At 62.1% G+C, this 461373-nt stretch carries 411 protein-coding genes, 8 tRNA genes, 3 rRNA genes, 1 other RNA gene, 11 pseudogenes and 2 riboswitches (2 of these 436 running past the window's edge); of the genes and pseudogenes, 164 read left to right on the top strand and 270 right to left on the bottom strand.

The features are described 5' to 3' along the window. Positions 1–146, top strand: a transfer-messenger RNA (tmRNA) gene (ssrA, locus tag VCJ09_RS04115) (it extends 242 nt beyond the left edge of the window). A 184-nt stretch (positions 147–330) separates the two neighbouring features. Then, the gene (locus tag VCJ09_RS04110; RefSeq protein WP_324733242.1) at positions 331–1551 is read left to right on the top strand and encodes an integrase domain-containing protein; all 1221 of its coding nucleotides are present in this window, start codon (positions 331–333) and stop codon (positions 1549–1551) included. A 171-nt stretch (positions 1552–1722) separates the two neighbouring features. On the opposite strand, the gene istB is transcribed toward VCJ09_RS04110, so the two are convergent. Beyond that, a complete protein-coding gene (gene istB, locus VCJ09_RS04105; protein ID WP_324733241.1) occupies positions 1723–2526 on the bottom strand; it encodes an IS21-like element ISPst3 family helper ATPase IstB in 804 nt (267 codons plus the stop codon). Then, positions 2519–4018, bottom strand: a complete 1500-nt coding sequence (gene istA / locus VCJ09_RS04100; RefSeq protein ID WP_324734593.1) for an IS21 family transposase — start codon at positions 4016–4018, stop codon at positions 2519–2521. The genes istB and istA overlap by 8 nt, the downstream gene beginning before the upstream one ends. Positions 4019–4063: 45 nt before the next feature. Between istA and VCJ09_RS04095 the strand changes: the two genes are divergently transcribed. Together VCJ09_RS04095 and VCJ09_RS04090 are read left to right on the top strand one after the other, a co-directional pair. Continuing rightward, complete coding sequence (locus VCJ09_RS04095; protein ID WP_324733240.1) at positions 4064–4849, top strand: hypothetical protein; 786 nt, start codon at positions 4064–4066, stop codon at positions 4847–4849. A gap of 416 nt (positions 4850–5265) precedes the next feature. Then, complete coding sequence (locus tag VCJ09_RS04090; RefSeq protein WP_324734592.1) at positions 5266–6426, top strand: tyrosine-type recombinase/integrase; 1161 nt, start codon at positions 5266–5268, stop codon at positions 6424–6426. Here the strand turns inward: VCJ09_RS04090 and VCJ09_RS04085 are convergent. The 4 genes and pseudogenes from VCJ09_RS04085 to VCJ09_RS04070 form a co-directional block, all read right to left on the bottom strand. Then, positions 6417–7361: an IS1595 family transposase gene (locus VCJ09_RS04085; protein WP_324733239.1), complete on the bottom strand. Its 945-nt coding sequence runs from the start codon at positions 7359–7361 to the stop codon at positions 6417–6419. The genes VCJ09_RS04090 and VCJ09_RS04085 overlap by 10 nt on opposite strands. 379 nt (positions 7362–7740) lie before the next feature. Then, positions 7741–8209, bottom strand: a pseudogene (locus VCJ09_RS04080) (ProQ/FinO family protein). A 52-nt stretch (positions 8210–8261) separates the two neighbouring features. Next, the gene (locus VCJ09_RS04075; RefSeq protein WP_324733238.1) at positions 8262–8432 is read right to left on the bottom strand and encodes a hypothetical protein; all 171 of its coding nucleotides are present in this window, start codon (positions 8430–8432) and stop codon (positions 8262–8264) included. 32 nt (positions 8433–8464) lie between these two features. Continuing rightward, a pseudogene (locus tag VCJ09_RS04070) lies at positions 8465–8591 on the bottom strand (LysR family transcriptional regulator); the annotation flags it as partial. Between the two features lie 17 nt (positions 8592–8608). Here VCJ09_RS04070 and VCJ09_RS04065 point away from each other — a divergent pair. Next, positions 8609–8695: pseudogene (locus VCJ09_RS04065) on the top strand (LysR family transcriptional regulator); the annotation flags it as partial. Positions 8696–8801: 106 nt separating this feature from the next. On the opposite strand, the gene mhpT reads toward VCJ09_RS04065, so the two are convergent. The 7 genes from mhpT to VCJ09_RS04030 form a co-directional block, all read right to left on the bottom strand. Continuing rightward, positions 8802–9986 carry a 3-(3-hydroxy-phenyl)propionate transporter MhpT gene (gene mhpT, locus VCJ09_RS04060; RefSeq protein ID WP_324733237.1) on the bottom strand — a complete coding sequence of 395 codons (1185 nt, stop codon included), beginning with the start codon at positions 9984–9986 and terminating at the stop codon, positions 8802–8804. A gap of 70 nt (positions 9987–10056) precedes the next feature. Then, a complete protein-coding gene (locus VCJ09_RS04055) occupies positions 10057–10671 on the bottom strand; it encodes a DUF3237 domain-containing protein (RefSeq protein ID WP_324733236.1) in 615 nt (204 codons plus the stop codon). Positions 10672–10864: 193 nt separating this feature from the next. Further along, positions 10865–12103 carry a thiolase family protein gene (locus VCJ09_RS04050; RefSeq protein ID WP_324733235.1) on the bottom strand — a complete coding sequence of 413 codons (1239 nt, stop codon included), beginning with the start codon at positions 12101–12103 and terminating at the stop codon, positions 10865–10867. Further along, a complete protein-coding gene (locus VCJ09_RS04045) occupies positions 12100–13980 on the bottom strand; it encodes a feruloyl-CoA synthase (RefSeq protein ID WP_324733234.1) in 1881 nt (626 codons plus the stop codon). The genes VCJ09_RS04050 and VCJ09_RS04045 overlap by 4 nt, the downstream gene beginning before the upstream one ends. Before the next feature lie 140 nt (positions 13981–14120). Continuing rightward, complete coding sequence (locus VCJ09_RS04040; protein WP_324733233.1) at positions 14121–15569, bottom strand: aldehyde dehydrogenase; 1449 nt, start codon at positions 15567–15569, stop codon at positions 14121–14123. Positions 15570–15642: 73 nt separating this feature from the next. Continuing rightward, the gene (locus VCJ09_RS04035) at positions 15643–16473 is read right to left on the bottom strand and encodes a p-hydroxycinnamoyl CoA hydratase/lyase (RefSeq protein WP_324733232.1); all 831 of its coding nucleotides are present in this window, start codon (positions 16471–16473) and stop codon (positions 15643–15645) included. Positions 16474–16856: 383 nt separating this feature from the next. Beyond that, entirely contained in the window at positions 16857–17960 is a 1104-nt protein-coding gene (locus VCJ09_RS04030) for a polyamine ABC transporter substrate-binding protein (RefSeq protein ID WP_324733231.1), read from the bottom strand. Between the two features lie 165 nt (positions 17961–18125). Between VCJ09_RS04030 and VCJ09_RS04025 the strand changes: the two genes are divergently transcribed. After that, positions 18126–18596 carry a MarR family winged helix-turn-helix transcriptional regulator gene (locus VCJ09_RS04025; RefSeq protein ID WP_324733230.1) on the top strand — a complete coding sequence of 157 codons (471 nt, stop codon included), beginning with the start codon at positions 18126–18128 and terminating at the stop codon, positions 18594–18596. A 48-nt stretch (positions 18597–18644) separates the two neighbouring features. On the opposite strand, the gene pcaC is transcribed toward VCJ09_RS04025, so the two are convergent. The 12 genes from pcaC to VCJ09_RS03965 all read right to left on the bottom strand — a co-directional run bounded on the left by pcaC (position 18645) and on the right by VCJ09_RS03965 (position 30422). Next, on the bottom strand, positions 18645–19037 hold the full coding sequence (gene pcaC, locus VCJ09_RS04020) for a 4-carboxymuconolactone decarboxylase (protein WP_324733229.1): 393 nt from the start codon (positions 19035–19037) through the stop codon (positions 18645–18647). Between the two features lie 15 nt (positions 19038–19052). Next, positions 19053–19841, bottom strand: coding sequence for a 3-oxoadipate enol-lactonase (gene pcaD, locus VCJ09_RS04015; RefSeq protein WP_324733228.1), 789 nt, complete (start codon positions 19839–19841; stop codon positions 19053–19055). A gap of 9 nt (positions 19842–19850) precedes the next feature. Continuing rightward, positions 19851–21212, bottom strand: coding sequence for a 3-carboxy-cis,cis-muconate cycloisomerase (locus VCJ09_RS04010; RefSeq protein WP_324733227.1), 1362 nt, complete (start codon positions 21210–21212; stop codon positions 19851–19853). A 155-nt stretch (positions 21213–21367) separates the two neighbouring features. Further along, the gene (gene pcaF, locus VCJ09_RS04005) at positions 21368–22582 is read right to left on the bottom strand and encodes a 3-oxoadipyl-CoA thiolase (protein WP_324733226.1); all 1215 of its coding nucleotides are present in this window, start codon (positions 22580–22582) and stop codon (positions 21368–21370) included. Further along, positions 22579–23361, bottom strand: a complete 783-nt coding sequence (locus VCJ09_RS04000) for a CoA-transferase subunit beta (RefSeq protein WP_324733225.1) — start codon at positions 23359–23361, stop codon at positions 22579–22581. Before VCJ09_RS04000 ends, pcaF begins: the two co-directional genes overlap by 4 nt. After that, a complete protein-coding gene (locus VCJ09_RS03995; RefSeq protein ID WP_324733224.1) occupies positions 23361–24209 on the bottom strand; it encodes a CoA transferase subunit A in 849 nt (282 codons plus the stop codon). The genes VCJ09_RS04000 and VCJ09_RS03995 overlap by 1 nt, the downstream gene beginning before the upstream one ends. A 513-nt stretch (positions 24210–24722) precedes the next feature. After that, positions 24723–25814, bottom strand: a complete 1092-nt coding sequence (locus tag VCJ09_RS03990; RefSeq protein WP_324733223.1) for an extracellular solute-binding protein — start codon at positions 25812–25814, stop codon at positions 24723–24725. A gap of 290 nt (positions 25815–26104) precedes the next feature. After that, positions 26105–27085, bottom strand: a complete 981-nt coding sequence (locus VCJ09_RS03985) for an IS5 family transposase (protein WP_324733222.1) — start codon at positions 27083–27085, stop codon at positions 26105–26107. Positions 27086–27150: 65 nt separating this feature from the next. After that, positions 27151–27756: a protocatechuate 3,4-dioxygenase subunit alpha gene (pcaG, locus tag VCJ09_RS03980; RefSeq protein WP_324733221.1), complete on the bottom strand. Its 606-nt coding sequence runs from the start codon at positions 27754–27756 to the stop codon at positions 27151–27153. Positions 27757–27769: 13 nt separating this feature from the next. After that, on the bottom strand, positions 27770–28489 hold the full coding sequence (gene pcaH, locus VCJ09_RS03975; protein WP_324733220.1) for a protocatechuate 3,4-dioxygenase subunit beta: 720 nt from the start codon (positions 28487–28489) through the stop codon (positions 27770–27772). 118 nt (positions 28490–28607) lie between these two features. Beyond that, positions 28608–29540 carry a pca operon transcription factor PcaQ gene (gene pcaQ, locus VCJ09_RS03970; RefSeq protein ID WP_324733219.1) on the bottom strand — a complete coding sequence of 311 codons (933 nt, stop codon included), beginning with the start codon at positions 29538–29540 and terminating at the stop codon, positions 28608–28610. A gap of 12 nt (positions 29541–29552) precedes the next feature. Then, positions 29553–30422 (bottom strand): helix-turn-helix domain-containing protein, encoded by an 870-nt coding sequence (locus VCJ09_RS03965; protein ID WP_324733218.1) that lies wholly within the window; start codon positions 30420–30422, stop codon positions 29553–29555. Between the two features lie 138 nt (positions 30423–30560). On the opposite strand from VCJ09_RS03965, the gene pobA reads away from it, so the two are divergent. Continuing rightward, complete coding sequence (pobA, locus tag VCJ09_RS03960) at positions 30561–31745, top strand: 4-hydroxybenzoate 3-monooxygenase (RefSeq protein WP_324733217.1); 1185 nt, start codon at positions 30561–30563, stop codon at positions 31743–31745. A gap of 223 nt (positions 31746–31968) precedes the next feature. Here the strand turns inward: pobA and VCJ09_RS03955 are convergent, their stop codons facing one another. Further along, positions 31969–32904, bottom strand: a complete 936-nt coding sequence (locus tag VCJ09_RS03955) for a LysR family transcriptional regulator (protein ID WP_324733216.1) — start codon at positions 32902–32904, stop codon at positions 31969–31971. Between the two features lie 107 nt (positions 32905–33011). Here VCJ09_RS03955 and VCJ09_RS03950 point away from each other — a divergent pair, with 107 nt between their 5' ends. The 6 genes and pseudogenes from VCJ09_RS03950 (at position 33012) to VCJ09_RS24705 (ending at position 38434) form a co-directional block, all read left to right on the top strand. After that, entirely contained in the window at positions 33012–34754 is a 1743-nt protein-coding gene (locus tag VCJ09_RS03950; protein ID WP_324733215.1) for an amidohydrolase, read from the top strand. A gap of 99 nt (positions 34755–34853) precedes the next feature. Continuing rightward, a complete protein-coding gene (locus tag VCJ09_RS03945; RefSeq protein ID WP_407693006.1) occupies positions 34854–35600 on the top strand; it encodes a TorF family putative porin in 747 nt (248 codons plus the stop codon). Between the two features lie 19 nt (positions 35601–35619). Next, positions 35620–36709: pseudogene (locus VCJ09_RS03940) on the top strand (polyamine ABC transporter substrate-binding protein). Positions 36710–36830: 121 nt separating this feature from the next. Continuing rightward, positions 36831–37142 (top strand): cache domain-containing protein, encoded by a 312-nt coding sequence (locus tag VCJ09_RS03935; protein WP_324733214.1) that lies wholly within the window; start codon positions 36831–36833, stop codon positions 37140–37142. A 23-nt stretch (positions 37143–37165) separates the two neighbouring features. After that, positions 37166–38194 carry an IS30 family transposase gene (locus VCJ09_RS03930; RefSeq protein ID WP_324730628.1) on the top strand — a complete coding sequence of 343 codons (1029 nt, stop codon included), beginning with the start codon at positions 37166–37168 and terminating at the stop codon, positions 38192–38194. An 18-nt stretch (positions 38195–38212) separates the two neighbouring features. Continuing rightward, positions 38213–38434 (top strand): cache domain-containing protein, encoded by a 222-nt coding sequence (locus VCJ09_RS24705; protein WP_407693034.1) that lies wholly within the window; start codon positions 38213–38215, stop codon positions 38432–38434. A gap of 47 nt (positions 38435–38481) precedes the next feature. On the opposite strand, the gene ltrA is transcribed toward VCJ09_RS24705, so the two are convergent. The 4 genes from ltrA to VCJ09_RS03910 form a co-directional block, all read right to left on the bottom strand. Beyond that, complete coding sequence (gene ltrA / locus VCJ09_RS03925) at positions 38482–40248, bottom strand: group II intron reverse transcriptase/maturase (protein WP_407693005.1); 1767 nt, start codon at positions 40246–40248, stop codon at positions 38482–38484. Positions 40249–40397: 149 nt separating this feature from the next. Next, the gene (locus VCJ09_RS03920; protein ID WP_324733213.1) at positions 40398–41150 is read right to left on the bottom strand and encodes a hypothetical protein; all 753 of its coding nucleotides are present in this window, start codon (positions 41148–41150) and stop codon (positions 40398–40400) included. A gap of 195 nt (positions 41151–41345) precedes the next feature. Next, positions 41346–42515 (bottom strand): DUF5666 domain-containing protein, encoded by a 1170-nt coding sequence (locus VCJ09_RS03915; protein ID WP_324733212.1) that lies wholly within the window; start codon positions 42513–42515, stop codon positions 41346–41348. Positions 42516–42703: 188 nt separating this feature from the next. After that, positions 42704–43558, bottom strand: a complete 855-nt coding sequence (locus tag VCJ09_RS03910) for a DUF6502 family protein (protein ID WP_324733211.1) — start codon at positions 43556–43558, stop codon at positions 42704–42706. 251 nt (positions 43559–43809) lie between these two features. Here VCJ09_RS03910 and VCJ09_RS24700 point away from each other — a divergent pair, with 251 nt between their 5' ends. Together VCJ09_RS24700 and VCJ09_RS03895 are read left to right on the top strand one after the other, a co-directional pair. Then, entirely contained in the window at positions 43810–44472 is a 663-nt protein-coding gene (locus tag VCJ09_RS24700) for a hypothetical protein (protein ID WP_407693004.1), read from the top strand. Positions 44473–45174: 702 nt separating this feature from the next. Further along, positions 45175–45387 carry a hypothetical protein gene (locus VCJ09_RS03895; RefSeq protein ID WP_324733210.1) on the top strand — a complete coding sequence of 71 codons (213 nt, stop codon included), beginning with the start codon at positions 45175–45177 and terminating at the stop codon, positions 45385–45387. Between the two features lie 54 nt (positions 45388–45441). On the opposite strand, the gene VCJ09_RS03890 is transcribed toward VCJ09_RS03895, so the two are convergent. Beyond that, positions 45442–46074 carry a TetR family transcriptional regulator gene (locus VCJ09_RS03890; RefSeq protein WP_324733209.1) on the bottom strand — a complete coding sequence of 211 codons (633 nt, stop codon included), beginning with the start codon at positions 46072–46074 and terminating at the stop codon, positions 45442–45444. 231 nt (positions 46075–46305) lie between these two features. Between VCJ09_RS03890 and VCJ09_RS03885 the strand changes: the two genes are divergently transcribed. From VCJ09_RS03885 to adeC, 3 genes are read left to right on the top strand one after another with little or no spacing between them, the layout of a single operon-like run. Continuing rightward, positions 46306–47460 carry an efflux RND transporter periplasmic adaptor subunit gene (locus VCJ09_RS03885; RefSeq protein ID WP_324733208.1) on the top strand — a complete coding sequence of 385 codons (1155 nt, stop codon included), beginning with the start codon at positions 46306–46308 and terminating at the stop codon, positions 47458–47460. 3 nt (positions 47461–47463) lie between these two features. Continuing rightward, positions 47464–50595: an efflux RND transporter permease subunit gene (locus VCJ09_RS03880; protein WP_324733207.1), complete on the top strand. Its 3132-nt coding sequence runs from the start codon at positions 47464–47466 to the stop codon at positions 50593–50595. Next, entirely contained in the window at positions 50592–52043 is a 1452-nt protein-coding gene (gene adeC, locus VCJ09_RS03875) for an AdeC/AdeK/OprM family multidrug efflux complex outer membrane factor (protein WP_324733206.1), read from the top strand. Before VCJ09_RS03880 ends, adeC begins: the two co-directional genes overlap by 4 nt. Before the next feature lie 86 nt (positions 52044–52129). Here adeC and VCJ09_RS03870 read toward each other — a convergent pair whose 3' ends face one another. The 5 genes from VCJ09_RS03870 to VCJ09_RS03850 form a co-directional block, all read right to left on the bottom strand. Beyond that, entirely contained in the window at positions 52130–52321 is a 192-nt protein-coding gene (locus tag VCJ09_RS03870; RefSeq protein WP_324733205.1) for a hypothetical protein, read from the bottom strand. 92 nt (positions 52322–52413) lie between these two features. Beyond that, the gene (locus VCJ09_RS03865; RefSeq protein WP_324733204.1) at positions 52414–52827 is read right to left on the bottom strand and encodes a DoxX family membrane protein; all 414 of its coding nucleotides are present in this window, start codon (positions 52825–52827) and stop codon (positions 52414–52416) included. Positions 52828–52984: 157 nt separating this feature from the next. Beyond that, on the bottom strand, positions 52985–55177 hold the full coding sequence (locus VCJ09_RS03860; RefSeq protein WP_324733203.1) for an FAD-dependent oxidoreductase: 2193 nt from the start codon (positions 55175–55177) through the stop codon (positions 52985–52987). Between the two features lie 13 nt (positions 55178–55190). Continuing rightward, the gene (gene arsS, locus VCJ09_RS03855; RefSeq protein WP_324733202.1) at positions 55191–56171 is read right to left on the bottom strand and encodes an arsenosugar biosynthesis radical SAM (seleno)protein ArsS; all 981 of its coding nucleotides are present in this window, start codon (positions 56169–56171) and stop codon (positions 55191–55193) included. 247 nt (positions 56172–56418) lie between these two features. After that, positions 56419–56949 (bottom strand): TetR/AcrR family transcriptional regulator, encoded by a 531-nt coding sequence (locus tag VCJ09_RS03850; protein WP_079204740.1) that lies wholly within the window; start codon positions 56947–56949, stop codon positions 56419–56421. Between the two features lie 192 nt (positions 56950–57141). On the opposite strand from VCJ09_RS03850, the gene VCJ09_RS03845 reads away from it, so the two are divergent. Next, positions 57142–57840, top strand: a complete 699-nt coding sequence (locus tag VCJ09_RS03845) for a TIGR04282 family arsenosugar biosynthesis glycosyltransferase (protein ID WP_324733201.1) — start codon at positions 57142–57144, stop codon at positions 57838–57840. Further along, positions 57833–58561, top strand: coding sequence for a TIGR04283 family arsenosugar biosynthesis glycosyltransferase (locus tag VCJ09_RS03840; RefSeq protein WP_324733200.1), 729 nt, complete (start codon positions 57833–57835; stop codon positions 58559–58561). The genes VCJ09_RS03845 and VCJ09_RS03840 overlap by 8 nt, the downstream gene beginning before the upstream one ends. Positions 58562–58689: 128 nt before the next feature. Here VCJ09_RS03840 and VCJ09_RS03835 read toward each other — a convergent pair whose 3' ends face one another. Next, positions 58690–60063, bottom strand: coding sequence for an IS1182 family transposase (locus VCJ09_RS03835; RefSeq protein ID WP_324733199.1), 1374 nt, complete (start codon positions 60061–60063; stop codon positions 58690–58692). Between the two features lie 77 nt (positions 60064–60140). Here VCJ09_RS03835 and VCJ09_RS03830 point away from each other — a divergent pair, with 77 nt between their 5' ends. Together VCJ09_RS03830 and VCJ09_RS03825 are read left to right on the top strand one after the other, a co-directional pair. Continuing rightward, positions 60141–60926, top strand: a complete 786-nt coding sequence (locus tag VCJ09_RS03830; protein WP_324733198.1) for a DUF547 domain-containing protein — start codon at positions 60141–60143, stop codon at positions 60924–60926. 192 nt (positions 60927–61118) lie between these two features. Then, complete coding sequence (locus tag VCJ09_RS03825; RefSeq protein ID WP_324733197.1) at positions 61119–61856, top strand: flavodoxin family protein; 738 nt, start codon at positions 61119–61121, stop codon at positions 61854–61856. A 96-nt stretch (positions 61857–61952) separates the two neighbouring features. Here the strand turns inward: VCJ09_RS03825 and egtD are convergent, their stop codons facing one another. Beyond that, positions 61953–62942, bottom strand: coding sequence for an L-histidine N(alpha)-methyltransferase (egtD, locus tag VCJ09_RS03820; RefSeq protein WP_324733196.1), 990 nt, complete (start codon positions 62940–62942; stop codon positions 61953–61955). Then, positions 62939–64288 (bottom strand): SUMF1/EgtB/PvdO family nonheme iron enzyme, encoded by a 1350-nt coding sequence (locus VCJ09_RS03815; RefSeq protein WP_324733195.1) that lies wholly within the window; start codon positions 64286–64288, stop codon positions 62939–62941. The genes egtD and VCJ09_RS03815 overlap by 4 nt, the downstream gene beginning before the upstream one ends. Before the next feature lie 359 nt (positions 64289–64647). On the opposite strand from VCJ09_RS03815, the gene VCJ09_RS03810 reads away from it, so the two are divergent. Beyond that, the gene (locus VCJ09_RS03810) at positions 64648–65487 is read left to right on the top strand and encodes a DMT family transporter (protein ID WP_324733194.1); all 840 of its coding nucleotides are present in this window, start codon (positions 64648–64650) and stop codon (positions 65485–65487) included. A 131-nt stretch (positions 65488–65618) separates the two neighbouring features. After that, complete coding sequence (locus VCJ09_RS03805) at positions 65619–66104, top strand: LEA type 2 family protein (protein WP_324733193.1); 486 nt, start codon at positions 65619–65621, stop codon at positions 66102–66104. Positions 66105–66128: 24 nt separating this feature from the next. On the opposite strand, the gene VCJ09_RS03800 is transcribed toward VCJ09_RS03805, so the two are convergent. Beyond that, positions 66129–66956: an AraC family transcriptional regulator gene (locus VCJ09_RS03800; protein ID WP_324733192.1), complete on the bottom strand. Its 828-nt coding sequence runs from the start codon at positions 66954–66956 to the stop codon at positions 66129–66131. A 104-nt stretch (positions 66957–67060) separates the two neighbouring features. Between VCJ09_RS03800 and VCJ09_RS03795 the strand changes: the two genes are divergently transcribed. Then, positions 67061–67330 carry a carboxymuconolactone decarboxylase family protein gene (locus tag VCJ09_RS03795; protein ID WP_324733191.1) on the top strand — a complete coding sequence of 90 codons (270 nt, stop codon included), beginning with the start codon at positions 67061–67063 and terminating at the stop codon, positions 67328–67330. Positions 67331–67389: 59 nt separating this feature from the next. Then, entirely contained in the window at positions 67390–67938 is a 549-nt protein-coding gene (locus tag VCJ09_RS03790; protein ID WP_079204731.1) for a cytochrome P460 family protein, read from the top strand. Positions 67939–68028: 90 nt separating this feature from the next. On the opposite strand, the gene VCJ09_RS03785 is transcribed toward VCJ09_RS03790, so the two are convergent. Further along, the gene (locus tag VCJ09_RS03785; RefSeq protein ID WP_407693033.1) at positions 68029–69486 is read right to left on the bottom strand and encodes a cytochrome c3 family protein; all 1458 of its coding nucleotides are present in this window, start codon (positions 69484–69486) and stop codon (positions 68029–68031) included. Between the two features lie 677 nt (positions 69487–70163). Here VCJ09_RS03785 and VCJ09_RS03780 point away from each other — a divergent pair. Beyond that, entirely contained in the window at positions 70164–70793 is a 630-nt protein-coding gene (locus VCJ09_RS03780) for a glutaredoxin family protein (RefSeq protein WP_324733190.1), read from the top strand. A gap of 54 nt (positions 70794–70847) precedes the next feature. Continuing rightward, positions 70848–71618, top strand: coding sequence for a phytanoyl-CoA dioxygenase family protein (locus VCJ09_RS03775; protein ID WP_324733189.1), 771 nt, complete (start codon positions 70848–70850; stop codon positions 71616–71618). Positions 71619–71658: 40 nt separating this feature from the next. Here the strand turns inward: VCJ09_RS03775 and VCJ09_RS03770 are convergent, their stop codons facing one another. Next, the gene (locus VCJ09_RS03770; RefSeq protein WP_324733188.1) at positions 71659–73383 is read right to left on the bottom strand and encodes a GspE/PulE family protein; all 1725 of its coding nucleotides are present in this window, start codon (positions 73381–73383) and stop codon (positions 71659–71661) included. A 276-nt stretch (positions 73384–73659) separates the two neighbouring features. On the opposite strand from VCJ09_RS03770, the gene VCJ09_RS03765 reads away from it, so the two are divergent. From VCJ09_RS03765 to VCJ09_RS03755, 3 genes are all read left to right on the top strand, one after another. Beyond that, positions 73660–74034: a hypothetical protein gene (locus VCJ09_RS03765; RefSeq protein ID WP_324733187.1), complete on the top strand. Its 375-nt coding sequence runs from the start codon at positions 73660–73662 to the stop codon at positions 74032–74034. Positions 74035–74176: 142 nt separating this feature from the next. Beyond that, entirely contained in the window at positions 74177–74521 is a 345-nt protein-coding gene (locus VCJ09_RS03760) for a zinc ribbon domain-containing protein YjdM (protein WP_079204726.1), read from the top strand. A 602-nt stretch (positions 74522–75123) separates the two neighbouring features. Further along, entirely contained in the window at positions 75124–75849 is a 726-nt protein-coding gene (locus tag VCJ09_RS03755; protein WP_324733186.1) for a TorF family putative porin, read from the top strand. 117 nt (positions 75850–75966) lie between these two features. Here VCJ09_RS03755 and VCJ09_RS03750 read toward each other — a convergent pair whose 3' ends face one another. Both VCJ09_RS03750 and VCJ09_RS03745 read right to left on the bottom strand, forming a co-directional pair. Next, complete coding sequence (locus tag VCJ09_RS03750; RefSeq protein ID WP_324734589.1) at positions 75967–76830, bottom strand: isocitrate lyase/PEP mutase family protein; 864 nt, start codon at positions 76828–76830, stop codon at positions 75967–75969. A gap of 459 nt (positions 76831–77289) precedes the next feature. After that, on the bottom strand, positions 77290–78237 hold the full coding sequence (locus tag VCJ09_RS03745; RefSeq protein ID WP_324733185.1) for a substrate-binding domain-containing protein: 948 nt from the start codon (positions 78235–78237) through the stop codon (positions 77290–77292). A 237-nt stretch (positions 78238–78474) separates the two neighbouring features. Here VCJ09_RS03745 and VCJ09_RS03740 point away from each other — a divergent pair, with 237 nt between their 5' ends. The 3 genes from VCJ09_RS03740 to VCJ09_RS03730 all read left to right on the top strand — a co-directional run bounded on the left by VCJ09_RS03740 (position 78475) and on the right by VCJ09_RS03730 (position 81191). Further along, positions 78475–79197 (top strand): VC0807 family protein, encoded by a 723-nt coding sequence (locus VCJ09_RS03740; protein WP_324734588.1) that lies wholly within the window; start codon positions 78475–78477, stop codon positions 79195–79197. Positions 79198–79255: 58 nt separating this feature from the next. Then, positions 79256–79708 carry a YqaA family protein gene (locus VCJ09_RS03735; RefSeq protein WP_324733184.1) on the top strand — a complete coding sequence of 151 codons (453 nt, stop codon included), beginning with the start codon at positions 79256–79258 and terminating at the stop codon, positions 79706–79708. Between the two features lie 214 nt (positions 79709–79922). Next, positions 79923–81191, top strand: a complete 1269-nt coding sequence (locus tag VCJ09_RS03730; RefSeq protein WP_324733183.1) for an Hsp70 family protein — start codon at positions 79923–79925, stop codon at positions 81189–81191. A 160-nt stretch (positions 81192–81351) separates the two neighbouring features. Here VCJ09_RS03730 and VCJ09_RS03725 read toward each other — a convergent pair whose 3' ends face one another. Continuing rightward, positions 81352–83685, bottom strand: coding sequence for a YgiQ family radical SAM protein (locus VCJ09_RS03725; RefSeq protein WP_324733182.1), 2334 nt, complete (start codon positions 83683–83685; stop codon positions 81352–81354). A gap of 196 nt (positions 83686–83881) precedes the next feature. Here VCJ09_RS03725 and VCJ09_RS03720 point away from each other — a divergent pair, with 196 nt between their 5' ends. Continuing rightward, positions 83882–85789 (top strand): diguanylate cyclase, encoded by a 1908-nt coding sequence (locus VCJ09_RS03720; protein ID WP_324733181.1) that lies wholly within the window; start codon positions 83882–83884, stop codon positions 85787–85789. Positions 85790–85812: 23 nt separating this feature from the next. Here the strand turns inward: VCJ09_RS03720 and alr are convergent, their stop codons facing one another. The 8 genes from alr to rnr form a co-directional block, all read right to left on the bottom strand. After that, entirely contained in the window at positions 85813–86892 is a 1080-nt protein-coding gene (gene alr, locus VCJ09_RS03715; protein WP_324733180.1) for an alanine racemase, read from the bottom strand. A 222-nt stretch (positions 86893–87114) separates the two neighbouring features. Further along, a complete protein-coding gene (gene dnaB, locus VCJ09_RS03710; protein WP_079204720.1) occupies positions 87115–88509 on the bottom strand; it encodes a replicative DNA helicase in 1395 nt (464 codons plus the stop codon). Positions 88510–88640: 131 nt separating this feature from the next. Then, complete coding sequence (gene rplI, locus VCJ09_RS03705; protein WP_079204719.1) at positions 88641–89090, bottom strand: 50S ribosomal protein L9; 450 nt, start codon at positions 89088–89090, stop codon at positions 88641–88643. A gap of 21 nt (positions 89091–89111) precedes the next feature. After that, on the bottom strand, positions 89112–90005 hold the full coding sequence (locus VCJ09_RS03700; RefSeq protein ID WP_079204718.1) for a hypothetical protein: 894 nt from the start codon (positions 90003–90005) through the stop codon (positions 89112–89114). A gap of 36 nt (positions 90006–90041) precedes the next feature. Further along, on the bottom strand, positions 90042–90272 hold the full coding sequence (gene rpsR / locus VCJ09_RS03695; protein ID WP_069519637.1) for a 30S ribosomal protein S18: 231 nt from the start codon (positions 90270–90272) through the stop codon (positions 90042–90044). A gap of 28 nt (positions 90273–90300) precedes the next feature. Beyond that, positions 90301–90732, bottom strand: coding sequence for a 30S ribosomal protein S6 (rpsF, locus tag VCJ09_RS03690; RefSeq protein ID WP_079204717.1), 432 nt, complete (start codon positions 90730–90732; stop codon positions 90301–90303). A 261-nt stretch (positions 90733–90993) separates the two neighbouring features. Then, positions 90994–91758, bottom strand: a complete 765-nt coding sequence (rlmB, locus tag VCJ09_RS03685; RefSeq protein WP_324733179.1) for a 23S rRNA (guanosine(2251)-2'-O)-methyltransferase RlmB — start codon at positions 91756–91758, stop codon at positions 90994–90996. Then, on the bottom strand, positions 91755–94301 hold the full coding sequence (gene rnr / locus VCJ09_RS03680) for a ribonuclease R (protein WP_324733178.1): 2547 nt from the start codon (positions 94299–94301) through the stop codon (positions 91755–91757). The genes rlmB and rnr overlap by 4 nt, the downstream gene beginning before the upstream one ends. Positions 94302–94506: 205 nt before the next feature. Here rnr and VCJ09_RS03675 point away from each other — a divergent pair. Next, a tRNA-Leu gene (locus tag VCJ09_RS03675) sits at positions 94507–94593 on the top strand. 172 nt (positions 94594–94765) lie between these two features. On the opposite strand, the gene VCJ09_RS24695 is transcribed toward VCJ09_RS03675, so the two are convergent. The 14 genes and pseudogenes from VCJ09_RS24695 to VCJ09_RS03610 all read right to left on the bottom strand — a co-directional run bounded on the left by VCJ09_RS24695 (position 94766) and on the right by VCJ09_RS03610 (position 109855). Continuing rightward, positions 94766–95650: a methyl-accepting chemotaxis protein gene (locus tag VCJ09_RS24695; RefSeq protein WP_407693032.1), complete on the bottom strand. Its 885-nt coding sequence runs from the start codon at positions 95648–95650 to the stop codon at positions 94766–94768. Further along, a pseudogene (locus VCJ09_RS24690) lies at positions 95624–95884 on the bottom strand (HAMP domain-containing protein); the annotation flags it as partial. The gene VCJ09_RS24695 and the pseudogene VCJ09_RS24690, both read right to left, overlap by 27 nt. A 944-nt stretch (positions 95885–96828) precedes the next feature. Beyond that, positions 96829–98124 (bottom strand): adenylosuccinate synthase, encoded by a 1296-nt coding sequence (locus VCJ09_RS03665; protein WP_079204713.1) that lies wholly within the window; start codon positions 98122–98124, stop codon positions 96829–96831. Between the two features lie 109 nt (positions 98125–98233). Beyond that, positions 98234–99421: an ATP phosphoribosyltransferase regulatory subunit gene (locus tag VCJ09_RS03660; protein WP_324733176.1), complete on the bottom strand. Its 1188-nt coding sequence runs from the start codon at positions 99419–99421 to the stop codon at positions 98234–98236. 37 nt (positions 99422–99458) lie between these two features. Next, entirely contained in the window at positions 99459–99644 is a 186-nt protein-coding gene (locus tag VCJ09_RS03655) for a DUF2065 family protein (RefSeq protein ID WP_324734587.1), read from the bottom strand. A gap of 106 nt (positions 99645–99750) precedes the next feature. Next, entirely contained in the window at positions 99751–100620 is an 870-nt protein-coding gene (gene hflC / locus VCJ09_RS03650) for a protease modulator HflC (protein ID WP_324733175.1), read from the bottom strand. Next, positions 100620–101774, bottom strand: coding sequence for an FtsH protease activity modulator HflK (gene hflK / locus VCJ09_RS03645; RefSeq protein WP_324733174.1), 1155 nt, complete (start codon positions 101772–101774; stop codon positions 100620–100622). The genes hflC and hflK overlap by 1 nt, the downstream gene beginning before the upstream one ends. Positions 101775–101871: 97 nt before the next feature. Further along, positions 101872–103173, bottom strand: a complete 1302-nt coding sequence (gene hflX / locus VCJ09_RS03640; protein WP_324733173.1) for a ribosome rescue GTPase HflX — start codon at positions 103171–103173, stop codon at positions 101872–101874. A gap of 14 nt (positions 103174–103187) precedes the next feature. Then, entirely contained in the window at positions 103188–103466 is a 279-nt protein-coding gene (gene hfq, locus VCJ09_RS03635) for an RNA chaperone Hfq (RefSeq protein WP_079204708.1), read from the bottom strand. 102 nt (positions 103467–103568) lie between these two features. Beyond that, a complete protein-coding gene (miaA, locus tag VCJ09_RS03630) occupies positions 103569–104543 on the bottom strand; it encodes a tRNA (adenosine(37)-N6)-dimethylallyltransferase MiaA (protein ID WP_324733172.1) in 975 nt (324 codons plus the stop codon). Positions 104544–104591: 48 nt separating this feature from the next. Next, a complete protein-coding gene (gene mutL / locus VCJ09_RS03625) occupies positions 104592–106463 on the bottom strand; it encodes a DNA mismatch repair endonuclease MutL (protein ID WP_324733171.1) in 1872 nt (623 codons plus the stop codon). After that, on the bottom strand, positions 106460–107890 hold the full coding sequence (locus VCJ09_RS03620) for an N-acetylmuramoyl-L-alanine amidase (protein ID WP_324733170.1): 1431 nt from the start codon (positions 107888–107890) through the stop codon (positions 106460–106462). Before VCJ09_RS03620 ends, mutL begins: the two co-directional genes overlap by 4 nt. A 10-nt stretch (positions 107891–107900) precedes the next feature. Next, positions 107901–108368 (bottom strand): tRNA (adenosine(37)-N6)-threonylcarbamoyltransferase complex ATPase subunit type 1 TsaE, encoded by a 468-nt coding sequence (tsaE, locus tag VCJ09_RS03615; protein ID WP_324733169.1) that lies wholly within the window; start codon positions 108366–108368, stop codon positions 107901–107903. Further along, positions 108365–109855 (bottom strand): NAD(P)H-hydrate dehydratase, encoded by a 1491-nt coding sequence (locus VCJ09_RS03610; protein ID WP_324733168.1) that lies wholly within the window; start codon positions 109853–109855, stop codon positions 108365–108367. The genes tsaE and VCJ09_RS03610 overlap by 4 nt, the downstream gene beginning before the upstream one ends. 59 nt (positions 109856–109914) lie before the next feature. Here VCJ09_RS03610 and queG point away from each other — a divergent pair, with 59 nt between their 5' ends. Then, positions 109915–110988, top strand: a complete 1074-nt coding sequence (gene queG, locus VCJ09_RS03605) for a tRNA epoxyqueuosine(34) reductase QueG (RefSeq protein ID WP_324733167.1) — start codon at positions 109915–109917, stop codon at positions 110986–110988. A gap of 153 nt (positions 110989–111141) precedes the next feature. Here queG and orn read toward each other — a convergent pair whose 3' ends face one another. Both orn and VCJ09_RS03595 read right to left on the bottom strand, forming a co-directional pair. Beyond that, positions 111142–111684: an oligoribonuclease gene (orn, locus tag VCJ09_RS03600; protein WP_324733166.1), complete on the bottom strand. Its 543-nt coding sequence runs from the start codon at positions 111682–111684 to the stop codon at positions 111142–111144. A gap of 80 nt (positions 111685–111764) precedes the next feature. Continuing rightward, complete coding sequence (locus VCJ09_RS03595; RefSeq protein WP_324733165.1) at positions 111765–112571, bottom strand: class I SAM-dependent methyltransferase; 807 nt, start codon at positions 112569–112571, stop codon at positions 111765–111767. Between the two features lie 139 nt (positions 112572–112710). Between VCJ09_RS03595 and rsgA the strand changes: the two genes are divergently transcribed. Next, positions 112711–113742, top strand: a complete 1032-nt coding sequence (gene rsgA, locus VCJ09_RS03590; protein WP_079204700.1) for a small ribosomal subunit biogenesis GTPase RsgA — start codon at positions 112711–112713, stop codon at positions 113740–113742. A 48-nt stretch (positions 113743–113790) separates the two neighbouring features. Here rsgA and motB read toward each other — a convergent pair whose 3' ends face one another. Together motB and motA are read right to left on the bottom strand one after the other, a co-directional pair. Beyond that, complete coding sequence (gene motB, locus VCJ09_RS03585) at positions 113791–114810, bottom strand: flagellar motor protein MotB (RefSeq protein WP_324733164.1); 1020 nt, start codon at positions 114808–114810, stop codon at positions 113791–113793. A 6-nt stretch (positions 114811–114816) separates the two neighbouring features. Further along, entirely contained in the window at positions 114817–115668 is an 852-nt protein-coding gene (gene motA, locus VCJ09_RS03580) for a flagellar motor stator protein MotA (RefSeq protein ID WP_324733163.1), read from the bottom strand. Positions 115669–115786: 118 nt separating this feature from the next. Between motA and VCJ09_RS03575 the strand changes: the two genes are divergently transcribed. The 6 genes and pseudogenes from VCJ09_RS03575 (at position 115787) to VCJ09_RS03550 (ending at position 124161) form a co-directional block, all read left to right on the top strand. Beyond that, complete coding sequence (locus VCJ09_RS03575; RefSeq protein ID WP_324733162.1) at positions 115787–117319, top strand: HDOD domain-containing protein; 1533 nt, start codon at positions 115787–115789, stop codon at positions 117317–117319. A gap of 48 nt (positions 117320–117367) precedes the next feature. Continuing rightward, positions 117368–118183, top strand: coding sequence for a rhodanese-like domain-containing protein (locus VCJ09_RS03570; protein ID WP_324733161.1), 816 nt, complete (start codon positions 117368–117370; stop codon positions 118181–118183). A 50-nt stretch (positions 118184–118233) separates the two neighbouring features. Next, positions 118234–119097, top strand: a complete 864-nt coding sequence (gene asd, locus VCJ09_RS03565; protein WP_324733160.1) for an archaetidylserine decarboxylase — start codon at positions 118234–118236, stop codon at positions 119095–119097. A 189-nt stretch (positions 119098–119286) separates the two neighbouring features. Continuing rightward, positions 119287–121098: a molecular chaperone gene (locus tag VCJ09_RS03560; protein WP_324733159.1), complete on the top strand. Its 1812-nt coding sequence runs from the start codon at positions 119287–119289 to the stop codon at positions 121096–121098. A gap of 63 nt (positions 121099–121161) precedes the next feature. Continuing rightward, positions 121162–123231: an EAL domain-containing response regulator gene (locus tag VCJ09_RS03555; RefSeq protein ID WP_324733158.1), complete on the top strand. Its 2070-nt coding sequence runs from the start codon at positions 121162–121164 to the stop codon at positions 123229–123231. Between the two features lie 174 nt (positions 123232–123405). Continuing rightward, positions 123406–124161, top strand: a pseudogene (locus VCJ09_RS03550) (zinc-binding dehydrogenase). 3 nt (positions 124162–124164) lie between these two features. Here VCJ09_RS03550 and serB read toward each other — a convergent pair. After that, positions 124165–125379, bottom strand: a complete 1215-nt coding sequence (gene serB, locus VCJ09_RS03545; protein WP_324733157.1) for a phosphoserine phosphatase SerB — start codon at positions 125377–125379, stop codon at positions 124165–124167. 165 nt (positions 125380–125544) lie between these two features. Here serB and VCJ09_RS03540 point away from each other — a divergent pair, with 165 nt between their 5' ends. Then, positions 125545–127074 (top strand): AhpA/YtjB family protein, encoded by a 1530-nt coding sequence (locus VCJ09_RS03540; protein ID WP_324733156.1) that lies wholly within the window; start codon positions 125545–125547, stop codon positions 127072–127074. A gap of 61 nt (positions 127075–127135) precedes the next feature. Here the strand turns inward: VCJ09_RS03540 and VCJ09_RS03535 are convergent, their stop codons facing one another. The 10 genes from VCJ09_RS03535 to VCJ09_RS03490 all read right to left on the bottom strand — a co-directional run bounded on the left by VCJ09_RS03535 (position 127136) and on the right by VCJ09_RS03490 (position 139423). Next, positions 127136–127840, bottom strand: coding sequence for a PqiC family protein (locus VCJ09_RS03535; RefSeq protein ID WP_324733155.1), 705 nt, complete (start codon positions 127838–127840; stop codon positions 127136–127138). 7 nt (positions 127841–127847) lie between these two features. Then, positions 127848–128801 (bottom strand): MlaD family protein, encoded by a 954-nt coding sequence (locus VCJ09_RS03530; protein ID WP_324733154.1) that lies wholly within the window; start codon positions 128799–128801, stop codon positions 127848–127850. Then, on the bottom strand, positions 128798–129568 hold the full coding sequence (locus tag VCJ09_RS03525) for an ABC transporter ATP-binding protein (RefSeq protein WP_324733153.1): 771 nt from the start codon (positions 129566–129568) through the stop codon (positions 128798–128800). The genes VCJ09_RS03530 and VCJ09_RS03525 overlap by 4 nt, the downstream gene beginning before the upstream one ends. Before the next feature lies 1 nt (position 129569). Continuing rightward, the gene (locus VCJ09_RS03520) at positions 129570–130700 is read right to left on the bottom strand and encodes an MlaE family ABC transporter permease (protein ID WP_324733152.1); all 1131 of its coding nucleotides are present in this window, start codon (positions 130698–130700) and stop codon (positions 129570–129572) included. Between the two features lie 15 nt (positions 130701–130715). Further along, positions 130716–132974, bottom strand: coding sequence for a DNA topoisomerase IV subunit A (gene parC, locus VCJ09_RS03515; RefSeq protein ID WP_324733151.1), 2259 nt, complete (start codon positions 132972–132974; stop codon positions 130716–130718). Between the two features lie 7 nt (positions 132975–132981). Continuing rightward, a complete protein-coding gene (locus tag VCJ09_RS03510) occupies positions 132982–133482 on the bottom strand; it encodes a retropepsin-like aspartic protease family protein (RefSeq protein ID WP_407693031.1) in 501 nt (166 codons plus the stop codon). A 35-nt stretch (positions 133483–133517) separates the two neighbouring features. Further along, positions 133518–134498: an esterase-like activity of phytase family protein gene (locus tag VCJ09_RS03505; protein ID WP_324733149.1), complete on the bottom strand. Its 981-nt coding sequence runs from the start codon at positions 134496–134498 to the stop codon at positions 133518–133520. Beyond that, a complete protein-coding gene (gene parE, locus VCJ09_RS03500; RefSeq protein WP_324733148.1) occupies positions 134498–136387 on the bottom strand; it encodes a DNA topoisomerase IV subunit B in 1890 nt (629 codons plus the stop codon). Before parE ends, VCJ09_RS03505 begins: the two co-directional genes overlap by 1 nt. A gap of 17 nt (positions 136388–136404) precedes the next feature. Then, positions 136405–137013: a YqiA/YcfP family alpha/beta fold hydrolase gene (locus tag VCJ09_RS03495; protein WP_324733147.1), complete on the bottom strand. Its 609-nt coding sequence runs from the start codon at positions 137011–137013 to the stop codon at positions 136405–136407. A 274-nt stretch (positions 137014–137287) separates the two neighbouring features. Continuing rightward, positions 137288–139423 carry a 4Fe-4S binding protein gene (locus VCJ09_RS03490; RefSeq protein WP_324733146.1) on the bottom strand — a complete coding sequence of 712 codons (2136 nt, stop codon included), beginning with the start codon at positions 139421–139423 and terminating at the stop codon, positions 137288–137290. A 209-nt stretch (positions 139424–139632) separates the two neighbouring features. On the opposite strand from VCJ09_RS03490, the gene VCJ09_RS03485 reads away from it, so the two are divergent. Next, positions 139633–139845, top strand: a complete 213-nt coding sequence (locus tag VCJ09_RS03485) for a DUF3079 domain-containing protein (RefSeq protein WP_324733145.1) — start codon at positions 139633–139635, stop codon at positions 139843–139845. Positions 139846–140215: 370 nt separating this feature from the next. Next, on the top strand, positions 140216–141472 hold the full coding sequence (locus tag VCJ09_RS03480; RefSeq protein ID WP_324733144.1) for a TIGR03862 family flavoprotein: 1257 nt from the start codon (positions 140216–140218) through the stop codon (positions 141470–141472). A 373-nt stretch (positions 141473–141845) separates the two neighbouring features. Here the strand turns inward: VCJ09_RS03480 and VCJ09_RS03475 are convergent, their stop codons facing one another. Further along, the gene (locus VCJ09_RS03475; RefSeq protein ID WP_324733143.1) at positions 141846–143183 is read right to left on the bottom strand and encodes a DEAD/DEAH box helicase; all 1338 of its coding nucleotides are present in this window, start codon (positions 143181–143183) and stop codon (positions 141846–141848) included. A gap of 243 nt (positions 143184–143426) precedes the next feature. Here VCJ09_RS03475 and VCJ09_RS03470 point away from each other — a divergent pair, with 243 nt between their 5' ends. Genes VCJ09_RS03470 through VCJ09_RS03460 form a run of 3 tightly spaced genes read left to right on the top strand, consistent with a single transcriptional unit; the run spans position 143427 to position 145401 of the window. Next, positions 143427–144029 carry a LemA family protein gene (locus VCJ09_RS03470; protein ID WP_324733142.1) on the top strand — a complete coding sequence of 201 codons (603 nt, stop codon included), beginning with the start codon at positions 143427–143429 and terminating at the stop codon, positions 144027–144029. Continuing rightward, entirely contained in the window at positions 144029–144757 is a 729-nt protein-coding gene (locus VCJ09_RS03465; protein ID WP_324733141.1) for a TPM domain-containing protein, read from the top strand. Before VCJ09_RS03470 ends, VCJ09_RS03465 begins: the two co-directional genes overlap by 1 nt. 26 nt (positions 144758–144783) lie before the next feature. Continuing rightward, positions 144784–145401 (top strand): TPM domain-containing protein, encoded by a 618-nt coding sequence (locus VCJ09_RS03460; protein WP_324733140.1) that lies wholly within the window; start codon positions 144784–144786, stop codon positions 145399–145401. Positions 145402–145494: 93 nt separating this feature from the next. Here VCJ09_RS03460 and VCJ09_RS03455 read toward each other — a convergent pair whose 3' ends face one another. The 3 genes from VCJ09_RS03455 to VCJ09_RS03445 form a co-directional block, all read right to left on the bottom strand. Further along, positions 145495–146823: a mechanosensitive ion channel family protein gene (locus VCJ09_RS03455; protein ID WP_324733139.1), complete on the bottom strand. Its 1329-nt coding sequence runs from the start codon at positions 146821–146823 to the stop codon at positions 145495–145497. Positions 146824–146923: 100 nt separating this feature from the next. Continuing rightward, positions 146924–147541: a 3'-5' exonuclease gene (locus VCJ09_RS03450; protein WP_324733138.1), complete on the bottom strand. Its 618-nt coding sequence runs from the start codon at positions 147539–147541 to the stop codon at positions 146924–146926. A gap of 21 nt (positions 147542–147562) precedes the next feature. Then, entirely contained in the window at positions 147563–148090 is a 528-nt protein-coding gene (locus tag VCJ09_RS03445) for a LabA-like NYN domain-containing protein (RefSeq protein ID WP_324733137.1), read from the bottom strand. Between the two features lie 71 nt (positions 148091–148161). Between VCJ09_RS03445 and VCJ09_RS03440 the strand changes: the two genes are divergently transcribed. Both VCJ09_RS03440 and VCJ09_RS03435 read left to right on the top strand, forming a co-directional pair. Further along, positions 148162–148752, top strand: coding sequence for a cysteine hydrolase family protein (locus tag VCJ09_RS03440; protein ID WP_324733136.1), 591 nt, complete (start codon positions 148162–148164; stop codon positions 148750–148752). Between the two features lie 36 nt (positions 148753–148788). Continuing rightward, positions 148789–149451 carry a YciC family protein gene (locus VCJ09_RS03435; protein WP_324733135.1) on the top strand — a complete coding sequence of 221 codons (663 nt, stop codon included), beginning with the start codon at positions 148789–148791 and terminating at the stop codon, positions 149449–149451. Between the two features lie 128 nt (positions 149452–149579). On the opposite strand, the gene VCJ09_RS03430 is transcribed toward VCJ09_RS03435, so the two are convergent. Next, positions 149580–150953 carry an IS1182 family transposase gene (locus VCJ09_RS03430; RefSeq protein ID WP_324733134.1) on the bottom strand — a complete coding sequence of 458 codons (1374 nt, stop codon included), beginning with the start codon at positions 150951–150953 and terminating at the stop codon, positions 149580–149582. A gap of 105 nt (positions 150954–151058) precedes the next feature. On the opposite strand from VCJ09_RS03430, the gene VCJ09_RS03425 reads away from it, so the two are divergent. Then, positions 151059–151493, top strand: coding sequence for a VOC family protein (locus VCJ09_RS03425; protein WP_324733133.1), 435 nt, complete (start codon positions 151059–151061; stop codon positions 151491–151493). A gap of 842 nt (positions 151494–152335) precedes the next feature. Here VCJ09_RS03425 and VCJ09_RS03420 read toward each other — a convergent pair. Continuing rightward, positions 152336–153181 (bottom strand): SDR family oxidoreductase, encoded by an 846-nt coding sequence (locus tag VCJ09_RS03420; RefSeq protein ID WP_324733132.1) that lies wholly within the window; start codon positions 153179–153181, stop codon positions 152336–152338. Between the two features lie 32 nt (positions 153182–153213). Beyond that, on the bottom strand, positions 153214–153453 hold the full coding sequence (locus tag VCJ09_RS03415; RefSeq protein WP_324733131.1) for a CDGSH iron-sulfur domain-containing protein: 240 nt from the start codon (positions 153451–153453) through the stop codon (positions 153214–153216). A 532-nt stretch (positions 153454–153985) separates the two neighbouring features. On the opposite strand from VCJ09_RS03415, the gene VCJ09_RS03410 reads away from it, so the two are divergent. Then, positions 153986–154732 (top strand): substrate-binding periplasmic protein, encoded by a 747-nt coding sequence (locus VCJ09_RS03410; protein ID WP_324733130.1) that lies wholly within the window; start codon positions 153986–153988, stop codon positions 154730–154732. A gap of 91 nt (positions 154733–154823) precedes the next feature. Here VCJ09_RS03410 and VCJ09_RS03405 read toward each other — a convergent pair whose 3' ends face one another. Then, on the bottom strand, positions 154824–155690 hold the full coding sequence (locus tag VCJ09_RS03405) for a MurR/RpiR family transcriptional regulator (protein ID WP_324733129.1): 867 nt from the start codon (positions 155688–155690) through the stop codon (positions 154824–154826). A gap of 130 nt (positions 155691–155820) precedes the next feature. Between VCJ09_RS03405 and VCJ09_RS03400 the strand changes: the two genes are divergently transcribed. Further along, positions 155821–157734 (top strand): bifunctional 5-dehydro-2-deoxygluconokinase/5-dehydro-2-deoxyphosphogluconate aldolase, encoded by a 1914-nt coding sequence (locus VCJ09_RS03400; RefSeq protein WP_324733128.1) that lies wholly within the window; start codon positions 155821–155823, stop codon positions 157732–157734. 52 nt (positions 157735–157786) lie between these two features. On the opposite strand, the gene VCJ09_RS03395 is transcribed toward VCJ09_RS03400, so the two are convergent. From VCJ09_RS03395 to iolE, 12 genes and pseudogenes are all read right to left on the bottom strand, one after another. After that, positions 157787–159016, bottom strand: coding sequence for a maltoporin (locus VCJ09_RS03395; RefSeq protein WP_324733127.1), 1230 nt, complete (start codon positions 159014–159016; stop codon positions 157787–157789). Between the two features lie 212 nt (positions 159017–159228). After that, positions 159229–160087, bottom strand: a pseudogene (locus tag VCJ09_RS03390) (sugar phosphate isomerase/epimerase family protein). A gap of 56 nt (positions 160088–160143) precedes the next feature. Continuing rightward, on the bottom strand, positions 160144–161154 hold the full coding sequence (locus tag VCJ09_RS03385; RefSeq protein WP_324733126.1) for a Gfo/Idh/MocA family protein: 1011 nt from the start codon (positions 161152–161154) through the stop codon (positions 160144–160146). A gap of 59 nt (positions 161155–161213) precedes the next feature. After that, positions 161214–163151, bottom strand: a complete 1938-nt coding sequence (iolD, locus tag VCJ09_RS03380) for a 3D-(3,5/4)-trihydroxycyclohexane-1,2-dione acylhydrolase (decyclizing) (RefSeq protein ID WP_324733125.1) — start codon at positions 163149–163151, stop codon at positions 161214–161216. Positions 163152–163229: 78 nt separating this feature from the next. Then, complete coding sequence (locus VCJ09_RS03375; RefSeq protein WP_324733124.1) at positions 163230–164729, bottom strand: CoA-acylating methylmalonate-semialdehyde dehydrogenase; 1500 nt, start codon at positions 164727–164729, stop codon at positions 163230–163232. A 44-nt stretch (positions 164730–164773) separates the two neighbouring features. Beyond that, positions 164774–165769 carry a Gfo/Idh/MocA family protein gene (locus VCJ09_RS03370; RefSeq protein ID WP_324733123.1) on the bottom strand — a complete coding sequence of 332 codons (996 nt, stop codon included), beginning with the start codon at positions 165767–165769 and terminating at the stop codon, positions 164774–164776. A 34-nt stretch (positions 165770–165803) separates the two neighbouring features. After that, positions 165804–166703, bottom strand: coding sequence for an SMP-30/gluconolactonase/LRE family protein (locus VCJ09_RS03365; protein WP_324733122.1), 900 nt, complete (start codon positions 166701–166703; stop codon positions 165804–165806). A 26-nt stretch (positions 166704–166729) separates the two neighbouring features. Then, positions 166730–167749 (bottom strand): ABC transporter permease, encoded by a 1020-nt coding sequence (locus VCJ09_RS03360; protein WP_324733121.1) that lies wholly within the window; start codon positions 167747–167749, stop codon positions 166730–166732. 118 nt (positions 167750–167867) lie between these two features. Continuing rightward, the gene (locus VCJ09_RS03355; RefSeq protein ID WP_324734586.1) at positions 167868–169376 is read right to left on the bottom strand and encodes a sugar ABC transporter ATP-binding protein; all 1509 of its coding nucleotides are present in this window, start codon (positions 169374–169376) and stop codon (positions 167868–167870) included. A gap of 133 nt (positions 169377–169509) precedes the next feature. Further along, a complete protein-coding gene (locus VCJ09_RS03350) occupies positions 169510–170433 on the bottom strand; it encodes a sugar ABC transporter substrate-binding protein (protein WP_324733120.1) in 924 nt (307 codons plus the stop codon). A 50-nt stretch (positions 170434–170483) separates the two neighbouring features. Further along, on the bottom strand, positions 170484–171311 hold the full coding sequence (locus tag VCJ09_RS03345; protein WP_324733119.1) for a TIM barrel protein: 828 nt from the start codon (positions 171309–171311) through the stop codon (positions 170484–170486). A gap of 47 nt (positions 171312–171358) precedes the next feature. After that, on the bottom strand, positions 171359–172249 hold the full coding sequence (gene iolE / locus VCJ09_RS03340; protein WP_324734585.1) for a myo-inosose-2 dehydratase: 891 nt from the start codon (positions 172247–172249) through the stop codon (positions 171359–171361). A gap of 552 nt (positions 172250–172801) precedes the next feature. Here iolE and VCJ09_RS03335 point away from each other — a divergent pair. The 3 genes from VCJ09_RS03335 (at position 172802) to VCJ09_RS03325 (ending at position 176638) form a co-directional block, all read left to right on the top strand. After that, positions 172802–173590: an HpcH/HpaI aldolase family protein gene (locus VCJ09_RS03335; protein ID WP_324733118.1), complete on the top strand. Its 789-nt coding sequence runs from the start codon at positions 172802–172804 to the stop codon at positions 173588–173590. 54 nt (positions 173591–173644) lie between these two features. After that, positions 173645–175387 (top strand): L-arabinonate dehydratase, encoded by a 1743-nt coding sequence (araD, locus tag VCJ09_RS03330; protein WP_324733117.1) that lies wholly within the window; start codon positions 173645–173647, stop codon positions 175385–175387. A 123-nt stretch (positions 175388–175510) separates the two neighbouring features. Then, a complete protein-coding gene (locus tag VCJ09_RS03325) occupies positions 175511–176638 on the top strand; it encodes a Gfo/Idh/MocA family protein (protein ID WP_324733116.1) in 1128 nt (375 codons plus the stop codon). Positions 176639–176822: 184 nt separating this feature from the next. Here the strand turns inward: VCJ09_RS03325 and iolB are convergent, their stop codons facing one another. Then, on the bottom strand, positions 176823–177623 hold the full coding sequence (iolB, locus tag VCJ09_RS03320; protein ID WP_324733115.1) for a 5-deoxy-glucuronate isomerase: 801 nt from the start codon (positions 177621–177623) through the stop codon (positions 176823–176825). 165 nt (positions 177624–177788) lie between these two features. Continuing rightward, a complete protein-coding gene (hrpB, locus tag VCJ09_RS03315; protein ID WP_324733114.1) occupies positions 177789–180353 on the bottom strand; it encodes an ATP-dependent helicase HrpB in 2565 nt (854 codons plus the stop codon). Between the two features lie 139 nt (positions 180354–180492). Between hrpB and VCJ09_RS03310 the strand changes: the two genes are divergently transcribed. The 5 genes from VCJ09_RS03310 (at position 180493) to VCJ09_RS03290 (ending at position 184152) form a co-directional block, all read left to right on the top strand. Next, entirely contained in the window at positions 180493–180912 is a 420-nt protein-coding gene (locus VCJ09_RS03310) for a polyribonucleotide nucleotidyltransferase (protein WP_324733113.1), read from the top strand. A gap of 96 nt (positions 180913–181008) precedes the next feature. Continuing rightward, a complete protein-coding gene (locus VCJ09_RS03305; protein ID WP_324734584.1) occupies positions 181009–181863 on the top strand; it encodes a cation diffusion facilitator family transporter in 855 nt (284 codons plus the stop codon). Between the two features lie 163 nt (positions 181864–182026). Next, positions 182027–182782 carry a VIT1/CCC1 transporter family protein gene (locus VCJ09_RS03300; protein ID WP_324733112.1) on the top strand — a complete coding sequence of 252 codons (756 nt, stop codon included), beginning with the start codon at positions 182027–182029 and terminating at the stop codon, positions 182780–182782. A gap of 585 nt (positions 182783–183367) precedes the next feature. After that, on the top strand, positions 183368–183847 hold the full coding sequence (locus VCJ09_RS03295; protein ID WP_324733111.1) for an Lrp/AsnC family transcriptional regulator: 480 nt from the start codon (positions 183368–183370) through the stop codon (positions 183845–183847). Positions 183848–183948: 101 nt separating this feature from the next. After that, complete coding sequence (locus VCJ09_RS03290) at positions 183949–184152, top strand: DUF2788 domain-containing protein (protein ID WP_079204666.1); 204 nt, start codon at positions 183949–183951, stop codon at positions 184150–184152. A gap of 133 nt (positions 184153–184285) precedes the next feature. On the opposite strand, the gene VCJ09_RS03285 is transcribed toward VCJ09_RS03290, so the two are convergent. Beyond that, positions 184286–184852, bottom strand: coding sequence for a pseudouridine synthase (locus VCJ09_RS03285; RefSeq protein WP_177345300.1), 567 nt, complete (start codon positions 184850–184852; stop codon positions 184286–184288). Between the two features lie 203 nt (positions 184853–185055). Between VCJ09_RS03285 and ahr the strand changes: the two genes are divergently transcribed. Continuing rightward, positions 185056–186090, top strand: coding sequence for an NADPH-dependent aldehyde reductase Ahr (gene ahr / locus VCJ09_RS03280; RefSeq protein WP_324733110.1), 1035 nt, complete (start codon positions 185056–185058; stop codon positions 186088–186090). Positions 186091–186136: 46 nt separating this feature from the next. Here ahr and VCJ09_RS03275 read toward each other — a convergent pair whose 3' ends face one another. From VCJ09_RS03275 to VCJ09_RS03250, 6 genes are all read right to left on the bottom strand, one after another. After that, positions 186137–186598, bottom strand: a complete 462-nt coding sequence (locus VCJ09_RS03275) for an amidohydrolase family protein (RefSeq protein WP_324733109.1) — start codon at positions 186596–186598, stop codon at positions 186137–186139. Positions 186599–186873: 275 nt separating this feature from the next. Next, the gene (locus VCJ09_RS03270; protein ID WP_324733108.1) at positions 186874–187203 is read right to left on the bottom strand and encodes a hypothetical protein; all 330 of its coding nucleotides are present in this window, start codon (positions 187201–187203) and stop codon (positions 186874–186876) included. Between the two features lie 89 nt (positions 187204–187292). Next, positions 187293–188417, bottom strand: a complete 1125-nt coding sequence (locus VCJ09_RS03265; protein WP_324733107.1) for an agmatine deiminase family protein — start codon at positions 188415–188417, stop codon at positions 187293–187295. Positions 188418–188520: 103 nt separating this feature from the next. Continuing rightward, on the bottom strand, positions 188521–189624 hold the full coding sequence (locus tag VCJ09_RS03260) for an extracellular solute-binding protein (RefSeq protein WP_324733106.1): 1104 nt from the start codon (positions 189622–189624) through the stop codon (positions 188521–188523). Continuing rightward, on the bottom strand, positions 189621–190535 hold the full coding sequence (gene aguB, locus VCJ09_RS03255) for an N-carbamoylputrescine amidase (RefSeq protein WP_324733105.1): 915 nt from the start codon (positions 190533–190535) through the stop codon (positions 189621–189623). Before aguB ends, VCJ09_RS03260 begins: the two co-directional genes overlap by 4 nt. After that, positions 190535–191593 carry an agmatine deiminase family protein gene (locus VCJ09_RS03250; RefSeq protein WP_324733104.1) on the bottom strand — a complete coding sequence of 353 codons (1059 nt, stop codon included), beginning with the start codon at positions 191591–191593 and terminating at the stop codon, positions 190535–190537. The genes aguB and VCJ09_RS03250 overlap by 1 nt, the downstream gene beginning before the upstream one ends. A gap of 134 nt (positions 191594–191727) precedes the next feature. On the opposite strand from VCJ09_RS03250, the gene VCJ09_RS03245 reads away from it, so the two are divergent. Then, on the top strand, positions 191728–192603 hold the full coding sequence (locus tag VCJ09_RS03245; RefSeq protein ID WP_324733103.1) for a LysR substrate-binding domain-containing protein: 876 nt from the start codon (positions 191728–191730) through the stop codon (positions 192601–192603). 5 nt (positions 192604–192608) lie between these two features. Here the strand turns inward: VCJ09_RS03245 and amn are convergent, their stop codons facing one another. The 5 genes from amn to VCJ09_RS03220 all read right to left on the bottom strand — a co-directional run bounded on the left by amn (position 192609) and on the right by VCJ09_RS03220 (position 199611). Beyond that, positions 192609–194084, bottom strand: coding sequence for an AMP nucleosidase (gene amn / locus VCJ09_RS03240; RefSeq protein ID WP_324733102.1), 1476 nt, complete (start codon positions 194082–194084; stop codon positions 192609–192611). 72 nt (positions 194085–194156) lie between these two features. After that, positions 194157–194483, bottom strand: a complete 327-nt coding sequence (locus VCJ09_RS03235; RefSeq protein ID WP_324733101.1) for a DUF3703 domain-containing protein — start codon at positions 194481–194483, stop codon at positions 194157–194159. Positions 194484–194678: 195 nt separating this feature from the next. Further along, positions 194679–196328 carry an acyl-CoA dehydrogenase family protein gene (locus VCJ09_RS03230; protein ID WP_324733100.1) on the bottom strand — a complete coding sequence of 550 codons (1650 nt, stop codon included), beginning with the start codon at positions 196326–196328 and terminating at the stop codon, positions 194679–194681. Continuing rightward, positions 196325–196966 carry a TetR/AcrR family transcriptional regulator gene (locus tag VCJ09_RS03225; RefSeq protein WP_324733099.1) on the bottom strand — a complete coding sequence of 214 codons (642 nt, stop codon included), beginning with the start codon at positions 196964–196966 and terminating at the stop codon, positions 196325–196327. The genes VCJ09_RS03230 and VCJ09_RS03225 overlap by 4 nt, the downstream gene beginning before the upstream one ends. 263 nt (positions 196967–197229) lie before the next feature. Further along, the gene (locus VCJ09_RS03220) at positions 197230–199611 is read right to left on the bottom strand and encodes a hybrid sensor histidine kinase/response regulator (RefSeq protein WP_324733098.1); all 2382 of its coding nucleotides are present in this window, start codon (positions 199609–199611) and stop codon (positions 197230–197232) included. A 318-nt stretch (positions 199612–199929) separates the two neighbouring features. On the opposite strand from VCJ09_RS03220, the gene VCJ09_RS03215 reads away from it, so the two are divergent. From VCJ09_RS03215 to VCJ09_RS03195, 5 genes are all read left to right on the top strand, one after another. Next, positions 199930–200724: a bifunctional hydroxymethylpyrimidine kinase/phosphomethylpyrimidine kinase gene (locus VCJ09_RS03215; RefSeq protein ID WP_324733097.1), complete on the top strand. Its 795-nt coding sequence runs from the start codon at positions 199930–199932 to the stop codon at positions 200722–200724. 13 nt (positions 200725–200737) lie between these two features. Then, complete coding sequence (gene thiE / locus VCJ09_RS03210) at positions 200738–201367, top strand: thiamine phosphate synthase (RefSeq protein WP_324733096.1); 630 nt, start codon at positions 200738–200740, stop codon at positions 201365–201367. Between the two features lie 54 nt (positions 201368–201421). After that, entirely contained in the window at positions 201422–202711 is a 1290-nt protein-coding gene (gene hemL / locus VCJ09_RS03205) for a glutamate-1-semialdehyde 2,1-aminomutase (protein WP_324733095.1), read from the top strand. Further along, positions 202711–203367, top strand: coding sequence for a hypothetical protein (locus VCJ09_RS03200; protein ID WP_324733094.1), 657 nt, complete (start codon positions 202711–202713; stop codon positions 203365–203367). The genes hemL and VCJ09_RS03200 overlap by 1 nt, the downstream gene beginning before the upstream one ends. Positions 203368–203459: 92 nt before the next feature. Next, complete coding sequence (locus tag VCJ09_RS03195; protein WP_324733093.1) at positions 203460–204008, top strand: tetratricopeptide repeat protein; 549 nt, start codon at positions 203460–203462, stop codon at positions 204006–204008. Positions 204009–204131: 123 nt separating this feature from the next. Here VCJ09_RS03195 and VCJ09_RS03190 read toward each other — a convergent pair whose 3' ends face one another. Further along, the gene (locus tag VCJ09_RS03190; protein WP_079204654.1) at positions 204132–204455 is read right to left on the bottom strand and encodes a DUF1820 family protein; all 324 of its coding nucleotides are present in this window, start codon (positions 204453–204455) and stop codon (positions 204132–204134) included. 131 nt (positions 204456–204586) lie between these two features. Here VCJ09_RS03190 and miaB point away from each other — a divergent pair, with 131 nt between their 5' ends. From miaB to lnt, 5 genes are all read left to right on the top strand, one after another. Further along, positions 204587–205918, top strand: a complete 1332-nt coding sequence (miaB, locus tag VCJ09_RS03185) for a tRNA (N6-isopentenyl adenosine(37)-C2)-methylthiotransferase MiaB (protein ID WP_324733092.1) — start codon at positions 204587–204589, stop codon at positions 205916–205918. A gap of 201 nt (positions 205919–206119) precedes the next feature. Continuing rightward, positions 206120–207121, top strand: coding sequence for a PhoH family protein (locus VCJ09_RS03180; RefSeq protein WP_324733091.1), 1002 nt, complete (start codon positions 206120–206122; stop codon positions 207119–207121). Then, positions 207114–207572, top strand: coding sequence for an rRNA maturation RNase YbeY (ybeY, locus tag VCJ09_RS03175; protein WP_324733090.1), 459 nt, complete (start codon positions 207114–207116; stop codon positions 207570–207572). The genes VCJ09_RS03180 and ybeY overlap by 8 nt, the downstream gene beginning before the upstream one ends. A 32-nt stretch (positions 207573–207604) precedes the next feature. Next, positions 207605–208444: an HlyC/CorC family transporter gene (locus tag VCJ09_RS03170; protein ID WP_324733089.1), complete on the top strand. Its 840-nt coding sequence runs from the start codon at positions 207605–207607 to the stop codon at positions 208442–208444. Between the two features lie 259 nt (positions 208445–208703). Then, positions 208704–210224 (top strand): apolipoprotein N-acyltransferase, encoded by a 1521-nt coding sequence (gene lnt, locus VCJ09_RS03165; protein ID WP_324733088.1) that lies wholly within the window; start codon positions 208704–208706, stop codon positions 210222–210224. Positions 210225–210427: 203 nt separating this feature from the next. Here the strand turns inward: lnt and VCJ09_RS03160 are convergent, their stop codons facing one another. After that, positions 210428–211195: a YdcF family protein gene (locus VCJ09_RS03160; RefSeq protein WP_324733087.1), complete on the bottom strand. Its 768-nt coding sequence runs from the start codon at positions 211193–211195 to the stop codon at positions 210428–210430. A 26-nt stretch (positions 211196–211221) separates the two neighbouring features. Beyond that, the gene (locus VCJ09_RS03155) at positions 211222–211674 is read right to left on the bottom strand and encodes a hypothetical protein (protein WP_324733086.1); all 453 of its coding nucleotides are present in this window, start codon (positions 211672–211674) and stop codon (positions 211222–211224) included. 201 nt (positions 211675–211875) lie between these two features. Here VCJ09_RS03155 and leuS point away from each other — a divergent pair, with 201 nt between their 5' ends. The 5 genes from leuS to VCJ09_RS03130 all read left to right on the top strand — a co-directional run bounded on the left by leuS (position 211876) and on the right by VCJ09_RS03130 (position 218034). Beyond that, positions 211876–214482, top strand: coding sequence for a leucine--tRNA ligase (leuS, locus tag VCJ09_RS03150; protein WP_324733085.1), 2607 nt, complete (start codon positions 211876–211878; stop codon positions 214480–214482). Positions 214483–214556: 74 nt separating this feature from the next. After that, positions 214557–215168 carry an LPS-assembly lipoprotein LptE gene (locus VCJ09_RS03145; RefSeq protein ID WP_324733084.1) on the top strand — a complete coding sequence of 204 codons (612 nt, stop codon included), beginning with the start codon at positions 214557–214559 and terminating at the stop codon, positions 215166–215168. Between the two features lie 42 nt (positions 215169–215210). Further along, a complete protein-coding gene (holA, locus tag VCJ09_RS03140) occupies positions 215211–216257 on the top strand; it encodes a DNA polymerase III subunit delta (RefSeq protein ID WP_079204645.1) in 1047 nt (348 codons plus the stop codon). Between the two features lie 253 nt (positions 216258–216510). Beyond that, a complete protein-coding gene (gene arfA / locus VCJ09_RS03135; RefSeq protein ID WP_324733083.1) occupies positions 216511–216669 on the top strand; it encodes an alternative ribosome rescue factor ArfA in 159 nt (52 codons plus the stop codon). A gap of 72 nt (positions 216670–216741) precedes the next feature. Further along, a complete protein-coding gene (locus tag VCJ09_RS03130) occupies positions 216742–218034 on the top strand; it encodes a lytic murein transglycosylase (protein ID WP_324733082.1) in 1293 nt (430 codons plus the stop codon). Between the two features lie 15 nt (positions 218035–218049). Here VCJ09_RS03130 and VCJ09_RS03125 read toward each other — a convergent pair whose 3' ends face one another. Next, positions 218050–218484, bottom strand: a complete 435-nt coding sequence (locus VCJ09_RS03125) for a GFA family protein (protein ID WP_324733081.1) — start codon at positions 218482–218484, stop codon at positions 218050–218052. Between the two features lie 65 nt (positions 218485–218549). Then, entirely contained in the window at positions 218550–219488 is a 939-nt protein-coding gene (locus VCJ09_RS03120; protein ID WP_324733080.1) for a carbon-nitrogen hydrolase family protein, read from the bottom strand. Positions 219489–219591: 103 nt separating this feature from the next. Here VCJ09_RS03120 and VCJ09_RS03115 point away from each other — a divergent pair, with 103 nt between their 5' ends. Next, positions 219592–220314 (top strand): winged helix-turn-helix transcriptional regulator, encoded by a 723-nt coding sequence (locus VCJ09_RS03115; RefSeq protein ID WP_324733079.1) that lies wholly within the window; start codon positions 219592–219594, stop codon positions 220312–220314. 273 nt (positions 220315–220587) lie between these two features. Continuing rightward, positions 220588–221640, top strand: a complete 1053-nt coding sequence (gene lipA, locus VCJ09_RS03110; protein WP_079204639.1) for a lipoyl synthase — start codon at positions 220588–220590, stop codon at positions 221638–221640. Positions 221641–221812: 172 nt separating this feature from the next. On the opposite strand, the gene lipB is transcribed toward lipA, so the two are convergent. The 11 genes from lipB to VCJ09_RS03055 form a co-directional block, all read right to left on the bottom strand. After that, entirely contained in the window at positions 221813–222457 is a 645-nt protein-coding gene (gene lipB / locus VCJ09_RS03105) for a lipoyl(octanoyl) transferase LipB (protein ID WP_324733078.1), read from the bottom strand. Next, a complete protein-coding gene (locus VCJ09_RS03100) occupies positions 222457–222735 on the bottom strand; it encodes a DUF493 domain-containing protein (RefSeq protein ID WP_079204637.1) in 279 nt (92 codons plus the stop codon). Before VCJ09_RS03100 ends, lipB begins: the two co-directional genes overlap by 1 nt. Positions 222736–222979: 244 nt before the next feature. Continuing rightward, positions 222980–224140 carry a D-alanyl-D-alanine carboxypeptidase family protein gene (locus VCJ09_RS03095; protein WP_324733077.1) on the bottom strand — a complete coding sequence of 387 codons (1161 nt, stop codon included), beginning with the start codon at positions 224138–224140 and terminating at the stop codon, positions 222980–222982. A gap of 116 nt (positions 224141–224256) precedes the next feature. Then, positions 224257–225258, bottom strand: a complete 1002-nt coding sequence (locus VCJ09_RS03090) for a septal ring lytic transglycosylase RlpA family protein (protein WP_324733076.1) — start codon at positions 225256–225258, stop codon at positions 224257–224259. Further along, positions 225258–226268: a lytic murein transglycosylase B gene (mltB, locus tag VCJ09_RS03085; RefSeq protein ID WP_324733075.1), complete on the bottom strand. Its 1011-nt coding sequence runs from the start codon at positions 226266–226268 to the stop codon at positions 225258–225260. The genes VCJ09_RS03090 and mltB overlap by 1 nt, the downstream gene beginning before the upstream one ends. An 18-nt stretch (positions 226269–226286) precedes the next feature. Then, positions 226287–227390: a rod shape-determining protein RodA gene (gene rodA / locus VCJ09_RS03080; RefSeq protein ID WP_324734583.1), complete on the bottom strand. Its 1104-nt coding sequence runs from the start codon at positions 227388–227390 to the stop codon at positions 226287–226289. Positions 227391–227428: 38 nt separating this feature from the next. Then, positions 227429–229318: a penicillin-binding protein 2 gene (gene mrdA / locus VCJ09_RS03075; protein ID WP_324733074.1), complete on the bottom strand. Its 1890-nt coding sequence runs from the start codon at positions 229316–229318 to the stop codon at positions 227429–227431. A 39-nt stretch (positions 229319–229357) separates the two neighbouring features. After that, positions 229358–229825, bottom strand: a complete 468-nt coding sequence (gene rlmH / locus VCJ09_RS03070; protein WP_324733073.1) for a 23S rRNA (pseudouridine(1915)-N(3))-methyltransferase RlmH — start codon at positions 229823–229825, stop codon at positions 229358–229360. Between the two features lie 12 nt (positions 229826–229837). Continuing rightward, the gene (gene rsfS / locus VCJ09_RS03065; RefSeq protein ID WP_079205066.1) at positions 229838–230203 is read right to left on the bottom strand and encodes a ribosome silencing factor; all 366 of its coding nucleotides are present in this window, start codon (positions 230201–230203) and stop codon (positions 229838–229840) included. A gap of 37 nt (positions 230204–230240) precedes the next feature. Further along, positions 230241–230885, bottom strand: coding sequence for a nicotinate-nucleotide adenylyltransferase (nadD, locus tag VCJ09_RS03060; protein WP_324733072.1), 645 nt, complete (start codon positions 230883–230885; stop codon positions 230241–230243). After that, positions 230878–232146, bottom strand: a complete 1269-nt coding sequence (locus VCJ09_RS03055; RefSeq protein ID WP_324733071.1) for a glutamate-5-semialdehyde dehydrogenase — start codon at positions 232144–232146, stop codon at positions 230878–230880. Before VCJ09_RS03055 ends, nadD begins: the two co-directional genes overlap by 8 nt. A gap of 192 nt (positions 232147–232338) precedes the next feature. On the opposite strand from VCJ09_RS03055, the gene VCJ09_RS03050 reads away from it, so the two are divergent. Both VCJ09_RS03050 and VCJ09_RS03045 read left to right on the top strand, forming a co-directional pair. Continuing rightward, positions 232339–233055 (top strand): DNA-3-methyladenine glycosylase, encoded by a 717-nt coding sequence (locus VCJ09_RS03050; protein WP_324733070.1) that lies wholly within the window; start codon positions 232339–232341, stop codon positions 233053–233055. Further along, the gene (locus VCJ09_RS03045; protein ID WP_324733069.1) at positions 233052–234368 is read left to right on the top strand and encodes a bifunctional DedA family/phosphatase PAP2 family protein; all 1317 of its coding nucleotides are present in this window, start codon (positions 233052–233054) and stop codon (positions 234366–234368) included. The genes VCJ09_RS03050 and VCJ09_RS03045 overlap by 4 nt, the downstream gene beginning before the upstream one ends. Positions 234369–234384: 16 nt before the next feature. On the opposite strand, the gene VCJ09_RS03040 is transcribed toward VCJ09_RS03045, so the two are convergent. The 3 genes from VCJ09_RS03040 to VCJ09_RS03030 are packed head-to-tail and all read right to left on the bottom strand — an operon-like array spanning position 234385 to position 236061. Continuing rightward, on the bottom strand, positions 234385–234975 hold the full coding sequence (locus tag VCJ09_RS03040; protein WP_324733068.1) for an LON peptidase substrate-binding domain-containing protein: 591 nt from the start codon (positions 234973–234975) through the stop codon (positions 234385–234387). 10 nt (positions 234976–234985) lie between these two features. Next, entirely contained in the window at positions 234986–235702 is a 717-nt protein-coding gene (locus VCJ09_RS03035; protein ID WP_324733067.1) for an LrgB family protein, read from the bottom strand. Next, positions 235699–236061, bottom strand: a complete 363-nt coding sequence (locus VCJ09_RS03030) for a CidA/LrgA family protein (protein ID WP_324733066.1) — start codon at positions 236059–236061, stop codon at positions 235699–235701. Before VCJ09_RS03030 ends, VCJ09_RS03035 begins: the two co-directional genes overlap by 4 nt. A gap of 528 nt (positions 236062–236589) precedes the next feature. Between VCJ09_RS03030 and VCJ09_RS03025 the strand changes: the two genes are divergently transcribed. The 6 genes from VCJ09_RS03025 to VCJ09_RS03000 all read left to right on the top strand — a co-directional run bounded on the left by VCJ09_RS03025 (position 236590) and on the right by VCJ09_RS03000 (position 243358). Continuing rightward, positions 236590–237045 (top strand): MaoC family dehydratase, encoded by a 456-nt coding sequence (locus VCJ09_RS03025; RefSeq protein WP_324733065.1) that lies wholly within the window; start codon positions 236590–236592, stop codon positions 237043–237045. A 131-nt stretch (positions 237046–237176) separates the two neighbouring features. Beyond that, positions 237177–238943 (top strand): C13 family peptidase, encoded by a 1767-nt coding sequence (locus VCJ09_RS03020; protein ID WP_324733064.1) that lies wholly within the window; start codon positions 237177–237179, stop codon positions 238941–238943. Between the two features lie 50 nt (positions 238944–238993). Then, entirely contained in the window at positions 238994–239635 is a 642-nt protein-coding gene (locus VCJ09_RS03015; protein WP_324733063.1) for an oxidoreductase, read from the top strand. 31 nt (positions 239636–239666) lie between these two features. Next, the gene (locus VCJ09_RS03010; protein WP_079204620.1) at positions 239667–240020 is read left to right on the top strand and encodes a DUF5629 family protein; all 354 of its coding nucleotides are present in this window, start codon (positions 239667–239669) and stop codon (positions 240018–240020) included. Between the two features lie 17 nt (positions 240021–240037). Continuing rightward, positions 240038–240649: a class I SAM-dependent methyltransferase gene (locus tag VCJ09_RS03005; RefSeq protein WP_324733062.1), complete on the top strand. Its 612-nt coding sequence runs from the start codon at positions 240038–240040 to the stop codon at positions 240647–240649. A 108-nt stretch (positions 240650–240757) separates the two neighbouring features. Continuing rightward, positions 240758–243358 carry an EAL domain-containing protein gene (locus VCJ09_RS03000; protein ID WP_324733061.1) on the top strand — a complete coding sequence of 867 codons (2601 nt, stop codon included), beginning with the start codon at positions 240758–240760 and terminating at the stop codon, positions 243356–243358. 12 nt (positions 243359–243370) lie between these two features. Here VCJ09_RS03000 and VCJ09_RS02995 read toward each other — a convergent pair whose 3' ends face one another. The 3 genes from VCJ09_RS02995 to VCJ09_RS02985 all read right to left on the bottom strand — a co-directional run bounded on the left by VCJ09_RS02995 (position 243371) and on the right by VCJ09_RS02985 (position 249104). Then, complete coding sequence (locus VCJ09_RS02995) at positions 243371–246022, bottom strand: EAL domain-containing protein (RefSeq protein WP_324733060.1); 2652 nt, start codon at positions 246020–246022, stop codon at positions 243371–243373. Between the two features lie 140 nt (positions 246023–246162). Then, a complete protein-coding gene (locus VCJ09_RS02990) occupies positions 246163–246810 on the bottom strand; it encodes a response regulator transcription factor (RefSeq protein ID WP_324733059.1) in 648 nt (215 codons plus the stop codon). Beyond that, entirely contained in the window at positions 246807–249104 is a 2298-nt protein-coding gene (locus VCJ09_RS02985; protein WP_324733058.1) for a PAS domain-containing sensor histidine kinase, read from the bottom strand. Before VCJ09_RS02985 ends, VCJ09_RS02990 begins: the two co-directional genes overlap by 4 nt. 265 nt (positions 249105–249369) lie before the next feature. Between VCJ09_RS02985 and VCJ09_RS02980 the strand changes: the two genes are divergently transcribed. The 5 genes from VCJ09_RS02980 (at position 249370) to VCJ09_RS02960 (ending at position 255970) form a co-directional block, all read left to right on the top strand. Next, positions 249370–250992: an acyl-CoA synthetase gene (locus tag VCJ09_RS02980; RefSeq protein WP_324733057.1), complete on the top strand. Its 1623-nt coding sequence runs from the start codon at positions 249370–249372 to the stop codon at positions 250990–250992. A gap of 120 nt (positions 250993–251112) precedes the next feature. Then, a complete protein-coding gene (locus tag VCJ09_RS02975; protein WP_324733056.1) occupies positions 251113–252486 on the top strand; it encodes a solute carrier family 23 protein in 1374 nt (457 codons plus the stop codon). A 70-nt stretch (positions 252487–252556) separates the two neighbouring features. Further along, on the top strand, positions 252557–254329 hold the full coding sequence (locus VCJ09_RS02970; RefSeq protein ID WP_324733055.1) for an acyl-CoA dehydrogenase C-terminal domain-containing protein: 1773 nt from the start codon (positions 252557–252559) through the stop codon (positions 254327–254329). 320 nt (positions 254330–254649) lie between these two features. Further along, entirely contained in the window at positions 254650–255516 is an 867-nt protein-coding gene (locus tag VCJ09_RS02965; RefSeq protein WP_324733054.1) for an MBL fold metallo-hydrolase, read from the top strand. Between the two features lie 82 nt (positions 255517–255598). Continuing rightward, positions 255599–255970 (top strand): thiol-disulfide oxidoreductase DCC family protein, encoded by a 372-nt coding sequence (locus tag VCJ09_RS02960; protein ID WP_324733053.1) that lies wholly within the window; start codon positions 255599–255601, stop codon positions 255968–255970. Between the two features lie 244 nt (positions 255971–256214). Here VCJ09_RS02960 and VCJ09_RS02955 read toward each other — a convergent pair whose 3' ends face one another. The 4 genes from VCJ09_RS02955 to VCJ09_RS02940 all read right to left on the bottom strand — a co-directional run bounded on the left by VCJ09_RS02955 (position 256215) and on the right by VCJ09_RS02940 (position 260829). Beyond that, positions 256215–256511, bottom strand: coding sequence for a YceK/YidQ family lipoprotein (locus VCJ09_RS02955; protein WP_324733052.1), 297 nt, complete (start codon positions 256509–256511; stop codon positions 256215–256217). Next, positions 256504–257133: a flavin prenyltransferase UbiX gene (gene ubiX / locus VCJ09_RS02950; RefSeq protein ID WP_324733051.1), complete on the bottom strand. Its 630-nt coding sequence runs from the start codon at positions 257131–257133 to the stop codon at positions 256504–256506. The genes VCJ09_RS02955 and ubiX overlap by 8 nt, the downstream gene beginning before the upstream one ends. Before the next feature lie 149 nt (positions 257134–257282). Continuing rightward, positions 257283–258635, bottom strand: coding sequence for a UDP-N-acetylmuramate:L-alanyl-gamma-D-glutamyl-meso-diaminopimelate ligase (gene mpl, locus VCJ09_RS02945; protein WP_324733050.1), 1353 nt, complete (start codon positions 258633–258635; stop codon positions 257283–257285). Between the two features lie 295 nt (positions 258636–258930). After that, complete coding sequence (locus VCJ09_RS02940; protein ID WP_324733049.1) at positions 258931–260829, bottom strand: sigma-54-dependent Fis family transcriptional regulator; 1899 nt, start codon at positions 260827–260829, stop codon at positions 258931–258933. 320 nt (positions 260830–261149) lie between these two features. On the opposite strand from VCJ09_RS02940, the gene exaC reads away from it, so the two are divergent. From exaC to VCJ09_RS02915, 5 genes are all read left to right on the top strand, one after another. Continuing rightward, positions 261150–262670 (top strand): acetaldehyde dehydrogenase ExaC, encoded by a 1521-nt coding sequence (gene exaC / locus VCJ09_RS02935; protein ID WP_324733048.1) that lies wholly within the window; start codon positions 261150–261152, stop codon positions 262668–262670. A 189-nt stretch (positions 262671–262859) separates the two neighbouring features. Further along, complete coding sequence (gene eutH / locus VCJ09_RS02930) at positions 262860–264140, top strand: ethanolamine utilization protein EutH (protein WP_079204602.1); 1281 nt, start codon at positions 262860–262862, stop codon at positions 264138–264140. Between the two features lie 73 nt (positions 264141–264213). Next, a complete protein-coding gene (locus VCJ09_RS02925; RefSeq protein WP_324733047.1) occupies positions 264214–265608 on the top strand; it encodes an ethanolamine ammonia-lyase subunit EutB in 1395 nt (464 codons plus the stop codon). A gap of 56 nt (positions 265609–265664) precedes the next feature. Continuing rightward, on the top strand, positions 265665–266480 hold the full coding sequence (gene eutC, locus VCJ09_RS02920) for an ethanolamine ammonia-lyase subunit EutC (RefSeq protein ID WP_324733046.1): 816 nt from the start codon (positions 265665–265667) through the stop codon (positions 266478–266480). 131 nt (positions 266481–266611) lie between these two features. Further along, entirely contained in the window at positions 266612–267067 is a 456-nt protein-coding gene (locus VCJ09_RS02915) for a GNAT family N-acetyltransferase (RefSeq protein ID WP_324733045.1), read from the top strand. 86 nt (positions 267068–267153) lie between these two features. On the opposite strand, the gene VCJ09_RS02910 is transcribed toward VCJ09_RS02915, so the two are convergent. Continuing rightward, positions 267154–268749 (bottom strand): serine/threonine-protein kinase, encoded by a 1596-nt coding sequence (locus VCJ09_RS02910; protein ID WP_324733044.1) that lies wholly within the window; start codon positions 268747–268749, stop codon positions 267154–267156. A 120-nt stretch (positions 268750–268869) separates the two neighbouring features. On the opposite strand from VCJ09_RS02910, the gene VCJ09_RS02905 reads away from it, so the two are divergent. After that, positions 268870–269709 carry a M90 family metallopeptidase gene (locus VCJ09_RS02905; RefSeq protein ID WP_324734582.1) on the top strand — a complete coding sequence of 280 codons (840 nt, stop codon included), beginning with the start codon at positions 268870–268872 and terminating at the stop codon, positions 269707–269709. 77 nt (positions 269710–269786) lie between these two features. After that, on the top strand, positions 269787–270314 hold the full coding sequence (ppa, locus tag VCJ09_RS02900) for an inorganic diphosphatase (protein ID WP_079204597.1): 528 nt from the start codon (positions 269787–269789) through the stop codon (positions 270312–270314). A gap of 240 nt (positions 270315–270554) precedes the next feature. Here ppa and VCJ09_RS02895 read toward each other — a convergent pair whose 3' ends face one another. Both VCJ09_RS02895 and VCJ09_RS02890 read right to left on the bottom strand, forming a co-directional pair. Next, a complete protein-coding gene (locus tag VCJ09_RS02895) occupies positions 270555–271532 on the bottom strand; it encodes a TIGR01212 family radical SAM protein (RefSeq protein ID WP_324733043.1) in 978 nt (325 codons plus the stop codon). Beyond that, positions 271529–271729, bottom strand: a complete 201-nt coding sequence (locus tag VCJ09_RS02890; protein WP_324733042.1) for a hypothetical protein — start codon at positions 271727–271729, stop codon at positions 271529–271531. The genes VCJ09_RS02895 and VCJ09_RS02890 overlap by 4 nt, the downstream gene beginning before the upstream one ends. A 129-nt stretch (positions 271730–271858) precedes the next feature. Between VCJ09_RS02890 and VCJ09_RS02885 the strand changes: the two genes are divergently transcribed. From VCJ09_RS02885 to ispA, 3 genes are all read left to right on the top strand, one after another. Continuing rightward, positions 271859–272629, top strand: a complete 771-nt coding sequence (locus VCJ09_RS02885; RefSeq protein ID WP_324733041.1) for a sulfite exporter TauE/SafE family protein — start codon at positions 271859–271861, stop codon at positions 272627–272629. 130 nt (positions 272630–272759) lie between these two features. Further along, entirely contained in the window at positions 272760–273002 is a 243-nt protein-coding gene (locus VCJ09_RS02880; RefSeq protein WP_079204589.1) for an exodeoxyribonuclease VII small subunit, read from the top strand. Beyond that, positions 272999–273886, top strand: coding sequence for a (2E,6E)-farnesyl diphosphate synthase (gene ispA / locus VCJ09_RS02875; protein WP_324733040.1), 888 nt, complete (start codon positions 272999–273001; stop codon positions 273884–273886). The genes VCJ09_RS02880 and ispA overlap by 4 nt, the downstream gene beginning before the upstream one ends. A 224-nt stretch (positions 273887–274110) precedes the next feature. On the opposite strand, the gene VCJ09_RS02870 is transcribed toward ispA, so the two are convergent. Next, positions 274111–275031 (bottom strand): LysR family transcriptional regulator, encoded by a 921-nt coding sequence (locus tag VCJ09_RS02870; RefSeq protein ID WP_324733039.1) that lies wholly within the window; start codon positions 275029–275031, stop codon positions 274111–274113. A 158-nt stretch (positions 275032–275189) separates the two neighbouring features. Here VCJ09_RS02870 and VCJ09_RS02865 point away from each other — a divergent pair, with 158 nt between their 5' ends. The 4 genes from VCJ09_RS02865 (at position 275190) to VCJ09_RS02850 (ending at position 284571) form a co-directional block, all read left to right on the top strand. Further along, positions 275190–276893 carry an AMP-binding protein gene (locus VCJ09_RS02865; RefSeq protein WP_324733038.1) on the top strand — a complete coding sequence of 568 codons (1704 nt, stop codon included), beginning with the start codon at positions 275190–275192 and terminating at the stop codon, positions 276891–276893. A gap of 55 nt (positions 276894–276948) precedes the next feature. Further along, positions 276949–280230 (top strand): acetyl-CoA carboxylase family protein, encoded by a 3282-nt coding sequence (locus tag VCJ09_RS02860; protein ID WP_324733037.1) that lies wholly within the window; start codon positions 276949–276951, stop codon positions 280228–280230. Positions 280231–280377: 147 nt separating this feature from the next. After that, positions 280378–282285, top strand: a complete 1908-nt coding sequence (gene dxs, locus VCJ09_RS02855) for a 1-deoxy-D-xylulose-5-phosphate synthase (RefSeq protein WP_324733036.1) — start codon at positions 280378–280380, stop codon at positions 282283–282285. 67 nt (positions 282286–282352) lie between these two features. Beyond that, positions 282353–282571: riboswitch (cobalamin riboswitch) on the top strand. 101 nt (positions 282572–282672) lie between these two features. Beyond that, on the top strand, positions 282673–284571 hold the full coding sequence (locus tag VCJ09_RS02850) for a TonB-dependent receptor (RefSeq protein ID WP_324733035.1): 1899 nt from the start codon (positions 282673–282675) through the stop codon (positions 284569–284571). Between the two features lie 142 nt (positions 284572–284713). Here the strand turns inward: VCJ09_RS02850 and VCJ09_RS02845 are convergent, their stop codons facing one another. The 13 genes from VCJ09_RS02845 to nrdR form a co-directional block, all read right to left on the bottom strand. Then, positions 284714–285511, bottom strand: coding sequence for a cobalamin-binding protein (locus VCJ09_RS02845; RefSeq protein WP_324733034.1), 798 nt, complete (start codon positions 285509–285511; stop codon positions 284714–284716). Further along, positions 285511–285927: an MFS transporter gene (locus VCJ09_RS02840; RefSeq protein ID WP_324733033.1), complete on the bottom strand. Its 417-nt coding sequence runs from the start codon at positions 285925–285927 to the stop codon at positions 285511–285513. The genes VCJ09_RS02845 and VCJ09_RS02840 overlap by 1 nt, the downstream gene beginning before the upstream one ends. Beyond that, positions 285924–286544 (bottom strand): GTP cyclohydrolase II, encoded by a 621-nt coding sequence (gene ribA, locus VCJ09_RS02835; RefSeq protein WP_079204581.1) that lies wholly within the window; start codon positions 286542–286544, stop codon positions 285924–285926. Before ribA ends, VCJ09_RS02840 begins: the two co-directional genes overlap by 4 nt. A gap of 158 nt (positions 286545–286702) precedes the next feature. Beyond that, positions 286703–287350 (bottom strand): retropepsin-like aspartic protease family protein, encoded by a 648-nt coding sequence (locus VCJ09_RS02830; RefSeq protein WP_324733032.1) that lies wholly within the window; start codon positions 287348–287350, stop codon positions 286703–286705. A gap of 17 nt (positions 287351–287367) precedes the next feature. Then, a complete protein-coding gene (locus VCJ09_RS02825) occupies positions 287368–288096 on the bottom strand; it encodes a substrate-binding periplasmic protein (protein WP_324733031.1) in 729 nt (242 codons plus the stop codon). Positions 288097–288272: 176 nt separating this feature from the next. Beyond that, positions 288273–288785: a phosphatidylglycerophosphatase A family protein gene (locus tag VCJ09_RS02820; protein WP_324733030.1), complete on the bottom strand. Its 513-nt coding sequence runs from the start codon at positions 288783–288785 to the stop codon at positions 288273–288275. Beyond that, a complete protein-coding gene (gene thiL / locus VCJ09_RS02815; protein ID WP_324733029.1) occupies positions 288778–289746 on the bottom strand; it encodes a thiamine-phosphate kinase in 969 nt (322 codons plus the stop codon). The genes VCJ09_RS02820 and thiL overlap by 8 nt, the downstream gene beginning before the upstream one ends. Positions 289747–289850: 104 nt before the next feature. Beyond that, positions 289851–290276 carry a transcription antitermination factor NusB gene (nusB, locus tag VCJ09_RS02810; RefSeq protein ID WP_256573217.1) on the bottom strand — a complete coding sequence of 142 codons (426 nt, stop codon included), beginning with the start codon at positions 290274–290276 and terminating at the stop codon, positions 289851–289853. Between the two features lie 68 nt (positions 290277–290344). Next, positions 290345–290821 (bottom strand): 6,7-dimethyl-8-ribityllumazine synthase, encoded by a 477-nt coding sequence (ribH, locus tag VCJ09_RS02805; protein ID WP_079204576.1) that lies wholly within the window; start codon positions 290819–290821, stop codon positions 290345–290347. A 185-nt stretch (positions 290822–291006) separates the two neighbouring features. Then, positions 291007–292101 (bottom strand): bifunctional 3,4-dihydroxy-2-butanone-4-phosphate synthase/GTP cyclohydrolase II, encoded by a 1095-nt coding sequence (ribBA, locus tag VCJ09_RS02800; RefSeq protein ID WP_324733028.1) that lies wholly within the window; start codon positions 292099–292101, stop codon positions 291007–291009. 12 nt (positions 292102–292113) lie between these two features. Beyond that, entirely contained in the window at positions 292114–292776 is a 663-nt protein-coding gene (locus tag VCJ09_RS02795) for a riboflavin synthase (protein ID WP_324733027.1), read from the bottom strand. A 125-nt stretch (positions 292777–292901) separates the two neighbouring features. Next, positions 292902–293062, bottom strand: a riboswitch (FMN riboswitch). Between the two features lie 257 nt (positions 293063–293319). Further along, positions 293320–294438, bottom strand: coding sequence for a bifunctional diaminohydroxyphosphoribosylaminopyrimidine deaminase/5-amino-6-(5-phosphoribosylamino)uracil reductase RibD (gene ribD / locus VCJ09_RS02790; protein ID WP_324733026.1), 1119 nt, complete (start codon positions 294436–294438; stop codon positions 293320–293322). Then, positions 294435–294902 carry a transcriptional regulator NrdR gene (nrdR, locus tag VCJ09_RS02785; protein ID WP_079204571.1) on the bottom strand — a complete coding sequence of 156 codons (468 nt, stop codon included), beginning with the start codon at positions 294900–294902 and terminating at the stop codon, positions 294435–294437. Before nrdR ends, ribD begins: the two co-directional genes overlap by 4 nt. Before the next feature lie 150 nt (positions 294903–295052). Here nrdR and VCJ09_RS02780 point away from each other — a divergent pair, with 150 nt between their 5' ends. The 3 genes from VCJ09_RS02780 (at position 295053) to trxA (ending at position 297093) form a co-directional block, all read left to right on the top strand. Beyond that, complete coding sequence (locus VCJ09_RS02780) at positions 295053–295496, top strand: hypothetical protein (protein ID WP_407693003.1); 444 nt, start codon at positions 295053–295055, stop codon at positions 295494–295496. Next, a complete protein-coding gene (locus VCJ09_RS02775; protein WP_324733025.1) occupies positions 295493–296149 on the top strand; it encodes a class I SAM-dependent methyltransferase in 657 nt (218 codons plus the stop codon). The genes VCJ09_RS02780 and VCJ09_RS02775 overlap by 4 nt, the downstream gene beginning before the upstream one ends. Before the next feature lie 71 nt (positions 296150–296220). Beyond that, entirely contained in the window at positions 296221–297093 is an 873-nt protein-coding gene (trxA, locus tag VCJ09_RS02770) for a thioredoxin (RefSeq protein WP_324733024.1), read from the top strand. Positions 297094–297227: 134 nt separating this feature from the next. On the opposite strand, the gene VCJ09_RS02765 is transcribed toward trxA, so the two are convergent. Then, positions 297228–297587 (bottom strand): hypothetical protein, encoded by a 360-nt coding sequence (locus VCJ09_RS02765; RefSeq protein WP_324733023.1) that lies wholly within the window; start codon positions 297585–297587, stop codon positions 297228–297230. A gap of 127 nt (positions 297588–297714) precedes the next feature. Between VCJ09_RS02765 and VCJ09_RS02760 the strand changes: the two genes are divergently transcribed. The 4 genes from VCJ09_RS02760 (at position 297715) to VCJ09_RS02745 (ending at position 300872) form a co-directional block, all read left to right on the top strand. Then, on the top strand, positions 297715–298296 hold the full coding sequence (locus VCJ09_RS02760) for a DUF2796 domain-containing protein (protein WP_324733022.1): 582 nt from the start codon (positions 297715–297717) through the stop codon (positions 298294–298296). A 64-nt stretch (positions 298297–298360) separates the two neighbouring features. Continuing rightward, a complete protein-coding gene (locus VCJ09_RS02755) occupies positions 298361–299071 on the top strand; it encodes an ABC transporter ATP-binding protein (RefSeq protein WP_324733021.1) in 711 nt (236 codons plus the stop codon). Positions 299072–299073: 2 nt separating this feature from the next. Beyond that, on the top strand, positions 299074–300339 hold the full coding sequence (locus VCJ09_RS02750) for an ABC transporter permease (RefSeq protein ID WP_324733020.1): 1266 nt from the start codon (positions 299074–299076) through the stop codon (positions 300337–300339). Between the two features lie 11 nt (positions 300340–300350). After that, positions 300351–300872 carry a DUF3299 domain-containing protein gene (locus tag VCJ09_RS02745; RefSeq protein WP_324733019.1) on the top strand — a complete coding sequence of 174 codons (522 nt, stop codon included), beginning with the start codon at positions 300351–300353 and terminating at the stop codon, positions 300870–300872. A gap of 254 nt (positions 300873–301126) precedes the next feature. Here VCJ09_RS02745 and VCJ09_RS02740 read toward each other — a convergent pair whose 3' ends face one another. The 6 genes from VCJ09_RS02740 to VCJ09_RS02715 are packed head-to-tail and all read right to left on the bottom strand — an operon-like array spanning position 301127 to position 305988. Further along, entirely contained in the window at positions 301127–302224 is a 1098-nt protein-coding gene (locus VCJ09_RS02740; RefSeq protein ID WP_324733018.1) for a tetratricopeptide repeat protein, read from the bottom strand. 1 nt (position 302225) lies between these two features. Continuing rightward, entirely contained in the window at positions 302226–302909 is a 684-nt protein-coding gene (locus VCJ09_RS02735; RefSeq protein WP_079204560.1) for an energy transducer TonB, read from the bottom strand. Next, a complete protein-coding gene (locus tag VCJ09_RS02730; RefSeq protein WP_079204559.1) occupies positions 302909–303319 on the bottom strand; it encodes an ExbD/TolR family protein in 411 nt (136 codons plus the stop codon). The genes VCJ09_RS02735 and VCJ09_RS02730 overlap by 1 nt, the downstream gene beginning before the upstream one ends. A gap of 11 nt (positions 303320–303330) precedes the next feature. Next, positions 303331–303816 (bottom strand): MotA/TolQ/ExbB proton channel family protein, encoded by a 486-nt coding sequence (locus VCJ09_RS02725; RefSeq protein WP_324734580.1) that lies wholly within the window; start codon positions 303814–303816, stop codon positions 303331–303333. Between the two features lie 55 nt (positions 303817–303871). Next, positions 303872–305221, bottom strand: coding sequence for a MotA/TolQ/ExbB proton channel family protein (locus VCJ09_RS02720; RefSeq protein WP_324733017.1), 1350 nt, complete (start codon positions 305219–305221; stop codon positions 303872–303874). Further along, positions 305218–305988, bottom strand: a complete 771-nt coding sequence (locus tag VCJ09_RS02715) for a DUF3450 domain-containing protein (RefSeq protein ID WP_079204557.1) — start codon at positions 305986–305988, stop codon at positions 305218–305220. The genes VCJ09_RS02720 and VCJ09_RS02715 overlap by 4 nt, the downstream gene beginning before the upstream one ends. Positions 305989–306638: 650 nt before the next feature. Between VCJ09_RS02715 and VCJ09_RS02710 the strand changes: the two genes are divergently transcribed. Then, a complete protein-coding gene (locus VCJ09_RS02710) occupies positions 306639–307325 on the top strand; it encodes an OmpW/AlkL family protein (protein WP_079204556.1) in 687 nt (228 codons plus the stop codon). A 58-nt stretch (positions 307326–307383) separates the two neighbouring features. Here the strand turns inward: VCJ09_RS02710 and VCJ09_RS02705 are convergent, their stop codons facing one another. The 8 genes and pseudogenes from VCJ09_RS02705 to VCJ09_RS02670 form a co-directional block, all read right to left on the bottom strand. Further along, entirely contained in the window at positions 307384–308316 is a 933-nt protein-coding gene (locus tag VCJ09_RS02705; protein ID WP_324733016.1) for an NAD-dependent epimerase/dehydratase family protein, read from the bottom strand. Next, entirely contained in the window at positions 308309–309193 is an 885-nt protein-coding gene (locus tag VCJ09_RS02700; RefSeq protein WP_324733015.1) for a sugar nucleotide-binding protein, read from the bottom strand. Before VCJ09_RS02700 ends, VCJ09_RS02705 begins: the two co-directional genes overlap by 8 nt. Positions 309194–309541: 348 nt before the next feature. Next, a complete protein-coding gene (locus VCJ09_RS02695; protein WP_324733014.1) occupies positions 309542–310597 on the bottom strand; it encodes an ABC transporter ATP-binding protein in 1056 nt (351 codons plus the stop codon). Positions 310598–310651: 54 nt separating this feature from the next. Continuing rightward, a complete protein-coding gene (locus tag VCJ09_RS02690) occupies positions 310652–311509 on the bottom strand; it encodes an ABC transporter permease (protein ID WP_324733013.1) in 858 nt (285 codons plus the stop codon). Then, entirely contained in the window at positions 311506–312414 is a 909-nt protein-coding gene (locus VCJ09_RS02685) for an ABC transporter permease (protein ID WP_407693002.1), read from the bottom strand. Before VCJ09_RS02685 ends, VCJ09_RS02690 begins: the two co-directional genes overlap by 4 nt. A gap of 98 nt (positions 312415–312512) precedes the next feature. Further along, positions 312513–313615: pseudogene (locus VCJ09_RS02680) on the bottom strand (extracellular solute-binding protein). A 229-nt stretch (positions 313616–313844) separates the two neighbouring features. Further along, a pseudogene (locus VCJ09_RS02675) lies at positions 313845–315304 on the bottom strand (aldehyde dehydrogenase family protein). Next, positions 315298–316938, bottom strand: coding sequence for a 5-guanidino-2-oxopentanoate decarboxylase (locus VCJ09_RS02670; protein WP_324733012.1), 1641 nt, complete (start codon positions 316936–316938; stop codon positions 315298–315300). The pseudogene VCJ09_RS02675 and the gene VCJ09_RS02670 overlap by 7 nt, the downstream one beginning before the upstream one ends. 197 nt (positions 316939–317135) lie before the next feature. Between VCJ09_RS02670 and VCJ09_RS02665 the strand changes: the two genes are divergently transcribed. Beyond that, on the top strand, positions 317136–318035 hold the full coding sequence (locus tag VCJ09_RS02665; protein WP_324733011.1) for a LysR substrate-binding domain-containing protein: 900 nt from the start codon (positions 317136–317138) through the stop codon (positions 318033–318035). Positions 318036–318172: 137 nt separating this feature from the next. Here VCJ09_RS02665 and VCJ09_RS02660 read toward each other — a convergent pair whose 3' ends face one another. Together VCJ09_RS02660 and VCJ09_RS02655 are read right to left on the bottom strand one after the other, a co-directional pair. Continuing rightward, positions 318173–318676: a single-stranded DNA-binding protein gene (locus tag VCJ09_RS02660; protein ID WP_324733010.1), complete on the bottom strand. Its 504-nt coding sequence runs from the start codon at positions 318674–318676 to the stop codon at positions 318173–318175. Positions 318677–318694: 18 nt separating this feature from the next. Further along, the gene (locus VCJ09_RS02655) at positions 318695–320083 is read right to left on the bottom strand and encodes an MFS transporter (RefSeq protein ID WP_324733009.1); all 1389 of its coding nucleotides are present in this window, start codon (positions 320081–320083) and stop codon (positions 318695–318697) included. A gap of 134 nt (positions 320084–320217) precedes the next feature. Between VCJ09_RS02655 and uvrA the strand changes: the two genes are divergently transcribed. Further along, the gene (gene uvrA / locus VCJ09_RS02650) at positions 320218–323058 is read left to right on the top strand and encodes an excinuclease ABC subunit UvrA (RefSeq protein ID WP_324733008.1); all 2841 of its coding nucleotides are present in this window, start codon (positions 320218–320220) and stop codon (positions 323056–323058) included. 149 nt (positions 323059–323207) lie between these two features. Next, a complete protein-coding gene (locus VCJ09_RS02645; RefSeq protein WP_324733007.1) occupies positions 323208–324476 on the top strand; it encodes a M14 family zinc carboxypeptidase in 1269 nt (422 codons plus the stop codon). Between the two features lie 56 nt (positions 324477–324532). Here VCJ09_RS02645 and bfr read toward each other — a convergent pair whose 3' ends face one another. The 58 genes from bfr to tyrS all read right to left on the bottom strand — a co-directional run bounded on the left by bfr (position 324533) and on the right by tyrS (position 370065). Further along, complete coding sequence (gene bfr / locus VCJ09_RS02640) at positions 324533–324997, bottom strand: bacterioferritin (protein ID WP_324733006.1); 465 nt, start codon at positions 324995–324997, stop codon at positions 324533–324535. 155 nt (positions 324998–325152) lie between these two features. Further along, entirely contained in the window at positions 325153–327303 is a 2151-nt protein-coding gene (gene katG, locus VCJ09_RS02635; RefSeq protein WP_324733005.1) for a catalase/peroxidase HPI, read from the bottom strand. Positions 327304–327604: 301 nt separating this feature from the next. Beyond that, the gene (locus VCJ09_RS02630) at positions 327605–327853 is read right to left on the bottom strand and encodes a hypothetical protein (protein WP_324733004.1); all 249 of its coding nucleotides are present in this window, start codon (positions 327851–327853) and stop codon (positions 327605–327607) included. Then, the gene (locus VCJ09_RS02625; RefSeq protein ID WP_324733003.1) at positions 327853–328170 is read right to left on the bottom strand and encodes a hypothetical protein; all 318 of its coding nucleotides are present in this window, start codon (positions 328168–328170) and stop codon (positions 327853–327855) included. The genes VCJ09_RS02630 and VCJ09_RS02625 overlap by 1 nt, the downstream gene beginning before the upstream one ends. 354 nt (positions 328171–328524) lie before the next feature. Further along, the gene (gene rplQ / locus VCJ09_RS02620; RefSeq protein ID WP_025167705.1) at positions 328525–328911 is read right to left on the bottom strand and encodes a 50S ribosomal protein L17; all 387 of its coding nucleotides are present in this window, start codon (positions 328909–328911) and stop codon (positions 328525–328527) included. A gap of 42 nt (positions 328912–328953) precedes the next feature. After that, entirely contained in the window at positions 328954–329955 is a 1002-nt protein-coding gene (locus VCJ09_RS02615) for a DNA-directed RNA polymerase subunit alpha (protein ID WP_079204540.1), read from the bottom strand. A 22-nt stretch (positions 329956–329977) separates the two neighbouring features. Further along, the gene (rpsD, locus tag VCJ09_RS02610; RefSeq protein WP_079204539.1) at positions 329978–330598 is read right to left on the bottom strand and encodes a 30S ribosomal protein S4; all 621 of its coding nucleotides are present in this window, start codon (positions 330596–330598) and stop codon (positions 329978–329980) included. A gap of 17 nt (positions 330599–330615) precedes the next feature. Then, the gene (gene rpsK / locus VCJ09_RS02605; RefSeq protein WP_079204538.1) at positions 330616–331005 is read right to left on the bottom strand and encodes a 30S ribosomal protein S11; all 390 of its coding nucleotides are present in this window, start codon (positions 331003–331005) and stop codon (positions 330616–330618) included. Between the two features lie 30 nt (positions 331006–331035). Further along, positions 331036–331392 carry a 30S ribosomal protein S13 gene (gene rpsM / locus VCJ09_RS02600; protein WP_213641487.1) on the bottom strand — a complete coding sequence of 119 codons (357 nt, stop codon included), beginning with the start codon at positions 331390–331392 and terminating at the stop codon, positions 331036–331038. A gap of 133 nt (positions 331393–331525) precedes the next feature. Beyond that, the gene (gene rpmJ / locus VCJ09_RS02595; RefSeq protein WP_002555468.1) at positions 331526–331642 is read right to left on the bottom strand and encodes a 50S ribosomal protein L36; all 117 of its coding nucleotides are present in this window, start codon (positions 331640–331642) and stop codon (positions 331526–331528) included. A 28-nt stretch (positions 331643–331670) separates the two neighbouring features. After that, complete coding sequence (gene secY / locus VCJ09_RS02590; protein WP_324733002.1) at positions 331671–332999, bottom strand: preprotein translocase subunit SecY; 1329 nt, start codon at positions 332997–332999, stop codon at positions 331671–331673. Next, positions 333000–333434 carry a 50S ribosomal protein L15 gene (gene rplO / locus VCJ09_RS02585; RefSeq protein ID WP_079204535.1) on the bottom strand — a complete coding sequence of 145 codons (435 nt, stop codon included), beginning with the start codon at positions 333432–333434 and terminating at the stop codon, positions 333000–333002. It abuts the gene before it with no gap. A 3-nt stretch (positions 333435–333437) separates the two neighbouring features. Beyond that, complete coding sequence (gene rpmD / locus VCJ09_RS02580) at positions 333438–333617, bottom strand: 50S ribosomal protein L30 (protein WP_079204534.1); 180 nt, start codon at positions 333615–333617, stop codon at positions 333438–333440. Between the two features lie 2 nt (positions 333618–333619). Then, positions 333620–334120: a 30S ribosomal protein S5 gene (gene rpsE, locus VCJ09_RS02575; RefSeq protein WP_079204533.1), complete on the bottom strand. Its 501-nt coding sequence runs from the start codon at positions 334118–334120 to the stop codon at positions 333620–333622. Positions 334121–334123: 3 nt separating this feature from the next. Beyond that, complete coding sequence (gene rplR, locus VCJ09_RS02570) at positions 334124–334474, bottom strand: 50S ribosomal protein L18 (RefSeq protein WP_079204532.1); 351 nt, start codon at positions 334472–334474, stop codon at positions 334124–334126. A 10-nt stretch (positions 334475–334484) separates the two neighbouring features. Continuing rightward, entirely contained in the window at positions 334485–335018 is a 534-nt protein-coding gene (rplF, locus tag VCJ09_RS02565) for a 50S ribosomal protein L6 (protein ID WP_079204531.1), read from the bottom strand. A 12-nt stretch (positions 335019–335030) separates the two neighbouring features. Beyond that, the gene (gene rpsH / locus VCJ09_RS02560; protein WP_079204530.1) at positions 335031–335423 is read right to left on the bottom strand and encodes a 30S ribosomal protein S8; all 393 of its coding nucleotides are present in this window, start codon (positions 335421–335423) and stop codon (positions 335031–335033) included. Positions 335424–335629: 206 nt separating this feature from the next. After that, positions 335630–335935 (bottom strand): 30S ribosomal protein S14, encoded by a 306-nt coding sequence (rpsN, locus tag VCJ09_RS02555; protein WP_079204529.1) that lies wholly within the window; start codon positions 335933–335935, stop codon positions 335630–335632. Positions 335936–335948: 13 nt separating this feature from the next. Beyond that, positions 335949–336488 (bottom strand): 50S ribosomal protein L5, encoded by a 540-nt coding sequence (rplE, locus tag VCJ09_RS02550; protein WP_079204528.1) that lies wholly within the window; start codon positions 336486–336488, stop codon positions 335949–335951. 20 nt (positions 336489–336508) lie between these two features. After that, the gene (gene rplX, locus VCJ09_RS02545; RefSeq protein ID WP_079204527.1) at positions 336509–336823 is read right to left on the bottom strand and encodes a 50S ribosomal protein L24; all 315 of its coding nucleotides are present in this window, start codon (positions 336821–336823) and stop codon (positions 336509–336511) included. Between the two features lie 11 nt (positions 336824–336834). Then, positions 336835–337203 carry a 50S ribosomal protein L14 gene (rplN, locus tag VCJ09_RS02540; RefSeq protein ID WP_003289207.1) on the bottom strand — a complete coding sequence of 123 codons (369 nt, stop codon included), beginning with the start codon at positions 337201–337203 and terminating at the stop codon, positions 336835–336837. A 22-nt stretch (positions 337204–337225) separates the two neighbouring features. Further along, a complete protein-coding gene (gene rpsQ / locus VCJ09_RS02535; protein ID WP_025167719.1) occupies positions 337226–337492 on the bottom strand; it encodes a 30S ribosomal protein S17 in 267 nt (88 codons plus the stop codon). A 2-nt stretch (positions 337493–337494) separates the two neighbouring features. Beyond that, positions 337495–337686 carry a 50S ribosomal protein L29 gene (gene rpmC, locus VCJ09_RS02530; RefSeq protein ID WP_002555481.1) on the bottom strand — a complete coding sequence of 64 codons (192 nt, stop codon included), beginning with the start codon at positions 337684–337686 and terminating at the stop codon, positions 337495–337497. Next, positions 337686–338099: a 50S ribosomal protein L16 gene (rplP, locus tag VCJ09_RS02525; RefSeq protein ID WP_079204526.1), complete on the bottom strand. Its 414-nt coding sequence runs from the start codon at positions 338097–338099 to the stop codon at positions 337686–337688. The genes rpmC and rplP overlap by 1 nt, the downstream gene beginning before the upstream one ends. A 12-nt stretch (positions 338100–338111) precedes the next feature. Beyond that, complete coding sequence (rpsC, locus tag VCJ09_RS02520; RefSeq protein WP_079204525.1) at positions 338112–338798, bottom strand: 30S ribosomal protein S3; 687 nt, start codon at positions 338796–338798, stop codon at positions 338112–338114. 13 nt (positions 338799–338811) lie between these two features. Continuing rightward, positions 338812–339144: a 50S ribosomal protein L22 gene (gene rplV, locus VCJ09_RS02515; protein ID WP_079204524.1), complete on the bottom strand. Its 333-nt coding sequence runs from the start codon at positions 339142–339144 to the stop codon at positions 338812–338814. Positions 339145–339155: 11 nt separating this feature from the next. Next, on the bottom strand, positions 339156–339431 hold the full coding sequence (rpsS, locus tag VCJ09_RS02510; RefSeq protein WP_234229346.1) for a 30S ribosomal protein S19: 276 nt from the start codon (positions 339429–339431) through the stop codon (positions 339156–339158). A 16-nt stretch (positions 339432–339447) separates the two neighbouring features. Continuing rightward, complete coding sequence (rplB, locus tag VCJ09_RS02505; RefSeq protein ID WP_079204523.1) at positions 339448–340272, bottom strand: 50S ribosomal protein L2; 825 nt, start codon at positions 340270–340272, stop codon at positions 339448–339450. Positions 340273–340286: 14 nt separating this feature from the next. Then, positions 340287–340586 carry a 50S ribosomal protein L23 gene (rplW, locus tag VCJ09_RS02500; RefSeq protein WP_079204522.1) on the bottom strand — a complete coding sequence of 100 codons (300 nt, stop codon included), beginning with the start codon at positions 340584–340586 and terminating at the stop codon, positions 340287–340289. Continuing rightward, positions 340583–341185 (bottom strand): 50S ribosomal protein L4, encoded by a 603-nt coding sequence (rplD, locus tag VCJ09_RS02495; RefSeq protein WP_079204521.1) that lies wholly within the window; start codon positions 341183–341185, stop codon positions 340583–340585. The genes rplW and rplD overlap by 4 nt, the downstream gene beginning before the upstream one ends. Positions 341186–341197: 12 nt before the next feature. Beyond that, a complete protein-coding gene (gene rplC, locus VCJ09_RS02490) occupies positions 341198–341833 on the bottom strand; it encodes a 50S ribosomal protein L3 (protein ID WP_079204520.1) in 636 nt (211 codons plus the stop codon). 82 nt (positions 341834–341915) lie between these two features. After that, complete coding sequence (rpsJ, locus tag VCJ09_RS02485; protein WP_010486970.1) at positions 341916–342227, bottom strand: 30S ribosomal protein S10; 312 nt, start codon at positions 342225–342227, stop codon at positions 341916–341918. A 141-nt stretch (positions 342228–342368) separates the two neighbouring features. Continuing rightward, positions 342369–343562 (bottom strand): elongation factor Tu, encoded by a 1194-nt coding sequence (gene tuf / locus VCJ09_RS02480; protein WP_079204519.1) that lies wholly within the window; start codon positions 343560–343562, stop codon positions 342369–342371. Positions 343563–343592: 30 nt separating this feature from the next. After that, on the bottom strand, positions 343593–345698 hold the full coding sequence (gene fusA / locus VCJ09_RS02475; RefSeq protein WP_079204518.1) for an elongation factor G: 2106 nt from the start codon (positions 345696–345698) through the stop codon (positions 343593–343595). Positions 345699–345728: 30 nt separating this feature from the next. Beyond that, positions 345729–346199 carry a 30S ribosomal protein S7 gene (gene rpsG, locus VCJ09_RS02470; protein ID WP_079204517.1) on the bottom strand — a complete coding sequence of 157 codons (471 nt, stop codon included), beginning with the start codon at positions 346197–346199 and terminating at the stop codon, positions 345729–345731. A gap of 117 nt (positions 346200–346316) precedes the next feature. Further along, on the bottom strand, positions 346317–346688 hold the full coding sequence (rpsL, locus tag VCJ09_RS02465; RefSeq protein WP_003186084.1) for a 30S ribosomal protein S12: 372 nt from the start codon (positions 346686–346688) through the stop codon (positions 346317–346319). Between the two features lie 157 nt (positions 346689–346845). Continuing rightward, positions 346846–351045: a DNA-directed RNA polymerase subunit beta' gene (gene rpoC / locus VCJ09_RS02460; protein WP_324733001.1), complete on the bottom strand. Its 4200-nt coding sequence runs from the start codon at positions 351043–351045 to the stop codon at positions 346846–346848. Positions 351046–351109: 64 nt separating this feature from the next. Next, a complete protein-coding gene (gene rpoB, locus VCJ09_RS02455; protein ID WP_079204515.1) occupies positions 351110–355183 on the bottom strand; it encodes a DNA-directed RNA polymerase subunit beta in 4074 nt (1357 codons plus the stop codon). Between the two features lie 220 nt (positions 355184–355403). Further along, positions 355404–355769: a 50S ribosomal protein L7/L12 gene (gene rplL / locus VCJ09_RS02450; protein WP_079204514.1), complete on the bottom strand. Its 366-nt coding sequence runs from the start codon at positions 355767–355769 to the stop codon at positions 355404–355406. Between the two features lie 81 nt (positions 355770–355850). Next, positions 355851–356351 carry a 50S ribosomal protein L10 gene (gene rplJ, locus VCJ09_RS02445; protein WP_079204513.1) on the bottom strand — a complete coding sequence of 167 codons (501 nt, stop codon included), beginning with the start codon at positions 356349–356351 and terminating at the stop codon, positions 355851–355853. A 213-nt stretch (positions 356352–356564) separates the two neighbouring features. Beyond that, positions 356565–357260 (bottom strand): 50S ribosomal protein L1, encoded by a 696-nt coding sequence (rplA, locus tag VCJ09_RS02440; RefSeq protein ID WP_079204512.1) that lies wholly within the window; start codon positions 357258–357260, stop codon positions 356565–356567. Continuing rightward, positions 357260–357691 carry a 50S ribosomal protein L11 gene (gene rplK / locus VCJ09_RS02435; protein ID WP_079204511.1) on the bottom strand — a complete coding sequence of 144 codons (432 nt, stop codon included), beginning with the start codon at positions 357689–357691 and terminating at the stop codon, positions 357260–357262. Before rplK ends, rplA begins: the two co-directional genes overlap by 1 nt. Before the next feature lie 117 nt (positions 357692–357808). Continuing rightward, the gene (gene nusG, locus VCJ09_RS02430) at positions 357809–358342 is read right to left on the bottom strand and encodes a transcription termination/antitermination protein NusG (protein WP_079204510.1); all 534 of its coding nucleotides are present in this window, start codon (positions 358340–358342) and stop codon (positions 357809–357811) included. Between the two features lie 9 nt (positions 358343–358351). After that, entirely contained in the window at positions 358352–358720 is a 369-nt protein-coding gene (secE, locus tag VCJ09_RS02425) for a preprotein translocase subunit SecE (protein ID WP_324733000.1), read from the bottom strand. Positions 358721–358763: 43 nt separating this feature from the next. Further along, positions 358764–358839: transfer RNA gene (locus tag VCJ09_RS02420), tRNA-Trp, on the bottom strand. Between the two features lie 54 nt (positions 358840–358893). Further along, the gene (tuf, locus tag VCJ09_RS02415; RefSeq protein WP_079204508.1) at positions 358894–360087 is read right to left on the bottom strand and encodes an elongation factor Tu; all 1194 of its coding nucleotides are present in this window, start codon (positions 360085–360087) and stop codon (positions 358894–358896) included. A gap of 84 nt (positions 360088–360171) precedes the next feature. Further along, positions 360172–360247, bottom strand: a tRNA-Thr gene (locus VCJ09_RS02410). Positions 360248–360273: 26 nt separating this feature from the next. After that, a tRNA-Gly gene (locus VCJ09_RS02405) sits at positions 360274–360347 on the bottom strand. A gap of 24 nt (positions 360348–360371) precedes the next feature. Continuing rightward, a tRNA-Tyr gene (locus VCJ09_RS02400) sits at positions 360372–360456 on the bottom strand. Between the two features lie 142 nt (positions 360457–360598). Then, positions 360599–361270 carry an SPOR domain-containing protein gene (locus VCJ09_RS02395; protein WP_324732999.1) on the bottom strand — a complete coding sequence of 224 codons (672 nt, stop codon included), beginning with the start codon at positions 361268–361270 and terminating at the stop codon, positions 360599–360601. 8 nt (positions 361271–361278) lie between these two features. Beyond that, the gene (locus VCJ09_RS02390; RefSeq protein WP_324732998.1) at positions 361279–362028 is read right to left on the bottom strand and encodes a pantothenate kinase; all 750 of its coding nucleotides are present in this window, start codon (positions 362026–362028) and stop codon (positions 361279–361281) included. Next, positions 362018–362980 (bottom strand): bifunctional biotin--[acetyl-CoA-carboxylase] ligase/biotin operon repressor BirA, encoded by a 963-nt coding sequence (gene birA / locus VCJ09_RS02385; RefSeq protein WP_324734578.1) that lies wholly within the window; start codon positions 362978–362980, stop codon positions 362018–362020. The genes VCJ09_RS02390 and birA overlap by 11 nt, the downstream gene beginning before the upstream one ends. 134 nt (positions 362981–363114) lie before the next feature. Next, positions 363115–363230, bottom strand: a 5S ribosomal RNA gene (gene rrf / locus VCJ09_RS02380). Between the two features lie 152 nt (positions 363231–363382). Beyond that, positions 363383–366273, bottom strand: a 23S ribosomal RNA gene (locus VCJ09_RS02375). Positions 366274–366521: 248 nt separating this feature from the next. Beyond that, a tRNA-Ala gene (locus VCJ09_RS02370) sits at positions 366522–366597 on the bottom strand. A gap of 37 nt (positions 366598–366634) precedes the next feature. Further along, positions 366635–366711 (bottom strand) — tRNA-Ile (locus tag VCJ09_RS02365). An 84-nt stretch (positions 366712–366795) separates the two neighbouring features. After that, positions 366796–368332 (bottom strand): 16S ribosomal RNA (locus VCJ09_RS02360). The 16S, 23S and 5S rRNA genes sit together here with 2 tRNA genes alongside, the layout of an rRNA operon. 533 nt (positions 368333–368865) lie before the next feature. Further along, positions 368866–370065 carry a tyrosine--tRNA ligase gene (gene tyrS / locus VCJ09_RS02355; RefSeq protein WP_324732997.1) on the bottom strand — a complete coding sequence of 400 codons (1200 nt, stop codon included), beginning with the start codon at positions 370063–370065 and terminating at the stop codon, positions 368866–368868. Positions 370066–370278: 213 nt separating this feature from the next. On the opposite strand from tyrS, the gene VCJ09_RS02350 reads away from it, so the two are divergent. Both VCJ09_RS02350 and VCJ09_RS02345 read left to right on the top strand, forming a co-directional pair. Continuing rightward, the gene (locus tag VCJ09_RS02350) at positions 370279–371721 is read left to right on the top strand and encodes a peptidoglycan DD-metalloendopeptidase family protein (protein ID WP_324732996.1); all 1443 of its coding nucleotides are present in this window, start codon (positions 370279–370281) and stop codon (positions 371719–371721) included. A gap of 5 nt (positions 371722–371726) precedes the next feature. After that, positions 371727–372818, top strand: coding sequence for an anhydro-N-acetylmuramic acid kinase (locus tag VCJ09_RS02345; protein ID WP_324732995.1), 1092 nt, complete (start codon positions 371727–371729; stop codon positions 372816–372818). Between the two features lie 86 nt (positions 372819–372904). Here the strand turns inward: VCJ09_RS02345 and erpA are convergent, their stop codons facing one another. The 4 genes from erpA to argC all read right to left on the bottom strand — a co-directional run bounded on the left by erpA (position 372905) and on the right by argC (position 375518). Then, positions 372905–373255 carry an iron-sulfur cluster insertion protein ErpA gene (gene erpA / locus VCJ09_RS02340; protein WP_079204502.1) on the bottom strand — a complete coding sequence of 117 codons (351 nt, stop codon included), beginning with the start codon at positions 373253–373255 and terminating at the stop codon, positions 372905–372907. Between the two features lie 77 nt (positions 373256–373332). Continuing rightward, positions 373333–373743 carry a bactofilin family protein gene (locus tag VCJ09_RS02335; protein WP_324732994.1) on the bottom strand — a complete coding sequence of 137 codons (411 nt, stop codon included), beginning with the start codon at positions 373741–373743 and terminating at the stop codon, positions 373333–373335. Between the two features lie 9 nt (positions 373744–373752). Beyond that, the gene (locus VCJ09_RS02330; protein WP_324732993.1) at positions 373753–374436 is read right to left on the bottom strand and encodes a DUF6776 family protein; all 684 of its coding nucleotides are present in this window, start codon (positions 374434–374436) and stop codon (positions 373753–373755) included. Positions 374437–374483: 47 nt separating this feature from the next. Beyond that, the gene (gene argC / locus VCJ09_RS02325) at positions 374484–375518 is read right to left on the bottom strand and encodes an N-acetyl-gamma-glutamyl-phosphate reductase (RefSeq protein WP_324734577.1); all 1035 of its coding nucleotides are present in this window, start codon (positions 375516–375518) and stop codon (positions 374484–374486) included. 134 nt (positions 375519–375652) lie between these two features. On the opposite strand from argC, the gene hemJ reads away from it, so the two are divergent. The 4 genes from hemJ (at position 375653) to VCJ09_RS02305 (ending at position 379191) form a co-directional block, all read left to right on the top strand. After that, on the top strand, positions 375653–376081 hold the full coding sequence (hemJ, locus tag VCJ09_RS02320; protein WP_324732992.1) for a protoporphyrinogen oxidase HemJ: 429 nt from the start codon (positions 375653–375655) through the stop codon (positions 376079–376081). Positions 376082–376100: 19 nt separating this feature from the next. Then, positions 376101–377063: an NAD(P)H-dependent flavin oxidoreductase gene (locus VCJ09_RS02315; protein ID WP_324732991.1), complete on the top strand. Its 963-nt coding sequence runs from the start codon at positions 376101–376103 to the stop codon at positions 377061–377063. A gap of 309 nt (positions 377064–377372) precedes the next feature. After that, positions 377373–378344 carry a DUF805 domain-containing protein gene (locus tag VCJ09_RS02310; RefSeq protein WP_324732990.1) on the top strand — a complete coding sequence of 324 codons (972 nt, stop codon included), beginning with the start codon at positions 377373–377375 and terminating at the stop codon, positions 378342–378344. A gap of 58 nt (positions 378345–378402) precedes the next feature. Beyond that, positions 378403–379191 (top strand): SDR family NAD(P)-dependent oxidoreductase, encoded by a 789-nt coding sequence (locus VCJ09_RS02305; protein ID WP_324732989.1) that lies wholly within the window; start codon positions 378403–378405, stop codon positions 379189–379191. On the opposite strand, the gene VCJ09_RS02300 is transcribed toward VCJ09_RS02305, so the two are convergent. Next, entirely contained in the window at positions 379192–380670 is a 1479-nt protein-coding gene (locus VCJ09_RS02300) for an AAA family ATPase (RefSeq protein ID WP_324732988.1), read from the bottom strand. 317 nt (positions 380671–380987) lie between these two features. Between VCJ09_RS02300 and VCJ09_RS02295 the strand changes: the two genes are divergently transcribed. Together VCJ09_RS02295 and coq7 are read left to right on the top strand one after the other, a co-directional pair. Beyond that, positions 380988–381326: a histidine triad nucleotide-binding protein gene (locus tag VCJ09_RS02295; RefSeq protein WP_079204495.1), complete on the top strand. Its 339-nt coding sequence runs from the start codon at positions 380988–380990 to the stop codon at positions 381324–381326. Positions 381327–381424: 98 nt separating this feature from the next. Further along, on the top strand, positions 381425–382072 hold the full coding sequence (gene coq7 / locus VCJ09_RS02290) for a 2-polyprenyl-3-methyl-6-methoxy-1,4-benzoquinone monooxygenase (protein WP_324732987.1): 648 nt from the start codon (positions 381425–381427) through the stop codon (positions 382070–382072). 67 nt (positions 382073–382139) lie between these two features. Here coq7 and VCJ09_RS02285 read toward each other — a convergent pair whose 3' ends face one another. Further along, the gene (locus VCJ09_RS02285; protein WP_079204494.1) at positions 382140–382586 is read right to left on the bottom strand and encodes an OsmC family protein; all 447 of its coding nucleotides are present in this window, start codon (positions 382584–382586) and stop codon (positions 382140–382142) included. Positions 382587–382817: 231 nt separating this feature from the next. Here VCJ09_RS02285 and crp point away from each other — a divergent pair, with 231 nt between their 5' ends. Then, entirely contained in the window at positions 382818–383462 is a 645-nt protein-coding gene (gene crp / locus VCJ09_RS02280) for a cAMP-activated global transcriptional regulator CRP (protein ID WP_079204493.1), read from the top strand. Positions 383463–383519: 57 nt separating this feature from the next. Here the strand turns inward: crp and trpC are convergent, their stop codons facing one another. The 14 genes and pseudogenes from trpC to VCJ09_RS02210 form a co-directional block, all read right to left on the bottom strand. Beyond that, positions 383520–384356, bottom strand: a complete 837-nt coding sequence (trpC, locus tag VCJ09_RS02275) for an indole-3-glycerol phosphate synthase TrpC (protein ID WP_324732986.1) — start codon at positions 384354–384356, stop codon at positions 383520–383522. Continuing rightward, on the bottom strand, positions 384353–385399 hold the full coding sequence (gene trpD, locus VCJ09_RS02270; protein WP_324732985.1) for an anthranilate phosphoribosyltransferase: 1047 nt from the start codon (positions 385397–385399) through the stop codon (positions 384353–384355). The genes trpC and trpD overlap by 4 nt, the downstream gene beginning before the upstream one ends. Next, positions 385396–385992: an aminodeoxychorismate/anthranilate synthase component II gene (locus tag VCJ09_RS02265; RefSeq protein ID WP_324732984.1), complete on the bottom strand. Its 597-nt coding sequence runs from the start codon at positions 385990–385992 to the stop codon at positions 385396–385398. Before VCJ09_RS02265 ends, trpD begins: the two co-directional genes overlap by 4 nt. An 11-nt stretch (positions 385993–386003) precedes the next feature. Next, positions 386004–387497 (bottom strand): anthranilate synthase component I, encoded by a 1494-nt coding sequence (gene trpE, locus VCJ09_RS02260; protein WP_324732983.1) that lies wholly within the window; start codon positions 387495–387497, stop codon positions 386004–386006. Between the two features lie 67 nt (positions 387498–387564). Further along, positions 387565–388414, bottom strand: a pseudogene (locus VCJ09_RS02255) (phosphoglycolate phosphatase). Next, a complete protein-coding gene (rpe, locus tag VCJ09_RS02250; RefSeq protein WP_079204487.1) occupies positions 388411–389085 on the bottom strand; it encodes a ribulose-phosphate 3-epimerase in 675 nt (224 codons plus the stop codon). The pseudogene VCJ09_RS02255 and the gene rpe overlap by 4 nt, the downstream one beginning before the upstream one ends. A gap of 135 nt (positions 389086–389220) precedes the next feature. Then, complete coding sequence (gene gabT, locus VCJ09_RS02245) at positions 389221–390501, bottom strand: 4-aminobutyrate--2-oxoglutarate transaminase (RefSeq protein ID WP_324732981.1); 1281 nt, start codon at positions 390499–390501, stop codon at positions 389221–389223. Positions 390502–390753: 252 nt separating this feature from the next. Next, positions 390754–392211: an NADP-dependent succinate-semialdehyde dehydrogenase gene (gene gabD, locus VCJ09_RS02240; protein WP_324732980.1), complete on the bottom strand. Its 1458-nt coding sequence runs from the start codon at positions 392209–392211 to the stop codon at positions 390754–390756. Between the two features lie 25 nt (positions 392212–392236). Next, positions 392237–393064: an ABC transporter permease gene (locus VCJ09_RS02235; RefSeq protein WP_079204484.1), complete on the bottom strand. Its 828-nt coding sequence runs from the start codon at positions 393062–393064 to the stop codon at positions 392237–392239. A gap of 13 nt (positions 393065–393077) precedes the next feature. Further along, positions 393078–394325, bottom strand: a complete 1248-nt coding sequence (locus tag VCJ09_RS02230) for an ABC transporter permease (RefSeq protein ID WP_324732979.1) — start codon at positions 394323–394325, stop codon at positions 393078–393080. A 70-nt stretch (positions 394326–394395) separates the two neighbouring features. Next, entirely contained in the window at positions 394396–395430 is a 1035-nt protein-coding gene (locus VCJ09_RS02225) for an ABC transporter substrate-binding protein (RefSeq protein WP_324732978.1), read from the bottom strand. A gap of 43 nt (positions 395431–395473) precedes the next feature. Continuing rightward, positions 395474–396586, bottom strand: coding sequence for an ABC transporter ATP-binding protein (locus tag VCJ09_RS02220; protein ID WP_079204481.1), 1113 nt, complete (start codon positions 396584–396586; stop codon positions 395474–395476). 283 nt (positions 396587–396869) lie between these two features. Then, entirely contained in the window at positions 396870–397487 is a 618-nt protein-coding gene (locus VCJ09_RS02215; protein ID WP_177345296.1) for a response regulator, read from the bottom strand. An 8-nt stretch (positions 397488–397495) separates the two neighbouring features. Continuing rightward, positions 397496–399904: a PAS domain-containing sensor histidine kinase gene (locus tag VCJ09_RS02210; protein WP_324732977.1), complete on the bottom strand. Its 2409-nt coding sequence runs from the start codon at positions 399902–399904 to the stop codon at positions 397496–397498. Positions 399905–400115: 211 nt separating this feature from the next. Here VCJ09_RS02210 and VCJ09_RS02205 point away from each other — a divergent pair, with 211 nt between their 5' ends. Then, complete coding sequence (locus tag VCJ09_RS02205; RefSeq protein ID WP_324732976.1) at positions 400116–401126, top strand: alpha/beta hydrolase family protein; 1011 nt, start codon at positions 400116–400118, stop codon at positions 401124–401126. 8 nt (positions 401127–401134) lie between these two features. On the opposite strand, the gene VCJ09_RS02200 is transcribed toward VCJ09_RS02205, so the two are convergent. From VCJ09_RS02200 to VCJ09_RS02190, 3 genes are read right to left on the bottom strand one after another with little or no spacing between them, the layout of a single operon-like run. Next, positions 401135–401893 (bottom strand): TerB family tellurite resistance protein, encoded by a 759-nt coding sequence (locus tag VCJ09_RS02200; protein ID WP_324734576.1) that lies wholly within the window; start codon positions 401891–401893, stop codon positions 401135–401137. A 1-nt stretch (position 401894) separates the two neighbouring features. Continuing rightward, positions 401895–402566, bottom strand: coding sequence for an N-acetylmuramate alpha-1-phosphate uridylyltransferase MurU (gene murU, locus VCJ09_RS02195; protein ID WP_324732975.1), 672 nt, complete (start codon positions 402564–402566; stop codon positions 401895–401897). After that, positions 402563–403588: an aminoglycoside phosphotransferase family protein gene (locus VCJ09_RS02190; RefSeq protein WP_324732974.1), complete on the bottom strand. Its 1026-nt coding sequence runs from the start codon at positions 403586–403588 to the stop codon at positions 402563–402565. The genes murU and VCJ09_RS02190 overlap by 4 nt, the downstream gene beginning before the upstream one ends. Before the next feature lie 124 nt (positions 403589–403712). On the opposite strand from VCJ09_RS02190, the gene VCJ09_RS02185 reads away from it, so the two are divergent. The 11 genes from VCJ09_RS02185 (at position 403713) to VCJ09_RS02135 (ending at position 418083) form a co-directional block, all read left to right on the top strand. Continuing rightward, a complete protein-coding gene (locus VCJ09_RS02185) occupies positions 403713–406529 on the top strand; it encodes an LPS-assembly protein LptD (RefSeq protein WP_324732972.1) in 2817 nt (938 codons plus the stop codon). Next, a complete protein-coding gene (locus tag VCJ09_RS02180; protein WP_324732971.1) occupies positions 406504–407802 on the top strand; it encodes a peptidylprolyl isomerase in 1299 nt (432 codons plus the stop codon). Before VCJ09_RS02185 ends, VCJ09_RS02180 begins: the two co-directional genes overlap by 26 nt. A 138-nt stretch (positions 407803–407940) precedes the next feature. Then, positions 407941–408933 (top strand): 4-hydroxythreonine-4-phosphate dehydrogenase PdxA, encoded by a 993-nt coding sequence (pdxA, locus tag VCJ09_RS02175; RefSeq protein ID WP_324732970.1) that lies wholly within the window; start codon positions 407941–407943, stop codon positions 408931–408933. A 115-nt stretch (positions 408934–409048) separates the two neighbouring features. Continuing rightward, positions 409049–409855 (top strand): 16S rRNA (adenine(1518)-N(6)/adenine(1519)-N(6))-dimethyltransferase RsmA, encoded by an 807-nt coding sequence (gene rsmA / locus VCJ09_RS02170; protein ID WP_324732969.1) that lies wholly within the window; start codon positions 409049–409051, stop codon positions 409853–409855. A gap of 146 nt (positions 409856–410001) precedes the next feature. After that, positions 410002–410382, top strand: a complete 381-nt coding sequence (gene apaG, locus VCJ09_RS02165; protein ID WP_079204472.1) for a Co2+/Mg2+ efflux protein ApaG — start codon at positions 410002–410004, stop codon at positions 410380–410382. Then, positions 410382–411206 (top strand): symmetrical bis(5'-nucleosyl)-tetraphosphatase, encoded by an 825-nt coding sequence (locus VCJ09_RS02160; RefSeq protein ID WP_324732968.1) that lies wholly within the window; start codon positions 410382–410384, stop codon positions 411204–411206. The genes apaG and VCJ09_RS02160 overlap by 1 nt, the downstream gene beginning before the upstream one ends. After that, positions 411203–411532, top strand: a complete 330-nt coding sequence (gene glpE, locus VCJ09_RS02155; protein WP_079204470.1) for a thiosulfate sulfurtransferase GlpE — start codon at positions 411203–411205, stop codon at positions 411530–411532. Before VCJ09_RS02160 ends, glpE begins: the two co-directional genes overlap by 4 nt. A gap of 283 nt (positions 411533–411815) precedes the next feature. Continuing rightward, complete coding sequence (locus VCJ09_RS02150) at positions 411816–413738, top strand: PrkA family serine protein kinase (RefSeq protein WP_079205059.1); 1923 nt, start codon at positions 411816–411818, stop codon at positions 413736–413738. Positions 413739–413842: 104 nt separating this feature from the next. Further along, on the top strand, positions 413843–415114 hold the full coding sequence (locus VCJ09_RS02145) for a YeaH/YhbH family protein (protein WP_324732967.1): 1272 nt from the start codon (positions 413843–413845) through the stop codon (positions 415112–415114). Positions 415115–415137: 23 nt separating this feature from the next. After that, positions 415138–416691: a SpoVR family protein gene (locus VCJ09_RS02140; RefSeq protein ID WP_177345295.1), complete on the top strand. Its 1554-nt coding sequence runs from the start codon at positions 415138–415140 to the stop codon at positions 416689–416691. Between the two features lie 168 nt (positions 416692–416859). Beyond that, positions 416860–418083 carry a multifunctional CCA addition/repair protein gene (locus tag VCJ09_RS02135; RefSeq protein ID WP_324732966.1) on the top strand — a complete coding sequence of 408 codons (1224 nt, stop codon included), beginning with the start codon at positions 416860–416862 and terminating at the stop codon, positions 418081–418083. 43 nt (positions 418084–418126) lie between these two features. Here VCJ09_RS02135 and folK read toward each other — a convergent pair whose 3' ends face one another. After that, a complete protein-coding gene (gene folK, locus VCJ09_RS02130) occupies positions 418127–418666 on the bottom strand; it encodes a 2-amino-4-hydroxy-6-hydroxymethyldihydropteridine diphosphokinase (RefSeq protein ID WP_324732965.1) in 540 nt (179 codons plus the stop codon). Next, complete coding sequence (gene folB, locus VCJ09_RS02125; protein ID WP_324732964.1) at positions 418657–419013, bottom strand: dihydroneopterin aldolase; 357 nt, start codon at positions 419011–419013, stop codon at positions 418657–418659. The genes folK and folB overlap by 10 nt, the downstream gene beginning before the upstream one ends. A 263-nt stretch (positions 419014–419276) precedes the next feature. Between folB and plsY the strand changes: the two genes are divergently transcribed. Next, positions 419277–419846: a glycerol-3-phosphate 1-O-acyltransferase PlsY gene (gene plsY / locus VCJ09_RS02120; protein ID WP_324732963.1), complete on the top strand. Its 570-nt coding sequence runs from the start codon at positions 419277–419279 to the stop codon at positions 419844–419846. A 57-nt stretch (positions 419847–419903) separates the two neighbouring features. On the opposite strand, the gene tsaD is transcribed toward plsY, so the two are convergent. After that, on the bottom strand, positions 419904–420929 hold the full coding sequence (gene tsaD / locus VCJ09_RS02115; protein WP_079204463.1) for a tRNA (adenosine(37)-N6)-threonylcarbamoyltransferase complex transferase subunit TsaD: 1026 nt from the start codon (positions 420927–420929) through the stop codon (positions 419904–419906). 206 nt (positions 420930–421135) lie between these two features. Here tsaD and rpsU point away from each other — a divergent pair, with 206 nt between their 5' ends. From rpsU to VCJ09_RS02070, 9 genes are all read left to right on the top strand, one after another. Then, entirely contained in the window at positions 421136–421351 is a 216-nt protein-coding gene (gene rpsU, locus VCJ09_RS02110; RefSeq protein ID WP_079204462.1) for a 30S ribosomal protein S21, read from the top strand. A gap of 139 nt (positions 421352–421490) precedes the next feature. Further along, positions 421491–423482, top strand: coding sequence for a DNA primase (gene dnaG / locus VCJ09_RS02105; protein WP_079204461.1), 1992 nt, complete (start codon positions 421491–421493; stop codon positions 423480–423482). Between the two features lie 67 nt (positions 423483–423549). Continuing rightward, positions 423550–425400: an RNA polymerase sigma factor RpoD gene (rpoD, locus tag VCJ09_RS02100; RefSeq protein WP_079204460.1), complete on the top strand. Its 1851-nt coding sequence runs from the start codon at positions 423550–423552 to the stop codon at positions 425398–425400. 102 nt (positions 425401–425502) lie between these two features. Beyond that, the gene (locus VCJ09_RS02095) at positions 425503–429237 is read left to right on the top strand and encodes an EAL domain-containing protein (protein ID WP_324732962.1); all 3735 of its coding nucleotides are present in this window, start codon (positions 425503–425505) and stop codon (positions 429235–429237) included. Between the two features lie 15 nt (positions 429238–429252). Further along, positions 429253–429329: transfer RNA gene (locus VCJ09_RS02090), tRNA-Ile, on the top strand. A 402-nt stretch (positions 429330–429731) separates the two neighbouring features. Further along, positions 429732–430553 (top strand): C45 family peptidase, encoded by an 822-nt coding sequence (locus tag VCJ09_RS02085; protein ID WP_324732961.1) that lies wholly within the window; start codon positions 429732–429734, stop codon positions 430551–430553. Next, the gene (locus VCJ09_RS02080; protein ID WP_324732960.1) at positions 430550–431437 is read left to right on the top strand and encodes a hypothetical protein; all 888 of its coding nucleotides are present in this window, start codon (positions 430550–430552) and stop codon (positions 431435–431437) included. The genes VCJ09_RS02085 and VCJ09_RS02080 overlap by 4 nt, the downstream gene beginning before the upstream one ends. 31 nt (positions 431438–431468) lie before the next feature. Continuing rightward, positions 431469–433055 (top strand): asparaginase domain-containing protein, encoded by a 1587-nt coding sequence (locus VCJ09_RS02075; RefSeq protein ID WP_324732959.1) that lies wholly within the window; start codon positions 431469–431471, stop codon positions 433053–433055. A gap of 191 nt (positions 433056–433246) precedes the next feature. Beyond that, positions 433247–434065 carry a hypothetical protein gene (locus VCJ09_RS02070; protein ID WP_324732958.1) on the top strand — a complete coding sequence of 273 codons (819 nt, stop codon included), beginning with the start codon at positions 433247–433249 and terminating at the stop codon, positions 434063–434065. A gap of 276 nt (positions 434066–434341) precedes the next feature. Here the strand turns inward: VCJ09_RS02070 and VCJ09_RS02065 are convergent, their stop codons facing one another. Continuing rightward, complete coding sequence (locus tag VCJ09_RS02065) at positions 434342–435538, bottom strand: type II toxin-antitoxin system HipA family toxin (RefSeq protein ID WP_324732957.1); 1197 nt, start codon at positions 435536–435538, stop codon at positions 434342–434344. Next, positions 435538–435789: a helix-turn-helix transcriptional regulator gene (locus VCJ09_RS02060; RefSeq protein ID WP_324732956.1), complete on the bottom strand. Its 252-nt coding sequence runs from the start codon at positions 435787–435789 to the stop codon at positions 435538–435540. The genes VCJ09_RS02065 and VCJ09_RS02060 overlap by 1 nt, the downstream gene beginning before the upstream one ends. Before the next feature lie 97 nt (positions 435790–435886). Between VCJ09_RS02060 and VCJ09_RS02055 the strand changes: the two are divergent. The 5 genes and pseudogenes from VCJ09_RS02055 to VCJ09_RS02035 form a co-directional block, all read left to right on the top strand. Next, positions 435887–435985, top strand: a pseudogene (locus VCJ09_RS02055) (nuclease-related domain-containing protein); the annotation flags it as partial. 186 nt (positions 435986–436171) lie between these two features. Next, positions 436172–437323: a Fic family protein gene (locus VCJ09_RS02050; protein ID WP_324732955.1), complete on the top strand. Its 1152-nt coding sequence runs from the start codon at positions 436172–436174 to the stop codon at positions 437321–437323. 109 nt (positions 437324–437432) lie between these two features. Then, positions 437433–438203 carry a nuclease-related domain-containing protein gene (locus tag VCJ09_RS02045; RefSeq protein WP_324732954.1) on the top strand — a complete coding sequence of 257 codons (771 nt, stop codon included), beginning with the start codon at positions 437433–437435 and terminating at the stop codon, positions 438201–438203. A gap of 124 nt (positions 438204–438327) precedes the next feature. Beyond that, positions 438328–439809 (top strand): ATP-dependent nuclease, encoded by a 1482-nt coding sequence (locus VCJ09_RS02040; protein WP_324732953.1) that lies wholly within the window; start codon positions 438328–438330, stop codon positions 439807–439809. Beyond that, complete coding sequence (locus VCJ09_RS02035) at positions 439806–440690, top strand: HNH endonuclease (RefSeq protein ID WP_324732952.1); 885 nt, start codon at positions 439806–439808, stop codon at positions 440688–440690. The genes VCJ09_RS02040 and VCJ09_RS02035 overlap by 4 nt, the downstream gene beginning before the upstream one ends. 270 nt (positions 440691–440960) lie before the next feature. Here VCJ09_RS02035 and VCJ09_RS02030 read toward each other — a convergent pair whose 3' ends face one another. Further along, on the bottom strand, positions 440961–441248 hold the full coding sequence (locus VCJ09_RS02030; protein ID WP_324732951.1) for a hypothetical protein: 288 nt from the start codon (positions 441246–441248) through the stop codon (positions 440961–440963). A 422-nt stretch (positions 441249–441670) separates the two neighbouring features. Next, on the bottom strand, positions 441671–441955 hold the full coding sequence (locus tag VCJ09_RS02025; protein WP_324732950.1) for a hypothetical protein: 285 nt from the start codon (positions 441953–441955) through the stop codon (positions 441671–441673). Positions 441956–443139: 1184 nt separating this feature from the next. Here VCJ09_RS02025 and VCJ09_RS02020 point away from each other — a divergent pair. From VCJ09_RS02020 to VCJ09_RS01990, 7 genes are all read left to right on the top strand, one after another. Continuing rightward, entirely contained in the window at positions 443140–444225 is a 1086-nt protein-coding gene (locus VCJ09_RS02020) for a TRAP transporter substrate-binding protein (RefSeq protein ID WP_324732949.1), read from the top strand. 81 nt (positions 444226–444306) lie between these two features. Next, positions 444307–444906 carry a TRAP transporter small permease subunit gene (locus VCJ09_RS02015; protein ID WP_324732948.1) on the top strand — a complete coding sequence of 200 codons (600 nt, stop codon included), beginning with the start codon at positions 444307–444309 and terminating at the stop codon, positions 444904–444906. A gap of 16 nt (positions 444907–444922) precedes the next feature. Beyond that, the gene (locus VCJ09_RS02010; protein WP_324734575.1) at positions 444923–446293 is read left to right on the top strand and encodes a TRAP transporter large permease; all 1371 of its coding nucleotides are present in this window, start codon (positions 444923–444925) and stop codon (positions 446291–446293) included. A 110-nt stretch (positions 446294–446403) separates the two neighbouring features. Then, entirely contained in the window at positions 446404–447885 is a 1482-nt protein-coding gene (locus VCJ09_RS02005) for a sigma-54 interaction domain-containing protein (protein WP_324732947.1), read from the top strand. 605 nt (positions 447886–448490) lie between these two features. Continuing rightward, complete coding sequence (locus VCJ09_RS02000) at positions 448491–449891, top strand: GntP family permease (RefSeq protein ID WP_324732946.1); 1401 nt, start codon at positions 448491–448493, stop codon at positions 449889–449891. Positions 449892–450213: 322 nt separating this feature from the next. After that, entirely contained in the window at positions 450214–451764 is a 1551-nt protein-coding gene (locus VCJ09_RS01995) for an acyl CoA:acetate/3-ketoacid CoA transferase (RefSeq protein WP_324732945.1), read from the top strand. A gap of 143 nt (positions 451765–451907) precedes the next feature. Continuing rightward, on the top strand, positions 451908–453173 hold the full coding sequence (locus VCJ09_RS01990) for an OprD family porin (RefSeq protein WP_324732944.1): 1266 nt from the start codon (positions 451908–451910) through the stop codon (positions 453171–453173). A gap of 402 nt (positions 453174–453575) precedes the next feature. Here VCJ09_RS01990 and VCJ09_RS01985 read toward each other — a convergent pair whose 3' ends face one another. From VCJ09_RS01985 to VCJ09_RS01960, 6 genes are all read right to left on the bottom strand, one after another. Further along, entirely contained in the window at positions 453576–454673 is a 1098-nt protein-coding gene (locus VCJ09_RS01985; protein ID WP_324732943.1) for a BMP family ABC transporter substrate-binding protein, read from the bottom strand. 92 nt (positions 454674–454765) lie between these two features. Then, the gene (locus tag VCJ09_RS01980) at positions 454766–455698 is read right to left on the bottom strand and encodes an ABC transporter permease (RefSeq protein WP_079204433.1); all 933 of its coding nucleotides are present in this window, start codon (positions 455696–455698) and stop codon (positions 454766–454768) included. A gap of 1 nt (position 455699) precedes the next feature. Continuing rightward, the gene (locus VCJ09_RS01975) at positions 455700–456779 is read right to left on the bottom strand and encodes an ABC transporter permease (RefSeq protein ID WP_324734574.1); all 1080 of its coding nucleotides are present in this window, start codon (positions 456777–456779) and stop codon (positions 455700–455702) included. A gap of 19 nt (positions 456780–456798) precedes the next feature. Continuing rightward, positions 456799–458370, bottom strand: coding sequence for an ABC transporter ATP-binding protein (locus VCJ09_RS01970; protein ID WP_324732942.1), 1572 nt, complete (start codon positions 458368–458370; stop codon positions 456799–456801). Positions 458371–458865: 495 nt separating this feature from the next. Beyond that, positions 458866–459825, bottom strand: a complete 960-nt coding sequence (gene speB, locus VCJ09_RS01965) for an agmatinase (RefSeq protein WP_324732941.1) — start codon at positions 459823–459825, stop codon at positions 458866–458868. A 31-nt stretch (positions 459826–459856) separates the two neighbouring features. Further along, the gene (locus VCJ09_RS01960; RefSeq protein WP_324732940.1) at positions 459857–460930 is read right to left on the bottom strand and encodes a polyamine ABC transporter substrate-binding protein; all 1074 of its coding nucleotides are present in this window, start codon (positions 460928–460930) and stop codon (positions 459857–459859) included. A gap of 141 nt (positions 460931–461071) precedes the next feature. On the opposite strand from VCJ09_RS01960, the gene VCJ09_RS01955 reads away from it, so the two are divergent. Further along, a protein-coding gene (locus VCJ09_RS01955) for a LysR family transcriptional regulator (protein WP_324732939.1) crosses the window boundary here: on the top strand, positions 461072–461373 show its 5' portion. The gene runs 592 nt beyond the window's last position; the window shows 302 of its 894 coding nt (coding positions 1–302); its start codon is at positions 461072–461074; the stop codon falls past the right edge of the window.

The following is a 461373-nucleotide window of genomic DNA, read 5'->3' as shown; positions in this document are numbered from 1 at the left end:
GGACGAAGTGGCTAAAAATTACACAACTCGCCCAAAGCACCCTGCCCGTCGGGCGGCCAAGGGTTAACTCAGTAGACACGGCTAAGCATGTAGAACCGACAGCGGAGTACTGGCGGACGGGGGTTCAAATCCCCCCGGCTCCACCACCTATACATCTAAAGACGTCCACGGACGTCTTTTTTTGTGCCTGAAACCCAGCAAGTACGGGGCTTTCAGCGCTATAGAGATCCATGAGCGTCCACGGACATCTATGTAATTATGTATTCCAAGTGGTATTCCAAGCTCTCAGCTGGTAATTTTTGGAATACACAATCAGCACTGGAATACACCATGGGTGCCCAAGCCACGCGCCTTTCTGACCTCAAAGTCAAAGCCGCAAAGCCTAAAGAAAAGGACTACACGCTTACTGATGGCAACGGTCTTCAAATGCGAGTGCGAATCAATGGCTCTAAGCTATGGAATTTCAACTATATCCATCCCGTAACCAAAAAGCGGATCAACATGGGGCTAGGCACCTTTCCCGAGGTGAGCCTGGCCCAAGCGCGCAAGCGGACCGTTGAGGCCAGGGAACTCGTCGCGCAGGGACTAGACCCGAAAGAGAGGCGCGACGCTGATCGACAAGCGCAAAAAGCAGCCACAGAACACACTTTCCAAAACGTATCGACCGCGTGGTATGAGCTGAAAAAGGATTCGGTGACCCCGGCCTACGCCGAGGACATCTGGCGCTCCCTCACTCTGCACATTTTTCCGGACCTAGGCACTACACCGATCTCATCCATCAGTGCCCCTAAGGTCATCAACCTGCTCCGGCCACTCGAAACCAAAGGCAGCCTTGAAACAGTTAAACGGCTGTCGCAGCGGCTCAACGAGATCATGACTTACGGGGTCAACTCGGGACTTATTCACGCAAACCCGCTCAGTGGGATTCGCTCCGTCTTCAAGAAGCCGAAAAAGAAGAACATGGCGGCACTTGCTCCCGAAGAGCTGAAAGAGCTCATGGTGGCAATTGCCAATGCCAGCATAAAAAGAACTACGCGGTGCCTGATCGAATGGCAGCTCAACACCATGACCCGCCCTGCAGAGGCGGCCACCACCCGCTGGGCGGATATCGACTTCGACAAGGGGATCTGGACGATTCCTGCGGAACGCATGAAGAAACGCCGCACGCACATTATCCCGCTCACGGAGCAAGCCTTGGCTCTCCTGGAAGCAATCAAGCCCTACAGCGGGCACCGGGAGTATGTGTTCCCCGCAGATCGTAACCCTCGAACCCATTGCAACAGCCAGACCGCCAACATGGCGCTAAAGCGTATGGGCTTCGAAGGGCGGCTGGTCAGTCATGGCATGCGCTCAATGGCCAGCACCATCCTCAACGAACAAGGTTGGGATCCGGAGTTGATTGAGGTAGCGCTTGCCCACGTCGACAAGGACGAAGTGCGAAGCGCCTACAACAGAGCGGACTATATCGAGCGCAGACGACCGATGATGGTCTGGTGGAGCGAACACATCCAGGAAGCTGCTACAGGAATGTTGGCGCTGATGGAAAATTGACCCACCCTGCCGATTGAAATTTGACCCAGGGCGGATTGCTGATTTCTTTACCAGCAACTGTGGATAAGTCTATCAACGCAGCTGCTCTTGATCCCCCTCTTTCGTTAGCCCAGTTCAGTTGTTGAAAACCTGCCGCATGCTGTCATGCAGCAGGCCACTCGTTCGGCATGGTCAAAACGGTTCGTCGTCCTCCGGTTCCTGGCCAGCCTTACGTTTTCGTTCCCGTGATTTGATCTTTGCCTGGGCCGCCAAGCTGCTGTGTTGCAAGCGATAGGACTCGTTGCCGGTTTCGACGATGTGGCAGTGGTGGGTTAGCCGATCCAGTAGGGCGGTGGTCATCTTGGCGTCGCCGAACACGCTCGACCATTCGGCGAAGCTCAGGTTGGTGGTGATCACCACGCTGGTGTGTTCGTACAGCTTGGACAGCAGGTGAAACAACAGGGCGCCGCCGGCCTGGCTGAACGGCAGATAGCCCAGCTCGTCGAGGATGACCAGATCCATGCGCAGCAGGGCCTGAGCGATCCGCCCGGCTTTGCCGTCGTGCTTCTCGCGCTCCAGCAGATTGACCAGATCGACCGTGGAGTAGAAGCGCACGCGCTTGCCGTGCCGGGTGATGCCGGACACGGCCAGCGCGGTGGCCAGGTGGGTTTTACCGGTGCCTGGCCCACCGATCAGTACCACGTTCTGCGCGGTGTCGGTAAAGGCTAGGCTGGCCAGCTCGCTGATCAAACGGGCGTCTGCGCTGGAGGCGCTGAAGTCGAAGCCGGCCAGGTCGCGGTGCATCGGCAGCTTGGCCATGTTCATCTGGTGGCTCACCGATCGCATGGCACGATCTGTGTGCTCTTGTTCCAGCAGGTGTTCGAGCAGCCACTTGGACGAGGCTGTGTTCGACTCACCCTGCGCAGTCAACTCCGCCCAGGCAGTGGCCATGCCGTGCAGGCGAAGCTCCTTGAGTTCCGCCATCAAATCACGCATGACCGATCTCCTCGGTCTGGCCACGCAGGCGGTCGTAGCGCGCCGTGTTGGCGACGGGGGCTTCTTTGAGCGACAAGTGGGTTTCGACGCTGGGCGGTGGCTCAGCCGCTGTCAGGCGCGCCACGACATTGAGGATATGTTCGGCGCTCAGGCTGCCGCTCTCCAGTACCAGGTCAACGGCCACCAGCACGGCATCGAGACCGGCGACCGGTACGGCAGCCAGGACTTGCGCCATGATCCGGTCACCGCCGGCATACCGGCCCAAACCGTGCTTGAGCTGACGCAGCGGCGCTGGCAGATCGGCAAAGGGCGCGCCGTTACGCAGCGCGCCGGGCTTGCGCTCGATCAGCGGGATGTAGTGCTGCCAGTCATAGCTGACCTGGTCGCGGTCCAGCAAACGCCCGTGGTTGGCGATCAGTGCGTCATCCGCGACTACTTCGATTCGGGTCGTATACAAACGGCTGCTGACCCACTTACCTGCGTACTCACAAGGCACCGAGTAGCGGTTGCGCCCGACGCTGACCAGGCAGGTGCTGGAAACCCGTGCCGCCCGCTCGACGTAACCATCGAAGGGCGCAGGCATAGGCATCAGTTCGGCCCGCTCCAACTCCAGCACCTCGGCCACGCTCAGGCCGCCGTATTGCGGGTGCGCCAGCTCGCTCCAGAGTGCCCGGCAGCGCTGGCCCAGCCAGGCATTGAGTTCTTCGAAGGAGTGAAATTGATGATCTTGGGCGTCTAACCAGATACGCCTGCGGCTGTCCTGCACGTTCTTTTCAACGATGCCCTTTTCCCAACCCGAGGCGACGTTGCAGAAGTCCGGGTCGAACAGGTAATGCGCGCACATCACCGCGAAGCGCGCATTCACCGTGCGGCCTTTGCCCTTGTTGACCTTGTCGACGGCGGTCTTCATGTTGTCGTAGATGCCCCGGCGCGGCACGCCACCCAACGCGCCGAACGCTCGCGTATGGGCGTCGAACAGCATCTCGTGGCCCTGGCTCGGATATGCCACCAGCCAGAACGCACGGCTGGCGCACAGCTTCAGGTGCGCCACCTGCATGCGCCGGTAAATGCCGCCGATCAGCAAACCCTCTTCGCTCCAGTCGAACTGAAACGCCTCGCCCAAGGCAAAGGTCAGCGGCACAAAGGCCTGCAACGCCTTGCCCTGCTCACCACGCCAGGCACGGACAAACGCGGTGAGCTGGCTATAGCCACCGTCGTACCCCTCGGCTTTGATTTGCGCCAACAGCGCCTTGGCACTGCGCCGCTGTTGCTTGGGCCGCAGCGAATCGGCTTTTAGCGCCTGCTCCAGCGTGGAGTGAAAAGCACTCAGCTTGTTGAAAATGGCCTTACGCAGGTACACCGGCTGCTTCGCCTCCGGTGCTCTGACCCACTTGCGAATCGTGTTGCGCGCCAACCCCGTGCGCTTGGCTATCTCATGCAGCGACAGCTTGTCGCGGAAGTACATCCGGCGAATTTTGCCCATCATTTCCATACTGATCACCCTGTGTTCTCCTGCTCAAAAATTGAGCAGGAGCAGTTGAACACCTGGGTCAGTTTTCAGTCGGCAGAACAGCCTCTACTGGGTCAGTTTTCGGTCAGCGGCAACAGCTTTACCATGCGGGAAGAGATCGCCCGGTATCTGAAAGGCAGGTCTCGCATCATTGGACGCCTAGCCTTGGAGAAAGACCGCCACCTTGTTGATGACGACTACTTAAGCTGGATTGAAAAGAGGAATAAGCGACAGTACGAATGGCTACGTAAAAGGATTGAAGACATAACTGAATTTAGATCTCTTCGAGGGCAACTTCGGCGCTCGGGGCATCTGACAGGCAGGACGCACCTGATCGCCATGCTTGATTTCTGGACCCTAGGTAGCACAGAGAAAGCACACGAAATCGAACATCTTCATAACAACTGGCTTAGTCACAAGGCAAAAGACAGTGCCTTCGAGTGGTTCGCAGACAAAAAGGAAGGGGCCAAACGCTGCAGTTGCGCCTGGGAGTGGCTGGAGAAGAACCAAAAATCCATATCGATCCGACAGCTGCCTATCAGCAATTACGAAGAGCTTCTCATATACTTCGATAGAGCGAATTTAGGTCAAAATGAGCAGAAAGCCATCATCCAACAGATCAAGAAGCGCTGGAATCGCCAGCAGTTCGACGAACGAGCTCCAGACAAAAAGCAGTGCAACGTCATGCTGACGATAAAGACGATCGATCTACTAGATAAGCTAGGTGACACTCACCGCCTGAAACGGGCCCAAGTCTTGGAACGCCTGATAACGATGGAGTCCGAGATTGGTATGTACCTAGACGACGCTTGAAAAATAGACACGAACGGCTTCATTCATCAGCAAGAGATTGGCAGAGCTGGCTCAGGAACAAGGCTCAGGTTCCCGAGTTCAAATCCTGCGACCGTATTCCAAACAGTATTCCATGAAATTTATTAACCACACTTTTGTGTTATTTTTCATGCGCTTAAGACATCGTTTCAGATTACCCCGGCACCAAATACCCTTCCCAGGAAGGACCAGAAAAGCCGTAAAGCCTAGAGAAATCAAAGCTTTACGGCTTTTTTATTACCCAGCGATTCCCACCTTTTCCCAGGGCATCCCACGCTTGACGGGGGCATATATGGGGGCATAAAACGCTCATCAGCTCGCTCGGAGAGGATGTGCCCCCAATGCCCCTGAAAGACACCAATTGCCGCAATGCCAAGCCCTAGGACAAGCCATACCGTCTGTATGACGAACAGGGTTTGTACCTGGAAGTGCAGCCCAACGGGGGCCGTTACTGGCGCTTGAAGTACCGCTTTCTGGGAAAGGAAAAACGCCTGGCGCTTGGTGTTTACCCAGAGGTCGGCTTACTGGAAGCTCGGCGCAAACGTGATGATGCTCGTGTCCAGCTCGCAGGTGGCCATGACCCGTCGCTGCAAAGACGCATGGCCAAGGTAGTCAGCCAACTCGATCACCAGCACACCTTTGAGTCGGTTGCCACTCAGTGGCTGAGTATTCGCGAGTCCTCATGGGACCCCGAGTACACACGCACGGTGCGGCAGCGCCTTGAACTCAACGCATACCCCTGGCTGGGAAAGCTACCCATCAGCAGCATTAGCACGCCCATGCTGGTCGAAAATCTGCAGCGCATCATCAAGCACGGTGCTCGCGAAACGGCGCGGCGTGTCGCGCAAATCTACAAACAGATTTTCGAGTTTGCCGAAGCTGCCGGCATCACACCGCCCAACCAGATAGGCAATCTGTCGCGCACGCTCCCATCCAAGAGGGTGAAACACTTTGCCGCAGTGACCGATCCTGAAAAGCTCGGCGAACTTCTGAAGGCACTGGATAGCTACACCGGCACACTCCCTGTTTGCTGCGCGTTAAAACTGGCACCGCTGCTGTTCTGCAGGCCTGGAGATCTGCGGCACATGGAATGGTCCGAGATCAATCTGGATGCCGGCGAATGGGTAATTCCTGGCCACAAGATGAAAGGGCTAACCATCGCCAAACACGATCGACCAGACCACATGGTCCCACTCAGCCGACAGGCCATCGCCGTTCTGTGCGACCTAAAACCACTGACCGGCCGGCATCGATATGTCTTCCCATCAGCACGCGGAGGTGATCGACCGATGTCCAACAATGCGATTCTCAGCGCCCTGCGCCGCATGGATATCGGGGGCGATGAAATGACCGGGCATGGCTTTCGCGCCACAGCGAGAACCATAGGTGCAGAGGTGCTAGGGTTCCGCCCCGACCTTCTAGAGCACCAGCTTGCTCACACGGTTAAAAATCCACTAGGACGCGCATATGACCGAACATCATTTCTGCCTGAGCGCCGCGAGATGATGCAGCAGTGGTCGGACTTTCTCGATGAAATAAAATTTCCTGATTACGCATAAACCTCAGCCAGCTTGAGGAGCCGGTAAGGCATAGGCGGTGTCCTCAGTGCGGCATAGCTGAACCGCTCTATCATGGCACCAAGGTCGAAGCGCCGGTTGAAGCGGTACTCGAACTCGGCCAGATAGCGCGGAGCATGCTTGAGATCGAACGCATGGAAAGTCCCGGTCAGGGCGTTTTTGACGTTGCCCAGCAGGGTGTTGACCCACTTGAAGGTCGGATGCTGGGCACTGGCCCGACCACTCCCTGTCACGATGGGCAAATGCTGGCACTCCCGCGCATCGAAAGCCCGGAAACATGCAAGACCGTCGCTGAATACGGTGCTTCCCGGCGCCACCGACTGCTGCGCGTAACTGCCGATCGCCTTGAGCGTGAAGGCCCGTACACGGCGTATCTGCAAATACTGAGGGTGACCTTCTGCGCTGGTCTGCACCGCCGCGATGAAGGGAACCTTGTTCTCCGAGCCGCGACCGCGCTTTCCCGGCCGCTCACCACCGAGATAGGCATCATCGACTTCAATGCGGCCACTGAGCACCGTGTTCCGTTCACGCTCGAACATCACCTGCATGATCTTGTGCTTGAGCTGCCAGGCCGTGTTGTAGCTCACGCCCAGTTCACGCGAGAGCTGCAAGGCCGACAAGCTGTTCTTGCGTTGAGTCAGCAGGTAGATCGCCAGGAACCAGGTGGTCAGAGGGAGCTTGGTACTGTCAAAAATCGTCCGCGCGGTCAGCGAGGCCTGATGATGGCAGCGGTTGCACTGATACAGCCGCCGCGCCAATTGGCAGCAGGCGCCCTGATGGCCACACTCGGGGCAGATGAAACCGGCTGGCCAACGTAGCTTGAAGAGCGCTTCGCGACACTGCTCCTCGGTTGCGTAGCGCTTAAGGAAGTTAGTGAGCGAAAGACCGGGCTGGAATTGAACCTGATTACGGGCCATGGGACACCTACTACTGGTTATTCATACAGTTAACCGTAGCAGGGGGTTTCAATGAAGCAACTGAGCTTGGTACGTAATCAGGTAAAATTTAGAGCGGAGTGACTTGCCAGCGAGCAGACGTTTGAGTAGCCTAGTGACGTCCCTGCGGGTCTCAACAGGCCCCAGTGTGTCAGACGACCTGTATAGGCCGCATTACTACAAGCCGGTTTGCATGCTAATGCTCTCCTGCCGATGTTTAATACATCGCCCCCTCTCGCTGAACCTCAAGTCGTATGCCTTTTTCTCAAAAGGTCACCGGCCTGCGTGGCTCCTCCAAGCCCCAGATTAGATACCTATTTGTATGCTGTGCGCCAAGCAAATCGCTTCGCGCTTATTTCGGCTACCCGAAAGCCTTCGGTTTTAATTGGTTGCGTCGCGCTTCCACGCGCTGCCGCTTGACCTGCTGCTTCGCATGGAGCGCCTGCGACGCAGTAACAGTACCAACGGTACTGGCCGCTCAAGTCCAAACGCTGCGCATTCTCTGTCATGCTTGCCCAATACCGGCTTCCCCGACACCAAGTTGCGAGGCCCTGCTTGAGCTGTTCACCGGATATGCCGAGCAGCTCTAGATGCTGCTCCGCATCCTTAAGAATGCCTTCTTTAAGCGGAGCCTTTGGGGCCGGACTGAGCGGAAAAGCCAATGGAAAGTGCCTCTGTAATCGCCAGATCGCTTCCACCGCTGGATCTTGCTCACGAGGACTCACTTGCCGGGAAGGCATCAGCTTGTACGGCTTCTTGATGTCAGCTTTTACCTGCTCTTTTTCGGCCCGCAGGCGGTCGCGTAGCTCAGCTAGTTGTTCAAAACTCATCGTTCAGTTCGCAGACTCATGGTTGATTCGTTGCGGACGATTATCCCATGCGTCATATGAAACCGCCTAACCAGGCGTTGGCGCGATCAGGTAATTGATACGCTGTGATCAGCGTTTCAACATGCCAAACTTGCTGGGCCAACTTGGCATAACCATGAAAAAACACGGTTATTGGATTAATGCTATTTGAATCGCCCGCGGCTGGCAGATTTTTGCCAATCATCAAAGGCCGCAATGGGCCGAAGGTGGCCTCAATCAATCGCGTTGAACTACAGGCGCATGCTCGGCCATCAACGCCATCGACCCAGTCGATAAATACCCGCAGCTTGGCGCTAACATGCCGGTTCGGCGGGGAAGCCACATACATCGGCATCGACGCCATGCTCCGCCTTTGCCCGGGTGGTTGAAACCGGAAGTTTCATCAAGGCCGCAGCCACCATGCAAATGAGCAAAACCAGCGTGACGCAGCTCGTCCAGCAATTAGAGGTGTGCTCTCTAACGGACATCCGCGTGGTGGCTTTTGTGCGGATAGTCGGCCACGGCATAACGGGTTTACCCTGTTTCTAAATCAACCAAATTAAGACTAGACCATTTATTTATCGCGTCCGAGCAATGTCGCTGCGCTCAGGGCAGCAATAGCTACCAACGGCGATACAGCCAGCAATAGTCCACTCATACCCGCCCCGGCAGCTAGCAGCTTGCCCGCCAGCATTGGACCGCTCATCGAACCTAGACGCCCAACCGCAACGGCGGCACCGACCCCGGTGGCACGTACCTTAGCCGGATAGATGCGTGGAGCCAGAGCATAGAGAATCAATTGGCCACCGACGGCACAGGCACCCGCCAGCATACCAGCCATGTAGAGACCCTGAAGTTGCTCCACCATCCCCAGCGCCGCCAGCGCGGCAAACATCCCCAGGTAAGCCAGCACTACAGCCATCAACGCCCTACCCTTGTCCATCAAGCGGCCCGCCAGCAAGGTGCCGAGTACTCCTCCGATATTGAACAACACCTGAATCACTGAGCTATCGAGGTGACTCACACCGCGCTCGATGAGCAGAGTTGGTAACCAGTTGAGCAGCATGTAGAGAATGGTCAGTGTGCAGAAGCAACTGCACCATAGGAGCAGGGTAGAGAAACCACGACCCTGCCCCATCAGCGCCTGCGAGGTGTCGCGCAATGGCAGCCCTTGATCGCGGTAGGCCCTTGAATCCGGTAGCCAGAGCATCAGCAACACGGCAATCAGCAGCGGTGCCACGCCGCCAACATAAAACACAAAACGCCAGTCGCCAGAGACCGAGAACAAACCGATTAGCGCGGCGATCGCCCCGCCCAGCGGCACGCCACAATAGGTAAGACTAACCGCCATATTGCGCAATCCTACGCTGGCCACCTCGGACGATAGGGCAATCAGGATCGGCAGCGCAGCCCCCATGCCCAAGCCGGTGAACAAGCGTGCCGCGAGTAACTGCTCGTAACTTGCACTGTAGGCGGTAAGCAGGGAGAAAAGACCGAACAGGATGACCGCTCCGATCAACACCTTCTTGCGGCCGAATCGGTCGGCCAACCAGCCGCCAAAAACCGCTCCAGGAAGTAGACCAATCAGTCCAGCGCTGAACACCCAGCCAAGCGCTGCCGAGTCCAGTTGGAAGGTTGCCGCCATAGCCGGTGCTACCACCCCTACGGCTTGAAGATCAAGACCTTCTAGAATGGCCACGATAAAACAGAGCAGGATGGTGCGCAGGGGGGACGCCGTCGGAACATTTGCAGCATGCATGAAGACCTCGACTCTTATTGTTATTCACCTGGCTGCATGTCAGCAGGCTGCTGGCATACGACCAGGACAATCACACACCGTTGACGCGGTAAACGCCAATCAGCACTTCGCTTTCACTGGTGTAATCGATGCTACCGACGAAGATGTAGTCGCTCAGCCAGGCGTATTTACCCGGCTGGGTCTTGAACGACGGTACAGTGCGGCAGTAGGAGTCGCTGTCCAACATATCCTCCAGCGCAATGCCTTTGGCCTGCTTGGCCAGGCCCGCCTCATTGAGGCGCCAGATGCCGGCGTTATGGATGATGATGATCTGGCCGTCATCGGTTTTCAGGCGATACAGCGCGTCGATCAGGGTTACTCCATCGTTGCGATCCACAGCCAGATCGGCACCACCGGGCACCACGGTGCCGCGCATGCCTTTACCGACGAAGGTGCCGCCAATGATCGGGTAGTTGATACGATAACCGTCGGCCCCCGTACCCATATCTTCCTCCGTCCCCAGTTTTACCTTGATCTGCATGATCAACTCGCTGTCGATGCGCTTCGGCTTGGTTTCCTGCAGCTCTGTAGCGGCGGCCCCAGCGCTGATAACCAGTAGCGCCATCACACTGGATACGCTGATCAAGCTGTCGACTATCTTGAGCAACGTACGACGCGCAAGAGGGTTTTTACGGTGAAGTCTCATAAGCTGTACTCCCATCAAATGATCAATAATTGTTCTAGGTATTGTTGTTATCACCGACAGCAAAATGTCCTGCCGACGGCTCAGACTGCGGGTGTATCGATCCGTCAACTGCGACACTGCTTTAACCAGTAAACCGAGTCCCTGGCTGCGCATGCGGCGCCTATGCGAGTGTCAAAACCGACCATGCAAGCCATCAGCACTGCGGATTCTCGATCAGCACCGCCATCCCCTGCCCCCCGCCGATACAGGCCGAGGCCACGCCATAGCACAAATTACCCTGGCGCAATTGATGGGCCAGGCTCATGCACAAGCGCAAGCCTGTGGCTGCTAGCGGGTGGCCCAGGGCAATCGAGCCGCCACAGCGATTGAGACGCGCGTCATCGAGCTCTAACGTCTGCTGCACGGCCAACACTTGCGCGCCTTGGGCTTCATTAATTTCGAATAAGTCGATGTCAGCCAGTTGCAGCCCACTGCGGCTCAGCAGCAGGCGGATGGCGTCGACCGGGCCAATGCCCATCACTTCGGGGGCCACGCCCACCGCGCTAACGGCTAACAGCCGCGCCAGCACGGGCTGCCTGGCAGTCGACTCGCGTCCAACCAGCACCGCCGCCGCGCCATCGACCACCGCGCAACTGTTGCCCGCCGTCTGCACACCACCGGCATGCACCGGGCGCAAGCGCGCCAGGGCTTCGAGACTGGTGGCCCGCGGATGGCTGTCCTGCTCGACCCGCTCAACACCGCGCGGCAACTCAATGGCGCGCTCGTGATAGCCGGGCAACGCAAAGCGTTCGTTGCTTACCGCAACCAACTCCTGCACGTACCAGCTCTGCTGACGCGCCGCCAGCGCTCGCTCGAAACTGGCCAGAGCGAAGGCATCGACCTGCTCGCGCGTGATGCCATAGCGCCGAGCCAGGTTCTCGGCCGTGGCGATCATGTCGATACCGGGCGCAGGGTCATACAGGGCCTCCCAGAGGAAGTCCTTGAACTCCACCGCCGCGCCCAGGCGAAAGCCATTGCGATGGGTGTAGGCGGCGATGGGGTTGCGTGACATCGACTCGGCGGCCACACACAGGGCCAACTCGGCACCGTTGGCGAGCTCCATGCCGGCCTGGCGCAGCAGCTCGAAGCCGGTACCACAGATCCGCTGCACGGCCAAAGCCGGCACGCTTTGCGGCACACCGCTATAAAGGCCGATGTGGCGCGGCAGCATATAGGCGTCAAAACTGGCCTGGCCCATCGATCCGGCCAGCACGCAGTCCACCGAAGCTGCGTCGATGGCGGCACGCGCCAGCACTTCGCGGCCGACCTTGATCCCCAGATCGATGGGCGAGACTTGCGCCAGCGCGCCGCCGCAATCGATCCAAGGCGTGCGCACGGCGTCCAGGATTGCAGTGTCGACAAAGGCCGAGTACAGCCCCTGCGCCTGACTCATGACACCGCCTCGTAGCGAATAATCTGCGGTGCACAGTCGCCGTACAGTGCCTCCACCTGAGTCGCGCGGGCCTGCAGTACTGCGCGCTGGTTGATACTGCCCTTGTCGGTGATCTCACCTCGATCAATTGACGCTGGCGTCTCCAGCAGACTGAGCCACTCCACGCGATTGGCGCTGCCGGTGGCCTGGCTGTTCAACTGACGCAGCCACTCGGCAAACCAGGCGCGCACCGCATCACTGGCCAGCACCTGGGCATCGCTTGCCGTTGCCGCCAACTCAGCCAGCCTGCGGCATTCGGCCAGGCGCGGGAACACCAGCAAACCCAGGCACTCACGATCCGGCCCAGCCACTACGACGTCCTGCACATAGGGCGTGCCGGCGAGCACCGCGCGGCTGCGCAGCGGACCGACGCTGACAAATACCCCCGAGGACAGCTTGAAGTCCTCGGCCATCCGTCCATCAAACATCAGTCCCAGCTGCGGCTGCTGCGCATCGGCAAATTTCAACGCATCACCGGAGCGATAGAAGCCCTCCTCGTCGAAGGCCTCGAGCGTCTGCTGCGGCGAGCGCCAGTAGCCGGCCATGATGTGCGGCCCGCGAAAACGCGCTTCGAGCTTGCCATCAACCGGTACCAGTTTGATTTCACAACCCGGTGCCGGCAGGCCGACATAACCCGCCATCGACAGCGGCCCGGTGGTAAAGGTGCAGGAAGGCGAGGCTTCGGTCATGCCCAGGCCAGCCATCATGCGGATGCGCTCGCCACAGTGCTGCTCGGCGATCCGATCGAGACGATCCCAGACACTCTGCGACAGGCCTGCCGCAGCGAAAAAGAACAGCTTGATGCGGGCAAAGAAACGCGTACGCAGCTCGGCATCGCGCTCCAGTGCGCCGACCAACTCCTCCCAGCCCTTGGGCACGGTAAGGTAGGCCGTGGGCGAGACGTCCTTGAGGTTGCGCAGCGTCTCGGCCATGCCCTGAGCCGTCGGCTTGCCGGCATCGATATACAAACTGCCGCCGTTGTACAGCACGATGCCGACGTTATGGCTGCCACCGAAGGTATGGTTCCACGGCAGCCAGTCGACCAGCACCGGCGGCTCGGCGGCGAACTCGGGAAAGGTCTGCAGCAGCATCTGCTGATTAGCGCAGAGCATGCCCTGGGTGGTGGGCACCGCCTTGGGCAGCTTGGTCGAGCCGGAAGTGAAGAGAAACTTGGCAATGGTCTGCGGCCCGGTCGCAGCAAAGGCCGCTTCGGCCTCGGCAGCACCCGACTGGCGCAGCAACTGGGCGAACGCAACACTGCTGCGCCCCGGCAGATCGCCACGGGTAAACACCAGCGGTAGCTCGACCGGTGTCAGGGTTTCAATGGCGCGCTGGAACGGCTCGGCATCCGCGGCGAAGATCAGGCCGGGCTGCAGCAGGTCGAAGATATGCCGCAGCTTTTCCAGATCCTGAGAAAGCAGCGAATAGGCCGGTGACACCGGGCAGTAAGGAATGCCTGCGTACATGGCCGCGAATGCCAGTTGCAGATGCTCCAGGTCATTCCCCGAGAGGATCACCAGTGGCCGCTCGGCAGGCAGCCCATAGCCCAGCAACGCCTGGGCAATCGCCCTCACGTTCGCCAGCATTTCGGTATAGCTGATCCGCCGCCAGCTACCATCCGCCGCGCGTTCGGCCACAAAGGTCACCTCCGGCGTTAGCCTGGCCCAATGCAGCAAGCGCTCCAGCAGTCGCTCGGGCGGCGGTGTCAGCGCTTCTGCGGCTTTCATGTAGATGGCCCCATCACGGCCCGAGATGATTTCCACGTCCGGACTGCCGATGGCGACCTGGCGATAGCGCACTCGGCTCGCACCTTGTGGCGCTACAGATTCAACATTCACTTCGCCTTCCTTCTCTTTTAGCGCCCACTGCGTTGCCCCACAGAGGGGCAACCGCACCAGGCGCACAACTTGTTTTTATTCTTTCGAGCCGGACACTACCGGCCGGCACTCTAGCCGCCCGACAGCTCAGGCCAGTTGCACTAGATCGGGTAGTGGCGCGGACCGTTCTGCACCGTGACCCAGCGCAACTGAGTGAAGTGCTCAATCGAAGCACGGCTGCCAAAGCTGCCGTAACCGCTGGATTTGACCCCACCGAACGGCATCTGCGCCTCGTCGTGCACAGTCGGTCCGTTGATATGGCAAATGCCGGACTCGACCCTCTGTGCCAAAGCCAGGGCACGCGAGACATTACGGCTGAAAATCGCCGCCGACAGGCCAAACTCCGAATCATTGGCAAGACGCAGCAACTCTTCGTCGCCCTCGCCGCGCAAGACCACGGCCACCGGGCCGAAGGACTCCTCGCGGTACAAGCGCATCGCCGAGGTCACCTCATCCAGCAACAACGGCTGCATGATGCTGCCATCGAGGCCTCCGCCCGCCACCAGGCATGCGCCCTTGGCCATTGCATCATCGACCAGCGCCTGGATCCGCTGACCGGCAGCCGCATCAATCAGCGAACCGAGTACCGCGCTCTTCTCATGCGGACGACCGGCGCGCAGCTTGGCGACCCGGAAGGCCAGTTTAAGCACGAATGCATCGGCCACCTTGGCATCGACGATCAGACGCTCGGTGGACATGCAGATCTGTCCCTGATTGAAGTACGCGCCGAACACGGCCGCATCGACTGCGGCATCCAGGTCGGCATCGTCCAGCACCAGCAGCGGCGCCTTGCCACCCAACTCCAGCAACGCTGGTTTCAAGTGCCGCGCAGCCAGCTCAGCGACAATCCGCCCGACATGGGTGGAGCCGGTGAAGTTGACCCGGCGCACCGCCGGGTTGGCGATCAACCGCTCGACAATGGCCGGCGCATCTTCCGGGGCATTACTGATGACGTTGACCACCCCATCACCCAACTCGGCTTCATGCAGCACCTGGCCGATCAAGCGGTGGGTAAAAGGACTCAGCTCCGACGCCTTGAGTACCACGGTGTTGCCGCAGGCCAACGGCATGGCCAGCGCGCGCACGCCGAGAATTACCGGTGCATTCCAGGGCGCGATGCCCAGCACCACGCCACATGGCTGGCGCAGGCCCATGGCAAAACTGCCGGGCACGTTCGAGGGAATCACCTCGCCGAGAATCTGCGTGGTCATCGCAGCGGCTTCGCGCAGCATGCCGGCGGCCAGCTGTACATTGAAGCCATACCAGTTGGCCGCCGCACCGGTTTCACTAGCAGCGGCCATAAACTCGGCCGAGCGTGACTCCATCAACTCGGCTGCCTTAAGTAGACGCAAGCGTCGTTCACCGGGAGACAGCGCAGCCCAAGCGGGAAAAGCAGCCTGAGCGGCGGCTACCGCGGCATCGGCATCTTCCAAGGTTGCGGCGGCCACCCGCGATACCACTTCACCATTGAACGGGCTGCAGCGCTCGAAAGTACGGCCATCGGCAGCCGGGCGGGCCTGACCGGCGATCAGTAAGGGCACATCGAACATAGGGAACTCCTCGTGTTGTACTTGTTCTAGAAGTGCGCCATACCCATTCAGGCCTGGCGCTCACCTCAGTGCCTTAGCGCTTATAAGCCTGCAGGCCCGGTTTGATACTCTTGTCATCGAGAAACTGCTTCATCCCCTGCTCTCGGCCGCCTTCGGTATCAAGCAGGCGGGACTGGTCGAGCTTGGCGTACAGGTAGTCCTCGTTCTGCTCCCAGGTCAGCTCGCGGCAGCGCTTGAAGCCGATCTTTGCCGCGCGCAGCACCACCGGGTTTTTATCCAGTAGATTGTTGGCCAGCTCAATCGTGGTTTCGCGCAGCTGCGCCAGCGGCACGCTCTCATTGACCAGCCCCATTTCCGCGGCTTTCTGCCCGCCGAAGGTCTTTCCAGTCATGATGTAGTACAGCGACTGGCGGTGACCGCAGGTGTCGGCCATGGCCTTACTCACCAGATTGCCCGGCGGTATGCCCCAGTTGATTTCGGACAGGCCGAAGGTGGCCTCGTCGGCGCAAATCGCCAGATCGCAAGCCACCAGAGGGCTGAAGCCACCACCGAAGCACCAGCCGTTAACCATGGCGATGGTCGGCTTGGTGTACATGCGCAGCAGTTTCCACTGCCACTGTGAGGCCTCACGACGGATCTTCTCTTGGAGAATTTCCGGGCCGGCATCGATCTCGCGGAAATACTCCTTGAGATCCATCCCAGCAGTCCAAGCTTCGCCGGCACCGGTCAGTACAAGCACTCGCGCCTCAGCATCCTGCTCCAGCACTTCCAACACTTCGACCATTTCACGGTTCAGCGTCGGGCTCATCGCGTTACGTTTTTCCGGGCGATTGAGCGTCACCCAGGCTATACCCGCTTCCAGTTCGACCTTCACGGTTTGCCAGCGATTTTCGTAGTTGTTCATGTCACACCCTTGCCTGCCTGTTTGGTTGAGGCAAAGCTAAGCCGAAATATTAGTTATGTCAATTAACTAATATTTCAATATTTCAGGCATCACCAGGCGGGTCAAAAATGGCGGAATTTGATCTAGCTTCAGTAAAATTGCTAAAAATCGAAAATATCTGCGATTTCTTAACAAGAAACTTCTTAAATGCGCTTTAATATTTTTGAAAAATATAAAGATCAGCACCGCAAGACTGATGAATTTTCAGCAGGTGGCTATCAATAACTAATAATGTTAACGCCATTATTTCAATGGAGCGCAACAGCCATCTCTCCGCGTCCTGGCGCGCCAATCAGCACATGCCGATACGCGATTGAACTCGACTGAACAGCGCCATGAACGACCTACTTACCCGCGCGAATTGCGCTCCAGGCTCGAGTGCGCAGCCGCTCAGCGGCAAGGGGCAACCCCTGTAACGAATAAAGCAACGGTAGCCTGTCATCTGGGACATACATCGCGGGATTGCCCCGGATACTTTCGTCCACCAGGGCTGTCGCATCCTTGTTGGCATTCGGATAACCAAGTGCATTACTGATCTTGGCGATCACCTCGGGACGCAGGATATAGTTGATAAAGGCATGCGCCTCATCAATGTGTGGGGTGCCCTTGGGGATAACCATCACATCGATCCACATGGGGGCACCTTCCCTCGGCAGGATCATCTCAATCTTCACGCCGTTGCCTGCCGCCTTTGCAAGTGTGCTTGCCTGCGCAACGCCGCCCGACCAACCAACCCCGACACAGATATCGCCGTTGGCAAGATCCATACCGTAGCGCGAGGAATTGAAATAGGTGATGTAGGGGCGAATGCCCAGCATCAGCTGTTTAGCCTGCTGGTAATCACTCGCCTCAAGTGAGTGCGGCGCCAGCCCCAGATAACGCAGGGCAATGGGAAAAATTTCACTCGCCGAGTCGATAAAGCCCACCCCACAACTGGACAGCTTGGCCATGGTGTCCTGGCGGAATATCAGCTCCCAACTGTCCAGCCGGGCATCGACACCCAATGCTTCGCGTACCTTGTCGACGTTATATCCAATCAGCGTGGTGCCCCACATATAAGGCACCGAATACTGATTACCAGGATCGCCACTAATGACCAACTGCTGCATGAATCGGTCGTCCAGATGCTGCCAGTTGCTCAATTTGCTGCGCTCCAGCGGCTCCAAGGCTCCAACCTGGATGAGCCTGGCAATGCCCGAGCTACCGGGGAAAACGACGTCATACCCCGAGTTCCCGGACAACAGCTTAAATTCCAGCAGTTCGGCACTGTCGAAGACATCATAAACCGGCCGAATCCCCGTCTCGGCCTCGAAGGCTTGGAGGATCTCCTCGGGCAGGTACTCGATCCAGTTGTAAATATGGACCGTCTTGCCCTCGGCAGCATGCGCAGACGCACTCAACAGTGCGCTGCCCAATAGGGCCAGCAGTTTGGTGATGGTCGGACTCATGAATCAGCTCCAAGGGTTCCAGCGTAAGCTCTAGCGGCATACATTTCAGCGCAACAACACATAGCTGAATATTTCTGGTGTAACCCAGTCCGGCATAAATCTACCCACTCGCAGCAATAATAGTTACCATAATTAATCAAAAACCCTCCATCAGGTTGGACTCGTATGTCTCGTAAAGCCAATACCCTGTCAGACGACGACGCTGCCAGCGCGCTCGACAGCTCACTGCACAACTTGGTTGGTTATGTACTGCGTCGTGCCCAAATGAAGTTCTTCAGCAACCTGGCTGCCCGGCTGGAGGCCTATGACATACGTCCGGCACAATTCACCGCGCTGACCATCATTGAGCAATCCCCAGGATTGATGCAGGCCGAGCTTGCTCGAGCACTGGCAATCGAGCCGCCGCAAGCCGTGCTATTAGTCAATAAGCTGGAAGAACGAGGGCTGGCCATGCGCGTGCGCAGCAACCCAGACAAACGCTCTTATGGTTTGTTTCTCAGCAAGGCCGGCGAGCAACTGCTCAAGCAATTGAAGACAGTGGTACAGCAAAGCGATTTGGACTCCAGCAGCGCACTGAGCGCCGAAGAGCGCGAACAATTGCTGGCGCTGCTCGGCAAACTCTACCGTGACGAATAAATGCAGAGGTCATCTGCCGGCCGCAGATGCCCCCTAATTCGTACAGTTTTAGCCTAACGACTCAACCCCCATTTCATCCCACACCTCTTCCGCCAGGTGAAAGGTTGCGTTGGCCGCCGGGATGCCGCAGTAGATCGCGCTCTGCATCAGCACTTCCTTGATCTCATCGCGAGTCACGCCGTTATTCTTCGCTGCTTTGAGGTGCAGTTTCAGCTCAGCCTCGCGGTTCATCCCAATCAGCATGGCGATGGTGATCAAACTGCGGGTATGCCTTGGCAAGCCGGGGCGGGTCCAGATATCACCCCAAGCATGACGGGTGATCATTTCCTGGAACTCGCTGTTGAACGGCGTCAGGTTGTCCTGACTGCGATCGACATGGGCATCGCCTAACACTGCGCGGCGCACCTGCATACCGGCTTCGTAACGTTGTTTCTCGTCCATCGTTGACGCTCCGTTTCAGGCTTGCAAAAAGGCCAGCACCGGCTGACTGAAGGCCTCACCGGCTTCGACGTTAGACAGGTGTGCGGCGTGCAACTCAAGCAGTTCGGCGCCCTCGATACGCTCAAGCATGAAGCGCCCATCGGCCACCGTGGTCACTGCATCTTGAGTACCGCAAACCAGCAGCAGCGGCAGCTTGATCGCGGCAATCTGCTCACGGAAATCGGCATCGCGCACCGCTGCGCAATTGGCGGCATAACCTTGCGGCGAGGTGGCGGCGAGCATGCCAACCACAGCCTCAGCCTTGGCCGGCCGGGCGTCGGCAAACTCCGGGGTAAACCAACGGGCGATTGAACCATCACGCAGCCCGCGCATCGCCGCCGGCCCCTCGCATAGCACCATTTCGATCCGTGGGTTCCACACCTCAGGGTTACCGATTTTCGCTGCGGTATTGCACAACACCACGCGCTGCAAACGCTCGGGGGCATTGATCGCCAGCCACTGACCGACCAAGCCACCCATCGACAGCCCGCAAAAAGACACCTTGGCGATATCCAGCGCATCCAGCAGTGCCAACACATCGCGGCCGTTCTGCTCGATGCTGTAACTGCCCTCAGTCACCAGCGACTGACCGTGACCACGGGTGTCGTAGCGCAATACCTGAAAGTGCTGGGTGAAGGCGACAATCTGCGCATCCCACATATGCAAATCGGTGCCCAGGGAGTTGGACAACAGCAACACCGGCGCACCGGCAGCACCCTCGAGTTGGTAATTCAGTTCGCCATCGGCGAGTTGTACGGCTGGCATAAGTCGTTCCTACAGCGAAAAATTCTGATGTTCTGCTACAGCGCGCTCGACCCACAGACGGGCCTGACCGAGGTAATGGGCCGGATCAAGTAAGCGATCCAACTCCTGCGAGGAAAGCTCGGCGCAGACCTGCGGTGTTTCGCCCAACACCTGACGCAGTTGAACGCCCTGCTCCACCGCACGCCGACAACACTGTTCGAGCAGATGGTGCGCTGCATCGCGACCGATACGCTGAGCCAGGGCAATGCTCACGGCCTCGGCCAGCACCAGGCCTTGAGTCAGGTCGAGGTTACTGCGCATGCGCACGGCGTCCACTTCCAACCATGGCACCACAAGCAGCGCCTGTTGCAAGGCACCGGAAACCAGGCAGCAAAGCTGAGGCAAGGTTTCCCATTCGGCATGCCAAAGGCCAAGGCTGCGCTCGTGCTCCTGCGGCATGGCACTGAACATGGTCGATACCAATCCCGGTGCGCGGATGGCTGCTGCGATCAGTACCGCTGCACTGACCGGGTTGCGCTTGTGCGGCATGGTCGAGGAACCGCCCTTGCCAGGCGCCGAAGGCTCAAACAGCTCGGCGGTTTCAGTCTGCATTAACAAGCTGATATCGCGACCGAGCTTGCCTAGGCTACCGGCCAGCATTCCTAACAAGCTGGCAAATTCCACCAGCCGATCGCGCTGGGTGTGCCAAGGCTGCTCCGGCAGGCTCAAACCCAACTCGATCGCCAATGACTCGCTAACCAGCCAGGCCTGCTCACCGAGGGCGGCCAAGCTGCCAGAGGCGCCGCCAAACTGCAGCGACAGCAGCCGTGGTTTGAGCTCCGCCAAACGCTGACGATGGCGGGTGACAGCGCCCAAGGTACCGGCCAACTTCATCCCCAGCGTTACTGGAGTGGCATGCTGCAACCAGGTGCGCCCGGCCAGCGGGGTATCGGCGTAGCGAACAGATTGGGTCGCTAGGCCGTCGGCCAACTGGGCCAGATCGTTTTCCAGCAAGCTGATGGCGGCGCGCAACTGCAGCACCAAGCCGGTGTCCATGGCGTCCTGACTGGTGGCACCGAGATGAACAAAACGCTCGGCCTGCGCATCGCTGGCGGCAATCTGCTTACCCAACGCCTTGACCAGAGGAATAGCCGAATTACCGGCGCTGACGATGGCCTCGGCCAACGCAGCGAAGTCATACAACTGCGCCTGACAAGCCGCAGCAATTGGCGCTACAGCCTCTGCCGGGATCAGCCCAAGCCGCGCCTCAGTCCGGGCCAGCGCCGCTTCGAAATCGAGCATACCCTGCACCCGCCCGTGATCGCAGAAAATCCCGCGCATAGCTGGCTGGCAGAAGTAGGCATCGAAAAGGTGGTTGCTCGGGCTGTTCAAGCCGATACTCCAGAAAGCGAAAAGAAGGGTTCGTTTTATAACAGTGAGTGCTCAACGGCCAGTAACTGTATGAGCAGGCCGATCTATCGCAGTTCGTAGCAAGGGCCAGCCAAAAGCGTAACCCAGCGCGTGGTCATGCCTAGGTATCGCTGCGTTCAACCCACCCTAGAAAGACTCGCATGTCGCTCCACACGCTCAATCGCCAGCGCCAGCCCCTGACCAACACCGACACACATGGTCGCAAGGCCGAGCCTACCACCGGTCTTTTGCAGCTGATGAACAGCGGTCAGTACCAGGCGATTACCACTCATGCCCAGTGGATGACCGAGGGCAATGGCGCCGCCATTCGGGTTGACGTTGTCGCTATCGTCCGCCAGGCCGAGATCACGCAGAACCGCCAGGCCTTGCGCAGCGAATGCTTCGTTTAGTTCGATCACGTCGAAAGCATCGATAGATAGATTCAAACGCGCCAGAAACTTGCGCACCGCCGGTACCGGGCCGATGCCCATGACCCGTGGCACAACACCCCCACTGGCCATGCCAAGGACTTTCGCGCGAGGCGTTAGCCCGTGTTTTTTCACCGCCTCGCGCGATGCCAAAATCATTGCCGAAGCACCGTCGTTAAGGCCGGAAGCATTGCCAGCGGTGACGGTTTTATCCGCGCCATTTACCGGTTTGAGCTTGGCCAAGGTTTCAGCGCTGGTTTCGGCACGCGGATGCTCGTCGGTGTCGATAACGCTGTCACCTTTTTTGCCCTTGATTACTACAGGCACTATCTCTTCGGCGAAGAAGCCAGCTTGCTGTGCGGCGGCGCGCAGTTGGCTGCGTAAGGCGAAGGCGTCCTGATCGGCACGATTGATATGGTAGTCATCCGCGACGTTGTCGCCGGTGATTGGCATGCTGTCGACGCCGTACTGCTCTTTCATCAGCGGGTTGATAAAGCGCCAGCCGAGGGTGGTGTCTTCCAATTTTTGCCCACGGCCAAAGGCGCTATCAGCCTTGCCCATGACATAGGGCGCCCGGCTCATGGACTCCACACCGGCGGCAATTGCCAGCTCCATTTCGCCGCTGGCGATGGCGCGAAATGCAGCTCCGATCGCCTCCATACCAGAGGCACACAAGCGATTAAGGGTTACCCCAGGCACGGTTTCCGGCAGGCCGGAAAGCACGTTGCGGTTGTCTTCACCGGCCTGGTTGGCGCAGCCCATAAAGACTTCGTCGACGGCGCGCCAATCCACGTGCGGATTACGCTCGAGCAAAGCCCGCAACGGGATCGCGGCAAGGTCGTCGGCACGTACCGCTGCCAGGCCACCATTAAGACGACCAATGGGCGTGCGCACGGCGTCACAGATGAATACTTCGCGGCTCACTCTTCACCACCCAACTGGGCATGAGCCGCTGCGGTGCGAGCTTCCAGCGCACGTAGCGCAGTCAGTTCGACGGTGCTGGGTACGACGCTCACAGTTACTTCTTCGGCAAATCGGATCGGCCAGCCGGTAGCGGCGATCACCTGCTCGCGGGTCACCCCCGGATGCAAAGTGGTGACGATAAATTCGTTTGTGCAAGTTTCCGGCTCCATGATGCACAGGTCAGTGATGATCCCCACCGGCCCAGCGCCCGGCAGCCCAAGACGCTGACGGTGATCGCCGCCCTCGCCGAAACCAACCGAGGTAATAAACGCCAGCTTGTCGACAAAGGTGCGGTGTGACTGCTTGAGCATAATCAGCACCTGTTTGGCCGAGCCAGCAATTTCCGGCGCACCACCGGCACCCGGCAGGCGCACTTTCGGCCGACTGTAGTCGCCGATGACCGTGGTGTTGATGTTGCCGTACTTATCGACTTGAGCCGCTCCTAGAAAACCCATATCGATGCGGCCGCCTTGCAGCCAGTAGCGGAAAATTTCGCCAGTCGGCACTACGGTATCGGCCGTTTCGGCCAGCTCGCCGTCGCCAATCGATAGCGGCAACACACTGGGTTTGGCGCCAATAGGGCCAGACTCATAGGTCAACACCACGTCCGGCGACGACGTCAGCCGCGCCAGGTTGGCGGCTTTGGATGGTAGGCCGATGCCGACAAAGCAGACCGCACCATTTTGCAAACGGCGGGCGGCGGCCACGGTCATCATTTCATTAGTACTGTAGGCGCTCATTACTTGGCCTCCGCGAGTTTGGCTTGGAAGGCGGCGAAATCAGTAGTGCCGCGAATGTACTGATCAATCCAGGCTCTGAAACCGTCACGATCACGAGCGATCGGATCCCAAGCTTGATAGAATGGATTGTCACGCTCGTAGTAACCGTGGGCGTACGACGGATGCGCGCCGCCTGGCACATGGCAAACCGCACTCAGCGCCCAAGTCGGCAGCACGCAGGCATTCATCGGCGCATTCAGGTCGTCGACTAGCTCTTCGACTGTAACGATGCAGCGCTTGGCCGCCAGGGCCGCTTCTTTCTGCACGCCAAGGATGCCCCAGAGCAACACATTGCCCTTGCGATCAGCTTTTTGCGCGTGGATCACCGTCACGTCCGGGCGCACCGCCGGCACCGCGGCTAACACCTCGCCGGTAAAGGGACAGGTTACGGTTTTGATCCACGGATTGACCTTAGGCAGGTCGCAACCGGCATAAGCGCGCAGCACTGCAAACGGCAACCCCGAGGCACCGGCGATGTAGGAATTGGCAAGGTCGGCGTGACTGTGCTCTTCGATTTCCAGAGCCTGCGGCCAGTCTTTTTCCACCGCATCACGCAGCCGATGCAGAGAGCCGACCCCGGGATTACCACCCCAGGAGAACACCAGTTCCTTCGCACAACCGGCGCCGATCAGCAGATCGTAGACCAAGTCCGGGGTCATGCGCACCAGCGTCAGGTCTTTCTTGTTCTGCCGGATCAGCTCATGGGCCGCAGCCGTTGGAATCAGGTGGGTGAAGCCTTCGAGGGCAACGGTGTTGCCGTCGTGGACGAAGCGCTGGATGGCTTCGCGCAGAGAAATGATTTCAGCCATGGTGGTTCTCGATGGTTTGGCGGAACGTGGCAGTACGCCGGTTGCAGAAAAAGTACTCTCGGGCCAGTCAGCAAACAATCCGATAATCGATTAATGGTCCGATAATCGAACACGACCTACAGCTATAGCCTTAGGTTCTGTTCACGATCTTTCCGCAACCACGCTCAGGGAGAAGAAGCCGGTGGATAAGCACAGCGTTATCCACCCTACGGGTCTTTACGCCCTTGATCTTTGGGACGCTGCCGTCAAAGGTCTTGCGAGTTAGTGCCAGACAAGACGAATCGGGTGACCGAAAGCGGAGTTGACATGAGTCAATGAGCATTTCGGATACCCGATTCAAGGCAGCATGGCCGACGTGCAGCAGACCGACAGGACATCAGGTGGCGTCGCGGCGATGGCGGCTGGTCCACCCGCAGAGGAGTCGTACAACCTATCCACGGCACTCTCCCGCGCCGCGCTATCCGCGTGAACCAAGGCACGCTCACTGCCAATAGACACAGGGGCCGAGCGCACTCAGGGTGCACTGTCCGCAGACGCCTCACCGGGTGCGCCAGCGTTGATAAATTCAGCCCAGACCGCATGACCAACATCTGCGTGTTTGGGCGGCATGCTCTCCAGAAGGGTAAGCCGGCGCCGGGTTTGATTATCGGGGTAGAGTCCGGGCTGGTTGCGCAATGCCTCGTCGACGAAGTCCTTAGCCTTGAGATTGCCACTGCCGTACAGGGTTTCGCTGCTGATCTGTGCGGCTATTTCCGGCCGCAGCAAGTAATCGATCAAGCGCATGGCAAGGTCGGGACGCTTGGCGCTGCTTGGAATGACCAGGCTATCGATAAAGAAAGACGCACCTTCATCCGGGATCACAAAGCGCACATCCTGTCCCGCCGCCGCTGCGGCCAGCGCATCACCAACCCAGGACATGGCAACACACAGCTTACCCTCGCGCAGGTCGTTGATGTAGCGCGTGCTGCTGACGTAGCGAATGTCCGGGCGCAACTCCAGCAGCAGCTTGCTGGCTTTCTCTAGCCGGCTCTTGGGGCTGCGCGCCAAGTCTCGGCCCTGATAACGCAGCAAGGTGGTCAGGCCTTCATTGCCCCCCTCCTGCCAGCTGATACCACAACTGGCCAGACGGCGACTTTGCTCAGGATCGAATAACACACTCCAACTATTGGGCAGTGGCCCACCAAAAGCCGCCTCAGCCAGTGGCGTATTGATCGCCAGACCGGTAACCCCCCACAGGTAAGGCACCGCATAGCGATTACCAAGGTCAAGCGCCTTCAACGCCCCCAGCAAATGGGGCGATAAGTACTTGCGATTAGGTAATTGCTTAGGATCCAAAGGTTGAATGGTGCCGCTTTCGATTAGCCGCGGCAGGTCGTTGTGCGTCTGCACGGAAACATCAATCGGCACGCCACGGCTTAACGCATCTTCAATCTCCTGGGGCGAGGTATAGGTGTGGTAATCCACCCGAATACCCGTCTCAGCCTCGAAGCTCTTAAGCACTGGCAGAGCCATGTAGCCCTCCCAGTTGTAGACCGTAACAACCTCTTCAGCGCAGGCCAAAAGCGGCGTCAGCACCAGTAGCAGCAAGCCATATAAACGAGACATCCCTACTCCAATTTTTATTTGAATTGTATGTTTGGGTCGTACTGGTTACCTGGGCGAGATCAACGTCGCGACCTTCGCCAGGCAGTTTTAATGACGTTTTACCTTCAAGCGCGTGGGCGCTTAAGCCCACTGAAGTACCGTTAGGGATCCTCTGAAGTAGCCGTGCATTTCTGGCCGACTTCAGCCCCCGCTGATTTTGAAAGCGGCAAATCGATCAAAAACGATCAGATCACCCGTTCATTTCGGTGTTTCTAGCCGCCGCGAGCACCTCGCGGCGGCTATTGCCCATATTACAGACGCACCTCTCCTGCATTTGTCAGTAAATGTCGGCGTGCCATCCACAGATTCGACAGCGCAAACAGCGTCATCAGTTGCGCGGTATTCTTGGTCAGGCCACGGAAGCGCGTCTTCACATAACCGAACTGGCGTTTGATCACCCGAAATGGATGCTCGACCTTAGCTCGCACCTGGGCCTTGGCCTTCTCGATCTTGCGCTTGGCTTTGTACAGAACGCTGCGCTTATCAAGTTTCTTGTAGGTGCTGCGACGTGCCGCCACCTGCCAGATAACCTTCCGGCCATCATGCTCCGGACGTTTTTCGACACCGGTGTAACCGGCGTCGGCACAGACAACGTTCTCGTCACCGTGCAGCAGCTTATCGACCTGCGTCACATCCGCTACGTTGGCCGCCGTGCCCACCACGCTGTGCACCAGCCCCGACTCGTCATCCACGCCGATGTGGGCCTTCATGCCGAAGTAGAACTGTTGGCCTTTCTTAGTCTGATGCATTTCCGGGTCGCGCTTACCGTCCCTGTTCTTGGTCGAACTCGGCGCATTGATTAGCGTGGCATCAACGATCGTGCCTTGGCGCAGCGACAGCCCTCGGTCACCGAGATAGCCATTGATCACAGCCAGGATTCCGGCGGCTAGTTCGTGTTTCTCCAGCAAACGACGGAAGTTGAGGATGGTGGTTTCATCGGGGATGCGCTCTAGGCTCAGCCCAGCAAACTGGCGCAGGATGGTGGTCTCGTACAGCGCCTCTTCCATCGCTGGGTCGCTGTAGCCGAACCAGTTTTGCAGCAGATGCACACGCAACATCGCCATCAGCGGATAGGCCGGACGACCACCTTCGCCCTTCGGGTAATGCGGCTCGATCAACGCAATCAAACCCTTCCACGGCACCACCCGATCCATCTCGATCAGGAACAGCTCTTTGCGGGTCTGTTTGCGCTTACCGGCATACTCGGCGTCGGCGAAGGTCATCTGCTTCATCGGAAAACTCGACGGGTGGAATCTGCGTATTTTGCCAAAATCAGGAAGTCTTTTTCAGAGTTTCCCTAGAAATCAAAAAAGACGGTTTCCCCTTTCCCCTGAATGCGTATGTCAAAGCGATACGCCAGCTTGCCATCCACCTCGCAACGCTGCGCCACCAGCGTCTCGCGGCGCAGCGGCTGCTCAATCAGGTTGAGCACCGAGTCCAGCGCGTTGGCTGCAGCTTCATCGGCGAAGTACAGACGCGTTTGCAGGTGGATATTGATGCCACGGGCGAACAGCGACACATTGATGTGCGGCGCCATTGGCACGCCGGCGGCGTTATCGACCACGCCCGGCTTGATGGTATGCAGCGTCCAGCCACCCGTTTCGAAGGTGGTAGCGGTACGGCCGAAACTGTTGAAGGGCTTTTCCAGGTCGTAATCGCTGTCATACCGGCCCTGATGGTCGGCCTGCCAGAACTCCAGAAAGGAGTCCTTCACCAGGTGACCGTTGCCGTCAAAGACATTGCCGATCAACAGGATGTGCTCGCCTGGTGCCTCGGGCTTGGCCATCTGATTGCAAATTTCCTGCTCGCGACTCGGGTTACCAGCGGCGGCCGAAGCCAGGCCGATATGCACGAAGGGGCCTGCGGTTTGTGATGGCGTTTCTGGCAGTAGTTGGATAGGCATAATCAGTCCCTGCTTAGATATTTTCGAAGTGAGTCTGACGCTGCCCGCGCAGCACGATATCGAAGCGATAGGCCAGGCAATCCATCGGATTGGCCGCGCCCATGTCGAGTTTGGCGATCAGGCTTTGCACCGCGTCTGGGTTGGCGATCGATTTAACGATCGGGCACATCGCAATCAGCGGATCACCCTCGAAATACAACTGAGTAATCAGCCGCGCAGCAATCGACGGGCCGCTAATGGACACGTGAATATGCGCCGGGCGCCAGTCGTTCGGGCCGTTGCGCCACGGGTACGGACCCGGCTTGATGGTGCGGAAGCTGTAGTAGCCATCGCGGTCGGTCAGTGCCCGCCCCACGCCACCGAAATTGGGGTCGAGCAGTGCCAGGTAACGGTCGTTCTTGTGCCGATAACGGCCACCCGCATTGGCCTGCCACATCTCCACCAACGTGTGCGGGATCGGCTTGCCGTACTGGTCGATCACCAGACCGGCCACGATGATGCGCTCGCCCACCGGTAAGCTGCCGGTATTGAAGTTGAGCAGCAGGTCGTTGTCGTACTCGCCCATTTTCAGGTGCGAGAAGTCCGGCCCGCTGGTTTCAGAGATCGACTGCGGAATGCTCACCAGCGCCTGACGCGGTGAGCGGGCAATCGAGGTTTTGTAGTCAGGCGTCAGCGCCTTGGGGTGCCAGTTACGGTCACGAATGACGAAGCGGCTATTCTGCGCGTCGGACATATCGGTGTTCTCTTGTAGGAATACGGGGAGCGCCTGCAGGCACAGGCATACCCAGCAGTCTCAAGCAGAGCCGCCGCAGTGAATACTGAATAAATCACACCAATCCATAACCAAATGGTTATGGATAAAGCGCCGCACGGTAGTCGGCCGCCGCCGTACGCAGCGCCTCGCAGCACCACTGCGTGGCTAGGGACGGCGGCGTGGTCGGGTTACTGCAGATACCCACGGAACCACCCGGCTCGCGCAGACCGATATCCAATTCAACCAGCTCACCGCGCGCCAGGTCCTGGCGCACCGCATCCTGTGGGGCGATCCACACCGCATCGCTGGATTGCACATAACGCCGACTCAGTGCCACCGACAGAGTCTCCAGACGCTGCTGCGGCAAAGCGATCCCGCACTGCACGAACAGGCTGTCGGCATAACGGCGAATGGTGGTGCCAGCCAGCGGCAGCACCACCGGGTAGTCGCCCAACCGGCTGCGATCACGCAGGTCGACTTGCAACAAGGCATGCCCTGGGCGCACCACCAGAATCATCGACTCGCTATACAGGTGCTCGAAGGTCAGCCCCTCGATCTGCGGGCTGTCGGTCATGCGCCCGACCACCAGATCCAGCGCGCCAACGCGCAGCTGGCCGAGCAGATAAGCGCTGGGCCCGGTCACCACGCTGACCACCAGAGCCGCATGCTGATCGTGCAGACGGCGCACTACATCTGGCAGCAGCGAGCTTTCTACCGTCGACAGTACGCCCAGGCGCGCCACGCCGGCCTCGTGTTCACCGCTGCGCAGACTGTGCACCCCAGCACGCAGAGCCTGCACACTGGGTCCGGCATAACGCAAAAAGGCTAGCCCGGCGGAGGTCGGCGTCACCCCCTGCTTACTGCGCTCGAACAGACGCGTGGCGAGAATCTCCTCAAGCTCCTTGAGGGTCTTCGACACCGCCGGCTGACTGATCGCCAACGCCTCGGCGGCACGCGCCAGACTGCCCTGGCGCGCGATTTCGAGAAAGCACAGCAGATGACGGAACTTGATGCGGTTGTCGATATTCATGGCGGCTCGCCGTCAGCGCTGTATACGGAAGGTTTTGGGCGTCAGCCCGGTGCTGCGTTTGAAGAAGCGCGAAAAATAGGCCGGCTCGGAAAAGCCTAGGCTGTCCGCCACCTGGTTCACCGTCATGGCGGTGTAGACCAGGCAGCGCTTGGCCTCCAACAACAAACGCTGATTGATCAGTTGCAACGCCGACTGCCCGGCCAGGCGCCGGCACAGAGTATTCAAGTGCGCGGAGCTAATGCCCAAATCGGCAGCATAGTGCTCGATTGGACGATGCTCGCGGTAGTGGTTCTCCAGTAATCGAGTGAAACGCTGCAGGTGTTCACGACCACGATCCGGCAGCTGTGCCTCGCTGTTGCCATGCTCCAGTGCACGGCGCCCAACCCAGACCAGCAAGGCACTGATCAGCGATTGCAGCATCAGCTCACGGCCCGGCTCCTGCTCGCTGTATTCTCGGCTGATCGACTCAAACAAGGCGGCCAACTCACGTTTCCGCGAGCCCGCTGGATAGCAGGCAGCCCGCGCCAATGGCGGGCTGTCGAGGGTAGCACCCAGCTGATCGACCAGCGGCTGGGCCAGGCTGAGTACGTGCCCCTGAATATCCTCGGAAAAGCGGAAACCATGGACACAGAGCGCCGGCACCACCTGCAAGGCGGCGTGATCCACGCGAATGACCTGCCCCTCCACTTCCAACTCGGCACTGCCGCCCTGCACATACAACAACTGCACCAAATCACTATGACGATGGGGCTTGATCTCCCAGCCATGCAAGTGGCTGCGCTCGGGAATCGACTCGCAATGAATCAGGTCCGGCGTTGGCCACGTCGTGGTCTCGCCATAAAGCTTGAACACCGGGACCACCGGTGCGGGGCTCTTGTGCATAGTCCGCGCATCTATGAAAAATCCAGAAAGATAATCGGATAGTGCCTTCAAAGCGCGAACCAATCCACCAAAAATACAGGCGACTCCACCCATAAAGGATCACCGCCACGTGCGCGTCGATCCACGAGGACAATAACAATGAAGACTCAAGTCGCCATCATCGGCGCCGGCCCATCCGGGCTCCTGCTTGGCCAACTGCTGCACAAGGCCGGTATCGACAACGTGATCATCGAACGTCAGGCCCCCGACTACATACTCGGCCGCATCCGCGCCGGTGTACTGGAACAGGGCATGGTCGACCTACTGCGCGAAGCCGGGGTCAGTGAGCGAATGGACCACGAAGGCTTAGTGCATGACGGCTTCGAATTGGCCTTTGACGGCCGATGCGAACGCATTGACCTGCGCGCACTCACCGGCGGCAAGACCGTGATGATCTACGGCCAGACCGAAGTCACCCGCGACCTGATGACTGCACGCCAAGCCATCGGCGGCACCACGCTGTACAACGTGACGGACGCCAAGCTGCATGAACTCAAGGGTGAAAAGCCCCATGTCACCTTCACCCTTAACGGCGAAAGCATGCGCCTGGATTGCGACCACATTGCAGGTTGCGACGGTTTCCATGGTGTATCCCGGCAATCCATCCCCGCCGGCGTCCTCAAGGAGTTCGAGCGGGTCTATCCGTTCGGCTGGCTGGGTGTACTGGCCGATACGCCGCCGGTCAATGACGAACTGATCTACGCCAACCACGCGCACGGCTTTGCCCTGTGCAGCATGCGTTCACCCACCCGTACCCGCTATTACGTACAGGTCAGTAGCGATGAGAAAGTCGAGGATTGGTCCGATGAGCGTTTCTGGGATGAGCTGAAGAGCCGTCTGCCGGCCGAAGTCGCCGCGCGCCTGATCACCGGCCCGTCCATCGAGAAGAGCATCGCGCCACTGCGCAGCTATGTGGTCGAGCCAATGCAGTACGGCCACCTGTTCCTGGTCGGCGACGCCGCGCACATCGTCCCGCCCACCGGTGCCAAGGGCCTGAATCTTGCGGCCAGCGATGTCAGCACTCTGTACCGCATCCTGCTCAAAGTCTATCGCGAAGGCCGCAGCGATCTGCTCGAACGCTACTCGCAGGTGTGCCTGAAGCGCATCTGGAAAGCCGAACGCTTCTCCTGGTGGATGACCTCGATGCTGCACAAATTCCCCGGCACCGACGCCTTCAGCGCGCGCATGCAGCAGACCGAACTGGACTACTTCGTCGGTTCCGAGGCGGGGCGCAAGACCATCGCGGAGAACTACGTTGGCCTGCCCTACGAGGCCATCGAGTAGCAGACAGCAAGTACCCGCCAACTTGTTGCCCCGCAGCGCCATGCTGCGGGATTTTACCCATCGTAAACCGCTAGCCTCGCGCCGCTCACCCCTGGCCCACCACCTGCCCTTCACGACCAGTAAGTAATTTTGGTCTATGCACCCCTCGGTCAGCCGCACCTATCAACAGATCGTCTCCGGCCAGGTAGTCGCGACGCTAAAAATAGTTGCGACATGGCCTTGCTTATCCGTTTTGCGTCGCGTCCGGCCCAAAGCCTAGTTGCTTAAGGTGCGCCCCAAGAAACTCGATAAAGGCCTGTACTTTTTGCGTAGAACGCCGGTGACTGGGGTAGACCGCGAGGATCAGCGGACCGAAGGCATCTGGGTCGAAATCATAGTCAGCCATCACCTGCACCAGGTCACCCCGAGCCAGATAAGGCCCAAAACTCCAGAGCGGACCGGCATATAGGCCACCGCCACGTAGGCAGCTGGTCAGCAACAAGTCATGGTTGTCACTCTCCAGTCGTGCCTTTGGCACAGCCATGCGCAGACGCACGCCGTTATGCCTGAGCCAACGGTAATGCGGGTCCAAGGCCGGGTGCTGATAATTCAGCCACTGATGCTGGTCGAAATGTTCCGGGTCGAGCGGCGTCGGATTGGTCGCCAGATAAGTAGGGCTGGCGCATAGCACGATCTGGTTACGCCCAAGGGGCTTGGCGATTAACCCTGGTAAATCGCTGCGGCCCTCGCGCAGGGCTAGGTCATAGCCCCCTTCGACCAAATCGACGAATGCGTCGCAGAGATCCACGTGCAGCCGAATCTGTGGATGGCGGACTAAAAAGTCAGCGCAGACCTCATCTAAAAATGCCCGCCCAAAGGCCAGGGGAGCCGTCAGGCGCAAAGTACCGTACAACCCATACTTGAGCTGATTAAGCTCCTCATCCGCGTCCGCCAAACGAAGCAGCACATGCCGTGCAGTATCCAGATAGAGACGTCCTGCCTCGGTCAGCACGGTGCGCCGCGTACTGCGCTCGAAAAGCTGAATACCTATCTCAGCCTCCAAGTGGCTGACCGCCTTGGTCAATGCGGAGGGCGTTTTGCCCAGCTGCTCCGCTGCACGACTGAAACTGCCTAGTTCAGCCGTTGCCACAAACATGGCGAGCGCGCCTAACTTATCCATTGCTTTTCCTTTATGGAAAAAATGTTTTGCTTAGAAGGAGCGTTCTGCCACCCCTTGCGTTTCGCTAATGTCCGGCTTCACAAATACAACAACAAGAGGCAGATCTTATGCGACGGGCAATACCTCGGCTACTGGCAATAGCAATTGCTTTTTCCACATTGGAAGCTATAGCAGCGACCGATCTCATTCTCTATAACGCCAAGGTATTTACCGCCGAACCGGGCCAGCCCCTGGCCCAGGCTGTGGCGGTTGCAAACGGCAAGATCCTCAAGGTTGGCAGTGATGCGGAGATCCGCGCCCTGGCCGGAGCCGGCACCGAGCAAATCGACCTGGACGGCAAGGTTGTGATGCCAGGGCTGATCGATACTCACACCCACCCAGTTATGGCCGGTATGGCCAGCCTGCGCGCCAACCTCTATGACGAGGTTCTACCACTGGCTGAGTTGGAGAAATGGATCATCGAGCAGGACAAGGCCGGGATCGCCCGCATGGGCGACCTGATTGTCATTTCCGGTACCAGCTCGGCCTACTGGCAACAAAGCGCCGAACTAGGTCGTCTCTTCAACCAAGGCAACTGGGCTGACCAACCACTGGTGCTGGATGGGATCGACGGTCACACCGGCTGGGCCAATCAGGCCATGCTAAAACGCCTGGGCATCGATGCTGCACTGGTACGCAGCCTGGATGAAAAAGAGCGCGGCTTTATCGAAACCGATGAACAGCTCAACCCCACGGGATACCTTGCAGAGACTGCCTGGGATCGAGCACGCAGCAAGTACCCAGCCCCCACTGAAGAATTTATGCTGGAGTCGGCACGCGCCGCAGTGCGCATCAACAATGAAGTGGGCGTGACAGCCTGGATGGACGCGGCCGCCAATGCCGGCGACAGCGATGGTCTGTTCGAGATGCGCCCCACTGAAGAAGACGTGGGAGTGCTGCCGCTATACCGCGCGCTGGCCGAAAAGGGCGAGCTGAGCGCCCACGTGGCGGCTCTGCTGGTGACCCATCCGCAGAGTAAACCGGCTGACCTTCAGGTGCTGGACAAGGTCATGCAGCAGTTTCAGGACGTGCCCAACCTGAGCTTCCCTGGCATCAAAGTGTTCGCCGATGGGGTGATGGAGTATCCGGGGCAGACCGCCGCGATGATCGACCCATTCAAGAACAGCCTCAAGCGTGGCGAGCTGCTGATCGACCCGAAAACCTTCCCCGCCCTTGTACAGGCCACTGAGCAGCGGGGCTGGATCATGCATGTGCACGCCGTGGGTGACCGCGCGGTGCGCGAGTCGCTGAACGGCTTCGAGGCGGCGCGCAGCATTAATCCGACGCCGGTGCCCCATAGCATCAGCCACCTGCAGATGGTCAACCCCAAGGAATATCCTCGCTTCAAAAAGCTCGGCGTGATCGCCTCCATGCAACTGCTGTGGGCCACGGCCGAAAGCTACACCGAGGAACTGGTCAAGCCCTATGTGAGCGCGGCGGCCTATCAGACCCACTACCCTGCACGCTCGTTGCACAAAGCCGGTGCCATGCTGGCCGGTGCCAGTGACTGGCCGGTGTCAAGCCCTAACCCATGGAACGCCATTGCCCAGGCCAGCACCCGTGAAGGCCCGTTGGGTGTGCTGAATGCGGCAGAAAGCATCGACCGCCAGACTATGTTCGACGCCTACACCCTTAACGCGGCCAAGGCCCTGCGCCTGGAGCAGCGTATCGGCTCCTTGGTACCCGGCAAGCAGGCCGACCTGATCGTACTGGACCGCGACGTGTTCAACGTCAGCGACGCGGAACTGTTCGACACTCAGGTGCTGCGTACCTACTTCGCCGGTCGCCTAGTGCACCAGCACGAGTCCTAAAGCGTTCCGCCCGCTCCGTTCGCACGGTCCTGCTCCCCGCTGGGAGCGGGGTGGGCGGAGCCTGTGTTCATCGCCCCTATAACAACAAGGAAAAACCTCATGCTTACGATGCGTCATTTCGCACTGGGACTTATGACTCTGGCCCCCCTAGGTCAAGCGCAGGCCCTGGATCTGAGTGAAACCTTTGCCCTGCAGATCACACCCACAGTGGTCAGTGACTACCGCAATAGCGGTATCTCCCAGACCATGGGCGATCCGGCTATGCAGCTGGACCTTTTACTGAGCCACGCCAGCGGTCTATACGCTGGCGCCTGGACCAGCAATGTGGAGTACGGTTACGACTGGGAGGAGGACGATAATTACGGAACACGCCAAGAGGTGGACTATTACGCCGGTTATTACTGGCAAGTTACCGACGATATCGGCCTAGACACCTACTACAACCGTTACACCTACCCAGGTGAGAGCAAGCTCAACGGTGCCGATATCTACCTGACCCTGGATGCCTACGGCTTCTTTATCGGCGGCAAGCACTCGCATGATACTGACCAGACCTCCTCCGGCTACTTCGCCGGCTATCGCACGTTACTACCTTTGGATGTCGGCCTTGAACTGAAGTACGAGCGCATCGACTACAAGGATGACGTGTTCTTTAACCGCGATTGGACGCGCGGCAGCCAGACCTATGACAACTGGAGCGTCGGCCTGCAGAAGGACCTGCTTGGCGTCACCTGGGGGCTGAGCTATGTCGACACAGACCTGTCGGATGCGCAGTGCCTGAGTTTCTCCGGCTATGGAGACCTGTGCAGCGCAACTGTAGTGGCCAGCGCCAGCAAGACCTTCTAAACCGCAACAAGGACGGCTTATGACTTTCTGCAATTCAGCCGCTCTGGTGGCCGGCCTGCTGGCAATTGCCAGTCAGGCCGTGGCCCAGCCAGTGGTAAACATCTACAACTGGAGCGACTACATCGCCGAAGACACCCTGAGCGAGTTCCAGCAAGCCAGCGGTATCCGGCCAGTGTATGACGTCTTCGACTCCAACGAGACCCTAGAAAGCAAGCTTCTAGCCGGACAAAGCGGCTATGACATAGTGGTGCCGAGTAACCATTTCCTCGGTCGGCAGATCAAGGCCGGGGTGTTTCAAAAACTTGACAGACGCAAGCTGACAAATTGGGACAACCTCGACCCGCAACTGCTGGCGCGCCTTGAGGCCAACGACCCGAGTAACCAGTACGCGGTGCCCTATCTATGGGGCACCAACGGTATTGGCTATAACGTAGAAAAAGTGCGCGAGATACTGGGCGTTGAGCAAGTCGACTCCTGGGCTGTGCTGTTCGAGCCAGAGAACTTGGAGAAGCTCAAGCGCTGTGGTGTGGCCTTTATGGACTCGGCCGATGAGGTCTTCCCATCGATGCTCAACTATATGGGACTGGGCCCTAACAGCACACGGATCAACGACTACAAGGATGCAGAGCGCAAACTGCAGCAGCTACGTCCCTATATCACTTACTTCCATTCCTCGCGCTATATCTCCGATCTGGCCAACGGCAATATCTGCATCGCTTTTGGCTATTCTGGCGATGTGTTTCAGGCCATCAGTCGCGCCGAAGAAGCGAAAAACGGCATTAAGCTGGCGTATGTGGTGCCGCGCGAGGGTGGCAACCTCTGGTTCGACACCCTGAGCATCCCGGCAGACGCGCATAACGTGGACGAGGCCCACGCCTTTATCGACTATCTGCTTAAGCCCGAAGTGATTACCTCGATCAGCGAGTACGTGGGCTATGCCAATGCCAACCGAGCGGCTGAAAGCGTTATGGACAAAGATCTGCGGCAGAACCCTTCTGTATATCCGCCTGCCGAGGTACTGGAGCGTCTGTATGTTTCCGCAGAACCCTCTGCCAGCAATCATGCGCTGGATGACCCGCTCGTGGAATCGTTTCAAGTCGGGACGATAAATCTATAGACCCAGGGTGCAAACGCGTCCTGGGTACTAAATCCGCTTGAACCGCGACACACACTTCGCCGATACCGCCCCCGCCACGCCACAGCCAAGACCACGCGATCTAGAGCACATTCATGCCCATTCTCAGAAACATAGCGATATCCAAACGTCTTTGGCTAATCCTTATCATCGCCCTAATCACCTTAAGCCTGCTTATTACTCTTGCGCTTTGGCAGATACACAGTGGGCTTTATAGCGCCAAGGTTCACCAAGTCAGAACTGCAGTAGAGAACACCAGCGGTATTCTCGCTCGCTTCCATCAGCTGGAAGCGACTGGAGTGCTCAGCCATGAAGATGCTCAGGAAGAAGCCGTATCAATGATCCGCGGACTTCGCCATAACCAGAATGAATACTTGGCGGCCGCGGAAACTGAGTGCAACACCTGACCTTTCCGGTAAGGTGCGGCCCAATGGAATATCACGAACTCAGCATTGAAGAGCGCGCCACGATTCAAGTGGGTCGGTTGCATGGCATGAGCCAGCAAGCAATTGCCCAAGCACTTGGTCGCAACCGCTCCACGATCAGTCGTGAACTGCGACGTAACACCGGCTCCAACGGCATCTATCACGCACCTACGGCCCAGGGGCATATGCGTCAACGTCGAGAGGCGTGTCGCCCGCAAAAGAAGCTAGTGCCGGGCAGCGAACTGCTTGAGTTGGTGGTGGAGTTGCTGCGAAAAAACTTCTCTCCCGAACAGATTGCCGGCAAGCTGCGCAGCATGGATATTCCCAGTTTTGAAGATGCTTACGTTTGCCGCGAGACGATCTACAGCGCGGTCTATGCCCTGCCTGTGGGCGAGCTGCGCAAGGAGCTGATCCAGTGCCTGCGCCAGGGCAAGAGTACGCGTAGGCCGCGTGCAGGGGGCGTTGATCGGCGCAACCAGATCCCGGAGATGGTGAGCATCCATCTGCGTCCGCCAGAGATTGAAGACCGCTTGATGCCGGGGCACTGGGAAGGTGATCTGATCAAAGGCAAGGCCAACGCCTCTGCTGTGGGCACGCTGAACGAGCGCAGTAGCAATTACCTGATGCTGATCAAGATGAACGATGCAACGGCAACTTCGGCGGTTGAGGGTTTCAGTGCGGCCCTCAACCGGATGCCGCTGGCTGTGCGCAAGAGCATGACCTACGACCAGGGCAGGGAAATGACCCGGCATGCTGAGATCACCCAGAAAACAGGGGTGGCAATCTACTTCTGCGACCCGCACAGCCCCTGGCAGCGCGGCAGCAACGAGAACATCAATGGCCTGATTCGCCAGTATCTGCCCAAGGGCACGGACTTGTCTGTATGTAGCCAGGAACAGCTGGATGCCATCGCTTATGAGTTGAACATTCGTCCACGTAAGCGCTTCAACTGGAAGTGCCCAATTGAGGTGATGTCAGAGATGATGGAAAAAGCGATGACGATGCAACATGATGCGCCCGCTTCAATTCAATAACCGTGTTGCACTCAGCTCCTGCAACCGCCCTTTTTTATCCAGAGCCTGACACAAAAGATGCTGTTGCACCCCATCAACCCCGGCCTCGAAGGTCAAGATGTCAGCGCCCTAAGGGACACTAACGGGGTGGCAATTAATATGGAGATGCTGCAGATAGCCAAAAGCTCGGGCCAAGGCATGCTGCAGTACAGTTGGCCAAAGCCTGGCCAGTCCACCCCGGCGGATAAACGGTCGCGGTAGGGACGGCAGTTACCTGCCGCCCCCCGCACAGATCCGTACGTGCGGAACTACCGCATACGGCTCCTGCCTCGGGTATGTGACGCGAAGCGATCCTCAGGGTACGGATGTGCATTTCTAGGTTTAGGTATGTAGAGGTCGGCGAGGCGTCCGTAGCGTGACCATTGGAGCCTATTGCGCTGGCTGCGACGTATGAGGGCTTGCCGCCATAGACGGCAAACCGCCGAACGAAAACCGCCAAGACGTATCAGGTTCCCCGGCACCGCGTGGTAGTTGCAGTAGCCCCTGACCACCCGGGTAAGCCACTGACCCACGGCGTGAACAGACTCGTGGCGTCGACGTTTCAGCTCATCCCGAATAGCCAGCAGCGTCGCACGCATTCGCTTCTTGACCGTCAGTCGCAGTATTTGAAAACCACCGCTTCTGTTGGTACTACAACAGTGCGTGAAGCCCAGGAAGTCAAACGTCTCCGGTTTGCCTAGACCTCGTTTCCTACGATTTCTCGCAGCAAAACGACCAAACTCAATCAGTCGTGTTTTCGAGGCATTGAGGGACAATCCGAACCTGGCCAACCGCTCCTGCAACTGCACCAGAAACTGCTGAGCCTGCCATTGCGTCCTGAAACCCACCACGCTGTCGTCCGCGTAACGCACGACAATCACATCGCCACGGGCATGCCGCTGGCGCCACTGCCTTGCCCACAGATCCAGCACGTAGTGAAGATAGATATTCGCCAGCAACGGCGATATCACTGCACCTTGGGGAGTCCCCTTGGTCGCAGCCACCCTACGGCCATCCTCCATTACACCCGCTTGAAGCCACTTGCAGATAAGTCCGAGCATGCGCCGGTCTGCAATCCGGTGTCCCAGAAACATCAGCATCCATTCATGGTCGATCTCATCAAAGAACGACGTGATATCCGCATCCAATATCCAGTTCACCTTCTGACCCTTCAGCGCGACCGTCAACGCATCCAGCGCATCGTGCTGGCTGCGTCCCGGTCGAAACCCATATGAGAATCCCAGGAAGTCCTCTTCATAGATCGCATTCAGAACGGTAACAACCGCCTGCTGTACGATCTTGTCCTCCAAAGAGGCAATACCCAACGGGCGCTGCCTGCCATCGGCTTTGGGAATGTAGACCCGCCGCGATGGCGTTGCCCGATAGGCTCCGCTGTGGAGCTTTGCGTGCAAATCGGTTACCCGCTGGAGAAGACCTTCCTCATACTCTCGCCACGACATGCCGTCCACGCCCACCGCTGCATCGCGGCGCAGGGCATAAAAGCTCTGCTCCAATAACTGCGGTGTGATGTGGTGCAGCAATGCCGTGAACTGCATGCCCTTGTTCCTTCGGGCTGCTTCACGTACACCTTCAAGTCCCATCGACGTGCAACTGATCCGGCTCAGTGTCCGGGGCACGGGGTTCTTCTCGGTGTTTCCCTTGGCTACGTCCCTTTCCTCCACTATCTCCGCAGGGCCAGGCCCTTTGTTCGATGGCTTCTCAGGTACTACGGACGTATCCGACTTCTCAGCGACGTGAACAGCAGGGTTATGGCTTTTGGCCTTTCCTGCTCCGCCCGGTGCTTGCGCACCGGGCGCCGCTGAGATCTCCCAGTTTCTGTGCGAAGGACTTCCCGACGTGCACAGGGTCTCCGACCGCGCGGGATCAGAGCATGACTGGCGTAAAACGCCATGCTCCGTGTTGCCTTCTGCTTCGCTTAACAGCATCGGCATCCCGAACTTGTGATTACGCGGCTCAATGGCTGGCCCATCGGTTTCCCCTGTCAACGCTTCACCCTGCACCTCACGGTGCAACATGCATGACTCGGGGTCTGGTTGATTCGCCATTTCTTATCAGTATCGAACTTTCATCGACTATCCTCCGCCAGCTTTAACTGGCGCACTAAGCGCTCCAGAACGCTGAATCCAGCCTTGAGGCGGCGTCAACATTCAGGCATGCCCGCGATTCAGAACGAGTGGCTGAGCAGCAACCCACCGCCGGAGTCGGGGCTGGCATCGGAAAAGCCTTTGAGCGCGTACAACTGGACCTTCCAGGAGGGGTTGAGCCTTTGGGTCAGGAACAGGGTGAACTCCTGAGTCTCATCGCCACCGGAGGTCACTTTCTGTCGCCAGTCATAGACCGCTCCCACGGAAGTCGCAGGAGCAAGTCGGGTAACAAAGCCGAGCGAGACAAAAATCGGATCGCGGAAGTCCGTTCCCGATGGGTCGCCGAACTTCTTCCAGCCCAGCGTGGCAAAGCCGCTGATTGCGCCGAAGGCCTGCGCGAGGTCGATCTGGGCGGAGTAATCGGTTTTGCCGGTGCCGAGACAGTTGTCTTCATCGGCCGTCGGCAGCTTTATCTTGCCAACCAGATCCACCATCAGCCCATCCCCCCGACTACCGTCCAACAGCGCGAAACCCGCGCTGGCCACAGTGTCACCCAAGCCGCTTTCAACGCTGCCGCAGTCCCCCGCCAAGGGTTCGCCATCCGGTCCCACCGCGGGATTGGTGATACGCAGGTACGGGATGGTTAACTTGTAAATCATGGAACCGGTTTCATACCTAGCGATCACCGGGACATACCAGGTCTCGCTGGTGGTCGGGGTCCCATATTTCCCCCGCGAGTAATCAAGCCCCGTCGAGATCGTGAAATCCTCGGCCATGGTTGGCAAGGCCAGGGATAGCCACAGGCCTGGCAAGATCATGCGAGCGATTTTCATGGTTACCTCGTTGCAATCCAGACATCGAAGTTCAGTTCACGATCATTGCCCTACCCTGACAGAACCTTCATGGAGCCCGATCACCCCTGTTCCCCGGTCAGACAAGCGGAGTGGACATCCGCCTTGCTTAGCGTAGCCGGCTATCTCTAATCCGTTCGGGCATATGCCTGCCTCCGGCAGGGCTCGATCTCGCCTCTAGTGAGGCCCCGAGTGATCCAGCCGCTCAACCCGGTCTGCTCGCTCGACGCGTTCAGGCTTGTCCACACGTTCTACGCGCTCAATCCGTTCTGGTTTATCCGCGCGGTCCGGCTTTTCGATTTTCTCGATTCTCTCGATTCGCTCTACCCGCACACCATTCTCGAAAACCTCAATCCGCTCCCGAGTTTCCAAGCGGTCGTCGGATTCGCGTGTTTCTATCCGCTCGCGACGCTCCAGGTCGCCGGAAGCGGACTCCTGCCTCCGCTCGATTTTCTCCCTTGTCTCGCCATCGTCGCTGCGCTCGCGTGACTCATAGCCGTCCCGGTCGGAGCCTTTACTCTCGTGCTGCTCGGTTTCTGCCGTAGACGAGCCGTGGTCGGAATCCTGCCGGATGGAGGTTGCGGGCTGCTCCCGGGAGAATTCGATGCGCTCGGCCCGGATTTCCCGCCCCTTGTCGAACACGCCGGTCACCCGGATACGCTGATCGACCGCAAGGTCGGCGGCCTGCCCGCCGGAATAGGAGGTGCTGCGATCCACATAGGCAGTGAAGCCACCGAACTCAATGCGATCGCCCTGCTGTCCACGCACCAATCCCTCTACCAGCGCATTACGCACCCGTCCGGCGAAGGGCATGCCTGGGTCGCTACGCGTCTGGACAACATTCAACTGCCTGCCATCCCAGGTTCCGCGCACCAGGACCTCGCGGCTGGGCGCCAGCGGCTTGCTCAGGACCAGCCCGTGAAGGTCACCGGCTCGCGCGATGGCGCCAATGGCGCTGACCTGCTCCAGGTTCGGCGCCCGATCGATCCGGCTGGCGACTACTTCGCCCTGGGCATTGCGCAGTCCACTGACCCGTACCGACTCGCCGATGCGCAGCCCTTCGGCCACGCGCGCGCCTGGAGCAACGCGCACGGACTGCCCCATCACCCGCATTGAGGCAGAGCCCGCTTCCCTATCGGTAATGGGGCCTTCATAGGCATGCAGGATGGCAATGCTGCGCGCCTCCAGTCCTCTGCGTGACCTGCCGGCCTCCACCGCCACGACTTGACCAATAGCCAACTGGCTGCTGCTGGCGGGGACGCCGTTCTCGCTGAGCGAAACCTTGCTATCGAAGTGTACTTCCATGCCGTTGACACAGATGGAACCAAACCCGGTGATGGTGCCCACAATGCCCGTACCACCAATGCCACCTTCATCAGCAGGCGCACCGGTACCGCCTACCCCTCCGGTGGCAACGGCGCCTGTCCCGCCCATGCCACCCGGCTCAAGGCAAGCGGGAGCAGCGTTCAGCGACGACGCAAGCAGGAACGGGGCGCAAATGAAGGCTAAGGCACATAGAAGGCGCGAGGCAGTGTTCATGGTGAGCTGGCCGTGGTCGGAGTGGAGACTGCTGGCGGGCTGGGTTCAGTGTAGAAGTAAAGGCCGATGGTAATGCGCTGCCTGGCGTCGGGGGTCGCAACGTCCCGTTCTTCCAGCCCGGCGGCCAGCTGGTTGAAGCCGATCAGCATCTGCATACCTTCGGCCCTGACGGCTTCACGCAGTTGCAAGACAGCGGCGGGTGACAGACTGTCGTAGTGGACACTGCGCTCGAAGAAAGGCTCTCCACCTTCGGTCAGGTTGTGCACGGCGGCGCAGGCATGGTCGTGGAGGTTATGCTGAAAATAGGCGGCCTTCTCGTCAAAGCCACTTTGCGGAATGAACGCCATCGTCTCCAGGTGGACCCGATCCTGATCGTCTATACGCACAATGCCCAGGCGCAGCCACTCGTCCAGCACAACGCGAGCACGGATATCCTTGCTGACCTGAGCGACCAACCCATCAAACGAGCACTCAGCGCCATTGCTAGCCAGGCGAGCCAGGGGCAGCGGTTGGCCGGGTTGCGCGCAAAACGGCGTATTGTTCAGCCAGACACTGACCAAGTGAGCGCCAAACGAAACGGCCTCTGGCAGGCTGGCCCCCTGACCGACCTCCTTGGCACGCAGGCGCCTGACATCCTTGCGATGCACACCCGTCAGCAGGCTGATTCTGCTGTCAGTCGGGGGCTTGTCGTCGAGGCGGAATTCGCGCTCGGCGACATCAACGAATATCTGTTTGAGCAATTCGGCAAAATTGGTAAAGGTGACCCCCTTCCTGAGCATCAACCTCACTAATGGGCGCATGACGTACTGCAGCGCCGGCAACAAGGAGGGAGGCAAGGTGGGCAATGACATTCAACGCATTCCTTAAGAATAGTAACGAGCGGGGTGTCTCCCCTAAGCGGTCAGCCCAGTGCTGCGCTGGAGATTTTCGGCCATCCCGCCGCCATCACCTAGAACACTACAACCGTTTACGTTACCGATCCAACACCACAAAACCCGGAGGAACTCCGGGCTTTGTGGACAACTGGAGCGACTAGTCAAGCCCCAGAGCGGTCGTCGCCAACATCATGGTTGGGGCCGTCATCCGCACCGTGGCCGACACCATGGACCTCGCCCATGTCATGGTCGGGACCGTCGTCCGCACCGTGACCTACACCATGGGCCTCGCCGACGTCATGGTCGGGACCGTCGTCCGCACCGTGACCTACACCATGAGCCTCGCCGACGTCATGGTCGGGACCGTCGTCCGCACCGTGGCCTACACCATGGGCCTCGCCGACGTCATGGTCAGGACCGTCGTCCGCACCGTGACCGACGCCGTGCGGTCCGCCGGCCTCGTGATCCGCATCATTGTCATGACCACGTCCGTCATGGCCACGTCCGCTGTTCGCGCTCCCTGGACCACTGTTGCCGTCGTCGCCGCGCCCGCCGTGACCGCCTCCATCGCCGCCGCGACCGTCGCCGTCGCCGCCGCGCCCGCCGTGACCGCCTCCGTCACCGCCGCGACCGCCGCCGTCGCCACCGTGACCGCCGCCGTCACCACCGCGACCACCGCCGTCACCGCCGTGACCGCCGCCGCCGCCACCGTGACCGCCGCCGTCACCACCGCGACCGCCACCGTCACCACCGCGACCGCCGCCGTCACCGCCGTGACCGCCGCCGCCGCCACCGCCGCTGCCACCCTCTTTGGCATACACACTGGAAAAACCACCGATGTAATCCGGCACCAGCACGGTAGATGCCGACAGGATTCCGCCAATTGCTAGAGCCAACACACATTTCTTCAGAAGCATGATGAACCTCCGTTTGGGGGTGCGTAATCATCCCCGTATCGAATGCAATAACCAGTCAGCCGCCTATTGGAGCGGCCAGCCAACCAGCGCGGTCATCTATCTGCAACATGAATGTACAACTGCAGTTCCCGCACGATCCTTCGGAGCCAGCTAGCATCGTTGTGTGGGAAATTTTCCCACACAACGAGAATAGCGCTGTCAGCCCCAGTGTCAATGACCGCATGTCAGGACTCGTTGCGCATGCGGTCGACTTGAACCCCAGGCCGCACGCGCACCGCCTCGGCAAATGGCTATCCCCTCCACCAAACCGGCTGACGGGGCAGTAGCGCCCGGGCGAGCAGCCATTCAGGTCCTGGTAACGGTTGAAACAGAAGGGACTCACGACGCCAACAAGAACCCATACGCAACCACGAGCGCTGCAGCGGCAACATTCAGGGATGCGCTAGCGGATGCGGGTGAGCGCTCCCCAACCAGTAATCGTCCTGATGCCATTGGCAACAGCCGCGCGGGCCAGCCCAGCAAGATCCACCAGGTCGTCGATGCGCATGGATTGCCTGTGACCGTCTAGGTGAAACGTCAACAGGCCATCGGGGGGATGCTCTGGCAGCGCTTACCCGGGAAGTCGGATAGCGCAGTCGCCTGAGCTGGGGAGAGGGGCACAAAACAGGTCAGTTATTGCCGAGTGTCTGGCTGCAGCACCATGAACGGGTACGTTTCTATGAAGACCTGGCGCGCGATAACGGCGTTGCCATCAACTACCTGCGCGTGCTACCCGAGCATGACCGCCAACCTGCGTACAGTGCAGAGAATGTTGGGCGAGCGCATGGACAGGACCTGTTCCTCTACTCAGTCACGCTGCAGCCGGAAAGCGCCACCCGGAAAACCTGAAGACACATACCAGGCTCTCAAGTAAACCTGGCTGCAGCCGCAGCAAACGCCGCCTTACCTGCGCAGCGCCTGGCTTTCTCGCAACATGTCGAGGGCGCTATCGACCAGCAGTTCGGCATCGCGCTGCAGCGAGAAGCTTTCCGGCACCAGCAGCCACTGGCTGAGGAGGCCATCGATGTATGCATGCAGGCAGATTGCCGCGCGTGCCGTGTTCAAGGTTGCCGGGAGTTGCTTGCGGTGGACCGCATTACGCAGCGACTGGTCGATGCGGCCGTTGCATTCCACGCTATCGGTTTGACGCTGTTGCCGCAGGTCGCTCATCTCATCGGTGAGTTCGCAGCGGTGAAAGAGAATTTCGGTGATCCGGCGGGTTTTCGGATCCAGCGCAACCCGTTGCAACAAGGTGATCAACAGCTGGCGCATGCAGCCCAAGGGGTCGACCTCATCCGGGCTCTCGCCCGCCTTGGCCAGCTCATCCAGCGGCTCGTGCAAGCTATCCAGCATGGCCTGGATCAGGCCAGCCTTGTCCTGGAAATGCCAGTAGATCGCCCCGCGAGTGACGCCGGCAATGCTGGCAATTTCTGCCAGCGTGGTGCGCGATATGCCGCGCTCATAGAAAGCCTTTTCGGCCGCCTCGAGTATCTGGCAGCGCGTCTGCTGAGCCTCCTCTTTGGTACGACGAACCATGGCAGTAACCCTCAATCAGGATGGCTTCACGCATGAAGCTGTTAGCAGGCAAGGCTTTCATTGAGCCTTTGGCTGAGTTTTACATTTTGTTGCTTGTGCGTATTAAAAATCACTTACAAACATTCATGAACGTAAGTATATTGATTAGTAGGCTACTTATCCAACTTCTCATCCAAATTTGTCACTGGCATTTTGCTCAAGCGTCTTGCCACGTTCCTGACCGAGGCTCCCATGCGATTCAATCCAGTTTTCCCCGCGCTGGCCACCGCCGTTGCCTTGACCGCACTGCTCAGCGGCTGCCAACAGGAAGAAGCGGCCCCTGCCGCACCACTGCCTCAAGTCGGTGTAGTCACCCTGCAACCGCAAGCCTTTACCCTGACCTCCGAGCTACCGGGACGCACCGCCGCATACCGCATTGCCGAAGTGCGCCCACAGGTCAACGGCATCATTCTCAAGCGCCTGTTCACCGAGGGCCGCGAAGTAAAAGCCGGCCAGCAGCTTTACCAGATCGACCCTTCGACCTATGCCGTGACCCTGAAAAGCGCGCAAGCCTCGCTGCAGTCGAGCAAATCCCTGGCCGATCGCTACAAGCTGTTGGTCGACGAACAGGCCGTTAGCCGCCAGGAATTCGACGAGGCGCAAGCCAAACGCCTGCAGGCGGAAGCTGTCCTGCAGCGTGCGCAGATCGATCTGCGTTACACCAAGGTTCTGGCGCCGATCGCCGGGCGCATCGGCCGCTCGGCGATCACCGAAGGCGCCCTGGTCAGCAATGGCCAGAGCAACGCCATGGCGGTGATCCAGCAACTCGACCCGATGTATGTCGACGTCACCCAGTCATCGGTGGAGATGCTCAAGCTGCGCCGTGAACTGGCCAGCGGCCAGTTGCAGAAAGCCGGTGAGAATGCCGCCCGGGTCAAGCTGATCCTGGAGGACGGCAGCGAATACGCGGAGCTTGGCCAGCTCGAGTTTTCCGAAGTCTCGGTCGCCGAAGGCACTGGCTCGGTGACCCTGCGCGCGGTGTTCCCCAATCCGAACCACGACCTGTTGCCGGGCATGTTTGTCCACGCCCAGCTGCAGGCCGGGGTCAACCGCGAGGCGATTCTCGCCCCGCAACAAGGCGTGACCCATGACCTGAAAGGCCAGCCCACAGCGCTGGTGGTCAACCAGGACAACAAGGTCGAACTGCGTGAGCTCAAGGCCGACCGCACCATCGGCAATCAATGGCTGATCAACCAAGGCCTGAACAGCGGCGATCGCTTGATCACCGAGGGTCTGCAATTCATCAAGCCCGGCGACCAAGTCAGCGTCAGCGCAGCGAGCAATGTCCAGGCCGCCAAAACGCCGCTGGTCTCGAGCACCGCAAAAATTGGCGGCCAGGGGGAGTAAACCATGTCGAAATTCTTTATCGATCGGCCGATTTTCGCCTGGGTAATTGCCCTGGTCATCATGCTGGTCGGAGCGCTGTCGCTGCTCAAGTTGCCCATCAACCAATACCCGAGCATCGCCCCGCCGGCCATCGCCATCGCCGTGAACTACCCTGGCGCGTCCGCGCAGACGGTGCAGGACACGGTGGTGCAAGTGATCGAGCAACAGCTCAATGGCATCGACAACTTGCGCTATGTCACCTCGGAAAGTAATTCCGACGGCAGCATGGCCATCACCGCCACCTTCAACCAGGGCACCAACCCGGACACAGCCCAGGTGCAGGTGCAGAACAAGCTCAATCTGGCCACCCCGCTACTGCCGCAAGAAGTTCAGCAGCAAGGCATCCGCGTGACCAAGGCGGTCAAGAACTTCCTGATGGTGATCGGCCTGGTCTCCCAGGACGGCAGCATGACCAAGGACGACCTGGCCAACTACATCGTCTCCAACATGCAGGACCCTATCTCGCGCACTGCCGGCGTCGGTGACTTCCAGGTGTTCGGCGCCCAGTACGCCATGCGCATCTGGCTCGACCCGGCCAAGCTGAACAACTTCCAGCTGACCCCGGTGGATGTGAAAAACGCCATCACCGCACAGAACGTCCAGGTATCCTCGGGCCAGCTCGGCGGCTTGCCGGCCGTGCAAGGCCAGCAATTGAACGCCACCATCATCGGCAAGACCCGCCTGCAGAGCGCCGAGCAATTCGACGCCATCCTGCTCAAAGTCAACCCGGATGGCTCGCAAGTGCGCCTCGGCGATGTGGCCGAGGTGACCTTGGGCGGCGAAAACTACGGTATCAGTGCCCAGTTCAACGGCAAGCCGGCGTCTGGCCTGGCCGTCAAGCTGGCGACCGGCGCCAACGCGCTGGAAACCGCCAAGGCCCTGCGCGCCACTATTGCCGAGCTGGAGCCGTTCTTCCCGCAAGGCGTGGAAGTGGTGTTCCCGTACGACACCACACCGGTGGTCACCGAGTCGATCTCCGGCGTGGTGTACACCCTGCTCGAAGCCATCGCCCTGGTGTTCCTGGTGATGTACCTGTTCTTGCAGAACTTCCGGGCCACGCTGATTACCACCATGACGGTACCGGTGGTACTGCTCGGCACCTTCGGCGTGCTCGCCGCCTTCGGTTTCAGCATCAACACCCTGACCATGTTCGGCATGGTGCTGGCGATCGGCCTGCTGGTGGACGATGCCATCGTCGTGGTGGAGAACGTCGAACGGGTCATGGCCGAAGAAGGCCTGTCGCCGAAAGAAGCCACGCGTAAATCCATGGGCCAGATTCAGGGCGCGCTAATCGGCATCGGCCTGGTCTTGACTGCCGTACTGCTGCCGATGGCGTTCTTCAGCGGCTCCACCGGGGTGATCTACCAGCAGTTCTCCATCACCATCGTCTCGGCCATGGTGCTGTCGGTGCTGGTCGCGCTGATTTTCACCCCGGCGCTGTGCGCGACCCTGCTCAAGCCGATTGGCAAAGGCGAGCATGCGCCCAAGCGCGGCTTCTTCGGCTGGTTCAACCGCAGCTTCGACCGCGGCGTACAACGCTACGAGCGAGGTGTCGCGAGCATGCTGCGGCACAAGCTGCCATACCTGCTGGCCTACCTGCTGATCATCGTCGGCATGGTCGTGCTGTTTACCCGCATCCCCACCGCCTTCCTCCCGGAAGAGGATCAAGGCGTGCTCTTCGCCCAGGTGCAAACGCCAGCGGGATCCACCGCAGAACGTACCCAGGTGGTGGTCGACGAGATGCGTAGCCACCTGCTCAGCGAAGAGGCGGATGCGGTCAGCTCGGTATTCACCGTTACCGGCTTCAACTTCGCCGGTCGTGGTCAGAGTTCGGGCATGGCCTTCATCATGCTCAAGCCCTGGGGCGAGCGCTCCGCGGAGAACAGCGTGTTCAATCTGGCGCAACGCGCGCAACAGCATTTCTTCAGTTTGCGCGACGCCATGGTGTTCGCCTTCGTACCACCGGCGGTCATGGAATTGGGCAACGCCAGCGGCTTCGACGTGTTCCTCCAGGATCGCGCCGGGGTCGGCCACGACAAACTGATGGCCGCGCGCAACCAGTTCCTTGGCATGGCCGCGCAAAGCAAAGTGCTGGCTGGCGTGCGACCGAACGGGCTGGACGATGAGCCGCAGTACCAACTGAGCATCGACGACGAACGTGCCCGCGCCCTCGGCGTGACCCTGACGAACATCAACCAGACCCTGTCGATTGCCTTGGGTGGCAGCTACGTCAACGACTTCATCGACCGCGGACGGGTGAAGAAGGTGTACATCCAGGGCCAGTCCAGCTCGCGCATGAGCCCGGAAGACCTGAACAAGTGGTACGTGCGCAACGACAGCGGCGAGATGGTGCCTTTCTCGGCCTTTGCCACTGGCGAATGGATTTATGGCGCGCCCAAACTGACTCGTTTCAACGGGGTCGCGGCCGTGGAAATTCTCGGTACACCCGCACCCGGTTACAGCTCCGGCGAGGCCATGGCGGAAGTCGAAGCGTTGGCGCAGAAACTACCGGCGGGCATCGGCTTTTCCTGGACCGGACTGTCCTACGAGGAGCGCCTGTCCGGTTCGCAAGCGCCGGCCCTTTATGCGCTCTCGCTGCTGATGGTGTTTCTCTGCCTGGCAGCCCTGTATGAAAGCTGGTCGATCCCGATTGCGGTGATGTTGGTGGTGCCCCTGGGCGTCATCGGCGCCCTCGCGGCCACCAGCCTGCGCGGGCTGTCGAACGACGTGTACTTCCAGGTCGGCTTGCTGACGACCATTGGCCTGGCGGCGAAGAACGCCATCCTGATCGTCGAGTTCGCCAAGGAACTGCACGAACAAGGGCGCAGCTTGACCGAGGCGGCGATCGAAGCCTGCCGCATGCGCTTGCGCCCCATCATCATGACCTCGCTGGCGTTCGGCCTCGGCGTGGTGCCGCTGGCCATTTCCAGCGGCGCCGGCTCAGGCAGCCAGCACGCCATCGGTACCGGGGTGATCGGCGGCATGACCACCGCAACCATTCTGGCGATTTTCTGGGTTCCCCTGTTCTTCGTCAGCGTCTCTTCGCTGTTCCAGCGCAAGACGCGCACAACACTCGTCGAGGAGGCGGCCCAATGAACACGTCCTTAGTCTGCATCGCAGTCGCCACCCTGCTGCTCAGTGGCTGCTCGCTGATACCCGATTACCAGCAACCACCTGCACCGGTGGCCAGCCAGTGGCCACAAGGCCAGGCCTACTCGCCAACCGAGTCGGCCGACATCGCCGCCGCCGAACAAGGCTGGCGCCAGTTCTTCCGTGACCCGGCCTTGCAGCAGCTGATCGAAAGCGCCCTGGTGAATAACCGCGACTTGCGCATCGCCGCCTTGAATATCGAGGCCTACCGCGCGCAATACCGCATCCAGCGCGCGGACTTGCTGCCTGCGGTCAGCGCAGATGGCAGTGGCAGCCGGCAACGCCTGCCGGCGGACGTTGGGCAAACCGGCCGCGCCGGGATCAGCAGCCAGTATTCGGCGACCCTCGGCGTCAGTGCCTATGAGTTGGACCTGTTCGGCCGCGTGCGCAGCCTTAGCCAAGAGGCATTGGAAACCTATTTTTCCAGTGAGGAAGCGCGCCGTTCCACGCAAATCAGCCTGGTCGCCAGTGTCGCCAATGCCTACCTGACCTGGCAGGCCGATCAAGCCCTGCTGGGGCTGACGCAAGACACCCTCAAGGCCTTCGAGCAAAGCCACCAGTTGACCGTGCGCAGTAATGCGATCGGCGTGGCTTCGGCGCTCGACTTGAGCCAGTCGCGCACCTCGGTCGAAGGGGCCAGGGTCAAACTGGCGCAATACCAGCGCCTGGTCGCGCAAGACCGCAACGGCCTCACCTTGCTCCTGGGTAGCGGCCTGCCGGCGGAGCTGCCAGCCAGTCAAGCACTCGACGCCGACCTGCTCAGCCAGGTGCCGGCCGGGCTGCCGTCAGACCTGCTGCAACGCCGCCCGGACATTCTCGAAGCCGAGCACCTGCTCAAGGCCGCCAACGCCAATATCGGCGCGGCGCGTGCGGCATTCTTCCCGCGCATCAGCCTGACCGCCAATGCCGGCAGCCTCAGCCCCGACCTCTCCGGGTTATTCAGCGGCGGCTCGGGCACCTGGTTGTTCCAGCCGCAGATCAGCCTGCCGATCTTCAATGCGGGCAGCCTGCGCGCCAGCCTGGATTACTCGAAAGTCCAGAAAGACATCAGCGTGGCTCGCTACGAGAAGACCATCCAGACCGCCTTCCAGGAGGTTGCCGACGGCCTGGCGGCACGCCAGACCTACCATCAGCAACTGCAGGCCCAGCGCGATCTGGTCGTAGCCAATCAGGATTACTACCGCCTGGCTGAGCGCCGCTACCGCGTCGGCATCGACAGCAACCTGACCTTCCTCGATGCCCAGCGCTCGCTGTTCAGCGCGCAGCAGGAGTTGATCATCAATCGCCTGGCGCAACTGGCTAGCGAAGTGAACCTGTACAAGGCGCTCGGCGGTGGCTGGCGTGAACGCACCGGCCAGGCCGCGCTCGTGCCAGCGGCGCCAGCGGAGGGTTGAGGCTCATCCACGAGCAGGTGCGGATCGTGCAGAACGGGGGAACCGGCCCGTCCCGGCGACCGTGTCTATGAAAGGCGATGTACCGGTTATGGGTTGATCGGTTTGCTGGGATGAACCACCGGGCAGCGCATGCCGGACACGTAGCAGGTTCGGTTGATAAGACTGAGGAGGTTGTCTTCGATGCAGCCTTTGCAGTCGGCTTGCAGGCTAGCCACGGCCATTTTCATGGTGACTGCCGACACTACCAAGGCGGCAGTACCCAACGTGATCACGTGCATTGCGGTTACTCCAGTTCTTGGTGTAATGCCAATGCCAGCGGTTTTTGTGTGCTGACCCTGCTTGAGTCAGCACCTGAATGCCTGTTACGAATTTATTTGCCTGAAAAACCGGCATCCAACGCCAGTCGGTCCTGGTCGCGGAAGGCGATCAGCAACAGGCTGCCGGCAAAGATGATCAGCGAGGGATAGAACAGCACGTTGCTGCCTTCGAATACCCAGCCCCAGGGATCGATCACCGACTGCATCACGGCAAACAGCGAGGCGCCGTTAAACAGCACTTGCGCCGGATAGACCCAGCGCCGCGCGAAACCCAGCACCACGGCCAAACCGACCAGCATCTGCAGCACGCCGCCGACACGCAGCACACTCTCGATACTGAGGAAGTCGAAGTAGAACTTGTTGGCCACCGCCATGCCGTGCGCGACGTTGAATACTTTGTCGGCCCCCCAAATAACCAATAGCCAGCCAATCGACAGGCGAAGGAACAACAGAGTCCAGATTTTCATAACGAACTTTCCTATTAGGGCCGGGCTTGTGGCCCGGCCTTGAGTTGCTACACGGCCGTCGTGGCGTGTAAGTGAGGGTATTTCCAATATGGGCAAGAGGCCCCAGGCGCAGCGGGCCTGCCGCTGCTGCTGACGCGCAGCACCTCGACCGGGGAGGTCACCCGGCCTTGTCATTGGCTGCCTGCTGGGTGCTACCAGCGCCTTCAGCCGCGCCCAGGCGCCATTGATGGAACCTGGCCAGCCAGCGCAAGGCGCTGGCCGGGGCATGGGCACGCTTCCATTCGCCGGCCACGTACTTGTTCGCCTCGGCCATCGTCGGGTAGATGTGGATGGTGCCCAGGACCTTGTTCAACCCGTAACCGTGCTTCATGGCCGCGACGTATTCGGCGATCAGCTCGCCGGCATGCTCGCCGACGATGGTCACCCCGAGGATGCGATCCTTGCCCGGCACGGTCAGCACCTTGACGTAGCCATGGGCGGCCTCGTCGGCAATCGCGCGGTCCAGTTCATCGATGCCGAAGCGGCTGACTTCATAGGCGATACCCTGGTCCTTGGCATCCTGTTCGTTGATGCCGACGCGGGCCACCTCGGGGTCGGTGAATGTCGCCCAGGGGATCACCCGGTAATCGACCTTGAAGCGCTTGAAGCCGCCGAACAAACCGTTCACCGCCGCATACCAGGCCTGATGCGCCGAGGTGTGGGTGAACTGAAAAGGCCCGGTGACATCGCCCACCGCGAAAATATTGGGGAAGCGCGTGGCGAGGAACTCGTTGGTTTCCAGGGTGCCGTTGCTACGCACCTCCAGCCCGAGTTCCTCGGCGCCGAAGCCCTTGACGTTGGCGACCCGCCCCAGGGCCAGCAACACCTGATCGAAGGGCAACACGACCTCGCGGTTGTCGATCAGGTTCTGGCAGATCAACTGCCGCTGGCCGTCAACCACCTCGAAACGCACCGCCTTGTGCTGCAAGCGCAGCTCGACGCCATCATGGCGCAGGCTGGCCATCACCGCTTCGCTGGCCTCGAGATCCTCACGAATCAGCAGGCGCTCGGTCATCTCCACCTGAGTCACCGCACTGCCGAGGCGCTGGAACGCCTGGGCCAGTTCGCAACCGATCGGCCCGCCCCCCAGCACCAGCAAGCGTTTAGGCTGCTCGCGCAGATCCCAGACGTTGTCCGAGGTCAGCGGAGCCACCAGTTCGATGCCCGGAATCTTCGGCACCAGCGGGCGCGCACCGGTGGCGATGACGATGGAGCGCGCACTCAGGCTCTGACCATTGACCTCGACCGTCCAGGGCGAGGTGATCTTCGCCTCGCCCTGCAACACCTCGACACCCAGCTGGGTATAACGCTCGACCGAGTCATGCGGCTCGATATCCGCCACCACCCGCTGCACCCGCTGCATCACCGCGGCGAAATCCACTTCGGCCTTGATCGGCTTGAAACCGAGCTGCTCGGCCTTCTTCAATTCGTTGGCCAGCTTGGCCGAACGCAGCAGCGCCTTGGACGGTACGCAGCCGGTATTCAGGCAGTCGCCGCCCATCTTGTGCTTTTCGATCAGGGTCACCTTGGCCTTCACCGCGGCGGCGATATAGGCCGACACCAGGCCACCAGAGCCGGCGCCGATCACCAGCAGGTTGCGGTCGAAACGCGTGGGCTTCTGCCAGCCGGCGTAGACCTTGCGCGCCTTGACCAGCTCCAGCAGCTTGCGCGAGATAATCGGCAACAGGCCGAGCAGCACGAAGGCACCGATCAATCCTGGCGAGAGGATGCCGGCCAGCGAATCGAGCTGAGCCAACTCACGGCCAGCGTTCACGAAGACCAGGGTGCCCGGCAGCATGCCCAACTGGCTAATCCACCAGAAAGTCCGCGCCGGCAATTTGGTCAGGCCCATGGCCAGGTTGATCAGGAAGAATGGAAACACCGGCACCAGGCGCAGGGCGAACAGGTAGGAGGCACCCTCGCGTTCGATGCCCTGATTGATCCCGGCCAGGCGCTTGCTGAACTTGGCCTGCACCCAGTCACGCAGCAACAGGCGACTGCTGAGCATGGCCAGCGTGGCGCCCAGGGTGGAGGCGAAAGAAGCCAGCAAGGTGCCGCCCAACAAGCCGAACAAGGCGCCGCCGACCAACGTCATCAAGGCCGCACCCGGCAATGACAGCGCGGTGACCAGCACATAGAGCACGAAGAACAGGCCGCCTGACAGCCAGGGGTTGGCGAGCACCTGGGCGTTAAGGGCCACTTGCTGCGCCTTGAGGCTGGCGAGGCTGAGGTACTGGCTCAGGTCGAAGACGAAGAAACTGGTCAACAGCAACAGGATGATGGCCAACAAGGCCGACTTACGCGTGTCCATGCAGACAGCTCCTTTATTGATTTTGCAATGCGCCAGCACAGCTGGAACCCTGACCGGCGGTGCAGGCGTAGCAGTGATCGCGGGTGATGATGGGATTGCCGTGCAGGTTGGTGGCCTGCAGCAAATCGCGCAGATGCGCACGGTCACGACCGATCAACTCGGGCAGTGCCATCGGCAGCTCGAGCATCTGATTGAAGTCGCAGTCGTACAGATAGCCCTGCCAGTCGACACTGACCACGCTGCGGCACATCAAGTCATCGAGGTTCTCCGGCCGGTAGCTGTCGCGCAGCAACTGCATGTAACCGTTGAATTGCCCCTTGCTCACCAGGGTGCTGCCAAACCGCGCGATCGGCTGGTTGGTGATGGTCAGCAGATGGTTGAAGTGAATGCCGAAGTCCTCAGCCAGATGCTCTTTGAACTCGGCCTCGAGCTGCGCCTGGGGCGGCGGCAGATTGGCGCCTTGCGGGTTGAACACCAGATTCAGAATCAGGCCGCTACCCTCGACGCCATAGCCCAACCGATTGAGCTGCTGCAGACCCTCGATGCTGGCATCGAAGACGCCATCGCCACGCTGCTTGTCGACGTTCTCCCGCGAGTAGCAGGGCAACGAGGCGGTGACTTCCACCTCCTGCGCAGCGAGAAACTCGGCCAGGTCTGCATAACCCGGCTCGCAGAGAATCGTCAGGTTGCAGCGGTCGATGACCCGCAGCCCTTCGCTGCGGGCGTAAATCACCAGCTCGCGAAAGCGCGGATGCATCTCCGGGGCACCGCCGGTGAGGTCGAGGGTTTGCACCGAATGAGTGGCGATAACCTGATGCAGCAAGGCCAGGCTCTCGTCGGTCATGGCCTCCGTGCGGGTCGGCCCGGCATTGACATGGCAATGCAGGCAGCGCTGGTTGCACAGGTAGGTGAGGTTGATCTGCAGAGCGTGCAGTTGCGCGCGGTGAATCGCTGGAAAACTCAGGGCATTAAGCAGGGGCAAGGTGGGCAGCATGACAATCTAAACTCTTGGGAACTGTTGCTTTGAGAGCCGAAGCGGCTCTGCGTTACAAAACCGAGCCTTGCCAACGCTGTACAGCCACCTTGTCGACGCCGCGTGCTGCCAGTCGGCCGAGCACGACCTGGGTAGCGGTGAACGTCACATAAAAAACGAAGACAACGGCAGGGGTCATACGGGGAGCCTTGTGGCAGAGCACGGCGCCCTCAATTACGGACTGATAGGTCCATAATACGCCAAAAAATTAGCCCAGGTTCGCCATGACCAGTTCGATAACTGTAAGCAATTCTTTCTGCTCCATGCCGGCCTTGGTCTGGGTGCGCAGGCCGCTCATCACACAGTGCATGTACAGCGCGCGGGCAGCAGGCGGTTGAGTGGCCGACACCAGGCCTGCATCTTGCGCCTGCTGGAAAGCCTGCTCGAACACCCCACGAAAACGCCGGGTGGCGAGGGCAATCAGGCGCTGCACCGCCGGGTCGCTGGTGGAAAATTCATTGGTCACGTTGACCAGCATGCAGCCGCGCGGCGTGGCTCGATCGGCGTCGTCGAGCACCGATAGCAGGCATTCATGAATGAACACGAGCGGCGACTCGGCCAGCTCCAGGCGCTCCAGCAGGTAGCGAGTGCGGCTCTCGACATACCGACTGAAGGCGGCTTCGAACAGGCTCTGCTTGTTGCCGAAGCTTTCATACAGGCTGCTCTTGGACAGTCTCGTCGCCTCAAGCAGATCCTGCAGGCTGGTGGCCTCATAGCCCTTGCCCCAGAAAAGCTGCATGGCAGCTTCCAGGACAAAGTCGGGGTCGAAAGATCTAGGGCGTCCGCGGTTCATGCGGCTGATTATGGACCGAGCATGTCTTAATTCAAAGGCGGAGCTACCCGCGCTGTAACAAAAGCTCAAGCAACGGCTCATAAGAGTGCCAACCTGGACAACCAGATCTCACTCCACCGCAGAGACGGGAGCACTTGCTTGACTGACCGCCCTACCCCCGAAATCGCGCCTACCGCAGCCTGTTTGGTCCTGCTGTGCAAGCGCCCAGCGCTCGGTCATTCCAAGCAACGCCTGGCAGCGCAGCTGGGGCTGAAGCAGACGTTCAAGATCGCCCAGCACCTGCTCGACTGCGCCCTGGAGGATCTCCAGCACTGGCCAGGGCCCAAGGCACTGGCGCCGGATCACCCCCAGCACGTGGCCTGGGGGAAGTCCCTATGCCCCCTGGCCCTATGCCTGGCGCAGCACCAAGGCAACCTCGGTCAACGCCTCAACGACCTGGACCGCAGGTTGCGCACGCAGGGCCAGCAGCGCCTGCTGTTCATCGGCAGTGATTGCCCGGCCCTGCTGCCGAGTGACTACCAAACGGTGTGCGAACTACTCGACGCCCATGACACGGTACTGCTCAAGGCACGCGATGGCGGAGTCGTGTTGATGGCCTCGAACCGCCCATGGCCAGACCTGCGCGACCTGCCCTGGAGCACTGAGCACCTGGCCCAGGCGCTGGCCTACAAGTGCCAGGCTGCCGGGCATTCACTGGTACAGACCGGCGACTACTTCGACATCGATCACCAGGAAGACCTGCAGCTGCTGGCCCGCGCCCTCGAACCGGACACGCGCTCCGCACGACTGCGTTTGCGCGATGCCGTGCACGACCTCGGAATACCGGCGCATGCCTGATAAAACACCGATCAGCGTGATCATCCCCTGCTGGCGCGATGAGGCGTTACTCGGTCCCCTGCTGTCCCGCCTGCATCAGCTGGCCACGCGTTCCAGGCAAGTGCTGCAGATCATAGTGGTCGATGCCGCACGTAGCCCAAGCTGTAACCGCATATGCCAGCAGCATGGTGCCCAGTGGTTGCCGGCCACACCCTGCCGAGGCGAACAGTTGCGCCGGGGAGCTGAACACGCGCGGCATTCGATCCTGTGGTTTTTGCACGCCGATGCTCAGCTGCTGGGCAATCCCCTGCCGGACATACAGACGGCGGTGGCCTCGGGTGCGGTCGGCGGCGCCTTCGCCTTCCGCTTTGCCGGACCCAGCTGCTGGCAAAGCCGCTTGCTGGAACGCCTCATCGATTGGCGCAGCCGCTTCGGCGTGCCCTATGGCGATCAAGGCGTGTTCGTCGAAACCAGCGCCTACCTTGCCTGCGGCCAACACCGTCCCTGGCCGCTGTTCGAGGAAGTGGAACTGATCAAGCAGCTGCGCCGACTGGGCCGCTTCGTGCGGATCGGCCAGGGTGTTCAGGTCGACCCAAGACGCTGGCAACGCGACGGCTGGTGGCGGCGCTCGCTGCATAACCGCCTGCTGGCACTCGCCTATGCGGTCGGCGTACCGGCTAGCCGCTTGGCGCGACTGTACGGCCAGCGCAACACATCCGCCTGCACGTCGAATAAACCCTAGCAGCCTGTCGGACTTGAATTCATGAACGGGGATATCAATAGTGAGGCGAAGCGATTCGCCCCACTATTGAGGTATTTCCAGGCTTTTTTGCCCCGAATTTCCTGAGAACGAGCGGGTTTAGTTCATTTCTACCCACACTGGACGGATTTGTGGCGCAAAACGGCCATGCGTTTCAAATTCCAGGCCAGACATACCAGGCGCCATTCGCCGCTCACCTTGTCCTTGCCTCGCAGCAGAAACTGGCGAAAACCCATGACCGACTTGATGATGCCGAACACCGGTTCCACCGTCTGTTTGCGCAGCGCATAGAGGCGGCGCCCCGGCTGGCTCTTGAGTTTGTGCGCCATGCGTTGTTGCACTGTGGCATCAGCGTCGAGCGCTGCCAGCTCCTCGAAGCGCGCCTTCCAGTGCGGGTGATGATCTTCGCGTGCCACCGCCAGGTAGGGCTCGATTCCCGCCGCCTCGCAGGCGGCGATGTTGCTTTCGCTGTTGTAGCCACAGTCCCCGAGCACCACGTTCACCTGACCCAATGACTCCGGTAGCGCCTTAAGCTCGGCCAGCATGGGGACGACTTGTTGCTTGTCGTTGCCCGCCTGAGTGAGGCCTGGCGCCACCACCAACAGGGTGTCGGTATCCACTGCGGCCTGGGCGTTGTAGCACTGTTCGAAGCCGCCGCCAGCCACCCGCATGATGCGCGAGTCTTCGTCGGTGAGGTTGATTTGGTCGTGTTCGGTAGGCCCTTCCACTGGGGCTTTGGGCGGCTTGCCGCCGGGCTTCTTGCCCGTTTCTGCCGTGCGCGCCGCACGCTTGGCAAGCTTCTCTTGGTAGGCGGCCTGATCCTGCTCGAAACGCGCACGGGCGCGCACCTCGATCTTGGCCTTCGCCGCGTCCATGGCGAGCAAGCGATCTTGCCGGCGTTTGATCTCGTCCGGCAGATCGATGCCGACGGGGAGCTCTGCCTGGTCGGCCCGTTCAGCCAGCGCCAGGAGCTCCTGCACTTCGGCCTTGAGCTGGCGTTCGAGTGTCTGGATATGGCCATAGGACAGTGCACTGTGGCGTGAGGCGCTGGCATGCAGCTTGGTGCCGTCGAGGCTGATGGTGCCGAGCTTGAGCAGCTTCATCTCGCCCGCCAGCTCCAGCACCTGAAGGAAGATGCCGGCCAACTCGTCGAGGAAGCGGCGGCGGAAGCTGGCCAGGGTGTCGTGATCGGGGTGACTGCCTGAGGCCAGGTAGCGAAAGGCGAGCGAGTCGTAAGTGGCGCGTTCGATCATACGGCTGGAAAAGGTGCCGGTGGCATAGCCATAGACCAGCAGACTAAGCAGCACCTCGGGGTGATAGGCGGCGCTGCCGCGTCCGCCATAACGCCGGGTGAGCGCACTCAAGTCGAGCCGTTCGATGGCTTCGAGAATGAAACGGGCCAGGTGGGCTTCTGGCAGCCAGTCATCCATCGATGGCGGGAGCAGGTAGTCAGTCTTGCGGTCGATCGGACGAAAGCGGCTCATGCGGAGGCATCGGCTGGGCGGTGTCGGGATTATCCTGGAATCCAGTGATTAAGTCCGACAGGCTGCTAGGAGCCTTCATGCGCACTCTGTTACTCAGCCTCATGCTCTGGCTAAGCAGTCCGCTATATGCCAGCAACTTCGACCATGAGCATGCGCAGTGGAGCGAACTGCTGGAGCAACACGTCGCCTGGGTTAACCAGGGGGTGGCCAGTACCGTCGACTATCGAGGTTTCCAACAGGATCAGGCAGAACTGGCAAGCTATCTGGCCACGCTGTCGAACGTCTCCCGCCAGCAATTCGACGGCTGGAGCCGTGATCGGCGCCTGGTCTTTCTGCTCAACGCCTATAACGCCTTCACGGTACAGCTGATCCTCGACCACTACCCGCTGGAGTCGATCAAGGATATCGGCGGGCTGTTCAGCAGCCCCTGGAAGCAGGCGTTCATCCCTCTGCTGGGGCAAAGCCTGAGCCTGGACCAGATCGAGCACACACTAATCCGCGCACCCGGCGTCTACGACGAACCGCGCATCCACTTTGCCGCCAATTGTGCCTCGGTCGGTTGCCCGGCCCTGCGCAGCGAAGCCTTCGTGGCCAGCACCCTCGACGGGCAACTCGAAGACAGCCAGCGACGCTTCCTGAAAGATCGCAGCCGTAACCGCTTCGACTCGGCCAGCGGTAGCTTCCAGGTCTCGAAAATCTTCGCTTGGTACGCTGAGGACTTCGCCAAGCGCTGGGGCTCGCTGGACAACTACCTGATCCAGCAAGCCCCCCTGCTCAGCCCTCCGGCACAGCGGCCTGCAGCCAATAGCACGCCCAGGATCGAGTACCTCGACTATGACTGGTCACTCAATCAATCCAGCTGAGCGAGGGAGCGCCGAGGTTGCGCGCCGGCATGGCCAACCTTTGCCGCGGGCAACGGTCAAATACCATTGTCTATTGCCGCTAACGACCTCGCGCGCGGCATGGCTGGCACCCGGCACCAGCCATCGCTACCGCCGCCTGAGCCACTAGTTGCAGGTTAAGCGCCTGCTGCATAAGCAAGGAGATGCATGACCATGAGCAAGCAATCACTGCCACCGGCCCAGTATGCGGATCTGCGCGCCGTGTTCATCAACACCACGCTCAAGCCTTCCCCCGAGCCCTCGCACACCGAAGTACTGATGGACGTATCCCAGGCAATCATGCGCGCGCAGGGGGTCAAGGTGGAGCACATTCGCGCCGCCGACCATGTGCTCGCTCCCGGCGTGCAGCCGGATATGACCGCGCATGGTTTCGAGCGCGACGATTGGCCCACGCTCTACGCCCGGGTGAAACAGGCGGACATTCTGGTGATCGGTTCGCCAATCTGGCTGGGGGAGCGCTCGTCGATCTGTTGGAGCGTGATCGAGCGCCTATACGCGCAGTCGGCGGATCTGAACGGCAAGGGTCAGTACGTCTATTACGGCAAGGTCGGCGGCTGCATCGTCACCGGCAACGAAGATGGTGTTAAGCATGTCGCCACCGGGGTGCTGTATGCCCTGCAGCATCTGGGCTACAGCATCCCGCCGCAAGCCGACGCCGGTTGGATCGGTGAAGCCGGCCCCGGCCCCAGCTACGGCGACCGCCAGGACGATGGCAGTCGGGTCGGGTTCGCCAACGACTTTACCCAGCGCAACACCACCTTCATGACCTGGAACCTGCTGCATCTGGCTCGCCTGCTCAAGGATGTCGGCGGCATACCGGCCTATGGCAATGTGCGCGAGCAGTGGGATGCGGGCAACCACTTCGACCACCCCAACCCGGAGTATCGTTAGGCGCCAACGGCGCTGTGCTGACGCTGGTGCCGCGCTGCGACTAGCCGACGGACTCCAACGCTGCATAGTCGAGCGCAGTAGTTGTTCAGCGGCCTGCTAGCGCTGCACCAGGGTCAGGGCGAACTGCGCGTCCTCATCGACCCAGGCTTGGCGACGGGCAAAGCCGGCAGCCTCCAGCGAGCCGAACAGCCCGTCGAGGCTGTACTTGTACGAGCTCTCGGTCCAGATCGTCTCACCGTCGCGCATGGTCAGCTCGAGCCGCGCCTCGGCTATGCGAATCCGCTGCGTGCGGGTGCTGACCAGGTAGGACTCCATGCGCGACTCGGTGGCGTTCCACAGGGCGCGGTGCTGGAAACTGTCGAGGTCGAAATCGGCGCCCAGCTCGCGATTGATTCGCACCAGCAGGTTGCGATTGAACGCGGCAGTCACCCCCAGCGGATCGTCATAGGCCAGCATCAGTTCGCGCTCGGGCTTGAGCAGATCGGCGCCCAATAGAAACAAATCGCCGGGTTGCAGCGCGCTGCGGATCTGGCGCAACAGTTCGTTGGCCTTGGGCGGATCGAAATTGCCCATATTCGAGCCGAGAAACAGCAACAGCGTATGCCCCGCCTCCGCCTGGTTGCGCCTGAATTCGGCCAGGCCCGCCTCATAGGTGGCTTGATGGGTGATCACCTGGGTGGCCGGCAGCCCCACCAGCAACCCGGCTGCGGCGGACAGCGCGCTGCGCGACACGTCGACCAGATGCACGCGCAACTCCGCGCTACCGGCATCCCGGGCTTGCAATACGCGGGCGAGTTTTTCACCGCTGCCAGCGCCCAACTCGACGGTTTCGGTAAGCGGTGCACAGGCGGCCAGAATGGCCCGCGCATGGGTCTTCAGCAGCCCGGTTTCGGCGCGTGTCACCCGATACCAGGGCAGTCGGGTGATGGCCTCGAACAGCGCCGAACCGAGGGCATCGTAGAGATAGCGGGATGGCAGCTGGCGCGGCGTCTGCGTCAGGTAGAAGGCGACGTCCTCGGCAAACTGCTGGGTCGACACCTGATCGGCCGGCGGCCGCACAGAGACCCGCGCCGACGCGGGGGTCATTGTCCCGCTCCGGCGACGCAGCGAAAGCTGGCGTACATATAGCGGTAACGCGCACGGAACCAGTTGCGCAGCGACGGCCTGAGCAGTTCGCTCACGGTCACCGGCGCCGCGCCCTTCATCACGAAGTGCTCGCCATCGAAGAACTCCGCCGAATACTCGGGATAGCACGCGCGCACCTCGAATCCGGGAAACGGCGCGAAGGCGCTCGCCGTCCACTCCCAGCCATTGCCGACCAGATCATCCACCCCCCAGGCGCTGCGCCCTGCCGGATGACTGCCGATGGGCTGCGGGTCCCAGGCGTGAAAGTCGAACACGCCGCGCGCGCCATCGGGCGGCGCATTACCCCAGGGATAGCGCCGCGGCTGGCCGTCCGGCGCGCCATACGCGGCCCGTTGATACTGCGCTTCGCTGGGCAGGCTCAGCCCGCGCCAGCGGCAGTAAGCCGAGGCCTCGGCCTGGCTCACCCACACCGGCCAGGCAGCGGGCAAGGCAAGCAGATCGAACATTGCGCGCCACAGCCAACGCTCGCCGTCGCGCTGCCAGAACAGCGGATGGCGGATGCCCTCGGCCTTGATCCAGGCCCAATCTGCTGGTCGCCACCAGCGCGCATCGGCGTAGCCGCCGGCCTCGACGAACTCCAGGTAATCGGCATTGCTGACGTTGTGCTGCTGAATCCGAAACGCCGGCACCTGCTCGGCGAAAGCCGGCATCTCGTTATCCCAGGCAAACGGCTCAACTCCAGGATTGACCCCAAGCGCTGCCTGACCAGACGGTATGTCGATCCAGGCCTGTGGCGGCGGCGCACCCTCGCTGCGCGGACTGTAGCCGGCGGGGCGGCGCTTCTGTTCGAGCGGCAGCTGATGCCACATGTACATCAGCGTTTCCAGGTGGGTAGCCTCGTGTTCGAGGATGCAGTGGGCAGCCTCGACGCGTTCGGGCGGCAGGCCATCCGCGCTAACCAGATCATGCTCCGCCAGCGCCGCCCGCACCTGTCGATCGGCCTCGGCGCAGAACGAATCCACCTCGTCGCGCCTGGGCCACAGGTCGGCCTCGTTGCCCCGGGCCCGGACGTTGCTGGAATCCTCATGCGGGTCGATGCCTCGGGCAAACAGCTGCTCGAGCCGTGCATCGATGCTCGGGCGCCCCAACCCCTGCTTGACCAGCCTATTGAAGCTGAACGCCGGGATGTGGCCCTGATAGAAGACGACGGGATTACGCAGCGCGATTGGACGACTGTAATAGGCCTCGTCGGTAATCAACCCAAACAGCTGGGCGGAGCGCTCACGGTTACGGTTGTACCAGGGCAATAGCCCAGGTCGCTCGGCAACAGAAATCGGTCTGGACATGAACGGCCTTCATCATTCGATGGGAGAGTAGGCAATTACTTGCTATAGGCCGGTGGCCAGGCTCAAAGGTTCACATCGGCTCACCTCAACCAGGCGCCGTGTATTGGCCAATCCAGCAAATCCACAAGCAAAGCGTAGCCCACTCGCGCGCAGAACCCAGGTCCGTCGTCGCGCCTTCAGCGTCACCTCGGCCAACCATCGGGGCCGCCCTGCCTGCGCGGGAGCAGACACGGCTCGCAGCAATCGCGCATACAACGCCGCGCATCCCCGCTGCTGAAATGGACAGCGCACAGCCGCTCTATGTTTAGATGACGCGACTCGGTCTGGCGCCCAACCAGACTCATACGCCCGGATGGCCCATGACCGCTCGAACCCTGCTGCTGACCGCCCTGGCCATGCTGGCCTTTGCCGGCAACTCGCTGCTGTGCCGCCTGGCGCTGAAAGACACCGAGATCGACGCCGCTAGTTTCACCAGCCTGCGTATCGCCTCCGGCGCCCTCACGCTGTGGCTGTTGCTGCGCCTGCGTTCAGGCAGCGGCGCCCTCGCCGGCAGCTGGTTCGCTGCGGGCGCCCTATTTGCCTACGCGGCGGGGTTTTCCTTCGCCTATATCCACCTGGACGCCGGCGTCGGCGCGCTGCTGCTGTTCGGCGCGGTGCAGATCAGCATGCTGGCCTGGGGTTTTTATCGCGGCGAGCGCCTCAGTCTGCTGACCGGCGCGGGCCTGCTCCTGGCCCTCGCTGGCATGCTCGTCCTGCTGTTACCCGGTGCCAGTGCGCCGGCCTTGGGCAGCGCCTTACTGATGCTGCTGGCCGGGGTGGCCTGGGGCGCCTATTCGCTGCTCGGCCGTGGCGTCGGCGATCCACTGGCCGCCACCGCCGGCAACTTCCTGCGCGCCGTGCCGTTGGCCGTGGCGGTCAGCGCGCTGCTGCTCAGTCGCCTCAGCTGGGATGTGCCGGGATTGATCTACGCCCTGCTTTCCGGCGCCCTCACCTCGGGCATTGGCTACGCCATCTGGTACACCGCCTTGCGCGGGTTGCGGGCATTCCAGGCCGCCACTGTGCAACTCAGCGTGCCGATCCTCGCCGCCCTGGCCGGCAGTCTGTTGCTCGACGAGGCCTTGAGCCTGAGGTTGTTGCTGAGCTCGGTCGCCGTACTCGGTGGCATCGCCCTGGTGCTGGGCGCCAAACAGCGCGGGTGAGGCATCGCGCGCCAGGTCGGTTGCGCGGTCGCCGCTCAATCGATTCCGGCAAACCGGGCGAGCGACTGAGCAAAACTCATCCGCGACTGTCTTCTATCCTGTAGCCACAGCCCCCAACGGAATCTCACGCCATGTCCATTAGCGCCTCCCACCTGACCCGCGCCCTGCTCTACAGCCTGCTCCTGTTCAGTCTGGCGGCGTGCAGCAGCCTCGGCCTACGCGACCCTCTGCGCATCGACCTGGTCGGCCTCGAACCACTGGCCGGCGAGGGCCTCGAGGTGCGCTTCGCGGTGAAGCTGCGGGTGCTCAACCCCAATGACACGGCCATCGACTACAACGGCGTGGCCCTGGACCTGGCAGTCAACGGCCAGCCGCTGGCCAGTGGGGTGAGCGACCAGCGCGGCCAGGTGCCGCGTTTCGGTGAGGCGCTGATTAGCGTGCCGGTGAGCATTTCCGCGTTCTCCGCCATGCGTCAGGCCTGGGGCGTGGCCGGCTACCAGCCAGGCCAAGGCCTGCCCTATGAGCTGCACGGCAAGCTGGCCGGCGGTTTGTTCGGTACCTCACGCTTTACCGACAGCGGCACCCTCAACTGGCCGGAGCCTGCGACTACGCCGTAACTGGCGGTTGCAGCCAGGCCCTACTCAGGCCTGCATCAGGCTCTTCAGCCAGTCCCGTGGCGACAAGCCGCAGCAGCGACTGAACACCCGCGACAGCGCTTCCGGGCTGGCATAGCCGACCGCCGGCGCCACCAGGCCCATCGGCTTGCCGTGTTTGAGCAGGCTCTTGGCCAGGCTCAGGCGCCACTCCGTCAGGTAGCCCAGCGGCGTCATGCCGACCGCCTCGCGAAAGTTCACCGCGAAGCGCGCCCGCGACATGCCGGCCCGCTGCGCCAGGCTTTGCAGGGTCCAACCGGCTTCCGGCTGTTCGTGCATGGCATTGATCGCCTTGGCCAGGCGCGGTTCGGCCAACCCGGCGAGAATCCCCGCCTGCAGCAGGTTGGCATCCATGGCGTGGCGCATCAGCAGAATCAACACGTACTCGACCAATCGATCGATGGCCGCCTGGCGCCCACAGTGATCGGCGAACGCCTCGTCGAACAGCAGATTCAACACCGGTTCCAGACTGGGGATCTGCGCCAGCGGCACCAGCATTTCGCCAGGCAGGGTACGCACCAAGGGGTTGCCCAGGCCGCCGCCAAAATCGAAGGTGGCGCTCAGCAGCTCAGACCCCGCCGGCTCTTCGGCATGCAGACGGTGGCTGCTGGGCCGGGGAAACAGCAGCAACGACGGTTGCTCTATCAGGTAACTGCGTATCTGTGGCCCGGAGACTCGCAGGGTGCCACGGCGCAACAGGTGCAGATAGCCGACGCTGCCGCCATCGAACTGTTCGGAGAAGCCGCACAGCGGCCCGCTGTGGAACACCTTGGCGCTCAGACTGAAACGGGCGAGCAAGGGAGAGAGACGGTCCATTCGATACCATCGGCTAGATTTAGAAGACTATTCATCATCACTAATATCGACTTCTCAGTCAAAGTAGATATCACAGTCTCACCACTAGCCGAAGGAAATTCAGCGTGCCCCGTATCGCGCCCGTTGACCTCACGCACACCGACGCACGAACCGCCGCCACGCTGGCGGCGCACATCGCCGAACTGGCCACGCACGTGCTGGCGCAACGCGGACGCATCAGCGACAGCGAGTTGCTCGCCGCCCGCGAGGCCGGCCTGGATGACGGCCTGATCCTCGCAGTCGTGGCTCAGGTGGCCCTCAACGTGCTGACCAATTTCACCAACAATCTGGCCTACACCGACATCGACTTCCCGCCGGTCAACGCCGCGTTGTAACGGTTCGGTGGCGCCTAGACGGGCGCCGCCGTTTCTCGTCCCCACAGAGGAGCATCCTCATGAAGACCCTAGCGTCCCTCGCCATCGCCCTCGCCAGCCTCAACGCCAGCGCCGCGGATCTGGCCGAGCACACCTTCAGCACCTACGTGAATGACCAAGGCGAAATCAGCCTGCCCGCCGATGCCCGCAAGAGCTGGAGCCATCTCGGCTCCTGGCTGGTGGCCGACGAAAAGGCGCCCGGTTATGGCTTCCATGACGTCTACAGCCAAGCCGAAGTAGTCGAGGCCTACCGCCAGACCGGCGAGTTCCCGGACGGCGCGGTGCTGATCAAGGAAATCCGCAAGGTCGAGCACGGCATGCAGACCACCGGCCAAGCACAGTGGGCCGGCGATACCGCGGTCTGGTTCGTGATGGTCAAGGACCGTCAGGGCCGCTTCCAGGGCAACCCGCACTGGGGCGAGGGCTGGGGCTGGGCGCTGTACGAAGCGAAGAACCCGGCGCTGAATGTGTCCAAGAGCTTTGAGGAAACCTGCAAGGGCTGCCACGTCCCGGCCCAGCAGAACGACTGGGTGTTCAGCCAAGGCTACCCGACACTGAACAAGCCTTGAGCCGAGGCACTGGCGTGCCGACCCGGCAGTTCGGCACGCCTTTCAGCTCGCTTGATCGCCCCCTCGCTTACGTTGCGCACACTGACAGGGTTACGGCTCGCCTGCAGCGGCACTGGCCAGCGTCCTCGACAAAGGCACGCGCTGGGTGACGCTGGTCATCTGGGTAATCTCCACCTGCATCTCGCCTGCACCCAGCAGGTAGTCGGCGAGCTTCTGCGAGAACGGCCAGTAGTTCAGGTGCGCGGTCAATGTCAGCGGCCCGACCGCGTCGGCCGGTACCTGAAACGTGAACTCACGGACGATGTAGCCCTTGGGCAGGATGCGGTTATCCGAGAGGATTTGCGTCGCGTTCCAGACTTCGATATCCAGCTCGTTACCGTCCTTGTCGCCCAGGTGCACCTTGAAATTTCGCGTGTCCTCCTCGGTTTTGCCGTCCTTCACCGCGCCCAGACGATAAAGCTCACGACCCGTGGCATCGCGCACCTGAAAATCAATCCAGATCTCCCGCCCTTCCGGGAAACCGGTCGGCAGTTTGTGCCCCGCGCCGACATTGGCCACCTTGACCGCGACCGTGGTGTATTGCCCGGGCAACATGTCGGGTGGCAGGGGCTGAAACTGAATGTGCGCCGCGCTCGCCAGCATGTCGCGCGCGCGCTGCGCGGCTTCGTGCTGACCGAGATAGCTGAGCACCGTAGCGTTGGCCCCGCTGAACCAGTGCGAGGCGACCCGCTCGCGGTCTGGCCCCATGATCGCGGCCTTGCCGGCAAAGCCCGGCATATGGCAGTCCTGACAGGTCTCATCGTTGAGGCTGTAGGGGCTCTCCAGCCACTCGTCATAGGTGCGTTCGACCGCCACGCTGCTGAAGGGATGGGTGACGTTGTGGCAGGTGGCGCAAAAGTCCGAGCGGGTGTGCAGCGCCGAATACACGGTGTCGTGATAAGGCGAAATGGCATCCCGGCGCGGGCCGAACTTGGTCGACTTGCCGTTCACTCGCGGGCTCATGACATAGGCGCCGTTATCCAACCCGGTGCGCGCACTGATGTTGTGGCACGTCTCGCAATCGACCCCCGGCATCGGGTGATTCTTGGCGCTGTCTTCGATCGAGGAGCGGTTGACCTGCGCGGTGATCTGTCCGGTCGTGAGGCCAATCGGCGAGTGGCAACCGGTGCAGAAATTATCCACCTTGCCCTCGGTCGCCTCGCTGGCCATTTTCAGCAAGGCCCGGTAGATCGGTTCGTCCCAGGCCTGGGACATCATCGAGCTGCGCCACTGCTTGTAGATCTCGACGTGGCAAGCGCCGCACACCTGGGCGTCGTCGAAGTCCTTCACATTCAACACCAGGTTGCCCGTGGTGTTGGCCCGGTGCGGAAAGAACGGCATGGCGCTCATCACACCCGTGAGCTTTGAACGAGCCGGCTCCAGCCATTTTTCGTTGCCCGGCTGCTCGTCGCCCACCGCCATGTCGAAGGCCACCAGGGTTGCCAGCAGCGTTGCGGTCAGTAGCAAACCCAACGAATAGAGAAAATGTATGAACGCTGAATTAAGCAACCGTATGGTCAGCGGCCGCTCTTCGGGCGCACCCGCTTCGGCACGGATCACTGTTGATGGAGCCTGCTCTGCCCTCCCCGCTACCCTGCCCATCGCACCACCTCCCTCAGCGCGACTTCGCCAGGCCACAGTCGCCGCACGCGCTGCCGAATACTGCAGACAACACGAACCACTCGCGCCATCTACTCGCATGAGCAGGCTTTAGAAAAGGCGCCAATAGAGACCGGGATTGGCCCAGACAGACTTCGCACCATTGCCCTAGCAGCGCACCAGCCTGGATACCCGTCTCAAGCGCATGAAACACTCATATTTACCTGAGCGTCCATAAGGTATTAGTTCCCATAGACGGGGTAGTCAATATTTCGACAGTTTTCTTAATTTAAAACTCTTAACCACTAACAACTTGATAAATCTAACTATTACAAAATATAAAAACAAACAGGCTGAGGCTTATAGCCAATCAAACGGACAGTTCCCGGGCGTCCATTGCCCTGGGCATGCAGGGCGCTGTCGGTGATGTTATCCATCGGCATGTTCTGAACCTGCTGCGCGGGAAGGTGGAGGACGAGCAGCGTGGCGGAACGCCACCGGCCCGGCCGGTAGACCGGAAGCGGCAGAACCGTTCTTGGCTATTCTCAAACCAGGGCCTGTTCCCTGCTACGTCCAAAGGCATGAACATGAGCAGTGCAGCCGTTCGTATCACCCTCTACCGCTGGGCCGGCGCCTTCGGCCCCTTCAAGATCAAAATCCCCTGCGGCGAGTGCGCCCTGACCCGCGACGTGATCAGCGATACCCTGGCCAACGAGCTGGCGGACATACCGGTCGACCTGCAGACCCGCGACTGGTTGAGTCTGTGGTGGCAGCCGCTGCTCAAGGGCGGCTGGCATGCGCCCATCGTGATGGTCGAGGGCCGGGTGATCAGCCAGGGCAATGCGCTCAACCGCGGCGTGCTCACCGAAGCGGTGATCGCCCTGCACGCCGGCCGTACCCCCGCGACCGGCCACCACCTGTTCGGCAAGGAAACCTGCCCCCACTGCCAGCGCGCCAAGGGCTACCTAAAGGCGGCGGACATCGATTTTCGCTATCACGACGTGGTCAAGGACCCGCGCGCGCTCTACGAAATGCTGGCCCGGGTCAAGCCGCTGGTGGGCCCCAGCACGCCGATCACCGTGCCGCAAATCTGGCTGGATGGTAGTTACATCGGCGGCGCCGATGCCCTGAGTGAGCGCCTGCACAGCCGCGTGGAGGCCAACCCCGAACGTGGCCAGTCGTCCCTGTCGGCGCATGACCTGACCCGTAAACCCTAACGCGCCGCCTCACGGGCAGCCGGCCACGCTGCCAGGCGCAGAGGAATCGACAGTATGCCCAGCCGTAGGATTGCCCGCGAACTGACCGCCGAGCGCTTGCAGGCCATGCATGCGCAGGGCTTCGTGCTGTTACGCGGGGTATTGAGCCCAGCCCAGGTCGGTGAACTGCGCGCCGCCATCGACCATCTACGTCCGCACCACTGGGACTACAGCGGCCTGGTCGACCACTACAAATGCGTGTTCAACCGCGATCCGTTCTGGCTGCCCTACCTCGACCCGCCGGGGGTGATCGAACTGGCCGAGGCGGCCCTCGGCTCCGATTGCCATGTGATCGGCCAGACGGCCTGGCGCTGCCACCCCGGTTTTATCGGTGCCGAGCTGCACCTGGACTACCTGGCCATGCAGCTGCCGCCAACGCTGCTCGCCGACCCGGCATTCCAGCTGCCCATGCAGATCTGCACCGCGCAGCTGTACCTCGACGACATCGACGCCGACCTCTGCCCGACCCTGGTGATTCCCGCCAGCCACCGCGCCGGGCGCAAGCCGCTGGCGGGCGAAAGCCAGTGGCAGGGTGTACCGGCGCAAGCGCTGCTGTGCCGCGCCGGCGACGCGCTATTCCTGCGCAGCGAGCTGTGGCATGCCGGCAGCCACAACCGCACGCCGGATCGCACGCGCTACCTGCTGCAGGTGCATTACGGCCGGCGCATGGTCGCGCAGAAGTTCTCGCCCTACCTGACGTGGCACTTCGCCCCGGAGGTGCTGGCCGCCTGCACGCCACGGCAACGCCGGCTGCTGGGCGAGCACGAGGAGGCGGAGTACGACTGAGCGGCCCGCAAACCGGCCGCAAACCTACCGGCTCTGGCGTTTACTCCAGGCGCACCCGATACACCTCGGCCAACGAAATCAGCGTGTCGCGCGCCAGGGCCAGAGCGCTCTGGGTCAGGGGCCGCATGCCGTCGGCGATGGCCTGCGCCTCGATGGCCTGGGCCGCCACCGCGGGCTGGATCAGTGCGCGCAGGGCCGGCGTCACCTCGAGCAACTCATAAACCGCCACGCGCCCGGCAAAGCCCTTGCCGTGGCAATGGCTGCAACCGCGCCCGACATAAAACACCTCGCGCGCATCCAGGCCCAGCGCCGTACGCACATAGCCGGGCACCTGCTCCCCCTCGAGGCAATCCGGGCAGTTGCGCCGCACCAGCCGCTGGGCCAGCACCCCGAGCAGGCTGGCATTGAGCAGATAGGGCGCGACACCGATTTCCAGCAACCGGGTCACCGTGGTCGCGGCGCTGTTGGTATGCAGGGTGGACAGCACCAAATGGCCGGTCAGGGCACTCTCGGTGGCCATGATCGCGGTTTCCTGATCGCGAATTTCGCCGACCATGATCACGTCCGGGTCATGCCGCAGAATGTGCCGCAGGGCGCGGGCGAAGGTGTAGCCGATCTGCGGCTTGACTTGAATCTGGCGAACCCCATCGATCTGGTACTCCACCGGGTCCTCGACCGTGATGATATTCACCCCGGTGTCCTTGATGCCATTGAGGGCGGCATACAGGGTGGTGCTCTTGCCTGAACCGGTCGGGCCGGTCACCAGCAGGATGCCCTGGCTGTGACTGCTGAGGATGCGAAAGCGCTCGGCATCCTCGCGGCTGAAACCGATCTGATCGAGCGTTTTGAGGCTCTGCTGGGTGTCGAGGATGCGGATCACCACGCTTTCGCCATGCACCGTCGGCATGATCGACAGGCGCAAATCGATAGTGCGATCGGCTAGTCGCACCAGATGACGACCATCCTGGGGCAGGCGCCGCTCGGCGATGTTCATGCCGCCGATGATCTTGATCCGGCTGACAATCGCCGGCAGGTTGCCGGGCTTGATCCGGCGGATCTCCATCAGCACGCCATCGATGCGAAACAGCACGGTGACGTCCCGCTCGCCGGGGCGCAGATGGATGTCCGAGGCGTGACGGCTGATTGCATCTTCCAGCAGGCTATCGACAAAGCGCACCGTCGGCTTGTCCTCGGCCAACTGCTTGATGCGGTGCAGGCTCAACTCGGACTCCGGGCCCTGGTGTTCGGGTAATTCCAACGCAGTGGCCGCGCCGTAGTGCAGATTGATCGCCGCATCCACCTCATCGTCCCGCGCATGGATGGCTTCGACCTGCTTGCCGGTAACAAAGCCGAGCAGGTGCAGCAAATCGCCGTTCGAGGGCGTTGGCGTGGCCACCACCAACAACTCGCCCTCCAGCATCAGCGGCAATACTTGCTGCTCCCGAGCCAGGCGCTCAGGCAGCAGGAGCAATGCCGGTTGCTCGACCCTGAAGACATCCAGATTGACCCGCGCGATACCCAGTTGCTGCACCAGCGCCTCGGCCAGATGCTGCTTATCGATCAGCTCCTGCTGGAGCAGGATCTGCCCGAGCCGTCCGGTGTCGGGCTGTTGCTCCTGCAGATGCAACGCCTGCTGCAAGTTCTGCGGATCGAGGTGCCCGCCATCCACCAAGAGATCGCCCAGCAGCTGATGTGGTCGCTCGATTTCAGCCCGCAAACGCAAATGATCAAGCAATTGCTGGCGATCGGTGATCAGTAGCGACATGGGCAACAGGCCTAGGCAGGGAGCATCCGCCCAGTCTAAGCGCTAGCAATCAGCCAGCACTGCGTTGAATCAATAAAGCCCCTTGCGCCTACCGGCCCTCGCTGGCTAGCCCAGGTGCCGGCAACGCGCGCCTCAGCAACAGTCCCCACGGCCTTTTGCCAGCGCTGGCGCCTGCGGTTTTACACAAATTTTACATCGGCATTCGGTGATTTTTCACCGGCCTGCCAGTCAAATGATGTAACCGGCACCTGCCGACGATTTGCAGGAGATCCGCTCATGACTGGTCGTGTTCCTTTACTGGCCGTGCTTGTAGCTAGTCTGGCCCTGGCGGGCGAGGCCTCGGCGCATGGTTCCGAGCGCAATGCCGTGATTGCCGGCGCGCTCGTCGGGGCCGTAGTCGGCGGCGTCATCGTCGCCAATAGCCGCTATGACCGGGTGCCGGTGTATGTCGAAATCGGCGCGCCGCCACCACCTGTCTACTACGAGCCCTATCCGCGCTACTACCAGGCGCCTCCGGTGTACTACCGGCCCTATCCGGTGGAGGTCAGGCCGTATTACCAGTACGGGCCGAGCCACAAGTTCCGCCAGCACAAGCACCACTACCGCAAGCACCAACGGCATAACCGCGGTTATTACGCGCCACGCTGGTAGCGCCGCCTTTGCGTCCCGCTATCGCAGGCGGCGGGGGTCTGCGTGACAGGCCGGGGAGTGCCGCGCGCCGCGCAGGCTCAACCCCACGACAAAACCCTATATAATATGCGGCTTTGAATAACCCTGCCCCAAAGGACCCGCCGTGAGCACTCTGCCTCCCTGCCCCAAATGCAATTCCGAATTCAGCTATGAAGACGGCCAGCTGCTGATCTGTCCGGAATGCGCCCACGAGTGGTCTGCCGATGGCGCAGCCGACGCCGCGACAGACGACGACAAAGTGATCAAGGATTCGGCCGGCAACGTGCTGCAGGATGGCGACACCATCACCGTGATCAAAGACCTCAAGGTCAAAGGTTCCTCGCTGGTGGTCAAGGTCGGCACCAAGGTCAAGGGCATCCGCCTGTGCGACGGCGACCACGACATCGACTGCAAGATCGACGGCATCGGCGCCATGAAGCTCAAATCCGAGTTCGTCAGGAAGGTCTGACCGAGCGAGCGTTCCCACGCCCACGCGGGAACGCTCACCCAGGATGGGCCGTACATAGCCGCCAACCCCCAGCCAAATTCAGCGCCTGCAGGATGCGCCGCGCGCCCATCACCCCACGCAAACTCCGCTCCCCGATCACCTGCTTTCACCGGCCCCCGAAAACCTAGAAAACCTTGACCAGGCTGGCCGTTGAAAATCTAGGCAAGGCAACCAAGACAAAGCAAAAAAGGCCGCTACGCCGCGAAGCGGAGTAACTGCTGCAGGCTGGCCCACAGGGCGAACGGCCGTGAGTCAAAGACGGCGTTTACCTACTGTAGATGAGCATCTTTGATGGAGCCGCCTAGCCGGGCGCTCGCATTCGCGGCCATTTTTAACGCCGCATTGCAACGCAGGTAGATTTCAACGGTCTACTAGCACTGCCCATCGCTCACTCGCCGCTCACTCGACGGGGAACCTCGCCCGTGAGCCCAGTGGCGATCCTTGCAACCTCGCTAAACCGGCCGTAGCGGTTTCAGCCGCCGCGGCAAGACTCTGCGATACGGAGGTTCACTTCCTGCGCTTCGCTGCAGCGTATTGCTGCTTTTTAACGGCCAATGGACGTGATGTTAAAGAAAACTCTGCTGACACTATTCCTGCTGCTGAGCGCTGGCTGCATCGCCACTAGCGATGTACTGGAACGTGAAGTCGGCGACTTCGACCTCAAGCTCGGCACCACCCCCACCCGCAGCATGGCTCAGGGCCTGATACAGCCGAGTAGCGCAGGTGCGTTCCACGGCGGGCTGGATCTGACGCATGGGAGTGGCTGGTACATCGGCCAATGGTCGCCCAGCGTCGGCCTGAGCAATGGCAGCCAGCTGAAGATGAATACCTACCTGGGCTTTGCCCAGCAACCCTTCGATTCATCCCTGGGCTATGAGCTGGGGCTGATCAGCTACAGCCTCCCGCAAGCCAGCGATTTGAATCACCAGCAATACTATGCCGGCCTGAATTTCGCCGGCAGCCGGCTCGGTGCGGCGCTGAGCAATGCGCCCGGGCGCCGCGACAGCACCTTGTTGCTCGATCTGGGTTCGCTCACCCCGTTCGGTACCGGACTGCAGCTGGCCTATGCCAACCACGCACTGGATGAGCCGCAGCGTCTCGCCGACGGTCGCCGTGTGCGAGTTTTCCACGACTGGTCGCTGAACCTGTCACGACCCTGGTTCGGCATCCAGTTCGACCTGTCCTACACCGATTCGAACCTGAGCGGTACGCAATGCGCGGCCTATTCCGGGCTGAATGCCCGGTGCGATACGTTGCTGATGTTCGAGGCCGAGCGGCCGCTGTACTGAGCGCTGGTGAAACACGGGGCCATTTAGCCCACTCAACTCCCCTTCGCGTTCACCCAGCGCGCCTTGCCGCGACCGCACTCGATATTTTCACAACCTCTGAGCGCCGCAGCGCGCGGCTCATTCCTTGACGTCCATGAATTCCTCGGCCCAGGCCATGTACTCCTCGGGCAAGGTGTATTTGTGCGCCAGTTCGGAGGCGCTGAGATCACTGGCATCGACGCCGCGCTGTTCGCGCAGGCAGTCGTAGGTCGCCTTGATCGCGGCGAAGTAGGCGGCGTGACCGTTGACCACTATGCGCACACCGAGGCTGGCCAGACGGGCGTTATCGCGCAGCCTGGGGTTGCCGTAAGTAACCAGCATCAGCGGGATGTTCAGGTGTTCGGCGATCTGCTCCAGGTGGGCGAAGTCCTCGATGCCGACGATGCAGATGCCATCGACGCCGGCGGCTTGATACGCGAGGGTACGGCGGATCACTTCGTCGACCGCCAATAAGCCGGCATGGGTACGGGCGATGATTGCCAGAGCCGGATCGACCCGCGCCTGCAACGCCGCACGCAGCTTGCCGACGCCCTCCTCAACGGTAATCAGATCGGTGGATTTGCGCCCGAACTGGGCCGGCAGCAGGGTGTCCTCCAGGGTCAGCGCGGCGATGCCGGCACGCTCCAGCTCGACCACGGTGCGCATTACATTGAGCGCATTGCCGTAGCCGTGGTCGGCGTCGGCGATCACCGGCAGGCGGCTGACCCGGCCGATACGGGTGGCCTGTTCGACGAACTCGCTGAGGCTGATCAGGGCGAAGTCAGGTGCAGCCAGCACTTGCAGCGCGGCCACCGAGCCGCCGAGGATGCCGACCTCGAAGCCCAGATCGGCGGCAATCCGCGCCGACATGGGATCGAATACCGAGGCGCTGTGATAGCAGGTGTCCGAGGCGAGCAAGGCACGAAAGGCACTGCGCAACTCATGGTGGGAAGCTCGTTGCATGATCGGCATAAGGTATTTTCCAAAACAGCTGTTGAATCGGCGATGTCCGGCCTGGAGTGATGGCTCGGCAACAAGGCGTCGAGTCCAGCATGGGGCCACAAGCAGCACTAAAGATGGCGCGAAGCGCCGCGGACATGGCGCTAGGTTGATTTAACCTGCAGCAATTATCCCACCAACTCAGCACAGCTGCGCTGGCAGCATGGCAGGGAGGCAAGCATTGGCGGGAAATCGCCTCAGCGCGTCATCATGACGCATTTCCGCCCTCTCACCCGCTCAGGGTTTCGTCGCTGCACCCTGCCTGTGACGGCAGCAACCGCAGGATCTGTGCGGCCGACCCGCTAGGCTCGATCAGTGCCTGGATGATCGCCACCGACAGGCAGGGGAAACGCAGGAGGAACCTGATGGCCGCGCTGTAGCGCGCCAATGACGGTACCAGACGCCAGAGCACCCGGCCTGACGTCAAGGGCGCCAGGGTAATACCAAGAGTTCCTTGACCTCCGGCCGATCGAGGTTCTCCCGGGTCACCAGCATTACCTCCAGTTCGATCTGCCGCCGCCGCGGCTCCACGCGCTGATCGCGCAAGGCGCGCTGGGCCAGGCGTACGCTCCGATAGCCCATGGCGTAGGGCTGCTGGATTACCATCGCGTCGAGCTGACCGTTCCCGAGTGCATCAGCCAGCAAGTGGCCGCCATCGAAGCCCACATGCCGCAGCTGCCCAGCCGCGTGCAGACGCAGCAGCGCGGCATGGGTGACGCGGGTGGTGGAGTCGTTCGGGGTAAACAGCGCATCGAGCTGTGGCAGCTGCGCGCGCAGGGCACTGAACGTCACCTCGGGATCATCGCCGAGGGCTTGATCGAAGACGATGCGTAGCCCCGCAGCCTTCACCGCCTGGATAAACCCGCGCTGACGCTCGTCGGTGGAGGCGGCGGGCGGACTCATGCCGATCACCCCGACTCGCCCTTTGCCGCCCAGCACTTGTCCCAGGTGCTGCCCAGCCAGCTGACCGGCCTGGTAATTGTTGGAGGCGATCACCGCTTGCACATCGGCGCCGCCGACATCGCGATCGATGTAGAAGCTGAGAATTCCCCGCGCCTTGAGTTCGCTGACCTTGGCGATGATCTCGGTGCCGCTCGGGGCAATAATTAACGCCTTGCACCCGCGTTCGACGACCCGGTCGATCAGTTGCAGCTGCGTCTCGACCCGGCCCTCGCGATTTGGTCCGCGAAAATAGATGTCGACGCCGGTTTCCCTGGCCGCCTGCAGCGCGCCGGCTTCCACCTGAGTCCAGAAGATGTGGCCGCCGGCGGGCACTACGCCGATGCACTCCTTCGCCGCAAGCGGGCCAGCCAGCAAGGCGCACACGGCCAACAGCGGGTTGGCCCAGCGCACACGCGTGAAGAACTGCATCGCGGGCCTCCTGCGGTCAGGCAACCGCCAACACTGAGTAATATCACCCTAGCATCAGGGTGTTAGCAGCGCCGGGTAACCCTCAAATTATTTCAGCCAGAATTTCGTCGGCTACCGCAAGACCGCCTGCCGGCACAGCCCTGCCGCACAACCTTGTCACAGTCCAACCGACAGTCGGACTGGCGGCAGAGGCCCAAGCAGGCGATGATCAGCACTCATTCCTTCGCCATGAACGACATGACCGATCCCATGCACAGCTCCACCGCCACACACAAGCCCCGCCCGTTTGTGGATTTGCTAGTCAGCATCCTGATTCCCTCACTGATTCTCATGAAGCTCAGCGGCGAATCCAAGCTCGGCGCCGATGGCGCGCTGATCCTGGCACTGGCTTTCCCCCTCGGCTGGGGCACCTTCGAGCTGGTCAAGTACCGCAAATTCAACTTCATCGCCCTGCTCGGCCTGGTCAGCGTACTGCTGACCGGCGGCATCGGCCTGCTCAAGCTGGACAACCAGTGGCTGGCGATCAAGGAAGCGGCGATTCCTTGCTTGATCGGCATTGCCGTGCTGGTATCGACACGCACCCGCTACCCGCTGATCCGCACCATGCTGTTCAATAAAAACGTGCTCAATGTCGACAAGATCCATGAGCGCCTGGAACAGGGCGGTCATATCCAGCACTTCGAAACGCGCCTGCTGACCGCCACCTACTACCTGAGTGGCACCTTCTTCTTTTCCTCGGCGATGAACTATGTGCTGGCCAAGTGGATCGTGATCAGCCCATCCGGCAGCGAGGCCTTCAATGCCGAATTGGGCCGGATGAATCTGCTCAGCTACCCGATGATCGCAATCCCCTCGATGATCATGCTGATGGTGATTTTCTATTACCTGTGGCGCACCATTCACGGTCTGACCGGTTTGAAGCTGGACGAGATCATGGCCGGCGCCGAGCAGGAGTCGTAATCCCCCCTGCGACTAAGGCGGCGCTGTTTAATGCCGGCTGCCGCCAGGCCCGCCCACAGTGCTGACCCTTTCCGCCTACCTGGGCCTGTTTCTCTCCGCCTTCGGCGCCGCGACCTTGCTGCCTTTGCAGTCCGAGGCGGTGCTGGTCAGCCTGCTGCTCAGCGAGGCCTACCCGTTGTGGCTGCTGGTGGCGGTGGCCAGCGTCGGTAACGTCCTCGGTGCGCTGGCCAACTGGCTGCTGGGGCGCTACCTCGAACACTTCCGCCAGCGTCGCTGGTTCCCGGTCAGTGAACCGCGGCTGCAACAGGCCCAGGGCTGGTATACGCGCTACGGGCGCTGGTCGCTGTTGCTCAGCTGGCTGCCAATCATCGGCGATCCATTGACCCTGGTCGCCGGGGTGATGCGCGAGCGCTGCTGGATTTTCCTGTTGATCGTCAGCCTGGCCAAGACCGGGCGTTACCTGGCGCTGGCCGCGCTGACCCTGGGCTGGGGTTCATTCGTCGCGTCATAGGGCAATCGCAGCAGCATTGCGCGGACATATCCCATAGAATGCCCGGCCGTTTTTTGTGTTCAGCACATCCATGGGCCTCACCCCTTCGGGGCTTTCGCGCAAAAACGCTCCCGGCGTTTTTGTGGCCATGCCATCCATGGCGGCCACCCTCCGGGCCGTCGCTACGCGACGTCAAAAATTTCTCCCGGTAATTTTTTCAGGAACAGCGCGACGCATGACCTTCTCTACTCCCGCCCGCGCCTGCGGCATCGACTTCGGCACCTCCAACTCCACCGTCGGCTGGCTGCGCCCTGACGCCGAGACCCTGATCAGCCTGGAAGATGGCAAGATCACCCTGCCCTCGGTGATTTTCTTCAACCTCGAGGAACGCCGCCCGGTCTATGGCCGCCTGGCCCTGCAGGAATACCTGGAAGGCTATGAAGGCCGGCTGATGCGCTCGCTGAAAAGCCTGCTCGGCTCCAAGCTGCTGAAGAGTGAAACCACGGTGCTGGGCAGCGCCCTGCCGTTCAAGGATCTGCTCGGGTTCTATATCGGCGAGCTGAAAAATCGCGCCGAAGCCGTGGCCCAGCGACCATTCGAGGAAGTGGTACTCGGTCGCCCGGTATTTTTCGTCGACGATGACCCGCTCGCCGATCAGGACGCGCAGAACACCCTGGTGGCCGTGGCGCACAAGCTCGGTTTCAAGGAGGTGTCCTTCCAGTACGAGCCGATCGCCGCGGCCTTCGACTACGAGTCGGGCATCGCCCGCGAGGAGCTGGTGTTGATCGTCGATATCGGCGGCGGTACCTCGGACTTCTCCCTGGTGCGTCTGTCGCCTGAGCGGCGCGCTTTGGCCGAGCGGCATGACGATATCCTCGCCACTGGCGGCGTGCATATCGGCGGTACCGATTTCGATAAACAGCTCAGCCTGCAGGGCGTGATGCCGCTGTTCGGCTACGGCAGCCGGATGAAGAGCGCCGCGCCGATGCCCACCAGCACCCACCTGAACCTGGCCACCTGGCACACCATCAACGCGGTCTACTCGGCGCAGTCGCAGCGCCAACTACAGAGCATGCGCTACGACATCGTCGACCCGATCGGCATCGACCGCCTGTTCAAGCTGATCGAGCGCCGCGACGGCCATTGGCTGGCGATGCAGGTGGAAGACAGCAAGATCGGCCTGACCGAGCAGGACGCCCGGCCTATCGACCTGAGCCGGGTAGAACCCGGCCTGGTTGCCGAGCTGACCCGCGAGTTGTTTGAAAACGCCATCGAGCCGCTGCTCGAACGGGTGCGCGCCAGCGTGACGCAGCTGCTCGGCGATGCCGGGGTAAGCGTCGAGCAGGTCGATACGGTGTTCTTTACCGGCGGTTCCAGCGGCATCCCGGCCTTGCGCCAGAGCGTCGCGGCGATGCTGCCCAACGCCCGGCATGTGGAAGGCAACACCTTCGGCAGCATCGGCAGCGGCCTGGCCATCGAGGCAATGAAACGCTACGGCAGCTGATCGACAGCTGTTAAGGCGGGACTCTAAACAGCGCAAAAGCTCGCGGCTAAAGCCCCGTCCACATACACCGTAAATCCCGTGGGAGGGGCTTTAGCCGCGACAGACTGATCGATGGGTTACGCCGCTGCGCGGCTAACCCATCCACAGACCGTAAAACCAGTTAGCGCGGTACGGCTGGCTTCTTCGCTGGCTTCTTGCCTTTGCCCTTGCCGGCATCGGCGCGTTCCTTGGCAGCTTGCTGGTTACGCACCTGGGCGGCAGCCTTGGCCTGCTCGCGCTTGTCCCAGGGGTTGCCCGCACCTGCGCCGGTGTCACGCGGCGGCAGGCCGGTGTGCTGGGTCAGCAGCGGCCGGGTCTTGTCGCCCGCGTTACGAACTGCAGCAGCCCCACCGACCTTCTTGCTGCCGACCGGGGTGGAGTTCTTGCGCCGTGCGCTCTGGTAGCTGTCGGTGGCCGGCTGATGCAGTGGAACCAACTGCTTCTTGCCCGGCCCGATCAAGTCGCTACGACCCATGCGTTCCAGCGCCTCGCGCAGCATCGGCCAGCCTTTCGGGTCGTGGTAGCGCAGGAAGGCCTTATGCAGACGACGCTGGGCCTCGCTCTTGACGATAGCCACACTGTCGGACTTGTAGGTGACCTTGCGTAGCGGGTTCTTGCCCGAGTGGTACATGGCGGTCGCGGTGGCCATCGGCGAGGGGTAGAAGGCCTGTACCTGGTCGGCGCGGAAGCCGCTGCTCTTGAGCCACAGGGCGAGGTTCATCATGTCCTCGTCGCTGGTGCCGGGGTGCGCGGCGATAAAGTACGGAATCAGGTACTGCTCTTTGCCCGCTTCTTTCGAGTACTTCTCGAACATGCGCTTGAATTTGTCGTAGCTGCCGATGCCCGGCTTCATCATCTTGTTCAGCGGGCCTTCCTCGGTGTGCTCCGGGGCAATCTTCAGGTAACCGCCAACATGGTGGGTGACCAGTTCCTTGACGTACTCCGGCGACTCCACGGCGAGGTCGTAGCGCAGGCCCGAGGCAATCAGGATCTTCTTCACCCCCGGCAAGGCGCGGGCCGAGCGATACAGCTGGATCAATGCCGAATGGTCGGTATTGAGGTTTTCGCAGATACCGGGGAATACGCAGGACGGCTTGCGACAGGCGGATTCGATCTCCGGGCTCTTGCAGGCGATGCGGTACATGTTGGCGGTTGGCCCGCCAAGATCGGAGATAACCCCGGTAAACCCCGGCACCTTGTCACGAATTTCCTCGATCTCGCGGATGATCGATTCTTCCGAACGGTTCTGGATGATTCGCCCCTCATGCTCGGTGATCGAGCAGAAGGTGCAGCCGCCGAAGCAGCCACGCATGATATTGACCGAGAAGCGGATCATCTCGTAGGCCGGAATTTTTTCCTTGCCATACGTCGGGTGCGGCACGCGCGTATAGGGCATGCCGAACACGTAATCCATCTCTTCGGTGGTCATCGGAATGGGTGGCGGGTTGAACCAGACATCCACCTCGCCATGCTTCTGCACCAGGGCGCGGGCGTTACCCGGGTTGGTTTCCAGGTGCAGCACGCGGTTGGCGTGGGCGTACAACACCGAATCGGCGCGCACCTTCTCGAACGAAGGCAGGCGGATTACCGTCTTGTCGCGCTCCAGCCGTGGGTGCGGCAGCAACTGCACCACCTTGGCCTCATTCGGATCGTCCTGCGGTCCCTTCTCCTGCTCGATGGCGCAGGCCTGGGTGTCCTGGGTGTTCACGTAGGGGTTGATGATCTTGTCGACCTTGCCCGGCCGATCGATACGACTGGAGTCGATTTCCATCCAGCCGTCCGGCGTATCGCGGCGGACAAAGGCGGTGCCGCGAACATCGGTGATGTCTTCGATCTTGTGACCATAGGACAGGCGCTGGGCCACTTCGACGATGGCCCGCTCGGCGTTGCCGTAGAGCAGAATGTCGGCACAGGCGTCGATCAGGATCGAGTGGCGGACCTTGTCCTGCCAGTAATCGTAATGGGCGATGCGCCGCAGCGAGGCCTCGATGCCGCCAAGCACGATCGGCACGTGCTTGTAGGCTTCCCTGCAACGCTGGCTGTACACCAGGCTGGCACGATCCGGGCGCTTGCCGGCCAGACCACCAGGGGTGTAGGCATCGTCGGAACGGATTTTCTTGTCGGCGGTGTAACGGTTGATCATCGAATCCATATTGCCGGCCGCGAGGCCGAAGAACAGATTCGGTTCGCCGAGCTTCATGAAATCGTCTTTGCTGCTCCAGTCCGGCTGGGCAATGATGCCGACCCGAAAGCCCTGAGCCTCGAGCAGGCGACCGATGATCGCCATGCCGAACGACGGATGGTCGACATAGGCATCGCCGGTGACGATGATGATGTCGCAACTGTCCCAGCCAAGCTGATCCATCTCTTCCCGGCTCATCGGCAGGAAAGGCGCCGGGCCGAAGCACTCGGCCCAGTATTTTGGATAGTCGAACAACGGCTTGGCTGCGTGCATGGAAATGACCGAGATGTCAGGATTAAACGGTCGCGGAATATAGCACAAATTTTGACCAAGTCCGACCCTGATACTAGGACAATCCCAGGTAACGGGGCCTGCGCTGGACACACGGCATTTGTGATCACATACAGACTTATGGCTATACTCGGCCGATCGCGTCGCCGGTAACAGTGCCGGGCATAAGGAGTATGCAGTGCAGCGGATAGTCTCCTCGTCCATTCTACTGTTGAGCCTGATCTGCCTGCCCGCCGCGGTCAGTGCGGCGACTATCCTGCTCGACAGCGCCAGCAGCGGGCGCATGCTCAACGGGCAGATTGAATTGCTGGAGGACACCGGCGCTCGGCTGAGCATCGCCGACATGGCGGACCCGGCCGTGCAAAGCCGTTTTCAGCCGGCGGATGGCCGGGCCACCGTCGGCCAGAGCCGCCACCCTTGGTGGATCAAGGTCAGCCTGAAGCGCGGCCAGGACACCCCCAGCCAGTGGTGGCTGGAAAACGCCGGCATCACCCTCTTCGACCTGCAACTCTACCTGCCCGACGGCCAGGGCGGCTGGCACACGCGCGCCACGGGCACGGCGGCGCCCTACGCCGAGGGTCGCGACTACGCCTATAGGCGCATGCTGTTCAAACTGCCCGAGTTGGGTGAAGCCCCCCTGACCCTGTACTTCCGCAGCCTCGACCCCGCCGGCAACTCCTTCCCGTTGACCATCTGGCAGCTCGGCGACCTCGCGCAACAAGCCAGCAACGAAAATATCGGCTTCGGCCTGATCTACGGGATGATCCTGGCGCTGCTGCTCTACAACCTGTTCATCCTGATCGCCCTGCGCGACAAGGCCTATCTCTGGTACGTGCTGGCCACCGCCTGCGTGCTGGTGTTCATCCTCAGCATGACCGGTCACGGCTTCCAGTACCTGTGGCCCGACAACGCCGTGCCCTTCTGGCTGGATCGCATCACCCTGCCCTCGCTTTGGGGCATTTTCGTCATGCGCTTCACCCAGGAGCTGCTCTACACCAAACGCGGCTTGATCTGGCCGCATCGCCTGCTGAATACCGGCTGCCTGCTGTATGTCATCGCCATCGCCATCAACGCCTTCGGCTATCGCGCCGAAGCTGCCCTGCTGATCGCCCTGACGCCGCTCGTCACGGTGCCCACCGCCCTGTTCAGTGCCGGCGTGCGCTGCTACCAGGGTTTCTTCCCGGCGCGCTTCTACCTGCTCGGCTACGGCGCCGTCCTCGGCAGTACCGTGGTGTTGGTGATGCGCGCGGCCGGGTTGATCGAGCCGCACAACTTCACCGCCTACCTGTTCCCGCTGTCGGTCGCCGCAGAAACCATCCTGTTTTCCTTTGCCCTGGCCTATCGCATCCAGATGCTCAAGCAAGAAAAGGCCGCAGCGCTAAGACAAGCCGATTGCGAGAAAACCGCACGCCTGGCGCTGGCCCAGGGCAACGCCGACGACCTGCAGCGCGCGGTGGAGCTACGCACCGCCGAGCTGGCCGCAACCAACCAGCGGTTGCTGCAACGCGAACTGGAACTGCAACACGCCGCCTTCCACGATCTGCTGACCGAACTGCCGAACCGTCGCTATCTGGTCGAACGCACCGAAACCGCCCTGGCCAACGCCGAACGCCTCGGCGAAAGCGTGGCATTGATGCTGATCGACCTCGACCACTTCAAGCCGATCAACGACCGCTTCGGCCACGATGCCGGCGACCTGATGCTGCAAGTGGTTGCCAAGCGCCTGCGCGAACACGTGCGCAGCGGCGATACCGTGGCCCGCTTGGGCGGCGATGAGTTCGCCGTGCTGATCTGCGGCGACGAGGCGGAACGGCACGCCCGCGAGATCGCCTCGCGCCTGCTTGCCGAACTGGCGCAGCCGGTACTCTATGGCGCCGAACGGCTGACGGTGACCATCAGCATCGGCGTGGCCCTCTACCCTCAGCACGCCAGCCACTTCGCCAGCCTCTACAAGGCTGCCGACGAGGCGTTGTACAGGGCCAAGGCCCGCGGCCGCTCGGGCTCGTCGGTCTGTGGCGACGACGGCGAACTGAGCAGCAGTGCACGCCTGCATCTGGATGTGCTCAAGGTCACCAGCGGCCTGTAGCGGCCTAGCTCGCCAGCACCCGCTCAAGCGTTGCGATAACGCCGCGGTACGCGCTGGGTGATCTTGCTCAACAGCTCATAGCCGATGGTGCCGGCCGCCCGCGCAACCTCATCCACCGGCAGTTGTGCGCCCCACAGCTGCACTTCATCACCTATCCGGGCGGCTGGCAGATCGGTGAGATCGACCGTCAGCATATCCATCGATACCCGCCCCGCCAGCGCCACACGCTGCCCGCGCACCAACACCGGCGTACCGCTCGGCGCATGGCGCGGATAACCATCGGCGTAGCCGCAACTCACCGTGCCTATGCGCGACGGCCGCTCGGCTCGCCAACTACAGCCATAGCCGACGCCTTCACCGACGGCCACATCGCGGCAGGCAATCAGCTGCGCCGTCAGGGTCATCGCCGGAACAAGACCCAGCTCGGCAGCGCCCAGCTCAGCAAAAGGCGTGGCGCCGTAGAGCATGATGCCCGGCCGCAACCAATCCATATGCGCCGCCGCAATGGTCAGAATGGCCGCCGAGTTGGCCAGTGAGCGCTGGGCGAAGTCCAGGTCGAGCACCTCGAGGAATGCCTCGAGCTGCTGCTCGGTCATCTCATGGCCACGCTCATCGGCGCAGGCAAAGTGGCTGAGCAGATTCAACTCGGCCACCGCCGCCGCGCCGTGCAAGCGCGCATGCCAGGCGCGCAGGGCGGGCCCATTGAACCCCAGGCGATGCATGCCACTGTCCAGCTTCAGCCAGATATTCAATGGCCGAGTCAGCTTGGCCGCGAGAAATTCCGCCGCCTGCTGTTCTCCCTGCAGCACCAGATCCAGGCCCAATTGCGCAGCCAGTGGATATTCCGCCGCCTCGAAACAACCTTCGAGTAACAGGATCCGCGCCTCTGCATGCAGCGCCCGCACCTCGACCGCCTCCTCCAGGCAGGCCACGGCAAAACCATCGGCCTGATCAAACAACGCCATCACCACCTCGCCTACGCCATGCCCATAGGCATTCGCCTTGACCACCGCAAAGGCCTGCCGGCCCGGCGCACAGCGCTTGGCAACGGCATAGTTATGGCGGATGGCGGCAAGATCGATGGTGGCGACGAGGGGGCGCATGGGCGGAATGTCCTGAAAACAAAACGGGCGGCCAGTTTAACCACTGGTCGCCCGTTGTTATTGATCCGACTCGGCAAGAACCTGCACTCAGCCTGCTGCAGGTTCAGAGGTTGTGAAAATATCGAGCGCCGTCGCGAGAGCGTCTCCAGGCGTTCACGTAGCGCAACGCCGCGGCGGTCGCTTGGCGGCGGCCGCAGTAGGCGTGCGTTTTTTCACAAGCTGTCAGTCCTCGTCGAACTGGTAGCTGCCCGGCGCCAGGTTCTCGAAGCGCGAGTACTTGCCGAGAAAGGCCAGTCGCGTGGTGCCGATAGGCCCGTTACGCTGTTTGCCGATGATGATCTCGGCCACGCCCTTGAATTCGGTCTCCGGGTGATACACCTCATCGCGATAGACGAACATGATGATGTCGGCGTCCTGCTCGATCGCCCCGGATTCACGCAAGTCGGAGTTGATTGGGCGCTTGTTTGGGCGCTGCTCCAGGGAGCGGTTGAGCTGCGACAGGGCGACCACGGGGCAATTGAATTCCTTAGCCAGGGCCTTGAGCGAACGAGAAATCTCGGAGATTTCGTTGACTCGACTGTCGCTACTGGAGCCCGGAATCTGCATCAACTGCAGGTAGTCGACCATGATCATGCCGATCTCGCCGTGCTCGCGGGCCAGGCGCCGGGTACGCGCGCGCATCTCCGACGGCGAAATGCCAGCGGTGTCGTCGATGAACAGCTTGCGATCATTGAGCAGATTGACCGCCGAGGTCAGGCGCGGCCAATCGTCGTCATCCAGCCGACCGGCACGCACCTTGGTCTGATCGATGCGGCCGAGCGAGGCCAGCATCCGCATGACGATCGAATCCGCCGGCATCTCCAGCGAGTACACCACGATTGCCTTGTCGCTACGCAACACGGCGTTCTCCACCAGGTTCATGGCGAAGGTGGTCTTACCCATGGACGGCCGGCCGGCGACGATGACCAGATCCGCTGGCTGCAGGCCGCTGGTCTGCGCATCCAGATCGGTAAAGCCGGTGGACAGGCCGGTGATCGCATCGCCCGAGTTGAACAGGGTGTCGATGCGGTCGATGGCCTTGACCAGGATGTCGTTGATCCCCACCGGGCCGCCGCTCTTCGGCCGCGCCTCGGCGATCTGGAAGATCAGGCGCTCGGCCTCGTCGAGAATCTCCTCGCCGGTGCGGCCCTGCGGGGCATAGGCGCTGTCGGCGATCTCGCCGCTGATGCCGATCAGCTGACGTAGGGTGGCACGCTCGCGAATGATCTGCGCATAGGCCTTGATGTTGGCCACCGACGGAATGTTCTTCGCCAGTTCGCCCAGATAGGCCAAGCCACCGACCTGGGACAGCTGGCCTTCCTTGTCCAGCTGCTCGGACACGGTGACCACGTCGAAGGGGTGATTGCGCTCGGCCAGCTTGAAGATGGCGCGGAAGATCAGGCGGTGGTCGTGTCGATAGAAATCGCCATCGGAGACCGCGTCGAGCACCCGCTCCCAGGCGTTGTTGTCGAGCATCAGGCCACCCAGCACGGCTTGCTCGGCCTCGATCGAGTGCGGCGGCACTTTCAAAGCGGAGGTTTGCAGGTCGTATTGCTCGGGAATGCTGATGTCGTTCATAGGGCTCTGGGAAAGAAATCTGGTGTTGAAAAACAAAGGGCACGGCATCGCTTGCGCAATGCCGTGCCCGATGTTAACGAGCTTGCACCTAAGCGCAAGCCCGTTGAGCAGCTAGCTTCAGAGCGAGGCTCTTAGACGGCTGCAACCACAACGACGCGGACGGTCGCTTCAACGTCGGAGTGCAGATGCACAGCCACGTCGTATTCGCCAATCTGGCGAATGGTACCGTTCGGCAGACGCACTTCAGCCTTGGCCACTTCCACGCCAGAGGCGGTCAGAGCGTCAGCGATGTCGTGCGTGCCGATGGAGCCGAACAGCTTGCCTTCATCGCCCGCGGTAGCGGTGATGGTGACTTCCAGTTCAGCCAGCTGAGCGGCGCGAGTTTCAGCAGATGCTTTCTTATCGGCAGCCAGCTGTTCCAATTCGGCGCGACGCGCTTCAAACGTAGCCACGTTGGCAGCGGTTGCAGCGGTTGCTTTGCCGAATGGCAGCAGGAAGTTACGGCCGTAACCGGCCTTAACGTTCACTTTATCGCCCAGGTTGCCCAGGTTGGCGATTTTTTCCAGCAGGATCAGTTCCATTTGGTAATAACCTCTTAACTTTTAACCTTCACCGTTCGCGGGACCCGAGCCGTGCTTGCGCTCGAAGCGACCACGAAAATCAAACAGGCTGTCGACAATGGCCAAGACCACCAGTAACGGATAAGTCAGCTGCATGAACAGCAGCAGCGTGATGTACAACCCGACCAGCCAGAACTTGGCCAGTCGCCCTTGCACCACCAACCCATGCAACAGGGCAACGGCGGCAAACACCAACGGCACGCTGCACAGCGGAGTCAACATGGCCATCTGCGGCCCCAGATTGGGGCCCAGTAGCATGCCAACCAGCAGCAACATCGCCGGTGCCAGCGGCAGTCGCAACGCGCGAAACTCGCGCCCGAAACCGCCAGGGTTATACAACAGCGCCTGCCAATAACGCCCAAGCAACAGGCTCAGCAGGCTGACAATCTGCAGCAAAGCTGCCAATAAACCGGTCAGCACCGGTGCAATCAGGCTATCCAGGCGCGCTCGCTCGTCCACCGACATCTGCTGGTGAACCCCATCGAGCATTTGCGGCAGGAGCTTTTGCAGCTCACCTGCCATCGCCGCGATGGGTTCGCGGAACACCGCACCCAAAACCAACCCATACACCAGGCCCAATGCCACGCTGCAAAGCAGCACACGATCCCAGGACAGACTGGCGCGCAACAACAACGCCAGCCCCAGTGCACCGAGCAACACCAACAGGGTGCGCGGCTCACCGAAATACCACCAGCCAATCGCCGGCAGCAGGGCCCAAGCGAGGATGCCTAGGGCATCACTCAGACCGCGCCGCAGGAGCACCAGGCAACCTGCGGCAGCACTTAACCAGAACAGCAGCGGCAATGCCGCCGAAACAACCACCACGAGGATGGCCTGCATACGGCCGCGCATAATGAATTCAGCTAAGGCGCGCATGCGTTTTATCCCTTACTTCTTGTCGAACATCCGATCTCAGCGGCCGTGGCTGTCGGTGTAGGGCAGCAGGGCCAGGAAGCGGGCGCGCTTGATAGCGGTAGCCAGCTGACGCTGATAACGAGCCTTGGTACCGGTGATACGGCTAGGAACGATCTTGCCGGTTTCCGAGATGTAGGCTTTCAGGGTGTTGAGATCTTTGAAATCGATCTCCTTCACCTCTTCAGCGGTGAAACGGCAGAATTTACGACGACGGAAGAAACGTGCCATTTGATAGGCTCCTCAATGAATCCGTGGATTACTCGTCAGCGTTGTCGCTGTCGTTGTTGTTGTCACTGTCATCGCGGTTCGAGTCGTCAGACTCAGCGCTTTCAGGACGGTCACGACGCTCACGGCGCTCACTGCGGTTTTCTTCGGCCTTGAGCATCTCCGACGGTTCAACAACTGCTTCGTCGCGACGGATGACCAAGTTACGGATCACCGCATCGTTGTAACGGAAGTTGTCTTCCATCTCAGCCAGGGCTTTACCAGTGCACTCAACGTTGAGCATCACGTAGTGAGCCTTGTGGACGTTGTTGATGGCGTAAGCCAGCTGACGACGACCCCAATCTTCCAGGCGGTGGATTTTACCGCCGTCTTCTTCGATCAGCTTGGTGTAACGCTCAACCATGCCGCCGACTTGCTCGCTCTGGTCCGGGTGAACCAGAAAGATGATTTCGTAATGACGCATAAATGCTCCTTACGGGTTGTAGCCTGCCGCCAAACGCGGTCAGGCAAGGAGTGAATATCACTTGTGAGTCTTGCTGAAACAGAAGGGCGCAGTAGCGCCTGCCGTAGCGACAAGGGCAGCCATTCTAGAGAAGCCCCCAGGTACAAGCAAGGTCGACTGGTGATTATTTGAACAGCCAGACTGCACTGACGCGGATTACGCCTGAGCTACGCCAGACAGAGCGTTGCGAAGCCCTGTCTGGCGTGGTCGACCTCGCTGCAGTCAGGGCTTGCTCTTACCCTTACCCTTGCTACTGCGCTGGCGCAACGCCTCGAACAGACAGACCCCAGTCGCCACCGAGACGTTGAGACTGCTGACGCTGCCGGCCATCGGCAGCTTGACCAAGTAATCGCAATGCTCGCGAGTCAGGCGGCGCATGCCCTTGCCCTCCGCCCCCATGACCAGCACTGTCGGTCCGGTCATGTCGTGCTGATACAACTCCTGCTCCGCCTCACCGGCAGTACCGACTATCCACAGGCCGCGCTGCTGGAGCTTTTCCAGGCAGCGCGCCAGATTGGTCACTGCCACCAGCGGAATCACCTCGGCAGCGCCACAGGCCACCTTGCGCACCGTGGCATTGAGCGTGGCGGACTTGTCCTTTGGCACTATCACCGCCAGCGCACCTGCCGCGTCGGCAGTACGCAGACAAGCGCCGAGATTGTGCGGATCGGTCACCCCATCCAGCACCAGCAACAGCGGCGGGCCTATGGCGCGATCGAGCAACTCCTCGAGCATCGCCTCACCCCACACCTGGCTGGGGCTGACATCAGCGACCACCCCTTGATGCACACCCTCAACCCAGGCATCCATCTCGCGCCGCTCGCACTGGCTAACGGCGATCCGCGCCTCTGCGGCCAATGCCAGCAGGACTTGCACCCGCGGATCATTGCGCCCTTCCGCCAACCACACCTGCTTGACCCGCTTGGGGTGATGACGCAGCAGTGCTTCCACGGCATGCACACCGTAGATTTTTTCCAGCTGACTCATGACTTCGCCTTACGCTTGCGTGGCCCGCCACCAGCGCTCGGCCCCCCGCTTTTTGGCGGACCCTTGCGGTGCTTGGCGGATTTGGCGTCAGCACTCGCCGGCTTGGCGGACTCGTTTTTAGCACCGCGCCCCTTGCCCTTGGATTCGGCTAGCAACGTTTTTTTCAGTTCGCGGCTTTTCTCCACATCGGTGCCACCAGCAGCGGTAGCTCGACCGTCCCTGCGCCCGGTTTTACCCGCAGCCGACTCGAAACCACCGCGCCGACGCCCAACCGGGGCATCCACGACGCTCTGCGCCATTTCGAAGTCGATCTTGCGCTCGTCCAGATCGACCCGCATGACCTTGACCTCGACCGTGTCGCCGAGACGGAAGTTACGCCCACTGCGCTCGCCGGCCAGGCGATGATGAACTGGATCGAAATGGTAGTAATCGCCTGGCAAGGCGGTGACATGCACCAGACCTTCGACGTAGATATCGGTCAGCTCGACAAACAGACCGAAACCGGTCACGGCGGTGATCACCCCCGGAAAGGTTTCGCCGACACGGTCTTTCATGAACTCGCACTTCAGCCAGTTGACCACATCGCGGGTCGCCTCGTCGGCGCGCCGCTCGGACATCGAGCACTGCTCGCCGAGCTGCTCCAGGATCGGCTCATCATAGGGATAGATGCGCGCCTTGGGCATGCTCGCCGCACCCGCGCGCGTGACGTGCGGGGTGTCGAGCTTGGAGCGAATCACGCTGCGTATCGCCCGATGGATCAACAGATCCGGGTAACGCCGGATCGGCGAGGTGAAGTGGGCATAGGCCTCGTAATTCAGACCGAAGTGGCCCTGGTTATCGGCGCTGTACACCGCCTGACTGAGCGAACGCAGCATCACGGTCTGGATCAGGTGGTAATCCGGGCGACCGCGAATGCTTTCTAGCAGCGCCTGATAGTCCTTCGGCGACGGGCCATCCTTGGACTTGCCGCGATGCAGCGACAAGCCAAGCTCGGTGAGGAAGGCCTTGAGTTTTTCCACGCGCTCGGGCGGCGGACCATCGTGCACGCGATACAGCGCCGGGATTTCATGCTTCTGCATGAACGCGGCGGTGGCCACGTTAGCGGCGAGCATGCACTCCTCGATAAGCTTGTGCGCATCGTTGCGCTGGGTCGGGCGAATCTCGGCGATCTTGCGCCCGGCACCGAAGACGATCCGCGTCTCTTGGGTCTCGAAGTCGATGGCGCCACGCTCGTGACGCGCCGCCAACAACACCTGATACAGGGAGTAGAGCTGCTTGAGGTGCGGCAGCACTTCCTTGTACTCACTGCGCAAAGCCTTGCCTTCGGTGCCTTTCGGCTCTTCGAGCATGGCACTGACCTTGTTGTAGGTCAGACGCGCATGGGAATGGATCACCGCCTCGCAGAACTGGTAATCGATCATCTTGCCGGTCTTCGAGATGCTCATCTCGCAGACCAGAGCCAAACGATCCACTTGCGGATTCAGCGAGCAGAGACCGTTGGACAGCTCCTCCGGCAGCATCGGGATCACCCGCTCGGGGAAATACACCGAGTTGCCACGCACCTGCGCCTCGGCATCCAGCGCCGAATCGACTTTCACATAGTGGGAGACATCGGCAATCGCCACGTACAGCTTCCAGCCACCGGAGAACAACCGCCAGTTGCTGCCATTCTTCTCGCAATAGACCGCATCGTCGAAATCGCGGGCATCTTCGCCGTCGATGGTCACGAACGGCAGATGACGCAGATCGATGCGCTTTTCCTTGTCCTTGTCATCGACTTCAGGCTTGAGCTTGCGCGCTTCCTTGACCACCGCCTCGGGCCAGACATGGGGAATATCATAGCTGCGCAGCGCAACATCGATTTCCATGCCTGGCGCCATGTAGTTGCCAACCACTTCCATTACGTCGCCCTGCGGCTGAAAGCGCGGGGTCGGCCAATGGGTAATTTTCACCTCGACGAACTGGCCCTGCTTGGCTGCGGCATTACGCCCCGGCGTGACCAGCACCTCCTGCTGGATCTTCGGGTTGTCGGCGACCACGAAACCGATACCGCTCTCTTCGTAATAGCGGCCGACGATGGTTTCATGGGCGCGGGTCAGCACTTCGACGATGCCGCCTTCGCGGCGACCACGCCGATCCAGGCCGGTAACCCGCGCCAAGCCACGGTCACCATCGAAGACCAGGCGCATCTGCGCCGGACTGAGGAACAGGTCATCGCTGCCGTCATCCGGAATCAGAAAGCCAAAACCGTCGCGGTGGCCGCTGACGCGCCCCAGGATCAGGTCCAGCTTGTCCACCGGCGCATAGGTGCCACGACGCGTATAGATCAACTGACCATCGCGCTCCATGGCACGCAGCCGACGACGCAACGCCTCGATCTGCTCTTCGGTGGTAAGGCCGAACTCGTCAAGCAACTGCTCACGATTCGCCGGGGAACCACGCTCGGCGAGATGCTGCAGAATCAGCTCGCGACTCGGGATGGGGTTTTCATATTTTTCCGCTTCACGAGCGGCCTCAGGGTCGAGGGATTGCCAGTCGGCCATTAGAGAGAGTTCACCTTTTCTATATAAATTCGGTTTTCCATGTGCCTATTGAAGCGCGAAACCACTATCCGGGTCAGCACAGCACACAGAATAAACTTTTTTGTTCACAGGGCTTTACAAGTAAAAAGTCGAACCGTATTATGCGCGCCACAACGACGGCAAACGTAGTTGTAGTTGATAGCAAATGAGCGATCATTGCAATCAAGCCCAGGTGGTGAAATTGGTAGACACGCCAGCTTCAGGTGCTGGTGACCTTACGGTCGTGGAAGTTCGAGTCTTCTCCTGGGCACCAATTCAAAAAACCGAGCCAAGCGCTCGGTTTTTTCTTGCCTGCGATTTAGTGCGACGGACCAGAAACCTACCCGATAATACGCATTGTGCAGGCCGGGCCGGACCGCGAAGCCCGGCAGGGCGATTGTGCTGAGCGTCGCTCCTCAGCGCCAACCTAGCATTTGCAGCCAATTCTAAACACGGAACTGCCCCAGACTGGCTTTCAGTTGCTTGGCCAAGCCATCCAGCACTCGCCCGCTGTCGGCCGTGGCAGCTACCGCCTCGGCCGCACGCTGGGCCTCGGCATGAATCACCTCGACCCGCCCACGCACCGCATCGGCACCTTGCGCCTGATGCGCCGCCGCCTGAGTCGCCGCATTGATGGCGCCATGCACCTCCTCCACCGCCGCCTGCACCGACTGCTGCACCTTGGCGCTTTCCAGCAGCGCGGCCAGCCCCTGATCCGCCTGCTGACCTGCCTGCCCGATCGCGCCAACCGCCTCACGCGCGCCTTTTTGCAAGGCACCGATATGCGCCTGAATATCGCCGGTCGACTGCTGGGTCTTGCTCGCCAGCGCACGCACTTCGTCGGCGACCACAGCGAAACCACGACCACTTTCCCCGGCCCGCGCCGCCTCGATGGCGGCATTCAAGGCCAGCAGGTTGGTCTGCTCGGCGATGCCATGGATCACCGTCAGCACCACTTCGATCTGCTCACTCTGCCTGGCCAGCCGCTCAATCACTGCAGCCCCCTCCCCAACCCGCAGCACCAGGGTCTCCATCGCCCCACCGACCCGCACCGCAATCGCCGCATTATCCTGAGTAGACTGACGAATCGCCGCCACCCGGCGCAACGCCTCTTGCATCGCCTGGCTTTCCGCCTGCGCCTCACCCGCCATTTGCGCCAAAGCCTGCAGGCTACCTGCCACCTCGTCGCGCTGGCGCCCAGCGGCAGCCTCAGCCGCAGCACTGCGCAACGCCAGAGCGTCGATTTCCCGCCCGGTGAGCACCGCCACCTCACCGGCCTCGCGCACGATGGGTTGCAACCTGGCGACAAACCGATTGACTGCGGCCGCCATGTCACCCACCTCGTCACGACTGTCCAACTCGACCCGCCGAGTGAGGTCACCCTCACCCTCTGCCAGGTCCTGCAAGGCCGCGATCAGCAATTGCAGACGACTCAACACCCGCCAACCCAGGACCAGCGCCACCGCCAGCAACGCCAGCAAACCGACCACCAAAAGCCCGACAGCGATGCGCCAACGCAAGCTTTCGGCAGCAGCCCTGACCGAACTCAGGCTACCCTGCGCCATACCCTCGGCCGCCTGCTGCGCCTCGGTCAGGCGCCGCTGCAGCGCCCGAGTGCTTTCGCCTGCGGCACTGGCCAGACTGGCATCCACCAACTCGCCCGCATTGCCTACCAACGCAGAGAAACGCTGATCCAGCGATTGCAATTCCTGCTCCACAGCAGCCCTGGACAGGCCCAACTGGACCTTGCCGATCTGCGCCCCCATGGGACTGATGGGCTCCTCGACCATAAATACCTGCGGGTCGCGCGAGGCCGCTTCGACCAGCTTATCCAGCTTGGTGTCGCCCTGGCCCGCAGCGACCAAGGCCCGCACCCGGGCATCGCTGCGATTGAAATTGCGGGTCAGGCGCTGCCCCTGCGCATCGTAATAAACGGCAAACAAAACCGCAGGATCGCGCTGAGCGATGCGCGTGAACGCCGTCAGCGCCGGCACATCTCCATCCCAGATGGCCTTGGGCGCAACACCAGCCAGCAACTGCGCCATCGCGCTGCCCGACTGCTTGAGATTCTGCTCGAGCACGCCGCGCAACTGCTCCTGCTCGGCCTGAAGCCGCCCGGACAACGCCGTACCAAGGCTCTCACGGGTATTTTCCGACAGCGCCGCCAAGCTCTGCACCACCTCACGCTCGGCGGCATCCAACTCGCCACCCAGGCGCTGGCTATCGCCCTCCAGGCGCGTCGCCAGGTCGGCAACCAGGTCATCCACAGTGGTGCGGGTCAGCCATACGGCCAGGAATACCTGCACCAGCATGGCTACCCCCAAGGCAATAAATACCGGGCGCAACAAACGGCTGTGCAGCAATGCGAACATGGCGGACAAGGTTCCACTCCTTTCAAATCAGGCCAGCTTATAAGCAGTGATCGGCCGCAAAATACAAAGCTGAAGCCCTTGCCACAAAACGACAAAGGGCCGCCCATGGCGACCCCTTGCTGTACCGCTCACGACAATCAGGCGAACGGGTGACGCAGCACGATGGTCTCGTTGCGGTCCGGGCCCGTGGAGATGATGTCGATAGGCGCACCGACCAGCTCTTCTACCCGCTTGATGTAGGCCCGCGCGCTGGCCGGCAATTCGTCCAGGGTCTTGGCGCCCAGGGTCGACTCGCTCCAGCCCGGCAGATCCTCATACACCGGCTGCAGACCCAGATAGCTGTCGGCATCGGTCGGCGCGTCGACCAGCACTTCGCCGTACTGATCCTTGTAGCCAACGCAGATACGAATGGTTTCGAGGCCATCGAGCACATCGAGCTTGGTCAGGCACAGACCGGAAATGCTATTGATTTCGATGGCACGCCGCAGGATCACCGCATCGAACCAGCCGCAACGACGGGCACGACCAGTGGTGGAGCCAAATTCATGACCCCGCTTGGCGAGAAAAGCCCCGGTTTCATCGAACAATTCGGTCGGAAAAGGCCCGGAGCCGACGCGCGTGGTGTAGGCCTTGGTGATGCCGAGGATGTAATCCAGGTACATCGGGCCGAAACCCGAGCCGGTTGCAATGCCGCCAGCGGTGGTATTGGAACTGGTCACGTAGGGGTAGGTACCGTGATCGATGTCCAGCAGCGAACCCTGCGCACCTTCGAACATGATGTCCTTGGACTCGCGGCGCATCTCGTGCAGCACCGCCGTCACATCGGCCATCATCGGCTTGAGCAGCTCGGCATATTCCATGCACTCATCCAGGGTTTTCTGGAAATCGATGGCTGGTTCTTTGTAATAGTTCTGCAGCACGAAGTTGTGGTAATCGAGCAACTCACCCAGCTTGGCAGCGAAACGTTCGCGATGGAACAGATCGCCGATACGCAGCCCGCGACGCGCCACCTTGTCTTCGTAAGCCGGGCCGATGCCGCGACCGGTCGTACCGATCTTGAGATCGCCACGGGCTTTCTCGCGCGCCTGATCCAGGGCCACGTGATAGGGCAGGATCAGTGGGCAAGACGGGCTGATACGCAGGCGCTCGCGCACCGGCACGCCCTTTCCTTCCAGCTTGATAATTTCCCGCATCAGTGCGTCAGGAGCAACCACTACGCCATTGCCGATCAGGCACTGGACGTTCTCGCGCAGAATGCCCGACGGGATCAGGTGCAGGACGGTTGTTTCGCCGTCGATCACCAGGGTATGACCGGCATTGTGGCCACCCTGATAACGCACGACGGCTGCAGCCTGTTCGGTGAGCAGGTCGACGATCTTACCCTTGCCTTCATCGCCCCACTGGGTGCCCAGGACTACGACATTCTTACCCATAACACTTGTCCTCTTCGCGCAAGCTTGATGTCGACCATAGCCGACGGAAACAATTTAGGACGGTCCGCGTGGACGTCCCGCTAGGGATAGAGCCAGAGAGCCGGTCAGCTTAGCCAGCCAACGGCGCTACCTGCCAACGACCATCACACAGCAATAATTGACGATCACAGCCCGCCTCGCGAGCATCGGCCAAAGCCTGCCCAGGCAGAGCCTGCACCACACGCGCGCCCTCACCACGCAGTCGCTGCACCGCCTGCCACAGGTACACATCATGATGATCCGGCGCCCAGATGCCCGCAGGCAATTCGCCGAGTGGCATCTGACCAAGACTGACCAGGGTTTTCAGGTCGGTGGAGAAGCCCGTCGCCGGACGCGCCCGACCGAAGTCCGCGCCGATATCGTCATAGCGACCGCCCTGGGCTATCGACTGACCGACACCCGGCACGAAGGCCGCAAATACCACGCCGGTGTGATAGCGATAGCCGCGCAACTCACTCAGATCGAAGTACAGCGGCAACTCCGGATAACGCAGACTCAGTGTATCGGCAATCGCCAGCAAGTCATCCAGCGCAGCATGCACATCGTCCGGCGCCTCGACCAGACAAGCCTGCGCCAGGTCCAGCACTTCACGACCGCCACAGAGCTCGGCCAGGGCGCGCAACATCTTGCACAACGCCGCCGGCAAGGCCTCGGTCAGCAGCACAATCTCATCCATGGCCTTGCGTTGCAGCGCATCGAATAGTTGCTGTTCGACCTCGCCAGACAAGCCGGCGGCACGTGCCAGGCCACGGTAGATACCTACATGACCGAGATCCATGTGAATGTCGGGCACCTGCGCCAACTCCAGGGTATCCACCAGCAGGCTGATAACCTCCACGTCACTGGCTGGACTGGCATCGCCATACAACTCGGCACCCAACTGGATCGGACTGCGCGAGGTGGTCAGCGCGCGCGGCTGAGCATGCACCACGCTACCGGCATAGCACAGCCGGCTCGGCCCTTCGCGGCGCAGAGTATGCGCGTCGATACGCGCCACTTGCGGCGTGATATCGGCACGAAAACCCATCTGCCGACCCGACAACGGGTCGGTCACCTTGAAGGTGCGCAAATCCAGATCCTGGCCTGCGCCGGTAAGCAGCGACTCCAGGTATTCGATATGCGGCGTCACCACGAATTCATAGCCCCAGCGCTGGAATAGGTCCAGCACCTGACGGCGCGCGACTTCAATGCGCGCCGCTTCCGGCGGCAGTACTTCTTCGATGCCATCTGGCAGGAGCCAGCGGTCTACCGTTGCCATATCGCCATTCCCCTCTTGAACCGGGCGGCACAAGCCTTCAGTGAAGCAGAAAAAGGAGAGCTGTACCCAGCAACATGCTGACCAGCCCCATCAGTCGCAGTCGTCGATCCGACAGCTTTGCAAGCTGTGCAGCTGCCCCACGCCAAAGCGCGGACAGAGGAAGGACAGGGTGTCCTTCCAGCACCAGCAGTGGACAAAACGCAACGTCCAACGCCTGCCACATGATACCCACAGACGCAAAAAAGCCGGGATTTTCCCGGCTGCCGCATGATACCACGTTTTCTTCAACGGTCACCCAGACGGACGTCTCGCGCCCGCCGGGGTAAAGGTCAAGGCTTGGACTTTTCCAGGTAGCGGAAGAAATCACTGCTCGGATCAAGCACCAACACATCACGCTTGTCCGCGAAGCTCTCGCGATAAGCCTTCAGGCTGCGATAGAAGGAGTAGAACTCCTGATCCTGACCATAAGCCTTGGCGTAGATCGCCGCCGCCTGGGCATCACCATCACCACGCAGCTCTTCAGCTTGGCGGTACGCGTCGGCCAGCAGTACACGCCGCTGACGATCGGCATCGGCACGAATACCTTCGGCCAACTCCTTACCCTTGGCACGATGCTCGCGAGCCTCACGCTCACGTTCGGAGCTCATGCGGTCGAATACGCTACGATTAACCTCTTTCGGCAGGTCAATACCCTTGACCCGCACATCCACCACCTCAATACCCAACTCGCTCTGTGCCGCACGATTGAGCGAAGCGGTAACGTCCGCCATCAGCGCATCACGCTCGCCGGAAACCGACTCGTGCAGGGTGCGCTTGCCGAACTGGTCACGTAGCGAAGCTTCCAGACGACGCGCTAGACGCTCGTCGGCAATCTGCTTGATACCCGAAGTCGCGGTGTAGTAACGCTCGGCATCGAGCACTCGCCACTTGGCGAAGGCATCGACCATCAGCGCTTTCTTTTCCAGAGTAAGGAAACGCGAACTGGAGGAATCCAGGGTCAGCAGGCGCGCATCGAACTTGCGTACCTGATTGACGTAAGGAACCTTCACATGCAGACCCGGCTGCACATCCGGCTGAACGATACGGCCGAATTGCAATAACACGGCCCGCTCGGTTTGCGCCACGATATAGAAGCTGTTCCAGGCCACCAACGCCAGCACTACGCCAACAATCAGGGCGATCAGCGATTTATTGCTCATCAACGGCTCTCCCTTGTGCGCAGCTCAACCTGACGCGGGTCCATTTTCACTCGCGAACTTGCATCACTGGCGCCAGCACTCGAGCTCGAGCTGGGCGCAGACGAACTACGGCCATCGATCATCTTGTCCAGCGGCAGATACAGCAGGTTGTTCTGACCCTTATCACCAGTCACCAGCACCTTGCTGGTGTTGCTCATCAACTCCTGCATGGTGTCCAGGTACAAACGCTCACGCGTGATTTCCGGTGCCTTGCGGTACTCGGCAACCAGGGCAGTAAAGCGATCCGCCTCACCCGTTGCACGGGAAACCACTTCTTCGCGGTAGCCGCTGGCGTCTTCGATCAGACGCTGGGACTGACCGCGAGCTTCCGGCACCACGCCATTGGCGTAGGTTTCCGCCTGGTTCTTCTCACGCTGCTCATCTTCACGGGCGCGAATCACATCGTCGAAGGCTTCCTGCACTTCACGCGGCGCCGCCGCACTCTGCAAGTTGACCTGGGTCACGTTAATGCCGGTGCGATAGGTATCGAGGAAGCGCTGCAAGCGATCCTTGACCTCACTGGCCATCAGCTCACGGCCTTCGGTCAGCACCTGATCCATCTCGGTCGAACCGACCACATGGCGCACGGCGCTATCGGTGGCGTGCTGCAAGCTGATTTCCGGTTGATCGACGTTGAGCACGAAATCCTGCAGATTGCTGATCTTGTACTGCACGGTCAGCGGGACTTCGATGATGTTCTCGTCCTCGGTGAGCATCTGCCCCTGCTTGCTGTAAGCACGCTCGCGGGTGACGTTCTCCTGGAATTTGCGATCAATCGGCGGAAAGTAGATGTTCAGGCCCGGGCCTACGGTTTCGTAGTACTTACCGAAACGCAGCACCACGGCCTGCTCCTGCTCATCGATCACGTAGATCGCGCTGTACAGCCAAACGGCCGCGAGCAAGCCCAAGCCAATGAATAGCAGACCGAAACCACCGCCTTTACCAGCGCCGTCGTCACTGCCACGTTTCTTACCGCCACCGAACAGCCCATTGAGGCTTTCCTGCAGCTTGCGGAAGGCTTCGTCGAGATCCGGCGGCCCCTTGCGATCACCGCCTTTGCGGCCGCCCCAAGGATCCTGATTGTTCGAGTTGCCACCCGGCTCATTCCAAGCCATAGCGCTCTCCATCTAAGTAAAGCAAAGACGCGCCCACGGCGCGCCGACCAATGCTACCGAATGCCAGCCATCAGCGGCAAAGCCACTGTCGCAGGCTTTATTGCAAAGTGTGTTGCTCGATAAATTCCAACGGCTTCAAGCCTGCCCGGGTAACCAGTCGATTCAACTCAATCCGCGGCAGGCGTACTGCCAACAAACTGCTGCCATCCTCGGCATGTTCCTCGCTCTGCACCGCACCCAAGGCAAAAAACTGCGCCCGCAGCCGCGCCAGGCGCTGCGGCAACTGCAAAGTAGCGATAAACAGATCATCACCCAACAACTCGGCAATGGCCTGCTTCAACAAGGGCAGGCCACGTCCGTCACGAGCAGACAACCAGACCCGCTGCGGCTTGCCATTCGCGTCTCGCTGAATTTGCGGCTCAACCCCTTCGAGCAGATCCAGCTTGTTGTATACCTCGAGCATCGGCAACTCGTGCGCGCCGATCTCGCCCAGCACCGCCATGACCTGCTCGATCTGCTGATCGCGCTCGGGCTCATGCGCATCGATCACATGCAGCAGCAAGTCGGAATTACTCGACTCTTCGAGCGTCGCCCGAAACGCCTCGACCAGCTTGTGCGGCAGGTGCCGAATAAAGCCCACCGTATCGGCCAACACCACCGGCCCCAGGTCATCCAACTCCAGTCGACGCAAGGTCGGATCCAGGGTGGCGAACAACTGATCGGCAGCGTACACATCAGACTCGGTCAAGGCATTGAACAGGGTCGACTTGCCGGCGTTGGTGTAGCCGACCAGAGACACTGACGGGATGTCCGCGCGCTTGCGTCCGCGCCGCGCTTGCTTGCGCTGACTGCGCACTTTCTCCAGTTTCTGCTTGATCTGACGAATGCGTACCCGCAGCAAACGGCGGTCGGTTTCCAGCTGAGTCTCACCCGGACCACGCAGACCGATACCCCCCTTCTGCCGCTCTAAGTGAGTCCAGCCGCGAACCAGGCGCGTGCTCAGATGATCCAGCTGGGCCAGTTCGACCTGCAGCTTGCCTTCGTGAGTACGGGCGCGCTGGGCGAAAATATCGAGAATCAGGCCGGTTCGATCAAGCACCCGGCACCCGAAAACCCGCTCGAGGTTGCGCTCCTGACTGGGCGTGAGAACGTGATTGAAGATCACCAGATCCGCCTCGAGGATCTTGACCTGGTCGCGTAACTCCTCGACCTTGCCACTGCCAATCAGGTATTTCGCAGTCAGCCGGTTACTCGGCACGCTAAGAAAGGCAACCGTGTCAGCGCCAGCCGAAATGGCCAACTCCTGAAACTCTTGCGGATCTTCGCGCGCCGCGGAGTCTTGACCGTCCAGATGAACCAGAACAGCCCGCTCACCCCCTTCATGGCGCTCGAAGAACAATACGACCTCCTAAATCAGGCGTTGCCCGGCTCAGCTTCAGCGGCTTCAGCAGCTTCAGCCAGCTCAGTCTCGGAAACGCTCGGCAAACGCACGGGGCGGCTTGGCACCACAGTGGAGATAGCGTGCTTGTAGACCATCTGGCTGACAGTATTTTTCAGCAAAATCACGAACTGGTCGAAAGACTCGATCTGACCTTGTAGCTTGATACCGTTGACTAGGTAGATGGAAACCGGGACGCGTTCCTTACGCAGGGTATTCAGGTAAGGGTCTTGTAGCGAATGCCCTTTTGACATGTGTAGCACTCCTTTGAAAAATCAATAATTAATAGTTTTAGTGAGATAAGAAATGGCTTCAGGCCGCCATACCCCCAAGGATAGACGGCCAATGGCAAGGTCTCAGGTCAATATGGAGGCCGCTGCCAGGTATTTCAAGGCACGCGGCAAATTGTCACAAGCCAGACTATCCAGCCAGTGCAAATCGGCCCAACTGCGCAACCAGGTAAACTGTCTTTTGGCCAACTGACGCGTGGCGATAATGCCGCGCTCGCGCATCTGCGCCTCGCTCAGATTACCTTCCAGAAAATCCCACACCTGGCGATAACCCACCGCCCGTATAGACGGCAACCCCGGATGCAGGTCACTTCTCTGACGCAGGCGTTCGACCTCGCCGACAAAGCCCTGTTCCAACATCACCTGAAATCGTTGCGCAATTCGCACATGCAACACCTGGCGCTGCGCCGGAGCGATGGCCAAGTGCGCGACAGTATAGGGGAATTGTCCCGCACCGGCGGCGCCCATGACATGATTTTGCTCAGCCTGGCGCTGGCGGTGTGTGGTCATGCTCAACCCGCTGACGCGGTAGACCTCCAACGCCCTAACCAGCCGTTGCGGATCATTGGGATGGATGCGCGCCGCGGACTCCGGGTCCACCGCCTGCAGCTCACGATGCAGGGCATCCCAGCCTTCGGCCTGGGCGCGCGCTTCCAACTCGGCACGCACCTGCGGGTCGGCGCCAGGCATATCGGCCAACCCTTCGAGCAACGCCTTGTAATACAGCATGGTACCGCCGACCAGCAGCGGGATGCGCCCTCGCCCACTGATCTCGGCCATCGCCGCCAAGGCGTCGGCACGAAATTCAGCCGCCGAGTAGCTTTCGGCCGGGTCGCGAATGTCGATCAGGCGATGGGGGAATTCGGCAAGAATGGCTTTGTCGGGCTTGGCGGTGCCGATGTCCATGCCGCGATAGATCAAGGCCGAATCGACACTGATCAGCTCGCACGGCAGCACCCGCGCCAGCTCGAGGGCCAGATCGGTCTTGCCGGCGGCGGTAGGCCCCATCAGGAAAATTGCCGGAGGCAGGCGCTCGGACATCGTCAATACTTCTCGGTGTGGCGCGAGCGCCAATCGCCCGCAGCCTGGTCAGCGACCACGCAGGAACAGCTTATCCAAGTCGTCCATGCCTAACTGCGTCCAGGTCGGTCGGCCATGGTTGCATTGACCGCTGCGCTCGGTGTGCTCCATGTCGCGTAGCAGGGCGTTCATTTCCGGCAGGCTCAGGCGTCGATTGGCACGCACCGAACCATGACAAGCCATGGTGCCCAGCAGTTCGTTGAGGTGCGCCTGAATCCGGTCACTGGTGCCGTACTCGAGCAGATCGGACAACACATCCGCCACCAATCGATTGGCCTCGGCCTGCTTGAGCAGCGCGGGAATCTGCCGGATAGCCAGGTTTTCCGGCCCCAGGCGTTGCAACTCGAAGCCCAGACGCTGGAACCAGGTCGCATGCTCCTCGGCGCAATCCGCCTCACGCTGGCTGACGGCAAGCGATTCGGGCACCAGCAATGGCTGCCCGCGCAAGCCTTCGCTGGCCATGGCGACCTTCAGCCGCTCATAGGTGATCCGCTCGTGCGCCGCATGCATGTCGACCAGCACCAGACCCTGCACGTTCTCGGCGAGGATATACACACCCTTGAGCTGGGCAATCGCATAACCGAGCGGCGGCACATCGCCCTGCCCCTCGGGCAGGCTCGCCGGCGTCGCGCTTAGCGGCGCGAAAAACTCTCGGTAGGCGCCCTGCGCCTCGGCAGCCGGTACTCCGGCCTGCGCCCGCGGCCCCTGATAACCGGCCCCCGGCGAGCGCCAGATCGACTCGCTCCGCGTCGGCTCGAGCAAACTGGCCGCCAGGCCGATCTCGCCCTGGGCACCGAACTCGCCGGCCGCCTGCCCGGTCGGCGCCAGCATGCCGGCCACCGCTGCCGGTGCCGCCAACTGATCTTCCGGGCGCACATCGCCCAGGGCGCGATGCAGGGTGCCGTAAAGAAAATCATGGACCATGCGCCCGTCGCGAAAGCGCACTTCGTGCTTGGTCGGGTGCACGTTGACATCGACCACCGAAGGGTCGATTTCCAGGAACAGGACAAAGGCCGGATGACGACCATTGAACAGCACGTCGCGATAGGCCTGGCGCACCGCATGGGCGACCAGCTTGTCGCGCACCGTGCGCCCGTTGACGTAGAAATACTGCAGGTCCGCCTGGCTGCGCGAGAAGGTCGGCAAGCCGACCCAGCCCCACAGTCGCAAGCCATTGCGCTCGACCTCGATGGGCAGCGCCTGTTCGAGAAAGGCCGCGCCACAGACCGATGCCACGCGGCGCGCACGACTGACATCGTCATGCGCCTCGTGTAGCCCTAGCACGGTCTTACCGTTATGGCGCAAGTGGAAAGCCACATCGAAACGTGCCAGCGCCATGCGCTTGATGACTTCCTGCAGGTGATCGAATTCGGTCTTCTCGGTCTTGAGAAACTTGCGCCGCGCCGGGGTATTGAAGAACAGGTCGCGCACTTCCACCGAGGTGCCGACCGGGTGCGCGGCTGGCTGCACGCGCGGCTGCATGTCGCGGCCTTCGGTTTCCACCTGCCAGGCCTGCTCGGCGTCCGCCGTGCGCGAAGTCAGAGTCAGGCGCGCGACAGAGCTGATCGAGGCCAGCGCCTCGCCACGAAAGCCCAGGCTCATCACCTGTTCGAGGTCTTCGAGCTCACGAATCTTGCTGGTGGCATGCCGGGCCAACGCCAACGGCAGATCGTCCGGAGCGATGCCACCCCCGTCGTCACGCACCCGCAGCAGCTTGACCCCACCTTGCTCGATATCCACATCGATGCGGCGGGCGCCGGAGTCCAGACTGTTCTCGAGCAGCTCCTTGATCACCGAAGCGGGCCGTTCGACCACCTCGCCGGCGGCGATCTGGTTGGCCAACCGCGGACTCAGCAACTGGATACGTGCGTCACCACTCATGGTTGAGCCGCCAGCGCAGTGCTGGGAATCTGCAGGGTCTGACCGACCTTGATCACGTCAGACTTCAGCGAATTGGCATTGCGCAGGGCGCCCAGGCTGACCTGATAACGCAGCGCGATCAACGCCAGGCTCTCACCGGAGCTGACCACATGCTCGCGCGGTCCCTGGACGATTTTGCCGTTATCGCGTTGCCAGGCGACGTAGCTGCCGGGCGGTGGATTCTGCTGAAAGAACTGCCGCACGCCGGTGACGATAGAACGTGCCAGCGCCTGCTGGTGGCCGGAACTGGCCAGTTTGCGCGCCTCATTAGGATTGGAGATAAACCCGGTCTCGACCAGGATCGACGGCATATCCGGCGACTTGAGTACCATGAAACCCGCCTGCTCGACCCGGCGCTTATGCAGCGGGGTGATCCGCCCCATATTGCTCAGCACCTTGTTGCCGACATTCAGGCTGGACGACAGCGAAGCGGTCATCGACAGATCCAGCAACACCCCGGCCAGCATGCGGTCCTTATCGTCCAGACTGACATTGCCGGCACCGCCAATCAGGTCCGACTGATTCTCCGAGTCGGCCAGCCAGCGCGCCGTCTCCGAGGTGGCGCCGCGATCCGACAGGGCATACACCGACGCGCCAAAGGCCGCCGCCCGCGGCGCCGCATCGGCATGAATCGAAACGAACAGATCCGCGCCCTTCTTGCGCGCAATGTCGGTGCGCTTGCGCAATGGGATGAAGTAGTCGCCGGTACGCACCAGCTCACCGCGGAAGCCTTTCTCGGCATTGACCTGGCGGAGCAACTCCTTGGCAATCGCCAGGGTCACTTGCTTCTCGAACAGGCCCTTGATCGGTGACAGCGCGCCAGGGTCTTCACCACCGTGACCGGCATCGATGGCGATGACGATATCGCGCTTGCCACTGGGTAGCGGCGTCCACTTGGGCGGTGCCTGGGTCGGCGTTACCGGCAACTGCGGCGCACTGGCAACCTGCGTCACGGGCAGGCTGGGGGCAGCACCCGACTCCTGATCGAACAGATCAACCACCAGGCGATGGCCATATTGCTGGTTGGGCGCCAGGACGAAACTCTTCGGCGTGACCTGCGCCGACAAATCGATCACCACCCGCAGGTCCTCGGGCGTGCGCTGCGCCGAACGCATGCCGGTAATCGGTGTATTGCTCAACGCCAGGTTATCGAACTGGGTCGCGAGTTTGGCGCCGCTAACATCGATGACGATACGGTTCGGCGCCGTGAGGGTAAAGACACTGTGCTGCACCGGACCGGACAGGTCGAACACCAGACGTGTGTTGTCCGGCGCACGCCACAGCCTTACGCTGCGCACATCCGAAGCGGCAAAAACCTCGACAGCCAGCGCCGCCAGTACCACTCCAACCGCGATGAAACGCGCGCCTATGCGCATACCCAACCCCATTTTTTTTTGATCATGCCCCGGCGGCCAAAGTGGCACGCCAGGTGTCGCCGCGCTCGCCTTGCACCTGCAGATGCAGGGAACGGCCGGGCGCTTGCGCGGTAATGGTAATATCCATATCGGCCTTTGGCAAAACGCCTGCTCCGCGCTCTGGCCACTCGACCAGGCACAAGGCATCGCCCTCGAAGTAGTCGCGCACCCCCAGGTACTCCAATTCCTCGGGGTCGACCAGGCGATACAGATCGAAATGGAACACGCGAACCGCGTCGATTTCGTAAGGCTCGACCAGAGTAAAGGTCGGACTCTTCACCGCCCCGATATGACCCAGACCGCGAATGATCCCGCGCGACAGGGTGGTTTTGCCAGCGCCCAGATCGCCATGCAGATAGATCACCCCACGCCCGCCAGTCACCTGAGCGATACGCGCGCCCAGGCTCAACATCGCCGCTTCATCGGCGGCATACAGCTCTAATTCGGTCAAGCTGACTGCTCCTGCAACAATTGACGAATGGTGGCGCACAGGTCACTCGCCGCCAACCCACAGCCCTGCTCGGCCAGATGCTCGCCGGCACTTGCATGCAGCCAGACTGCCAGACTGGCCGCCGCCAGCGCCGGCAAGCCCTGCGCCAGCAACGCGCCAATCAGGCCCGCCAGTACATCGCCCAAACCGGCGCCGGCCATTACCGGGTGACCGCGATCACAGAGCAACAGCTGCCCGCCAGGATCTGCCAACAGCGTGCCCGCGCCCTTGAGCACACACACCGCCTGATAGCGCCGGGCCAGGGCTCGCGCCGCGGCCGGGCGATCGGCCTGCACGGCGGTGGCACTGATGCCCAGCAAGCGCGCGGCTTCGCCCGGATGCGGGGTAATCACCCCACCAGCCGGCATCTTGACCGCAGCCGCGGCCAGCAGGTTCAGGGCATCGGCATCCCACACCTGTGGCGCGCTGGTGATCGCCGCCAGCGACAACAGGCTGCGACCCCAGGCACCCTGTCCCAGGCCCGGCCCGACCACCCAGACACTGGCCGAAGCGCCCAACGCCCGAAGCTGATTGGCCGAGGCCACGGCGAAGCCCATCACCTCGGGGATGCGCGCCTGCGCCGCGGCCAGATGTTCGCCACGCGTCGCCAGGGATACCATTCCGGCGCCAGCGCGCAAAGCGCTCTGCGCGGCGAGCAAGGCCGCGCCGGCAAAGCCGCGGTCACCGCCGACCACCAGCACATGGCCCAACTGGCCCTTGTGCACGCTGCGCGGCCGCGCCAGCAAGCGCGGCAGAGTCGCCCCGGCCAGGCGTTGCGCCACGCACGCCTGCGCAGCGACCAGTGCCGGATCGGCCTGCAGGTCATCGAATACCAGTTCGCCGACCCAATCGAGCGCCTCACCGGTGAACAGCCCCAGTTTCAGCCCGACCAGGCTCACCGTCAGCTGCGCACGCACAGCCACGCCCAGTACCTGACCGCTGTCGGCGCACAGGCCCGAGGGAATATCCACCGCCAGTACCGGCAGGCCACTGGCGTTGAGCAGGCGGATCGCCTGGGCATAGGGTTCGCGCACCGCGCCGTTCAGGCCAGTGCCGAGCAGCGCATCGAGCACCACGCCATTCAGCGCGGCGCACTCGCTCCAGGGCTGGATAGTCACGCCAGCGGCCTGCGCCTCATCACGCGCCAAGGCGGCAGCGCCCTGCAACTGCGCCGGATCGCCCACCGCTAGCAGTTGCACGCGCCAGCCGGCACGCAGCGCCAGAGCGGCCACCAGGTAACCGTCACCGGCATTGTTGCCGCAGCCGGCCAGCACCGTCAGCGCCCCGACGTCCGGCCAACGGCGGCGCAGCGCCCGCCAGATGGCATGGGCGGCGCGGCTCATCAGCTCGAAACCGGGGGTACCGGCAGCGATCAGGCGGGCATCCAGCTCGCGCACCTGGGCGGCGCTATATAGAGCGCAGGGAAGATTGTCTGGCGATTGCGGCATGCGTCGGCTCCGATGTCTGGCAGAATTATACCTACCTCCGCTCCGGTTACCCGCCCCATATGACAACTGCCGCACTCGACCTCATCGCCCTCGCCCAATCGATCAAGGACTGGGGCCGCGAGCTGGGCTTTCAACAGGTCGGCATCGCCGGGCTGGAGCTGGGTGAACACGAGGCGCACCTGCAACGCTGGCTAGACGCCGGCTACCAGGGCGAGATGGACTATATGGCCGCCCACGGCAGCAAACGCTCGCATCCTGACCAACTGGTGCCCGGCACCTTGCGGGTGGTCTCGCTGCGCATGGATTACCTGCCCGGCGACACACAAATGGCCCAGCGCCTGGGCGAGCCGGAGAAAGCCTATGTCTCGCGCTACGCCCTGGGCCGCGATTACCACAAGCTGATCCGCAAACGCCTGCAGCAACTGGCCGAGCGCATCCAGCAACAGGTCGGCCCATTCGGTTACCGCGCCTTCGTCGACAGCGCACCGGTACTGGAGAAAGCCATCGCCGAACAGGCCGGACTCGGCTGGATCGGCAAGAACACCCTGGTGCTCAACCGCAGCGCCGGCAGCTACTTCTTCCTTGGCGAGCTGTTCGTCGACCTGCCCCTGCCGGTCGATGCACCGCACGCCACAGAACATTGCGGGCGCTGCACTGCGTGCCTGGACATCTGCCCGACCGCCGCTTTTGTCGGCCCTTACGTGCTGGATGCACGGCGCTGCATCTCCTACCTGACCATCGAACTGAAAGGCTCGATCCCCGAGGAACTGCGCGCACCGATCGGCAACCGCGTGTTCGGCTGCGACGACTGCCAGCTGGTCTGCCCGTGGAACCGCTTCGCCCGCCCCACCGAGCAGGGCGACTTCCAGCCACGCCATCAACTGGACAACGCCGAGTTGGCCGCACTGTTCCGCTGGAGCGAAGAAGAATTTCTCAGCCGTACCGAAGGCTCGCCGTTGCGCCGTGCCGGCTACGAGCGCTGGCTACGCAACCTGGCGGTAGGCCTGGGCAATGCACCGTCGAGCATCCCGGTGCTTGAGGCGCTGCAGGCCCGCCGCGAACACCCCTCGGCGCTGGTGCGCGAGCATGTCGAGTGGGCGCTGGCACGCCACGCCGAGCGGGGCGCACCCTAGCAGGTCGTTGAAAAACTACCTGCGTTGGCAATACTGCGTTAAAAACGGCCTCGAAATGCTCATTTACAGCAGTAAACTGCGCTTTTTCGGCCGTTTTTGCCTTGTCTTGCCTGCCTCGCCTACGTTTTTTCAACGGCCTGCTAAAGCCAAGGCTCAAGCCTTGATGAAATGCTCGCGGTAGTACTGGAGTTCGGCGATGGACTCGCGAATATCGTCAAGCGCCTGGTGGCTGGCTTTTTTCTGGAAGCCTTCCTTGAGCTGCGGCGCCCAGCGCTCGGCGAGGATCTTCAGGGTCGAAACATCCAGATAACGGTAGTGGAAATAGGCTTCAAGATCCGGCATGTAGCGATAGAGGAAACGCCGATCCTGACCGATGCTGTTACCGCAGATCGGCGACTGGCCCTTGGCCACCCACTGCTCGAGAAAGGCAATGGTCTGTGCCTCGGCCTCGGCCTGGCTGATCGTGCTCTCACGCACGCGTTTGACCAGGCCACTTTCGCCATGGGTGCGGGTGTTCCATTCATCCATGCCGGCAAGCGCCTCGTCACTCTGATGCACCGCAATCACCGGGCCTTCGGCCAGGATGTTGAGGTCGCTATCGGTAATGATCGTGGCCATTTCGATGATCATGTCCTTTTCTGGGTCGAGCCCGGTCATTTCCAGGTCGATCCAGATCAGATTCTGCGGGTTCTGCATGCTGTACTCCTCGGCTGATACCGGCAGTTTAGCGAATAAACCCGCACGGGAGCCTGCCGACTTGCCCTCGCCACGATCAGTCAGCTGCGAGCAACACCCGGCATCCGCCATAACAGCAGGCGCGAGCGGCGCCAGTCATGCAGCTCGACTTGCTGATCGGCCGGCACTCCAGGCACCTCGAAGCTGTTGCTGACCAGCCAGGCACCGACGGCCATTTGCGCCACTGCCTTGGTCCATAGCGCCGCCATCGGCGCGGGCGAGAGAAAGCAATAGACCACATCGAATTCCGCCAACTCGGTCCGCCAGAGATTTTCGTAGCGAATCCGGCAGTTGTTCTGCGGCAATGCGCGCAGCCAGGCGATGGCAAACGACAAGGGCGCGGTCTCCACCCCGACAAACTGCGCCTGGGGAAAGCGCCGCGCCAGCCAGAGCAAGGTTCCCGCCGGGCCGCAACCGAGATCGGCGAAGCGGAAATCGACCGCTTGCCGGACGAGCAATTCGGCCAACTGCTGACGACTGCGCGCCCCGGTCAGATACAGCGGCACCCGCTCGCCGACGCTATTCCAGTTGCACAGCAACAGCAGCAGGAAGCCGGCCAGAAACACCCAGGACGGCAGCGCCGCACCGCTGAGCAGAATCAGCGCCGGGGCAAACCCCAGGTTCAGCCACCACCACCAAGACGACAAACCGAACCAGCGACCGACACTCGCCGCCAGCAAGCCCAGGATCAAACCGGCGGCCACGCTGCTGGGGCGCCAGTTTGAGAACTGCACCGCCAGAACGATCACCCCGCCCACCACCAGCGCCGCGCATAGCTGCGCCAGCAACGCCAGCAGGGCCGGATAGCGTCCGGCCACTCGAGCAATCATCGGTACGCGCGCAACCATTTATCGCCTCTACTTATCGCTGCTACGTGCCAATCGCCACGGCGCTGCAGTCTAACCCGCAACGCTGCAGCGCGAGTCTGCATGTGCCGCGTGCTAGACTCGCTGGCGGATTTCACCGCAAGTCAACCTCGGAACTTTCATGGCCAAACGCCAACTCAACCGCCGGCAAAGCTGGCGTATCGACAAAATTCAGGGCGAACGAGCCTCCCGCGCCGCCAAGCGCGAGTCGCAGGCCGTGCAAACCCTGGAAGGCGGCGACCTCGGGCCGGAACAGCTCGGCCTGGTCATCGCCCACTTTGGCGTACAGGTCGAAGTCGAAGCCGAGGACGGCGAACTGGCCGGCCAGGTGTTTCGCTGCCACCTGCGCGCCAACCTGCCGGCCATGGTCACCGGCGATCGCGTGGTCTGGCGTGCTGGCAATCAAGGCATCGGCGTCATCGTTGCGCAATTGCCACGCAAAACCGAACTGTGCCGCCCGGATACCCGCGGCCAGCTGAAGCCGGTGGCGGCCAACGTCGACCTGATCGTGATCGTCTTCGCACCGCTACCCGAGCCCCACGCCAACCTGATCGACCGCTATCTGGTGGCCGCCGAACACGCCGGCATTCGCCCCTTGCTGCTGCTGAACAAGGCCGACCTGATCGACGAGCAGAACGCCGTGGCGCTGAACGTCCTGCTCGGCGTGTATCGCCAGCTCGGCTACCCAGTACTGGAAGTCTCGGCCCATCAGGGTGACGGCATGGAGCAGCTCAAGCAGCAGCTCGACGGCCACGTCAGCGTCTTCGTCGGCCAGTCCGGGGTTGGCAAGTCATCGCTGGTCAACAGCCTGCTGCCAGGCGTGGACACCCGGGTCGGACCGCTGTCGGAACTGACCGGCAAGGGCACCCACACCACCACCACCGCACGCCTGTTCCACTTCCCCGGCGGCGGCGAGCTGGTCGACTCGCCCGGTATTCGCGAGTTCGGCCTGGTGCATGTCAGCCGCGCGGATGTCGAAGCGGGGTTCATCGAGTTCAACGAGCTGATCGGCCAGTGCCGCTTTCGCGACTGCAAGCATGACCGCGAGCCTGGCTGCGCCCTGCTCAAGGCCTTGGAAGACGGTCGCGTCCAGCCACAACGGATGGCCAGCTATCGGCATATCCTGGCCAGCCTGCCCGACGCGGATTACTGAAACGACCAGGCCGCGATTACTCGCGGCCTGGTGCGTACATGCAGCAATTTATTCGCTCGGCTGATCGAACTGCAACACCCCGTCCTCGAAAATATTCAAGCGCTCACGCAACTCATCCGGCCCAGCCGGATCCGGGATGAGCGGCGGCGGCAACTCAGGTAGCGCGGCGCCGCCAGGCACTGCAGGCACTGCATCGACGGCGCCATCCTGCTCGCCTTCGATAGCGCGCTGAGCCTTTTTCGTCAACACGACGATATCGATACGCCGATTGACCGGATTCAATGGATCGTCCCGGTCGAACAACGCCGACGACGCATAACCCACTACCCGAGCCACCTGCACCTCGTCGTAGCCGCCAGCGATCAAGGCGCGGCGAGCGGCATTGGCCCGATTCGCGGAGAGTTCCCAATTGCCGAACTCGCCAGCGCCGGCAAACGGCTTGGCATCGGTATGGCCGCTGATGCTGATCTTGTTCGGTACCGCCCTGATGGTGTCGGCCAGGGCCAGCAGGATGTCTTCGAACTGCGGCTGCAGGCGCGCACTGCCGCTATCGAACATCGGCCGGTTTTCGGCGTCCATGATTTGGATGCGCAAGCCATCTTGGGTGATCTCGAAGAGAATCTGATCCTTGAAGCGCTGCAGTTGCGGATTCTCCTCGACCTTGCTCTGCAGCTCCTGCAGCAGCAACTCGAGGCGTTCGCGCTCCAGCTCGTCGGCCATTCCTTCGGCCAGCGTAGGGTCGACCTGCGCCGGTTCGATCTCGACCTCCTCGCCCTCGGTTTGATCATCGACCTGCTGGTTGAGCGTGCGGTCCGGTGCCGGAGTGGGCGAACCACCGAGATCGATCACGAAGGGACTGGCGCTTTCGGAAAAGCCGATCGGATCTTTGAAGTAACCGGAAATCAATTTCTTCTGTTCAGGGGTAGCCACGGACATCAGCCACATCACCATGAAAAACGCCATCATCGCCGTGGCGAAGTCGGCGAAGGCAATCTTCCAGGCACCACCATGGTGGCCAGCGGCAACCTTCTTGACCCGCTTAACGATGATCGGCTGATTGTTGTCCATTTTCCGTTAGCTTCCGCGCATCGCCTGCTCAAGCTCGGCAAAACTCGGGCGATGGGCCGGGTAGAGCACCTTGCGCGAGAATTCGACGGCCAACGACGGCGGCATGCCGGATGCCGACGCGACCAAACCAGCCTTTATGGCCTCGTAGACATTGAGTTCTTCCTTGGCGTCATGCTCCAGGGCACCCGACAAGGGTCCGAAGAAGCCGTAGGACGCCAGAATACCCAGGAAGGTGCCCACCAGCGCAGTACCCACCTTCTCGCCGATCTGAGCGTTATCCGCTTCGGCGAGAATCGACATGGTAATCACGATGCCCAGCACCGCGGCGACGATCCCCATGGCAGGCATGGCGTCGGCAACCTTGGCCACGGCATGCGCGGGATGCTCCAGTTCTTCCTTGAGGCTGGCGATCTCCATATCGAACAAGCCTTCCAGCTCATGCGGCGCCATATTGCCGGAGGACATGATGCGTAGGTAATCGCAGATATAGGCCATCATCCGCTCGTCTTTGAGGATGGCTGGATACTTGCCGAATATCGGACTGGCCGACGGCTCCTCGATATCGGCCTCGATCGCCATCATCCCCTCGCGGCGGCTCTTGTTGAGGATTTCGTAGATCAGTTTCAGCACCTCGAGATAGTAGGCGTGACTGAAACGCGAGCTGAACATGCTCAAGGATTTCTTGAACACCTGCATGAACATGCTGCCCGGGTTGGCCTGCAGAAAAGCCCCCAGCGCGGCGCCGCCGATGATCATTACTTCAAAAGGATGGACCAGCGCCATGAACTGGCCGCCGGACAGAATAAAACCGCCGAGCACGCTAGCAATTACAACGATGATGCCAATGATTTTTGCCATAAAAAGGAAACTTGCGCGGCCTGTGATGAGGGTTATGCAAAACAACCCTTCTATTTATCGGAACTTATGCGCGAGACTATAGCCAGTCAAGTCTAAAAGCCAGCATGGCTAAGCACCGATGCCCACCTCAAAGCCCCTACCGCGCACCCTCAAAGACTGGCTCGAACAGCTGGACAAGCACTTGTTGCCGGTGCCTGTCGATCACCACCTGAATGTCTGTCGTGCTTTGTCCGACAGCCGTCGCTCGCTGCGTGAAATAGCCGAATTGATGCAGGCCAGCCCAGCCTTGGCATTAAGTGTTCTACGCGAGGCCAATCGGCAGGCTGGCAGCTTCAGCGCCCCCTCCGAAAGCCTGGAAAGCGCGCTCAGCCGACTGGGCTTGCAGCGCACCCTGGAGCTGGTGAAACGCCAACCCGCTTGCCCCCTCGACGAAATCCCCCTGGCGCTACGGCAGATTCAACTGATCAGCCGGCACGCGGCGCAGCAAGCCGGCGGCTTGTTCAGTGGCCGACTGGCGCGGCTCTGGCAGGAGATCCACTGGGGCAGCCTATTATTTCTCGCACCCATCTGGTCGCTACTGACGGCCCATCCCGAACTATTCGAGCAATGGGAGCAGCGCGTACTGGTCCAAGCTGAGCCGGCAGCCAAGGTCGCGCAGGATCTTCTCGGCGTTCCCTTGCTGTCCCTGTGCCTGGCATTGGCCGAGCGCTGGCGCCTGCCCGACTGGGTGATCCAAGGCTACCGCCTGCTGATCGCAGATCGCCGTCAACTGGTCAAGGCGCTGCACATCGCGCGCGACAATCAGCACCCCCTGCACCAGCAGCAAATGCTCGACGCCGATACACCTCTACGGCGCTGGCTGACCCAGCCAGCCAACAGCATCCTGCTGGCCAACGGCCTGGCGCTGTCGGCCCACCACGCCTGGAATAGCCCCCACAGCCTGCGCTGGCAACATCTGACCGGGCTCTATCTGCAACTGCCGCTGAGCGATGTGCAGCAACAGATTCACCAGCACGCGGCGCAGAGTGCACGCCAGCAAGCCACGGCCGATCTCTGGCATCCTGCCCAAGCCCTACTCTGGCCCTGGGATGCGCGGCGCTTGCAAGGCAAAGCCATCACCCCTGCGGCGACGGCAACGCCGGCAACACCTACAGACAATGGATGGCGCCAACATTGCGCGCAATTGCTTGCGCAACCGAGTGCATTCCACAACCTCGAGCAGCTCACCAGCGGCGCCACTCAAGCCCTGCAGGCCTGCGGTATGTCGCGGGTATTACTGCTCCTGGCCGACCCCAGCCACAGCCGCCTGCGAGCCCAGCAACAGACCGGCCTGGACAAGTTGGCAAACACCCTGGTCATCGACCCACAGCAGAGTCAGGTGCTGCGGCGCCTGCTCAAGGCACCGGCACAGCTGCGCCTGACGCCGGCCAATATCGCGCAATTCTCGGCCCTGCTGCCAGGCTCGCTGAAAGCGCTATTTCCCAGCGAGCACCTGCTGATCCGCTCACTGGCCAGCAACGACCGTGGGGTAATGGTCATCGTCGCCGACCAGGCCGGCGCCGTGCTCAGCGATGCCAGCGTGCAAGTCTTCGGTAAAACCGCGCAATGTATTCAACGCGCCCTGGACAGTTTCGCCAACCGTGAGCGTTAGCCTTTCCGTTACAATCCGCCCCTTTCCCTATTATTGAAGAGGCCCAGCATGACTGCCTTCGCTGCGTTGCCATTGGTTATCGAACCGACCGAGCTGGCCAAGCGCCTGGATGCGCCCGAACTGATTCTGCTCGACCTGACCAACGCAGCGCGCTATGCCGCCGGACACATCCCCGGCGCGCGCTTCGTCGATCCAAAACGCACCCAACTGGGCCAGCCTCCGGCACCCGGCCTGCTTCCAGACCTCGCACAACTCGAACAGCTATTCGCCGAATTGGGCCATAATCCGAACGCCGTCTATGTGGTCTACGACGATGAAGGTGGTGGCTGGGCCGGACGCTTCATCTGGTTGCTGGATGTGATCGGCCACAGTCATTACCACTACCTCGATGGCGGGCTGCAGGCCTGGCTGGCCGAGGATCGCCCGCTCAGCACGGAGCAACCCGCCGGGTGCGCTGGCACGCTCAAGCTGACGCTCGATGACAGTCCAACAGCCAGCCGCGAATACCTACAAAGCCGCCTGGGCGCCGCCGACCTGGCGATCTGGGATGCCCGCTCGCCCGCCGAGTATCGCGGAGAAAAGGCCTTAGCCGCCAAAGCCGGACACATTCCTGGCGCAGTCAACTTCGAGTGGACTGCCGGCATGGACCCGACTCGCGCCTTGCGCATTCGCCAGGACATGCCCGCGCTACTCGCCAGCCTCGGCATCAGCCCGGACAAGGAAATCATCACCCACTGCCAGACCCACCACCGCTCCGGCTTCACCTATCTGGTGGCTAAGGCGCTCGGCTATCCGCGGGTCAAGGCCTACGCCGGCTCCTGGGGCGAGTGGGGCAACCATCCTGACACCCCAGTCGAACGCTGAGCCAGCAAGTAACTGCCATCCGCATGCCGTCGAATCCTCAAGGAACACCCATGAAAGATCGCCTGTTCATCCTCAGCCAGTACCTGCTGCCGCACCACCTGCTGTCGCGCCTGATCGGCTGCGCAGCTGAATGCCGCACGGGCTGGTTCAAGAACCGTCTGATCAGCTGGTTCGTCAAGCAGTACCAGGTCGACATGAGCGAGGCGCAGATCGAAGACCCGAGCGCTTTCGAGCACTTCAACGCGTTCTTCACCCGCTCCCTGAAAGAGGGCGCGCGCCCGCTCGACACCACCCCTGGCGCGATCCTCAGCCCGGCCGACGGCGCCGTTAGCCAACTGGGCAAGATCGAGCATGGCCGGGTATTCCAGGCCAAGGGCCACAGCTTCAGCGTGCTCGAACTGCTCGGCGGTGACAGTGAGCGGGCCAGCTCGTTCATGGGCGGTGAATTCGCGACTATTTATCTGTCGCCCAAAGACTACCACCGCGTGCACATGCCGCTGGCCGGCACCCTGCGGGAAATGGTCTACGTGCCGGGCCGGCTGTTCTCGGTCAACCAGACCACCGCGGAAAATGTCCCGGAGCTGTTCGCCCGCAACGAGCGGGTCGTTTGCCTGTTCGACACCGAGCGCGGGCCGATGGCCGTGGTGCTGGTCGGCGCGATGATCGTCGCCTCGATCGAAACCGTCTGGGCCGGCCTGGTCACGCCACCCAAACGCCACCTGAAAACCGTCCGTTATGATGAGGCGGCGCGCGCGCCTATCGCCCTGGACAAGGGGGCGGAACTGGGTCGCTTCAAACTGGGTTCGACGGCTATCGTATTGTTCGGCCCCGACCAGGTGCGCTGGGCAGAAACGCTGGGCGCCAACAGCGACGTGCGGATGGGTCAGAGCATCGGCAATAGTCAGGTCAACTAAACATTGCCCAAAGCGCAGCAAGTGACGAACCACTTGCTGCGGCCACATACGGGCTGCCTGATCCATCACGATTCAAGCAGCCGGGCCTATGCAAGGCTGCGGCCCAAGCCAGATACTGCTAAAGTTCGCAGCATTGATTATCAAGAGAATGACTCGGCTGAACTCCGGGCGTTGGAGTATCCAAGTTAGATGGATAAACAGACTTCCCACCTACTGCTCCGCGCCCCTACCCCGCTAAAGCCAAGCCTGTCTTTCTGCGATGCCAGCCCGCGCGACCTCAAGCGCTGGATCGCCAACCTGCCAAAAGCCAATATCGGCGAAACCGCCCGCCAGCTTTACCAGGCCCTGATCGAGCTCAACCAGTTGCGCACTGCGTCGGATAACCGCCTGCACTTGCTGGAGTTGCTGCGCCCGGAGGTTTACTACGTCTGCAAACACCTGGAGCGGCACTTCCTCAACCAAGCGATTGTCCTCGATGAACGCCCACGCAAAGTCGCCAATCTCTGCCAGGCCCTGCAAAACCATCTGGCCGTCGGTTACAAACTGATCATCGCCAGTCTGATTCCGCAAAATAATGGCGAGCGCAACCCACTCCTGAGCGTCGCCCTGCAGCGCGCCACCCACAGCCTGTGCGGCCCACTGATTCGCGCCAGCCAATTGTATTGTCCCGTGCCTGAAGGCCTGTGGCTGGAGCTGCACCAGCTCTACCAGATCGCCCGTGAGCGGAGTCTGCACAAACTGGCGATCCGCGATCCACTGGCTCGCCACACGCCGAGTTTGAGCACCGAGCAGAGCTATGTGGTCGCCTTGCTGCTCGGCTGCGCCCGCTGCAACCAGATGCGCCAGAATGGCATCGCGCGCCTTGCCGAAGTGCTCGAGCCTTGGAGCGCGCTGGTCAGCCTGCAAGCCGGCGATGCGCCCTCGAGCCTGTTTGCGCTCACTCCGCAAGTGGATGGCCCACCGCGCTACACCTCGCTGTTTCAGGACAAAGAGCTGCACAACGCGCTGGGTATCGACCCACATCCACTGGTTGATGCCATTCAGGAGTACCTGTTACTGCCTGCGGAGAACACCAGCACGTCGCGCCTGTTGGTACCCGAAGGATTCAGCACGGACATGCTGCAACACCTCAGCGCCGCCTGGGGCGACATCTCCGAACGGACCTTCAATCGCACCCACGGCCAGGGCACCCTGAAGTTGTGCATTGGCATGAGCGCACTGCATTTTTTCCTGGCTAATGAGCGCCCCTTCAACGAGATCCTGCAACAGCCGAGCGAAACCAAAGCAGCGGTATTCGGCGCCGACACCAGCACTGGCCCCTCGGATGTCTGGGCGAAAGCCTTCGACACAGAGAAGACCGCCAACTGGGACACCCGATTGCCCTTGGAGGAAATCGAGTACAGCAAATCCACCACTCAAGAGACGCTGACAGAATCCACGGGCATCGAGAGCCACCCGACCTTCGCCCTGCCGATCGTCAACCACAGCCCGGGTGGCTACTGCCTGTCCTGGCCCAAAGAGGTGCCGAGCCAGCTGCAAGCCGGCGAACTGCTCGGCGTGCAGGATTCGCCAGAACAGGGCTGGAGCGTCGCGGTGGTACGCTGGATCCGCCAGGTCCGCGGTGGCGGCACACAGATGGGCATCGAACTGATCGCCCCGCATGCACAACCTTGCGGCTTGCAACTACTGCGCAAGGCCGAACATAACAGCCAATACCTGCGCACGCTGCTGCTGCCGGAAATCAGCGCGATCTCCCGACCCGCTACCTTGATCACCCCACGCCTGCCCTTCCAGGAAGGCAACAAGGTGATGATCAACATCAATGGCACGGAACATCGCGCCGTGCTCAGCCAGCGCAAAACCAGCACCGGCAGCTTCACTCAGTTCGAATACCGTAGTGTCGAACAAAACCCCAGCGAGACCGGGAAACCCGTCACAGCCCATGGCAGCCACAGCGCAGGAGGGGAGGAAGACTTTGACTCGCTATGGAAGTCGCTGTAGATTGCCGAAACATCAATTTTCGTCGCCTTTTCGCGCACGTTCGCCACAGATTTGACTCCTGATATGGCCATCGAAAAAAAAACCATTCGCCTGCTGATCCTTGAAGACTCGCAGAACGAGGCCGAGCGTCTCGTCAGTCTGTTCCGTAACGCCGGCCGTGCTACGCGCGTGCATCGCCTGACCTCCAGCGATGATTTGGCCGAGACCCTGCAGCAAAGCTGGGATCTGTTGATCTGTGCACCCAGCAGCGAACACCTCGAGCCGGGAGACGCGATCAACGCGATTCGCCGCCAGGCGAAAGATATTCCCGTCATCCAGCTGCTCGCCGACAACGACTCCGACAGCATCACCGAAGCCCTGGCTCTGGGCGCCCAGGATGCGCTGCCGCAAGGCGAAGACGAGCGCCTGGTGCTGGTGGCCAAACGCGAACTGGCCAACCTCGAAGAACGCCGCGCCCGGCGCGCCGCCGAAGTGGCCCTGCGCGAGGCAGAGAAACGCTGCCAGTTGCTGCTCGACAGCTCGGTCGATGCCATCACCTACGTGCATGACGGCATGCATATCTATGCCAACCGTGCCTACCTCGAACTCTTCGCGTACCAGGATGGTGATGAGCTGGAAGGCATGCCGATGATCGACCTGATCGCCAGCGCCGACCAACGCAACTTCAAAGACTTCCTGAAAAACTACCAGAGTGCCGAAGGCAGCGCCGAACTGGCCTGTACCGGCGTCCGGGCCAACGGCCAGACCGTCCCGGTGCGCATGAGTTTCTCGCCGGCCGCCTACGATGGCGAACCCTGTATTCAGGTGGTGATCCACGCAGCAAGTGGCAACGCCGAACTGGAAGAGAAGCTGCGCGAAATCAGCAGTCAGGACCTGGTCACCGGCCTGTACAACCGCAACCATTTCCTCGGCCTGATGGACGCCGCTGCCGAGCGTGCGGTGAATGCCGGCCAGCCGGCCAGCCTGGCCTATATCCGCATCGACCGTTATGCCAGCCTGCTGGCAGAAGTTGGTCTGGCGGGAATCGACTTATTGCTCACCGACCTGGCCAACCTGCTGCGCGGTCACTTTACCCACGAGGCGCAACTGGCGCGCTTTGGCGACGATGTATTCACCGTCTTGCAGCCCGGAAAGACCCCGGAGCAAGCCGAAGCCGAGCTGGCAAGCCTGCTGAAAAAGCTCGAAAGCCACCTGTTCGATGTCAACGGCCGCACGGCACAGAGCACCCTGTCGATTGGTGTCGCCGGCCTCAACGAGAAAACCCCGAAAGCTCAGGAAGTGGTCGACCGCGCCCAGCGCTGCGCCGACGAACTGGCCGCGGGGAACGCACTGAAACTGTTCAACCCAGGCGATGAGCTGGCCGCGGCGGCCAACCGCGGCAACATAGTCGCCATGGTCCAGCAGGCATTGGAGCACAACAGCTTCCGCCTGCTGTTCCAGCCGATCATCAGCTTGCGCGGCGACAGCCATGAATACTATGAGGTCTTGCTGCGCCTGCTCAGCCCGCAAGGCGAAGAGGTTCCGCCGCACGAGTTTCTCAACGCCGCCAAAGAGGCTGGGCTGGGCGAGAAAATCGACCGTTGGGTGATCCTCAACTCGATCAAGCTGCTCGCCGACCACCGCAATAAGGGCCACAACACCCACCTGTTCGTCCACCTGTCGAGCGCCAGCCTGCAGGATAAGACCCTGCTGCCGTGGCTCAGCGTAGCCCTGACAGCCGCACGCCTGCCCTCGGACGCACTGACCTTCCAGCTCAGAGAACCGGATGCCATCGCCTACCTCAAGCAGGCCAAGGCACTGACCCTGGGCTTGAGCGAACTGCACTGCAAGGTGGCGCTCAGCCAATTCGGCTGCGCAATCAATCCCTTCAACACCCTCAAGCACCTGCACATCGATTTCGTCAAGATCGACGGTTCCTTCTCCCAGGACCTGTCTACCCCAGAGAGCCAGGAAGCGCTGAAAACCCTGCTGGCCAGCCTGCACGCTCAAGCCAAGCTGACCATAGTGCCCTTCATCGAGAGCGCCAGCGTGCTGGCCACGCTCTGGCAGGCCGGGGTCAACTACATCCAGGGCTACTACCTGCAAGGCCCTAGCCAGGCGATGGACTACGACTTCTCGGCGGGCGACGAGTAGCCCCTCCTGGCAGCCAGGCGACTGGCTGTCACTGCCCCCGAATACAACCCTCTGCTGCGCCAAAGCTAGCCCTCTCGGCCAGCGCCACGCCCACTTGTCCCAGGTCATCCTCCCGGCCAGCCCATGAGCTTGCGGGTTTCGATACCTTAGCTGCCCAGGCGAATTCCCGTAACCATGATGAAAGCCGCGGTATGGGTCGCGCCCGGTCGCTACGAGCGGCAAGACAAGTCCATTCCAAAATCGGCTCAACCGATCTTGCGGCACATTACCACCGCCACTATCTGCGGCACCGATGTGCGCATCCTCAAGGGGAATACCCGGTAGCTGCCGGCCTGAGCATCGGCCACGAGCCGGTGGGTATCATCGAGCAACGCGGACGCAACGTGCAGGGTTATCGCGAAGGCCAGCGGATCATTGCGCCACCGCGGGCGCCATGTTGCGCGGTGTCAGCACCATCATTGCGCTAGATCGTGTCGATACGCGCCTGGCGGCTGCCCACCAGCTCGGCGCCGACGTCACCCTCAACTTCGAGCAAGTGGACGTGGGCGTGGGCGTGGTGACAGAAATCATACGCCTGACCGGCGGTCGCGGCGTGGATACCTCGATCGAGGCGCTGGGTCTGCAGTCCACTGTCGAGAGTGCCCTGCGGGTACTCCAGCCCGGCGGGGCCCTGTCCAGCCTGGGCGCTTACTCCAGCGATCTGCCGATCCCGCTGGACGCTTTCAACGCCCTGGACGACAAGCGGATCGTCTCCTCGCTGCGCCCCGGCGGCAAGGAACGCATGCGCCAACTGATGAATATCGTCGAGTCGCAGCGGGTCGAGCTGGCACCGCTGGTCACCCATTACTACGCTCTCAACGACACAGACGCAGCCTACAAGCTGTTCGCCAACCAGCGCGACGGGGACTCAAGGTGGCGATCAAGCCGTAGTCGCTACTCCAGACCGTCGCGATCGCGAAAGCCAAGCAGGTAGAGGATGCCATCCAGGCCCAGGGTCGAGATTGCCTGCTTGGCCGACTGCTTGACCAGCGGCTTGGCGCGGAATGCCACGCCCAGGCCGGCGATGGCCAGCATCGGCAGGTCGTTGGCGCCATCACCGACGGCGATGGTCTGCTCCAGGCGCAACCCTTCTTTCTCAGCCAGCTCGCGCAGCAGGTCGGCCTTGCGCTGGGCGTCGACGATCGGCTCGACGGCCACGCCAGTGACCAGGCCGTCGACGATCTGCAACTCGTTGGCAAATACGTAGTCGATGCCCAGTTTGGCCTGCAGTTGCTTGGCGAAGTAGCTGAAGCCGCCGGACAGAATCGCGGTCTTGTAGCCGAGGCGGTGCAACTCGCTGAACAGCGTCTCGGCCCCTTCGGTCAGACGCAATGAGGCGCCGACATCGGCCAGCACGCTTTCCGGCAAGCCCTTGAGCAGGGCCAAACGCTCCCTGAAGCTGGCGGCGAAATCCAACTCACCGCGCATGGCCCGTTCGGTAATCGCCGAAACCTGCTCGCCGACCCCGGCGGCCTTGGCCAGTTCGTCGATCACCTCGGCCTCGATCAGTGTCGAGTCCATGTCGAACACCGCCAGACGGCGATTACGGCGGAACAGCGAGTCGCGCTGGAAAGCGATGTCGACATTCAACTCCTGGGCCACACTGAGGAACTCGGCGCGCAAGGCCGCCTGATCGGCAGGCTCGCCGCGCACGGAAAACTCGATACAGCCCTTGCCCTGCTCGGCCGGCATATCCAGCGGCATGCGCCCGGAAAGACGATCGATATGATCGATATTCAGGTCGTACTTGGCGGTAATCGCGCTGACGCGCTGCAATTGCTCGGCGGTCACCTTGCGGGTCAACAGGGTCACGATATGCCGCGCCTTGCCCTGACCACCGACCCACTGCTGGTAATCCGCTTCGGACACCGGCGTGAAACGCACCTGCTGCTCGAGTTTGTAGGCGGCGAACAGCAGATCCTTGAGTACCGAGGAGCCCTGCTCGGTAGGCGGAATCTCCACCAAAATGCCGAAAGACAGGGTGTCGTGGATCACCGCCTGGCCGATATCGAGGATATTCACCCCGCCTTGGGCCAGCACACCGGTGATGGCGGCAGTCAGACCGGGACGGTCTTCGCCGGTAATATTGATCAGGACGATTTCGCGCAAGGCGCACCCTCCGGGGCTCGGTTAATGGTAAACAGCAGTGCAATCCTGCTGAAAAGCCGCATATTCTACCCATTTTCGCGACCATACGGACACGCACGGCGCTTTTCCCTATGCATAGCGGTCGCTATACTGCGCGACACCTACAGTCGATAAGAGCCGAGCTCTGTGAACCGGCCTGCCCCCGTAAAACCCGATAATTTCTTCCTGCTGCTGTTCCAGGCCCTGCGTCAACGCCGCGTGCCCCTGGCCTTGCGTATCGCCAGCCATAGCCTGCTACTCGTGGCCATGGCGCTGGTGATCTACGCCTGGGTGATCGGTATGCAGTTCAAGCATGCGATGGAGCAGCAGGCCGAAGCCCTGGGCACCAGTCTGATCACCCAGACGGCCACTTCAGCCACCGAGTTGCTGGTGTCCAATGACATCCTCAGTCTCAGCGTGCTGCTGAATAACCTGGTGAAAAATCCGCTGGTGGCTCACGCGGCGATTTACAGCGTGGATAATCGCGTGCTCGCCGAAGCAGGTTCGCGCCCGAGCAAAACCATGCTGGGCGAGACCGAAGGCCTGTACTCGACCCCTATTACCTTTCAGGAAGTCATCGCCGGCCAATTGCGCATCAGCCTGGATATGCGTCAGTTCCAGCAACCGATGACCATCAGCCTGCAGAGCATGGGCATCCTCAGCCTGATTCTGCTGGCCCTGACCCTGGCCCTGAGCATGCGCCTGGGCCGCCATATCTCCACTCCACTGCTGCAACTGCGCGTCTGGTTACGTGACCCGGATGACCCGGCGCCCGGTGCCGGCCGCCAGGATGAAATTGGCGATCTGGCGCGCCAACTACAAATGCGCCTGGTACCGGAAAAACCAGAGCCGGAGCCAGAACCGGAGGACTTCCACGACGAAGAGACCGATGAGCACGACTTCGGCGATGAAGACGATGACGATGACGATGACGATGAGCCGACCTTCGAGGTGCGCGACCTGCACGACGAGCGTTTCGACGACCTCAAACAGACGGACGCTGACAGCGCCGTCGGCCAGCCAAACGATGATGATCCCTTCGCCGAGCTGCGTGACCACGGCGATCAATCGGCAGCGATTCCCACGCTGACCGTCAACGGCCCACAACAGAGCGCCGTGCTAGCCATTCAGCTGGGCGCCCAGGAGCAGCTCCGACGCCTGCCGCGCACACGCCTGCTGGATTTGCTGCAGCGCTATCGCGATTGCCTGAACCAGGCCTCGGCGCTCTATCAAGGCGAGTTGCACACCCTCAACGACGGTAGCAGCCTGATGCTGTTCCATCGCCAGGACAGTGGTGAGGATTACCTGACCCATGCCATCTGCTGCGGCGAACTGATGCGTGCACTCGGCCATGCCTTGCAAATCGAGGTTGCCGACAGCGGCATCACCCTGCAACTGCAATTGGGCCTGACTCAGGGTGAAGACCTGCTCGATTTGAGCCAGGGCGAGCTGTTGCTCAGCGAGACTGCCCAGGATGCGCTGGCCTTGTCCCAGCACAGCCGCAACCTGCTGCTGCTCGAACGCCGTGTGGGTGATGATGCACTGGTACGCCAGCGTGCCCGTATTCGCACCATCGCCAGCCCGGAAGGGGCCTGCTGCGTGGAGCGTCTGCTGGAGCCTTACCCATCATTGCTGGAACGCCAACTGGCGCACATGCACGAACACCGCCCGCACTGAGGCCGCTAGCTGGCCGGCTGGCGGATCTCGATTACACGAAAACCCGACAACCGGCTAGTGCTCAGAAGCGGAACACTTCCGTTTGCGTGGCCGGCTCAAACACCGGAGTCGGCTGACTCTTGACCGCTGGCTTGCTCGGCGCGGCGACCGCCGGCTTGCGCGGCGCAGCTGTCCCGGCAATCGACATGGACTTGATTGCGCCGGCCAGTTCATCGGCCAATTGCTGCAACAGCTGACTCTGCGCACGCACTTGCCCGACCACCGTGCCGCCGTGCTCGGCCTGCAGGCGCACCACCCGACTGCTACGCTGCACCCCGGCAGAATCGAGCAGACGCCATTGCGCTTCGAGTACCGCAGGCTGCTGCACCCCAGAATCCAGCCGGCTGATGTTCAGTACAACCTGTACCTGACTGGAGAAACCGACACGATCCGGATACAGCGCGACGCGGCTGGTATCGAGCTGTCCGGCCAATTGGCGCAGCAGCAGTTGGCCGACATCGTCCTGCAGACTACCGGCCCAGCGGGCCTTCTGACTGAACGAGAGGCTGTCGTCGAGCTCGCGCTGCACCAGGTTCTCGCGCAACAGATAGTCCGCCAGTTTTAACGGGCCCAGCAGTAACGCCGGCCCTTTATCGTCCTGTGGCAGCTCAGGGTTGCCCTGCTCGAGCTGATAGAACTGTGCAGGTGGTTGCAGTATTGCGCAGCCCTGCAGGGTCAAGACCGCAAGAAGCAACAACAACGGCGGCGAGAAGTGCAACGATCTCATTAAAACATTACCTTGATTTGCCAAATATAAGTGATTGGGGCTGCTGATCGAGCCCTTCCATCGTGCGCTGCAACGCTTTTCCAGCCCGACTGAGCTCCTGCAGTGCACGCAATGCTTCGTACTGTACCTCGGATTCCGGGCCGAGACTGCGACGACTGTCGGCTGCCAGCTGGTTGATTTGTTGCAAAGCCTGTGCGGCATGCTGCGCCGCACGACGAATTTCGCCCACTGCATCCCGCAGGTCAACACTGCTTTGCTGAACATTATCCATGATCGGCGGCAGCTGCTGTTCCAGGCGGCCACTCAGGCGGTCGAGTTTGCCCAGCAACTGACTCATGCTCACCAGGCTCTGCTGCAATTGCGGGGAGCCGGTCAGTTTCTCCAGCGATTGCAGGGTCCGCGTGGCCGATACGGCCATCTCCTGCAGCGGCAATTCACGCAGGCTGCCAGCCAGCTCGCGCAGCACATCGGCAATCTCATCGATACGCGACGGCACACTGGGAATCGTCGGCAGATCCAGCTCATGCGTCGCGCGCACATAGCCGGCCTGCTCCGGAAACATGTCCAGCGCGACTATCGCCTTGCCGGTCAGCAGGCTGGGCGTCTGCAACTGAGCGCGCAGACCACGCTCGACCAGTTGCCCGATGAACTGATCGAAACTGCGGGAGCCCGCCTGCTGCCGCTCTGGAGTATTGATGCGCAGCACCACCGGCATCACCACATCCTTGAGTTCAGGGTCGTAGGACAGGCGAATCTCACGCACCGTGCCGACCTTGACCCCGCGGTAGGTGACATCGGCGCCGACATCCAGGCCGTCCAGGGCACCGGTAAAATACACCACGTACTCACTGGGCTGACTGAACCAGCTGTCGCGCGACAGTAGCAGCAGACCCGCGGCCAGCAGCGCCAGGCCGCCAAGCAGGAAGGCGCCAATCATAAAAGGTTTACGCGCTTCGCTCATGCCGTCTCCATTTTGTCAGCCGTTTCGCCCCGGCGCAGAAAGCGCTGCACCTGCTCCGGCCCATCGGCCAGCAATTCCGGCAGGGTGCCCAGGGCAATCTGGGTGTGGCTCTGATTGTCGAGAAACAGACAGGTATCGGCTACCGCCTGGATGCTCGCCAGCTCATGGGTCACCAGCACAATGCTCGCGCCCAGGCTATCGCGTAACTGCAGGATCAGTTCGTCCAGGGACTGCGAGCTGATCGGGTCGAGGCCGGCCGAAGGTTCATCGAAGAACAATACCTGCGGATCGAGCGCCAGCGCCCTGGCCAGGGCCGCGCGCTTGCGCATGCCCCCAGACAGCTGCGACGGATACAGCTCATCGCAGCCGGCCAGGCCAACCAGCGCCAGCTTCAATGCCGCCAGCTCAACCAACTCGGCCGGCTGCAGATGCTGGCGGTAGGCGGCTAGCGGCAGGCAGATATTTTCACGCAGGGTCATCGAACCCCACAAGGCGCCATTCTGGTAGAGCACGCCGAAGTGCTGCTGCAAGGCGGCGCGACTATCCTCGTCGCCCGCCCAGAAATCCTCACCATTGAACAGCACCCGTCCGGCCAGTGGCGCCTGCAGGCCGATCAGGTGACGCAACAGGGTGCTCTTGCCGCAACCGCTGGCGCCCATGATGACGAACACCTCGCCCCGACGGATGGAGAAATTCAGGTCGTGCTGAATCACCAGACTGCCGTAACCGGCACTCAACTCCTCGGCGACCAACAGCGCATCGTTCATCTCAGACCCCCAGCCGGGTGCAAATCAGGGTAATCAATGCGTCACTGACCACCAGCGCCACGATGATGCTGACCACCGCCCGGGTGGTTGCCTGCCCAACGGCCTGGGCATTGCGCCCGCAGGCCAGGCCGTAGTGACAGCCGATCAGACCGATCAGCACGGCAAACACCAGGCTCTTGCCAATCCCCACCAGGAAATCGTTGAGGCTAAGCATTTCCAGGCTCTGCCTGAGGTAGAGCGGCGCGGAAATATCGAACAGACCGGAGCCGATGACGAAACCACCGAGAATGCCGAGGGCGTCGGCGAACACGCAAAGCAGCGGCATGCTCACCACCAGCGCCAGCAATCGCGGCAGAACGAGAAATTCCAGCGGCGGAAAACCGAAGGTCTTCAGTGCATCGATCTCCTCGTTGGCCTGCATGCTGCCCAGCTCCGCCGCGTAGGCCGCGCCGGTACGTCCGGCCATGATCACCGCGGTCATCAGCGCGCCCATCTCGCGAGTCATGCCGATGGCGACCATATTGGCGATGTACAACTGGGCACCGAAGGCCTCCAGCTGGGCGGCGCCGACGAATGCCAGGATCAGGCCGACCAGCATGGCGATCAGCGCCACTATCGGCAGCGCGCCCGGCCCGCACTGCTGCAGGGCCAGCCAAAAATCACCCCGGCGCATGCGTCCGCGACCGCGCAGCTGACGCCCGAGGGCCAGCATCACCTCACCCAGAAAGCGGCAGGCCTGAGCGACACTGGCCAGCACACCGAGCAACAGCAGCCCCAGGCGGGCCACCGCGCCATAGGCCGGCGCAGGCTCTTCCTTAGCCTGGGTCGACGGCTGAGCGGCCATCTGCAACAGCCGTTCGACACCGTCCGGCAGGCCTTGCCAGCGCAATTCTACGTCCTGCGCTACGGCCAGGCGCTGCAGGCGGCGCAGCAGCGCCAGCAGGCTGCTGTCCCAGGCCGCCACGGCGACCTCCACCTGCACCTGCGCGGGCAGTGGCCGTTGGCTGTACCAGATGGCCTCAAGGTCGGGCTTGGGCGCTTGCAGCAGCCAGGCTCCGTCCACGCACAGGCGCGCCGGCTGGCCTTCCGCTACCGACCAGTGCAAGCCGGCGCCCTGTCCGCTCCCCACCATCCAGTCCTCCGTCCGCTAACCCTGCTGTTCTACCAGCAGCGCATCGACCCGCTGAAAGCCACGCGGCAGCTTGTTGCCACGGCGGCCCCGCTCACCCTTGTAGTGCTCCAGATCATCCGCCTTGAGCGACAAGGTACGCTTGCCAGCCTGCAACACCAAGGTCGCGCCGCTCGGCAACACGGCCAGATCGGTGAGGTATTCCTCGCGACTGGCAACCCGCTCGCCGGGGATGCCGATAATCTTGTTGCCCTTGCCCTTGCCCAGTTGCGGCAAATCGCGCACCGGAAACAGCAGCAGTCGTCCCTCGGTAGTTACGGCAGCCAGCCAGTCCAGTTCGCGACTGAGCAACGGTTTGGGCGCCAGCACCTTGGCGCCAGGCGGCAGGCTGAGCAGCGCCTTGCCGGCCTTGTTCTTGGCTTGCAGGTCCTCGCCCTTGACCACGAAGCCGTAGCCGGCATCCGAGGCGACCACATAGAGGGCGCTGTCGTCCGGCAGCAACACACACTCGAAGGTCGCCCCCGGTGGCGGTGTCAGACGTCCGGTCAGCGGCTCGCCCTGACCGCGCGCCGATGGCAACGAATGCGCCGCCAGCGAATAGCTCCTGCCGGTCGAATCGATAAATACCGCGTACTGGTTCGAGCGTCCCGGCGCGGCGGTCTTGAAGCCGTCACCAGCCTTGTATGACAGGCCCGTGGCGTCGATATCATGGCCCTTGCCACAACGTACCCAGCCTTTCTCCGAGATCACCACGGTGACCGGCTCGGTCGGCATCAGCTCGGTTTCCGACAAGGCTTTGGCCTCGGCGCGGGCGACGATCGGCGAACGGCGGTCATCGCCGTAGGTTTCGGCGTCCTTGATGATTTCATCGCGCACCAGCTTCTTCAGCTTGGCTTCGCTGCCGAGCAGGGCCAGCAACTTGGCGCGCTCCTTGGCCAGGGCGTCCTGCTCGCCACGGATTTGCATCTCTTCCAGCCGCGCCAGCTGGCGCAGGCGGGTTTCCAGGATGTATTCGGCCTGTACATCGGTGAGACCGAAGCGCTCCATCAGCACCGGCTTGGGCTGATCCTCGGTGCGGATGATATGGATCACTTCATCCAGGTTGAGGAAGGCGATCAGGCGACCTTCCAGCAGGTGCAGGCGATGCTCGACCTTGTCCAGACGGAACTGCAGGCGCCGGCGTACCGTGCCCACCCGGTATTCCAGCCACTCCTTGAGCAACTGGCGCAGGTTCTTCACCTGCGGCTTGCCATCCAGGCCGATGACGTTGGTGTTGACCCGGTAGCTCGACTCCAGCTCGGTGGTGGCGAACAGGTGCTGCATCAGCTCAGCGGCATCGACCCGATTGGAGCGCGGGATGATCACGATGCGGCACGGGTGCTCGTGGTCCGACTCGTCGCGCAGGTCGGCGACCATCGGTAGCTTCTTCGCCTGCATCTGCCCGGCGATCTGCTCCAGCACCTTGGCCCCGGACACCTGATGCGGCAGCGCGGTGACCACGATGTCGCCGTCCTCGACGCGATAGACGGCGCGCATGCGCACCGAGCCCTTGCCGGTTTCGTAGATCTTCAGCAAGTCTGCGCGCGGGGTGATGATCTCCGCCTCGGTCGGGTAATCCGGGCCGAGCACATGTTCGCAGAGCTGCTCGACCGTGGCGTCCGGCTGATCGAGCAGACGGAGGCAGGCCGCGGCCACTTCGCGCAGGTTATGCGGCGGCACGTCGGTGGCCATGCCCACGGCGATGCCGGTGGTGCCATTCAACAGGATGTTGGGCAGGCGCGCCGGCAGGGTCGCCGGCTCGTTGAGGGTGCCGTCGAAGTTCGGCACCCAATCCACAGTGCCCTGGCCCAGCTCGCTCAGCAGCACCTCGGCGTAGCGTGACAGGCGCGCCTCGGTGTAACGCATGGCGGCAAATGACTTGGGATCGTCCGGCGCGCCCCAGTTACCCTGGCCGTCGACCAGGGTGTAGCGGTAGCTGAACGGCTGGGCCATCAACACCATGGCTTCGTAGCAGGCCGAGTCGCCGTGCGGGTGAAACTTGCCGAGCACGTCGCCGACGGTACGCGCCGATTTCTTGTGCTTGGAATCGGCGTCCAGACCCAACTCGCTCATGGCGTAGATGATCCGCCGCTGTACCGGCTTGAGACCGTCGCCGATATGCGGCAGGGCGCGATCCATGATCACGTACATCGAATAATTGAGATAAGCCTGCTCGGTGAAGTCGGCAAGGGAGCGGCGCTCAACACCGTCCAGGCTCAAATCGAGGGGTTCGCTCATGCGTGCCTCATTGCAAAGTGGATTGTTGCGAAGTCGACTGGCGCAGCACCAGGGTGCCGTCGCGCTGGGTAAATTCGAGTTGTTTCAGGGCACTCATGCCGAGCAGCACTTCGTCGCCGTCCATGCCCGGAGTGATCAAGGCGGCCACGTCGCGCAACTGGATCTCGCCGAGCTGCAGGCTGACCAGCCGGGTACGGTAGCCGATGACGGTGCCATTGGCGGTACGGATCTGCACCGGCGCACCGCGCGCAAGACCGAGGCGTTCGGCCAAGGCCGCTGGCACGGCGACGGCGGTGGCGCCGGTATCGAGCAACAGGGTCACGCTGACGCCGTTGATCTGGCCGCCCAGCAGGTAATGACCGCCGCGACTGCTCAGCAGGCGCACCTCGATATAACCATCGACATGCTCCGACTGCGGTGCCTGGTTGGGGTTGTCGCGCCGCTCCTCCCATTTGCCGAAGAAGTGCGTGGCCAGCAGCAACGCGGCGCCCCAGGCCAGCACCAGCATTACCCGGCCGACCCGCCGCCCTGCCGCTGGCGTGCTCACCGACGACCCCAGCCGCCTTTGGGTGCGGCGAAACGCCAGACTACCGGACGCTGTTCGCCATCGGCACGGGTGTGCTGACCATTATCGATACCGATCCAGGCCCCCTGCTCATCGATCCACAGCGCCTCGGCCAAGCCATAGGGCTGAGGATATCGCCGCGCATCGGTTAAGGCTTCGCTGGCAAACGACCAGCAGCGCTCGACCGCACCATCGCTCAGCTTGCGTCGACAGATGCGATGGGCCTGACGCTCGAGGGTGAATAGTTTTTCCTTGTGCATGACCACGGCGGAAAAATCCCGGGGTTGCGCCTCGCCGCCCAACTGCGGCGGTGATGGTGCCCTACCGCCTTCACTCATCAGCACACAACCAGCGGTGCAGCGCCAGCTCGACCCCTGCTTGTGCAACGCCAGCAGGCCGCGACGCTGGCGCTCGGCCGCCAACCACAGACGCTCGCCGGCAGGATCGATCGCCACCCCCTCGAACAGCGAGTTGAAGTGCCAGAGCATGCTGCTGGCACGCGCCTGGCGCACCATGCCAGCGGGTAATGCCAGCCACTGCGGTGCCCCCGCAGGAGGAATCTGCAACACGGCGGCGCGCGCCTCACTGACCAGATAGCGATTGCCGATGGCATCGCAGGACAAGCCTTCGAAATCCAGGTAACCGCCACGCACCAGACCGGCGGCCCAGGTGCGCATGCGCAAGCCCCAGGGCAGTGAATTCAAGGGCGCGGGTGGGGCGACAAAGTGCTCGGCCTCGGCCTGCCAGACGGCGTCACCGCCCGCCAGGCGATACAGCCGGTCATCCTCGCGATCGGAAACGGCCCAGAGCGCCTCGCCGCACCAGGCCAGCCCCGACAGATTGCCGGCGGCGATGCCATCGATCGGATGCTCGCTGACCAGCTTCAGCTCTTCCAGGGCCTGGGTCTCGGCCAGCGCCGGAGCGGCGACCAGCAACAGGGCGACAGCCAGGCGCCGCATCAAAGCAGCACCTCGGCCAGGTTGCCCTTCGACTCCAGCCAGGACTTGCGGTCGCTGGCACGCTTCTTCGCCAGCAGCATGTCCATGAGTTCCTGGGTGCCAGGAAAATCCTCCAGGGTCAGCTGCACCAGGCGCCGGGTATTGGGGTCCATGGTGGTTTCGCGCAGCTGCGGCGGATTCATCTCGCCCAGGCCCTTGAAGCGGGTGACCTGCGGCTTGCCGCGACGTTTCTCGGCGACCAGGCGATCGAGGATGCCATCGCGTTCGGCGTCGTCCAGGGCATAGAAAATCTCCTTGCCCAGGTCGATGCGGTACAGCGGCGGCATGGCCACGTAGATGTGCCCGGCATCCACCAGCGGGCGAAAATGCTGGACGAACAGCGCACACAGCAGGGTGGCGATGTGCAGACCGTCGGAGTCGGCGTCGGCGAGAATGCAGATCTTGCCGTAGCGCAGCTGACTCAGGTCGTTGGAGCCCGGATCGATGCCGATGGCCACCGCGATGTTGTGCACTTCCTGCGACGCCAGCACTTCGCCGACATCCACTTCCCAGGTATTGAGGATCTTGCCGCGCAACGGCAGGATCGCCTGGAACTCCTTATCGCGCGCCTGCTTTGCGCTGCCGCCGGCGGAATCGCCCTCGACCAGGAACAGCTCGGAGCGCATCGGGTCCTGGCCGGCGCAGTCAGCCAGCTTGCCGGGCAACGCCGGGCCCTGGGTGATGCGTTTGCGCTCAACCTTCTTGCCGGCCTTGAGGCGGCGGTTGGCGTTACTGATCGCCAGTTCGGCGAGCTGCTGACCGAGTTCCGGGTGGGCGTTGAGCCATAGGCTGAAGGCATCCTTGACCACCCCGGAGACGAAGGCCGCGGCCTCGCGCGAGGACAGGCGTTCCTTGGTCTGGCCGGAGAACTGCGCATCCTGCATCTTGGTCGACAGGACGAAGGCGATGCGCTCCCAGATGTCTTCCGGGGCCAGCTTGACCCCGCGCGGTAGCAAGCTGCGGAACTCGCAGAATTCGCGCATGGCATCCAGCAGGCCCTGGCGCAGACCGTTGACATGGGTACCGCCCTGAGCCGTGGGAATCAGGTTGACGTAGCTTTCCTGCACCGTATCGCCGCCCTCCGGCAGCCACAGCAGCGCCCAGTCGACCGCCTCCTTATTGCCGCTGAGGCTGCCGCAGAACGGCTCGACCGGCAGGCGCTCGAACTCGCTGACCGCATCCACCAGGTAGGAGCGCAGCCCCTCCTCGTAAAGCCACTCGACCCGCTCGCCACTGGCCTTGTCCTCGAAACTGACGTGCAGCCCCGGACAGAGCACGGCCTTGGCCTTGAGCACATGCTTGAGGCGACTGACCGAGTACTTCGGTGAGTCGAAATACTTGGTATCCGCCCAGAACTGCACACTGGTACCGGTGTTGCGCTTGCCGACCGTGCCGATCACTGCCAGATCGCTGGCCTTGAAGCCATCGGCAAAGGTCATGCGGTATTCGTTGCCATCGCGCTTGACCCGCACTTCGACGCGGGTCGACAGGGCGTTGACCACGGAAATCCCGACGCCGTGCAAACCGCCGGAAAACTGGTAGTTCTTGTTGGAGAACTTGCCGCCGGCGTGCAGTTTGGTGAGGATCAGTTCGACCCCAGAGACGCCCTCCTCGGGGTGAATATCCACCGGCATGCCGCGGCCGTCGTCCAGCACTTCCAGGGAATTGTCCTCATGGAGGATCACCTGGATCGAGCTGGCATGCCCGGCCAGGGCCTCGTCGACGCTGTTGTCGATGACTTCCTGGGCCAGGTGGTTGGGCCGGCTGGTGTCGGTGTACATGCCCGGGCGCTTGCGCACCGGATCCAGGCCGGAAAGGACTTCAATGGCGTCTGCGTTGTAACTGGCCATGGGGTCTCTGGTGGTTATTAAAGGTCGGAAAAGTCGGTATCGCGCCACAGATGGGGCGCAATACCGGCGAAGGCAAAGAGCATCGGCAAGCGTGCGGCAAAACCCTGAAAGCCATGATCGCCACCGGCCTGAATGCGCAGCACGCAGGCGCGGTAATAGGCTTGAGCTTCGCGGTAATCGAGAGTTTCGTCGGCAGTCTGCAGCCACACCTGGTAACGCGCGGGGTCTTGCGGCGGCGGCACGTCCAGCTCGGCCAGGGCCAGCACATGATCGGCCGTCATCTCCCAGGTTTCACCGCTGTAATAGTTGTGCTGCGGACCCAGGTGGCCATCGAAACGCAGCTGCGGACGTACTGCCGGATTGATCAACAGCGCGCGCAAGCCATGGCGCTCGGCCAAGTGGGTCGCATAGTAGCCGCCCAGGGAGCTGCCGACCAGCACAGGCCGGCCGAGCTCGGCGATCAAGGCCTCGACCTGAGCAATCGCCCGCCGCGGATGATGATCCAGCGCCGGCACCCGCAATTGCGCGGCCACACCCAGGCGGGTCATGGCGCGCGACAGCTGGCTGGCCTTGAGCGAAGCGGGAGAGCTGTTGAGGCCGTGGAGATAGAGAATAGATGCAGTCATGGCGCAGGAGGCTACTAGGACAGAGCGGCAAGCGGCAAGTAGGGCGTACTCAGGCTCAACTGACGACCATGAGCCATCGCCCCAAACAGACGCGGCTTTCGCGGCCTGAGCTCTACTTCTGGCGAGCGCCGAACAGGGCCAGCCTGCTGGCAATATCGGGGCTTTGAGGCGGCCAGCGTCTACTTGACGACGGCGCAGCGGTTGAGGCGACGCGTCTGCGGGCCCTCACACAGCATGGCTCGGCCGCGCGTTGGTATCGGTCAACAGCCAAGCCCTACCCTTGCCCCGGCAGCCAATCGGTCACGATGATCCCCTCTCGGCCTTGCTGCCTGCCGGCTTTGTCCGCCTGCTTGCGCGCGCTGATAGTGGCCACGCATTGGTCGTCGTTGTTGAGGATCACGATACATTCCAGGCACTGGATGCACTCGTCGTAGTCGATGCGCCCATCGCGCTCGATGGCGCCGATTTCGCAGTGGTTCTTGCAGTGCTGGCAGGGTTTGCCGCAGGCGTCGATGCGCTTGAGCCAGGCGAACAGATGGAACTTGCCGAGCATGGCCAGGCCGGCACCGAGCGGGCAGACGTAGCGGCAATAGAACTTGTGCACGAACAGGCCGAGGCCGAGCAGGATCACGGCGTAGAGCACGAACGGCCAGCTACGCACGAAGAACAGGGTCATGGAGGTCTTGAAGGGTTCCACTTCGGCCAGGCGTTCGGCCAGACTCAGGGAGTAGAAGGCCGCGAGCAGCAGGCCGAGCAAGATGACATATTTGAGCTTTTGCAGGCGCTGGTGGCTGCGCGCGGAGACTTTCCACTGTTTGATCCGCAGGCTCTTGGCCACCCAACCGAGGATTTCCTGCAAGGCGCCGAAGGGGCAGAGCCAGCCGCAGAACAGGCCGCGGCCCCAGATGAACAGGCTGACGAAGGTGAAACTCCAGAGGATGAAGATCAGCGGATCCATCAGGAAAATGCGGATATCGAAGTCGTGCCCCAGGGTCAGCAGCAGGGTGAAGATATTCACCACCGACAGCTGGCCCTGGGCGTAGAGCCCGATAAACCCCAGGGTGAACAGCAGAAAACCGCCACGAAACAGGTGAAAACCCCGGCTATGCGCGCTGATGCGCTGCTGGAAGATGAACACGCCGCTCAGCAGGATCAGCGAGCCAACCAGCAGGGTGATCTGCCACCAGCGTTCCTGCCACATGCGCAGCCAGATCGGTACCGGCTCGGCTTGGGCGACGGCCTCTTGAATATCGAACAGACGCTCGTCGAGTTGGAACCCTCGGCTGAAGTGGCTGTTGCTTGCCACCAGATGATTGCGCCGCAGGCTCACGTTCAGCTGCAGGGCGGCAGGCTGCGCCGGGTTGAAGGCGGCGTGGGTCTTGATCCGAAAAATATGCGCGTCCACCTCCTGCAGTGGCGTGGCGAGCGTCGCCAGCACCTCGCCATTCTTCAAGTTCATGTCGTACAACTCGATGGCCTGGCTGTTTTGCACCAGCACCAGGCGGCTGGTGGCGGTCGCCGGAGTGAAATCACTCGGGACATGCCGATACAGGCCGCTGGACATGACCAACAGCGCCTGTTCGCCGGGCAGCAATTCTTCGTTGAGCTGCTGCAAGCCGGCCTCGCCGAGCAGGTTGCGGCCAATGCTCGGAGCGTTGAGGTAGGCGAAATGCAGCTCGCTGAAGGGAGCGCTGTCGTCCTCCTGAGCAAATTCGGGGTAATCGCGCAACGGATGCCCCAGCTCCGCTTCGACCTCCGCGCGGCCCAGCGTCCAGCGCTGCACGTAGCCGCTGCCGAGCAGACGCTGCCAGTCCATGGGCTGGTAGAGATCGCTTTTCGCCGTGGCCAGCGGCCCGCTGGCAAAACCTTCGAGCAGTTGCCGGGCGACGCTCATGGCGGCCTGCAGCACGGTTTCATTGAGGATCACCACCGACACCGTGGCCTTGCTGACGCCGTCGAACTGGGTGGTCGACTCACCGTCCGCGCTGCCGGTGCGGCGGCCGCCGACGATGATCGGCCGGCTGATGGGGTGCTGCCGGTACTGCTCGACGAAGTCCAGCAGCGGCTGCACCCCCAGGCCATAGAGAAACACCGGCTCGTGGTGTTCGAGCACCCGCACCCCGGCCAACACGCCCTGCAGGTCCATGCCGATGAGCAGGCGGATGGGTTTGCCGGAGAAGCCCTGGAGGCTCGAGTAGTCGCTGGACTCGAAGGCGTAGCCGAGCAGTTCGTCGAGCTGGTAAACACTGTAGACCGGCGGCGCCTCCTGCTTAGGCTCGATCCGCGTGGCCTTCGGGAACAGCTGCAGGATCTCCTCCTGCAACGCCTCGGCGGCCAGCGGCTGACTGAACAGCGCGCACACCAGCACCAGCACCCGCAGGCAGGAAAAGCGGCTGAAGCAGGATGGCATGGCGCGCCTCGTCGGTTTTGTCCCTATCCAGCCATGCTATCCAGCGTGCAGCCGAGCGCCATGCGACTTGCCGGCAATTCGGCCGGTACTTCAGTCGTAGAAAGGCGGAATCTGCAGCAGCGCATGGGCTTCTTGCGCGGGATCAAGCGCTTCTTTCGGCGACAGGAGTAGTCTTGCTGCAACGGCCTGTTAATACCCAGGAGGCCAGCATGGCCAAGAAATTTCCCTTACATCCACCGCATCCCGAGCGCATCTGCTGGGGCTGCGACAGGTATTGCCCGGCGGGGTCGCTGGATTGCGGCAACGGCTCCGACCGCACCATGCACCCGGCCGAAATGCTCGGGGAGGACTGGTACCTGTTCGGCGACTGGGGGATCGAGCCGCCAAACGAGACCAAGAAGCCGGAGGACGAAGCGCTCTGAGTTGTCAGCACAGCAACAACCCGCCAGCTTTTGTATCGCGCCGGTGAACCAGTGGTGCACTGCCTGCGACGAGTACACCCTACGGATCGTGGATTGTTCCAGACTCTATGGCCTGTCCGTAGGGCGGCTCGGGCGGCGATCCGTTCGGAGCGCAGCGACAACCCGCCAGCCGTTGTACCGCGCCGGTGAACCAATGGTGCACTGCCTGCGACGAGTACCCCCTAGGGCGCGTGGATTGCTGAAGCGGCCAAATGATTGGCCATCGGCAGTGCATCTCGCCGCTCGACGATTTCCGTCGGCCTGTGGCAAGCCGCAAACGCCGGCCCTCGGGTAGAATGCGCCCTCTTCCGCCACGGCTAACCCCTCGCCCATGACTGACTCAGTCCAGCACACTGCCTCTCGCGTCGCCATCATCGGTGGCGGCCCCGCCGGCTTGATGGCCGCCGAGGTGCTGGCGCTGGCCGGGGTCAGGGTCGAGCTGTTCGATGCCATGCCCTCGGTCGGGCGCAAGTTCCTGCTGGCCGGGGTGGGCGGGATGAATATCACCCACTCCGAAGCCAAGGATTCATTCCTCTCGCGCTACGCCGAACGCCGCGAGGACATCGCCCGGCTACTCGCCGAGTTCGATGCCGACGCCCTGCGCAGCTGGATTCATGGGCTGGGCATCGATACCTTCGTCGGCACGTCCGGGCGGGTGTTTCCCGCAGACATGAAGGCCGCGCCGCTGCTGCGTGCCTGGCTCAAGCGCCTGCGCGAACTGGGGGTACAGATCCATACCCGTCATCGCTGGCTGGGCTGGAGCGATGACGGCGCCCTACGCATCGCCACTCCCGCCGGCGAAACCGCAGTGCAGGCCGACGCCACCCTGCTAGCCCTGGGTGGCGGCAGCTGGGCGCGGCTGGGTTCCGACGGCGCCTGGGTGCCTCTGCTGCAGGCGCGCGCAGTGGAAATCACGCCGCTGCAAGCGAGCAACTGCGGTTTCGAGGTGACCGGCTGGAGTCCGTTGCTACTCGACAAGTTCGCCGGCGCGCCGCTGAAGAACGTCAGCCTGCGCCTGGACGACGAAACCCCGCGCCCAGGCGAATTCGTCCTCACCGCTGGCGGCGTAGAAGGCAGCCTGGTTTATGCCTTGTCGGCGCGCATCCGTGAGCGCATCAACAGCCAGGGCAAGGCCACTGTCTATCTCGACCTGCTGCCGCAACGTCCGCTGGCCACGCTGCAAATCGCGCTGGGCAAGCCGCGCGGCTCGCACTCGATGGCCAAGCACCTGCACCGCCAAGTCGGTATCGACGGGGTCAAGGCCGCGCTGTTGCGCGAACTGGCGCCGCGCGACTGCTTCGCCGACCCCGCCCGCCTGGCCGCCGTGCTCAAGGCGGTGCCGCTGACCCTGGTCAGGTCGCGGCCGCTGGACGAGGCGATCAGCACGGCCGGCGGCGTGCCCTTCGAGGCACTGGACCAACGGCTGATGCTCAAGCAACTGCCCGGACTGTTCTGTGCCGGCGAGATGCTCGACTGGGAAGCGCCGACCGGCGGCTACCTGCTCACCGCCTGCTTCGCCAGCGGCCGGGCGGCAGGATTGGGCATGCTGGAGTGGTTACACAACCGTAGGATGGGGCGGACCGCGTAGGTTGAGCGTAGCGATACCCATGCGGCCCTCAGCATCGCGCACACGCGGCCCCCGACAGTGCCGAGCGTCCGCGAGTGCAATGCAGAGTTACGCGGCGGCGTTATCGCCGGGGCCTCCCCAAACCCCGGCGTCGAGCCTGGCTGCGCGCAGAATCGTAGGGCAGGTTAGGCGCGCCACCCGCTCCCGGTCGACCGCAGGCCAACGCGCGCCGTAACCCGCCGCAAGCGACCAGCCAAGGCGCGGAATGACTGCGGACGCAACGGCGGGTTACGCGGCGCAAATAGCCTGGTTCGACGCCAATGCAACTTGCCGCTAACCCGCCCTACAAAGCTAACCCACCCCACGGTGCGGGGCGGCGCGTTGCTCGTCCAACCTACGCTTTTCTGCCGCCCTTGGCCGGCTTGCCGCCGAAACTCGGCACCTTGCGCACGGCCTTGACTGCAGGCGCAGCGGGTTCGTCGCTTTCCAGCCAGCGGCCGAGGCTGCCGGACTTGCCGCCGCCGACCACTTTGGGTTTTTTCGGCTTCTTCGATTTTTTCACCACCTGGCCGCCGGCCAGGGTCAGCGGTACCCGGTGGTCGGGGATGAAATCCGCCTCGTCGATGCGTTGCAGTACCTGCTGGGTCAGGGTCTCGATGGCCGACAGCAGCTCCACCTCGTCGGCGCAGACCAGCGACACCGCCTGGCCCGTGGCGCCGGCACGACCGGTGCGGCCGATGCGGTGCACGTAGTCTTCGGCGACGGTCGGCAGGTCGAAGTTGACCACCAGCGGCATGTCGTCGATATCCAGGCCGCGGGCCGCCACGTCGGTGGCCACCAGCACCTTGATCTCACCATCCTTGAAGCGCTGCAGGGCGCGCAGACGGGTGGCCTGCGGCTTGTCACCGTGGATCGCATCGGCGCTGATACCGTGGCGCTGCAACTCGGCCTCCAGCTCATCGACGCCTTTGCGGGTCTTGACGAACACCAGCGCCTGGCTCCAACGCTTGCTCTGGTACAGGTGCAGGAACAGCTCGCTCTTGCGCTTCTTGTCCACCGGGATCAGCCACTGCTTGACCGACTTGGCTGCGGCATTGCGCGGGCTGACCTCGATGCTCAGCGGGTCGTGCAGCATCTGGTTGGCCATGACGCGGATGGCTTCGGAGAAGGTCGCGGAAAACAGCAGGGTCTGGCGTTTTTTCGGCAGTGCGGCGAATACGTCCTGCAGCTCGCGGGCGAAGCCCAGGTCGAGCATGCGGTCGGCTTCATCCAGCACCAGCACCTGCAGCTGGTTGAACTTCACCGCGTTCTGCCGGTACAGATCGAGCAGCCGGCCGGGGGTGGCGACCAATACGTCGAGGCCCTTGCGCAGCTTCATCATCTGCGGGTTGATGCTGACCCCGCCGTACACCGCGTAGCTGCGCAGCGGCAGGTCTTGCCCGTAGGTCAGAAAGCTCTGCTGCACCTGCTCGGCCAGCTCGCGAGTCGGCACCAGCACCAAGGCGCGCACCGAGTTGCTGGCCACCTGCGGCCCTTCCATCATCAAGCGCTGCAACAACGGCAGGGCGAAGCCGGCGGTTTTGCCGGTGCCGGTCTGCGCCGCGGCCATCAGGTCGAGGCCCTTGAGGATCGGCGGAATGGCCTGGGCCTGCACCGGGGTGGGGACGGCATAGCCGAGGCCGTCGAGGGTGCGCAGCAAGGGATCGATCAGGCCGAGGGAAACGAAGGTCATGAGGGCAACCAGAACAAGGAACACGAATGTGCGAATGCGCGCAGTTTAACCTGCCCCGGGCTGGCCATCGTGTTTCTGTTGCGCGGCCCAGCCGCGAAACTTGCGCCCCAAGGGCTGTCGAATGGCTGCCGATGCGCGCCGGACAACCAGCGTGCAGGACCGTCACGATTGGCTTATCACCAGGGGGACAGGTAGGGTGAACCTCTATTTATGACTGAAAACGGAAATCAACGGACCATGCAGATGACATCGAGATACGGATTCAGCGGGCGAGTGGCGGCCTTGTTGGTCATGGCTACGCTGCTCAGCGGCTGTGGCGTCAACAACATTCCCACCTACGACGAACAAGTCAAAGCCGCCTGGTCCCAGGTGGAGAACCAATACCAACGACGTGCCGACCTGATTCCCAATCTGGTGGAGACCGTCAAGGGCTTCGCCAAGCAGGAACAGGAAACTCTGGTTGCGGTGATCGAGGCGCGCTCCAAGGCCACCTCCATCCAGGTGGATGCCAGCACCCTGGACAATCCGGAAAAAATGCGCCAGTTCCAGCAGGCCCAGGAACAACTCACCGGCGCCTTGAGCCGATTGATGGCGGTCTCCGAGCGTTACCCGGACCTGAAGTCCAACCAGAACTTCCTGGCGTTGCAATCCCAGCTGGAAGGCACGGAAAACCGCATCGCGGTGGCCCGGCGCGACTTCATCACCTCGGTTGAACGCTACAACACCGAGATCCGCACCTTTCCCGGGCGCCTCTGGCATAGCCTGATGTACAGCGACATGCCGCTGCGCGAGAACTTCGAAGCGACCACCCCGGCGGCGGAAGAAGCCCCAGAAGTGAAATTCTGATGGCAGTCACGCTACGCCTGCCGCTGTTCTTGCTGCTGTGCGCCTGGGCCTGGGTGGCCCAGGCGCAAGAGCCCGAGTTTCCGTCACTCAGCGGACGGGTGGTCGATCAGGCCGAGCTGCTCGATGCGCAAACCGAAGCGCGCCTGACGCAACTGCTGGCGGCGCATGAAAAAGCCAGCAGCGAGCAAGTGGTGGTGGTCACCCTGCCAAACCTGCAAGGGCTGGCCATCGAGGAGTTTGGCTTTCAGCTGGGCCGCCACTGGGGCATCGGCCAGAAGGGCGAGGACAACGGCGCATTGCTGCTGATCGCCCGTGACGAACGCAAACTGCGCATCGAGGTCGGTTATGGCCTCGAGGGTCGCCTGACCGATGCGCAATCCTCGGTGATCATCAACCAGGTCATCACCCCCGCCTTCAAGCGCGGCGATTACGCCAAGGGCATCAGTGACGGTGTCGCGGCGATTCTCCAGGTGCTGGGCGGTCAACCACTGGCTGCAAGCCCGGAGCCGGAGAAAAAGCCCAAGGCGATCCCCTTCTTCGTCTTGCTGCTTATCGTCATCGGCCTGATCGGCGGTGGACGCGGCGGACGTCGCGGGCTACTGCTCGGTGGACTATTGGCTGCCGGCATGGCCAGTGGCGGTTCGCGCGGCGGCGGCTTCGGCGGTGGTGGCGGTTTTGGTGGCGGCGGCGGCGGCTTCGGTGGCGGTGGTGCTTCCGGCGGCTGGTAATTCAATTCAACGAGTAAACAGACCCCATGGCTTTATTGAGTGAAAGCGAACAACAGCAGGTCGCCCAGGCGATCAGCGCGGTCGAGCGCGAGACCGATGCCGAGCTGGTCACGGTGCTGGCGGCCCAGGCGGACGATTACACCTACATCCCGTTACTCTGGGCCAGCCTGGTGGCACTGCTGGTGCCTGGCGCGGTGAATTATTTTGTCGCCTGGCTGAGCGCCCAGGAATTGCTGCTGGTGCAGTGGCTGACCTTTGCCGGCTTGAGCCTGCTGCTGCGCATTCCCGCGCTGACCCGCCGCCTGATCCCGCGCGCCGTGCGCCACTGGCGCGCCAGCAACCTGGCGCGCCGGCAGTTTCTCGAGCACAACCTGCACCACACGACGGGGGCGACCGGCATGCTGATCTTCGTCTCGGAGGCCGAGCACTATGTGGAGATTCTGGTCGACCGCGGCATTTCCAGCCGGCTGCCCGACACCACCTGGCAGTCCATAGTCGCGGACTTCACCCAGCGGGTGAAACAGGGCCAGACCCTGGAAGGTTTTCTCGGTTGCATCCAGTCCTGCGGTGCGCAGCTCAAGCAGCATGTGCCCGCGACTCACGAGCGCAACGAACTGCCCAACCATCTGGTGATCCTGCCCTGAGTCATTCAGGCTATCGAGGCGCTGCTGCCGAGTCGAAGGATAAAAGGGGGAGCGTTTAATACATCAACCACTCCCCCTTTTATCAGAGACTGTTTAATCGCCCGGTTTGCTATTGATTGAAAAGTCTTTGTTTACCACCCGAATTTCTCGCTGCGGGAAGGGTATTTCATAACCATGTTCTTGTAGCGCTTCCAAAATCATCAACAGAAGGTCACCGCCCACCCGGTTCTTACCATCGTCGATGCCTTCCATCCAAAACTCAACGAACATGTTGATGCCGGAATCCCCAAAACTGTCTATTTCACAATCGGGGCGCTCCTCGAGCGGAACAGCGTCGCCGCTGAACACCTGCGGGTGGCTAGCCACTACAGCCTTGATAATTTCGACCAGCTTCCTGATGTCAGAATGATACGCGACCGAAAAATCAACCCGGTAACGTTGACTCTTGTCCTTGTGCGTCCAGTTGGTAAATATCTCGGCGATGAACTTTTCGTTAGGCACCACAATATCTTTGCCATCGAACGTTTCCAGCGTGGTAGAGCGCATATTCAACTCGCGCACCATTCCGGTGCGACCATCATCAAGCTCGACATAATCTCCAATCGACACGGAGCGGTCCAGCAGGATGATAATCCCGGATATAAAATTGGACGCAATTGCCTGCAGCCCTAAGCCAATACCAACACCAATCGCACCGCCAAACACCGCGAGCGTGGTGAGGTTGATACCCATGACCTGCAATATCAACAGGGATATCAAGAAGAATATCGCCACCTCGAAAAGTTTCGCAGCCACTTCGCGGGTGCGTATGTCGAGGCTTTCCTGATGGGCGATGAATGATCGGCCGGTTTTGCTGCTAATGCGTCCTAGCCAGAACAGCAGCGAACCAAAAATGGCAACGCGCGCGATACCGTAAGCTGAAATCTCAATATTGCCCAAGTTCACCGATATGGATTCGAGTATTGCTATTAGGCCACTCAGAATACCGAGCAGGTGCAGAAACAACAGCGGCATGCCCAGCCATTTGAATATCCCAGCCGCCACCCGGTTCTGTATAAAGTCACGAATAACCGAATAAAACAGCAGCAATATGGCAACCGTCAGCGCTGCCTGCACCAGCCAGCCCTGATTTAATACACCCTCGCTCACCTCAACGGAGATTCGCAACATCAAGATCGCGAGCACCGGAAATATCAAACTGCCCAGCTTGCCAATAACTTTACGCAAGGGATGAGCGGCAGCCTCTTCCTGACTGGCGTCAAGGAATGGAGCATATTTCCTGATGCGATTAGCAAACACCCATGCAACCAGGTAGATAGCTAGAACAATGCCAATTTGCGTATAGATTTCCGGTTGGGAAAATGCAGTGCGTGCTGTATAGACAATGTTCTTAACTAGTTGAATGAGCTCGTCTACTATCATTTTTGGCAACCTTATATTCTACCTAATAGGCAACCCAGACCATCGACGTGTTGCTGTCGGGCTACGGTTTAAGCGACAAGCGTACTAATAAGCAGCCTAGTTACCCCTCACGCAAGCGTTGCAGCGTTTGCGCCACTTTGGCCGCGGGAACCTTCTGCAGGCTGCACAGCAACGCGTGGGAAACCTCGGCCATGCCATGCCGCTCGCGCAATAGCGCGGCCATGAAGCAGGTCAGGTTGGCCGCCATTTCCGCATCGGCCAGCGCGCGGTGCGCCTGGCCGGTGTCCGGCAGTTGCGCCCAGCGATTCAACGTGCCGAGTTTGTGGTTAGGCGCCTGCGGCAACAGCCGTCGCGCCAGCAGCAACGAGCAGGCGAACGGCTGCACCCGCGTGCGCCGGATCAGCGCCAACTCGGCATCCCAGAACTTCTGGTCGAAGGAGGCGTTATGCGCCAGCAAGGGAATGTCGCCGACAAAATCCGCCACCTCGTTCATCACCTGCGCCGCCGGCGGGGCGTTGCGCAACATGGCGTTGCTGATCCCGGTGAGCTGTTCGATGAAGGGCGGCACCCAGGCGCCGCTGTTCATCAGGCTCTGGTAACGCGCGACTATCTGCCCGCCTTCGACGATGACCACGCCGATCTCGGTGGCGCGGGCCTGCTGCGCCGGCGACATGCCAGTGGTTTCAAAATCGAGGACGGCTATCGGGGCTTCGAGCATTTATCAGTTTCTCAACGACTATCAATTTCTTAACAACAACGCGCCTTCAATCGGCACATAACGGCTGGCCGCACGGACCAGCGATTGCGCAGTCAGCCCCGGCACGCCGTAGGCCACGGCCTCGACCCCGTAACTGCTGCGGATCTTCTCCAGCAGCAGATCGAAATCGCCATCGCCGGACGCCAGCACCACCTCGTCGACCCGCGGCGCGGTGTCCATGATGTCGATGGTGATGCCCACGTCCCAGTCGCCCTTGGCCGAGCCGTCACTGCGCTGGATATAGGGCTTGAGCTTCACGGTAAAGCCGAGGTTGCGCAGGATCTGCTGGAACTGCTGCTGCTTGGCATCGCCACGGTCGATGGCGTAGGCATAGGCCTCGACGATCTGCCCGTGCTGGCTGATGTCAGCCCACAGCGCGGCGTAGTCGAAGTGGCAGCCATAGGCCTGGCGCACGGTGTAATAGAGGTTCTGTACATCGGCGAATACGGCGATCTTTTTCACCGGGGCTCCTCGGTTGACGGCTAACAGACTGGCTGGTTGAGCAAGCATCGACAGTGGTTTCCCCACAGCCTGCTACAGTCGGTGTGCAGTATGCCAGCCATCAACCAAGGACTGTCGAAATGCCTCAAGACGATCACCGCTTACAACCGCCCGCCTTGCTGATCATCGATATGCAGCAAGGCATTCAGCGGCTCAATCAAGCGCGTAACAATCCCGAGGCGGAAACACGGATCGCCAGCCTGCTTGGCCACTGGCGCCAGGCGGGATGGCCGCTGGTGCATATTCGTCATATTTCCCGCGAGGCCGATTCGGTATTCGCCCCTGGGCAGAGCGGCGCGCTGTTCCAGACACAACTGGCGCCGCTGCCGGCCGAGCAGGTGTTCGAGAAGAATGTCACCGATGCCTTTACCCACAGCAACCTGGAACGCTGGCTGCATGTGCGCGGCATTCGCGCGTTGGTGATAGTCGGGGTGGCCAGCGAAAACTCGGTGGAAGCCACGGCGCGCAGCGCCAGCAACCTGGGCTTTGTCACGCAGGTGGTGGCGGACGCTTGCTACACCTTCGGCAAAAGCGACTACTCGGGCCAGCCACGCAGCGCTCAGGAAGTGCACGACATGGCCCTGGCCAACCTGCGCGACGAGTATGCCGAAGTGGTGCAAAGCGCCGACTTGATCGTCTCGCTATTTGGAGCGTCTGGCGCTATCGGCTAAAGTGGCGCCCCGCTCTCTCGACCGCGACCACTGCCCATGAATGCGTTTCACGTCCTGCGCGACGCCTGGTTTTTCTTCAGCCACAACCTGCCGGCGATCATCCGCCTGTGCTTGCCTCTGGTGGTACTCGAAGCCTTGGTGCAGCAATTCGTCAGCGCTCAGATCGGGACCGAAGCGGCTGCGGCTTACGGCATTCTGGTTGGCCTGCTGTTCTACCCGCTCTATACCGCGGCGCTGATCCTGTTCCTCGATGCGCGCAGCCGGGGCGAAACACCAGCCAAGCGCACACTGCTCGCCGCCAGTCTGCGCCTGTGGCCAGGCTTTGCCCTGCTGGCGGGCCTGAGCACCCTGGCGATCATGCTCGGCGCCTCGCTGTTCGTCCTGCCAGGCCTGTGGATGATGATCAAACTGGCATTCGCCGAGTACCTGCTGGTATTGCGCGGACTGAGTCCGATAAAAGCGCTGCATGAGAGTTTCGAGCTGACCAGCGGCTACTTCTGGCAAATTCTGACCTGCGTACTGTGCGTCATGCTGCCGTTGTGGTTGCTCGCCTGGGCCAGCCAACCGGCCGAGGGCGAGCAGCAGGATGTGCTGCTCACCCTGCTGCTCGACAGCGTCAACGGCTTTCTGCAATTGTTTGCCACCGTGGTGCTGTTTCGCCTGTTCATGCTGCGCGGCACACTGCCTGCAGAGGAATAAATTCGGGCTAGCAGCCTGTCGGACTTGAATTCATGGACAGGGCAGCAATGGCGAAGGCGGGCGACTTGCTCAGCATTTAGCCGCTTATTGCTCTGCTTTTCCTGAGTTCGAGCGGATTTAGCTCATTTTTAGCTGCATTGGACGGATTTGTGGCGCAACCCGGCCATGCGTTTCAAATTCCACGCCAAGCACACCAGGCGCCATTCGCCGCTCACTTTGGCCTTGCCGCGCAGCAGGAACTGGCGACAACCCATCACTGATTTGATGATGCCGAACACCGGCTCCACTGTCTGTTTGCGCAGGGCATAGAGCGTGCGCCCCGGCTGGCTCTTGAGCTTGTGGGCCATACGCTGTTGCGGTGTGGCGTCGGCTGCGAGCGCCGGCGGATCCTCGAAACGCGCCTTCCAGTGGGGATGGTGATGTTCGCGCGCCACCGCCAGATAGGGTTCGATTTGCGCCTCTTCACAGGCAGCGATATTGCCTTCGCTGCTGTAGCCGCAGTCGGCGATCAGCGTATCCACTCGCCCCAGCGACTCGGGCAGCGCCTTGAGTTCAGCCAGCATGGGGATGACTTGCTGCTTGTCGTTGCCCGCTTGGGTGAGGTCCTGCGCCACCACCAGCAGGCTGTCGGTATCCACCGCCGCTTGGGCGTTGTAGCACTGTTCGAAGCCGCCGCCGGCCACGCGCATGATGCGTGAATCTTCATCGGTAAGATTGATCTGGTCTTGCGGCCTGGGGCCAGCGATCGGCGCTTTGGGCGGTCTGCCGCCAGGCTGTTTGCCGGTTTGCGCGGCCCGCACGGCGCGCTGCTCGAGTTTCGCTTGATAGGCGGCCTGCTCCTGCTCGAAACGGGCACTGGCGCGCGCCTCGATCTTGGCCTTGGCGATATCCATGGCGGCCAGCCGATCCTGCCGACGCTTGATCTCCTCGGGCAGGCTGCAGCCGTCGGGAAGCTCCGCCTGGTCGGCGCGCTCGGCCAGGGTCAGGAGTTGCTGCACCTCGGCCTTGAGCTGGCGCTCGAGCACCTGGATATGGTCATGGGAAAGCGCGCTGTGGCGTGAGGCATTGGCATGCACCTTGGTGCCGTCGAGGCTGATGGTGCCGAGCCTGAGCAGTTTCATTTCGCCCGCCAGCTCCAGCACCTGGAGGAAGATGCCAGCCAGCTCGTCGAGAAAGCGCCGGCGGAAGCTGGCCAAGGTGTCATGGTCGGGGTGGCTGCCGGCGGCGAGGTAGCGGAAGGCGAGCGAGTCATAGCTGGCCCGCTCGATCTTGCGGCTGGAAAAGGTACCCGTGGCATAGCCATAGACCAGCAGGCTGAGCAAGACTTCGGGGTGATAGGCGGCGCTGCCGCGCCCGGCATAGGCACGGGTGAGCGCGCCCAGGTCGAGTTTTTCGATGGCTTCGAGGATGAAGCGGGCCAGGTGATCTTCGGGCAGCCAGTCGTCTGCCGAGGGCGGCAGCAGGTACGCGGTCTTGCGGTCGATCGGGCGAAAGCGGCTCATGCGGTGGACACGGCTGGACAGATGCCGGGATTATCCGCGATTGAATCGGTAAAGTCCGACAGGCTGCTAGGCTGTTAGGGGTCAATCTCCAAGGAGGACTGCCAAATGGCCGACACCAACCCCAGCATCCTGTCGCACATATCCCTCGGTACCAACCAGTTCGACCAGGCCGTGGCCTTCTATGACCAGGTGCTGCCGACCCTTGGCTGCAAACGCATACTCGCCCACCCTGGGGCCGTGGCCTATGGCCGCGAATACCCGGAGTTCTGGGTGCAGACGCCGATCGATGGGCAGCCAGCGAGTGTCGGCAATGGCACGCACTTCGGCTTTGTCGCGCCGGACAAGGCCGCTGTACATGCCTTCTACGTAGCAGCCTTGGCAGCCGGCGCGAGCGGCGAAGGTGAACCCGGCCCGCGTGCCGAATACGGCGAGCCCTATTACGGCTGCTTTGTCCGCGACTTCGACGGCCACAAGATCGAAGCGACGTGCTGGGATCTGGAGCAGGCCTATGAACTGTATATCGAGCCGGTCGAAGACTGAGACCCTCACCTACATGCGGACGTCTTCAGGCCCCCCACGTTCCGACCAATCACCTCGAGCAACCCACGACCCGCAGGGCGTCACTCGCCGCAGGCAGTGCACCGTCGATTACCAGTACGACACACAATCCGGCGGGCGGTCGCTTCGCTCCGAACGGAGCGCCGCCCGATGCGCCCCACGCTCAGACCAATCACCTCAAGCAATCCGCGACCCGTAGGGTGTCACTCGCCGCAGGCAGTGCACCGTCGATCACCGGCACGACACACAATCCGGCGGGCGGGCGCTTCGCTCCGAACGGAGCGCCGCCCGATGCGCCCCACGCTCCGACCAATCACCTCAAGCAATCCGCGACCCGTAGGGTGTCACTCGCCGCAGGCAGTGCACCGTCGATCACCGGCACGACACACAATCCGGCGGGCGGGCGCTTCGCTCCGAACGGAGCGCCGCCCGATGCGCCCCACGCTCCGACCAATCACCTCAAGCAACCCACGACCCGTAGGGTGTCACTCGCCGCAGGCAGTGCACCGTCGATCACCGGCACGACACACAATCCGGCGGGCGGGCGCTTCGCCACGAACGGAGCGCCGCCCGATGCGCCCCACGCTCAGACCAATCACCTCAAGCAACCCACGACCCGTAGGGTGTCACTCGCCGCAGGCAGTGCACCGTCGATCACCGGTTCGGCAGAACAGATTGTAGTGGGCACGGCCGCTCAAGAACGTAGCGAGCGGTGCGTCGGTTGCTGGAAGGCGGCGTACTCCTTCGCCAATACGCCCTACGCGCGGTGAAAAACTCACATCCGACTGCGGCCGCCTCCAGTTGGCTATTTTCACACACGCGGCTCAACCGCGGCCCGGGCCTTGCGGCTTCATGCCGGACAGGCGCGGCAACAGCACCCGCTCGAATAGCCGCGGGAAGAAGCGCGCCAGCACCCGCGCCCGCCAGTCGACGTTGGACAATATCAACAAGCGCTTGCGCTTAAGCGCCGCCAGATAGATGGCCTCGGCGACATCCTGCGGCGAGGCGACCTTGCCCATCGCCAGCGGCGGCTGCGCGGCCACCGAACCGTCGCCGACCAGGGCATTCTTGCGCAAGTCGGTGGCGGTAAAGCCGGGGCACACCAGCATCACGCTGACCCCGCTGTCCTTCAGCTCGTAGCGCAGGGTTTCGAACAGGCCATGCAGGGCATGCTTGCTGGCGTTGTAGGCGCTGCGATACAGCAACGGGGAGAAACCGGACAACGAACTGAGCACGATGATCTGCCCAGCGCGGGCCAGCAGGCTGGGCAGCGCCGCCTTGGTGCAATGCAGGGCGCCGAAGTAGTTGACCGCCATGACCCGCTGGAACACCGCCAGCTCGGTCTCGGCGAAGCTGCTGCGGTGGGTGATACCGGCGTTGTTGATCAGCACGTCGATGCCGCCGAAGCGCTCGACGGCCAGGGCGACGGCACGCTGCACCGCCTCGCCATCGGCGACGTCGCAGACCAGCCCCAACGCCTCGGCGTTGTGATGATCGGCCAGGTGTTGCACCAGGCTATCCAGCGCCTGCTGCTGCAGATCCAGAATCACCAGGCGCGCGCCAGCCTGGGCCAGGCGCACGGCCAGGGCGCGGCCAATCCCGGCGCAGCCGCCGCTGATCAACACCACCTTGCGATCGAATACTTTACTGGCGAAGACCTTGCGATACATGGTTTGCCCCCCGGCTTTGCTGGCTGCTGGCCCTACAGCTTGTTATGGCTACCGTCGCAACAAGGCGGCGTCTGGGTATGTTTGCAGCCACAAAAGTACAGGGTGTCGCTCTGTTCGGCATGGTATTTCAGCGGCGTGATGTCAGTCCCCTTATGGCTGCCGTCGCAAAACGGCTGGCCAGCGCTACGCCCGCACCGGCACCAGAAATAGTCTTTTCCGGCCTGCACCTCGACCGCAAAGGGACCTCGTTGGGCAATCAGCGGCTCGGTCATGCTAGCTCCTCATTTCACTGGGTGGATCGACACCGGCAAGCTCGGCGGCCCAACGCATCAGCCGACTGCGGCGCGGCAGCCTCCTCGGTTGTTTCAGCATAGCCCAACCACCTCCTGAGCCTGCCGCGCGTCCTGCGTGCCGCCCTGTGCGGCTAGTCCGTTGAGCCATTGGACTCAAGCCTGCCCAGAGCCTTGTAGAAGGCCATGTCCCAGTGATGTGTTGGCCGCAGCTTTGTAGCTTTTGTAGGGTGGGTTAGCGGCGCAGGTCGTAGAGCTGAAAAGCAATTGCATCATTGGCGCGCCGCGTAACCCACCAAGTGAGGTCGGCGTGCTCAGCGTGGTGGGTTACGGCGCAACTGACCGGGTAACAGCCAATAGCCTTGTGCCAGGCGCCTAACCCATCCTACAGATCTGCGTGCCGCCCTGTGCGGTTCGGCTGAGCGCAAATGCCACTGGACAAAACCGCTCACTCACCGACATGCTCGGCCAGGTTCTTATAACAATAAGACGGCCAAGCGCCGCAGCCAGGTCAATGCCTAGAATCTTCTGCCTAGTTTTTATCGCCGCCCTCTGGGCCGGCGCGAGCCCTGCACAAAGCGCCAGCGACGAGGCACGGCCGCTGGTGCGGGTCGGCTTTTATGAGTTCCCGCCCTATTCCTACACTGACAGCCAGGGCCGTCCGCAAGGTGCGATCCTGCACCTGACCAAGCGACTGCTGGAGCACGCCGGCTATCAGGCCGAGTTGCGTTCCTACCCGAGCGCGCGCCTGTACAACGGCCTGCGCGATGGCAGCGTGCAGATCTGGCCAGGTGCGCCCGGCAAACCCGAGTTGGCTGAGCACACCCTGGAAACCCGCATCCAGCTGGGTGAAATCGTCCTCAACCTGTATTTTCGCCGCGACACCCTGCTGCCACGTTTTCCCGAAGACCTGCAAGGGCGCGGGGTGATCACGATCAGCGGCTACAGCTATTGGCCGCAGATCAACGCGTTGCTCGACGACCCCGCCCTGGCGATCCAGCAGCACCGCACCGGCAGCCACAGTGCCGCCCTGGAGATGCTCAAGCGCCGCCGCGGCGACTTCCTGCTCGACTACCAGACCCCGGTGGAGCAGGCGCGTCGGCGCCTGGGTATGACCGAATTGCCCTTCGTACAGTTGCAGCGGGTGCCTCTGAAGCTGATCGTCTCGCACCGCGCCCCCGGCGCCGAGGCCCTGCGCGATGCCCTGGACCGGGCCTACGAGGAACTCAGCGCGGCCGGCGATGACCTGCACCTGCCCTGAGCCAGGCCATGGCGCAACCGGGCGGTTGCCGGCGCGGCCGCGTCGGCAGCCTCACTTGCTGCCGAAGAGCCTCCGGGATTCTCGGCGCGCTTCACGATTGACCGGCGGCTGCTGGAGAAGCGAACAGCTCCTGCTCCAGCCGATAGCCTGCCGCCACGGCCAGCGACTGCGCCAGGCAGAGGGTCGCATTGAGGGTGCGGAAGCCCTGCACTTCGGCGTCACGCACATCGAACCAGACGTCGGCCTGCTGGACCAACGGGCTGAGCGGGCTGTCGGTCAGGGCGATGACGCGCAGGCCGCGCTGGCGGGCCAGGTCGACCACTTCGCGGGTTTCCGGGGCATAGGGCGAGAAGCTGATGGCCACCAGCACATCCTGGCGGCCGGCGCTGCGCACCTGTTCCTTGAGCATCCCGCCGAGGCCGTCGAGCAGCCGCACCGGGCGATCGAGGTGGCTCAGGGCGTAGGCCAGGTAGGCGGCGACCGGAAAGGCGCGGCGCTGGCCGGCCAGCAGAATCCCCGGGGCTTTGGCCAGAAACTCCACCGCCTGGGCGAAGACCTGGCCGTCCACCGTCAACGGCAGTTGTTCGAGGGCGGCCATGTCGGCACCGGCGAAGGCGCGCAGCACGCTGAGCGGTTGGTCGGCGTCGATGTCCTGCTCGCCCTCGCGAGACAGGCGGATACGCTCACGGTAGTTGGCGTTGCCGTGCATCAGCGCCGCCTGGAACACCCGCTGCATGTCGCTGAAACCGCTGTAGCCGAACGCCTGGGCGAAACGGATCAACGCCGACGGCTGCACCGCGGAACGCTCGGCGATCACCACCACGGTCTCCAGAGCCACATCGTTGGGATAATCCAGGACGAAGCGGCCGATCTGCTTGAGCCGCTTGCTCAGGCTGTCGTAGCGCAGGGTGATCTGTTCACGTAACTCATCCAAGGTCGCCGGTACGGATGCTTGCATTGTTGTCCCCTGATCCCATGAATGCGCAGATTTTCTGCGCTAGCATTGATATGGAAATTTCATTCCATTATAAACACAGCTCACTCCAGTTGCCTGGCACCTGCACCAGCAATCCATAAGAGCAATGCCCTTGTCTCCGTCTCTCGATGTGATCTGCCTCGGCCGCGCCGCCGTCGACCTCTACGGCGAACAACCCGGCGCCGACCTGGAAAGCACCAGCCACTTCAGCAAATACCTCGGCGGCTCGGCCGCCAACATCGCCGTCGGCTGCGCCCGCCTGGGCCTGCAGACCGGCCTGCTGAGCTGCGTCGGCGCCGAGCCGATGGGGCAGTTCGTGATCCACTCACTGGCCGACGCTGGGGTCCACACCCGGCATATCGTGCGCGACCCGCAGCGCCTGACCGGCCTGGTGCTGCTGGCGCTGCACGACACCCGGCACGTGCCGCACCTGTTCTACCGCCAGGACTGCGCCGACATGGCGCTGAGCGCCAGCCATATCGACCCGGCCTATATCGCCAGCGCCCGCTGCCTGGTGATCACCGGCACCCACCTGTCCCAGCCGACGCCCAACCAGGCCTGTCGCGAAGCCCTGCGCATCGCCGGCGAGCGCGGTTTGCAGCGGGTACTGGATATCGACTTCCGCCCGGTGCTCTGGGGTCTGTTGCCGCCCGCCGAGGGCGAGGCGCGGGCGGCCCTCGACCCGGCGGTGAGCGCCTGCCTGCAGGCGCTGCTGGGCGAGTTCGAGCTGATCGTCGGCACCGCCGAGGAGTTCTGCATCGCCGGCGCCTCGCGCGACCTGCGCGAGGCGCTGTGCCGGGTGCGCGAGCTGAGCGGCGCGCTGCTGCTGGTCAAACAGGGCGCGGCCGGCTGCCAGGCGTTCGCCGCGCAGATCCCCGCCGAGCTGGCGCAACAGCCGCTGTTCCGCGCCCCCGAGGTGCGTCAGCTCAACCCGCTCGGTGCCGGCGATGCCTTCCTCGCCGGCTTCCTCCGCGGCTGGCTGGACGGTGCCGAGCTGGCGCACTGCTGCCGCCTGGCCAATTCCTGCGGTGCCCTGGTCGCCTCGCGCCACGGCTGTGCCCCGGCGATTCCCTCGCGGGCGGAACTGGAGCGCTTTCTCCAGGGCGACCTGCCGGTCTGCCCGGACCAGGATGCCAGCTTCCGCCGCCTGCACCGGATCAGCACCCGCCCGCGGCGCTGGAGTGAAGTGCATGCCCTGGCCTTCGACCATCGCTGGCAGTTCGAGGCGCTGGCCGAGGCCCACGGGCGCGGCGAAGCGGATATCCTCCGCTTCAAGCAGTTGCTGGCCGCCACCCTGCGCGAGATCCGCGACAGCGACGCCCTGCTGGGCAAGGCTGGATTGCTGCTGGATGAGCGCTACGGCGCCGAATTGCTGCCGACCTTCGGCGCCGACTGGTGGTTGGCACGGCCAGTAGAGGTCTCCGGTTCACGGCCGCTGCGGCTAATCGCCGGCGAGGAGCAGGCGCAGGCGCTGCGCCGCTGGCCGATCGGCCATCAGGCCAAATGCCTGGTCTACTACCACCCCGACGATGAGCCACATTTGCGCGCGGAACAGGATCGGCAACTGCTGGCCCTGCAACTGGCCTGCGAGGCTGACGAGCGCGACTGGCTGCTGGAGGTGCTCGCGCCCGAGGGCAAGCGCTTCGACGACCACAGCCTGCCGGCCTGCGTCGAGCACTTCTATCGGATCGGCTTGCGCCCGGACTGGTGGAAGCTGCCACCGCTGGAAGCCCCCGGCTGGACGCGGCTGGAGGCGCTGATCGAACGCTATGACCCCTATTGCCTGGGTGTGCTGCTGCTCGGCCTGCAGGCCGAACCGGCCTCGCTGGGCAAAGCCTTTCGCAATGCCGCGCCCTTCCCCATCTGCCGCGGTTTCGCCGTGGGCCGAACGATCTTCGACGAACCGGCGGTCGACTGGTTCGCCGGACGGATCGACGACGCCACGCTGAGTGCCCGGCTGACCGCCAACTTCCGCCTGGTGCTGTCGCTGTGGCGGCAGGCTCGGTCCTGGTCGGCGGGGACTTGAGCTTGCGACCCGGACCTGGTGCAGGCCCGGGCATTTCGCTAAACGTGCTCAGCTACCACCAGTATTCGACCTGTACGCCGAAGTTGGAGCCATGCTGGGCATTGTCGAAGGCACCGCTGTCGGACAGCGCCGAGCCTGCCGCCAATGCGCTGGCCGCACGCTGCGCCGCCTCGTTCCAGCTGGCATAGGTGTAGTACAAGCGAATTTCCGGGCGCGCCCAGAAATCAGGACCGGCCGGCGACCAGGTTGGTGCCACGGTGAACTTGTTCAGCTTGCGCGTGCCATCGGCGGCCTCGACCCGATCGTGACCGACCTCGCCAACCAGCTTGAACTGCTCGGTGAAGGCGTAGCTGGTACGGGCGCCAACCGACAGCCAGTTTTGCTCATCCTTGTTCTCTGCCCGCTTATCCTTCTGGTAGACGAACTGCGCCTGACCACCCCAGCGCGGCGTGGCTTGCCAATCGAAGAATTCCACCAGACGATAACGCTTGGCGCTGCTGTCCAGGTTGACATCGCCGGTCGAGCCCAGCGCGGTGCCGGGGCCGGGGCCGTATTGCAAAGCCAGGGTGTTCTTGCCGCCAAGGCCGAGAAAATCCGCCTGTTTGTGCTGCGCGGTCACCGACCAGCCGCTGTAGGCGCCTTCGATATGGCGGGGCTTGGCGATATAGCTGAGGCCCAATTCCAGTTCGCCGCCCGGGTTGGTCTGGAAACCGGCGACGTTGAAATCGTGACGGTTGATGTATTCCTTCTGGAACACGCTGTCCTTGCGCGAAAAGGCGTAGCTGTACTTCAGCCCGCCCAGCGCGAAATCCTCGATACCGGCGCCAGTGGCGCTCTGGTTCCAGTAGAAGAAATCGCTGAGATGGATGTCGTTGCGCTTGTAGTAACGCCGCCCCGCCCACAGCGAGCCGCCATTGAGCGCCGGCAGCTTGCTCCACTCGACGAATGCCTGGCTCATCCGGGAAAAACCATGCTCACCGGTGAACTCCGGGGTATGGCCATACTCGTTGAACAGTTGCGCCATCCCTTCGACGCTGACCACCGAACCGTCGTCCAGGGTCAGCAGATCCTGGCGCAGATCCAGCTCCGAGTACTGCTCGCACTCGTTGCCCAGACGGTATTTCGATTGGGCGCCGGGCAACTGGAAGCAGGATTGGCTACCGCCGTTTTCCGTACTGCCCGCGCCGCTGCGCACATAGCCGGTGAACTCCAGGGCCTGGGCCTGGGGCAATGCCAGGCAACCCAGCGTAAAGGCCACACTCAGTTTCGCCGTAACTTTCATAACAACCTCATTGTTTTTATTGTGCGGATTGGTTTTTAGAACACTTCGGATCACGCGTGGAACAAATCACCCTCCCTGGCTTTTTCCGGGCAAAAGCCCCCCCGCGACGCCGTGCGCACATCGAAAAAATCGCTTTCGCAACCGTTTCGATGGGGCACCGCGCCGAGCTGTATTGACCCGGTGGAATCAGTTAATGGCGTTGCGCGCCGGGATTAGCCGAGCAGCTCGCTGCGGACTTTTTCCAGCATGAAACGGCACGACTCATCGGCCCGCTCCTCCCAGGCGAATACCGCCACCGTAGCGATACCGTCGAACTTCATCTCGCGCAGGGTGGAGAAGAAGGCCTTCCAGTCCACCTCGCCCTGGCCGATGTCCAGGTGTTGATGCACGGTGGCGGTCACCCCCGGCGGATTGACGATGTAACGCAGGTTCGACGAGGCCCGATGGTTGTAGGTGTCGGCGATGATCAGGTGGGTCAGCTTGTCGCCGGCATACTTGAGCATCGAGGCGATATCGCCCTTGCCGTCGTCGTAGAAGAAAGTGTGCGGCGCCGCATACAGGTAGTTGACGAAGTCCACGTCGAGGCCGCGGATGATGTCCACCGACTCGTTGTTGCGCTCGCAGAAATCGTAGGGATGGGCCTGGATGTCCAGCTTGACGCCTTCGCGTTCGAAGATCGGCAGCAGCTCCATCGACTTCATGAACTGCTGCTCGCACACCAGGGCATTGTCGGCCTGGCCGCTGAACTCGGTGTTGATCAGCTCGCAGTCCATCTCCACGGCCACCTGGATCGAGCGTTTCCAGTTGCTCACCGCCGCCTGACGTATCGCCTCGTCGGGGCCGGCCCAGTGGTACAGCGGCAGCAACGAGGACAGCTGCACGTGGTTGTCGCTCAGGGCTTTCTTGAATTCGCGGATGCGCGCCTTGTCCACGCGCGGGTAGTTTGTAGAACGGCAGGAAGTCTTCCCGCGGCGACAGCTCGATGTATTGGTAGCCCAGCTCGGCGGTCTTCTCCACCATTTTGGGGATCGACAGGTGACGGTACATGTAGGGGTCTAGGGCGATACGCATGCTCTGTTCTCCTCTGTGCGCCGCCCCGCGGAACCTGCGTGGCGGCGCTGCTTGGGTTAGTCGTAGAAAGCCGGCCGCTGCGGCAGGCTGATGGCGACGATCGCGCCGCTCTGCTGGGCCTCGACACAAGCATCGGCGCTGACCGCCGCGGCGAAGCCGTCCCAGGCCGAAGGCCCGCTCAAGCGCTCGTTACGGACACCGTCGATAAAGCCCTGCAACTCGACGTCATAGGCGGCGATGAAGCGCTGTTTCCAGTCGGTGAGAATCTCCACGGACAGCTTGGCCTCGCTACGCATTTGCACTGCAGAGGGCTCGGGCAACTTGGCGATGCCAGTCTCGCCGACCACCTCGCACTGGATGTCGTATCCGTACTGGCAGTTGACGAAGATTTCCACGTCGATACGCGCGCCCTTGGCTGTCTCCAAGAGCACGATCTGCGGATCCTTGAGGTGGCTAGAAGCCTTGCCGGTCTTGCGCGGGAAGATCACCTGAGCAGAAACGTAGTCGTCGTCCAGCAACCAGCGCAGCACGTCGAGCTCATGGATCAGGGTGTCGGTGATGGCCATGTCGGTGGTGTAACTATCACCCACCGTCGGATTGCGGTGGGCGCAGTGCAGCATCAACGGCGCGCCGATCTTGCCACTGAGCAGCACCTCCTTGAGGGCGCGATAACCGTTGTCATAGGGCCGCATGAAACCAACCTGCACCAGGCGTTTGCCGGCGGCGATTTCGGCCTCGACGATGCGCTTGCAGCCTTCGGCGCTGACCGCCAGCGGCTTCTCACAGAACACCGGCTTGCCCGCAGCGATGGCCGCCAGCACGAATTCCTCGTGAGTCGGGCCCCAGGAAGTGACCAGGATCGCCTCGACGTCCGCCGCCTGAATCAACTCATGGCCGTCTTCGTACACCTGGGCATCCAACCCCTGCTCCTTGGCCACCCGCATCGCCTGCTCGCGATTGATATCGTTCAGCGCCACCACTTTGGCACCCGACAAGGTGGTGGTGCAGCGACGAATGTGGTCCTGGCCAATGGCACCGGTACCAATTACCCCCAATTTCAGCGTCATTTCTGTTCTCCAATAAAGTTAGCTGCCGGATTTCACGATTTCATCACTGCCTGCCTGGCTCAGTAGTCCCTGGCCTTGCCGATATGCTCTTTCATTTTTTGCGACGCCCTGGCGATACGCGCGCTGGTGGACACCTCGGCCACCCCTACCCGCCACCAGGACGCGTACTTGTGCACCATGGTCTTGGGCAGGACCTTGATATCGATCAGCGTGGAAACGCTCTGCTGCTTACTGTCGAGCAGAGCCGCCTCGAGCTGCTCTACGGTGGTCACCCGGTAGGTCTTGCAACCGTAAGCAGCGGCGTTCATGGCAAAATCGACCGGAACGAAGGCTCCGTCGAGCTGACCGGTTTCCGGATTGCGGAAACGGAACTCGGTGCCAAAGCTGTCCATCCCGTGCTCCATCTGCACGTTGTTGATGCAGCCGAAGGTCATGTTGTCCAGCAGCACCACATTGATCTTCCTGCGCTCCTGGATCGAGGTGACCAGCTCGGAGTGCAGCATCATGTAGGAGCCGTCGCCGACCAGGGCGTAGACCTCGCGTTGCGGCTCGGCCAGCTTGACCCCGAGCGCCGCGTTGACCTCGTAGCCCATGCACGAGTAGCCGTACTCGACGTGGTAGGTGTTCACCCCCTGGGTGCGCCAGACCCGCTGCAGGTCGCCCGGCAGGCTGCCAGCGGCGGCGACCACCACGTCATCCGCGCCGAGCAGGCGGTTGAGGGTGCCGAGCACCCGGCTCTGGGTCAGGCAGGATCCGGTCGCCGCGATGAACTCCTTCAGCACCGCCGGATCCAGGTGGTCGGCAATTTCCGGGACGAAGCCCTGCTCGGCATATTCCACCGCGTAGACCCGCTCGACTTCCGCATCCAGCGCGGTGCGGGCGGCGCCGATCGCGCCCTGCCAGTCCGACTGGTAACCGCTGTCGCTCAGCGCCTCGCCGAGGCTGTCCAGCGCCACCCTGGCGTCGGCCACCAGCTTCACCGCGTCCAGCTTGCCGGCGTCGAAGCTGCCGATATTGAGATTAAGGAAGGCCACCTCGGGGTGCTGGAACAGCCATTTAGACGAAGTGGTGAAATCGCTGTAGCGAGTACCCACACCGATCACCAGGTCGGCATCCTTGGCCAAGGTATTGGCCGCCAGGCTGCCGGTTTCGCCGATGCCCCCGAGGTTCAGTTCATGGGCGGAGAGGATCGCCCCCTTGCCGGCCTGGGTCTCGCCGAAGGGAATATTGAACCGCTCGGCGAAGCGCTGAAAGGCCAGAGCCGCCTCGGCATACTTGACCCCGCCGCCGCAGATCAGCAGCGGTTTCTTCTTACCGGCGAACAGCACCACGGCGTCGTCCAGCATGGCCTGGGTCGGTGGGCGCCGTTCAATGCGGTGCACACGCTTGTGGAAGAAGTAATCAGGGTAGTCATAGGCCTCGCCCTGCACGTCCTGCGGCAGCGCCAGGGTCACCGCGCCAGTGTCGGCCGGGTCGGTCAACACGCGCATCGCATTCAGGCAGGCGCTCATCAACTGCTCGGGTCGGGACACTCGGTCCCAGTACTTGCTGACCGCCTTGAAAGCATCGTTGGTGCTGATCGTCAAGTCGTGGAACTGCTCGATCTGCTGCAGCACCGGGTCTGGCTGGCGGCTGGCGTGGACGTCGCCAGGCAGGAACAACACCGGGATGCGATTGGCCGTCGCGGTGGCGGCGGCGGTGAGCATGTTGGCCGCGCCCGGTCCGACCGAGGAGGTGCAGGCGTAGATCTGCTTCCTGCCCATCTGCTTGGCAAAGCCGATGGCGGCGTGCGCCATGCCTTGCTCGTTGCGCCCCTGGTGCACCACTAGCTTGCCACAGTCCTGCTCCAGCGCCTGGCCCAACCCCAGCACGTTGCCATGCCCAAAGATGGTGAACACGCCCTTGACGAACTTGTGCTCGACTCCGTCGAACTCGATGTACTGATTGTCGAGGAAGCGCACCAGCGCCTGGGCCATCGTCAGCCTTGTTCTTTTCATGCTTTCACCTCACTCATTCTTCTGTCCTGGCCGTGGCCCCGGTTTTTTCTGCCGCTCCGCGAAGAGCGGCACAGGCTGTCACTTCATGGTCGGCATGCTGAACTCGGATCCGCTGCGGATCCCGGTCGGCCAGCGGCTGGTGACGGTCTTCATGCGCGTGTAGAAGCGCACCCCTTCCGGACCGTGCATGTGGTGGTCGCCGAACAGCGAGGCCTTCCAGCCGCCGAAACTGTGGAACGCCATGGGTACCGGGATCGGCACGTTGATACCGACCATGCCGACCTGGATATGGCTGGCGAAGTGTCGCGCGGTGTCGCCGTCGCGGGTGAACAGCGCGGTGCCATTGGCGAACTCGTGCGCGTTGATCAGGCGGATCGCACTCTGGTAGTCCGCCACCCGGACCACGACCAGCACCGGACCGAAGATTTCCTCGCGATAGATGGACATCTCCGGAGTGACCCGGTCGAACAGGCTTCCGCCGACGAAGTAACCGTTCTCATGGCCCGGCACCTGGTGCTCGCGACCGTCGACCAGCAATTGCGCACCTTCGGCCACTCCCTTTTCGATATACCCCAATACCTTCTCGCGGTGTTGCGCGGTGACCAGCGGTCCCATTTCCACGCCAGGCAGGTCGCCGGGGCCGACCTTCAGCGCCTTGACCTTGGGCTGCAAGCGCTCGATCAGCGCATCGGCGGTCTCGTCGCCCACCGCTACGGCCACCGAGATCGCCATGCAGCGTTCGCCGGCCGAGCCATAAGCCGCGCCCATCAGCGCATCCACCGCTTGGTCGAGGTCGGCGTCGGGCATCACCACCATGTGGTTCTTCGCCCCACCGAGGGCCTGCACGCGTTTGCCGTGGGAGGCGCCGCGCTCATAAATGTAACGCGCGATCGGGGTCGAACCGACGAAGCTCAGCGCCTGCACTTGGGGATGATCGAGCAGGGCGTCCACCGCGACCTTGTCGCCATGCACCACGTTAAACACACCATCCGGCAGACCGGCCTGTTTCAGCAGTTCGGCGAGCAGTAACGACGGCGACGGATCGCGCTCCGAAGGCTTGAGAATGAAGCAATTGCCGCAGGCCAGGGCCACAGGAAACATCCACATGGGCACCATCACCGGGAAGTTGAACGGGGTGATCCCGGCGACCACACCGAGCGACTGGCGCAGCGAGTGGGAGTCGACATTGGTGCCGACGTTTTCGGTGAACTCGCCCTTGAGCAGATGCGGAATGCCACAGGCGAATTCCACCACCTCGAGCCCGCGGGTCACTTCGCCGAGAGCGTCGTCGTGCACCTTGCCGTGCTCGCGGGTGATCAGCGCGGCCAGCTGATCGGCATGCGCTTCGAGCAGTGTCTTGAACTTGAACAGGATGCGCGCACGGCGCAGCGGCGTGGTCGCGGCCCAGCCAGGGAAAGCCTGGGTGGCGGCGCTGACCGCCGCGTCGACTTCCTCGACGCTGGCCAACGGCACTTGGGCGCTGATTTCTCCGCTGGCCGGATTGTAGACCGGCGACTGGCGACCGCTGCGGCCTGCCACGGACTGGCCGGCGATGTAGTGGGTAAGGATATCGCTCATGCTTGCTACCTCGTTTGAATGGGTGAAAGAGGTTTCCGACCGGCTCAGTACACCGGGCGTCCCGGCAGTAACTGGCGGCCGTGGCGTGCGTCCCACTGCGCCTGGGCCCGTTGCAGCAGGCGCATGGTCGGCAGCACCGACCAGCCCGGCACCAACGGCTCGCGCCCTTCACGCACCGCGGCGACGAAGTCGCGGGGCACATGCCAGGCGTTTTCCCGCTCGCTCTCGATCGGCTGCACACCTTCCTGGGTCGCCAAGCTGCTAACCAGTTCGTCGGCCCGGTAACTGTCGCGGTCGCTCAGCACCAGGGTGTCGTAGAGCCGCTCGCGGCCGTAATAGGAACCGGTGCAGACGATGCTCTGGTCGTCGTGGGTGGTCACCACCAGGACGATTTCCATGGGAATGCCGGTGCGTGGGTCGATGCTCGGCATATGGCACTGCACGTCGCGGATCTGCGCCTCGACATTGGCCATGTCACCGCCGCTGACCATCAGCAGGCCGAGGTCGAGCAAATGGGTGCTGTGGTGCCAGAGGATGTTGTCCACCCAGCTGCGCTGGTAGCCGGTGGCACCGACGTTGACCAGGCGGTGGATGAAAAAGCGCCCGTGCACATGACTGACCCGCTCCTCGCCGCGGGCGATGCGTTCGAGCAGTGGCTGGCGCTCGCGGCGGTAGCGCATCGGATGCACCACGCCGAGGGTCAGGCCCTTCTCGGCGGCCAGGGCGACGATCCGTTCCGACTCCTCCAGGTTCATCGCGATGGGAATTTCCACCAGGCAGTGCTTGCCCGCTTGCAGGGTGGCGATGGCCATCTCCGCATGAGTCTCGCTGGGCCCGGCGATGATCACGATGTCGATCTCCGGATCCGCCAGGGCCTGGTTGAAGTCCACCGTCCATTGACGGTAGCCGTACTCGGCGGCGAACGCCGCAGTGGGCTCCGGACGCCGGCCGACCACGGTGTGCAGGCAGCAGTCCTCGCCGCGCAGGGCCTCGGAGTGCCAGACGCCCATCATGCCGTGACCGATCATGCAGATATTCATAAGGTTGCTCCTCAAATGCAGGGTGGCCGACGGATCAGCCCTTGAAACGTGCCACCGGCACGCCGGGCACTTCGACCTCCAGGGCGAAGATTCCTCCGGACAATGGCCATTGCGCCAAGCGTTGCTCGGACAGGCCGTGGCGCAACGAGGTGACGTACAGGGTCTTCAGCTCCGGCCCGCCGAAGCAGGGCATGGTCGGGCAGGCGCAGGGCAGCTCGATGCGCCGCTCCAGGCTGCCGTCCGGCGCCCAGCGGTTAAGCACACCGGCGGAGATCCCAGCGCTCCAGTAGTAGCCATCGAGGTCCATGGCGGCACCGTCGGGGCGCCCCACTTCCTCGTCCGGGCGGGCCAGCACGCTGGGGTTGGTCAGCGCGCCGCTGGCCGTGTCGTAGTCGTAGCAGCGGATGAACTTGCCCTTCGAGTCGGAATGGCACAGACGCTTGCCGTCCGCGCTCCAGGCCAGGCCGTTGGCGACGATCAGGCCGTCCAGCACCTGGCTGCAGGTACCATCAGGGTCAAGCCGATAGAGCGCGCCGAGCGGCCGACTGAGGCATTCCTCGTCCATGGTGCCGGCAAAGAAGCGCCCCTCCGGCGACACCTTACCGTCGTTGAAACGCACCCCGTCGGGAACCTGCGGTCCGCCGATATAGCGCAGTTCGGCGCTGTCGAAGTCGAAACGGTAGAAGCCATCGCGCAGCGCCAGCACCGCGCCGCCGCTTTCGCACAGGCCGAACGAGCCGATCGCCTGCGGCAGCGGCCAGCTGCGGCTCGCGCCACTGGCCGGGTCGAACCGGTGCAGGGCCGGGGCGAGGATGTCGACCCAGTACAGCGCTTGCTCCTCGGCCGACCACACCGGGCACTCGCCGAGCTGGGCGCGGGCATCAAGCACGCAACGCACCGCTTGCATCTCGCTTTCGATCGTGAGCATGTTCATCGAACGGTCTCCCCGGCAGGTACGGCTCAGTGTTTGGCCTTGCTACGATTGCGGTACTGGTCGATGACCACGGCGACGACGATGATCACGCCCTTGATGATGTCCTGGATGTAGGCGTCGACCCCGAGGAAGGTGAACCCGCTGAGCATCACCCCGAGGATCAGCGCGCCGATCACCGTGCCGGTGACCCGCCCCACTCCACCGGCCAGGCTAGTGCCGCCGATCACCGCCGCAGCGATGGCATCCAACTCGTAGGACATGCCCATGCTCGCCTGACCGGAGTCCGCACGTGCCGAGGCAACCACTCCGGCCAGTCCCGCCAGCAGGCCGGCGAGGGAGTAGACGATGATCAGGTGGCGCTTGATGTTGATCCCGGAGATGCGCGCGGCCTGAATGTTGCCGCCGATGGCATAGGTGTATTTGCCGTACTTGGTGTAGCGCAGGGCGACATGGAAGATCGCTGCTGCCACCAGGAAGATGATCACCGGCACGGCCCCGCTGCCGATGGCGGTATAGGAGTCGTTGAGCATGCTGATTGGCTGGCCTTCGGTGTAATAGCGCGCCAGGCCGCGGGCGGTGACCATCATGCCGAGGGTAACGATAAAGGGCGGCACCGCAGTGATGGCGATCACGCTGCCATTGATTACCCCGCACAGCAGTCCGACACCGAGGCCGGCCAGCACCGGGACTATCACCGGCAGGTCGGTCAGCCCGGGGAACACCGCGCGACTGAAGTCCGAGGACTGCGCCAGGCTCGCCGCAACCATCGCCGAGAGGGCCAACACCGAGCCGGACGACAGGTCGATGCCGGTGGTGATGATCACCTGGGTCACGGCGATGGCCAGCAGGCCGATGATCGACACTTGGAGGATCATCAGCACCAGGCGTTGGCTGTTGAACAGGAAACTCTGATCGCGGATTAACCAGCCGCAGAGCTCGAAGGCCAGGCCGATGCCGATCAACACCAGCAGGATGCTGAACTCTGTGGGTAAGCGTCGACGCGACTTTGGCGGCGTGGCGACTGGGGTGTTTTCGATGGCAGTCATTGCTTTATCCTCGTGTTCCAGGCCCTTGTGCAGGGCGAAGCGCTGCTCTGGCAGGGGCCAGTAGCCTGAAGCGATGGTTGCTACGCGGGGCTATCGGCCCCGCGGATTAAGGCGCTGATCAGTGGATCGGGATGTCGCCGGAGGCCAGGTGCATGACCTTCTCCTGGGTGGCTTCGGCATGGTCGAGAAAGCCGGTGACCCGCCCCTCGTGCATGACCATCACCCGATCGCTCATGCCCAACACTTCCGGCAGCTCCGAGGAGATCATGATCACCGCCATGCCCTCTGCGGCCAGCAGGGAGATCAGGTGGTAAATCTCCACCTTGGCGCCGACGTCGATGCCACGAGTCGGCTCGTCGAGGATCAGCACCCGTGGATTAGTCATCAGCCAGCGTGCCAGCAGAGCCTTCTGCTGATTGCCACCGGAGAGGTTGCCGATGCATTGCTCCAGCGACGGGGTTTTCACCCGCAGCTTCTTGCACATCTCTTCGCAGAGCTGGCGCAACTGTTTCTGCTGGATGAAGCCATGCCCCACATAGTGCGGCAGCACCGCCATCTCCATGTTTTCCAGCACCGACAGGCAGGCAAACAGACCACTGTCCTTGCGGTCCTCGGTGAGCAGGGCGAAACCGTTTTTAATTGCCTTGCACGGGCCGTCGATGCGCAGCGGCTCGCCATCGAGTAACAGCGAGCCGGCGGTCGCCGGGGTCACGCCGAACAAGGTCTCGGCCACATTGGTTCGACCGGAGCCCATCAGCCCAGCTATGCCGAGAATTTCGCCGGCTCGCAGATCGAAGGAGACCCCTTCGAACACCCCCGCCAGGCCCAGGTCGCGCACGGACAGCACGACCTCGCCCAGGGCGACGCTTCTTTTCGGAAACAGCTGATTCAGTTCGCGACCGACCATCATGGTAATCAGCCTGTCGCCGTCCATGCTGTCGGCGCGCTGCAAACCGATATAGGCACCATCGCGGAACACCGCCACTTCGTCGGCGATGCTGAACACCTCATCCATCTTGTGGGTGATATATATGATCCCCTTACCCTCGGCCTTGAGGTCGGCGATGATCGAGAACAAGTGCGCCACTTCCGTGTCGGTGATCGCCGAGGTCGGTTCGTCCATGATCAGCACGTCGGAATCGTAGGATACCGCCTTGGCGATCTCGACCATCTGCCGCTCGGCAATGCTCAGGGAAGCCACTGGCTGCTCCGGGTCCAGCTTGATGCGCAGGCGGTCGAGCAGTTCCTGAGTGCGCCTATGCAGTTCGTGGTGATCGACCATATGCCAGCCGTTCAGGCATTCGCGGCCGATCCAGATGTTCTCGGCGATGCTCATGTGAGGCACCAGGTTGAGTTCCTGGTGGATCATCGCGATACCCGCCTGCAGGGCCTCCAGTGGGTTTGCGAAGCTGACCGGCTGACCGTGCAGGCGCAGCTCGCCAGAGTCCGGTTGATAGATGCCGGAGATGATTTTCATCAGAGTCGACTTGCCTGCGCCGTTCTCACCCATCAGCGCCAGCACGGTGCCGGGGCGCACCCGCAACTGGACACCGTCGAGGGCGATTACCCCGGGAAAGCCCTTGCTGACATTGATGATTTCCAGCAAGTAGTTGTCGTCTGCCACCATTGCACTAGCCTCGCGTCCGACTGCGCGACTGTCGAGTGAACGCGCCTGTTGACCGAACATTGTCAATTCTCCTCGGATATCGCCCGGTGCCCGGTTAGGGCCGGCACCGGCATATCCCGACAGTGGGATTGGATTACTGGAAGGACTTCACGTTCTCGGGGGTGATCAACTGGTAGGGAATCAGCACCGCCTGCTCGACCGGCTGGTGCTTGGCCATCTTCACCGCACTCTCGAGCGCGCCTTCGGCCTGGCCCTTGGCGTCCTGGAACACCGAGACGCTGAGCAGGCCGCGCTGGATCGCCGACAGCGCATCCGGGGTGCCGTCGACCCCGCCGATCAGCACCTCGCCCGGCCGCCTGCCCGCCTGGCGCAGGGCCATGGCGGCACCGATGGCCATCTCGTCGTTGTTCGAGGCGATGGCGTCCAGCTCACGCCCGGACACCAGCCAGTTGCTCATCAGGTCCATGCCCTTGTCGCGCGACCACAGAGCTGTCTGTTCCTCGACGATCTGAATATCCGGGTACTTGGCCAGTACCGCCTTGACGCCCTTGGTGCGAGCGTGGGTGGCGTTGTTCGACAGCTCGCCGAGCATGATCGCGATTTTGCCCTTGCCACCGAGCTTCTCCGCCAGGTACTGCATCTGCAGTTGGCCGGCTTCAAGATCGTCGGAAGTCACGGTGACCACGCCCTCCGGCAGGCGCTCCTCATCCGGCCGGCGGTTGACGTAGACCAGCGGCACCCCGGCCTTCAGGGCGCGCTCGGTGATGTTGCGGGTGGCGGCGGTGTCCACCGGGATGACGATGATGGCGTCGACACCCTGGCCGACGAAGCTCTCCACCTGGCTCAGTTGGCGGACCACATCGTTGCGCGCATCTTCGAATTGCAGTTGCACGCCATCGGGCATCGACTTGGCCTTGTCACCCATGTGCTCGCGCAGGTAGGACAGCCAGTTGTCGTCGAACTGCGACATGCTGACGCCGATCTTGATGTCGGCCAGCGCGCTGCTGCTGAGCAGCGTCGCGAGGGCCAGGGTGGCAAAGCGGGTTTTCATTTTCATGTCTCTCTCCAGTCTCTTGTCGGTTTTGTTGGGAGCAGAGTGCAAGTCGGTCAGGCGTGACCGACGGTTTTCTCCAGGTGACGCATGCTGGACTCCAGCGCCGACTGGATATCCGCCTGGGCATGCACGCTTTCGGCGAAGGGTTCGAAGGAAATGTGCCCGGCGTAGCCGGCGGCGAGCAGGTGTTGTATTTGCGCAGCGTTACCGAGGATGTCCGCCGCATCGACCAGCACTCGATGGCCGTCGCGGATTTCACCGAGCAGCAACTGACGATCCTCGACTCCGGAGATGTGCACCAGCCCGGTCAGTTCGGAGAAGAACTCCTGTTCGCCGGCCAGGTGGTGGTGGAAGGTGTCGTGCACCAGACGGAACACATCCAGGCCGCCGACCGCCTTGATCGCCTCGACCGCTTTGCGCTTGTGGCGCAATGAGCACTCCTCGAAGCCCAGCGGCTCGACGAAGCCGAGAATGCCGTGCTCGCGCAGGATAGGTGCCAGCTCGCTCAGCGCGGTGCGCAGATCCTTGGCACGCTCGGCCTCGCTGCGTGCGTCATCACGGGAGTTCAACGGGCACATCACCAGGCCCTCGGCACCACAATCGCGGGCGTAGGTGGCCAACGCCAGGGTCTGGCGGCGGCGCTCGTCACTCCACACGTCGAACGGGTACAGGGCGTTGATTGACAGCACCCGGACGCCGGAGCGCTCGCTCAGCTCGCGGACCCGCTGCGCTGGCGTGCCGTCGTTGATCTCCACGCCAGGCAGATCGTTGCGGATCTCGATGGCGCCGGCATTCAGGCTGACCGCCATGCCGAAGAAATCCTCCAGGGCCATGCGCGGAGCCAACATACGGTTGAGAGCGAAGCGAAGGGGGCGACTCATCGTGTTGTTCTCCTGAGTTCTGATCATGCGGAGGTAAAATAGGTTGCTTACAGACCGAGGCTGCCAACCAATTCGTCCAGGTAGCGATAACCCTTGCGGGCGTATGTCAGCGGGTGCGCCTTGGCCGGATCCTGCTCGGCCTCGACCACCAGCCAACCTTGGTAATTCAGCGGCTTGAGCTCGGCCAGCAACGGCCGGTAATCAATACTGCCGTCACCCGGCACAGTGAACACCCCGGCCAGCACGGCATTGAGGAAGCTGGAATCCTGTGCTTTCACCTCAGCCAGCACCTCGGCACGCACGTCCTTGCAGTGCACGTGACATACGCGTGAACCCCAGCGACGCAGTACCGCCAATGGATCGTCGCCGGCGAAGGTCAGGTGGCCGCTGTCGAGCAGTAGGCCTACGGCCGCCGAGGTGTTTTCCATTAGCCGGTCGACCTCGCTCGCACGCTCTACCACCGTGCCCATATGGTGGTGATAGGCCAAGCGCACGCCCTGCTCCTGCAAGTATCTGCCGACTGCTTCGAGGCGCTCGCAAAACAGCGGCCAGGCCTGCTCGGCCAACACAGGGCGCTGCGATACCGGCGTGTCGATGTCTCCGTGCACGCAATCACTGACCTCGCAGAACACCATGACCTTGCAGCCCATGGCCTTGAGCAAGTGCAGATGCTCCTGGAGAGCGTCTATCTCTTGCTCGGCCGAACGCTCCAGCAGCCGCGAGCTGTACCACCCGGAAACTAGCGCCAGACCATGGGACGCCAGGATCGGCCGCAGCAGCGCCGGATCGCGGGGGAACTTGTGGCCCAGCTCGAAACCGGCGAAACCGGCCTGCTTGCCCTCACTCAAACACTGTTCAAACGGCGTGTCACCGCCCAAGGCGGGCAGGTCATCGTTAGTCCAGGTCAAGGGATTGATACCGATGCGTACGCTCATCACATCCTCCGAAGAATAAAGAGCCACCGTGCGGGCCCAAAAGACAAGTGGCAGTTATTCGTGAATCCGAGACATCACTGCGTTATGCGCCAGCAGCCCCGAATAGCTCGGGTGCTGGCAGGTGAATGACACTGCGCATGACATTGAAGAGTGGCGCTGGGCTCCCGGCGGTAGGGCCGCGGCGCAGAAGCGAGACTGCAGGGGTAGTGCCCTGAGTGAAAATGATCTGTACATCGACGTTACCTGCTTTTTGTTGTTGGCCCTCGCCCTAGCAGACAGTCCAGGAGGGGCATGGTCGTCAATCTGGAACTCACTCTATTGGAATTTTTTTTCTATTTCAACTATTTTTAGAAATTCTTTCTGACTGCTCGACCACCGGTGCTTGGCGCTCCTCCTGCGCCGCCGTTCTGGAGCACGAAAACTTTCTACGCCATGCTTGGCAAGCGCACGAAAATTTGTTCTATTTAAGATATAAAGGGAATATATTTTCTAAATTTATCAGCAACCCCCTGCCCGGCTTGCCCGGTGCCACACCGATAAAAGGAGAGCTTGCATATGCGCGAGAACCGCATCCGCCAACGCTGGGCTGCCGGGGAGGCGGTGATCAATGGCTGGCTGGCCATCCCCAACGCCTTCTGCGCCGAGACCATGGCCCACCAGGGCTGGGACAGCCTGACTCTGGACATGCAGCACGGAGTGATCGACTACCAAGCGGCGGTGAACATGCTCACCGCCATTTCCACCACCGCCACCGTGCCCCTGGTGCGCGTGCCCTGGCTGGACGAAGGGATCGTCATGAAGATGCTCGATGCCGGGGCCTACGGGGTGATCTGCCCGATGATCAACAGCCGCGCCGAGGCCGAGCGCTTCGTCGCCGCCACCCGTTACCCGCCGCAGGGCATCCGCAGCTTCGGGCCGATCCGCGCTCTGCTCTACGCCGGCGCCGACTATGCCCAGCGGGCCAACGACACGGTGCTGGCGCTGGCGATGATCGAAACCCGCCAGGCGCTCGACAACCTCGACGAGATCCTCGCCACTCCCGGTCTGGACGGCATCTATATCGGCCCGGCCGACCTGTCCCTGGCGCTCGGCTGCACGCCCAGATTCGACCAGGAGGAGCCGGCTGTGGTCGAGGCCATCGAGCACATCCTCGCACGCACCAAGGCCCATGGCCTGGCCGCCTGCATCCACAACGGCACGGCCGGCTACGCACGACGAATGCTCGAGCGCGGCTTCGACCTGGTCACCATCGGCTCCGATGCCCGGTTGATGGCCAGCGCCGCACAACAGGCCATCGGCGAGGTGCGCGCGGCCAGCACGACCAGCACCGGCTCCAGCTATTAATCCCGCTCGCCACCAGGCGAGCGGTGCACCCACGACAAGAGACAGGTGACCCCCATGAGCGACTCCGGCACACCCCGCAAGACATACCAACAGCTGCGCAGCTACCAGTGGTATGGCGTGCAGAACCTGCGCGCCTTCGGCCATCGCTCGCGGACCAAGCAGATGGGTTTCTCCAGCGAGGACTTCAAGGGCAAGCCGGTGATCGCCATCCTCAACACCTGGTCGGACATGAACTCCTGCCACAGCCATTTCCCGCAGCGGGTGGAAGAGGTCAAACGCGGCATCTGGCAGGCCGGCGGCTTCCCGGTGGAACTGCCGGCGATGAGCCTCGGCGAGCCCTTCGTCAAACCCACCACCATGATCTACCGCAACCTGCTGGCGATGGAGGCCGAGGAACTGCTGCGCAGCCATCCGGTCGACGGCGTGGTGCTGATGGGCGGCTGCGACAAGACCACCCCGGCGCTGCTGATGGCCGCCACCAGCATGAACATCCCGGCCATCTACTTCCCCGCCGGGCCGATGCTGCGTGGCAACTGGCGCGGCAAGACCCTCGGCAGCGGCTCCGACGTTTGGAAATACTGGGCGGAGAAGCGCGCCGGCAACCTCAGCGAACTGGCCTGGGTCGAGCTGGAGGACGGCATCGCGCGCTCCCCCGGCACCTGTATGACCATGGGCACCGCGGCGACCATGATGTCGGTGGCCGAGACCCTCGGCTTCGTCCTGCCCGGCGGCTCGTCGATCCCCGCCGTCGACTCCAGCCATGCGCGGCTGGCCTCAGCCAGCGGCCGGCGCATCGTCGAGATGGTCTGGGAGGACCTCAAGCCCTCCGACATCCTCAGCCGCGAGGCCTTCGAGAACGCCATCATGGTCGACCTGGCGCTGTCCGGCTCGACCAACGCGATCATCCACCTGATCGCCATGGCCCGCCGCGCGGGCATCCCGCTGAGCAACGAGGACTTCGATGCGATCGCCCAGCGCATACCGGTACTCGGCAATATCCGCCCGGCGGGCAAGTACCTGATGGAAGACTTCTACTACGCCGGCGGCCTCAACGGCCTGCTGGCGCGCCTGCGCGGCGAGCTGCACCTGGACTGCCCGACGGTCAACGGCAAGACCCTCGGCGAGAACCTCGCCGGCGCCGAGGTCTACGACGACGACGTGATCCGCCCACTGGACAACCCGGTCTGGGCCCAGGGCGGGCTGGCCGTATTGCGCGGCAACCTGGCGCCGCGCGGCGCGGTGATCAAGCCGGCGGCCGCCGAGCCGCAGCTACTCAAGCACACCGGCCCGGCCGTGGTGTTCAAGAACTACAAGGACATGTCCACCCGCATCGACGACCCGGAACTGCCGGTTACCGCCGACAGCGTGCTGGTGCTGCAGAACGCCGGGCCGATCGGCGCCCCGGGCATGCCCGAGTGGGGCCAGCTACCGATTCCGAAGAAACTCCTGGAGCAAGGCGTGCGCGACATGCTGCGGATCTCCGATGCGCGCATGTCCGGCACCAGCTACGGCGCCTGCGTGCTCCACGTGGCCCCGGAAAGCGGTATCGGCGGCCCGCTGGCACTGGTGCGCGACGGCGACCTGATCAGCCTGGACGTGAGCGAACGGCTACTGCACCTGCATGTGGACGACGCCGAGCTGCAACGTCGCCGCGCCGACTGGGTAGCACCCAAGCCGCATTACCCGCGCGGCTTCGGCCGACTCTCCGCCGAGCATATTTCCCAGGCCGATGAAGGCTGCGATTTCGATTTCCTCGAACGCGGCACGGAGGCGGTGGCCGACCCGGAAATATTCTGAGTCGCGCGCGCTCAGCATCCACCAACAACCAACCGGCCGTCGCAGTCTCATTCTAGCAAAGCACTGAGAGGCCCCCTTCTCGCAAGTCACTCCCTTTGACAAGACAACTAACAGGACTCAAGCATGCGCACACTCGGAATCGGTTTGATCGGCACAGGCTTTATGGGCCGCGCCCATGCCCTGGCATTTCGCAACGCCAACGCGGTATTCGAACTCCCTGCACGCATCCACCTGGCTGCACTAGCCGATGCCGATGCCATACGCGCCGAACGTTGTGCGAGCGCCTGGGGCTTCGCCCACAGCCATGCCGACTGGCGCCAACTGATCGAGAATCCCCAGGTAGACCTGATTGCCATCGCCACGCCCAACCACCTGCACCACCCCATGGCCATGGCGGCATTGGCCGCCGGCAAAGCGGTCTACTGCGAGAAGCCGCTGGCGGTCAGCCTCGACCAGGCCCGCGAGATGCGCGACGCGGCCGCCAGCGCGGGACTGGTCACCCGGGTCGGCTACAACTACCAGCACAACCCGATCATCGCCCTGGCCCGCGAGCTGATCGACAGCGGCGAGCTGGGCGAGATCATCAGTTTTCAAGGCGAATTCAGCGAAGACTTCATGGCTGATGCGGATACACCCTGGAGTTGGCGCTGCGATCCGCAGCACGCCGGCGGGGCGCTGGCCGATCTGGGCAGCCACCTGCTGGCGCTCGCCCGGCATCTGCTCGGCGCCGTCGAAGCGGTCTGCGCCGACTCCCATACCGCGCATCGCCAGCGCCCCGCCTCGACCGGCAGCAACGAACGGCTGGCCATCCGCGTCGACGATCAGACCCATGCCCTGCTGCGCTTTGCCAACGGCTGCCGTGGCAGCTTCAGCACCAGCTGGCTCAAGCACGGCTACAAGAACCATCTGGCCTTCGAAATCAGCGGTACGCGCGGCACCCTCGCCTTCGATCAGGAACGGCTCAACGAACTGCGTCTCTACCGCCCCCATGAACGGCCAGGCATGGACGGTTTCCAGCGTCTGCTGGCGGGACCGACGCTGCCTGGCTATGCGGCCTTCTGCCCGGCGGCGGGGCATCAGCTGGGTTACAACGACCTAAAAACCCTGGAGGTCCGCGCCCTGATCGAAGCGGTCTGCGGCATGCCTGGCCCTGGCCCGGATTTCGCCGAGGCCTATGAGGTCGAGCGCCTGGCTACCGCCATCCGCCTGGCCGCACGGGAACAGCGCTGGGTCGAGGTCGACGAGCTTTGAACAACCCTTAATCCGAGGGGCTGTCCACCCGGGCCCGGATTGCACTGGCGCTGATCCAGGCTACGGTAGCGGTTGGCAGTTTTTCATCTGTCGCCAGGAGGCCATGCTGGATGGCTAAGCCAAGCGCCGTAGTGCTTCGCGACTACGCCCGGCTCGTGGCGCGATCACACTTCGCCTGACGCTTTCAAGCCGGCTTGGCGGGGGTGCGCGGGTCGTAGTAGATGTGCCACTGGCGCGACGTGCCGGCCATCACGTTGAGGTAATACACCTGGTAATCCGGCGGCGCGGCCACCGGGTGGTAACCGCGCGGCACCGTCACTGCATCGTTGTTGCCGGGACTGAAGCACTGATCCTCGCCCTCGTCGCTGTACACCCGCTGCAAGGCGAAGCCCTGGGGCGGGTCTATCTTGAAGAAGTAGATTTCCTCCAGACTCGACTCCTCGGGCGGCGCATCGCGGTCGTGCTTGTGCGGCGGGTAACTCGACCAGTGCCCGGCCGGAGTGAACACCTCGGTGATCAGCAGGCTGTCGGCTTCGTCCTGCTCCCAGAGAATCTTGTGCACTCGCCGCCGGCAGACGCCCTCGCCACGCTCGTCCAGCGTCACCTGCGCGGGGGTGATCAGCCTGGGCGGTCGCTGCAGCCGCCCCGGCGCGGTGCAGATCGCCAGTTCCAGCGGGGTGCGCGCCACCAGGCTGAGCGAGGTATTCAGGGATAGGTAGAGGGCATGCGGCTTGCCGCCGTCGAACAACTGCTGGCGGGCGCCGACGTCCGCCCAGGCGCTGTCGCCTGCCTGCACATCGGCACGACCGCTGAACAACACCACACAGGCCTCGTGCTCCGCGCTGCTCCACGCCAGGCGCTCGCCGACCTCCAGTCGGTAGAACGCCAGACCGGTCGACCTGAGCCCGGAAGTCGCGCCATCGACACGCAGCAAACAGCCGCTGGATGCCTGGGTATCCGCTCTCAGAAGCACTGCAGCACTCATATCGAACTCACTTGTTGGTCACCGGGGCCCCCGTGGCGAGCGCAGGGGTAGCAAGCGTTCTACCTTACCCCGGCGCGGCCCCTGGCTAAAGCCTGCGGGGGCGTTCGGCCAGCCTGAGCGCCAAGGGGATGCCATAAGACCGCACACGACTGCCGGCGCATCGGCCTACTTGCGCGGTTTGGCCCGTGCGGTGGGCTCGGCGATCAGCGGATCGTCCGGCCAGTAGTGTTTGGGGTAGCGGCCCTTGAGGTCCTTCTTCACCTCGCTGTAGGTGCTGCGCCAGAAATTGCCCAGGTCCTGGGTCACCTGCACCGGACGACGCGCCGGCGACAGCAGGTGCAGCTTGACCACTTGCCGGCCACCGGCGATGCGCGGCGTCTCGGCCAGGCCGAACAGTTCCTGCAGACGCACCGCCAGCACCGGCGGCTGCTCGCTGTAATCCAGGCCGATGCGCGAACCGGACGGCACCTGCAGGCTGCGCGGCGCCAGTTCATCGAGGCGCTGCGGCAGCGGCCAGGGCAACAGCCCCTGGAGTATCCCGGCCAACTCAAGATTGGCGAAATGGCTGAGGCGCTTGACCTTGCCCAGGTAGGGTTGCAGCCAGTCCTCCAGGCTGGCGAGCAGCGCCGCATCGCTGACATCCGGCCACTCGCTGACACCCCTGGCGGCCAGATCCAGCGCGCGCAGCAAGGCCACCCGTGCCTGCCACTGACGCAGTTCCGCGGTCCAGGGCAGCAGCGCCAGGCCCTTGCGCCGCACCAGACCGAGCAAGGCACGGCTGCGCGCTGCCTCGTCCAGGCCCGTCAGGGGTTCGCGACTAAGCACCAATTCGCCCAGCTTGCGCTGGCGTTCGGCGCGCAGCACACCTTCGCGTTCGTCCCAGTCCAACTCCTCATGCACGCTGACCTGCTCGGCCAGCACCGTCTCGAACAGCTGCGGATCGAGGTCGGCGGCCAGGTAGATGCGTTCCTCGCGCTGGCCCTGACGGCTACCGAGATCGGCCAGCACCAGCCACTCATGCTTCATCAGCGCATCGGCCTCGGCGAACAGCGCCGCCCTGCCATTGGCCAGACGGTATTCGGCGCCACCCGCCCGGCGCTGCTGGGCCACCCGGTCCGGGTAGGCGAATGCCAGCAAGGCGCCGAGCCAGCGCGGATGCTCCGGATCGGCCACCGGCGCGGCGACGGCCGTGCGCTTGAGATAGCCCTGAAACTGCCGGGCCAACTGCCGCGCCCGCTGCACCCCGCCCTGGGCGGCACTCCGCTGGGCGCCACGCGCGGTCTTGCTCGCGCCACAGAGCAGGGCCAGGCGGCTGTGCAAGTCTGCTCCTGCTCCGCGCAAGATATCGCGTTCGCCGAGCAAGGCGGCCAGGTCGCAGGCCAGCGCACCCAGGCCCAACGCCTGGCCGCGCAGCAGCAGGTGGGCGATGCGCGGGTGCGCCGGCAATTCGGCCATGGCCTGGCCGTGGGCGGTCAGCACCCCGCGCTCATCCAGCGCGCCCAAGCGGGTCAGCAGATCCACGGCCTGGGCATAAGCCGCCGCCGGTGGCGGGTCGAGCCAGGCCAGTTCCGCCGGCGTCACGCCCCAGCGCGCCAATTGCAGGGCCAGGCCGGCCAGATCGGCCTGGAGGATTTCCGCCGCGGCATAGGCGGCAAGTTGTTCGTGCTGGTGCTGCGACCACAGGCGATAACAACTGCCCGGCTGCAGGCGCCCGGCACGACCGGCACGCTGGGTGGCGCTGGCACGGGAAATCCGCTGGGTGTCCAGGCGCGTCATGCCGCTGCCCGGATCGAAGCGCGGCACCCGCGCCAGGCCGGCGTCCACCACCACGCGCACGCCGTCGATGGTCAGGCTGGTCTCGGCGATATTGGTCGCCAGCACCACCTTGCGCGTGCCGGCGGGCGCCGGCTCGATGGCCGCGCGCTGGGCACTCAGGTCGAGCTCGCCATGCAGCGGACACAGGAGGATATCGGCGCGCCCGGCCAGGGCCTCGGCCAACTGGTCATTGACCCGGCGGATCTCCGCCTGCCCAGGAAGAAAGACCAGCAGGCTGCCCGGCTCGTCGACCAGCGCCTGCAACACCGTCTGCACCACCTTGGGTTCGAGCCACTCGCCGGGTTGATAAGGCGTGCCCCAGCGCAGCTCCACCGCAAACATGCGGCCCTCGCTGCGCAGCACCGGTGCATCGTCGAGCAATGCGGCCAGCTTCTCGCCTTCCAGGGTCGCCGACATCAGCAGCACCTTGAGCGCCGGCTCGCCCGAGTCCTCGCCGCGCCCCGCGCCTTGACGAAATAGCGCGCGACCGTTGAGGCACAGGGCCAGGGCCAGGTCGGCATCCAGGCTGCGCTCGTGGAATTCGTCGAAAATCACCAGGCCGACCCCTTCCAGCGCCGGGTCGTCCTGCAAACGGCGGGCAAGAATGCCCTCGGTGACCACTTCGATGCGGGTGCGCGGGCCGACCTTGCTGTCCAGACGAATGCGGTAACCGACGGTCTCGCCAACCGCCTCGCCCAGCTCGCTGGCCAGCCGCTCGGCGGCGGCACGCGCGGCCAGGCGGCGCGGTTCGAGCATGATGATGCGTTGCCCGGCCAGCCAGGGCTCATCCAGCAGCGCCAGCGGCACGCGGGTGGTCTTGCCGGCGCCGGGCGGGGCCTCCAACACCGCCTCGTGGCGGCTCGCCAGGGCTTGGCGTAGCGCAGGTAACAGGACGTCGATAGGCAAGGAATTCATGAACGCTCCACTCTGGCCGGCGATTATAGCGGCGAACCGCCACCCTGCCCTGCAGGTCTTAACTTAGTCATATCAATGCGCAGCAGTTTTGCCCCAGCCGGCTTGCTATAGTTGCGCCACTTATATCTGGAGGTATGCCATGCGCACCCAATACCGTGTTATCGGCGGCGCTCTCGCAGTCGCCCTGCTCGCCCAATTGAGCGCCTGCGGCACGTTGTTCTTCCCTGATCGGCGCGGCCAGATCGAAGGCCGAATCGACCCGGTGGTGGCGGCACTGAATGCCGTCGGCATCCTGTTTTATGTGATCCCCGGCCTGATCGCCTTCGGCATCGACTTTGCCACTGGCGCCATCTACCTGCCGAACGGGCAAAACGCCCAGATCGATCCGCAAGAGCTGAACAAGGCTGTGGATGCCGACGGCAAGATCGATAACGCCCGACTCAAAGCCCTGATCGAGCAGCACACCGGCCACAGCCTGCCGCTCGACGACCCACGCCTGATCCACAGCAGCGCCAGCGCCGAGCAACTGGCGGCCTACGGCCTGCGACCGGCCGCTTAAGCGCCCGCCCAGCCTCAACCCTGGCCTAGCTTCCTAAGCCAGGCCAGACACCGAGAGCAAGATTCTGTGACTATACCGCCGCAGCATGCCCGCCTGATGCGCCAGGCCACCTTTGCCGCACTGGCCGTGGCCTTGACCCTGGCCCTGGCCAAAGCCATCGCCTGGTGGTTGAGCGGCTCGGTCAGCCTGTTGGCCGGCCTCACCGATTCGTTGCTCGATGGCGCCGCCTCGCTGCTCAACCTGATCGCCGTGCATTACGCCTTGCGCCCGGCGGACGAAGACCATCGCTACGGGCACGGCAAGGCCGAGGCCCTGGCCGGACTGGGTCAGGCGCTGTTTATCGGCATCAGTGCGGTCGTGGTCGGCATGCATGGCGTGGATCGCCTGCTCAACCCGCAAGCGCTCGGCGCGGCAACCCTGGGTATCGCGGTGATGCTTCTGTCGCTGGCGCTGACCGCCGCCCTGCTGCTGTTCCAGCGCCATGTGGTGCGCGAAACCGGCTCCACTGCGATCCGCGCGGACTCGCTGCACTACCGCTCCGACCTGCTGCTCAACGCCAGCATCCTGCTCGCCCTGCTGCTGGCCAGCTTCGGCTGGCCGCAACTGGATGCGGTGTTTGGTATCGGCATTGCCTTCTTCATCCTCTGGAGCGCCGTGAGCATCGCCCGCGAGGCCTCGGCCGTGCTGATGGACAAGGAGCTGGCGCCGGAGCTCAGCGAGCGCATGCACCTGCTGGCCTGCGGCATACCCGGCGTGCTCGGCGCACATGACCTGCGCACGCGCATGTCTGGCACCCGCTGGTTCGTCCAGCTGCATGTGGAGTTGTCCGGCGAACTGAGCCTGCTGCATGCCCATGAACTGTGCGAGCGGGTGGAATTTGCGATTCGCGCCGAATTCTCCCGCGCCGAAGTGCTGGTGCATGCCGATCCACTCGACCCCGCCACCGCTTGATGATCGTCGCGGTTGCGGCAAAAACCCGCCTGCGGCTAGGGCCCGGGTCGTCTCACAACCGCTGAACGGCGGGCAGGCGGCCGGTCTGGTACAGCCAAACGCATCACACAGCGCATTTCCCGCATATGCTGAGAGGGCGTATCAGCTCTGTGGACACGGCCCCATGAAGAAGCCCAGCCTCGAGACGCTTTACCGCGAGCACCAGCCCGACGCCATCGAAAAGCGCCTGAATAGCAAGCACAAGCCGCAAACCATCTCCGATGCCGTACTCGGCGGAATAGACGGCTGCGTCACCACCTTTGCCATTGTCGCCGGCGCTGTCGGGGCCGGATTTTCGGCCTCGGTCGCCTTGATCATGGGCTTCGCCAACCTGTTTGCCGATGGTTTCAGCATGGCCGTCAGCAACTACGAGGCGATCAAGGCTCAGCGCGAGTTCCGCGAACAGGCCCGGCGCATGGAAGAGGAACACATCGACAGGGTGCCCGCCGGTGAACGCGAAGAAATCCGCCAGGTGTTCTGCCGCAAGGGATTTAGCGGCGACATTCTCGAGGCGATCGTCAGCACCATCAGCCAGGATCGTCAGCTCTGGGTTGAGACCATGCTCATCGAAGAGCACGGCCTGCAAACCGTCGAACTGGACCCAGCACGCTCAGCCGCGGTGACCTTTACGACCTTTCTGGTCGCCGGCGCCATCCCGTTGCTACCGTTCTTTTTCACCAGCCTGGACATCCAGCGCCAATTCATCCTGAGCACGGCCCTGGCCGCGGCGGTGTTCTTTTCCATTGGCATGTTGAAGAGCCTGGTATTTGCCAAACCGCTGCTGCGCGCCGGCCTGGGCACCCTGCTCACCGGCGGCGCGGCGGCCGCTCTGGCGTACCTGACCGGCTATCTACTGCGCTTTGTCTTCGGCATCGAATGAATGGCCGCCCGCGCCTGCGGGGCGTTGATGCCCTGGAACGCGATAATGTGCAGGGTGGGTTAGGTGCGCAGCCCGCAGCCCGCAGCCCGCGGCCAACCGCCGACCAACGCCGCCGTACCCACCGCAAGCGACCAGTCACAGCACTGAATGGCTGCCGGCACAATGGTGGGTTAGGCGGCGCGAATAGTGTGGTTCGGCCCGGATGCAACTTGCCGCTAACCCACCCAACGCTGCGGACAACACCCGATTGGGATCGCGCCCAGAAAAAAGGGAGACCTTACGGTCTCCCTTTTTTCTTGCCTGGGGCAAGTGTCCGCTATTGGCAATTCTGTTGCCGCTTTCGTCGCCCGCCTGGTTGGGCAGTGCGGACCCGGGTGCCGTGACGGCCTGGTAAGGCCGGCGGCGCCGGTTCGCCTGATTGAGCGAGCCGGGTGGACGTGTCGTCCGGGCCGTGAAACTAAGGCAAAGATTACAGATATCGGTGCAGTTAAAGATTGCGAATATTGCTGATTAACACGTCGCTTGCGCAATTTTTAACTAACAGCGCATGATTCATCGCAACCAATAGATTAAATAACGCCAAACATGACCAGACTCGATCGCTACGACCTGAATATCCTCACCGAACTGCAGCGCGACGCCACCCTGTCCAATCAGGACTTGGCCGAGCGCATCGGCCTGTCGCCTTCGCCCTGCTCACGGCGGGTCAAGCAACTGGAGGATGACGGCTACATCCTCAGCCAGGTCGCCCTGCTGGATCGCAAGAAGCTCGGCCTGACCCTCACCGCCTATGTCCTGATCGGCATGGACAAACACACCCCCGAGCGTTTCGAGCACTTCCAGGACATGATCCGCCAATGCCCGGAGGTGCTGGAATGCAGCCTGGTCACCGGCATGGATGCCGACTACCAGCTCAAGGTGGTGGTGCCGGACATGGATCATTACCAACAATTCCTCCTCGGCACCCTGACCCGCATCGAGGGCGTCTCCAGCGTGCGCTCGAGCTTCGTCCTGCAACAGATCCTCTCCAGCACCCAGTTGCCACTGCAGCACCTGCGCAGCTGACCGGCGTTACCGACGGTCGCCGACAAGCCCAAGGGCTGGCGTATAATCGCCGGCGTTTTGCCCTGCCCTTGGCAGCCCGATGTCAGCCAATTGAGGTCACCATGGATCCGCAAGTGCTCGAAGAATTGATGATGACCGTACTGGTCGGCGGCCTGGTGCTGTTCATGGCGTTCATCGTCTGGGACCTGGCGAAGAAGTCCAAGGCCGGACGTTTCGGCAGCATGATCCTGTTCCTCGCCCTGGGCCTGGGCGTGCTCGGCTTCCTGATCAAGACCGTGGTGATTGCCAGCCTGGAAGGCGTCTGAGCCATAGCAATCCGCGCCGTAGGGTGCAGGCAGTGCACTGCGGCACAAAGCTGGCGGGTTGTCGCTGCGCTCCTGAGCGACCGGCGTCCGGATTCGCCTTCCGAACGGATCGCCGCGGCAGAAAGCCGACGCCCTACAACCGCGCCTCGACCTCTTTCCACTCGCCAGGTTGCAGACCGTCCAGGCTCCACGGGCCGATGCGCACACGCACCAGACGCAGGGTCGGCAGGCCCACCGCCGCAGTCATGCGCCTGACCTGACGGTTGCGCCCCTCACGAATCACCAGCTCCAGCCAGGCGGTCGGCACGCTCTTGCGAAAACGCACCGGCGGATCGCGCGGCCATAACTGCGGCTCATCCAGCAAGCGCGCCTCGGCCGGCAGGGTCGGCCCGTCGTTCAGCTCGACGCCTTCGCACAGGCGCTGGAGCTGTTCGGCCGTCGGCTCGCCTTCCACCTGCACCCAATAGGTTTTCGCCAGCTTGTGCTTGGGATCGGCAATTCGCGCCTGCAGGCCACCGTGATTGGTCAGCAGCAGCAAGCCCTCGCTGTCACGATCCAGGCGCCCGGCCGGGTAGACCCCGGGAACCGCGACGAAGTCCTTGAGGGTGGCGCGACCCTGCTCGTCGTTGAACTGGGTCAGGACATCGAAGGGCTTGTTCAGCAGCAGCAAGCGCGGCGCGGTCGGTGGCGCCTTGGCCACCCGTCGGATGACGGTCTTGCCGGCGGATCGCGATGGCGTGGCAGAACGGGGCGGGCGAGGCATGCAGGCTCCGGGAGCAGAAACGGGGCGGCCAGTGTAACCGAGGCCACCCTTCGACCATCAGCCCGGCTTATGGGGGATTCCTTCGGCCGCGCGGCCGACTATGCTGGTTGGGTTCTGTTATCCGCACAGAGGGAATCCGCATGAGCTCGTCCGAATCCGTACTCGACACCTTCACCGGCTGGGCCGCCAAGACGCCAGGCGCGCCTCTCGAACCGCACAGCTACGACCCCGGCCCACTGGGCGCCGAGGAGGTCGAGGTGGCAGTCGAATACTGCGGCATCTGCCACTCCGACCAGTCGATGATCGATAACGAATGGGGCAACGCCCGCTATCCCTTCATCCCCGGGCACGAGGTGGTCGGCCGCATCGTCCGTGTCGGCGAGCAGGTGCGCGGCCTCGAACTTGGCCAGCGGGTCGGTATCGGCTGGTACAAGGGCAGCTGCATGCACTGCCACTCCTGCATGGAGGGCGCGCACCAGCTCTGCGGTTCGGTAAAACCGACCATCGTCGGCAGCAACGGCGGTTTCGCCGACCGCCTGCGCAGCCACTGGGCCTGGGCCATTCCCCTGCCGCAAGGACTGGACCCAAGCCTGGTCGGCCCGCTGTTCTGTGCCGGTTCGACGGTATTCAGCCCACTACTGGAGTTCAACGTAAAACCCACCGACAAGGTCGGCGTGGTTGGCATCGGCGGCCTGGGTCATTTGGCCCTGGGCTTTCTCAACGCCTGGGGCTGTGAAGTCACCGCCTTCACTTCGTCGCTGAACAAGCAAGAAGAAGCCAAGCGCCTGGGCGCACACAAGGTCGTCGCCTCGACCGACAGCGCGGCCCTCAAGGCCATAGCCGGCAGCCTGGATTTCCTCCTGATCACCGCCAGCGCGGATCTGGACTGGAATGCCTTGATCGGCACCCTCGGTGGCAAGGGTCGCCTGCACTTCGTCGGCATAGTGCCGAGCGCCATCCCGGTGCATGTGTTCAACCTGATCCCGCGCCAGCGCAGCCTGTCCGGCTCACCGGTGGGCTCGCCCGCGAGCATGGTGACCATGCTCGAGTTCTGCGCCCGCCACCAGATCCTGCCGCAGGTCGAGATGTTCCCCATGAGCCGGGTCAACGACGCCATCGACCACCTGCGTGCCGGCAAGGCGCGCTACCGGGTGGTGCTGGACGCCAGCCGCTGATTCACTCGGCAATCCTCCAGTCACCCGCCGGTGACTGGAGGATTGCTCAAAACGCCGCGTCCCGGTAGGTGGTCTCGCCGCCGAGCAGGGTCCACAACACCCTGGCCTTGCCAATCTGCTCGATCGGCGACTCGAAGATATCGCGATCCAGCACCAGCAGATCGGCCTGTTTGCCCACTTCCAGCGAGCCGGTGTCCTGCTCCTGGCGCAGGGTGTAGGCGCGGATCGCCGCGTCCAGGCTGGGCAAGCCGCGCGCACCCAGGCTCAGCGCGTTCTGCATGATGCCTAGCGGCGACAGCGGACTCACATCCCAATCCGAACGCAGGGTGACCCGCGCTCCACTGTCGTACAGAGCGCGCATGGGCAGCACCTGGTAGGCGCGCTCGCCGATCAGTGGCTGGTTGTCCTTGAGGAAGGGTGGGGTGAAGTATGGGCTTGGCTGGAAGTCGGCAATGACCACCCAACTGGCGAACGCCTGGAATGTCCGCCCGGTCGACCAGCTCGACATGGGTCAGGCGATGACGCCCCGGCGAAGCCTGCTCAATGGCATCCAGGACATCGCGCACGGCCTGGTCACCGATGGTGTGGATATGCAGATCGAAACCTGCGGCCGCCCGCTGCCAGGCTTCGAGGTGGCCACGGCGCCAGAACACCCGGGTATCGGCCACCGAGGTGATGCCGTGGCTGGCCAGCTCCTCCTGAGCGTCCAGCACGGCCTGGTAATACACCGCCTGCAGCGCCTTGGCGGTCGGCAAGGCCTTGTCCATCACCAGGTCGCCGGCGTTATCGAGGACGATGCCGGTCGGCCGGCCCTGGCCGTCGCGCAGGATCACCCGCTTCGGGATCATCTTCTGCGTCCTCGAAACAGGGCGGCACCAGGCGGTCCTTGAGGTCAACGAACTCGGTGCCCTCGTCGCTGTAGTCATCCATGTCGGCAGCGCGACCGACCGCCAGAATCTCGCCCTGTTCGCCGATGGCCAGGGCCTCGGCCCAGGGCTGCTCGGCATTCACCGTGTAGATACGGGCGTTGTGCAACACCTGGCTGGCGGCCTGTTCTTTGGCCTGGCCGGCACCCACCAGCGCAACGGACAACAACAGCAGTAACCCGCACATGACAGTTATTGCTCAAGCAAAAAGCCATGCCCCGGGACAGGGCATGGCGCAAGGGCCTGACCAGCAGCAGGCAATGGCGTCAGTAAAGCTCACAGGCGCGGCATGTTCTTGGTCACGCAATGGATGCCGCCACCGCCGCCGGCGATCGGGTCGATATTCACCTGGACGATGGCGCGCCCCGGATACAGCTGGGCCAGCAGGTCTTTGCAGTATTTGTCCGCCGCCGCATCGCCGAACTGCGGGGCGATCACCGCGCCATTGATCGGCAGGTAGTTGATATAACCGGGGGCGAAGTCCGGGTTGTTCTGGGTGTAGACGTTGCTGCGCTTCTTCAGCGGTGGCGGCAGGGTATAGACCTGCAGTTTGTTGCCATCGGCATCGGTGGCAGCCTTGAGGATGTTCAGGTGAGTCCGCGTTACCGCGTAGTCATAGGAGTTGGGGTCGTTGTCGAGGTTGGCGATGACCACGCCGGGCTTGACGAAGCGCGCGTAGAAGTCGACGTGGGCGTCGGTGATGTCCTTGCCCTTGATACCCGGCAGCCAGATGATCTTGCGCAGGCCGAGGTTGACCTTCAGCTCGGCCTCGATCTGCGCCTTGCTCATGCCCGGGTTACGGTTGCGGTTGACCCAGCAGCTCTCAGTCATGATCGCCGTGCCATGGCCATCCACCTCGATACCACCGCCCTCGCCCGTGAGCATGCTACTGATGTAAGTCGCACCCAGCTCGTAGCTGAGGGTGTCGGCCACCTGGGTGTCGTTGCCGGCCGTCTGCTTGTTGCCCCAGCCGTTGAAGTTGAAGTCGACCAGGCCGCGCCCGCCTTGATCATCGACCACGAAGCAACCGCCGTAGTCACGCACCCAGACATCATCCAGCGGCATGCTCAGGAACTTGATATTAGTGGTGCCGCATTTGCTCTTGGCCAGGCTCAACTGGTTGGCGCGACACAGCACGGTCACCGGCTGATACTTGGCAATGGCCTTGGCCAGCAGGGCCACGGTGTTGTTCACCGGTGTGGCCCAGTCTTCCCAGATCGACGCCGACGCGGCGAAAGCCAGGAACACCCGCTCCTGCGGGGCATGCTCATCCGGCATGTACCAGCTGTTGGCCAGCGCGGCACGCACCCGGGGGGCGCTCACACCCAGCCCCAGGGAAGCAACCGCGCCTAGGCCGGCGGCCAGACTCAGGTGTTTGATGAAATCACGACGTGTCGACATAGGGTTGTCCCTCGGTGGTGGATGGTGCGGCCGCTGATCAGCGCGCATGGCTACGCCGTAACGCCCGGCAGCCGTGGCTGCAGGGCGCTTACAGGCGTGTGGGTCAGTTGCTGCGGGTGGTTTTGAAAGTGGTCCAGGCGCGCATACGCGCACGCATATCGCGCTGCGGGATGTCCTTGCCGGGAATCAGCCGCGCATAGGCGGCCTCATCGACATAGATATCCGGGTTGTTGCGCATGTCGGCATCGACCATTGGCCGCGCCTTGGCGCTGGAGGTCGGGTAGCCGGTGAAGTTGCTGATGGCCGCCATATTGGCCGGACGCATGACGAAGTTGATAAAGGCGTAGGCGTATTCCGGGTGACGGGCATCCACGGGGATGGCCATGGTGTCCATCCAGATCGTGGTGCCCTCGCGCGGGATGCGGAACTGGAAGTCCATCGGTTTGCCGGCAGCACTGGCCGCACGCTGGGCCTGGGTCACGTCGCCGCTGTAGCCGAGCGACAGGCACAGGTCGCCATTGACCAGGTCGGTGACCGGTTGCGACTGGAACTTGCGGAGAGAGGGTTTGATCGACGCCAGCAGCTCGCCGGCCGCCTTGAGATCGTCCGGCTCGGCGCTGCGTGGCGAGCGCCCGAGGTAGTTGAGGACGACTGCCAGCACTTCGTCCGGAGAGTCGATCATGGAGATCCCGCAGTCGGCGAACTTGGCCGCGTTTTCCGGTTTGAATAGCAGGTCGAGGCTGTTCACCGGCGCGCTGGCCAGGCGTTTGTTGATCGCCTCGGCGTTATAGGTGATGCCGATGCTGCCCCAGGTGTACGGCACGGTGGCATGCCGCGAATAAGGGTACTGGGTCTGCAGGTTGCGCAGGCCCGGCTCGATATCGGCCAGGTGTTCAAGCTTCGCTGGATCAAGTTTTTGCAGCGCACCGGCGCGCATCAGGCGCTCGGCCACGGTATCGCCGGGGAAGATCAGGTCGTAGCCGCTATTGCCCGACATCATCTTGGCCTCTAGCGTCTCGCTGCCTTCCATAACGTCGTAGATCACCCTGATCCCGGTTTCCTCGGTGAAATTGGCAATAGTGTCTTCGGCGAAATAGTCGGCCCAGTTATACAAACGCAGGATCTTGGACTCATCCTCGGCCTGCGCCTGGGCGCAGCCCAGGGCCAGGCTCAGGGAGACGAGCAACAGCGGTGTGCCACGGTTCATAGCCGAACTCCTCGATCATTCCAATGCACATGGGTGTTGCTACCATCCAGACCCAGCAGCGGCCCGTACATTTCTGGGCGGCGATCCCGGTAGATGCCCCAGCTCAGGCGCTCCTCACGCATGACAGCCAGATCCAGCTCGCGCACCAATACGCTGCTACTGTCGCGGTCGGCCTCGGCCAGCAGCTTGCCCTTGTGGTCGGTGATAAAGGACGAACCGTAGAAGCTCATCTGCAGCGCCGGATCAGTCGTGGCCACTTCGCGGCCGACCCGGTTGGCGGCTACCACCGGCAGGATGTTGGCGGCGGCATGGCCGCGCTGGGTCAGTTGCCAGTGGTCACGCGAGTCCAGCGCCGCGGCACCCGGTTCGGAGCCGATGGCAGTGGGGAACAGCAGCACCTCGGCGCCCTGCAAGGCCAGGCAGCGGGCGGTTTCCGGGAACCACTGATCCCAGCAGATGGCCACGCCGATGCGACCGAAGGCGGTGTCCCAGACGCGGAAGCCGCTGTCGCCGGGGCTGAAGTATTCCTTCTCCTGGTAACCGATGGCGTTGGGAATATGGGTCTTGCGATACACCCCGAGCAGGCGACCATCGGCATCGGCCACCGCCAGCGAGTTGAAGTAGGCGTTGCCGGCTTTCTCGAACCAGGACAGCGGCAATACCACGCCGAGTTCCTTGGCCAGCGCGGCGAAGCGCTTGAGTACGCGGCTCTGGCCATATTCTTCGGCCAGCGAGAGGTGTTTGTGATCCTGCTCGATGCAGAAATACGGTGTGGCGAACAGCTCCTGCAACAGAATCAGTTGCGCGCCCTTGGCGGCCGCTTCGCGTACCAGTTGCTCGGCTTGAGCGAGGTTGTGCTCAAGGTCCCAGCTGCAGGCGAACTGAGTGGTGGCGACGGTCAGCTTACTCATCACTTCGCCCCTTGCAGCGGCCAGGCCGGCTGTTGCTGGGTGATGCAATGCACCCCGCCGCCGCCATGGGCCAGTTGATTGATGCGCACCGGCACCACTTCACGCCCCGGGAAGGCCATGCGCAGGGTCGCCGCCGCTTCCTCATCGGCGGCAATGCCGTAGGCCGGCATGATGATCGCGCCGTTGGCGATGTAGAAGTTGCTGTAGGAGGCGCAGAACACCTCGGCCTCGCTGTCCACGGCATCGCTGGCTTCGAACAGCTCGAGCATCTCGAACTGGCGTCCGCGGGCATCGGTGGCCAGTTCCAGGGCACGACGGTTCTCGCGCACCACTTCGGCATACACCGAGGACTGGTCGCGGGTGGCGTCCACCAGCAACGCACCGGGCTTGGCGAAGGCGCACACACCATCGACGTGGCCGTCGGTCATGTCGCCGGTGACGTACTGCGGGTCTCCCGGCAGCCAGATGGTCTTCTTCACCCCGAGCAGACGGACGAAGATTTCCTCCATCTCGACCTTGCTCATGCCCGGGTTGCGGTTGGCGTTGAGCAGTACCGACTCGGTGGTGATCAGCGTGCCGTCGCCGTCGACGTGAATCGCACCGCCCTCGTTGGCCAGCGGCGTGCCGAAGCACTCCAGACCGAGGTCGTTGAGGATGCGCCGAGCCAGGCCTTCGTCCAGATCGTGTTCGGATTTTCCGCCCCAGGCATTGAAGCGCCAGCTGACCCCGGCCAGGCCCAGTTGCGGGTGGCAGATGAAGCTCGGCCCGGAGTCGCGGCACCAGCTGTCGTTGACCGCCAGTTCGATCAGCTCGACGTTCGCCCCGCACAGCTCACGGGCACGACTGATGGCCGAGGGGTCGACCACCAGCTTTACCGGTTCGAAACGGGCGATGGCGTTGACCACCCGGGCGAAGTCGACCTGCACCGCCGCCAGGGTCACGCCCCAGGTCGATTCCCACAGCGCCTGATTGTGCGGCCAGACCATCCAGGTGGCGGCGTGCGGCACCCACTCCGCCGGCATCATCCAGCCATCTTGCGCTACTGCTTCGTGCTGCATACAAGTACCTTTCAGTTAAGTATTTGTTATCACTGAAAACCGCGAATGCGGTGATGACTTGTATGCTAAGCCTGTAAAAATCACGCAACAAACGATAGATTTTGCCCAATTCTGATTAGCAAGGCTTATCAATCATGCTCAAACACTGGCCACCCCTGAACACCCTGCGCGGCTTCGAAGCCGCCGCCCGCCTGGGCAGTTTCCACAAGGCTGCCGAAGAGCTGCACCTCACTCAGTCGGCGATCAGCCAACAGATTCGCAGCCTGGAAAGCTACCTAGAGCAGCCACTGTTTTTCCGCAGCGGCCGCCGCGTCAGCCTGAGCGATGCCGGTTTTGATCTGCTCAGCACCACCCAGTCGCTGCTGCAGCAACTGGCGGTGGGCATCCGCCGCCTGGAGCAGTACCGCAAGCCCAACCAACTGGTGCTCAATACCAGCCCGGCCTTCGCCCGCCACTGGCTGATGCCGCGCCTGGGCGAGTTCCATCGCCTGCATCCGGAGGTCGACCTGTGGCTACTGAGCACCTTTGATCCCCCGGACATGGCCACCCAGACCATCGACATCGCCGTGCGCGACGACCTCAGCGCCCAGGCCGAGTGCAGCTTCCGGGTGCTGCTGGAGGATCGCCTCTACCCCGCCTGCCACCCCAGCCTGCTGAACCAGGACGCGGCCGAGCGCACCACCTTGCACGGCGAGCGGGAGATGGACTGGAGCCATTGGCAGGTACAGGGCGGCGCGGATATCGGCCAGCACAGCCAGGGCCTGAATTTCTCCGACCCGGGTCTATTGCTGGATGCGGCCTGCCAGGGCCTGGGGATTGCCCTGGTCAGCCAGTTGCTGGCCGAGCAGGCACGTGGCGCAGGGTTATTGCAGCCGCTGGTGGCGCAGACCATCCGCGGCGCCAACTGGGCCTGGCTGATCCACCGCGACAGCGAACACGACCCGCAGACCCGCAGCTTCTGCCAGTGGCTGGAAAGCGCGCTGCACAGCAGCACGCTTCCCAGTGCCTGACGCCCCTAGCGGAACGGCGGCTCATCGAAGCTGCGCAGCTTGCGCGAGTGCAGGGAGTTGAGCTGGCTACGCAGCAGATCGAGGGCGGCGATGCCGATGTGCAGGTGCTGGGTCACCGCCCGCTCGTAGAAGGCGCCAGCAGCACCAGGCAATTTGATCTCGCTGTGCAGCGGCTTGTCCGAGACGCACAACAGGGTGCCGTAGGGCACCCGCAGGCGATAGCCCTGGGCGGCGATGGTGCCGCTCTCCATGTCCACCGCCACGGCGCGCGACAGGTTGATCAGCGGCCGCTCCTGAGCCCAGCGCAATTCCCAGTTGCGATCATCGTACGTCAGCACGGTGCCGGTACGCAGGCGCCGTTTGAGCGCATCGCCATGCTCGCCGGTGACTTGCGCGGCAGCCTCTTGCAAGGCCATCTGCACTTCGGCCAGGGCCGGCAGGGGAATGTTGGGCGGCAGCACCCGATCGAGAATCCCGTCGCGGCGCATGTAGGCGTGGGCCAGCACGTAATCGCCGATGGTCTGCGATTGGCGCAGGCCACCGCAGTGACCGATCATCAACCAGCAGTGCGGGCGCAGCACGGCCAGGTGGTCGGTGATGTTTTTCGCGTTGGACGGCCCCACACCAATGTTCACCAGGGTGATGCCATCGCCAGGGCTGGCGCCCTGCAGGTGGTAGGCCGGCATCTGATAGCGGTGCCAGACCACGGTCTCGATGATCGCCTGCATCTCGCCTTCGGCCATGCCGCGTTCGATCACCACGTTGCCCGGCAGCACCATGCGCACGAAACGCGAATCAGCCTGCAGCACATCCAGGCCATGACGAATGAACTGGTCGACGTAGCGGTGATAATTGGTCAGCAATATCCACGGTTGCACATGGCGCCAGTCGCTGCCGGTGTAATGCACCAGGCGACGCAGGGAAAAATCGACTCGCGCCGCATCGAATAGCGCCAGCGGCAATTGCTCCGCGCTCTCCCAGTCGTACAGGCCGTCGGCAGTGCCGTCGGTGGCGGCAGACAGGTCGGTGCTGGGGAAGACCCGCGCCAGTTCGGCGGCGGTAACCCCCGAGCCGGCCAGCTCATCGCCATGCTCGACCACATAGGGATAAGGAATGTTCTGCTGGCTGATACCCACTTCGACACGCACGGTAAAGTCATGCATCAGCGGCTGCAATTGCTCCAGCAGGTAGCTGCGAAACGCCTCGGGGTGAGTGACGGTGATGCTGTAGGTACCGGGCACCTGGACCTTGGCATAGGCGCGCAACGTCGTGGGCACCTCGCCCTGGCCCGCGTAAATCAGGCGCAGCTCGGGGTAATGGAACTGGTGCAGTTGCTCGGCGTCAGGCTTGATGCCTTCCTTGACATAGCGCTTGAGCGCCCGACTCAGGGCGCTGGTGGCTTGCTGATGCAGGGCGGCCAGGCGATCCACGGCCTCTTCGGCAGTAGTGGCAACGACGAAGTCTTCTAAGCTGGGGGTCACGGCAGATATTCCTGGCTGAATACACGCGCCTATCTTGCCTTGATCGCCGCGCCTTGGCATAGCGCGACGTGGCTACTCCAGCAGCCGCTGGAGATCCTCCGGCAACGGTTGCGCAGTCAACGGCCCGACCCGCCGGGTGCCGGGGTTACCGCGCGGATACAAACCCAGCAACGAGCCCGGGCTACCGGGCAACCGCAGCAGCTGCGCGGCCAACTCCGCCCAGTCAGCCTGACGCCAGGCCCAGGCCAGCAACCACAGGTGGCTGCGCAGATGATCGAGGAACAGCGGCTGGCCGAGGATATGCGCGCGCTCCAGATGCCGCAATTCGGCCAGGGGATCGATGCCGCGCTGCAGGCAGGCCTGGCGGTATTCGTGATGGAAGGCTTGTTGGCGGGTCATTGCGTTATCTCCATTGCAAAGGGGACCCGCCAGCCTGCAACCGCGGGGCGGCCAGCTCGATAGCAGCGCCCTGCCCGCTGCCATCCCAACCGGCGCGGGGAACACATCCAGAGGCGGCCTGACTGGCTGTCACCGTACGGTTCATCCCCGCTGGCGCGGGGAGCACGTCGCTACTCACCTCCCCCAGCTACTGCCTCAAAGCAGATGCGGCGTGCTGCGGGCCAATATCGCCGCGACATCCACACCGCGTGGCAGGGTGCCGTAGACCCGTCCGCCGTCGCCCAAACGGCTGGCGATAAAGGCGTCGCTTACCACGGCGTTGCCGGCCTCCAGCAGCAGCTTGGCCTGCAGGGCCAGGGCCACGTCTTCGGTCAGTTGGCGGGCGCGGTACTGGATGTCGGCGGTGTCGCGGAAATCTGCCTGGAGTTTATCGATATGCCTTTTCAGCCGAGCATCGCCATGGCCGTCGCCCAGCTCGGCGAATAGTGCGTCGAGCACGCCCGGCTCCTTCGACAGCGCGCGCAGCACGTCCAGGCACTGCACGTTGCCCGAGCCTTCCCAGGTCGAGTTGACCGGTGCCTCGCGGTACAGCCGCGGCAGGATGCTGTCTTCGACGTAGCCGGCGCCGCCCATGCACTCGGCAGCCTCGTTGATCATCGCCGGCGCGCGCTTGCAGATCCAATACTTGCCGACCGCGGTGACCAGGCGGGCGAACTTGGCTTGTTGCTGGTCATGCGGGTGATCCAGCGCCTGGCCCAGGCGCAGGGTCAGGGCCAGCGCCGCTTCGCTTTCCAGGGCCAGGTCGGCCAGAACGTTCTGCATCAGCGGCTGCTCACTGAGCACCCGGCCGCCAACCTGGCGGTAGGCGCAGTGATGGGCGGCCTGGGTCAGGGCCTGACGCATCAGGGCGCTGGAGCCGATCATGCAGTCGAAGCGGGTCAGTGCGACCATTTCGATGATGGTCGGCACGCCGCGCCCTTCCTCCCCGATCATCCAGGCCAGGGCGCCGCGATATTCGATTTCACTGGAGGCATTCGACCAGTTGCCCAGCTTGTTTTTCAGGCGCTGGATATACAGCTCGTTGCGCGTGCCGTCGGGGCGGTGGCGCGGCAGCAGGAAGCAGGTCAGGCCCTTGTCGGTGTAGGCCAGGGTGAGGAAGGCGTCGCACATCGGCGCCGAGCAGAACCACTTGTGGCCGACCAACTCATAGGCCTGACCGGGCCCGCCGGCGCCGACTGGGTAGGCGCGGGTGGTGTTGGCGCGCACGTCGGTGCCGCCCTGCTTCTCGGTCATGGCCATGCCGATGGTGGCGCCGGTCTTCTGCTCAATCGGCAGGTTACGCGGATCGTATTGGCTGGAGAGGATCTTCGGCAGCCAGATTTCGGCGATATCAGGCTGCAATTGCAACGCTGGCACACTGGCGTAGGTCATGGTCAACGGACAACCGCTACCGGCTTCGGCCTGGCTGTGCAGGTAGCTCATGGCGGCGCGGGCGACCTGGGCGCCGGGGCGCGGGTCGGCCCAGGGCAGCGAGGGGATGCCGTGTTCGATGGCCGTGCTCATCAGCTGGTGATAGGCCGGATGGTATTCGACCAGATCGATGCGCTGGCCATAGCGGTCGTGGCTCTTGAACACCGGTTTGTTCTCGTTGGCGAGAAAGCCGGCGGCCATCAACTCGCCGCCGGCCAAGGCGCCATAGGCGTCGATCCGCGCCTCGGCCCAGCCGCCGCCGAAGCGCTTGCTCCATTGCTGCAAGGGCAAATCGACACGGTACAGATTGATGCCGTCCAGCGGCGGTACCTGGTTGAACACTTCATGGGTTTCGGCTTGCTGACTGGCATTCATGACTGAGGCTCCTCGGCGCCAACGGCGCGTAGACAGAACGTGACCAGACCCTGGCTGACTTCACTCAGGCTCAGGGCGGGATAACCTGCTTCGCGGGCAGCGCGAGCGGGGGGTGACAAGGGACCGACCAGGGCTTCGGCGATAGCGCCGACCAGGCAGGCAGCGGTAAGGCCGAGATGGGTGACGCGGAACACACCTGCCGCGTTACCTTCCTCGAGCAGCTCGCCGAACGACTCGGCATAGGCCTCGCGGTAGAGCAGACGCTGCTCGTCAACCTGCGGCTCGACCGGCTCGGCGATCAAGGCAAAGGCCAGACGTCGACTGTGCCAGGCCCGCGCAGCAAACTGCTGCAAGCCGGCGGCCAGGCGCTCGGCGGGTGGGCCTGGGGCACGCAGGGTCTGCAGCAGCGCCTCGAGTTCACCCTGGCTGGCAATAGCGAAGACTTCGGCGGCCAATTCGCCCTTGTTGTGAAAATGCCGGTACAGGCTGCCGGTGGCGATGCCCACGTCCTCGGCCAGCGCCTGCATGGTCAGGGCGGCAAAACCACCAGCCACTACGCGGGCCAGGGCGCGGACGAGAATCCGTTCGCGCAGCGCTTGATCACGGTCGATACGCAGGGCACTGGTGCGATAAGCCATAGCCTGAATCCTGATTCATTAATTGAATTCAGTGAATCATGCTTCAGAGTTTGCACAAAGGGGCATTTCGGCCAAGAGAGAGGGCTGAGGGGGGGCTGGACAACCTGCGCCTCACATCGAGGCCGATCAGGCTTTTGCGTCCGCTTTCGCTTGCTCCGATTCCGCTCGAACAGACCCTATGCCCAAGCGCAATCGCGGGTTGCGCCGACGCTTATTCAGGCTGCGAGCCTGCAGGTCACACCAATAATGCCTTGTCGTGCGGTTCAGCCGGCGCGGCACAACACCCAGTCATGCAACAGGCCGCGCAACGCCTCGAATTTCACCGGCTTGGCCAGATAGTCATTCATTCCGGCCGCCAGACAGTGCTCGCGGTCGCCGCTGTGGCTGTGAGCGGTGATCGCCAGCACCGGCAGCTCAAGGCAACCGGGCAAAGCACGCAGCGCCCGGCAGGTGGCGAAACCGTCCATCACCGGCATCTGGCAATCCATGAGCACCGCATCGACCGATTCGCCACGCAGCACCTCAAGGGCCTCGGCACCGTTGTCGGCGGTGCGCACGCGGTAACCGAGCTTGAGTAACATGCCACGGGTCACCAGTTGATTGATCGCATTGTCCTCGACGATCAGCACTGTGCACCGCTCGGGGTGGCGCAGCGCCTGGGTGCCGGTGCGGCGCACGAGGGCGGGCTGAGCGGCCGCCGGCAGCGGCAAGGCCAGCGGCACATGCAAGCGGAAGCGGCTGCCCTGACCGGGCTGTGACTCATGACTGAGGCTACCGCCGAGTAGATCGACCAGCTGCCGACAGATCGCCAGACCGATGCCCAGGCCACCGTACTCGCGGGTCATGGAACCGTCCAACTGATGGAAGCGCTGATACAAGGACGCGTCCTGCGGCGCAGTGAAACCCACCCCGGTGTCGATCACCTCAATGCTCAGCGGCAGGCTCTCGGGCACTGTGCCGGCGCGGCCGACCCGCAGGCGCACCTCACCCTGGGCGGTGAACTTGACGGCGTTGTCGAGCAGATAGCCGAGGCACTGCGCCAGCTTGCCGACATCGCCTTCGAGGGTATCGGGCAGGCTTTCGTCCAGCTCCAAGACAAAGCGCAGGCCCTTGTCCTCGGCATGCCGCGCGTACTGCGCGCGCAGGCCGTCGAGCAACCCGCGTAGGCTGAACGGCTCACGCCGCGGATAGAGCTTGCCGGCCTGCAACTCGCTGAGGGCGAGGATGTCGTTGACCATGCGCATCATGTCCCGCGCCGAACTGGCGGCGGTCTTCTGGTACTGCGCCAGCTCGGCGTCCAGACTGACCGTCTGCATCAACTCCAGCGAGCCGATCACCCCGTTCATCGGCGTACGCAGCTCGTGGGTGACGGTGGCGAGGAATTCGTCCTTGAGTCGGTTGCTGTTGGCCAGTTCCTGGTTCAGCGTCTCCAGCTTGCGCCCGCTATCCTGGAGAATCCGCGTGCGCTCCTCCTTCATCGCGTTGATCCGGTCGGCCAGGGCCAGCGACAGCAAGCCGACCTCCAGCGCCGAACCGATCTGGCTGGCATACATGGTCAGGAACATATTGGGCAGGTAGCCGAGCACCATCAGGCTGTTGATTGCGCCGCCGAGCAAAAAGGTGCTCCAGGCGATGATGAAGTAACGCGCCACGCGCATGCCGCGCAGCCAGGCGATGATCCCGGCGGCGAAGACCACCACGGTGAACAGCAGCGCCAGGTAGGTGGCCAGGCGCAGCGACAACGCATAGCTGACGGTCAGCGCCAGGATCATCACCCCGACACCGCTGGCCATCAGCGCCAGCAGCGTGCGGTCGACCCAGGGGCTGTGTTCGGCGGTATGCAGGAAGCTGCGCGCGAACTGGCAGCCGAACAGCGCGGCCGAACCAATCAGAAAGGGCGTCGAGACATTCGCCCACCAGGGGTTGTTGGGCCAGAAATACTCGATGCCGGCGCCGTTGACCGATACCTGATAGAGGCCGAACGAGGCGATATAGAGGATGTAATAGAGGTAGCTGGCATCCCTGACGCTGAGGAAGATGAACAGGTTGTAGATCAGCATCACCAGCAACACGCCGTAGATAATGCCGAGTACATAGACGCGTGCGGGCTGTTCCTCCAAGTAGGCATTGGGTGCCCACAGACTCAGCGGCGCCTGGATCGAACCCTGGCTTTGCAGGCGCAGATAGACGCGCCGCGGCTGGTTCGGCTGCAGGTCGAGTTCGAACAGGTAGTTGTGGTGCTTGATCTGCCGGCTGGCGAATGGCAGTGAGTCGCCGGTCCGCTGGGCTAGCTGGAACGTGCCCCGGGCGTCCGGCAGATACAACTCCAACTGATCCAGCGGCGGATAGGCCAGCTCCAGCAACCAGGGCTGCGGCCCGTCCGGCCGCTGCGGCCGATACTCCAGGTCCAGGCGCAGCCAGAACACCGAACGCGAATAACCGGCGTTGAGCACCGGCTGGTCATGCTGGCGAAAACTCGCCTGCAGCGCCGGCGAGGTCACCTCGTCGATAGTCGCATCACCGCGCACGTCCTCGAACACCTGGATGACCTGGCCAAGCGGCAGCATGCGGGTATGTTCATCGAACACCACGGCAGAGGCGCATAGCGGCCAGACTGCGAACAGAAGAATCAGGAGGTAGCGCATGCGGACCCACGAAGGCGAAGTCGGGTAATGTCGGGATGCGCCGGAGAGCCCTTCTCTCCTGACTGACGCCGCCTCGCCTACCCGGTAACTTGAATGGCAGTCACTCTAGCACAGGCCTTGCGGCGGGAAACGGCGGCTGGCGCAAACATCCTGAACAGGCCATGCAAGGCTCTGCAATCAGCGCCAGAGGCCGGCAGCAGCGCCTGACGAAAACTGCCGGCACGCTCAGGATCCCCCGCTGCAGCCGGGACAATTTGACGTGAGCGCCGCGCACGCCCCACGGTTCAATCGGGCCGTTTAATGCTAAGCTCGCGCACCATGAAAACGCCTACTTCCCGCCCCGTAGTGCTCTGCTTATCCGGCCACGACCCCAGTGGTGGTGCCGGCCTGCAAGCCGATATCGAAGCCCTGCTCGCGCAAGGCTGTCACGCCGCTCCGACGGTCACCGCGCTGACCGTGCAGGATACGGTTAATGTCTCCGACTTCCGCGTACTCGATCGCGCCTGGGTGCTGGCCCAGGCCAATGCGGTGATCGCCGACCTGCCGATAGCAGCCGTCAAGCTGGGCATGCTCGGCTCGGTCGAGATGGTCGAGACCGTGCTGCTGATCATGCACAAGCTGCCGGGCATTGCGCTGGTCTGCGACCCGGTCTTGCGCGCTGGCGGCGGTGGCGCCCTGGGCAAGGATGAAGTCGGCTACGCCATGCGCGAACGCCTGTTTGCGGTCTCCACCATCGCCACGCCGAACCTGCCGGAAGCGCGCATCCTCGCCGAACTGCCGGACGGCACACCCGACCAGTGCGCGGAAAAGCTACTGCCCTATATCCAGCACCTGCTGATCACCGGCGGCCACGGCGACGAGCACCAGGTGCACAACCGCCTGTATTGCCGAGACGGCAGCCGTCACACCTTTACCTGCCAGCGCCTGCCGGGCAGCTACCACGGCTCCGGCTGCACCCTGGCCAGCGCCCTGGCCGGCCGCCTGGCCCTCGGTCAGGAGCTGGTCAGCGCCGTGCAGTTCGCCCTCGATTACACCTGGCGCACCCTGCGCGACGCCGAGAAACCCGGCCACGGCCAGCACATCCCGCGCCGCCTGCCCCTGGATTTCTGCTGATGGAGAGCCGTCGATGAAACTGCGTGGCCTGTATGCCATCACCGACAGCCAACTGCTGGCTGGCGGCAAGCTGTTGCCTTACGCCGAGGCGGCGCTGAAAGGAGGCGCCACGCTGCTGCAATACCGCGACAAGTCCAGCGACGAGGCGCGCCGCCTGCGCCAGGCCGAAGCCCTGCGCGAGCTGTGCAATCGCTACGGCGCCGGACTGATCATCAACGACGACGCCGAACTGGCCGCACGCCTCGGCGTCGGCCTGCACCTGGGCCAGACCGACGGCTCGCTGTCCGTCGCGCGCGCCCTGCTCGGGCGCCAGGCGATCATCGGCGGCACCTGCCATGCGCAACTGGAACTGGCCGAAGCAGCCGCCAAGGAAGGCGCCAGCTATGTCGCCTTCGGCCGCTTCTTCGACTCCAACACCAAGCCCGGCGCCCCCAGTGCCACGGTCGAACTACTGGATGAGGCGAAAAGTCGCATCAGCCTGCCGATCGTCGCCATCGGCGGCGTGACCCTGGACAATGCCGCCCTGCTGATTGCCCGTGGCGCCAGCATGGTGGCGGTGATCCACGCACTGTTCGGCGCCGACTCGGCCGCCGAAGTCGAACGCCGCGCCCGCGCCTTCAGCGCCCTGTTCGCCACCCACTAACTGATTTGCGGGGCGGCCCCACTCGCCCCGATTCGATATCTGAGAGGCCCTGCCATGTCCCGTTCCGAAATCCTCTTCGCCCACGCCCAGAAGCATATCCCCGGCGGCGTCAACTCGCCGGTACGCGCCTTCAAGAGCGTCGGCGGCACGCCGCTGTTCTTCAAGCACGCGGCCGGCGCCTATGTAACGGACGAGGATGACCAGCGCTACGTGGACTACGTCGGCTCCTGGGGCCCGATGATCCTCGGCCACAGCCACCCGGATGTGCTCGACGCCGTGCGCCGCCAACTGGAACACGGCCTGTCCTACGGCGCGCCAACCGCCATGGAAACCGAGATGGCCGACCTGGTCTGCGCCATGGTGCCGTCCATCGAGATGGTGCGCATGGTCAGCTCCGGCACCGAAGCGACCATGAGCGCGATCCGCCTGGCGCGCGGCTTCACCGGTCGCGACAGCATCATCAAGTTCGAAGGCTGCTACCACGGCCATTCCGACAGTTTGTTAGTTAAAGCCGGCTCCGGCCTGCTGACCCAGGGCGTACCGAGTTCGGCCGGGGTACCGGCGGCCTTCGCCAAACACACCCTGACCCTGCCGTTCAACGACAGTGCCGCGGTCGAGCAGATGCTCGCCGAGGTCGGCCAGGAAGTCGCCTGCATCATCGTCGAGCCGGTGGCCGGCAACATGAATTGCGTACCGCCGGCACCGGGCTTTCTCGAAGGCCTGCGCGCGCAGTGCGACAAGCATGGCGTGGTGCTGATCTTCGACGAAGTGATGACCGGCTTTCGCGTCGCCCTCGGCGGAGCCCAGGCGCATTACGGCGTCACCCCGGACCTGACCACCTTCGGCAAAATCATCGGCGGCGGCATGCCGGTCGGCTGCTTCGGCGGCAAGCGCGAGATCATGCAGTGCATCGCTCCGCTCGGCCCGGTCTACCAGGCCGGCACCCTGTCCGGCAACCCGCTGGCCATGGCCGCCGGCCTGGCCACCTTGAAGCTGATCAGCCGCCCGGGCTTCCATGCCGAGCTGAGCGACTACACCGCACGCATGCTGCAGGGCCTGCAGGATCGCGCCGATGCCGCCGGCATCCCCTTCGTCACCACCCAGGCCGGCGGCATGTTCGGCATGTACTTCAGCGAACGCGAGGCCATCGTCACCTTCGAAGACGTGATGAGCAGCGATGCCGGGCGCTTCAAGCGCTTCTTCCACCTGATGCTGGATGGCGGCGTCTATCTGGCTCCGAGCGCATTCGAAGCCGGCTTTACCTCCATCGCCCACGGCCAGGCGGAGCTGCAGATCACCCTGGACGCCGCCGAGCGCGCCTTCGCCGAACTGAAAAAAGTCTGATGCAGTACAGCACCGCCCTGTCCGACGGCATCCTGGCGCTGGCCTGTCTGGCCTGCGTTATCGCCATCGGCAAGGCGCGCAAGGGTTATTGCGAAGCCGATCAACCGGCGCTGTTCTGCGCCCTGCTCGGCTTTCTCCTGGCGGCCGCTGCCGCCAGCGTCGGCGTCATGCGTTACGCCGTCGACCCGGGCTGGCAGGCTGCCCACCTGTGGCTGAGCCAGGCCAGCAATTTTCTCGGTCTGCCGTTGCTGGGCGTGGCCGCGCTGGCCCTGGGTCGTGGCTGGGCCTGGAGCCGACCGAACTGGGGCCGCGTGGTGCTGGGGCTGTGCGCCTTCTTCGAGCTGTTCCGGCAAATGAACCTGCTCGAGGACTACCGCCTGCTGCTGACCCTGACGAGCCTGCTACTGATTGGCTATGCCGGCGCCATCCAATGGCCGCGGCGCACGCCGGCATGTGCCGCGACGGCAGTTGTCGGCCTGTTCTTACTGGCCATACTGGCGGCTGGTAGCGACGAATTTATCGGTCCGTTGCGCCGCATCGACCTGCTGCATGCCTTGCTGACGCCGGCCTACCCGCTGCTGGCCTGGCTGCTACTGACCTTGCCGGGCCACGCAGAAGATTGCGCCGACAGAGAAAACCCCGTAAAGACTTTGTAAGAACGCCACTGCTTATTTCATAATGCCAACGCCGACGCACCTTGTCGGCCGGGTTCGACCCCCGCACCGCTTCCCGAGGTACACGGATTTCCATGAACTGCACCGGCCGCACCCTATCTCTGGGCTGCCTGCTGCTTCTTCTGCCGCTGCTTGCGCTCGCAGGTGGCAACACCCTGCTGATCCCCGCAACCGGCAGTTGCTCGCTGAATACAGCGCCCGAAGACCTGCCCGACGCGCTGGCCGCCTGTCAGCAAGCGGCGCACAACGGTGACCCGCAAGCCGAATATGAACTGGGCGAATTCTTTTACGATGGCAAGCGTGCGCCGCGCGACCTGGCACAAGCACTCAACTGGTTCGAGCAGGCTTCGCTGCAAGGTCATGCCCAGGCGCAATACCGCCTCGGCATGATGTTCTTTCGTGGCGAAGGCGTACCGGCGAACAACGTGCAGGCTTATATAGTGCTGAAGATGGCCGCAGTAAATGGCTCGGACGAAGCCATGGACAGTGCAGACCTGGTCTCGGCGCGCATGCAGCGCGAGGAACTGGAGATCGCCGGCCAGGTACTCGGCGAAATATTCCGCAACTACCTGCTCGAACTCCAGGCCGCCGACGGCCAATCGCCGTTCGCGCCACTGCCGTAGCCTGGACTGACTCGCAGGACGGGCCAGGCCGCGCAGGCTGAGCCGATACACCGATCACCAAGCGATATGGGTATCGCTTCGCTCAACCCATCCGACCCAGCGACATCAGGTTCGCTTGACGCCTTATTTATCAGGCATCGGCATCGGGAACGGCATGACGTTGCCGCCACCCTTGGCCTCGCTGATTTTCGGCGTGCCCAGGCGCTCGACCTCGTCGATACGGATGATCGCGTGCATGGGCAAGAAGCTGCGCACCACGCCGTCGAATTGGGCCTTGAGTTTCTCTTCGCTGGGATCGACCACCACCTGGGTCCGCTCACCGAAGACGAACTCCTCCACCTCCAGAAAACCCCACAGATCGCTCTGAAAGATCTGCTTGGCGTACATTTCGTACACCTGACCCTGGTTGAGGAAAATCACCTTATAGATAGGTTCGCGTTTGCTCATGAATGCAAGTCTAGACTGGAGGGGAAATAAGAGGGCGCAAATCATAGCACAGCCACCGGGCAGGCAATGCTAGGAAGCCAGCCGTTCGGCCACTATAATGTGCGGTTCTTCGAATCACCCTTTGAGGGCGCATGACCAAGAAGCTTTATATCGAAACCCACGGTTGCCAGATGAACGAGTACGACAGCTCGCGCATGGTCGACCTGCTGGGCGAACATCAAGCCCTGGAAGTCACCCCACGGGCAGAAGACGCCGATATCATCCTGCTCAACACCTGTTCGATCCGCGAAAGAGCCCAGGACAAGGTGTTTTCCCAGCTTGGCCGCTGGCGCGAGCTGAAACTGGCCAACCCGGATCTGGTGATCGGCGTCGGTGGCTGCGTGGCCAGCCAGGAAGGTGCGGCGATCCGCGACCGCGCGCCCTATGTCGACGTCGTCTTCGGCCCGCAGACCCTGCACCGCCTGCCGGAAATGATCGCCGCCGTGCGCAGCACCAAGCTGCCGCAGGTGGATATTTCCTTCCCCGAGATCGAAAAATTCGACCGCCTGCCCGAACCACGGGTCGACGGCCCCAGCGCCTATGTCTCGGTGATGGAAGGCTGCAGCAAGTACTGCACCTTCTGCGTGGTGCCCTATACCCGCGGCGAGGAAGTCAGCCGACCACTGGCCGGCGTCCTCGCCGAAGTGCTGCACCTGGCCGAAAACGGCGTGCGCGAAGTCACCCTGCTCGGGCAGAACGTCAACGGCTACCGCGGCGAAACCCAGGAGGGTCAGCTCGCCGATTTTGCCGAATTGCTCTACGCCGTGGCCGCCATCGACGGCATCGACCGCATTCGCTACACCACCAGCCACCCGCTGGAATTCTCCGATGCGCTGATCCAGGCCCATGCCGAGATCCCCGAACTGGTGAAATATCTGCATCTGCCGGTGCAGTCGGGCTCCGATCGCATTCTCGCGGCCATGAAGCGCAACCACACCGCCCTCGAGTACAAATCACGCATCCGCAAACTGCGCGCCGCAGTGCCGGACATCCTGATCAGCACAGACTTCATCATCGGCTTCCCCGGCGAAACCGAGAAAGATTTCGAGCAGACCATGAAGCTGATCGAGGAGATCGGCTTCGACTTCGGCTATTCCTTCATTTACAGCTCGCGCCCCGGCACCCCGGCGGCGGACCTGGTCGACGACACTCCGGAAGAGCTGAAAAAGCAGCGCCTGGCGATCCTGCAACAACGCATCAGCCAACAAGGTGCCGAAAACAGCCGGCGCATGGTCGGCACAGTGCAGCGCATCCTGGTCAGCGATTACTCGAAAAAGGACCCCGGCATGCTCCAGGGCCGTACCGAGAGCAACCGGGTGGTCAACTTCCGCACCGACAACCCGCGCCTGATCGGTCAGTTCGTCGACGTGCATATCGACGACGCGCGGCCTAACTCGTTGCGCGGCAGCCTGCTTGGTGAGTGAGCGGACTCGGATCATGAAGCAATGCCATGGACCCGCACGCCATGCGCAGCATTGGCCTCGGGCCTATGGCGCGCACGGCGCACCCTACCCAGACCGACCGCAGACGATGCTAAAGTTGCAGCAGTCCGCGCTTTCCCGCGCGCACGCCTAGCGGTATTCTTCGCCTCACTACCCCAGCCGACTGGCGGCCATCAAACGACCTTGAACACATCCATAGAACCACATCGCTTTATCCTCGAACCCTTTGAAGCTCGCCGCTTTGCCAGTCTCTGCGGGCAATTCGACGAGCATCTGCGCCTGATCGAACAGCGCATGGCCATCGAGATCCGCAACCGAGGCAACCAGTTCGAGCTGATCGGCACACCGGAGCAAACCACCTCCGCCGAACAATTGCTGCGCCGCCTCTACCGCGAAACCAAAAGCACGGAGCTGTCACCGGGCATGGTGCACCTGTTCCTGCAGGAATCCGGCATCGAGGATCTGGCCAACCCCAACGCCGAGCCCAGCATCGCCCTGCGTACACGCAAAGGCATGGTGCGGCCGCGCGGGGCCAACCAGCAGCGCTACGTCAAAGCCATTCTCGAGCACGACATCAACTTTGGCGTCGGCCCGGCCGGCACCGGCAAGACCTACCTGGCGGTGGCCTGCGCCGTGGATGCCCTGGAACGCGAGCAGATTCGCCGCATCCTGCTGGTACGCCCAGCGGTGGAAGCCGGCGAGAAGCTCGGCTTTCTGCCTGGCGACCTGTCGCAGAAGATCGACCCCTATCTGCGCCCGCTATACGACGCACTCTACGAGATGCTCGGTTTCGAGCAGGTGGCCAAGCTGATCGAGAAACAGGTGATCGAAGTCGCCCCGCTGGCCTATATGCGCGGCCGCACGCTGAGCAACAGCTTCATCATCCTCGACGAGAGCCAGAACACCACCCTGGAACAGATGAAGATGTTCCTCACCCGCATCGGCTTCGGCTCCACCGCCATCATTACCGGCGACATCACCCAGGTCGACCTGCCGCGCGGCACCAAGAGCGGCCTGATCCACGTCATAGACGTGCTGCACGACGTCCCCGGCATCAGCTTCACTCACTTCAAGTCCAAGGACGTGGTACGCCACCCTCTGGTGCAACGCATCGTCGAGGCCTACGAGCGTTACGACAACCGCATGCACGGCAAGCTGGCAGACGAGGACGACGGCAATGCTTGAGCTGGACCTGCAGGTCGCCAGCAAAGCTGCCGACCTGCCGAGTGAGGCGCAATTTCGCGCCTGGTGCGAAGCCGCCCTGCGCCAGCGTAGTGCCGACTCCGAACTGACCATCCGCCTGGTCGATGAGTCCGAAGGCCGCGAGCTCAATCACACCTACCGCCAACGCGACTACGCCACCAATGTGCTGTCGTTCCCCGCCGATGTGCCCGACGAAATGCTCGACATTCCCCTGCTCGGCGATCTGGTGATCTGCGTGCCGGTGGTCGGGCGCGAGGCGCTGGAGCAGGCAAAGACCCTGGAAGCGCATTGGGCCCACATGGTGATCCACGGCTGCCTGCATCTACTCGGTTACGACCATATCGAGGATGAAGAGGCCGAGGAAATGGAAGCCCTGGAACGAGAATTGCTGGCTGATCTGGGTCATCCCGACCCTTACGCCGACCACGAATAACCAACCCGACACAAGGATTTGAGTACAACCCCATGAGCGAAGACCGATCGAGCAACGAGCAGAAGTCCTGGTTGAATAAACTGACCCAGGCTTTTGCTCATGAGCCGAAAAATCGCCAGGAACTGCTGGAAGTTCTGCGCGAAGCACACCAGAACAAGCTGCTCGACAGCGAAGCGCTGGCCATAGTCGAAGGCGCCATCCAGGTGGCCGACCTGCAAGTTCGCGACATCATGGTCCCGCGCTCGCAAATGATCAGCATCAAAGCCAACCAGACGCCCAAGGAATTCCTGCCCTCGATCATCGAAGCCGCTCACTCGCGTTATCCGGTAGTGAGCGAGAGTCTCGACGATGTGATCGGCATCCTGCTGGCCAAGGATCTGTTGCCACTGGTGCTGCTGAATGAGCAGCCGAACTTCAATATCAAGGATGTGCTGCGCCCGGCGACCTTCGTCCCCGAATCCAAGCGGCTCAACGTGCTGCTGCGCGAGTTCCGCGCCAACCACAACCACATGGCCGTGGTGATCGACGAATACGGCGGCGTGGCCGGCCTGGTGACCATCGAAGACGTACTCGAGCAGATCGTCGGCGACATCGAGGACGAGCACGATGTCGAGGAAGACAGTTACGTCAAACCACTGCCCAGCGGCGATTTCCTGGTCAAGGCGTTGACCCCGATCGACAGCTTCAACGAATCCTTCGACACCCAGTTCTCCGACGATGAGTTCGATACTGTCGGCGGCCTGGTGATGAGCGCCTTCGGCCACCTGCCCAAGCGCAACGAAGTGACCGAAATCGGCGAATTCCGCTTCCGCGTACTCAACGCCGACAGCCGCCGCATTCACCTGCTACGCCTGACCCCACTGGTGCGCTGAAGCGCTTGCAATGCTTTGGTCGGATGGGCCACTGAAAAATGTAATGCGCAACGACTAGGCGCGCAGGCCTAGCCGTTGCGCATTCGAGGCCGCATGACTCGGTTCGCGGCGTAGCAACGCTGCTTAGCCGAGCGTAGTAGTTTTTCAGTGGCCGGTTAGGCGTGCAACGACGTAACTCATCAATACCCCCAACAAACCTTCCCCCCTTCCGCATTCCGCTCTACCCTTGCGCCCCCCCCAATCCAAGGACCTGCATTCAATGCACTGGATAACTCGCTCCGGCTGGCCGGGCAACCTGATCGCCCTGGCGGCCGGCGCTATAACTACGCTGGCGCTTGCGCCTTTCGACCTGTGGCCGCTGGCACTACTCTCGATTGCTCTGTTTTATCTCGGCCTGCGCGACCTGAACCCGCGCCAGGCGGCATGGCGCGGCTGGTACTACGGCTTCGGCCTGTTCGCCGCCGGCACCAGTTGGGTCTACGTCAGCATCCACGACTACGGCGCCGCCTCGCCGGCCCTGGCCGCCTTCCTCACCCTCGGCTTTGTCGCCGGCCTGGGCCTACTGCTGGCCCTGACCGCCTGGCTGTGGGCGCGCTGGCTACGCCGCAGCGAAGCACCACTGGCCGACGCCCTGGCCTTTGCGGCCCTGTGGCTGGCCCAGGAAGTCTTCCGCAGCTGGTTCCTCACCGGTTTTCCCTGGCTCTACGCCGGCTACAGCCAACTCGACGGCCCATTGGCCGGGCTCGCACCCGTCGGCGGAGTATGGCTGCTGTCCTTCGTCCTGGCCTTGAGCGCGGCGCTGCTGGTCAACCTGGCGCAACTGCGCGCGCGCAAGGTCTTTCTCGCCACCGGCGTGGTGCTGCTGGCCGCCCCCTGGATCGCCGGCCTCGCCCTCAAGGGCCACGCCTGGACCAGTCCGGCCGGCGAGCCGCTGAAGGTTGCGGCCATGCAAGGCAATATCGAGCAGAACCTGAAATGGGATCCGGCCCAACTCAACGCGCAACTGGCGCTGTACCGCGAGCTGAGCCTCAGCGCCCAACCGACTGACCTGATCATCTGGCCGGAAACCGCGGTGCCGGTGCTCAAGGAGCAGGCGGCCGGCTACCTCAGCGTCATGGGTCGCTTCGCCAGCGAGCGCGAGGCCGCACTGATCACCGGTGTACCCATTCGCCAGGCCAACGAGCGGGGTGAGCCGCGCTACTACAACGCGGTCAGCGTGGTAGGCCAGGGCGCAGGTGACTACCTCAAGCAGAAACTGGTGCCCTTCGGCGAATACGTTCCCCTGCAGGAGGTGCTGCGCGGGCTGATCGCCTTCTTCAACCTGCCGATGTCGGACTTTGCCCGCGGCTCGGCCGACCAGCCGCTGCTACAGGCCAAGGGCTACAAGATCGCCACCTTCATCTGCTACGAAGTGGTCTACCCGGAGTTTGCCGCCGGGCTCGCCGCACAGAGCGAACTGTTGCTGACGGTGAGCAATGACGCCTGGTTCGGCAGCTCGATCGGCCCGCTGCAGCACTTGCAGATGGCCCAGATGCGCGCCCTCGAAGCCGGACGCTGGATGATCCGTGCGACCAACAACGGCATGACCGTGCTGATTGACCCCTTCGGCCGGATCACCGAGCAACTGCCGCAGTTCGAACAAGGCGTGCTCTACGGGGAGGTGGTGCCCATGCAACAGCTGACGCCTTATCTGTATTGGCGCGGCTGGCCACTGCTGATCCTCTGCACCCTGCTGTTTGCCTGGGCACTACTGGCCGGGCGCATGGCCAAGACGCTGTAGCTGCGGGGGATTAGCGCTGCCTGGCTGCGCGGCCAGCGCAGGCAGGCTGCGCATTCGGCGGCCTGCTTTGGTAACCCGGATTGCCTTGGCCGATGGGAACTGGGTAGGTTGGGTGACGCCTTTTGCATCTACCCGCGCGATTGGTGGATGGGTAAAGCCTGTCGCAGGCCTTGCCCATGAACACAGGATCTACGGGCAGCAACTTACGGCTGGCCGTAGACCAGGGGATAGAGCAACAAGCCCAGCGCCTCGTTGAGCAACAGACTGCTCTGCCACAGCGCCTTGCTTTCCGGTAGCCAGCCGCCCGCCGGACGGCCGTTGGCTACGCCGAGAAAGCCAACCGGCGCACTCAACACCTGAAACCCCGCCTGCTCGAAACACCAGCGCGCCCTGGGCATATGCCAGGCCTGAGTGACCAGCAGCACACGCCTGACCCCGTCCTGGTGCAGCAACTCGGCGCTGTGGGTCGCGTTTTCCCAAGTCGTGCGGCTCGCCTCTTCCTGCCAGCGCACCGGCACGCCGTAATCACGCGCCAGCACCTCAGTCATCAGGGCGGCCTCGCTGGGCGGCTGACCATGATGCAGGCCGCCACTGATCGCCAGCGGCACGCCCGAGGCCTTGGCCAGACGTGCGGCATAGCGCAAGCGTTCCAGCGCCAGCGAACTCGGTTGATCGCCACCCCAGGCCGGATCACCCTGTTCGCGCCCAGCGCCGAGCACGACAATCGCATCCACCTGCTGCGCCAGATCGACCCAGTGCGCCTCGGCCAGCGCCGGCTCACGCTCCAGCAGACGCGCCGACCACTGCACCGCGACAGGCAGGCTCAGCAACCACAACCCCCCGACCGCCAGGCCGAAACAGGCGGTGGCCACACGCGGAAAACGCTTGCGTAACCACCAGGCGACAAGCAACGCGAGCAGCAATACGCCCGGCGGCAGCAACAGTTGTTTGAATATGTAGCGAATAGCCATCGGACACCTCTCGGGTGCCCAGCAGCCTAACGTTGATCGCTCGCCCGGAACAGCTGCGAACCACACGAAGTGCAGGCGTGCACCCTCTGTCCTGGTCGCCAGCTGGCAACCACACCGCATAGCGCGCAACACAACTGTACCCGGCGCTTGACCAGCGGCTTGATCTTGCCGAGTGGCTTACCCGCCGCTCTCAGCGTGGCACGGTTGGCCTTGGCTGCGCGCGCGGGCCAATGTTCGATCACCGCCAACTCCTCGGCCGCGGCATGCCAGCCACGCAACCAATTCAGGTCATGATCCATATAGGCACGAATCAACTCCAACTCCGCCGCGGTCAGGTCGCGCAACTCCAACTCATCCGGCGCCTTGGCAGACAGGCGAGCCATATTGTCGGCTTCATCCAGCGCCACGGAAAGGCGCTGCAACAACCGCTCATATAGCCCCCCCGACCCCGACGCCTCTGCTCGTCGCAACTCACCCATCCAATCACCTCATGCCGGACTCAATCGTCCGGCTCATACATCAAGCTTAGCGGCAGGCTTTGAACCGGCCCAGCGCCGCGACAAACGGCGAGGCGTCGGCCTTGGACCGGCCTTGCAGTGCAATCAGGGTTTCCCTCAGTTGCGGGGGGTCATGTATGCTACGGCGTTTCCAGAAAGTCCCTTTCCTTAGCGCCAGTAGCCATGCACGAACAGTATCAGCCACGCGAAATCGAAGCCGCCGCGCAATCCCACTGGGACTCGCAAAAATCCTTTGTAGTGAGCGAACAGCCAGGCAAGGAAACCTTCTATTGCCTGTCGATGTTCCCCTACCCCAGTGGCAAGTTGCACATGGGCCATGTGCGCAACTACACCATTGGTGACGTGATTGCCCGCTACCAGCGCATGCTCGGCAAGAACGTGCTGCAGCCGATGGGCTGGGACGCTTTCGGCATGCCGGCGGAAAACGCCGCGATGAAGAACAAGGTCGCGCCCGCCAAGTGGACCTACGAGAACATCGAGTACATGAAGACCCAGCTGAAAAGCCTGGGCCTGGCCGTCGACTGGTCGCGCGAAGTGACCACCTGCAAGCCGGACTACTACCGCTGGGAACAATGGCTGTTCACCCGCCTGTTCGAGAAAGGCGTGATCTACCGCAAAAACGGCACGGTCAACTGGGATCCGGTGGATCAGACCGTACTGGCCAACGAGCAAGTCATCGACGGTCGCGGCTGGCGCTCCGGCGCGGTGATCGAAAAACGCGAAATTCCCATGTACTACTTCAAGATTACCGCCTACGCGGAAGAGCTCTTGAGCAGCCTGGACGATCTGGATGGCTGGCCGGAACAGGTCAAGACCATGCAGCGCAACTGGATCGGCAAATCGCGCGGCATGGAAGTCAGCTTCCCCTATGACCTCGCCAGCATCGGCGAGAGCGGTGCGCTGAAAGTCTTCACCACCCGCCCCGACACCCTGATGGGCGCCACCTACGTGGCAGTCGCCGCCGAGCACCACCTGGCGACGCTTGCCGCGCAGAACAACGCCGAACTGCAAGCCTTTATCCACGCATGCAAAAGCGGCAGCGTCGCCGAAGCCGACGTGGCCACCCAGGAAAAGAAAGGCCTGCCCACCGGGCTGTTCGTCGAGCACCCGCTGACCGGTGAAAAGCTGCCGGTATGGGTCGCCAACTACGTGCTGATCCATTACGGCGACGGCGCGGTGATGGCCGTACCGGCTCACGACGAGCGCGATTTCGAGTTCGCCCACAAGTACGACCTGCCGATCAAACCGGTGATCCGCACCAGCGCCGGCGATGAAACTCCGGCGCCCTGGCAGGACGCCTATGGCGAGCACGGCAGCCTGATCAACTCCGGCGACTTCGACGACCTGGATTTCCCGGGGGCCTTCGACGCCATCGAAGTCGCCCTGCAGAAGAAGAATCTCGGTCAATCGCGCACCCAGTTCCGCCTGCGCGACTGGGGTGTCAGCCGCCAACGCTACTGGGGCTGCCCGATCCCGATCATTCATTGCGACAGCTGCGGCGACGTGCCGGTGCCGGAAGACCAGTTGCCGGTGGTGCTGCCCGAGGACGTGGTACCGGACGGCGCCGGCTCGCCGCTGGCGCGCATGGCCGAGTTCTACGCGTGCAGCTGCCCGAAATGCGGCGCACCGGCCAAGCGTGAAACCGACACCATGGACACCTTCGTCGAATCGTCCTGGTACTTCGCCCGCTACACCTCGCCGCAGTACAGCAAAGGCATGGTCGACCCGGCCGCCGCCGACCACTGGCTGCCGGTGGACCAGTACATCGGCGGTATCGAACACGCTATTTTGCACCTGCTCTACGCGCGCTTCTTCCACAAGCTGATGCGCGACGAAGGCCTGCTCAACTCCGACGAGCCGTTCAAAAATTTGCTGACCCAGGGCATGGTGATCGCCGACACCTATTACCGCACCCTGGAGAATGGCGGTAAAGACTGGTTCAACCCGGCCGACGTGGAAATCGAGCGCGACGCCAAGGGCAAGGTCATTGCCGCCAAGCTGAAGAGCGACGGCCTGGCCGTGGAAATCGGCGGCACCGAGAAGATGGCCAAGTCGAAGAACAACGGCGTCGACCCACAGGCGATGATCGATGCCTACGGTGCCGACACCTGCCGGCTGTTCATGATGTTCGCCTCGCCGCCAGACATGAGCCTGGAGTGGTCCGACTCCGGCGTCGAGGGCGGCAGCCGTTTCCTCCGTCGCGTCTGGCGCCTGACTCAGGCCCACGTCAGCGCCGGCCTGCCGGGGACGCTCGACAAAACCGCCCTGAGCGATACCCATAAAGAAACCCGCCGCGCCATCCATCTGGCGATCAGGCAAGCCAGCCAGGATATTGGCCAGCATCACAAATTCAACACTGCCATCGCCCAGGTGATGACCCTGATGAACGTGCTGGAAAAGGCCGCCCAAGAGACCGCCCAGGATCGCGCCCTGCTCCAGGAAGGCCTGGAAAGCGTGGCCCTGCTGCTGGCCCCGATCACTCCGCATATCAGCCATCAACTGTGGCTGGAACTCGGCCACCCGGGCGCGATCATCGACGCCCAGTGGCCGGAGGTGGATGAGTCGGCGCTGGTGCAGGACAGCCTGCAGCTGGTGATCCAGGTAAACGGCAAGTTGCGCGGCCATATCGACATGCCTGCTTCGGCCACCCGCGAGGAAGTCGAAGCGGCGGCGCGGGCCAACGAAAATGTATTGCGCTTCACCGAAGGCTTGAGCATCCGCAAAGTGATTGTGGTGCCGGGCAAGCTGGTCAACATAGTCGCCAACTAAATAGTCGCCAACCGACAAAGCTCGACACGGCCGCAAAGCGGTGCGTCGAGAGGTTCGCCAAGGGGATAGCAAAGATGATGAAACGGAATCTGTTGGTAATCGGCCTCGCTGCACTGCTCAGCGCCTGCGGCTTCCAGCTGCGCGGTACCGGTGACGTCGAGTTCGCCCTCAAGGAACTCGACGTCAGCGCGCGCAACGCCTATGGCGATACCGTCAAGCAGGTGCGTGAGGTACTGCAAGACAACGGCGTGCGCGTCCACTCCGGCGCCGCCTATCACCTGGTACTGAGCAACGAGCAGGAAAACCAGCGCACCGCCAGCTACACCAGCTCTGCACGGACGGCCGAATACGAACTGACCATGACCCTCGATTACGAGCTTCGTGGCGCACAGAACCTGCTGCTGACCAGCAACCAGCTCGAGGCGCAGAACTTCTATGCGCAGGACGGCAACAACCTGGTCGGTTCCGATCAGGAAGCGGTGCAACTGCGCAGCGAAATGCGCCGCGAGCTGGTGCAGCAACTGGTCCAGCGCCTGCAACAGGTTACCCCGGCCCAGCTCGACCAACTGCAGCAGACCGCCGAAGCCAAGGCCAAAGTCGAAGCCGACGCCCTGGAAACCGTGCGCCAGCGTGAAGCCGCACAACCGCAGCAGTCGCCCGTGCAACTGCCGACACCAAGCCAGTAGACCTGTCGGGGTCGCAGCCGCGGCCCCGCCTGTTAGCGCCTGATGAAACTCAACCCCGCACAACTCGGCAAACACCTCCAGGGCAACCTGGCGGCGGTGTATGTGGTCAGTGGCGACGAACCGCTGCTGTGCCAGGAAGCCTGCGACACCATCCGCGCCGCCACCCGTGAGCAGGCGTTCAGCGAACGCCAGGTATTCAACGCCGACGCCAGTTTCGTCTGGGGCAACCTGCTCCAGGCCAGCGCCAGTCTCTCGCTGTTCGCCGACAAACGCCTGCTGGAACTGCGCCTGCCTTCCGGCAAGCCCGGCGACAAAGGCGCGGCCGCCTTGCTCGAATACCTGTCGCGCCCGCCGGAAGACACCGTGCTGCTGATCAGCCTGCCAAAACTCGATGGCAGCGCACAGAAAACCAAGTGGGCCAAGGCGCTGATCGACGGACAGCACTGTCAGTTCGTCCAGATCTGGCCGGTGGATGCCCACCAGTTGCCGCAATGGATTCGCCAACGCCTGGCCCAGGCCGGTCTCAGCGCCAGCCAGGAAGCGGTCGAGATGATCGCCGTGCGGGTGGAAGGCAACCTGCTGGCCGCCGCCCAGGAAATCGAGAAACTCAAGCTGCTCGCCGAAGGCGGCCAGATCGAGGTCAGCACGGTGCATGCGGCGGTCGCCGACAGCGCCCGCTTCGATGTATTCGGCCTGATCGATGCGGCGCTCAACGGCGAAGCCGCGCATGCCTTGCGCATCCTCGAAGGCTTGCGCGGCGAAGGCGTCGAACCGCCGGTGATTCTCTGGGCGCTGGCTCGCGAAATCCGCCTGCTCGCCACCATCGCCCAGCAATACGGCCAGGGTATGCCACTGGACAAGGCCTTCAGCTCGGCGCGTCCACCGGTCTGGGACAAGCGCCGGCCATTGGTCAGCAAAGCCCTGCAACGTCTTTCTGCCGCACGCTGGGCCTCGCTTCTGCTGGACGCCCAGCGCATCGACGCGCAGATCAAGGGTCAAGCCGCGGGCGACCCCTGGAGCGGCTTGCGCATGCTAGCCCTGAGCCTGTGCGGGCAACGCCTGAGCCTGCCCAGCGACCCCGGCCTGTAACCCCCGCCCGCCGATTGCCGCCAGGAGAATGAACCCAGCAACGGGCATCTCATCCCTCCCCGCGCACAGCCTCATGCCTCACGCGCCCTCCTCGCCCCTGCTGCTAGTGGCCTGATCACTGAGTCCGTTTACCTTTGGACTCAAGCGTGCCTATGTAGTTAGCCCACCGTGCAGGCCACTAGCTGGACATCTTTTAACCAGCGGATCATCATTCACCCACCCGCACGTCGCGGGCCGCCACCGAGGATCCAGCATGGCCAAAAACCGCAAACAGCGCCCGAACAAGGCCAAATCCCTGATCACCCAGCCGCTGTTCCGCTGTCGTCAGGAAAAACCCGGCAAAGGCAAAGGCAGTTACCGCCGCGAAGCCTCCCAGCAAAACTGGGAGGCTTCGGTCCTTCTGGCAGCCTGAAGCCCCACTGCAGCACGCCTGAAGGCTCAACCGTGCTAAGGTAGCGGCCTGCAAAAACGCCTTGAGACCACCATGCCCAACCTGCTATTTCGCGGCCTGAGCCACTTGACCTCGGTCTGCTTCCTTCTGCTCATGACGGCCTGCGCCGAAGCGCCCGCGCAATCGCTGGTGACTGCTGCCGACAGCCCGAGTAGCCCCCCGAACAACCAGCCTGTAGCTGTCAGTGAAAAGCTCAGTTTCGCCGACTGGCGAACTCTGTTGCGCAGCGACGCGATTGCCGCCGGGATCGACCCAGCGCTGTTCGATCGCGCCTTCGCCGGCGTCAGCCCCAACCCCGACGTATTGCTCGCCGACAGCAGCCAACCGGAGTTTACCCGTCCGGTATGGGAATACCTGGATGGTGCGGTCTCCTCCCAGCGAGTCGCCCGCGGCCAAAGCCTGTTGCTGCAACATGGTAATACCCTCGAACGCGTCGAGAATCGCTATGGTGTGGATCGCGAAACCTTAGTGGCGATCTGGGGCCTGGAGAGTAACTTCGGCAGCAATATCGGCAATCACAACGTGATCCGCTCGCTTGCCACCCTGGCCTACGAAGGCCGCCGCCAAGTATTCTGGCGCAGCCAACTGCTCGCCGTGCTGCAGATCCTCCAGCATGGCGACATTACCCCGGAACGCCTGGTCGGCTCCTGGGCCGGCGCCATGGGCCAGACCCAGTTCATGCCCACCACCTACAACGAACATGCCGTGGATTTCGACGGCGATGGCCGCCGCGACCTCTGGAGTTCCTCGGCTGACGCCCTGGCCTCGGCAGCCCACTACCTACAGAACTCGGGCTGGCAGAAAGGCCAACCCTGGGGGTTCGAGGTGCGCCTGCCGCAGGCCTTCGACTACAGCCTGGCCGATCCGGAAGTACGCCGCAGCCTGGCCGAGTGGACAGCACTGGGCGTCGAAGCGCTCAATCCGCCAGCCCAGCACCTGGCAACCGAAACCATGGCGACCCTGCTGCTGCCGGCCGGGCATCGCGGTCCTGCCTTCCTGTTGCTGAGCAATTTTCGCAGCATCCTCAAGTACAACAACTCGACCTCCTACGCCCTGGCTATTGGCCTGCTGTCTGACGGCCTGCGCGGTGGCGATGGCGATGGCGTCCGTGCCGCCTGGCCCCGTGGGGAGCGGCAACTGGGTCGCAGCGAGCGCATCGAGTTGCAGCAATTGCTTTTGCGCAACGGCCTGGAACCGGGTCCCGCCGATGGCATCATTGGCGCCAACACACGCAAAGCCGTGCGTGCCTTTCAACTGAAACTGGGCTGGCCAGCCGACGGCTATCCGACCCAGGAGCTGCTGGTGCGGCTGCGTACGCCGCTCTGAGACAGGATGGCCGGGCTATTCAGCCATACTCAGCCCCGAGCCGCCCATCTCTATGGGCACATCCTGTAGTTTCGCCAGCCCATCTTTGATGTGCAGAACCGCCTCCTGATAATGCACATGGACCTCTGGCGTGTATGCCAGTTGCGGGGCCAGCGCTGCATACACATCGACCAGCCCCATTTCCGGATGCTCGGTGAACAGGTGGCCGCCGCAGTTCTTGCACCACTTGCGGCTACTGCGCGGCGTCTTGTTGTAGCTGCCGATACTGTCCGCGCCGCGAATCACGGTCAGCGCCTCGGGCTGCCACAGGGTGAATGCATTGACCGGGGCGGCCGACCACTGCCTACATGACTGGCAGTGGCAATAGCCCATTGCCACCGGCTCGCCGCTGACGCTGAACTGGACCGCGCCGCAAAAGCACTGACCCTGATAGGTTGGTTCGCTGCTCATGTTCTGCCTCCTGTCGATTGCCAAGTATTGCCGAGCGCCCATCGCCCAGATAGTGCCGACTCGAACTAGTCGATATAGCGCACGGGCTGCGCCGGCGTGCGTCTTACCTGCAATTCGAAGATATCCGGGCGCGCGTAGTGACCACTGACGTCGAGGGTGCGCCGCGCCGGCGCCACCCGCGTGCTGTCGATATCCGCATAGAGGATGCCGGCCTCGCGGTGCAGCGGTCCGGCGACGGTCCGGCCCTGCGGGTCGATCACCACGGAGTCGCCGTCATTGATCCACTCGCCTGGCTCAGGAAACAACTGCGCCCGTCCGGGGAAGTCGTCGGGGATGTCCTCGCCGCGCAGCACGGTGCCGCTACCCAGTACCCAGCAGCGGCCTTCCAGGGCGATGTGCCGCAGGGTCGCCAGCCAGCCCTCGCCGCAGTCGTAGGTGGGCGCGACGTAGATCTCCACGCCCTCGGCATACAGGGCGTAGCGCGCCAGCGGCATGTAGCTTTCCCAACAGATCAGCGTACCGAGCCGGCCAACCGGGGTGTCGACCGTGCGCAGCCCGCCGGCATCGCCCAGACCGTGGACCATGCGCTCGGGGTTGGTCGGTATCAGCTTGCGATGGCGGTTGAGCAAGCTACCGTCGGCACCGATCAGCACCACGCTGTTGTAGAGCGTGCCGCCACCCCGGCTGCGCTCGCATTCATTGAGACCGCAGACGATGGTCAGCCGATGGGCGCGGGCGGCCTCACAGAGTGGCTCGAGGTCACCGCGGGCAATGTCCACGGCATTGGCCTGCAGTCGCTCGTGAAGCTGGCCCATCAGCGCCCCGTCCCTACCTGCGGCCAGCCGCCAGATCCACGACGGGTAACCGGGAATGAACAATTCGGGCAAGACCGCCAGCTCGGCGCCTGCCGCCGCGGCCTCGCTCAGCGACTGCACGGCCAGCGCGAGTGTGGCCTGGCGATCGAGCAATACCGGCGGGCGCTGGATAATCGCAATCATGGTCATCACCGTTCTCCTCGTTGTGGTGAACCTACGAAGGTCAGCCTGCGCCTGGCGTAATGGTCGAACTAGTCCAGAATCTGAAGTGTTGTCACTCGGAGGTAGGACGATGGAAGACAGCTACGGTCAGTTCTGCACCGTCGCGCGTGGCGCCGAGGCGCTGTGCAATCGCTGGACGCCTCTGGTGGTGCGCGAACTGTTGTGCGGCAGCAAGCGTTTCAACGACCTGCACCGCGGCGTGCCGCGGATGTCCACCAGCCTGCTGAGCCAGCGCCTGCGTCACCTGGAAGAAATCGGCGTGGTCCAGCGCAGCGCCGTCGGCAAGGTCTGGGAATACAGCCTGACCGAGGCCGGCGAAGACTTGCGGCCCATCATCATGGCGCTCGGCCATTGGGGCGCGCGCTGGATCGGTAGTCGCCTGCACGACAATGAGCTAGACGCGGGCCTGCTGATGTGGGATGTGCGCCGCTTTGTGCGCATCGCCGAATTCCCGCCGCGGCCGGTGGTAATCCATTTCAGCTTCCGCGACGCGCGGCCCGGCGAGCGGCAATGGTGGTTGCTGGTCGAGCAGGGCATGGCCGATCTGTGCCGCGACGACCCCGGACGCGAGCCGACGCTGGTGGTAGACGCGACCGTACGCGCACTGACCGAAGTCTGGAGCGGCGAGCGCAGCCCGCAAGAGGTGCTGCAAGCGCGCGAGCTGCAGGTGCTCGGCGCGCCTGGGGATGCGCAGAACCTCTGGTGCTGGCTTGGCACCAGCGCCTTCGCCACAACCCGCAGCAACGCCCGCCACGCACCGCGGCCGCAGAACGCTGGCAACGCTTCCTCGTAGGGTGCGCGCGGCGCCCCCTACCCTGGCCAATCGCAGCGACAGCACACTCACGCCCCAGAAATAACAAAGCCTCCTGACGGGGCCTGCTGTGCGGACATCCTGGCCAGTTGGTCTTGACCTCATGGGCCCGCTGGTCGGCATGGTAGGTGGAACGCACCAACGGGCCTGGACCGCACGGCGCTCGACGGACTGCACGGTCAGCTTCTGTGGTAAGCTGCGCGGCGGCCACAAGCCGCCTCGTCCACGGAGCCTCTAGCGGAGCCCAGATTGCCGATGTCCGATACCTCCCCGCCCAAAACCGTTTCCAGCGGCGAAAAATTTCGCACCACTCAAGGCACCACCGCGATCAAGGACGGGCAGAAGCGCCGCGCCTCAAGCGAACCCCAGGTATTTGAACCCAAGCCCAAGTGGCTGCGGATCAAGGCGCCCGGCGGCAGCCGTTTCGAAGCGGTCAAGCGCAATGTCAGCGAACACCGTCTGAGCACCGTGTGCCAGGAATCCCACTGCCCGAACATGGGCGAATGCTGGTCAAACGGCACCGCCACTATCATGCTGATGGGCTCGGTGTGCACCCGCGCCTGCCGCTTCTGCGCGGTGGATACCGGCAACCCCAACGGCTGGCTGGATCTGGAAGAACCGCAGAACACTGCCAAGTCGGTGGAGTTGATGGCGCTGCGCTATATCGTGCTGACCTCAGTGGATCGCGATGACCTGGACGATGGCGGTGCCGCGCACTACGCCGCCTGCGTGCGCGCGATCAAGGAGCGCACCCCACAAGTGGTGGTGGAAGCCCTGACTCCGGACTTCGACGGCGACCTGCTGGCCATCGAGCGCGTGGCGGACTCCGGCCTGGAGGTCTTCGCGCAGAACATCGAGACGGTCAAGCGCCTGACCTATGAAGTGCGCGACCCCCGCGCCGGTTATGAGAAGACCCTGCGCGTGCTGGAGCACGCCAAGCGCCACCGCCCGAGCATGCTGACCAAGACCAGCCTGATGCTGGGCCTGGGCGAGACCGACGAGGAAATTCTCGAGACCATGGATGACCTGCGCGCCATCGGCGTCGACATCCTCACCCTTGGCCAATACCTGCAACCCACGCGCAACCACTTGAAGGTCAAGCGCTGGGTCAGCCCGGAAGAATTCAATCGTTTCCGCGACATCGGCCTGCAGAAGGGTTTTATGGAAGTGGCCGCCGGCCCGCTGGTGCGCTCCAGCTACCGCGCCGACCGGGTGTTCGAGAAGAACAACCTGGGCCTGGCCGCCCCTGTTCCGGTGCCGGGCCAGCAGGTCAATAGCACCCTGATTCCGACGCTCAACCTGAACTGATAGGGCCGCGCAACGCCTACCCCCTGCGCGTTGCTTCGCCGCCTGTCGAACTTATGGCTTGCGCAGTAGGACAGCCCTAAGTCCGACAGGTGACGAGGGGCAGGCGCCTTGTTTATCCGCCATGGACAGTGCATAGCGGATGGATAAAGCGCTCCACCCTCCCCGCCATTTATCAGTCCATTGCGCCCGTCAGGGTCTTCTGCTCAGGGTAGTCGAGGTGCTTGGCCAGCTGTTCTCGCAGCCGGGCACTTACCTCGGAGAATTCTATCGGCCCAGCGACCAGATCGGCCAACTGGGTCATGGCCATGCCGGCATAGCCGCAGGGATTGATCCGCCGGAACGGCGCCAGATCCATGTCCACATTCAGCGCCAGGCCATGGAAAGAGCGGCCATTGCGGATGCGCAGGCCGAGCGAGGCGATCTTCGCCCCATCCACGTAAACCCCAGGCGCATCGGGCTTGGCACTAGCGCTCACCCCATAGCTGGCCAGGGTGGCGACCAGGCTGCGCTCGATGCGGCTGACCAGCTCACGTACGCCAAGACCCGAGCGACGCAGGTCCAGCAGCAGGTAGGCCACCAGTTGACCGGGACCGTGATACGTCACCTGGCCGCCGCGATCGACCTGTACCACCGGGATGTCGCCGGCAAACAAGACATGCTCAGCCTTGCCAGCCTGGCCCTGGGTAAATACCGGAGGATGCTGCAACAACCAGATTTCGTCGGCGGTGTCCGCGCCACGTTCATTGGTGAAGCGCTGCATGGCCTGCCAGGTCGGCTCGTAGTCGACCAAGCCGAGCTCGCGAAAGCCCAGGCTCATCACAACACCATGTGCACGCGGCCAGTGGCACGCAGATCGAGATGAAGCGCTTGCAACTGCTCCACCCCGGTGGCGGTGATCAGCACCTGCACCGTAAGGAAACGGCCATTGCGGCTGTCACGCACCACCAGCGAGGTCGAATCGAAATCCGGCGCGTGGCGCTGGATCACTTCGACCACCAGTTCGGTGAAGCCTTCGCCAGCATCGCCGATCACCTTGATCGGATAGCGCGCGCAGGGGAACTCGATTTTTGGGGCTTGAACGTCAGTATCAGTCATGGCATCAGCAGGCTTGTGGCCTGTCCAGAACAGGACGCCCCGGGTACAGGCGTACGGGGCAGAATCAGAGGCGGTGGAAATATCGAGCGCCGTAGCGAGAGCGTCTCCTGGTGTTCACAGCAGGCGCGTTACGCGAAAAACGGAGGCGTTTAGTGAGCTAAATGACCCCGTTTTTTGCGTAACGCAACGCCAGCAGCAGACACCAGGGGGCGGTCGCAGTAGGCGAGCGTTATTTCACAACCTCTCAGTTGAACAACCCGAAGAAGAACAGACGAATGCTATCCCACAGACGACGGAATAGGCCACCTTCCTCGACAGTTTCCAGGGCTACCAGATCGACGCTGTGCACGACCTCATCGCCCAGTTTGACTTCGACCTTGCCGATCACGTCACCTTGTTGGATAGGTGCGATCAGCTGTGGGTTGAGGGTCATGCCGGCTTGCAACTTGTCCAATTGGCCTTTCGCCATGGTCAGGGTCAGGTCACCGGCCAGGCCAGCCTTGAGCTGACGAGTGGCACCTTTCCAGACCTGGGCCTGGGCCAATTCAACACCTTTCTGATAAAAGGTCCGGGTCTCGAAGAAGCGGAAACCGTAGGTCAGCAGCTTCTGGGTTTCGGCGGCGCGGGCTTGCTCGCTATTGGTGCCAAACACCACGGAGATCAAGCGCATGCCATCACGCACGGCAGAAGACACCAGGCAATAACCGGCTTCATCGGTGTGCCCGGTTTTCAAGCCGTCGACGGTCTTGTCGCGCCACAGCAGCAGGTTGCGGTTGGGCTGCTTGATGCCGTTCCAGAGAAATTCCTTCTGCGCGTAGATGGCATAGTGCTGCGGATCTTCGAAGATGATAGCGCGCGCCAACTTGGCCATATCTTTGGCCGAAGAATAGTGGTCAGGGTCCGGCCAGCCGGTGGCGTTGCGAAATTGGCTGTTGCTCATACCCAGACGCTGGGCATTGCTGTTCATCATGTCGGCGAAGGCTTCTTCACTACCGGCGATATGCTCGGCAATCGCCACGCTGGCGTCGTTACCGGACTGGATGATGATGCCATGCAGCAGGTCGTCGACCGAGACTTCCTTGCCGACCTCGATAAACATCTTCGAGCCGCCCATGCGCCAGGCTTTCTCGCTGATACGCACCATGTCGGTCTGCTTGATCTGACCGCGGTTGATGTCCAGGGTCGCCAGGTAGGCGGTCATCAACTTGGTCAGGCTGGCAGGTGGCAGGCGCTCATCGGCATTCTCCTCGATGAGGATGTTGCCGCTGGCGGCATCCATCAGCACATAGGACTTGGCAGCCAACTGTGGCGGCGCTGGAATCGCCATCTGGCTGGCCCAGGCGGCCGGTGCGCTGAGCAGCAGGAGTGACAAGGAAACGCGTTGGGCAAAGCTGGTGATATTCATCCGTCTCTCTAGATTGCTAATGGTCGAACAGGCCCAAACGGGCAAATCAGGTAGTGCTTGCAGCCGCAGCGTACGGCGCTTGGTGCCGCGTATTAAGTCCGGAGCTAAGTGCCATCTCAATCCGCCTTGACCAGCCTTGGCTCACCGAGGTTGGCCAAGCGCACACTGAGCTGCAATTGCTCAGCCTCGCCCCGGCTGCTCACCGGCCCCAGGCGCACGCGATGGAGAAGCTGCTGGTTGCGCACCACTGAGCTGATGAACACCGGCGCAGCCACCGTATCGCTCAACTTGTCCTTGAGCAACTCCGCAGCGTCCGGATTGGCGAAGGCTCCCACCTGGAGATACAGGCCAGAGGCTGCGACTGAAGCGTTTTTTTTTGCGTCTATCTGTACCGGCAGTACGGCCGCGGCATGCTGTTCTACGGGCGGCGAGTACTGCGCAAGCGGCGCTGCAACCGGCTGGGCGACGGTCTTGACCTGAGCCGCTGATTGCGCAGCCAGCACCAGTGGCACCGGGCGCCCCTGCTGGGCCCACCACTCGTGGGGATCGATGCCCTCGACCTTGACCCGTGCGGTACCGTTTTCGGCATAACCGAGCTTTTTCGCGGCGGCAAACGACAGATCGATGATCCGATCCGAATAGAACGGGCCGCGGTCGTTGACTCGCACTATCGCACTCTTGCCATTGTCCAGATTGGTCACCCGCACGTAGCTCGGCAACGGCAAGGTCTTGTGCGCGGCAGTCATGCCGTATAGATCGTAGGTTTCGCCGTTGGCGGTGGCCTGACCATGGAACTTGGTGCCGTACCAGGACGCCGGGCCTATCGCGTGATAGCGGCGCGCGTCAGGAATCGGGTAGTACTGCTTGCCAAACACCACATAGGGGCTGGCCTTGAATGAGCCATAGTGCGGCATGGGCACGGCGTCCGGGATCAGCGAGATGTCGACGTCCCACCAAGGCGCGCCGTCCTTGTGCGGGCGGCTGAAGTCACCAGGACCGGTAATAGTCGCGCCCGACTTGGCCGGTGCCACCGGTTGCGGCGCACGAGTGGACGCGCAACTGGCCAGTAATAGCGCGAGAGCAGAGTAGGCGGCCAATCTGAACGGCAAGCCCGACATTAGTTGGCCCCTCGTGCATCTACCAGCAATTCGGCCAACTGATTGACCGCCATGGCGTACATCACGCTGCGGTTATAGCGGGTAATCACAAAGAAGTTCGGCAACCCCAGCCAATACTCATCGCCCTGGGCACCTTCGAGGCGGAAGGCGGTGACCGGCATTTCGCCGTCCAGCGTATCGCTGCTCGACCAACCGAGGCGACGTAACTCGTCGACGTTCATCTGCGGGTCGAGGCCGACGCTCAGGCCCTGCTCGACCTGTTCGCCAACGACCGTGGCGACGCTGACCACTGGCTCGCCAGGCAGCCAGCCGTGGCGCTTGAAGTAGCTGGCCACGCTGCCGATGGCATCCACCGGATTGGTCCAGATATTGATATGACCATCGCCGTCGAAGTCCACCGCATAAGCGCGGAAACTGCTCGGCATGAATTGCGGCAAGCCCATGGCTCCGGCATAGGAACCTTTGAGGGTCAGCGGATCGACCTGCTCCTCACGCGAGAGCATGAGGAATTCACGCAACTCCTTGCGGAAGAAGGGCGCGCGCGCGGGATAATCGAAGGCCAGGGTCGAGAGCGCATCCATCACCCGGTAGCTGCCGGTGTTGCCACCGTAGAAGGTTTCCACGCCGATGATCGCCACTATCACTTGCGCCGGCACGCCGTATTCGGCCTCGGCGCGCGCCAGGGTCGCTTCGTGCTGACGCCAGAAATCCACGCCGCGGGCGATCCGCGAGTCGGTGATAAAGATCGGCCGGTAGTCCTTCCAGGGTTTGACCTTCTCCGCCGGACGCGAGATAGCGTCGAGAATCGTCTGTTTGCGCTGCACTGCGGCGAACAGACGGCCTAGTTGCTCCGAGGCAAAACCATAATCGCGGTTCATCTCGGCGATGAACTCACTGACCTGCGGCGAATCCTGATAATCGGCGGCGAGCGCCGGCTGAACCACACCCATGGCGGCAGCCAGACCGAGCCAATGTGTTTGCCGTGCAGCCCAGCCACGCAATATGTGCATTGAATTTATTACCCCAATTTAAGCCTGTGCAATCCACTTACGGTGCGTGTGGATCGACATCAAAATGCCAAACCCTGCCAGCAGGGTAATCAGCGAAGTACCGCCATAGCTGATGAACGGCAACGGCACCCCCACCACTGGCAGCAGACCGCTGACCATACCGATATTGACGAAAACATAAACGAAGAACGTCATGGTCAGCGCGCCCGCCAGAAGCTTACCGAACAGCGTCTGCGCTTGCACGGTAATCACCAAACCGCGTGCGATCAACAGCAGGTAAACCAGCAGTAACAAACAAACGCCGACCAGGCCAAATTCCTCGGCGAGCACGGCGATGATGAAATCGGTGTGGCTTTCCGGCAAGAAGTCCAGATGTGACTGGGTGCCGAGCAGCCAGCCCTTGCCGAAGACCCCGCCCGAGCCGATCGCCGCCTTCGACTGGATGATGTTCCAGCCGCTGCCCAGCGGATCGCTCTCGGGATTGAGGAAGGTTAGCACGCGCTGTTTCTGGTACTCACGCAGGACAAAGAACCACATACCCACCGTAACCGGGATCAACGCCCCCAGCGCACCGATGACCCAGCGCCACTGCAGCCCGGCGATGAACAGGACGAAAACCCCCGAAACGATCACCAGCATCGAGGTACCCAGATCCGGCTGCAGCAGGATCAGCACGAACGGCACCAGAATCAGGGCCAGACTGGTCGCGATGTGCTTCAAACTCGGCGGCAAGCTGCGCTTGGCCAGGTACCAGGCGATGGTCGCCGGCATGATGATCTTCATGAACTCCGAGGGCTGGAAGCGAATCACCCCGGGAATATTGATCCAGCGGGTGGCGCCCATCGCGTTGTGACCCATCACATCCACCACCACCAGCAGGCCGACACCCGCCACATACGCCAGGGGCACCCAGCGCGCCATGAAGCGCGGCTCGAGCTGGGCGATGATGAACATGCCCACCAGGCCGATGCCAAAGGAGCTGGCCTGCTTGATCAACAGGTCGACATTCTTGCCGCTGGCCGAATACAAAATGAACAGGCTGCCGACCGCCAGGATCAGCAACAGCAGCAGCAAAATGCCGTCGATATGCACGCGCTGCAGCAGGCTGGCGCGACGGCGCAGTACATCTTCGCTGGACAGCACTCGATCGAAATTACCGCTCATCGCTGACCGACCTCTGCACTCACCGGCTTGGCGTATTCGGCCTTGAGCTGGCCACTGTCGTCGAGCAACCAGGCATCCATTACCTGCTTGACCACCGGAGCGGCCACACCCGAGCCTGACTCGCCATTTTCCACCATCACCGCCACGGCGATCTGCGGGTTGTCCGCCGGAGCGAACGCGACGAACAAGGCGTGATCACGATGGCGCTCCTGGATCTTGTTGCGGTCGTATCTTTCACCCTGCTTGATCGCCACCACCTGCGCCGTGCCGCTCTTGCCGGCCATTCGATACTCCGCCGTGTCGCCAACCTTGCGTGCGGTGCCGCGCGCCCCATGCATCACTTGCTCCATACCGAGCCGCGCGTAATCCCAGTATTTGGCATCGCGCAACAGGACATCCGGCAGCGGCTCAGAATCCACCGGGGGGACCCCTTCGACGGTCTTGGCCAGGTGCGGACGAATCCACTTGCCCTTGGTGGCAATCAGGGTCACCGCCTGGGCCAATTGCAGCGGTGTAGTCTGCATATAGCCCTGGCCGATGCCGAGAATCAGGGTTTCCCCCGGGTACCAAGGCTGACGGTAGCGCCCCCGTTTCCAGTCCCGCGACGGCATCAGTCCGGACGTTTCCTCGAACATGTCCAGTGACACTCGCTGGCCCAGGCCGAAGCGGCTCATGTAGTCGTGCATCCGGTCGATGCCCAGCTTGTGCGCCAAATCGTAAAAATAGGTGTCATTGGAGCGCATGATCGCCATCTCCAGACTCACCCAGCCGTCGCCGCTGCGGTTCCAGTTGCGGTATTTGTGGCTGTTGCCGGCCAGTTGATAGAACCCCGGATCGAACACCCGCGAAGTGGGGGTGATCACCCCGGCATCCAGGGCGGCTACGGCCATCATCGGTTTGATGGTCGAGCCCGGCGGGTAGAGGCCGCGCAAGACGCGGTTGAACAACGGTTGGTCGATCGAGTCGCGCAGCTCGGCATAGGCCTTGAAGCTGATGCCAGTGACGAACGGGTTGGGATCGAAACTCGGCTGACTGACCATCGCCAGTACCTCGCCGGTACTCGGCTGGATCGCCACAATGGCGCCGCGACGACCGCCCAACGCGGCCTCGGCAGCTTCCTGCAGGCGCACATCGATAGTCAGCATGACATCCTTGCCCGGCATCGGATCGATGCGTTTGAGCACCCGCAGCACCCGGCCGCGCGCGTTGGTCTCGACCTCTTCGTAGCCGACCTCGCCGTGCAACTGCTCTTCGTAGAAGCGCTCAATACCGGTTTTGCCGATATGGTGAGTCCCGCTATAGGCCACCGGATCGAGTTCCTTCAGTTCTTTCTCGTTGATCCGCCCGACATAGCCTACCGAATGCGCGAAGTGTTCGCGCTGGGGATAATGCCGCACCAGTTGCGCCACCACCTCAACCCCGGGCAAACGGAACTGATTGACCGCGATCGTGGCAATCTGCTCTTCGCTCAACTCGAACAACACCGGCACCGGTTCGAACGGCCGACGGCCCTGGCGCACGCGCTTCTCGAACAGCGCCCGCTCATCGCTGCTCAGCCCCAGCACCTCGACGATCACATCCAGCACCGGCTCCCAGTCACCCGCCCGTTCGCGGGTCAGGGTCAGGCTGAAACTTGGCCGATTGTCGGCGACAATCACCCCGTTGCGATCGAAGATCAGCCCACGCCTCGGCGGAATCGGCTGAACGTGAACCCGATTGTTTTCCGAAAGGGTCGAGTGGTACTCGTACTGCACTACCTGCAAGTAATACATGCGCGCGATCAGGGCCGCAGTCAGCAGCAGAAACACCAAGGCACCGACCAGCGCACGCCGGCGAATCAGGCGCGCGTCTTTTTCGTGGTCCTTGAGGCGAATCGGCTGCGGCATCTATGACTGCTGATTATGGGTGGGAAATGTGGAGGGAAATCATTTGTGGTACGGGTGGCCGGACAACACGGTCCAGGCCCGATACATCTGCTCGCCGATAACAATCCGTACCAGCGGGTGTGGCAAGGTCAACGGCGACAGCGACCAGCGCTGTTCACTGCGCGCCTGTACTTCCGGCGCCAACCCTTCGGGGCCGCCGACCATAAGGTTGACGGTGCGCGCATCCAGGCGCCACTTGTCCAGTTCACCGGCCAACTGCTCGGTACTCCACGGCCGCCCTTCGACTTCCAGGGTGACGATGCGTTCCCCCGGCTGCACCTTGGCCAGCATGGCTTCGCCTTCCTGGCGGATCATCCGCGCTACATCGGCATTCTTGCCACGGGTGGTCAAAGGAATCTCGACCAGCTCCAGGGCCAGCTCCGACGGCATGCGCTTGGCATATTCCTGCCAGCCGTCTTCGACCCAGCGCGGCATGCGCGAGCCGACGGCAATCAGTTTGATCCGCACTACGCTGCGCCCTTACTCTTGTTCCGGCTCAGGGCTGAACTGCGCACGGCTCTGTTCGGCACCCTGCCAGAGACGCTCGAGGTCGTAGAACTGCCGTGCGGTTGGCAGCATCACGTGGACGACGATGTCACCCAGGTCAAGCAACGCCCACTCGCCTGTGTCCAGGCCTTCGCTGCCCAGCGGACGCACGCCCTTCTCCTTGACCTTCTCCAGCACGTTGTCGACCAGCGACTTGACGTGACGGCTGGACGTGCCGCTGGCGATCACCATGTAGTCGGTGATGCTGGTCTTGTCGCGCACATCGATGGTGGTGATGTCTTGCGCCTTGATGTCTTCCAGGGCAGCGATGGCCAGTTTGACCAGGTCTTCGCTGAGCATTTTTTGCTTCTTCATAAGTAACTCGTTTGCCTTGTGTTCAGTTCGACGCACGGTAGAGCCCGTGCGCATGGATATAGGTGAGTACCGCATCGGGCACCAGGTAACGCACCGATTGGCCGCTCGCCAGCAGCGTGCGGATCTGCGTGGCAGACACCGCCAGGGGCGTCTGCCAGATAAAGGAAATCTGTCCCCCGGGACCCTCCAGGGTCAACGGGTCGCTGATGCTGCGGGCCGCCAGCAGATTGCGCAAGGTTTCCGGCGCTTCGCTGTCGGCATCCGGGCGCTGCAGCACCAGAATATGGCAGTGCTCCAGCAACGCGTTCCAGCGATGCCAGGTGGGTAGCCCGCAGAAGGCATCCCAACCGAGAATCAGAAACAACTGGTCGTCGGCCGCCAACTCGGCGCGCAACGACTCCAGGGTGTCGATGCTGTACGACGGCTTGTCACGTTTGAGCTCGCGATCGTCGACGCACAACGGTGCCAAGCCGGCCACCGCCAGTTCGACCATGGCCAGGCGATCGTGCGCCGAAACCTGTGGCGCCTCGCGGTGCGGCGGCCGCGCACTGGGGATCAGGCGCAACTCGTCGAGGGCCATGAACTCCGCCACTTCCAGCGCACTGCGCAGGTGGCCGATATGCACCGGATCGAAGGTGCCGCCGAATATACCGATGCGTTTAGGCATTCTGCCCGCGCAGCTGACCGTCGCCGATCACCACATACTTCTCGCAGGTCAGGCCTTCCAGACCCACCGGGCCGCGGGCATGCAGCTTGTCGGTGGAAATGCCGATCTCCGCACCCAGGCCGTACTCGAAGCCATCGGCGAAACAGGTTGGTGCATTGAGCATTACCGAACTGGAGTCGACCTCGGCGAGAAAACGCCGGGCGCGGCCCTGGTGCTCAGTGACGATGGCGTCGGTGTGGTGCGAGCCGTAGCGATTGATGTGCTCGATGGCCTGATCCAGGCCGTCGACCACGCGGATCGACAGGATCGGCGCCAAGTATTCGGCGCTCCAGTCCTCTTCCGTCGCCGGGATTGCCTGGATCAGCGCGCAGGTGCGTTCGCAGCCGCGCAACTCGACGCCCTTCTCGACGAACATCTGCGCCATGGCCGGCAGAAATACAGCAGCCACGGCCTGATCGACCAACAGGGTTTCCATCGCACCGCAGATGCCGTAGCGGTAGGTCTTGGCGTTGAAGGCGATGCCCTGGGCCTTGGGCATCTCGGCCAGGGCGTCGACATACACATGACAGATGCCGTCCAGGTGCTTGATCACCGGTACCCGTGCGTCGCGACTGACCCGCTCGATCAGGCCCTTGCCGCCGCGCGGCACTATCACATCGACGAATTCGGGCATGCTAATCAGCGCACCGACGGCGGCGCGGTCGGTGGTTTCCACCACCTGCACCGCGGCGGCCGGCAGATCGGCCGCGGCCAAGCCGCGCTGGATGCAGGCGGCAATCGCACGGTTGGAATGAATGGCTTCCGAGCCGCCACGCAGGATGGTGGCGTTGCCGGACTTCAGGCACAGGCTGGCGGCGTCGATGGTCACGTTGGGCCGCGACTCGTAGATGATGCCGATCACGCCGAGCGGTACGCGCATCTTGCCGACCTGAATACCCGACGGACGGTAACTTAGGTCACGAATCGCGCCGACCGGATCAGCCAGGCTGGCGACCTGGCGCAGACCTTCGATCATGCCGTCGATCCGCGCCGGGGTCAGCGCCAGACGGTCCAGCAGCGCCGGTTCCAGGCCATTGGCACGGCCGGCGGCCAGATCCAGCTCGTTGGCGGCGGTCAGCTCGGCGCGCGCGGCATCCAGTGCCTCGGCGGTGGCCTGCAGGGCACGGTTCTTCTGCGCGGTGCTGGCGCTGGCGACCACGCGCGAGGCGGCGCGGGCCGCACGGCCCAGGCGGGTCATATAGTCGAGCACGGACTCGGTCATGGTCTCGGTAGCCTGGCAATAACTAAAGCGGCTGATTATAGCGGCGCCACCGCCCCACGCACAGCGGCGCCTGGCGGATAGTGGACAAGCAGTAGCAATGACCTGCCGGCCAAGACAGACTCAGCCACCGATACGGCGCTTGTTGCTATCATCGCGACCCACCTGAGGCCTGCCTGCAACCCGTGAAATCACATGCCTGACGAACCCGCCCGCAGCCTGCCCTGGCCACATGCCCGCCCCCTGAGCGTCAGCTTCTTCGACCGCGACGCGCGCTTACTCGCCCGCGAGCTGCTCGGCAAGGTAATCCGTCACCGCTGCGGCACGCTCTGGCTGAGCGCACGGATCATCGAGACCGAAGCCTATTACCTGGACGAAAAAGGCAGCCACGCCTCGCTCGGCTACACCGAGAAACGCAAAGCCTTGTTTCTCGACGGCGGGCACATCTATATGTATTACGCGCGCGGCAACGACTCGCTTAACTTCAGCGCACAGGGCCCAGGTAACGCAGTGCTGATCAAGTCTGCCCATCCCTGGCTCGACCCGTACTCGAACGGCGCCAGCCTGGCGCAGATGCAGGCCAACAACCCGGACAACCAAGGCCAGCCGCGCGCCCTGGACAAGCTCTGCGCCGGACAGACCTTGCTGTGCAAAGCGCTCGGCCTGAAAGTCGTGGACTGGGACGCGCAGCGCTTCGATCCGCAACGGCTGTTCGTCGAGGATGTCGGCGAGCGGCCGGCGCAGGTCGTGCAAACCGCCCGCTTGGGCATTCCCCGGGGACGCGACGAGCAGCTGCCCTACCGTTTCGTCGACGCCGCCTTCGCCCGCTGCTGCACGCGCAATCCGCTGCGTCGTGGCCAAGTCGAGGGACGCGACTACCATCTACTCGGCCCACAGGATACCCACCGATGAGCCAATGGCTCGACAGCTTGACCGCCTGGCTCAGCAGCAACCCGCAATGGCTGGGTGTGGCGATTTTCCTGATCGCCTGTACCGAATGCCTGGCGATCGTCGGAATCATCATACCGGGCACATTTTTGCTGTTCGCCGTCGCCGTGCTGGCCGGTAGCGGCGCGCTGACCCTCGGCGAAACCCTGGCCCTGGCCTACTGCGGCGGCCTGCTCGGCGACGCCCTGTCCTACGCCACCGGGCGTTATTTTCACCAGGATATTCGTCGCCTGCCCGGCTTGCGCCATCACCCGCAATGGCTGGCCGGCGCCGAACTCTATTTCCAGCGCTATGGCGTCGCCAGCCTGTTGGTCGGGCGCTTTATCGGCCCATTACGGCCCATGCTGCCGATGGTCGCCGGCATGCTCAACATGCCTGTCGGGCGTTTCATCGCAGTCAGTCTGCTGGCCGCAGCGGGCTGGGTTATTGCTTACTTGTTGCCGGGCTGGGCCACCGGCGCGGCGCTACGCCTGCCGTTGCCGGAGGGTTTCTGGCCGCAGGCCGCACTACTCGCCGGCGGCTTGGCGCTGGTGCTGGTTTTCAGCGTGCACAGCAGCCTGCGCGAACAGCGTCGCGCCAGCCTGCTCGCCGCGGGTTTGAGCCTGCTGCTGCTAGGCGCTCTGTTCATCGGCTGGCCGAAACTGATTCCGCTCGACCAGGGCCTGCTGGCGTTGTTTCAGGAACAGCGCAGCGCCAGCCTCGACCAGCTGATGGTGCTGATCACCCGCCTCGGCGACTTCACCAGTCAATTGGCTGCCGGCACCCTGCTGTGCCTGTTGCTGTTGCTGGCCCGCCAGTGGCGCGCAGCGCTGTTTGCCGGCGCCACCCTGCTCGGCACCGCGCTGGCCAACGGCGCATTGAAAGCCTGGTTCGCCCGCAGCCGCCCGGAGGTCCTGCTCGAACCGCTGGGCAGCTTCAGTTTCCCCAGCGGCCACAGCTCCGCGGCGGTGGCGTTCTTTCTGGTACTCGGGGTATTGGCCGGGCGTGGTCAACCGGCCCGCCTGCGCCTGGCCTGGCTGCTGCTGGCCAGCCTGCCTGCCATGGCCATCGCCGTGTCGCGGGTGTACCTGGGGGTGCATTGGCCGAGCGACATAGTCGCCGGTGCCTTATTGGCTGGCAGCCTGTGCGCCCTGAGCCTGAGCCTGACGCAAAGGCGCACACCGCTGCCGGCGTTACCCGCCAAGGTGTGGTGGCTGGTTGTGCCCGCCTGCCTGGCGTTGCTGGGGGTCATCGCCACCTGGCATCTGTCGGCCGGGCAGCTGTTATACCGCTATTGAGCCGCCCGCCAGGCTCCTAGCCAGTCACTTCACCCTGTAGCTGATCGAGCACGGTTTGCAGCAGACTCAGGCGCGCCTGCGGCTCGTCAAGCGCCAGCAGTTGCACTTTCTGCTCCGATGCCAATGGCAACAGATAGGCCAGCTGATTGGCCAGGGCCGCTTGACTGCTGACGGCATCAGTCATGCCCAAGGCGGCGACCAGCGGGTGCTCGGCCAGGGCCTCGAGCAACGCGACGAGATCCGCATGTTCGCACCCCAGGGGTTGCTCCGCCGCCTCCTCCAGCCAGTCAACCTCGGCGACGGTCAGTTGATCCGGTAGCACCTGGGCGTGGCGCACCTTGAAGCGCCGACCACCTTCGACACGAATCCCCAGCAGGCCGTTGGGCCGCTGCTGAAAGTCGCAGATCAGCGCCTCACAACCAATCGCCGAGAAGTGGCCGGCGGCCTCGCCGACTTCCTCGCCTTCGACAATACACACCACGCCGAAGCCCTCGCCCTGCTTCATGCAGCGACTGATCATGTCTAGGTAGCGCGCCTCGAATATCTGCAAATCGAGCAGGCAACCCGGAAACAACACGGTATTGAGCGGAAACAGGGATAGATTCATGGGGTTGTCCTCAGACCAGGAAGATGATCGCCAGCGGCAGCAATACTGCAGTAAGCATGCCCATCAGACTCATCGCCAGCGCGGCGAACGCGCCGCATTCTTCGCTTTCCTGCATGGCCCGCGCAGTACCGACCGCATGCGCGGTCATACCCAGGGCCATGCCGATGGCCGCGTGATGGCGCACACCGCACAGGCGCAACAGCGACGGCCCGAGCATCGCCCCGACCACCCCGGTGATCATCACGAATACCGCCGCCAGTGCGGCAATACCACCGATCTGGCTGGCCACCAGCATGGCGATCGGCGAGGTCACCGACTTCGGCGCCATACTCATCAACATGATCGAGTCGGCACCAAACCACCAGGCCAGGGCCACGCCAAGCACCGTAGCCACCACCCCGGCGACCAGCAAGGTCAGCACGGTCGGCCAGAACAACTGGCGAATCCGCCGCAGATTGAGGAACAACGGCACCGCCAACGCCACGGTGGCGGGGCCGAGGAACAGGGTCAGGGCCTCAGCGCTGACCCTGTAGTCGGCGAAACTCAGGCCGCACAGCAACAGCACCCCTATAACGATCGCCATCGACACCAGCACCGGCTGCAGGAACATCCAGCGGGTCCTTTCGTAGGCGGCGATGGACAACTGGTAAGCACCCAGAGTAATCCCGGCGCCAAACAACGGATGATGCGTGACCGCCTGCCAGGCACCGTACCAGTCGAGACTCATACGTCACCCCGCCGACGCTGCTGGCGCTCGATGAGTTTTTGCATCATCCAGCCGGCGAAGACCACCGACAGCACCAGCGACAACACCAGCGCCCCGATCACCGCCCAGAAGTCCGCGGCAATCGCATCGGCATAGGCCATCACCCCGACCGCAGGTGGCACCAGCAACAGCGGCAGGTACTTGAGCAGGTTGCTGGAGGCAAGACTCAGGGGCTCGCTGACCTCGCCGTGCACCAGCAGGAACAGCAACAACAACAGCATGCCGATAATCGGCCCTGGCAACATCGGCAGTAACAAGACGTTGAGTCCGGTGCCGAGCAACTGGCACAGCACCAGCCAGGACAGGCCGCGTAACAGCATGGGGTGAATCTCCGATTGAAGTGACAAACAGCGTCGCGGCGGTACAACCGACCAGCAGTTACCGCATAAGCATAGCGCCCGGACCTCAGGCCACGGCGCACCGCGGCCATTATAGGCTGGCAACGCGCCCGTCGAAAAAGACCGCGTGAGAACGTAGCGAGCGAAGGTAGGCGAGGCAAAAATAGCTGAGAAACGCAGCGCAGCAGAGTAACAGCCAACTGCTGGCCCGTAGGGCGAGCGCAGCGAGTCAAGCGGACTGGGTTCGCACGCGCGGGCACGAACGGTACATGAGCATGGCGCGTTGCGCTCGCCCCTACGGGGCCACGCTAAAGCGCATTAGCCGCAAGCGGCTTGTCGAACCTGCTCTTAACGCCGCATAACCGAGGACAGTAGCGCTCATCCGGCCGCTATAACCCACTATTCAGCAAGACATTGCAGGCTTGACCCGGTGCGCGCCGCGTGATGATCTAGGGCCTGAGCGGTTCGACTCGAAAAACAACAAATCACCCGTCTCCTCAAGGAGGAACTATGCCGTCAGTACCCGTAGCAGAACTCAACAATTATGTAGGCAAGGAACTGGGACGCTCCGACTGGCTGACCATCGATCAGCAACGCATCAATCAATTCGCCGAATGCACCGGTGACCATCAGTTCATTCACGTCGACCCGGAAAAAGCCAAGCGGACCCCCTTCGGCGGGACCATCGCCCACGGCTTCCTGTCGTTGTCGCTGATCCCCATGCTGATGGAAGACATCATGATCATGCCTGAGGGCCTGAAAATGGCCATCAACTATGGCCTGGACAGCGTGCGCTTCATCCAACCGGTCAAAGTCGACTCCAAGGTACGCCTGGTGGTGACCCTGACCGACGCCACCGAGAAAAATCCCGGCCAGTGGCTGCTCAAGGCCCGCGCGGTATTGGAAATCGAAGGCCAGGATAAACCGGCCTATGTGGCCGAACCCCTGACCCTCTGCTTCGTCTGATCTGCGCAAGCATAACCGGCCTTCACTCAGCCGAGCGAACGCCGCTTATGCAGCGGCGCTGGGCGGCGCGGCAGCGCAGAGTCAATAGTTTACGGCATACTTCCGGCAACACCTGGATCTGGATGCTTGCCATGCGCCGCCTCGCCAACCTGGCTTCCCTGAGCCTCGCCCTGCTGCTTGCCGCCTGCGGCGACGGTGAACCCCTGTTACCCGCGGACGCGACCCTGCCCGACGGCGCGCGCTATCGCGGCGAGGTAATCGACGGCTTGCTGCAAGGCCCCGGCCGCCTGGATTACCGCAACGGCAGCTGGTTCGTCGGCACCTTCAAGGATGGCCAGTGGCATGGCCCCGGCGAATGGCACGGCGCGAATGGCGAGCACTACGTCGGCGAGTTCGAGCAAGGCGCCTTTCATGGCCAGGGCACACGCCACTACCCTGACGGCAGCAGTTATCAGGGCGGTTTCGCCGCGGGTCGGTTTGCCGGCGAAGGCACCCTCAAGCAGGGCGGGCTGGTTTATCGCGGCGCGTTCAAAGACGATCTGTTCCATGGCCTGGGCACCCTCGATCGTGCAGACGGCAGCAGCTTCCACGGCCAGTTCAGCAAAGGCCTGGCGAATGGCCAGGGCGTGCGCAGCGACGAGTACGGCAACCAGTTCAGCGGCCAGTTCGATAAAGGCCAGCTGCAAGGCCCCGGCAGTTTCAAAAACACTGACGGCGATCTCTACAGCGGCGCTTTCCGTGACAACCAGTTCCACGGCAAAGGCCGCTACCAGAGCGCCGCTGGCGATGTCTGGAGCGGGCTGTTCGTCGCGGGCGCACTCAACGGCGCGGGCGAGTTCCTGGGCACTGACGGCGACCGCTACCTCGGCGAGTTCCGCGACTGGCGTTACCACGGTCAAGGCCGCCTGCACCTGGCCGATGGCAGCCTTTATCAGGGTCGCTTCGAGAATGGCGAATACGCGGGAAACGGCACTCTGACCCTCGCCCCAGGCAACCAGCAGAGCGGCATCTGGCAGCGTGGTCAACGCCTGCGAGACGAACAGGGTCGCATGCTGCCCGACCCGTTGGAGCTCGGCCTGCTGGCGCAGGGCCGCCTGCTCGATCAGGCCATTGCCGACCTGCCCGCCTCCACCCCCGCCATCGAACTGTATGCCCTGACCCTGGCCGGCGACGGCAAGCAGAGCGTGTTCCTGCGCGAAGCCGATTACGTCGCCAAACTGCTTGGCGAGCGCTTCGCCGCCTACGGCCGCATCACCCTGGCCAACCACCGTGATCACCTCGCCGACCGCCCGTTGGCCACCCGTGAAAGCCTGACCCGGGCGGTGCAGGCACTGGCCGAACGCAGCGGGCCGGAAGATCTGATCTTCATCTACCTGACCAGTCACGGTTCGCGCAGGCATGAGCTGAGTCTCGATCAACCGCGCCTGCAACTGAGCGATCTGCCGGCCAGCGAACTGGCCGTCCTGCTGCAGCCGCTGCGCGAGCGGCACAAGGTGGTGGTGATTTCGGCCTGCTACTCCGGTGGCTTCATTCCCCTGCTGCAAGACGACAAGACCCTGGTGATGACCGCCGCTCGCGCCGACCGGGTATCCTTCGGTTGCTCGGAGGACAACGACTTCACCTATTTTGGCCGCGCGCTGTTCGCCGAAGCCCTCAACGAGACCGATGACCTGCTGCGCGCCTTCGAGCTGGCCAAGGCAAAAGTCGCCGAGCGTGAACAAGCCGATGGCTTCGAGGCCTCCGAACCGCAAATCTGGCCTGCCAAGGCGGTCCTGCAACACTGGCGCGCCCTGCGCGAGCAACAGGCGCGCCAGGCGTTGAGCGCAGCAGCCGACGACAACAGCACCGCCAGCCCAGCCCCTCCAGTCGAACAAAGTATCGAGCGCAGTACACAGTAGTTTTTCAACGGCCTGTTAAGCTGATGGATATCAGCGGAGACCCCACGATTATGTATTTGACGCCCCAGCACATCCTCCTCGCGGGTGCCACCGGCCTGATCGGTGAACACCTGCTGGATCGCCTGCTCAACGAACCTACGGTCGCGCGCGTGCTGGCGCCTAGCCGCCGGCCATTGGCCGAACACTCGCACCTGGAAAACCCGGTGGGTGAACTGCTCGACCTCTTGCCCCAACTCAACGGCCCCATCGACACGGCCTTCTGCTGCCTGGGCACCACGATCAAACAAGCCGGCTCGCAGGATGCCTTTCGCGCCGTCGACCATGACCTGGTCGTGGCCTTCGCCCAGCGTGCCCGCGAGCTCGGTGCACGTCACCTGCTGGTGGTCAGCGCCCTCGGCGCCGACGCCAAGTCCTCGGTATTCTATAACCGGGTCAAAGGCGAGATGGAGCAGGCACTGCACGCCCAGGACTGGCCGCAGCTGACCATCGCCCGACCCTCTCTGCTGCTCGGCCCGCGCAACGAATTCCGCCTCGGCGAACGCCTGGCCGCGCCGCTGGCGCGCTGGTTACCGGGCAAATACCACGGCATCGAAGCCACCGTACTGGCCCGCGCCCTCTGGCGCCTGGCCCTGGAAGAAGACCGCGGCCTGCGCGTCATCGAGTCCGACCGGCTGCGCCGCCTCGGCCGCTGATCCCCTTACCCCCACCCTATCGAGTCAAACCATGAGCACAGCCCACAACAGCCTGATCGAAGCCCTCGAAGCCGCCGACATGCTTGAAATCGACGACCTCTACGCCTGGCAATTCAACCTGGACAAGGAACTGTTGGCCCAGGTCAGCGCCGGCTCGGCCAGCGCCGACAGCAAGGATCAGCCACTGCTGAGCATCGACTGCGCCGACGGCAGCGCGCGCCGCCGTTGGCAGTTCTCCCTTGCTGCGGTGAGCGCGGCGAGCTTCGATGCCGAGACGGACAGCTGGCACCTGACGGATGGCGACGCAGAGCACCGGATCAAATGCTTCGCGGCAATCCGCGGTGACAATCTCGACAACGACGACGCTGAAGTCAGCGACGACTGATCCCAGCGGAGCGCGCCATGCACCTGTATGACCGCTACATCCTGCCGCACCTGATCGACTTCGCCTGCGGCATGGGTGAGGTGATGCAGGCCCGCGCGCAGATCGTCCCGCTGGCCGAGGGACGGGTGCTGGAGATCGGCATCGGCAGCGGACTGAATCTGGGGTTCTACGATGCGGCGAAAGTCAGCGCGATCGTCGGCGTCGACCCCTCGGCCGAAATGCAACACCTGGCCCGCAGCCGCGCCGCGCGCTGCGCCATACCGGTAGAGATGATCGCCCTGGAGCTGGGCCAGATCCAGGCCAGCGAGGCCAGTTTCGACAGCATCGTCTGTACCTTTACCCTGTGTACCATCCCGGACGCCGTGGCCGCGTTGCAAGAGATGCGCCGGGTACTGAAGCCTGGCGGCCGCCTGCTGTTCTGCGAACACGGCCTGGCCCCGGATGCCCCGGTAGTGCGCTGGCAACAGCGGCTGACGCCCTACTGGAAACCCCTGGCCGGCGGCTGCCACCTCAACCGCGACATTCCGGCGCTGATCGGCGCTGGCGGTTTCACCATCGCCGAGCTGCAGACTGGCTACCTGAAAGGGCCCAAGCCTATGACCTTCGTCTATCGCGGCTGGGCGCATTGAGCCAGGCGCACAGGATCATGGGTAGTTGCTATCCGACATCAGAGGCAATCACCCCGTATGCTGTCCATGGTTGCTGGATAAACTCATTGGATTGAAAGCGGTTAGCGCATGAAGCCACCCTCGACACGCCCCTGCCATACCCGCCACACCTGCCTTAGCGGCTTACTGGCGCTGTGCATGGTCTGCGCCGCACCGATCTGGGCGCAGCAGCGCGAGGTGCGCGTGGGGGTCTACGCCAACGAGCCGAAGATCCTGCTGGGCCAGAACGGGCAAATCTCCGGGATCCTCGGCGAGTTGCTGAATGAAATCGCCCGCCAGGAAAACTGGCAACTGACCCCGGTGCCCTGCGACTGGCAAGCCTGCCTGGAACTGGCGCAAAACGGTACGATCGACCTGCTGCCGGATGTGGCCTTCAGCGAAGAGCGCGCGCTGCAACTGGACTTTCACCAACAGCCCTCGCTGTATGGCTGGTCGCAGCTGTATAGCCGCGAGGAGGCCAACCTGCAATCGATCCTCGATCTCAAGGACCGACGCATCGCCGTGCTGGACGGTTCCATTCAGCAGAACTACCTGCAAACGCTGCTCGACAGCTTTGGCCTGCACGCCCGGCTGATTGCCGTGCAAAGCCTGGCCGAGGGTTTCGAACTGGTGGCCAATCAGCAGGCCGAGGCGGCAGTGGCCAACCAGCAGTTCGGCGACTTCCATGCACCGCATTACCAGCTACGCAGCACGCCGATCATGTTCCAGCCCGCGCAACTGTTCTATGCCACCCGCAAGGGCTCCAACAGCGATCTGTTGAGCAGCATCGATCGGCATTTGCTGGAGTGGAACGACTCGCCCTCATCGTATTACTACCAGACCCTGCAGCGCTGGGGCGGCGAACAACCCCGGCTGCTGGTGCCAACCGCCGCCTGGTGGGGTCTGGCCATCCTTGCCGGCCTGCTCCTGACGACTCTCGGCGGTGCCCTGTTGCTGCGCCGCCAAGTGGCCGAGAAGACCCGCCACCTCAAGGCCAGCGAAGCGCGCCTGAACACCATCCTCGACAGCATCGAGCCCCATGTGTACATCAAGGACCGGGAGTTTCGCTACCAGTACCTCAACCGCACGATCTGCGAACTGCTGGGACAGTCCGCGGAACAGGCCATAGGACAAACCGCCGAGGCCTTCTTCGACAGCGCCACTGCCGCCCAACTACTCGAAGTCGATACACAGGTTCTCGAGCACGGCGAACGCGTCGAATACGAGGAAGTCCTGCATAACCGCAAGGATGGTAGAGCGCACACCTACCTCTCGGTGAAGCTGCCACTGCGTGATCCGGACGGTCGCATCTATGCTCTGTGCGGCATCTCCACCGATATCAGCGAGCACAAGAAGAGCCTCGAACAGATCCATCGCCTGGCCTTCTACGATCCACTCACCGGCCTGCCCAACCGCCGCCTGCTGCTCGATCGTCTGCAGCATGCCCTGGCCCAGGCGGCGCGCAACCAGCTCGAAGGCGCCTTGCTGTTTATCGACCTGGACAATTTCAAGAACCTCAACGATACCCTCGGCCACGATCAAGGCGACCAGTTTCTGCAGCTGGTGGCCAGGCGCCTGAGCGACGAGGTACGCACGGAAGACACCCTGGCCCGTCTGAGCGGCGACGAGTTCGTGCTGGTGCTCGAAGGCCTGAGCCCGCAGCCCGAGCAAGCCCTCCAGCTAATCGACAGGGTAGCCGGCAAGCTGCTCCAGGCCCTGGCCGCGCCTTTCGACTTGCCCGGGCATAGCCATGCCAGCACCGCCAGCATTGGCGTGGCGCTGTTTTCCGAATGCCACGGCAACGCCGATGAACTGCTCAAGCACGCCGACCTGGCCATGTACAAGGCCAAGGCCGCGGGGCGCAACACCCTGAGGTTCTTCAACCTGGCGATGCAAACCGAAGTCAGCGCCCGCGCAGCGCTGGAAAGCGACCTGCGCCAGGGCCTGAGGGAGCGCCAGTTCGTCCTGTACTACCAAGCCCAGGTCGATCAGCACGGGCAGTTGCTCGGTGCCGAAGCCCTGGTGCGCTGGCAGCACCCGCAGCGCGGCCTGGTGCCGCCGGCGGAGTTCATCCCGCTGGCGGAAACCACCGGCCTGATCCTGCCCCTGGGCCGCTGGGTCCTGCACAGCGCCTGCCTCCAACTGGCGGCCTGGGCCGCACAGCCCGAGATGGCCGCATTGAGCCTGGCGGTCAACGTCAGCGCGCGGCAATTCCACCACCGTGATTTCGTCAACGACGTGCTCGCCGTACTGGATGAGACAGGGGCCAACCCGCAGCGCCTGGAGCTGGAGCTGACCGAGAGCCTATTGGTCGAGGATGTGGAAGCGCTGATCGACAAGATGACCCAGCTCAAGGCGCATGGCGTGTGTTTCTCGCTGGACGACTTCGGCACCGGCTATTCGTCGCTCAGCCAGCTCAAGCGCCTGCCGCTGGATCAGCTTAAAATAGACCGCTCCTTCGTCCATGACCTGCTCAGCGACCGCAATGACGAGGCCATCGCACGCACGGTGATCGCCCTCGGCCAGAGCATGGATCTGGCGGTGATCGCCGAAGGCGTGGAAACCCTGGATCAGCGCGATGCCTTGCTGCGCTTGGGCTGCCAGCGCTTTCAGGGTTATCTGTTCGGCAAACCGGAGCCGCCACAAATGCTCAAGCAGTGGCTCAAGCCGGCCGGCGCCAGCAGCGCCTGAGCCTGACACCGCTCAAGCCTCCGACGCGGCCCCTTCAAGCCTGAGCCGAAACAGATCGGACGCGGCAAAATCCGCCACGGCCATGGGCCGGCCAAACAAGTAGCCCTGGTAATGCAAGCAGCCATTGCTCAGCAGGCTGTCGCGTTGCTTCAGGGTTTCCACGCCTTCGGCGATCACCTCCAGCCTGAGACTTTGCGCCAAGGCGAGAATCGCGCGCACGATGGCCAGGCTGCTGGGATTGCCCGGCAACTCACCAATGAACGATTGATCGATTTTCAGTTGATCCAGAGGCAACTGCTGCAGATAGGCCATGGACGAATAACCCGTACCGAAGTCATCGATGGAGAATCGGATACCCATGTCTCTCAGCGTCTGCATGCGCACGATGGCTTCGTCCATGTCCGTCAGCAGCAATGACTCGGTCAGCTCCAGCTTGAGGAACTGGGGGTTGGCTCCGCTATGCTGCAGGGTCTGTTGCAGTGCCTCGACAAAGTCCGCCTGATACAGCAGGCGCGCACTGAGATTCACCGACAGGCTCAAGCCGGCGCTGTGCGGGTGCTGCGCCCACTGCGCGAGCAACGCGCAGGCGGCGCCGAGCATCTGCATATCCAGGGCCTCGATCAGCCCACAGCGCTCGGCGATACCGATAAAGGCGCCAGGCGCCAACAAGCCGCGCTGCGGGTGCTGCCAGCGCACCAGCGCCTCGGCACCGGTCAGGCGCCCCAGCTGATCCACCTGCGGTTGCAGATACATAAGGAATTCGCCGGTCTGCAGCCCCCGGCGCAGGTCCTCCTCCAGCTGCAGGCGAGCACTGACCGCTTCCTGCATCTGCGAGTCGTAAAAACTCAGGGCGTTCTTGCCCGCGGCCTTGGCCGTGTACATCGACAGGTCGGCGCGCTGCATCAGTTCATCCACCGAATGCTGCTCGTCACTGAACAGCACTACGCCCAGGCTGGCGCTGCTGAACAGGCGATGTCCACCGGCCAGATAGGGCTGGCGCAGGGCGTCCAGCACCTTGGCGCCTAGGTGCTCGACCTGGGAGGCGGCTTCCTCGGTACGGGTCTCCAGCCCCTCGATCATCAGCACGAACTCGTCGCCCCCCAAACGGGCCACGGTATCGCGCTCACGCAGGCTATGGCGCAAGCGCTCGGCCACCTGGCACAGCAGTTCGTCACCGACCTGATGGCCATACAGGTCGTTAACATTCTTGAAGTTGTCGAGGTCGAGGAACACCAGCGCCGCATGCTGGCCATTGCGCCGACTCAACGCCCGCGCCTGCTGCAGGCGGTCACGCAGCAGGCGCCGATTGGGCAGGCCGGTAAGGGCATCGTAGAACGCCAGGTGCTTGATCTCCTCCTCGGCGGACTTGCGCTCGCTGATATCGGTCAACGACGCCACATAGTTGCTGACCCGCCCACGCTCATCGCGCACCGCGCTGATGGTCAGCCACTCGGGAAAGACTTCGCCACTCTTGCGCCGGTTCCAGATCTCCCCCTCCCAGATACCCGTCTCGATCAGGGTCTCCCACATGGTTTGGTAGAACTCCGGGCTCTGACGCCCGGAGCTGAGCATCTGGGTGGTCTGGCCGACGACTTCAGCGGCGCTGTAGCCGCTGATCTGGCTGAAGGCACGGTTGACCTTGAGGATCCGCGTGCTGGCATCGGTGATCAGCATGCCCTGCTGGGACTCGAAGGCAATCGCGGCAATCTGCCGATCCAGCTCGAGATTGACCCTGTCGGTAATATCGCGAGCGATGAACACCATTGCCCGCTTGCCCTGCAGCGGGGTATCCAGGCGCCGGGCGCGACCCTCGAACTGCCGATGGCCGGAAGGCGTACGCATGCCGTATTCCAGGGTTTGCGGGCTGTCGCTGGCCAGGGTGTGCGCGAGAAAGGCCATGAAGCGCTCCGTCTGACCAACGGACAGCACATCGGCCAGGCGCTTGCCCACCAGGCCCTCACCGCCGCCATAGAGCAGCTGCGGGTCGGGGACCATCACCTCCAGGTAACGCCCCTCCTCGTCCAGTACCAGGGTCAGGTCCGGGCTGGCCTCGCTGATCGCCCGCAGACGAGCCGCGCTCTCACGCAGGGCCTGACGATCCCGGGCCTGCTGGAAGAGGTCCTGCAACAAAAGCCCCAGCAGCAGGGTGGCCGGCGTCAGCACCAGAAAAATCGGCACGGCCACCAGCTGCAACGCCTGGCTGAAATACGCGCGGGGCAACAGGATCAGGCTCAGCAGCAGCAACAGATGCACCAGCGCGCCGAACAGCAACAACTGCCAGACGCCGATGCGCAGCCAATTGCGCTGGCAGGCCGCCCGATAAGCCAGGCCCATCAGCACCGGTATGACGATAGTGAACAGGCCTGGAATGACCCCCACCCCACCCAGCCAGAGCCGATAGGCGCCGGCCATCAGCCCAGCAATGGCCGCCACCAGCGGGCCGCCAAACAGGCCGGCCATGCTCAGCACCACGCTGCGCGCATCGAAGATCAACCCCTCATGGAGCGTGATCGGAGCCAGCATGCCGATCACGCAAATAGCGCCGAACAGGCCGCCGGCCAGCAGCCGACGCAGCAGTTGCCGCTGGACATGCCGCATAGTCAGGGCATGCAGCCAGCACAGCGCGATCAGCAGAGCCGCGCTCTCGATAAATTTCAGGGTCATGGAACAACTCGGCGGGTTTACCAACACCGGCGGGCAATGGAGGCCACGTGCCAGCAAACGCCCATGATAGCAATTTACCAGCAACCCACTCAGGCCGTAGGTCAGTCAGGGCTGCCGGACCCACAACACCCGGGTTGCTGCTAGCGTGCTGGCTCGCGCAGCTGCAGGGCATCCACCAGGCCGGCGGCGATGGCCATGCCAACCAGATCGGCGAGGGTCGCGGCCTGCATGCGCTTCATCACCCGCGAGCGGTACAGATCGACGGTTTTGACGCTGATTTCCAGCTGCTCGGCGACTTCCCGGTTGGTGTAACCACACACCAGCGGCAACAGCACATCGCGCTCGCGCGGGGTGAGGCTGTCCAGGCGCGCCTGCACCGCCTGCAAGCGCTCATCCACCGCTGGGGTCGCCGGCGGCCGACTCAGGGCTTGCTGCACGCTGTCGAGCAGCAACTGTTCGTTGTAGGGTTTCTCGATAAAATCCACCGCGCCGGCGCGAAAGGCGCGCACCACAATCGGCACATCGGCATGGCCACTGACGAAGATGATCGGCATGTCGATCCCGCGCTCGCGCAGGGCTTCCTGCACATTCAGCCCACCCATGCCGGGCATGCGCACGTCCAGCAGCACGCAGCCACGGGTCTCGGCCGCACAGGCCTCGAGAAACTCCCGGCCGCTGGTAAAGGGCAAGGCCTTGAGCCCCACCGACTCCAGTAGCCAGACGGTGGAATCGAGCATGCCCTGGTCATCATCGACCACATACACCTGTTGTTGCGTTTGCCCGCTCATCCCCTGCTCCTCTGATTGTTCTTGTTCGCGGCCTCGTCAGCCCGGCCCAGCGGCAACCGACATTCCAGGCAGAGTCCGGCGGCCTTGCCTGGATGCGCCTCCAGGGCGCCACCAAAGCCTTCGATAATGCTGCGACTCATCGACAGGCCCAGGCCCAGGCCTTCCGCCTTGCTGGTGTAGAACGGGGTGAAGATGTGCTCCAACTGCGCCGCTGCCACGCCCGGACCCTGGTCACTGACCCAGACGCACAACTGGCCGCCACGCTCACCGGCACTCAGTTCGATGCGCGAGGGCTGGCCCGGGTGGGCTTCGCGGTTGGCGTCGATGGCGTTGCGCAACAGATTGAGCAGCACCTGCTCGAGCAGCACCCGGTCGGCGTAGACCGGCGGCAGATTATCCGCCAGTTGCTCGACAATATTCACCTGCCAGTTATTCGCCTCCCACTGACACAGACGCATCGCCTCGCGGGCCACCTGGGCGATGTCCAGGGCCTGGGTGCGACGCTGGCCCTTGCGCAGGAAGGCGCGCAGGCGTTTGATCACCTCGGCGGCGTGGTTGGCGTGTTCGGTGATGCGCTCCAGGCCCTGAGCCACCTTGTCCGCCGCCTGCGGATTAGTGCCGAGGGCCTTGAGGTAGCGCTGGCTGGCACTGGCGTAATTGACCACCGCCGCCAGCGGTTGATTGATCTCATGGGCGATACCCGACGCCAGTTCGCCCAGGGTGACCAGCCGTGCGGTGTGCGCCAGCTCGTCCTGATGGTGGCGCTGCTGGGCCTCACGCAGCTCGCGCTCGGTCATGTCGCGGGCCACCAGCGAATAGTAGCGCTCGCCGCCGCTGCCGCGATGGGCCAGCAGCACCAGCGACACCGGCAGCGGCGCGCGCTGCCCCAGCGGCAGCAGGCGCACCTCGGCGCTCCACACGCCACAGCTATCGGCGGTGGCCCAGCCGCGAGCCTGCAAGTGCTGCACATCGTCTTCGCCGAGCAACGCATCCAGCGCGGGCAGCGGCTGGTCCGGGGCGATATTCAGGGCATGCCGGGCCGACGGGTTGAGGTAGGTCAGGCATCCGCCCGGCTCGATAAACAGCACCAGGTCGGTATTGGCCTCGACCACTTCGGCCAGGCGCCGCTTGTTCTCCTCGGCCTGCACCCGCGCGGTGATGTCGCGCGACACGCTGACCACCTCCACCACCGCGCCGGTGTAGGTTTCGCGGATCGCCCGGCTGGCGGTCTCGAACCACAGGTAGTGGCCGTCGCGGTGGGCAATCCGCGAGGTCATGGTGTGGTAGCCGTCCTGCTCCAGCGCTTCGCGGGTGCGCTGCACCAGTTGCGCCTGATCCTGACGATGGAACAGCGCCTGCACCAGGGTGCCGCGCAGCTCTTCGGGCCAGTAGCCGAGCAGCGTCCAACTGGCCGGCGAGGCGTCGAGGAAACGCCCGTCCGGGGTGTGCCGGGAAATCAGGTCGGTGGTGTTTTCGGTGATCAGCCGGTACAGCCGGCTGGCTTTGGCCGCCTCGCGTTCGGCGCGAACCTGAACGGTGGCCAGCCGACAACGGGCCAATACCCGCTGCTCCTGCGGGTCGGGGATGAACAGCCAGATCAGAATCTGCCCGTCGACCTGTGCCTCGACCTCCTCGATGGCCCGATTCTGCTGCAAGCAGGCGCGCACCAGTTGCGCCGCGTTGACCGGCAGAAACTCCGCCACCGCCGGCAATGGCCGCCCGCCCAGCAGCTTGAGCATGGCCGCATTCAATTGCAGCGGCTGCGCCTGCGCATCCAACAGCAGACTCGGCTGCGGGTCGGCGCCGAGCAAGGCATTGCCGCGCGACTGCAGGGGCAGGCTGGCCAGCAGGGCCAGCAGCAGTTGGTGGATGAATCCCAGCCAATCGAGACTGATGCCCTCCTGCAGTTCGATCAGCAACAGTCCGGGCTGGCCCTGATCCAGCTGCAAGGTCAGCACCTGGCCGTGACTGATGGCGGCGCGGCGCACGCGCCCGGCCAGCCAGCAGGGCAGCACACGCAACTCGGCCAGACTCAGGCGCGGCTGCGCCGCCAGCGCCTCGAACAGCAGCTGATCGCTGGCCTGCAAGGGATCGCCAAAGCCCGGCGGCAGGTGCGGGGCACTGCCTTCATGGCTGTAGATACCCGTGCCTGATTTCCAGCCAAGAAAGAACGTCTGACGCACTTCAGGGCAGGCCTGCAGGGTGCGGCGCAAGGCATCGGCGCGCACCGCCAGGGGTAGCGCCTCGCGCTGCAGACACAGCCAACTGTGCAACTGCACCTGGATCTCACTCATCGTCACGCGTTCCTTTCAGCAGGCGGCCAGCCACGAGAGGGGCATGGCGTGGTCAGCCGCGAGCATCAGGGCAACGGCGACGTAATGCAAAGCGACCAAGGACTATACCCGACGAAGCAAGCTAGTAAATATACTATACAACTATGGTTCAGTTGCCATATCTATGCCCATAAATATATAAATGCCGCCTAGCTGAAAAACAAAGCGCCTATTCGCGCCGCCGAATAGAAGCCACAAGAGCAAACAATCTGCCATGGGTACCCGCATGTCGATCTACGAACAGGGCCTTGAGCCTACCGCCGTTAACCACATCGCCCTCTCGCCGCTGAGCTTTCTCGAGCGCACCGCGAGCGTTTACCCGCACTACCCGGCGGTGATCCATGGCTCGATTCGCCGCAACTGGAGCGAAACCTATGCCCGTTGCCGGCGCCTGGCATCGGCCCTGGCCGGCCGTGGCATCGGCAAGGGCGACACGGTGGCGCTGATGCTACCGAATACCCCGGCGATGCTCGAAGCGCATTTCGGCGTGCCGATGATCGGCGCGGTGCTCAACCCGCTCAACGTGCGCCTGGATGCCGAGGCCATCGCCTTCATGCTGCAGCACGGCGAAGCCAAGGTGCTGATCACCGACCGCGAGTTCTTCGATGTGGTGCATGCCGCCGTCGGCATGCTCGATCATCCGCCGCTGGTGATCGATGTCGATGACCCGGAATTCGGCGAAGGCCAGGCGGTCAGCGACCTCGACTACGAAGCCCTGCTGGCCGAAGGCGACCCGCAATTCGCCTGGCAATGGCCGGATGACGAATGGCAGGCGATCAGCCTCAACTACACCTCCGGCACCACCGGCAACCCCAAAGGGGTGGTCTACCACCACCGCGGCGCCTACCTCAACTCGCTGGGCAACCAGATGACCTGGGCCATGGGTCACCATCCGGTGTACCTGTGGACCCTGCCGATGTTCCATTGCAACGGCTGGTGCTACCCCTGGACCATCACCGCCCTGGCCGGCGTGCACGTATTCCTCCGGCGCGTCGACCCGCAGAAAATCCTCCACCTGATCCGCGAGCATCGGGTCAGCCACCTGTGCGGCGCCCCCATCGTGCTCAACGCCCTGGTCAACATGCCCGAGTCGGCCAAGGCGGCCATCGAGCACCCGGTCAATGCCATGGTTGCCGGCGCGGCGCCACCGGCCAAGGTGATTGGCGCGGTCGAGGACATGGGCATCAAGGTCACCCACGTCTATGGCCTCACCGAGGTGTACGGCCCGGTGACCGTGTGCGCCTGGCATGCCGAATGGGATGAGCTGCCGCTGGATCAACGGGCGCAGATCAAGTCCCGCCAGGGCGTGCGTTACCCGACCCTGGAAGGCCTGATGGTCGGCGACCCGAAAACCCTGGAGCCGACGCCGCGCGATGGCGAGACCATCGGCGAGATCTTCATGCGCGGCAACACGGTGATGAAGGGTTACCTGAAGAATCCCAGCGCCACGGCCGAGGCCTTCGAGGGCGGCTGGTTCCACACCGGCGACCTGGCCGTGTGTCATCCCGATGGCTACGTGGAAATCAAGGATCGCCTGAAAGACATCATCATCTCCGGTGGCGAGAACATCTCCACCATCGAGGTGGAAGCCGTGCTCTACCGCCACCACGCGGTGCTGGAAGCGGCCGTGGTCGCACGCCCGGATGAGAAGTGGGGCGAAACGCCCTGCGCCTTCATCACCCTCAAGGTCGATCAGCAGGCGATCTGCGAGAGCGAGATCATCGCGTTCTGCCGTGATCACCTGGCCGGCTTCAAGGTGCCGAGAACCGTGGTCTTCACCCAGTTGCCGAAGACCAGCACCGGCAAGATCCAGAAATTCGTCCTGCGCGACATGGCCAAGGCGCTCTGATCGATAAACCCGCTCGCCCATGCCGGGCGAGCGGGTAGTTGGCCCTTCCACAACAACAAAAAGCCCAACAACAAAAAACGGCACGCGCCCCGAGGCGCTGCGCCGACGGAGGCAGCACCCATGCAACTGTACCAACGCAAAGATGGCGAACAGCAACCCTGCTGGTCTTTCGGGCCTTTCCGAGTGCGCCTGCCGTTTATCCACTACCGCTGGGAAACCGCGGAAATGCTCCAGGCGCTGATCATGTTCGTGGTCAGCCTGGCGATGATTCCGCTGCTGGAAAAATACCTCGGCCTGCCCTACGACGTGGCCCTGGCCTATGTGGTGGTGTGTGGCATCGGCTTCATGCTGCCGGCGCTGCTCGGGGTGCCTTTCGTGCCCGGCTGGATCACCCCGGGTATCCCGGTGGTGCTGCTGTTCCTGGGTAACTTCAAGCCCGGTCCGGAAGCGATTCAGGCGCTGTTCGCCCTGCAGTTCCTGGTGTTCGTGATCTTCCTGGTGCTCGGCGTCACCCGCCTGGGCAGCACCCTGGTCAAGATCATTCCCAACTCGATGAAAGGCGGGATCATCATCGGCGCCGGCATCGCCGCGCTGATGGGCGAAATCTCCAGCGGCGGACGCCTGGCCAATACGCCGATTTCCCTGGTGCTCGGCAGCCTGATCTGCCTGTACCTGATGTTCTCGGTGTCGTTCAAGGGCCTCACCGAGCGCGTGCCTTTCGCCCGCAAGATCGTCAACTACGGCATGGTGCCGGGCATGTTGATCGCCATCTTCATCGGCATCGCCGTCGGTGAATACAAGATGCCCGACGTGCGCTTCGGCATCACCGCGCCGGCCTTCGCCGATATGTGGAACTACCTGCCGTTCAACGTCGGCTTCCCCGGCCTGGACGTGTTCCTGCTGGCCGTGCCGACGGCGGTTATCGCCTACATCATCGCCTTCGGCGACATCATCGTCGGCCAGTCGCTGATGCAGCGCGCCGACGAACTGCGCACCGACGAAGTGATCGAGAACAGCATCGACCGTGTGCACCTGGTGACCGCCCTGCGCAACGCCCTGCATGCCTTCTTCGCGCCCTACCCAGGCCTGGCCGGACCGCTGTGGACTGCCGTGGCGGCGACCATGGCCGAGCGTTACAAGTACGGGCGCAAGGCCATGGACTCGATCTATAGCGGTGCCGGCACCTTCTGGATCACCGGTTTCATCGCCCTGTTCGCCCTGCCGCTGGTGAGTTTCTTCCAGCCAGTGCTGCCGATCGCCCTGTCGCTGACCCTGATCCTCACTGGCTATATCTGCTTGATGGTCGGTTTCGAGCAACTCAACAACAACACCGAACGCGGCGTCGCCGGCACCATGGGCGTGGTCCTGGCCGTCTACGGCGCGGGTTGGGGCCTGGCCGCCGGTGCGGCGCTGTACATCCTGGTCGAGCGCACCCACCTGCTCAAGTTCGCCTCGAGCAAGGACAAGACCAGCGGTGCCCCCGAGGTCGACTAACGCGCTATAACCCTATTCACCATTGCCCACGCCGCAGGTTCGCCTGCGGCACTTTGTTTTGAGGTGCCCCATGCCCGAGTACAACGCCCCCCTGCGCGACCTGCGTTTCGTCCTCCATGAAGTCTTCGACGCGCCAGCCCTGTGGGCACGCCTGCCAGCCCTGGCCGAGACCGTGGATGGCGACACCGCCGACGCCATTCTCGAAGAGGCGGCCAAGGTCACCGGCCAGCTGATCGCCCCGCTCAACCGCAGCGGCGACGAGGAAGGCGCGCAGTGGGTCGCCGGCGAGGTGCGCACCCCAGCCGGCTTCAAGCAGGCCTACGCCACCTATATCGAAGGCGGCTGGGTCGGCCTGTCCGGCAACCCGGCCTACGGCGGCATGGGCATGCCCAAGATGCTCGCGGTGCAGTTCGAGGAAATGCTCTACGCCGCCGGCTCCAGCTTCGCCCTCTATTCGGCGCTGAGCTCCGGCGCCTGCCTGGCGATCGACGCGCATGCCAGCGAAGAACTGAAAAGCACCTATTTACCACCGATGTATGCCGGCCGCTGGGCCGGCTCCATGTGCCTGACCGAAGCCCACGCCGGCACTGACCTGGGGATCATCCGCACCAAGGCCGAGCCCCAGGCCGATGGCAGCTACAGCATCAGCGGCAGCAAGATCTTCATCACCGGCGGCGAGCAGGACCTCACCGAGAACATCATCCACCTGGTCCTGGCCAAGCTGCCGGGCGCGCCGGCCGGACCCAAGGGTATCTCGCTGTTTCTGGTGCCGAAAGTCATGGTCAACGGCGACGGCAGCCTGGGTGCGCGCAACGCGGTGAGCTGCGGTTCGATCGAACACAAGATGGGGATCAAGGCGTCCAGTACCTGCGTGATCAACTTCGACGGCGCCAGCGGTTACCTGATCGGCGAAGCCAACAAGGGCCTGGCGGCGATGTTCACCATGATGAACTACGAGCGGTTGTCGATCGGCATCCAGGGCATCGGCTGCGCCGAAGCCTCCTACCAGGCCGCCGCCGCTTACGCCCGCGATCGCCTGCAGAGCCGCGCCGCTACCGGCAAGGTCGCGCCGGACAAGGCCGCCGACCCGATCATCGTGCACGCCGACGTGCGCCGCATGCTGCTGAGCATGAAGGCCATGACCGAGGGCGGTCGGGCATTTGCCTGCTACGTCGGCCAGCAGCTCGACCTGAGCAAGTTCGGCGCCGATGCCGACGAACAGCACAACGCCGCGGCCCTGGTCGCCCTGCTCACCCCGCTGGCCAAGGCCTTCTTCACCGACATCGGCCTGGAAAGCTGCGTACACGGCCAGCAGGTGTTCGGCGGCCACGGCTATATCCGCGAGTGGGGCCAGGAGCAATTGGTCCGCGACGTGCGCATCGCCCAGATCTATGAAGGCACCAACGGCATCCAGGCCCTCGACCTGCTCGGGCGCAAGGTCGTGGCCAACGGCGGCGCCGGGCTGCGCCAGTTCGCCGCCGAAGTCCGCCACTTCGCCCACCAGCACCAAACGCCTTATGGCAGCGAGCTGGTCACCGCCCTGGAGCGCCTGGAAGGCGTCAGCGGCTGGTTGCTGGAGCAGGCCAAGACGGATGCCAACGCGGTCGGCGCCGCCTCGGTGGATTACCTGCACCTGTTCGGCTACGTCGCCTACGCCTACATGTGGGCGCGCATGGCGGCAGTGGCCGAGGCCAAACGCGACGAGGATCAAGCCTTCTACGGCGGCAAGCTGGCCACCGCGGCGTTCTATTTCGCCCGCCTGCTGCCGCGCACCCTGAGCCTGGAGGCGAGCATCCGCGCCGGCAGCGCGCCGCTGTATGGGCTGGGCGCCGAACAGTTCTAAGCCTAGGGCGGGTGCAACCCGCCACTGCCAGCTTGGCGGGTTGCACCCGCCCTACATGGTTGAGCGTTTGCGCGGTGTGCTGGTAACGAGACACCGCGTTTTTTTATTCAAGCCGCAGGGTACGCGGGGCCGCCCAGCAGGCCGTTGAAAAACGTAGGCGAGGCAGGCAAGACAAGGCAAAAGCAGGCGAGGAAGCGGAGTTTACGTGCTGTAAATGAGCATTCCGAGCCTGTTTTTAACGCCGTATTGCCAACGCAGGTAGTTTTTCAACGGCCTGCTAGGCCGTGCGCACCGCTAGCCGATACCCAGACGAGAAGACTATGCGCACCCTGACCACCCTCACCGGCAACAGCCAGAAACTCGATGGCGGCGCCATGTTCGGCAACGCGCCCAAGGCCCTCTGGCAACGCTGGATGACGCCCGATGAGCAGAACCGCATCGACCTCGGCTGCCGCGCCCTGCTGGTGCAGGAAGCCGAGCGCAATATCCTGGTGGAAACCGGCATCGGCGCCTTCTTCAGCCCGGAGCTGAAAGAGCGCTTCGGCGTCCAGGAAGACCGCCATGTGCTGCTCGACAGCCTGGCCGAGCTGGGCCTGTGCGATGCCGACATCGATATCGTGGTGCTCACGCACCTGCACTTCGACCACGCCGGCGGCCTGCTCGCCGCCTGGGAGAAAGATCAACCGGCACGCCTGCTGTTCCCCAATGCGCGCTTCGTCACCGGCAAGCGCCAATGGCGGCGCGCCTGCAATCCGCACGCCCGTGACCGCGCTTCCTATATCCCGGAACTGCTGACCCTACTGGAAAGCAGCGAGCGCCTGACGCTGCTGGAGGAAACCGAACAGTGCCAACTGCTCGGCCCGGACTGGCACCTGCACTGGAGCGATGGCCATACCCCCGGGCTGCTGCTACCCGAAGTGGCCATGCCTGGCGGCCCGGTGCTCTTCCCCAGCGACCTGATCCCCGGCGCACCCTGGGTCCATCTGCCGATCACCATGGGCTACGACCGCTTCCCCGAGGGCCTGATCGAGGAGAAGCAAGCGCTGCTCGCCGACCTGCTGGCCCGCGGCGGTCGCCTGGTCTTCACCCATGATCCAGAGACCGCCATGGGTCAGGTGGTGCGCGATGGCAAAGGCCGCTATGGCCTGGAACAGAAGGTCGCCGAGGTCCGTGCACTGGCCGACTGAGCTAGGCCATGCGTGCCTGGCCGAAAAAACCAATGGGCCGATATGTGCCAGGCTCTGCACAGTGCAGTCACGCAGAGCCACCATGGCCACGCTCAAAGTCTTCTACAACAGCGCCTGCCCGGTGTGCAAAGCCGGCATCGATGGGCAGCGCCAGCGCATGCAGGCCGACGGCAGTTGCCCGGTCGAGTGGATCGACGTTGATCAGCAACCCGGCGCCTGCGCAGAACTCGACACCCCACTGGAGCAGGTGCGTGAGCGTCTCTACCTCAAGGATGAATCCGGGCGCATCGCGATCGGCGTGGACGCCTTTGCCGAGCTGTTCCAGCGCACCCCTGGCCAGCAGTGGTTGAGCAGACTGCTACAAATTCCCGGCCTGCAGCTGCTGGCACGCTGGAGCTACAACCTGCTCGCCCGTGCGCTGTACCGCTGGAATCGCTGGCTGAAACACTGGTAAACCGCGCCCGCACAGCCCATCCAACCCCGCGTGCAGACGGCCTTTAGCCTGATCCAAACAGCGTACGGCAGAACACGCCTTATCGCCGCCACTCGGCTAGCAGGTCGTTGAAAAATGTAGCGAGCGAAGGTTAGGCAAGGCGAAATTAGCCGAAAAAGCGCAGTTTACGTGCTGTAAATGAGCATTTTTAGGCTGATTTCAACGCCGCATAACCGAGTGCAGTAGTTTTTCAACGGCCTGCTAGCTATAAGCCGCCGCTGACGCCCAGGCTCACGCCCAATTCGGTCGCCAGCGAGAACGGCAGCAACAGGGTGTCCAGCAGGGCACTGGCGGGCAGGTCGAGGCCGGGGTATGGCGGCGCCTCGGTGCCGAAACGCTCTTGCGCGCAGCAGCCGTTGTTCAGCGCATACAGATCCAGGCGAGTGCCCGCATAGATCACCGGCGCGCCCGACTTGGCCGCATCCAGGGTGCGCACCGTGGCGCAACCGCTGCTCGACAGGATGAGCAGCAGGCACGCCATCCGCACAGTTCTGTTACTCATCCGACACCCGATGATGCTCGCCCCAGCGCGGCAACATGTCCTGGGGCACGCCCAGGCAATTGAGGATGCGCGCGACGACGAAATCGATCAGGTCGTCGATGGTCTGCGGCTGGTGATAGAAGCCCGGTGCCGCCGGCAGGATCACCGCACCCATGTTCGACAGCTTGAGCATGTTCTCCAGGTGGATGCTGGAGAACGGCGCCTCGCGCGGCACCAGGATCAATTGGCGACGTTCCTTGAGCACCACATCGGCGGCGCGTTCGATCAGGTTGTTGCAAGCCCCCGTGGCAATCGCCGACAGGGTGCCGGTCGAGCACGGCACCACCACCATGGCGCTGGGCGCGCCCGAGCCGGAGGCCGCCGGGGCCATCCAGTCGTCCTTGCCGTAGACGCGAATCTGCCCTGGCGCGGCGCCGGTGTATTCACTCAAGAACGTCTGCATGGCCTGGGGTTTGGCTGGCAGGGTCACGTCCGTTTCGGTGGCCAGCACCAACTGCGCGGCCCTGGAAATCAGGAAATGCACCTCACGGTCTTCCTGCACCAGGCAGTCGAGCAGGCGCAGGCCGTACTGGGCGCCGGAGGCACCGGTCATGGCCAAGGTAATGCGTTCGGGACCGCTCATAAATTCACTCTCAAAGCTGTTGCGCTTGCTTATGCTGCGTTGAAAGCCTGCTCGGAATGCTCATTTACCGCTTGTAAACTCCGCTTCCTCGCAAGCTTTCGCCTTGCCTAATCTGCGCTCACGACGCTTTGAGCGCGAATTTTCACTTTTTATAAGGCCAGCGCCGCCGCCAGCTTGCCATGCAAGCCGCCGAAACCACCGTTGCTCATCACCACCACCTGGGTGCCCGGCGCCGCTTCGGCCTTGACCCCTTGGATGATCGCCTCCAGGGAATCGCAGACCTGGGTCGGCACTGCCGATGAGGCCACGGTCGCGGCCAGATCCCAGCCGAGGCTGGCCGGGGCATACCAGTACACCGAATCGGCCTGGGCTACCGAACCCGGCAAGCCGTCGCGGTGGGCACCGAGTTTCATCGAGTTGGAGCGTGGTTCGATTACCGCGATCAACCTGGCATTGCCGATGCTTTTACGCAGACCGTCGAGGGTGGTGGCAATCGCCGTCGGGTGGTGGGCAAAGTCGTCGAAGATGGTCACTCCATTGACTTCGGCAACCTTTTCCATGCGCCGCTTGGCGTTGATAAAACTGCAGAGCGCGGCGATACCGAGTTCCGGCACCACGCCGACATGCCGCGCCGCCGCCAGTACCGCCAGGGCATTGGCCACGTTGTGCTGGCCGGTCAGCTGCCAATCGACCACGCCTTGGGGCCGGCCGTCGAACCACACCTCGAAACGTGCGCCATCGGCGCTGAGCAAACGTGCCTGCCACTGGCCGCCTGCGCCGGTGGTCTGCACCGGCGTCCAGCAGCCCATCTCGATCACCCGCTGCAGCGCCCCTTCGGCCGCCGGGTGGATGATCAGGCCGTCACCGGGAATGGTCCGCACCAGGTGATGGAACTGCCGCTCGATGGCCGCCAGATCCGGGAAGATATCCGCGTGATCGAACTCCAGGTTGTTGAGGATCGCGGTGCGCGGGCGGTAATGGACGAACTTGCTGCGCTTGTCGAAGAAGGCGCTGTCGTATTCGTCGGCCTCGACCACGAAGAACGGCGTGTCGCCCAGGCGCGCGGAAATGCCGAAGTTCTGCGGCACCCCGCCGATCAGGAAACCCGGGCTCATGCCGGCATGCTCCAGCACCCAGGCCAGCATGCTGCTGCTGCTGGTCTTGCCATGGGTACCGGCCACCGCCAGCACCCAGCGCCCTTGCAGCACATGGTCGGCCAGCCACTGCGGGCCGCTGACGTAAGGCAGGCCTTGGTTGAGCACATATTCAACCGCTGGATTGCCGCGCGACAGGGCATTGCCGATTACCACCAGATCCGGCGCCGGATCGAGTTGCGCGGGATCGTAGCCCTGGGTCAGCTCGATGCCCTGGGCTTCGAGTTGGGTGCTCATCGGCGGGTAGACATTGGCGTCGGAACCGGTGACGCGGTGCCCCAGCTCCTTGGCCAGCACGGCCAGCGAGCCCATGAAAGTGCCGCAGATACCGAGAATATGGATATGCATGAATAACCTCGAAAAACCAACGAATTAAGGCCGTCAGAAAGGCCATATCGCAGAAGCGCATGGCGAGCCCGTAGGAGGGATTTATCCGCGAATTTTGCGGCTGACGCCGCGCCTACAACCAGCACTCACCTGGAGCTACTCGGAACGAACACAAGGCTCCGGAAAACTCGCCGCAGGTTAGCACAGCAGCCTCTTGCACGGCCGGTACCTCAGCCGCGACGATTCAACCGCATCCGCTCGAGAAAGGTCGCGATGATCCGCCACCCGCACCTGCAGGAGCGGGCCAGGTCACGACTCAACCACGCGGCCGGATGGCATGCTTGCGCAACTTGCGGTAGAGGGTGTTGCGGCTGATACCGAGCTGTTCGGCGCTGCGCGTCATATGCCAGCGCTGGCTTTCCAGCACGGATAGCAAGGCGCTGCGCTCGGCATCTTCGAGCGGCGCACCGGCTGCCGGGGGGCTTGCTGCACTCAGGGCCGGCATCCGGCGAATCTCCACTGGCAGTTCGGCGTGACGAATGATGCCGTCCTCACACAGCGCCACCAGAGTGCGCAGCACATTACGCAACTGCCGCACATTGCCCGGCCAACGGTAGTCGAGCAGGGCCTGCTGCGCCCGATCCTCCAGGCGTACCACCTGGCCACGGGCCTCCTCGCCGAGCAGGTGCTGCAGCAGCTGCAGCTTGTCGCTGCGCGCGCGCAGCGGCGGCAGCTGCAGGACTAGGCCATTGAGGCGGTAAAATAGGTCTTCGCGAAATTGCCCGCTGGCCACTTGCTCAACCAAGTCGCGGTGGCTGGCGCTGATCACCCGCACGTCGATGGGTTGCGACTCGCCGCCGATGGGCTCCACCCGGCGCTCCTCGAGCACGCGCAGCAGGCGGGTCTGCAGCGCCAGCGGCATGTCGCCGATCTCGTCGAGGAACAGGGTGCCGCCGTCGGCCTGCTGCAGCTTGCCGCGCATGCCCTCCTTGCGTGCACCGGTAAAGCTGCCGCCGCGGTAACCGAACAGCTCGCTCTCGATCAGGGTCTCCGGGATCGCCGCGCAGTTCAGTGCGACGAAGGGCTTGCCGCCGCGCGAGCTGACCTGGTGCAGCGCCTTGGCGAAAGCCTCCTTGCCGGTACCGGTCTCGCCGCCGATCAGCAGCGGCACGTCGCGTTCGTAGACCCTCAGGGCGCGGCGAAAATCGTTCTGCAGGTCCGCATCGGCCAGGCACAGCCCGGGGGTCGCCAAGGTTTGCCCACCCTGGGCTTGCGGACTACGCCGCGCCTGGCCACGGAGCATGGCAAAGAGCAGCTGACCACGCTGGGTATACAGCGGCCAACTGGCACTGGGCTGCGGCGAGGCGCGACCGAGCAGGTCATCCAGGCGGCAGTCGAAAATCTCCAGCAGGGTGCGCCCGAGCAGACGCTGACGCGGCAGGCCGAGCAGGTTGATCGCGCTCTGGTTCACCGCACTGACCCGGCCATCGCCATCGAAGGCCAGCAGGCCCTCGCTGAACTGGCCGATATATTCGGCCTGGGCATGGAAACGCAGCAGCCATTCGCCCTCGAAGCTGCGCAGGAAGTGGCAGCCCTCGATGGCCTTGGCCGACAGATTGACCAGGGCCATGGTGTGAAACTGGCTCTGCCGCGAGACGTCGTGGCGTGCCGAGGACACATCGAGTACTGCCAGCAGCTCGCCATGCGGGTCGAATACCGGGCTGGCCGAGCAGGTCAAGCCGGTATGGCGGCTGCGGAAATGTTCGTTCTGGTGAATGGTCAGCGGCTGGCGCTCGACCAGGCAGGTGCCGATGCCGTTGGTGCCCTCGCAAGCCTCGCTCCAGTCGGCGCCGAGCCACAGCCCGGCCTGCTCGAAGGTGCGTTTTTCCGCCTGTTCGGTGACACAGTTGAGGATCAGCCCACGCGCGTCGGTGAGCAGCACCGCATGGCCGGAGCCGGCCAGCTGACGGTGCAGGCTGTTCATCTCGTTGCTGGAAATCTCCAGCACCTGCTGCAGCTGTTCGCGGCGCTCGAGCATGCGCGCGTGTTCGAGCACCGCAGGCGCCATCGGCTGCGCAGGGTCGAGGTGGTGCTGTTCCAGGCAGCGCAGCCAGGAACGCGCAACCGAGGGATCGGCGGCCGGGCCGGCGACTTGCGCCTTGCCCTGCGCCACGGTCAGCACCTGCTGGGCGTGGCGGTTCAGATGATTGTGCATTTTTATTGTCCTCCGCTACGGGGTGGCGGTAGGCAACCCGTGCCCTGGCGAGACACCCGCAACGGCGCAGCATCCACCAGCTCAGGCGCTATTGCAACGCCGCGCAGACCGGCGAGTCACGGGCTGTACCGGCGGCGTGACAAAGTGTCACCCCCGGCTGTGCCGAAGTCGCGACAGTACTTTCGGATGAGACCCTTCAGCTGCAGGCTCGACCGCTCTAGCACGATACTTTCATCAGCCTGGCCCGACCCTTGCTCTAGGACTTTGCAAGCGCAGCAGCGCTGCACTCCCCAATAAGCACAAGAGCCAGGAGCACCACCATGATCTACGCAAAACCCGGAACACCAGGCGCTGTTATCAACCTCAAACCGCGCTACGGCAACTTTATCGGTGGCGAGTTTGTCGCGCCGGTCAATGGCGTGTACTTCAGCAACACCAGCCCGGTCGATGCCTCGCTGATCGGTGAGTTTCCCCGTTCCGATGCCTCCGACATCGAGCTGGCCCTGGACGCCGCCCATGCCGCCGCCGATGCCTGGGGCAAGACCTCGGTGCAGAACCGCTCGCTGGTGCTGCTGAAAATCGCCGATCGCATCGAAGCCAACCTCGAACTGCTGGCCGTGGCCGAAACCTGGGACAACGGCAAGGCCGTGCGTGAAACCCTCAACGCCGACGTGCCGCTGGCCGCCGACCACTTCCGTTACTACGCCGGCTGCATCCGCGCCCAGGAAGGCAGCGCCGCAGAGATCGACGAGCACACCGCGGCCTATCACTTCCACGAGCCGCTGGGCGTGGTCGGGCAGATCATCCCGTGGAACTTCCCGCTGCTGATGGCTGCCTGGAAACTGGCTCCGGCCCTAGCCGCCGGCAACTGCGTGATCTTGAAGCCAGCCGAGCAGACGCCGCTGTCGATTACCGTGCTGATGGAGCTGATCGGCGACCTGCTGCCGCCGGGCGTGCTCAACGTGGTCCAGGGCTTCGGCCGCGAAGCCGGTGAGGCCCTGGCCACCAGCAAGCGCATCGCCAAGATCGCCTTCACCGGCTCCACTCCGGTCGGTTCGCACATTCTCAAGTGCGCCGCCGAGAACATCATTCCGTCGACCGTGGAGCTGGGCGGCAAGTCGCCGAACATCTTCTTCGAAGACATCATGAATGCCGAGCCGGCCTTCATCGAAAAAGCCGCCGAAGGTCTGGTGTTGGCGTTCTTCAACCAGGGCGAGGTGTGCACCTGCCCATCCCGCGCGTTGGTGCAGGAGTCGATCTACGACGCCTTCATGGTCGAGGTGATGAAGAAGATCAAGCTGATCAAGCGGGGCGACCCGCTGGACACCGAGACCATGGTCGGCGCCCAGGCCTCCGAGCAGCAGTACGACAAGATCCTCAGCTACCTGCAGATCGCCCAGCAGGAAGGCGCCGAGCTGCTCACCGGCGGCGCGGCGGAACGCCTGGAAGGCGACCTGGCCAGCGGTTACTACATTCAGCCGACCCTGCTCAAGGGCAACAACAAGATGCGCGTGTTCCAGGAAGAGATCTTCGGCCCGGTGGTGGGCATCACCACCTTCAAGGACGAAGCCGAAGCCCTGGCGATTGCCAACGACACCGAGTTCGGCCTGGGCGCCGGTCTGTGGACCCGCGATATCAACCGCGCCTACCGCATGGGTCGGGCGATCAAGGCCGGTCGCGTATGGACCAACTGCTACCACCTGTACCCGGCGCACGCCGCGTTTGGCGGCTACAAGAAGTCCGGCGTCGGCCGCGAGACCCACAAGATGATGCTCGACCACTATCAGCAGACCAAGAACCTGCTGATCAGCTACGACATCAACCCGCTGGGCTTCTTTTAATCGATCCTCCCGGCGACTTCTGTCGCCGGGAGGCGCGCTCAATCCGACATTACTTGCGTCCAATTCGGCACCATCATGCTTGCCGAATTGGCTTGTGCTAGTCGCAGCGCCGTCAAATAACCGCGCGCTGACAGTCATGCATGAGGCGTGAAACCTCAAACTAAAACAACAATAGATCAGGACACATTCATGGACCAGATTGGCAATTACGTGCTTTATCTAATCATGCTCTGCGCCGTACTAGGCGCGTTCGCTGCCATCTACAACAGCGAAGAAGGGCTTGGTAAAGAATTCATGGAGGGCATCCACGCCATCGGTTATATCTTCGTGCCGGCGGCGGGCATCATGGCCTCCATCCCCTACCTGACGGTGGTGATCGAAAAAGCCTTTGGCCCGTTCTTCGCCTTGCTCGGCGCAGATCCTGCGCTGGCTGCAACCATGATCATCGCTTCGGACATGGGCGGTTATCAGCTGGCCTCGGCACTCGCCGCGAGCAAAGAAGCACTGGTAATGGCACTGATCACGGGGTTCATGGGCGGCGCGACCATCGTCTTTTCGATCCCGATGGGTCTGGCGATGTTAGACAAGCGCGACCATAAATACATGGCGCTGGGCGTCATGTCCGGCATCCTGACCATCCCGCTAGGCGTGTTGATCGCCAGCCTGATTCTGGCGCTCGGCAACCCGATGGTGCGTGATCTAGTGGCCACCAACGGCGAGGCGACGTATCAACTCGCACTGGGCCTGGGCAGCATTTTCGCCAACCTGCTGCCGATCCTGATCTTCGTGCTGGCCCTGGCCCTCGGCCTGCGCTTCTTGCCGGACATGATGATCAAGGGCTTCATCATCTTCGGTCGGACCATGGACGCGGCGATCAAACTGGTGCTGGTGTTCTCCATCGTCGAGTACTTCACCGGGGTCTTTACATTAGTATTCGGTGGTTGGGGCTTCCACCCGATCATCGCCGACGCCGAAGATCAGGCCCGCGCGCTGGAAACTGCCGGTTACATCGGCATCATGCTGGCGGGTGCGTTCCCGATGGTGTACCTGCTGCGCAAATACTTCGGCCAAGCGCTGGAAAACCTCGGTTCTAAAGTTGGCCTGAGTGCGGTTGGCAGCGCTGGCATGCTGGCGACCATCGCCAACATTCTCGCGATGTTCCGCCTGGTGCGGTTTATGCCGCCAAAAGACAAAGTGATCAACATCGCCTTTGCTGTCTGCGCCGCCTTTCTGCTGGGCGATCACTTATCGTTCACCGCCAACTTCCAGCCGACCATCATCCTGCCGGTACTGATTGGCAAGATAAGTGCTGGCTTTATTGCCGTCGGGCTCGCGTACTGGCTGTCAGTACCGAAGGCCCTGCAACTTGAGGCGCAGGACCGTGCCGCCGGGATCATTGCCGAAGATGAATACCTGGATGTGCCGAAGGCCGACAACGGCTTGCCGATCGGAGCCAAGGCAACGGCCTGAATCTGCCGCATTAATGTGCGCTGCCGGCGTCTACGCCCGGCAGCGCATCGGCCTATTTGCAACGGAGACTGAGATGGCACGTTTTTCCCATTCCGTCGGCGCGGAGACTTTCCGTTTCGACAGCCTCAGGAAGGTCATGGCCAAGGCCAGTCCGGCGCGCTCCGGCGACTACCTGGCAGGCGTCGCCGCCGCCAGCGATGGCGAGCGGGTGGCCGCGCAGATGACCCTGGCCGACATTCCCCTCGCGCATTTCCTCGACGAGGCGCTGATCCCCTATGAAGAGGATGAAGTCACCCGACTGATCATCGACAGCCACGACCGCACGGCCTTCGCCGCCGTCAGCCACCTGACCGTCGGCGGCCTGCGCGACTGGTTGCTCTGCGACCAGGCCAATGAATCCTCGCTGCGTGCCCTGGCCCCCGGCCTGACCCCGGAAATGGCCGCCGCCGTGTCGAAACTGATGCGCGTGCAGGACCTGATCCTGGTGGCACAGAAGATCCGCGTGGTCACCCGCTTTCGCAACACCGTCGGCCTGCGCGGACGCATGTCCACCCGCCTGCAACCCAACCACCCGACCGATGAGCCGGCCGGTATCGCCGCGAGCATTCTCGACGGCCTGCTGTACGGCAACGGCGACGCCATGATCGGCATCAACCCGGCCACCGACAGCGTCGTGAGTATCTGCGAGATGCTGCGCATGCTCGATGGCATCATCCAGCGCTATGAAATCCCCACCCAGGCCTGCGTGCTGACCCACGTCACCAGCTCGATCGAGGCGATAAACCGCGGCGTGCCGCTGGACCTGGTGTTCCAGTCGATCGCCGGCACCGAAGCGGCCAACGCCAGCTTCGGCATCAACCTGCAGGTGCTCCAGGAAGGCTACGAAGCCGGGCTGTCGCTCAAGCGCGGCACCCTCGGCAACAACCTGATGTACTTCGAAACCGGCCAGGGCAGTGCCCTGTCGGCCAACGCCCATCACGGCCTCGACCAGCAGACCTGCGAAACCCGCGCCTATGCGGTGGCGCGCCATTTCAAACCGTTCCTGGTCAACACCGTGGTCGGTTTTATCGGTCCGGAATACCTGTACAACGGCAAGCAGATCATCCGCGCCGGACTGGAAGATCACTTCTGCGGCAAGCTGCTCGGTCTGCCGATGGGCTGCGACGTCTGTTACACCAACCACGCCGAGGCCGACCAGGACGACATGGACACGCTGTTGACCTTGTTTGGCGTGGCAGGGATCAACTTCATCATGGGCATCCCCGGTTCCGATGACATCATGCTCAACTACCAGACCACCTCGTTCCACGACGCCCTTTACGTGCGCCAGAGCCAGGGGCTGAAGCCGGCGCCGGAGTTCGAAGCCTGGCTGCAGCGCATGGGCATCTTCACCCAGGCTGACGGTCGCGTGCGCTTCGGCGACAACCTACCACCGGCATTCCGCCAGGCCCTGGCCCAGCTGGGCTGACAGCGCCCCGGAGAAGCGGGCCTGGCCAGCTCGACAACAGCGATCAAGGAATCACCATGGAACAAGAGCTGCCCGTTTGCGCTACCACCGAAAATCCCTGGCAGGAGCTGCGCCGCCTGACGCCGGCGCGCATCGCCCTCGGCCGCGCCGGCACCAGCCTGCCCACCACGGCCCTGCTGGACTTCCAGTATGCCCACGCCCAGGCGCGTGACGCGGTGCACCTGCCATTCGACCATGCCGCCCTCAGTGCCGGCCTGGCGGACCGCGGCCGCGCCAGCGTGCTGCTGCACAGTGCTGCGGCGGATCGCGATAGCTACCTGCAGCGCCCCGACCTGGGACGCCGCCTGAATGAGGCATCGATCCGCCATTTACACGACTACGCCCAGGCCAACCCCGGCGGCGTGGACCTGGCGGTAGTGGTGGCGGACGGCCTGTCGGCGCTCGCCGTGCATCGGCATGCGCTGCCATTTCTCGCCCGCATGGAAGAACTGGCTACCGCCGAAGGCTGGTCGCTGTCGCCGGTGGCCTTAGTGGCCCAGGGACGCGTGGCAGTGGCCGATGAAGTCGCCGAGCTGCTCAACGCGAAGATGGTGGTGATTCTGATCGGCGAACGCCCGGGCCTCAGTTCGCCGGACAGCCTCGGCCTGTATTTCACCTATGCGCCGCGCGTCGGCCTCACCGATGCCTACCGCAACTGCATCTCCAACGTACGTCTGGAGGGCCAAAGTTATGGCATGGCAGCCCATCGCCTGCTGTACCTGATGCGCGAGGCCTGTCGGCGTCAGCTGTCCGGGGTCAATCTGAAAGACGAGGCGCAAGTGCCGTGCATGGACACGGTACCAGCAGGCATGAGCAATTTCCTGCTGAGCTAGTTTTCGCCAGCGAGATAAGATCAAACGCTTGTTTTGATTGCGCTTTCCAAAAGCATTAGGCAGCATCCAAGCGTCCACTGGCGCAGCTCATGCGTTGCCAGCCCAGCCAATCACTAATACCGAGGCTCGCCATGCGTATCGTCCCTGCTACCTTGGAGCACCTGGATCTGTTGACCCCGCTGTTCGTCAAATACCGTGAGTTCTTCGGCGAACTGCCGTTCCCCGACTCCTCGCGCAAGTTCCTGGAAACCCGCCTGCGCCGCAAGGAATCGGTGATTTACCTGGCCCTGGCCGACGACGAGGACAAGTTGCTGGGTTTCTGCCAGCTCTACCCCAGCTATTCCTCGCTGGCGCTCAAGCGCGTGTGGATCCTCAACGACATCTATGTCGCCGAAGACGCGCGGCGTCAGCTGGTTGCCGACCGTCTGCTGCAAACCGCCAAGAACATGGCCAAGGAAACCAACGCCGTGCGCATGCGCGTCGCCACCAGCCGCGATAACGAGGTGGCGCAGATGGTCTACGAGTCGATCGGTTTCGTCGAAGACGAGCAGTTCAAGAACTACGTGCTGCCCATCAACGGCGATTGACCGCGGGCCGCGCCGGCCCTATCCAGCAGCCATGCTGGCAGCTTGATAGGGCCTGCCGTAGCGTGCGCCAGCGGCGTGCGTTACGCCTACCCCAGCAGACTAAGCCATAAGCCAAACCCCAACTGAAGCACCACTGCGCCGAGCAATGCCAGGCGCCAGGGCTGTGCACGCAGGTTGATCCGCACCAGAGCCGGCGGATGCGCCAATGGCTCCTGCAGCGCCTGGCGAAACTCCGACAAGGCCTCGAATCGCGCGGCCGGCTGGGGCGCCAAGGCCCGCGCCAGCACGCCGTCCCAACCGGCCGGCAAGTGCGTGGTGAAGCTGGCCAGCGGCACATAACGGCTCGACGCCGCGCCTTCCGGGCAAGCGATTTTCGGCCATTGGCCACAGATCAACCAGTAGGCCAGCGCCGCCAGGGCGAACTGATCGGCACGCCCATCCAGCCGTTGCTCGCCGCGCAACTCCGGCGCCTGCGGGATCGCCTCGGCGGGCAGCTGCTGACGGGGCACGCCCGGCAATAGCGCGGCATATTCCGGCAACAACAGCAGACGTCCGCTCTCGCCGATCAGGATATTGCGCGGACTCAGCCACAGCCCCTGCATACCTCGGCGCTGCAGGGCGCGCACGGCCGCAATCGCCTGATCGAGCAGGGCCAGCAGGGTCGATCCATCCACAGGACCATGGCCCGCGGCCCAATCGACCAGGCTGCGCATCCCCGGCGCAGGCAGTTCGAACAGCATAAAGGCATGCTGACGCGGCCGATGCGACGACAGCACCCGCGGCAAGCTGGCCACCGGACTACGGCGCAAGGCCCATGCGCGCTGCCAGAAAACCTCGTCGGCCGCCTGCGCGGCGAGCCACAGCAAGGCCTCGCGGCCGCTTTCGTCGCGCGCCTGGAACAGCCGACCAGCTGGGCCGAACGGGCACTCGTCGAGCAGCGTCCAGCCATCCAGCAGGATGCCCGCCGCGGCCTCAGCAAGGGCCGGCCACTGCTCGCGCGGCGTCGGCGGCGGCAGGCTTGCGGCCGCACCCGCTAACAGCAGCACGGCGGCGCCCGGCGCCTTGAGCAAGGGCGCCAGCAACGCCGGCAGGCTCTCCACGGCAAGCACCGCGCAGCCGGTGCGGAAGCTGTCCAGATCGGCCACGCCGAGCAACGGCTGCGGCGCCAGCAACAGCGCCTCGCCCTCAGTCAACGGCAAGCTGTGCTGCACCAGCGCCAGCTCTGCCTGCAGGCCCAATTGCATGTCCTCACGCCCCGGCAGGCTCTGCAGACTCCCGCCCTTGTAGCGCCGCAGACCCACCGCGCCGGCCTGCAGAAACTGCGCAGCGTCGCCCTGCAGCAACAGCACCCCGGCATCCAGTTGCGGCACACGGCGCCCCGTCTGCCGACTGTGGAACAGTTGCTGATTGAGCGCCGCCAACACCTGCCGTGCCGCCTGCACCTCGCTCCAGCCCGCGGGCGTGCAGCGATAGTCGGCGAACAGCGCATCCAGATAACCCTCCAGCTGCTGCACCACATCGGGGCACTCGCGCGCCCACAACAAGGCCACCAGCAACACCGGCGGTCGTCCCTGGCGCCCGGCCAGCCAAGTCGCGCGAGCGCGCGCCGCCTGGTTTGGCAGGTCTATACCGCCGCCCAGCACCAGGCTGACGGCAGGATGATCCATGCGTTCTATCGACATCGGCAGCCCTCCCGCGCACCACTGCCTATTGCGTTGCAGCCTTTATGCCGCTTCGTTGCAACTTGCCGCACGCACAGACGCCGCTTATGGTGAGCGGCCGTGCAACTCGAGCCAGTCCCCATGTGGTCGTTCCGCGCCTGGCGCCGCCGGCGCATCCTAGCCCGTCATCCAGTCTCCCCCGCGACCTGGGCCACCGTGCGTCAGCGCCTGCCGCTGCTCGACGGTCTGAGCGACAGTGAACAACAGCGCCTGTGCGAACGCGCCGTGCTGTTCCTGCACGACAAACACCTGAGCACCCTGCCCGGCGTCGAACTGGATACCAGCGACCGTCTGACCCTGGCGGCCCAGGCCGAGCTGCCGCTGCTGCACCTGGCCGACCTCAACTGGTACCAGGACTTCCACGAGATCGTCCTCTACCCCGACGATTTCGTTAGCCCGCAACGTCACCGCGACGCCAGCGGCGTGGTTCACGAGTGGAATGGCGCACACAGCGGCGAGGCCTGGCTGCAGGGCCCGGTAATCCTCGCCTGGCCCTGCGTGCAGGCCGGCGGCGGCTGGGACGGTCACAACCTGGTGATCCACGAATTCGCGCACAAGCTGGACATGCTCAATGGTGTCGCCAACGGCCTGCCACCGCTGCACGGCAGCATGCGTATCGGCGACTGGACCAGTGCCATGCAAAGCGCCTACGACGCCATGAACAGCCAACTCGACGCCCATCCGCACCGCGCAACCGCCATCGACGCCTACGCCGCCGAAAACCCGGCGGAATTCTTCGCGGTCACCAGCGAGTACTTCTTCAGCGCCCCGGACCTGCTCGCCGCAGCCTTTCCCGCGGTCTATGCGCAGCTGGCGCTGTTCTACCGGCAAGACCCGCTGGCGCGCCTGCAGCGCTTGCTGGCGGAGCATCCTGGCTATCACACTAGATCCAAAGGAGGCCACCACGCGACCAATGGCTAGAGCCCCCGGCATAGCAACTGGCGGGGAATATGCCTATAATCTCGCCACTTTTTTAGCCCTTCCCCGGGAGTCACTCCATGAGCTACAGCAAGATTCCAGCCGGTCTAGACGTACCGAACGACATCTACGTCGCCATCGAAATCCCGGCCAACCACGCGCCGATCAAATACGAAATCGACAAGGACAGCGATTGCCTGTTCGTCGACCGCTTCATGGCCACCCCGATGTTTTACCCGGCCAACTACGGCTACATCCCCAACACCCTGGCCGACGACGGCGACGCCCTCGACGTGCTGGTTGTGACCCCTTACCCGGTGGCACCTGGCGCAGTAATCCGCGCGCGTCCGGTTGGCGTCCTGCACATGACCGACGAAGCCGGCGGCGACGCCAAGCTGATCGCCGTCCCGCACGACAAGCTGAGCCAGTTGTATGTGGACATTAAGGAATACACCGACCTGCCCGCCCTGCTGCTCGAGCAGATCAAACACTTCTTCGAGAACTACAAAGATCTCGAGAAAGGCAAGTGGGTCAAGGTAGAAGGCTGGGGCAACGCCGACGCAGCCCGCGCCGAAATCATCAAGGCAGTGGCGGCTTACCAAAAATAAGCTGACACCACCCCCTAAAAGCCGGCCACAAGCCGGCTTTTTTATGCCTGTGAGTTAACCTCCAGCGCCCATAACCGCCACCTTGGGCATACTGCGTTTCATTGGGCACACGCCCAGAGCAGACCCACCACTCGCTGCATGCGCCTGGATCGCTGGCGCCACACGCCTGCCGCCGCTCGCGGCAGTGCAACCACTCAGGCGAAGCCATTCGACAGCCGCCACGGGTTGCCCAGGCCGTCCTTAGCCACTGGCCAGTAATATGCGATCGGGCATTCTATCCGCGGCATAAAGATCGCCCTGGACAGCCCCGGCGTGGCGCATTTTCGTTTCGATAAAGTCGATGGGCTGCATCTTCTGCCCGGTCCATTTGGGCGCAATCAATTCATCCCAACGACTGGCGACTGCGGCCAGGCGCTGCACGGCGACAGTGGGCGACAGGTGCCGCAAGAACAGGATGACCTTGTCGGCATAGGCATCGAGCTCGTCGGGTACAAACTCACCGCGCCGATACATGTCCGCCAGCGGTGTGTTAGTCAACACATGCAAGTTGTGCAACTTCACATTGGAAATCGGCAAGTTATTAATAATCCGCGCCGTCTCGATGAGCCGCTCCGGCGTATCGTCAGGCATGCCGAAAATCAAATGCACGCCAATATCCACATGCGTGTGCCGGGCCAGCGCACAAACCGCCTCGATGTTCTTTTCTGCGCTGTGTCCGCGCTTAAGAAACGCCAACTGGTCGTTGAAGAAGCTCTGGGCGCCAAGTTCCACCATGACATAGCTGCGCTGGCTCATTTCCTCCAGTAAAGGGAATATCCGGCGCGGCAGGCAATCGGGACGGGTGCCCACCACCAGGCCATCGACATAGTCTTCCGCCAGCGCCGTGTCGAAGCGCTGGCGGAGAATTTCTACTTTATCTAGGGTGTTGGTATACGACTGGAAATACACCAGGAAACGCTGACTCTTGAGCCGCCGGCTGACCAGGTTTTTATTAAAGCGAATCTGCTCCAGCAAGCCACGATCCTTTTCCAGGGGATAAGCGGCCGAGCCCCATTCGTCACAAAAGATGCAGGGCTCTATTGCATTAGCCGAGCTGCGATTGGGACAGGTTTCGGCAATGCTCACCGATATCTTGGCCACCCGCTCACCGAAGCGCCGACGAAAATACTGGCTGATGGGGTAATAACGCCGCCCCTGCCACGGGGTCTCTGTGCTCATCGGAATAACGCCTCCTCAACGACTTTATTGACGGCGTAACCGCCAAGACTCACCCGGTTATCCCGGCACACCAGACTCGGAGTTCCGCGACGGGCGGACGTGCCCCGCAGAAGCTTCTCGCCCGGTGCCGTGGCCAGGCGCTGCAGCATGGGGATTGATTCGCGCTTGTCGATGACGTCGGTCACGAACGGCGTCATGCGCTGAGCCACCGATCCGCCGCAGTGCCGAATAGCGAGGCACAGCCATTGCCTTATCGTCCAGGCGGATACCCGCTTGGCCGTCGCCGGCGACCTGCGTAAGCTGTGCTCTTTTGTGCGAAGCACGCCATGAGCTCACCCGACATCCTCCTGCTGGTGCTTGCCGGTTTCGCCGCCGGCGGCATGAATGCCCTGGCCGGCGGCGGTACCTTTTTCTCCTTTCCAGCCTTGCTCGCGGCCGGTCTGCCGCCGGTCACGGCCAACGCCACCAATGCCGTGGCGCTGTGGCCCGCCAGCCTGGCCGGCGCCTGGGCGGCACGGGCATCGCTGCGCCCACTGGGCCGCTATCTGCTGCCGCTGCTGTTTGCTGGCTTATGCGGCGGCCTGCTCGGCGGCCTGTTGCTGCTGGCCGGCGGCGATGCTGTGTTCGCCAATCTGATCCCCTGGCTACTGCTCACCGCCACCGCGCTGTTCGCCGCCAGCCCCTGGCTCAGCCGCTGGCTGGCCGCACGCCGCGCCGAAGCCGCACAACCGCCGCACAGCAAGCTGTCACTCGCCGCGCATATCGGCGTGTCGATCTACGGCGGCTATTTCGGCGCCGGCATGGGCATCCTGCAACTGGCGGCATTCTCCATCGAAGGCCACCCGCTGGGCCGCGCCAATGCTCTGAAGAACCTGATCTCGGCGGTGATCTACAGCGTCGCCACCCTCACTTTCGTGGTCGCCGGACGGGTCAGCTGGTACGAGCTGGTGATCCTGCTGGTCGGCGCGACATTCGGCGGCTATGCCGGCGGTGCCCTGGGCCAGCGCTTGCCGCCAGCACTGCTGCGCGCCTTGGTTATCTTGGTGGGTAGCAGCATGACTATCTATTATTTCTGGGTGACCTATTTCTCCGGATGAGGGAGGGGGTAGATGTTGCCGCGGCCTGCCTCACCCTGTGCGACGACCGTCGATTTGCCCGTGCGGCGTGGCTCTGCTGTGTCGCGCCGGTTACAATGCCTGCCCGAGCCACCGCCAGAGAATGCCCGCCATGGCCCGTAAAAAAGCCTCACTCGACTTCGAGCAATCCCTCACCGACTTGCAGAACCTGGTCGAGCGCCTGGAAAACGGCGAGCTGTCGCTGGAAGACTCGCTGACTGCCTTCGAGCAAGGCATTCGCCTGACCCGCGACTGTCAGACGGCCCTGGCTCAGGCCGAGCAGAAAGTGCAGATCCTCATGGAGCGCGATGGCGAGTTGGAGGAAGCCCCCTTCGACGCGGAACGACAAGCATGATCGAGACCTACCAGGCGCAGTGCCAACGCCAGGTCGATGCGGCGCTGGAAAGTCTGCTCGAAACCCCGCACGGCCAATTGCAGCAGCTCTACCAGGCCATGCGTTACAGCGTATTCAACGGTGGTAAACGGGTGCGCCCGCTGCTGGTTTACGCCGCCTGCGAAGCCCTCGGCGGCGATCCTGAACAGGCCGATGGTGCGGCCTGCGCGGTCGAGCTGATCCACGCCTACTCGCTGGTACACGATGATTTGCCGGCGATGGATGACGACGACCTGCGCCGTGGCCAGCCGACCACCCATAAAGCGTTCAACGAGGCCGTGGCCATCCTCGCCGGCGATGGCTTGCAGAGCCTGGCCTTCGAAGTGCTCGCCGATGCCCAACGCAATCCACAGAGCGCCGAACTGCGCCTGGCCATGATCAGCAGCCTGGCCCAGGCGGCTGGCCCTGCGGGGATGGTCGGTGGTCAGGCCATCGACCTCGGTTCGGTCGGCCAGACACTCGATCAAACGGCACTGGAAATCATGCACCGGCACAAGACCGGCGCCCTGATCGAAGCCAGCGTGCACCTAGGCGCTCTGGCCAGCGCCCGCGCCGACCAGCGCACGCTCACGGCCCTGCATAGCTATGCGCGGGCCATCGGCCTGGCATTCCAGGTGCAAGACGACATCCTCGACGTGGAAAGCGACACCGCCACCCTGGGCAAGACCCAAGGCAAGGACCAGGCCCACAATAAGCCGACCTACCCGGCGCTGCTCGGCCTCGACGCCGCCAAGGCCTACGCCCTGGAATTGCGCGACCTGGCGCTGCATGCCCTGCGCCCCTTCGGCTACCCCGCCGAACCGCTGCGCGAACTGGCCCGTTATATCGTCGAACGCCAGCACTAGAACTACCGACGCCCTTGTCGCCCGGATGCAGTCCGGGAACTCCAGTGCCGACCAGCGCTCCCGGATTGCGCTGGGCTACGGTTTTTGGGCGTTTCGTAGGAGCGGCCCATGACCGCGATAGGGCATGCCTGCAAAAAGCATCGCGGGCATGGCAACTAGGCCCCCCCGCGCCTACGAAGAGGGCGAGCGAACTCCCACCTTAATCGGATACAGCAGTCACCCGATCAAAACCGCTGCCGCGCCAACTCCAGCAATTGCCCGCGCAGCCATTGGCTGCCCGGCTCGTTCTCGGCCTGGCGCGACCAATACAGGTTGAGGGTCACCGGCGGCAGTTGCAGGGGCATCGCCAGCAAGCGGTTGCCCAACCCAGCGTTGATCAACTCGGCATAGCGCCTGGGCATGGTCAGCAGCCAGTCGTTTTCGGCCACCAGCAGCGCCGCGGTCAAATAATGCTGACAGCGCTGACGCACCTGGCGGACCAGGCCCAAATGGCCGAGGGCCAGGTCTTCGACGCAGATGCCACGGCGCCGCGAAGTGACCGCCACATGCTCGGCGGCCAGGTAGCGCTCGGCGCTCAGCTCGCCGCCGAAGGCCGGCCCGGCGACCACGCACAGCGGGTCCTGCAGCAGCAGTTGCTGACGCAGCTCGGCATCGGTGGGCCGGGCAATTTCCACCGCCAGGTCGACCCGGCCGATCGCCAGCTCGCGTCGCAACTCGGCCCAATGCAGGCTGCCGCTGCGCAGCTCCACCTGCGGCGCCAGCCGTTGCAGATGGCCGAGCACGGCCGGCAGCACCAGCGGTTCCATCTGTTCCGGCATGTTCAGGGTGAAGCTGCGCCTGTCGCATCGCGGGTCGAACAGCCGCCCGCGGGTCACACTGTGGCGCAGGCCGCTCAGCGCATCCTGAATGCCCGGGGCCAGCTGCTCGGCCAGGGCCGTCGGCGCCACCCCGCGGCCCTCGCGGATGAACAGCGGATCGCCCAATTGCTCGCGCAGGCGCGTCAGGGCATGGCTGACCGCCGACTGGCTGAGGTGCAGCCCCAGCGCCGCACGGGTCAAGTTGCGTTCGCGGTAGACCGCCTCGAACACGCGAAACAGGTTGAGGTCGAGGCGGTCCAGGGCTGGCCATTCATGCGTTTTATTCATGGTTATTACCGCACTCTTCGAATCACCTGGAGCCTAGCAGCGCCAAGCCTTGAAGCAACCATGCATAGCATTCATGGATGGCGATGCATAAGCATCAGTTCTGCCCGGCGGCGCAGCCACCTAAGATGCCCGCAGACAAAAACAACAGGGGCACCGCCATGACCGAAGAGGCCTACCTCGAACAGCTGGCCGCACTGCAAGCCGCCGCCTGGCCGGCCGGCACACCGCGCGAGCCGCACTACCCACATGGCCAGCAGCCGTTGTCCGAGTACCTGCGCGCCTGGGCCCGGTTGCAGCCCGAGGCGCCGGCCCTGGACTTCTACGGAATGCGCCTGAGTTATGCCGAGCTGGACCAGCAGTCCGACCGCTGCGCCGCGCTGCTGGTGGAGCTGGGGATAGCGCCGGGCGATCGGGTGGCGGTGTTTATGCCCAACTGCCCGCAGCTGCATATCGCCTTCTACGCCATCCTCAAGTGCGGCGCCGTCTATGCGCCGGTCAGCCCGCTGAGCAGGGCCCTGGAGCTGAGTTACCAGCTCAAGGACTGCGGCGCGCGCATGATTCTCTGCTTCGACCAACTATTGCCGGTGGTGCGGGCAGTGCGCGAGGACTGCCAGCTTGCCCATGTGCTGGCGACCAGCCTGTCCGAACTGTGCCCGACTGAGCCGAGCATCCCGGTGCCGGACCTGCTGCTGGCGCCTAAGGTCATGGCTGATGACTTCATCGACTTCTACCCGGCGCTCGCCGCCTGCAAGACGCCAACGCCAGCGCACCGTCCGCAGCTGGCCGACATCGCCGCGCTCAACTACACCGGCGGCACCACCGGCCTGCCCAAGGGCTGCGTGCACAGCCATGGCGACATGCTCTACACCTGCGCCAGCTTCCTCGCGGTAGCCCTGCGACTGCACCCGGGCAGCGTGCTGCTGAACTTCCTCCCGGAATTCTGGATCGCCGGGGAGAACGCCGGCCTGCTGTTCCCGGTGTTCAGCGGCTGCCAGCTGGTGCTGCTGGCGCGCTGGGACGCCCCGGCCTTCATGGCGGCGGTCGAACACTACCGGGTCAGCCACTGCGGCCTGCTGGTGGACAACGCTGCCGAGGTGCTGGAGCACCCGCAGGTCGGCGACTTCGATTTCAGTTCGTTGCAGCAGACCGGCAGCATCTCCTTTATCAAGAAGCTCACCACCGAGTACCGCCGCCAGTGGCGTGCGCTGACCGGCACCACCCTGTTCGAATTCAGCTTCGGCATGACCGAGAGCCACACCTGCGACACCTTCACCGCCGGCCTGCAGGACGATGACTTCGACCTCAAGAGCGCGCCGACCTTCGTCGGCCTGCCGGTGCCGGGCACCCAGTTCAAGGTCTGCGACTTCGCCACCGGTGAACTGCTGCCGCTCGGTGGCGAAGGCGAGCTGTGCCTGCGCAGCCCGTCGCTGCTCAAGGGTTACTGGAATCGTCCGGAAGAATCCGCCGCCGCCCTGCAAGACGGCTGGCTGCATAGCGGCGACATCGGCCAGATCACCGAACAGGGCTTTATCCGCTACCTCGGCCGGCGCAAGGAAATGCTCAAGGTCAACGGCATGAGCGTATTCCCCAGCGAGCTGGAGGCGCTGCTCGGCCAGCACCCGGCAATCCTCGCCAGCGCCGTGCTCGGCCGCAGCGATGAACACAGCGATGAACACAGCGGCCAGCGCCCGGTGGCCTTCGTGGTGCGCAAACCCGGCAGCGACGCCAGCGCAGGCAGCCTGCAGGCCTGGTGCCGCGAGGCCATGGCGGTTTACAAGGTGCCGCAGATCCATCTGCTCGACACCCTGCCGCTGACCGCCACCGGCAAGGTGAAAAAGAACGAGCTGGAAGCCCTGCTGTAGCCCCTTCGCCCCAATCAACCCAACAGGTGCGCACGGCGCACCCTCCGGAGCCGCCATGCCCTTTGCCGCCCTGCTGATCGCCAACCGCGGCGAGATCGCCATCCGTATCGCCCGCGCCGCCGCCGAGCTGGGCATTCGCTCGGTGGCGGTGTACGCCGAGGACGATGGCGCCTCTCTGCATCTGCGCAAGGCCGACAGCGCGGTCGCCCTCAAGGGCCGTGGTGTGCCGGCCTATCTGGATATGGCGCAGTTGATCACTATCGCCCAAGAGCAAGGCTGCGAGGCGATCCATCCCGGTTACGGTTTTCTCGCCGAGAACGCCGAGTTCGCCCGCCGTTGCCAGGTCGCCGGCCTGTGCTTTATCGGTCCCAGTGCCGAGGTGCTGGAACTGTTCGGCGACAAGGCCGCCGCGCGCGAGCTGGCCGAACGCTGCAACGTACCGCTGGTGTCTGGCCTTAATCGCGCCGTGACCCTGGACGAGGCCCGCGACTTCCTGCGCAGCCTGGGCGACGGCGCCGCGGTGATGCTCAAGGCCCTGGCCGGTGGCGGCGGACGCGGCATGCGCCCGGTGTTCGCGGCAGCCGAGCTGGACGCAGCCTTCGCCCGCTGCCAATCGGAAGCGCGTGCGGCCTTCGGCAGTGACGCGCTGTATATCGAGCAGCTGGTGCGCGATGCTCGGCATATCGAGATCCAGGTGCTGGGCGACCACACGGGCGCGGTCAGCCATCTGTGGGAGCGCGATTGCAGCCTGCAACGGCGCCAGCAAAAACTGCTGGAGATCGCCCCCAGCGCGGATCTGCCTGCCGCTACCCGCGAGCGGATGATCGCCGCCGCGCTGAAACTGGCCGGCGCGGCGCAGTACCAGGGCCTGGGCACCTTCGAGTTCCTGCTGGATAACCAGCAGCCCGAGCGTTTCTACTTTATGGAGGCCAACCCGCGCATCCAGGTCGAACACACGGTGACCGAGCAGGTCACCGGCATCGACCTGCTGCAGACCCAGCTCAGGCTGGCCGCCGGGCATAGCCTGGAGCAACTGCATCTACTGCAGCCGCCGCCGATCAATGGCTGCGCCGTGCAACTGCGGATCAACCTGGAAAGCATGAACGCCGACGGCAGCACCCGGCCGGCCAGCGGCACCCTGACGGCCTACGAACCGCCCAGCGGTCCCGGCCTGCGCGTCGATGGTTACGGCTACGCCGGCTATCCGGTCAGCCCCAGCTACGATTCGCTGCTGGCCAAGCTGATCGCCCATGCCCCGGACTACCCGAGCGCACTGCGCCGCGCCTACCGCGCGCTCTGCGAGTTCCGCCTGGAGGGCGTGGCGAGCAACCTGCACCTGCTGCAGAACCTGCTGCGCTTGCCAGAAGTCGCTGCCAATCGAGTCAGCACGCGCTTCGTCGAAAGCCAGCTGGAGCGATTGCTCGCGCCACAACAGCAGGCCCATCCGCACCTGTTCTTTGCCGGCAGCCAGGCGGCGGCCGGTGCGGTGCAACAGGCGATCGATGCACCGCCCGGCTGCCTGCCCTTGCACGCGCCGAGCAGCGGCGTGCTGGTGTGCCTGGAGGTGGCCGCAGGCGACGCCGTGGCGATCGGCCAGAGCATCGCCGTGCTGGAGGCGATGAAGATGGAGTTCGTGGTCAAGGCCAGCCACAGCGGCATCGTTCGCGCTCTCGCCGTGCAGCCCGGCAGTGCGGTCGGCTTAGGCCAGCCGCTGCTATTTATCGAACCGGCCGAGGTCGCTGCGGGGCACAGCCACAGCGAGCAAAGCCTGGATCTCGAATATATCCGCGCTGATCTGGCCGAAGTGCTCGAACGCCACGCCATCACCCGCGACGAGCGCCGCCCGCAAGCCGTGGCCAAGCGGCGCAAGACCGGGCAACGGACGGTGCGCGAAAACCTCGCCGACTTGCTCGACGCCGACAGCTTCAGCGAGTACGGCGCCCTGGCCCTGGCCGCCCAACGCCGTCGTCGCTCGCTGGAGGAGCTGATCGAGCAGAGTCCGGCCGACGGCCTGGTCACGGGTATCGGCACGGTCAACGCCGAGGCGTTCGGCAGCCAGGCAGCGCGTTGCATGGCCATCGCCTACGACTACACGGTGTTCGCCGGCACCCAGGGGGTGATGAACCACAAGAAGACCGACCGCATGCTCGGCCTCGCCGAGCAGTGGCGCCTGCCTTTGGTGTTGTTCGCCGAGGGTGGCGGCGGCCGGCCGGGCGACAGCGATTTCGTTGGCGTCGCCGGCCTCGACTGCCACACCTTCGTCGGCATGGCCAAATTGTCCGGGCTGGTGCCGCTGGTCGGGGTGGTCTCCGGGCGTTGCTTTGCCGGTAATGCGGCGCTACTCGGCTGCTGCGATGTGATCATCGCCACCGCCAACGCGACCATTGGCATGGCCGGCCCGGCGATGATCGAGGGCGGCGGCCTGGGTAGCTTCAAACCCGAAGAGGTCGGCCCGGTCTCGGTGCAGGGACCGAACGGGGTGATCGATGTGCAGGTGGCGGATGAGGCCGAAGCGGTGCGGGTGGCCAAGCAGTACCTCAGCTACTTCCAGGGCGTGCTCCCCGACTGGCAGTGCGTCGATCAACGCGAACTGCGCCAGCTGATCCCGGAAAACCGCCTGCGCGTCTACGACATCCGCCAGGTCATCGCCACCCTGGCCGATACGGGCTCGGTGCTGGAACTGCGCCGCCAGTTCGCCCCTGGACTGATCAGCGCCCTGGTGCGCATCGAAGGCCGGCCCTTCGGCCTGCTCGCCAACAACCCCGCGCACCTGGGCGGCGCCATCGATGCGCTGGCCGGCGACAAGGCCGCGCGCTTTATGCAGCTATGCGATGCCTTCGACATCCCCATGCTCTCGCTGTGCGATACACCCGGCTTTATGGTCGGGCCGGAGGCGGAGAAACAGGCCACGGTGCGCCATGTGTCGCGCATGTTCGTCGCCGCCGCCAGCCTGACGGTGCCGTTTTTTACCGTGGTCTTGCGCAAGGGCTACGGCCTTGGTGCCCAGGCCATGGCCGCCGGCAGCTTCCACTCGCCGCTGTTCACCATCGCCTGGCCCAGCGCCGAGTTCGGCGCCATGGGCCTGGAGGGCGCGGTACGCCTGGGTTTTGCCAAGGAACTGGCGGCTGTGGCGGAGCCTGAAGCGCGCCAACAGCTGTTCGACAAGCTAGTGGCCAAGGCCTACCAGAGCGGCAAGGGCATCAATATGGCCAGCTTTCTGGAAATAGATGCCGTAATAGACCCGGTCGAAACCCGCGCCTGGCTGGTGCGCGGGCTGAATGCAGTGCCCAAGCCAGCCGCGCGCGCGGGCAAGAAGCGCTCTGTCGATAGTTGGTAAGACGCCCTGCCTAGCCCGGATGCAATCCGGGCTAGGCACTGTGCAGCGCATCGGGCCATGCTTTTGCAGGAGCCAGCAGCTTGTTTGGGCAGTTTCCGGCGCTTCGGGTAAACTGCCGCATCTTTTGCACCTATAACGATCAGCCTGATGCCGACGACCTTCCACGAGATTCCGCGCGAACGCCCACTGACGCCCCTGCTCGACCGCGCTAATACGCCGGATAAGCTGCGCCGTCTGGGCGAAGCCGAGCTGGAAACCCTGGCCGACGAACTGCGCCAGTACCTGCTCTACACGGTCGGCCAGACCGGCGGGCATTTCGGCGCGGGCCTTGGGGTGATCGAGCTGACCGTCGCCCTGCATTACGTCTTCGACACGCCGGACGACCGTCTGGTGTGGGATGTCGGCCATCAGGCCTATCCGCACAAGATCCTCACCGGCCGTCGCGAACGCATGGCCAGCCTGCGGCAGAAAGACGGTATCGCCGCCTTCCCGCGCCGCTCCGAGAGCGAGTACGACACCTTCGGCGTCGGCCACTCCAGCACCAGCATCAGCGCCGCCCTGGGCATGGCCATCGCCGCACGCCTGCAAGGCAGCAAGCGCAAGAGCGTGGCGGTGATCGGCGACGGCGCGCTGACCGCCGGCATGGCGTTCGAGGCGCTCAATCACGCGTCCGACATCAGCGCCAACATGCTGGTGATCCTCAATGACAACGACATGTCGATCTCGCAGAATGTCGGCGGCCTGTCCAACTACCTGGCCAAGATCCTCTCCAGCCGCACCTACGCGAGCATGCGCGAGGGCAGCAAGAAGATCCTCTCGCGCCTGCCCGGCGCCTGGGAGATCGCGCGCAAGACCGAGGAACACGCCAAAGGCATGCTGGTCCCCGGCACCCTATTCGAGGAACTGGGCTGGAACTATATCGGCCCGATCGACGGCCACGACCTGCCGACCCTGCTCGCCACCCTGCGCAATATGCGCGACCTGGAAGGCCCGCAGTTCCTCCATGTGGTGACCAAGAAGGGCAAGGGCTTCGCCCCGGCCGAAGCCGATCCGATCGGCTACCACGCGATCACCAAGCTGGACCCGATCAACGCCCCGGCCGCCGCCCCGAAGAAAGTTGGCGGCCCCAAGTATTCCAGCGTGTTCGGCCAGTGGCTGTGCGACATGGCCGCCGAGGACCGACGCCTGGTCGGCATCACCCCGGCGATGAAGGAAGGCTCGGACCTGGTGGCCTTCAGCGAGCGCTACCCCGACCGCTATTTCGACGTCGCGATCGCCGAACAGCACGCCGTGACCCTGGCCGCTGGCATGGCCTGCGACGGCGCCAAACCGGTGGTAGCGATCTACTCGACCTTTTTGCAGCGCGCCTACGACCAGTTGATCCACGACGTCGCCGTGCAGCACCTCGACGTGCTGTTCGCCATCGACCGCGCCGGCCTGGTCGGCGAAGACGGCCCGACCCACGCCGGCAGTTTCGACCTGGCCTACCTGCGCTGCATTCCCGGCATGCTGGTGATGACCCCCAGCGACGAAAACGAACTGCGCCACATGCTCACCACCGGCTACCTGTTCGACGGCCCGGCGGCGGTGCGCTACCCGCGCGGCAGTGGCCCGAACGCCCCGATTGATGCAGCGCTTGAACCCCTGCCGATCGGCAAGGGCGTCATTCGCCGCACGGGCCAGCGCGTGGCCCTGCTGGTGTTCGGTGTGCAACTGGCCGAAGCGCTCAAGGTCGGCGAAACCCTGGACGCCACGGTGATCGACATGCGCTTCGTCAAACCGCTGGACGAAGCGCTGATCCGCGAACTGGCCGCCAGCCACGAGCTGCTGGTGAGCATCGAGGAAAACAGCATCATGGGCGGCGCCGGCAGCGCGGTCAGCGAATTCCTCGCCCGTGAGAACATCCTCAAGTCGATGCTCCACCTGGGCCTGCCGGACTACTACGTCGAACACGCCAAGCCGGCGCAGATGCTCGCCGAGTGCGGCCTCGACCAAGCCGGTATCGAGGAGGCGGTGCGTCAGCGTCTGTCGCTACTGCAGACGATTAAGGCGTAGGAGCGACCTGCTCCCGGGTCTGCGCACAGGACTGCTTGTGCTTTTATCCCGCCGTGCCTTATGGTGCCGGCGTTTACGTGTTCGAGGTCGCGGCCACACCAGCCGCGTGAAAAGGGAAGCAGGTGCGTAGCCGTCAACTCGACAGCCGCAACGCCTGCGCTGCCCCCGCAACGGTAACCGACAGCGCTCACGCGCAGGCTTTCTCGACACACCACTGGGTTCGCCTGGGAAGGAGAGAAAAGCATCAGTCGGCAGCCCGGAGACCTGCCTCGACGCAATCTGACTGGTGTTGCGGAGGGCATCACCGTCAAGCGCTGGCTATTGCCTCCTTGTCCGGTGCTTGTCCCTGCCCTCCTCAAAAGACGTTTACCTTTTGAGGATTGATCGATGAAGCTTTCCCCCCTGGCCTTGGCCATGACCCTGGCACCCGGCACGTTGCTGGCCAGCGAATCGCCCGCGCCCTATCAGGCGCCGCCGCTGGTGATCACCCGTGCCACGCCGCTGCAACAGCCCGCCCCCGCCAGCATCGCGGTCATCACCCGCGAAGCCATCGATAACAGCGCCGCCAACAGCCTGGTCGAGGTCTTGCGCGGCCAGGCGGGCCTGCAGATTCGCGACACCCTCGGCGATGGCAATCGCGTGTCCCTGAGCCTGCGCGGTTTCGGCGAGAATGCGGCGAACAACACCCTGGTGCTGGTCGATGGCCGCCGCCTGAACAACCCCAGCCAGCAGACCGCCGACCTCAACAGCGTGCCCTTGGCCAATATCGAACGCATCGAGATCATCCGCGGCGCCGGCACCGTGCTGTATGGCGACCAGGCCGTCGGCGGCGTGGTCAACATCATCACCCGCCAGCCGAGCACCAACCAGGCGTACATCGAAGCCGGCCGGGGCTCGGACGACTTGGAGGCCTATCGCGGCAACTTCAACCAGCTCCTCGGCGCCGGTTTCTCGCTCTACGGCAGCGGCGAAGCCAAGCATGCCGACGGCTATCGCGACAACAACAACGCCTCCTACAGCAACCTGTTCGGTCGCCTGCGCTACGACCACAGTCGCGGCTGGGCGCTCTACGAATACCAGACGATCGACGACGAGCTGCGCTACCCCGGCAGCCTGAGCGTCGCGCAGAGCCACAACGACCGCCGCGCCGCCGGCACTCCCAACGACTTCAACGACAGCAAGACCCAGGTGCATCGGTTCGCCCTGCGCCAGAACCTCGGCAGCCACTGGGACGCCGACCTGGATGTCAGCCAGCGCGACAGCGACGGCCTCGGTGCGCTCTTCGCCACCCCCTTCACCCAGGGCACCCGCGTCGACACCATCAGCCCGCGCCTGACCGCCCACTGGGACACCGCCCTGGGCCGCAGCGAGTGGCTGCTCGGCCACGATCACACGCAGAGCGATTACGAACTCAGCTCGATCTTCGGCGATACCCGTTCGCGGCAGACCCTGCGCGATTGGTACAGCCAGCTCAGCCAGCCACTGGGGTCGCAGCTAACCCTGACCCTCGGCTACCGCAGCAGCGAGGCGGAGGATCGCAACCTGGAGCGCAACAGCTCGCAGACCGAGCGCGAGGACAGCACCAGCCTGGGCCTGAGTTGGCAGGCCAATACGCAGACCCGCCTTTTCATCAAGCGCGAAGACGTGCTGCGCTTCGCCAACGTCGAGGACAACGCCTTTACCCAGCCCGGCGTCGACTTCCTCAGACCGCAGACCGGCGAGTCCTGGGAAGGCGGAGTGGAGTGGCAGGACGCCATTCAACGCTACCAGCTCAGCCTGTACCGCCTGGACCTTGAAGACGAGATCCTCTTCGACCCGGTCAACTTCGTCACCCTCAACCTGGACAAGACTCGCCGCGACGGCCTGCTGCTGGAAGGCAGTCGACAGTTGAGCGCGGACCTGCAGCTGAACGGCCAGTACAGCTTCACCGACGCCACCTACCGTGCAGGCGCGTTCAAGGATAACGACGTGCCTGGAGTTGCGCGGCACACCGCAAGCCTGGGCCTGAGCTATCAGCTGCTCGCTGGCCTGAGCAGTCAGCTAGAGGCCAACTACATCGGCCCGCGCTACCTCTCCGGCGATGACGGCCACGCCCTACAGCGCGAAGGCGGCTACACCCTATTCAATGCGGGGCTCAGCTACCAGCTTCAGCAATTCACCGGCAAGCTGCGGGTGAACAACCTGACCGGCAAGAAATACGACAGCTTCGCCAACTATTTCGGCAGCAAGTCGGTCTACCCCGCGCCCGAACGTGAGGTGCAGCTCAGCGTCGGCTACCGTTTCTAAGCGCAGCCCCTGTAGCCCGGATAGCATTCGGGGAGCCAAACTCCGACCCGACCTCTCCCCCGGATTTCATCCGAGCTATGGGATAAACCAGAGTCACCAACGACAAGGCCCCGCAAATGCGGGGCCTTGTCGTTTCAGAGCCCTACTTTGCCTCGGCCAGCTGCTCGCAGAGCTTTTCGGTCGCCGCCATCATCTGGAAGCTCGGCCGCTCCAGGCCCTTGTCCGGCACCTGCCAGAGTTGCTTGCGCGCCACCGCGCTCAGCTGTGGCCAGATGCGCCAGCGTTCCAACTGGGCGCCTGAGCCGGCCAGGATGACCTCGGGGTCGCGCTGCAACACCGCTTCCACGCTGACCTGCGGCGCCGGCAAGTCGAGCTCGGCGAACACATTCTCGGCGCCGCACACGCGCAAGGCATCGCTGATGATCTGCTGGCCACCGATGGTGTACAGCGGCACATCCCAGATCTGGTAGAACACCCGCAGCGGCGGCTCACGCCGGTAGCGGGCACTCAGTTCGGCCAGGCGTAGGCTGAAGCGCTGACGCAGCGCTTGCCCTTGCTCGGGACGGCCTAGGCGGGTGCCGATTTCGGCGAACTGCTCGGCCAGATGCGCCAGGTTGCGCGGTTCGGTGATCAGCAGCGGGATGCCGAATCGCTCCAGCTGCTGGCGCTGGGCACTGCTGATGCTGTCCGGCCACAACAGGATCAGATCGGGTTGCAGCTTGAGCAGGCTTTCCATTTCCAGTTGCCCATACCGTCCCACCGAGGGCAGGTGGGCCAGCGCCGCCGGCCGCTCGCCGCCGTCCAGCACGCCGACCAGCAAATCGGTAGCATCCAGCTCCACGACGATTTCACTCAGGGAGGGCGCCAGGCTGACCACCCGCTCGACCGCGCTCACCGGCCAGGCCAGCAACGCGAGCAAACAGGCGCAAAGACGGCGCATCAGCCGAGCTGGCGGGGAATGCGGTAGAGGTAGAACAGGACGACGCTGGACAGCGCCAGGAGGATCAGTGGAATCGCCTCCAGCCCGGCAAACACCGCGATGGCGGCAATCCAAGCCGGTAAGCCGGCACCCAGCAGGGCCAGCCGGCGCCGCGCGGCCAAGGCCAACCAGGCCGCCGGCTCTTCAGGGCTGTCGAGGGCCTTTTCGGTGGCGATCAACGCGTGCTTGTAGGCATGGAACAGCGGCAGGCTGACGAACATCGAAGCCTGGCCGGCGATGAACATCGGCATGCTCAGCACACCGACGTGCTGATCCGCACCGAACAGCAGGTTAAGCACAAACAGCGGCGCCAGAACCACCGCCAGTTGCCACCACCAGGCCAGCGCCAGGCGACGGCGCACGTCGCCGCGGGTCACAGGCTTTCCTCGACCTCGCCCTGATGCAGACTGCCGAGCATGTGCCCGAGCTTGCCGGCCTTGGTCGCCAGGTACTTCTTGTTGTGCGGATTATGCTCGATCTGCAGCGGTACGCGAGTGGCCACGTTGATGCCCATATCGCCCAGCGCCTTGACCTTGCGCGGGTTGTTGGTCATCAACTTGAGGGCTTTGATGTGCAGGTGTTCGAGCATCGGCAGGCAGATCACGTATTCACGCTGATCGGCACCAAAACCGAGGAGTTCGTTGGCCTCAACCGTATCGGCGCCGCCATCCTGCAGCTCATAGGCGCGGATCTTGTTCAGCAGGCCAATGCCTCGGCCCTCCTGACGCAGATAGAGCAGGACGCCACGCCCTTCAGCGGCAATCGCGCGCATCGCGGCTTCGAGCTGGAAGCCGCAGTCGCAGCGCAGGCTGAACAGGGCATCGCCGGTCAGGCACTCGGAATGCAGGCGCCCCAGCACCGGCTCGCCATCGGCCACATCGCCAAAGGTCAGCGCGACATGCTCCTTGCCTGTGGCCGTTTCGAGAAAGCCATGCATGGTAAACACCCCGAACGGGGTAGGCAGCTGGGAGGCGGCGACGAACACGACGGACACCGGATGCTCCTAAATAGAGAAGGGCTGGAAATTTGCGAGGGCGCATTGTAACAGCAGCCCCCACCGGCGGGTCAGCCTGAATTACCGATGATAAGGATCGGATAAGCTACAAGCTGCAAACCAGGCCAGGCCAGGCCGCCCGGATGTTCATGTGCAGCTTATAGCTTGGACTCCAGCACCAGCAGATCCTGCTCCACCCGCCAGCCGACTCGGCTGAGGAAGCTCATGCCGAGCAGCGCTTCGGTGGGCGAGCCACCCTCCAGCACCACCGCCTCGACGCCCAGCACTTCCAGAGTGCCGACCTTGACGCTGTTGAGATGGACCCGCCAGCCGCGCACGGTGCCGCTAGCAGTACTGACCTGCAGTGGCCGGCCGACCACCCGGTAGTCAATGCCGAGACGGCGAGCGTGACCATCGTTGAGGGCGATCGAGGTGGCACCGGTGTCGACCAGGAACTGCATCGGCTGGCCGTCCACCGAGCCGGCGACCCAATAGTGCCCGCCAATGCCTTTGGCAATGCTCAGCTGGCGCTTACCCGGCTCGGCAAAACCATCACTGTATTCACGACTCAGGCCATAGGCACGTTCCACGCCATCGACGCGCAGCACGGCACCGCGGCTGTCGGCACTGACCACCACCACCCCAGCGGGGCCGATCTGGCCAGCTTTCACCAGCTTGCGCTGACCGTCGACATTGAGCACCGCGGCGCCGGGGAACAGGCCGACCACCTGCACCCGGGGCGCCGCCCAGCTGAGCCCGCAGACCGACAACAGCACCGCGACAGTCAATATTTTCAGTCCACGCATCAGACTCTCACACTCGGTTAATCGAAGGGATAGGGTTGCTGCCAGCGCTCGAACAGCGGGCGCAAGCTGTGCAATTCGACCAGCTGCTCCATGCGGCGATCGTATAGCTGGGCCAACGCCCGACCACGCGGATTATCGGCAAACCCCAGATACACCGGTAAACGGGTCAGATCGGTAATCCGGTAACGCGCCGGATCACGGGCCGCCTCGAGGGTCTCGTCGACCTCGGTGCGCGCATCGATATAAAAGTCTGTGCGATCAAGGTTCAACATATTGAGAATATCGCTTTGTCGCTGCACTTCCCGGTAGCGCGTCAAATTCGGCAGATAGCGCTGATAGGCGTAGCCACGCATCCACACCAGGCGATACTGGCCGAGCGTCGCCAGACTTGGCGCCGGCAGTTCGATCAACCCCAGCGCACTGATCTGATCGACGTCGTAATGCCAGCGTGGGTAGAACACGCCTTCGCCCACCTCGTTGCGGTAGGAGCCGACCCAGGCATCGGCCTCACCGCGCTGCACCAGGCCGATGGAACGGGTATAAGGCACGCTCTGGATCACCAGTTCGATGCCTGCGGGCTCGAACACCTGACGCAGAATATCCCAGCCCAGTCCCGTACCGTCGGCATCGGTATAACCTTGCCAGGCCTCGCCGGCCAAGCGAATTTCCTGCGGCAGCGCAGACTCCGCCTGGGCGCATGTGCCGCCCAATACGCTCAGCAGTATCGCCAACCAGCAGCTCGCCATGATCGATCTCGGCACGTTTAACAATCCATTGAAAAATGCAGACGAGGCAGCCAAGACAGAGACAACATGGCCGAAAAAGTAGCCTTTACTGGTGTAAATGAGCATTTTGACTGGGCTCGCACGCGAGGCCATTGTTAACGCAGCATTGGCAACGCCGGTAGTTTTTCAACGGTCGGTTACAGACCCAACCCGCTTGCCAGACCATTGGCCCAGCCCCACACGAGCAACTGCATGGCCAGCCAGGCGAAGACCCCGGCCAGCACATCGTCGAGCATGATGCCGACACCGCCATGCACGTGGCGGTCGATCCAGCTGATCGGCCAGGGCTTGAGGATGTCGAACAGGCGGAACATCAAAAAACCCACCAGCAACCAGCCCCAGCCTTCCGGCACCAGCCACAGGGTGATCCACATGCCGACCATTTCGTCCCAGACGATGCCTTCATGGTCATGCACGCGCAGGTCTTCGGCAACCTTGCCGCACAGCCAGAAGCCGAACAGCATGGTGACGCCGAGCATCAGCCAGTAGCCCCAGTCCGGCAGCATCTGCCACAGCGGGATAAACGGCAGCGCCACCAGCGAGCCCCAGGTGCCCGGCGCCTTGGGCAAGGTGCCCGAGCCAAAGCCGAAGGCGATGAAATGCCACGGATTGCGCCATACCGATGGCGGCACGCTTAGCGGTTCAGTCACCGTCACTCCCAAAATGTTGATAGCCCCGCGCCTGCGGGGTGATGGATTGACCGCGTTGATCCAACAGCTGTACGCCCGACCCGGCTTCGGCGCGACCAATCACATGGATCGGCCAGCCCTGCGCCTGCAAGCCGGCAAGATGCTCAGCCGGCAGGGTAAAGGCCAACAGGTAATCGTCACCACCACTCAGCGCACAGTCACGCGCGCCACTGGCACCGAGCAAGCTCAGCAGCGCCTGCGACAGCGGCAGGCGCGCCTGTTCGATCAACAGCGCCACGCCCGAGGCGAGGGCGATATGCCCGCAGTCGGCCAGCAGGCCATCGGAGATATCCAGCGCCGCCGTGGCCTTGCCGCGCAGCGCCTGGCCCAACGCCAGTTGCGGTCGCGGCGACCAGTAGCGCGCCAGCAAGGGCTCGGCAATCGCCGCTGGCGCCTGACGCTGACCGAGCACCAGCGGCAACGCGCCGGCGCCATCGCCCAACTCACCGCCAACGCAGAGCAAGTCGCCGACCCGGGCACCGGAGCGGGTCAAGGCCAGGCCGCGGGGCAGCCGACCGAACACCGTCAGGGTCAGGCTCAGTGGCCCGCGCGAGGTATCGCCGCCGATCAGGCGCAACCCACAGTCCTGCGCCATTCGATCGAGGCCACGGGCGAAGGCTTGCAGCCAGGCCGGTTCGGCGCCGGGTAGAGTCAAGGCCAGAGTGAAGCCGATGGGCGTCGCGCCCATGGCTGCCAGGTCACTGACCGACACGCCCAGCGCACGCTGAGCCAGCAGAAAAGGATCGGCTGATTCGGGGAAATGGACCCCGGCAACCAGGGTGTCGGTGGATACCGCCAGCTGTTCGCCAGCCGGCAGCTCCAACAGGGCGCAGTCATCGCCGATGCCCAGCGCCACGCCTTCGCCGGCCTGCGCACAGGACGCCGCGGCGAAGTAATGACGGATCAGCTCGAACTCACCCAAAGACGGCAACTCCTGACAGGTGCAATGCCCGCTGCAGCGAATCAGCAACGGCGACCAGGCGGATGCCCGGCACCCGCAACTCGCGGCAGCGCGTCAAGAAGCGATCAGCGCCGGTTGGCGCGGACTTCGTCGGCTCGCAAGCGTGGCGCCAGCTTATCCAGTACGCCGTTGACGAACTTGTGCCCGTCGGTGGCACCGAACACCTTGGCCAACTCGATACCTTCGTTGATCACCACGCGATAAGGCACATCGAGGCGGTTCTTCAGCTCGTAGGTCGACAGACGCAGAATCGACAGTTCAACCGGATCGATCTCCGCGATCGGGCGATCGAGCAGGACCTCGAAGGCCCCGTCGATCTCGCTTTTCTGCCGCGGCACGCCGTGCAGGATTTCGTGGAAGTAGGCGCCGTCGACCGTGCTGAAATCGTTATCGACGCGGAACTGCGCCTCGATTTCATTCACTTGCTGACCGGCCATATGCCAGGAATACAACGCCTGCATGGCCAGGGTGCGCGCCTGACGACGCGCCAGGGTTTTGCCACTCGGCGCTTTCGGGCCTTTGGGTGGCTGCGGCTTTGGCTGGTTACCGTCGTTCTGGCTCACTTGGCCTCCAACTGCGCCAACAGGCTGACCATTTCCAGGGCGGACAGAGCAGCTTCCGCACCCTTGTTGCCGGCCTTGGTGCCAGAACGCTCGATGGCTTGCTCGATGGAGTCGACGGTCAGTACGCCGAAGGCCACCGGTACGCCGAACTCCATGGACACCTGGGCCAGGCCCTTGGTGCATTCGCCAGCCACGTATTCGAAATGCGGGGTGCCGCCACGGATCACCGCACCCAGGGCGATAATCGCGTCGAATTCGCTACGCTGAGCGATTTTCTGCGCCACCAACGGAATTTCGAAGGCACCCGGTGCACGGATGATGGTGATGTCGCTTTCGCTCACGCCGTGGCGCACCAGGGTGTCAACGGCGCCGCTTACCAGGCTTTCGACAACGAAGCTGTTGAAGCGGCCGACCACCAGGGCGAAGCGGCCCTTGGGGGCAATGAAAGTACCTTCGATGGTCTTCAGGGTCATAAAACAATTCTCATATAGCGTTAAAGAGCCAGGGGGCAAAAAATCCATAGTCCAACGGAACAGCGCGTAGCGAGCGCAGGACAGACAAGGCGGAAACAGGCGAGGCTGCGGAGTTTACTGGTGTAAATGAGCAAGCCGAGCCTGTTTGCAACGCAGTATGTCCAAGCGCAGTAGCGCGGCGGTCGTTATTCAGCGGGCAGGTATTCTACAACTTCCAGGTCGAAACCGGATATCGCATTGAACTTCATCGGCGAACTCATCAGGCGCATCTTGCGCACCCCGAGGTCGCGGAGGATCTGCGAGCCGGCGCCGACGGTGCTGTAAGTGGTCGGATTGACCACTTTCGTCTCAGCGCCCAACTGCCGCTCCAGATGCGCCAGCAGGTCCTGGCCGGTCAGCGGGTTGCCCAACAGCAGCACCACGCCGCTGCCATCCTTAGCGACTTGCGTCATGGCCGCACGCAGGCTCCAGCGTCCGGGCTGCTTGACCATGAACAGGTCGCGCAGCGGGTCCATGTTGTGCACCCGCACCAGCGTCGGCTCATCGCCACAGATGGTGCCCAGGGTCAGCGCCATGTGCACATCGTTCTCCACCGAATCGCGGTAGGTCACCAGGTTGAACTGGCCCAGTTCGCTATCCAGGATCTGCTCGCTGACGCGCTCGACGGTGCGTTCGTGAATCAGCCGGTAGTGGATCAGGTCGGCGATGGTGCCGATCTTGATCCCGTGCAACGCCGCGAACTCTTCCAGCTCGGGCCGACGGGCCATGGTGCCATCGTCGTTCATGATTTCGCAGATCACGCCGCTCGGCTCGAAGCCACCCATGCGCGCCAGGTCGCAGGCCGCCTCGGTGTGGCCGGCACGCGCCAGCACGCCACCGGGCTGGGCCATCAACGGGAAGATATGACCGGGGCTGACGATGTCGTCGGCTACCGCGTTCCTGGCCGCGGCAGCCTGCACGGTGCATGCACGGTCGGCGGCGGAAATACCGGTGGTGACGCCGACGGCAGCCTCGATCGAGACGGTGAACTTGGTGCCGAAACCGGAGCCGTTGCGCGGGGACATCAGTGGCAGCTTGAGGGTCTCGCAGCGCTCGCGGGTCATCGGCATGCAGATCAGGCCGCGGGCGAAACGCGCCATGAAGTTGATATGCTCGGCGCCAACGCACTCGGAGGCGATGATCAGGTCACCTTCGTTCTCGCGGTCCTCGTCATCCATGAGGATGACCATCTTGCCGGCGCGGATGTCTTCAACCAGTTCTTCGATGCTATTGAGAGCCATAAGGCTATTCCTTCAATTCTTCAGGTAGCCGTGTTCGGCCAGAAAGTGTTCCGTCATGCCCGAGGCGTTTGGCTCGGCGGCTTTGTCGCCGAGCAGCAGACGCTCCAGGTAACGCGCCAGCAAGTCGACCTCGAGGTTGACCTGCCGACCGGGGCGATAGTCGACCATGATGGTCTCGGCCAGGGTGTGCGGCACTATGGTCAACTCGAATTCGGCGCCATTCACCGAATTGACGGTCAGGCTGGTGCCGTCGACGGTGATCGAGCCTTTGTGGGCGATGTATTTGGCCAACTCGCGCGGCGCGCGGATGGTGAACTGCACGGCGCGAGCGTTATCGGCGCGGGCAATGACTTCACCCACTCCGTCGATATGGCCGCTGACCAGATGACCGCCGAGACGACTGGATGGCGTCAGAGCCTTTTCCAGGTTGACCTGGCTGCCGGCCTTGAGGTCGACGAACGCAGTACGCGCCAGGGTTTCGCGGCTGACATCGGCCCAGAAACCGTCGCCGGGCAGCTCCACCGCGGTCAGGCAGACGCCGTTGACCGCGATGCTGTCGCCCAGTTTGACGTCGCCCAGGTCGAGCTTGCCGGTGGCCACATAGACACGCACGTCACCGCCCTTGGGCGTCAGCGCACGGATGCTACCAATGGATTCGATTATGCCGGTGAACATGGGTCCTCCGGTACACGAGTGAAGCTGATGTTGAACAGCATGAATGAACTCCTGTTTTGAGCAAAACAGGGCAATGCCGATCGATAGGGATTTCACGGGTACGCATGTCGCGCCCGAGGAGGGAATCCCGCTCTCTCTTTATCCGGACTATACCGTCGGCCCCGGAATCACACCGGGTCTGCTGTCCTTGCCCGGTTGCTTACACAACCTGGGCAAGCGCTCGCGGGCTAGGCAATTGAGCGCCATTACCGCCGGTGGGGAATCACACCCCGCCCTGAGAACGTTGCGGCCACCGTGGTGGCCGAGACGCGTTTTACCATAATTGCCGCCCGGACGCATCGCCCCGCGACAGCCTGTGCTGGCCGATGGCCAATCTGGCGCCGCGCGCACGCCCTCCATAGCCAGCTGGAATGGCCGGGGGCCGTCCGCGCCACCCGGCTTTTCACCCGTCCGCGCCGACACGCAGGGGGACGGCGCGCAACAATCGGCGGCTTAGCTACTTTGAATGTGGCACCAAACCCAGCCTTTGAAACCGCGAAGCCATCAACCCTCGCGCTGCGGCAGCGCAATGATCCGCCAGTCATCACCGACCGCGCGTATCTCGACAATCTTCAACGCCTGCGCCTCGGCCATGCGCGCCAACGGCAACTCGAGCAACGGCCGCGCACTGGAGCCGAGGAACTTCGGCGCGACGAACAACTGATACTCATCGACCAGGCCCTCGCGGGCGAATGCGCCGGCCAGACGTGGACCGGCTTCAACCAGGACTTCATTGGCCCCGCGCCCGGCCAGTTCGGCCAGCAGCTTGTGCAGATCGACATGGCCGCTACTGCCCGGCACGGCCAACAGCTCGTGACCGGCGTCCAGGTAGCGCTCACGCGCCAGCGCCGCCGCGCAGGTCGCCACCAGGGTCGCGCCGGCCTGAAAGAAAGGCACATCCAGTGGCACCCGCAGACGGCCATCGACCAGTACCCGCAGCGGCGGCCGGGTCGCCGCCAGCGCCGTCAGCTCGGCATCCAGGCCCAGCTCATCGGGGCGCACGGTCAAGCGGGCGCGGTCCGCCAACACGGTGTCGGCGCCGGTCAGCACCACGCTGGCGCGGGCCCGCAAGCGCTGCACGGCGGCGCGGGCAGCCGGCCCGGTAATCCACTGGCTCTCGCCGCTGGCCATGGCGGTGCGGCCGTCCAGGCTCATCGCCAACTTGACCCGCACGAAGGGCAAGCCCTGCTCCATGCGTTTGATGAAACCGGCGTTGAGCGTCCGCGCTTCTGCTTCCAGCACACCGCTGTGCACTGCAATGCCGGCCTGCATCAGGCGCGCCAGACCATTGCCGGCGACCTGCGGATTGGGATCCTGCATGGCCACCACCACCCGCGCGACGCCAGCGGCAACCAGCGCATCGGCGCACGGCGGGGTGCGGCCGTGATGGCTGCAAGGTTCCAGGGTTACATAGGCGGTGGCGCCACGCGCCTGCGCGCCGGCCTGGCGCAGCGCATGCACCTCGGCGTGCGGCTCACCGGCGCGCACATGCCAGCCTTCGCCAACGACCTGGCCGTCGCGGGCGATGACGCAGCCGACCCGCGGATTCGGGTGAGTGGAATACAGGCCTTTGCGGGCCAGCTCCAGGGCGCGGGCCATGCAGGCATGGTCGAAGCTCATCATTGCTCTTTCGCGGGTTCGCGGGACAACCGGTCGATTTCCTCGCGGAACTCGTTGAGATCCTGAAAGCGCCGGTATACCGAGGCGAAGCGGATGTAGGCGACCTCATCGAGCTTTTGCAGTTCGCTCATCACCAACTCGCCGAGCACCAGCGACTTGATCTCGCGCTCGCCGGTAGCGCGCAGCTGGTGCTTGATATGGGCAATGGCCGCCTCCAGACGCTCGATGCTCACCGGGCGTTTCTCCAGGGCGCGCTGCATGCCGGCACGCAGTTTTTCCTCGTCGAACGGCTGGCGGCTGCCGTCCTGTTTGATCAGCCGCGGCATCACCAGCTCGGCGGTTTCGAAGGTGGTGAAACGTTCTTCGCAGGCCAGGCATTCGCGCCGACGACGCACTTGCCCGCCCTCGGCGACCAGGCGCGAATCGATGACTTTGGTGTCGTTAGCACCGCAGAAGGGACAGTGCATAGGAGGGCAGCCGCCTTGAACAGGAAAGCGCCATGGTAGCGCATCCCGCGGGCAAGACAAGCCGAGGACTTTGCGGTATACAGGCGCGCGCTCAACTACTCTTTCAGGCACACCGCTTCTTGCAGGCATACCCCTTAGATGAACATTGCCATGCGACTGCTCGCTCCGCTCACCCTGGCCGGACTGCTCGCGGCCTGCGCCGGCGAACCCGCCTCGCCGCCCCAGCCGCCGACCACGCCGGCGCCTGCAGCAACCATCGACGCGGCGCCTGCGCCCCTGCCGGCCCACCTACGCGAACTCAGCGGCAGCCTGCTCGGCGCGCCCAGCGCTAGCGAAGTCGAACTGGCTCTGCTGCTGGTCGATGCGCGCGGCTTGCCCCAGGGCCTGCTGGGTAATATTCAACTGACCGGCAGCGGCGCGGCCCTGCCCTTTCGCCTGCCGTTCAATCCTCAGGCCTTCATCCCCGGTACTCGGGTCGAGCTGCGCGGGCGGGTCAATCAAGCCGGTCGCCTGATCCTGCGCCTGCCGCCACAACCGATTCGCCACAACGACAGCCAGCAACTCGGCGAGTTACGCCTGGTGCCGGCGCCATGAGCACAACCGCCGCCCTGCAAGCGGCGTTGAGCGAGCGGCTCGGTGACGCCAGGCTGGTGGCCGAGCACTTGCCCGGTACCGCGCTGAAGCTCTGGCTGATCGATGCCGCCAATATGGCGCGCGCCTTCAACCCCGAGGAAACCCGGCGGATTCTCGAGGAGCCGCCCTACTGGTGTTTCTGCTGGGCCAGTGGCCTGGTGCTGGCCCGCTGGCTGGCCGAACACCCGCAGTGGGTACGCGGCAAGCGCGTACTGGATTTCGGTGCCGGCTCCGGCGTCGCGGCGATTGCTGCGGCCAAGGCTGGCGCCCTCGAAGTGGTGGCCTGCGACCTTGACCCGCTGGCCCTGGCGGCCTGCCGAGCCAATGCCGCACTCAACGAGGTGGAATTGGGCTACTCGGCGGATTTTTTCCAGGAAGCCGACCGCTTCGACCTGATCCTGGTCGCCGACGTACTCTACGACCGCGCCAACCTGCCACTGCTCGACCAGTTCCTCAGCCGCGGGCGCCAGACGCTGGTGGCCGATTCACGGGTGCGCGACTTCCAGCATCCGCTGTACCAGCGCCTCGGTGTGATGGAGGCCTGCACCTGCCCAGACCTGGCCGAACCGGCCGAGTTTCGCCAGGTCAGCCTCTACCACGCACAACGCCACTGACGTCCGCCTTGTTTCCGCAAGGCGGCGCCCACATTTATAGTGTTTAGCACTTTCGTCCAGCGAGACCGATCATGAGCGACATCCCTTATATTTTTGACGTATCCGGCGACGCCAGCTTCGAGCAGCTGGTCGTGCAGAACTCCTTCCACAAACCGGTGCTGGTGGATTTCTGGGCCGAGTGGTGCGCCCCGTGCAAGGCGCTGATGCCCTTGCTGGCGCAGATCACCGAGAGCTACCAGGGCGAGTTGCTGCTGGCCAAGGTCGACTGCGACGCCGAGCCGGACATAGTCGCGCGCTTCGGCATCCGTAGCCTGCCGACCGTGGTGCTGTTCAAGGACGGCCAGCCGGTCGACGGCTTCTCCGGCGCCCAACCAGAGTCGGCGATCCGCGAAATGCTCAAGCAGCATGTCGCCGAGCCGCCGGCGCCGCAGGCCGACTTGCTGCAAAGCGCGCACATGCTGTTCGCCGAAGGCCGCATCGGCGAGGCGGAAGCCCTGCTCAAGCAACTACTCGGCGAAGACAGCGAGAATGCCGCCGCGCTGATTCTCTACGCCCGCTGCCTGGCCGAACGCGGCGAGCTGGGCGAAGCCGAAACGGTGCTCAATGCCGTCAAGGGCGATGAGCACAAGCAGGCCCTGGCCGGTGCCCGCGCCCAGCTGACCTTCCTCCGTCAGGTGGTCGACCTGCCCGACGTCGCCAGCCTGAAAACCCGCCTGGCGCAGAACGCCGAAGATGACGAGGCGGCCCACCAGCTGGCGATTCAGCAATTGGCCCGCCAGCAATACGAGCCGGCCCTGGACGGCCTGCTCAAGCTGTTCGTGCGCAACCGCAACTATGCCGACGGCCTGCCGCACAAGACCCTGCTGCAGGTGTTCGACCTGCTCGGCAACGAGCATCCGCTGGTCACCAGCTACCGGCGCAGGCTGTATCAGGCAATTTACTAGACAGGCCTGGGGCCTATCGGGCCTCGCGGCTAAAGCCCCTCCCACGAGCACAGCTAGCCCTGTGGGAGAGGCTTTAGCCGCGACAGGTCAGAGAGGGATAACCTGTCGCTGTGCGGCTACCCCATCGGTACTTATTAACCAACCCAATGATAGATAGGCGCATCCACGCCGGCTTCCATGCGCACCTGGGCGCAATGGCGCAAGCGCACCAGCAGGCGTTTACCGGCGGCCTCGCCACCGGCCAACGCGGCCAGCTGGACGAGCAGCTGCGGCCCCTCGATCTGCCCGGCCTTATGCAGCAAGTCCAGGGTGGTCTGCCACAGCGCATCGCTGGCCACGGCTGCGGCGCCAGTCGCCGACGCGGCGGAGGCAGCGGCGGCAGCGGCGGCGGCAGCTGGCGCAACGTGCTGCGCCAGCTGCGCCCAGTCCTGGGCATCCAGTTCCACTGTCAGATCCACCGGCCAATCGCCGACCCGTCCACGGATTCGCACCATCTTGCTGCCCTCGAGTAAACGACAGGCATGCTCCCACGTCGGCTGCAGCGCGCCAAGTGAAGCTGGCCAGAGGTATATAAAGTTGTTATAACGTAACAGCTAACTTGAATGCTGACCGGAGATCACCATGCGTTGCCTGCTGCTTGCCCTGCCTTTCGCCCTGCTGCCCCTGGCCGTCGCCCAGGCCAACGAGCGCAGCCACGCGCACGCCGAACACGACAGCCTCGACGCTCACCAACATGGCACCGCCCAGCTCAATGTGGTGCTCGACGGAACAACCCTGGAACTGCAGCTGCAAAGCCCGGCGATGAACCTGGTCGGTTTCGAACATGCGCCCAACAGCGTCGCCGACCGGGCCAAGCTCGCCGCCGCGCGCGGCGAGCTTGAGCGGCCGCAGGCGCTGTTCGGCCTGGACGCAGGTGATTGCACGGTGAACACACAAGAACTGCAAAACCCGCTGCTGGCAGGTGCTGCACACAATGAGCACGACCACGACGAACAGCACGCCGTCGATGAGCAGAGCGAGCATGGCGACATCCATGCGCATTACCAACTCGACTGCAAAAAACCGGATGAATTGAAACAATTGGACCTGAGCGAGCTGTTCAAGCGCTTCCCCGCCACCGAGAAAATTCAGGTACAACTGATCGGCCCGAGCGGCCAGCAAGGCGTCGAGCTGACCCCGGCCCAAGCCTCGCTGAATTTTTAACCCGCCCATTCGCCGCAGTATGGCCGGGATAACCCGGCCGCTACTTCATGAGTGTCGCCTTTTCATGAGTTCAGCCCTGATCAGCCTGTCCAATCTCGGTTTCGCCTGGCCCGGCCAGGCGCAACTGCTGGACATCCCCAGTTTCACCCTGCAGCGCGGCGAAAGCCTGTTTCTCAAAGGCCCCAGCGGCAGCGGCAAGACCACCCTGCTCGGCCTGCTCGGCGGTGTGCAAACGCCTAATCGTGGCAGCATTCGTTTGCTCGACCAGGAACTGAGCGCACTCTCGGCCAGCGCCCGCGATCGCTTCCGGGTCGATCACACCGGCTACATCTTCCAGCAGTTCAACCTGCTGCCGTTTCTCTCGGTGCGCGAAAACGTCGAGCTGCCCTGTCACTTCTCCACGCTGCGTGCCAGGCGCGCCATTCAGCGCCACGGCAGCATCGACCAAGCTGCGGCCACCCTGCTCGCCCACCTCGGGTTGAAGGAGCCAACATTGCTCGAGCGCCGCGCCGACGCACTGTCCATCGGCCAGCAGCAACGGGTCGCTGCGGCCCGCGCGCTGATCGGCCAGCCGGAACTGGTGATCGCCGACGAACCGACCTCGGCGCTGGACGCCGATGCCCGCGAAGCCTTCCTCCAGTTGTTGTTCGCCGAATGCCGCGACGCCGGCGCCAGCCTGCTGTTCGTCAGCCACGACCAGAGCCTGGCGCCGCTGTTCGATCGCAGCCTGTCGCTGGCCGAGCTCAACCGCGCCGCCAGCGCGCTGGAGGTCTGACGGTGTACTTATTACGTCTGGCCCTGGCCAGCCTGGGCAACCGCCGCTTCACCGCCCTGCTCACGGTATTCGCCATCGCCCTGTCCGTTTGCCTGTTATTGGCCGTCGAACGCGTGCGCAGCGAAGCCCGCGCCAGCTTCGCCAACACCATCAGCGGCACCGATCTGATCGTCGGGGCGCGCTCCGGCTCGGTCAACCTGCTGCTGTATTCGGTGTTCCGCATCGGCAATGCCACCAACAACATTCGCTGGGACAGCTTCGAGCACTTCGCCGAGCACCGCCAGGTCAAGTGGGCGATCCCCATCTCCCTCGGCGACTCGCACCGCGGCTATCGGGTGATGGGCACCAGCCCGGCCTACTTCGAGCACTATCGCTATGCTCGCAGCCAGCCCCTGCAGTTGGCCAAGGGCCGCGCTTTCGCCGATGACCCGTTCGAGGTGGTACTCGGCGCCGAGGTGGCACGGGCGCTGAACTACCGGCTCGGCGAAAAACTGGTGCTGGCCCATGGCGTGGCCACCATCAGCCTGGTCAAGCACGACGACAAACCCTTCACCGTAGCCGGCATCCTCAAGCCTACCGGCACCCCGGTGGATCGCACCCTGCATATTTCCCTGGCCGGGATGGAAGCCCTGCATGTCGACTGGCAAAACGGCATGCCGGCCCGTGGCGCTGGCGTGGTCAGCGCCGAGCAAGCACGAAGCCTGGACCTGCAGCCGAAACAGATCACCGCCTTCCTCCTCGGCCTGAACAGCAAGATCGCCACCTTCAGCCTGCAACGCGAGCTCAACGAGTTCCGTGGCGAGCCGCTGCTGGCGATCCTGCCCGGGGTCGCCCTGATGGAACTGTGGAGCCTGATGAGCACGGCGGAACAGGCGCTGTTCGTGGTCTCACTGTTTGTGGTGTTGACCGGACTGATCGGCATGCTCACGGCGATTCTCACCAGCCTCAACGAACGCCGGCGGGAAATGGCGATCCTGCGCTCGGTCGGCGCGCGGCCTTGGCATATCGCCAGCCTGCTAATCCTGGAGGCCTTCGCCCTGGCGCTGGCCGGCGTGCTGCTGGGCCTGTTGCTGCTGTACCTGGGCATCGCCGGGGCGCAGAGTCATGTGCAGGCCAACTACGGCCTGTATCTGCCGCTTGACCTGCCGACGGCCTATGAGTGGACCCTGCTCGGCGCTATCCTGAGCGCCGCCCTGTTGATGGGTTGTATCCCAGCCTGGCGGGCCTATCGGCAGTCACTGGCCGATGGTCTGTCGATACGCTTATGAGGCAACCGTAAATGTCCCGCCCGCTACTCGCCGCCCTGCTGTTCGCCCTGGCCCTGCCCATATCGGCCGCCGAGGTCCGTGAGTTGGCCTGGTCGGACATGGTGCCGGCCGATGCGCCGCCGCAGGTCGTCGAACCCGCGCCCATGCACGACCTCTCGCAACTGGCGGATGCTCTGTCCGAGGCCGGCCCAGCCAGCGTGCAGCAGTCGCCCGCCGCGCCCGTGGTCCAGCAACTGGACGGCCTGGCGGTGAAGTTGCCCGGTTATATAGTGCCGCTGGATGTCACCGACGAAGGTCGCGTCACCGAGTTCCTGTTGGTGCCCTACTTCGGTGCCTGCATCCATGTACCGCCACCGCCGTCGAACCAGATCGTGCATGTCACCACCGAGCTGGGCGTGCTGCTGGATGCGCTCTATCAACCGTTCTGGATCGAAGGCACGCTGCAGGTCGAACAGAGCAGCAGCGAACTGGCCGAGGCCGGTTATCAGATGCAAGCGGACAAGATCTACGCCTACGAGCTGCCGGATAGCTAACCGCACGCACCGACCATACATGGAATGCGCTGCGACCTCTTTGCGGTTTTGGTTGCAGACGCAGGTTGGGTTAGCGGCGCAGACCCGCTCCCTTGAAAGCACAGCAAGCGCCGCGTAACCCAACACCGCGCAAAACCATTCCGGCATCGCCGGTGGGTTACGCCGCGACCGGCATCGGCCGTGCCCTGACAGAACCTGCCACGCGCCTAACCCACCCGACACGGCCATCAACCTGCACGACTCCCAGCGCCAACCTAGCCGGCGCTGGCCATGCGTTTTTCTCGCTCGGCACTCAGTTCACTTTCCGCCCAATTGCGCCAGGCGCGCACCTTGCTGCGCTCGGCACCGGCGCGCTCGGCCTTGGCCAGGGCATCCAGCCCGGCCTGCCAACGCGCCTGCTCCATCTCCAACTGGGCCAAGTTCAGCCAATGCTTGGCACTGCCCGAACGCCCCGCCAGTTCGCGGTAGATGCGCGCCGCCGCGGCGCGCTCGCGGGCCTGCCACCAGAGCAGGGCCAGGCGTTCTTCGCGGCTGGCCGTGCGTGGCAGCAAGCCCTGCTCGAGCATGCCGGTAAGCAGCTTGGCGCCTTGCCAAGGTTGCTCGGCCGCGCCGGCCAGCAGCACCAGGTTGTCCAGCTCAGTCGCATTGAAGCGCAGGCCTTTGCTGTGCGCGGCGCGCAGAGTGGCCAGCGCCTTGTCGTGACGGCCGCTCAACTGCTGCAAGGCGGCCAGTTGCCGCCACCCCTGCGCACGATCGGGCTGACGGCCGAGCAGCTGGCGCTGCCAGCGTTCGGCGGCGGGATAACGCTTGAGGTCGGCATTGACTGCGACGAGGAACTGCAACCAGCGGTCAGCCGCGTGCGGATTGCCCTGCACATAACGCTCGGCCAACGGCAGCGCCTTGGCTGGCTGATCCATGCCCTGGTAGGCCTGCACCAGCATCTGCAGGACCTCTTCACTGGCCGCCGCCTGCTGCGGCGCCAGCAGGCTGACGACCAGGGCGTAGCGGTGTTCGAGCAGGTTGAGCCGGGCCAGGTTGAGCTGCTCGCTGGCCTGCGTCTCGGCGTCCAGCTTGCCGCTGCTGACCGCCTTGCCGAGCCACTCGATGGCCTTGGCATTCTGCCCCTCGGCCCAGGCCAGATAGCCGCGACTGCGCCACAACAAGGCTTGCTCCAGGCTATCCGGTTTGGCCTTGGCTGCCTCCAGCGCCCGCCTGGCGGCGGCGTAGTCGCCCTGCTGCTGAGCCGCTTGGGCAGCATTCAGGGCGCGGAACACGCTCGGTTCGACGCTTTGCCCAGCCGCCTGTGCGGCAGCCGCCGTGCACAGCATCAATAACAGCAACCAACGCTGCATCTCAGTGATCTCCCTCAAGACGGAAGTACAGGGTTTTCACCGCTTCGCGGGCCACCGCCAGGCCGCTCTCGGTACGCGGGGCGAAACGCCAACGCACGGCGGCGCGCCGCGCTTCGCGCTCGAATACATTCTGCGGGCTGGCTTCGAGCACCCGAAGATTCTCCACCGCACCGGCGCGGTTTATGGTGAACGCCAGCTTGACGTGCCCTTCGATGCCGCGCTGCAAGGCGTAGCGCGGATAATCCGGACTGACATCGTTGAGCGGCATCACTTCACTTTCCGAGCCGCCGGTCTGGCCAGCGGCTTCATTTGGCGCCGGCGCGCTGGGCGCAGCAGCGCCGGCGCTCAAACCACTGAGGCTCGGTGTCGGCGCGCTATTGACGGCGATACCGCTGCTCAGACTCGGCAGTTGCAGGTCCAGCGTCGGCAGCTTGGCACTCGGTGTGGCGGCTACCGGGGTGGGCGCAGACGGCGCTTGCGGAGTTTGCGGTTGGGGTGGCTGCGGCGCCTGCTGGCGGGTGCGCGTCGCGGTGTCGCTGGCATTGCCATCGAGGCGCACGAAGTTGGCCACCGTCAGCGGCTCGTCGGACGGCTGGCTGCGCGGCGGCGCGACCATGTACAGCATCAGGGCAAACAGCGCCAAGGCCATCAGGCAAGCGCCGAGAAAGGCCAGCGGCACACGCATCAAAGCGCACCCGAGGTCGCTGCCAGGGCGACATCCTGCACCCCGGCCAGGCGCGCCTGATCCATCACCTGCACCACCAGACCGGTGCGCGCATCCTGGTCGGCCTGCACCACCACCGCGCCGTCCGGTTGATCGACGCGCAAGCGTTCGACGTGCGCACGCACGCTGCGTATATCGACGACTTTCTTGTCCATCCACACCTGCCCGTCGGCAGTGACGGCGATGAGGATATTGCCCTTGTCCTGCGGGCTGGCGGTTTGCGCCTGGGGGCGCTGCACCTCGACACCGGACTCCTTGATAAAGGAGCTGGTAACGATAAAGAAGATCAGCATGATGAAGACCACGTCGAGCATCGGCGTCAGGTCGATGCCGGTGTCTTCGTCTTGCTGGTGGTGTCGACGCATTCGCATAGTGTGCAGTCTCAGTCTTGGCGCAGCTGGTCAGCCAGCCGCTCGAGGGCCCGGCGCGCATCACGTTCGAGGCGCGCCAGGCTGAACAATCCAGTAATCGCCAGGACCATGCCGGCCATGGTCGGCAGGGTCGCCTGCCACACACCGGCGGCCATGCCGCGCGGGTTACCGCTGCCGTTGATGGCGAGCACATCGAACACCGCGACCATGCCGCTGACGGTGCCGAGCAAGCCGAGCAGCGGGTACATCGCCACCAGGGTCTTGCTCAGGCGCAGCGGGCCGAGCAGGTGTTGCCGCGCCTGCGCCAGCCAGGCGGCGCGCACCGCCCGTTGCCAAGTGCCGCTGTCGTCTTGCAGCAGTTGCTGCCAGGCCTTGCGCCGCTCGCGCCCCCACTGCGGGAAGACCCGGCGCACATACCAGAAGCGCTCGAACACCAGGGTCCAGAACACCACGCAGAGCCCGGCCAGCGCCCACATCACCACCCCACCGGCGCTCATGAACTCGAGCAGGGCATAGCCGCTGTCGACCAGCCGCAGCCATACGTCGAGCCAGTCAGTCACGCCGCGGCGCCCCGGACAGGTGCAGGGCAATCAAGCCAGCGCTCTGCTGTTCGAGCAACTGGATCAAACCCTTGCTGCGACTGGCCAGCAGGCTGTGCAGGAACAGCAGCGGAATCGCCACCACCAGACCCAGCACCGTGGTCACCAGGGCCTGGGAAATCCCCTCGGCCATCAGCCGCGAATCGCCGCCACCGCCCTGGGTGATGGCCTGGAAGGTGACGATCATGCCGGTCACGGTGCCGAGCAAACCGAGCAACGGGGCCACCGCGCAGAGCAGCTTGAGCAGGCTCTGGCCTTTCTCCAGCGGCGGGGTTTCCTGCAGGATCGCCTCGTCGAGCCTCAGCTCCAGGGTTTCCAGATCGGCCAGCTGCGGCTTGGGCCCGAGCACGCCGATCACCCGGCCCAGCGGATTGTCGTCACACGGCACGCTGAGATTACGGACTTGCGCCTTCACCCCAGCGGCTACGCGTGCCAGATGAACCATGCGCCAGATTGCCAGGAGCAAACCGAATACGCCCAAGGCGACTATCACCCAGCCGACCAGGCCGCCCTGTTGCAGGCGATCCCACAGGGTCGGCTGGCGTTGCAGTTGTGCCAACAGCGTGCCGCGACTGGGGTCGATGGGCAGGCTGGAGAGCGCCTCGCTGCTGTGCAGATAGTCATCAACCTGCCCCACCCCGGACGGCTGCCGCGGTGGCGCCAGCAGCTCACCGGCGTCGGCGTCGTAACGCAAATAGGCATCCTCGCTAAAGGCCGAGAAAGCTCCGACGCGCAGCACTGCCTGCTGATTACGCGTGCCATCGGCGGCTACCACCGGCAATTGCAACTGCTCAACCCGGCCGCTGGCGGTCAGGTCTTCCAGCAGCAACATCCAATAGCCATCGAGATCCGCGGCGGACGGCAAGGTCCGGCTTTTCGCCAGCGCCTCGAGGCGTTGCAAGCGCTCGGGATACTGCGCATTGAGCAGGCTGTCCTGCCATTGCCCGGCGACATCGCCGGCGCTCTGGCGGACCACTCCGAACAACTCGCCCAGATGACCGACGCGCTGGGCGAGGCGTTTTTCCTGCTCGGCCAACTCGGCTTCCTGACGCTCGAATTCGGCTTTCAAACGCTCGGCTGCGGCCTTCTGCGTGTGCAAGGCCGCGTTTGCACCGGCGAGCAACTGCGCACGCTCGCCACGCTGGGCGACAAATGCCTGCTCGCGACTCTGCATGGCCGCGACTTCGGCGGCGCGCTCGCTGCGGATGCGTTGCAGCAGTTGATCCGGGCTGAGCGGTGCGGCAGCGCCAGCCATCGTCGGCAACAGCGCCAGGGTCAAGATGGCAAGAACACGACGGCTCATGGCTTGGCCTCCTGAGCCAGGGTTTTCACGGGAAGATCGAGCAGGGCCGGCGCCTGTTCCTGGCGGGCGATGGCGATGGCCTGGTGCAACGGCCGCCGCGCACTGCTATCGAGCGCTACCCAACTGCGCTTTTGCGGGTTCCACCAGCCACTCTCGTGGCCGTCGAGGGTCTGGAAGTACAGCATGACCCGACCGAGCCGGAGAAATTCGACGCTGCGCGAACCGCCGTCGACCGGCAGCTCGCCCCGCCAGGCCTCCAAGGTGCGGCCGTAGTCGCTCTCGACCTGATAGGCCTCGAGGATGCGCCGGTACTTTTCCGCCAGGCTGACATCGGCCCGCGGCAGCAGATCCTGCAACTGCGCCAGGCGGTCGCTGCGCTCATCCGGCAGGAACGGCAGGTCGGCGGCAATGAATTCGCCGAGCACCTCGACCATCCGCCGCATCTGTGGTGTCACCGCTTCCTGGGTGCGCTCGATACCGTCCAGCTGCTCCTGGTAACCCGCCAGCTCCTGGCGTTGGGCCACGACCAGTTCTTGCAACTGCTGGTTATAGCCTTTCAACGCCTCGGCCTGTTGCAAGGCATTGCGGTACTCACCGAGCATTTCGCGACTGGCATCGTCGAGCTGTTCGATACGCGCCTGGGACGCCTTGGCTTCCACGGCCAGGCGCTGGCTCTCGTCCAGCGCGGCGTCCAACGGTGCCGCCAGCAACGGCGTACTGCTGAGCAATACAGCGGCGGCCAGCGAACGCAGGGGGTACAGGTTCATACGAAGGGAGTCCTCGAGCGGCGGGCTTACATTAAAAAGAAACACAATAACCTTTCCAAAACGCAAGTTACTGCAAGGCTGAGCGGCATTCGGCAAACATCTCGCGGCGGACCTCCGGTCCACGCCGTGGTTCGCCCCGCCAGGTGCAGGCTGCGTCCAATGCGGTATTCGGGGCTGGCGCTGACAGGCGCCTCGCTGCAGAGGGCATGGCCGACGTATTAATAAGAGCAAGCCGGTAAAGATAACCATTATCAACTGCATTAGCATCATCCAGCAACCACCCATGTTCGGCTCATGCGCAACCTCTTGCGCCAGGCACGCTGCAGACTCGCGCGGCGATGTCCGCGAGAGGGTAAGCGTGCAGCAGCGGCAGGCGCCCAAGGAAGAACACCGCGAGCGAGTGTACGAGGAAGAGGGCGACGACTGATCAGGCCAAACCCGCCAGCTTGTGCGGCCAAATGCCACACGCGGCGCATGCCGCGCCCCGCAAGCAACAACGGCGGGGCCTGCGCGCCATCTGCGGGAACCACTGCAAGGCAATGGCCTGTCGCTACCAGACCAGTTCATTGAGCTGGGTCAAAACTCGATTTGCTTAGGCTCCTAACATTGCCCTCAGTCCAACCAACTGAAGACTCGACCGGAGCTCACTTATGCGCAAGTCCCTGCTCGCTATTTCCATTCTCGCCACCGCATTGGCCGCCCCTTTCGCCCAGGCCTACCAGGCAGGCGACATCATCGTGCGCGCAGGTGCCGCTACCGTCGATCCGCATGAAAGCAGCAGCGATCTCTGGGTCGGCGCACTGAACAGCGACGTCGCCGGCACCAAAGCCACGCTGAACAGCGACACCCAACTGGGCCTGACTGGCACCTACATGCTCACCAGCCACATCGGCATCGACCTGCTCGCCGCCACCCCGTTCAGCCATGACGTCGGCGTGAAAGGTATGCCGGGCGGTTTTGCCGGGTTGAATGGCAAACTGGGTGAACTCAAGCACCTGCCACCGACCCTGAGCGTCGTCTACTACCCGCTCGACGGCGCCTCAGCCTTCCAGCCCTATGCGGGCGTGGGCATCAACTACACTTGGTTCTTCGACGACAAGCTGAGCAGCGAAGCCGAAGGCAAGGGTTTCAGCGGCCTCGACATGAAAGACTCCTGGGGCCTCGCCGCCCAGGCGGGCATGGACTACATGCTGACCGACAACCTGCTGTTCAACGCTCACGTGCGTTACATCGACATCGACACCACCGGCACCACCTCCTTCGGTGGCGAGAAGGTCAAGGTCGATGTAGAGGTCGATCCATTCGTCTACATGGTCGCCCTCGGCTACAAGTTCTAAGCCACACCGACACCCACAAAAAAGCCGGCCTCAGCGCCGGCTTTTTTGTCGCTACAGATCAGTCTTGGCCCAATAGCTTGCGCAAACCCTCACGCATGGAGGTCGCCGGCGGCAGCTGGTAACACTCCAACAAACGCTGGTTATTCGCCCGTGAATGACGGATATCGCCGGGCCGCGCCGCCTGATACTCAAGCGCCGGCAAGCCGCCACACAAACCGCCGATTTCGGCCAACAGCTGGTTGAGGCTGACGGCCTGATTCCAGCCGACATTCACCGCCCCCACAACAACCTGCGGCAGGTTCAACGCCTGCATCAGCAGCGCCAGCAGATCGCCGATATAGAAGAAATCGCGGGTCTGCTCGCCATCGCCGAACACGCCGATCGGCAAGCCTTGCTGCACCCGCTGGGTGAAGATGCTGATCACCCCGGAGTAAGGTGAGGACGGATCCTGACGTGGACCGAAAATATTGAAGAAGCGGAAAATCGCCGGTTCCAGGCCATGCTGACGGCGATAGAAGTCCAGGTAATGCTCACTGGCCAGCTTATCGGACGCGTAAGGGGTCAACGGCGCCTTGGCAGTACCCTCATCAATCGCCTGGCCTTCGCCATTGTTACCGTAGACCGCCGCACTGGAAGCAAAGACCACGCGCTTGACGCCGTGCCGGCGCATGGCCTCGCAGACATTCAAGGTGCCGACGAAGTTGCTCTGGTGAGTACCCACCGGATCGTCCACCGAGGCTTGTACCGAGGCCACCGCGGCCAGGTGCACCACAGCAGCACAACCGGCCACAGCCTGATCGACCAGGACCGCATCGGCCACATCGCCCTCGAGCAAATGCAGCCGCGGGTTGTCCAGCGGCAGATTGGCGCGCTTGCCCATTGAAAGGTTGTCCAGCACGCGCACCCTATGGCCTTGCGCCAATAGCGCGTCAACCAGGTGCGAGCCGATGAAACCGGCGCCGCCGGTAACCAGAATAGGCGTGTCAGACATGGCGATAGTAGCGATCCAGTAGGCTCGGCAGCCCAGAGCGCCAGGCGCGCGGCTTGATACCGAAGGTGTGCAGGATTTTCTTGCAGGCCAGCACCGCGTGTTGCGGCTCCTCGGCGGCATCCGGGCGCGTGGCATGGGCCTGCGCCGCGATGTCTTCGAGCAGATTGCTGCGGAAATGGCGCGCCTCGCTCAACACTGCCTGTGCCAACCCCAGCGAAGTGGTTGCCTCGTTGCCGCCATAGTGAAAAGTGCCCCACAACGGCGTCTCGCAATCGAGTTGTTTGAGCACGGCGAGGATCACCCGCGCGGCATCGTCGACCGGGGTCGGGTTGCCGCGCCGGTCATCGGCGAACGACAAGTTTTGCTCTCGCTCGGCACGCGCCAGGAAACGCCCGAGCTGGCCGTCCGGGCTCTCGTCCAGCAGCCAGCCGAAGCGCAACAACACATGCCGCGGACACACCGCGCGCACGCGCTGCTCGATACGCCACAAGGCCTGACCATGCACACCCAAGGGTACCGGCTCTTCCTTTTCGCTGTAGGCGGTAACCCGCGAACCATCGAACACCCGGTAACTGGACGGCTGTAACAGGCGAATCTGATGATGCTGACAAAGCTCGGCAAGCCGCTCGACCGCTTGTTCCTGGGCAGCAAGACGCGCCGCGCTCACCCCTTCGGCCTGAAACCAGTCGAAATAGTAAGCCAGGTTGATCAGTGCATCGGGGCGCGTGTCGTCAAGCAACTCGGTCAGGCTTCCGGCATCCCAGCCAGTTTCCGGCGGACGCGGCGCCAGGAAGCCGATGTCCTCCTCGGCGCCGAGACGGATCAGTGCCTGCCCCAAGGCATTACCGCCACCCAACAACATTAAACGCATACGCATGGTGTCTCGCAACGGCCGATGCCGCCAGGCGACGTCAATGGGCAACCCGGCATAACGCTAGCCACGCCCCCCTGCTCATCACTCCTGACCCCCGACCACCGCCTCTCTCCCGGTTTGGCATTATCGTAGTTAGACGCTGACATCGCGCCAAAGTGTCGCATTTTGCGGGTTTACGCGCACGCCGTCATTAGGCGCGCCTAATGCACCGCACGACAGCAGAGGCAAAACCAGCGACGACCTGGCGCAAGGCCCTCGCCCGACGGCGCTCGGCAGACAGTTTCATGCATCCTTCATGAGCTGGCGGCCGGCTGCCCACGAACGCGCTGCCCGCGGCAAACCTACCCACACTCAGGCGGTCAGTACCCGGCAGGCTTCGGCCGGGATGGTCACCGACACCGGGTTGCCAATGCCCAGGCCGATACCCTGGCAAGGCGTGCTCAGCGCAGTCAGCGAGACACCGGAGCACTCGATGGTTGTTTCGATGGTCGCGCCGCTATCGCGCACGAAGGTCACGGTGCCCTGCAGACGATTGCCTGCGCTGGCCTGGGGCAGCGACAAGGTCAAGTCTTCCGGGCGCACCAGCAGCTTGATGCTGGTGCCGGCTTGAATGCTCTCGCAGATCGGCACCTGCAGCGCCGCGCCGCCTGGCAGGCTCACCCGGCCGTTGCCCAGGGCGATCGCCGGGAAGATATTGCCGCTGCCGATGAAGTCGGCGACGAAAGCGTTGGCCGGGTTGCGGTAGATCTCGATTGGCGTGCCAACCTGCTGCACCCGGTGTTCGCCGAGCACCACCACGATATCGGCCATGGTCATGGCCTCGCGTTGGTCATGGGTGACCAGGATGGTGGTGATGTTCAGGCGCTGCTGCAATTGGCGGATCTCCACCTGCATGGACTCGCGCAACTTGGCATCCAGCGCCGACAGGGGTTCGTCCAACAGCAGCAGCTTGGGTCGTGCGGCAATCGCCCGGGCAATCGCCACGCGCTGGCGTTGACCGCCAGACAGCTTGGCCACCGGACGGTCGAGCATTTCCTGCAACTGGATCAGTTGCAGCAGTTCGGTCACCCGTGCCTGCTGATCAGCCTTGCTCACCCCGCGCAAGCGCAGCGGGTAGGCGATGTTCTCGCCAACGGTCATGTGCGGGAACAGCGCCAGCGATTGGAACACCATGCCAAAGTTACGTTGATGCGCCGGGGTGCGGCTGATGTCTTCGCCGTCCAGGCGGATTTCCCCGTCGCTGAGGGTTTCCAGTCCGGCGATCATGCGCAGCAAGGTGGTCTTGCCACAGCCCGAGGGACCGAGGAAGCACACCAGCTTGCCCTCCGGCAGGTGCAGATTGACGTCCGTCACGGCGCAGGCCGAGCCATAGTGTTTTTCAACGTTTTCTAGAACTAATCCGCTCATGCGGCACCTCCAATAAGCTGTTGCCGGCAAGCCGCCAGGGCCTGCCCGGCTGAATTAAAAGGACACGCCACCTTCGCCGACCAGCTTCTCCAGCGCCCAAATCAGGGCGAAGTCGATCAGCACGATCAATACGGCGAACGAGAAAACAGTCGGGTCGAGGGAGGACACGGTGCGGCTGTACATCCAGATCGGTACGGTCATCACATCGATGTTGTAGAGGAAGTAGGTCACGGTGAATTCATTGAACGAGATGATGAAGGCCAGCAGCATCCCGGCCAGAATCCCCGAGCGCATCAGCGGCACCACCACATCGAGGATGGCGCGCAGCGGCGAGGCGCCGAGCATCTGCGCGGCTTCCTCGACCTCGCTGCCGATCGACAGCATGGCTGCGGTGCAATTTCTCACCACGAACGGCAAGGCGAGGATCACATGGGCGATCACCAGCCGCGAGGTGCTGAGGTGAAACGGCAGGTTGTCGAATATCAGCAACAGCGCCAGGCCCAGCACCACCATGGGAAACACCAGCGGCAGCGACATCAGCTGCAGCGCCGCCGCCTTGCCGCGGAATTCGCAGCGCACCAACGCATAGGCGGCCGGCACCGCCACCAGGGTGGCGAACAGCATGCTCAGGGTGGCCACCAGCAGACTGGTGGTGAACGCCTGACCGAGGCTGAGCACGTCACTGGCGTCCGGCGAAACGAAGGTATTCCAGGCCGCCTGGTACCACTGCAGGCTGTAGCTGGCCGGTGGAAAGTCGAGGTTCGAGGCGCCACTGAACGACATCACGATCATGGTCAGGATTGGCAGCACCGCCAGCAACAGGATGACCCCGGACAGGCCCATGGCGAAACGCCCGGTTTCACCCGGCAACGGGGCGGCACCGTGAAACAGGCTCTTGAGTAAGTTGCTCATTGCGAAGCCTCCAGGATGCGCCGACGACGGCCGGTGACGAATTCGGAGAAGGTCATGATCGCCAGCGTGGTGACAATCAGCACCACCCCGGCGGCGGAGGCTGCCGGCCAGTTCATCAGCGGGGCGATCTGGTCATGCACCATCACCGCCAGCATCGGCACCCGCCGACCGCCAAGGAGTAAGGGCACCACGAAGCTGCTGGCGTTGTAGGCGAACACCAGGGTGGCGCCGGTGATGATGCCCGGCAGGCTCATCGGCAACACCACTTGCCGGAACACCTGCCAACGACTGGCGCCGAGGGTAGCCGCCGCCTCCTCGTAGCTGCGCGCCACGCCGCGCATGGCACTGGCGATCGGCAGCACCGCCAACGGGAAGGCGGTCTGCACCAGGCCCATCAGCACACCCGTCTGGTTGTAGAGCAGCATCACCGGTCGATCGATCAGGCCCAGGCCCAGCAGCGCCTGATTGAGCATCCCGCCCGGACCGAGGATCACCAGCCAGCCGTAACTTTGCAGCAGCAGGTTGACCAGCAACGGCATCAGCACCGCGGCGAGGAACACCCGACGCAACAGCGGCGACTGCAAACGCGACATGCAGTAGCCAACCGGAATCGCCAGCAGCACCGCGATCAGCGCGCTGACCAGGGCCAGACGCAAGGTCAGTAACAGCGACTTGAGGTAGTAGGGCTCGAGCAACTGGGCGTAGCTGGCCAGGCTGAAACCGCTCCATTCCGCGCCCTTGGTGCCGACACTCATGCGCAGCACCAGCAGGCTGGCGGCAATCAGTACGCCGAGAAACAGCATCGCCGGCGAGAGAAACAGCCAGGCGCGTGCCGTCGGAGAAAACGTCTTGGCCGGGCGCAGGGGCGCCACGCCGACCTGACGGGTCAGAGTTGAATGTGCCATTTCGCTGATCTCATCAGTACAGAAGGTTGCTGCACACCGCGCCGGCGCCCAGAGGCCCGCTGCGCGGTGCTATTCACGGCAGGTGCCGTAGCGCTACATCAGGAAGAGAAGATTTCCGTGTAGCGGCGAATCCACTGGTCGTGCACGGTGGCCAGGAAGGCGTTGTCGTGCATGATCGCCTTCTCCGAGATCTGCTCGGGCGTGAGGATGTATGGGCTCTTACGCGCCTCGGCGGAAATGATCGCCTTGGCGTTGACCGGGCCGTTGAAGATGTCTTCGGCCATCTTGCCCTGCACCAGCGGGTCGAGCGAGTGGTCGATGAAGGCATAGGCCAGATCGGTATCGCCCGGACGGTGCTTGGGCATGACCGAGAGCATCAGGTCGGTATAAAAGCCTTCTTGCATGCCGAAGGTGGCGCCCAGGCCATAGGCCGGATCGCGGATCTGCTTGGGGAAGAAGGCCGGTGCATAGAGGCCGCCCATGTCCAGCGAACCGGTGCGGAACAGTTCGGCGATCTGGTTGGGGTTCTCGCCCAGGGTAACGACCCGGTCGTTGAGTTTCTCGAGCAGTTTGAAACCCGGCTCGACATTGTGCTCGTCACCGCCGGCCAGCTTGGCGGCGATGATGATCAGGTCCATGGCCTCGGTCCAGTTCGGTGGCGGCAGGAAAATGTTCGGCGCCATGTCCTGGTCCCACAGGGCGGCGTAGCTGTCCGGCGCTTCTTTCACGGTGCGGGTGCTGTAGATCAGGCTATTGCACCACAGCAGGTAGCCGATGCCATGACCGTCGGCGCCGGTCTGGTACTGCGCCGGCACGTCGCGCAGGTTGGGGATGCGGTTAAGGTCAGGCCTTTCCAGCAGCCCGGCGCTGGCCAGGCCTTCGGCGCCGACGCCGGCCAGGGTGATGATGTCGTATTGCGGGCGATCACCACCGGCCTTGAGCTTGGCGACCATCTCCGAGGTGCTGCCGGTACGGTCGGCGATCACCTTGGCCCCGGTCTGGCTTCGAAGGTCGCGGCGATATTGCGCAGCGCCGCCAGGCCGGTGTCGTCGGACCAGGTGAGCAGGCGCAGGGTCTTGCCGTGAAACTTCATGTCGCCGGCACTGGCCTTGATGAAGGGAAAGGACAAGGCCGCGGCAGCCACCGATGCGACACCTACCGTTTTGATGAATGTTCTTCTGTTGAAATCGTGTTCGCTCATCGCAGTTGCCTCTTGTTTTTATTTGTCTTCAGGAGCTTGCGGCGCGGTGCCGGGCTCCCTGCAATAAACCGTTCAACCTGACCTCAGGCCCCATTAACACTGGTGCGGTCTGAGCTGGCCAAGCCATCCTGCGGCGCACTCGCCAGGCCAACAATCGATAAATTGTCATCGAAGCCATGCGCAAAACGCATGCCTCGCCAGCAGGCATGCGGGCGCCACATACGCCCGCTTAAAGGGCGCGAATCACATGCTTGATTTCCTGGAATGCCTGCAGCCCCCAGGGCCCCAACTCGCGGCCGATGCTGCTTTGTTTGTAGCCACCCCAGGCCGCCTGCGGGAAGATCACCTGCGGCGCGTTGATCCACACCAGGCCAGCCTGCAAGGCATTGGCGACCCGTTCGGCGCGGCTGGCGTCGCCACTGACCACGCTGGCTACCAGGCCAAACTCGCTGTCGTTGGCCAGTTCGATGGCCTGCTCTTCCGTGCTGAAGCTGCGCACACAAAGCACCGGCCCGAAGATCTCCTCACGCCACAGGGCGCTGTTCAGCGGCACGTCGGTAAACACCGCGGGCCGCAGGAAATAGCCACGCGCCAGCCCAGCCGGACGTTCACCACCGCTCAGCAAGCGCGCGCCGCCATCCAGGCCGTCGGCAATATGCCGACAAACCCGTTGGTACTGGGCCTGATTGACCAGCGCACCCATCTCCACGTCCGCCGCAAACGGGTCACCGACGCGAATCGCCTCGGCGCGTGCCTGCAAGCGCACCAGGAACTCCTCGGCCAGCTCAGCGGCGACCAGTACCCGACTGGTCGCCGAGCACATCTGCCCGGCGTTGAAGAAACCGCCGCCACAGGCCAGCTCGACCGCCAGCTCCAGGTCGGCGTCGGCGAACACCAGCAGCGAGGACTTGCCGCCCAGCTCCAGACTGACGCCCTTGATGGTCTCGGCGGCGCGCTGCATGACCTGCACGCCCACCGCATTGCTGCCGGTGAACGACAACTTGGCCACCCCCGGATGCGCCGCCAGTGGCGCCCCGACCGCCAGGCCAGTGCCGCAGACCAGGTTGAACACCCCGGCCGGCAGGCCGCGGCGATGATGTCGGCCAGCTCCAGTTCCGGCAGCGGGGTCACCTCCGAGGGTTTCAGCACCACCGTGCAGCCGGCCGCCAGCGCGGGAGCCAGCTTCCAGGCAGTGGTCACCATCGGGAAATTCCACGGCACGATCAGCCCCACCACGCCACAGGGCTCGCGGCGCAGGCGGGCGGCGAACTCGCTGCTCGGCAGCGCCACCGCGGCGTCCTGCTGGCAGTCCAGCGCCTCGGCCAGTTCGGCGTAATAGGTGAAGGTGGCGATCACATCGTCAACATCGATCACCGCTTCCGCCAGGGGCTTGCCGTTGTTGCGCGCTTGCAGCTGGATCAGGCGCTCGCGGCGCTCGTCGACACCGGCGGCGATCCGGCGCAGACAGGCGCCCCGCTCGACCCCGGCGCTGCGGCCCCAGGCCGGAAAAGCATCACTCGCCGCGCACACCGCCTGCTCGACCGCCGCGGCGTCGCCGCCGGCCACGCTCGCCAGCAACTCTTCGGTGGCGGGATTGATCACCTTCAGGCTGTCGCCACCGCTCTGCCAGTGCCCGCCGATATACAGACCGGCGAGTGCGCCATTGTGCGGCGGGCGACTGTTCAACATGCCGCCACCCCACTCATCCAGGCCTGCTGGTCGATTTCGATCAGGGTCGGCAACTGAGTTTCACGTGCTTGGCGCAGGGCCGCGCGCAACGCCTCGGCGTCATTCGCCCGCCCCGCCGCACAGCCCAGTGCCTTGGCCGCGGCGACGAAGTCCGGGGTGAAGATATCCACGCCCACCGGCTCGATATCGCGGTTGACCATGTACTTCTTGATCTCTTCGTAGCCCTGGTTATTCCACAGCAGGACGATGATCGGCGCGCGCGCTTCCACCGCACTGGCCAGTTCGGCCAGGGTGAACTGCAGTCCGCCGTCGCCGATCAGGCACACCACCGGGCGCCGCTGCGCGCCTTCGCGGCTGTCGCCGAGCAGCGCACCGATGGCCGCCGGCAAGGCGTAGCCGAGGGTGCCGTAGCCGGTCGAGGAGTTGAACCAACGCCGAGGCTGTTCCAGGTTCAGGGTCAGGTTGCCGCTGTACACCGGCTGGGTCGAGTCACCGACCAATACCGCGTCCGGCAGCTCCTCCAGCACCGTCTGTAGGAAGCGGGTCTGCCCACGCATTGGGACATCCCAGGACGCCTCGAGGTCCGCACGCAGCCGCGCGGCGCAGGCGCTGCCCCAGTCGGCGCGACGCGGGGCCAATGCCTGTTCGCCGAGCGCCGCATGCAAGGCCTCCAGCGCCAGCGCGGAGTCGGCGACCAGCGCCATGGCCGGCGGGTAATTGCGCACCGCCTGGTCCGGGTCGATGTCGATGCGCAGCAATACGCCGGGGATCTCGAAGCCACCGGCGAAGGTCACGTCATAATCGGTTTCGCCCAACTCGGTGCCTACCGCCAATACCACATCGGCCTCGGCCACCAGCTCGCGGGTCGCCACGGTCGACTGGGTCGAGCCAATCAACAGTGGATGGGCCGAGGGCAACAGGCCCTTGGCATTGATGGTCAGCGCCACGGGGGCCTGCAGCTGCTCGGCCAGCCGGGTCAGCGCCGGCGCCGCATCGATCGCGCCGCCACCGGCGAGAATCAGTGGCCGCTGGGCGCCAGCCAGCCGGCTGGCCATTTGTGCGATGGCCACCGGGCTGGCGCCGGGCCGGGCCAGGCTGATCGGCTGACTGCTCAGCAGCTCATCGGCCTCCTCGATCAACACATCGAGCGGAATCTCGATATGCACCGGGCGCGGCCGCGCAGCCTGGAACACGGCAAAGGCGCGCGCCAGCACCGCCGGCAGCTCGGTGGCCGACAGCAGGGTGTGCGAGAAGGCCGAAAAACCGGCGACCAGATTGCTCTGCGACGGCAGCTCGTGCAGCTTGCCGCGCCCACCGCCGAGCTGGCTGCGCGCCTGCACGCTGGAAATCACCAGCATCGGGATCGAGTCGGCATAGGCCTGGGCCATGGCCGTGGCGATATTGGTCATGCCGGGGCCAGTGATGATGAAACACACCCCCGGCTTGCCGCTGGTGCGCGCATAGCCATCGGCCATGAAACCGGCGCCCTGCTCATGACGCGGGGTGACATGCTCGATGGGCGAACGGGCCAGCCCGCGGTAGAGCTCGACGGTATGTACGCCGGGGATGCCGAATACCCGCTCGACACCGTAGCGTTCGAGCAACTTCACCAATACTTCGCCGCATGTCGCCATGTTCTTTTGTCCTGTTCAGTAACTGAGGTCTACTGCACTCGCCGCATTGCACGCCGCCCTGGATTCAGCGGGCCGCGCGGATGCGTCGCAGATCTGCGAAAAAGTGCAGCCAAGGTCCAATTTGACCCCCTGCCCAACCACCGGACAATGCAAAAATAGTCATACTAGGCATGTCCTCACTGCATAGCTGAGCCTCCATGAAACGGCTTCCACCTCTGCCTGCGCTGCATACCTTCGTGATCACCGCCCAGTGCTGCAACTTCACCCGCGCAGCCGAACTCCTGCACATCACCCAGGGTGCGGTGAGCCGGCAGATCGCCGGTCTGGAGAGTCACCTGGGCTACCCGTTGTTCCAGCGCCAGGCCCGCGGGCTGAGCCTGACCGCGCAAGGCCGCGAGTTGTTTCCGCAGATCCAGCAGGCATTCGGCCTGATCGGCGAGGCGGTCGAACGAGTGGGCGCGCGGCGCGAGGCGCTGCGGTTGAAGGCACCGACCTGCGTCATGCGCTGGTTGCTACCGCGGCTAATGCACTGGCAGGCCGAGCGCCCGGACGTGCCCGTGGAATTGACGACTACCGTGCAGCACTCGGTGGATTTTCGTGGTGAGGAGTTCGACGCGGCCGTGGTGTTCGGCAGCCAACCCGGCCCCGCCTTGGTGGCGCACCACCTATTCGATGAGCTGCTCACCCCGGTCTGTGCGCAGCAACTGCTCAGCGGCCCGCAGCCACTCAGCCAGCCGGCCGACCTGGAACGCCATACCCTGCTGCACCCCACGCGCGACCAGCGCGACTGGGAGGCCTGGCTGAAGGCCGCCGGCACCACAGTCAACAGCATCGGCAAGGGTCAGCATTTCGACACCCTGGATCTAGCCATGACGGTGGCCTCGCAGGGCCTCGGCGTGGCCATCGGCGACTGGTCGCTGATCGGCGAAGACCTGGAAGCCGGGCGCCTGGCCACGCCCTTCGAGCTGAAGGTGCGCACCGGCGATGCCTATTTCCTGGTCTACCCAGAACGCCCAGAACCCTCTCCGCAGTTAGCCGAGCTGGTCGACTGGCTGCTGCTACAGGCCGCGGCGCGCAACGCTCGGGCATCGACCTGAACCTCGAACAGAGCTCCGAACCCCGACGCAAAATGCCCAGGAGCAGCCATTATCACGCGCATAGAAAAACCCCTGTAACTGAATGAGAGCTACAGGGGTTTAAATTTGAAACCTTATATTTAACCCTTACGAGGGCACTAGAACGGGATGTCGTCGTCAAAACTGTCGAAATCCTGCGCCGGCTTGGCCTGCTGCTGCGGAGCCGGACGCGGCGCCTGCTGCTGCTGCTGCTGCTGCTGTTCACGTTGCGGCGCCGGGCGCTGCTGACGTGGCGCCGAATCGCCACCGGCGTTATCCGGACGGCCACCAATCAGCTGCATGGTGCCCTGCATGTCGACGACGATCTCGGTGGTGTAACGCTTGATGCCGTCTTTTTCCCACTCGCGAGTCTGCAGCTTGCCTTCGATATACACCTGCGAACCTTTGCGCAGGTATTCGCCGGCGATTTCAGCAACCTTGCCGAACAGCGAGACACGGTGCCACTCGGTTTTCTCGACCTTCTGGCCGGTCTGCTTGTCGGTCCACTGCTCGCTGGTGGCGAGACTCAGGTTGGTCACTGCGTTGCCGCTGGGCAGATAACGCGTTTCCGGATCCTGTCCGCAGGTACCGATCAGAATAACTTTGTTAACCCCACGGGCCATAACATTCTCCTATAGCTGTCAGCACGTCGCCGGCGCCGCTTCGATCAGGCGCTCGAGGGACATGCGATCCAATTGTTGGGTATCCACTTTGATATAGATGGCCGCTTCATCACGCACCACCACAGCATCCGCCACTCCGGGCACTGCCTGTAAACGCTCGGCCAACCCCACTTCGTGCAATGCCGCGGCTGAAAGCGGCAAGCGCAGACTGGTGACATAAGGCGGTTCACGCATAGTAACAGCAAAGACTAGCCAGAGAAGAGCCATGCCGGCGCAACCGAGGAACACCCCCGACAGGCTGTAATGCTGGTACAGCCAACCCCCGAGAATACCGCCCAGCGCAGCACCGAGAAACTGACTGGTCGAGTACACCCCCATCGCCGCGCCCTTGCCGCCGGCAGGCGCAACCTTGCTGATTAGTGACGGCAGCGAAGCCTCCAGCAGATTGAACGCGGTGAAAAACACCACGATGCCCAGTACCAGTGCACGCAAGCTGCTTCCGAACTGCCAGAAATACAGCTCACAGGCCAGCAGCACCGCCACGGCGCCGAGCAGCACGCGCTTCATGTGGCGCTTTTTCTCGCCATAGATGATGAACGGCACCATGCCGAAGAAGCCGATCAACAGCGCGGTCAGGTACACCCACCAGTGCTCTTCCTTGGGCAGCCCGCCCTGCTCCACCAGCGCCAGCGGCAAGGCGATGAAGCTGGCCATCAGAATCGCATGCAGGGCCAGGATACCGAAGTCCAGGCGCAACAGGTCGGTATGTTTCAAGGTCGGCAATAACGCCTGCCGAGCAACGCCAGACTCACGGTGCTGCAGCGGCCCGGCCGTTCGCGGCACCACCCCGGCGACGATGACGATGCCGAGCAGGGCCATGGCCGCTGTGGCCAGGAACAACCCGGACAAACCAAAGGCGCGGGTCAGCAGCGGACCGACCACCATGGCCACGGCGAAGGATAGACCGATGCTCATGCCGATTATGGCCATGGCCTTGGTGCGGTGCTGCTCTCGGGTCAGATCGGAGAGCAGCGCCATCACCGCCGCGGAAATCGCCCCGCCCCCCTGCAGCACACGACCCGCAATCACGCCCCAGATCGAGTCGGCATTGGCGGCCAACAGACTGCCGGCGGCGAAAATCAGCAGCCCGGCATAGATCACCGGACGCCGACCAATACGGTCGGAGAGCATGCCAAAGGGTATCTGCAGGAAGGCCTGGGTCAGGCCATAGGCGCCAATGGCCAGGCCAATCAACGCCGGTGTACTGCCGCGCAACTCCATGCCGTAGGTCGCCAATACCGGCAGGACCATGAACATGCCAAGCATGCGGAAGGCAAATACCAGCGCCAGCCCAGCGACCGCACGGGTTTCACCGCCACTCATGCGCTCGCTGTAGGGATCGTACATGGGACACGCCTTGATGAAATAGGCGCCGATTCTAGCAGCACCGCTCGACGCGGCACAGCCGTCACGCTTTGCCGCGCTGTGTCACGGGGCCGTATACTCACTGGTTTCCCGCCCGCCATGCGAGGCCGCTGTTTGTGGACAAGATTGTGATCCGGGGTGCCCGCACCCATAACCTGAAAAACATCGACCTGACCCTGCCGCGCGACAAGCTGATCGTGATCACCGGCCTGTCCGGCTCGGGCAAGTCCTCGCTAGCCTTCGACACCCTCTACGCCGAGGGCCAGCGCCGCTATGTCGAGTCGCTATCGGCCTATGCCCGGCAGTTCCTGTCGATGATGGAAAAGCCTGACGTCGACACCATCGAAGGCCTGTCTCCAGCGATCTCCATTGAGCAGAAATCCACCTCGCACAACCCGCGCTCAACTGTCGGCACCATCACCGAGATCTACGACTACCTGCGCCTGCTCTATGCCCGTGCGGGTATTCCACGCTGCCCGGACCACGATCTGCCGCTGGAAGCGCAAACCGTCAGCCAGATGGTCGACCAGGTGCTGGCCTTGCCCGAAGGCAGCAAGCTGATGCTGCTGGCGCCGGTGATCCGTGAGCGCAAGGGCGAACACCTGGCCGTGTTCGATGAACTGCGCGCCCAGGGCTTCGTCCGGGTGCGGGTCAACGGCAAGATCTACGAGCTGGACGAACTGCCCAAGCTGGATAAGCAGAAGAAGCACAGCATCGATGCTGTGGTCGACCGTTTCAAGGCCCGTGGCGATCTGCAGCAGCGCCTGGCCGAATCGTTCGAGACCGCGCTCAAGCTGGCCGACGGCCTGGCGCTGATTGCCCCGATGGAAGGTGAAGACGGCGCAGAGATTATTTTTTCCGCGCGCTTCGCCTGCCCGCTGTGCGGTCATTCGATCAGCGAGCTGGAGCCCAAGCTGTTCTCTTTCAACAACCCGGCCGGTGCTTGTCCGACTTGCGACGGCCTGGGGGTGAAGCAGTTCTTCGACATCAAGCGCCTGGTCAACGGCGAGATGACCCTGGCCGAGGGTGCAATCCGTGGCTGGGACCGACGCAACGTCTATTACTTCCAGATGCTCGGCTCTCTGGCTGCCCATTACGGTTTCGGCCTGGAGATCCCCTTCGACGACTTGGCCGCCGAACATCAGAAATGCATCCTGTTCGGCAGCGGTACGCAGAGCGTCGACTTCCGCTACCTGAACGACCGTGGCGATATCGTCAAGCGCGCCCATCCGTTCGAAGGCATAGTGCCGAACCTGGATCGCCGCTATCGCGAGACCGAGTCGGCCAGCGTGCGTGAAGAGCTGGCCAAGTTCCTCAGCACCCAGTCCTGCCAGGACTGCCGCGGCACCCGCCTGCGTCGTGAGGCGCGGCATGTATGGGTCGGCGAGAAAACCCTGCCGGCAGTCAGCGGCATGCCCATCGGCGAAGCCACCGAGTATTTCGGCAGCCTGGCGCTACCCGGACGACGCGGCGAGATTGCCGAGAAAATCCTCAAGGAAATCCGCGAGCGTCTGCAGTTCCTGGTCAACGTCGGCCTGGACTACCTGACCCTGGACCGCAGCGCCGATACCCTGTCCGGTGGCGAAGCCCAGCGCATCCGCCTGGCCAGCCAGATCGGCGCCGGCCTGGTCGGGGTCATGTATATCCTCGACGAGCCGTCCATCGGCCTGCACCAACGCGACAACGAACGCCTGCTCGGCACCCTGCGCCACCTGCGCGATATCGGCAACACGGTGATCGTGGTCGAGCATGACGAAGACGCCATTCGCATGGCCGACTACGTGGTGGATATCGGTCCCGGCGCCGGCGTGCATGGCGGCCAGATCGTCGCCCAGGGCACTGCGGCCGACGTCATGGCCCACCCGGACTCGCTGACCGGCAAATACCTGTCCGGGCGGGTGAGGATCGCGGTGCCAGACAAGCGCACCCCTTGGGACAAGAAGATGTCCCTGAAGATCAAAGGCGCACGCGGCAACAACCTGCGCAATGTCGACCTGGATATTCCGATCGGTCTGCTGACCTGCGTCACCGGGGTATCCGGTTCGGGCAAGTCGACCCTGATCAACAACACCCTCTACCCACTCAGCGCCACGGCTCTTAACGGCGCCACCACCCTGGAAGCCGCCGCTCACGACAGCATCGACGGCCTGCAGCACCTGGACAAAGTGGTCGACATCGATCAGAGCCCAATTGGCCGCACGCCGCGCTCCAATCCGGCCACCTACACCGGTTTGTTCACCCCGATCCGCGAGCTATTCGCCGGCGTGCCCGAGTCACGCTCGCGCGGCTACGGCCCCGGACGCTTCTCCTTCAATGTCAAAGGGGGACGCTGTGAAGCCTGCCAGGGTGACGGCCTGATCAAGGTGGAGATGCACTTCCTGCCGGACATCTACGTGCCCTGCGATGTGTGCAAGAGCAAACGCTACAACCGCGAAACCCTGGAAGTGAAATACAAAGGCAAGAACATCCACGAGGTGCTGGAAATGACCATCGAGGAAGCACGACAGTTCTTCGATGCCGTACCGGCCCTGGCGCGCAAGCTGCAAACCCTGATGGATGTAGGCCTGTCCTATATCAAGCTGGGCCAGAGCGCGACGACGCTGTCCGGCGGCGAGGCGCAGCGGGTCAAGCTGTCGCGCGAACTGTCCAAGCGCGACACCGGCAAGACCCTGTATATCCTCGACGAGCCGACCACCGGCCTGCACTTCGCCGATATCCAGCAACTGCTCGACGTACTGCATCGTCTGCGCGACCACGGCAACACCGTGGTGGTGATCGAGCACAATCTGGACGTAATCAAGACCGCTGACTGGCTGGTCGACCTCGGCCCGGAAGGCGGCTCCAAGGGTGGCCAAATCATCGCCTGCGGCACTCCGGAAGAAGTCGCCGAGATGCCGCAGTCGCACACCGGCTATTTCCTCAAGCCGGTGTTGGAACGAGCCCGCATCGCCAACTGAAGCCGATGGCCTGCTGAGGTTTCGTCGCACCCGCGATTAAACCTCAGCAGCTTCTCGGCAAACGCAACCTCTGCGCCTGGGCCAGGTCAAACTGGAGTCCCCCGGACAGTGCTGGCGGGACATTCTGTCATCTACAAGGAGTGTTCCCGATGCGCCTGACTTTTGCCGCCCTCCTGCTTGGCGCAGGTCTTACCCCCGTGATTGCTACTGCCTCCCAACCGAATGGGCCATGGCTCAACGAGCAACAGCATGTCTCGCTCGAAGGTTTCATGAGCAATGCCCAGCTGTATGAGCAACTCGCCGGTGTGGCGCGTCGCTCCGGCGGAGTACTCAGCCTCGAACAGACCGGCACCAGCGGCGAAGGCCGGCCGATCTGGCTGGCACGCCTGGGCAAACCGGATAACCCTGCGGTGATGATCATCACCCAGCAGCACGGCAACGAACCCCACGGCACCGAAGCAGCCCTCGACCTGATTCGCAAGCTGGCGTCCGGCGGTTCTTTCTCCGAGCAGGTGCTGGCTAACCTGCAAGTGCTGTTCATTCCCCGCGTCAACCCCGACGGAACCGCACTCGCCACCCGCGGCAACGTCGATTTCAGCACGCCGCAAACCACCGCCAGCTGTCTGCGCGCGGATGGCAGCCTGGACCCGAGCAAACTCGACCAGGGTCTGGGTGCCAATGTCACCGCCTACACGACCGAAGATGGCCCGCGTCAATGGAGCTACGACATCAACCGCTACCACTGGCCGGATTGGAGCCAGAGCACTCAGGTGCTGTGCAATCCAGGGCTGGCCGACCAAGCGCATTTCAATCCAAGCCAGAACCCGGTGCCGGAAGCCCTGGCGGTGCGCAGCGCTTATGACCGCTATCAACCCATGTGGATGGTCGATGTACACAACCAGAACCCAGCCGTCGTGCTCGACGACGCCGACCCACAGGCCAATCGCCCCGGACGTCAGGTGACTGCCTCGATCGCCTGGCCGACCAACGCCGAGGTCGCTCAGGACGCGGTCGACCTGTCGAAGCAGATGGCTCTGGTGATGAAGAAGCGCTCCATGCAGATCGGCCATATGGAAATCAGCAACTATTACTACCAGCGTCCGGACGGCAGCATTCGCCGTGGCGGTGGCGAGCCCGGCATTGCTCGTAACGCTTACGCGCTGCTGGCCAGCGAGAGCCTTGCCAAGGGTGCCGAAGGACCACTGGGCGGCAGTATCTTGATGGAGATAACCGGGCTGAACAGCCGCGGACAGAAGTCCATCGGCATGCTGCGCAACAACGTCAGGGAAATGCTCGAAGCACTGCTGGTAGCCAGCGCCGACGGCAGCCTGCTAACCCAGGATCCGGCCGAAGCGGATCACCTGCTGCGCCCCGGGCAGGAAGTCGACGAGCCCCTGCCAAACCCGCACGACGAATAGCGGCGCAATAAGAAAAGCCCCGAATATTTCGGGGCTTTTCGTTGCTATCGATGCACCTACATCTGCGCCTGCAGGTAGTTCTCCAGGCCTAATTTGTCGATCAGCCCCAGCTGAATCTCCAGCCAATAGGCATGATCCTCCTCGGTGTCCTTGAGCTGAACCAGCAGGATGTCGCGGCTCTGATAATCCTGGTGCCGCTCACACAGCGCGATGCCTTTGCTCAAGGCCGCGCGTACCTGGTACTCCAGGGCCAGATCGAGCTTGAGCATCTCCGACACCGTCTGACCGAACATGAAGGGATCCGGGGTCATATCCGGCGTGCCTTCGAGAAACAGAATCCGCTTCAACAACGCATCGGCGTGCTGAGTCTCTTCTTCCATTTCATGGTTGATGCGCTCGTAGAGCTTGCTGAACCCCCAATCCTCATACAGACGCGAATGCACGAAGTACTGATCGCGCGCCGCCAGCTCGCCCTTGAGCAGCATTTTCAAATAATCGATGACTTCGATGTGGCCCTGCATACCTGGAATCCTTGCTGCATCCGTGGAATGGCCGAATGCTCCGCTGGCCGTTCGCCACGGTCAAGCTAAAAGCACAACGCCTCCACGAGGGAGGCGTCGCACGGTTGGTTGAATGCAGCCGGTGGAGCGCCATACGGCGCTCCACCGGCTGCAGGTCAAGCGAGGTCGAAGCGGTCCAGGTTCATGACCTTGGTCCAGGCCGCGACGAAGTCCTTGACCAGTTTTTCCGTGCCATCGCTGCTGGCGTAGACCTCCGCGTAAGCACGCAGCACCGCGTTGGAACCGAAGACCAGGTCGTTGCGGGTGCCGGTGTATTTCACCTTGCCGCTCTTACGATCCTTGCCCTCGAAGGTTTCCGTCTCGGCCCCCACCGCCTTCCACTCGGTGCCCATGTCGAGCAGGCTGACGAAGAAGTCGTTGCTCAGCACGCCGACCTTGTCGGTGAACACACCATCCTGGCTGCCGTCATGGTTGGCCCCCAGCACGCGCAGGCCGCCGACCAGCGCGGTCAGCTCCGGCGCGCTCAAGGTCAGCAACTGAGCCTTGTCGATCAACATGGTCTCGGTCGGTACACCGAGCCTGCCCTTGCGGTAGTTGCGGAAGCCGTCGGCGACAGGTTCCAGCAGGGCGAAGGCCTCGACATCGGTCTGATCCTGCGCTGCATCCACCCGCCCCGGAGCGAAGGGCACAGCCACGCTCACGCCGGCGGCCTTGGCGGCCTGCTCCACGCCGACATTACCTGCCAGCACTATCACGTCGGCCAGCGAGGCCTTGCCGGACGCTGCCTGGATCTCGAGCAGCTTGGGCAGGGCCTTGATGGCGCGCTGATTGACCTCCCAGTCCTTCTGCGGAGCCAGGGCCAGACGCGCACCGTTGGCACCGCCGCGCTTGTCGCCGCCGCGAAAGGTCGAGGCCGAGGCCCAGGCCACGGAGACCAGATCGCCAACCGACAGTCCGCAGGCGGCGATCTTGGCCTTGAGGTCGGCGATATCGGCCGCGCTCGGGTTATGTGCCGGCGCCGGCAGCGGGTCTTGCCAGATTAGATCCTCTTTCGGCACTTCCGGGCCGAGATAACGGGCCTTCGGTCCCATGTCACGATGGATCAGCTTGAACCAGGCGCGGGCGAAGGCATCGGCGAAGGCCTGCGGATCGTCCAGAAAGCGTTTGGAGATCTTGCCGAACTCGGGATCGAAACGCAGGGTCAGGTCGGTGGTGAGCATGGTCGGCTTGTGGAACTTGCCCGGAATATGCGCGTCCGGAATGATCTCCGGCGCATCCTTGGCCACCCACTGCTTGGCGCCGGCCGGCGACTGGGTCAGCTCCCACTCGTAGTTGAACAGGTTCTCGAAGAAGTTGTTGCTCCACAGCGTCGGGGTCTTGCTCCAGGTGACTTCGATACCGCTGGAGATGCTGTCCTTGCCGTGACCGCTACCGAAGTCACTGATCCAGCCCAGGCCCAGCGCCTCGATTGGCGCAGCCTCGGGCTCCGGCCCTTTGTGCGACTCCGGCGCGGCGCCGTGGGTCTTGCCGAAGGTATGACCGCCGGCGATCAGGGCAACGGTCTCCTCGTCGTCCATGGCCATGCGGGTGAAGGTGGTGCGGATGTCCTTGGCTGCTTCCAGGTAGTCGCCGCTGGCGTTTGGGCCCTCCGGGTTGACGTAGATCAGGCCCATGTGGGTGGCGCCGAACGGCGCGGTCAATTCGCGGTCGCCGGTGACCCGTTCCGGATCCACGCCCAGCCAGGCAATCTCGGCCCCCCAGTTCACGTCCATGTCCGGCTCCCACACATCGTCACGACCGGCAGCAAAGCCGAGGGTGCGAAAGCCCATGGATTCGAGCGCCACGTTGCCGGCGAGAATGAACAGATCGGACCAGGAAATCTTCTGCCCGTACTTCTGCTTGATCGGCCAGAGCAGGCGGCGTGATTTATCGATATTGACGTTGTCCGGCCAGGAGTTCAGCGGGGCGAAACGCTGCTGGCCGCGACCGCCGCCACCGCGACCGTCGGTGGTGCGGTAGGTGCCGGCGGCGTGCCAGGCCATACGAATCATCTGCGGGCCGTAGTGACCGAAGTCGGCCGGCCACCAGTCCTGGCTGTCGGTCATCAGCTTGACCAGGTCCGCCTTGAGCGCCTTGTAGTCGAGCTTCTTGAATTCCTCGGCGTAGTTGAACTTCGCGCCCAGCGGGTTGGACTTTTCAGAGTGCTGATTGAGCAAATCCACACGCAACTGGTTCGGCCACCAATCCTTGTTGGTCGTGCCACCGCCAGCGACGTGATTGAACGGGCATTTACCTTGGTTCGACATGGTTCTCTCCTTTCTCCTAAGCGGGTCGGCCCCATCGACTGCGGCCGACGATGGAACAAGCCTAGACCCGCTTGGACATGAGAACCAATTTATCAAGCGTAACAACTCGATAGTTATAATCTTTCATCCTCTGGACAATAAACGGGCCACCAGGACCCGTTGTTTTCCCGCTCGCCCGACTCAAGCGACGAGCACGAAATCGACAAAGGCCAACCCCGCGGCGATCAGGCTATAGGGCAACTGAGTCAAGGCATGGCCGATCGGGTTACAACCGGAGCCTTGGGCCGCCAATACGCTGGAATCACCGTAGAAACAGCCTTGGCCGCCGAAGCCCGAAGCCCGAAGCCGTCAGCAGCGCACCTATGGCCCAGGGAATATCGGCCTGCAACGCATAGGCCGGGGGCATGACGATGGGAATGCTCACGGCGAAGATGCCCCAGGACGAGCCCGTGGCAAAAGCCAACACGGCCATGGCCAGAAACGCCATGGCAGGCAGTATCCGTGGGCTCATATAGGGCTTGAGCGACTCCACCGCAGACCGCGGCAGCATCAGCTGAGCGCACACCCCTTGAAGATAAAGGCGGCAATGACGTTGCCGATGCCGATAGCCGGCAACAGGGCCTTGAATCCATCGACCATCTGATCGAGCATCTCGCGGGAGCTCTTGAAGCAATCGAGAACCCGCTTCATGGCTTCATCCACGGTCAGGGCATTGAGGCAATCAGCGACGAAGATCACCACGCCCTGGACAAAGGTCATCAACAACGAAGAGCGCCGGCCCTTGGTCAGCGTCAACGCAGCACGCCCATAAGCCAGTGCGCCACCGGTACACACAACTATGCACTCAAGGCGCAGAAACTGCCGCATACCAGGATCAGCCAACCGATGGTTTCGCCTTGCATGACCTTCAGGACGGTTTTGGAAAATTTGTTCAGCGACTGCGTAGACGACAGCAGTAACAGACCGGAAACGGCCCCCAGAATAGGGCGACGTAGGAGAGCGCCAGGGTCAAGACGACAGCAGGCGGGATCAGGCTCAGAGCGGTAGGCTCAGACATGCTGGGCAATTGTTCTTATGGGGCCGTAATCGGCAGATTCGAAGACGGCCAAACCATACCCGAGCAGGCGGTCGCCCATAAGATCAAATATGGCGTGCGGAAAACTATCTCCAGCAAAAACAAAAAAACCGGGCCAAGGCCCGGTTTTTTCTACAACCTACAACTTACTCGGCAGCTTCTACTGCGCCGCCGACCGGACGGTCGACCAGCTCAACATAAGCCATCGGAGCGTTGTCACCGGTGCGGAAACCGCACTTGAGGATACGCAGATAACCGCCCTGACGGGTGGCGTAACGCTTGCCCAGGTCGTTGAACAACTTACCGACAATGGCTTTCGAACGGGTACGGTCGAAGGCCAGACGACGGTTAGCAACGCTGTCTTCTTTAGCCAGAGTAATCAGCGGCTCGGCAACGCGACGCAGCTCTTTGGCTTTCGGCAGAGTAGTTTTGATCAGCTCGTGCTCGAACAGCGACACCGCCATGTTCTGGAACATAGCCTTACGGTGTGCGCTTGTGCGGCTAAGGTGACGGCCACTTTTACGATGACGCATGGTTCAATTCCTTACCAAACTGACGTTCGGTGATGATGACGTTCAGGCAGTCGCCTTATCGTCTTTCTTCAGACTTGCCGGCGGCCAATTGTCGAGGCGCATACCGAGGGACAGACCGCGTGAAGCCAGAACATCCTTGATTTCAGTCAGGGATTTCTTGCCCAGGTTCGGCGTTTTCAACAATTCCACTTCGGTGCGCTGAATCAGATCGCCGATGTAGTAAATGTTCTCTGCCTTGAGGCAGTTTGCCGAACGTACGGTCAGTTCCAGGTCATCAACCGGACGCAACAGGATCGGATCAATCTCGTCTTCCTGTTCGATAACCACAGGCTCACTGTCACCCTTGAGGTCGACGAACGCAGCCAACTGCTGTTGCAGAATGGTTGCGGCACGACGGATAGCCTCTTCAGGATCCAGAGTACCGTTGGTCTCCAGGTCAATAACCAACTTGTCCAGGTTAGTACGCTGCTCAACACGAGCGTTCTCTACCACGTACGACACACGGCGCACCGGGCTAAACGAAGCATCCAGCTGCAAGCGACCAATGCTGCGGCTTTCATCTTCATCGCTCTGACGAGCGTCAGCCGGCTCATAGCCGCGACCACGAGCTACGGTGAGCCTCATGTTCAGCGCGCCAGTGGAAGCCATGTTAGCGATCACGTGGTCGCCATTGACGATTTCGACATCATGATCCAGCTGAATATCGGCAGCGGTGACTACACCCGAGCCCTTCTTCGCCAGAGTCAGCGTCACTTCGTCGCGACCGTGCAACTTGATAGCCAGACCTTTCAGGTTAAGCAGGATTTCAATGACATCTTCCTGAATACCTTCAATGGCGCTGTACTCATGGAGTACACCGTCAATCTCGGCCTCGACTACTGCACAGCCAGGCATGGAGGACAACAGGATGCGACGCAGCGCGTTGCCCAAGGTGTGTCCAAAGCCACGCTCGAGAGGCTCGAGTGTGATCTTGGCGCGGGTCGGACTGACCACCTGCACATCGATATGGCGGGGGGTCAGGAACTCATTTACCGAAATCTGCATGGATGCACCTATTTTCTAGCCCTTACTTGGAGTAGAGCTCGACAATCAGGCTTTCGTTGATGTCAGCGGAGAGATCACTGCGAACCGGCACGGCTTTGAACAGGCCGGACTTCTTCTCAATGTCTACTTCTACCCATTCAACGCGGCCACGCTGGGCACACAGTTCAAGAGCCTGAACAATACGCAGCTGATTCTTCGACTTCTCGCGAACTGCAACGACGTCGCCAGCTTTAACCTGGTAGGACGGCACGTTTACAGTCTTACCGTTTACGCTGATCGCTTTGTGCGATACCAGCTGACGGGATTCGGCGCGGGTAGCACCATAGCCCATACGATAAACCACGTTATCCAGACGGCACTCGAGCAGTTGCAGCAGGTTCTCACCAGTAGCGCCTTTCTTGCCGGCTGCTTCTTTGTAATAACCGCTGAATTGACGCTCAAGCACACCGTAGATACGACGAACTTTTTGCTTTTCACGCAGCTGGGTGCCGTAGTCGGACTGACGGCTACGGCGCTGACCGTGAATACCTGGGGCTGCTTCGATGTTGCACTTCGATTCCAGGGCGCGGACGCCACTTTTCAGGAAAAGATCAGTGCCTTCACGACGAGACAGTTTGCATTTGGGACCAATGTAACGAGCCATTTCTCACTGTCTCCTGATTACACGCGACGCTTCTTCGAAGGACGGCATCCGTTGTGCGGGATGGGTGTCACATCGGTGATGCTGGCGATCTTGTAACCGCAGCCGTTCAAAGCACGGACAGCGGACTCACGACCCGGACCGGGACCCTTGACGTTGACGTCGAGGTTCTTCAGGCCGAATTCCAGCGCAGCTTGACCAGCACGTTCAGCAGCCACCTGGGCAGCGAACGGGGTGCTTTTACGCGAGCCGCGGAAACCCGAACCACCGGAGGTAGCCCAGGACAGGGCGTTACCCTGACGGTCAGTAATGGTCACGATTGTGTTGTTGAAGGAAGCGTGGATGTGGGCGATGCCATCAACCACCGTCTTTTTGACTTTCTTACGAGTACGAGCAGCAGGTTTTGCCATGACTAGATTCCTGTCGATGCGCGAATGCGATTACTTGCGGATCGGCTTACGCGGGCCCTTACGGGTACGCGCGTTGGTCTTGGTACGCTGACCGCGAACCGGCAGACCACGACGATGACGCAGGCCGCGGTAGCAACCCAGGTCCATCAAGCGCTTGATTTTCATGTTCACTTCACGACGCAGGTCGCCTTCGGTATTCACCTTGGCTACTTCGCCACGCAGCTGCTCGATCTGCTCGTCAGAGAGATCTTTGATCTTTACTGCCGGATTAACACCAGCAGCCGCACAGATTTTCTGTGCGGTAGTGCGACCAACACCAAAGATGTAGGTCAGCGAGATAACAGTGTGCTTGTTATCCGGAATGTTTACGCCTGCAATACGGGCCATTCAGTGGAACTCCAATTGACAGCTACCTACGCCCTGGAAGCCAAGAAATAAGGCGCGAGATATTAGCGCTGTAAGAACAAATAATCAACCCGGCAGCGCACTAGCTGCCGGGCTTGTAACATTTCAATCACACTCAGCCTTGGCGCTGCTTGTGACGCGGTTCCGCGCTGCAAATAACTCGAACGACACCTTCACGACGAATAATCTTGCAGTTGCGGCACAGCTTTTTCACTGATGCACGAACTTTCATCACCAACTCCTCGAACCTTATGGACACTTCAGCGCATCATGCCGCTGCCGTAGCCCTTCAGGTTGGCTTTCTTCATCAGGGATTCGTACTGGTGCGAAACGAGGTGCGATTGTACTTGCGACATAAAGTCCATCACAACCACTACCACGATCAGCAACGAGGTCCCGCCAAGATAGAACGGTACGTTGGCCGCCACCACCAGAAACTGGGGTAGCAAGCAAACGGCCGTCATGTACAGAGCACCGAACATGGTCAAACGAGTCAATACGCCATCGATATAGCGCGCCGACTGCTCGCCCGGACGGATACCCGGAATAAAGGCACCGGACTTCTTCAGGTTTTCCGCTACGTCTTTCGGATTGAACATTAGCGCTGTGTAGAAGAAGCAGAAGAAAACGATCCCTGCACTAAACAGCAAAATGTTCAACGGCTGACCAGGAGCGATAGCCTGTGAAATATCCTGCAGCCAGCCCATACCTTCGGACTGACCAAACCAGGCACCCAGCGAGGCCGGGAACAACAGAAGGCTGCTGGCGAAAATAGCCGGGATAACCCCCGCCATATTCACCTTCAAAGGCAAGTGGCTGGTCTGCGCGGCAAAGACCTTGCGGCCCTGCTGACGCTTGGCGTAGTGCACCGCAATGCGGCGCTGCCCACGCTCAATGAACACCACGAAACCGATGATCGCTACTGCCAGCAAACCGATGGCAATCAGGGCGAAGATATTGATATCGCCCTGACGAGCAGACTCGAAAGACTGCCCAATCGCCGACGGCAGACCGGCCACGATGCCTGCAAAAATCAGCATCGAGATACCGTTGCCAACACCACGCTCAGTGATTTGCTCGCCTAGCCACATCATGAACATTGCACCCGCCACAAACGTGGTGACTGCAACGAAGTGGAAGCCGAAATCAACCGAAAACGCTACGCCCTGACTGGCCAAACCAACGGACATACCGATAGCTTGAACAAATGCCAGGACGAGGGTGCCGTAGCGGGTGTATTGGCTGATCTTACGACGACCAGCCTCACCTTCCTTCTTCAACTGCTCCAGTTGCGGGCTAACAGCGGTCATGAGCTGCATGATGATCGATGCCGAAATGTACGGCATGATCCCCAATGCAAAAATGCTCATGCGCTCCAGCGCGCCACCGGAAAACATGTTGAACAAGCTAAGAATGGTCCCCTCATTCTGTCGAAACAGGTCCGCCAACCGGTCCGGGTTTATGCCTGGAACTGGAATGTGTGCGCCAATGCGATAGACGATAATCGCCATGAGCAGAAAGCGCAGACGAGCCCAGAGCTCGGATAACCCGCCATTGCTGAGCGCTGAGAGAGCACCTTGCTTAGCCATTTATTCCTCGAACTTACCGCCAGCTGCTTCGATAGCCGCACGCGCACCTTTGGTGGCAGCGATACCTTTAAGGGTAACCGCTTGAGTAACCGCACCGGACAGCATGACTTTCACACGCCGTACATGCTGGTTAATCAGGTTGGCATCCTTCAGCGCTTGCAGAGTAATAACGCCGCCTTCGACCTTGTTCAGCTCGGAAGTACGCACTTCTGCGCGATCCATAGCCTTCAGGGAAACGAAACCGAACTTGGGCAAACGACGGTGCAGAGGCTGCTGGCCGCCTTCAAAACCCGGAGCAATGGTGCCACCGGAGCGGGAGGATTGACCCTTGTGGCCACGGCCACCGGTCTTACCCAAACCACTACCGATACCACGGCCCGGACGGTGCTTCTCGCGACGGGAACCCGGCGCAGGACTCAAATCGTTCAGGTACATGTATTAACCCTCGACTCGCAGCATGTAGTAAGCCTTGTTGATCATCCCGCGATTCTCGGGAGTATCCAGGACTTCTACGGTGTGACCGATGCGACGCAGACCCAACCCCTTCACACAGAGTTTGTGGTTGGGGATACGGCCGGTCATGCTTTTGATCAGCGTGACTTTTACGGTATTAGCCATGATTAGAGAATCTCCTCGACGCTCTTGCCACGCTTGGCCGCAACAGAGTCAGGCGACTGCATAGCTTTCAAACCTTTGAAAGTGGCATGCACCACGTTCACGGGGTTAGTCGAGCCGTAGCACTTGGCCAGAACGTTCTGCACACCAGCCACTTCCAGCACGGCACGCATGGCGCCGCCGGCGATGATGCCGGTACCTTCAGAAGCCGGCTGCATGTACACCTTGGAGGCGCCATGGGCAGACTTCATCGCGTACTGCAGAGTGGTGCCATTCAGGTCCACCTGGATCATGTTGCGACGAGCAGCTTCCATCGCTTTTTGAATAGCAGCTGGCACTTCACGGGATTTGCCGCGGCCGAAACCGACGCGACCCTTACCATCACCCACTACGGTCAACGCAGTGAAAGTGAAGATACGGCCACCCTTTACGGTTTTGGCTACGCGGTTAACCTGTACCAGTTTCTCGATATAGCCTTCGTCGCGCTTTTGGTCGTTATTTGACATAACTTAGAACTCCAGCCCGCCTTCACGAGCAGCATCAGCCAGCGCCTGGACGCGGCCGTGGTACTTGAAGCCAGAACGGTCGAATGCAACCTGAGTCACACCAGCGGCTTTCGCACGCTCGGCAACCAGCTCGCCAACTTTCTTGGCTGCGTCGACGTTGCCAGTGGCGCCATCACGCAGTGCTTTGTCCAAGGTAGAGGCGCTGGCCAGAACCTTGCTGCCGTCGGCCGAAATGACCTGGGCATAGATATGCTGCGAAGAGCGGTACACGCAGAGACGCACGGCTTCGAGCTCGTGCATTTTCAGGCGTGCTTTGCGAGCGCGACGCAGTCGAGTAACTTTTTTGTCGGTCATTTGCTAGGCCCTACTTCTTCTTGGCTTCTTTACGACGGACGACTTCGTCAGCGTAACGAACACCTTTGCCCTTATAAGGTTCAGGACGACGGAAATCACGGATTTCCGCAGCAACCTGACCAACCAGTTGTTTATCGACACCCTTAATCAGGATTTCGGTCTGGCTAGGGGTTTCAGCAACAACGCCTTCCGGCAGCTCGTAGTTGATCGGGTGGGAGAAGCCTAGAGCCAGGGACAAGACCTGACCTTTGGCTTGCGCCTTGTAACCAACGCCTACCAGCTGAAGCTTGCGCTCGAAGCCAGTGCTTACGCCGATCACCATATTGTTGACCAACGCACGAGTGGTACCGGCCATTGCGCGAGTCTGCTGGTCTCCGTTGCGAGCAGCAAAACGCAGCTCACCGGATTCCTGGACCACTTCAACGGACGAATGAATATTCAGCTCTAGAGCACCCTTGGCACCCTTAACCGAAAGTTGCTGACCGGCGAGACTGATCTCTACACCAGCGGGCAACGTGACGGGGTTCTTAGCGACGCGTGACATGCTTATCCCCCCCTAGAACACTGTACAAAGCACTTCGCCGCCGACACCGGCAGCGCGCGCCGCGCGATCCGTCATCACACCTTTATTGGTGGAGACGATGGAAACGCCGAGACCGCCACGAACTTTTGGCAGATCATCAACGGACTTGTACTGGCGAAGGCCTGGACGGCTAACGCGCTTCACTTCTTCGATAACCGAACGGCCTTCGAAATATTTCAGCTCGATGGACAGCTGCGGCTTAACTTCACCGCTGATCTGATATCCCGCAATATAACCTTCGTCTTTCAAAACTTTGGCTACAGCCACCTTCAACGTGGAAGACGGCATGCTTACGACGGACTTTTCAGCCATCTGGGCATTACGGATACGAGTTAGCATGTCCGCTAACGGGTCCTGCATACTCATGGGCTTGACGCTCCTGATACAAAAAGAATTAGCCTTACGGCTAGAGTCACCAAAACGCCGGGCAAATCAAAAGCCCTGGCTCAGGCGAGCCGAACATTCTAGAGACTGATCAAAAATGAATCAAGCCCCAAAAGGGGCTTGTTTCATTTTGCCTGACTGAATCCGCCAAGTATCTCAACCGGACAGACTCAGGGTGCGACGAGGACTTACCAGCTGGCCTTGACCAGACCCGGTACGTCGCCACGCATTGCAGCTTCACGCAGCTTGATACGCGACAGACCGAACTTGCGATATACGCCGTGCGGACGACCGGTAATGCGGCAGCGATTGCGCAGACGCGAAGCGCTGGCATCACGCGGCTGCTTCTGCAGTGCTACCTGAGCTTCCCAACGCGCTTCCGGACTGGCGTTCAGATCGGCGATGGTAGCTTTCAGCGCAGCACGCTTCTTCGCGTACTTGGCTACCGTTTGCTGACGCTTCAGCTCACGGTTTTTCATGCTCATTTTAGCCATGGTCCAACTCCAATCAGTTGCGGAACGGGAATTTGAAGGCGCGCAGCAAAGCACGACCCTCATCATCCGTACGCGCAGTGGTAGTCAGGGTTATGTCCAGACCACGCAGGGCATCGATCTTGTCGTAGTCGATTTCCGGGAAGATGATCTGCTCTTTAACACCCATGCTGTAGTTGCCACGACCATCGAAGGACTTGGCATTCAGGCCGCGAAAGTCGCGAACCCGAGGCAGGGAGATAGACAGCAGACGATCCAGGAATTCGTACATGCGATCGCGGCGCAGGGTTACCTTGACGCCAATCGGCCAATCTTCACGCAGCTTGAAACCTGCAATCGATTTACGGGCATGAGTCACTACGACTTTCTGACCGGTAATCTTTTCCAGATCGGCTACAGCGTGCTCGATGACTTTCTTGTCACCGATCGCTTCGCCCAAGCCCATGTTCAGAGTGATCTTGGTGATGCGCGGAACTTCCATCACGTTCGCAAGCTTAAGTTCTTCCTTAAGCTTCGGCGCGAGTTCTTTCCGGTAAATCTCTTTTAGTCGTGCCATGGTCTTCTACCTAGCAGTGTTCAAGCATCAACCGCTTTTTGGGTCGACTTGAAGACACGAATTTTTTTACCTTCTTCAACTTTGAAACCAACACGGTCAGCCTTGTTGGTTTCACTGTTGAAAATGGCCACGTTGGAAGCGTGCAGAGGCGCTTCTTTCTCGATGATACCGCCCTGAACGCCCGACATCGGGTTCGGCTTGGTATGGCGCTTCACCAGGTTCAACCCACCAACGACCAGACGGTCGTCAGCGAGAACCTTGAGCACCTTGCCACGCTTACCTTTGTCTTTACCGGCGATCACGATGATCTCGTCGTCACGACGAATCTTTTGCATGTCGGATCTCCTTAGAGCACTTCAGGGGCGAGCGAGACGATCTTCATGAACTTCTCAGAGCGAAGTTCACGAGTCACTGGCCCAAAAATACGGGTGCCGATCGGCTCTTGCTTGTTGTTCAGCAGAACAGCAGCGTTGCCATCGAAGCGAATGATCGAGCCATCAGGGCGACGAACGCCGTGACGAGTGCGGACTACTACAGCAGTCATCACTTGGCCCTTTTTCACTTTACCGCGCGGAATTGCTTCCTTGACGGTCACCTTGATGATGTCGCCGATGCCCGCGTAACGGCGATGCGAACCGCCCAGCACCTTGATGCACATAACGCGACGAGCGCCACTGTTGTCAGCGACGTCGAGCATGGATTGAGTCTGAATCATATATTTCTCCGACCCCTAGTCCTTAGACTTCCACTGCGCGTTCGAGAACTTCAACCAGCGCCCAAGATTTGGTCTTGGCTACGGGACGGGTTTCACGGATGGAAACCTTGTCACCGATGTGGCACTGGTTGCTTTCGTCGTGCGCGTGCAGCTTGGTCGAACGCTTGACATATTTACCGTAGATCGGGTGCTTAACGCGACGCTCGATCAATACGGTGATGGTCTTGTCCATCTTGTCGCTGACGACACGGCCGGTCAGCGTACGGACTGTTTTTTCGGCTTCAGCCATGATCACTTACCTGCCTGCTGATTGAGCACAGTCTTCACACGAGCGATATCGCGCTTAACTTGCGAGAGCAGGTGAGACTGCCCCAACTGGCCAGTTGCTTTCTGCATACGCAGATTGAACTGGTCGCGCAGCAGGCCGAGCAATTGCTCGTTCAGCTGCTGTGCTGATTTTTCACGAAGTTCATTCGCCTTCATCACATCACCGTCCGCTTAACAAAAGTGGTGGCGAGTGGCAGCTTTGCAGCCGCCAAGGCGAAAGCCTCACGCGCCAACTCTTCGGAAACGCCTTCGATTTCATACAGGACTCTGCCTGGCTGAATCTGGGCTACCCAATACTCAACGCTACCCTTCCCTTTACCCATCCGCACTTCGAGAGGCTTCTTGGTAACAGGCTTGTCAGGGAACACGCGAATCCAGATTTTCCCGCCACGCTTAACGTGACGAGTCAGAGCACGACGAGCGGACTCGATCTGACGGGCGGTGAGACGACCGCGGGCAACAGACTTCAAGGCGAATTCGCCGAAGCTGACTTTGCTACCGCGCTGAGCCAGGCCACGGTTGTGGCCGGTCATCTGCTTACGGAACTTCGTACGCTTTGGTTGCAACATTTGGCGTACCCCTTACTTAGCAGCTTTTTTACGAGGCGCAGGTGCCTGCGGTTTCAGTTCTTCCTGGCGACCACCAATTACTTCGCCCTTGAAGATCCAAACCTTGACACCGATCACACCATAAGTGGTGTGTGCTTCGTACATGGCATAGTCGACATCGGCACGCAGGGTGTGCAACGGCACACGACCTTCGCGATACCATTCGGTACGGGCAATTTCAGCACCACCGAGACGACCGCTCACTTGGATTTTGATGCCCTTGGCACCAATGCGCATGGCGTTCTGTACAGCGCGTTTCATAGCGCGACGGAACATCACACGACGCTCCAGCTGCTGAGCTACGCTCTGCGCAACCAGCATACCGTCGAGCTCCGGCTTGCGGATTTCTTCGATATTGATGTGCACAGGCACACCCATTTGCTTGGTCAGGTCCTGACGCAGCCTTTCAACATCTTCACCTTTCTTCCCAATTACGATACCGGGACGGGCGGTGTGGATGGTGATGCGTGCAGTCTGAGCCGGACGATGGATATCGATACGGCTTACGGACGCGCTTTTTAGTTTGTCTTGGAGGTATTCGCGCACCTTCAGATCAGCGAACAAATAGTCCGCATAAGTCCGACCGTCTGCGTACCAGACGGAGGTGTGCTCCTTGACGATTCCCAGGCGAATGCCAATGGGATGTACTTTCTGACCCATCTGATCGACTCCGTTACTTGTCCGCAACCTTGACAGTGATATGGCAAGACCGCTTGACGATGCGATCAGCGCGGCCTTTGGCACGCGGCATGATTCGCTTCAGCGAACGCCCTTCGTTGACGAAAACGGTGCTGACCTTGAGGTCATCAACATCTGCGCCTTCGTTATGCTCGGCGTTGGCCACAGCCGACTCCAGCACTTTCTTGATGATATCAGCGGCTTTCTTACTGCTAAAAGCCAACAGATTGAGCGCTTCGCCCACCTTCTTCCCGCGGATCTGGTCGGCGACCAAGCGGGCTTTCTGGGCGGAGATTCGAGCGCCCGACAACTTAGCGGCTACTTCCATTTCCTAACCCCTTAACGCTTGGCTTTCTTGTCTGCTACGTGCCCACGATAAGTGCGGGTACCAGCAAACTCGCCGAGTTTGTGGCCGACCATGTCTTCGTTCACAAGAACGGGGACATGCAGGCGACCGTTATGCACAGCAATGGTCAGACCGACCATTTGCGGCAGGATCATGGAACGGCGCGACCAGGTTTTCACCGGCTTGCGATCGTTCTTTTCCACCGCCACTTCGATCTTCTTCAGTAGGTGAAGATCGATAAAAGGACCTTTTTTCAGAGAACGTGGCACTGTCGTATCCCTCTATTTACTTGCGACGACGGACGATCATTTTATCGGTGCGTTTGTTACCACGAGTCTTCGCGCCCTTAGTCGGGAAGCCCCATGGAGACACCGGATGACGACCACCAGAGGTACGACCTTCACCACCACCGTGTGGGTGGTCAACCGGGTTCATGGCAACACCACGAACGGTTGGGCGAACGCCACGCCAGCGTTTGGCACCAGCTTTACCCAGCGAACGCAGGCTGTGCTCGGAGTTCGAGACTTCGCCCAGGGTCGCACGGCACTCAGCCAGCACTTTACGCATTTCACCGGAACGCAGACGCAGGGTCACGTAGACACCTTCACGCGCAATCAGCTGAGCCGAAGCACCAGCAGAACGAGCGATTTGAGCACCTTTGCCCGGCTTCAATTCGACACCGTGAATAGTGCTACCAACTGGAATGTTACGCAGTTGCAGACTATTGCCCGGCTTGATCGGAGCCATGATACCAGCTACCAGCTGATCGCCAGCACTCACGCCTTTAGGGGCGATGATGTAGCGACGCTCGCCGTCTGCATACATCAGCAAAGCGATGTGTGCGGTACGGTTAGGATCGTATTCAATACGCTCGACAGTGGCTGGAATGCCATCTTTGTCGTTGCGACGGAAATCGACCAGACGGTAATGCTGCTTGTGGCCACCACCGATATGACGGGTGGTGATACGACCATTGTTGTTACGACCGCCAGTCTTCGACTTCTTCTCGAGCAGCGGAGCGTAAGGAGCGCCTTTATGCAGCTCCTGGTTGACCACCTTGACCACAAAACGGCGGCCCGGGGAAGTCGGTTTGCATTTAACGATTGCCATGATGCACCCCTCCCTTACTCAGCACTGCTGGCGAAATCGAGATCTTGACCCGGCTGAAGGGAGATAACTGCCTTCTTCCAGTCGTTACGCTTGCCCAGGCCGCGAGCGGTGCGCTTGGTCTTACCGAGAACATTCACGGTATTAACAGCGGCAACATTCACACTGAACAGGCTTTCGACGGCCTTCTTGATTTCCAGCTTGGTTGCATCGATTGCAACCTTGAAAACGAATTGGCTTTTCTTATCAGCCAGAAGTGTGGCCTTCTCGGAGACGTGCGGGCCAAGCAGCACTTTAAATACGCGTTCCTGGTTCATCCCAGCAGCTCCTCGAATTTCTTCACGGCAGAAACGGTAACCAACACCTTTTCGTACGCGATCAGACTGACCGGATCGGAACCTTGCACGTCACGAACTTCAACATGCGGCAAGTTACGAGCAGCCAGGTAAAGATTTTCGTCAATAGCATCGGACACGATCAGAACGTCGGTCAGACCCATGCCATTCAGTTTGTTCAGCAGGTCTTTGGTTTTCGGCGCTTCAACGCTGAAGTCCTCAACCACCACCAGACGATCGGTGCGCACCAGCTCAGCAAGAATCGAACGCAATGCAGCGCGATACATTTTCTTGTTCAGCTTTTGATCGTGATTCTGCGGACGGGCCGCGAAAGTCACACCACCGCCACGCCAGATCGGACCACGAGTGGTACCAGCACGAGCACGACCAGTGCCCTTCTGACGCCATGGGCGCTTACCGCCACCAGAAACGTCGGAACGGGTCTTCTGCTGCTTGCTGCCCTGACGGCCGCCGGCCATGTAGGCCACGACTGCTTGGTGAACCAGGGTCTCGTTGTAATCGCCACCGAATGTCGCTTCGGACACTTCGATCGCTTGAGCGCCATTTACATTTAATTGCATGTCAGCTTCCCCTTAACCGCGAGCCTTGGCTGCCGGACGAACAACCAAGTTGCCGCCAGTAGCGCCAGGAACGGCACCCTTGACCAACAGCAGGTTGCGTTCAGCATCGACGCGCACTACTTCCAGGGACTGCACAGTCACGCGCTCAGCACCCATGTGACCGGACATTTTCTTGCCCTTGAAGACGCGACCCGGAGTCTGGCACTGGCCAATGGAACCCGGAACACGGTGGGACACGGAGTTACCGTGAGTGTTGTCTTGGCCGCGGAAGTTCCAACGCTTGATGGTACCGGCAAAGCCTTTACCCTTGGACTGACCGGTGACATCCACCAGTTGACCAGCTTGGAAAATTTCAGCGTTGATCAGATCGCCAGCCTGGTAGTCGCCTTCTTCAAGGCGGAACTCCCAAACACCACGACCTGCCGCGACATTCGCCTTGGCGAAATGACCGGCTTGCGCCTTGCTGACACGGGAAGCACGACGCTCGCCGACAGTGACTTGCACTGCACGATAGCCATCGGACTCTTCAGTTTTGAACTGAGTGACGCGATTCGGCTCGATCTCAATGACCGTAACCGGAATGGAGACACCTTCTTCGGTGAAAATGCGAGTCATACCGCACTTACGACCGACTACACCAATAGTCATGTTGTAACCTCATGAGTGTACGGGGCTTTCACCCGCTATGGCCGCCCATTTCAGAGCGTTACACGACTAAAACCCCAAGGTTTTAGCCGAGGCTGATCTGCACTTCCACGCCAGCCGCAAGATCAAGCTTCATCAACGCATCAACGGTTTTATCCGTCGGCTGGACAATATCCAGAACGCGCTTATGAGTGCGGATTTCGAACTGATCACGCGCGTCTTTGTTGACGTGCGGTGAAGTCAGAACGGTAAACCGCTCTTTGCGGGTAGGCAGAGGAATCGGACCACGCACCTGAGCACCAGTACGTTTCGCGGTTTCCACGATTTCCTGGGTTGATTGATCTATCAGGCGATGGTCAAAAGCCTTCAACCGAATACGGATTTGTTGGTTTTGCATTTTGACCTCAGATTCCAAGCTGCTATTCCCAGCGGGCGCAGTACACCCGCTAAAAGGAGGCGCAATTCTATAGACGGCCCCAGCGAGTGTCAACCCAATAAAAAAGCCCCCGCAAGCGGGGGCCTTTTTCAGATCAATCGATTACTCGATGATCTTGGCAACCACGCCGGCACCAACGGTACGGCCGCCTTCGCGAATCGCGAAACGCAGGCCGTCTTCCATGGCGATCGACTTGATCAGGGTAACAACCATTTTCACGTTGTCGCCCGGCATTACCATTTCAACGCCTTCCGGCAGCTCGCAGTTACCGGTTACGTCGGTAGTGCGGAAGTAGAACTGCGGACGGTAGCCTTTGAAGAACGGCGTGTGACGACCGCCTTCTTCCTTGCTCAGCACGTAGACTTCTGCTTCGAACTTGGTGTGCGGCTTAACACTACCCGGCTTAGCCAGAACCTGACCACGTTCGACGTCGTCACGCTTGGTGCCGCGCAGCAAAATACCGCAGTTCTCACCAGCGCGACCTTCGTCGAGCAGCTTGCGGAACATCTCAACACCAGTGCAGATGGTCTTGATGGTAGGACGCAGGCCCACAATCTCAACTTCTTCCTGGATCTTGACGATGCCGCGCTCGATACGACCAGTCACAACGGTACCGCGACCAGAGATCGAGAACACGTCTTCAACCGGCATCAGGAACGGCTTGTCGATAACGCGCACGGGATCCGGAATGTAAGTATCCAGAGTCTCAACCAGCTTGCGCACGGCACTGGTGCCCATCTCGTTGTCGTCCTGGCCATTCAGAGCCATCAACGCCGAGCCGATCACGATCGGAGTGTCGTCGCCTGGGAAGTCATACATCGACAGCAGGTCACGCACTTCCATCTCAACCAGTTCCAGCAGCTCAGCGTCATCCACCATGTCAGCCTTGTTCAGGAAGACCACGATGTAAGGAACGCCTACCTGACGGGACAGCAGGATGTGCTCGCGAGTCTGCGGCATCGGGCCGTCAGCAGCGGAGCAAACCAGGATAGCGCCATCCATCTGCGCGGCACCGGTGATCATGTTCTTCACATAGTCAGCGTGGCCCGGGCAATCTACGTGAGCGTAGTGACGGATGTTGGAATCGTATTCAACGTGGGAAGTATTGATCGTGATACCACGAGCTTTTTCTTCCGGAGCGCTGTCGATCTGCGCGAAATCGCGAATGGCGCCACCGAAAGCTTCGGCACACACCTTGGTCAACGCAGCAGTCAGGGTGGTTTTACCATGGTCGACGTGACCGATAGTGCCAACGTTGACGTGCGGTTTGTTACGTTCAAATTTTTCTTTAGCCACGACAATTAACTCCTTGCCTAAAGGGCTGAATCAGCCTTGTTTTTTGGTTACAGATTCGACGATGTGCGACGGAGCTGTATTGTATTTTTTGAATTCCATAGCGTAGCTTGCACGACCCTGGGACATGGAGCGAACGTCAGTCGCATAACCGAACATTTCACCCAGCGGCACTTCGGCGCGAATCACTTTGCCGGAGACCGTGTCTTCCATACCCAAGATCATACCGCGACGGCGGTTAAGGTCGCCCATCACGTCGCCCATATAGTCCTCAGGGGTAACAACCTCTACCGCCATGATTGGCTCAAGCAACTCACCACCGCCCTTCTGGGCCAGCTGCTTGGTCGCCATGGAAGCAGCCACCTTAAACGCCATCTCGTTGGAGTCGACGTCGTGGTAAGAACCATCAAACACGGTAGCCTTCAGGCCGATAAGCGGATAACCGGCTACAACGCCGTTCTTCATCTGCTCTTCGATGCCCTTCTGGATAGCCGGGATGTATTCCTTCGGAATCACACCGCCTACTACTTCGTTGACGAATTGCAGACCCTCCTGACCTTCGTCAGCAGGAGCAAAGCGGATCCAGCAATGGCCGAACTGACCACGACCGCCGGACTGACGAACGAACTTGCCTTCGATTTCACAGCTCTTCGTGATGCGCTCACGATAGGAAACCTGAGGCTTACCAATGTTGGCTTCGACGTTAAACTCGCGGCGCATGCGGTCGACCAGGATATCCAGGTGCAACTCGCCCATACCGGAGATGATGGTCTGGCCAGTCTCCTCATCGGTCTTAACACGGAAAGACGGGTCTTCCTGAGCAAGCTTGCCCAGAGCGATGCCCATTTTCTCCTGGTCATCCTTAGTCTTAGGCTCCACGGCAACCGAAATAACCGGCTCCGGGAAGTCCATGCGAACCAGGATAATTGGCTTGTCAGCGTTGCACAAAGTCTCACCAGTGGTGACGTCCTTCATACCGATCAAGGCCGCAATGTCACCAGCGCGTACTTCCTTGATTTCCTCACGGGCGTTTGCGTGCATTTGCACCATACGACCCACGCGCTCTTTCTTGCCCTTTACCGAGTTGATGACGCCGTCGCCGGAGTTCAACACGCCCGAGTAAACCCGAACAAAGGTCAAAGTACCCACGAATGGGTCGGTAGCGATCTTGAACGCCAGAGCGGAGAACGGCTCGTCATCATTCGCATGACGCTCCAACTGTATTTCCTCGTCATCCGGGTGAGTACCCTTGATGGCAGGAATGTCGTCAGGCGATGGCAGGTAGTCGATAACGGCATCGAGAACCAGGGGAACACCCTTGTTCTTGAAGGAAGAACCGCAAACAGCCAAGACGATCTCACCGGCGATAGTCCGCTGGCGCAGAGCAGCCTTGATTTCCTCGTTGGTGAGATCTTCACCCTCGAGGTACTTGGTCATCAGCTCGTCGCTGGCCTCGGCCGCAGCCTCAACCATGTTGCCGCGCCACTCGTCAGCCAACGCCTGCATGTCGGCAGGAATAGCTTCGCGACGAGGAGTCATACCCTTGTCAGCATCGTCCCAGTAGACAGCTTGCATGTTGATCAGATCGATCTGACCCTGGAAGTTGTCTTCTGAGCCGATCGCCAACTGGATTGGCACCGGAGTGTGGCCCAGACGCAGCTTGATCTGACCGATAACGCGCAGGAAGTTAGCACCGGCTCGGTCCATCTTGTTTACGTAAACAAGACGCGGAACGCCGTACTTGTTGGCCTGACGCCATACGGTTTCCGATTGCGGCTCAACACCGGAAGTACCACAGAACACCACGACCGCACCGTCAAGTACGCGCAGCGAGCGCTCTACTTCGATGGTGAAGTCAACGTGCCCAGGGGTATCAATGACATTGAAGCGGTAATCGTGCGGGTGCTGCTTATCGGAACCCTTCCAGAAGGCTGTAATGGCAGCAGAAGTAATGGTAATACCACGCTCCTGCTCCTGCACCATCCAGTCTGTGGTCGCGGCGCCGTCATGCACCTCACCCATCTTGTGACTTTTACCAGTGTAAAAAAGGACGCGCTCGGTGGTGGTGGTTTTACCAGCATCCACGTGCGCGACGATACCAATGTTACGGTAGCGGCTAATCGGTGTAGTACGAGCCATAAAGCCCTCGCAAATTTAGAAGCGCAAAAATTAGAAGCGGTAGTGCGAGAAGGCCTTGTTGGCTTCAGCCATACGGTGCACGTCTTCACGCTTCTTAACTGCAGCACCCTTGCCTTCAGCGGCATCCATCAGCTCGCCAGCCAAGCGCAGAGCCATGGACTTCTCGCCACGACGGCGGGCAAAATCTACCAACCAGCGCATGGCAAGAGCATTACGACGGGACGGACGAACCTCGACCGGAACCTGGTAAGTAGCACCACCTACACGGCGCGACTTCACTTCGACCAGCGGAGCGATGGCGTCGAGAGCTTTCTCGAAGATTTCCAGGGGATCGGTGTTCTTACGCTCTTTAACCTTCTCCAGGGCGCCATAAACGATACGCTCGGCAACGGCTTTCTTGCCGCTTTCCATCACGTGGTTCATGAACTTAGCCAGGATTTGGCTACCATATTTTGGATCATCAAGCACTTCGCGCTTGGCTGCTACACGACGTCTTGGCATTTGATAAGCCCTCAAACGGTCTTCAGGTTAGCTCGGGACTGCCCCACAAGGATGGCGCCCGACCTTACTCTTATCGACTCAGAAAAATAGAAACTGCAATTTTAGCTCAAGCACCGATTACTTCGGACGCTTGGTACCGTACTTCGAACGACCTTGGTTACGACCTTTGACGCCGGACGTATCCAAGGAGCCGCGAACGGTGTGATAACGAACACCCGGCAAGTCTTTTACACGACCGCCGCGGATCAGGACCACGCTGTGCTCTTGCAGGTTGTGGCCTTCACCGCCGATGTACGAGGAAACCTCGAAACCGTTGGTCAGACGCACACGGCAGACTTTACGCAGTGCCGAGTTCGGTTTTTTCGGCGTAGTGGTATACACGCGAGTGCATACACCACGACGTTGCGGGCAATTCTGCAGCGCAGGCACGTCGGATTTCTCGACGATACGCTTACGCGGCTGACGTACCAGCTGGTTGATAGTTGCCATCTACTAGCTCCACTGTTGTCTTTCGACGCTATTTATTTTCAACAAAAGCAATTTGGCAGGGCACGTGCCCTGCCAAATTTAGGGGTGCATGAGTCTAATGAGACTCGCGCGCCCCGTCAAGCGACAGCCCCGCTGCCGAAGCAACGAGGCTATGCACTCAACTACCGCTGGAGTTCAGCGCTTCGGTCAGTGCGGCTTCCACTTCACTGGCGCTGACACGTACCGGCTTGTCGGCTTCACGCTTGCGCTTGCGCTCAGCATGATAGGCCAGACCGGTACCGGCCGGGATCAGACGACCCACGACCACGTTCTCTTTCAGGCCGCGCAAGAAGTCGCGCTTGCCGGTAACTGCCGCCTCGGTGAGTACACGGGTTGTCTCCTGGAACGATGCCGCCGAAATGAACGATTCGGTAGACAACGAAGCCTTGGTGATACCCAGCAGCACACGGGTGTACTTGGCAATAAACTTGTCGCCTGCTGCCAGACGCTCGTTCTCACCCAGTACCGCGGTCAGCTCCATCTGATCACCTTTGATGAAGGTGGAATCACCCGACTCGGCCACTTCGACCTTGCGCAGCATCTGGCGCAGGATGGTCTCGATGTGCTTGTCGTTGATCTTCACACCCTGCAGGCGGTAAACGTCCTGAATCTCGTTGACGATGTACTTGGCCAAGGCGCTGACACCCAGCAGACGCAAGATGTCGTGCGGATCACTTGGACCGTCGGAGATGACTTCACCCTTGTTGACCTGCTCACCCTCGAACACGTTGAGGTGACGCCACTTCGGAATCAGCTCTTCGTACGGATCACTACCATCGTTCGGCGTAATGACCAGACGGCGCTTGCCCTTGGTCTCTTTACCGAAGGCGATGGTGCCGCTGATTTCAGCCAGAATCGAGGCTTCTTTCGGACGACGCGCTTCGAACAAGTCGGCGACGCGCGGCAGACCACCGGTAATGTCACGGGTCTTCGAGGTTTCCTGGGGGATACGGGCGATAACATCACCCACACCGACCTGGACACCGTTGGCTACACCCACCAAGGCGTTAGCCGGCAGGAAGTACTGGGCCGGTACGTCGGTACCCGGCAGCAGCAGATCCTTGCCATCGACACCCACCATCTTCACGGCTGGACGGATGTCCTTGCCGGCGGCTGGGCGATCCTTCGGATCCAGCACTTCGATGTTGGTCAGACCGGTCAATTCGTCGGTCTGGCGCTTGATGGTGATGCCTTCCTCCATGCCCACGTAGGTCACGGTACCTTTCATTTCGGTAACGATCGGGTGGGTGTGCGGATCCCACTTGGCGACGATGGCGCCAGCGGCGACCTTGTCACCTTCCTTCACCGAAATAACTGCACCGTAAGGCAGCTTGTAACGCTCACGCTCACGACCGAACTCGTCGGCAATCGCCAGCTCGCCGGACCGCGACACGGCTACCAGGTTGCCGTCCAGACGCTCAACGTGCTTAAGGTTGTGCAGACGAACCATGCCGCCGTTCTTCACTTGCACGCTATCAGCAGCGGAAGTCCGGCTGGCCGCACCACCAATGTGGAACGTACGCATGGTCAGCTGGGTACCCGGCTCACCGATCGACTGCGCAGCGATAACGCCGACCGCTTCACCGATGTTGATCTGGTGACCACGAGCCAGGTCGCGACCGTAGCACTTGGCGCAGATACCGTAGCGAGTTTCACAGGTAATCGGCGAACGCACGATCACTTCGTCGATGCTGTTCAGCTCGATGAACTCGACCCACTCCTCGTCGACCAGAGTGCCACCAGGGACCAGCAGTTCGTCGCTGCCCGGCTTGAACACGTCATGGGCAATGACTCGGCCCAGTACGCGCTCACCCAACGGCTCAACCACGTCACCGCCTTCGATGTGCGGGGTCATGAGCAAACCATGCTCCGTACCACAATCGATCGCGGTAACCACGAGATCCTGGGCCACGTCGACCAGACGACGGGTCAGGTAACCGGAGTTCGCCGTCTTCAATGCGGTATCCGCAAGACCCTTACGCGCACCGTGAGTGGAGATGAAGTACTGCAGAACGCTGAGACCTTCGCGGAAGTTCGCGGTGATCGGCGTTTCGATGATCGAGCCGTCCGGCTTGGCCATCAGACCGCGCATACCGGCGAGCTGACGGATCTGCGCAGCAGAGCCCCGCGCGCCGGAGTCGGCCATCATGTACATGGAGTTAAAGGACTCTTGCTCGACTTCATTGCCATGACGGTCGATCACCTTCTCTTTCGAGAGGTTGGCCATCATTGCCTTCGACACTTCGTCGTTGGCCTTGGACCAGAGGTCGATCACCTTGTTGTACTTCTCACCCTGGGTAACCAGGCCGGAGGCGTACTGCGATTCGATCTCTTTGACTTCCTCGGTGGCGGCGTCAATGATCTGCGCCTTCTCATCCGGGATGACGAAGTCGTTCACACCGATCGATACACCGGAGATGGTCGAATAGGCGAAACCGGTGTACATCAGCTGATCAGCGAAGATAACGGTGTCTTTCAAGCCAACTGTGCGGTAGCACTGGTTGATCAGCTTGGAGATCGCCTTCTTCTTCATCGACTGGTTGACCACGTCGTAGGACAGGCCATCCGGAACGATCTGGAACAGCAGCGCACGGCCGACAGTGGTGTCGACGATACGGGTGTTCTTGGTGATGGTGCCATCACGATCCTTGATGACTTCGTTGATGCGCACCTTGACCTTGGCATGCAACGAAGCTTCGCCACCACGGAACACTCGGTCGACTTCCTGCAGGTCGGCGAATACGCGACCCTCACCTTTGGCGTTGATCGCTTCACGGGTCATGTAATACAGACCCAAGACCACGTCCTGCGACGGCACGATGATTGGCTCACCGTTGGCTGGCGACAGGATGTTGTTGGTCGACATCATCAGCGCACGCGCTTCGAGCTGGGCTTCCAGCGTCAGCGGTACGTGCACGGCCATCTGGTCACCGTCGAAGTCGGCGTTGTACGCGGCGCAGACCAGCGGGTGCAGCTGAATCGCTTTACCTTCGATCAGAACCGGCTCAAACGCCTGAATGCCGAGGCGGTGAAGGGTCGGTGCACGGTTGAGCAGTACCGGGTGTTCGCGAATCACTTCAGCGAGTACGTCCCAGACTTCCGGCAACTCGCGCTCGACCATCTTCTTCGCGGCCTTGATGGTGGTCGCGAGACCACGCATTTCCAGCTTGCCGAAGATAAACGGCTTGAACAGCTCGAGAGCCATCTTCTTCGGCAGACCGCACTGATGCAGACGCAGAGTCGGGCCCACGGTAATTACCGAACGACCGGAGTAGTCCACGCGCTTGCCGAGCAGGTTCTGCCGGAAGCGACCTTGCTTACCCTTGATCATGTCTGCCAAGGATTTCAACGGACGCTTGTTCGAGCCAGTGATAGCACGACCGCGACGACCGTTATCGAGCAGGGCGTCGACCGCCTCCTGGAGCATGCGCTTTTCGTTGCGCACGATGATGTCCGGCGCGGACAGATCGAGCAGGCGCTTCAGGCGGTTGTTACGGTTGATCACGCGGCGATACAGATCGTTCAGATCCGAGGTCGCGAAGCGGCCACCGTCGAGCGGAACCAGCGGACGCAGATCTGGCGGCAGAACCGGCAGAACGGTCAACACCATCCACTCAGGCAGGTTGCCCGAGCCAAGGAAGGCTTCCATCAACTTCAGACGCTTGGACAGCTTCTTGATCTTGGTTTCCGAGTTGGTTTGCGGAATTTCTTCGCGCAGACGGCCAATCTCGAACTCCAGGTCAATGGCGTGCAGCAGCTCGCGAACGGCCTCGGCACCCATGCGGGCGTCGAAGTCATCACCGAACTCTTCCAGCGCTTCGAAGTACTGCTCATCGTTCAGCAGCTGGCCTTTCTCAAGGGTGGTCATGCCCGGATCGATAACGACATAGCTCTCGAAATAGAGAACGCGTTCGATATCACGCAGGGTCATGTCCATCAGCAAGCCGATACGGCTCGGCAGTGACTTGAGGAACCAGATGTGGGCAACCGGCGAAGCCAGTTCGATGTGCGCCATGCGCTCACGTCGAACCTTGGCCAGGGCCACTTCAACGCCGCACTTCTCGCAGATCACGCCACGGTGCTTCAAGCGCTTGTACTTACCGCACAGGCACTCGTAATCCTTTACTGGGCCAAAGATCTTGGCGCAGAACAGGCCATCACGCTCAGGCTTGAACGTACGGTAGTTGATGGTTTCCGGCTTTTTAACTTCACCGAACGACCACGAACGGATCATCTCAGGCGAAGCTAATCCGATACGGATGGCGTCGAACTCTTCGACTTGACCCTGGTTTTTCAGCAAATTCAGTAGGTCTTTCAAGGCCTTTCCTCCTGGCGGAGCAGAGAGCGGGCAGTGCAGCCCCGCTCTCGATTCGCGTCACGTGTTATTCGGTTTCCAGATCGATGTCGATACCGAGTGAACGGATCTCTTTGATCAGTACGTTGAAGGACTCGGGCATGCCCGGCTCCATACGGTGATCACCGTCCACGATGTTTTTGTACATCTTGGTACGGCCGTTCACGTCATCCGACTTAACGGTCAGCATTTCCTGCAGGGTGTAGGCGGCGCCATAGGCTTCCAGTGCCCAGACCTCCATCTCACCAAAGCGCTGACCACCGAACTGCGCCTTACCACCCAGCGGCTGCTGGGTAACCAGGCTGTAGGAACCCGTGGAACGCGCATGCATCTTGTCGTCCACCAGGTGGTTCAGCTTCAACATGTACATGTAGCCAACGGTAGTCGGGCGCTCGAACTGGTTACCCGTCCGACCGTCGATCAGGCGCATCTGACCGCTCTCCGGCAAATCTGCCAGCTTGAGCATGGCCTTGATTTCGCTTTCCTTGGCACCGTCGAACACCGGGGTGGCCATAGGCACGCCGCCGCGCAGGTTCTTCGCCAGGTTGAGGATTTCCTGATCGCTCAGTTCATCCAGGTTTTCCTGACGGCCGCCGATCTCGTTGTAGATCTGCTGCATGAACTTGCGCAGTTCGGAGACCTTGCGCTGCTCTTCAAGCATGCGGTTGATCTTCTCGCCCAGCCCTTTGGCCGCAAGGCCCAGGTGGGTTTCAAGGATCTGCCCGACGTTCATCCGTGACGGTACGCCCAACGGGTTGAGAACGATGTCGACCGGCGTGCCATGCACGTCGTGCGGCATGTCTTCGACCGGCATGATTACCGAGACCACACCCTTGTTACCGTGACGACCAGCCATCTTGTCGCCCGGCTGGATGCGACGACGGATTGCCAGGTAAACCTTGACGATCTTCAGCACGCCCGGCGCCAGGTCATCGCCCTGTTGCAGTTTGCGCTTCTTGTCTTCGAACTTGTCGTCGAGCAACTGACGGCGATCGGAGATGTAGGCCTGGGCCTTTTCCAACTGCTCGTTCAGCGCGTCTTCTGCCATGCGCAGCTTGAACCACTGGCCATGCTCGAGGCCGTCGAGGAACTCGTCGGTGATCTCCGTGCCCTTCTTCAGGCCAGCGCCGCCTTCGGCCTTCTTGCCGACCAAGGCTGCACGCAGACGCTCGAAAGTCGCGCCTTCAACGATGCGGAACTCTTCGTTCAAGTCCTTGCGGATCTCGTCGAGCTGGCTTTTCTCGATGGACAGCGCACGAGCATCACGCTCTACGCCGTCACGAGTGAAGACCTGGACGTCGATAACGGTGCCTTTGGTACCAGTCGGCACACGCAGGGAGGTGTCCTTAACATCGGAGGCCTTCTCACCGAAGATTGCACGCAACAGCTTCTCTTCCGGCGTCAGCTGGGTCTCGCCTTTCGGGGTGACCTTGCCGACCAGAATGTCGCCGGCGCCCACTTCGGCACCTACGTAAACGATACCGGCTTCGTCCAGCTTGTTCAGGGCAGCCTCACCGACGTTCGGGATGTCGGAGCTGATCTCCTCCGGCCCGAGCTTGGTGTCACGCGCCACACAGGTCAGTTCCTGAATGTGGATCGTAGTGAAGCGGTCTTCCTGGACCACACGCTCCGAGAGGAGGATGGAGTCTTCGAAGTTGTAACCGTTCCACGGCATGAACGCGACACGCATGTTCTGACCCAGCGCCAGTTCACCCATATCGGTGGACGGACCGTCGGCCAGGATGTCGCTGCGCTCGACCTGATCACCCTTGCTCACCAGCGGACGCTGATTGATGCAGGTATTCTGGTTGGAGCGGGTGTATTTGGTCAGGTTATAGATGTCGACACCGGCCTCGCCAGTTTCGACTTCGTCATTGTTGACCCGAACCACGATACGGCTGGCGTCGACCGAGTCGATCACACCACCGCGACGCGCCACTACGCAAACACCGGAGTCACGCGCTACGTTGCGTTCCATACCGGTACCGACCAGCGGCTTGTCGCAACGCAGAGTCGGCACGGCCTGACGCTGCATGTTCGAACCCATCAACGCACGGTTGGCGTCGTCGTGCTCGAGGAACGGAATCAACGAGGCGGCAACCGAAACTACCTGCTTCGGCGAAACGTCCATCAGAGTGACGTCTTCAGGCGCTTTAACGGTGAATTCGTTGAGGTGACGCACAGCCACCAACTCATCAACCAGCTGACCTTTGTCGTTCATCGTGGCCGAAGCCTGGGCGATTACGTGATCGGCCTCTTCGATTGCCGAGAGGAAGACGATTTCGTTAGTCACCAGGGTGTCGTTCACCACACGGTACGGGCTCTCGAGGAAGCCGTACTGGTTGGTACGCGCATAGGCCGCCAGGGAGTTGATCAGACCGATGTTCGGACCTTCCGGCGTTTCGATCGGGCACACACGTCCGTAATGGGTCGGGTGTACGTCACGGACTTCGAAGCCAGCACGCTCACGGGTCAGACCGCCCGGGCCGAGTGCGGAAACACGGCGCTTGTGGGTGATCTCGGAGAGCGGGTTGTTTTGGTCCATGAACTGCGAAAGTTGGCTGGAACCGAAGAACTCTTTCACCGCCGCCGCAACCGGCTTGGCGTTGATCAGATCCTGCGGCATCAGGCCTTCGCTTTCAGCCATCGACAGGCGCTCTTTAACCGCACGCTCGACACGTACCAGGCCCACGCGGAACTGGTTCTCGGCCATCTCACCAACGCAACGAACGCGGCGATTACCCAGGTGGTCGATGTCGTCGACGATGCCCTTGCCGTTACGGATATCGACCAGGGTCTTGAGAACCGCGACGATGTCTTCCTTGCACAACACACCCGAACCTTCGATTTCGGTACGTCCGATACGACGGTTGAACTTCATCCGACCGACTGCAGACAGGTCGTAACGCTCAGGACTGAAGAACAGGTTGTTGAACAGCGTCTCGGCGGCATCCTTGGTTGGCGGCTCGCCAGGACGCATCATGCGGTAAATCTCGACCAGCGCTTCCAACTGATTAGTAGTGCTGTCGATCTTCAGGGTGTCGGAGATGAACGGGCCGCAATCGATATCGTTGGTGTACAGCGTTTCGATCCGCACAACTTGAGCCTTGACCACCTTGGCCAGGATCTCAACGTTCAGCTCGGTATTGCACTCAGCGATGATTTCGCCAGTCGCCGGATGGACGATGGCCTTGGCACTCGTGCGCCCAATCAGGTAATCAATCGGCACTTCCAGCTCTTTGGTGCCAGCCTTGTCCAACTGATTGATATGCCGTGCGGTAATCCGACGGCCCTGCTCAACGATGATTTTGCCCTTCTCGTCCTTGATGTCGAGAACGGCGATTTCACCACGCAGACGATGCGGTACCAGTTCCAGGTTGAGGGTCTCGCCCTTCACGTGGAATACGTTGGTCGCATAGAAGGCGTCGAGCACTTCTTCAGTGCTGTAACCCAGCGCACGCAGCAGAACCGAAGCCGGCAATTTGCGGCGACGGTCGATACGTACGAATACGGCGTCCTTCGGGTCGAACTCGAAGTCCAGCCAGGATCCACGGTAAGGAATGATCCGCGCCGAGTACAGCAGCTTGCCCGAGCTGTGGGTCTTGCCACGATCGTGATCGAAGAACACGCCTGGGGAGCGATGCAACTGGGAGACGATGACGCGCTCGGTACCGTTGATAACGAAGGTACCGTTCTCGGTCATCAGGGGGATTTCCCCCATGTAGACTTCTTGCTCTTTAATGTCTTTGATCGCTTTGTTCGACGATTCTTTGTCGAAAATGATCAGGCGCACTTTTACCCGTAACGGCACAGCGAATGTGACGCCGCGCAACACGCATTCTTTTACGTCAAATGCCGGATCGCCCAAGCGATAACCAACATACTCCAGGGCCGCGTTGCCGGAGTAGCTGATGATCGGGAAAACGGACTTGAAGGCCGCATGCAGGCCGATGTCACGAAACTGGTCCTTGGTCGCTCCCGCCTGCAGGAATTCGCGATACGAATCCAGCTGGATGGCCAGGAGATAAGGCACATCCATGACATCCGGCAACTTGCTAAAGTCCTTGCGGATACGTTTTTTCTCAGTATATGAGTAAGCCATCAGCGTTCCCCAGCTTGGTCACCTGCTTATTTGGCCTCTCCGACGGGAGCAGCCAGAAACTCTTGCAAACCCTTTGGTTTGCGCCACCGCTCAGGGTGGGTTGTTCCCATTGAAGGCCGACCAGTGAATAGCCGACCTACAACGGAAAAAGGCCGGTGGCAAAAGCCACCAGCCATCAGCCTTACGCGAGTCGCTCAGGCTGTAGACGCAAGGTCGTCGCTTACTTGAGCTCGACTTTAGCGCCAGCTTCTTCCAGGACTTTGACTGCAGCTGCAGCTTCGTCCTTCGAAACGCCTTCTTTGACAACGCCAGGAGCGCCATCAACTACGGCCTTGGCTTCTTTCAGACCCAGACCGGTCAGTTCACGAACAGCCTTGATCACGTTTACTTTCTTCTCGCCACATTCCAGCAGCACGACGTTGAACTCGGTTTGCTCTTCAGCTACAGCGGCAACGGCAGCAGCCGGGCCAGAAGCAGCAGCGGCAGTAACACCGAACTTCTCTTCCATTGCCTTGATCAGTTCAACAACCTGCATCACGGACATGTCGGATACGGCGGTGATGATGTCTTCGTTGGTCAGAGCCATGACTCTAAATTCCTGTATTGGGGGACAGCCTTCGCGGCCATCAAATTAAACAAATAAGATTGAAAGACGACGCAGCCAGCCTTAGGCCGCTGCAGCTTCTTTCTGGTCGCGAACAGCCGCCAAAGTACGAACGAACTTGCTGGTAGCGCCTTGCATCACGCTCATCAGCTGAGAAATCGCTTCGTTGTAAGTCGGCAGAGTTGCCAGTACGTCGATCTGATGGGCTGCGAGGAACTGACCCTCGAACGCAGCTGCCCTGATCTCGAACTTGCTCTGACCCTTGGCGAAATCCTTGAAAATACGAGCAGCAGCGCCCGGATGTTCATTGGAGAACGCAATCAGGGTCGGGCCTTTGAACACGTCGTTGAGCACGTCGAACTGAGTGCCCTCAACGGCGCGGCGCAGCAGGGTGTTACGCACGACTTTCACGTACACACCAGATGCGCGGGCCTCTTTACGGAGTCCGGTCATTGCAGCTACGGTCACGCCACGGGCATCAGCCACGACAGCGGACAGGGCAGCTTTGGCAGCCTCGTTGACTTCAGCGACGATGGCCTTTTTGTCTTCGAGTTTAATTGCCACGGGTTTACTCCTGGATGTTACCGTTTCGTCCAACCGAAGCTGGACGGCGTTTTGGTGTCTGATTCGGTAAGAATCGGGAGCACCATCTGCGTAGGCTGCCGGAGATCACTCGCCGGGTTTAAGGCTTGCGCCACCTACGGTCTTGGATAGCCCCCGCCAGGCAGGGACCCCAATTTTGCAGACTGACGCAATCACTTGCGCCAGCCGAATTCATTACGCGTCGAGCGAAGCTTGGTCGATAACCAGACCAGGACCCATGGTGGTGCTCAGGGTCACGCGCTGAACGTAGATGCCTTTCGACGTCGACGGCTTGAGACGCTTCAGATCGGAGATCAGCGCTTCAACGTTTTGCTTCAGCTTCTCGGCGTCAAAACCAACCTTACCCACGGAACCATGGATGATGCCGTTTTTGTCGGTACGGAAACGCACTTGACCAGCCTTGGCATTGCGTACGGCAGTGGCAACGTCTGGAGTTACGGTACCGACTTTCGGGTTCGGCATCAGGCCACGCGGGCCGAGGATCTGACCCAACTGACCGACAACGCGCATGGCATCCGGGGATGCGATAACCACGTCATAGTTCAGATCGCCGCCCTTCATCTCGGCAGCCAGCTCATCCATGCCTACGCGATCAGCGCCGGCAGCCAGAGCCGCTTCAGCAGCCGGACCCTGGGTGAACACGGCAACCCGTACGCTTTTACCGGAGCCGTTCGGCAGCACGGTAGCACCACGTACAACCTGGTCGGATTTACGCGGGTCGACGCCGAGGTTCACCGCGACATCAACAGACTCGGAGAACTTGACAACCGAAAGCTCAGCCAGCAGAGCAGCAGCCTCGGTGAAGTTGTAGGCTTTGCCCGGCTCAATCTTCGCCGCGATTGCCTTTTGACGCTTGGTCAACTTAGCCATTACACACCCTCCACGTTGAGGCCCATGCTACGAGCAGAGCCGGCGATAGTACGCACGGCCGCATCCATATCAGCGGAAGTCAGATCAGCCTGCTTGGTCTTGGCGATCTCTTCCAGCTGAGCACGAGTCACAGTGCCAACCTTGACGGTGTTCGGACGAGCCGAACCACTGGTCAAGCCAGCAGCCTTCTTCAGCAGAACTGAAGCCGGAGTGCTTTTAGTTTCAAAGGTAAAGCTGCGGTCGCTGTACACAGTGATGATCACTGGCGTCGGCAGACCGGGCTCCATACCCTGAGTCCTGGCATTGAATGTCTTGCAGAACTCCATGATGTTCACACCATGCTGACCCAATGCCGGGCCTACTGGCGGGCTCGGGTTAGCCTGTCCAGCCTTTACTTGCAGCTTGATATAAGCCGTTATTTTCTTAGCCATGAGCCACTCCAATTACGGGTTCTAGCGCCTTACGGCTCCCCGATGATTTACGCATTTATCCCAGTGACGACAAAACCCCGCAGCTTGCGGCTGCGGGGTAAGGGATGCTTGTGTCAGTTATGCCTTTTCGACCTGACTGAACTCCAGCTCGACCGGGGTGGAGCGACCAAAAATAGTCACCGCCACCTGGATGCGGCTTTTCTCATAATTAACTTCTTCGACCACGCCACTAAAGTCAGCGAACGGGCCATCAACAACGCGAACCATTTCACCCGGCTCAAACAGTGTCTTAGGCTTCGGCTTATCACCGCTATCAGCGACGCGGCGCAGGATTGCATCGGCTTCCTTGTCGGTAATCGCCGCCGGCTTATCGGCAGTTCCACCGATAAAGCCCATGACCCGAGGGGTATCCTTGACCAAGTGCCAAGTACCTTCGTTCATGTCCATCTGCACCAGCACATAGCCAGGAAAGAATTTGCGCTCGCTTTTGCGCTTCTGACCATTGCGCATTTCCACTACTTCTTCAGTAGGGACCAGGATCTCACCGAAACCATCTTCCATACCGGCGAACTTTACGCGCTCAATCAACGAGCGCATCACATGCTTCTCGTAACCCGAGTAAGCATGCACAACGTACCAACGCTTAGCCACGGGACACCTTTAACCGACTACAAACGAAACAAGCCAACCCAGCAGGGTATCCAAACCCCACAACAGCAGCGCCATCACCAGAACAACAGCCACGACAATCAACGTAGTTTGCGTGGTTTCCTGACGGGTCGGCCAAACGACCTTACGAATTTCAATGCGCGCTTCTTTTGCCAGCTCAAAAAACACTCGCCCTTTCGTCGTCTGCAGCGCAACAGCACCAGCAACAACAGAAAGTACAAGCAAGGCCAGAACACGGTACAGGATCGGCTCAGCAGAGAAGTACTGATTACCGACCACACCGACCACCACCAAAGCGGATACCACAATCCACTTCAGCAGATCAAAGCGCGAATCTTTGGCTTCAGCCTTAACAGTCATTTACGAGGATCCTGTGAGAAGACACGCCAAATTCGTTAGAAAATGGCAGGTCAGGAGGGAATCGAACCCCCAACCTGCGGTTTTGGAGACCGCCGCTCTGCCAATTGAGCTACTGACCTAAAACTAAAATCAGGCCGACCATTATGCCGACCTGACAGGGACAGATCAACCGATTACTCGATGATCTTAGCAACCACACCCGCACCAACGGTACGACCACCTTCGCGAATCGCGAAGCGCAGACCATCTTCCATGGCGATAGGAGCGATCAGAGTGACAACCATCTTGACGTTGTCGCCAGGCATCACCATCTCAACGCCTTCCGGCAATTCGCAATTACCAGTCACATCGGTAGTGCGAAAGTAAAACTGCGGACGATAGCCCTTGAAGAATGGCGTATGACGACCACCCTCATCCTTAGACAACACGTACACCTCGCCCTCGAACTTGGTATGCGGCTTGATGGTACCTGGCTTAGCCAGAACCTGACCCCGCTCCACGTCGTCACGCTTGGTGCCGCGCAGCAAAATACCACAGTTCTCGCCAGCACGACCTTCATCAAGCAGCTTGCGGAACATCTCGACACCAGTACAGATAGTCTTGGTGGTATTACGAATACCAACAATCTCTACCTCTTCCTGGATCTTGACGATGCCGCGCTCGATACGACCAGTCACCACAGTGCCGCGCCCTGAGATCGAGAACACGTCCTCGATCGGCATCAGGAACGGCCGGTCGATCGCACGCACAGGCTCGGGAATGTAAGTATCCAGAGTCTCAACCAGTTTGCGCACAGCAGTAGTGCCCATCTCGTTGTCGTCCTGGCCATTCAGAGCCATCAACGCCGAGCCGATCACGATCGGAGTGTCGTCGCCTGGGAAGTCATACATCGACAACAGGTCACGCACTTCCATCTCAACCAGCTCCAGCAGCTCAGCGTCATCCACCATGTCAGCCTTGTTCAGGAAGACCACGATGTAAGGAACGCCCACCTGACGGGACAGCAGAATGTGCTCACGTGTCTGCGGCATCGGGCCGTCAGCAGCGGAGCAAACCAAGATAGCGCCATCCATTTGCGCAGCACCAGTGATCATGTTTTTCACATAGTCAGCGTGGCCAGGACAATCGACGTGCGCATAATGACGAATAGCGGAGTCGTATTCGACATGAGAAGTGTTAATAGTGATACCACGCGCCTTTTCTTCCGGGGCGTTGTCGATCTGGGAGAAGTCACGCGCAGAGCCACCCCAAGCCTCAGCACAGACCTTGGTCAGCGCTGCAGTCAGAGTAGTCTTACCGTGGTCGACGTGGCCGATAGTGCCTACGTTGACATGCGGCTTATTACGTTCAAACTTTTCCTTAGCCATCTCGACTGCCTCCAAACGAAGAATTGAGCGAGTCATATCACCATTAAAACAAAGGCAGATACTTTCATATCTGCCTTTGTTGAATGGAGCTCATGAGCGGACTCGAACCGCTGACCTCACCCTTACCAAGGGTGTGCTCTACCAGCTGAGCTACATGAGCGTTACACATTACGCAAACCACAAACATGGAGCGGGTAGCGGGAATCGAACCCGCATCATCAGCTTGGAAGGCTGAGGTTCTACCACTGAACTATACCCGCGGAGCTTGTAGCTCACGCTAAATCTGGTGGAGGGAGAAGGATTCGAACCTTCGAAGTCGATGACGTCAGATTTACAGTCTGATCCCTTTGGCCGCTCGGGAATCCCTCCAGAAGGAGGCGGCATTCTCTTTAGAAGCCACCCTACTGTCAAGCAATTTCTCATTAAAAACCTGAGGTTAGCTGCACTAACAGTAACTTCGCAGATTTTGCCGTTAAAGCTTAGCTGCGAAGCGGGCGCCATTCTATTCAATCTAAGGAAAGGTTGCAATGCTTTCGCACGGCATCAATTGATGTTGCAACCCATTGAAGTCGAAAGCCAAACTCTGCAAGAGTGGATCGCCGACCAAGCGACGGCTTTCGGGGGCGATTCGCACCCAATAGCTTCGCTGAGACCGAGGCAACTCCCTTAGCGCGGACTCGTAACCAGCATCATGCAGACGCTGCATCACACTCTTTGCCGAATCCTCACGCGGAAAGATCCCCAGCGATATTCCATTGGCCAAATCCCCCTGGGTAATTAGGTAGCTGTCTATTTTTCGCGCCTGCAACTCTTTCAACTGCCGAAGCGAAGCCTGACGCGAGGCTAGTGGCGCCAAATACACCCAATACTCGACTTCTGCCGTAGCATCCACAGACTGCACGCGCGAGCGAATATCGAGACTGATCAGCCGCTGCTCGACAGCTGCAGCAGCAGACTTCGACTCAAAGCCACCTAGAAAAAGGCAGACAGCCTCAGCCTCCTTGCTGACCGCCTGCTCACGCCGCACGGGCTCATCAGTCTCACTCAGCAGTTGAATGTCGCGCTTGCTGTCTAGAGCAAGGGCCAGTGGCGCGACGTCTTTAGGACGCAATGGCGCCTGCTGCTGATGCCACACGTAATAAAACAGATTCAATACAATCAGCAACAATAATATCCAGCGCATGCATGACCTCAACGCAACGGACAGGCGATTGCCAAACCGATAAAAACCAGATCAGGGACCACCCGAGCATCAGGCAGCATGTCGACCACTAAAGAAGCATCGCCACCGGTTAGAAAGACCACGAAGTGTCCCCCCCAATAGTCGCGAGCCATATCCAGCTGAGTACGAACAAACCCCTGCAGCATCAATGAACAACCTCGCTCAACCGCTTCAGCCGTCGAGCGCCCAGGGGCTAGGTTCTGCATCGCCTGCTCGGCAAGCTGATCGTCATAACGTGTTCGCCGAGTGTGAGTACGCAATTGATTACGCATCAAAGGCACACCAGGACAAATAAAACCTCCAAGATGCCGGCCATCAGTGTCAACCAAATCAGAGGTCACAGCAGTGCCCAAGTCTAGTACCAAGCAGGCCTGCTGGGCCTGCTGGTATGCACCAACCAGAGCGAGCCAGCGATCAAGCCCTAGACGCTCGTACTGCTCATAGCCATTACGTACACCAGCCAACTCCACAGCCGGACTCGCACAGATACACTCTATGCAAAATGCTCGCCTCAGCGCATCGACAAGTCGCGCGGTTTCTTCATCCGAGCGCACACTCACCAAACGACAAGCACGCAGGCCGAGCAATTGTTGTTGTCGCACAGCCAAAACGAGCTCTTCATCGGCGCCAGCAACACCACCACAACCCGTACTCACGCCACTTTCTGTGACTATTCGCCATTTGATAAAGCTATTTCCACAATCGAGCTCAAGAATCATTGTTCAACCTCAAACTGAGCTCCCCACCACTAAAGCTTTGCTCTACTCCGGCAACACGCAAGCGAAGGGCGCCTGACCGATCAACCCCTAATACCACGCCACTAACCGGGCGGGCACCTGTGGTTAGCGTCACATTACGGCCCTGCCAAAGATGGTTGTCCTGCCACTCATCCCTCAGAGCGGAAAACCCACTCGCCTGATGTATACCCAGATACAGCGACAACTGACGATTAAGCTCACTTACAAACTCATTGCGATCCACCAAGCCCCCTAACTCAGCACGCATAGAGGTCCACGGCTGATCAATCGCCCCCCTGTCGGCAAGCATGTTCACGTTGACTCCAATACCTATCACCACGTGACAAACATCAGCCGGATCGCCAGACAGCTCCAGGAGAATGCCTGCTACCTTGCGGCCATCGACCAATACGTCGTTAGGCCACTTCAACCCCGCGGCGGTCATCCCCGCTGCACGTAGCGCACGGAGTAAAGCCAAGCCCACAACTAGACTCAACCCCTCGAGCTGACGCATGCCACCATCGACTTGAAGAGCAAGGCTGTAATAGAGGTTTTCACCAAAGGGGCTCACCCAATTGCGCCCCCTACGACCACGCCCAGAGGTCTGGCGCTCCGCCAATATGATAAAAGGCGGTACCTGACCGCCCGCCAAACGCCTTAACACCTCCGCATTAGTCGAATCCACGGAGGGCAAGATTCTCAACGGCCACATCGGACTAGATTCACCGGCGGCCAGCACATTTTCATCCAAAAGGAGAAGCGGACTCTCCAAGCGATAGCCACGCCCGCGAACCCTGTGAACAGGCAACGCTAGCTCAGCCTCCAAAGACTGTAATTGCTTCCATATCGCTGAGCGACTAACACCCAAGGCGGCGCCAAGCGCTTCACCCGAATGAAAACTCCCATCTTGAAGCAGCCTTAGTAATGGCAACATGCTGATCTCACCGAGTAACAAGGCACGCATGATAACGGCGCGTCCACAGGTTGCCTACAGAGAGAGATTGAGTTTTTCTGCGTGCAAAGACAAACCCCCCACCCGTTTTCACGGATGGGGGGTTTGGAATACAAGCTTGACGATGACCTACTCTCACATGGGGAAACCCCACACTACCATCGGCGATGCATCGTTTCACTACTGAGTTCGGGATGGGATCAGGTGGTTCCAATGCTCTATGGTCGTCAAGCAATTCGGGTGGAACATCGTGCTTCTTTTATCGAGAAGGACGCGGCTCCAAATTGGGTATGTGATAAAGGGTAGTGCGTGGTCTTGCAAACTTTCGGTGTGTTGTCGACTTCGATCGTCTAGCACACAAACAGCAAATTGTTTGGGTGTTATATGGTCAAGCCTCACGGGCAATTAGTATTGGTTAGCTCAACGCCTCACAGCGCTTACACACCCAACCTATCAACGTCGTAGTCTTCGACGGCCCTTTAGGGAACTCAAGGTTCCAGTGAGATCTCATCTCGAGGCAAGTTTCCCGCTTAGATGCTTTCAGCGGTTATCTTTCCCGAACGTAGCTACCCGGCAATGCCACTGGCGTGACAACCGGAACACCAGAGGTTCGTCCACTCCGGTCCTCTCGTACTAGGAGCAGCCCCTCTCAAATCTCAAACGTCCACGGCAGATAGGGACCGAACTGTCTCACGACGTTCTAAACCCAGCTCGCGTACCACTTTAAATGGCGAACAGCCATACCCTTGGGACCGGCTTCAGCCCCAGGATGTGATGAGCCGACATCGAGGTGCCAAACACCGCCGTCGATATGAACTCTTGGGCGGTATCAGCCTGTTATCCCCGGAGTACCTTTTATCCGTTGAGCGATGGCCCTTCCATACAGAACCACCGGATCACTAAGACCTACTTTCGTACCTGCTCGACGTGTCTGTCTCGCAGTCAAGCGCGCTTTTGCCTTTATACTCTACGACCGATTTCCGACCGGTCTGAGCGCACCTTCGTACTCCTCCGTTACTCTTTAGGAGGAGACCGCCCCAGTCAAACTACCCACCATACACTGTCCTCGATCCGGATAACGGACCAGAGTTAGAACCTCAAGGTTGCCAGGGTGGTATTTCAAGGTTGGCTCCACGCGAACTAGCGTCCACGCTTCAAAGCCTCCCACCTATCCTACACAAGCAAGCTCAAAGTCCAGTGCAAAGCTATAGTAAAGGTTCACGGGGTCTTTCCGTCTAGCCGCGGATACACTGCATCTTCACAGCGATTTCAATTTCACTGAGTCTCGGGTGGAGACAGCGCCGCCATCGTTACGCCATTCGTGCAGGTCGGAACTTACCCGACAAGGAATTTCGCTACCTTAGGACCGTTATAGTTACGGCCGCCGTTTACCGGGGCTTCGATCAAGAGCTTCGCGTTAGCTAACCCCATCAATTAACCTTCCGGCACCGGGCAGGCGTCACACCCTATACGTCCACTTTCGTGTTTGCAGAGTGCTGTGTTTTTAATAAACAGTCGCAGCGGCCTGGTATCTTCGACCGGCGTGGGCTTACGCAGTAAATGCTTCACCCTCACCGGCGCACCTTCTCCCGAAGTTACGGTGCCATTTTGCCTAGTTCCTTCACCCGAGTTCTCTCAAGCGCCTTGGTATTCTCTACCTAACCACCTGTGTCGGTTTGGGGTACGGTTCCTAGTTACCTGAAGCTTAGAAGCTTTTCCTGGAAGCATGGCATCAACCACTTCGTCGTCTAAAAGACAACTCGTCATCAGTTCTCGGCCTTAGAATCCCGGATTTACCTAAGATTCCAGCCTACCACCTTAAACACGGACAACCAACGCCGTGCTGGCCTAGCCTTCTCCGTCCCTCCATCGCAGTAACTAGAAGTACGGGAATATTAACCCGTTTTCCATCGACTACGCATTTCTGCCTCGCCTTAGGGGCCGACTAACCCTGCGTCGATTAACGTTGCGCAGGAAACCTTGGTCTTTCGGCGTGGGTGTTTTTCACACCCATTATCGTTACTCATGTCAGCATTCGCACTTCTGATACCTCCAGCAAGCTTCTCAACTCACCTTCACAGGCTTACAGAACGCTCCTCTACCGCTCATCCTAAGATGAACCCGTAGCTTCGGTGTATGGTTTGAGCCCCGTTAAATCTTCCGCGCAGGCCGACTCGACTAGTGAGCTATTACGCTTTCTTTAAAGGGTGGCTGCTTCTAAGCCAACCTCCTAGCTGTCTAAGCCTTCCCACATCGTTTCCCACTTAACCATAACTTTGGGACCTTAGCTGACGGTCTGGGTTGTTTCCCTTTTCACGACGGACGTTAGCACCCGCCGTGTGTCTCCCGTGCTGACACTTGTTGGTATTCGGAGTTTGCATCGGGTTGGTAAATCGGGATGATCCCCTAGCCGAAACAGTGCTCTACCCCCAACAGTGATACACGAGGCGCTACCTAAATAGCTTTCGAGGAGAACCAGCTATCTCCGAGCTTGATTAGCCTTTCACTCCGATCCACAGGTCATCCGCTAACTTTTCAACGGTAGTCGGTTCGGTCCTCCAGTTAGTGTTACCCAACCTTCAACCTGCCCATGGATAGATCGCCCGGTTTCGGGTCTATTCCCAGCGACTAGACGCCCTATTAAGACTCGCTTTCGCTACGCCTCCCCTATTCGGTTAAGCTTGCCACTGAAAATAAGTCGCTGACCCATTATACAAAAGGTACGCAGTCACCCAACAAAGTAGGCTCCCACTGCTTGTACGCATACGGTTTCAGGATCTATTTCACTCCCCTCTCCGGGGTTCTTTTCGCCTTTCCCTCACGGTACTAGTTCACTATCGGTCAGTCAGTAGTATTTAGCCTTGGAGGATGGTCCCCCCATATTCAGACAAAGTTTCTCGTGCTCCGTCCTACTCGATTTCATGACTAAGAGATTTTCGCGTACAGGGCTATCACCCACTATGGCCGTACTTTCCAGAACGTTCCGCTAATCTCAAAGCCACTTAAGGGCTAGTCCCCGTTCGCTCGCCACTACTAAGGGAATCTCGGTTGATTTCTATTCCTCAGGGTACTTAGATGTTTCAGTTCCCCTGGTTCGCCTCACACACCTATGTATTCAGTGTGTGATAACCATCTTATGATGGCTGGGTTCCCCCATTCAGACATCTCCGGATCAAAGGTTGTTTGCCACCTCCCCGAAGCTTTTCGCAGGCTACCACGTCTTTCATCGCCTCTGACTGCCAAGGCATCCACCGTATGCGCTTCTTCACTTGACCATATAACCCCAAGCAATCTGGTTACTGTCTATAACGTGAAGACGACATTCGCCGAAAATTTGCAATTGAGAACACGCAAATTTTACCTTGACCAAATTAACTGCCAGTGAAAGCAGTCAATCAGTCACTTCTATCACATACCCAAATTTTTAAAGAACGATTTTTCTTACCGGTCAAAGACCAGAAATCAACATTCAGCTACCGTCGGCAGGAATGTTCAGTTCTGAACTCTCTACAACGTCATAAAGTGGTGGAGCCAAACGGGATCGAACCGTTGACCTCCTGCGTGCAAGGCAGGCGCTCTCCCAGCTGAGCTATGGCCCCAGGTAATCGCAAGGCCTCACCCCACTCAATTGACAATTGGTGGGTCTGGGCAGATTCGAACTGCCGACCTCACCCTTATCAGGGGTGCGCTCTAACCAACTGAGCTACAGACCCAATAACGGGCTTCTAACCTAATCGTCTTTTTCAATGAATCAAGCAATTCGTGTGGGAACTTATGAAGAAGCTGAAGTCTTCGATTAAGGAGGTGATCCAGCCGCAGGTTCCCCTACGGCTACCTTGTTACGACTTCACCCCAGTCATGAATCACACCGTGGTAACCGTCCCCCCGAAGGTTAGACTAGCTACTTCTGGTGCAACCCACTCCCATGGTGTGACGGGCGGTGTGTACAAGGCCCGGGAACGTATTCACCGTGACATTCTGATTCACGATTACTAGCGATTCCGACTTCACGCAGTCGAGTTGCAGACTGCGATCCGGACTACGATCGGTTTTATGGGATTAGCTCCACCTCGCGGCTTGGCGACCCTTTGTACCGACCATTGTAGCACGTGTGTAGCCCAGGCCGTAAGGGCCATGATGACTTGACGTCATCCCCACCTTCCTCCGGTTTGTCACCGGCAGTCTCCTTAGAGTGCCCACCATTACGTGCTGGTAACTAAGGACAAGGGTTGCGCTCGTTACGGGACTTAACCCAACATCTCACGACACGAGCTGACGACAGCCATGCAGCACCTGTCTTACAGTTCCCGAAGGCACCAATCCATCTCTGGAAAGTTCTGTAGATGTCAAGGCCTGGTAAGGTTCTTCGCGTTGCTTCGAATTAAACCACATGCTCCACCGCTTGTGCGGGCCCCCGTCAATTCATTTGAGTTTTAACCTTGCGGCCGTACTCCCCAGGCGGTCAACTTAATGCGTTAGCTGCGCCACTAAGTCCTCAAGGAACCCAACGGCTAGTTGACATCGTTTACGGCGTGGACTACCAGGGTATCTAATCCTGTTTGCTCCCCACGCTTTCGCACCTCAGTGTCAGTATCAGTCCAGGTGGTCGCCTTCGCCACTGGTGTTCCTTCCTATATCTACGCATTTCACCGCTACACAGGAAATTCCACCACCCTCTACTGTACTCTAGTTGGCCAGTTTTGGATGCAGTTCCCAGGTTGAGCCCGGGGCTTTCACACCCAACTTAACAAACCACCTACGCGCGCTTTACGCCCAGTAATTCCGATTAACGCTTGCACCCTCTGTATTACCGCGGCTGCTGGCACAGAGTTAGCCGGTGCTTATTCTGTCGGTAACGTCAAAACAGCAACGTATTAAGTTACTGCCCTTCCTCCCAACTTAAAGTGCTTTACAATCCGAAGACCTTCTTCACACACGCGGCATGGCTGGATCAGGCTTTCGCCCATTGTCCAATATTCCCCACTGCTGCCTCCCGTAGGAGTCTGGACCGTGTCTCAGTTCCAGTGTGACTGATCATCCTCTCAGACCAGTTACGGATCGTTGCCTTGGTGAGCCGTTACCTCACCAACTAGCTAATCCGACCTAGGCTCATCTAATGGCGCGAGGCCCGAAGGTCCCCCGCTTTCTCCCGTAGGACGTATGCGGTATTAGCGTCCGTTTCCGAACGTTATCCCCCACCACTAGGCAGATTCCTAGGTATTACTCACCCGTCCGCCGCTCTCAAGAAGCGCAAGCACTTCTCTACCGCTCGACTTGCATGTGTTAGGCCTGCCGCCAGCGTTCAATCTGAGCCATGATCAAACTCTTCAGTTTTAATACTGCTTGGGTTTTGTGAAAACCCTAAACTTGGCTCAGCATTTCCAAATATACTCTCGAACTTCGAGTGCCTACTTGTGATGCTGATAATCTTGCGACTAACAGTCTTACTCCACAAGCACCCACACGAATTGCTTGATTCAGTTGTTAAAGAGCGGTGGCTGAGTCTTTCGTCTCAACCGAGGCGCGCATTCTACAGCAGCCTCATTTACTGTCAAGCGATTCCGAAAATTTCTTTTCAACTTCAACCACTTGCGCTTCCGATCAACTCTAAGGCTTCTCATCAGCGGGAGGCGAATTCTACAGCGTTTCAAACCGCTGTCAACCACCTCTTTTACCGCTTTCGATCACCTCGACCGACCCATCTGCAGAACCAAACCTCAACCCTGCAGAGCGGCGCATTCTACACAGCTTTCGCTGCTTAGCAACTTCTCTTTTTAAGCTAACTTCTTGTTTTACAAGAGGTTTACCGAGAGGCCTGCGCCAGAAGAGGTGCGGATTATAGGCCCAGCAGAAATTACGTCAAACCTTTATTCGGCTTTTAGTGTGATGCGCGCAAAAGCCTTCTTACCAGCCTGGCAGACATGGGTCGCTCCCTGCTTATATATAAAGGAACGATCCACTACATCTCCATCTACTCGCACGCCGCCGGAACCCAGCAGGTCACGCGCCATGGCAGCGTTCTTGACTAGCCCTGCCTTGTTCAACAAAGCAGCAATAGGCATATCCTCAGCTGAAACCAATTCAATTTCCGGCAAGTCTTCCGGCAGCTCACCCTCGCGCATGCGGTTACCCGCCGAACGATGCGCACTCGCCGCTGCTTCCTCCCCATGAAAGCGCGCCACTATCTCCTCAGCCAGCTTGATTTTGATATCACGCGGGTTGGCACCATTCTCGACGTCGAGCTTAAGCTGAGCGATCTCTTCCATTGAGCGAAAGCTGAGCAACTCGAAGTAACGCCACATCAGCACATCAGGGATAGACACCAGCTTGCCATACATCACACCCGGGGCTTCCTGTATGCCCACATAGTTGCCCAGCGACTTGGACATCTTCTTGACGCCGTCCAACCCCTCCAGCAGCGGCATGGTGACAATGCACTGCGACGCCTGACCATAGGAGCGCTGCAATTCACGCCCCATCAGCAGATTGAACTTCTGATCGGTCCCACCCAGCTCGACATCCGCGCGCAAGGCAACAGAGTCATAGCCCTGCACTAACGGGTAGAGAAACTCGTGAATGGCAATAGGCTGATTGGTCGAGTAACGCTTGCTGAAATCGTCACGCTCAAGCATGCGCGCAACTGTGTATTGCGAAGACAGCCGAATAAAGTCGGCGGGAGTCAGCTGATCCATCCAAGTGGAGTTGAACGCCACCTCGGTTTTCGCCGGATCGAGGATCTTGAACACCTGGGTCTTATAGGTCTCGGCATTTGCCAACACCTGGTCACGCGTCAGCGGCGGCCTGGTCGCGCTCTTGCCGCTCGGATCACCAATCATTCCGGTAAAATCGCCGATCAGAAAAATAACCTGATGGCCCAGCTCTTGAAACTGCCGCAGCTTATTAATAAGCACGGTATGCCCGAGGTGGAGATCCGGCGCCGTCGGGTCGAAGCCCGCCTTGATACGTAGCGGCTGACCACGCTTGAGTTTTTCCACCAGCTCGGACTCAACCAACACCTCTTCCGCACCGCGCTTGATCAGCGCCAGCTGCTCTTCGACCGACTTCATGACAGGACTCACGACCACACAAAATTAAAGGGAACCAACCATACAAGATCACGGACAAATAACAAGTTTTGCCCTATCAGCTCACGCTTCCTGGCCTATTGCCCCTCCTTTGGGGTTGCCTCGTAGACGATTTGGTTATATTTTATACAGTTACTGCATATTCATCATTTTCTTCATCTTTTCTTTTCATCTATTTAAAGTCAAAAGCCGCCTATGACCCCTATAAGCAAAGCCCCTCCTCTGTACCCGAAAACCCACATTCTGGCTGCCAGTGGCATAGCCGCACTGCTCAGCCTGGCCTTGCTGGTGTTTCCCACACGCGAAGTCGAAGCCAAGAGAACCTACCTCAGCCTTGAACTCGACAGCGGTTCAGAGCTTGTCCTTCGTGAAAAGGATGACCTCCGCCCAGATAGCCCCACCGATGCGCAAAACACCTCGCCATTCACCAAAATCGAAAAACCCGCGAATACCCGTAATAGCGCCGAACAAAGCGTTGAGACAGAGAACAACGCCAACCCTAGCGTTGAAGCTTCAGCCACCGCACCAGTCGACCCGAGCCACAAGATAGTCAAGGTTGCGAACGGCGATACGCTCTCCACAATATTTGCCGAAGTCGGCCTGTCAGCGACCGATCTTCACCAGGTGTTGAGCAGCAGTAAAGAGGCTAAGCAATTCAGCCGCCTCAAGGTTGGTCAGGCGCTGGAGTTCCAACTCACCGCGGATGGCCAACTGAAACGCTTGCACAGCAAACTCAGCGACCTCGAAAGCATCAGCCTGGCCAAGAACGATAAAGGTTTTGCCTTCGAACGCGAGCGCGTCAAACCTGACGTCAGAAGCGCCTATGCTCATGGCGTGATCAACAGTTCGCTGTTTTTGTCCGCCAAGCGCGCCGGCCTCTCCCATGGCTTGACCATGGAACTGGCCAACGTTTTCGGCTATGACATCGACTTTGCCATGGACATTCGTGACGGCGACGAATTTGAGATGGTTTTCGAGGAAAAAGTGGTCAACGACAAACAAGTCGGTACCGGCAATATTCTCTCGGCACGGTTTACTAATCGCGGCAAGACCTACACTGCGGTGCGCTATACCGACAAGCAAGGCAACACCAGCTACTACAGTGCCGACGGCACCAGCATGCGCAAGGCCTTCATCCGCACCCCTGTAGACTTTGCCCGCATCAGTTCACGCTTCTCCAATGGTCGACGTCATCCGATCCTGAACAAAATCCGCGCGCACAAGGGCGTCGATTACGCCGCAGCCCGCGGGACACCAATCAAAGCCGCTGGAGATGGCAAGATCTCTCTCGCCGGACGCAAAGGCGGCTACGGCAACACCGTTGTCATCCAGCACGGCAGTCGCTACCGCACCCTCTATGCCCACATGCAAGGCTTCGCCAAAGGTATCCGCACCGGCGGCAGCGTCAAGCAGGGCCAGATCATCGGCTACATTGGTACTACCGGCCTTTCCACCGGACCACACTTGCATTACGAGTTTCAGGTCAACGGCACCCATGTCGATCCTCTAAGCCAAAAGCTGCCAATGGCCGATCCTATTGCCCGCAATGAAAAGCAGCGTTTCATGCAATTGAGCACGCCCTTGATGGCACGCATGGATAAAGAAAAAACCACCCTGCTTGCCCTCAACAAGCGCTAAGGCCGATGCCGCTCTATCTTGGGGTGATGTCCGGTACCAGCCTTGATGGCTTGGACATCGCCCTGATCGAACAAAGCGAAAAGACCACTCTACTCGCCACCCATTACCTGCCCATGCCGGATGAACTGCTTGCTGATCTTTTGGCTCTGTGCGCACCGGGCCCGGACGAGTTGGCTCGGGCCGCCATGGTCGAACAACGCTGGGTGAGACTGGCTGCCCAAGGCATTCATTCGCTGCTGAAACAGCAAGAGCTCAACCCCACGTCAATCCGCGCAATCGGCAGCCACGGCCAAACCATTCGCCATGAACCGGCTCGCGGCTTCACCGTCCAGATAGGCAACCCCGCGCTGCTTGCCGAACTGACCGGCATCAGCGTAGTAAGCGATTTTCGCCGCCGCGATATCGCCGCTGGAGGACAAGGTGCACCACTGGTGCCGGCGTTCCATGAAGCCTTATTTGCCGAGCAACACAGCTATCGCGCGGTATTGAATATCGGAGGATTCAGCAACCTCAGCCTACTCGCACCCGATCAACCTGCGCGCGGCTTCGATTGTGGCCCAGGCAATGTGCTGATGGATGCCTGGATCCAACGCCAACACGGCGACAGTTATGACCGCGACGGCGCCTGGGCTGCCAGTGGCAAGGTGCAGTCCAAGCTACTCGAAGCATTGCTCAGCGACCCCTTCTTCAAAACCCAGGGACCAAAGAGTACCGGCCGCGAGCTATTCAATTTGAACTGGCTCGACCAGCACCTAGACAAGCAACTTCGCTATACCGAAGCGGATGTGCAAGCGACATTGCTGGAACTGACGGCTATCAGTATCAGCAAGGCCTTGCACAGCGCCCAACGCGAGACTGATGAGCTGCTGGTCTGCGGTGGTGGCGCGCATAACCGCACGTTGATCACACGCCTCGCCGCGCTGCTCCCACACTGCGTAGTCAACAGCACGCAGGCTCATGGCGTGCCTGCAGACTGGGTGGAAGCCATGGCGTTCGCCTGGCTGGCCCATTGCTGCCTGGAAGGCATACCCGCCAATCGGCCGAGCGTGACAGGCGCTTGCGGGCTGCGAGTGCTCGGCGCTATCTATCCTGCCTGACCACGGGTTTTAGCAAGCACAGAAACGACAACGACAACGACAACGCCGCGCACTTGGCGCGGCGTCATTCGTCTGTGCCGACGTAGCTAGATCGAGAAGGACGAACCACAGCCACAGGTAGTGGTTGCGTTTGGATTGTTGATCACGAAACGCGAGCCTTCCAAGCCCTCCTGGTAATCCACCTCGGCACCCGCCAGGTACTGGAAGCTCATTGGGTCAACGACCAGGCTCACGCCTTCGCGCTCGACAATGGTGTCGTCATCGGCGAGTTCTTCATCGAAGGTGAAGCCATACTGGAAGCCCGAACAGCCGCCACCCGTGACGAACACGCGCAGCTTCAGGCGAGGGTTACCCTCTTCATCGACCAGGCTCTTCACCTTGCTCGCCGCGCCCTGGGTGAATAGCAAAGCTGTGGGGGTGAAGGTTTCGACGCTCATGCTGACTATCTCCCGGCGCTAGACGCCATACTGCGTTGAGGCCCTGCATTATCCCCTTACCCTACAAAAGCGGTCAACTATTCTGCAGTAACCAGATTTTCCGACAACTCCAAAGGTCGCGGCTGCTCTTTGAGTGGACGCATGCTCCCTTCGATCTGCGCCCCCATGGCCATTTCCATCAAGCCGTAATACAGATTACCGCACACGCGCGCGCGACTACCCAACTCGAGGTGCTCGCTGGCGTAAACATCGCCGATAACCTCGCCGTCGATCACTATACGGGGGGCGCGAATCTCACCTTCAACCTGCCCCTCGGCACTGACTCGAACCATGCCTTCACTGGTCTGCAGATCGCCACAGACCCGCCCATCGACCTGTACCGCGCCGTGAAAGCGTAAGTCTCCGTTGAGCTCCGCCCCCGCGGCGATCAGGCTGGTCTTGCCCGTGAAGCGCTGCATGTCGGTCTTGCGTTTGTCTTTATTCCACATGGAAGGCTGTCACTCCTGGTCGATCCATTTGAATGTCCGCTCCAACGGCTTTTCGCCTTTGATCTCGGCACGCACCCTGATCTGATGCGCAGTAAAGCCGTCAGGCAACTTCAGCTCGGCGAAGCGTCCAGCTTCAGGAATAGCCTGGAAATGCTTGAAAGCAAAGGGAATCATCTGACCACTGAACTGATCGGGCAAGTCTTGCGTCAGTGCGGCCAGTTCCAAACTGACCGCCTTACCGCCCTGACGCCCCTCCACTGTTACCACTAACTGGCCGTCAAGCGGCTTGTCGTCCTTGCCCACCCGGCTGAGGAGTATTTTGTAGCGGAAGTGCCCCGGCCTGTCCGTGGCCTGCAACTCAAAGGCGCGAATACGTAACCCTTCCCGACGACTGGCTGGCGCCAGCACGCCTTTGTAGAAGGCCAGGTCTTGCTGCTGTTTGAAGATCTGCTCTTCAAGCAGCTTGATGGTCAACCGGCTCTGCTCGTTGGCCTGCTGTGCCACTTTCTCGCCACTGCTGGCCACAATCAGGCGTTGGCGCAGCTGATCCAGCTCCTGCTCCAGCGCGATCAAGCGCTTCTGCAGCGGCTGGTACTCAACCTCGATCGTCCGGGTTGCGTGCAACTGCCACCAGGTTCCTCCATAGAACGAGGCAGGAATAGCCAGGAGCAACAACAGCAGTACCAGTCGCATCCGGCCTGCACGTCGCGGATCACTGGGACGGACTTCCCAGCCGGGCATCAGGGCAGCATGGCCGCGTGGGACAGCCCCAGGCGCTCATCAAGCCCGAAAAGGATGTTCATGTTCTGCACTGCCTGGCCGGAAGCACCTTTGACCAGATTGTCGATCACCGACAGCACCACCACCAGATCGCCATCTTGCGGGCGGTGCACGGCAATGCGACAAACGTTGGCCCCTCGCACGCTGCGGGTTTCCGGGTGACTGCCGGGCGGCATCACATCAACGAACGGCTCGCTGGCATAACGCTGCTCGAACAGTGCCTGCAGATCGACCGAGCGGTCCGCCACGGTCGCATACAAGGTCGCATGGATGCCGCGAATCATCGGGGTCAGGTGCGGCACGAAGGTCAGCCCCACCTCGGAGCCAGCCGCACGGCGCAAACCCTGGCAAATTTCCGGCAGATGACGATGCCCTTTGACGCCGTAGGCCTTCATGTTTTCACCCGCTTCGCTGAACAATGAACCGACGCTGGCACCGCGCCCGGCGCCACTGACTCCGGACTTGCAGTCGGCGATCAACCGCGAAGTGTCGGCCAGTCCGGCTTCCAGCAGCGGGATAAAGCCCAACTGTGCAGCGGTCGGGTAGCAACCGGGCACGGCGATCAGGCGCGCCTGTTTGATTGTTTCGCGGTTGACCTCTGGCAAACCATAAACCGCCTCTGGCAATAGATCCGGCGCGCCGTGGGGCTGGCCATACCACTTGCCCCACTCTTCGGCGTCTTGCAGGCGAAAGTCGGCAGACAGGTCGATCACCTTGGTACCGGCCGCCAGTAACTCGCCGGCCAGGGCATGGGCGACGCCATGCGGAGTGGCGAAGAACACTACATCGCAGGCACCCAAAGTTGCGATATCCGGGACGCTGAAGACCAGGTCAGGGTAGTGACCGCGCAGGTTCGGGTACATCTCGTCGACGCGCAAGCCCGCCTCTGAGCGCGAAGTGATGACTGCAACTTGCGCCTGTGGGTGCTGCGCCAACAGGCGCAACAATTCCACTCCGGTGTAGCCCGTGCCGCCGACGATACCGACCTTGACCATCACTTGCCCCTTGCAAAAAGCCATTGGAAAGCCGTCGATGATAAGGCCGTAACCGCCAACGGCCAACCGTGCAGATGACGTATCGGACCCAGGCCACTACTATCGGGCCTATTTATCATTCAGGGAGTCGAACAATGTTCTATCTGTGGCTCAAAGCCCTGCACATCATCGCCATGGTCTGCTGGTTCGCCGGGCTGTTCTACCTGCCACGCCTGTTTGTTTACCATGCCATGAGCGCAGACGACACCAGTCGCGAGCGTTTCTGCGTAATGGAGCGCAAGCTGTATCGCGGCATCATGCTGCCCTCGATGATCGCCACCCTGATTTTCGGTGTTTGGTTGGTCAGCCTCAATCCCGACTACTACTTCAGCCAGGGCTGGATGCACGCCAAGCTCAGCCTGGTCGTCCTGCTGATCGCTTATCAGCACCTCTGCGGCGCCCAGCTCAAGCGCTTCGCCCGTGGCGAGAATCGGCGCAGCCACGTGTTCTACCGCTGGTTCAATGAGGCGCCAGTGCTGGTCTTGCTCGCGGTCGTCATCCTGGTCGTGGTCAAACCCTTCTGAATCTGCCCAAGGAATCCGTATGAGCCTTCCCGCCCTGCTCGAACAACGCCTGCGCCTGCCCGTGGTGGCCGCCCCCATGTTCCTGGTGTCCAACCCGCAACTGGTCCTCGCCTGCTGCCATAACGGCATCGTCGGCAGCTTTCCAGCGCTCAACCAGCGCGACAGCGGTGCCTTCAAGGCCTGGCTGGAAGAGATCGAAGCCGGCCTGCAGGCCGAGTCCGCGCCCTATGCGGTCAACCTGATCGTACACGGCAGCAATCCGCGCCTGCAGGCCGATCTGGCGATCTGCATCGAACAGCGCGTGCCCATCGTCATCACCAGTCTCGGCGCGGCCAAGGAAGTGGTCGATGCAGTACACAGCTACGGTGGCCTGGTATTCCACGACGTGACCACCCGCCGCCATGCGGAGAAAGCCGCAGAAGCCGGGGTCGATGGCTTGATCGCGGTCGCTGCGGGCGCCGGTGGTCATGCCGGCACCTTGAGCCCCTTTGCCCTGATTGCGGAAATCCGCCAGTTCTTCGACAAGACCCTGCTGCTGGCTGGCTGCCTCAATCACGGCCATGAAATTCTCGCCGCGCAATTGCTCGGCGCCGACCTGGCCTACCTCGGCACCCGCTTTATCGCCACTAAGGAGAACAACGCTCCGGCGGCTTACAAGCAGATGGTTGTGGATGCCCAGGCTGCCGACATCCTCCACACCCCAGCGGTATCCGGCGTGCCGGCCAGCTTCATGCGCCAGAGTCTGGAACTGGCCGGCTACGATCTCAAGCAGCTGCAAAACAAGGGCGAGATCGACTACGGCGAGAAGCTCAAACCGATCAGCGACGAGGCCAAGGCCTGGAAAACCGTGTGGTCGGCCGGCCAGGGCGTCGGCAGCATCGCCGATTTGCCGAGCGTCGATGCGCTGGTGGCGCGCCTGGATCGTGAATACCGCGATGCGCAGCGGCGGGCCCAACTTCTGCAGCAGCGCTGGTCGCGCTGAAGCACTCACCCAGCAGTCAGATCGCCAGCCGCGCCCCATACACTGAACTCGCCCTGGCCAAGCGCAACGGCAGAACTGCCAATACGCCTATCACCTATAACGGCGGCCACGTCACCACTGCGCTGAAGCTGCAGGGCCGCTTCAGCAAACTATGCCGATTACACCCTGGAGGTTTTGTCAGCCGCAGGACGACGTACGCAAACCTGTGAAGCAACCAGCATATTTGTGCTCCAGCCTGCTTGTTCAGAGCCCTGCAGGCCCGCTAGGCTGTAGTGGCCATGTACCCATAGCGCCGACAAGGACACTCGCATGACCCAAGCCCGCTTCAAGATTGTCTTCAATGGCGAATTAATGCCGGAAGTCGCGCTGGAAACCGCCCAAGACAACCTTGCACGCCTGTTCAAGAGCGACCGCACGCGGATCAACGCGCTATTCAGCGGCACTCCCATCGCCATCAAACGCGATCTGCAGGAGAGCGAGGCCGACCAATACCTCGCAGCCCTGCATCGCGCGGGCGCCAAGGCACGCAAGGAGCCGGACCTGGCCGCCAGCCTGAGTCTGGTCGACACCGAGAATCACCGCACTGACGATGCGGCAAACAATGCCAGCGTCGAGATGACCTGCCCCAAGTGCGGGCACCTGCAAACCAAGGCGGCGAAATGCGCTGCCTGCGGCATCATCATCGAAAAATTTATCGCCCGTCAGGCTGCGCTCAGCGAGAACACACGACCAGTCCAGCCTCAGCAGCCCGGCGATATCGGCAAGACCGCCAATACACCCTACGCAACACCTCTGGCGACAGTGGCAGAAGCACTGCCGGAGTTCGGCGAGCTCGAGGTATTCAGCATCAACGGGCGCATCGGCCGCCTGCGCTATCTGGCCTGGTCGCTGATGCTGCTGTTGGCGGCGCTGGCCCTGTTCGGCGTGGCCAGCATGGGCTTGGCCATTTCCGAAATAATCGGTGGCATCCTGATAGCCGTGGTTGGCATCGGCATAATGGTCGTCAGCGTACAGATCGGCGTGCAGCGCCTGCATGACATCGGCTGGTCCGGCTGGCTCTGGCTGATCAACTTGGTACCGGTCGTCGGTGGCGTCTTCGCCCTGTTGATGCTGGTCATTCCTGGCACAACCGCGGCGAATCGCTACGGCCCACCAGCACCGCCCAACAGCCGCGCGGTCAAGGTACTGGCCTTGCTCTGGCTACTGGTCCCGGTACTCGGCATCCTGGCAGCCATCACCCTGCCCGCCTACCAGGATTATGTGAACCGCACGGGCTTCTGACTCGCAGCGCAACCCTCATCGCGGCATGAGGCCAGGCCCGCCCTCCCGGAGAAACCTCATGCCTCGTTACGCCCTCATAACCGGAGCCTCCAGTGGTATCGGCCTGGCTCTGGCCGAAGCCCTGGCACGTCGCGGGCGTAGCCTGATCCTGGTTGCACGGCAACGCGATGCACTGGACAGCATCGCCTGCGAGCTGACCCAGCGCTTTGCCGTGGAAGTCCTGTTCCGCGCCTGCGACCTTGCCGAACCACTGCAAATCTCCGGCCTGCTGCATGAACTGGAACAGAGCGAGCTGTCCATCGACCTGCTGATCAACAGCGCCGAGGTGGACACTTGTGGTGCCTTCGTCGCTCAGGACTGGCGCGGCGAGCAGCAACTGATCGAGGTGAACGTCCTCGCTCTCGCCCGACTCTGCCATGCGCTCGGCACGGTGATGGCCGGACAGGGCAGCGGGCAAATTCTCAATGTCGCCTCGCTGGCGGGATTTCATCCCGGCCCATGGATGAGTAACTACCACGCGAGCAAGGCTTACGTCCTGCACTTCTCCGAAGGCCTGCGTGAAGAACTCAAGGAATACGGCGTTCGCGTTTCAGTCCTCTGTCCGGGGCCTATGCGCAGCGCACTCTTCCGCTCGGTACAGGCGGACAGCGCACAGCCGGAACACGACAAACGGATGATCAGCGCCGAGGAGGTGGCGCTGATCACGCTCAAGGCGCTGGATAAAAACCGCGCGCTCATCATCCCCGGCTGGCGCAATCGGCTGCAGGCCATGGCGCCGCGCCTGGCACCGCGCTGGTTGGTGCGCAAAGTCGCGGCGCGGCTCAACCGGACGTTCAACCGCAGCTGATTAGGCCAAGACCGTACGATCGTGAGCCCAGGCGCGCAAGGCATTGAGGTTCTCGGCCATCACCACCGACAAGGGTGCAGTGCTCTGAATGCTGTGCAGCAGCAAGGCCTGATCGACCGCCTGTTGTTGCGCCTGGGCGGCATACAGGGCGCTGACCACCACCTGCTCGATCTCTGCCCCGGAGAACCCCGCGCTGGCACTCGCCAGCAGGTGCAGATCGAACCCCGCGGGTTCCAGTTCGCGTCGCGCCAGGTGGATGCGGAAGATCTCCGCGCGCACAGCCTGATCGGGCAAGTCGACGAAGAACAGTTCATCGAACCGCCCCTTGCGCACCAGTTCCGGCGGCAGACGCTCGATGGCGTTGGCGGTCGCCACCATGAATACCGGCGCCTTGCGCTCGGCCATCCAGGTCAGCAGAGTGCCAAGCACACGTTGGCTGACGCCGCCGTCATGCTCGCCGCTGGCCAGGCCTTTCTCGATCTCATCGATCCACAGCACACAGGGGGCCATCTGCTCGGCAAGGCTCAAGGCCTCACGCAGGTTGCGCTCGGTCTCGCCAAAAAATTTGTTGTACAGGCAGGCAAAGTCCAGACGCAGCAGGGGCAAGCCCCACAATCCGGCCACGGCCTTGGCGGCCAGACTCTTGCCACCACCCTGCACGCCGACCAGCAGCATGCCCTTGGGCAGGTCGACGCCCTGGCCGTCGAGGAAAACCCCCTGGCGTTCGGCCAACCAGCGCTTCAGGTTGCTCAAGCCGCCGATCTCGGCGAAGCGTGCGGTGTCGTACTCGAAGCTCAGCACCCCCTCAAGATCCAGGAGCTGGAACTTGGTCTTGTTCAGTTCCGGCAAATCCTCCTGGGTTATCGCGCCGTCATCGCAGATCACATTGCGCGCCAGCACCCGCGCTTCGCCATGACTCAAGCCGCGCAGGTTCTTCACCACCTGCTGCAAGGTACGGTTATCGGTGCGCACCCGGGCATTGCGATTGCGCTCGCTCCAGCGGCTGGCTTCCTCGCGCACGATCGCCAGCAACTCATCTTCCGACGGCAGCGCCAGGCTGAAGCGCGCGGCCAAGCGTTGCACCTCCGCCGGCAGCTTGCAGGCATGGGAAACTAGCACCAGAGTTGGCGCCTGCGGCGTATCGCGCATGGCGACTTCCTTGAGCAAGCGCACCAGCCTGGGGTTGTCCGCGAGAAACGGATGCAGGTCGCACAGCACATACAGATTCGCCTGCGGATCGGCCTTGATCAGCCGCAACGCGGCCTCCGGCTCCTGGCTCGCACCTTCGCCCAGCGGCTCACCGCCGAAGCCCAGGCGCTGCAGGCCTTCGGTCACCGACCAGGTGTGCAAGCCGAGGCCACGCTTGACCGCCAGACCGGTCAGCGTTTCCAGCACGCGCGGCTCATCCCAGGACTCGATGAGGATCAGCTTGACCCTGGAGTCGAGCACCAGGCCCAGATCATGGATATCGTTCTTCACACCCGCTCCTTGTGACGGCCATCTGGCCGGGATCAACCCAGCCCGTCAGCAGGCCGTTGAAAAACTACTGCGCTTGGCTATGCGGCGTTGCAACGTAGCGAAGCGGAGTAACAGCCGAAGGCTGGCCCGCAGGGCGAGCATAGCGAGTCAATCGTCCTCGCGTGCGAGCCCAGTCTAGGCGCCCCCGTCAAAATGCTCATTTACAACACGTAAACTGCGCTTTTTCGGCCAATTGCGCCTTGCCTATCCGTCGCTCGCTACATTTTTCAACGGCCTGCTAGACTCGGGCCTCAATCAACAGGCCAGGAGACTGTGCCATGGACTGTCTGTTCTGCAAGATCGTCGCCGGTGAGATACCCGCGCGCAAGCTTTATGAGGACGATCAAGTGATCGCCTTTCACGATATCGGCCCCAAGGCCCCGGTGCATTTCCTGGTGATCCCGAAAAAGCACATTCACACCCTCCACGACCTCGGCGAAGACGACAAAGCCCTGGCCGGGCACATTCTCTATACCGCTCAGCGCCTGGCCAAAGAACAAGGCTGCGAAGAAGGTTTTCGCGTGGTGATGAACTGCAATGAATTGGGCGGACAAACCGTTTACCACATTCATATGCATGTCCTTGGTCAACGGCAGATGACCTGGCCGCCGGGCTGAGCAACGACTCCAGCCCTGCCGAACGGCCCTGACGCCGGTCAAGCCGCGGCACAGCGATTGGGGTAAACTTGCCACTCTCTTTTCGCCGGAGGTGCCCGATGGCCAGCGAACGTCACTACTCCCCCGTAGACCGCCTGTTCCTGCAAGCGGACGCGGCCCTGCGTACCCTGCTGCCTTTCAGCGGCCAGCCCAGTCGTCCCTCGCCGGCCATCGTGCAGGCGGAGACCGAACTGGATGAACCGACCGCGCGGCATGTCGCCGGCCTGATGCGCATCAACCACACTGGCGAGGTATGCGCCCAGGCGCTGTACCAGGGCCAGGCGCTGACCGCCAAGCTCGCTAAGGTACGTAGCGCCATGGAGCATGCCGCCGCTGAGGAAATCGATCATCTGGCCTGGTGCGAGCAACGTATCCGCCAACTCGGCAGCCACCCCAGCGTACTCAATCCGCTGTTTTATGGTCTGTCTTTTGGTGTCGGCGCCGTGGCCGGCCTGATCAGCGACAAGATCAGCCTGGGGTTTGTCGCCGCTACCGAAGATCAGGTGGTCAAACACCTCAGCCAACACCTGCAACAGCTACCGCTAAACGACGACAAGTCACGGGCGATCCTCGAGCAGATGCGCCTCGATGAAGAACGCCATGCCACCAGTGCCCTGGAGGCCGGCGGCATGCGCTTCCCGACGCCGGTAAAAATCGGCATGACCCTGCTGTCCAAGGTCATGACCAAGAGCGCCTATCGGCTGTAGCTGCGAGCAAGATGATGGCAAAAGCATAAAGGGCGCCGCTGGCGCCCTTATGCTTTTCACTTGCAGCTTATGGCTTGGCGCTTATAGCGGCTTCACCCAGCTCGATGATCTCGTAGTCGTGGCTGATCTCGACACCGGCACGGCCGAGCATGATCGAGGCCGAGCAATACTTCTCCGCCGACAGCTCCACCGCACGTTTGACCTGCGCCTCTTTCAAGCCTCGGCCCTTGACCACGAAGTGCAGGTGGATCTTGGTGAACACCTTGGGTTCTTCGCTGGCCCGTTCGGCCTCGAGAAAAGCCTCACAGCTCTCGACCGGCTGTCTGGATTTTTTCAGGATGCTGACCACATCGAAGTTGCTGCAACCGCCCAGACCGATCAGCAACATCTCCATCGGGCGCACACCCAGGTTACGCCCACCGCTCTCCGGCGGGCCATCCATCACCACCGCGTGACCACTGCCAGACTCGCCGATAAACAGGGCTTCGCCGGCCCATTGAATGCGCGCTTTCATTAGCAAGCCTCCGCTGTTAAAAAGGGGCGCAGCTTATCACAGCCCTTTTCACGGCCTGACTTCAGCCTTCTGGGCGGAAGTTCCGCGGCAAGATGCTAGCCAGGTCGCAAAAACGACCCGGCCCTTGGCGTGTTTGTTAAGCTGACGCCGGATTACTGGCACACTGGCCAGATAACTATAAGAAATTGCCTGTCAGACAAGGGCTTACCTTTTTATTTTCGGGACTCGGGCATGGTTGCAATTACCCTTACACCTAAAATCAAGAATTTCGACAAACTCCTCGCACATTGTCACCGCCGCCGTTATACGGCGAAGAGCACCATCATCTATGCAGGCGATCGCTGCGAAACCCTGTTCTTCATCGTCAAAGGTTCGGTCACCATTTTGATCGAGGACGACGATGGCCGCGAAATGATCATCGCCTACCTCAATCCCGGGGATTTCTTCGGCGAGATGGGCCTGTTCGACAAGGACGGTGCGGAGAAGGAGCGCAGCGCCTGGGTGCGCGCCAAGACCGAATGCGAAGTGGCTGAACTCAGCTACGCCAAGTTCCGCGAACTGACCCAGCAAGACCCGGACATCCTCTACGCCCTCGGCAGCCAGATGGCCGAACGCCTACGCAACACCACGCGCAAGGTCGGCGACCTGGCGTTTCTCGATGTCACCGGCCGCGTCGCGCGCACCCTGCTCGACCTGTGCAAACAGCCGGACGCCATGACTCACCCGGACGGTATGCAGATCAAGATCACCCGCCAGGAAATCGGCCGCATCGTCGGCTGCTCGCGCGAGATGGTCGGTCGCGTGCTCAAGGCCCTGGATGAACAAGGCCTGGTCAACGTCAAAGGTAAAACCATGGTGGTGTTCGGCACCCGCTGAAGTCTCCAGGTATAAAAAAGCCGGCGCATGCGCCGGCTTTTTTGTTATTCGCAGCGATCAGTCCACCGCAGGGCTGGCGATCATCCGCCGGCGCTCGGGAAAGAACAGCCGCTCCAGTTCGATCCCTGGATTTTCCGCACGCATGAAGGCTTCGCCGACCAGAAAAGCATACACCTCGCTGATTTCCATCAGCTCGACATCGGCGCGATTGAGAATGCCGCTCTCGGTCACCACCAGGCGGTCACGCGGAATTCGCGGCAACAGATCCAGCGTGGTCTCCAGGTCGAGTTCGAAGGTATGCAGGTTACGGTTGTTAATTCCCACCAGCGGGGTGTCCAGGGTATTCAACGCCCGCTCCAACTCATCGCCATCGTGCACTTCGACCAACACATCGAGATCGAAGGCCTTGGCGGTCGCCGCCAATTCGGCCATTTGCGCATCGGACAGCGCCGCGACGATCAACAGTACGCAATCGGCGCCCAGGGCACGGGATTCGACGATCTGGTAGGGGTCGATCATGAAATCCTTGCGGATCACCGGCAGGCCGCAGGCGTTGCGTGCTTCCTGCAGGTAGAGGTCGGCGCCCTGGAAGAAATCCTCGTCGGTCAGCACCGACAGGCAAGTCGCCCCACCGGCCTGGTAACTGCGGGCGATGTCCGCCGGGACGAATAGCTCACGCAACACCCCCTTGCTCGGCGAAGCCTTCTTGATCTCGGCGATGACCGCCGGTTGCTTGCGTTTGGCCTGTTCCTGCAAGGCCCGGGCAAAGCCCCGCGGGGTATCGGCGGCACGGGCTTGCTGCTCGACTTCCGCGAGACCGACGATGGCGCGACGCTCAGCCACTTCTTCGGCCTTGCGGGCAAGGATCTTCTCCAGAATGGTTGGAATGCTCACCCTTGACTCTCCTGCTTGAATACCGCGGTAAAGGACACCAACTCCTGCAGCTTTTCCCAGGCCAGCCCGGTATGCAGCGCATCATGGGCCCGTTCAACACCCTCTTTCAGGCTGCTGGCCAAATCGGCGGCATACAGCGCCGCCCCGGCATTCAGCACGATCATGTCGGCCGCCTTCTGGCCCTGCTCGCCCTTGCGCTTGGTTAGCGCATCACGGATCAGTGCCAGCGATTGTTCGGCGTCATCGACGGTCAAACCGATCAGGCTCTGGCTCTTGATGCCGAAATCTTCCGGCTGAATGATGTACTCGCTGACCACACCGTTTTTCAGTTCGGCAACGAAGGTCGGTGCCGCCAGGCTGATCTCATCCAGACCATCCTGGGCATGCACCACCAGCACATGCTCACTGCCCAGACGCTGCAGCACCTCGGCCAACGGCCGGCACAGCGCCTTGCTGAACACCCCCAGCACCTGATGCTTGACCCCGGCCGGATTGGTCATCGGCCCGAGCATATTGAAGATGGTACGCAGGCCCAGCTCGCGACGCGGGCCGATGGCGTACTTCATCGCGCCATGGTGGGCCGGGGCGAACATGAAGCCGACTCCCACGCTCTCGACACAGCGCGCCACCTGCTCGGGGCTCAGGTTCAGGTTGACCCCGGCGACCTCCAGCAGATCGGCGCTGCCGCTCTTGCCCGAGACCGCCCGGTTGCCGTGCTTGGCCACCCGGCCACCGGCCGCGGCAACGACGAAGGCCGCCGCGGTGGAGACGTTGAAGATATTCATGCCGTCGCCACCGGTGCCGCAGGTGTCGACCAGGTGCTCGGCCTCGATCTGCACCGGCGCGGCCAGCTCACGCATGAGCTGCGCCGCACCGACGATCTCGTCGATGGTCTCGCTCTTCATGCGCAAGCCCATGAGGAAGGCGCCGACCTGCGCGTCCGTACACTGGCCGGTCATGATCTCGCGCATCACATCCTGCATTTCTGCAGTGCTTAGATCGAGCTGACTGACAACCCGATTGAGGGCTTCCTTGATGTTCATGCGCGCATGCCTCCATGTTGTTTGAGGAAGTTGGCAAAGAGCTCATGGCCCTGCTCGGTGAGAATGGATTCCGGATGGAACTGCACGCCCTCGATATGCAGGGTCTTGTGGCGCAGGCCCATGATTTCATCGACCGCGCCATCTTCCAGCTGAGTCCAGGCGGTCATTTCCAGGCAGTCCGGCAGGGTTTCACGCTTGACCACCAGGGAATGATAGCGGGTCACCGTCAGCGGATTGTTGAGGCCGGCGAACACCCCGATATTTTCGTGGAACACCGGGCTGGTCTTGCCGTGCATCACCTGGCGCGCGCGCACCACCTCACCGCCGAAGGCCTGGCCGATGCTCTGGTGGCCCAGGCAGACGCCGAGGATCGGCAGCTTGCCGGCAAAGTGCTGGATGACCGCCAGCGACACGCCGGCCTCGTTGGGCGTACAGGGCCCGGGCGAAACCACGATGCGCTCGGGTTGCAGGGCGGCGATCTCGGCGACACTCAGCTCGTCGTTACGGATCACCTTGACGTCCGCCCCCAACTCGCCGAGGTACTGCACCACGTTGTAGGTAAAGGAGTCGTAATTATCGATCATCAGCAGCATGGCAGGACTCCTCAGCGCTGGTTCTGGTCAGGGACGGTTTGTTCGGCCAGCGCGACGGCGCGGAACATGGCGCGACGCTTGTTCAGGGTTTCTTCCCACTCCAGCGCCGGCACCGAGTCGGCGACAATGCCGGCGCCAGCCTGCACATGCAGCTCGCCGTCCTTGATCACCGCGGTGCGGATGGCGATAGCGGTGTCCATGTTGCCGTTCCAGGCCAGGTAGCCGACGGCGCCGCCGTAGACGCCACGTTTGACCGGCTCCAGTTCGTCGATGATTTCCATCGCGCGAATCTTCGGCGCTCCGGACAGGGTGCCGGCCGGCAGGATCGCCCGCAGGGCGTCCATGGCGCTCAAGCCAGGCTTCAGCTGGCCGGTAACATTGGAGACGATGTGCATGACGTTGGAATAGCGCTCGATCACCATCTTCTCGGTGAGTTTGACCGAGCCGGTGCTGGCCACCCGACCGACGTCGTTGCGGCCCAGATCAATCAGCATCAGGTGTTCGGCAACTTCCTTGGCATCCGCGAGCAGATCCTGTTCCAGGGCCAGATCGGCCTCTTCGTTGGCGCCGCGCGGACGGGTGCCGGCGATGGGCCGCACCGTGACCAGGCCGTCCTCGAGACGCACCAGCACCTCGGGCGAGCTGCCGACCACATGGAAGTCGCCGAAATTGAAGAAGTACATATAAGGCGTCGGGTTGATGCAGCGCAGCGCCCGGTACAGGTCGATCGGTGCGGCCTTGAACGGAATCGACATGCGCTGGGAAATCACCACTTGCATGCAGTCGCCGGCGAGGATGTATTCCTTGATCGCCTTGACCGAGCGCTCGTAGTCGTTGCGACTGAAGCTGGAGCGGAACACCGGCTCGGCCCCAGGCGGGGCATTCAGGTCGACGCCCAGGCGCGGGGTGATCGGCTGGCGCAGCTTGCACAGGATCTCCTGCAGGCGTGCCTGGCCTTGTTCCAACGCGCCCTCCTCGGCCGGATCGGCGAGGACGATGGCGTGCATCTTGCCGGCCAGGTTGTCGAACACCACCACGGCGTCGGACACCATCAGCAGGATATCCGGGGTACCCAGCGGGTCGGGATTGCTCCCCGCCGCCAGCTTCGGCTCGACGTAACGCACGCTGTCGTAACCGAAGTAACCGACCAGGCCGCCATTGAAGCGCGGCAGCCCGGGCAGGGTCGGCACCCGGTAGCGCGCCTGGAACTGCTCAACGAAGGCCAGCGGATCGGCGCACTCGTGCCGCTCTACCTCCACACCATCGACGCTGATGCTGACGCGGTGGCCGTAAGCGCGCAGTACGGTGCGCGCCGGCAGGCCGATAATCGAGTAACGCCCCCATTTCTCGCCACCCTGGACCGACTCGAGCAGGTAGGTATTGGCCTCATCGGCCAGCTTCAGGTAGATCGACAACGGGGTGTCGAAATCGACCAGGGTTTCATAGGCAAGCGGAATGCGGTTATAGCCGGCAGCGGCTAAACGCAGGAATTCTTCGCGGGTCATATCAGCCTCGTGGCTTGAGGGTAAATCGGTCGTGTGCAAACGCGCCGCTTAAGCGGCCAAGATCAGGTCAGAGGCGCCAGCGCCAACGGGCCAGGGCCTTGATGATTTTCATACCGGTTCTTGCGGACCAGCGCGTGCAGGTAACCACCACGGAGCTCTCTTAGGCAGGAGTAAAGACTGGCAACACTAGCGCAGCCGCCAGACCTAAGCAACTCGCCCCGCGCGGCTTAGCCGGCAACCAGCAGCTGGCGCAAATCATCCAGCACCCGCAGCGGGCCCTCTTCGGCGATCGGGCGACCGTGGTTGTAGCCGTAACTCAGCGCTACGCAAGGCACACCGGCAGCCTTGGCCGCCAGCACGTCATTGCGCGAATCGCCGATAAACAGCGCCTGCTGCGCCTCGACTCGCGCCAGTTGCAGTACATGCAGCAAGGCCGCCGGGTCAGGCTTCTGCTGGGGCAGGGTGTCGCCGCCGATGATCCAGCGGAAATAACTGCCCAGGCCCTTGTCATCCAGCAGCGGCGCGACGAAGCGCTCCGGTTTGTTGGTGATAACTGCCATCTCGACCTGTTGTGCACGGAGCCAGTCGAGGGTTTCCCGTACGCCCGGATAAGTCCGGGTCAAGGTGTGGCCCTCGGCATAGGCCTGCATGAACAGTTCGAGCGCCTGCTCGGCGTAGCCATCGTCGATATGTTCGTGTTGCAGGCCACCGGCCAGGGCGCGGCGCACCAGCACCCGCGCACCATTGCCGACCCAGTCGCGCACCTGCTCGACTCCGGCCGCCGGCTGTCCGAGCTGGAGCAGGCTCTTGTCCACCGCAGCCGCCAGATCCGGCACCGAATCGACCAGGGTGCCGTCCAGGTCGAACATCACCAGGCGAGGCAACTCGCCTTGAAACAGCTTATGCAGTGCGGTCACCCGCGCACCTGGGCCAGCTCGGCACGCATGGCATCAATCACGCTTTTATAGTCCGGCTGGCTGAAGATCGCCGAGCCGGCAACGAAGGTGTCCGCACCGGCAGTGGCGATTTCGCGGATGTTCTGCAGATTGACCCCGCCGTCGATCTCCAGGCGGATCTCGCGACCGCTGGCATCGATCAGCGCGCGCGCCTCGCGCAGTTTGTCGAGGGTGCCGGGGATGAACTTCTGCCCGCCGAAGCCCGGGTTGACGCTCATCAGCAGAATCATGTCGACTTTGTCCAGCACGTGCTTGAGCACGTCCAGCGGGGTAGCCGGGTTGAACACCAGGCCGGCCTTGCAACCGCCGGCCTTTATCAGCTGCAGGGAACGGTCGACATGCTCGCTGGCTTCCGGGTGGAAGGTGATATAGCTGGCGCCGGCTTCGATGAAGTCGCCAATGATGCGGTCCACCGGCTTGACCATCAGGTGTGCGTCGATCGGCGCGGTGATACCGTACTTGCGCAGCGCCGCGCAGACCATCGGGCCAATGGTCAGGTTGGGCACATAGTGGTTATCCATCACATCGAAGTGCACGATGTCGGCACCCGCGGCGAGCACCTTGTCCACTTCCTCGCCCAGGCGGGCGAAATCGGCAGAGAGGATCGACGGGGCGATGGCGAAGGGTTGCATAGCGCACCTCAGTGGCATTCACGAAAGTGGCGCATTGTACCCGAGCGAATCGCGACCTGCCGCTAGGACGATAGTCGGCCGCCACCACGCAAAAGACCCGCCGAGGCGGGTCTTGTTTATCACGCTAACGCTCGATCAAGCCAGTTCGTCGAAGCACTCGTTGATGATCGCCAGGCCCTTGTCCAGCAGGACGTCTTCGGCGGTCAGCGGCACCAGCACCCGCAGTACGTTGCCGTAGGTGCCGCAGGACAGCAGGATCAGCCCCTTGTCGCGCGCCTTGGCGACAATCTGGCCAGTCAGGGCGGCATTCGGCTTGTGCAGATCGCCGTCCTCGCACAGTTCCATGGCGATCATCGCACCGAGGGCGCGCACCTCGCCAATGCTCTTGTGCTTGGCCTGGATGGCTTTAAGGCCAGTGACCAGGCGCTCGCCGACTGCCTGGCAGCGCTCCAGCAGGTGCTCTTCCTCGAACACCTGCATCACCGCCAGTGCCGCGGCGCAGGCAATCGGGCTACCGGCGTAGGTGCCGCCCAGGCCACCCGGGGCGATGGCATCCATGTATTCGGCCTTGCCGCACACGCCCGCCACCGGGAAGCCGCCGGCGATGGATTTGGCGAAGGTGGTCAGGTCGGCGGCTACGCCCATCTGTTCCATGGCGAAGAAGGTGCCGGTACGCCCGGCGCCGGTCTGCACTTCGTCGGCGATCAGCAGAATGCCGTGCTGGTCGCAGAGGGCGCGCAGGCGCTGCATGAAGTCTTTCGGCGCAATATAGAAGCCGCCCTCGCCCTGCACCGGTTCGATGATGATCGCGGCGATATCGCGCGGTTCGGCGTCGTTCTTGAAGATGCGCTCGATGCTGGCGATGGCGTCATCCGTGCTGACTCCGTGCAGCTCGCACGGGTACTGGGCGCGGAACACGCCGCCGGGCATCAGGCCCATGCCGGCCGAGTAAGGCGCGACCTTGCCGGTCAGCGAGAGGGTCATCATGGTGCGACCGTGGTAAGCGCCGGTGAAGGCGATCACCCCGGCACGGCCGGTGGCGGCGCGAGCGATCTTCACCGCGTTCTCCACCGCTTCGGAGCCGGTGGTCACCAGCAGGGTCTTCTTGGCAAAGTCGCCCGGCACCTTGGCGTTGATCTTCTCGCACAGCTCGACGTAGGGCTCGTAGGCCAGCACCTGGAAGCAGGTGTGGGTCAGCTTGGTCAGCTGCTGCTGCACCGCGGCGATGACTTTCGGGTGCAGGTGGCCGGTGTTGAGCACCGCGATGCCGCCGGCGAAGTCGATAAACTCGCGGCCTTCGACGTCGATGACCGTGGCGTTTTCTGCGCGGTCGGCGAAGATCGGGTGGATCTGGCCTACGCCACGGGGGACGGCGGCGGTGCGGCGTTGCATCAGGGATTCGTTGGTCTTGCTCATAATGTCCTCATTCGCCGCTCATCGGTCGGCGTGGTTCAGACCGGGTAAGCGCGGCAGCAGCATACGATGATCGACTGCTACAGCCCTCCCGGCCACGGGGAAATAATTCGTTTGCCTGACCGATACATCACTCTCACGGAGCGTAGCGAGCGCAGGTCAGGCGAGGCCGGGAAAAAGCACAGTTGGCTGTTGCCAATGAGCATTTTTCCCGGCCTCGCCAACGCAGCATCACCGAAGCGCAGTAGCGACTGACTAGATGCCCAGGCAGAGGTATTTGATTTCCAGGTATTCGTCGAGGCCATATTTAGAGCCTTCACGGCCCAGGCCCGAAGACTTCATGCCGCCGAACGGCGCCACTTCGGTGGAGATCACCCCGGTGTTGATGCCAACCATGCCGTACTCCAGGGCCTCGGCCACGCGGAACACCCGGCCCAGGTCGCGGGCGTAGAAGTAGGCGGCCAGGCCGAATTCGGTGTCGTTGGCCTGACGGATCACCTCGGCCTCGTCGCTGAAGCGGAACAGCGGCGCCAGCGGACCGAAGGTTTCCTCGCGCGCCACCGCCATCTCGGCGGTCACGCCACTGACGATGGTTGGCTCGAAGAAGTTGCCGCCCAGGCGGTTGCCGCCGGCGACCAGGGTGGCGCCCTTTTCCAGGGCATCGGCCAGGTGACGCTCGACCTTGGCTACCGCCTCGGCGTTGATCAGCGGCCCGGTGGTGATGCCCTCAAGCATGCCGTCGCCGACCTTGAGCTTGGCAACTGCCGCCTGCAATTTAGTGGCGAAGGCATCAAAGACGCTGTCCTGCACATACAGGCGGTTGGCGCAGACGCAGGTCTGCCCGGCGTTACGGTACTTGGAGATGATCGCGCCCTCGACTGCCGCATCCAGGTCGGCGTCGTCGAAGACGATAAAGGGGGCGTTGCCGCCCAGTTCCAGCGACAACTTCTTCAGGGTCGGCGCGCACTGCTGCATCAGCTTGATGCCGACTGCGGTCGAACCGGTGAACGACAGCTTGCGCACGATGGGGTTCGCGCACAGCTCGGCGCCGACTTCACGGGAGCTGGCGACATCCGCCGGGATCACGCTGAGCAAGCCGCCAGGAATACCCGCGCGCTCGGCCAGAGCGGCCAGGGCCAGGGCCGAGAACGGCGTCTGCGGCGCCGGCTTGAGCACCATGGCGCAACCTACCGCCAGAGCCGGGCCGGCCTTGCGGGTGATCATGGCGCTGGGGAAGTTCCACGGCGTAATGGCGGCGGTGACGCCCACTGGCTCCTTCTGTACCAGGATGCGCTTGTCGGTAGCATGGGCGGGGATCACATCGCCGTACGCGCGCTTGGCTTCCTCGGCGAACCACTCGATAAAGGAAGCGGCGTAGGCGATCTCGCCACGAGCCTCGGCCAGGGGCTTGCCCTGTTCGGCGGTCATGATCCGCGCCAGGTCTTCCTGGTTGGCCATGATCAGGCTGAACCACTGACGCAGACGATTGGCGCGTTCCTTGGCGGTCAGCGCCCGCCAGGCCGGCTGGGCGGCTTGCGCGGCCTCGATGGCGCGACGGGTTTCGTCACGGCCCATATTGGGCACGCTGCCGATCTTTTCAGCATTGGCCGGATTGAAAATATCGGTACGCGCGCCGCTGTCGGCTTCGCACCACTGGCCGTTCACATAGGCCTGCTGACGCAGCAGGCTGGGGTCCTTCAACTCAAGGCTCATGCGGGTTCTCTTGTGTTCGTGGCGATCAGGTGGGTTGCTCGGTACGCAGTTTCTCGCTGCGCCCGCGCAGCCATTCCAGGGTCAGCAACAGCAGGATGGAAAAGCCGATCAGCAGGGTCGCGGCGGCGGCGATGGTCGGGCTGAGGTTTTCGCGGATACCGGCGAACATCTGCCGCGGCAGGGTGACTTGCTCCGGGCCGGCGAGGAACAGGGCCACCACCACTTCGTCGAACGAGGTGGCAAAGGCGAACAGCGCGCCGGAAATCATCCCCGGGGCGATCAGCGGCAAGGTCACCCGGCGGAACGCGGTGAGCGGTGAAGCACCGAGACTGGCGGCGGCACGCACCAGGTTGTAGTTGAAGCCCTGCAGGGTCGCCGACACGGTGATGATCACGAACGGCACGCCGAGCACCGCGTGCACCACAATCAGCGAGATATAGCTGTTACCCAAGCCCAGCGGGGCGAGGAACAGATAGCTGGCCACGCCGACAATCACTACGGGCACCACCATGGGCGAGATCAACAGGCTCATGACCAGGGCTTTGCCGCGGAACTCACCACGGGTCAAACCAATCGCTGCCAGCGTGCCCAACACCATGGCAATCACGGTGGCCGCAGGGGCAATGATCAAGCTGTTTTTCAGGGCGCGCATCCATCCAGCAGACTCGAAAAAGTCCTGATACCACTGCAAGGAAAAGCCCTGCAGCGGGTAGATCAGGAAACTGCCGGAGTTGAATGACAGCGGAATGATCACCAGCACCGGCAGGATCAGAAACAGCAGTACCAGTGCGCAGATGCTGCGCAGGGTGTAATGCCAGACGCGTTCGATCGGCGACATATAAGGGCTTAACATCTCGACTCTCTCCTTAACTCAAGCGCAGGCGACTTGCGCCTACCAGCCAGCTGTACACCACGTAGAGGATCAGGGTGGCGAGCAGCAGTAGACCGCCCAGTGCCGTGGCCATCCCCCAGTTGATGCTGACGTTGGTGTAGAAGGCCACGAAGTAGCTGACCATCTGATCGCTCGGGCTGCCGAGTAGCGCCGGGGTGATGTAGTAGCCGATGGACAGGATGAACACCAGCAAGCACCCGGCGCTGACACCGGCCAGGGTCTGCGGGAAATACACCCGCCAGAAGCTGGCGAACGGATGACAACCGAGTGAGATGGCGGCGCGCATATAGGTCGGCGAGATGCCTTTCATCACGCTGTAAATCGGCAGGATCATGAACGGCAACATGATATGCACCATGGAGATGTAAACCCCGGCGCGGTTGAACACCAGCTGCAGGGGCTTATCGATGATGCCCATGCTGAGCAATGCCCCATTGATCAAGCCGGATGATTGCAGCAACACGATCCAGGCGGCCACACGCACCAGAATGGAGGTCCAGAACGGTAACAGCACCAGAATCATCAGCAAGTTGCTCTGCCGGGTTGGCAGGTTGGCCAGCAGGTAGGCCAAAGGATAGGCCAGCAGCAGGCAAATAGCCGTGATCACCAAGCCCATCCAGAAGGTACGGGCAAAGATTTCCAGGTAGATCGCCTGGTCCGGCGAGGCGGGCGCCAGTTCTCCGAGATCGTCGATGCGATGATCCAGGGCCGCCAGCAGGTAATAGGGACTGTGACTGCTGGTATTGCGACGGATCACCTGCCAATAGGCCGGATCGCCCCAGCGTTCATCCATGTTCTCCAGCGCCTCTTTATAGGACGCCGGCTCGCTCTTGAATGGCAAGGCGCGGGCGGTTTTCATCATCAGGCTGCGATAGCCGGCCTGCTCCATATTCATGCGTTTGGACAGGTCACCAATGGTCTTGTTTTTGCGTGCCTCGGCCAGGTCCAGGCTGATCGCCTGATAGACCGGCTCAGCGGGCAGCGCCTTGCCGTCCCAGTCGGCGATAGCCTCGACGGTGCGCGGCATGGTCTCCACAACCTCGGGATTGCTCACGCTCTTGTAGAGCAGCGCGGCAATCGGCACCAGGAAAACCAGCACGAGAAACAGTACTAGCGGTGCAATCAGCGCCTGAGCTTTCAGGCGATTGACCCGTTCAGCACGCGCCAGGCGTTTCTTCAGGGAGGGGCCGGCGACCTCGGTCAGGGGCACTGCAATGGCCATAGCGAACTCCGAAATTCAGGGGGGAACGCCCCTCGCCGCTACAGGGAGAGGGGCTCTACCGGAATGATGCTTAGTTGCGCGCGGCCCACGCGTTGAAGCGCTGCTCCAGTTGCTCGCCGTAGTCAGCCCAGAAGGTGACGTCGATGGCCACCTGGTTGGCGATGTTTGCCGGCGCGGTCGGCATGTCTTTCAGTCGCGTAGAGTCGAGCAATGCCAGCGCCTGCTTGTTGGCCGGGCCGTAGGCAATATTTTCCGCGAAGGCTTGCTGCTGCTTGGGCTGCAAGCTGAACACGGCGAATTTTTGCGCCGCGTCCAGGTCCTTGGCACCTTTGGGAATGGCCCAGCTATCGAAGTCATAGATGCCACCGTCCCACACCACCTTCAGGTTGCTTTCGTCCTGAACTGCGGCGATCCGGCCGTTGTAGGCCGAACTCATGACTACGTCGCCGGAGGCGAGGAACTGTGGCGGTTGGGCACCGGCCTCCCACCACTGGATGCTCGGCTTGATCTGGTCGAGCTTGGCGAACGCGCGATCCTGGCCTTCTTTGGTCGCCAGCACGCCGTAGACATCCTTCGGTGCAACGCCGTCGGCCATCAGGGCGAATTCCAGGGTGTATTTGGCGCCCTTGCGCAGGCCGCGCTTGCCTGGGAATTTCTCGGTATCCCAGAAGTCGGCCCAGCCGCTCGGCGCGGTGCTCAGTTTGTCGGCGTTGTAGGCCAGTACCGTGGACCAGACGAAGAAGCCAACGCCACAGGGCTGGATTGCGCCGGGGATAAAGTCGTCGGCGCTGCCGAACTGAGCCGGGTCGAGTTCCTCGAACAGGCCTTCGTCACAGCCGCGCGACAGCTCCGGCGACTCCACTTCCACCAGGTTCCAGGACACGCTATTGGTGTCGACCATGGCCTTCACCTTGGCCATCTCACCGTTGTAGTCACCGGAGATGATTTTGTCGCCCGAGCTCTTTTCCCAGGGCTGATAGAAGGCCTTGATCTGCGCCTGCTTGTTGGCGCCGCCGAAGGCAATCACCGTCAGGTCGGCGGCCATCGCCGAGGCCGTGCAGGTCACTGCCAATGCAAGGGCGGTGAGAGAGAGAATCTTGGTCATTGTTGTTTTCTCCACTGTGCTGGTTTGGGATTACGCGTAAGGATCAGTGAGCCCCTGACAACGGGTCGAGCGCGCGCACGTGCTCAACCTGCCAACCGATGGGCACGACATCGCCGACTGCCAGGGCAGAGTCGAGTTCGGCAATCGGTTGTTTAACGAAAAAGTCGCTCTTGCCACAGACTTCCAGGCGCACCCGGACGTGGTCGCCGAGGTAGATAAACTCCGCTACACGACCCGAGAATCGATTGCGGCAGGTTTCGCTGGCACCGTTCAAGCGCACGCGTTCAGGACGGATCGACAGGGTTACCGGCGCGCCTTGCTGGCCGACATTGATCGCCAGCGCCTCGACCTGTTCGCCGCGCTCCAGGCTGACTACGCAGCGATCGCCATCCTGGCTGACCAGTCGACCATTGAGGCGGTTGTTCTCACCGATGAAATTGGCGACGAAGGTGTTATGCGGCTCTTCATAGAGGCTGCGCGGGTCGGCGATCTGCTGAATCTGGCCCTCATGGAACACCGCCACCCGATCGGACATGGTCAGCGCCTCGCCCTGATCGTGGGTCACATAGACCACGGTCACACCCAGGCGTTGATGCAGGTGTTTGATCTCCATCTGCATGTGCTCACGCAACTGCTTGTCCAGGGCGCCCAGGGGTTCATCCATCAGCACCAGCTGCGGTTCGAACACCAGTGCGCGGGCCAGGGCAACGCGCTGCTGCTGGCCGCCGGACAGCTGGCCGGGATAGCGATTGCGGAAATCGTCCAGCTGCACCATGGACAGCGCGCGCTTGACCCGCTCCTTGGTGTCGGTGCGCGACATACCGCGTACGGACAAGGGGAAGGCCAGATTCTCGGCCACTGTCATGTGCGGGAACAGGGCGTAGTTCTGGAACACCATGCCGATATCACGCTTGTGCGGCGGCAGCCGGTTTAGCGAGCGGCCATCGAGGAAGATTTCGCCGGCGGTCGGGGTCTCGAAACCGGCCAGCATCATCAGGCTGGTGGTCTTACCCGAACCCGAAGGCCCGAGCAGGGTGAGGAACTCACCCTTGCGGATATCCAGATTGAGATCTTTGACGATCAACAGTTCGCCGTCGTAGCTCTTCTGCACACCGCGAAAGCTCACCAACACATCGTTTGCCTGAGACTCGGACATCACCGCACCCTTTGTTGTTGTCTGTACGTCGTTGGATACAGACTAGGCGCAGCGCAGTACTGAAAAAATCGGGCAGGATGACGACCTGGCATCAGATCAACGGAGAGTTTCGTGTAGGCATTGCCCTACAAAAACCGAGGGTACCCGCCAGGCAGCGGGCGCTCGGCGTGCCGGCGCAGCGGTGGCGAAAATATCCAGCGCCGTCGCCAGGCCGCCTCCAGGCGCAATGCCGCCGCGAGCACTTGGAGCGTGGCGCAGTCGGCGAGCGTGTGTTCAAGACCTCTCACACCAGGCGATGCTCCAAGGCATAGCGCACCAGGTCGGCCATCGAGTGCACCCCGAGCTTCTGCATCAGACGCGCCTTGTGGGTGCTCACGGTCTTGTTGCTGATCGCCAGATGCAGGGCGATGTCGTTGACCCCTTCACCACGTGCCAAGCGCTCGAACACCGAGAATTCACGCTCGGAGAGCTGGGCATGGGGCGGTCGCGAATCGGTCAGGCCGACCTCGAAGACCATGCGATCGGCCAGATCGGGATCGATGTAACGGCCACCACCGGCCACCTTGCGGATGGCCGTGATTAGCAGGGCCGGGTCGCTGTCCTTGGTCGCATAACCGGCCGCGCCGACCTTGAGCGCGCGGGCAGCCATCTGCGTTTCGTTGTGCATCGACAGCACCAGGATCGCCGGTCCATTGGCCAGTGCGCGAATCCGCGGAATCGCCTCCAGACCATTGACCCCAGGCATGCTGATATCCAGCAGCACCACGTCGCAGGCAGTCTTGCGCAGGCACTCGAGCAACTGCTCGCCATTGCCGGCCTCGCCCACCACCTCGAGGTCGAGGGCCATGCCGATCAACTGCTTGATGCCTTCACGCACGATGGCGTGGTCTTCAGCCACCATTACTCGAATCACGCCACTGCCTCCTCGGCCACTGCCACGCGTGCGCACAGCGTAGTCCCCTCGCCGGGCTGGCTGTCAATCTGCAACTGGCCGCCGAGCATCAATACCCGCTCCTGCATGCCGACCAGGCCGAACGACTGCCCCGGCTTGCGCTGCTCGGGCGCGAAGCCTTTGCCGTCGTCGCTGACGCACAGGCATAGCTCGCCGTCCTCCAGACGCAGGCTCACCTGCACGCTGTGCGCGCCGGCGTGGCGCATGATGTTGGTCAGCGCCTCCTGCAGAATGCGAAACAGGCCGATGGCCTTGGCATCGCTGAGCTTCGGCAGGTTCTCCGGCACCTCGACCATGCACGGGATCTGGGTGCGCGCCTCGAAGCGACGGACCTGCCACTCGATGGCCGAGGCGATGCCGGCATCGAGAATGGGCGGACGCAGCGCGGTGGCCACATCGCGCACCAGCTGAAACAGCTGGGCGATCAGGCGCTTCATGTTCTGCAGGCGCCGATCCAGCTCTGGCAACTGGCCGGAGCAGACCAATTCGCACATGGCGGTTTCCAACTTGAGCACGGTGAGCACCTGGCCCAGCTCGTCGTGCACCTCGCGGGCGATGCGCGCCTTCTCCTCCTCGCGCACGCTCTCCAGATGCGCCGACAGCTCACGCAGGTGCGCCCGCGATTCGCCCAGCGCCAGCTCTACCTGCTTGTTCTCGGTGATGTCCCAGACGATCCCATCCCACACCACCCGGCCCTCGTCCAGGCGGCGCGCGGTGGCCTTGATATCGGCCCAGCGCAGCTGTCCGGCGCGGGTGAGAATTCGTCCCTGCCACTGCCAGTCGCTGTCGCCGGCCAGGGCCGCGCCCTGGGTGCGCCGGTAGCTGGCTTGGTCGTCGGGGTGCACCAGGCTGCGAATCCCGCGGTCGGCGCGCTGCAACTCGACGGCCGGATAACCGACCAGCTCGGCACTGGCTTCGCTGATGTAAGCGAACACCACCGCTTGCTCGACGGCGGCACGCTCCAGGCGAAACACCAGGCCGGGTACATTGCCGGCGATGCCCTTGAGCCGCGCATCGCTCTCCTGCAGGGCAGCGCGGGCGCGGCGCCGCTCGGTCACATCGGCGAGGAACACCACCAGGTATTCCGCCCGGTCGAAACGCAGGAAACTCAACGACACGTCCACCGGCAAGCCGCTGCCATCGGCGCGCAGGCACTCGACCTCGAAACCCGGCAAGGCCTCGTCGCTGCTGCGCGCCAGCTTCCACAGGCTCAACCAGCGATCCATATTCAGGCTCGGTTCCAGGGCTTGTAACGGCCGTTCCACCAGCGCCCCGCTGGCATAGCCGAGCATGTCCTCGGCGGCGCGGTTGGCATAACGCACATGGCTGTCCCAATTGACCCAGAGAATGCCCACGGTGCTGTGGTCGATGGAGAACTGGCTGAGGCGCAGGGCCTGCTCGGCCACCTCGCGCTGACTCAATTCCTGGCGCACACCGAGCAGCCGCCGCTCCAGATCGCGGCGCTGTTGGCGCAGGTGCAGGACGACGGCCGCGGCGCTGAGCAAGGCCAACAGCAGGAGCAGCGCGAGACCCCGCCAGAAAGCCAGGGATTCGCCAATCTGCGGGTATTTCAACGGCAGCCAGCGCTCACGCAGGTGCTCGATCTCGCGTCCGGGCATGGCCTCCAGGGTCCGCTCGAGGATTTTCGCCAGCAGCGGTTCGTCGCGCCGACTGGCGATGCGCAGCAACTGCGGCAATCCGATATCGCCGACGATGCTCAGGGCGGCGAACTGCGGCTCGCGCAGCAGCAGACTGAGCCGCGCCTCGTCGACCACCGCGTAGCTGACCTCCTGGCGCAACACGCGCAACAAGCCCACGCGCTCCGAGCTCACCGCCTGCAGCCGCAGGTTGTTGTGGGTCTTGTACAGGTACTCGAACACCGGGCTTGGCTCGCGCACCGCGACCAGCTCATCGTAGCCAAGGCGGTCGAGGTCGACCGCACTGATGCCGCGCTGCGCACCCACCACCAGATGCGGGACCCGCATGTAGGGTACGGAATAGAGCCACAGGCGCAGGCCGTACGGGGTCTGTTGCAGCCCCGGCGCGAGGTCGACCTCGCCGCGGCGCAATGCGCTATCCAGCTCGTCCTGATCGGCGTAGCGCAACCACACCGGCTCGACGCCCATGCCCTGCAGCACGCGCGTCATCAACTCGACGTTAGCCCCGGAAAGCCGCTGTAGACGGCGGTCGTACAAGGCCCAGGGCGCTTGCATGAGCAGACCTACGCGCAGCTGCCGATGCTCCGCGAGCCAAGCCTGCTGCTCGCCCGTGAAGACTGGGCGCAGGGGCAGCACCGGGTTTTCAGCCCAGGCAAACAGCGGCCACACCAGTAGCAGAAAGAGGATGCGCGACCACATAGGACTCATTGCCCAAATTACGCTGCCAGGGCAGCGGGATAACATTGCGGGAGCGTGAGAATCTCGAGCACCGGCGCGAGGCAGTCGCCACTGGCGGGAGTCTTTTCACAAGGGCTCATACCTTACTCCAGTCCAGGTCTGGCTCGCCAAGGGATGACACTGACAAAACGCCGCACAAGCAGTAGGCTGAGTCGCTCATCATGCCACCCTGGAGCCGTCCATGCCCCGCGCCATCCGCCCCCTGCTGGCCGCCTTGAGCCTGAGCCTGACACTGCCGCTCGGCTCACCGTTGCAGGCCGCAGAGTCCAGCAGCATGGGCAAGGCCGGCGGCGAGCAGGGCGTAGCTGCTGAGCCGCCCGCCGCCGACCTGAGCCGCCCGCCACAGGCCGAACGCAGTGCGGATGCCGCCCGCGCACTGATCCGCCAGCTACCGGACCAGGAACAGCAGTTGCTGCACGCAGGGGATGAGTCCTTCCTGGCCCTGTGGCTACCGGCCAATGCAGCCGAGGCCCATGGCGTAGTGGTGCTGGTCGCGGGCGATGGCGAAAGCGCCGACTGGCCCAAAGTGCTTGGCCCGCTGCGCCGCAAGCTGCCGGATGCCGGCTGGCACAGCCTGACCCTGAGCCTGCCCGATCCGCAGGACGACCTACCACGAGCGCTCGCCAGCAAGGCCGCAAGCGCGGCCACAGCGTCCGCTGAGCCGCCGGTCGACGCTAACGCTGACGAGTCGCTGCCAGTCACCGACACCGCGCAACCCGACCCGAGCACCCAGGCTGAGCAGCCCCCGGAAGACGCCGGCGAACGTCACGCCCGACGCATCAAGCAGCGCATCGCCGCGGCACTGGAACTGGCCCGCCAGCAGCAGGCTAAACATATCGTCCTGCTCGGCAATGGCAGTGGCGGCTACTGGAGCCTGCGCTATCTCAGCGAAGAGCAACCCGCCGACGTGCGCGGCCTGCTGCTGGTGGACGTCAAGCCGGCAGCCGATGCCAGCCCCGGACTGGACGAACTGCAAGCCAGCCTCAAGCTGGCCACTGGCGATTTCTATTACAAGGACCTCCAAGTCGAGCGCAACGCGGCCAGCAAACGCGCCCAGGCCAGCAAACGCCAGGAGCACCCGGCCTATACCCAGGTCGCACTCAAGGCCCTGCCGGGCAACCCCGAGGTCGAACAGGAACAGCTGTACCGCCGCCTGCATGGCTGGCTTACGCTGCAACTGCCGGCAGGTTGAGCAGCCGGCTAGCGAAAACCGCGCTGCTGACGAACCAACCCGTAGGCCTGGTGCAGTTCACGGGTCTTTTCCGTGGCTTCGCGCAGCCGCTCAGGCGATACGCCGCTGCCGGCCAGCTTGTCCGGGTGGTTGCGACTCAACAGCCGCCGGTAAGCGCGTTTGATTTGCGCCGGCTCGCTATCGGCCGTCACCCCGAGCAGACGTAACGCCTGCTGATAGCTCCCGCCCGCGCCCGCCACCGAAGCTTGCTTCGGCGCATAGGCCGCGCTCAGCACTTGCTGGGTCGCCATCGACACGCCCAACCACTTGCCCCACAGCAGAATCAACTCGCGCTCGGTCTGGCTGAGCCGACCGTCCACCCAAGCCATGCGCCAGCACGCCCGCAACAAGGCTTCGGCCTGTGCGCGCTGGCGGCGCAAGGGGGCGCGCAGGCCATCGCGTCCGGTCTTGCCACGGGCGAAGGCCACGACCGCCCGCTGCTGGCCCGCAGCATCCAGGCCCAGGCGCTGTATCTCGGCCCGCGCCTGGAGGATATGCGCCTGCAGCACACGGCCATCGCACTTGGCCAGGCGACCGAGCAGGACAAACAGCAACGCCTCGTCCCCCGGGTACGGCTTGCCGCCCAGCCGCTCGCGCAACGCCGCCCAACTGTGCAACCGCAAGCGCCGATCCACGACCTGGCCGAGTAGCCCTCCGAGCAAGGCGCCGGGAATGCTGGCCAGGGCCAAGCCGCCAACGGCACCGAGCAGCGTCGCCGGCCAGAGCATCTCAGCGCCCCACGGCGAGCAAACGCTCGACTTCGGCCAAGCGTTCATGGGTGCCGACATCGACCCAGCGCCCGGCGAAGCGCTCGCCGCTAACCAACCCGTCTTCCATGGCGCGGCGCAGCAGAGGAGCCAGTTTGAATGCGCCTGGCTGGCAACCGGCAAACAATGCCGGGGCCAGCACGGCGATACCGCTGTAGGTCAAACTCGGCTGATCGGCGTGCGCCTCGCCGACTCGCTCGGCGCACAAGGCGAAATCGCCAGCGCGGTGATGCGCCGGATTATCCACCAGCACCAGATGAGCCAGCCCCGACAAGGGTCGACGCAGCTGGGCAAAGGGATAATCGGTAAAGATGTCGCCATTGACCAGCACGAAGGGCTGATCGCCCAGCAGCGGCAACGCGCGAAAAATTCCGCCGCCGGTTTCCAGCGGTTCGCCTTCGGCCGAATAGACGATGCTCAGGCCAAACTGCGCACCATCACCGAGGTAGTCTTCGATCTGCTGACCGAGCCAGGCGTGGTTGATCACCAGCTCGCGGAAACCAGCGGCAGCCAGAGCGCGCACGTGGTACTCGATCAAGGGTACGCCAGCGGCCTGCACCAGCGGCTTGGGCGTATGCAGGGTCAAGGGGCGCAGGCGTTCGCCCTTGCCGGCCGCCAGGATCATCGCCTTCATGCCGGCACCGCCGCGGCCTGCGGCAGACTGGCGAATAGCTCCGCCAGCTCGGCCAACTCCGGACGGCGCGCCAGCACGGCCTCTATATAAGCGAAGAAACGCGGTACATCGCCCAGGTACCGGGGCTTGCCATCACGGTGACAAATCCGCGCGAAGATGCCGATCACCTTGAGATGCCGCTGCACGCCCATCAGGTCGCTGGCGCGGAGAAACTCGTCCAGTTCGGCCTGCACCGCAATTCCCGCCGCCCTGGCCTGCTGCCAGTAACCCTCAAGCCATTCGCGCACCCGCGCCTCGGGCCAACTGAGAAAAGCATCCTTGAACAGGCAGGTAACGTCATAAGTCACCGGCCCGTAGACCGCATCCTGAAAATCCAGCACCCCGGGGTTCGGCGTACTGAACATCAGATTGCGCGGCATGTAATCGCGGTGTACCAGGACCTTGGGCTGCGCCAGGGCGCTGTCGATCAGCAGCGCGCAGATACGCTGCCAGGCGGCCTGTTGCGCCTCGCTCAGCTCGACGCCCAGATGACGCTGCACATACCACTCGGGAAATAGCTGCAGCTCGCGGCGCAGCAAGGCATCGTCATAACTGGGCAGCGGCGCATCCATCGGCAGGCGCTGGAAGGCCAACAAGGCCTGCAGCGCATCGTCGAACAGTTGATCGGCGTTCTGGGTATCGATCACCTCCAGGTAGGTCTGCCGCCCCAGATCGCTGAGCAGGAGAAATCCGCGCTCCAGGTCTTGCGCGAGGATCTGCGGCACATTGACCCCGGCCTCGGCCAGCCGCTCGGCGACCTTGACGAAGGGCCGGCAATCCTCCTGAGGTGGCGGCGCATCCATCAGGATCAGGCTGCGGCCATCGCCCTGCCAGCGGAAATATCGGCGGAAACTGGCGTCACTGCTGGCGGGGGTCAGCGTGCCAAGCGGCACGTCACCCCAACCGCGGGCGGCGAACAAGACCGGCAGTTGCTGATCGAGCCAATAATTGAGGAGCTGCAGACGTATATCTTCATCAGGCATTACAAGGGTCTCCGACGGCGCTAGCCGTTGCGCGGGTCATGCTTTATTATCCAGCATCTTTTTCAGCCCATCGAGAGGCGTGCGGCCCCTGGGCCTAATGCGCGCAGGAAGCCCGGAAAATAAGATGGCAGTAAAATACCCTAGGTTCCGCAAAAAATTCCCTCTTCTGGTAACTGGCGGCCTGTTGGCCTTGCAGCCACTGACCAGCCAATTCGCTGTCGCTGCCGAGCAGTATGACTGCCAGGCATCCGCTACCGGAGGCTGGGCATGCGCCCCGAAAACCAGTAGCGCTGCCGTGCCGGAGCGGCCCGCGCAGCAAATTTCGCCAACGGCCACGGCCCAGCGCAAGGACAGTTCTGACGCAAGTCGAGCCTCCGGCGCCACCCTGGTCACCGAGAGCGGCGGCAAAGCCCTGGCTTCGCGCAGCGCCGACTACAGTCACCTCGACTGGGTGCCTCGCGAGAACCTGAACGAAGCGCAACTGGCGGAAGTCGGCCCCTACTGTGCGGGCGGCTATGTCGAGCCGAGCCGGCCAGGGATGCACGACCAGACGCCGATGAATGAAGCGCCACTGTTCATTTCCGCCAAAGCCTCGCGCTATGAGCAGGAACAACAGATTGCCACCCTGGCCGGCGATGTCGTGCTGCGCCAGGCGGGCATGCAGGTCGAGGCCGACGAAGCCAACCTGCTTCAGGCCGAGAACCGCGGCGAGCTGATTGGCAACGTGCGCTTGCGCGACCAGGGCATTCTGGTCGTCGGCGATCGCGCCGAACTGCAACTCGACAACGGCGAAGCCAAGGTCGATAACGCCGAGTATGTGCTGCACAAAAGCCATGTCCGCGGCAGCGCACTCTACGCCAAGCGTGAAGAAAGCGCGGTTATCCGCCTGAAAGACGGCACCTACACCACCTGTGAACCAGGCAGCAACACCTGGCACCTGAAGGGCAACAACGTCACCCTGAACCCGGCCACCGGTTTCGGCACGGCGACCAACGTGACCCTGCGGGTGAAGAATTTCCCGGTTTTCTACACACCCTACATCTATTTCCCGATCGACGACCGTCGTCAGTCCGGCTTCCTGCCGCCGAGCATCAGCAGCTCCAGCGATAATGGCATGACGCTGCAAACGCCCTACTACTTCAACCTGGCGCCGAACTACGACGCCACGCTCTACCCGACCTACATGAGTGACCGCGGTCTACTCATGGAAGGCGAGGGACGCTACCTGACCAAGAGCAGCGAAGGCCAGTTCGGCGCGGCTTACCTCAACGACAGCAATGACGACCGCAAACTGCAGTCGGACTACGAAGATCAGCGCTGGCTCTACAGCTGGCAGCACAAGGGCGGCCTCAACTCGCGCCTGCTGGCTGAAGTCGACTACACCGACATCAGCGATCCCTATTATTTCCAGGACCTGGACACCGATCTCGGCATTGACTCCACCAGTTTCGTCAACCAGCGCGGCACCCTGACCTATCGTGGCGGCAGCTATACCGCGCGACTGAATGCGCACGCCTACGAACTGGCCAATATCACCGATATCACCCCGTACAACCGCCTGCCACAGATCACCCTGGATGGCGCCCTACCCGTCCATCCGGGCGGACTGGACTTCAGCTACGGCAGTGAACTGGTGCGCTTCGATCGGGATCTGCGCTCCGGCAGCTTCATCAACGAAGCGGGTGTCGCCGAACAACCCTGGTACGACGCTAACCTACGCGGCCTGGCCCGCGCCAACGGTACTCGACTGCACCTGGAGCCGGCCGTTAGCCTGCCGCTGGATTGGAGCTGGGGCTACATCAAGCCGCAGGTCAAGTTTCTGCAGACCAACTATGACCTAAGCCTCGACCAACAAGGCAAGAATGATATTGCCCAAGCCAAAATCACCGATCCGGACGGTTTTTTAGCTCAACAGAGCACAGGCGGCAGCCAGAACCGTAGCCTCGCCATGTACAGCGTCGACAGCGGCCTGTACTTCGATCGCAACACCGAGTGGTTCGGCAAGTCCTTCCGCCAGACCCTGGAGCCACGGTTGTTCTACCTCTATGTCCCCGAGGAAGACCAGACCGATATTCCGGTCTTCGATACGGGCGAAAGCACCTTCAACTATTCGTCGCTGTTCCGCGAAAACCGTTTCTCCGGCAAGGACCGCATCGGCGACGAGAACAAGCTTTCGCTGGGCGTGACCAACCGCTGGATCGAGAGCAACGGTTTCGAGCGTCAACGCTTCAGCATCGGCCAGGCCTTCTACTTCGAAGACCGCAAGGTGCAGATGCCGGGCATCGACTACCAGACGCGCTCAGACGCACAGGCGTCGCAATCGCCTTACGCCCTCGAGTACCTGTACCGCTTCAACCGCGACTGGCGCTTCTCGTCGGACTTCAACTGGGACCCGGATACTCGCCGCACCCGTTCGGGCAGCGCGATGTTCCACTACCAGCCGGAAGACAACCCGAACAAGGTGGTCAACGCCGGTTATCGCTACCGCAACGACACCATACGGTTTGACCAGACCAGCGGTAACTGGGTGGTTGGTGGCGGCGACTTCGGTACGCCAACACTGGCCAACGGCAGCCCGAATCCCAACTTCATCAAGGACTACTACAAAGTCAGCCAGCATGACTTCTCGGTAATCTGGCCAATCGTCCCGCAATGGAGCGCAATCTCCCGCTGGCAGTACGATTACGGCCGTGATCGCACCCTCGAAGCCTTCGCCGGTTTCGAGTACGACAGTTGCTGCTGGAAGCTACGCCTGATCAATCGCTACTGGATCGACTATGACGAAGTCAGCCTGAACCCAGCGCTGAATGATGAGCCGGATCGCGGCATCTTCCTGCAAATCGTCCTCAAGGGCCTGGGCGGTGTGACAGGCAACAAGGTTGAGACTTTCCTCGATCAAGGCATTCAAGGTTATCGTGAACGTGAAGATCAAGCTTTCTGATTGCGTGCGCCCGCTGCTGTTGGGCGCACTGTTTCTGGGTGCCGCGGCGCAAGCCGAGGTACAACCCCTCAACCGTGTCGTAGCCATTGTCGACAGTGACGTGGTCATGCAGAGCCAGCTGGTCGCGCGGGTGCGCGAGGTGCAGCAAACCATCGCCAAGCGCGGCGCGTCACTGCCGCCCGAGGATGTCCTCAGCCAGCAGGTACTCGAGCGCCTGATCATCGAGAACATTCAGCTGCAGATTGGCGACCGCTCCGGCATTCGCATTACCGATGAAGAACTCAACCAGGCCCTGGCCAGCATTGCCCAGCGCAACAGCATGAGTCTCGAGCAGTTCCGCGCCGCCCTCGTGCAGGACGGCCTGTCCTATGCCGATGCCCGCGACCAGGTACGCCGCGAAATGGTCATCAGCCGCGTGCGTCAACGCCGAGTGGCCGAGCGCATCCAGGTCACCGACCAGGAAGTGCAGAACTTCCTCGCGTCCGACCTCGGCAAAATGCAGCTGTCGGAAGAGTTTCGCCTGGCCAACATCCTCATCCCACTGTCCGACGGTTCGTCCCCGCAAGCCATTCAGGCAGCTGAGCGCCAGGTAAAGGAACTGCACCAGCAACTGCGCGAAGGCGCCGACTTCGCCCAGATGGCAGTGACCCACTCGGCCAGCGAGACGGCCCTTGAAGGCGGCGAGATGGGCTGGCGCAAAGCGGCGCAAATGCCACCGCCATTTGACGCCATGATTGGCGCAATGTCGGTCGGTGACGTCACCGAGCCCATGCGCACGCCCGGCGGTTTCATCATGCTCAAACTGCTGGAAAAACGTGGCGGCGGCACCCAGGTGCTCGAAGAAGTCAACGTTCGGCACATTCTCATCAAGCCCAGCGAGATTCGCAGCGAAGCAGAAACCAAACGCCTGGTCGAACGCCTGCATGAACGCCTCCTGGCCGGCGAAGACTTCAGTGAACTGGCGAAGAGCTTCTCGGAAGACCCGGGTTCGGCACTCAACGGCGGCAGTCTCGACTGGATCGACCCCAGCGCGCTGGTGCCCGAGTTCCGCGACGTGATGAGCAACACCGCCAGCGGTGAACTGTCAAAACCGTTCAAGAGCCCTTACGGCTGGCATGTATTGCAGGTTGTCGGCCGCCGCGCCAGCGATGGCAGCGCGCAGTTCCGCGAGCAACAGGCATTGACTGTGCTGCGCAACCGCAAGTACGACGAAGAACTGCAAGCCTGGTTGCGGCAGATCCGCGACGAGGCTTACGTCGAAATCAAGCTGTAGGCAACACGAACCAGATCAAAGCCCGGTGCCTGCTTCTCGCAGCGCCGGGCTTTTTTCGTTCCGCAGCAAGCTGCGGCGTAACATAGCGCCCATGCCCGCCGCGATGCCCACCCCACTGGCACAACCGAGAGCCGGCCCATGACTGCACCACATCTCTTTGCACTGACCCCTGGCGAACCGGCGGGCATAGGCCCCGACTTGTGCCTGTTGCTCGCTCGTCAGGCACAACCCCACGCACTGGTCGCCATCGCCAGCCGCGACCTGCTCGCCGAGCGCGCCAACTGCCTGAACCTGGATATTCAGCTAATCGCGGTCGGCCCCGGTAACTGGCCGACCGCACCCGCACCGGCTGGCAGCCTGTTTGTCTGGGACACCCCGCTGACAGAAAGCGTACTGCCCGGCCAACTGAACCCGGCCAATGCCGCCTATGTGCTGGAAACTCTGACTCGCGCCGGCCAGGGCTGCGTCGATGGGGATTTCGCCGGGATGATCACCGCACCCGTGCATAAGGGTGTGATCAACCAGGCCGGTATACCCTTCTCCGGACACACCGAATTTCTCGCCGATCTGACTCACACCGAACAGGTGGTGATGATGCTTGCCACCCACGACCTGCGCGTGGCCCTGGTGACCACCCACCTGCCGCTCAAGGATGTCGCCGCGGCTATCACCGCCGAGCGCCTGGCTCGCGTAGCACGCATCCTCGACCATGACCTGCGCACTAAATTCGGCATTCCCCGGCCACGCATTCTGGTCTGCGGCCTCAATCCGCACGCCGGCGAGGGCGGCCACCTTGGCCGCGAAGAAATCGAGATCATCGAACCGACTCTCGAGCTACTGCGCGGCGAAGGCATTGACCTGGTCGGCCCGCTGCCGGCCGACACCCTGTTCACGCCCAAACACCTCGATCATTGCGATTCAGTCCTGGCGATGTACCACGACCAGGGCCTGCCGGTACTCAAATTCAAGGGCTTCGGCGCCGCGGTCAATATCACCCTGGGCCTGCCGATCATCCGCACCTCGGTCGACCACGGCACGGCACTGGACCTGGCGGGCAGCGGCAGGATCGACAGTGGCAGCCTGCAGGTTGCCCTGGAAACCGCCTATCAGATGGCGGCCAGCCAGGACTGACCGCGGCAAGCCAATCAGGATGCCGACTGCGCCCGCAACTGGTAAGCTGCGCCCCTTTGCCTTGCTGCTTTGGGCGCTTGCTTGACGCTTGCAGCTTGAGGCTTGGAGCTGCTCCATGTCTGAACATCCGCAACATCGCGCGCGCAAGCGCTTCGGCCAGAACTTCCTGCACGATGCCGGAGTCATCCACCGCATCCTGCGCGCCATTCATGCTCGTGAAGGCGAACGCATGCTGGAAATCGGTCCGGGCCAGGGCGCCCTCACCGAAGGCCTGCTCGACAGCGGCGCACAACTTGACGTGATTGAACTGGATCGCGATCTGATCCCCATCCTCAATGCCAAGTTTGCCGCCGAGCCGCGCTTCCAGTTGCATCAGGGCGACGCCCTGAAGTTCGATTTCAGCAGCCTCAACCCCGCCCCCCATAGCCTGCGCGTGGTCGGCAACCTGCCTTACAACATCTCCACCCCGCTGATCTTCCACCTGCTGAACAACGCCGCACTGATCCGCGACATGCACTTCATGCTGCAGAAGGAAGTGGTCGAGCGCCTGGCGGCAGGCCCCGGCGGCAAAGACTGGGGTCGGCTGTCGATCATGGTGCAGTACCACTGCCGGGTGGAGCACCTGTTCAATGTCGGCCCCGGCGCATTCAATCCGCCGCCCAAGGTCGACTCGGCGATCGTGCGCCTGGTGCCGCATGAAGTGCTGCCCCATCCGGCCAAGGACCACCGCCTGCTCGAGAACGTCGTGCGCGAGGCCTTCAATCAGCGCCGCAAGACCCTGCGCAACACGCTCAAGGCCCTGTTGAGCGCAGAGGAAATCGAGGCGACCGGAGTAGACGGCAGCCTGCGTCCCGAGCAGTTGGACCTGGCGGCCTTCGTGCGCCTGGCCGATCGCTTGGCCGAGCAACCCAGCGCCGCTTGAGCCAGCTAAACTGGCTCTTCGCAACGACTGCGAAGGATGCTCAAGACGAGCTTACGAGGTGTGAATGAGCCTTTCGAGACCCTGAGTCCCGGCCCATTTGCAACGCAGCATTATCCAGCGCAGCAGCTATCAAGCAGGTTTTGTACATGTCAGATTCTCGTTACCAAGTCGACGTCAAGGTCGTTACCCGCTACTTGCCGGAACAGTCGCAGCCGGAGCAGAACCGCTTCGCTTTCGCCTATAACGTGACCATCGCCAATCAGGGTCAGTTGCCGGCCACACTGCTGTCGCGCCACTGGGTCATCACCGATGGCGACGGCGGCGTACAGGAGGTGCGTGGCGCCGGCGTGGTCGGCCAACAACCGCTGATCGCGGTCGGCGAGAGCCACACCTACAGCAGCGGCACCGTCATGGCCACCCGCGTCGGCACCATGCAGGGCAGTTACCAGATGCTCGCCGAAGACGGCAAGCAGTTCGACGCCCTTATCGCACCGTTCCGCCTGGCCGTTCCAGGCTCGCTGCACTGATGGCGACCTATGCCGTCGGCGACCTGCAAGGTTGCCTGAAACCGCTGCAATGCCTGCTGCAGCGGGTCGCATTCGATCCCGCTAAAGATCGTCTATGGCTGGTCGGCGACTTGGTCAACCGCGGCCCGGAATCGCTCGCCACCCTGCGCTTTATCTATCAGATGCGTGATGCGCTGACCTGCGTGCTGGGCAACCATGACCTGCACCTGCTGGCCGTCGCGTCCAATATCGAACGGCTGAAGAAGAGCGACACCCTGCAGGAAATTCTCGACGCACCCGATCGCGCCGATTTGCTCGACTGGCTGCGCCGCCAGAAGCTGCTGCATTATGACGCCGAGCGCGACACCGTCCTGGTGCATGCCGGCATCCCGCCGCAGTGGTCGCTGCAGAAAGCCCTCAGGCGCGCGGCCGAGGTTGAGGAAGCCCTGCTCGACGACGCGCGTTTTCCACTGTTCCTCGATGGCATGTACGGCAACGAGCCGGCCAAGTGGGACAAGGACCTGCATGGCGTGACCCGCCTGCGAGTGATCGCCAACTACTTCACGCGCATGCGCTTCTGCACGGCCGATGGCACCCTGGATCTGAAAAGCAAGGAAGGCGTCGGCAGCGCGCCGCCCGGTTATGCGCCCTGGTTCAGCCACAAACAGCGCAAGACCCGCGGACAGAAGATCATCTTCGGCCACTGGGCCGCACTCGAAGGTCGCTGCGAGGCACCCGGCCTGTTCGCCCTGGACACCGGTTGCGTCTGGGGTGGCGCCATGACCCTATTGAACATCGACAGCGGCGAACGCCACCGCTGTGACTGCAGTGAGGTGCCGATATGAGCGAGTTCACACGTATCCCCCCGTCCGAGGCCCAACTTCTGCGCCAGCAAGGCGCCGTAGTGGTCGACATCCGCGATCCGCAGAGCTTTGCCGCCGGCCATATCAAAGGCGCGCAGCACCTGGACAATCATTCGCTGCATGATTTTATCGCCAGGGCCGATCTCGACCTGCCGCTGATCGTCTCCTGCTACCACGGCAACTCCAGCCAGAGTGCCGCCGCTTACCTCGCAGGCCAGGGCTTCTCGGCGGTGTTCAGCCTGGATGGCGGCTTCGAATTGTGGCGGGCGACCTTCCCGGACGAAATTGCGCAAACGCCAGACGAATAAAAATTTATTCGCCCCTCAAGGCCACGCCAGCACTGGACTACCGCCCGTTCCTAACGAGCAGTAATATCCTGTTATCGTTCGTTGCCACTTGATCTTACCGATTCCGAACTATCCTTTATCTCAGGCCATCCAAAATCAAGGTAGAGCCGGCCAGCCGGCATCCGGGCCATCGGTAAGATCTTTAGGCGTTCTGGGGGACTCTTCTCGGCTGATGCATCAGCCGATCGCCAGCACCCGCACGACCGATGCCACGGCGGCTCTAAGCATCGAGCGAGGTGAAGTTATGAGCATATTCAGCCACTTCCAGCAACGTTTCGAGGCGACCCGGCAGGAAGAATACTCCCTGCAGGAATACCTCGAACTGTGCAAACAGGACCGCAGTGCCTACGCCACGGCAGCAGAGCGTCTGCTGCTGGCGATTGGCGAGCCTGAGTTGCTCGATACCTCAAGCAACTCGCGGCTGTCGCGGATCTTCTCCAACAAGGTGATCCGCCGTTACCCGACCTTCGCCGACTTCCATGGCATGGAAGAATGCATCGACCAGATCGTTTCCTACTTCCGCCATGCTGCTCAGGGCCTGGAAGAGAAGAAGCAGATCCTCTACCTGCTCGGCCCGGTTGGCGGCGGCAAGTCGTCGCTGGCAGAAAAACTCAAGCACCTGATGGAAAAAGTGCCCTTCTATGCGATCAAGGGCTCACCGGTGTTCGAATCACCACTCGGACTGTTCAACGTTGATGAGGACGGCGCCATCCTCGAGGAGGAATACGGCATTCCGCAGCGCTACCTGAACAGCATCATGTCGCCCTGGGCAACCAAGCGCCTGACCGAATTCGGTGGTGACATCAGCCAGTTCCGCGTGGTCAAGCTGTACCCTTCGATCCTCAATCAGATCGCCATCGCCAAGACCGAACCGGGCGACGAGAACAACCAGGACATCTCCGCCCTGGTCGGCAAGGTGGATATCCGCAAGCTCGAGGAGTTCCCGCAGAACGACGCCGACGCCTACAGCTATTCCGGCGCTCTGTGCCGGGCCAACCAAGGCCTGATGGAATTCGTCGAGATGTTCAAGGCGCCGATCAAGGTGCTGCACCCACTGCTCACCGCCACCCAGGAAGGCAACTACAACAGCACCGAGGGGCTGGGGTCGATCCCCTACAGCGGCATCCTGCTGGCCCACTCCAACGAGTCGGAATGGCACAATTTCCGCAACAACAAGAACAACGAGGCGTTCATCGACCGCATCTACATCGTCAAGGTGCCCTACTGCCTGCGCGTCATCGACGAAATCAAGATCTACGACAAGTTGCTGTTCAACAGCTCCCTGGCCAAGGCCCACTGCGCACCGGACACCCTGAAGATGCTCGCCCAGTTCTCGGTGCTGAGCCGCCTGAAAGAGCCGGAGAACTCGAATATCTACTCGAAGATGCGCGTCTATGACGGCGAGAACCTCAAGGACACCGACCCCAAGGCCAAGTCGATCCAGGAGTACCGCGACACTGCCGGGGTCGACGAGGGCATGAACGGCCTGTCGACCCGCTTCGCCTTCAAGATCCTGTCCAAGGTGTTCAACTTCGACCCCCACGAGATCGCCGCCAACCCGGTGCACCTGCTCTATGTGCTAGAGCAGCAGATCGAACAGGAGCAGTTCCCCGCCGAAACCCGCGAGCGCTACCTGCGCTTTATCAAGGAGTATCTGGCGCCGCGCTATATCGAATTCATCGGCAAGGAAATCCAGACCGCCTACCTCGAGTCCTACAGCGAATACGGGCAGAACATCTTCGACCGTTACGTGCTGTACGCCGACTTCTGGATTCAGGACCAGGAATACCGCGATCCGGAAACCGGCGAGATCCTCAACCGCGTCGCGCTCAACGAGGAACTGGAGAAAATCGAGAAACCGGCTGGCATTAGCAATCCGAAGGATTTCCGCAACGAGATCGTCAACTTCGTCTTGCGCGCCCGGGCCAACAACAACGGCAAGAACCCGACCTGGCTCAGCTACGAAAAGCTGCGCGTAGTGATCGAGAAGAAAATGTTCTCCAATACCGAGGACCTGCTACCCGTCATCAGCTTCAATGCCAAAGCGAGCAAGGAGGATCAACAGAAACACAACGACTTCGTCACTCGCATGGTCGAGCGCGGCTACACCGACAAGCAGGTACGCCTGCTGTCCGAGTGGTATCTGCGGGTTCGTAAATCGCAGTAAGGCAGCCATAAGCAGCACGCTTCGAGCTGCCAACCAAAGCGACCGCAGGCGGGGTCGCACTTGCAGCTTGTGGCGCGTCGCTTGCAGCTCCTCGGAGGGGCCCTATGAGCCAAGTGATCGACCGACGTCTGAACGGCAAGAACAAGAGCACGGTTAACCGCCAGCGGTTCTTGCGGCGTTACCGTGACCACATCAAGAAAGCCGTCGAAGAGGCGGTGAGCCGTCGCTCCATTACCGACATGGAGCATGGCGAACAGATCAGCATTCCCGGTCGCGATATCGACGAGCCGATGTTTCACCATGGCCGCGGCGGCAAGCAGACCGTCGTGCATCCGGGCAACAAGGAATTCATCGCTGGCGAACACATCCCCCGTCCGCCTGGCGGCGGTGGCGGCCGAGGAGCGGGCAAGGCCAGCAATACCGGCGAAGGCATGGATGAATTTGTCTTCCAGATCACCCAGGAAGAGTTTCTCGATTTCATGTTCGAGGACCTCGAACTGCCCAACCTGGTGAAACGCCACCTGAGCGGTAGCGACACCTTCAAGACCGTGCGCGCGGGCATCAGCAACGAAGGTAATCCATCGCGGATCAACATAGTGCGCACCCTGCGCTCGGCCCATGCCAGGCGCATCGCGCTATCCGGCAGCAGCCGCTCCAAGCTGAAAGAGGCACAGATCGAACTGGAGCGTCTGAAGCGCGAAGAGCCGGACAACTTCGGCGACATTCAGGATCTTGAAGCAGAAATCGGCAAAATCCAGGCCCGGATAAAACGCGTGCCCTTCCTCGACACTTTCGACCTCAAGTACAACCTGCTGGTCAAGCAGCCCAACCCCAGCTCGAAAGCGGTGATGTTCTGCCTGATGGACGTCTCCGGCTCCATGACCCAGGCCACTAAGGATATCGCTAAACGCTTCTTCATCCTGCTGTACCTGTTTCTCAAGCGTAACTACGACAAGATCGACGTGGTGTTCATCCGCCACCACACCAGCGCCAAAGAGGTGGACGAGGAAGAATTTTTCTACTCCCGCGAAACCGGCGGCACCATCGTCTCCAGTGCGCTCAAACTGATGCAGGAGGTCATGGCCGAGCGTTACCCCACCAACGAGTGGAATATCTATGGCGCCCAGGCGTCGGATGGCGACAACTGGAACGACGATTCACCGATCTGCCGGGATATATTGATCAAACAGATCATGCCGTTCGTGCAGTACTTCACCTACGTCGAGATCACCCCGCGTGAGCACCAAGCGCTGTGGTTCGAGTACGAGCAGGTCAGCGAAGCCTTTGACGACACCTTTGCCCAGCAGCAACTGGTGTCGTCAGGCGATATCTACCCCGTGTTCCGCGAACTGTTCCAGCGGAGGCTTGTGACATGACAGCGCATGACAACAGCGTACACATGAAGAAACGCCAGCCGATCTCCACCAGCTCGGAGTGGACCTTCGAGCTGGTGCGTGCCTACGACCGCGAAATCAGTCGGATTGCCGAACGCTATGCGCTGGACACCTACCCCAACCAGATCGAAGTGATCACTGCCGAACAGATGATGGACGCCTACGCCTCGGTGGGCATGCCGCTGGGTTATCACCACTGGTCATATGGCAAACATTTCCTTAGCACCGAGAAGAATTACAAACGCGGACAGATGGGCCTGGCCTACGAGATCGTGATCAACTCCGACCCTTGCATCGCCTACCTGATGGAAGAGAACACCATGTGCATGCAGGCACTGGTGATTGCCCACGCCTGCTATGGCCACAACAGTTTCTTCAAGGGCAACTACCTGTTCCGCACCTGGACCGACGCCAGCTCGATCGTCGACTACCTGGTCTTCGCCAAGCAGTACATCATGCAGTGCGAGGAACGCCATGGCATCGATGCGGTGGAAGACCTGCTCGACTCCTGCCATGCCCTGATGAATTACGGAGTCGACCGCTACAAGCGCCCCTACCCGATCTCCGCCGAGGAGGAGCGGCGCCGGCAGAAGGAGCGCGAAGAGCATCTGCAGAAACAGATCAACGACCTCTGGCGCACCATTCCCAAGGGCAGCGGCAAGCGCGATGAGCAAGACAACAAGCGCTTCCCCTCGGAGCCCCAGGAAAACATCCTGTACTTCCTGGAGAAACATGCGCCCCTGCTCGAACCCTGGCAGCGTGAAGTGATCCGCATCGTGCGCAAGATCGCCCAGTACTTCTATCCGCAGCGCCAGACCCAGGTGATGAACGAAGGCTGGGCCTGTTTCTGGCATTACACCCTGATGAACGATCTGTATGACGAGGGCCTGGTCACCGACGGCTTCATGATCGAGTTCCTCCAGTCGCACACCAGCGTGATTTACCAGCCGCCCTTCGACAGCCCCCACTACAGCGGCATCAACCCCTACACCCTCGGCTTCGCCATGTACCGCGACATCCGCCGGATCTGCGAAGAGCCCACCGAAGAAGACAAGCACTGGTTCCCCGATATCGCCGGCAGCGACTGGCTGACGACCCTCAAATTCGCCATGAGCAGCTTCAAGGATGAGAGTTTCATCCTGCAATACCTGTCGCCCAAGGTGATTCGCGACCTCAAGCTGTTCAGCATTCTCGATGACGATCAGAAAGATGAATTGCTGGTCCCGGCCATCCATGACGAACCGGGTTACCAAAACATCCGCGAAACCCTGGCCGCCCAGTACAACCTGGGCAATCGCGAGCCTAACATCCAGATATGGAGCATTGACCGCCGCGGCGACCGCTCACTGAGCCTGCGTCACCAGCAGCACGACCGCAAACCCCTGGGCAACTCCACCGACGAAGTGCTCAAGCACCTGCATCGCCTGTGGGGCTTCGACATTCACCTGGAGACCCTGCAAGGCGACAAATTGATCAACACCCAGCACGTGCCGCCCAAGGGTGACAGCGATCACGACAGCGACTACCCCCGACTCGACCTGATCATTCCGCCGATTTGATCGGCGACTTCGACCCGGTCCCTTCCGGGTCGTCTGCCCGAGCACCATCCAGCACCATCGCCCTACCAGATTTTGCGGAGTGAAACCCGCGCGAGGTGCTTATCCAGCAACTTCCTGGCCGCCCGCCCGTGCCAGCCGTTATCCTCTGCACTCAGCGGAGGAATAGCTATGCAGATCTACAAAGTCGGCGGTGCAGTGCGTGAGCGCCTGCTCGGCCGCGAAGTCACCGAGGTCGACTGGGTGGTGGTCGGCGCCAGCGCCGAACAGATGCTGGAACAGGGCTATCGCCCGGTGGGGGCAGACTTCCCGGTGTTCCTGCATCCGCAAACCGGCGAGGAGTACGCCCTGGCACGCACCGAGCGCAAGAGCGGGCGCGGCTATGGCGGCTTCACCTTCTACGCCAGCCCGGACGTCACCCTGGAAGAAGACCTGATCCGCCGCGACCTCACCGTCAACGCCATCGCCGAGGACGCGCAGGGCCGCTTGATCGACCCCTACGGCGGCCAACGCGACCTCGCAGCCAAGCTGCTACGGCATGTCTCCCCGGCCTTTTCCGAAGATCCGCTGCGCGTCCTGCGAGTCGCCCGCTTCGCCGCGCGCTATGCGCCACTGGGTTTTCGCGTGGCCCCCGAGACCCTGGCGCTGATGCAGCAGCTGAGCGACTCCGGCGAACTTTCGGCGCTAACAGCCGAACGCAGCTGGAAGGAAATCTCCCGCGCCCTGCTCGAGCCTCGCCCCGATGTATTTATCCGGGTACTGCGTGACTGCAGCGCACTCAAGGCGTTGCTGCCGGAAGTCGACGCACTGTTCGGCGTGCCACAACCGCCCGCTCATCACCCGGAAATCGATACCGGCGCGCATGTACTCAGCGTGTTGCGCCAGTGCGCCGAATACCAGCAGCCGCTGACGGTGCGCTGGGCCTGCCTGCTACACGATGTCGGCAAAGGCCTGACGCCGAAGGCCGACTGGCCCCGGCATATCGCCCACGAACGGCGCGGACTGAAGCTGATCCGTGCGATCAACCAGCGCAGCAAGGCGCCGAAAGACTGTCAGGAACTGGCCCTGCTGGTCGGTGAGTACCACACGCACGGCCACCGTGCCCTCGAGCTGAAAGCCTCGACCCTGCTGGAGCTACTGCAGCACTTCGATGTGTTTCGCCGCCCGCAGCGCTTCGAGGCGTTCATCGCGGCCTGCGAAATGGATGCCCGGGGCCGGGACGGCCTGGAGCAACGCGACTACCCGCAGGCCGACTACCTGCGCGGAGCCATGCAGGCGGCTCGCACCGTGGCGGTACAGCCGCTGCTGGAGCAGGGCTTGCAAGGCCCCGAACTGGGCGAGGCACTGCGCCTTGAGCGCCTCAAGGCGCTCAAGGCCTACAAGGCACAGCCATAAGCCAACCCCTACGGCCTAACGTCGATGGCGCGCGCCGCGCGGTCTAGGCGTGCGCTGGGAAGGTTTGGCGCAGTTCGACTGGAGTAAGCTCGGCCCCGCGCCACTGGAATGCCACAGGATGGAGCTGCTGCTCGATCTGCGCCGCCTGCCACAGCGCGGCAAAACTGCGCTGTTCCGCCGGGTGCAGGCTATCCGGCACCAGTAGCGCCAACGGCCAGAGTACAAAGGCATTTTTCAGGATTTCCGCACGCGGCAGCACCAGTCCGTCGAAATTACCGACTTGATCGCCATACAGCAGCACATCGATATCCAGCGGCAGGCCCTTACGCTCGGGCGCATAACGACCGTTGTCCGCCTCGATGAATTTCAGCCGGCGATCCAACTCACCCAACGGCAGCTCGCTATAGCCGGCCACCACCAGGTTGAAGAAGGGCCCACTCTTGATGCCCACCGCCTGGCTTTCGAACACCGGCGAACAGCGCATGTCGCGCAGCATAGCCGCCAGCGCATCGAGCCCGGCCTGCAAATGCGCCTCACGCTCGATATTGCTGCCCAGACCAAGCACAACCGGAGTTAGCGACATCCGCGCTCGATCTCCACGCCAACACCGCCAATCGCTGCCGGTACTGCACCGGGCTTGGTCAACCTGAGGCGCAGCCAGGGAATCTGGAACTCGCTCAGCAACACCTCGGCCAGCCGCTCGGCAAAGGTTTCCACCAGAATGAACTGCGCTTCGCTGGCGAAGGCCTGGACACACGCCGACACCGCCGCGTAGTCGAGCGCCTTGCTCAGGTCATCACCAGCCGCTGCCGGACGGTTGTCCCAACCCAGGCACAGATCCAGACGCAAGCACTGGCGAATGTTCCGTTCCCAGTCGTAGGCGCCGATTACCGTATCGACTTCCAGGCCCTCAATAAAAACTGTGTCCAAGCACGCTCTCCACAACTCGAAAAACCACAACACGCCAAAGCCGCACCATATCGCTGGCTGACCGAGGAACAACTACTGTGCACGACTATACGGCGTTGAAATCAGGTTTAAATGCTCATTTGCGACTCGTACGCCACGCTTTTGTCTTGCCGGGCTAGCCGTCCACGCCATCGAGGTAGCGTACTCGAGCCATCGCCGGCGCTCGCTACCTTTTTCAACCGCCTGCTAGAATCCAGCCATTCCTTCACCATGGAATGGCTACCATGTTTTGGCTACTGGCGATCCTCGCCTACCTGCTCGGCTCGCTGTCCTTCGCCATTCTACTCAGCCGCAAGGCGGGTGGGCCGGATCCGCGCGCCAATGGCTCCGGCAACCCCGGCGCCACCAATATGCTGCGGGTCGCCGGCAAACGCCTGGCCACCTTGACCCTGCTCGGCGACCTGCTCAAAGGCTTGCTCCCAGTCCTGGCCGGCGCCCTGCTTGGCTTGAGCCTGCAACAGCAAGCCTGGCTGGGCCTCGCAGCCGTGATCGGCCATCTTTACCCGCTGTACTTTCGCTTCCAAGGCGGTAAAGGCGTCGCCACGGCCGCCGGCATGCTGCTGGGGCTGTACCCACCGGCTGCACTGCTGGCCATCTGCGCCTGGCTACTGAGTTTCAACCTGACCCGCACCAGCTCACTGGCCGCGCTGATCGCCATCCCGCTGAGCCTGCCATTGCTGGCCTGGCAACAACCCGAAGGATTGCTGCCGATGAGCGCAGTGACCGGCCTGATCATCTGGCGACACCGTAGCAATCTACGTGATCTGTTCGACGGCCGAGAACGGCATTTCTAGCAAGCCTCCGCAAGACAAGCGGCAGACCGACTGGAGCTTGCTCTATGCCGTTCGCTGCTAGAGCGCCGGCAACGCCTCCATCGGCCAACGCGCCTGCACCTTGATATTCAGCTCCTCATGCTGCCCGGCCTTGAGGCGCTGGCAACCGGCATAGGCGATCATCGCACCGTTGTCGGTGCAGAACGCCGGACGGGCGTAGAACACCTGCCCTTTGAACTCGGTCAGCATTTTTTCCAACCCCAGACGCAGCGCCTTGTTCGCGCTGACGCCGCCAGCGATCACCAGAGAGCTGAGCCCGGTCTGCTTGAGCGCCCGGCGGCACTTGATGGTCAGGGTATCGACCACCGCCTGCTGGAACGCCAGGGCGACGTCACAGCGGGTCTGCTCGCCGTCATCGCCGGCAGCGCGGCACTGTTGCCAGGTATTCAGGGTAAAGGTCTTCAAGCCACTGAAACTGAAATCCAGTCCCGGCCGGTCGGTCATCGGCCGCGGGAAGGTAAACCGCCCCGGTGTGCCCTGCTCGGCCAGTCGCGCGATTTCCGGTCCGCCCGGATATTGCAGGCCCATCATCTTGGCGGTCTTGTCGAAGGCTTCGCCGGCGGCATCGTCGAGGGACTCGCCGAGCAGCTGATAACGACCGATGCCATCAACCCTCACCAACTGGGTATGACCACCGGAGACCAACAAAGCGACGAACGGAAAAGCTGGTGGGTTTTCTTCCAGCATCGGCGCCAGCAAGTGGCCCTCCATATGGTGCACGCCAAGCGCAGGAATGCCCCAGGCGAATGCCAGCGCCTGGGCGCAGGAAGCGCCCACCAACAGCGCCCCAACCAAGCCCGGGCCTGCGGTATAGGCAACGGCCTCGATATCGCTCGGTGTGCACTCGGCCTCGGCCAATACCTCGCGGATCAACGGCAGCATGCGCTTGACATGATCGCGCGAGGCCAGCTCGGGCACCACCCCACCGTAGATGCGGTGCTGCTCGATCTGACTGAACAAGGCATCGGCCAGCAGGCCACGCTCGCTGTGATAGAGTGCGACACCTGTCTCATCGCATGAAGTTTCCAATCCCAGTACCAGCATGGGCAACGCCTTGATATGGAGAGGCTGAACGCCAGAAGGCGCGCATGATAATCGGCGCTGGCGGACTCAGACCAGTCCTTTTCGATCAGAGGCTTTGCATTCCTGGCGATGAGGCGGTAACATCCGCAACCCTTAAAAACGTACGTTCTCCAGCGCCATTTGCCAGGAGTACGACACCCCCCGGTAATAAAGAAGGTACGCCCTGGATGCCAGCCGTCAAACTTAAAGAGAACGAACCCTTCGACGTAGCTCTGCGTCGTTTCAAGCGCTCTTGCGAAAAAGCCGGTGTTCTGGCCGAAATTCGCAGCCGTGAATTTTATGAAAAACCGACTTCCGAGCGCAAGCGCAAAGCAGCAGCCGCTGTTAAGCGTCACGCCAAGAAAGTACAGCGCGAACAGCGCCGCAGCGTTCGCCTGTACTAATACGTACAAGCGCAACGCCTGAATGCCCGGCCTCGGCCGGGCTTCGCTTTTGGACTCCGCACCACCTACGGGTGGCGCGGGGTCTTTTAGTTTCCGCAATATTGTCCAGCCGCCTCGCACGGCAGAATCCTGAGCGCCTATGGCCGGCCTGATTCCACAGTCTTTTATCGATGATCTGCTCAACCGCACCGATATTGTCGACGTGGTCGCCTCGCGCATCCAGCTGAAAAAGGCTGGCAAGAACTACACCGCCTGCTGTCCCTTCCATAAAGAAAAAACCCCCTCATTCAGCGTCAGCCCGGACAAACAGTTTTATTACTGCTTCGGCTGCGGCGCGGGCGGCAACGCCCTGGGCTTCATCATGGACCACGACCAACTGGACTTCCCCCAGGCGGTCGAGGATATGGCCAAGCGCGCCGGCATGGACGTGCCGCGCGAAGAAAACGGCCGCGACAGCAAACCGCGCCAACCCACCGACTCACCGCTATACCCACTGCTGACCGCCGCAGCCGAGTACTACCGCCAAGCCCTGAAGAGCCATCCACAGCGCAAGGCCGCCGTGGAGTACCTCAAGGGTCGCGGCCTGTCCGGCGAGATCGCCCGCGATTTCGGCCTGGGCTTCGCCCCACCAGGCTGGGACAACCTGTTCAAGCACCTGGCCAGTGACGGCCTGCAGCAGAAGGCCATGATCGATGCCGGCCTGCTGGTTGAAAACGCCGACAACCCGGAAAAAGTTAAGCGCTACGACCGCTTCCGCGACCGAGTGATCTTCCCCATCCGCGACAGCCGCGGCCGGGTGATCGCCTTCGGCGGCCGGGTACTCGGCGACGACAAACCCAAGTATCTGAACTCCCCGGAAACCCCGGTATTCCACAAGGGCCAGGAACTCTACGGCCTGTTCGAGGCACGCAAAAGCAACCGCGACCTCGACGAAATCATGGTGGTCGAGGGCTACATGGACGTCATCGCCCTAGCCCAGCAAGGCCTGCGCAACGCCGTCGCCACCCTCGGCACCGCCACCAGCGAAGAACACCTCAAGCGCCTGTTCCGCGTCGTGCCCAGCGTACTGTTCTGCTTCGACGGCGATGCCGCCGGACGCAATGCCGCCTGGCGCGCCCTGGAAGCGACCCTGCCGAGCCTGCAGGATGGCCGGCGCGCGCGCTTCCTGTTTCTGCCCGACGGCGAAGACCCGGACACCCTGGTGCGCAGCGAAGGCACCGACGCCTTCCGCGCCCGCATCAACCAACAGGCGCAACCGCTGGCCGACTACTTCTTCCAGCAACTCAGCGAAGAGGCCGACCCGCGCTCACTCGAAGGCAAAGCCCATCTGGTGACCCTGGCCGCCCCACTGATCGACAAAATTCCCGGCAACAACCTGCGCACCCTGATGCGCCAGCGCCTGACCGAAATCACCGGACTCAGCGGTGAAACCCTGAGCCAGATGGCACCAACCGGCAAAAGCAGCGCCCAATCGCACACCAGCCATGCGACGCCCGGCGACTACTATCCGGAGCATGGCGAAATCCCCGATAGCGCCTACTATGATGTCGCCCCCAGCCACAATGAATACGAAAACCCCAACCCAACGGCGGGCTTCGAGCACAGCAAGGGCAAGAGCAACTGGAAGAAAGAAGGTGGAAAGTGGAGTAAAAAGGGTCGCGACGACGCCACGCCACGCGCACCACGCACAGCCGTAAGCGTCGAATCGCCGCACCTGAGCGCTTTACGCACGCTGCTGCATCACCCGGAATTGGCGCAGAACGTCGAAGACGTCAGCCACTTCGCCGCCGAAGATGACACCTACGCACAATTGCTGGTTGCCCTGCTCGGCGCCCTGCAAAAGAACCCGAAACTGCGCGCACTGCAACTGATCGCGCGCTGGCACGGTACCGATCAGGGCCGCCTATTGCGGGCCCTGGCGGAAAAGGAGTGGCTGATTTCGGCCGACAACCTTGAACAACAGTTTTTCGACACTATAACTAGTCTTGTAGCCCGCCAACGCGAGCGCAGCCTGGAACATTTGATCAACAAAGCCCGTCAAAGTGAGTTGAGTGCAGAGGAAAAAAACCAGCTGCGCAACCTGCTGAGCCGTAATGCATCACCGGTAATCCCGAGCCCAACTGGCGCATAGGGGTCTTATTCGGGTATAATCCGCGGCTTGTTTTTAGCCCGCCAAGACCTTCAGTGGATAGGGTGTTATGTCCGGAAAAACGCAACAACAGTCCCGTATCAAAGAGTTGATCACCCTGGGTCGTGAGCAGAAGTATCTGACTTACGCAGAGGTCAACGACCACCTGCCGGAAGATATTTCAGATCCGGAGCAGGTGGAAGACATCATTCGCATGATCAACGACATGGGGATCCCTGTACACGAGAGTGCTCCGGATGCGGACGCCCTTATGTTGGCCGACTCCGATACCGACGAGGCCGCCGCTGAAGAAGCTGCTGCCGCGCTGGCAGCGGTGGAGACCGATATTGGCCGTACCACCGACCCGGTGCGCATGTACATGCGTGAAATGGGCACCGTGGAACTGCTGACACGTGAAGGCGAAATCGAAATCGCCAAGCGTATCGAAGAAGGTATCCGAGAAGTCATGGGTGCTATTGCCCACTTCCCGAACACCGTCGACAGCATCCTCGCCGAATACACTCGCGTTACCACCGACGGTGGCCGCCTGGTCGAAGTCTTCAACGGCTATATCGACCCGGATGACGGCACTGTTCCTGTTGCAGCCCCTGCCGCGCCTGTACCGGTCAAAGACGGCACTGCCGCCGACGCCGGTGACGACAAGGAAGAGGCAGAGGACGACACCGAAGAGGAAGAAGAAGGCGACGGCGGCCCGGATCCGGAAGAGGCCCTGCGCCGCTTCACCGCGATCTCCGAGCAACTGGAGATCGCCAAGAAGACGCTGAAGAAGCATGGTCGCGGCAGCAAGCAAGGCATTGCCGAGCTGAAAGCCCTGGCTCAGCTGTTCATGCCGATCAAGCTGGTGCCCAAGCAGTATGAAGCACTGGTGGTTCGTGTGCGTGGCGCCTTGGAGCGCCTGCGCGCTCAAGAACGCGCCATCATGCAACTCTGCGTACGTGATGCACGCATGCCCCGCGCTGACTTCCTGCGCCTGTTCCCAGGCAATGAAATTGATGCAACCTGGTCCGAGCAACTGGCCAAGGGCAAAGCAAAGTACGCCGAGGCCATCGGCGGCCTGCAAGTCGACATCCAGCGCTGCCAGCAGAAGCTGGTTGCCCTGCAAGCCGAGTGCGACCTGACTCTGGCCGAGATCAAGGACATCAACCGTCGCATGTCGATCGGCGAAGCCAAGGCTCGTCGCGCGAAGAAAGAGATGGTTGAGGCGAACTTGCGCCTGGTGATCTCGATTGCCAAGAAGTACACCAACCGCGGCCTGCAATTCCTCGATCTGATCCAGGAAGGCAACATCGGCTTGATGAAAGCGGTGGACAAGTTCGAATACCGTCGCGGCTACAAGTTCTCGACCTATGCCACCTGGTGGATCCGTCAGGCGATCACTCGCTCGATTGCCGACCAGGCCCGCACCATCCGTATTCCGGTGCACATGATCGAGACGATCAACAAGCTCAACCGTATCTCGCGGCAAATGCTGCAGGAAATGGGTCGCGAACCGACCCCGGAAGAGCTGGGTGAACGTATGGAAATGCCTGAGGACAAAATCCGCAAGGTATTGAAGATCGCCAAAGAGCCGATCTCCATGGAAACCCCGATCGGCGACGACGAAGACTCGCACCTGGGTGATTTCATCGAGGATTCCGGAACACAGTCGCCGATCGACGTGGCAACCGTGGAAAGCCTCAAGGAAGCCACCCGCGAAGTACTCTCCGGCCTCACCGCACGTGAAGCCAAGGTACTGCGCATGCGCTTCGGCATCGACATGAATACCGACCACACCCTCGAGGAGGTTGGTAAACAGTTCGACGTAACGCGTGAGCGAATTCGTCAGATCGAGGCCAAGGCCCTGCGCAAGTTGCGCCACCCGACGCGAAGCGAGCATCTGCGCTCCTTCCTCGACGAGTAATCCAAAACCCCCGGCCCAAACCGGGGGTTTTGCTATCTGCTGGCCTTGCGCGCCAAGCCCCGTCTACACTCGACACATCACTCGATCTGTTACGAGGCCGCCATGCCGCGATTGCCGGCCATTCTCCTGTTGTGTCTGGTGTATTGGGTCAGTCCGGTTGCAGCCTTGTCGCTCAGCGAAGAGGAGCGCGCCTGGCTTGCCGAGCACCCCGTGCTGCGCCTAGGCATCGACGCCTCCTGGCCGCCATTCGAGTTCCGCGACCCACAGGGCCGCTACCAGGGCCTGGCCGCCGACTACATCGCCTTGCTCGAGCAACGCCTGGGCGTGAGCCTGCAACCGAGCGACAGCACCAGCTGGAGCGAAGTACTGGAGCAGGCCAAGGCCGGCCAACTGGACTTACTGCCCGCGGTCATGGCCACGCCTGAACGGCAGACTTACCTGACCTTCAGCCGTCCTTACCTGGACTTCCCGATTGTCATCCTGGCGCGCGATGACGGCCCGCAACCACGCACGATGAAGGACCTCCATGGCCTTAAAATTACCGTGGTCGATAATTATGCGCCCCATGAACTGCTGCGCAGCCAGCACCCTGACCTCAACCTGCTACCGCTGCCGACCGTCAATGCGGCCCTGCAAGCACTAGCAACCGGCCAGGCCGATGCCTTGATCGGCGACCTCGCCTCCAGTGTCTGGAGCATGCGCCAGCTCAAACTGAAAGGCCTGACCATCAGTGGCGAAACGCCCTATCGCTATAAGCTCTCCATGGCCGCGCCACGCGACCAAGCGGTGCTCATCGGGATTCTCGACAAGCTCCTCGCCGACATCAGTAGCAGCGAAATCAGTGCCCTGCAGGCGCGCTGGGTCGGCCACCTAGAGGACAGGCGCAGCATCTGGCGCGAACTGCTGCTGTATGGCCTCCCGGCTTTGCTTGCGCTGTGCGCCATCATCGCCGTGATACTGCGTATCAACCGCCGCCTGCATGCCGAAATGACCACTCGCAGTCTGCTCGAACAAAAATTGCGCAACAGCGAACAGCACTACCGCAGCCTGGTGGAAAACCTCTCGGCCATCGCCTGGGAAGCACGCCTGGATGACTACAGCTTTACCTACGTCTCGCAACATGCGGAAAAACTGCTCGGCTATCCGCTGGCCGACTGGAAACGTCCAGGCTTCTGGCTGAGCACCCTGCACCCGGATGACGCACAGCAGGCCCTCGGCTACTGCCAACGCGAAAGCACCGCCGGCCGCGACCATAGCCTCGACTACCGCATGTATGCCGCCGACGGTCGCGTGCTATGGATCCGCGACATCGTTACCCTGGCCCGCAGTGGCGACGAGACGATCATGCGCGGCCTGATGGTCGACATCAGCGAAGCCAAACAGGCCGAGCAGGCCCTGCGCCTCTCCGAACAGAAATTCGCCTCGGTCTTCCAGCAATGCCCGGACATCCTGGTGATCGCGCGCAGGGCCGACGGCTGCCTGCTGGAAGCCAACAACGCCTTCGAACAGCAGACCGGCATCCCCGTCAGCGAGGCACTCGGCAAAACTGCCACCGAATTGAATATCTGGGGCAACCCCGGCATCGGCCAGACCCTGCTCAGACGCCTGCAAGACGAGAGCCTACGCAACCTGGAAATTTCCTTTCAGCGGCGTGACGGCCAATCCTTCACCGGCCTGATCTCCGCCCAGGCCTTCCAGCTCGCCGATACGCCGGCGCTGGTAATGGTGGTGCGCGACATCAGCCAACTCAAAGCCACCCAACAGCAACTGCTGAACTCCGAAGAAAAATTCGCCAAAGCCTTCCACGCCTCCCCCGACGGCCTCGTGATCAGCCGTGTCCGCGACGGCCAGCTGATCGAAATCAATCAAGGCTTCAGCCGTATCACCGGCTACAGCAGCAGCCAAGCAGCCGGCCGCTCAACCCTGGAACTGGGTGTCTGGGCCAACCCCGCAGACCGCGTCAGGATGATCGAGCAGATCGACCTGCACGGCAGCGTGCGTGACCTGAGCGCCTCGATCCGCACCCGCGATGGTCAGACACGCCTGTGCGAACTGTCTGCCCAACCGATCCAGGTCGGCGACGAGGCCTGCCTGCTGACCATCGCCCGCGACATCACCGAACGCCAGCTCATGCAGGAAAAACTCCAGCAAGCCGCCACCGTATTCGAAAGCACCGCCGAAGGCGTGATGATCACCGACCCCCAGCAGCGCATCGTCGCGGTCAACCGCGCCTTCAGCGAAATTACCGGCTATAGCGAAGCCGAAGCGCTCGGGCAAACACCCCGGCTACTTGCCTCCGGCCAGCACGACAGCGCCTTTTACAGTGCCATGTGGCACCAACTGGAAGATCAAGGGCACTGGCAAGGGGAAATTTGGAACAGGCGCAAAAACGCCGAAATCTTTCCGCAATGGCTGACCATCAACGCCGTGCGCAATGCAGACCAACAGACCACGCACTTCGTCGCCGTGTTCGCCGATATCAGCTCACTCAAACAGGCCCAAGCCCGACTCGACTACCAGGCCCACCACGACTCGTTGACCGGCCTGCCTAACCGCATGCTGTTTGAAACGCGGCTGCATGCCGCACTCGACGATGCGCGAACCGACGACCGCCAAGGAGCGGTCCTGTTTCTCGACCTCGACCGCTTCAAGCACATCAACGACAGCCTTGGCCACCCGACCGGCGACCAGCTGCTCAAGAGCATTGCCGTCCGCCTCAAGCAACAACTGCGCGACATCGACACCGTTGCCCGACTCGGCGGCGACGAGTTCATCATCCTGCTGCCGGGCCTGCACCAGAGCGAGGACGCCAAACTGGTCGCCAACAAACTGCTCGCCTGTTTCGGCCTGCCCTTCCACATCGACGACCACCAGTTCCATATCAGCGCCAGCATCGGCATCAGCCTGTACCCGGATGACGGCCTGGACGTCGCCACCCTGGTGAAGAACGCCGACGCCGCCATGTACCGCTCCAAAGCCAAAGGCCGCAACCGGGCCGAAATGTACACCCGCGACCTGACCTTCCAGGCCACCGAACGCATGGCCCTGGAACATGAACTGCGCCGCGCCCTGGAGCGCCAAGAGCTGCAACTCTACTACCAGCCTAAACTCAACCTGAGCACCAATCGCCTGGCCGGCGCCGAAGCCCTGATACGCTGGATCCACCCGGTATTTGGCGAAATTGCGCCCGACCGTTTTATCCCGCTGGCCGAGGAAACCGGGCTTATTCTGCCGCTGGGCGACTGGGTGCTGCAGCAAGCCTGCTGGCAAATGCGCGAATGGCAACTCCTCCACGCGCCTTTCGGCCCCCTCTCGGTCAACCTGGCCGGCGCCCAACTGCACCAGCCGCACCTGCTCGAACGCATCTCGCAGCTGCTCGACGACAACTCTCTCGACCCCAGCCTGCTGCAACTGGAAATCACCGAAAGCTTCATCATGAACCAGACCGAGGACGCCCTGAGCATCCTCCACCAACTCAAAGCCCTCGGCGTGCAACTGGCCATCGACGACTTCGGCACCGGCTACTCCTCGCTGAGCTACCTCAAGCGCCTGCCACTGGACACCCTGAAGATCGACCAATCCTTCGTCCGCGGCCTGCCGAACGACCCACACGACGTAGCCATAGCCCGCGCCATCATTGCGCTCGGGCGCAGCATGCAACTCACGGTGATCGCCGAAGGTGTGGAAACCAAGGAACAGGAACTGTTTCTCGCCGCCGAAGGCTGCGAGCAGATCCAGGGCTTCATCCTCAGTCGCCCCATCGCCGCCGACACATTCGCGCATAATTTCCTCGGCCCGCGTCGTACGGTTGGCACTACAGAGAAGGCACCGGTATAATCCGCCGGCTTCTGAGGGCCCATAGCTCAGTTGGTTAGAGCAGGGGACTCATAATCCCTTGGTCCACGGTTCGAGTCCGTGTGGGCCCACCAACTCCAAAGCCGCGCACTGCGCGGCTTTTTCACGTCTGCAGCAAAAACGGCTAGACCAGCTCCACAGCCCAAAGGGGCGAATTCAATACTTGCCGGTACAACGGTATGCATCGCACCTAGTTTCGTAGACACCTCCAGGCCTTATGCAGGGCACCCATCAACCGGACACTTGGCATCCGGGCAGACTGGACTACGCTCAGTGAACCTTGAAAAGGAGTTCGAGCTATGTCCCTTCATGCGCAAGGCCGCGCGCTTCTGTTTCTCGCTCCCCTCTGGCGGTTCTGCACCGCCGACGCAATGCCTATCGCAACACATCACCCCTGGCGCTTTATCGGCTCACCCCATGCGTGAGACCGACCGCGCGCGCTCGCCCCTCTCTCGCAAACAGGCAAGGAGCTCCCTATGTGCACCATCGGCACCGTCTTTGACGGCAGCAGCATCCACACCTTCAAACAGTGCGACCTGATCCCCATCACCGCCTTCAACTCGCCGGAAGTGCGGGCCGGCAGCAACGGCGTCAATAGCTATATCGCCATGACCCGCCAGGGCAGCCCGGGGATCTGGGCCGGGGTCAACAACCATGGCGTGGCGTTTGTCGCCGCCGACACCTACACCACCACCGCGGCCGACTATTACGCCAGCAGTGCCCAAGCCGAGGCCCTGTTTGCCGCTTACGAGGCCAGCATCAGCAGCCATACCAGCGCCATCGAGGCGGCGCAGAGCCTGATTGATTTCTATCGCAATACGGGTGGTAACACGCCATTCCCGGCACCGGACATTTCCATGATCAGCGGCTGGGCAGACCCGCAGAAAACCCAGCCGATCAGCATTCTTATCGAGTACATGCCCAACCCTTTCAACCAGGACCCGGTGCGTCTGATCAAGCGCTCTGGCGGTTTTTTCGTTTCGACCAACAATTTCCGCCTGCAACCCAATGCCGTGCACTACCCGGCCAATCACAGCACCTACCTGCGCCTGCAGCGCGCCGAAACCATTCTGCAGGTCGACCCCAGCCATCAGGGCATCAAGACCCTGCTCAGCGACCAGTACTACGGACAAACCGAGCTGTCGATTTGCCGTGAAACCGACTACCTGGGCATCGAGTTTCACACCCAGGCCACCGCGCTGTTCAGTGCCGGTGCCAGCAGCGCGCAGTGTGAGTACCAGATCAACGGCAACCCGAAGACCAACCCCCTCAGCCTGTTTCCGGAGATCCTGTCATGAGCCCCATCGACATCAGCCTCAAGCTCGCCGACCAGTCGCCTATCGCCCCACCCGCGCAAGGGTTCTTCTATGTCGACCAGGGTAACTACCAGACCTTCGTGCTGACCGGCACCCCGCTGACGGCCTACTCCGACAGTGCCACCTCCTGCATCATCACCGCCGTGGTCAGCAGCTTCGATAACCACAACAGCCTGACCCTGGCCCACCTCGACAGCCCCGCCTGCATCGACGCCTTCTTCGACCTGATCGCCGCCCAGCCCGCCAACAGCTGGCAACTATTCGCCCAAGGTGCCAACCCGCCGGACAACAGCACCGCCCAGGCCAATGCCAACCAATTGCAAGCCCGCATTGACCAACTCGGCAGCCGTGTCGTGCAGTGCGAACTGGCGCTCTTGCAGGGCGACCCGCGACAGAACAACCGTGGCGATTTCGGCGTCAGTTACTCCGGCGATGGCCACGCCGTGGCCAGCAACCAGCCCTACGACCTGCAGCTGTATCAGCGCGATCCGACCTGCGGCGGGCAAACGGTGTACTGCATCATGCGCCGCCAGGAGCAGCCGCCCGTACAGATTCGCAACGCCGGCCTGCCCTTTACCCATGCCGAACTGGTCGAACTGGCGGAAATCGCCCTGCAGTATCGTAAAGACCCGCAAGACCCCAGCACGGCCTTCAGCAACATCGTCAACCTGCAAAACGAAGAAATCCGGCAGAACTGGTCGACCACCCCGGCCTATGAGGCCCCCTGGTTCTCCGACCAGCTCAAGCTCGGCGCCGCCTTCAGCATCGCCATGGCACCCGTGGTCAGCCTCAGCGCCCAGCACCTGAGCCGCACCACGGCGCCCAGCTTCGGGCGGCTACGCCAGGCCCTGCTGACCCAACGCTGAGCCACGACCGAGACAAGCCAGGAGGCACCCTATGCATATCGCCATTATCAATACCGGCGGCACCATCAGCTGCGTCGGCGACCCGCTCGCGCCGATGAGCGCCACGGCCTTTGCCGAGGCCAGCGAGCAGTTGCTCAACCCGATCCTGCAGCAGCAATTCCCTGACCTCAGCATCGGCTATCTGACCCAGATCAGCTTCCCCGAGTCGGCCAGCAACACCCTGGACAGCACCAATCTGCAACCCACCGACTGGTGCATCATGGCCCAGGGCATCCTGGACAATTACGCCGCCTACGACGGCTTCGTCATTCTCCACGGCACCGACAGCATGGACTTCTCCGGTGCCGCGCTGGCGTTTCTGCTCAACAGCTTCGACGCCAACGGCTATGCCACCGCCGTGCTGAACAAGCCGGTGATCATCACCGGCTCGCAGGTGCCGCTGTATTACCAGGCCAGCAGCGATCAGGCCTTAAGCCTGAACTTCAACACCGATGCGTATCAGAACCTCTGTGGCGCGGTCGCGGCCGCACAGAGCGGTATTGCCGAGGTGTGCGTGTACTTTCACAACCACCTCTATCGCGGCAACCGCGTGGTCAAGACCAACGCCAGCCAGTTCGACGCCTTCTCGTCCCCCAACTACCCGGCCCTGGCCGAATATGGCATCAGCCTGACGCTCGATAACGCCGCCTGCCTGCCCGGCCCCGTGCACGGCAGCCTCAGCCTGGAGAGCCCCGACGTGCTGGTCGGCCAGCAGAATCAGCTCAGCGGCATCACGGCCTGCATCAATAACTTTCCGATTGTTCAGTTGAACGCATTCCCCGCGCCCTACAGCCTCTCGCCGCCCAGCGCCTTTCTCGCCACGCTGGTCGACGCCGTGGTCAGCGCCGGGGCGCGCGGCATCGTTCTGGAGTCCTATGGCGAAGGCAACTTCCCCTCCGGCAACCCGGACACGCCCAGCGCCGGGGCCATCTACCAGGCCCTGAATCAGGCCAATCAGAGCGGCGTCAACCTGGTCGACTGCACCCAGGTCTTGGCTGGCACGGTGAACAATGGCGCCTATGCCTCTGGTGCCTGGCTGCCCCAGGTGGGTGCCCTGTCGCCAGCGGACATGACGCCCATGGCCGCCCTGGCCAAGTTGATGATCCTGATGGCCGCCGCCGCAACCAACGGCTGGACACCTCAGCAGGTGCAGACCCTGCTGCAAACCAACCTGGCCGGCGAGATGCGGAGCGTCAATTACCTGGACAGCCGGATCAACCCCGACCTGCTGCCCAACCAGAGCATCAGCGCCCTGGATGGCAGCGCCAGCCTGAGCAACACCCCAGACCAAGGCCCGCTACTGCTGGCCAGCGTCCAGGACACGCCACTGTGGCGCCTGCCCATCACCATCCAGCCGAGTGATTTGCCAGGTCGCCTGCGCATGCAGGATGACGGCAACCTGGTGTTCTACAACCGCAACAACCAGGCCATCTGGGCCAGCGATACCGGCCAGTACGGTGGCGCTTCTTCGCGCCTGGTTATCAGCGGCCATTACGCCAGTTCGGTGCCAGACAACAGCCTGACCCTGCAGGTGTACAACTACTCCAGCATGGTCAGTGCCAGCCAGCTCTACCCTTAGCAGGCCGTTGCAAAACTACCTACGTTGCCGATACGGCGTTAAAAACAGGCTCGTGCGCGAGTCCGATCAAAATGCTCATTTACAGCACGTAAACTCCGCTTTTTCGCCTGTTTTTGCCTTGTCTCGGCTGCCTCGCCTACATTTTTCAACGGCCTGTTAGCCCCAACCCACCCAGCGAAAAGGAATACGCCATGAACAGCTCAGCACGCCCCTTCAAATTCAGCGGTGTAATCGCGCCCCAGGACTTCTTTCACCAAACCACCAGCGCCCCGGCACTGGGCGCGGTACCGGACGAACACTACATCGCCCCCACGGTTATCCCGGTACAGATCAGCGTGCCTGAACAGAAAACCATCGGCGTGCCCCAATACTCGGCCACGGTGTACGGAGAGGCGGCCGGCCGCTACGACCCCGCAGGCGACTGCCAGGGCAACTTCATGTCATTCAGGTTCCAGCCCAACAACAACTGTTATGCCTACGGCTGCAACATCACCCCCAACACCTTTCCGCAGCCAGGACGGCAGAGCGGCTACCTGCTCACCGCCGCCGACTTTCAAAAGCCCTTCGCCGAGCTGGGGGCCCTGGTCAGCAGCTACGCAGTCAACGACGGGCTGGAGTTGGTCGGCACCAGCCTCGAACAGCTGTTTGCCTTCAAGTCCAGCAAGCAGGGCACCAACCCACAACCGCCAGGCAGCCTGGGGGCCGGCTACCTCGGCGGGCACTTTGTCGCGCTGATGGTCTCAACGGCGGGCGATGCCAACTGGCCGGGCGACTACCACTGGGCGCGCTGTGACAACTCATCCGGCGCTTGCGACAGCTGGTCACAGAAGGACGGCTCAGACCAGGTGACCAACTTCGACTTTGCCGGCAACCCCATCAGCAACCCCATGACCGCCAATTGGCAAGTCAACCAGGGGCCGGTCTCCAGCACCGATAGCCGTGAACTGGTGGTGGAGTACGGCTTCTACTGCTTTATGTTTATCCCGGAAACCGGGGTGAAAATCATCTAATCCGACACCCGCGACAAAAAGCCCAGCGTAGGGAAAAGGGGACTGATTTATTTTTGGTCCCCTGAGATTACGCCCCTCTCCTAAATCAATGCGGTGCTATTAGCGCAGGATTGAAGAGTCCAAAAATGGGACTTATCGTTCCCTTTCTGAGACTTATCGAGCCAGCAAGCCATCCCACTCAGCGATGCCATATTTTCCGCAACCCAGCAGAAGGTGCTGGGCTTGGTGTATGGCAGGCCAGATCAAAGCTGTAACGATTACACACCTGAACGCACGCTAGCCAAACGTCTGCATAAACGGCTCAGCGCACCGCTTGATTGCTGCGACCACATGCGGAGCCTGTTCGCACAGCTCCGTCGAACGAGCCAGCACCTGCTCCAATGCCTGCAGCTGCTCACAGATCACTTCTTCTGGATGCGCCACATCACAGACCTTTGCGAAATCCAGTAGCCCTTGCCGAGACGCAAACAGCGACTTATTGCCCACCAGATCTAACGCCAATACATCCTCTGGAATATAGGCCGTGGTGTTGACGATATCGTAGGCCGGTGCCAAGCGTGCATCGCGCTGGGTAGGGTCGGAATACAGCAGCCCAAAGTTCTTCAGGTGGGCGTCGCCGTTGCCGACGATGCAGCTCAAGGTGACCATGGCGAATAACTGCGCCAGCGAGCCCTGCACCTGCTCGGGTGGGCAGAACAGGCGGATGGCCTTGACGATAGCCGAATAGCTCTTGCTGTACTTTTGCTCTGCAGCCAGCCCCATCAAGGCCGCCATGTCCTCGAAGCCGATGGGATTGAGTTGTTCATCGCGGTCGAAGCGGCGCATGACGAATAGCTTGGCGTTGGCGGAGAGGTAGAACTGCGGCACCGCAATCCCGGCTTCTCTGGCCACGGACATGCAGAGGAACTCGTTGATCGCCAACCCCGGAAACTCGTCCCGACCGCTCTTGATGATCAGGTCGGAGGTTTTCGAGGTAAACCGTTCCGGCGCAGAATCCTGCTGTTCTGGTACCAAGACCTTGGGCTGTACGCCCGATATGCCGGCGCGCAGGATGTAGCGATCCACCAGGCCGGCAAAAATATCTTCTGCACCGTCCCAGGCGAGGATTTCTTCGAGCCTTTCTCCGGGGAACTGTTGTCGCCGCAACAGCGCATCGACCTCCGGCGAGCTGACTGCCACCCGCCCGATAGGCGAACTGCTACCAGACAGTGCCAGCAGCAACATCGGGTCGACGTTCGCCACCTTGGCCAACCGATTACGCAACTGCTCCAGAACATAACCTTCTGGCAGGTTCATCTGGAAGATCGGGTGCAGTTCCCGGTGACGGTACTCATCCAAACGCACGGGCATCAGCAAACTGATCGCCGCCTGAGTCTTGGCGTCTTCGTGGTAGCGGAACAGATAGTCTCCGGCACTGGTAAGGATCTTCCCGCTGCCACCTTCTGGCGTTGCAACCTGCAGCACGGTGGTCATCAGTCAAATACTCCGTGTATTTCGTCCAGCGTGGGCATAGCTGCCGGCACAACACTGAGCTCGCAGTCGAGTGCTGCCAGCACACGCGCATAAGCCAGCATGCCCACCGACAGATCGCCCTTTTCGATAGCGATGATTTTCTGCCGGGTGAGGCCAGCCAAGGAAGCGAGCGCAGCCTGAGTCAGCCCGCGATTGAGGCGGCGCTGCCGAAGCTGCTCGCCGAGGCGCTGCGTGATGAGGGAATAGTCCATGTTATGAATACGTTACTAAATAGATTAGATGTAACGTATACCTGACTTAATAAAAAATCAACGCGGCGGCTGATACGCCCCCTGAAAAGGGCCATAAGTATTTCTCTCGCCCTAAGGCATCTTCGTACTGGAAACGAAGAATATGAGTGGCTGGGTTATCGGCAGCGAAAAGCAGGCGCAGTCGACGCGCAAGCTTGGCACTCAGTGCCCGGAACAAGATGTGGGACGGTTTTATAAACTCGAAGTGGAGTGATAGCAGTAAGCCTCGGGGGCACAAGCAGCCTCGTGAGTTCGATTAGACAGTGAGCCGAATAGCCGGCATTATCGGCTCATCTAATGAGCCGAATAGGCTCGCTAATCGGCTCACAAATGAGCAAGCCCCATGAATGACCCCTTCTGGATCTGGCAGCAGCCCAACTGGCCGCACTTCAGCTGGCAAGCCGAACCGCTTGCACCGCTGTTGCGGGCCTGCGCCCAAGCACAGGGGCGCTTGCTCGGCATGCTTGGTGCTGTCGGTAGTGATACCGAAGTGCAGAGCAGCCTGGATGCCCTGCTGCAGAACATCGTCACCTCATCAGCCATCGAGGGCGAGCAGTTGAATGTCGGCTCGGTGCGCTCCTCGTTAGCACGACGCTTAGGGCTGAGCGAGGAAGGTCGCACCACTTCACGCTCCGAAGGCCTGGCGCAATTGCTGCTCGATGCCACTCGCGCACATCAGCAGCCGCTTGACCTAAAGCGGCTGTATGGCTGGCACTGCTGGCTGTTCCCCAGCGACGACAACCTGTTGGCCCGCCCGCTACGCATCGGCACACTGCGCGGCGAAGAGCCTATGCAGGTTGTCTCCGGGCGCCTCGACCGCCCCACCGTACACTTTGAAGCGCCGCCACGCGCCGGGCTGGAAGAGCAACTGGCCGACTTCCTCACCTGGTTCGAGCGCAGCCGTAGCGATGTCAGTCTTGATCCATTGCTGCGCGCCGGCATCGCTCACTTCTGGTTCGTCACCCTGCACCCCTTCGATGACGGTAACGGCCGCCTGACTCGAGCGATCACCGACTTGGCGCTGGCCCAGGGCGAGCAGCAGGCGATTCGCTTTTACGCCATGTCAGCGAGCATCCTCGACGACCGCGCCGGTTATTACCGCATCCTCGAAGCCAGTCAGAAAGGCACGCTGGATATCACCGCCTGGCTGCAATGGTTCCTCGCTACGCTGCTCAAAAGCCTCGAACAAGCCCTTGCCCGCATCGACCGTGTGCTGGTTAAAACGCGCTTCTGGCAGACGCACCGCAGCCATGCCCTGTCAGCCGAACAAATAAAAGTGCTGAACCGCCTACTCGATGGCGGCGACAAAGGCTTTGAGAACGGTATCAGCGCCGCCCAATACCAGGCCGTGGCCAAGGTCTCCAAAGCAACGGCCACTCGCCATCTGGGCGACCTCCTTGAAAAAGGCTGCATCGAGCGACTGCCAGGCGGTGGGCGTAGCACCCGCTATCAGGCTAATTGCACGGCGAGCGGGCAAAGCAGCGACTCAACCTAAACGCCCATAACACTCAGAGGGCCGCGCTAGAGCGCCCGGTAATACTTTCGTGCCTTTACGCCTACTTTCGGTACTATCCGGGTAACTCAGGATTACTGAAGGTCAGGAAATGGACTTCACCCCCATCATCGCGCAGGTCTGGGGCACGCTTGGCTGGTTTATCCCGCTGATGCTGCTGATCGGCCTGCTCAAGTCGCCTTGGGCCAAGGGCCATATTGGCGAACTCCTGGTGCGTCTGTTCGCTCATTGGCAGCTGGATAAGCAGACCTACCGCCGCCTGCACAACGTCACCCTGAATACGCCAGACGGCACCACGCAGATCGACCACGTATTCCTCTCGCCCTACGGCATCTTCGTGCTGGAAACGAAGAACATGAGCGGCTGGATCTTCGGCAGCGAGAAGCAGTCGCAGTGGACGCAGAAGCTCTACAAACGCACCTTCAAATTCCAGAACCCGCTACGGCAGAACTACAAGCACCTCAAAGCCCTGGAAGCCACCCTTGGCGTAAACCCGGAGCACCTGCATTCGGTGATCACCTTTGTTGGCGGCAGCACCTTCAAAACCGAAGTGCCGGCCAACGTCACCCAAGGCATCGGTTTTATCCGCTACATCAAATCATTCCAGCAGCCGGTATTCAGCGAGGCTGAAGTCGATGCCATGCTGAAAGCTCTGCAAACCGACCGCCGCGCACCGACCCTCGCCACCCACCGCGAGCATGTGCAAAACCTCAAACGCCGAAGTGATCCGACAGCCGAGCGGCAATGCCCGAAATGCGGCAGCGCGCTGGTTATTCGCACAGTGAAATCAGGAGCGAAAGCAGGGCAGCAGTTTTGGGGCTGCTCGACTTTCCCCAAGTGCCGGACGATGCAGAATCTTTGAGGGGCAGAGCAATGAAACGATCAAGGAGCCACAGGACAGAAAATAAGTCTGTCCTTTTATCTCTACACATCAGCCTCGGCACAGATTACTTAATACCACAACAGATCAAACTCATAGAGGCCACATGCATTTTATAGTCGGGACGCCCCAACCCTCATCAGAAGAAACTACTATTTACTTGAAACCAAATACTCGATGGAATGACTATTCATTTATAACAGAATTTCATGCAAGCATTGTAAAAGGAAATAAAACGACCGTTCTAGGAGAAGTCAAGATAGGTTTCTTAGAACAAAACGAAGCGGCCGAAACCCCCGCATCCCTTAAGCAGCATTTCAAGGCATTGCCTGATACTTTCTTTTCCCTAGGACAAAATCCAGAATACTATGAGAATCTGAGAAGCGCATTAGAAACCACTGAGATCAAAGCATACTTATCAGCGTTAAGAGACGTCGCTTATGACGAAAATATATTTGAAATCGCATACAGAGAAAAAGTATTCACAGAATCATTATCTAGATTCGTTAGCATTTCAACGATAAAAGGCCAATTTAGGGAGATCATCTCAACAGGGGTTTCATTAAAAAACTACGGCTTCATATATACTCATGAAAACGGTGAAGGCATTGCCTTCAAAGTAAACCCAAACTCCAAACCCCCCACAAATGTACATGCACTAATTGGAGGAAATGGCGTAGGCAAAAGTCACATCTTAAGAAACATTGCTAATTCTATCGACAAAAAAGATGGGACCATTAAAAAGCTCAATGGATACCATATTTCAGCTTACGACTTCGGCCAACTAATTTATCTTTCATTAGGCGTCTTCGGAAACCCTATCAAAAATATTGATTTTAACGATTCCAGACTACGAATAGACCGAACAAAAAAGAAATATATAGGCATATATGACCAAAATACTGCGCAATTAAAAGACATATCCACCGAGATGGCCCGCGAGTTTGCAGGATCTCTATATAACTGCCTACATGGCTCAAAAATAAGACACGACAAGTTACGCAATGCGCTCGAGCTACTAGCCGTAGATACCAATTTCCAAGAAATTGAGCTCGAGGAACTCTCCCAACTCAAGTCAGAAGAAGAAATAAAGACCAAAGCAGCGTTCATTTTTTCCTCTCTTAGCTCAGGCCATGCGTCAGTCCTCTACTACATCACAAGCATAGTCGAAATAATCGAAGACAGAACGATATGCCTGCTTGATGAACCCGAAAACCATTTACACCCACCACTACTTGCTGCCTTTATACGAACCCTGTCCGAGATACTTACCGAAAGTAACGGTATTGCAATAATTGCAACACACTCACCAGTAGTAATCCAGGAAGTCCCAAGATCCTGCGTATGGAAAGTTGATAACGAGGGAGGTTTCTCCCGCCCTAACATCGAGACGTTTGGCGAAAGCATAGGTGATATCACATCTGACGTATTTAACCTCGACATGAGAAAATCCGGCTTTTACTCACTACTAGAAAGCGAAGTAAAAAAAGGAATTGAATTCAGAGAAATAATTAAATTATATCAAGGCCAAATTGGCTCAGAGGGGCGCGCAATAATAATCGCACACGCTCCAAGGGCAAATAAATGACCAAGAAAACATACGAATTTGACGAGGTATTTTCTGCCTGCATAAAAGGGAAGAAAGAACGAAAATTTACTGATCACGAAGAAAGGCTAAATAATTTCCTGAGAGGCGCACACAAGGTATTCAAAGTACACTGCAACTATCAAATATACCATGCCTATAAGGATGAGTCCGCACTGCATGGGTGGAATGGGAAAGAGCTAGAGTCAATATACGAAAAACTCAGAAGAAAAAAATCGGCAGGTCGATTCTATTATACAAAGTTAAGAGAAATGACTGCGGATGGGAAATGTCAGATTTGCTTATATGGTTCAGTAGAGAGCCTTGACCACTACCTTCCGAAGGAGTCATATCCATCTCTTTCCATTTCCGCCCACAACCTCATACCCTGCTGCCTTTCATGCAACGGAAAAAAATCAACACACAAGCCAAAAACAGCAAACGATCAAACCATACACTTCAAATTCGACCACTATTATGACAGCAACTGGCTTGAAGCCCAGTACAGCCACAACAGTCGCAGAATAACTTTTTCTCCAAACAAATCAAACTACCCAGAAAACTCCATCGACCACAAAAGAATATCTGAACATTTAAGAATTCATGAACTTTACGAGCTATATGAAACTTTAGCTCTAAAAGAAATACGAGACCTTGTCATAAGAGCAAATAAAAACAACTTAAACATAAAAACAACAATAGAATCTGAAATAGAATTGATTTTTGAAAACGCAAAATATTATCCAAATTCAAAGTTCACATTCAACCAATGGAAATTGGTGACATTTGAAGCATTATTAAAGTCAAAAGATTTCATAAGCAACGGAAAAAACATGCTTAACGAAGACAATTTTCTCCAACCACCAGAATATGACTTCGCGTAATAGATCAAAGGGGTCAGAATCATTGATTTTCAAGTTCGCCACTACGTTGCGAATGACCGGTTCAAGGCTCTAATTGCAGTCCAAACAGGGCGACTGCCAGTGCCAATGGGGCGCGGAGGGGCAGGCAGTCTGCGAAGTTTCGGGAGGGCAACAGATCATTGTCACTGACCCCATTGATCTCGTGTGGGCCCACCACCTTTAAAGCCGCGCACCGCGCGGCTTTTTCTTTTCTACGCGCAGTGTTTCGGCCGCTGACCTGCCTTGGATAGCTTACCGCTCTTTGCAGACATCTAGTTCCTCCTGCGATATCAGTTTAGTTTCAATACCTAGACGGTATTTACAGTAATCGATTACCCACTGTCGCTCTTCGTTATTCAACTTGTGCAGTTTTTTATTATCCGCATCGTTGGCAAAGATGTTCTCAAACTTAACCTGAAAAGTGGGGCGATTTTTGATGAAGAACACCGCATTCAGCTCCGCGTCGTCAATAGCTTTGTAGTATCCAACGAGCAGAGCGGTGACCAGTAACAGTGCAACAATAATGATTAGTTTTTTCATGATGTAGGCGGCTGTAATAGTTGGGTTTTTATACGAATTGATCGTTCCCACGCTCCTGCGTGGGAACGCCGCTATAGACGCTCAGAAGAAAAATGGGACAGATTTATTTTCCCAAATCAGTCCTTGGTCGGCCGGAGGGAGGGAGGAGTACCAGTCGTTCCGGGCTGGCTTGGTCGCCTGCGCCACCAAGGGCAAGTGAAAAGTGCCGCTGGAACCTTCTCGCTGCCGATTACCGCTGCTTGCATGCATCCAGTACCACCTGGTTGTTCAGCGCAGTTTCGATGCCGAGGCGGTATTTGCAGTAATCAATTACCTGCTCACGCTGCTCGGCAGTCAGCTTTTCCAGGGGTTTGTCGTCAGCATCGTTGGCGAATAGGTGCCTGAAAAAGAGAAGGTACCTTCGTGAAACATTACCGCTGTTTTCAGGCGTCCAACTCTACCTGCGTTTTTAGCTCGGTTTCGATAGCTAGCCGGTACTTGCAGTAGTTGATCACCGCTCTCCGCTCTTCGTCGCTCAGCCGACCGACTGGCTTGTCATCTTCATCCGTTAGGAAGATATTTTCGAATCGAATCTGTAACACTGGATGTTTCTTGAAAAAAAACACCAATCGATTATCTTCGGCGAAGTGTGTTTCGTAAACGCCTATTTTCAGCCACACGAATGACAATGCAAATATTGTCAACACAAGTATTATCTTTGTTTTCATGGCAAGGTCGGCGGCGGCAACAAGCCTGTAACCACTCTCAAGTTTTTCACCAGTTCCATCCCGACATTGCCTGGACAGATTTTTCCGTCCGCCGCTTGCCCGGGAAACTCACGATGCCCGCCCAATCGCTTAATCACGAATACACTTTTAAGGGCACTGAGCAAATTGGTGGCGGCTTCAATCTGTAGCGACGGTATAAGGTTGGGTTGGTGCCATGCCTAGGGACCGGGCAACTGGTGGGGTCAGAAAAACGAGCAGCGGGCTTGGCCATACGAGTTCCTTTCGTTTACAGGCAGATGCCAAACCCTACCAAAGCTGATCTTAGCTATCGACTGGCAGATCAACAGAGTGAGACCTGCTTAGGGAAAAGCACCGACGTAATTCCGCACCGGGAAGCACGCCAGCAGCATCAGCGAGACACTGCCCCATGGAAGAGAACACCTGACCGTTTTGCGATACAAAAAACAGTACGCTGACGGTACAGTGCCCAGCTTTTACAGCTTTCGCTCAATTACGCTTAAACCCATCTATAACGCTACTTTCAGCTCACTGTACCTGCGCCAAGCTACGCACGATTTCACTGGGTTTGCAGCGTTTCCAGGCAACGCATAATCCTTTGCTCCACGGTTCGAATCCGTGTGGGTCCACCACCTTTAAAGCCGCGCACTGCGCGGCTTTTGCGTTTCCAGCCCACCACACCCCACAGCACTGCCGGCTTGGCGCCAAGCGCCGTCCCGCGGCTTAGCCGATCGACTATCGCAGATGCGCCGGGTGCGCGCCATTAGCGCATCGCATGAGCCACGGCCGAGGCGGCAGCGACTAGTCTAGAGGGCGTCGCTCAAGACGGGCGGCCTTGCCGCGCCGCCATCATCGCGTGCCACGGGGGGAGAAACGTCCGGATTTACGGACACCGGTCTTGATTTCTGGACACTCTGACTTGGCGACCGCAAAAACTGTCCAGATTCCCGGACTGAATGACCCAGCCGGCTACCCAATGAAAGATTAACCAGTTGATTTAAATGGACTTATCCAATGAGGCACAGAACCTGCTTAGTCCTAACGGTTAACCGTCGGCGCCCTTGCAGCGCCGACCGCTGCAGCTGACGGGGCGTGATCCGCCCCGCTTCGCCTTGGTCGCTGCCCGACCGGCAGCCCAGACAAAAACAACAAGAAGGAACTCCAGCATGTCGATGAAGCAACAGTTGTCCCGCCTGACCCACGGCATCACCGCCGCCGCGCTGCTCAGCGGCAGCCTGCTGGCCAGCCCGGCGATGGCCACCGAGAAGATCCGCTGGCAGGTGCCGCTGGCCTTCCCGTCGCACCTGATAGGCCTGACCACTCCGATCAAGCACCTCGCCGAGTCGCTCAAGACCATCTCCGGCGGTGACATCCAGCTGCGCTACTACGAGCCGGGCGAACTGGTGCCGGCGTTCGAGATCATGAATGCGGTGAGCAGCGGCAAGTACCCGGCCGGCTACACCTGGATCGGCTACGACCAGGGCAGCATCCCGGCCCTGCCGCTGTACTCCGGCGCGCCCTTCAACATGGAGCCGCCGGCCTACGTGGCCTGGTACTACCAGGGCGATGGCAAGAAGCTGCTGGAGGAAATCTACGCTCCGCACAACATCCATCCGATGCTGTGCAGCATCATCGGCCCGGAAGGCGCCGGCTGGTTCGCCAAGCCGATCACCCAGCTGAAGGACTTCGACGGCCTGCGCATCCGCTTCGCCGGTATCGGCGGCAAGGTGCTGGAGAAGCTCGGCGCCTCGGTCACCATGATCCCCGGCGGCGAGATCTATCAGGCGCTGGAGCGCAAGACCATCGACGCCACGGAGTTCTCCCAGCCGGCGATCGACAAGATGCTCGGCCTCGATCAGATCATCAAGAACTACATCATGCCGGGCTGGCACCAGACCCTGACCACCTCGCACCTGCTGGTCAACCAGGACGTGTGGGACAAACTCGAGCCGCAGAGCCGCGCGCTGATCGAGATGGGCTGCGAGTCAGCCACCCTCAAGGGCCTGGCCGAGAGCGAGTGGGCCCAGCCGACTGCCCTCGCCGAGTACCAGAAGGAAGGGGTCAAGGCCCAGGTTCTGCCCGAGCCGGTGCTGCGCGAACTGCAGCGCGTGACCAACGAGGTGCTCGACGAGATCGCCGGCCAGGACGCCATGTTCAAGCGCGTGCTGACCAGCCAGCGCGAGTTCATGAAACTGCACGGCACCTGGCACAGCATGGGTTACCTGCCACGGGACTTCTACCAGCACGACTGATCATGCACCCTGAACCTGCACGGGCCCGGCCATGCCGCGGCCCGTTGCGTCTTCCTGCCTGATACGTGCGAGGTTTTCCCGATGCAGCAACCTGCTTCTGCCGATGCGCAGGCCAGCGCTGACCTGCCCAACAACCGCCTGTCCTGGCGCCTGAACCGTCTGATCGTCGCCATCGGCCAGGCCAGTGCCTGGCTGTGGCTGGCGGTGCTGCTGGTGGTGCTGAGCAATGTGTTCAGCCGCTTCGTCCTGGCGCGCGGCTCGATCGCCCTGGAGGAGCTGTCCTGGCACCTGTTCGGCGCCGCGATGATGCTGGCCCTGGCCTACGCCGTGGTGCGCGACGACCATGTGCGCGTCGATGTCCTGCGGGAGAAGTTTTCCCTGCGCCTGCAGGCCCAGATCGAGCTGGCGGGCATCGTCCTGCTGGCCCTGCCGGTAATCGGCCTGATGATCGACAGCCTGATCCCCTATGCCTACACCGCCTTCATCTATCAGGAACACTCGCAGGCGCCCAGTGGCCTGCCCTACCGCTTCCTGTTCAAGAGCGTACTGCCGCTGGGCCTGATCCTGGTGGCCATCGCCCTGGTTTCCCGCGCCTCACGCTGCAGCACCCTGCTGTTCAACTTCCCCCGGGCCATTAGCGTGCCCGACGATGACCGCGATGGCGGCCATCCGCATCCCTGATCACGAGGTTGCAGTAATGGGTCTGGAACAACTACTTGTCATTACCATGTTCGCCAGCTTCATGGGCTTGCTGCTGCTGGGCTTCCCCGTGGCCTGGTCGCTGGCCGGCATCGGCCTGGTCTTCGCCATCACCGGCCATGTGCTGGTGGAATATTTCGACGCCGACCTCTGGTTCACCTGGAGTGGCACCATCGGCGTGCTCGATGCGCGCATCTACGGCATCGTCGCCAACGAGTTGATGGTGGCGCTGCCGCTGTTCATCTTCATGGGCATCATGCTCGACCGCTCCGGCATCGCCGAACGCCTGATGCACAGTCTGGTCCGGGTGCTAGGACCGCTGCGCGGCGGCTACGCGATCACCGTGGTGATCGTCGGCGTGCTGCTGGCCGCCTCCACCGGCATCGTCGGCGCCTCGGTGGTGCTGCTCGGCATGCTCTCGCTGGGGCCCATGCTGCAGGCCAACTACAACAAGAGCCTGGCGGTCGGCACCGCCTGCTCGGTGGGCACCCTGGGCATTCTGGTGCCTCCGAGCATCATGCTGGTGCTGATGGCGGACCGTCTCGGCACCCCCGAGGCCTCGGTCGGCAAGCTGTTCATGGGCGCGCTGATTCCCGGCATGATGCTCGCCGTCCTGTACATCCTCTATATCGTCATCGTGTCCTGGCTGAAAAAGGACTTCGCCCCGGCGCCGAAAAACCGCCAGCCCCTCGACGCCCGCGCCCTGATCGACGTGTTCTGGGCCGTGGTGCCGCCACTGGCGCTGATCCTCGCGGTGCTCGGCTCGATCTTCTTCGGCATCGCCACCACCACCGAGGCCTCGGCGGTAGGTGCCGCCGGCGCCCTGCTGATGACCGCGCTCGGCCGCCGGCTGAACCTGACCATGCTCAAGGAGGCGCTGTACCAGACCAGCCGCACCACCGCCTTTATCTTCGGCATCTTCATCGGCGCCACGGTGTTCGCCGCCGTGTTGCGCGGCCTCGGCGGCGACGACGTGGTGCGCGCGGCGCTGACCGGCCTGCCGTTCGGCCAGACCGGCGTGCTGCTCACCGTGCTGTTCATCACCTTCCTGCTGGGCTTCTTCCTCGACTGGGTGGAGATCACCCTGATCATCCTGCCGCTGGTGGCGCCGGTGCTGTTCACCATGGGCGTGGACCCGCTGTGGTTCGCCATCCTCTTCGCCCTGTGCCTGCAGACCTCGTTCCTCACCCCGCCCGTGGGCTTCGCCCTGTTCTACATCAAGGGCGTCTGCCCGCCGGAGATCACCACCCGCGACATCTACCTGGGCGTGGCGCCCTTTATCGCCCTGCAGCTGCTCGGCCTGGCCCTGGTGTTCAATTTCCAGGAGTTGGCCACCTGGCTGCCCAACGAGGTGTATGGCGGTCCCTAGGCCAACCCTCTCCCCGAGCCGCGCCCGACGGGCCCTCGGGGGAACGCCTTGCCTCCAGCGTGCGGCGGCTCCCATACTCCCTCGCATCATCCTGTGGAACCCCAGCTGCCATGGCCATATCCCGCGACGACCTCGACCAACACGGCCTGATCGTCGGCGTGTCTCCCGAGCGCTTCCGCGCGGTGGCCATGCCGCTGCTGTTCGATCACCTCAACGCCCAGTGTGAGGGCACCATCGCGGTCAACCGTCAGGCACGGATCGTCTGGATCAACGACAAGTACGCCGAGAAGGTCGGCATCAGCGATCCGCGCAGCGTGCTCGGCAAGGAGATCGAGCAGGTGTTGCCGGCGAGCAAGCTGCGCGAGGTGGTGGAGAGCGGTCAGCCGAGCATGCTCGATCTGATGGCCTTCGGCAGCGAGCACTTCGTGGTCACCCGCATTCCACTGCGCGACGAGGACGGCACCCTGGTCGGCGCCCTGGGTTTCGTATTGTTCGACCGCGCACGCCACCTGAAACCCCTGATGGCCAAGTTCAACGTGCTGCAGAATCAGTTGCTCGCCACCCAGAACGAACTGGCCAAGGCCCGCCGCGCGCGCTACACCATCGCCGGCTTCATCGGCAGCAGTGCCGCCGCCAGCGAGGTCAAGCGCCAGGCCCGGCGCGCCGCCCAGCTCGACGCCACGGTGCTACTGCGCGGCGAGACCGGCACCGGCAAGGAGCTGCTGGCCCAGGGCATCCATAACCTGTCGCCGCGGGCCAACGGCCCCTTCGTCGCGGTCAACGTCGCCGCCATCCCCGAGACCCTGGTCGAGGCCGAGCTGTTCGGCACCGCCCCCGGCGCCTTCACCGGCGCCGACCGCAAAGGACGGATCGGCAAGTTCGAGGTGGCCAACGGCGGCACCCTGTTTCTCGACGAGATCGGCGACCTGCCGCTGGCGCTGCAGGCCAAGCTGTTGCGCGTGCTGCAGGAGCAGGAGGTCGAGCCGCTCGGCTCCAACCAGGTCAAGTCGCTCAACGTGCGGGTGATCGCCGCCACCCATATCGACCTGGAGGCCAAGGTCGCCGCCGGCCAGTTCCGCGACGACCTCTACTACCGCCTCAACGTGCTGGCCCTGCACGTGCCGCCACTGCGCGAGCGCCGCGAGGACATTCCCACCCTGGTCGAGCACCTGCTCGATGACATCGCCAACCGCTCCGGCCTGGCGCCCATGGAGCTGAGCCGCGAGGCCCTGGCGCTGCTCGGCCAGCAAGCCTGGAAAGGCAACGTGCGCGAGCTACGCAACCTGCTGGAGCGCACGCAGCTGGACGCCGAAGGGCCGCTGCTCGACGCCGCGCAGCTGCAGCCGCTGCTGGCCGCGCCCGGCGCGCCCCTACCGACAGCGGTAGCGGCCAGCCCGCTGCCGCAAGCCGCGCCGCTCGCCGACGAACCCCTGCAGCCCTTGGCGCAGAGCGTCGCCGCCGCCGAGCGCCGCGCCCTGCAACTGGCCCTGGTGGCCTGCGCCGGCAACCGCCGGCGCACCGCCACTGAACTGGGCATCTCCCGCGCCAGCCTGTACAGCAAGCTGCAGCAGCATGGCTTGAGCGCGCGCTAACGGGCTGTTAAAAACCTAGGCGAGGCAGCCGAGGCCAGTGTCACGATACCGTTGAAATGTCGGTTAAACGCGGTCTTACCCCTGTGCCGCGATCCCCGTAGGGTGGATTAGGCGCAGGCTGCCGATAGCGCTGAACCAGCAAGATCCGTTGCGGCGCAACGTGGCCCAGTTTCGAGGCGAGGCGCCCGGTGGGTTACACGGCGCGCCACGATGGCGGTGCCTGATCGTTCGCAGGTTGGCGCCACTAACCTGCGCGGCCCGACCCACCCACAGCTCCCTGCGGGAGCGCCGCCGCGCTGCCGTCCAGAAAACTGGACAATGTCTTCGGCAGCTACTGCCCCTCTGAGCATGTCCAGATAAGCAGACACTCGCATTCGCCCTGGCAGCTGCGTGCGGAGCAAGGCGACGCAGCCGACACGGGTCTCAAAGCCCCATGGCGCCTGGCCCGCAGCCTATTTTTCGACTTCCCCCAACGCCCCGCGAACGACTTGGCATGCCTTTCGCTAAAGCTTGTCTATCCACCGCACCGGGCCGCCGCCCGGATGCTTGAAGTCGACGCGCCGTAGAGCGCGCCAGAAAACAACAACAAAAGGAATCACCCCACCATGGGTACCCTCGGTATTCTGATTTCCCTCGCGCTGCTGATGTACCTCGCCTACCGCGGCCTCAACGTGCTGATCCTCGCCCCGCTGCTGGCCCTGCTGGCCCTGCTGTTCGCCGGCGACATCGCGCTGCTGCTGCCCACCTACACCCAGGTGTTCATGAAGGCCATGGGCGGCTACGTGATCCAGTTCTTCCCGCTGTTCCTGCTCGGCGCGCTGTTTGGCAAGCTGATGGACGACTCCGGCTCGGCCCGCGCCATCGCCCACGGCATCGTCGCCAAGGTCGGCAGCCAGCGCGCCATCCTGGCCATCGTGCTGGCCTGCGGCATCCTCACCTATGGCGGCGTGTCGCTGTTCGTGGTGGCCTTCGCCGTCTACCCGATCGGCGCCGCGCTGTTCCGCGAGGCGGGCATTCCCAAGCGCCTGATCCCCGGTGCCATCGCCCTCGGCTCGTTCACCTTCACCATGACCGCGCTGCCCGGCACCCCGGCGATCCAGAACGCCATCCCCAATCCCTTCTTCGGCACCGACGCCTTCGCCGCGCCGGGCCTGGGCTTGATCGCCGGCCTGATCATGTTCGGCCTCGGTACCTGGTGGCTGAGCGCCCAGGCGCGCAAGCTGATGGCCGCCGGCGAAGGCTATGGCGAGCACCGCGACGATCCGGTGGCCGACAACTCGGTGGCCCAGGACACTCGCGGCATCCCCGGTTTCTGGCTGGCGCTGCTGCCGATCCTGCTGGTGATCGGCCTGAACTTCCTGATGGCCAAGCAGGTGCTGCCGCACTTCGACGCCAGCGTCCTGGCCAAGCCGGAGTTCGGCGGCCTGCAGGACGCCAAGTCGCTGATCGGCATCTGGTCGATCATCGTCGCCCTGAGCGCCGCCATCCTGCTGCTGATCGCACTGCACTGGCGGCGCTGGATGAGTCTGCAGAAGACCATCAACGACGGCGCCTTCGGTTCCATGCTGCCGATCCTGAATACCGCCGCCGAAGTCGGTTACGGCACGGTGATCGCCTCGCTGGCCGGTTTCGTGGTGATCCGCGACCTGGTGCTCGGCGTCTCCGATAACCCACTGGTGTCCGAGGCGGTGGCGGTGAACATCCTCTCCGGCATCACCGGCTCGGCTTCCGGCGGCATGTCGATCGCCCTGAAGACCCTCGGCGAGCAGTACCTGACCCTGGCCACCAGCGCCGGCATCAGTCCCGAACTGCTGCACCGGGTCGCGGCCATGGCCTCCGGCTGTATGGACACCCTGCCGCACAACGGCGCGGTGATCTCGCTGCTGGCGATCTGCAAGCTCACCCACCGCGAGTCGTACAAATTCATCTTCGTCAACACCGTGGCCTTCCCCATGGTCGCGCTGGCCATGGTGATCACCCTGGGCACCCTGTTCGGTAGTTTCTGATGACCACTGACGGTCGATCTTATCAAACAGAAAATAACTAGTTGTTTTATATGTACAAATTTAAATATTCGCGAAGTCTCGTAGGAACCAGTAACCGTAGGATGGCGTTGAGCGCAGCGATACCCATCAAGCGATTTATCTCTGTACCTGCAGGCATGGCGAATATCGATGATGGATTACGGCGCGTTTGTTCTGCGGACAGCAGGTCACTTTGCGGGCGCCTAACCCATCCTACGGTCTTGATCCTTGAGCACCCAGTTTGCTGCGCGACAGCGTGGCTGTCGAAGACGGGTGAAATAGCCCTCCGTTACGAGTAACCGCCATGAGCAAGATCATGACAGCCGCCGCCGCGGTGGCACGCATCGCCGACAACGCCAACGTCGCCACCGGCGGCTTCGTCGGCATCGGTTTCGCCGAACAGATCGCCATCGCCCTGGAGCAGCGCTTCCAGACCGAACAGGCACCGCGCGACCTGACCCTGGTGTATGCCGCGGGCCAGGGCGACGGCAAGGGCCGCGGCCTCAACCACCTGGCCCATGAGGGCCTGGTGCGGCGGGTGATCGGCGGCCACTGGGGCCTGGTGCCCGGGCTGCAGAAGCTGGCGGTGGACAACCGCATCGAGGCCTACAACCTGCCGCAAGGGGTGATCTCGCAACTGTTCCGCGACATCGCCGCCGGCAAACCGGGGCAGCTGTCGCGGGTCGGCCTGGGCACCTTCGTCGACCCCGAGTTCGGCGGCGGCAAGCTGAATGCCAGGACCACCGTCGAGCTGGTGCGGCGCATGCCAATCGACGGCCAGGACTACCTGTTCTATCAGGCCTTTCCGATCCACGTCGGCATCATCCGCGCCACCAGCGCCGACCCGGACGGCAACCTGTCGTTCGAGCGCGAGGCGCTGACCATCGAGAGCCTGGCCATCGCCATGGCCGCGCACAATAGCGGCGGCCTGGTGATCGCCCAGGTCGAACGCATCGTCGAACGCGGCTCGCTGAATGCGCGCGAGGTGAAGATCCCCGGCATCCTGGTCGACTGCGTAGTGGTGGCCGAACCGCAGAATCACCAGCAGACCTTCGCCACCGCCTACAACCCGGCCTTCGCCGGCGAGACCCGGGTGCCGGTGGACAGCCTGGCGCCGCTGCCGTTGGACGTGCGCAAGCTGATCGCCCGCCGCGCTGCCCTGGAGTTGCAGGCCGGCGCGGTGGTCAACCTGGGCATTGGCATGCCCGAAGGCGTGGCCGCGGTGGCCGCCGAGGAAGGCGTGATCGACCTGCTGACCCTGACCGCCGAGCCCGGGGTGATCGGCGGTATTCCGGCCTCGGGCCTGGACTTCGGTGCGGCGAGCAACCACAGCGCCCTGCTCGACCAGCCCTACCAGTTCGACTTCTACGACGGCGGCGGCCTCGACCTGGCCTTCCTCGGCCTGGCCCAGGCCGACGCCGCCGGCAACCTCAACGTGTCCAAGTTCGGCAACCGGCTGTCCGGCGCCGGCGGCTTTATCAACATCAGCCAGAACGCCAAGCGGGTGGTGTTCGTCGGCACTTTTAGCGCCGGCCCCCAGGACATCCGCATCGAGGACGGCCGGCTGCGCATCGTCGAGGACGGCGCGCTGCGCAAGTTCGTCGCCGAGGTCGAGCAGCGCACCTTCGCCGGACGCCGGGCCGCCGAGCGCGGCCAGCCGGTGCTGTATGTCACCGAACGCTGCGTGTTCGCCCTGACTCTGCAAGGCCTGGAGCTGATCGAGATCGCCCCCGGCGTGGATCTCGAGCGCGACATTCTTGCGCGCATGGACTTCGCCCCCATCGTGCGCCAACCAAAACTGATGGATGCGCGGCTGTTCCGCGCCGAGCGCCTGGGTCTGCGCGAGACCCTGTAACCCTTGAGCGAAAAGCGGGTCCGTCTTGGGCCCGTGCTTTTTTCAGGTTTCACCCCCACCCCACAACGCTGCTCCGGCAGGTGTTGCCAGGCCGGCTGTGGGCAAAAAAGCCGTAACAACAATAACAACAAGAGGAATTATCCATGCGAAACACCCCGACACTCACCCGCCAGTTGCTGAGCGCCAGCATCGCCCTGGGCCTGGCCGCCCCGGCTTTCGCGGCCTTCGTCGACGACAGCAAGGCGGTGCTGGATACCCGCAACTTCTACATGAACCGCGACTTCCGCCAGCCCGGCGCCACCCAGGCCAAGGCCGAGGAATGGGCCCAGGGCTTTATGCTGCGCTTCGAGTCCGGTTACAGCGAGGGCCCGATCGGCGTTGGCTTCGACGCCATCGGCCTGCTCGGGGTCAAGCTTGACTCCAGCCCGGACCGGACCGGCACCGGCATCCTCAAGAGCGACCGCGAGGCGCCCAAGCGCGCCCAGGACGAATACGGCGAGGCCGGTTTCACCGCCAAGCTGCGCGCATCGAACAGCACCCTCAAGCTCGGCACCCTGCAACCGGTGCTGCCGGCGGTGATGCGCAACGACAGCCGCCTGCTGCCGCAGACCTTTCGCGGCGCCTGGCTCAACAGCAACGAGGTCGAGGGGCTGAGCCTGGATCTCGGCCGCCTCGACCGGGTCAACCAGCGCGACTCCTCGGATAACCAGGAGATGACCGTGTTCAACGGCGGCAAGCGCAACATCGTGCTGGGCAGCAGCAAGACCAGCGACGAGTTCCTGTTCGCCGGCGGGCGCTACCAGTGGACCCCTGAGTTGGCCAGCAGTTACTACTACGGCGGTCTCGACGGCATCTACCAGCAGCACCTGGTCAACCTGGTGCACCAAGTGCCGCTGGGTGAGGGGCAGAGCTTCAAGTCGGATATCCGCTTCGCCCGCTCCAGCGATGACGGCGGCAGCAATGTCGACAACTACGCCTTAGGCGCGCTGTTCACCTATCGCCTGGGAGCCCAGGGCTTCACCGCCGGCTACCAGCGCCTGAGCGGTGACACCGGCTTCGCCTACATCGCCGGGTCGGACAACGCGCTGGTCAACCTGGTGCAGATCAATGACTTCGGCAACCAGGACGAACGCAGCTGGCAACTGCGCTACGACTTCGACTTCGCCACCTTCGGGGTGCCGGGGCTGACCTTCATGACCCGCTACCTGTCCGGCGACAACGTCGACCGCGGCGCCAGCCTGAGCGAAGGCAAGACCTGGGAACGTAACACCGACATCGCCTACGTGTTCCAGGGCGGCCCACTGAAAAACCTCGGCCTGCGTCTGCGCAACGCCACCACCCGCAGCAACATTGGCAGCGACCTGGACGAGAACCGCTTCATCGTCAGCTACAGCCTGCCGCTCTGGTAAGGCCGCGCCAGCGCATCTCGATGACTCCGTGTACAGGCTTTGCCGGGCCCTGGTGGCCCGGCTTTTTCTCGCCAGGCCTACGTCGTGGCAACCTGCGCCCTCGCACTCACCGGCATACTGTCTGCGGCGTAAACCCCCAGATATCCCTCTCCCTGGCCGCCAACTCGAACCGGCCGCAACGCAAAAGGCCAACCTCGCGGTTGGCCTTTTGTTTGTCGTGCTCAGAGGCTGTGAAAATATCGAGCGCCGTCGCGAGGCTGCCTCCAGGCGTTCGCGGCAAGGCGCGCTGCGTGAAAAACGGGGGAGTTTAGTGAGCTAAATGACCCCACTTTTCACGTAGCGCAACGCCAGCAGCGAGCGTTTGGAGGCTGCCGCAGTAGGCGGGAGTTTTTTCACTGTCTCTCAGTTCTGCCGCAGCTTGGACGCGACCCCCTCGACGAAGTACTTCATGTGGCCCAGGTCGTCGTCGCTGATGACCTCGCCGGCGGCGACGCGAGTCTTGCCGTCCTGATCGACCACCGGGCCGGTGAACGGGTGGAAAGTGCCGGCGCGCATATCGGCTTCCAATTTATCCACCAGCGCGTTGACATCGGCCGGTACCGAGGGGTTGAGCGGCACGATCTCGATCATCTCATCCTTGATCCCGCCCCAGGTGGAAGCCGGTTTCCAGGTGCCGTCCAGCACGCTCTGGGTGGTATCGGTATAGAACTTGCCCCACTGGTGGGTGGTGCCGGAGAGCTGCGCCTTGGCGCCGTACTTGCTCATGTCCGAGTGGTAGGAGAAGGCATTCACGCCCTTCTCTTCCGCAGCCTGCACCACGGCGGTGGAGTCGGTGTGGTGGGTGAGCATGTCGGCGCCCTGGGAGATCAGGGTCAGCGTGGCTTCGCGCTCCTTGCCTGGGTCGTACCAGCTGTTGACCCAGATCACCCGCACTTCGGCATCCGGGTTGACGCTGCGCGCGCCACGGGCGAAGGCGTTGATGCCCATCACCACTTCGGGGATGGGGAAGGCGGCAACATAGCCCAGCACGTTGGACTTGCTCATCTTGCCGGCGACCACGCCATTCAGGTAGCGGCCCTCATAGAAGCGCGCGTTGTAGTTGCCGAAGTTCTTGCCCGTCTTGTAGCCGGTGGCATGCATCAGGGTCACGTTGGGGAACTGTTTGGCGACCCGCTCGACGTAGTTCATGTAACCGAAGCTGGTGGCGTAGATCAGGTTGTAGCCGCTACTGGCCAGCTCGCGGATGACCCGTTCGGCGTCGGCGCCTTCCGGTACGTTCTCGATGTATTTGGTTTCGACCTTATCGCCCAGGGCTTTTTCCATCTGCAAGCGCCCTAGATCATGCTGGTAGGTCCAGCCGGCGTCGCCGATCGGGCTGATATAGACGAAGCCAACCTTGAGCGGGTCGGCCGCTTGCGCCGCACCCAGCAGGCCAAAGCCCAACGCGGTTGCCATTGCCACACCACTTGCTGCCTTGATGAAATATCTGCGATTACCCATCAGTTCCTCTCCTAGCGTTCATGCTCTGGTTGTTTTTGTTGTCGGGGGAAATGAATGCAGCGGACCCTTCCCCCTAAGCGCCCGCCAACGGATCAGGCGTCCGGCCGGTAAGGCTGGCCGAGCGACATCGGCGAGTTCAGCCGGATGGTCTGTTGATTACGCGAAATCAGCACCAGCACGAAAATAGTCGCCAGATAAGGCAGCGCCGAGAGCAACTGCGACGGCACCTCGATCTGCAGGCCCGAGCCCTGGATAAACAACTGGCTGATCATCACCCCGCCGAACAGGTAGGCCCCGGCCATCACCCGCAGCGGCCGCCAGGTGGCGAACACCACCAGCGCCAGGGCGATCCAGCCGCGGCCAGAGACCATGCCCTCGACCCACAGCGGGGTGTAGAACACCGACAGGAAGGCGCCGCCGATACCGGCCATGGCGCCGCCGAAGATGGTGGCCAGGTAGCGGATGCCGATCACCGAGTAGCCGATCGAATGGGCCGACGAGGGCGACTCGCCGACGGCGCGCAAGATCAGTCCGGCGCGACTCTTGTAGAGGAACCAGATCACCCCGCCGAGCAGAGCCCAGGAGAAATAGACCAGGGACTGCTGGTTGAACAGCGCCGGCCCGAGCAGCGGAATATCGGCCAGCAGCGGAATGCGGATCGCCGGCACGGCCGGCAGGGTCAGCGACTCGAAGGGTTTGCCGATAAAGGCCGAGAGGCCGACGCCGAAGATCGTCAGCGCCAGCCCGGAGGCCACCTGGTTGGCCATCAGCGTCAGGGTCAGCAGGCCAAACAACAGGCTCATCAACGCACCGGCCGCCATGCCGGCCAACACGCCGAGGTAGGGGTTGCCGGTGTAGTAGGTGGCGGCGAAGCCGGCCACCGCGCCCATCGCCATGGTGCCTTCGGCGCCCAGGTTGAGCACCCCGGATTTTTCGGTGATCAGTTCGCCCAGGGCCACGATAATCAGCGGCGTGCCCGCCACCAGGGTGGCGAACAGTATCGAGGTAATCAGACTCTGCTCCATGTCAGTCTCCCGCCTTGGCCAGGGTCAGCCGCACGCGCAGCCGGTAGTTGATAAACAGGTCCGAACCGAGCAGGAAGAACAGCAACATGCCCTGGAACACCTTGGAGATCGACGCGGGCAGGCTCAGATACAACTGCGCCTGCTCGCCGCCGAGAAACAGCAGCGCCATCAACAGGCTGGCAAAGAAGATCCCGATGGGATTCAGCCGCCCGACGAAGGCCACGATGATGGCGGCGAAGCCGTAGCCGCTGGCGACCTTGTCGGTCAGCTGGCCCATGGGCCCCGCCACCTCGGCCATGCCGGCCAGGCCCGCGCAGGCCCCGCCCACCAGCAGGCCGATCCAGATCATCCGTTTGGCCGAGAAGCCAGCATAGCGCGCCGCATCTGCCGCCTCGCCGGCCACACGCATCTTGAAGCCCAGATAGCTCTTGTGCATAAACACATAGCCGATCAACAGCACCCCCAGCGCCATCACGAAGGCCAGGTTGAGCCGTGTGCCCTCGAACAGGATCGGCAACAGCGCCGAATCGGCGAACATCTTGCTCTGCGGGAAGTTGAAGCCGTCTGGGTCCATCAAGGGGCCGAACACCAGCCAGGACACCAGCAATTGAGCGACATACACCAGCATCAGCGAGACCAGGATCTCGTTAGCGTTGAAGCGGGTGCGCAGCAATGCCGGGATCGCCGCCCAGGCGGCACCGCCCAACGCCCCGGCGACGACCATCGCCGGCAGCACCAGCGGGCCGCTGTAGTCGCCAAAGGCCAGCGCGACCCCAGTCGCGGCACAGGCGCCGAGGATGAACTGGCCTTCTGCGCCGATATTCCACACATTGGCCCGGAAACCGATGGCCAAGCCCACCGCGATGAGCATCAGCGGAACGGCCTTGAGCAGCAATTCAGCCACGCCGTACCAGTAGCGCAGTGGATTGAGGAAGAACACCTGAAAGCCTTCCAGTGGGTCTTTACCCAAGGCGGAGAACAACAGCAGCCCTCCGAGCATGGTCAGTGCCACCGCAATCAGCGGCGACAGATAGCTCATGGCGCGCGAGGCTTCGGGGCGAGTTTCAAGCTTGAATGACAGCATGGGGCGCGTTCCCTTGTTATTGGTTGCTGGTCGATGTGGCAACGCTCTCGCTGCCGGGCCACATGCCGCTCATCCACACGCCGATGTCCTCCACCGAGGTCTCGGCCAAGGGCCGCGTCGGCGACAAACGCCCATCGGCGATCACCGCGATACGGTCGCAAATCTCGAACAGCTCATCGAGCTCCTCGGACACCACCAGCACCGCGCAACCGGCGTTTCTCAAGTCGATTATCTGCTGGCGGATAAAGGCCGATGCGCCCACGTCCACACCCCAGGTGGGCTGGGCAGCCACCAGCAGTTTGGGGGCCTGCATGATTTCGCGACCCATGATGTACTTCTGCAGATTGCCACCGGACAGTGAGCGGGCCTGCGCCGCCGACCCACCGCACTTGACGTTGAAGCGCTCGATGCATTCGCTGGCAAAGGTCTTGGCCGCGCGAAAATCGATCAGGCCGCGCCTGACCAGGCCTTTCGACACGGCGGCGGTGAGAAGCGCGTTGTCGCTGAGCGACATGCTCGGCACCGCGCCACGGCCCAGACGCTCTTCCGGCACGAAGCACAGGCCGATCTGCCGGCGCTGGTCGGGCGACAAGCGTCCCGCCGCGTTGCCGCAGATCTGCACCGGGCCTTTCTCGCTCAGCGGGGTCTCCCCGGAAATAGCCGCCAACAGCTCGGCCTGGCCGTTGCCCGAGACCCCGGCGATGCCGACTATCTCGCCGGAGCGCACCTCCAGCTGGATGTCCTTGAGATCGGTGCTGAACGGATCAGGCGAGACATGCGACAGCCCGTCCAACTTCAAGCGAATCTCGCCGTCAGTCGGCGCGGCGCTGTGCTCGCAGGCCGGCAGGTCCTTGCCGATCATCAGCCGCGCCATGCTCTTGGGGGTTTCCTCGGCAGGAATGCAGGCGCCCGTGACCTTGCCACTACGCAACACGGTGGCGCTGTGGCACAGCTCCTGGATTTCGTCGAGTTTGTGACTGATGTAGAGGATCGAGCAGCCTTCGCTGGCCAGCCGGCGCAGGGTCTCGAACAGGACGCGTACCGCCTGCGGGGTGAGCACCGAGGTCGGTTCGTCCATAATCAGCAGCCGAGGGTTTTGCAGCAGGCAGCGGACGATTTCGACCCGTTGGCGCTCGCCGACGGACAGCGCATGCACATGCCGACGCGGGTCGACCGGCAAGCCATAGCGCGTGGACACCGACTCGATGCGCCGGGCCAGATCCATCAGGTCGGGCTTGCCCGGCAGGGCCAGGGCGACGTTTTCCAGCACGGTCAGGGTCTCGAACAGCGAGAAGTGCTGGAACACCATGCCGATGCCCAGGCTACGGGCATGGGCGGGGTTTTCCACCGTGACCGGCTGGCCCTCCCAGAACATCTCGCCGGAAGTTTGTCGGGTCACCCCATAGATGATTTTCATCAGGGTCGACTTGCCGGCACCGTTCTCCCCCAGCACGGCATGAATCTCGCCGGGCATGACGCGCAGGTCGATGCCATCGTTGGCGACTACCGTGGGGTAGACCTTGCAGATGCCCTTCAAGACCAAGCGCGGCGGGGCATCGGAGGCTGCTGTGGCCTGCTCTTGCTGCATTGGGTTTTCTCCTATCTTCCGATGACCTTAGCAGCTCAAACGAGCGGGTATCGGCGTTTTATTATTGGAGAGGAGCAGCGCCTTGCGGGGCCTTGCACCCTTCTGGTTAGCCACCCGCAAGACGGCAAGTCAGGGCGGATGCGGAGTCTTGTGTACTACGTTTTTACAAGGCCGCGCAACATAATGTGAACAATCCTATAAATATATGTAAACAATACTGTCGACAGACGAAACCCCTGCATGCTAGCCGAGCCGCTCTAAATCGATGCTTTTGTTTGCGTGCGCATGGGCAATTAGCCACTAGCGATCAACATGCCAGGCAAGCGCTTAGCGCGCGACTGCGTCTGCCTGAGCAAGTTATGGGCCGGGGTGCGCAAAACCCAAGCCACCGGCGCTTACGCTGGCCAGAAAAGCCAACAGCCCCAGACAACCTGTAGGGCTGCCCGGGGCTGGACGCGGTACGGCGCCTGGGTTGGCGCGGAAGGCGAGCGGCGATCAGGCCGTCAATTTATGCCGTGCGGCGTACAGGCAGATCATTTCCATGGCCAGGGTGGCGCCGGTCAGGGCGGTGACTTCTGCATTGTCATAGGGCGGCGCCACCTCTACCACGTCCATGCCGACCAGATTGATGCCGCGCAGGCCACGGAGGATTTCCAGCGCTTGGTGGCTGGACAGGCCACCGCACACCGGGGTGCCAGTGCCGGGGGCGAAGGCCGGGTCGAGGCAGTCGATGTCGAAGGTCAGGTACACCGGATGGTCGCCGACCCGCGCGCGGATCAGTTCGGCGATCTGCTCCGGGCTGCTGCGGTGCACCTGGCGGGCGTCGAGCACCTGGAAGCCCATCACGTCGTCGTTGGTGGTGCGCAGGCCGATTTGCACCGAGCGCGCCGGGTCGACCAGGCCCTCGCGGGCGGCGTGGTAGAACATGGTGCCGTGGTCGATGCGCGCCCCCTCCTCGTCCGGCCAGGTGTCGCTGTGCGCGTCGAAGTGGATCAGCGCCAGCGCGCCATGTTTCTTCGCATGGGCCTTGAGCAGCGGGTAGCTGATGAAGTGGTCGCCGCCCAGGGTGAGCATGGCGCAGCCGGCCGCGAGGATCTTGTCGGCATGCGCCTCGATCAGCGCCGGGGTGTCCTGCGGGGTGCCGTGGTCGAAGTAGCAGTCGCCATAGTCGATACAGGCCAGCAGGTCGAAGGGGTCGAACTCCCAGGGGAAGTGCCGCGCCCAGGCCGACTGCACCGAGGCGGCGCGAATCGCCCGCGGACCGAAGCGGCTGCCGGGTCGGTTGGTGGTGGCGGTGTCGAACGGCACACCGCTGACCACCAGGTCGACACCGCGCAGGTCGCGGGTATAGCGCCGGCGCATGAAACTGGTGATGCCGGCGTAGGTCGGCTCGGCGCAGGTGCCGTACAGGCTGTCGCGGGTGATGGCCTGGTCGTTGTCGAAGGCGTGATCCATGGTCGGGTCCTCAAGGATGGCGAGCGTGAGTTCAATACTGGCTACGGAAGGCGGTCCACAGGCGGTTGCGCTTGCGCTGGTCCTTGAGCGTCATGGTCTGCTCGGGAAACAGCAGGGCGCGCACCGCGGCGCCTGGGTAAATGTCCGGATCGCTGCTGACCGCTTCATCGAGCAGCGGTGCCGAAGCGGCGTTGGCATTGGCGAAATACAGTTCGTTGGTCAGCTCGGCAATCGACTCGGGCTTGAGCATGTAGTCGATAAAGGCGCGAGCGGCCTCTGGATGCGGCGCGTCCTTGGGGATGGCCATGGTATCGAACCAGATCAGGGTGCCCTCGCGGGGGATGCGATAGACCACCTCGAACGGCTGCGGGGTTTCAGCCGCCCGCGCCGCGGCCATGCCGACATCACCGGTGTAGGCCAGCGCCAGGCATACGGTGCCGCTAGCCAGGTCGTTGATCTGCCGGGCGGAATTTACATACAGCAGGTTCGGCTGCAGTTTCGCCAGCAACTGCTGCGCGGCATCCAGGTCCTCGGCCGCGGCACTGTAGGGCGCCTTGCCCAGGTAGTTGAGGGCCACGGCAATCACTTCCTGCGGCGAATCCAGCACGGCGATGCCGCAATCCTTGAGCTTGCTGGCGTATTCCGGTTTGAACAGCAGGTCGAGGCTGTCCAGCGCCACGCCCGGCAGACGCTGCTCGACCGCCTGCCGGTTGATGCCCAGGCCGACCGTACCCCAGGTATAGGGCACGCCGTACTGGTTACCGGGATCGACACCGGCCAGTTTTGCCAGCAGCTCGGGATCGAGATTGACGGCGTTGCTCAGCGCGCCGATCGGCTGCAGGGCCTGGGCCTGGATCGCCCGGGCCAGGCCACTGGAGGCTGGAAACACGACGTCGTAGCCGCTGCCACCGGTGAGCAGCTTGCTGTCGAGCACTTCGCCACTGTCGAAGGTGTCGTACTTGACCCGTATCCCGTTCTCGCTCTGGAAGCGCTTGAGCGCTTGCGGCGCCACATAATCGGCCCAGTTGTAGATGTTCAGCACCTGCTCCTCGGCCTGCAGCGGCAGGGCGAAGACGATCAGTAACACACTCGCGGCAAGACGCATGGCGATACCCTCATTCAAATTGGCTCGGCAATGACCCCTGTAGCAGCGGGTTAGGTAGAGCCATGCTGCGCTGCGAATTGCTTTGGATAAATATGAAGTAATCTACTCTGGCATCTACTTTCATCAATGTTTGGAGCCGCCATGCTCAGCCAAGTCCGCGACCTCGACCTGCAACTGCTGCGCCTGTTCATCACCGTGGTGGAGAGCGGCGGCTTCAGTGCCGCGCAGGGCGAACTGGGCATCGGTCAGTCGACCATCAGCACACAGATGGCCAAGCTGGAGACGCGCCTGGGTTTTCGCCTGTGCGAGCGCGGCAGGGCTGGCTTCCGCCTGACGCCCAAGGGCGAGCAGGTGCTGCTGGCCACGCGCAAACTGTTCGCCGCCCTCGAAACCTTCAAGGGCGAGGCCCAGGGCATGGCCGACAAACTGCTGGGCACGCTCAG

This window comes from Pseudomonas paeninsulae, from assembly GCF_035621475.1.
Classification (GTDB): Bacteria; Pseudomonadota; Gammaproteobacteria; order Pseudomonadales; family Pseudomonadaceae; genus Aquipseudomonas; species Aquipseudomonas paeninsulae.
The sequence above is the reverse complement of the archived record's forward strand: the minus strand, read 5'-3'. Positions and strand labels throughout refer to the sequence as shown.

What these genes read in the sequence shown, in the direction of transcription:
- VCJ09_RS04110 (WP_324733242.1), top strand. Translation starts at nt 331, where the DNA reads ATGGGTGCCCAAGCCACGCGCCTTTCTGACCTCAAAGTCAAAGCCGCA.
- istB (WP_324733241.1), bottom strand. Translation starts at nt 2,526, where the DNA reads ATGCGTGATTTGATGGCGGAACTCAAGGAGCTTCGCCTGCACGGCATG.
- istA (WP_324734593.1), bottom strand. Translation starts at nt 4,018, where the DNA reads ATGGAAATGATGGGCAAAATTCGCCGGATGTACTTCCGCGACAAGCTG.
- VCJ09_RS04085 (WP_324733239.1), bottom strand. Translation starts at nt 7,361, where the DNA reads ATGGCCCGTAATCAGGTTCAATTCCAGCCCGGTCTTTCGCTCACTAAC.
- VCJ09_RS04075 (WP_324733238.1), bottom strand. Translation starts at nt 8,432, where the DNA reads ATGATTGGCAAAAATCTGCCAGCCGCGGGCGATTCAAATAGCATTAAT.
- mhpT (WP_324733237.1), bottom strand. Translation starts at nt 9,986, where the DNA reads ATGCATGCTGCAAATGTTCCGACGGCGTCCCCCCTGCGCACCATCCTG.
- VCJ09_RS04055 (WP_324733236.1), bottom strand. Translation starts at nt 10,671, where the DNA reads ATGAGACTTCACCGTAAAAACCCTCTTGCGCGTCGTACGTTGCTCAAG.
- VCJ09_RS04050 (WP_324733235.1), bottom strand. Translation starts at nt 12,103, where the DNA reads ATGAGTCAGGCGCAGGGGCTGTACTCGGCCTTTGTCGACACTGCAATC.
- VCJ09_RS04040 (WP_324733233.1), bottom strand. Translation starts at nt 15,569, where the DNA reads ATGTTCGATGTGCCCTTACTGATCGCCGGTCAGGCCCGCCCGGCTGCC.
- VCJ09_RS04035 (WP_324733232.1), bottom strand. Translation starts at nt 16,473, where the DNA reads ATGAACAACTACGAAAATCGCTGGCAAACCGTGAAGGTCGAACTGGAA.
- VCJ09_RS04030 (WP_324733231.1), bottom strand. Translation starts at nt 17,960, where the DNA reads ATGAGTCCGACCATCACCAAACTGCTGGCCCTATTGGGCAGCGCACTG.
- VCJ09_RS04025 (WP_324733230.1), top strand. Translation starts at nt 18,126, where the DNA reads ATGTCTCGTAAAGCCAATACCCTGTCAGACGACGACGCTGCCAGCGCG.
- pcaC (WP_324733229.1), bottom strand. Translation starts at nt 19,037, where the DNA reads ATGGACGAGAAACAACGTTACGAAGCCGGTATGCAGGTGCGCCGCGCA.
- pcaD (WP_324733228.1), bottom strand. Translation starts at nt 19,841, where the DNA reads ATGCCAGCCGTACAACTCGCCGATGGCGAACTGAATTACCAACTCGAG.
- VCJ09_RS04000 (WP_324733225.1), bottom strand. Translation starts at nt 23,361, where the DNA reads ATGAGCGCCTACAGTACTAATGAAATGATGACCGTGGCCGCCGCCCGC.
- VCJ09_RS03995 (WP_324733224.1), bottom strand. Translation starts at nt 24,209, where the DNA reads ATGGCTGAAATCATTTCTCTGCGCGAAGCCATCCAGCGCTTCGTCCAC.
- VCJ09_RS03990 (WP_324733223.1), bottom strand. Translation starts at nt 25,814, where the DNA reads ATGTCTCGTTTATATGGCTTGCTGCTACTGGTGCTGACGCCGCTTTTG.
- VCJ09_RS03985 (WP_324733222.1), bottom strand. Translation starts at nt 27,085, where the DNA reads ATGAAGCAGATGACCTTCGCCGACGCCGAGTATGCCGGTAAGCGCAAA.
- pcaG (WP_324733221.1), bottom strand. Translation starts at nt 27,756, where the DNA reads ATGCCTATCCAACTACTGCCAGAAACGCCATCACAAACCGCAGGCCCC.
- pcaH (WP_324733220.1), bottom strand. Translation starts at nt 28,489, where the DNA reads ATGTCCGACGCGCAGAATAGCCGCTTCGTCATTCGTGACCGTAACTGG.
- pcaQ (WP_324733219.1), bottom strand. Translation starts at nt 29,540, where the DNA reads ATGAATATCGACAACCGCATCAAGTTCCGTCATCTGCTGTGCTTTCTC.
- VCJ09_RS03965 (WP_324733218.1), bottom strand. Translation starts at nt 30,422, where the DNA reads ATGCACAAGAGCCCCGCACCGGTGGTCCCGGTGTTCAAGCTTTATGGC.
- pobA (WP_324733217.1), top strand. Translation starts at nt 30,561, where the DNA reads ATGAAGACTCAAGTCGCCATCATCGGCGCCGGCCCATCCGGGCTCCTG.
- VCJ09_RS03955 (WP_324733216.1), bottom strand. Translation starts at nt 32,904, where the DNA reads ATGGATAAGTTAGGCGCGCTCGCCATGTTTGTGGCAACGGCTGAACTA.
- VCJ09_RS03950 (WP_324733215.1), top strand. Translation starts at nt 33,012, where the DNA reads ATGCGACGGGCAATACCTCGGCTACTGGCAATAGCAATTGCTTTTTCC.
- VCJ09_RS03945 (WP_407693006.1), top strand. Translation starts at nt 34,854, where the DNA reads ATGCTTACGATGCGTCATTTCGCACTGGGACTTATGACTCTGGCCCCC.
- VCJ09_RS03935 (WP_324733214.1), top strand. Translation starts at nt 36,831, where the DNA reads ATGCCCATTCTCAGAAACATAGCGATATCCAAACGTCTTTGGCTAATC.
- VCJ09_RS03930 (WP_324730628.1), top strand. Translation starts at nt 37,166, where the DNA reads ATGGAATATCACGAACTCAGCATTGAAGAGCGCGCCACGATTCAAGTG.
- ltrA (WP_407693005.1), bottom strand. Translation starts at nt 40,248, where the DNA reads ATGTTGCACCGTGAGGTGCAGGGTGAAGCGTTGACAGGGGAAACCGAT.
- VCJ09_RS03920 (WP_324733213.1), bottom strand. Translation starts at nt 41,150, where the DNA reads ATGAAAATCGCTCGCATGATCTTGCCAGGCCTGTGGCTATCCCTGGCC.
- VCJ09_RS03910 (WP_324733211.1), bottom strand. Translation starts at nt 43,558, where the DNA reads ATGTCATTGCCCACCTTGCCTCCCTCCTTGTTGCCGGCGCTGCAGTAC.
- VCJ09_RS24700 (WP_407693004.1), top strand. Translation starts at nt 43,810, where the DNA reads ATGGACCTCGCCCATGTCATGGTCGGGACCGTCGTCCGCACCGTGACC.
- VCJ09_RS03890 (WP_324733209.1), bottom strand. Translation starts at nt 46,074, where the DNA reads ATGGTTCGTCGTACCAAAGAGGAGGCTCAGCAGACGCGCTGCCAGATA.
- VCJ09_RS03885 (WP_324733208.1), top strand. Translation starts at nt 46,306, where the DNA reads ATGCGATTCAATCCAGTTTTCCCCGCGCTGGCCACCGCCGTTGCCTTG.
- VCJ09_RS03880 (WP_324733207.1), top strand. Translation starts at nt 47,464, where the DNA reads ATGTCGAAATTCTTTATCGATCGGCCGATTTTCGCCTGGGTAATTGCC.
- adeC (WP_324733206.1), top strand. Translation starts at nt 50,592, where the DNA reads ATGAACACGTCCTTAGTCTGCATCGCAGTCGCCACCCTGCTGCTCAGT.
- VCJ09_RS03870 (WP_324733205.1), bottom strand. Translation starts at nt 52,321, where the DNA reads ATGCACGTGATCACGTTGGGTACTGCCGCCTTGGTAGTGTCGGCAGTC.
- VCJ09_RS03865 (WP_324733204.1), bottom strand. Translation starts at nt 52,827, where the DNA reads ATGAAAATCTGGACTCTGTTGTTCCTTCGCCTGTCGATTGGCTGGCTA.
- VCJ09_RS03860 (WP_324733203.1), bottom strand. Translation starts at nt 55,177, where the DNA reads ATGGACACGCGTAAGTCGGCCTTGTTGGCCATCATCCTGTTGCTGTTG.
- arsS (WP_324733202.1), bottom strand. Translation starts at nt 56,171, where the DNA reads ATGCTGCCCACCTTGCCCCTGCTTAATGCCCTGAGTTTTCCAGCGATT.
- VCJ09_RS03850 (WP_079204740.1), bottom strand. Translation starts at nt 56,949, where the DNA reads ATGCAGCTTTTCTGGGGCAAGGGCTATGAGGCCACCAGCCTGCAGGAT.
- VCJ09_RS03840 (WP_324733200.1), top strand. Translation starts at nt 57,833, where the DNA reads ATGCCTGATAAAACACCGATCAGCGTGATCATCCCCTGCTGGCGCGAT.
- VCJ09_RS03835 (WP_324733199.1), bottom strand. Translation starts at nt 60,063, where the DNA reads ATGAGCCGCTTTCGTCCGATCGACCGCAAGACTGACTACCTGCTCCCG.
- VCJ09_RS03830 (WP_324733198.1), top strand. Translation starts at nt 60,141, where the DNA reads ATGCGCACTCTGTTACTCAGCCTCATGCTCTGGCTAAGCAGTCCGCTA.
- VCJ09_RS03825 (WP_324733197.1), top strand. Translation starts at nt 61,119, where the DNA reads ATGAGCAAGCAATCACTGCCACCGGCCCAGTATGCGGATCTGCGCGCC.
- egtD (WP_324733196.1), bottom strand. Translation starts at nt 62,942, where the DNA reads ATGACCCCCGCGTCGGCGCGGGTCTCTGTGCGGCCGCCGGCCGATCAG.
- VCJ09_RS03815 (WP_324733195.1), bottom strand. Translation starts at nt 64,288, where the DNA reads ATGTCCAGACCGATTTCTGTTGCCGAGCGACCTGGGCTATTGCCCTGG.
- VCJ09_RS03810 (WP_324733194.1), top strand. Translation starts at nt 64,648, where the DNA reads ATGACCGCTCGAACCCTGCTGCTGACCGCCCTGGCCATGCTGGCCTTT.
- VCJ09_RS03805 (WP_324733193.1), top strand. Translation starts at nt 65,619, where the DNA reads ATGTCCATTAGCGCCTCCCACCTGACCCGCGCCCTGCTCTACAGCCTG.
- VCJ09_RS03800 (WP_324733192.1), bottom strand. Translation starts at nt 66,956, where the DNA reads ATGGACCGTCTCTCTCCCTTGCTCGCCCGTTTCAGTCTGAGCGCCAAG.
- VCJ09_RS03790 (WP_079204731.1), top strand. Translation starts at nt 67,390, where the DNA reads ATGAAGACCCTAGCGTCCCTCGCCATCGCCCTCGCCAGCCTCAACGCC.
- VCJ09_RS03780 (WP_324733190.1), top strand. Translation starts at nt 70,164, where the DNA reads ATGAGCAGTGCAGCCGTTCGTATCACCCTCTACCGCTGGGCCGGCGCC.
- VCJ09_RS03775 (WP_324733189.1), top strand. Translation starts at nt 70,848, where the DNA reads ATGCCCAGCCGTAGGATTGCCCGCGAACTGACCGCCGAGCGCTTGCAG.
- VCJ09_RS03770 (WP_324733188.1), bottom strand. Translation starts at nt 73,383, where the DNA reads ATGTCGCTACTGATCACCGATCGCCAGCAATTGCTTGATCATTTGCGT.
- VCJ09_RS03765 (WP_324733187.1), top strand. Translation starts at nt 73,660, where the DNA reads ATGACTGGTCGTGTTCCTTTACTGGCCGTGCTTGTAGCTAGTCTGGCC.
- VCJ09_RS03755 (WP_324733186.1), top strand. Translation starts at nt 75,124, where the DNA reads ATGTTAAAGAAAACTCTGCTGACACTATTCCTGCTGCTGAGCGCTGGC.
- VCJ09_RS03750 (WP_324734589.1), bottom strand. Translation starts at nt 76,830, where the DNA reads ATGCAACGAGCTTCCCACCATGAGTTGCGCAGTGCCTTTCGTGCCTTG.
- VCJ09_RS03745 (WP_324733185.1), bottom strand. Translation starts at nt 78,237, where the DNA reads ATGCAGTTCTTCACGCGTGTGCGCTGGGCCAACCCGCTGTTGGCCGTG.
- VCJ09_RS03740 (WP_324734588.1), top strand. Translation starts at nt 78,475, where the DNA reads ATGACCGATCCCATGCACAGCTCCACCGCCACACACAAGCCCCGCCCG.
- VCJ09_RS03730 (WP_324733183.1), top strand. Translation starts at nt 79,923, where the DNA reads ATGACCTTCTCTACTCCCGCCCGCGCCTGCGGCATCGACTTCGGCACC.
- VCJ09_RS03725 (WP_324733182.1), bottom strand. Translation starts at nt 83,685, where the DNA reads ATGCACGCAGCCAAGCCGTTGTTCGACTATCCAAAATACTGGGCCGAG.
- alr (WP_324733180.1), bottom strand. Translation starts at nt 86,892, where the DNA reads ATGCGCCCCCTCGTCGCCACCATCGATCTTGCCGCCATCCGCCATAAC.
- dnaB (WP_079204720.1), bottom strand. Translation starts at nt 88,509, where the DNA reads ATGAACGACATCAGCATTCCCGAGCAATACGACCTGCAAACCTCCGCT.
- rplI (WP_079204719.1), bottom strand. Translation starts at nt 89,090, where the DNA reads ATGGAACTGATCCTGCTGGAAAAAATCGCCAACCTGGGCAACCTGGGC.
- VCJ09_RS03700 (WP_079204718.1), bottom strand. Translation starts at nt 90,005, where the DNA reads ATGCGCGCCTTAGCTGAATTCATTATGCGCGGCCGTATGCAGGCCATC.
- rpsR (WP_069519637.1), bottom strand. Translation starts at nt 90,272, where the DNA reads ATGGCACGTTTCTTCCGTCGTCGTAAATTCTGCCGTTTCACCGCTGAA.
- rpsF (WP_079204717.1), bottom strand. Translation starts at nt 90,732, where the DNA reads ATGCGTCATTACGAAATCATCTTTCTGGTTCACCCGGACCAGAGCGAG.
- rlmB (WP_324733179.1), bottom strand. Translation starts at nt 91,758, where the DNA reads ATGAGTCAGCTGGAAAAAATCTACGGTGTGCATGCCGTGGAAGCACTG.
- rnr (WP_324733178.1), bottom strand. Translation starts at nt 94,301, where the DNA reads ATGGCCGACTGGCAATCCCTCGACCCTGAGGCCGCTCGTGAAGCGGAA.
- VCJ09_RS24695 (WP_407693032.1), bottom strand. Translation starts at nt 95,650, where the DNA reads ATGGCGGCCGCAGTCAATCGGTTTGTCGCCAGGTTGCAACCCATCGTG.
- VCJ09_RS03665 (WP_079204713.1), bottom strand. Translation starts at nt 98,124, where the DNA reads ATGGGTAAGAATGTCGTAGTCCTGGGCACCCAGTGGGGCGATGAAGGC.
- VCJ09_RS03660 (WP_324733176.1), bottom strand. Translation starts at nt 99,421, where the DNA reads ATGGCAACGGTAGACCGCTGGCTCCTGCCAGATGGCATCGAAGAAGTA.
- VCJ09_RS03655 (WP_324734587.1), bottom strand. Translation starts at nt 99,644, where the DNA reads ATGTGGCAGGCGTTGGACGTTGCGTTTTGTCCACTGCTGGTGCTGGAA.
- hflC (WP_324733175.1), bottom strand. Translation starts at nt 100,620, where the DNA reads ATGAGCAATAAATCGCTGATCGCCCTGATTGTTGGCGTAGTGCTGGCG.
- hflK (WP_324733174.1), bottom strand. Translation starts at nt 101,774, where the DNA reads ATGGCTTGGAATGAGCCGGGTGGCAACTCGAACAATCAGGATCCTTGG.
- hfq (WP_079204708.1), bottom strand. Translation starts at nt 103,466, where the DNA reads ATGTCAAAAGGGCATTCGCTACAAGACCCTTACCTGAATACCCTGCGT.
- miaA (WP_324733172.1), bottom strand. Translation starts at nt 104,543, where the DNA reads ATGTCCGAGCGCCTGCCTCCGGCAATTTTCCTGATGGGGCCTACCGCC.
- mutL (WP_324733171.1), bottom strand. Translation starts at nt 106,463, where the DNA reads ATGAGTGGTGACGCACGTATCCAGTTGCTGAGTCCGCGGTTGGCCAAC.
- VCJ09_RS03620 (WP_324733170.1), bottom strand. Translation starts at nt 107,890, where the DNA reads ATGGGGTTGGGTATGCGCATAGGCGCGCGTTTCATCGCGGTTGGAGTG.
- VCJ09_RS03610 (WP_324733168.1), bottom strand. Translation starts at nt 109,855, where the DNA reads ATGCCGCAATCGCCAGACAATCTTCCCTGCGCTCTATATAGCGCCGCC.
- queG (WP_324733167.1), top strand. Translation starts at nt 109,915, where the DNA reads ATGACAACTGCCGCACTCGACCTCATCGCCCTCGCCCAATCGATCAAG.
- orn (WP_324733166.1), bottom strand. Translation starts at nt 111,684, where the DNA reads ATGCAGAACCCGCAGAATCTGATCTGGATCGACCTGGAAATGACCGGG.
- VCJ09_RS03595 (WP_324733165.1), bottom strand. Translation starts at nt 112,571, where the DNA reads ATGGTTGCGCGCGTACCGATGATTGCTCGAGTGGCCGGACGCTATCCG.
- rsgA (WP_079204700.1), top strand. Translation starts at nt 112,711, where the DNA reads ATGGCCAAACGCCAACTCAACCGCCGGCAAAGCTGGCGTATCGACAAA.
- motB (WP_324733164.1), bottom strand. Translation starts at nt 114,810, where the DNA reads ATGGACAACAATCAGCCGATCATCGTTAAGCGGGTCAAGAAGGTTGCC.
- motA (WP_324733163.1), bottom strand. Translation starts at nt 115,668, where the DNA reads ATGGCAAAAATCATTGGCATCATCGTTGTAATTGCTAGCGTGCTCGGC.
- VCJ09_RS03575 (WP_324733162.1), top strand. Translation starts at nt 115,787, where the DNA reads ATGCCCACCTCAAAGCCCCTACCGCGCACCCTCAAAGACTGGCTCGAA.
- VCJ09_RS03570 (WP_324733161.1), top strand. Translation starts at nt 117,368, where the DNA reads ATGACTGCCTTCGCTGCGTTGCCATTGGTTATCGAACCGACCGAGCTG.
- asd (WP_324733160.1), top strand. Translation starts at nt 118,234, where the DNA reads ATGAAAGATCGCCTGTTCATCCTCAGCCAGTACCTGCTGCCGCACCAC.
- VCJ09_RS03560 (WP_324733159.1), top strand. Translation starts at nt 119,287, where the DNA reads ATGGATAAACAGACTTCCCACCTACTGCTCCGCGCCCCTACCCCGCTA.
- VCJ09_RS03555 (WP_324733158.1), top strand. Translation starts at nt 121,162, where the DNA reads ATGGCCATCGAAAAAAAAACCATTCGCCTGCTGATCCTTGAAGACTCG.
- VCJ09_RS03535 (WP_324733155.1), bottom strand. Translation starts at nt 127,840, where the DNA reads ATGAGATCGTTGCACTTCTCGCCGCCGTTGTTGTTGCTTCTTGCGGTC.
- VCJ09_RS03530 (WP_324733154.1), bottom strand. Translation starts at nt 128,801, where the DNA reads ATGAGCGAAGCGCGTAAACCTTTTATGATTGGCGCCTTCCTGCTTGGC.
- VCJ09_RS03525 (WP_324733153.1), bottom strand. Translation starts at nt 129,568, where the DNA reads ATGAACGATGCGCTGTTGGTCGCCGAGGAGTTGAGTGCCGGTTACGGC.
- VCJ09_RS03520 (WP_324733152.1), bottom strand. Translation starts at nt 130,700, where the DNA reads ATGGTGGGGAGCGGACAGGGCGCCGGCTTGCACTGGTCGGTAGCGGAA.
- parC (WP_324733151.1), bottom strand. Translation starts at nt 132,974, where the DNA reads ATGAGCGAACCCCTCGATTTGAGCCTGGACGGTGTTGAGCGCCGCTCC.
- VCJ09_RS03510 (WP_407693031.1), bottom strand. Translation starts at nt 133,482, where the DNA reads ATGCTGGTGCTGGCCTGGGGCGCCGCGTTGCTGCTGGCCACGCACTTC.
- VCJ09_RS03505 (WP_324733149.1), bottom strand. Translation starts at nt 134,498, where the DNA reads ATGCGGCGCCTGGCTGTCGCCCTGTTGCTGGTCGCCGCTCCGGCGCTG.
- parE (WP_324733148.1), bottom strand. Translation starts at nt 136,387, where the DNA reads ATGGCCAGTTACAACGCAGACGCCATTGAAGTCCTTTCCGGCCTGGAT.
- VCJ09_RS03495 (WP_324733147.1), bottom strand. Translation starts at nt 137,013, where the DNA reads ATGACTGCATCTATTCTCTATCTCCACGGCCTCAACAGCTCTCCCGCT.
- VCJ09_RS03490 (WP_324733146.1), bottom strand. Translation starts at nt 139,423, where the DNA reads ATGCCATCCTGCTTCAGCCGCTTTTCCTGCCTGCGGGTGCTGGTGCTG.
- VCJ09_RS03485 (WP_324733145.1), top strand. Translation starts at nt 139,633, where the DNA reads ATGGCCAAGAAATTTCCCTTACATCCACCGCATCCCGAGCGCATCTGC.
- VCJ09_RS03480 (WP_324733144.1), top strand. Translation starts at nt 140,216, where the DNA reads ATGACTGACTCAGTCCAGCACACTGCCTCTCGCGTCGCCATCATCGGT.
- VCJ09_RS03475 (WP_324733143.1), bottom strand. Translation starts at nt 143,183, where the DNA reads ATGACCTTCGTTTCCCTCGGCCTGATCGATCCCTTGCTGCGCACCCTC.
- VCJ09_RS03470 (WP_324733142.1), top strand. Translation starts at nt 143,427, where the DNA reads ATGACATCGAGATACGGATTCAGCGGGCGAGTGGCGGCCTTGTTGGTC.
- VCJ09_RS03465 (WP_324733141.1), top strand. Translation starts at nt 144,029, where the DNA reads ATGGCAGTCACGCTACGCCTGCCGCTGTTCTTGCTGCTGTGCGCCTGG.
- VCJ09_RS03460 (WP_324733140.1), top strand. Translation starts at nt 144,784, where the DNA reads ATGGCTTTATTGAGTGAAAGCGAACAACAGCAGGTCGCCCAGGCGATC.
- VCJ09_RS03455 (WP_324733139.1), bottom strand. Translation starts at nt 146,823, where the DNA reads ATGATAGTAGACGAGCTCATTCAACTAGTTAAGAACATTGTCTATACA.
- VCJ09_RS03450 (WP_324733138.1), bottom strand. Translation starts at nt 147,541, where the DNA reads ATGCTCGAAGCCCCGATAGCCGTCCTCGATTTTGAAACCACTGGCATG.
- VCJ09_RS03445 (WP_324733137.1), bottom strand. Translation starts at nt 148,090, where the DNA reads ATGCTTGCTCAACCAGCCAGTCTGTTAGCCGTCAACCGAGGAGCCCCG.
- VCJ09_RS03440 (WP_324733136.1), top strand. Translation starts at nt 148,162, where the DNA reads ATGCCTCAAGACGATCACCGCTTACAACCGCCCGCCTTGCTGATCATC.
- VCJ09_RS03435 (WP_324733135.1), top strand. Translation starts at nt 148,789, where the DNA reads ATGAATGCGTTTCACGTCCTGCGCGACGCCTGGTTTTTCTTCAGCCAC.
- VCJ09_RS03430 (WP_324733134.1), bottom strand. Translation starts at nt 150,953, where the DNA reads ATGAGCCGCTTTCGCCCGATCGACCGCAAGACCGCGTACCTGCTGCCG.
- VCJ09_RS03425 (WP_324733133.1), top strand. Translation starts at nt 151,059, where the DNA reads ATGGCCGACACCAACCCCAGCATCCTGTCGCACATATCCCTCGGTACC.
- VCJ09_RS03420 (WP_324733132.1), bottom strand. Translation starts at nt 153,181, where the DNA reads ATGTATCGCAAGGTCTTCGCCAGTAAAGTATTCGATCGCAAGGTGGTG.
- VCJ09_RS03415 (WP_324733131.1), bottom strand. Translation starts at nt 153,453, where the DNA reads ATGACCGAGCCGCTGATTGCCCAACGAGGTCCCTTTGCGGTCGAGGTG.
- VCJ09_RS03410 (WP_324733130.1), top strand. Translation starts at nt 153,986, where the DNA reads ATGCCTAGAATCTTCTGCCTAGTTTTTATCGCCGCCCTCTGGGCCGGC.
- VCJ09_RS03405 (WP_324733129.1), bottom strand. Translation starts at nt 155,690, where the DNA reads ATGCAAGCATCCGTACCGGCGACCTTGGATGAGTTACGTGAACAGATC.
- VCJ09_RS03395 (WP_324733127.1), bottom strand. Translation starts at nt 159,016, where the DNA reads ATGAAAGTTACGGCGAAACTGAGTGTGGCCTTTACGCTGGGTTGCCTG.
- VCJ09_RS03385 (WP_324733126.1), bottom strand. Translation starts at nt 161,154, where the DNA reads ATGACGCTGAAATTGGGGGTAATTGGTACCGGTGCCATTGGCCAGGAC.
- iolD (WP_324733125.1), bottom strand. Translation starts at nt 163,151, where the DNA reads ATGAAAAGAACAAGGCTGACGATGGCCCAGGCGCTGGTGCGCTTCCTC.
- VCJ09_RS03375 (WP_324733124.1), bottom strand. Translation starts at nt 164,729, where the DNA reads ATGAGCGATATCCTTACCCACTACATCGCCGGCCAGTCCGTGGCAGGC.
- VCJ09_RS03370 (WP_324733123.1), bottom strand. Translation starts at nt 165,769, where the DNA reads ATGAATATCTGCATGATCGGTCACGGCATGATGGGCGTCTGGCACTCC.
- VCJ09_RS03365 (WP_324733122.1), bottom strand. Translation starts at nt 166,703, where the DNA reads ATGAACATGCTCACGATCGAAAGCGAGATGCAAGCGGTGCGTTGCGTG.
- VCJ09_RS03360 (WP_324733121.1), bottom strand. Translation starts at nt 167,749, where the DNA reads ATGACTGCCATCGAAAACACCCCAGTCGCCACGCCGCCAAAGTCGCGT.
- VCJ09_RS03355 (WP_324734586.1), bottom strand. Translation starts at nt 169,376, where the DNA reads ATGGTGGCAGACGACAACTACTTGCTGGAAATCATCAATGTCAGCAAG.
- VCJ09_RS03350 (WP_324733120.1), bottom strand. Translation starts at nt 170,433, where the DNA reads ATGAAAATGAAAACCCGCTTTGCCACCCTGGCCCTCGCGACGCTGCTC.
- VCJ09_RS03345 (WP_324733119.1), bottom strand. Translation starts at nt 171,311, where the DNA reads ATGAGTCGCCCCCTTCGCTTCGCTCTCAACCGTATGTTGGCTCCGCGC.
- VCJ09_RS03335 (WP_324733118.1), top strand. Translation starts at nt 172,802, where the DNA reads ATGCGCGAGAACCGCATCCGCCAACGCTGGGCTGCCGGGGAGGCGGTG.
- araD (WP_324733117.1), top strand. Translation starts at nt 173,645, where the DNA reads ATGAGCGACTCCGGCACACCCCGCAAGACATACCAACAGCTGCGCAGC.
- VCJ09_RS03325 (WP_324733116.1), top strand. Translation starts at nt 175,511, where the DNA reads ATGCGCACACTCGGAATCGGTTTGATCGGCACAGGCTTTATGGGCCGC.
- iolB (WP_324733115.1), bottom strand. Translation starts at nt 177,623, where the DNA reads ATGAGTGCTGCAGTGCTTCTGAGAGCGGATACCCAGGCATCCAGCGGC.
- hrpB (WP_324733114.1), bottom strand. Translation starts at nt 180,353, where the DNA reads ATGAATTCCTTGCCTATCGACGTCCTGTTACCTGCGCTACGCCAAGCC.
- VCJ09_RS03310 (WP_324733113.1), top strand. Translation starts at nt 180,493, where the DNA reads ATGCGCACCCAATACCGTGTTATCGGCGGCGCTCTCGCAGTCGCCCTG.
- VCJ09_RS03305 (WP_324734584.1), top strand. Translation starts at nt 181,009, where the DNA reads ATGCGCCAGGCCACCTTTGCCGCACTGGCCGTGGCCTTGACCCTGGCC.
- VCJ09_RS03300 (WP_324733112.1), top strand. Translation starts at nt 182,027, where the DNA reads ATGAAGAAGCCCAGCCTCGAGACGCTTTACCGCGAGCACCAGCCCGAC.
- VCJ09_RS03295 (WP_324733111.1), top strand. Translation starts at nt 183,368, where the DNA reads ATGACCAGACTCGATCGCTACGACCTGAATATCCTCACCGAACTGCAG.
- VCJ09_RS03290 (WP_079204666.1), top strand. Translation starts at nt 183,949, where the DNA reads ATGGATCCGCAAGTGCTCGAAGAATTGATGATGACCGTACTGGTCGGC.
- ahr (WP_324733110.1), top strand. Translation starts at nt 185,056, where the DNA reads ATGAGCTCGTCCGAATCCGTACTCGACACCTTCACCGGCTGGGCCGCC.
- VCJ09_RS03275 (WP_324733109.1), bottom strand. Translation starts at nt 186,598, where the DNA reads ATGTCGAGCTGGTCGACCGGGCGGACATTCCAGGCGTTCGCCAGTTGG.
- VCJ09_RS03270 (WP_324733108.1), bottom strand. Translation starts at nt 187,203, where the DNA reads ATGTGCGGGTTACTGCTGTTGTTGTCCGTTGCGCTGGTGGGTGCCGGC.
- VCJ09_RS03265 (WP_324733107.1), bottom strand. Translation starts at nt 188,417, where the DNA reads ATGTCGACACGTCGTGATTTCATCAAACACCTGAGTCTGGCCGCCGGC.
- VCJ09_RS03260 (WP_324733106.1), bottom strand. Translation starts at nt 189,624, where the DNA reads ATGAACCGTGGCACACCGCTGTTGCTCGTCTCCCTGAGCCTGGCCCTG.
- aguB (WP_324733105.1), bottom strand. Translation starts at nt 190,535, where the DNA reads ATGAGTAAGCTGACCGTCGCCACCACTCAGTTCGCCTGCAGCTGGGAC.
- VCJ09_RS03250 (WP_324733104.1), bottom strand. Translation starts at nt 191,593, where the DNA reads ATGCAGCACGAAGCAGTAGCGCAAGATGGCTGGATGATGCCGGCGGAG.
- VCJ09_RS03245 (WP_324733103.1), top strand. Translation starts at nt 191,728, where the DNA reads ATGCTCAAACACTGGCCACCCCTGAACACCCTGCGCGGCTTCGAAGCC.
- VCJ09_RS03235 (WP_324733101.1), bottom strand. Translation starts at nt 194,483, where the DNA reads ATGACCCGCCAACAAGCCTTCCATCACGAATACCGCCAGGCCTGCCTG.
- VCJ09_RS03230 (WP_324733100.1), bottom strand. Translation starts at nt 196,328, where the DNA reads ATGAATGCCAGTCAGCAAGCCGAAACCCATGAAGTGTTCAACCAGGTA.
- VCJ09_RS03225 (WP_324733099.1), bottom strand. Translation starts at nt 196,966, where the DNA reads ATGGCTTATCGCACCAGTGCCCTGCGTATCGACCGTGATCAAGCGCTG.
- VCJ09_RS03220 (WP_324733098.1), bottom strand. Translation starts at nt 199,611, where the DNA reads ATGCGCTACCTCCTGATTCTTCTGTTCGCAGTCTGGCCGCTATGCGCC.
- VCJ09_RS03215 (WP_324733097.1), top strand. Translation starts at nt 199,930, where the DNA reads ATGAAAACGCCTACTTCCCGCCCCGTAGTGCTCTGCTTATCCGGCCAC.
- thiE (WP_324733096.1), top strand. Translation starts at nt 200,738, where the DNA reads ATGAAACTGCGTGGCCTGTATGCCATCACCGACAGCCAACTGCTGGCT.
- hemL (WP_324733095.1), top strand. Translation starts at nt 201,422, where the DNA reads ATGTCCCGTTCCGAAATCCTCTTCGCCCACGCCCAGAAGCATATCCCC.
- VCJ09_RS03200 (WP_324733094.1), top strand. Translation starts at nt 202,711, where the DNA reads ATGCAGTACAGCACCGCCCTGTCCGACGGCATCCTGGCGCTGGCCTGT.
- VCJ09_RS03195 (WP_324733093.1), top strand. Translation starts at nt 203,460, where the DNA reads ATGAACTGCACCGGCCGCACCCTATCTCTGGGCTGCCTGCTGCTTCTT.
- VCJ09_RS03190 (WP_079204654.1), bottom strand. Translation starts at nt 204,455, where the DNA reads ATGAGCAAACGCGAACCTATCTATAAGGTGATTTTCCTCAACCAGGGT.
- miaB (WP_324733092.1), top strand. Translation starts at nt 204,587, where the DNA reads ATGACCAAGAAGCTTTATATCGAAACCCACGGTTGCCAGATGAACGAG.
- ybeY (WP_324733090.1), top strand. Translation starts at nt 207,114, where the DNA reads ATGCTTGAGCTGGACCTGCAGGTCGCCAGCAAAGCTGCCGACCTGCCG.
- VCJ09_RS03170 (WP_324733089.1), top strand. Translation starts at nt 207,605, where the DNA reads ATGAGCGAAGACCGATCGAGCAACGAGCAGAAGTCCTGGTTGAATAAA.
- lnt (WP_324733088.1), top strand. Translation starts at nt 208,704, where the DNA reads ATGCACTGGATAACTCGCTCCGGCTGGCCGGGCAACCTGATCGCCCTG.
- VCJ09_RS03160 (WP_324733087.1), bottom strand. Translation starts at nt 211,195, where the DNA reads ATGGCTATTCGCTACATATTCAAACAACTGTTGCTGCCGCCGGGCGTA.
- VCJ09_RS03155 (WP_324733086.1), bottom strand. Translation starts at nt 211,674, where the DNA reads ATGGGTGAGTTGCGACGAGCAGAGGCGTCGGGGTCGGGGGGGCTATAT.
- leuS (WP_324733085.1), top strand. Translation starts at nt 211,876, where the DNA reads ATGCACGAACAGTATCAGCCACGCGAAATCGAAGCCGCCGCGCAATCC.
- VCJ09_RS03145 (WP_324733084.1), top strand. Translation starts at nt 214,557, where the DNA reads ATGATGAAACGGAATCTGTTGGTAATCGGCCTCGCTGCACTGCTCAGC.
- holA (WP_079204645.1), top strand. Translation starts at nt 215,211, where the DNA reads ATGAAACTCAACCCCGCACAACTCGGCAAACACCTCCAGGGCAACCTG.
- arfA (WP_324733083.1), top strand. Translation starts at nt 216,511, where the DNA reads ATGGCCAAAAACCGCAAACAGCGCCCGAACAAGGCCAAATCCCTGATC.
- VCJ09_RS03130 (WP_324733082.1), top strand. Translation starts at nt 216,742, where the DNA reads ATGCCCAACCTGCTATTTCGCGGCCTGAGCCACTTGACCTCGGTCTGC.
- VCJ09_RS03125 (WP_324733081.1), bottom strand. Translation starts at nt 218,484, where the DNA reads ATGAGCAGCGAACCAACCTATCAGGGTCAGTGCTTTTGCGGCGCGGTC.
- VCJ09_RS03120 (WP_324733080.1), bottom strand. Translation starts at nt 219,488, where the DNA reads ATGACCATGATTGCGATTATCCAGCGCCCGCCGGTATTGCTCGATCGC.
- VCJ09_RS03115 (WP_324733079.1), top strand. Translation starts at nt 219,592, where the DNA reads ATGGAAGACAGCTACGGTCAGTTCTGCACCGTCGCGCGTGGCGCCGAG.
- lipA (WP_079204639.1), top strand. Translation starts at nt 220,588, where the DNA reads ATGTCCGATACCTCCCCGCCCAAAACCGTTTCCAGCGGCGAAAAATTT.
- lipB (WP_324733078.1), bottom strand. Translation starts at nt 222,457, where the DNA reads ATGAGCCTGGGCTTTCGCGAGCTCGGCTTGGTCGACTACGAGCCGACC.
- VCJ09_RS03100 (WP_079204637.1), bottom strand. Translation starts at nt 222,735, where the DNA reads ATGACTGATACTGACGTTCAAGCCCCAAAAATCGAGTTCCCCTGCGCG.
- VCJ09_RS03095 (WP_324733077.1), bottom strand. Translation starts at nt 224,140, where the DNA reads ATGAATATCACCAGCTTTGCCCAACGCGTTTCCTTGTCACTCCTGCTG.
- VCJ09_RS03090 (WP_324733076.1), bottom strand. Translation starts at nt 225,258, where the DNA reads ATGTCGGGCTTGCCGTTCAGATTGGCCGCCTACTCTGCTCTCGCGCTA.
- mltB (WP_324733075.1), bottom strand. Translation starts at nt 226,268, where the DNA reads ATGCACATATTGCGTGGCTGGGCTGCACGGCAAACACATTGGCTCGGT.
- mrdA (WP_324733074.1), bottom strand. Translation starts at nt 229,318, where the DNA reads ATGCCGCAGCCGATTCGCCTCAAGGACCACGAAAAAGACGCGCGCCTG.
- rsfS (WP_079205066.1), bottom strand. Translation starts at nt 230,203, where the DNA reads ATGCTCAGCGAAGACCTGGTCAAACTGGCCATCGCTGCCCTGGAAGAC.
- nadD (WP_324733072.1), bottom strand. Translation starts at nt 230,885, where the DNA reads ATGCCTAAACGCATCGGTATATTCGGCGGCACCTTCGATCCGGTGCAT.
- VCJ09_RS03055 (WP_324733071.1), bottom strand. Translation starts at nt 232,146, where the DNA reads ATGACCGAGTCCGTGCTCGACTATATGACCCGCCTGGGCCGTGCGGCC.
- VCJ09_RS03050 (WP_324733070.1), top strand. Translation starts at nt 232,339, where the DNA reads ATGCCTGACGAACCCGCCCGCAGCCTGCCCTGGCCACATGCCCGCCCC.
- VCJ09_RS03045 (WP_324733069.1), top strand. Translation starts at nt 233,052, where the DNA reads ATGAGCCAATGGCTCGACAGCTTGACCGCCTGGCTCAGCAGCAACCCG.
- VCJ09_RS03040 (WP_324733068.1), bottom strand. Translation starts at nt 234,975, where the DNA reads ATGAATCTATCCCTGTTTCCGCTCAATACCGTGTTGTTTCCGGGTTGC.
- VCJ09_RS03035 (WP_324733067.1), bottom strand. Translation starts at nt 235,702, where the DNA reads ATGAGTCTCGACTGGTACGGTGCCTGGCAGGCGGTCACGCATCATCCG.
- VCJ09_RS03030 (WP_324733066.1), bottom strand. Translation starts at nt 236,061, where the DNA reads ATGCTGTTACGCGGCCTGTCCTGGCTGGTGCTGTGCCAGTTGCTCGGC.
- VCJ09_RS03025 (WP_324733065.1), top strand. Translation starts at nt 236,590, where the DNA reads ATGCCGTCAGTACCCGTAGCAGAACTCAACAATTATGTAGGCAAGGAA.
- VCJ09_RS03020 (WP_324733064.1), top strand. Translation starts at nt 237,177, where the DNA reads ATGCGCCGCCTCGCCAACCTGGCTTCCCTGAGCCTCGCCCTGCTGCTT.
- VCJ09_RS03015 (WP_324733063.1), top strand. Translation starts at nt 238,994, where the DNA reads ATGTATTTGACGCCCCAGCACATCCTCCTCGCGGGTGCCACCGGCCTG.
- VCJ09_RS03010 (WP_079204620.1), top strand. Translation starts at nt 239,667, where the DNA reads ATGAGCACAGCCCACAACAGCCTGATCGAAGCCCTCGAAGCCGCCGAC.
- VCJ09_RS03005 (WP_324733062.1), top strand. Translation starts at nt 240,038, where the DNA reads ATGCACCTGTATGACCGCTACATCCTGCCGCACCTGATCGACTTCGCC.
- VCJ09_RS03000 (WP_324733061.1), top strand. Translation starts at nt 240,758, where the DNA reads ATGAAGCCACCCTCGACACGCCCCTGCCATACCCGCCACACCTGCCTT.
- VCJ09_RS02995 (WP_324733060.1), bottom strand. Translation starts at nt 246,022, where the DNA reads ATGACCCTGAAATTTATCGAGAGCGCGGCTCTGCTGATCGCGCTGTGC.
- VCJ09_RS02990 (WP_324733059.1), bottom strand. Translation starts at nt 246,810, where the DNA reads ATGAGCGGGCAAACGCAACAACAGGTGTATGTGGTCGATGATGACCAG.
- VCJ09_RS02985 (WP_324733058.1), bottom strand. Translation starts at nt 249,104, where the DNA reads ATGAGTGAGATCCAGGTGCAGTTGCACAGTTGGCTGTGTCTGCAGCGC.
- VCJ09_RS02980 (WP_324733057.1), top strand. Translation starts at nt 249,370, where the DNA reads ATGTCGATCTACGAACAGGGCCTTGAGCCTACCGCCGTTAACCACATC.
- VCJ09_RS02975 (WP_324733056.1), top strand. Translation starts at nt 251,113, where the DNA reads ATGCAACTGTACCAACGCAAAGATGGCGAACAGCAACCCTGCTGGTCT.
- VCJ09_RS02970 (WP_324733055.1), top strand. Translation starts at nt 252,557, where the DNA reads ATGCCCGAGTACAACGCCCCCCTGCGCGACCTGCGTTTCGTCCTCCAT.
- VCJ09_RS02965 (WP_324733054.1), top strand. Translation starts at nt 254,650, where the DNA reads ATGCGCACCCTGACCACCCTCACCGGCAACAGCCAGAAACTCGATGGC.
- VCJ09_RS02960 (WP_324733053.1), top strand. Translation starts at nt 255,599, where the DNA reads ATGGCCACGCTCAAAGTCTTCTACAACAGCGCCTGCCCGGTGTGCAAA.
- VCJ09_RS02955 (WP_324733052.1), bottom strand. Translation starts at nt 256,511, where the DNA reads ATGAGTAACAGAACTGTGCGGATGGCGTGCCTGCTGCTCATCCTGTCG.
- ubiX (WP_324733051.1), bottom strand. Translation starts at nt 257,133, where the DNA reads ATGAGCGGTCCCGAACGCATTACCTTGGCCATGACCGGTGCCTCCGGC.
- mpl (WP_324733050.1), bottom strand. Translation starts at nt 258,635, where the DNA reads ATGCATATCCATATTCTCGGTATCTGCGGCACTTTCATGGGCTCGCTG.
- VCJ09_RS02940 (WP_324733049.1), bottom strand. Translation starts at nt 260,829, where the DNA reads ATGCACAATCATCTGAACCGCCACGCCCAGCAGGTGCTGACCGTGGCG.
- exaC (WP_324733048.1), top strand. Translation starts at nt 261,150, where the DNA reads ATGATCTACGCAAAACCCGGAACACCAGGCGCTGTTATCAACCTCAAA.
- eutH (WP_079204602.1), top strand. Translation starts at nt 262,860, where the DNA reads ATGGACCAGATTGGCAATTACGTGCTTTATCTAATCATGCTCTGCGCC.
- VCJ09_RS02925 (WP_324733047.1), top strand. Translation starts at nt 264,214, where the DNA reads ATGGCACGTTTTTCCCATTCCGTCGGCGCGGAGACTTTCCGTTTCGAC.
- eutC (WP_324733046.1), top strand. Translation starts at nt 265,665, where the DNA reads ATGGAACAAGAGCTGCCCGTTTGCGCTACCACCGAAAATCCCTGGCAG.
- VCJ09_RS02915 (WP_324733045.1), top strand. Translation starts at nt 266,612, where the DNA reads ATGCGTATCGTCCCTGCTACCTTGGAGCACCTGGATCTGTTGACCCCG.
- VCJ09_RS02910 (WP_324733044.1), bottom strand. Translation starts at nt 268,749, where the DNA reads ATGTCGATAGAACGCATGGATCATCCTGCCGTCAGCCTGGTGCTGGGC.
- VCJ09_RS02905 (WP_324734582.1), top strand. Translation starts at nt 268,870, where the DNA reads ATGTGGTCGTTCCGCGCCTGGCGCCGCCGGCGCATCCTAGCCCGTCAT.
- ppa (WP_079204597.1), top strand. Translation starts at nt 269,787, where the DNA reads ATGAGCTACAGCAAGATTCCAGCCGGTCTAGACGTACCGAACGACATC.
- VCJ09_RS02895 (WP_324733043.1), bottom strand. Translation starts at nt 271,532, where the DNA reads ATGAGCACAGAGACCCCGTGGCAGGGGCGGCGTTATTACCCCATCAGC.
- VCJ09_RS02890 (WP_324733042.1), bottom strand. Translation starts at nt 271,729, where the DNA reads ATGACGCCGTTCGTGACCGACGTCATCGACAAGCGCGAATCAATCCCC.
- VCJ09_RS02885 (WP_324733041.1), top strand. Translation starts at nt 271,859, where the DNA reads ATGAGCTCACCCGACATCCTCCTGCTGGTGCTTGCCGGTTTCGCCGCC.
- VCJ09_RS02880 (WP_079204589.1), top strand. Translation starts at nt 272,760, where the DNA reads ATGGCCCGTAAAAAAGCCTCACTCGACTTCGAGCAATCCCTCACCGAC.
- ispA (WP_324733040.1), top strand. Translation starts at nt 272,999, where the DNA reads ATGATCGAGACCTACCAGGCGCAGTGCCAACGCCAGGTCGATGCGGCG.
- VCJ09_RS02870 (WP_324733039.1), bottom strand. Translation starts at nt 275,031, where the DNA reads ATGAATAAAACGCATGAATGGCCAGCCCTGGACCGCCTCGACCTCAAC.
- VCJ09_RS02865 (WP_324733038.1), top strand. Translation starts at nt 275,190, where the DNA reads ATGACCGAAGAGGCCTACCTCGAACAGCTGGCCGCACTGCAAGCCGCC.
- VCJ09_RS02860 (WP_324733037.1), top strand. Translation starts at nt 276,949, where the DNA reads ATGCCCTTTGCCGCCCTGCTGATCGCCAACCGCGGCGAGATCGCCATC.
- dxs (WP_324733036.1), top strand. Translation starts at nt 280,378, where the DNA reads ATGCCGACGACCTTCCACGAGATTCCGCGCGAACGCCCACTGACGCCC.
- VCJ09_RS02850 (WP_324733035.1), top strand. Translation starts at nt 282,673, where the DNA reads ATGAAGCTTTCCCCCCTGGCCTTGGCCATGACCCTGGCACCCGGCACG.
- VCJ09_RS02845 (WP_324733034.1), bottom strand. Translation starts at nt 285,511, where the DNA reads ATGCGCCGTCTTTGCGCCTGTTTGCTCGCGTTGCTGGCCTGGCCGGTG.
- VCJ09_RS02830 (WP_324733032.1), bottom strand. Translation starts at nt 287,350, where the DNA reads ATGCGTGGACTGAAAATATTGACTGTCGCGGTGCTGTTGTCGGTCTGC.
- VCJ09_RS02825 (WP_324733031.1), bottom strand. Translation starts at nt 288,096, where the DNA reads ATGGCGAGCTGCTGGTTGGCGATACTGCTGAGCGTATTGGGCGGCACA.
- ribH (WP_079204576.1), bottom strand. Translation starts at nt 290,821, where the DNA reads ATGACCCTGAAGACCATCGAAGGTACTTTCATTGCCCCCAAGGGCCGC.
- ribBA (WP_324733028.1), bottom strand. Translation starts at nt 292,101, where the DNA reads ATGGCTCTCAATAGCATCGAAGAACTGGTTGAAGACATCCGCGCCGGC.
- VCJ09_RS02795 (WP_324733027.1), bottom strand. Translation starts at nt 292,776, where the DNA reads ATGTTCACCGGCATAATCGAATCCATTGGTAGCATCCGTGCGCTGACG.
- ribD (WP_324733026.1), bottom strand. Translation starts at nt 294,438, where the DNA reads ATGATGAGCTTCGACCATGCCTGCATGGCCCGCGCCCTGGAGCTGGCC.
- nrdR (WP_079204571.1), bottom strand. Translation starts at nt 294,902, where the DNA reads ATGCACTGTCCCTTCTGCGGTGCTAACGACACCAAAGTCATCGATTCG.
- VCJ09_RS02780 (WP_407693003.1), top strand. Translation starts at nt 295,053, where the DNA reads ATGCGACTGCTCGCTCCGCTCACCCTGGCCGGACTGCTCGCGGCCTGC.
- VCJ09_RS02775 (WP_324733025.1), top strand. Translation starts at nt 295,493, where the DNA reads ATGAGCACAACCGCCGCCCTGCAAGCGGCGTTGAGCGAGCGGCTCGGT.
- trxA (WP_324733024.1), top strand. Translation starts at nt 296,221, where the DNA reads ATGAGCGACATCCCTTATATTTTTGACGTATCCGGCGACGCCAGCTTC.
- VCJ09_RS02765 (WP_324733023.1), bottom strand. Translation starts at nt 297,587, where the DNA reads ATGGTGCGAATCCGTGGACGGGTCGGCGATTGGCCGGTGGATCTGACA.
- VCJ09_RS02760 (WP_324733022.1), top strand. Translation starts at nt 297,715, where the DNA reads ATGCGTTGCCTGCTGCTTGCCCTGCCTTTCGCCCTGCTGCCCCTGGCC.
- VCJ09_RS02755 (WP_324733021.1), top strand. Translation starts at nt 298,361, where the DNA reads ATGAGTTCAGCCCTGATCAGCCTGTCCAATCTCGGTTTCGCCTGGCCC.
- VCJ09_RS02745 (WP_324733019.1), top strand. Translation starts at nt 300,351, where the DNA reads ATGTCCCGCCCGCTACTCGCCGCCCTGCTGTTCGCCCTGGCCCTGCCC.
- VCJ09_RS02740 (WP_324733018.1), bottom strand. Translation starts at nt 302,224, where the DNA reads ATGCAGCGTTGGTTGCTGTTATTGATGCTGTGCACGGCGGCTGCCGCA.
- VCJ09_RS02735 (WP_079204560.1), bottom strand. Translation starts at nt 302,909, where the DNA reads ATGCGTGTGCCGCTGGCCTTTCTCGGCGCTTGCCTGATGGCCTTGGCG.
- VCJ09_RS02730 (WP_079204559.1), bottom strand. Translation starts at nt 303,319, where the DNA reads ATGCGAATGCGTCGACACCACCAGCAAGACGAAGACACCGGCATCGAC.
- VCJ09_RS02725 (WP_324734580.1), bottom strand. Translation starts at nt 303,816, where the DNA reads ATGAGCGCCGGTGGGGTGGTGATGTGGGCGCTGGCCGGGCTCTGCGTG.
- VCJ09_RS02720 (WP_324733017.1), bottom strand. Translation starts at nt 305,221, where the DNA reads ATGAGCCGTCGTGTTCTTGCCATCTTGACCCTGGCGCTGTTGCCGACG.
- VCJ09_RS02715 (WP_079204557.1), bottom strand. Translation starts at nt 305,988, where the DNA reads ATGAACCTGTACCCCCTGCGTTCGCTGGCCGCCGCTGTATTGCTCAGC.
- VCJ09_RS02710 (WP_079204556.1), top strand. Translation starts at nt 306,639, where the DNA reads ATGCGCAAGTCCCTGCTCGCTATTTCCATTCTCGCCACCGCATTGGCC.
- VCJ09_RS02705 (WP_324733016.1), bottom strand. Translation starts at nt 308,316, where the DNA reads ATGTCTGACACGCCTATTCTGGTTACCGGCGGCGCCGGTTTCATCGGC.
- VCJ09_RS02700 (WP_324733015.1), bottom strand. Translation starts at nt 309,193, where the DNA reads ATGCGTATGCGTTTAATGTTGTTGGGTGGCGGTAATGCCTTGGGGCAG.
- VCJ09_RS02695 (WP_324733014.1), bottom strand. Translation starts at nt 310,597, where the DNA reads ATGAGCGGATTAGTTCTAGAAAACGTTGAAAAACACTATGGCTCGGCC.
- VCJ09_RS02690 (WP_324733013.1), bottom strand. Translation starts at nt 311,509, where the DNA reads ATGAGCAACTTACTCAAGAGCCTGTTTCACGGTGCCGCCCCGTTGCCG.
- VCJ09_RS02685 (WP_407693002.1), bottom strand. Translation starts at nt 312,414, where the DNA reads ATGGCACATTCAACTCTGACCCGTCAGGTCGGCGTGGCGCCCCTGCGC.
- VCJ09_RS02670 (WP_324733012.1), bottom strand. Translation starts at nt 316,938, where the DNA reads ATGGCGACATGCGGCGAAGTATTGGTGAAGTTGCTCGAACGCTACGGT.
- VCJ09_RS02665 (WP_324733011.1), top strand. Translation starts at nt 317,136, where the DNA reads ATGAAACGGCTTCCACCTCTGCCTGCGCTGCATACCTTCGTGATCACC.
- VCJ09_RS02660 (WP_324733010.1), bottom strand. Translation starts at nt 318,676, where the DNA reads ATGGCCCGTGGGGTTAACAAAGTTATTCTGATCGGTACCTGCGGACAG.
- VCJ09_RS02655 (WP_324733009.1), bottom strand. Translation starts at nt 320,083, where the DNA reads ATGTACGATCCCTACAGCGAGCGCATGAGTGGCGGTGAAACCCGTGCG.
- VCJ09_RS02645 (WP_324733007.1), top strand. Translation starts at nt 323,208, where the DNA reads ATGCGCCTGACTTTTGCCGCCCTCCTGCTTGGCGCAGGTCTTACCCCC.
- bfr (WP_324733006.1), bottom strand. Translation starts at nt 324,997, where the DNA reads ATGCAGGGCCACATCGAAGTCATCGATTATTTGAAAATGCTGCTCAAG.
- katG (WP_324733005.1), bottom strand. Translation starts at nt 327,303, where the DNA reads ATGTCGAACCAAGGTAAATGCCCGTTCAATCACGTCGCTGGCGGTGGC.
- VCJ09_RS02630 (WP_324733004.1), bottom strand. Translation starts at nt 327,853, where the DNA reads ATGCTGCCGCGGTCTGCGGTGGAGTCGCTCAAGCCCTATATGAGCCCA.
- VCJ09_RS02625 (WP_324733003.1), bottom strand. Translation starts at nt 328,170, where the DNA reads ATGCGGCAGTTTCTGCGCCTTGAGTGCATAGTTGTGTGTACCGGTGGC.
- rplQ (WP_025167705.1), bottom strand. Translation starts at nt 328,911, where the DNA reads ATGCGTCATCGTAAAAGTGGCCGTCACCTTAGCCGCACAAGCGCACAC.
- VCJ09_RS02615 (WP_079204540.1), bottom strand. Translation starts at nt 329,955, where the DNA reads ATGCAGATTTCGGTAAATGAGTTCCTGACCCCCCGCCATATCGATGTG.
- rpsD (WP_079204539.1), bottom strand. Translation starts at nt 330,598, where the DNA reads ATGGCTCGTTACATTGGTCCCAAATGCAAACTGTCTCGTCGTGAAGGC.
- rpsK (WP_079204538.1), bottom strand. Translation starts at nt 331,005, where the DNA reads ATGGCAAAACCTGCTGCTCGTACTCGTAAGAAAGTCAAAAAGACGGTG.
- rpsM (WP_213641487.1), bottom strand. Translation starts at nt 331,392, where the DNA reads ATGGCCCGTATTGCAGGCGTAAACATTCCGGATAACAAGCACACTGTT.
- rpmJ (WP_002555468.1), bottom strand. Translation starts at nt 331,642, where the DNA reads ATGAAAGTTCGTGCATCAGTGAAAAAGCTGTGCCGCAACTGCAAGATT.
- secY (WP_324733002.1), bottom strand. Translation starts at nt 332,999, where the DNA reads ATGGCTAAGCAAGGTGCTCTCTCAGCGCTCAGCAATGGCGGGTTATCC.
- rplO (WP_079204535.1), bottom strand. Translation starts at nt 333,434, where the DNA reads ATGTACCTGAACGATTTGAGTCCTGCGCCGGGTTCCCGTCGCGAGAAG.
- rpmD (WP_079204534.1), bottom strand. Translation starts at nt 333,617, where the DNA reads ATGGCTAATACCGTAAAAGTCACGCTGATCAAAAGCATGACCGGCCGT.
- rpsE (WP_079204533.1), bottom strand. Translation starts at nt 334,120, where the DNA reads ATGTCAAATAACGACCAAAAGCGCGACGAAGGCTATATCGAGAAACTG.
- rplR (WP_079204532.1), bottom strand. Translation starts at nt 334,474, where the DNA reads ATGACCGACAAAAAAGTTACTCGACTGCGTCGCGCTCGCAAAGCACGC.
- rplF (WP_079204531.1), bottom strand. Translation starts at nt 335,018, where the DNA reads ATGTCACGCGTCGCTAAGAACCCCGTCACGTTGCCCGCTGGTGTAGAG.
- rpsH (WP_079204530.1), bottom strand. Translation starts at nt 335,423, where the DNA reads ATGAGTATGCAGGACCCGTTAGCGGACATGCTAACTCGTATCCGTAAT.
- rpsN (WP_079204529.1), bottom strand. Translation starts at nt 335,935, where the DNA reads ATGGCTAAAATGAGCATGAAAAACCGTGAGCTGAAGCGTCAGCAAACG.
- rplE (WP_079204528.1), bottom strand. Translation starts at nt 336,488, where the DNA reads ATGGCACGACTAAAAGAGATTTACCGGAAAGAACTCGCGCCGAAGCTT.
- rplX (WP_079204527.1), bottom strand. Translation starts at nt 336,823, where the DNA reads ATGCAAAAGATTCGTCGTGACGACGAGATCATCGTGATCGCCGGTAAA.
- rplN (WP_003289207.1), bottom strand. Translation starts at nt 337,203, where the DNA reads ATGATTCAGACTCAATCCATGCTCGACGTCGCTGACAACAGTGGCGCT.
- rpsQ (WP_025167719.1), bottom strand. Translation starts at nt 337,492, where the DNA reads ATGGCTGAAGCCGAAAAAACAGTCCGTACGCTGACCGGCCGTGTCGTC.
- rpmC (WP_002555481.1), bottom strand. Translation starts at nt 337,686, where the DNA reads ATGAAGGCGAATGAACTTCGTGAAAAATCAGCACAGCAGCTGAACGAG.
- rplP (WP_079204526.1), bottom strand. Translation starts at nt 338,099, where the DNA reads ATGTTGCAACCAAAGCGTACGAAGTTCCGTAAGCAGATGACCGGCCAC.
- rpsC (WP_079204525.1), bottom strand. Translation starts at nt 338,798, where the DNA reads ATGGGTCAGAAAGTACATCCCATTGGCATTCGCCTGGGAATCGTCAAG.
- rplV (WP_079204524.1), bottom strand. Translation starts at nt 339,144, where the DNA reads ATGGAAGTAGCCGCTAAGTTGTCGGGCGCTCGAATCTCCGCCCAGAAA.
- rplB (WP_079204523.1), bottom strand. Translation starts at nt 340,272, where the DNA reads ATGGCAATCGTTAAATGCAAACCGACTTCCCCGGGCCGCCGTTTTGTG.
- rplW (WP_079204522.1), bottom strand. Translation starts at nt 340,586, where the DNA reads ATGAACCAGGAACGCGTATTTAAAGTGCTGCTTGGCCCGCACGTCTCC.
- rplD (WP_079204521.1), bottom strand. Translation starts at nt 341,185, where the DNA reads ATGCAATTAAATGTAAATGGCGCTCAAGCGATCGAAGTGTCCGAAGCG.
- rplC (WP_079204520.1), bottom strand. Translation starts at nt 341,833, where the DNA reads ATGACTATTGGTGTAGTCGGTCGTAAGTGCGGTATGACTCGCATTTTC.
- rpsJ (WP_010486970.1), bottom strand. Translation starts at nt 342,227, where the DNA reads ATGCAAAACCAACAAATCCGTATTCGGTTGAAGGCTTTTGACCATCGC.
- fusA (WP_079204518.1), bottom strand. Translation starts at nt 345,698, where the DNA reads ATGGCTCGTACTACACCGATTAGCCGCTACCGTAACATTGGTATCGTC.
- rpsG (WP_079204517.1), bottom strand. Translation starts at nt 346,199, where the DNA reads ATGCCAAGACGTCGTGTAGCAGCCAAGCGCGAAGTGCTTGATGATCCA.
- rpsL (WP_003186084.1), bottom strand. Translation starts at nt 346,688, where the DNA reads ATGGCAACTATCAACCAGCTGGTACGTCAGCCGCGTAAGCGTATCGTC.
- rpoB (WP_079204515.1), bottom strand. Translation starts at nt 355,183, where the DNA reads ATGGCTTACTCATATACTGAGAAAAAACGTATCCGCAAGGACTTTAGC.
- rplL (WP_079204514.1), bottom strand. Translation starts at nt 355,769, where the DNA reads ATGGCTCTGACCAACGAAGACATCATCACCGCCGTATCCGACATGTCC.
- rplA (WP_079204512.1), bottom strand. Translation starts at nt 357,260, where the DNA reads ATGGCTAAGTTGACCAAGCGTCAAAAGGCAATCGCGGCGAAGATTGAG.
- rplK (WP_079204511.1), bottom strand. Translation starts at nt 357,691, where the DNA reads ATGGCTAAGAAAATAACGGCTTATATCAAGCTGCAAGTAAAGGCTGGA.
- secE (WP_324733000.1), bottom strand. Translation starts at nt 358,720, where the DNA reads ATGACTGTTAAGGCTGAAGCCAAAGATTCGCGCTTTGATCTGCTGAAG.
- tuf (WP_079204508.1), bottom strand. Translation starts at nt 360,087, where the DNA reads ATGGCTAAGGAAAAGTTTGAACGTAATAAGCCGCATGTCAACGTAGGC.
- VCJ09_RS02395 (WP_324732999.1), bottom strand. Translation starts at nt 361,270, where the DNA reads ATGCGCTGGATATTATTGTTGCTGATTGTATTGAATCTGTTTTATTAC.
- VCJ09_RS02390 (WP_324732998.1), bottom strand. Translation starts at nt 362,028, where the DNA reads ATGATTCTTGAGCTCGATTGTGGAAATAGCTTTATCAAATGGCGAATA.
- birA (WP_324734578.1), bottom strand. Translation starts at nt 362,980, where the DNA reads ATGTTGCCATTACTAAGGCTGCTTCAAGATGGGAGTTTTCATTCGGGT.
- tyrS (WP_324732997.1), bottom strand. Translation starts at nt 370,065, where the DNA reads ATGAAGTCGGTCGAAGAGCAGCTGGCGCTGATCAAGCGCGGTGCGGAA.
- VCJ09_RS02350 (WP_324732996.1), top strand. Translation starts at nt 370,279, where the DNA reads ATGACCCCTATAAGCAAAGCCCCTCCTCTGTACCCGAAAACCCACATT.
- VCJ09_RS02345 (WP_324732995.1), top strand. Translation starts at nt 371,727, where the DNA reads ATGCCGCTCTATCTTGGGGTGATGTCCGGTACCAGCCTTGATGGCTTG.
- erpA (WP_079204502.1), bottom strand. Translation starts at nt 373,255, where the DNA reads ATGAGCGTCGAAACCTTCACCCCCACAGCTTTGCTATTCACCCAGGGC.
- VCJ09_RS02335 (WP_324732994.1), bottom strand. Translation starts at nt 373,743, where the DNA reads ATGTGGAATAAAGACAAACGCAAGACCGACATGCAGCGCTTCACGGGC.
- VCJ09_RS02330 (WP_324732993.1), bottom strand. Translation starts at nt 374,436, where the DNA reads ATGCGACTGGTACTGCTGTTGTTGCTCCTGGCTATTCCTGCCTCGTTC.
- argC (WP_324734577.1), bottom strand. Translation starts at nt 375,518, where the DNA reads ATGGTCAAGGTCGGTATCGTCGGCGGCACGGGCTACACCGGAGTGGAA.
- hemJ (WP_324732992.1), top strand. Translation starts at nt 375,653, where the DNA reads ATGTTCTATCTGTGGCTCAAAGCCCTGCACATCATCGCCATGGTCTGC.
- VCJ09_RS02315 (WP_324732991.1), top strand. Translation starts at nt 376,101, where the DNA reads ATGAGCCTTCCCGCCCTGCTCGAACAACGCCTGCGCCTGCCCGTGGTG.
- VCJ09_RS02310 (WP_324732990.1), top strand. Translation starts at nt 377,373, where the DNA reads ATGACCCAAGCCCGCTTCAAGATTGTCTTCAATGGCGAATTAATGCCG.
- VCJ09_RS02305 (WP_324732989.1), top strand. Translation starts at nt 378,403, where the DNA reads ATGCCTCGTTACGCCCTCATAACCGGAGCCTCCAGTGGTATCGGCCTG.
- VCJ09_RS02295 (WP_079204495.1), top strand. Translation starts at nt 380,988, where the DNA reads ATGGACTGTCTGTTCTGCAAGATCGTCGCCGGTGAGATACCCGCGCGC.
- coq7 (WP_324732987.1), top strand. Translation starts at nt 381,425, where the DNA reads ATGGCCAGCGAACGTCACTACTCCCCCGTAGACCGCCTGTTCCTGCAA.
- VCJ09_RS02285 (WP_079204494.1), bottom strand. Translation starts at nt 382,586, where the DNA reads ATGAAAGCGCGCATTCAATGGGCCGGCGAAGCCCTGTTTATCGGCGAG.
- crp (WP_079204493.1), top strand. Translation starts at nt 382,818, where the DNA reads ATGGTTGCAATTACCCTTACACCTAAAATCAAGAATTTCGACAAACTC.
- trpD (WP_324732985.1), bottom strand. Translation starts at nt 385,399, where the DNA reads ATGAACATCAAGGAAGCCCTCAATCGGGTTGTCAGTCAGCTCGATCTA.
- VCJ09_RS02265 (WP_324732984.1), bottom strand. Translation starts at nt 385,992, where the DNA reads ATGCTGCTGATGATCGATAATTACGACTCCTTTACCTACAACGTGGTG.
- trpE (WP_324732983.1), bottom strand. Translation starts at nt 387,497, where the DNA reads ATGACCCGCGAAGAATTCCTGCGTTTAGCCGCTGCCGGCTATAACCGC.
- rpe (WP_079204487.1), bottom strand. Translation starts at nt 389,085, where the DNA reads ATGCAACCCTTCGCCATCGCCCCGTCGATCCTCTCTGCCGATTTCGCC.
- gabT (WP_324732981.1), bottom strand. Translation starts at nt 390,501, where the DNA reads ATGAGCAAGACCAACGAATCCCTGATGCAACGCCGCACCGCCGCCGTC.
- gabD (WP_324732980.1), bottom strand. Translation starts at nt 392,211, where the DNA reads ATGAGCCTTGAGTTGAAGGACCCCAGCCTGCTGCGTCAGCAGGCCTAT.
- VCJ09_RS02235 (WP_079204484.1), bottom strand. Translation starts at nt 393,064, where the DNA reads ATGTTAAGCCCTTATATGTCGCCGATCGAACGCGTCTGGCATTACACC.
- VCJ09_RS02230 (WP_324732979.1), bottom strand. Translation starts at nt 394,325, where the DNA reads ATGGCCATTGCAGTGCCCCTGACCGAGGTCGCCGGCCCCTCCCTGAAG.
- VCJ09_RS02225 (WP_324732978.1), bottom strand. Translation starts at nt 395,430, where the DNA reads ATGACCAAGATTCTCTCTCTCACCGCCCTTGCATTGGCAGTGACCTGC.
- VCJ09_RS02220 (WP_079204481.1), bottom strand. Translation starts at nt 396,586, where the DNA reads ATGTCCGAGTCTCAGGCAAACGATGTGTTGGTGAGCTTTCGCGGTGTG.
- VCJ09_RS02215 (WP_177345296.1), bottom strand. Translation starts at nt 397,487, where the DNA reads ATGGTGGCTGAAGACCACGCCATCGTGCGTGAAGGCATCAAGCAGTTG.
- VCJ09_RS02210 (WP_324732977.1), bottom strand. Translation starts at nt 399,904, where the DNA reads ATGAGTCCTATGTGGTCGCGCATCCTCTTTCTGCTACTGGTGTGGCCG.
- VCJ09_RS02205 (WP_324732976.1), top strand. Translation starts at nt 400,116, where the DNA reads ATGCCCCGCGCCATCCGCCCCCTGCTGGCCGCCTTGAGCCTGAGCCTG.
- VCJ09_RS02200 (WP_324734576.1), bottom strand. Translation starts at nt 401,893, where the DNA reads ATGCTCTGGCCGGCGACGCTGCTCGGTGCCGTTGGCGGCTTGGCCCTG.
- murU (WP_324732975.1), bottom strand. Translation starts at nt 402,566, where the DNA reads ATGAAGGCGATGATCCTGGCGGCCGGCAAGGGCGAACGCCTGCGCCCC.
- VCJ09_RS02190 (WP_324732974.1), bottom strand. Translation starts at nt 403,588, where the DNA reads ATGCCTGATGAAGATATACGTCTGCAGCTCCTCAATTATTGGCTCGAT.
- VCJ09_RS02185 (WP_324732972.1), top strand. Translation starts at nt 403,713, where the DNA reads ATGGCAGTAAAATACCCTAGGTTCCGCAAAAAATTCCCTCTTCTGGTA.
- pdxA (WP_324732970.1), top strand. Translation starts at nt 407,941, where the DNA reads ATGACTGCACCACATCTCTTTGCACTGACCCCTGGCGAACCGGCGGGC.
- rsmA (WP_324732969.1), top strand. Translation starts at nt 409,049, where the DNA reads ATGTCTGAACATCCGCAACATCGCGCGCGCAAGCGCTTCGGCCAGAAC.
- apaG (WP_079204472.1), top strand. Translation starts at nt 410,002, where the DNA reads ATGTCAGATTCTCGTTACCAAGTCGACGTCAAGGTCGTTACCCGCTAC.
- VCJ09_RS02160 (WP_324732968.1), top strand. Translation starts at nt 410,382, where the DNA reads ATGGCGACCTATGCCGTCGGCGACCTGCAAGGTTGCCTGAAACCGCTG.
- glpE (WP_079204470.1), top strand. Translation starts at nt 411,203, where the DNA reads ATGAGCGAGTTCACACGTATCCCCCCGTCCGAGGCCCAACTTCTGCGC.
- VCJ09_RS02150 (WP_079205059.1), top strand. Translation starts at nt 411,816, where the DNA reads ATGAGCATATTCAGCCACTTCCAGCAACGTTTCGAGGCGACCCGGCAG.
- VCJ09_RS02145 (WP_324732967.1), top strand. Translation starts at nt 413,843, where the DNA reads ATGAGCCAAGTGATCGACCGACGTCTGAACGGCAAGAACAAGAGCACG.
- VCJ09_RS02140 (WP_177345295.1), top strand. Translation starts at nt 415,138, where the DNA reads ATGAAGAAACGCCAGCCGATCTCCACCAGCTCGGAGTGGACCTTCGAG.
- VCJ09_RS02135 (WP_324732966.1), top strand. Translation starts at nt 416,860, where the DNA reads ATGCAGATCTACAAAGTCGGCGGTGCAGTGCGTGAGCGCCTGCTCGGC.
- folK (WP_324732965.1), bottom strand. Translation starts at nt 418,666, where the DNA reads ATGTCGCTAACTCCGGTTGTGCTTGGTCTGGGCAGCAATATCGAGCGT.
- plsY (WP_324732963.1), top strand. Translation starts at nt 419,277, where the DNA reads ATGTTTTGGCTACTGGCGATCCTCGCCTACCTGCTCGGCTCGCTGTCC.
- tsaD (WP_079204463.1), bottom strand. Translation starts at nt 420,929, where the DNA reads ATGCTGGTACTGGGATTGGAAACTTCATGCGATGAGACAGGTGTCGCA.
- rpsU (WP_079204462.1), top strand. Translation starts at nt 421,136, where the DNA reads ATGCCAGCCGTCAAACTTAAAGAGAACGAACCCTTCGACGTAGCTCTG.
- dnaG (WP_079204461.1), top strand. Translation starts at nt 421,491, where the DNA reads ATGGCCGGCCTGATTCCACAGTCTTTTATCGATGATCTGCTCAACCGC.
- rpoD (WP_079204460.1), top strand. Translation starts at nt 423,550, where the DNA reads ATGTCCGGAAAAACGCAACAACAGTCCCGTATCAAAGAGTTGATCACC.
- VCJ09_RS02095 (WP_324732962.1), top strand. Translation starts at nt 425,503, where the DNA reads ATGCCGCGATTGCCGGCCATTCTCCTGTTGTGTCTGGTGTATTGGGTC.
- VCJ09_RS02085 (WP_324732961.1), top strand. Translation starts at nt 429,732, where the DNA reads ATGTGCACCATCGGCACCGTCTTTGACGGCAGCAGCATCCACACCTTC.
- VCJ09_RS02080 (WP_324732960.1), top strand. Translation starts at nt 430,550, where the DNA reads ATGAGCCCCATCGACATCAGCCTCAAGCTCGCCGACCAGTCGCCTATC.
- VCJ09_RS02075 (WP_324732959.1), top strand. Translation starts at nt 431,469, where the DNA reads ATGCATATCGCCATTATCAATACCGGCGGCACCATCAGCTGCGTCGGC.
- VCJ09_RS02070 (WP_324732958.1), top strand. Translation starts at nt 433,247, where the DNA reads ATGAACAGCTCAGCACGCCCCTTCAAATTCAGCGGTGTAATCGCGCCC.
- VCJ09_RS02065 (WP_324732957.1), bottom strand. Translation starts at nt 435,538, where the DNA reads ATGACCACCGTGCTGCAGGTTGCAACGCCAGAAGGTGGCAGCGGGAAG.
- VCJ09_RS02060 (WP_324732956.1), bottom strand. Translation starts at nt 435,789, where the DNA reads ATGGACTATTCCCTCATCACGCAGCGCCTCGGCGAGCAGCTTCGGCAG.
- VCJ09_RS02050 (WP_324732955.1), top strand. Translation starts at nt 436,172, where the DNA reads ATGAATGACCCCTTCTGGATCTGGCAGCAGCCCAACTGGCCGCACTTC.
- VCJ09_RS02045 (WP_324732954.1), top strand. Translation starts at nt 437,433, where the DNA reads ATGGACTTCACCCCCATCATCGCGCAGGTCTGGGGCACGCTTGGCTGG.
- VCJ09_RS02040 (WP_324732953.1), top strand. Translation starts at nt 438,328, where the DNA reads ATGCATTTTATAGTCGGGACGCCCCAACCCTCATCAGAAGAAACTACT.
- VCJ09_RS02035 (WP_324732952.1), top strand. Translation starts at nt 439,806, where the DNA reads ATGACCAAGAAAACATACGAATTTGACGAGGTATTTTCTGCCTGCATA.
- VCJ09_RS02030 (WP_324732951.1), bottom strand. Translation starts at nt 441,248, where the DNA reads ATGAAAAAACTAATCATTATTGTTGCACTGTTACTGGTCACCGCTCTG.
- VCJ09_RS02025 (WP_324732950.1), bottom strand. Translation starts at nt 441,955, where the DNA reads ATGAAAACAAAGATAATACTTGTGTTGACAATATTTGCATTGTCATTC.
- VCJ09_RS02020 (WP_324732949.1), top strand. Translation starts at nt 443,140, where the DNA reads ATGTCGATGAAGCAACAGTTGTCCCGCCTGACCCACGGCATCACCGCC.
- VCJ09_RS02015 (WP_324732948.1), top strand. Translation starts at nt 444,307, where the DNA reads ATGCAGCAACCTGCTTCTGCCGATGCGCAGGCCAGCGCTGACCTGCCC.
- VCJ09_RS02010 (WP_324734575.1), top strand. Translation starts at nt 444,923, where the DNA reads ATGGGTCTGGAACAACTACTTGTCATTACCATGTTCGCCAGCTTCATG.
- VCJ09_RS02005 (WP_324732947.1), top strand. Translation starts at nt 446,404, where the DNA reads ATGGCCATATCCCGCGACGACCTCGACCAACACGGCCTGATCGTCGGC.
- VCJ09_RS02000 (WP_324732946.1), top strand. Translation starts at nt 448,491, where the DNA reads ATGGGTACCCTCGGTATTCTGATTTCCCTCGCGCTGCTGATGTACCTC.
- VCJ09_RS01995 (WP_324732945.1), top strand. Translation starts at nt 450,214, where the DNA reads ATGAGCAAGATCATGACAGCCGCCGCCGCGGTGGCACGCATCGCCGAC.
- VCJ09_RS01990 (WP_324732944.1), top strand. Translation starts at nt 451,908, where the DNA reads ATGCGAAACACCCCGACACTCACCCGCCAGTTGCTGAGCGCCAGCATC.
- VCJ09_RS01985 (WP_324732943.1), bottom strand. Translation starts at nt 454,673, where the DNA reads ATGGGTAATCGCAGATATTTCATCAAGGCAGCAAGTGGTGTGGCAATG.
- VCJ09_RS01980 (WP_079204433.1), bottom strand. Translation starts at nt 455,698, where the DNA reads ATGGAGCAGAGTCTGATTACCTCGATACTGTTCGCCACCCTGGTGGCG.
- VCJ09_RS01970 (WP_324732942.1), bottom strand. Translation starts at nt 458,370, where the DNA reads ATGCAGCAAGAGCAGGCCACAGCAGCCTCCGATGCCCCGCCGCGCTTG.
- speB (WP_324732941.1), bottom strand. Translation starts at nt 459,825, where the DNA reads ATGGATCACGCCTTCGACAACGACCAGGCCATCACCCGCGACAGCCTG.
- VCJ09_RS01960 (WP_324732940.1), bottom strand. Translation starts at nt 460,930, where the DNA reads ATGCGTCTTGCCGCGAGTGTGTTACTGATCGTCTTCGCCCTGCCGCTG.